Origin of the sequence: Nocardioides sp. InS609-2 (assembly GCF_023208195.1) — a bacterium.
In the GTDB taxonomy this organism is placed as follows: Bacteria; Actinomycetota; Actinomycetes; order Propionibacteriales; family Nocardioidaceae; genus Nocardioides.
The window spans coordinates 2406408-2854941 of record NZ_CP060034.1 but is presented as its reverse complement, the minus strand read 5'-3'; the positions used below and the strand labels follow the sequence as shown (position 1 = coordinate 2854941).

The following is a 448534-nucleotide window of genomic DNA, read 5'->3' as shown; positions in this document are numbered from 1 at the left end:
CGCGGCAACCTCGCGCCGCCGCCCGAGGTCCGGGCGACGCGGCTGCTCGCGGCCGACGACCGGTCGGTGCAGGTGCATGCGTGCCACGGGGCGGCCAGGCAGGTCGACGTACTCCGCGAGGTGCTCGTCGGACTCCTGCAGGACGACCCGACCCTCGAGCCGCGCGACATCTTGGTGATGTGCCCCGACATCGAGAGCTACGCGCCGCTGATCTCGGCCGGGTTCGGCCTGTCCGACGTCGCGGGTGAGGGCGCCGGGCACCCGGCCCACCAGCTGCGGGTGCGGCTGGCCGACCGCTCGCTCGGTGCCACCAACGGGCTGCTCGGCGTCGCGGCCGCGATGGTCGACCTGGCGGGCGGGCGACTCACCGCCACCCAGGTGCTCGACCTGGCCGGCGCCGACGAGGTGCGGCTGCGCTTCGGCTGGGGCGACGACGAGCTCGAACGCATCGGCAAATGGGTCGTCGAGGCCGGCATCCGATGGGGGTACGACGCGGCGCACCGTGGCGACTTCGGGCTCACGCTCGACGACAACACGTGGGTCGCCGGCATCCGCCGGGTGCTGCTGGGGGCGGCGATGTCCGGCTCCGGCCACCGATACGTCGCCGCGACCCTGCCGATCGACGACGTGGGTGACGGCCAGCTCGAGCTGGCCGGCCGGTTCGCCGAGTTCGTCGACCGCCTGCACCGGTTCCTCCTCCGTGCGGGCGAGGCAGGCACCGTCGAGGAGTGGACCGACGCGCTGGCCAGCGGCGTGCACGAGCTGACGTCGGTGGCTACCGACGAGGGCTGGCAGCTGGCCCAGTTCGACCGCGAGCTGGCGCGCATCTCCGCCAGCGCGCAGGGCGACACCACGACCTTGCGGCATGCCGATGTGCGGGCGCTGCTGCGACACCGCCTTCGCGGCCGGCCGACCCGGTCCAACTTCCGTACCGGCACGCTCACGGTCTGCACGATGGTGCCGATGCGGTCGGTGCCGCACCGGGTCGTCTGCCTGGTGGGCCTCGACGACGGGGTCTTCCCGCGCATCGCGTCCGTCGACGGTGACGACGTGCTGGCTCGCCGGCCGCGCACCGGCGAGCGCGACCTCCGCTCCGAGGACCGCCAGCTGCTCCTCGACGCCATCGGCGCCGCCACCGAGACGCTCGTGGTGACCTACGCCGGCCGGGGCGAGCACAACGGCGCCGAGCGACCGCCCGCCGTACCCCTCGGCGAGCTGCTCGACGCCCTCGACCGCACCGCCGCCGAGCCGGTTCGCGACCGGGCCCTGGTGCGGCACCCGCTCCAGCCGTTCGACGAGATCAACCTCGTGCCGGCCGGGCTGGTCGGCACCCTGCCCTTCACCTTCGACCGGGCCGCGCTCGCGGGCGCCGAGGCCGCGCGCGGCACCCGCACCGAGGTGCGTGAGCTGGTGCCCGAGCCGCTGCCACCGGCGCCACTGGCGAGCGACGTGTCGCTGGCCGACCTGCACGACTTCTACCGCCACCCGGTGAAGGCGTTCTTCCGCAGCCGGCTGCGGGTCTCCACGCCGTACGACGCCGACGAGGCCAAGGACGCCATCCCGATCGAGCTCGACAACCTCGAGCAGTGGGCCGTCGGCGACCGGCTGGTCACCGACGTGCTCGCCGGTGCCGACCCGCAGGCCGGCATGACCGCCGAGCAGCTGCGCGGGTTGCTGCCGCCGGGCGACCTGGGCGCCGGCGTTCTCACCAACGTCGTGCAGAAGGTCCGCCCCCTCGTGACGCAGGGGCAGGCGCTGCGCACCGGTCCGGCGCGGTCGCTCGACGTCGACATCGACCTGGGCGACCGGCGGCTCACCGGCACGGTCGGCAATGTCTTCGGCAACAACCTGGTGGCGGTGAGCTACTCCAACCTCGGCGCCAAGCAGCGCCTCGCGGCCTGGATCGACGCGCTGGCGCTGGCCGCCGGCCACCCCGACGAGAACTGGACCGCCCACACGATCGGCAAGCACCGCTCCGGCGGCCAGATCGCGATGATCAAGCCGCTCGCCGACCACGAGGCACGGGCGTGGCTGCGCGAGCTGGTCGACGTCTACGAACGCGGCCTGTGCGAGCCGCTGCCACTGCCGGTGAAGACGTCCCTGGCCTACGCCACCGACCACGTCTACGCAGCGGCCGGGCGTGACGCCGACCCCGACGGCAAGGCCGCGCGCGAGTGGACTACACCGCGCTTCGACGAGACCGGCTTCCCGAAGGAGGACTCCGACGCGTGGCACGTTCGCGCGTTCGGCGAGCACACGGCGTACTCCATGCTGACGACGCCGCTGCGGGCCGACGAGACGTCAGGCGGGCCGACGCATCGGCTGGGTCACTACGCCTGGCGCGTGTGGGGTCCGCTGCTCAGCGACCGCGAGAGCATCCGAGGCATATAGGGGTGGACACCTTCGACATCGCCGCCCCCCTGCCGACCGGCACCACCCTGCTCGAGGCCAGTGCCGGCACCGGAAAGACGTGGACGATCGCGGCACTCGTGACCAGGTACGTCGCGGAGGGCGAGGCCACGCTCGACGAGCTGCTGGTCGTGACGTTCACGCGCGCCGCGAGCCAGGAGCTGCGCGAGCGGGTGCGCGAGCAGCTGGACGAAGCGCAGCGGGCGCTGGCCGACCCCGACGCACCTCGACGAGAGAGCAAGTTGCTCGACCACCTGCTTGCCGACCCGTCGAAGCGCGCCGCGATGCACGAGCGCCTGACGATCGCGCTCACGTCGTTCGACGCGGCCACGATCGCGACGATCCACCAGTTCTGCCAGCTGGTGCTGCGCAGCCTGGGGGTCGCCGGCGACACCGACTCGGCCGCGACCCTGGTCGAAGACCTCGAACAGCTGACGAGCGAGGTCGTCGACGACCTCTACCTCGCCCGGTTCGCCGCTGAGCAGAAGCCGATGTGGTCGCGTCGCGAAGCGCTCGAGATCGCGCGCGCGGTGGTCGACGACCCGAGGGCCCGGGTCGAGCCGCTGGCCGTGCTGACCGAGGCGCCCGACTCGGTCGCGGCCGCGCGGGTGCTCTTCGCGCAGGACGTGCTCGAAGAGGTCGAGCGGCGCAAGCGCCGGCTCGGTGTGCTCAGCTACGACGACCTGCTGAGCCAGCTCGCCGACGCCCTCGCCGACGTCGACGCTCCCGCCCGCGCGCGGATGCGACACCGGTGGAAGGTGGCGCTGATCGACGAGTTCCAGGACACCGACCCGGTGCAGTGGCAGGTCTTCCATCGCGCCTTCACCGAGGTCGCGACGATGGTGCTGATCGGCGACCCCAAGCAGGCGATCTACGCGTTCCGGGGCGGCGACATCGTCACCTACCTCGCGGCCGCCGAGACCGCGACGACCCGGCAGACCCTCGGCGTCAACTGGCGCTCCGACAAGCCGCTCCTCGATGCCGTGCAGGTGGTGCTCCAGGGTGCGGCCCTCGGCGACGAGCGCATCGTCGTACACCCCGTCGAGGCGCACCACCAGGAGTCCCGACTGGCCGGGGCCGGTCCTGCGTTTCGGGTGCGGCTGGCGCGACGCGCCGAGATCGGTGCCGGTCCGCGCAGCAAGCCGGCGGTCGCACGGTGGCGCGACCACGTGATCAAGGACCTGGCCCACGACATCTCGAAGCTGTTGCGATCGGATGCGACGTTCGAGGGCGAGCCGGTGCGTCCGGGCCATGTCGCCGTGCTGGCGGCGAAGCGGTCCGACCTGCAGGCGGCCCAGCTGGCCCTGGCCGAGGTGGGCATCCCGTCGGTGGTCAACGCCGGTGGCTCGGTCTTCCATACGCCGGCCGCGACCGAGTGGCTGAGCCTGCTCGAGGCGCTCGAACAACCTCACCGCGCCGACCGGGTGCGGGGCGCGGCGCTGACCTCCTTCTTCGGGCTCAGCGCCGCCCAGCTCGACGCCGGTGGCGACGAGGGCACCGACCACCTGGCTGACACGGTCCGCACGCTGGCGGAGGTGCTGGGTGCGCGCGGTGTGGCCGCCGTACTCGAGTGCGCGGTCGTCGACGGGCTCACCGCGCGGGTGCTGGCGCGCGTCGGCGGCGAGCGCACCCTCACCGACCTGCGCCACATCGGCGAGGCGCTGCACAAGGTGTCGGTCGAGGAGCGGCTCGGCATCGTCGGCCTGCTCGGCTGGCTGCGTGCGCAGGTGGCCGACGACAAGTTCGAGGTCGCCTCCGAGCGCACCCGCCGCCTCGACTCCGATGCCGCGGCCGTGCAGCTGGTGACGGTGCATGGCAGCAAGGGGCTCGAATATCCCATCGTCTACGTCCCGACCCTGTGGGACCGCTACACCGGCCGCGAGCCGGGTGTGCCGCTCTTCCACGACGACGACGGACACCGCTGCCGCGACGTCGGCGGCCAGAGCCCGCACCGCTCGGCCCACCTCGCCCGGCACGCCTCCGAGGACGCGGGCGAGTCGCTGCGCCTCCTCTACGTCGCCCTCACGCGGGCGCAGTCGCAGGTCGTCGCGTGGTACGCCGCGGCCGAGCGCAACACCCCCGCGTCGCCGCTGCACCGGGTGCTGTTCGGGCGACGCCCGGGCATGTCGCTGGTGCCCGACGAGCAGCCGATCGTCGATGACGACCGGATGGTCGAGATCCTGGGTCACTGGCAGACGGCGGGCGGGCTGAGCCCCGAGCTCGCGTCGCCCGACCTCGCTCCCGAGGGGGAGCTCGCCGTCGATCGACCCCACCTCGACGCCCGCCGGTTCACCCGGGCGGTCGACACAAGCTGGCGCCGCACCTCCTACTCCTCGCTCTCGGCGGCCGCCCAGTCATCGGCCCATGGCGCCGACCGTCACCTCAGCGAGCCCGAGGAGGTGCCCGAGCTCGACGACGAGGTCGAGCTCCTCGTCGCCGCCGCTCCCGACCAGCTCGACCTGGCGGCAGTGCCGTCGCCGATGGCCGCCCTGCCGGTCGGGGCGACGTTCGGCTCGCTGGTGCACGCGGTGCTCGAGCACGCCGAGCCCGATGCCGAAGACTTCCGAGCCGAGCTGCTCGCCCACATCGCCGACCAGCGCATCTGGTGGCCGGTCGACCTCGACGCCGACGAGCTCGCCGACGCCCTGGTCGCGGTCTGCGCCAGCCCGCTCGGCCCGCTCGCTGGCGACGCCACGCTCATGCAGGTGGCCACGGCCGACCGGCTCAAGGAGCTCGACTTCGAGCTGCCGCTCGCGGGCGGTGACGACACGTCGTACTCCGTGGAGGGGGTGACGCTCGGCGACCTCGCGCCGCTGCTGCGCCGGCACCTCACCGACGGCGACCCGTTGCTGGCCTACGCCGCCACCCTCGACGCCGACGCGGCACTGGCCGGGCAGCCGTTGCGCGGCTACCTCACCGGCTCGATCGACGTGGTGATGCGGGTGCCGGTCGACGGCGCGGAGCGCTATCTCACCGTCGACTACAAGACCAACTGGCTCGGCGAGATGGGCGGCGACCTGACCGCGCGTGACTACCGGCCTTCGGTGCTCGACGAGGCGATGGGTCACTCCGACTACCCGTTGCAGGCGCTGCTCTACACGGTGGTGCTGCACCGCTTCCTGCGCTGGCGGCTGCCCGGCTACGACCCCGACCAGCACCTCGGCGGCGTGCTCTATCTCTACCTGCGCGGCATGTGCGGGCCCGAGACGCCGCTCGTCGACGGGGCACCGTGCGGGATCTTCTCCTGGCGGCCGCCGATCGGGCTCGTCGAGGACCTCTCGGCGCTGCTCGACGGCCTGCTGATGGAGGCGGGCCGATGAGCGACTTCGAGACCACCGATCAGTACGACGCCGCGCTGGCACTTAACGCGCACGGACTGCTCGCCGTCTTCAACGCCGCAGGCGTGATCAGGTCGGCCGACGTCCACATCGCCCAGACCCTCGGCCAGCTGGGTGGGGAGCACGATGAGCAGGTGCTGCTCGCGATCGCGCTGACCTGCCGGGCCGTCCGCGCCGGCTCGGTCTGCCTCGACCTGGCCACCGTTGCCGGCGAGGCTACGACAGGCGATGAGACGACCGAGCTGCCGTGGCCCGAGCCGGGAGTGTGGTCCGACGCGGTCGCCGCCAGCCCGCTCGTCGACCTCGGCGTGCTGCGGTGGGACGCCCGCCTCCTCTATCTCGACCGCTACCACGAGCAGGAGACGCAGGTCCTCGACGACCTGACCGCCCGCGCCATGACCACACCGCCCCACGACCCCGACCTGATGCACGCGTCCCTCGACCGGGTCTTCCCGCTCTCGGGGTACGACGAGCAACGGGCCGCGTGTGTGCGCGCCGCCAGCCAGTGGACCACCGTCATCACAGGTGGCCCGGGCACCGGTAAGACCACCGCCGTGGCCGGCCTGCTGGTCGCACTGGCCGAGCAGCACGAAGCCCGGGGCGAGGTCATGCGGGTTGCGATGGCGGCGCCCACCGGCAAGGCGGCCGCCCGGCTGCAGGAGGCCGTGCACGCGGCGGCCGCCCGGTTCTCGGCCGCCGACCAGGCGAGGCTCGCGGGCCTCCAGGCCGGCACCCTGCACCGGCTGCTGCGCACCCACCCGGGCAACTCGACGAGGTTCCGGCACGACCGCCACAACCGGCTGCCCCACGACGTGATCGTCGTCGACGAGACCTCGATGGTGTCGCTGACGATGATGTCGCGGCTGCTCGAAGCCGTCCGGCCCGATGCCCGGATGATCCTGGTGGGCGACCCCGACCAGCTGTCGTCGGTCGACGCCGGCGCGGTGCTGAGCGACCTGGTGCGCGGCTTCGACGGCCGGGCCGACTCGCCCGTGGCCGCTCTGCGCACCACTCACCGCTACGGCACCGAGATCGGCACCCTGGCCGAGGCGCTCCGCGATGGTGACGCCGACGCGGTGGTCGCGGCGCTCTCTGCCGGGCACTCGGCCGTCGAGTGGATCCTCGACGAAGACCCGGCCGGCCAGATCCGCTCCACCTCGGTCGAGGTTGCGCTGGCCGTGCGCGATGCCGCTGCGGCCGGGCGGGCAGACAAGGCGCTCGAGGCACTCGACCGGCACCGGCTGCTGTGTGCCCACCGGGACGGCCCCTACGGCGTGCGCCACTGGAACCGTCGCGTCGAGCAATGGATCACCGCCGAGACCGGCGACCCGCTCTACGAGTCCGCATACGTTGGGCGGCCGCTGCTGGTGACCGCCAACGACTACGCCCTCGGCATCTACAACGGTGACGTGGGCGTGGTGGTCGACCGCGGCGGCGTACGCCGGGTGGCGCTGATCGGCAGCGACGGGCCGCTCGAGGTGGCGCCCTCACGCCTGGGCGACGTCGACACGATGCACGCGATGACGATCCACAAGAGCCAGGGCAGCCAGGCCGAGGTCGTCACCGTGCTGCTCCCCGACGAGGACTCCCGCCTGCTCACCCGCGAGCTCTTCTACACCGCGGTCACCCGGGCGCGCACGCGCGTGCGGGTCATCGGACCCGAGTCGGCGGTCCGGGCCGCCGTCGGCCATCGGGCCCAGCGCGCGACCGGCCTGGCCCGGCGACTGGCCGAATCCTGACCGTCCGGTGGCACGGTGCGAAACGTGTATGTGACAACTCCCGGCTAGGGTCGGGGCAACCGACCTCTGGAGGCCGTGATGTCGTTCCTGCTGCGCGTGGAGTTGCTCGACGTACCCGGATCGCTGGGTCGACTGGCGACCGCGATCGGTGAGGCCGGCGGCGACATCGAGGCGATCCAGATCGTCGAGAAGACCTCCGACGGCACCGCGATCGACGACATCATGCTCGAGCTGGTGCCCGGCGTGATGCCCGACTCCATCGTCTCCGCCTGCAACACCATCGACAGCGTCCAGGTGCTCTGGATCAGCCGCTACAACGCAGGCGGCAACCTCTTCCTCGACCTCGAGGTCGTCGAGGCCCTGACGGCAAGCCCGTCTGAGGCCCTCGACCGGCTCATCGATCTGATGCCGGTGACGTTCCGCGTCGACTGGGGCGCCCGCGTACGTCGTAACGACGGGGGCACCGAGATCATCCGTGCCACCGAGGCCGCGCCGCCCACCATCGACTGGCCGGCGCTCAACGGCGCCCGGCGGATCGAGAGCGACGACGAGAACCTGCTGCTCTGCGGCTGCTCCCTCGGCGGCGAGGCGCTGGTGCTCGGGCGGCGCGGCGGCCCGGAGTTCCTCGACTCCGAGCTGGCCCGGCTCGACCACCTCGCCGGGCTCGCGCTCGACATCACCGACCGGGCCCAGGTGCAGGACCGCCCGGGCTGAGTCAGGGCCGCCCGCGCTGGTAGCGATCCAGCGCCACCAGTCGCTCCTCGGCATGGTCAACGATCCGGCGGGGATAGCCGTGCGCATAGCCGTCGTCGTGCTCCCACGGCTCATGCGACGCCTTGCCCGGCAGGTGCGCGAGCTCCGGCACCCATCGGCGTACGTAGTCGCCCCCGGCGTCGAACTTCACGCCCTGGGTGATCGGGTTGAAGACGCGGAAGTACGGCGCGGCGTCGGTGCCGGTGCCCGCGACCCACTGCCAGCCGTGGTTGTTGGACGCCAGGTCGCCGTCGACGAGGTGGTCGAGGAAGTGGCGCGCGCCCACGGGCCACCAGACGTGCAGGTCCTTGGTGAGGAAGCTGGCGGTGATCATCCGCACCCGGTTGTGCATCCAGCCCTCGGCGAGCAGCTGCCGCATGCCGGCGTCGACGATCGGGAAGCCAGTCGTGCCGGTCTTCCAGGCCTCGATGGCGTCGTCCGGCTCGTCGTACGTCAGGCCGGGCACCGGCCGCAGGTCGCTCCACGCCGAATCGGGGTTGTGGTGCAGCACGTCGGCGTAGAACTCGCGCCAGGCCAGCTCCTTCTCGTACGTCGCAGCACCCTGCGACCGCCTCCCGGCAGTCTCCGCGAGCAGCTGCCGCGGGTGCACCACGCCGAGCTTGAGGTACGGCGACATCCGCGAGGTGCGGTCGGCGCCCGGGTCGTCACGGATGCTGTCGTAGTCGTCGATGTCGCGCTCGACGAACGCCCGGAAACGCCTCATCGCGGCGTCCTCACCGGCCGTCGGCATCCTTGGCGGAGCCGCGGCGATGGCCGCGTCGAGCATGGCCTCGACTCGCTGGTCGCTCTCGTCCCCGACCCACGCCTCGCGGCGCGGGCGACGGGTCGTCCCAGCCGAAAGCGCGCCATGCCTTCGAGAACGGCGTGTAGACCTTGTACGGGTCGCCCGAGCCGTTCCTCACGCTCCCCGGCGGCACGGCGTACGGCGTCCCGCTGGCGAGGCCGGACACCGACTCCGGCAGGGCAGCGACGACGGCACGGTCGCGAGTCCGGGCGTACGGCGTGCAGTCGTTGGCGACGTGCAGCGCCGTCGCCCCGACTTCGGCCAGGACGCTCGGCACCACGGAGGCGGGCGCGCCCAGCCTGATGCAGAGCCGACCGTCCATCGACTGGTCGAGGGCGCGCAGCGAGGCCGCCAGCCAGCCCCGACGGGCCGCACCGGCCGAGCGCCACAGCACCGGGTCGAGCACGAAGAGTCCCAGCACGTCGCCGTTAGCGGCCGCCGCTCGCAGCGCCGGGTTGTCGCGCAGGCGCAGGTCGCGGCGGAACCACATGACCGCTGTCATGCGATGCCTGCGGTCACTTCGCTCGCTCGAGCAGGAAGAGCGGGATCGTGCGGTCGATGGGGTCGGTCTTCTTCTTGTACTCCGCGTAGGTCGGCCACGTCGCGACAGCCCGCTCCCACCACTCGGCGCGCTCGTCGTCGGAGAGCTCGCGGACGGTGTACGTCGCCTTGTCAGCGCCGTCCTGAAGGTCGACCTCGGGGTGGGTGCGGAAGTTGGCCACCCACGTGGGGTCCTCGGGCCCGCCGCCCTTGGAGGCCACCGCGAGGTACTTGCCGTCGTGCTCCACCCGCATCACGGGGTTCTTGCGCAGCTTGCCGGACTTCACGCCCAGCGACGTGATGACCACGATCGGGTCCTCGGAGTCGCGGAGCGTGTTGGATCGCTGGCCGTCGGAGGCCTCGAACTCGGCAACCTGGTCGCGCACCCACTGGGCCGGGCTCGGCTCGTAAACACCTTGAAGAGTCATGCCTTCACAACACCACGTCGCCGGCCGGGATTCCAGCGTCCCTACGATGGCGCCATGAGTGCGATTGTTGGCGTCAGCGAGATCTTCGACCCGACCGACTGGGACGAGGTCCCTGGCTTCGAGGGCCTGACCGACCTCACCTACCACCGCGCGAAGGCGCACGGCACGGTCCGCATCGCCTTCGACCGGCCCGACATCCTCAACGCATTCCGGCCGCACACGGTCGACGAGCTGCTCAGGGTGCTCGAGCATGCGCGTACGTCGAGCGACATCGGCTGCGTCCTGCTGACTGGAAATGGTCCCAGCGACAAGAACGGCAAGTGGGCGTTCTGCACAGGTGGCGACCAGCGCATCCGCGGTAAGGCCGGCTACCAGTATGCCGACGGAGAAACAGTCGACACCGTCGACAAGGCCCGGCTCGGGCGGCTCCACATCCTCGAGTGCCAGCGGCTTATCCGCTTCATGCCGAAGATCGTGATCTGTCTGGTCAATGGCTGGGCGGCCGGCGGCGGTCACTCGCTGCACGTGGTCTGCGACCTCACGCTGGCCAGCCGCGAGCACGGTCGCTTCAAGCAGACCGACGCCGACGTGGGCAGCTTCGACGGCGGCTTCGGGTCGGCCTACCTCGCTCGTCAGGTCGGGCAGAAGTTCGCGCGAGAGATCTTCTTCCTCGGCGACGAGTACTCCGCCGACGACATGCACGCGATGGGCGCGGTCAACAAGGTGGTGCCGCACGCCGATCTCGAGAAGGTCGCGCTCGAGTGGGGCGCCAAGATCAACGGGAAGTCGCCCACCGCGCAGCGGATGCTGAAGTACTCCTTCAACGCGATCGACGACGGCCTGGTCGGCCAGCAGCTCTTCGCCGGCGAGACCACGAGGCTGGCCTACATGACCGACGAGGCCCAGGAGGGCCGCGACCAGTTCCTCGAGAAGCGCGAGCCCGACTGGTCGCCGTACCCCTGGTACTACTAACTGAGGGGTCCGCATGGCTGCCACGGCTTGGCGACGACACGGCAGGGCGACGCCGGCGCTCGGGTCGAAGGCGATGACCCGGTCGGCGACAGCTGCTCGGAACACCGATCGCACGATCACGAACCTGGTCTTGATCGTGCTCGGCGCCCATCGGGTCGACATCACCTTCACATGCTTCGACGTGGGAGCGGCGGATCGCCTTCATGGGCAAGGCGGCGAAGGTTGTGGACCTGGTCGCGAGTTCCGCGTTCGCCTGAGTGGAGGGCACCCACGGTTGCCGCTGCGACCAGTCCTCGTAAAACTGCTTGAAGGTGACGCCGGCCTTTGGGTCGACGTACGTGCCGCTCACGACGGACGACGCGATCTCGTCGAGCCAGCGTTAAGCGTCGACCTCCGCTCGAAGTGTCGAGCCCGTTCGTTGCCGGCCTTGTCGCGGCAGCGGGCGAGCCATCTGCCGTCCTGACGTTTGGCAATGCTCCCGGCCATCGTTGTTCCTCTCCTCGATGACTCATCGTGACTCGCGGGACCGACAACAGGGCTGCTCGAAGGTCACGCCTGTGGAGAAGCCTCCTCGGGTCGGCGGCCCTGCTCGGCGCGCCAGAGCACGAGGTCAGCGCGCCAGTAGCGCATCGTCGCGACGGGCACTTTCAGGAAAGCTGCGGCTTCCTCGATGGCGCTCGGCCGCCTCGAGGAGTCGCTCGGCGACGACCTCCTGATGATCACCCAGAACGTTGACGACCTGCACGAACGCGGCGGCTCGAAGAACGTCCTGCACATGCACGGCGAGTTGAGGTCGGCACTGTGCCTGGCCTGCGGCTACCGCTTCACCTGGGCCGGCAACCTCTCACACTGCCCCGCGTGCCCGGGCTGCGCCGCGGCGATGCTGCGCCCCGACATCGTCTGGTTCGGGGAGATCCCCTACCGCATGGACGAGGGTGCTCCAAGCGCTGCAGGAGGCCGATCTCTTCGTCACCATCGGTACCTCTTCTGTGGTCTACCCGGCAGCGGCGTTCGCGCACTGGGCCGCCGAGCAGGGCGCCCATACGCTCGAGCTCGAGCTGCTCGGTGATCTGCGGCAACGTGGCAGCGAGTCGTTCCGTGACGTAGGTGCAACTGGGACCGCCGCCGACGACGGCGAGTCTGCGGGCGCTCATGCGACGGCCTCCCCACTGGCCAGACTGCCCAGGACGTCGCCCAGAGCCACCAGGAAGTCCTCGATCGACTGTGCGTTGACCTGACCCATGTTGCGATCCTGAAGACCTCCCCTAGCTGGGCCTGGACGCCGTAGATCGTGAAGCCGCGTTCGCGGAGCTCGTCATGCGGGTCGGCGTACGAGACCCCTTCCGGCACGTGGACGTTCTTGACGCTGTTGCTCCAGTGCTCCTCAGGGAGCAGGAACTCCAGGTCCAGCGCGCGAATCCCCTCGCGAAGCCCAGCGGCCAAGGACTGGCATCGGGCAATGCGTCCGTCGACGCCCTCCTCGAGGGCGAGGTCCAGGGCCTGGTCGAAGGCGTAGAGCACTTGGACTGCGGGTGTGAAGAGAGGCGAGTCGTTCTCGATCAACTTGATTTCGAGGCCCTGAGGTCGGGTTGAAACGTCTTCGGGACCTGCTAACGTCTCCCCCCTTGCTGTTCCGAACTCGGTCGGAACAGCCTCGTAGGAGGCGAAATGCGGCCTGCACAAAGCACAGGTCTGAAGCCAGAAACACCCTCACCAGCGAACACCCTGAGCGGTGACGAATCGCTCCAACTGCCTGAGTTCGACTCACCTCCGGACGACCCGGTGGCACTGCTCGGCACTTGGATCGCGGCGGCCGAAGGGGTGGTCCGCGAACCTCTTGCTGTGACGCTCGCCACGTCAGACTGCTCCGGAGTTCCCTCGACCCGTGTCGTGCTGCTCAAGGGCGTGGAGGAAACCGGCGGACTCGTCTTCACCACGCACCACGGGAGCCGCAAGGGCCACGACCTACGGAGCAATCCGTACGCGGCCATCAACTTCTACTGGCGCGAAACACTGCAACAGATCAATGTCGTCGGCTCCGTCACCCGACTCGACGACGCCGAGGCAGACCAGTTGTTCTCCGCCCGTCCGCTAGCGGCCCAAGCCACCACTGCAGCCTCCAACCAAGGCGCCCCGCTCGCAGACGAGCAGGAACTCCACCGACGAGCTGAGGCACTGGCTCAGACCGACGGACCCGTCCCCCGCCCCGACGGGTGGGGCGGCTATCGGTTGCGCATCGAGCGGATCGAGTTCTGGCAGGGCAGGAGCAGCCGTCTGCACCGTCGTCTCAGCTACACGCTCGACGACCAAGGATGGACCGCCTCGCGGCTCCAGCCCTGACCCGCCTCTCACGTCATCTCTTCCGCGTACGGGCGTCCGGCACCGGCCGCCCGTACGCCGGTCCTGGGTCAATGAAACAAGCAGCCGCAGTCAGAATGCTCGAGGCTGCCGGCTGTCGTCTGCCAGACGTAGACTCATGGCGTGACGTTCAGTGCATCGGAGTTCTACGAGGCGGGCATGTCCCTGCCTCCTTCGGTGCGCAAGGACGTAGCACTGCGGCTCCTCGAATCGGTCGAGTCGGACGAGGCCTTCGACGCCGCGGCAGAGGAGCGGCTGCACACCGAGGCCGCGACGGCGTATGACGCCCTGAAGGCCGACCCGTCACGCGCGATCCCCGCCGAAGAAGTCAGGTTTCGCTTCGAAGCCAAGTGGGCCGCCCGTTCATGACGGGCCGGATCAACTACTCCCCCGAAGCCGAGCAGCAACTCCAGGATCTCGACAACTGGATCACCCAGGCGGCGTCGGCCGAGATCGCCCAGCAGTTCGTGTCGGCGATCCTCGACCACATCGACGCCATCTTGGTGTTCCCGCTAGCCGGCCAAGCGCGCGACGACGTCCGACCGGGCATGCGGACGACCACCTTCAAGAAGAGGACCCTCGTCGCCTAGGCGCTCGACGAGTCGTCCGATGAGATCGTCGTCGACATCCTCGGCGTCTTTCACGGTGGCCAGGACTGGGAGGCCACGCTCAGCGAAGACCAGGGCGATCCGGAGGCGGCTGATGACGCGCTCGTGCGTGGCAAATGCGTGGCAGGAGGACCAACGGCGACCGTCCGCGGCCAACGGTCGTCAACGAGTTTCCGCAGGTCAGCCCCACAATGCCGACGATGGCCGTCAACAGTCGCTGAGCGTGCCGCGCTTCCCCTGGTACTACTGAGCTGATGCGCGTCGTCGTCCTGACCGGAGCCGGCATCTCCGCCGAGAGCGGGCTGGCCACGTTCCGCGACGCCGACGGGCTCTGGGAGGGCCACGACCCGATGCAGGTCGCGACGCCCGAGGCGTTCGCGGCCGATCCGGTCCTGGTGCAGCGGTTCTACGACGAACGCCGGGCAGTGCTGGGTCGGGTCCGGCCGAACGCAGCCCACGAGGCGCTGGCCAGACTCGAGCAGGAGCTGGGCGACGACCTCTTCCTCGTCACCCAGAACATCGACGACCTGCACGAGCGCGCCGGCTCGCAGCGCGTGCACCACATGCACGGCCGCCTCACAGCGGCCTGGTGCGTCGTTTGCGATGCCCGCCACGAGTGGACGATCGACCTGCGCGACGAGCCGGCCTGCCCGGGCTGCGGGCGGCAGACCCTGCGGCCCGACGTCGTGTGGTTCGGCGAGATCCCCTACGGCATGGACGAGATCCACGAAGCCCTGTGGGACGCCGACCTGTTCGTCTCGATCGGCACGTCGGGCGTGGTCTACCCCGCCGCCGCCTTCGTGAAGTACGCCGTGGCCGCGGGAGCTGACACCCTCGAGCTCAACCTCGAGCCCAGTGACGGAGCCGACGACTTCCGGCAGTCACGCACCGGCCCGGCCACCGAGCTGGTGCCGGCCTGGGTCGACGACCTGCTGTCGACCCGGAGGTAGTCCGGGGCAAAATGCACCTCGCCCGGCCGATCCAGGTGCGAAACGGCCCGGACTACCCCGTCAGCTAACCCATCAGCGGCCGCAGCAGCGCACCGGCATGCGCCGGCAGCACCACCGAGACGCCGTCGACGCTCGCCCCAGCAGGCGTCGCGAAGACCACCTCGCTCCGCGACGGAAGCCCGACGCTCACCTCGGTGTCGGAGAAGTTCACCGCGACGACGGCAGCACCGCGGCGCATCACCAGCACGCGTCGTACCTCGTCGACATCAACCTCGACGGAGCTCAGACGCGGGTAGGTGAGCTCGGGCAGCTCTCGCCGCAGCGCACCCAGCCGGCGGTAGGCGTCGAGGACCACCGCATGCCGGCCACCGTCGAGCTCCGACCAGTCGAGCTTGGATCGCTCGAAGGTCGCGGGGTCCTGCGGGTCGGGTACGACGGCCGGGTCCCAGCCCATCCGCTCGAACTCCGCCAGCCGGCCCTCGGCCGTTGCGCGACCGAGCTCGGGCTCGGGGTGCGAGGTGAAGAACTGGAACGGAGACGTGGCCGCCCACTCCTCGCCCTGGAAGAGCATCGGAGTGAAGGGCGAAGTCAGGGTCAGCAGCGCCGCGCAGACCAGCTGGTCGTCGTCAAGCGCCTCGGCCAGCCGGTCGCCGCGGGCGCGGTTGCCGATCTGGTCGTGGTTCTGGTTGGCGACCACCAGCCGCCAGCCGGGCATCCGCTCGACATCGACCGGCTTGCCGTGCTGACGATTGCGGAACGAGCTGAAGGTGCCGTCGTGAAAGAAGCCGGCCGTCAGCACCTTGCCCAGCGCGGTCAACGGCTCGAAGTCGGCGTAGTAGCCGTCGGTCTCGCCGGTCAGCGCGACGTGCACGGCATGGTGGAAGTCGTCGCTCCACTGGGCGTCGAGTCCGTAGCCGCCACCCTCGCGCGGCATCACCAGCCGGGTGTCGTTGAGGTCGGACTCCGCGATCAGCGTCAGCGGGCGGCCGACGTGGGCCGAGAGGGCCGCCACCTCGACTGCCATCTCCTCCAGCAGGTGGACCTCGGAGTCGTCGGAGAGCGCGTGCACGGCATCGAGCCGCAGCCCGTCGACGTGGTAGTCGCCCAGCCACACGTGCACGCTGTCGAGGATCAGCCGGCGCACCTCGGCGCTGCCGTCGCCGTCCAGGTTGACCAGGTCACCCCACGTGTTGGCGCCGTCCTTGAGATACGGCCCGAAGGCCGGCAGATAGTTGCCCGACGGACCCAGGTGGTTGTGCACGACGTCCTGGATCACGCCGATGCCCGCCGCGTGGCAGCCGTCGACGAAGCGCTGGTACGCCGCGGGGCCGCCGTACTGCTCGTGGACAGCCGACCAGAGGACGCCGTCGTAGCCCCAGTTGTGTGTGCCGTTGACCGCGTTGACCGGCAGCAGCTCGACGAAGTCCACGCCCAGCGAGCGCAGGTGGTCGAGCCGGCCGAGCGCCGCGTCGAGCGTGCCCTCGGGCGTGAACGTGCCGATGTGCAGCTCGTAGATCATCGCGCCGGCCAGCTGACGCCCGGTCCACGCGCCGTCCTGCCACTCATGGGCCGAGGCATCGAACGTCCGCGACAGCGCGTGTACGCCGCCGGGCTGGCGCCGCGACCGGGGGGCGGGCAGCGCGATGTCACGGTCATCGACGACGTAGCCGTAGTCGACCTCGTCGTCCGGCGTCGGCTCAGCGGGAGTCCACCAGCCGTCGTTGCCACGCGTCATCGGCACACGTCGGTCGTCGACCTGGAGCTCGACCCGCTCGGGTCGCGGCGCCCAGATGTCGAAGCGGCTGCGGGGTGCCTCGCCGGCCGTCGGCTGGGCGCGGAGCAGAAGCGCGACGGGGTGCTCGGCCAGCACGTCGGCGAGAGCGACCGTGCCCGTGAGCGTGCTGCCGGAGAGCTGTTCGACCCACTCGCCCGAGGGCAGGGAGATGGCGGTGTCGCCCCACCCGCCGCGGGCCGCGAGGCCCAGCGGGAGCCGGGTGACCACGGTGATCGAGCCGCCGCGGTCGAATGCCAGTGCGTGGTCGGCGGCCCCGCCGGTGACCTCGACGGGCGTGTAACCGGTGAAGAGCTCGGCCCGGTCACGACGGGCGATCAGCCCTGCGCGGGTGAGCAGCAGCTTGGCCGCGCCCGCGTCGTCCAGGCCACCGACCAGAGCCGGTCGCGCTCCAAAGGCCACGGATTCGAGCAGCGACGCCCGCGACTCGAAGTCGACCGGCCGACGGTTGTCGGGGTCGACCAGGCTCTGCTCCCACAGCTCGCTGCCCTGGTAGACGTCGGGCACGCCCGGCATCGTCAGCGCCAGCAGCTTGGCCGCCAGGGCGTTGCTCCAGCCGGCGTCGGCGACGGCAGCCAGCACCTCGGCGAGCACCGCGGTGACGCGCTCGTCGTCGAAGGCAGCATCCACAGCCGCGTGTACGGCGACCTCGTAGGCCTCGTCGGGCGCGGTCCACGTGGTGCGGTCACCAGCCTCGCGCATCGCCTTCTCGGCGTACCCGTGCAGGCGGTCGCGGAGACGGGCATCGGCGGACCAGGCACCCAGGATCGCCTGCCACAGCAGGTTGCCGAAGCCGGCGTCGGGCAGCGGCGCCAGCGCCAGCAGCCGGTCGAGAGCCGACTCCCACAGCGCAGGAGCCTCGGCGAGGGCAGTGATGCGGGCGCGGACGTCCTCGCCGCGCTTGGTGTCGTGGGTCGACAGCGCGGTCATCGCGGTCGGCCAGTGGTGCTGCCGGTCGGCCATCGCGGCGTGGAAGTCGGCCGGGGTGATCGAGAAGATCGACGGGTCGGCGCCGACCTCGTTGAGCGAGGTGAGCCGCGACCAACGGTAGAACGAGCAGTCCTCGACACCCTTGGCCATCACCATGCCGCTGGTCTGCTGGAAGCGCAGGGTCGGCGGCCGCTCGGGGTCGGACAGCACCGGCAGGAGCACGTCGAAGGTCGGCACCAGGCCGGGCCGGTGCTCACGAGCCAGTGCGAACGCCTGGTCGAGGTGGTCCCGCCCGCCCGGCAGGTAGGAGCGGTAGACCGGGAAGCACGCGATCAGCTCGGCGACGGCGTCCTCGGTGTCGGCCGGGGCGTCGGCGATCTCGACGCGCAGCTCGCGACCGATGCGCAGCACCTCCGAGCGCAAGATGGTGTCGGCGACGGTGCGCTTGTTGTCGTGCACCATCTTGTGCCAGTCGACCGGCCCGCCACGGAGCCGCTCGTCGAGCTCACCCAGCGGCGAGGCCCCGGCCGGGTCGGTGAGCACGCGGTCGAGCAGACCGAGTACGTCGTACCCGGTCGTGCCGGCGGTGGCCCAGTCGGTCGGCAGCTCCTCGCCGGGCTCGAGGATCTTCTCGACGAGCACGTAGGCGTGGCCGGTCAGCTCGGCGAGGTCGTCGAGGTAGCCGACCGGTTCGCGCAGGCCGTCGGGGTGGTCGACCCGCAGGCCGTCGACCTGACCCTCCGCGAACCACTCGCCGATCAGCTGGTGCGACCGGCGGAACCACTCGGGGTCCTCAACGCGGATCGCTGCCAGCGTGTTGACCGCGAAGAAGCGGCGGTAGTTGAGCCCCGCGTCGGCCAGTCGCCACGAGACCAGCTCGTAGTGCTGGCGCGCGTGCACGGCGTCGGCGTCGGCGCCGTCGGTGGCCCAGTCGTCGGCACTGCCGGGAGCCAGCGGGTAGGCGTGATCGTGGTAGTGCAGCTGGCCCGCCTCGACCCGCAGGTTGCCGATGCCGCCGCCGTCGAGCAGGTCGTCGTCGCCGACGACCGGGATGCGCAGCCGACCGCCACCGGCGGCCCAGTCGATGTCGAAAGCCCCGGCGTACGGCGACTCCTGGCCGTGCGTGAGCACGTGCCACCACCACATGTTGCCGGCGGGCTCGGCCACGCCGACGTGGTTGGGCACGATGTCGACGAGCACGCCCATGCCCAGCCGGTGCGCCTCGGCCGACACCGCGGCCAGCCCCGGAGCACCACCACGAGCCGGGTCGATGTGGTGGTGGTCGGCCACGTCGTAGCCGTGGTCGGAGCCGACCTCTGCCGCGAGCAGCGGCGAGAGGTAGACCCAGTCGGCGCCGAGGTCGTGGAGGTACGGCAACAGCCGCGCCACCGCGAAGAGGTCGAACTCCTCGGTGACCTGGAGCCGGTAGGTGCTCACGGGCGTGCGCATCAGCTCGTGGCGTCCTTACGGTGCCGCTGGTCGGCCGCGGGGGTGGTGTCCTCCGCGCCGATGTCGGCGAGCGAGGCCAGCGACGCGGCGACCGAGTGGTCTGGCTCCTGTTCCGGCTCGGCGTGCTCACGGAGTACGACGAGGCTGTGCGTCGACAGCGGCAGGGTCGACCCGGCGGCGTGCGTCCTGGCCGTGTCAGCGGACCCGCCGGTGTCGATGACGACGTCCCACGCTGCGGCGTACTCGTCGGGAGGCAGGGTCACGTCGGCCGGGCCGTCGGCGTTGAAGTACAGCAGGAAGTGGTCGTCGGTGATGGTGCCGCCGCGGGCGTCCTTGCCGGCGATGCCGTCGCCGTTGAGGTACATGCCGATCGCCTTCGAGCCCTCCCAGCTGTCGTCCTCCATCGGCCGGCCGTCGAGGGCCAGCCAGACGATGTCGTTGAGGCGCTCGCCGTTGCCGGTGCGCACCGTGCGGCCGGTGAAGAACCGCTTGCGATGGAAGGTCGGGTGGCTGGCGCGCAGCTTCGCCACGGCGGCCGTGAACTCGATCAGCGGCTTGTCGGCACGGTCCCAGTGCACCCAGCTGATCTCGGAGTCCTGCGCGTACGTGTTGTTGTTGCCGCTCTGCGTCCGGCTCATCTCGTCGCCGTGCAGGAGCATCGGCACGCCCTGGCTGAGCAGGAGCGTGGCGAGGAAGTTGCGCTGCTCGCGGGCTCGGGCCTCGAGGATCTCCGGGTCGTCGGTCGGCCCCTCTGCGCCGTGGTTCCAGGACCGGTTGTGGCTCTCGCCGTCCTTGTTGTCCTCGCCGTTGGCGTCGTTGCGCTTCTCGTTGTAGGAGACCAGGTCGCGCAGCGTGAAGCCGTCGTGGGCGGTCACGAAGTTGATGCTGGCGAAGGGCCGCCGGCCCGAGTGCTCGTAGAGGTCCGACGAGCCGGACAGCCGAGACGCGAACTCGCCGAGCGACGGCTCGCCGCGCCAGAAGTCGCGGACGGTGTCGCGGTAGGCGCCGTTCCACTCGGTCCACTGGGGCGGGAAGTTGCCGACCTGGTAGCCACCAGGCCCGACGTCCCACGGCTCGGCGATCAACTTCACCTGGCTGACGACCGGGTCCTGCTGCACGAGCTCGAAGAAGGTCGCGAGCCGGTCGACGTCGTAGAACTCACGGGCGAGCGCCGCGGCGAGGTCGAAGCGGAAGCCGTCGACGTGCATCTCGGTGACCCAGTAGCGCAACGAGTCCATGATCAGCTGGAGCGAGTGCGGGTGGCGGACGTTGAGGGAGTTCCCGGTGCCGGTGTAGTCCATGTAGTACTGCTCGTCGTCCTCGACGAGGCGGTAGTACGCCGGGTTGTCGATGCCCTTGAAGCTCAGCGTCGGCCCGAGGTGGTTGCCCTCGGCGGTGTGGTTGTAGACCACGTCGAGGATGACCTCGATGCCGGCGGCGTGCATCGCCTTGACCATCGACTTGAACTCCTGCACCTGCTGCCCGTGCTCGCCGTTGGCGGCATAGTCGGCATGCGGCGCGAAGAAGCCGAGCGTGTTGTAGCCCCAGTAGTTGCGCAGCCCCTGGTCGAGCAGGGTGCTGTCCTGGACGAACTGGTGCACCGGCATCAGCTCGATCGCGGTGACGCCGAGCTTGGAGAGGTGGTCGGTGACCGCGGGGTGCGCGAGGCCGGCGTACGTCCCGCGCTCTTCCTCCGGGATGTCGGGGTGCAGCTGGGTCAGGCCCTTGACGTGGGCCTCGTAGATGAACGACTCGTTGTAGGGGATGTTGAGGCGGCGGTCGCCCTCCCAGTCGAAGAAGGGCGTGATGACGACGCTCTTCTGCATGTGCTGGGCCGAGTCTTCGTCGTTGCGCGAGTCGGGGTCGCCGAAGTTGTAGCCGAAGAGCGACTGGTCCCAGTCGATCTCGCCGCTGGTCGCCTTGGCGTAGGGATCCATGAGCAGCTTGTTGGGGTTGCATCGCAGTCCCTCGGCAGGTTCCCACGGTCCGTGCACGCGGTAGCCGTAGCGCTGTCCGGGCTGCACGGTCGGCAGGTAGCAGTGCCAGACGTAGGCGTCGACCTCGCTGACCTCGACGCGGGTCTCGGTGCCGTCCTCGTCGAAGAGGCACAGCTCGACGCGGTCTGCGACCTCGCTGAAGAGCGCGAAGTTGGTGCCGCTCCCGTCGAAGGTGGCACCGAGCGGGTAGGGGTTTCCGGGCCAGATCTGCACGCGTCTCCTCAAGAATTGGATCGTTCAAAGCCTACCCGTGAACTGTTGGTACCCAGTTATCGGTCGGTCAGGCTGAAGTGCTGGAGGTCCTTGAGGGTGCGCCAGTTGCCGCCCCACTCCCAGCCGATCGCGGCGAAGGCCCGGATCACCGGCCCCGCCGTCACCAGCATCCCCGGCCGCACCCGGTCGCGGCGCAGGTACGACGACGCCAGCTCGGGCAGCGCCACATCGTCCTTCACATAAGGGTTCTGGAACGTGTTGACGTCGATCGCCAGCCCGTAGGCGTGCTGCGAGTACGCCGACCCGCCGGTGATCGCGCTGGTGCGCGGCAACGGACGGGTGCCCAGCCAGGCAGGCGGCACGCTCCACGGGCCGGTGGCGGCCCGGTCGATGACGCCGTCGGAGGGCTGCTCCGTCACCGGTTTCGTCGACTCGTCCGCCCGAGACCGGGTCAGGACCCGCTCCGAGGCGGACGACTCGGGCTCGCGAACCCGCCGGTAACATCGACGCCATGAAGCGCGACATCTACGACGACGACCACGAGACCTTCCGGTCCTCCGTCAAGGAGTTCCTCGACCGCCAGGTCGTCCCCCACCTCGAGTCCCACGCAGACAACCACGGGCTGCCGCGCGAGTTCTGGATCGAGGCCGGCAAGCAGGGCTTCCTCGGCCTCGAGGTCCCCGAGCAGTACGGCGGCCAGCTCGAAGAAGGGGCCCGCGACTACCGCTTCAACGCGGTGCTCACCGAGGAGCTCGCGAAGATCAACATGACCCTGCCGAGCTGTGTCGGCATCCACTCCGACATCGTGGCGCCGTACCTCGTGCACCTCACCACCGACGAGCAGAAGCAGCGCTGGCTGCCGAAGTTCTGCAGCGGCGAGCTGCTCACCGCGATCGGCATGACCGAGCCCGGTGGCGGCTCCGACCTCGCCAGCCTCAAGACCACTGCGGTCCGCGACGGCGACGACTGGGTCATCAACGGCTCCAAGACGTTCATCACCAACGGCGGCAGCGCCGACCTGGTCGTGGTCGCGGCCCGCACCGCGCCGGAGAAGAAGGCCAAGGGCATCTCGCTGTTCGGCGTCGACACCAGTCTCGACGGCTTCTCCGTCGGCCGGGTGCTCGACAAGGTCGGCCAGGACGAGTCCGACACCGCCGAGCTGGCCTTCGAGGACGTCCGGGTCAGCAACGACGACCTGATCGGCGAGCTCGACACCGGCTTCATCTCGATGATGCAGTTCCTGCCGCAGGAACGCCTCGGCTCGGCGATCACCAACATCGGCCACGCCGCGCAGATCCTGGAGGAGACGATCCAGTACGCCAAGGACCGCAAGGCCTTCGGCCAGGCGATCGGGTCGTTCCAGGCCAACCAGTTCCTGATGGCCGAGCTGGTCACGAAGGTCGAGGTCACCTGGTCTTTCGTCGACCAGTGCATCATGAAGCACACCCGGGGCGAGCTGACTCCAGTGGACGCCGCCAAGGCCAAGTGGTGGACCTCGCAGGTGCAGAACGACGTGCTCGACCACTGCGTCCAGCTGCACGGTGGTTACGGCTACATGAACGAGTACCGTGTCGCCCGCGCCTGGCGCGACGCCCGCGTCACCAAGATCTGGGCCGGCTCCAACGAGATCATGAAGATGCTCATCGGGCGCGACCTGGGCCTGTGAGGACAGCGATGACCCGCATGTTCGTCGCGGTCGTCCCGCCCGTCGAGGTCGTCGACGACCTCGACGAGTTCCTGTCCGTACGACGCGGCGAGGCGGCGTACCGCTGGACCATCCCGGAGCACTGGCACGTCACCCTCGCCTTCATGGCGCACGTGCCCGACCGCTCGCTCGACGATCTCAGCGACCGGCTCACCCGGGCGGCGGCGAAGAGAAGCCGGATGACCCTGCACGTCACCGGCGGCGGCGCCTTCCCGCACCCCGACCAAGGCCGCGTGCTGACCGCGGGCATCGAGGCCGACGACCACGAGGAGCTGCGACGACTCGCCACCGGCGCCCGGGCCGCGGCCGGCAAGGCCGGCGCCCCGGTCGATGGGCAGCGCTTCCGGCCGCACCTCACGGTCGCCCGACTCGGCCACCCCGACAATCTCACCCGGTGGGTCCGGGTGCTCGACGGCTACCGGGGCCCGGCCTGGCACCTCGACGAGATCGCCCTCGTCGCGTCGTACCTCGGTGAGGGTCCGCGCAAGCGCCCGAGGTACGACGTGGTCGAGACGTTCACCCTGGGAAACGGCCCCGTGCAAGGCTGAGGGAGTGGTCAGCCAAGCGCGCAGCTATCTGCGCCGTCACCTGTGGGACGTGACCCCACGCGACCACTGGCAGTCCGACACGGCGTTCCGGCGCCGGCGGATCGTCGCCGTGGCCACCATCATCGTGGGGGCGGCCTTGCTCGGCGTTTCGCTGCGCATCGAGCAGGGCAGCGGGTGGTTCTATGCCGCGACGCTCGGCCTCGCCCTGGTCTGGACTCTCGGCGCCTTCGCCTCCGGTCCCCTCCACCTCGGTCGTGTCGGCACCGAGGAGCACTCGGCGCGACCGGTCGTCCAGCCCGTGCTCGTCGGCCTCGGCCTGGCCGGTGTGTTCGTCGTCGGAGCCCTCGTGGTGCGTGAGATCCCGGTGCTCGCCGACCAGGTCCGCAACGTCACCGGGTACGCCGACGAGGGCTCGCTGCTGCTGCTCCTGCTGATCACGATGCTCAACGGCATCGCCGAGGAGCTCTTCTTCCGAGGCGCGCTCTATGCCGCGATCCGGCGGCACATGGTCGCCGTGACCGCGGTCGCCTACGCCATCACGACAGCCGCCACCGGCAACGTCATGCTCACGTTCGCCGCGCTGCTGCTCGGTGCTGTCGTCGGCCTGGAGCGCCGCGCGTCCGGCGGCATCCTCGCGCCGATCCTGACCCACCTCGCGTGGTCGGTCACGATGCTCTGCGTGCTACCCCTCGTCGTCTGACGCGCGGGAGTCCTCGAGCGCGCGGCGTACTGCCTCGGCATAGCTCAGCGGCTCCCCCGGCACGATCTCGCGGATCGAGTGCTCCGACACGACCACCTCGGTGCCCATCGAGTCGATCAGGTTGCGACCGGTGGTGGCGTCGACGTCGGTCACCAGCGCCAGCCAGTACGACGACAGCCGGGGCGTCAGCACCGGCACCGTGATGATCGGCACCTCCGAACCGGTGTCGACCTCGGAGGCGATGCGCAGCATCTCGATGTAGCTGAGCTGGTCGGGCCCGCCGATCTCGAAGACCCGGCCCATCGCGTCGTCGTGGTCGGCCACACCGACCAGGTAGCGGATCACGTCGTCGAGGGCTATCGGCTGGGTGCGCGTCTGCGCCCACTTCGGCACCACCATGGCGGGGAGCTTCTTGACGAGCTGCCGGGTGATCTCCCACGAGATGCCGCCGTCGCCGACGACGATCGCCGCGCGCAGCACGGTCACGGGCACGCCCGCCTCGCCCAGCAGTCCCTCGACCTCGCGCCGCGAGCGGAGGTGCGCCGACAGCTCCTGATCGTCATTGCCGAGGCCACCCATGTAGATGATCTGCCGCACGCCCGCGTCAGCTGCGGCTTCCCCGAAGGCACGCGCCGCGTCGGCGTCCTTTTGTTCGAAGTCCTTGTCGTCGAGCGAGTGCACCAGGTAGTAGGCGATCTCGACGTCGGCCATCGGCTCGGTGAGCGACGCCGGGTCGTGCACGTCGCCCTGCACGGCCTCGCCGTTCCCGTCGTACGACGCGGCGTTGCGCGTCATCGCACGCACCTCGTGGCCCTCCTCGACCAGCGCGGGGACGAGCCGCCGACCGATGAAGCCGGTTGCGCCGGTGACGAGGATGCGAGGCATGTGAGTGACTCTAGGCGGCACGTCGGCACCGACAGCCGAGCCTTGCCTTGCTTGCGGCGTCCGTAGGCACCTTGAACGATGGACTCATGACCACCGACTCCGCGGACGTGCAGGTCGGCCAGCACGACGATGAGCCGCACGCCGAGAGCAACGCATCGCGCCTCAACTGGCTGCGCGCGGCCGTGCTGGGCGCCAACGACGGCATCGTGTCGACCGCGGGCATCGTCGTCGGTGTGTCCGGCGCGACCGACGATCGGACCCAGATCCTGGTGGCCGGCGTCGCCGGACTGGTGGCAGGCGCGATGAGCATGGCTGCCGGTGAGTACGTCTCGGTCAGCACCCAACGCGACTCCGAACGGGCGCTGCTGCGTAAGGAGAGCCGCGAGCTGGTCGAGATGCCCGACGAGGAGCTCGCCGAGCTCGCCGGCATCTACGAGGGCAAGGGCCTCGAGCCCGACCTCGCGCTCGAGGTCGCGCGGCAGCTCACGGACCATGACGCCCTCGGTGCGCACGCCGAGGCCGAGCTCGGCATCGACCCCGACGAGCTCACCGACCCGTGGCACGCAGCGTGGGCGTCGATGCTGTCGTTCACCCTCGGCGCCCTGTTGCCGTTGCTCACGATCCTGCTCGCGCCGCCGGGCGCCCGGCTCGCCGTGACCGTCGGCGCCGTACTCGTCGCCCTCGCGCTCACCGGCCGGGCCAGCGCCTGGCTGGGCCGCAGTCCCTCGGGTCGGGCCATCGCCCGCAACATCGCCGGCGGCCTGCTCGCGATGGCGGTGACCTACGGCATCGGGGCGGTCGTCGGTGTCAACCTCTGACGCATCAGCAGGCCGAGCCCGACCGCGCTCAGCAGGCTGACCACTGCGGCGACCGGCAGCAACCGGTCGAGGCCCCACAGGTCGATGACCTGGCCGCCCACCACCGCGCCCGCGGCGATGCCGAGATTGAACACCGTCACCAGGATCGCGCCAGCCGCATCGCGGAACTCGGGCGAGGCGACCCCGATCACCTGACCTTGCAGCAGCGGCGGCAGCATCCCGAGGAGGAGCCCCCACGCGGCGACCAGGCCACGCACCGCGGCGGGACTGTCGCCGAGGCACGCAAGCACCGCGAACGTCACGGCCAGCAGGGCGACCACCGCGATCAGCGCGTGCTGGCCGAACCTGTCGGGCACGGCGCCGCTCAGCCCCAGCCCGGCCGCGCCCGCGATCCCGAAGACGAGCAGCAACGGGCCGACGGAATCCGCCGACAGGTTCCACCCTTGCGTGGAGAGCGGGGCGACGAACGTGAAGACGGCGAAGTGTGCCAGCAACGCCAACGCCCCTAGCAGGGCGCCACCGATCACGAGGTACGCCGTCGGGTCGCGGCCCTCCCGCTCTGCCGGTACGACGCGCGGCACGTCGTCGTCGGGCAGCAGCCGCACGAGCATCAACGCACCCAGCACCATCGCGGCGCCGACCGTGCCGACCACCCAGCGCCAGCCGAACGGACCGGCGAGCCAGGTGCCGAGTGGCAGGCCGATGACACTGGCGAGGATGGGACCGGCCAAGACGACCGAGATCGCGCGCCCGGCCAGCCCCTCGGGCGCCAGCGAGGCGGCGTACACCAGGAGGACCGACCAGAACAGGCCATGCCCCGCTGCGGCGATGAGGCGCGTGGCAGCCACGGTCAGGTACGTCGGCGCGATCGCCGTCAGCACCGTCGACAGGCCCAGCACAACCAGGGACATGGCCAGGACCGAAGGGCGGCGCCAGCGCCGGGTGGCCCTGCTGAGCGGGACCGTCGTAATCCCGACGGTGAGCGCCCAGACCGTGACGAGCAGCCCGACACGCGAGGGCCGGACGCCCAGGTCGGCGCCCATCGCGGGCAGCAGGCCAGCCGGCAGCATCTCGAGGGTGACGGTCCAGAAGGCCCCGAACGCGAGCAGCAGCAGTGGCCGCCACGAGAACGCGGGGGTGGCGAGAACGGGTTCGGGAAGGGTCTGGCAAGAGGTCATGCTTCGACGGTAGAGTCTGACATTGATGTCAATGTCAAGGAGACCAGCTATAAGGATCGGCGAGCTGTCCGAACGCACCGGGGTGCCGCCCCGGATGCTGCGCTACTACGAACAGCAGGGCCTCGTGCAGCCGTCGCGCGCCGACAACGGCTACCGCGAGTACGCCGTCGGCGACGTGGACCGGGTGCAGACCGTGCGGAGCCTGGTCCGCTCGGGCATGCCGACCAAGCTGATCGCCGCCGTCGTCGACATGCAGGCCGGAGCGGCCGGATGGTCAGACAACTGCTCCGCGACCCTGGCCGGCCAGCTCGCCGAGGAGCTGCGGTCGATCGAGGACAAGCTCAGCTGCCTCACCCTCAGCCGCAACACCCTGCGCGACTACCTCGCCCGCACCGGGCTCGCCGATGTCCTGGCGGGGTAGCCCGGTGCCCGACAGGTCCGACAGGCGGCGACACGGTCGCCGATCGCATCGAGTTCAGGCAGACTGAGACGAACCTCACTCGTTGGTCGGCCTCGACCAGCCGCCCCTCGTCGCCCGGCGTCACCCCGCCAGCGGCCCGAAGGAACAGGAACCCATGTCCACGAGCGTCACGTTCGACCAGGCCACCCGCATCTACCCCGGGTCCACCGACCCTGCCGTCGATGCCCTCGACCTCGAGATCGCCGAGGGCGAGTTCCTGGTGCTGGTCGGGCCGTCCGGCTGTGGCAAGTCCACCAGCCTGCGGATGCTCGCCGGGCTCGAGGACGTCACGTCCGGCACGATCCGGATCGGCGACAAGGACGTCACGAACCTGCGTCCCAAGGACCGCGACATCGCGATGGTGTTCCAGAACTACGCGCTCTACCCCCACATGAGCGTCGCCGAGAACATGGGCTTCGCGCTCAAGATCGCCGGCAACAGCAAGGCCGACATCGACCAGCGCGTGAAGGACGCCGCGCAGATCCTCGACCTCGAGGCCTACCTCGACCGCAAGCCGAAGGCGCTCTCGGGTGGCCAGCGCCAGCGCGTCGCCATGGGTCGCGCGATCGTGCGCCAGCCGCGCGTCTTCCTGATGGACGAGCCGCTCTCCAACCTCGACGCCAAGCTCCGCGTCTCCACCCGCACCCAGATCGCCTCCCTGCAGCGCCGGCTCGACATCACCACGGTCTACGTCACCCACGACCAGGTCGAGGCGATGACGATGGGCGACCGCGTCGCCGTACTCAAGGACGGTGTCCTCCAGCAGGTGGACACCCCGCTCGGCCTCTACGACAACCCCAAGAACGCCTTCGTTGCCGGCTTCATCGGCTCGCCCGCGATGAACCTCGGCACCTTCGCGGTCGCTGACGGCAATGTCGTGATCGGCGACGCCACCGTGCCGCTGCCGCGCTCCACCGTCGGGGCGCTCACCTCCGACAAGGTGCAAATCGGTTTCCGGCCCGAAGCCATGATCCTGGCCAGCGAGAGCGACCCCGGGTCGTTCCCGGTCGAGGCGCTGGTCATCGAGGAGCTCGGCTCCGACGCGTTCCTCTACGGCAACCTGCTCGGCGACAACCTCAAGGCCGACCACATCGTGGCCCGCATCGCGCCGCGTTCGGTGCCCCAGCGCGGCGAGACCGTGTGGTTCACCATCGAGCCGGGCCGCCTGCACGCGTTCGACGTCGAAACCGGGGCCGCACTGCCCACCCAGTGAGAGAACTTCGCGACACCACACTGAGACGGGTGTTCGCATGGCGGAATGTCGCCTAGGTTTCGACGCGTGAAGATCGCAGTAGCCAGGGAAACCCGTGACGGCGAGGCCCGCGTCGCGATGGTGCCCGAGCTGGTCGGCAAGCTGACCGGACTCGGATACACCGTCGCCGTGGAGCCCGGCGCGGGCCAGCACACCCTCATCGACGATGCCGAGTACGCCGAGTCCGGCGCCGTCATCGAGGAGGACGCGCTGGCTGACGCCGACGTGGTGGTGTCGGTGCAACCGCTCTCCACCGACGCCGTACGCCGCCTCAAGCGCGGCGCGGCCACCATCTCGTTCCTGCCGGTGAACACCGAGCAGCACGTGGTCGCCGACCTGCGCGACTGCGGCGTCACGGCGTTCGCGATGGAGCTGGTTCCGCGCATCTCGCGGGCACAGTCGATGGACGCGCTCTCGTCGCAGGCCCTGGTCGCGGGCTACCGAAGCGCCATCGTCGCCGCCGGAATGCTGCGGCGCTTCTTCCCTCTCAACATGACGGCGGCCGGCACCGTGCAGCCTGCCGAGGTCGTCGTACTCGGTGCGGGTGTCGCCGGCCTCCAGGCCATCGCGACGGCCAAGCGTCTCGGCGCGGTGGTCCGGGCGTACGACGTCCGCGCGGCCGCGGCAGAAGAGATCGCCTCGATGGGCGCCAAGCCCATCCACCTCGAGCTCGAGACGCTCGAGGGGGCCGGCGGCTACGCCCGTGAGATGACCGAGGACCGCGCCGCCCGCCAGCGCGAGCTGCTCACCCCCTACATCGCGGCCGCCGACGCGCTCATCACCACCGCAGCCGTGCCGGGGCGCACCGCGCCGATGCTGGTGACCGCGGCCATGGTCGAGGAGATGAAGCCCGGCTCGGTCGTCGTCGACCTGGCCGCCGAGACCGGCGGCAACGTCGAGGGCTCGATCGCCGGAGAGGTCGTCCGCATCGGCAACGCCCAGGTCTGGGGCGGGCGCAACGTGCCGTCACAGATGCCCGGCCCGGCGTCGCGGCTCTACGCGCAGAACGTCGTCAACCTGCTCACCCTGATGACCAGCAGTGGCGACGAGACCGGCGTCTTCGCCCCCGACTTCGACGACGAGATCGTGACCGGCGCCTGCGTCACGCACGACGGCGCGATCCGGCATGAGCCGACGCGCGAGGCGATCGAGGGGCCTCCGTTGGTTGAGGAGGTTGCGCAGCAACCGTCTCGAAACCCGGACGACGTTTTCGACCAGGAGGCACAGCAGTGAGCATCGCCATCGTCTGGCTGACGATCTTCGTCCTCAGCGTGTTCGTCGGCATCGAGGTGATCTCCAAGGTCTCCTCTACGCTGCACACCCCGCTGATGTCCGGCGCCAACGCCATCCACGGCGTGATCCTTCTCGGCGCGATCCTGGTGACGGTGCACATCGAGGGTCCCGGCGTGATCGTCGGCCTGATCGCGATCGTGCTCGCCACCATCAACATGGTCGGCGGCTTCGTGGTCACCGACCGGATGCTGCAGATGTTCACACGCAAGAAGACCCCCAGGGCCACGACGACCGGAGGAGCCAAGTGATCCCGGTCTGGGCACAGTTCGTCTACCTGCTCTGCGCGGTCGGCTTCATCCTCGCCCTCAAGGGACTGTCGGGTCCGAAGACCGCGCGCACCGGCAACCTGATCGGCGCCGGCGCAGCGGTCGTGGCGTGCGCGCTGCCGTTCACGTATCTCGACAACATGAAGAACGTCCCGCTCATCCTGGTCGCGATCGCGGTCGGCACCGTCGCCGGCGTGTACGGCGCCCGCACGGTGCAGATGACGCAGATGCCGCAGATGGTGGCGCTGTTCAACGGCGTCGGCGGTGGGGCGGCTGCCCTGGTCGCGGTGCTCGAGCTCGACGAGATCCTGCCGCAGGGCGACTCGATCGGCTGGTTCACCCTGGTCGCCACCGCGTTCACGATCGTGGTCGGCTCGGTGTCGTTCGCCGGCTCGGTCGTCACGTTCGCCAAGCTCCAGGAGCTGATGACCTCGCGGCCGGTGGTCTTCCCCGGCCTGCCGATCGCGTTCGGCGGCGTGCTCATCGCCTCGGTCGCCCTCTCGGTCGTGCTCGTGCGCGGCCCCGAGCTGTGGATCGGCGTCTTGCTCGCCCTGATCGGCCTGGTCTTCGGGCTGCTGCTCGTGCTGCCCGTGGGCGGCGCCGACGTGCCGATCGTGATCTCGCTGCTCAACGCGTTCACCGGCCTGACGGTCGCGGCCGGCGGCTACGTGTTGTCCAACACCGTGCTGCTCGTCGCCGGCACCCTCGTCGGCGCGTCCGGCACGTTCCTCACCCTGCTGATGGCCAACGCGATGGGCCGGTCGGTGGCCAACATCCTCTTCGGCGCCCTCAAGGGCGGCTCAACGCTCGGCGGCGGCGAGGCGTCCGACCGGCCCGTCCGCTCGGCCACCCCCGAGGACGCCGCGATCCTCCTCGCGTACGCCGATCGCGTGATCATCGTCCCCGGCTACGGGCTCGCCGTGGCCCAGGCACAGCACACGCTGCGCGAGCTGGTCGATGTACTCACCGAGCGCGGAGCGCAGGTCGACTACGCCATCCACCCCGTCGCCGGCCGGATGCCCGGCCACATGAACGTGCTGCTCGCCGAGGCCCAGGTGCCGTACGAGCAGCTCCAGGAGATGGACGAGATCAACGGCGACTTCAAGGAGGCCGATGTCGTGCTGGTCGTCGGCGCCAACGACGTCGTCAACCCGGCTGCCAAGACCTCGCCGGGTGCCCCGATCTACGGGATGCCGATCCTCAACGCTGACGAGGGCAAGCAGATCATCTTCATGAAGCGCTCGATGCGGCCCGGCTTCGCCGGCATTGAGAACGAGCTGCTCTTCGACGAGAAGACGTCGCTGCTGTTCGGCGACGCCAAGGACACCATGAGCAAGCTGCTCAGCGCCGTGAAGGCGCTGTAGCCCGCCCCCGCAGATACGTCCGCGCAAACCCCGTTCGTCGGGCTGACGTCAGCCGGCGACGCCGTACAACCGGTCTCCGGCATCGCCGAGGCCGGGCACGATGTAGCCCTTGTCGTTGAGCTTCTCGTCCATCGCGCCGGTGACGATCGTGATCGGCACGTCGATGTCGGCGACCTGCTGCTCGAGCCGGGCGCAGCCTTCGGGCGCGGCGAGCAGGCAGATGGCGGTGATGTCGTCGGCGCCGCGGTCGGTCAGGAAGCGGATCGCGGCCGCGAGCGTGCCGCCGGTCGCCAGCATCGGGTCGAGCACGTAGCACTGGCGTCCCGACAGGTCGTCGGGCAGCCGCTCGGCGTACGTCGCCGCCTCCAGGGTCTCCTCGTTACGCACCATCCCGAGGAAACCGACCTCGGCCGTCGGCAGCAGCCGCATCATGCCGTCGAGCATGCCGAGCCCCGCCCGCAGGATGGGTACGACGAGTGGCTTGGGTGCCGCGAGCTTGACCCCCGTGGCCGGGGCGACCGGGGTGACGATGTCGACGGTGGTGACCCGGACGTCGCGGGTGGCCTCGTAGGCGAGCAGGGTGACGAGCTCGTCGGCGAGCCGCCGGAAAGTGGGCGAGTCGGTCGACTCGTCGCGGAGAGCGGTCAGCTTGTGGGCCACGAGGGGGTGGTCGACGACGTGGGTGCGCATGGCCGAAACCCTAGTGCAGCAACGCGGCCAGTCATTCGGCCGCAATCGGGGTTGGCCGGGGGGCGCACATCTGCCACTCTTGAAGTGTCCGGATGGCGCCGAGCGGAAGGGATCACCATGGCTGACATGGCCGACGGGGTCGACTTCGCTGTGGCCGCTTACCGCGAGGAGGGCGTCTGGCAGGTGCAGTCGATCGCCCACCCGGTGCTCGAGTCGGTCGACACGCTCGCCCACGCCCTGCGCCGTTTCCCCGGCGACGGTGGCGCGGTCGGCATGGTCGCGGTCGACGAGGACTTCTTCGTGATCGTCCGCGTCGCCGGCGCCAGCACTCGCGTGCTGCTCTCCGACGTCACCGCGGCCGACGAGTGGGAGCTCGCCAGCTCGGCTGTGGAGTTCCTCGGCATCCCCGGACTCGACGACGAGGACGAGCAGGTGCCCGCCGGCGATCTCGACCTGCTCGGCGACCTCGGCATGCACGCCATGGACATGGGTGTGCTGCTCGACGACTTCGAGCTCTACCCCGACGAGATGCTGTCCGACATCGCCCGCAAGCTGGGGTTCGGGCCGCTGTTCGACGACGCGGTCGGGCTCACGTCTGCATGACTCCTGACGACTGGGCACCGGCCATGCGGCTGGCCCTGGCCGAGGCGCGCGCCGCGCTCGAGACCGAGGACGTGCCCATCGGAGCCGTCGTACTCTCCGGCAACGGTGAGGTGCTGGGCCGCGGACGCAACGTCCGCGAGGCCGCACACGACCCGACCGGTCATGCCGAGGTCGTGGCCCTGCGGGCGGCTGCCCTGGCCCGCGGCGAGTGGCGCCTGGAGGGCTGCACCCTCGTGGTCACCCTCGAGCCGTGCACGATGTGCGCCGGAGCCGCTGTGCTGTCGCGCGTGGCTCGCGTCGTCTACGGCGCGCACGACGAGAAGGCCGGCGCGGTCGGCAGCCTCTGGGACGTCGTACGGGACCGTCGCCTCAACCACCGCCCCGAGGTCGTCTCGGGAGTGCTGGCGGGCGAGAGCACCGAGCTGCTCGAGAAATTCTTCGCAGAACATCGCGGCTGACCCATCCGTTGCCGGACCGGCGGCGAATCACGAACGTGGTGGGTTCGGTCCATGGGGTTGTCCGGACCCACCACGCTCAGTAGAGCCTGGTCAGACGGCGCTCTTGTTCCTGCCCGCCACCGACTCGGCGACGCCGATGAGCAGCACGGAGGCGATGACGGCAAGCACGAAGCCGAGGAAGTCGAGCTCCCAGATGCTTCCGGTGCCGATGAGCCACGCGATGGTCCCACCGATGAGGGAGCCGACAAGGCCGAGCCCGAGCGTGGCGAGGATGCCCAGGTTCTGCTTGCCGGGCTTGATGAGGCGTGCGAGGGCGCCGATGATGAGGCCCGCTACGAGGAATCCGAACATGGCGCAAGCCTACCGGCGCTCCCCACGCAGACCGTGGGCAGCGCACCGAGGATCGGAAGCCGGTGTGAGTAGCAATGCGCATCAGCGAGGCTCCCCGGCAGTGGACGATGAGCTGGTGACCTCTCCCAACGCGTTCCCGTGCCCGAACTGCGCCACCATGCTCGAGCCCGGCGTGCAGGCGTGCACCGCGTGCGGCCTGCGGCTGGTCGGACCCGAGGCCGTCCGGCTCTGGCAGGTGGACCAGCAGATCGCGGCCTTGAAGGCCGAGTCGGGCCACCTGATCCAGGCACTGATGGCCCCGCTGGGTGCCGTCCCCGCGACGGAGCCGTACGCCGTCGGCCCCTACCCCGCCGCCCGCACCGCGGCTGCTCACGCTCCCCGCAGGCAGGTGTCGGGCCAGCAGATCCTTCTCGGACTCGGTGCCCTGCTGCTGCTCTCGGCCGCGTCGTTCTTCCTGCTCGTGGTGTGGTTCGTCGTCGGCCTGGTCGGCCAGGCGCTGATCATGGTCACGCTGACGGGTGCCGCCGTCGCCGGCTCGGCGCTGGCGACGAAGAAGTGGCTGCCCGCCGCCGCCGAGACCGCTGCGGTGATCGCGACCGGCCTGCTCACCCTCGACCTCGCGGCCGCCCACTGGCTGGATCTCGCCGGTCTCGGCGATCTGCCAGCCGACGCCTACTGGGCCGGCGCCGGCCTGCTGGGCGGGGTGCTGCTTCTCGGCTTCGACCGCCTCGTCCCCCGCGGATCTGCCGGGGAGACGCTGCGACGGGTCCTCGTCTACCGACCGGCCGGCACCGCGATGCTCGCCGTCGCGGGCTGGTCGGCCCTGAGTGCGCTCGATCCCGCCCCGTTGACGCTGTCCGGCCTGGCGCTGGTGCTCGCCGCCGTCAGCAGCGCGGGCGCGTACTCGGCGTGCCGCCTCGACACACCCGCTCCGGGCCTGACCGGTGTGCGGGTGCCGTTGTCGGCCATGCCGCTGCTCCTCTCGGCCGGGCTCGCACTGGCCACCTACGTCCTGACCTGTCTCGGACTCGGCTACGACCCCTCGTCCTCGATCTCCGAGCGGTACGGCGCCTTCGCGCTGCTGCTGGTCGTCCCCGTCGCAGCGATGATTGCTGCCAGGCGCGTCGACTTGGTGCCGGTAGCGGCTGTGCTCTGGCTGGTCCCGGTGCTGGGCATCCCGCTCCTCGACGCGCCGCGGCTCGTGGTCGTCGGGGTGTCGGTGGTCCTCGCGGCTGCCCTGACCGTCGTCACTGCCGGGCTGAGTGTCGTCCCGCAGCGCCCGTGGGCCAAGGCGGTCGAGATCGTGGCGTGGGCGGCCCAGCCCGTGCTCTTCCTGCTCGTGCTCGTGCTGTCCGAAGAGGGCGCGGCCACGGGTCGGCTGCTCATGGACAGAGTCTCCGATGCCGGGACGGCCGCCTGGTGGGTGCCGGTCGCTCCCGCCCTGGCCTGGGCCGTGCCGTCCGTCGTGGCCGCGCTGCGCACCCGCTCCGTCCTCTGGGTGGCGCTGGCCGAGACGGCAGTGCTGGCCACCCTGTTCACCGCGCTGCGGGACTCCGACGCGGTGGTGTGGTGGCCGGCCGCGCTGGTCCTCGTCGCGAGCAACCTCGGCCTGGCCAGCCTGAGCGCCCGCCGCGGTGTCGAGCGGCGCCCGGTCGAGGGTCTGGCGCTGGTGTTCGGCGTCGTCTGGTCGGCCACCGCCGTGCTCGCCAGCGCGTCGGAGTCGTCGTACCAGCTTGCCGGCGTGCTCATCACGCTCGGCGTGCTGACGCTGCTGTACGCCGCCACCCCCGGACGGCTCGCGTTCTCCTACCTGGGCTCGCTGAGCATCTCGGCCGGTCTCAGCGTCCTGATGTCGGAGGCCGAGGTGACCACCATCGAGGCCTACACGGCTCCGCTCGCACTGCTGCTCGCCGCGATCGGTTGGGTCCAGTGGACGCGCAACCACGAGCTGCCGACGTTCGTCACCATGGGTCCGGCGCTCACCGTCGCGCTGGTGCCGTCCCTGATGGTCGCCGTCGGGGAGGGCAGCGCCCTGCGCCTCCTCCTCGTCACGGCGGCCGGGCTGCTGGCACTCGTGGCTGGCCTGACGAAGCAGTGGCAGGCGCCGGTCACCGTCGGTGGTGTGGTCCTGATCGTCGTCGCGATCACCCAGGGCGGTCCGCTGATGGCGTACGTGCCCGGCTGGATCATCCTCGGCCTCGCCGGCGCCGCGCTGCTGACCATCGGTGTCGCCTGGGAGCGGGCCGTGGTCGCCGGTCGTCGGGCCAACGCGTGGTACGGCGCCCTGCTCTGAACGCAGCGAACCTGCACGACCTTCGACACACCGGCGCCAGCATGGCCGGCGAGGAAGGAGCGCCTGGTGGGAAGTCTCGTAGTAGCCGATGAGCGATCGTCCGGCGCGACATGGCCGCGTCGGGCTACAGGTGAGGGACGCGCGCTACCGTGAAGACCCAGGGGAAATGCGAGGAGCGAAGTCACATGGGTGAGTTGGTCAGAACGAACGATCCCGGCTTGTTATCCGTGATCGAGGGCCTGCTGGAGGAGGCCCAGATCCCTCACCACGTCGCCGACCGCGACATGAGCGTCCTGGAGGGATCCATCCTGGTCATCCAACAGAGAGTTCTGGTGCCGGATGAGCGGGACGCGGAAGCCCGCGCACTACTGGTTGACGCCGATCTGGGCGAATGGCTACGCCGCTGAAGGAACGGCGCGACGGCCTCGTCGTCTTCTGCTCGGGCAATGCCTGACGCATCCGCTCCTGCCGCATAGCCTCGCTGCGGCCATCCGGTCATGCCGCGGACAGTGCATTCAAATGCCGAGGAGCGCTCGTGGCCCTTTTGCTACTCGTGGCTCCACACCTTGACGGCTGATAGGACCAGGAGGGCTGCAAGCAGCGGGATGAGGACGAGGCTGGGAACGACGTCCAGGAGGAGCCCGCCGATGAGTGTTCCTGTGACGGATCCGGCTGCCATGGCGACCAGGAAGGTCTTGTTCTCGGCCAGGACGGCGAAGGACTGGTCGCGGCTGTAGCGGGCGAACGCCACCAGCATGGTGGGCAGCGACACCGCGAGCGACAGCGACCCGGAGACCTTGATGTCGATGCCGTAGAGCAACACGATGGCCGGGATGAGCAGTTCGCCTCCGGCCACACCCATCAGGGCCGCGACGACACCGATCCCCGCTCCGGCTATCACCGCGGCCGTGACCTGCATCGGTCCCGTAATGCCGCTCGGGCGTAGATCGCCCAGGTGGGTGGCGACGAGGGTGACGGCGATGCCCACGAGCAGTACGGCTAGCACCCGATAGAGCGTCTTGGACTGCATCCGCGTGGCCCAGGTCGCTCCGAGCCACGCTCCGATGAGGCTGCCAGCGAGGAGGTTGACGATCACCGTCCAGTGATCCGCCACGCTGCTGTAGGGAACCCCGAGCAGACGTGCTGGCAACGCGGTGATGACCACAACCAGGCTTAGTGCCTTGTTCAAGACGACGGCCTGAAGGGCGACGAACCCGAAGGCGCCGATCAAGAGCGGGAGCCGGAACTCTGCGCCACCGAGCCCGATCATGCCGCCGAGGACGCCGATAGCCGCCCCACTCGCAACGGCAAACGGGAGCGACTTGGCACGTGCCGAACTCACCGCTGCGATCCCACACTGGCCACCGAGACAGCGGAGGGGTGAGCCGGGAGCACATCCGGATTTGCCGCAGACTGCGCACATCGTCACGGACGCTGTTGGTTTCACCGCGCGCGAGTGGCGGCTGGGCTGCCGGGTGTGGGGAAGCATCGCGAGATGACCGCTGACTGTCCCATCGTCCACGCCGAGTTGCAGACCCAGTAGGAGAGAAGGGCAAGGGGTACGACGCCGCCCGCCACGATCAAACCGAGGGCCGAGAGTGCCGGCATGAGGTGTTGGATTCGTGTCACAACTTCCGGCTGCCCGTCGATCGAGGTGTTGGGGGCGACGAGGTACCTCTGTGTGAGGTAGGCGAGGGCGGCCGCTGTCAGGGCCATGCCCGCCACGACGACGAAGTGCGTGGCGCCGGCACCGAGGTATCCCCGTTCTGCCAGAGGAACCCCGAGAAGGGTGGCGGCGCCCAGCGACGCGACAAGTTCCGGAGTCATCGCCCCAACCGCTGCGCCACCGGCGACGTCTGCGAGCAGGTGGTAGAGGGACAGCCAGATCGGCAACTGGAGGAGCATGGGTAAGCAACCGAGTCGTGACACGCCGTGCTCGGCGCTGATGCGACGACGCTCCTCCAAGAGTTGGCGCATGCTCTCGGGATCCTTGCGGTTCTCGTACCGGTTGGTGAGATTTTGCAGGTGTGGCTGCGCCCTTGCCGAGGCGTGCGCAAGACGGACGCCGTGGACGACCAGTGGGAGCAGTGCAATGCGGACCGCGGCGACGACGGCGGCGATGGCGAGCAGCCACGAGATGCCGGCGATGGGGTCGGCGCCTAGGGAGGTCAGTCCGACCTGGGCTGCGGCAAGAACGGCAGCGAGTGCATAAGAAAAGGGATCGAGAAGAGACATGGGGTTACTCCTGGGTTAGTGAAAGTGGTCTGAGCGCGCGTCGCCAACAAAGCGACGGGTCAGACCAGTCCAGGAGCGCGGGGACGCAGAGGGTGTCGGGGCGAGTCGGTCACGCGCCCGGCACGGAGCGCTGGCACTTCACCAGCACTGCGCCGAGGCAGCCCAGGCGGGCCGCTCACCAGCGTCACCGGCAGTCGGTTCATCCCGACGACGGCCGCGACCGTTGCGGAGACGGCGGCAAGCATCACGGCTGAGGGTGCGCTCGTCGTCGTTGTCAGCAGCGAGAGAATCATGAACGCACCCGTGCCACCCAGGGTGAGGGCCAGCGCCTGCCGGAGACGCGCTTCGGCGGCACCCACCATCCGGCTCATGCCGAGAGCGTACTCCTGCCGAAGGTCACGAACCTCGTGAAGCGAGTGCACTCATCCGCCCCAGTCCGTGGTGCCTGGTGCCGTTGAATGAAGCAACGGTGTCGCATGGATCGGACCTGAACCGGTGGGCCACGCGTCAGACTGATTCAACAAGGAGGTGGGCATGGGTGCGCGTCGACGACGGCATAACAGCATCGCCGTGCTGGCCACGGTCGTCGTCACCCTCGTCGGTTGTGGACCCACTCCGACAGGTGGCTCGACCGCGTCGCGCGTTGGACCGTACCTGGATCACCAGCCGCCAAGGGGCCGCTACGGCGCACCGGCGCCCCTCGCCAGCCCTGGTGAAACGCTCACGATCTTCGGACATTGGTACACATCCACCTGCAACGACACTGGGGCGGCGATCCGCTGGAGCCGCTGGCTCCCGTACATCTAACCCTCACGTTGCCAGGTGGCCAGACCGTGCCGCTGGGAGAGTTGACGCCCCGAGAACCAGACATGGGGTTCGACGCTGCAGTTCGCATCCCTCATGGCACAAAGGCAGGCACCGCGATCATTCGGGACGACCAGGGGAGCCCGCCCACCTATCGGTTCGAGGTGCGTTCCTCCAAGTAGGCAAGCGCACTCATATGCCGCGATCCGGGCGACCCACGAAGTGGGTCTTACCACCGTGAGCCGGCCGACAGTCGCGACGCCGTTCATACGGTTCTTCCGGGACGCCGGGCTCGGGTTCTACCCTGAGTAGATGCTCGACCTGGGCGGAATCGACGTTGGGGAGATCGCCACCGCGCTCGCGGATCAGACTGACTACGAGCACCGATGGCTCATCGACCCGCGAACCGGGCAGGTGGTGTTCTGGACCAGCGACACGGGCATCGACGGGGAGAACCCCGTCGAGATCGACGAGCTCGATCTCATCCCCGTCGATCCTCTCCCGTCCTACGTGTGGTTTCAGGACATGGCCGAATTTGCTGACGGCATCAGCTACAGCGCGGTCGGCCGACGCCTGGCCCAGTCTCTGCAGGGGCGGGGAGCGCTCAGACGATTCAAGAACCAGGCCTATGAACACCACCCCGAATTGAATTCGCCATGGCACACCCTGCGTGATGTGGTTCGCGCCTAGCCCGGATCATTCACGGGTCGGCGGCTTGATCGGCGCGTAGAAACACAGAAGTGCCTGCCCAGCAGGGGAAACTTGGTCTTGCGACGGAACAAGTTCTCCAACTGGAAGGCACTCTGCAGGTGAAGCGTAGTTCGTGGTCGAGGGGTCTGTCAGTAACTGGGGGCGGTGTCGGCGTGGTGGCCCACGCGGGAAGCGTCGGGCTGCGTCTCGTAGGTGATCGGACCGGGCTGACTGGACAGCTCTCGAAGGCCCTGGCACGACGTTCGTTCACCCCTGCCCATGACCGCGGCCGGGTCCTGGTCGATGTCGCGGTGATGATCGCCGACGGCGGTGAAGCGATCGCTGACATCGAGGTCCTGCGCCACCAGGAACCCGTGCTCGGTGCGGTGGCCTCGCAGGCCACGGTCTGGCGGGCTTTGGATGAGATCAGCCCCGGGCAGGTCAAGAAAATCGCCGTGGCCAGAGCCAGGACACGGCGCCACGTCTGGGCCCTCATGAACGCCTCACCCGAAGGGTTCCCTGCCTCGAAGGTCGCCGGCACCGACCTCGGCGAGGTGGTCGTGCTCGATGTCGATGCCACGGTCGTGATCACCCACTCCGAGAAAGAGTTGGCATCGGCGACGTTCAAGCGGACGTTCGGGTACCACCCGATCGGGGTGTGGTGCGACAACACAGGCGAGTTCCTCGCCGCCACGTTGCGGACCGGGAAGGCGGGGTCGAACACCGCGACCGATCACATCGAAGTCCTCACCGCGGCAATCGCCCAGGTCCCCGCCGCACAACGCAAGAACCTGCTGATCCGCAGCGATGGCGCGGGTGCCTCCCACAAGCTCCTGGCCTGGCTCACCGAACAAGGCCGCGTGCGGGGACGTCGCTTGGAGTACAGCGTCGGCTACGCAGTCACCGAGAAGATCCGCGAAGCCATCAAGGTCGTCCCCAAGCACGTGTGGACACCCGCGTCCGATGCTGATGGTGGGGTCCGCGAAGGTGGTGACGTCGCCGAGCTCACCGACCTCCTTGACCTGACGGCATGGCCGCCCGGGATGCGGCTCATCGTGCGCCGCGAACGACCCCACCCCGGTGCGCAGCTGTCGCTGTTCGAAGAAGCCGACGGGTGGCGCTACCAAGTGATCGCGACCAACACCACCACCGGACAGCTGGCGTTCCTCGAAGCCCGTCACCGTGCTCACGCCCGCGTCGAGGACCGGATCCGGATCGCCAAGGACACCGGCCTGGGCAGATTCCCCTCACGTGAGTTCGCGATCAACCAGGCCTGGCTGACAGCGACCATGATCGCTGCCGACCTCACCGCCTGGACCAGACTTCTGGCCTTCACCGGCGAGGCTGCTGTGCTCGCCGGCTGTGAGCCGAAAGCGTTGCGCTACCGACTCCTGCACGCACCAGCACGCCTGGTCCACACCGGGCGCCGGCGACAACTCCGGATCCCCGACACCTGGCCCTGGGCGGCAGCGATCGTCGCGACATTCGCCAACATCGCAGCGATCCCACCACCAGCCTGAACATCCCCGCCCACCCACAACCCGAGGACCCGGAGAACCGCACCCGACAGCGACAGTCGGCCTACAGGTCAACCCCGGAACCAGCCCAGGCAACGCACACGTCGTCAACCTCGACGCGCAGCCGTCCGACTACCTCCATGAAAGACCGGGGCTAGCGCCGGGCCATCGAGTGGCTGCTTGACCAGGGGCTCATCCACCACGGCGCGCAACAGTTCGCGAGCGACCACCCAGATCCCGGCCCCCCTTGAAGCCAGCCCGCTTGACGACGGTCTAGGGACACCCGGCTGCTGACGCCGCGACCAAGGCGTCTCACTTCACCGCCTGTTGGCGTCTACCGCTTTGCCGGATCTGGCGAGATCTGTGCACTCGTGCGTTGTTCCAAGACGAGTCATCGGTTTCAGTGACCGGAGGGACCGAAGTTCCGCGGTCTGTAACGGTCTGACACGTCTCTCGTGAAGGCTGGCCCGGAACACGGAGGAGGACCCATGGACACCTGGACCGACGAGCACTCGCGGCTGGTCGCCCAAGCAAGCCCTCCCGCGACGGATATTGATCTCGACCGAACCTGGGAGGCGATTCAGACGGGCATCGAGACCACCGCGCCGGCCCGCCGCTCGCGCAAGGGCAGGCTGATGATCGGAGCCGGCGTGGCGGCTGCCGTCGTGAGTGTCTCCGGGGTCGCGGCTGCCGGCATCCTGAGCGCCCGCACGGGTGAGTACCCGTCGGACGCCGAGGACCTGCGCCTCGGCGGGCCGGGCGAGGCCCTCGACCCGGCGGGCGGTGACTTCCGCCGTGTGATCGAGGAGGAGATCCGCGACATCCCGTTCCCCAGCTTGGCGGCCCGTAAGGTCTCCGTCGACGAGCACGTCCGGGACCTCAAGCGCGACAACGACCCTGAGCCGCGCACCCAATCGGTCACATCCGGGGCAATCCGGGGCTGGACTGCGGTGCACGCCGTCTGCTCGTGGTCGAACGAGTGGGTAAGGGCAGGGCGTGCGGGCGACACGACCGCCGAGGCGGAGGCGGCGCGCATGCTCGTCGGCTCTCGTCACTGGCCGGCGATCACGGCGCTTGATTCCGTACAGAGGAACGGCACCCTGAGGACGGACGTCCGCGACCCTGAGACTGGCCAGACGACCACCGGGACGATCCCCGACCCGACCCAGTACTACTTCCTCCGGCTGGTGAGCAAGGCGGTGAAGGCCGGGGATGTCGACGCGCTCGGAGACACCCTCGCCGACAACGCCTACTGCATCGGCACCTCGCTCGTGCCGGATTTCCAGCAAGCACTGCCTGCGGGCTTTCAGGGCCGCTGAGATGGCACGCACCATCACTTCCGACGAGTTCGAGGCGCTCTACCGTGCCGTGGCACCGGAGCTATTCGGCTACATCCGGCGGCGCGGATCGGCCGACGCCGAGGATCTGGTCGCGGAGGTCTTCACGACCGCGTGGCGCCGCCGCTCGGAGCTGCCGGCTGGCCTGCTGCGCCGGGCCTGGCTCTTCGGCACAGCGCGCCGGCTCCTCCTCGCTGCCGGCAGACGTGCGCAGCACGACCAGGAGGCCGTCGTACACCTGGCGACGCACCCCACCGAACAGGCGACCGAGGACGAGGCAGCAGAGCAAGTCGTGGTGGCCGCGCTCGGCCGCCTCTCACCCGATGACCGCGAGCTCATCCAGCTCGTCGAGTGGGACCGGCTCACACCGGCGGAGATCGCGGTCGCGCTCGGTATCCGGCCTGGCACGGCGCGCGTCCGTCTGCACCGGGCCCGCCAGGCGCTCGCGTCCGACCCGCAGATGCAGGCGCTGGTGAGGCGCTCGTCAGCGTCGAGACCGGCCTTAGCTTGAACGCCCGCACATGCCGCTTTCGGCGCGCCTATGTGATCGGAGTGTTCGCCAGCGACACGAGAGTCCCGACCACCAAGGCTGCCGCAACGGCCGGCATGAACCACCCCGGGCGCACCCGGGCGCGCCACAGCGACCAGATGGCGACCAACGCGAGCAGAATGCCGAACACGATGCTGCCAACGTGACCGAGGTCGGTCAGCGGCCGCGCCTCTTCGCACACGGGCGGGCAGTAGACGATCGGGAAGCCGTTGGTCAGCGCCGCCCAGCCGGCGCCGAGGATCCCGGCGCTGGCGACGCCGCTGCCGTTGCCCAGAGCGCCCGCCATGAAGGAAATCGCCCACCAGAGCTGGATGAGCGCAACGCCGACAAGCGTTGCCGCCTCGGTCAGAGTCAGCGTCCCGTGCAGGTCGAACAGGCCGACGCCGAAGTCGATGATGATGTGCAGCGCGCTGACGAACATCGTCGCCAGGCCGACCCAGAGCCAGACCGGCATCCTCCAGTCGCGGCCGGACCACGCGAGTTGTTCGTTTCCCATGAACCCACTATCGACCACGCGAGGCGATCTGCCCTATGACTCGGCTCGCGTCACTCATCTAGCCGCGATCCGCGCTTGGCCTGTGCATCACTTCGCCGCCAGTGGGACTCAGAGAGGTACCGGCTGGTCAGGCTCGCGTACAGGCATTGGCACCAACTGCCTGAGCCGAGCCAGTCGAGCGGTGCGGTTGCGATAACCACGAAGTCACCCTCGGCGTTGACCACGAGGTGCTCCTTGCGGGTGGCGACGCGAAGCCCCGCGGAAGGATCGGCGCACGCCGTCTCTGGACCTATCGCCGCTGGCTCTGCTAGACATCGAGGATCGCACAGGTCGGAAGTGGGTGGAGGCATGGCAAAGTCCAGGACTCTCGCGGCAATGGCAGCGGTCGCTGCAACGACTGCGGCACTGGCGCTGAGCGGGGTCACTCCCGCAACGGCGCACGACGACCACCATCACCATCACCGGGACGGCTTCCGCACGTCGCGGCCCGCCATGCTGACGCCGGTTCGACCTGGCGTCGAGGTGTCGCCCCTACTTACGGTAGGTGATGCGCTCGCCAGCGGCTACCGCTTCGAGGCGATCCCAGACGGGATCTCGCTCCTGCCCGGCCGCCACGGTCTGGTCGACGTGTACGTCAACCACGAGACGAGCAAGATTCCCTTTCCCTACTCGACAGCCGCGCCCACTGCCGCCAACGGCGAGAATGACTTCGACAACGCGCAGCTGAGCCATCTGGTGCTGAACCAGTCCGGGGACGCCATCTTGAGCGGGGAGATGGCCATCGACAGCAGCGAGGGCTTTCAGCGGTTCTGCTCCAACTACCTCGCCACCGAGCATGAGGGCTTCCGCAGGCCTACCCTGTTCACCAACGAGGAAACGCCGGACTACGTCTACCGCGATGAAGCCTCGTGGCCGCCGGTCCCGGGGAACCCCGACGAGCAAGAGGCCGGCGTCGTCGTGGCGTTGGACGTGAAAAGTGGTAGGCACGTTCCGATCTACGGCATGGGCCGCCACAACCACGAGAACGCAGTCCCCATTCCGGGTTACGAGAAGCCGGTCGTGCTCTCGGGTGACGACACGTTCACCAGCGGGCCACTCACAGGCGTCTTCCCCGCAGGTTCCGTGCCGGCGCAATCGCAGGTCTACTCCTACATCGCGCGGAACTCCCAGTCCCTGATGAAGGACAAGGGCGACCTCTGGGCCTTCGTGTCCGACACCCCCGGCGTGAAGAACTACTACGACGTACTTCCCGGATCCGGAACCGACGTCGAGGGCCACTTCATCAAGGTGCCCAAGAACATCGCCACTGGGATGAATCCCGACGGCACCACCATCAAGGCCACCGACGTTGGCTTCCCCGCACCCCCCAACGACGGCAGCTGGCAGACGGACCTGCGGCTGACGACACCGACGGGCATCGATGGCCCGCAGTGGGTGATGGAGTACTGGAGCGACGTCAACAACGTCTTCCAGTTCGTGCGCATCGAGGATATCGCCTACGACAAGCGCCCCGGCATGCACAACATCGTCTACCTAGCCGATTCGGGCCGAGGACGGCGCGCCGACCAGGGCCTAGATACGCCCAACTTCCGCTCGACCAACGGCCGGATCTGGCGCATGGTGCTGGACGAGCGGGACCCGACCAAGGTGACGTCGCTGACCGTGCTGGTGGAGGGTGATGACAACGCGGTCAAGACGCTGGCGGAGGTGCACCAGCCCGACAATCTCGAGTCGACGCCGACCGGTCTGCTGATCGCCGAGGACCCGGGGTCGAGCCAGCAGTTCCCGTCCGGTTCGACCGATGCGAACGCCACGACGGCTCGGCTGTGGTTCGTGCCGTTCTCCGGCACTCCGGACGTCATCGCCAAGGTCGATCAGGCTGCCGACGGAGGCACGACCGACGTCGACGGCCGGACGCCCGGCAACTGGGGAGCCTGGGAGTCGACGGGCGTGGTCGACGCGTCGTCGGCCTTCGGACCCGGTGCGTTCCTTATCAATGTTCAGGCGCACACGCTGTGGGTCGAGCGGGCACCGGGCGACGACAACAATCGGGACGGCCATCCTGACTTCACCTACAAGCGTGAGGGCGGCCAGTTCGCGCTGATCAGGATCCCGGGCTTGTAGTACCACGGGGGTCTTGGTCCACCCGCCCTCTCGCGGCCGGAGAAGCGGTGCTGCTTGTGGCGGAGGACGTCCAGCCCCTTCGCTCGAGCTGCCCGGGATCTGCACGAGAAGTCGGGGCCGCCCCGCTGACCGCTACGTCCTCAAGATCCTGTCCGTCGACTTACCCTTAACAAGTTCGGCGACCACCTTGGCGAGTAGGTCGTGCGTTGCGTGCGGCCACCGAGGAGCGGACTGCCCGCGGCGCATGGACTCGATACGCCTGGCTGACCTGTGTTGGCATTGCTAGCTCTTCTCGAGACAGTAGATGCGCGTCCTAGGAGGGGAACGCGACGACCTGCATGCGGCGAAGCGGGACTCGCAGACGCAAACCTGACTCTCACCTTCCGCGAATCGCGGGGTTGCCGCGCCGCCGCATAGAGCGACTGCCTAGTCGGTTCCTGAAACGTTCCGGACACGATGGACATATCCACTCGGCGCGTCAGACGCGATTGGCCGGTCGCCGTGCGTCATTCCGCCGCCTACGACCGTCAAGTCCTGGGCCGGAACGAGTGGACTGCTGCAGAAGCCCTCCACACTTTCACCGCTGCCATCTGCGGCTTCGAGAGTTCCGAGCCAGACACACCCCGGTGCTCAGTACGAAGGTCAAGTCCTGCGACTGGATGCCCGAGTCCCGCTGCGCGACGCCCAGGGCCTCGCCCGTCGCGCCGACCTACGCACCACCTAGTCGGGTTTGCGACCGACGACGTACAAGCGATCGGTGGTCTCACCCCGGGCAGTGACTGGTCCGCGCAGATACCACTCGAGGCCGACGAGTCCCGCGGCCTCCACTGTCCGAACCACGTCCGCCGGATCGTGAAGCACCAAGTCGAGGTCGACCTCGTGGCCAAACCACTCGTCGAGGTGGCGAATCTCGGTCCCTGCGTGCATGGCGAGGACCAACCATCCGCCGGGTGCGAGCGGGCGGGCCATGGCTGCGACCGCGTCGGGCAACTCGGAGGCCGCAAAGTGGATGAGCGAGTACCACCCCAGCACTGCCGCCCACCCTGAGCTCGCCGCGGGACGGCTCAGCCGACGCAGATCGCCGACCTCGAAGGTCAGTGCCGGGAAGCGCCGCCGGGCCTCGGCCACCATCGCGGGCGATAGGTCGATCCCCGTTGCAACGGCTCCGCGACCAGCCAGGTACGCCGTGACATGCCCCGGACCCGACCCGACCTCCACCACAGGCTGCCCAGCCGCACGGGCGACCACCCGGTCAAGAAGCCAGGTCTCGAACGGCAGCCCCTCCAGCTCATCGACAAGGAGGTCGGCATAGGCGGTCGCGACGGCGTCGTACGACGACCTGACGTTTTCGTCGCGCACATCCGCTCCCCCGGCAATCACTGCGTCGCGATCAACAGACTCTGCAGCGGCAGCCTGCCGAGGGACCGGACCGAGGAGATGGATCCAGCGAGCATCCTGCTGACCGGGTCGCCGTTCCAGCTCGCGGACCAGCGGTTCAGGGCGTTCCGCCATCCGAGCCAGACACGCCTCGACCTCACCCCGGTCGGCGAAGCCGTGCAACCGTTCCGTCCGCGTGCGCAGCTCGCCCGGTGCCTGCTCGCCCCGGAGCAACAGCACCGTGAGGAGTGCCCGCTCGTCGAGTTCGAGCCCGAGGCGCTCATCGAGGACCTGGTGATACTTCAGCGTCCGTCGACCGGTGGACGCCCACACGATCCGGAGCAGACCTCGATCCTTGAGCGCGCGCGCGGTCTGCTCGACGGCCTGCAGGTCCAAGTCGACGACGGGATCGCGATTGTTCGACTGGTTGCAGGCAGAGCGCAGCGCGTTCGCGGTGAGGGGATACGCCGCCGGCACCGTCGTCTGCTTCTCCAACAGGGCACCCAGAATGCGTTGATCGTTGGCGTCCAGGACGGGGAGCTCGCTCACGCCTACGACCCTAGATCCCCCGTCCCGTTCTCGTTCGCCGTCCTGGCCAGTCGGCTTCGACGAAGCAGAGCACACCTTGAACTGCGATCTGGTCGCCGATCGCCCCGCTGACGATGCCGATCTGCAACCAGCCGCGGACTTGGGGCGACATGCACGGCACTGGCACGGTGTGGAGCGAAACAGCCTCTGACCTGGCATCTTCGCAGGTCAGAGGCTGTTTACGTTGGCGGTGGCGGAGGGATTTGAACCCTCGGTCGGCTTGCACCGACAAACGCTTTCGAGGCGTTCTCCTTAGGCCGCTCGGACACGCCACCGCCGCAGAGATTACCGGACGGCAGGCGGGCGGCTAAATCGGCCGGTCAGGCGAGGACGAGTAGGACGTCGCCTTCTTGTACGACGTCTCCGGTGGCGACCTTGATCGCCTTGACCGTGCCGGACCGCTCGGCGATCACCGGGATCTCCATCTTCATCGACTCCAGGAGGACGACGGTGTCACCCTCGGTGACGGTCTCCCCGACGTCGAACGCCACGCTCAAGACGTTGGCGACCATCTCGGCGAGGATCTCGGTGCTCGTGTCGCGGGCCATGAGGACGACGCTAGCGCCTACCGGCACGTAGCCGCCCCTCGCCGGGCGGGCCGTGTCAGAGGGAGCGGAAGCGGGACGGCTCGGGGCGGTGCGCGGCGGCTGCCTCGGCGGCCCTCGCCCGACTGCCGCGCGGGCCGGTCAGGGCCAGGTCGAGCCGGATGACGACGTAGCCGACGACCAGGCCGAGCAGGACGCCGTACACGGTCTGCAGCGCGGCCTCGAGGAACGAGCCCAGCGGGTTGACCAGGGACTGCGCCACCGGCAGCGTCGCCGCGACACCGAACGCACACACCCACCAACCCTGGCGGCGGCGGGCGCGCATGTGCACTCCCCACACGAGGGCCGGGATGCCCAGCAGCACCACGATCGGTCTCGGGAAGGCCCCCAGGTGCTCCCGGCTCCAGCGGACTACGTCGAGCGCCGGCTCGACGACCGAGGAGATGCCGTAGCGCCGCAAGAGCTCGGCGTACGCGATGGTCAGCACGAGCACGAGCGAGCCGACCAGGACGATGACGAGTCCGCGCCGGCCGAGGCCGTGCAGGCCGGCACCGAAGCGGAACACCAGGACCAGGACGAGCAGGAAGCCGATGGCGAGGGTGACGTACTCGAACCGCTCCCGGTCGGCGTTCGGCTCGAACCCGACGGTGGCGAAGGCGCCCACCGCCGCGATCCCGCTGGCGATGAGGGTCTCCCGCACGGCCAGCAGGTACGACGAGGCAGGCACGGTCATCATCACCGCGAGCACGCCGCTGACGACGCACGTCAGCACCGCCGCTCCGCCGGTGAGCACCTCCATCTGGGTGACGACCGTGACCACGCCCAGCAGCGCGGCGAGGCCGGCGAAGACCAGCGGTCGGCCGCCGGTGCGGGCCGCGAGTGCCCAGGTGTAGGCGGAGATGACCGCGATCGCACCGGCACCGTCGAGCCACCCGGGCCCGACCTCGGCCGCGGCGCAGCCTAGCGCAACAGCGCCCGCCAGCAGGACCACGCACCACACCAACCACGGGGTGCGGTGGGAGAGCCAGCTCTCCCGTGGCGTCCTCGGGGCCTTGGGCTCCGTCGGTGTCGACACTGCCTTCTGCTGCCGCGTGCGCTGGCGGCGCGACTGCGGGCGCGGGGCGGCGCGGCGGCCGCCTGGGGGTGAGGACACGAGCAGAGAGGCTACCGTCGGCGGTTGGCGAGCGAGGGGTTGGTACGCCGGGCCTCCGCGATCACGGAGACATCCAGCACACCCCGGACGATGTCGGCGTCGGGGCCGGCCTCGGCCACCACCTCGCCGAACGGACCCACGATCATCGAGTGCCCGCAGTAGCGCGGAGCCGGCTGCCCGACGGCCGCGACGTAGACGGTGTTCTCGATCGCGCGGGCATGCACGAGGGTGCGCCAGTGGTCGACCTTGTGGTCGCCGGCCACCCACGCCGCCGGCACGACGAGCACGTCGGCACCCGCGTCGACCAGGGACCGCGCGAGCTCGGGAAATCGCAGGTCGTAACAGGTCATCAGGCCGATGGTGAAGCCGGCGAGCTCGAAGGTCACCGGCTCCAGTGGCCCCGCCGAGAGCCGGTCGGACTCCCGGTAGCCGAACGAGTCGTAGAGATGGATCTTGCGGTACGACGCATCGACAGCGCCGCGCACCAGCAGCGTGTTGAACGGGCGGGCCAGGTCGGGGCTCGGCTCGAACATCCCGGCCACGATCGTGGTCTCCCTGGCCGTAGCCACGGCCGCCACCTCCGAGCCGAACGCGCCGTCGGACGTCTCGGCGTACGGCGCGAGGTCTCCGCCGGGGTCACCGAAGTCGCGTTGGAAGGCCTCCGGGAACACCACGAGGTCGGTGTCGGGCGGGGTGAGCTCACTGAGCCACTCGCGGTTGTGGTCGGCGTCCAGCGTGGATGCCTCCTGCACGAGCGCCACCCGCAGTTGTCCGGTCACGAGGCCACCCTGCCACCCTGAGCACGTGGACCACGAGCCCCAGCGCCACCCGGCTTTCTCGGCGGTCGTCCTCGCCGGCGGCACCGCCGCCCGGATGGACGGCGTGGACAAGGCCGGCCTCGAGGTCGCCGGCCGGACCCTCCTTGCCCTCGCCGTCGACGCGCTGCTCGACGCCGATGAGGTCGTGGTGGTCGGAGCCGCCGTCCCGACCGAGCGCCCCGTGACGTTCACCCGCGAGGATCCGCCCTCCGGCGGGCCGGCGGCCGGCCTGCTCACCGGGCGCGACGCCCTGCTGCACCCGCCCGAGTGGCTCGGCGTGCTGGCGGTCGACATGCCGCGCGTGACGACGTACACGTTCCGGAGGCTGCGGGACGCGGCGATCGGGTACGACGCGGCATTCCTCGTCGACGAGTCCGGACGCCGCCAGCTGGCGGGCGTGGTCCAGACCGTTCGGCTCGATGCGGTGCGCCCCGATCACGAGGGCCAGCACGGGATGCCGCTGCACCGGCTACTGGGCGATCTCACGGTCGCCGAGGTGCCTGCGGAAGGGGCCGAGGCACGCGACGTGGACACCTGGGCCGACCTCCGCGATCTGCGCGGATGAGGACTCCCGGAGCAAAGGTCCGGTCAGGGCTTGCGGGAGTCGCTCCGATTCGGAAATGTGGGGGCCGTGAATCTTCACGACTGGATCGATGAGCTGAGCGACGTCCTCGACGTCGAGGCCGAGGTCGACGAGGCCCTGATCCTCGACCTCGCCCGCACCTCCGCGCACCAGGTAGAGAAGAAGTCGGCGCCCATCACCACCTTCCTCCTCGGGTACGCCGCGGCGTCACACGGCGCCGACCCCGAACGCGTCGAGCAGCTGGCCGCTGCCGCCCAGCTGCTCGCCGAGGGCTGGGACCGGCCGGCCGACGCCCCCGACCCGGCCGACATCGACGACCCGGTGCCCGACGACAGCAGCGTGGACCACTCGACCGACGAGTTCGAGGACTGACCGCCGCTCTACGCTGGCGACATGCGTGCCGTGATCGCCTCCGCAGCCGGAGGCCCCGAAGTCCTGTCCGTGGGCGAGGTGCCCGACGCCGTCGCCGGGCCCGGTGAGGTGCTCGTCGCGGTCGTCGCGACCGCCGTCAACAAGGCCGACACCCTGCAGCGGCAGGGCTTCTACCCGCCCCCGCCCGGCGCCTCCGACGTGATCGGCCTGGAGTGCAGCGGCCGGATCGTCGCGCTCGGTGAGGGCGTCGACGGTTGGGCTGTCGGCGACGAGGTGTGCGCACTGCTCTCCGGGGGCGGGTACGCCGAGCTGGTGGCCGTGCCGGCAGGCCAGCTGCTGCCCGTGCCGGCGGGCATCGACCTGGTGACCGCCGCGGCCCTGCCTGAGGTGTCGTGCACGGTCTGGTCGAACGTCTTCATGGTCGCCGGGCTGCAGCCCGGTGAGAACTTCCTCGTGCACGGCGGTGCCGGTGGCATCGGCACCCTGGCGATCCAGCTGGCCACCGCCCTGTCGGCGAAGGTGATGACGACCGCCGGCTCGGCCGAGAAGCTCGCGGTCTGCTCCGACCTCGGTGCCGACGTGACGATCAACTACCGCGACGAGGACTTCGTGCAGGTCGTCAGGGACGTCACCGGCGGCCACGGCGCCGACGTGATCCTCGACAACATGGGCGCGTCGTACCTCGACCGCAACCTCGACGCCCTGGCCACCGAGGGCCGTCTCGTCATCATCGGCATGCAGGGCGGGGCGAAGGGCGAGCTCGACATCGGCAAGCTGCTGCGCAAGCGCGGCGCCGTCATCGCGACCTCCCTGCGTGCCCGACCAACCGACGAGAAGTCGGCGATCTGCGCCGCCGTGGCCGAGCACGTGTGGCCGCTCGTGGCCGAGGGCGCCGTGCGCCCCGTCGTACACGCGACGATGCCGTTGTCCGAGGTAGCCGAAGCGCACCGGCTGATGGACGACAGCGGGCACGTGGGCAAGATCGTGCTCACCGTCGGCTGACTAAGGTGGGTGCATGAGCGAGCAGATCCCCGAAGGGCACGTGCTGGTCATCGGACCCGACGGGCAGCCGATCGGCACCGTCCCGGCGACGTCGATCGAAGGAGCCGTCGAGGCCGCGGCCGAGCAGGCTGCGGACGAGTCGGGCGACGGCAACGGCGAGCGCCACGTCACCGAGCTGGTCGAGCAGCCGGCGAAGGTGATGCGGATCGGCAGCATGATCCGCCAGCTCCTCGAGGAGGTGAAGGCGGCCCCGCTCGACGAGGCCAGCCGCAACCGCCTCAAGGAGATCCACGCCGCCTCGATCAAGGAGCTCGAGTCCGGACTCGCGCCCGAGCTCGTCGACGAGCTGGAGCGCCTGTCGCTGCCGTTCACCGAGGAGGGCACGCCGAGCGAGAGCGAGCTGCGCATCGCGCAGGCCCAGCTGGTGGGCTGGCTCGAAGGACTCTTCCACGGCATCCAGACCGCGATCTACGCCCAGCAGGTGGCCTCGCGTGCGCAACTGGAGCAGATGCGCCGCGCGTTGCCCGAGGGGATGGGGCACCCGCAGGGACAGCCTGGACACCCGGGTGGGCCGATGCCGACGGGACAGCCCGGCGACGAGTCCGGGCCGGGCGCCGGAGGCATGTACCTCTAGGCGCGTCGACCGAGGCGGCGGACGACCATCAGGCCGAGCAGGCCGATGATCACCAGCGCCGCGCCGGGCGCGGCAAGCCGGGCCAGCGTGGCTGGCGCTGCCTGCTCGACCTTCGTGTACGTCGCGCTCTCGGGCGCCGTCGTCGAGGCGACCGGCTCGCCCTGACCGAGCAGCCGGCCGACGCGCTCGTTCATCTTGGCCGAGACCGGCGCCGTACCCCCACAGGACTCGGCGGTGTAGGCCGTGCCGGAGCGGGCGACCAGGAAGACGTAGGGCCGGTCGGCCGGCAGCTCGCCGAGTCCGCAGGCCCCGGTCTTGGCGGGGCTGTGGATGGTGACAACCGACCCGCCGAGGCCGCCCTTGAAGATCCGGTCGGCGGCGACGTCGTAGGTCACGGTGCCCTCGCTGGGCGGCGAGATCGTGCTGACGGAGCCGGTGAAGACGACGTCGGCGGCCTGGATCTGGTCCGCGAAGGTCTGCTGGGTGCAGGTGCAGGCGTGGGCCGGCAGCTGGGTGAGCAGCACCCCGCTCAGCGCCAGCAGCATCACAACCAGGGCTTGGCGGATCAGTGGCATGGCGGACACTCTACGGGCCCCGAATCGATGCCAGGGCGCCCAGCCTCAGAGGCCAAACAGGTCGCTGAGCACGCTCGCGACACCGTCGTCGTCGTTGGCCGGCGCGAGGTGGTCGGCGAGCTCACGCACCAGAGGATGCGCGTTGGTCATGGCGTAGGAGGTGCCCGCCCACTCGAGCAGGGCGAGGTCGTTGGGCATGTCCCCGAACGCGACCACGTCGGCTGCGTCGATGGCGAACTCGTCGCAAACGAGCGCCAGCGTGGACGCCTTGGTCACGTCGAAGGCGCTCAGCTCGACCATCGCCCACTCGCTCGACCAGGTGACGGTGACGCGATCGCCGACCAGCGCCTCCACCTGTCGCCAGTAGACCTCCGGGTCGACGTCCTCGATCTGCGCGAGCACCTTCACCACGGTGCCGTCGAGCAGGTCCTCGAGGGGCGCGACCGGCACCTCCATGTGCTTGCGGTCGTGACGGCGCGTGAACTCCGGCTCGACGCCGAAGCCGGTGGTCTTCTCCAGTGCGTACGCCGTGCCGGGGAGGTCACGGCGCAGCAGCTCGCCCACCTCGAGCACCGTCTCGGCCGGTATCGGGCGCACGCTCCGGATGCCGCGCGCCCCGACGTCGTACACGACGGCGCCGTTGGAGCAGATGGCCAGGCCATGCCCGCCGACGGTCTCCCACAGCGCGTCCATCCAGCGGACCGGCCGGCCGGTGACGTAGACGACCGGCACCCCACGGCGGTCGAGCTCGGCGAGCACCTCGCGCGTGCGGGGGGTGACGGTGCCGTCGGAGTGCAGCAGGGTGCCGTCGAGGTCGGTGGCGACCAGGCGTGGTTTCACGAGTCGGGGAACCAGCGGCTGATCTCGACGGCCGCGCCGTCGTCGGCGACGGAGTCGGTCACGTGGTCGGCGGCGTCGAGGACCTCCTGGACGGCCTGGCCCATGGCGACACCCCGGCCGGCCCAGCGCAGCATCTCGATGTCGTTGCGGCCGTCGCCGATGGCGAGCACGTCTGCTTGCGCGACGCCCAGCCGCTCGGCCACGAGCGCCAGGCCGGATGCCTTCGAGACCCCGACCGGCGACAGGTCGAGCCAGGCGGTCCAGCCGACGACGTAGTCGGTGCCGTGCAGGCCCAGCCGGGCGGCGAGCGCCACGAAGTCGTCGGCGGTGGCGGCCGGGTCGCGGATGATCACCCGGCTCACCGGCCCGGCGATGATGTCGGCGACCGCGGTCTCGATCATCTCGCCCGACAGCTCGCCCATCGGGAACGGCCGGTTGACGCGGTAGCCGACGCCGCGCTCCTCGACGGCGACCAGCGCCTCAGGGTGCTCGCGCAGCACGGCCTCGACCGCCGGTCTAGCGTCGAAGGTCTCCTCGTGCACGACCTCCAGCTCGGGGTAGCGGAAGACCACGGCACCGTTGGATGCCACGATCCAGAGCCGCTCGTCGCCGTCGCGGGGGATCTTGAGCAGGTCGGCGATCGGGCTCATCCCGTGCGGCGAGCGCCCCGAGCTGAGTACGACGTGGGCGCCGGCATCCAGGAGGCGGTGCACCGCGGAGTACACGGCAGGCGGGATCTGCTCGTAGGTCTGGCCGGCACCCTCGACCCACTTGAGCAGCGTGCCGTCGATGTCGAGGGCGACGAGCTTCGGCTGCCAGTCCTCCTGCACGGCCTCAGCCAACGGGGTTCACCGGCTCGAGGACCTCACGGCCCAGCCACTTCTGCAGCGCCTTCGGCACCTTGACCGACCCGTCGGCCTGCTGGTGGGTCTCGAGGATCGCCACGATCGCGCGCGGGATCGCGGTCAGCGTGCCGTTGAGCGTCGCGACCGGGCGGGTGCCGCCCTCGAAGCGGCCCCGGATGTCGAGACGACGGGCCTGGAAGTCGGTGCAGTTGGACGTCGAGGTGAGCTCGCGGTACTTGCCCTGGGTCGGGATCCACGCCTCGCAGTCGAACTTGCGGATCGCGCTCAGGCCGAGGTCGCCGGCGGCGGTGTCGATGACCTGGTACGCCAGCTCGAGCTTGTCGAGGAAGTCCTTCTCCCACTGCAGGAGGCGCTGGTGCTCGGCGTCGGCGTCCTCGAGCGTCGTGTAGACGAACATCTCCACCTTGTCGAACCAGTGCACCCGGATGATGCCCTTCGTGTCCTTGCCGTGCGAGCCTGCCTCCTTGCGGAAGCACGGGCTGAACGCGGCGTAGCGCCGCGGCAACGACTCGACGTCGAGGATCTCGTCGGAGTGGTAGGCCGCCATCGCGACCTCCGAGGTGCCGACGAGGTAGAGGTCCTCGCCCTCGATGCGGTAGACGTCGTCGGCCGCCTGACCGAGGAAGCCGGTGCCCTCCATGGCGCGCGGCTTGACCAGCGATGGCGCGATGACGGGCGTGAAGCCGGCCTCGCGGGCCTGCTCCATCGCCATGTTGACGAGGGCGAACTCCAGCTCGGCGCCTACACCGGTGAGGAAGTAGAAACGGCTGCCGCTGACCTTGGCACCCCGCTCGAGGTCGATCGCGCCGAGGATCTTGCCGAGCTCGACGTGGTCGCGGGGCTCGAACCCCTCGGCCGCGAAGTCACGCGGGGTGCCGATGGTCTCGAGCACGACGAAGTCGTCCTCACCGCCGGCCGGAGCCTCGTCGGCCGCGACATTGGGGATCTCCATGATCGCGTCGCGCCACTGCTCCTCGGCTGCGGTCTGCGCGGCCTCGGCCGCCTTCACCTCGCCGGCGAGCGTCTTGGTCTGCGCGAGCAGGGCCTGCTTCTCCTCTCCCTGCGCCTGCGGGATCAGCTTGCCGAGCTGCTTCTGCTCGCCCCGCTTGGCCTCGAACGCCACGATCGACTCGCGCCGGGCCACGTCGGCAGCCAGCGCCCGGTCGACCACCTCGTCGGACAGGCCGCGCTTGGCCAGCGAGGCGCGCACGCGTTCGGGATCGTCTCGGAGCAGTCGCGGATCAATCATGGCGACAGGCTATCCGTCGGCCCCGGCGCGGAAGGTGGCCGCGGCACCCTCGACCGTCTGGACGTACGACGCCCAGTCGACGTCGTCGGGCACGTTGCTGTTGTCGGCACGCAACCCGGCGGCGCCGTCGACCAGCTCGCGCACGATGTCGGCGTGCCCGGCGTGGCGCTGGGTCTCGGCCACCATGTGCACGAGGAGCTGTTGGAGGGTGACCTCGGGCTTGGTCCACCACGGGACGCTCCCGGTGTCGTCGAGCGCCATCGCCTCGATCGTGGCGTCGGAGTGTGCCCAGCTGCGGTGGTAGAGCGCCACGATGTCGTCGCGTGACTCGTCGGGGGTCGCCCACATGTCGGCGTTGGTCTCGGCGTCGTCGCCGAACCACGGCAGCGGCTCGCCCGAAGGCCGCCCGAAACAGTCGCCGAAGTACTCGATCTCGACGCTCGCGACGTGCTTGACCAGCCCGAGGAGGTTGGTGCCGGTGGGGGTCAGCGGCCGGCGGACGTCGTACTCGCTGAGACCCTCGAGCTTCCACAGCAACGCCTCGCGGGCGGTCTGGAGATAGCGGTGCAGGATCGCCTTCTGGTCGTCAGCACTCATGCTCGTCATCTTGTCAGCCGGCATCGACGCTCGCCTGCCGGTTTCGCGAGTGCGGGGGCTGAGCCCGGGTGGCGGCATACTTGCGCCTCGTGACCGAACGTTCGCGCGTCCGCCTGCTCGGCTGGGCCGGCCTCTCCCTGGTGCTGTTCGCCGTACTGGCGTTCCTCGTCACCCGCGACCGCTCGCCCCTCGACCAGCTCGACCAGCTCGGCCGCCGGGCCGAGGACTGGGCAGACCAGTACGGCACGCTCCAGACGTTCCTCCGGGTCGTGGAGCACGCCTTCGCCACGATCGGCATGACCGTGCTGACCATCCTGCTCGCGGGCGCGCTGCTGCTCCGCAAGCACCGCCGGGCCGCGGCGTACGTCGTCGTCGTCATGATCACGACCTCGCTCGTCACCACCGGACTCAAGCTCTTGCTCGGCCGCGGTCGACCCGACTGGCAGGATGCCACCGGGCTGCTGGCGAGCAAGTCGTTCCCGTCGGGGCATGCCTCGTCGGTCACGGCACTCGTCACGATCCTGGTGCTGCTGACCTGGATGTTCGTACGACGCAGCAACATGCGGCGCCTCGCGCTGGCCGGCTGCGTGCTGTTGTGGCTGGTGGTCTGCCTCGACCGTGTCCTGCTCGGCCGGCACTACCCGACCGACGTCATCGGCGGGTCGCTGCTCGGCATCGCCATCGCCCTGCTCGCGCAGGTGTTCCTCGACCCTCGGCCGCGATCGACCGCGGAGGTCGGCGAGCCGCTGCCGGAGGTCTACAGCTCCGAGCGCCAGCTGGCCGTCGTACTCAACCCGATCAAGGTGGAGGACGTCGGGCAGTTCCGCGCGATCGTCAACGCGATGGCGCTGGAGTCGGGCTGGAACGAACCCAGCTGGCACCACACGACCATCGAGGACCCGGGCACCGGCATGGCGCACGCCGCGTCGGTGGCCGGCGCCGACCTCGTGCTCGTCTGCGGCGGCGACGGCACGGTGCGCGAGGTGTGTGCCGAGCTGGCCGGCACCGGCATCCCGGTGGGCATCATCCCGGCCGGCACGGGCAACCTGCTGGCCCGCAACCTCGGCATCCCGCTCTACCTGCGCTCGGCGATCGACGTCGGCCTCAACGGCCAGGACCGGGCCATCGACCTGGTCAAGGTCGGCGGTGACGGCATCGAGGACACGCACTTCATGGTGATGGCCGGCATGGGGTTCGACGCCGCGCTCATGGAGGGCGTCAACGAGGAGTTCAAGAAGAAGGTCGGCTGGATGGCCTACGTCATCTCCGGCCTGAGGTCACTGATGTTCCCGGCCGTGCGCATCGAGATCTCGGTCGACGGCGGCGACTTCACCCGGCACCGGGCTCGCACCGTGGTGGTCGGCAACGTCGGCTATCTGCAGGCCGGCATGCCGTTGCTGCCCGACGCGGCCATCGACGACGGGGTGCTCGACGTGGTGATCCTGCACCCGAAGCGGTTCCTGTCGTGGATCCCGCTGGCGGCGCGGGTGCTCGCGCGCAGCTCGTTCACCGACGACACGATCATGCGGCTGACCGGTTCGACGGTTGTGGTGCGCGCCGCCGCCGACACGCCCCGCCAGCTCGACGGCGACTCCATCGGCCCGGGGCGTGAGCTGCGCACGGAGTGCATCCATGGGCGGCTGCTGGTGCGGGTTCCGCGCTGACGCCCGCACGAGAGCCGGGCGTCAGCGCGCACTCTTCATCGGAGGATGAAGAAGAGCACCAGGATGACGGCGATGACGAGGGCGGCGATGGCAATGGTGCGAGTGTTCATGATTTCTCCTTCGAGGGGGTGACTTCAACGCTCTCGCGCTGGCCTGAACGTACCCTCCCGGCAGCCGGACGTCTGCGTCCGACACCGGGGCCTCATCGCTACGGACGAGGTTCGAGAGCGTCAGCTCATCGGCACCAGCGGGTGGATCGCGATGTCACCCGAGAGCTGTCCGTCTGCGGCCGCGAGGGCTTCGGCGATGTGGGGCGACTGCATATGGACGTCGAGCGCCTGCTGACTGGTCCAGCGCTCCATCGTCACGAAGGTGCCGGGTGTCGCGGCCGACTCGTACAGGTCGTAGGCCAGGCAGCCCTCCTCCTCGCGGCTGGCAGCGACGAGAGCTCGCAGCGCGACGCGGAGCGCATCGACGGCCTCGGGCTTGGCGGGGATGGTGGCAACGACGTGCAGCTCGCTCATGGGTGGACCTCTCAGTCGGGTTTCCTGCACCCTAGGGCTCGGCGTACTCGCTGAACATCCGCTACGGACGGGCGTGGGTGATCGCCTCGTCCTCCTCCGGCGACAACTGCTGCTCGCAGGTCCAGCCGGAGATGCTCTTGGCGTAGGTGCGGGCTTCGCTTCGGCCGTGGATCGAGCTGAGTACGACGCCGTCGCCGGCGTCGTCGAGCAGTGCGACCGACCACGAGAGGTGACCGCCCATGTCGCCGAACGCGTCGTACCGGACGACGGCGAGGTGACGCAGCGCCGTGCGGGTCTCGGTCTGGAGCGCCGCGACCTCCTGGCGCAGGCCGACGACGTCCTCGGGCAAGGCGTCGGCGCCGCCACTGCGGCTGGCCGAGGATCCGCGCCGGAGCGCGACGACCGAGAAGACGAACGCGACCAGAGCCACGAGCAGGGCGAGAGAGGCAAGGACCGTGGGCACGCGCTGAGCCTATGGCCGTACGGCGGTCGGGCTCGGCCGCACGCACCGGCGCATGGGAAAATGAAGTGTGACCTCCCGACGCATCGCCTACCAGGGTGAACCTGGCGCGAACTCCCACATCGTGTGCCGCCAGCACTACCCCGACTGGGAGGCCGTCGCGTGCGCGTCGTTCGAGGACGTCTTCGCCGCCGTCGAGGGCGGGGACGCCGAGTTGGCGATGATCCCGATCGACAACTCGCTGGCCGGCCGGGTGGCCGACATCCACCACTTCCTGCCCGGCTCCGACCTGCACATCATCGGCGAGCACTTCCTGCGCATCCAGTTCCACCTGATGGCCATCGAGGGCGCGTCGGAGCAGACCATCAAGACCGTGCACAGCCACCTGCACGCGCTGGGTCAGTGCCGCAAGGTGATCCGTGAGCTGCACCTCACGCCGATGGTCTCGGGCGACACCGCCGGGGCTGCCCGTGAGATCGCCGAGGCGCACGACATCTCCCAGGCCGCACTCGCGCCGGCGCTCGCCGCCGAGATCTACGGCCTGCAGGTGCTGCGCGAGGACGTCGAGGACGAGGACCACAACACCACGCGGTTCGTCGTGCTCTCCCGCGAGTACGTCGAGGCGCCGCGCGAACAGGGCGCGGTCGTCACGAGCTTCATCTTCAACGTGCGCAACCTGCCGGCGGCGCTCTACAAGGCACTCGGCGGCTTCGCCACCAACGGCGTCAACATGACCAAGCTGGAGAGCTACATGGTCGATGGTCGCTTCACCGCCACCCAGTTCCTCGCGGAGGTCGACGGGCACCCCGAGGACACCCCGGTGCGCAACGCGCTCGAGGAGCTGGAGTTCTTCACCACCGACGTGAAGATCCTCGGTGTCTACCCGGCCTCGCCCGACCGGAAAGTCGGAGACACCGTCTAGCTCTCCTCCTTCGGGTTCTGCATCAGGCTGAACGTCGCTCCCTGGGGATCGGTCAGCACCGCGATCCGGCCGATGCCCGGCACGTCGAACGGCGCCATGACCTGCTGCCCGCCGAGCTCGGAGGTGCGGGCGGCGATCTGGTCGGCGTCGTCCACGTTGAAGCAGACGTTCCAGTGGGGTGGGATGCCGTCGTTCTGCGGCGGCGAGATGCCGGCGACCGATCGGCCGTCGACGTTGAGCGTCGTGTAGGGATCGCCCTCGTCACCCATGGGCATCGACTCGGCCGTGATGCCGAGGACCTGGTCGTAGAACGGCGTGGCCCGGTCGGCGTCGGCGGTGACCAGCTCGTTCCAGATGTTGGTGCCGTGCTCGTTGGCGCGCTGCGAGCCAGCGAACGTGCCCGCCTGCCAGAGGCCGACCGCCGCACCGACCGGGTCCTGCACCCAGGCCATCCGCCCCTGGTCGCTGACGTCCATCGGCTCGGCCAGCACCTGGCCGCCGGCGTCACGCGCCCGGGCCACCGCGGCGTCGACGTCGTCGACCGCGAGATAGACGCCCCAGCTGGCGGGCTGCCCGACGGCATCGCCGAACTGTGACCCCAGCCCGGCCACCGAGTCGCCCTGGATCTGGGCCATCGCATAGCTGCCGACCTGGGTGTCGCCATCCATCATCGGCTGGTCGTCGTACTGCCAGCCGAACAGGTCGCCGTAGAAATTCTTGGACGCGTCGGGATCGGCACTGCTGTGCTCGATCCAACTGGGCGTGCCCTGGAGATATGAGTCGAATGTGGCCATCGTGAGCTCCTCTGTCGTGAGTGACCGACCCCACCGCCAAGACAACACCCGACCACCGACATCGACAACGCCTTCTGCCGAGTAGGTTCTGTGCGTGACCGAGCCCGACCCCCGCACCGCCGACCTGGGGTTCGCCCGCGTCGATCTCGACCGAGCCGAGCGCACGGGCGACGCCGAGGTCGTGTACGGCGCCGGCAAGACCCCCCAGCAGATCACCGCGATCCTCGGCACCCTGACCGAGCGCCACCCCGACCGCGCGATCCTGGCCACCCGGCTCTCATCCGAGGCCCAGGCGGCCTGCGCCGACCTCGGCGCGACCGTTGACGCGGAGGCGCGCTGCGCCGTACTCGGTGTGCTGCCGGAGCCCCGCGGCCTGGTCATGATCGTCGCGGCCGGCACCTCTGACGGGCCGGTCGCCCGCGAGGCCGCGCTCACCGCCCAGGTGCACGGCGCAGGCGTCGAGATCATCACCGACGTGGGCGTCTCCGGGCTGCACCGCTTGCTGGCGGTGCGCGACGACCTCGAGCGCGCCGACTGCCTGGTCGTGGTGGCCGGCATGGAGGGTGCGCTGCCATCGGTCGTCGGCGGGCTCACCGGTGTGCCGCTCGTGGCGGTGCCGACGAGCGTCGGCTACGGCGCCAGCTTCGGTGGCGTGGCCGCCCTGCTCGCGATGCTCAACTCCTGCGCACCGGGTGTCACGGTCGTCAACATCGACAACGGGTACGGCGCGGGCGTCTTCGCCGCCCGGGTCGCCCGGAGGGCGCACGCATGACGATCTGGATCGACGCGTCCTCGGGCGCCAGCGGCGACATGCTACTGGGTGCGCTGGTGGGCGCTGGCGTGCCCGTCGAGACCATCCAGCAGGCCGTCGACGCGGTCGCCCCCGAGCCGGTCACCCTGCGCGTCGAGAAGGTGCAGCGCAACGGCTTCGCCGCCACCCGCTGCCATGTCGAGATCGCCGACTCCGAGCACCACCGCAGCTGGCGCGACATCCGCACCCTGCTCTCCGCCGCCTCGCTCGACGACGACGTACGCCGCCTCGCGCTGGCCGTCTTCGAACGCCTCGCCGTCGCCGAGGCCACCGCCCACGGCAGCGACCCAATGGACGTCTCCTTCCACGAGGTCGGCGCGTTGGACGCGATCGCCGACGTGGTGGGGGTGAGCGCGGGGTTCGTGTGGCTGGATGCTCACGAGGTCACCGTCTCCCCCGTCGCCGTGGGCTCGGGCAGCGTCCGCGGCGCGCACGGCACCTTGCCGGTGCCACCTCCGGCAGTCGCCGAGCTGCTGCGGGGCGTGCCGTCGTACGCCGGGCCCGAAGGCGCGCCCGCCACCGAGCTGTGCACCCCGACCGGCGCTGCCCTGCTCACCACCATCGCAACAGCCTGGGGCGCGCAGCCCGCGATGACGACCACGGAGATCGGCGTCGGCGCGGGCGGACGCGACCCGGCGGGCCACGCCAACGTGCTGCGGCTCTTCGTCGGCGAGACTGCGGAGCAGCCGGTGACCCCGCTGCTCATCGAGACCAACATCGATGACCTCGACCCGCGGCTATGGCCGCAGATCATCGCTGCACTGATGACCGCTGGCGCTTCCGACGCCTGGTTGACACCGATTCTCATGAAGAAGGGTCGTCCGGCGCACACCCTCAGCGTGCTGGTGCGGGGCGACCTGGCCGAGCCGGTGCGCGCCGCGATCTTCCGCAACACCAGCACCATCGGCGTACGCGAGATCCCGCTCGGCAAGCATGCCCTCGACCGCGAGATGATCGCCGTCGAGGTCGGCGGCCGCACGATCGCGGTCAAGCTGGCCCGGCACCACGGCGAGCTCGTCAACGCCCAGCCCGAGTACGACGACGTCGTGCGCGCCGCCGAGGCGCTGGGGCGGCCGGTCAGCGACGTGCTGGCCGATGCAATAGCGGCGACGCGAAGCGCGATCAAGGGGATCCGATGAGTGAGGCAGTGCGACGTCGTTACCTCGAGGTCAACGGCGACCACCCGATGTTCCCGAACGACGACCACTACGTCCGCGAGCACTTCGTGCCCGCCAACGACGAGGTGCTGGCGCTGATCGAGGCCGGCTCGCTGCCGCTGCCGTCCTACTACCTCTCCGACGGCACACCGATGGTGCCCGCCGACGTGCGCGACCCGATCTCGTGGGCCGGAGGTGTCGAGCGGCTGCACGACTGGTTCGTCGGCCACTGGACCGCCGAGGAGCAGGCGACCGCCGAGAGCGAGTGGGGCGACTACCTGAGCGGCCAATACGTCTGCCTGCGCGACGTACAACCCGTGCGCATGCAGCAGAAGACCCAGCACATCGAGCAGATCAGGGCCGCCATCGCAGTCCTCGAGCAGCACCCCGGCGACCACGTGGCCCGCGGGTCCCTCGGAGAGGCGGTCGAGCGACTGGAGCAGATCGAGCTGCCGATGACCGACTACGACCGGCTGCGGTTCGGTGGTCCGCTCTCACCCGAGGTCTGGATCCACGACGTACGCCGTGACCACCTGCTGCCGAAGCCGCCAGAGCTGCCGATCCGCACCGAGCGGCTGGTCCTGCGGGAGACCACGGCTGAGGACACTGAGGTGCTGCTGTCCTACTACGGCAACCCCGACGTGGCCTACTACACCCTGATGGACGCGTGGACCCCGGGCTACGCGGCCTTCCGGGCCCGCACGCCCGCCGTGTCGACCAAGTTGTCGCTCGCGATCGACCTCGACGGTCGGATGGTCGGTGACGTGGTCCTGATGTTCCAGGGGCCGTCGTACTCCCAGGCAGAGATCGGCTGGGCGCTGCACCCCGACGTGTTCGGCCGGGGCATCGCCACCGAGGCCGCGCGGGCGGCGATCGACCTGCTGTTCGGCCACTACGGCATGCACCGGGTCAACGCCCAGCTCGACGCCCGCAACGACGCGTCGGCGCGACTGTGCGAGCGGCTCGGGATGCGCCGGGAGTCGCACAAGCTCCGCGACTTCTGGTCCAAGGGCGAGTGGACAGACTCGTTCGAGTACGCCGTGCTCGCCGAGGAGTGGCGGGGCTGACCTCTGTGGATGGACGCCGCGCGCCAACGTCGACTCCCCGATGGAGACCAGGCTGCGCATGCTCCTCCTGCTCGCCGGACTGCCGGAGCCGGAGGTCAATCTCGTCATCAGGTCGGCCGACGGGGAACCGTTGAGGAGTACGACCTCTCCTACCGCGCCGCCCGGGTGATCGTGGAGTGCGACGGCCGCCACCACGTCGGGCGCGCAGCGGCGTGGGAGTCCGATCTGGACCGGCGCGAGGCGATCGACGACGACGGCTGGCGGATTCTCGTCGTCGTGAGCAGCGCGCGGCGTGATCGGATCCACGCAGGTGTCCCAGTTGTGGCCCTCGACCGCCCCGGCTCAGGGCCACTTCTCGGGCACGCGCGAGGCGGGGTGGCTCGGCCATCCCGCTACCGATTCGGGTGCCGAGGGAGTCCGGGCTCGCCGCCACCCGAGCGCGCCACTAGAGTCGCGCCATGGTTGATCAGCCCCGGCACCCGCACGGCGCCGACAGTGAGGTCGGTGTCCTCCAGACGGTCATGCTCCACCGCCCCGGACCGGAGCTGAAACGGCTGACGCCCCGCAACAACGACAAGCTCCTCTTCGACGGCATCCCGTGGGTGAGCCGCGCCCAGGACGAGCACGACGCGTTCGCCGACGCCCTGCGCAGCCGCAACGTCGAGGTGCTCTACCTGACGGACCTGCTGATCGAGACCCTCGGGGGCGAGCACGCGCGCGAGCTGGCGATCGAGGGCGTCACGAACACCCTTCACCTCGGCGACACGATGGCGCAGTACCTGCTCGGCTTCCTGCACGAGCTCTCGCCCGACGAGCTCGCGCTGTTCCTCACCGCCGGCGTCCGCAACGACGAGGTCCGCGGCGGCCACGGCCTGGTCACCAGCCTGCTGGCCGACGACGACTTCCTCATCGACCCGCTGCCCAACCTGCTGTTCACCCGCGACTCCAGCGTCTGGATCGGCGACCGCGTCGCGATCACCAGCCTGGCCATGCCGGCCCGCAAGCGCGAGACCCAGCTGACCGAGCTGATCTACACCGAGCACCCGCGCTTCGCCGGCACCCCTTCGATCCACGGCTGGCACCACGAGAACGTCGAGGGTGGCGACGTACTCCTCCTGGGACCGGGCGTCATCGCCGTCGGCGTCGGCGAACGTACGACGCCAGCCGGCGTCGAGCGCCTCGCCCGCCAGGTCTTCGAGGCGGAGCTCGCACACACCGTGCTGGCCGTGCCGATCGCGCAGGAGCGCGCGACCATGCACCTCGACACCGTCTGCACGATGGTCGACACCGACAAGATCGTGATGTATCCCAACGTCGCCGACGCGCTGCGCGCCTACACCGTGACCCAGTCCGAGCCCGGAGTGCTCGTCGTGGGCGACGCCGAGCCGTTCCTCGTGGCCGCCGCGAAGGCGATGGAGATCGACACCCTCCACCAGATCGACACCGGCCTCGACCCGGTCACCGCCGAGCGCGAGCAGTGGGACGACGGCAACAACACCCTCGCCCTCGCGCCGCGGGTGGCGGTGGCCTACGAGCGCAACGACGAGACCAACGACCGCCTCGAGGAGTCCGGCATCGAGGTCGTCCGGATCGCCGGCTCCGAACTCGGGTCGGGTCGTGGCGGGCCGCGCTGCATGAGCTGCCCCATCTCGCGCGCGCCGCTGCCCACGTCCTGAGCCGCATCCACGCATTACGATGCGGCTGGGAGGGAATCCTTCGAAAGGGAACCCACATGGCTGACTCCATCTTCGACGGCTTCACCGACAAGGAAGTCGCGCGCATCAAGGCGGCCGGCCGCGCCGTGAAGGTGCCCGCGGGCTGGTCCCCCATCTGGGAGAAGACCGGCGCCGACAAGGCCTACATCCTGGTGAGCGGTGAGGCGTCAGTACGCCGCGGCGGCCAGGAGATCGCCGTACTCGGCCCTGGCGAGATCATGGGCGAGGCCGGCATCATCAACCACTCTCTGCGCACCGCGTCGATCGTCGCGCTGACGCCGCTCGAGCTGATCCACTTCACCAGCGAGACCGTGCGCGAGCTGGTCGACGAGATCCCCGCGTTCGGCGCCAAGCTGCGTGAGGCGGCGGATGCCCGCCTCGGGGCCACGAGCACCGACGGCGGCTGACTTGGCCGACCACCCCACCAGCGATCTGGCGGCTGCGCTGGGCGAGGTTGAGGCGTTCCTGCTCGGGGAGGCACCGCACCTGACCCGCGTCGAGGTCGCCGAGAAGGCCGGCGTCGACCTCGATGTCGCCATGCAGCTGTGGCGGCTGCTGGGCTTCCCGCATGCCGCCGACGACGAGCCGGCGTTCACCGAGAGCGACGTGGCCGCGCTGCGGATGACCGACGAGCTGATGCAGATGGGCGTCATCGACGAGGAGTCGCAGGCGGCGCTGGTGCGCACCTGGGGACGCAGCTTCGCGCGGCTCGCGGAGTGGCAGACCGACCTGCTGACCGGGATCGCCGTCGAGGGCGAGGACCCAGAGGTGCGGATGGCCGAGCTGGCCACCGGGGTGCTCCCCCGCGTCGAGGCGCTGCAGTCCTACATCTGGCGCCGCCACCTCGCCAGCGCCGCCAACCGGCTGGTCGACACCGGCGGTGACACCGAGGTCACGATGGCGGTTGGCTTCGTCGACATCGTCGGCTACACCACGCACAGCAAGAGCCTCGACGAGCGCGAGCTGGTCTCCTGGATCGAGCACTTCGAGCAGGAGGCCACCGGCACCGTCGTCGACCTCGGCGGCCGGGTCATCAAGACGATCGGCGACGAGATCCTGTACGTCGCGGACGACCCGCTCGACGCCGTCGAGATCGCCCTCACCCTGACCGCGCGCGGTGCCGACGAGGACGACGCCTTCCCGGACGTGCGCGCCGGCATCGCCCATGGCGGGGTGGTCAGCCGGCTCGGTGACGTCTTCGGACCGACGGTCAACATCGCCTCCCGGCTCACCTCGGTGGCCCGCCCCGGCACGGTCGTGGTCGACCGCGGGGTCTACGCCGCGCTGGCCGGCCAGGAGGAGGACCCGGAGACCAACGACGCCGAGTCCGCGTCGTACCGCTTCAAGCGGATGCGCCGGGCCTCTGTGAAGGGCTACTCACGGCTCCAGCCCTGGCGGGTTCGCCGCGCCTGAGGACCTCCGGGCATGAAAGAACCCGGCCGTTGTTGACGGGGGAAACAACAACGACCGGGCCTTCACCAAAACCTACGCGGCACGTGCGGTGGGCACAACCACCGCCCCGCAGAATCAGAAGAGATTTTGCCAGCATCCGGACAGGGTCGTCCGCCCCACGCCGGGTTGGGGCCCGGCGTCCGGCGGACGACTCGACTCAGCGGAGGGTGACCTGCCGGTTGGCGAGTCCCGCACGTGCGGAACGCTGCGCCGGAGTCAGCTCGGAGGTGTCGGCGAGCGCGTCGGCCAGCGCCGTGGCGAACGCCGCGGTCGGCTTCTCCAGCGCCTCGGCCCCGGTGCCGAGCGGGAGGTCCCAGACCGGGGTCAGCAGGCCGTGTGCCCGGAACATGCCGACCAGCCGCGAGTCGGCGACCAGCGAGTCCTCGCCGGCGGCGTGCAGTCGCGAGAGCGCGTCGAGCAGGGCATCCTCGGGCTCCGGCATGATCCAGCGCAGGTGCTCCTTCGTGCCGACGTCGGTCCAGTACGCCGCGTCGACACTGGTCAGCCGAGCAGTCGGCGACGCGGCGCCATTGGCCTGGTCGAGGGCGGCCTGCATGGAGGTGTCGGGGTCCTCCACGTCGTCGATCCAGTAGCCGAAGCCGTCGTGCACGGTCACATCGAGCGTGTCGTTGCTGATCAGGTCCTGCAGCCGCGGGCCCTCGCCGGGCGCGCTCGTGAGGCCGACGATGCCGGGCTCCTCGGTGGCCAGCGCCCTTTCGAGTACGGCGGCCAGGTCGCGTGCCGGGTCGCCGTACTGGTGCTGCACCTGCAACCCCAGCCACACGTCTCCCGACGCGCGCACCATCGCGGGCGCGGCCATCGGCAGCAGGCTGGCGAGACGGACGACGCGGTCGCTGTCCTTGAGGGTCAGCGGCGCGGTTGCGGCGGGCACCAGCTCGCGCAGCGCGATCACGTCGCACTCGCTCGGCATGCCCTCGAACGGCCGGCTGATGTAAGCCGCCGACGCGCCGTCGGCCGAGCCGTGACATGCCTTGTAGCGCTTGCCGGAGCCGCACGGGCAGGGCTGGCGCGGGCCGACTTCGCCGGGGGCGGTGGGCTGGGACGTGGTGCGTGACTTCTTCGCCATGCGGCGAACCTATCGGTCCAACAGCTCCAGCATGTACGCCGGGCGGTCGCTGATCACGGCCTTCACACCGTGGTCGAGGCAGACCTGCAGGTCGTCCTCGGTGTTGACGGTCCAGACGTGGAGGTCGCGCCGGTTCCTGGCCATCTTGCGGGCGAACGACGGCGACTCCCGCAGCGCCTCGATGCCGGGCCCGAGGATCCAGTCGTCACCGACCATCGGCTTGAGGGCGGGCCAGTGATGGCTCTTGTCGATGAGCATCACGACGTCGATGCCCGGCGCGAGCTTCCGGGTGCGCTGGAGAGCACGGTAGGAGAAGCTCATCACCCGCGCCGGCGACCCGGCCCGGTCCCAGCCGAAGTCACGCAGCATCTCGACGAGTCGGCGTTCGACCAGGCCGCCGTACCGCACCGGGTGTTTCGTCTCGATCGCCAGCTCGATGCGGCGGTCGTAGTCGGTCACGGTCTCCAGCAGCTTGCGCAGGGTCAGCACCTTGCCGAGCGCGACGTCCTGGTCGGGAGCCTCGTCGTCGAACTCCGACCATGGGTTCTTCCACGACGCGAAGTCGAGCTCGTCGAGGTCGGCCAGGCGCATGGTGGACACGACCCCCCTGGTCGACGTCGTACGCCGCAGGTCGCGGTCATGCACGCAGATGAGGTGTCCGTCGGCGGTGAGCCGGACGTCGCATTCGAGAGCCTCTGCACCGACGTCGAGCGCACGGAGATAGGCGCCCAGCGTGTGCTCGGCGTTCTCGTGGCTGGCGCCTCGGTGCGCGACGACCTGTGGCCTCATGACGCGCGGGCTCGCTGCTCCACGAGCCCGACGAGGTTGCCTTCGGAGTCGTTGACGAACGCCTGCCACTCGTCGGTGCCGGTCGGACCGAGGGTGTCGTCCTCGTGACCGAAGATGACGTGCGGCTCGGATACCACCTGCACACCGGCGTCACGCAGCCGGCTGACCGCCGCCTCTATGTCGTCGACGGCGAGGTAGAGGGTCGCCGGCGGGGCCGCCTGCTCGAGCAGGAGCCGCACCCCGTCGAGGTCGAAGAACAGCAGCCCGGGCGGGTCGTACGTCGCCGTCGGGGGGCAGCCGAGGAGCATCGTGTAGAACTCCGCAGCACGAGTCAGGTCGTCGGCCCGTTGGGCGATCTGGACGATCCTCATGACGGCAGCATCCCACGCCCCGCGCGACTCGGTTCGGCACCTCGCCCGTGGCTAGGCTGCGTCGCATGGGGACTCTCGGGCAGCACGCGGCCGCACCGTGAAGGAAGCACCGGTCGGGGTCGCCGAGGCAGATGTCCTGGCTGCGGTGCGATCGCACTGGCTGACTTCCGTGGTGCGCGTGACGCACCTGCCGGTCGGGTTCGGGGCGCACCACTGGCGGGCCGACACGGCCGCCGGACCGGCGCTGTTCGTCACCCTCGACGGGCTCGGCTCGCGGCACTCGCTGTCGTCGCTGCGGTCGGCGTACGCCGGCGCCGCTGCACTCGCGGACGCCGGGCTGGAGTTCGTGGTCGCTCCGCTGCCGCCGTACGCCGTGGCGTTCGGTGACGGGGCGCTGAGCGTGACGCCGTGGCTGCCCGGACCAGCCGTCGGCAACGGGGATGTGGTGGATGCAGATGGAGATGCGGCGATGTTGTCGCGCTTGCACGCCTCGGCCCCGGGTGACATCCCCGTCTGGGCGCCCCTCGTCTCCGCGGACTTTGCCTCCGCCCTGCTTCCCCGGCTCTCCTCGTCGTGGGACACCGGGCAGTTCGGGCCGGCTGCTCGCGACGCATTGCGGGCACGGATCGACGCCATCGAGGGCTGGACCGCGTCGTACCACCAACTCGCATCCGCGGCCATCAGCCGGCCGTGGGTGCCGACGCACGGCGAGCCGCACACCCGCAACCAGGTGCGGCTCCCGGACGGGCGCGCAGCGCTAGTCGACTGGGAGTCGCTCAAGCTGGCGCCGCGCGAACGCGACCTGCGCGGCATCGTCGCGGCCGGCCGGTCCGACCTGGTCGATGCCGACGGCGGGATGCTCGAGATGTTCGACCTGGAGTGGCGGCTCGACGAGATCAGTCAGTACGCCGCGTGGTTCGCCGCGCCGCACATCGGCACCGCCAGTGACGAGGAGGCGTTCGGTGGGCTGATGGAGGAGCTCGACCGGCCACCCGCTGGTTGAGGAAGGCGCCCTGGCGCCTCTCTCGAAACCATTGGCGGGTGTGATTCGAACGCAACAGGCTGGGCCCATGACCCTCACCATCCAGTGCCTCGTCATCGACTCCCACGACCCCGACCTGCTTGCCGGCTTCTGGCAGGAGGCGCTGGGCTGGCGGCGTACGCACGACACACCCGACGAGGTCGCCCTCGAGCCACCCGCCGGGAGCCCGCAGGACGGCGTCACGCCAGACCTGCTGTTCGTGCGCGTGCCAGGCGACAAGGCCGGCAAGAACCGGCTGCACCTCGACCTGCGTCCCGAGGACCGCGATGCCGAGGTGGCGCGGGTGGAGTCGCTGGGCGCCACCCGGACCGACGTCGGGCAGGACTCGAGTGTGTCGTGGGTGGTGATGGCGGACCCTGAGGGCAATGAGTTCTGCGTGCTGCGCGCCTTCACCGCGGAGGAGCTGGCGACGCTCTGACTAGCTGGGCAGGAGCGTCTCCGGGTCCAGTCCGCCGAGCCGGCGCGGGCCGCCGCGGATCAGGTACGACTCGAGCACCAGCTCGGCGCGCGGCCAGCGCGGCACCGGTGTCCATCTCGCCGGTCCACGCCTGCGCGAGCTCAGGGCCGTCGTCGTCCCAGCGCAATCGCGCGAACTGATGCCGACCGGCGTACCCGGCGGGTGATCCCTCGTGCGCCTCCCCGAGTACGGCGCCGGGCAGCCGCTCCGCGAACGCAGTGAGGTGGGCCCAGCTGGTCATCGGCTCAGGGTGCGACGAGCGGGGCGTAGTCGGGGTGCCGCTCGATCCAGCCCTTGATGAACGGGCAGTCCGGCTTCACGGTGCGGGTCCCGTCGGCGCGCACGTCGTCGAGTGCCTGCCGGGCCAGCACCCCACCCACGCCCTGGCCCCCGAACGCGTCGGCCACCTCGGTGTGGGTGAAAGTGATCTGCTCGTCGTTCAGCGTGTACGCCGCGAACCCGGCCACCTCGCCGTCGACCAGCGCCTCATAGCGGAACTGCTCAGGGTTGTTGCGCACGGTGACGTCACCGGGCATGGCTTTCCTCCCAAGGTCGTGGCGACCGTGTCATCGTGCGTCGTGGACGTCAAGGTGGCCGCGGCTGTCCCGTCGCCGACATCGTGGCCTGACCGCTATCCCTGCTCGCGCAGGTACCTCCCGAAGTGCGGCACCGTGAACGCGATCCGGCCGCGCTCGCCGGAGTAGATCAGGCCCTTCTTCAGCAGGCTGTCGCGGGCGGGGCTGAGCGACTGCGGCTTCTTCTCGAGTACGCCGGCCACGTCGGCGGTCGGCACGGAGTCGGCGTCGTCGAGTGGCTCGTCCAGGCTCGACGCGACCGACGCCATGGCGCGGAGGTACTCCCGCTCCCCCGGCGTCGCCCGTTCGTAGCGACTGCCGAAGAAGCCGACCGCGAGCTCGGCCTCCGCTTCGGGCGCGGCCACCGAGACGTCGTCGACGGTGATGGGTGAACGGGGGGCCAGGTCCCAGACGGCCTTGCCGTAGGCCTGGATGAAGTACGGGTAGCCCCCGGTCGCGGCGTACATCGCGGCCAGCGCATCGGCCTCGAAGGCAGCCTCCTCACCGGCGGCCGGCGCCGTCAGCGCGAGATCGGCGGCGTCGCGAGCCAGCCGGTCGATGCGCTGGTAGCGGAAGAGCCGTTCGGAGTAGGACTTGCTGGCCGACAGCACCGCCGGCAGGTGCGGCAGCCCTGCCCCGACGACGATGACGGGCAGACCGCTCTGGCTGATCTCGTGGCAGGCCGCGCACAGGGCCGAGACGTCGTCGATGCCGAGGTCCTGCATCTCGTCGACGAAGACGGCGATGCCGAGGCCCTTGTCGGCGGCCAGCCCGCCGAGGTCGGTGAAGAGCTCGACCAGGTCGATCTCGATGTCGCCCGAGTCGGCCCGGCCACGCGCTGCCGGCACGTCGATGCCGGGACTCCACTGGTCCTTCAGCTTCGCGTTGGGTCCGGCGTCGCGCTGCGCGAAGGCCTTGATGACGCCGAGCACCTGGTCGACCTCATCTCGCTGCGGGTGACCGAGCTCGCGCACGGCTTGGTGGAGCGCGCTCGACAGGGGCCGGCGCAACCCCTGGTCGGGTCGCGCCTCGAGCTTGCCGGTGCCCCAGCCCTTGCGCACGGCCGCCGAGCGCAGCGCATTGAGCAGCACGGTCTTGCCGACACCCCGAAGCCCGGTGAGCACGAGGCTGCGCTCGGGCCGGTTCTTCGACACCCGCTCGAGTACGACGTCGAACGCGCGCAGCTGCTCGTCGCGACCGGCCAGCTCGGGCGGGCGCTGGCCGGCGCCGGGTGCGTACGGGTTACGGATCGGGTCCACGATGCGACCGTATCGGTCGATCTAGCGGAATCCCTAGATTTCCGGCGTACGCCGCGGCACGAGGATGCCGTCGCCGATGCCCTGCTCCAGCCAGGCCTGGTAGGCACGACGCGACCAGCCGCTGGTGTCGCGCAGCATCAGGTGCACTTCGGGTGAGGTCAGCGTCCACACCACCTGTCCGGCACGGGTCACGGTCAGCCCGTCACGGAGCGGGCCGTTCGCCGCGATCCAGCCGACGTGTGCCCGCATCGCCGTACCCCGCTGACGAACCTGGATGTCCTCGCGCAGCGCCGCGGCCTCCGGATCGACCGCGGCCGCGCTGCGCAGGATGTCGTCGAGGGGCCGGATCCGCTCGAGCTGACCGGTGACGCCGCGAGCCAGCATCCGGACCTGGACCCGCTGGTCGGTCTCGGTGCGCACCGCCTGCGGGCCGGGTCGCTCCAGCATCGACACCGGGTCGTCGTCACCGCCGATGACGACGTCCAGCACCTCCTTGAGCAGCGCGATCTTGGAACCCAAGGTCTTGTAGACGGTGTCGACCGAGACATCTGCGGCACCCGCGATCATGCCCAGCGTCGTTGCTGCGTAGCCCTTCTCGAGAAAGCTCGAGGTCGCGGCCTCGATGACCCGGCGCCGGGTCTCGGCGGCCCGGGCGGAGCGCACCGACGAACGATAGGGCCGCCGGCCCCTTGACGAACTGCTCTCTTCAGGCACATATTCACTCTAGTGGCACTAGAATAAATAGAACCGCCAACACGCGGAGACAGGAGCCTCACCATGCTGGAAGTCACGAGTCCCCTCGAGGTCGTGCGTCGCATGTTCGACGAGGGGTTCGCCACCGGGAACGACGACATCGTCGACGAGCTGTGCTCGCCGGACCTGGTGGAGCACCAGTTCGGGCTGGTCGGCAGCGGGCCGGACGCCATCGCCCATGTGAAGGCGGCGATCCGCGACGTACACGGAGCAGTGCCCGACATGAGCTTCACCCTCGAGGACTCCGTGGTCGAAGGTGACCGCGTGTGGGTGCGCGCCCGGGGACGCGGCACGAACACCGGCCCGTTCTTCGGACCGCCGTCGGGTCAGCCCGTCGACATCACCGTCTTCGACATGGCACGCGTCGTCGACGGTCGGATCGTGGAGCACTGGGGAGTGCCCGACCGGTTCGCGCTGCTCGCCCAGACCGGGGTTCTGGCGCGGGTGGGCTGACCGCCTCAGGCGCCGGTCGCGTGGTTCCGGTCGCCACGGCTCACCCGACGCCTGGCCCGCGCGTCGTCGTACGCGTAGTCAAGACCGGCGCGCAGCATCTCGATCAGATCGGGAACCTCGTCGACCGCCAGCCTGAACGAGCCGGTGCAGAGGTTGTCCCGCCACAGGCTGAGCACGACCAGGTCGGCCTCGTTGTGCCACGAGACGCGGAGCGCGCGGTCGTCACCACGGGCGTCGAGATGGATCGACCCCGTCGTCGGCAGCGGCCGGGCCACGGTCATGGATCCATTGTGGCTCGGCCACGGTGACGTGTCACGACCTAGGATGGCGCCGTGCCCGAGCTGCCCGAGGTAGAGGCGCTGGCCCAGGACCTGACCGGCCGGCTCCGCGACCGCGCCATCACCCGCATCGACCTGGCCGCGTTCAGCGCGCTCAAGACGTTCGACCCGCCGCTGCAGGCGCTGCACGGCACGATGGTCGATGGCGTCACCCGACGCGGCAAGTTCCTCGACATCGAGGCCAGCGGACTGCACCTGGTGCTCCACCTCGCGCGGATGGGCTGGGTGCGCTGGCGCGACGAGGTGCCCAAGCTGCCGGCCAAGCCCAACAGCAAGAGCCCGCTCGCGGCGCGCGTCGTGCTCGATGACGACACCGGGCTCGACATCACCGAGTACGGCACCAAGAAGAGCCTCGCGATCTACGTCTCCCGCGACCCGTCCGAGATCCCCGGCATCGCCCGGCTCGGGCCCGACCCGCTGGCCGACGAGTTCACCATCGACGTGCTCGGCGAGATCCTCCAGCGTGAGGGCCGCAAGCAGATCAAGGGCGTGCTGCGCCACCAGGGCACCATCGCGGGCATCGGCAACGCCTACTCCGACGAGATCCTGCACGCCGCGCGGATGTCGCCGTTCAAGCCGGCCAGCAGCCTGACTGACGCCGAGCTGCAGACGTTGTACGACGCGATCGAGGGCACGCTCGGTGACGCCGTCGACCGCTCCCGTGGACTGGCGGCCAGCGAGCTCAAGGGCGAGAAGAAGTCACACCTCGCAGTGCACGCACGCACCGGCGAGGCCTGCCCGGTGTGCGGCGACATCGTGCGCGAGGTGAGCTTCGCCGACTCGAGCCTCCAGTACTGCGCCACCTGCCAGACCGGTGGCAAGCCGCTGGCCGACCGGCGGATGTCGAAGCTGCTGAAGTAGCGCCCGTCTGAATGTAGTGCGGTTCCCTTGACTCCTTCTAACGCCTTCGGCAAGGTTTGTAACCGTGGTTACATCAGCGGAGCGGGTGAGGTGGATCTCGCTGATCTACAAGGTGCCCCGCACCCCGTCGGCACCACGCATCGCGATCTGGCGTCGACTCCGCGCCCTGGGTGTGGCGCAGCTCGGCGACGGCGCGGCCGCGCTGCCCGAGGATGCCAGGACCTGTGAGCACCTCGAGTGGGTTGCAGACCAGGTGATCGAGGCCGGAGGCACTGCCCTGCTGTTGCGGTCCGAGGCGTTGTCGGCAGCCGACGAGCGCACGATGGCCAGTGCCATGGCGGCTGCCCGGGCCGAGGAGTACCAGCGGCTCGTGCTGCGCGCGACTGAGGCGATCGCGGGCGATGCTCCGGAGCGGGCGCTCATACGACTCCGGCGGGAGCTGCGCAGGGTGCAACGCCGCGACTACTTCCCACCCGCAGAGCGCGAGGCAGCGGTCGCGGCCCTCGCCGCCCTCGCTGTCGTCGTACGCGAGAGCCCGGTAGGCGACGAAGCGCAGCGGAAGCTCTCGTCATGAGGTGGGCCACGCGCGCCGGCATCCACATCGACCGGGCCTCATCAGCCTGGCTGATCCGGCGGTGCATCGACCCTGCGGCGGAGTTCGTCTTCGTCTCGGCGCCCGACGACGTGCCAGCCGGCGCCACTCCCTTCGACATGCGCGGGGTCGAATACGGCCATCATGGTGACGACTGCACCTTCGAGACCCTGTTGCGCCGCCACGACCTGCATGATCCGGTGCTGTGGCGGATTGCGGCGATCATCCACGAGGCCGACCTCGAGGACGGCCGGTACGACGCGCCGGAGGCACCCGGCCTGGACGTGGTCCTCCGAGGTCTGTCGATGACGCAGGACGACCCCACGGTCCTCGCCCTCACCGGGCCGATCTTCGACGGGCTCTACGACTACTTCCGGCGCAGCATGATCCTCGGGAAGGACGCCCCCGCGTGAGCGCCCAGACCCGCGACGTGATCCCACTGCGCGAGGCCACCAGGGCCTGGTTCGCCATCTCGTTGCAGACCTTCGGCGGTCCCGCCGGCCAGATCGCCGTCATGCAGCGCACCCTGGTCGAGGAGAAGCGGTGGATCGGCCAGCAGCGGTTCCTCTTCGCGCTCTCCTACTGCACCCTGTTGCCCGGCCCCGAGGCGCAACAGCTGGCGACCTACGTCGGGTGGCTCCTCAACGGCGTCAGAGGCGCGCTCGTCGCGGGGATCCTGTTCATCCTGCCTGGCGTCGTCGCGCTTCTCGTCCTGTCAGGGGTGTACGTCGCCTACGGCGACACCACGGTGGTCGAAGCACTGTTCCTGGGGCTGGCACCGGCGGTCATCGCCATCGTCGTCCAGGCCGTCATCCGTGTCGGCAGGAAGGGCCTGAGCCATCCAGCGCTCGTCGGGCTGGCCCTCGCCGCCTTCCTGTCCCTGACACTGTTCGCAGTGCCCTTTCCTGTTGTCGTTGCGGCAGCAGCCTTCATCGGCTGGCTGCTCGGCCGGGCCATCCCCGACCTCACCGCCCCGAAGGGGACAGCAGTCGATGACGGTCCGCCGCCCCTCATCCCCGACGACGCGCTGCACGCCGAGCGCCCGTCCGGTCGACGATCGGCGATGATCCTCGTCACCGGCCTCGTGCTGTGGGCGACGCCGGTCGCGCTGGCCGCGCTGGCGTTCGGGCGATCCAGCATCTTCGTCGACCAGGGCGTCTTCTTCTCCGGTGCCGCGGTCGTCACCTTCGGAGGGGCGTACGCCGTCCTGGCGTACGTCGCCCAGCAAGCCGTCCAGGTCTACGGCTGGCTCGCCCCCGGCGAGATGGTCCGCGGACTCGCCCTTGCCGAGACCACGCCCGGCCCGCTCGTCATGGTCGTCCAGTTCGTCGCTTTCGTCGGCGCCTTCCGTGCTCCCGGAGACCTCAACCCGTGGGTCGCGGCCACCATCGCGGCCCTGCTGACGACATGGGTCACGTTCGTGCCGTGCTTCCTGTTCATCCTGCTCGGCGCGCCGTACGTCGAACGGTTGCGCGGCAACCGCGCCCTCGCGACGGCTCTGACCGGCATCACCGCAGCCGTCGTCGGTGTCATCGCCAACCTCGCGATCTACTTCGCGCTCCACACTCTCTTCGGCGATACCCGGCGCATCACCACCGGGCCGTTCTCCTTCGAGACGCCTGTGCTCGACTCGGTCCAGTGGGCCGCGCTGGCGATCACCGGGCTCGGCTGCGCGCTCATCTTCTGGCGCGGCTGGTCGGTGCTGCGCACACTCGGGGCCTGCGCTCTGGCGGGTGTCGTGATCGGGTTGTTCGATGCGGTGATGTGAGGCGACGATGTGTCCATGTGCCGAGCAGTGCGATGCAGGACGTGTGGCAAGACGACCTGGGCCGGGTGCGGCCAGCACGTCGGTCAGGTCAAGGCCGGCGTGCCAGCCGCGGACTGGTGTCCGGGCGGGCACAGCAGGACCGAGATCGACGCCGCCGGCGGTGGTTGGCTGCGCAGGCTGTTGGGTCGCTGAGTGATCGGCGGGTCTCGATACACCCGCTCGTCCCTCGCGGGCACTCGACCAACGAGAACGGTCAGCTGGGCGCGTCGGACGGCATCAGGTCCTCGAGCGGGTTGCCGCAGCTGTCGGTGACGTAGGTGGTGAACGCCTCGGCCTGCTTCTTCTCGTCGTCGGAGATGTCGGCGCCGAGGTCCTCGAGGCTGGTCTTCTTCAGCTCCTCGATGTCGAGGTCGCTGACCTCGTCCAGGGTGAGCTCGAAGCCCTCGCGGGCGTCGTCGGAGATGCCCTCGGGCGTGCCGATGTCTTCCAGATTCTTGGCCCAGCTCTTGACCGCCTCGAGCGTCTCCTCGTCGCCGGGCGCCTCGCCGTCCTTGCTCATCGCAGCCAGGTCGGTGAACAGCGACTGGTAGCCGTCGCAGAACTCCGCCTTCGACGCATCCGCGGGCGCGCCACCACCGCCACCACCACCGCACGCAACGACACCGCCGGCGACCAGGACGAGTGATGCGGCGAGCAGTGCGTGCTTCATGGCGATTCCCCTCGAAAGCTTCAGGCTGTCACCGACACCCTGCCCTATGGGCGCCGCTTCATGCCTGTTGGGTCGAGTCGAACGCGGGCGGCAGAGGCACCCCGAGTACGCCGGCCAGCCGGGCCGCATAGTCCGTCCGGCTCGTCTCGCTCACCCCCAGCGTCGCGAGGTGGTCGGTGCGCCACTGCACGTCTACGAGCCGGTCACCGGGCGCCTGGTGCAGGAGGTCGACCAGCCCGACCAGGGCCACCTTCGACGCGTCGCGCTCGCGGTGGAACATCGACTCCCCCGCGAACAGACCACCGATCGCCACGCCGTACAGGCCACCGGCGAGCCGGCCGTCACGCCACGCCTCGACCGAGTGCACCCAGCCGAGGTCGTGCAGCCGGAGGTACGCCGCCCGGATGTCGGCGTCGATCCAGCCGTCCGGCCGGGTCGGATCGGCGCAGGCGTCGATGACCTCCGCGCAGGCGGTGTCGACACGGATCTCGTACGTGGGGCAGGCCCGGCGCAGCGACCGCGTCACGCGCAGGTCGGCGAGCTCGAGCACGCCGCGTCGTACGGGGCAGAACCAGTACGGCGGATCGTGCGGCCGCCCGATCGGCATCGGGAACAGCCCCTGCCGGTAGGCGGCGAGGAGGGTGCCCGGCTCGAGGTCGGCGCCGATCGCGACCAGGTCGTCGTCGGGGTCCATCTCCCCCAGGCCCGGCAGCTGCCACGGGCTGACAGCGGGTTCGACGGGCACGGCCTCACCGTAGTGCCCCGTAGGCTGGCGGCATGGGTGTCTCCTCGAACATCGGCAAGAGCCTGGCCCCTCGGATCACCGAGCTGGCTCCGGGGCTGACCACCGGCTTCGTCCGCGAGGCGCTGTCGCGCGCAATCGCCGGCATCGGACCGCTCCCGCCCGCCGCCAAGGCGGCCGACAAGCAGCTGGCCGAGCAGAAGGGCAACGTCGACCGGGCCATCCACGAAGTGATCGAGAACCACGTCCGGTACGCCGGCGCCCAGGGCTTCGTGACCAACATCGGCGGGCTGGTCACCGCGACCCTGACGATCCCGGCGAACATCTCCGGCCTGGCGCTTGTGCAGTGCCGGATGATCGCCGGCATCGCACACCTGCGCGGCTACGACCTCGACGACCCCAAGGTCCGCAATGCGATCCTCGCCTGCCTCCTCGGCGACGAGCAGGTCGCCGAGATGGTGAAGAAGAAGAAGCTGCCGGCCCCGCCGATGGCGCTGGCCACCGCGCCGGCCCACGACCCGCACCTCGACACGGTCATCGCTGCCGTCGTCGCCTCCGACCTGATCGCCCGGGTGGCGGGCAAGAAGCTGGCGACCACGATCGGCCGCCGCGTGCCCGTCGTCGGCGGACTGGTCGGCGCAGGCGCCGACGGCTTCGCCACCTGGCGCATCGGCCGCTACGCCGAGCGCGAGCTCCTGCCGCGCAACCGGCGGTAGGCGCCGAGCCCGATCCGCCCGACGCGTCCGGTCTCGAGGCGTCGTACGAGCTTCTCGCGCATCCTGTACGTCGGCCGCAGATAGGCCCGCTCGAGCTGTGAGCGGGTGTCGGACAGCTCGCGATGGAGGTCCTCCTCGACGCGCCGCAGCCGGGTGGTCTCGACGAGCAGCGCCTTGATCGAGTCGAGCGCGGCCGACGCCACCTCACCCTCGTCGGGGTGGTCGGGGTCGGCGTACGACGTGGGCGGCGGCGGTCCGATCAGGTCGGCGACATCGCCGATGACGTCGTACCCCTGCTTCTCGATGTCGTCGACCCAGCGCTGCGAGACCTCCTGCGCCCAGGTGTGCAGGTGCGGCGGCAGCGCCAGCCGGGACGAGCGACCACGGCTCGACAGCGTCTGGTGGGCGAGCAGCTCGCGCACCAGCGGGCGGTAGTCACCGGGGTCGACGACCTTGATGATCTTGCGGTTGATGCGGCGTACGAGCGCGGTCTCGGGCACGCCGAGGGAGGGGTTGGCGCGCTCGGGTGTCAGGTCGAGGTCGAGCCCGTCGAGGCCGAAGGCGAGGCTGAACCGGCGCCACAGCTCGTCGCGCGGCGCACCCGGAGCGGGCACGGTGACGAGGTGGATGCGGTCGGGCGGGATCGCCGCGCCCCAGCGGTTGATGATGTCGGGGATCTCCTGGACACCCCAGAACCACGTGCCGATGCGGCTGTCGCGCTCGGGGTCGGTGATGACCTCGAGGAAGCGCTCGTAGGTGATGACGCTGCGGTGCTTGACGTTCTCCTGCCACTCGGCCGGGATCTGCCGGACGAGATCGCGCACGGACAGGATCAGGTGTATCTCGGCGCCGTCATCAGCTCCCAGCGAGGTGAGCGCCCGGTCGACCTGGGTGCGCGACGCGGTCGCGAGGATCTCGTGGCTGACGACCGAGGTGCCGGGCCAGGCGCGGACGTCGGCGGCCAAGCGGTCCCAGGCGCCGACGGCCTGGAGCTCGAGGCCGCCCCAGGTCAGCTTCATCAGGTCGAGCGCAGCCAGGAAGTGCTCGTCGAAGCGCTCAGCCGGGTAGAGGATGCCGTGCGTCGCGAGGCGTTCACGGTTGCGGTGCAGCACGTCCTGGAGGTGCGAGGTGCCGGTCTTGGGAGTGCCGACGTGCACCAGCACCCGCTTGCTCACCGCGCCACCCCTTCCGCGTCTCTTGTGGCCGTCTCGGCGCCAGCACCCAGCAGCGTCCGGACCGCCAGCTCGAGCGCGCCGCCGGTGGTCGGCAGCGAAGGCTCCTTGACCAGCGAGGGCACGAGTGCCTCCAGGTCGCCGTGCACAGGGTATCCAGCGCGACGCAGCTCCGTGGCCATCGCCGTCGCGCGGGTGGTCAGCCACCCGTGCAGCTCAGCGGGTACGCCGGCCGGTCGCCCGGGCGCGTCGGCGAGGCGCGGCCAGAACGTGCCCATCATCAGCTCACCCCGCACCGGCGGGGTCACCATCAGCCCGAGCATCGCGGCCACCCGCCTGGCCAGCTCGGCGGCGTCGGCCGACCGGGTCTCCGGCCTCGGGAGACGGCGTACGCCGACGCGCCCGCGCAGGGCGGCCGGCTCGAGCACGATGTGCACCCGGTCGGCGCCGCGGCGCTCGGCCCAGGTCGCGGCGAGGCGCGGCAGGTCGATGCGCGGAGGCAGCCGGCGCCGCTGGCGCCAGGTGTCGACGAAGTCGGGCCACGGCATCGCACCCTGCCCGAAGCAGCGGGCGGTCCAGGCGTCGGAGAGCATCTGGCCGAGATCGGCGCCGACCACGATGATGTCGCCCTTGGGACGCGGAGGGTGGCCGCGGGCGATGAGGTGGCGCCGTACCGGATCGCTCAGCAGCGGGTCGCCCACCAGCCGGTAGCGCTTGCGCCACGGCCTCGGCATGGCCGGCTCGCGGTCGGTCGGGACGCCCGCAGCGGCGACGTCCTCGGCGATGAGGTGGGCCGCGACGCGCAGCAGCTCGTGGTCGCCGAGGTCACCCGGGTCGACGGGTCGGGCTCCGAACGGCGACTCCTCTGCGGCTCCCACCAGCTCGAGGTCGGGTCGCCCGCGGCCGGGCGCGCTGGCGCCGAGGATGCGTTCGGCCAGCCCTGGGGCCGGGCGCGCGACGGCGTTGACCCGGCGGAGCAGCTCCAGCTGTTGGGCTCCGGGTACGACGCGGCCGTGCCCAGAGTTCGGCGCCGTCGTCGTACGCCAATCGCGCCAGCCGGTGGTGCCGCCAGCGCGCAGGTGCTCGACCCAGCCCCAGGCCCGGTCGAGGCCGGTGCTCCCGGTCTGGTCGGTCTGGCTCATCGGCGCCGCAAGCGCTTGCTGTTCTCGCGGATCCGGTAGCCCAGCGCACGCTCGGGGTCGGGTCGCGCGGCGGCCTCGCGGGTCATCACGCTCAGGGCGTCGAGTGCTGCGTCGAGCTGGAGCTTGGCGCCGACCCGGTCGGGGTCGCGCCACTGGGTGCCCTCGGGTGGGCGGCGCGGGCGGAGGTCGTCGACGTCCCCGACGACGTGCACGCCGCTGCCCTTGACCCAGTCGATCCAGAGGTCGGCCTGCTGGTCGGCCCACTCGAAGCGCGAGGGCGGCAGCCGCACCGGCACGGACTCGCGGCTCACCAGCTCACGCTGGGCCAGCAGCTCGCGGATCAGCGCGTCGTAGGTCTGCTCGCGGCGAACCGACAGCTCGAGGCGACGGTTGAGCCGGCGGATCAGCTGCGTCTCGGCGATGCCGAGCGAACGATTGGCACGCTCGCTGTCCTTGGGCGCCCACGCGGGGTCGATCGAGAATGCCTCGGCGAACCGCTGCCACAGCTCGTCCTGGCCGCGGTCGTGCGGCACGGTGACGACGTGCACGCGCTCGGGCGGCAGCTTCACGCTCCAGTTGTTGAGCACGGTCGGCAGGTCGAGGGCCTTCTGGAACCACGTCTCGCCGCGCTCGACCTTGTTGAGGAAACGCCGGAACGTCCACTTGCGACCCTGCTTGATCGACTCCTGCCAGGCAGCCGGCAGCTGGCGGCCAAGGTCACGCGCGGAGTAGACGACGTGCACCTCACAGCCGGCGAAGTCGTTCATCGCCTTCGCGATCTTGTCGGGCTTCGCAGCGCCGAGGATCTCGTGGCTGATGATCGCGGCGCCCGGCGCGCGTCGTACCCGACGCACCATCGAGTCCCAGCTGCCGTCGGCGTGCCCGGGGTCGCCGCCCCAGTCCTGGCCGAGCAGGTCAAGCGCGGCCCGGAAGTGGAACAGGTCGGCGTCGACGAAGCGGTTCTTGGTCGGGATCGTCACCCCGTGCGCGGCCAGCGATTCGGCGTTGAGCATCAGCCGGTCCTGGAGGTACGTCGTGCCCGTCTTCGGCGCTCCGACGTGCAGATAGACGGCCCGGCTCATGCGCGTGAGTCTAGGAGGTCGGATCCTCGCTGCGCTCGCACCTCAACCAGCGGGGGAGGTGAGCGCGCGTACGACGGCCGACGGGCTCGGCCGGCCGAGGTGGCCCGCCATCCACGCGCTGGTGGCGACGACGGCGTCGAGGTCGACCCCATGCTCGATGCCGAGGCCGGTGAGCATCCAGACGAGGTCCTCGGTGGCGAGGTTGCCGGTGGCGCTCTTGGCGTAGGGGCAGCCGCCGAGCCCGCCGGCGCTGGCGTCGAAGGTGGTGATGCCCTCCTGCAGCGCGGAGTAGGCGTTGGCGAGGGCCTGGCCGTAGGTGTCGTGGAAGTGCATCGCGAGCTGGTCGGTGCCCATGCCGGCCTCGCCGAACGCACCGATGAGCTGCTTGACGTGACCGGCCGTGCCGACGCCGATGGTGTCGCCGAGGCTGAGCTGGCCGGCGCCGAGGTCGAAGAGGCGCTTGCCGACGGAGACGACCTGCTCGACGGGTACGTCGCCCTCCCACGGGTCGCCGAAGCACATGGAGACGTAGGCGCGCACGTCGAGACCGGCCTCGCGGGCGCGCCGTACGGTCGGCTCGAACATCGCGAACTGCTCGTCGAGGCTGCGGTTGAGGTTCTTCTGCGCGAAGGTCTCGGTCGCGGAGCCGAAGATGGCGATGTGCTTCAGGCCGAGCTCGAGCGCACGGTCGAGGCCGCGCTCGTTGGGCACGAGCACCGGCAGGTCGCGGCCCTCGTCACCCAGGGTCGTCATCACCTCGGCGGCGTCGGCGAGCTGCGGGACCCACTTCGGGTGCACGAAGCTGGTGGCCTCGACGATCGGCAGCCCGGCCGCGACCAGCCTGCGGATGAACTCCACCTTCACGCCGGCCGGGACGACGGTCTTCTCGTTCTGGAGGCCGTCGCGCGGGCCGACCTCGTAGATCGTGACGCGCGTCGGGAGGCTCATTGGTCGACACCTTCCACTTCTTCGACGACGAAGAGCGTGGCGCCGAGCGAGACCTGCTGGCCCACGACGGCGTCGACCTCGCTGATCGTGCCGGCGAACGGCGCCTTGAGGGTCAGCTCCATCTTCATCGCCTCCATCGCACCGAGTACGTCGCCCTCGGCGACCTCCTGGCCGACCGTGACCCGGACGTCGAGCACGGTGCCGGGCATCGGGGCGGTGATCGACCCGTCGCCGACCTCGACCGTGTCGGCGAGGCGGTCGGGCCGGACGAAGACGTGGCGCTGGCCCTCCCAGGCCACCTCCATGACGTGCGGCTGCACGTTGACCACCGCGCGCACGCGGCGTCCGTCGACGATCGCGTCGAGCACGTGGTTGTCGGCGGAGAGCTGCCGAACGGGCACGCCGTCGACGGTGCCGGCCGCGCGGTCGACGACCACGGGACGGTCGAGCTCGACCAGGGTCGGCGCGGGCGGGCCGCCGAGCCGGAAGCCGTCGGCCTGGAACGCATGGCCCCTGTCCATCGAGGTGATCATCGCCGAGACCCAGGAGACCAGCAGTCGGGGCAGGTCGTCGCCTGGCGCGGGCACGTCGGTGCCGATGTCGACCCGGTCGAGCCAGGCCGTATCAATCGCGGCGTCGCGGAACTCGTCGCTCGCCACCAGCGCCCGCAGGAAGCCGGCGTTGGTCGTGAGCCCGAGGATGGAGGTGTCGTCGAGGGCTGCGACCAGTGCCTGCCGGGCACTCTCGCGGTCGGGCCCGTGGGCGATGACCTTGCCCAGCATCGGGTCGTACGCCGTACTCACGACCTGGTTGGACTCGAGCGCATGGTCGACGCGCACTCCCTTGCCGGAAGGCCATCTCACGATGCTCGTCGCCCCGGCCTGCGGCAGGAACCCGCCGAAGGAGTCCTCCGCATAGACCCGGGCCTCGATGGCGTGCCCATCGAGGCGTACGTCGTCCTGGCTGACCGGCAGCGGCTCGCCGTCGGCCACCCGCAGCTGGAGCTCGACGAGGTCGAGGCCAGTCACCATCTCGGTGACGGGGTGCTCGACCTGGAGGCGGGTGTTCATCTCCAGGAAGTACGTCTCGCCCGTATCGGCATCGAGCAGGAACTCCACGGTGCCGGCGTTCTCGTAGCCGACCTCGCGGGCCAGGGCGACGGCGGACGAGGTCACCTGCTGGCGCTGCGCGTCGGTGATCGTGGGCGCGGGGGCCTCCTCGAGCACCTTCTGGTGCCGGCGCTGGGTGGAGCAGTCGCGTTCGAAGAGGTGGACGACGTTGCCGTGCCCGTCGGCCATCACCTGGACCTCGATGTGGCGGCCGCTCTGCACGTATTTCTCGACCAGGATCGTGTCGTCGCCGAACGCCGAGCTGGCCTCACGCTTGGCCGACGCCATCGACTCGACGAAGTCGGCGGCCGCGCGCACGATGCGCATGCCCTTGCCACCACCGCCGGCCGCTGCCTTGACCAGGACCGGGTAGGCGAACGTCGACGGGTCGTCGTCGAGGGAGTACGCCGGCACGACCGGCACCCCGGCCGCCAGCGCGATCTCGCGGGCGGCGTCCTTGCGGCCCATCTTGTCCATCACCTCGGACGACGGGCCGACGAGCTTGATGCCAGCCGTCTCGAGCGCACGCGCGAAGGCCGCCCGCTCGGAGAGGAAACCGTAGCCCGGGTGCACCGCGTCGGCGCCGCTCTCTCGCGCGGCGGCAACGACGGCGTCGATGTCGAGGTAGCTGTCGACCCGCATCGCGAGGTCGGCGGCGACGACGTGCGGCGCCCCGGCGTCGAGGTCGGTGTGGATCGCGATGGTGTGGATGCTCATCCGCTGCGCGGTGCGGAAGACGCGCAGGGCGATCTCTCCACGGTTGGCGACCAGGAGCGATTTCATGACGAGCAGACCTTTCCCTGAAGGCTCGGGGTCCCCGTGGCGTTGTTCGTGGAGGAGCGAAGCGGGGGAGCGATGAACGTCATGGGGTGAGCTCACATCCGGAAGACGCCGTACGACGGCGCCGGGATCGGGGAGTTGGCGGCGACCGCCAGCCCCATGCCGACGACGCGGCGGGTGTCGGCCGGGTCGATGATGCCGTCGTCCCAGAGGCGGGCCGTCGAGTAGTACGGCGAGCCCTGGTGCTCGTAGGTGTCGCGGATCGGCGCCTTGAACGCCTCCTCGTCCTCGGCGCTCCACTGCTCGCCGGAGCGCTCGATGCCGTCGCGGCGCACGGTTGCGAGCACGGACGCGGCCTGCTCCCCACCCATCACGGAGATGCGCGCGTTAGGCCACATCCACAGGAACCGCGGGTCGTAGGCCCGACCGCACATGCCGTAGTTGCCGGCGCCGAACGAGCCGCCGATGACAACGGTGAACTTGGGTACGACGCTGCACGCCACCGCCGTGACGAGCTTGGCGCCGTCGCGCGCGATGCCGCGGTTCTCGTACTCGCGGCCGACCATGAAGCCGGTGATGTTCTGCAGGAACAGCAGCGGGATGCCGCGCTGGTTGCACAGCTCGATGAAGTGCGCGCCCTTGAGCGCCGACTCGCTGAACAGGATGCCATTGTTGGCGATGATGCCGACCTGGTGGCCGTGGATGCGCGCGAAGCCGCAGACCAGCGTCTCGCCGTACAGCTTCTTGAACTCGTGCAGGCTGCTGCCGTCGACGATGCGGCGGATAACCTCGCGCACGTCGTACGGCGTGCGGGTGTCGGCAGGGATGACGTCGTAGAGGGTGGCGGGGTCCTCGAGTGGCTCCTCGACGTCGGCCACGTCGGGAGCGACGTAGCCCTCGTAGCGAGAGCCGTGCCGCGGCAGCGTGTCGACGATGCCACGCACGATGTCGAGCGCGTGCGCGTCGTCGTCGGCCAGGTGGTCGACGACGCCGGAGGTGCGGGCGTGCACGTCACCGCCGCCGAGCTCCTCGGCGGTGACGACCTCACCGGTCGCGGCCTTCACCAACGGCGGGCCGCCAAGGAAGATCGTGCCCTGGTTCTTGACGATGACGGTCTCGTCGGACATCGCCGGCACGTAGGCGCCGCCGGCGGTGCAGGACCCCATCACGCTGGCGATCTGCGGGATGCCGCGCGCCGACAGGTTGGCCTGGTTGTAGAAGATCCGGCCGAAGTGCTCGCGGTCGGGGAAGACGTCGTCCTGCATCGGCAGGAACGCACCACCCGAGTCGACCAGCGCGATGCACGGCAGGAAGTTGTCGGACGCGATGGTCTGCGCGCGCAGGTGCTTCTTGACGGTGATCGGGTAGTAGGTGCCGCCCTTCACCGTCGCGTCGTTGGCGATCACCATGCACTCGCGGCCGTTCACCCGGCCGATGCCCGTGACGATGCTGGCGCTCGGCACGGCGTTGGCGTCGCCCTCGTCGCGGCCGTACATGCCGTACGCCGCGAGCGGGCTCAGCTCGAGGAACGGGCTGCCCGGGTCGAGCAGCCGGTCGACCCGGTCGCGCACCAGCAGCTTGCCGCGGTCGGTGTGCTTCTTGCGTGCACTCTCGGAGCCACCCTGACGGGCGACCGCCAGCTTCTCGCGCAGCTCGTCGACGAGCTCCCTCAGACCATCCGCCATGTCCGCAAGGTTAGCGTTCGTTAACCTGAACCGCCATCCGCCGGGGAGGTAGTCCGGGGCAATTCATACCTCCACCGGCCACCCGAGGTGCATTTTGCCCCGGACTACCCCGCGAAGCCCGGTTAGTGACCGCTAACCTGAGCGGGTGAGCAGCCGCCGCGAGCAGATCCTCGACACCGCCGCCGACCTGTTCGCGGCGCGGGGCTTCCACGGCGTCTCCATCGCCGACCTGGGTGCGGCCTGCGGGATCTCCGGGCCGGCGATCTACAAGCACTTCGCCTCCAAGGACGCCGTACTCGCGGAGATGCTGGTGTCGATCTCCAAGGAGCTGCTGCGGGTGGGCAGCGAGCGGGTCGGCAACCACGGCCCGGGTGACTCTCTGCGTGCGCTCGTCGACTGGCACACCGACTTCGCGCTGCGCCACAAGCCGCTGATCATCGTCCAGGACCGCGACTGGGAGTCACTGCCCGACGACGCACGGGAGGAGGTGCGGTCGCTCCAGCGGGAGTACGTCGACCTGTGGGCCGCGCAGCTGCGCAAACTGCACCCCGGCATGCCGCTCGACCGGGCCCGCGCGATGGCGCACGTGGTGTTCGGGCTGATCAACTCGACCCCGCACAGCGGGCTGCTGCCCGAGGAGGCCATGCGCGAACTGCTGCCGACGATGGCCCTCGCCGCCCTGGGCGTCGAGCCTCAGACCAGGTGATCGATCGCCCGATCGGGGTCGTCGGACACCTCGAGGATCCGGGCCGCCCGCAGCGCCGCGTCGAGGCCGGTGTCGAGGTCGTCGACCGCCCCGCCCGTCTCGGGATCCGCGGGTGAGCCCAGCGCCTGGAGCCGAGCCAGCAGGTCGTCGCGCGCCAGGCCCCGCAAGAGGATCAGCACGAAATGATCTGTTCGGCGGTCTTGGTCCAGACGAAGGGGTGGGCGCGGTCGTTCCAGCCGCTATGAAGGTATCGAGAACCGGAACGACTCCGCTTTCCAACGTGCTGAAATCAACTAGACCGCCTCAAAGAGGCGGCGTGCCCTTTCCGCGTCGATTTCCCCGCCATTCAGGTCGAGGAAGAACTCGCATTGCCACCACTGAGACCGCTTCGCTTGCGAGTTCGCCGTCGATGACCACGGCGGGTACACGCGAAACCCGCGCTTCCCACCCACCCCGTCAACCGAAACGATCCCGTGCTCCACGAGCGCACTCTTCGGAAAAACGAACAACCCGAAACCGTCGCCCTCTCGAACGGTGATCACCAACGATCGCGCACCGTCCCCGGCCGACAACGGCTCGGTCGAACCATCAGCAGCACGCCGCCACACCGTGACGAACAATCCCACCTTCCGCGGCGTGAGCTTGCCTACGCGAAACCGCGTCTCGCCGGTGACGGAAACCACGGCACCGTAGTCGACATTGTCGGGCTCCGACTCCATGGCCAACTGCTCCGCACCGAATAGATCAGACGCCCTCACCGCAACAGCCACATCCGGATGCAGAACAACAGACACCGCAAACCTCCGATCCGCACGACCCTGGAGGAAATCCCGGACCAACGCTCGCAGCCTAGGTTGCGACCACGCAACGCCCCGCACAGTGGGTCTCGCTTTAGATTGCCACCCTGGGTCCGAGGTCAGCTGACAATCGAGCGCCCGTACGACGACTCAAGAATCCTGTGTTTCCGGGTTTAGCGACAGTCCCACCGCACGGAGACGCTCGTGTCGAGGCCCGATATGGTCTCTGTGAGTCCTGTTCAAGGGTATGGCTCCGTCGGCATGCCGTTGTGGAGTGGTTCTGAGGCGGCCGGTATCCGCCAGCTTGGGGACGATTAGCCTCGCCTTCGCGGTCTCGGTGCTGTCCTCAGGCCCTGAGCAACGCCTGACTGCCCTTCAACACTCAGACGAGGTGGTCGATCCCGCGGTCGGGGTCCTCGGACACCTCGAGGATCCGCGCCGCCCGCAGCGCGGCGTCGAGGCCCGTGTCGAGGTCGTCGACGGCCACGCCGGGCTCGGCCGAGTCGGCCGCCGAGCCCAGGCTCTGCAACCGCGCCAGCAGCTCGTCGCGCGCCAGACCCCGCAGCAGGATCAGCACGAACGGGTCGGCCGCCACCAGCCAGCCGACCTGGGTGCCGACGGCCAGCGCGTGCCGGCACGGGTCCATCCAGGCCGAGCACGAGCAGGTCCACGACAGCTCGCCCGCGAACGGCAGCAGCTCGACGCCCGACTCCTCGACCGCCTCGACGAACGGGTGTGGCAGGTCGCCCGCCATCAGGCTCGCGATGCGGCCGGCGCCGGCTGCGACCACGTCGACCAGCATCGCGGTGGCCGCATCGTCGAGCCGTTCGACCCCGCCCTCGACCGTGAACGTGTCGTCACCCTCGTCGACCGGCGCCACGAACCGGCCTTCGGAGACCACGATGTGCCCGACCGCCGCGCGTCTGGCGAGTGCCTTGCCGGCGCGGAGGTCCTCGACGGAGTAGGCCGACTCCTCGATGGTGCGCCCCCAGGCCTTGCTCCACCAGGTCGACCCGCGCCCGCCCGACCGCGGCCGGAAGCGGGGGTGGGTGACCGCGCTCATGTGTCGACCAGGGACGACTCGGCCTGCGGCCGCAGCTCCACGAGGTCACGCAGCTCGGAGTTGGACAGCTCGGTCAGCCCCGCCTCACCGCGCGCGAGCACGGAGTCGGCCAGCGCGCGCTTGCGGGTCAGCAGCTCGGCGATCTTGTCCTCAATCGTGCCCTGCGTGACGAGCCGGTGCACCTGCACGGGCTTGGTCTGGCCGATCCGGTAGGCGCGGTCGGTCGCCTGGTCCTCCACGGCGGGGTTCCACCAGCGGTCGATGTGCACGACGTGGTCGGCGCGCGTGAGGTTGAGGCCGGTGCCACCGGCCTTCAGCGACAGCAGGAAGACCGGCATCTCACCCGCCTGGAACCGCGCAACCATCCTTTCCCGCTCTCGGACGGTCGTGCCGCCGTGCAGGAACTGGTGGGGTACGCCGGCCGTGACGAGGTGGCGCTCGAGCAGCCTCGCCATGGCGACGTACTGGGTGAAGACGAGCACGGCACCGTCCTCGGCGAGCACGGTGCCGAGCACCTCGTCGAGCAGATCGAGCTTCTCGGAGCGCCCGGCCAGCCGCGGGTTGGCCTGCTTGAGGAAGTGCGCCGGGTGGTTGCAGATCTGCTTGAGCCCCGTGAGCATCTTGAGCACCAGGCCGCGGCGAACGTCCTCGTCGGCGCGCTCGATGCGCTCCATGCAGTCGCGCACGAACGACTCGTACAGCACGACCTGCTCTCGGGTCAGGCCGAGCAGGTGGTCGGTCTCGGTCTTGGCTGGCAGCTCGGGCGCGATGCCCGGGTCGGACTTGCGTCTGCGCAGGAGGAACGGCCCGATCAGGTCGGCGAACTGGCGCGCCTTGTCGGGGTCGACACCACCCTCGATCGGCGCGGCCCACACCTTGCGGAACGCGTTGCGGCTGCCGAGCAGGCCGGGCGTCGCCCAGTCGAGGATCGCCCAGAGCTCGGTCAGGTTGTTCTCGACCGGGGTGCCGGTCAGCGCCACCCGCGCCCGGCTGCGGACCGCACGCAGGGCCTGGGCAGTGGACGATCGCGGGTTCTTGACGTGCTGCGCCTCGTCAGCCACGACCATGTCGAAGCCGACCTGGTCGAGCGCGGCCGCGTCGTTGCGCATCGTGCCGTAGGTGGTCAGCACGAACCCTTCGGTCACGCCGTCGAGGTCGCGGCCGGCGCCGTGGTGGCGGCGTACGACGACACCGGGGGCGAAGCGCCGGATCTCGGCCTCCCAGTTGCCGAGCAGGGAGGCCGGGCAGACGACCAGCGTGGGCCCGGACCCACGGTGCAGGTGCAGCGCGATCAGGGTGACGGTCTTGCCGAGCCCCATGTCGTCGGCCAGGCACGCGCCGAGGCCGAGCGACGTCAGCTCGGCGAGCCAGGTCAGCCCGTGCTTCTGATAGTCGCGCAGCTCGGCTCGCAACGCCGGCGGGATCTCGACCGGCTCGCGGGTCGCCGCGTTGACCAGCCGCTCGCGCACCTTGAGCAGCGAGGCGCCGACGATGACCTGCTCGGGCATGTCCTCGATCTCGGCGACCCCGGTCAGTGCGGCCGCCAGCGCCTGCACGGGCTTGACGGTGCGAACCAGTCGCTTCTTCGCCTTGCGTGCGATGCGCGGGTCGACGATCACCCAGTTGTCGCGCAGCTTGAGCATCGGGCTGGCTGCCTTCGCGAGCTGCGCCATCTCGTCCTCGCTGAGCGGCTCGCCGTGCAGCGCGATCTGCCAGTCGAACGAGAACAGCGCGTCGGCCCCGAACACCCCTGTCTGCAAGGGCTCCTCGCGCTTGCCGGGCGCGCGCTTGTGGTCGAGTACGGCGGTGGCGGTGAGGTCGCGGCCCAGGCTCCGGGGCCACAGCACACTGATGCCGCGCTGCTCGAGGGCTCCGACTCCGTCGTCGAGGAGGCTGACCAGCTCGTCGGTGTCGAGGGTGAGCTGGTCGGGCACGCGCAGCTCGAGGAACCGCTCCAGCACCGGCCACGCGTCGGCCGCGGCCCGCAGGGCAACGCTGGCGTGGGTGCGGGCCCGGTCACCGAACCCGTGGCTGGCATCGGGCCCGGACTCGGTGAACAACACCCCGGCGTCGGAGACGTGCAGCGGGTTGCGCTCGTCGTGCACCTGCAGCACCAGCCGGACCGTGCCGGCCGTCAGCTCCTCGTCGGCGGCCTCGACGCGCAGCGAGAGGCTGACCAGCTGGGGCCGGTTGTCGGGCACCGCGGTGCGGTGCTTGGCGAGCCGGGCCTGGAGACGGTTGGCGTAGTCGCCGAGGGGTTCGGCGCGCTGGACCAGCCGGGCCCGCTCGGTCGACCGGGCGTGCGGGGCGCTGCGCGGCATCGCGTCGACCACCGCGTCGATCATCCGGCGGGCGATGCCCTCGGCCCCGGCGGCGTCGAGCTCGCCGTACGCGAGGGAGACACCGAGCCGGGAGATGCGTTCCTCGTCGTCGGACCCCAGCCCGACCGGCCGCCAGCGCCCCTGCTCCGGATCGGGCTGGAACTTGCCGGCCGCCACCAGCCGCATGCCGAGCAGCGCGGCCCCGGCGAGCAGCCGCACGCTCGGGTGGGTCTGGTCGCCGGCCTGCGCCTTGGTCAGCACCGGCAGGGCCGCCCGCACGGGCAGGCTGACGGTGCGCCGGTCGTCGCGGAACTCCACGACCCCGTCGCGTGGCGGCTCGCCGGACAAGAAGGTGGCGGCGCCGGTGACGGGGACGAAGCTCACGCAGGAGACCTCTCGGCTGGAGTGGGGACCCTGACGCTAACGCTCCCCGCCGACAGTTCGTTCCTGCAAGGACTCCGTCACCGTCGCCGGCGCCGTCAGGGCCGCCGGTGACGACCAGGGTGCCGTGGCTGCGGTGCTCGAGAAGTTCGGCCTCGCTCCCGATCTGCTCAACGGTGTCCTGGCCCAGGTGCCCGGCGACATGGCCGACTCGTTCGCGACGGTCTTCATCGTCGCCACGATCCTGGTCGCCTGCTGCCTGATCCCGGCGGCGTTCCTGCCTCGTAAGAAGGTCGCCCCGGTCGACCCGGCCGCGATGATGGGGCACTGAGCCCAGTCCAGCGACAACCGTCACGGCCGCCCCCGGTTTCCGGTGGGCGGCCGTGCTGCATTTGGTGGCGCTGCACACACCTAGCGGCCGCTCAGGCGGGGCCGTGCCCGGAACACGCGCCCTCGACTTGAATCCGGCACCCCATTCTCGGCACGGTGGGTAGCTCGCCCCGCCGGAGGCTTCTGATCCGGCCCCGCGCCTCACGCAGTGCGCGCGCCCGCCCCTCACCCCGATCGCCAGATCGACCGATCCGTGTCCGAGAGGTCCGATGTGTCCCTGATTTCCCCTCCCCGAACGACGCTGTCCCGAAGAGCCCTTCCCCGCAGTCCCCTCGAACAGGCCCGAGCCGTCGCCAGCCGCGTCGGTTCGCACGACGACGTGCTGCGGCCCCGGCGCCGGCGCCCGCTGCGTCGCGAGATCGTCGCGGTCATCGTCCCCGCCTGGGCCGAGCCCGGGCACGAGCAGGGCCACGACGTGACCGCCTACGCCCGCGCCCCCGAGGCCGTGGCCGACGAAGCCGCCCACCTGCTGGCGGCGTACCTCCAGCGCGACGAAGTCGTCACCGCCACCGACGACGGCCGGCTCGTCTTCCGCCTCCGGCGCGCCGACCGGGCCGCCAAGCCCGTGCGGCTGCAGGAGATGGCCTACCACGCGATCGAGGTCTTCGACCGGCTCGGCTTCCACGCCGGCGTTGTGGACCTCGGCGTCGGCTGGGCGCCGATCACCGCCAAGCAGGGCCCCGACGAGGCCCGCGAGCAGGCCGCCAAGGCGGCCGCCGAGTCCGTGTCCCAGCGCGACCTCCAGCCCCGGCAGCAGGGCGTGCACGTGCGCGACCGCCAGCCGCACGTCAGCTGGTGGACCGGCAGCCGGCAGGTCATCGCCGCCACCGTCGGCAGCGTGCTGCTTCCGTTCTTCGCCCTCGTGGCGGCGTACCGGTTCGGCCTCGACCTGTCCGGCGGCCTGTACTGGGCGCTGGTCGGGGCCCTGCTCGTCACGGCCGCCACCATCTGGGCAGAGAGCGCGCACGCCCTCGATCCGCCGCGCGTTCCCGACGTCCCCGAGGGCCCCGCGCCGCGTGCCAGCGCCCTGATCGCGGCGTACCTGCCGAACGAGGCCGACTCGATCGTCGAGACGCTGCAACACTTCCTCCGCCAGCAGTACGACGGCGGGCTCCAGGTCGTGCTCGCCTACAACACGCCCGCCCCGATGACCGTCGAGGCGGAGCTCGAGGCGATGGCCGCGGAGCACGACGCGCTGACCATCGTCAAGGTGCACGACAGCACGTCCAAGGCGCAGAACGTCAACGCCGCCCTCCGGGTGGCCGACGGCGAGTTCGTCGGCATCTTCGACGCCGACCACCACCCGATGCCGGGCGCGTTCGACCGCGCATGGCGCTGGATCGCCGACGGCGCCGACGTCGTCCAGGGGCACTGCGTGATCCGCAACGCGGGCGACTCGTGGCTGACCCGGCTGATCGCGGTCGAGTTCGAGCAGATCTACGCCGTCTCGCACCCGGGTCGCGCAGCGCTGCACGGGTTCGGCGTCTTCGGCGGGTCCAACGGCTACTGGCGTGCCGCCGCGCTGGAGCGGATCCGGCTGCGCGCGTCGTACCTCACCGAGGACATCGAGGCCTCGATGCGCGTCCTGGAGGCCGGCGGCCGGCTGGTCAACGACCCCGGGCTGATCAGCCGCGAGCTGGCGCCCGACACCGTCTCCGCGCTGTGGAGCCAGCGGATGCGCTGGGCGCAGGGCTGGTTCCAGGTGTCGTGCCGGCATCTGTGGCCCGTCCTGAAGTCGCCGCGACTGAGTCTGCGCCAGAAGGTCGGCGTGAGCTACCTGCTCGGGTGGCGCGAGGTCTACCCGTGGATCGTGATGACCGCGTGGCCCCTGCTGGGCTTCCTAGCCTGGCGCGACGGCGGGCTCGACCTCAGCTCGCCGCTGTTCTTGCTGGCCACTCTGTTCGTCTCGGTGTCGGGGCCGCTCCAGACGCTGGCGGCCTGGCGACTGTCGGCGCCCGAGCTGAAGGCGCACCCGCGCTGGTTCGTGTACGCCGCGATAGCCAACCTGCTCGCCTACACCGAGTTCAAGAACCTGATCAGCCGTGTTGCGCACCTCAAGCAGCTGCGCGGGGAGCACAAGTGGGTGGTGACTCCGCGCACCGCGCAGAGCACAGCCAGCTCCGATGACAAGCCCACAGACGACAGGGACACCACCGTCACGATCGGTGCTCCCGAGGAGGGGGCCGCATGAGCGCCACCGATCTCACCGCCCGCCGTCCGGACGCCGTCCAGACCACAGCGGGCCCGCGTACGACCTACCCCCTCGGCTGGCTGCGCGGACTCGCCGCGCTGGCCGTCGTGTTCTTCCACGCCTACCAGCACAACCGCACCGGCACCGGCGCCGACGGAGTGTGGCCGTTTTCTGGCGGCGCCCACCGGGCAATGCTCGGCACCGAGCTGTTCGTCGAGATGTTCTTCGTCCTGTCGGGCTTCGTGCTCTGGCTGCCCGTCGCCCGGGCGGCTCTCGGCAACGGCCCCGAGCGGCCGGGCTGGGTGCTGCTGTTCCGACGGACGGCGCGGTTGCTGCCGCTCTACTACGTCGTCGTGCTCGTCGTCTGGACCACGACCAACCCGTCGTTGCCCGGGCACTGGCAGGACCTGCTGATGCACCTGACGTTCACCCACGTCTACAGCGACGACTACATCTTCTGGACCATCGGCCCCGCGTGGTCGCTCGGCGTGGAGTTCCACTTCTACGCGCTGATGGCGCTGTCCGTGCCGCTCGTGGCCGCAGGAGTACGCCGCGCGAGCAGCCGCCGCGGTCACCTGGCCGTGGCCTCGGCGCTGCCGGTCGTCCTGACCGTCGCTGGCCTGGGCTACCTCGCCTGGAACATCCTGGTCAGCCAGCCGCCGATCGAGAACTGGTCGACGTGGTTCTCCCCGATCTCCCGGGGCGCCTCCTTCGGACTCGGCACCGCACTCGCGGTCGCCGTGGCCGCCGGTGTCCGCCTCGGCGCCTGGGCGCGCGGCGTGCTCGCCGTCGTCGGTCTGGCCGCGCTCGTCGCTCTGGTGGCGACCCGGCCGCAGACCATCGCGGGCGAGTGGTGGCACCCGGCGTACGCGCTGGCGATCACCGTCGCGATGGCCGCGATCGTGCTGCACGACGGACCGTGGCCGCGCGCGCTCGAGTGGAGGCCGCTGGCCTGGGTCGGCGGACTCGGGTACGGCATCTACCTGATCCACGAGCCCGTGATGCGGTTCCTCGGCAGCATCGGCGCGCTGCCCGAGGCCCGACCGGGAGCCTTCTTCGTCTTCACCGCCGTGTTGGTCGCGATCCCGTCGATCGCGCTGGCCTGGGTGAGCTCACGCACCGTCGAGGTCGCGGGCCTGAAGCTGCTGTCGCTGATCGACCGCGACGGCACGCCGCGCGACTACTACGACCACGTGAGGACGCGGTAGCCGAAGCCTGTCCCCCGGACACCCGGGTGTGTTCTCATACCGACACATCTTCGGGGGGACACATGCGACGGTTCAGCACGGTCACACTGGTTGCCGGGCTGATGCTCGGCTTCACCGCCTGTGCGGGCGGAGGTGCGCCCGACCACGAAGCCGCGCAGTCGACCGAGCCCGTGCCACGTCCGAAGCTCTCGGAGTTCTACGCCACCGCTCTCGATGACATGGCGGAGCTCGAGACTCTCCGGCTCTCGGGATGGTTCACCGACGACGGGCAGCGCATCGACGTGCAGATGCAACTGAGCAAACGCGGCGACTGCCACGGGAACTTGCAACTGGGTGACACCGGCTCCTTCGACCTGATCGGAGTCGACGACGAGTACTTCCTGAAACCTGACGCGACGTTCTGGCGTAGCCAGGTGGGCGCTCGTGCCGACAAGGTCATGTCGCTCGTGGACGACCGATGGGTGAGCGTCCCCGCCGACATGGGTAAGGCCTTCCGCCGCTTCTGCGACCTGGGCAGGTTCCTGGACGGCCTGGCCAAGCGCTCGCCCGACAGCTCGAAGGCGACGGGACAACCCCAAGTGATCAATGACGTCGACGCGTGGCTGTTCCACGAGACGTCAGGCCACGACATACCGCCGCCCATGTACTGGATCTCGGCAAACGCTCCGCACCAGATCCTCAAGATAGACAACCCGTACGGTCCGGCCTCCGACGCCTACGAGCTGGCCGGCTTCGACGAGCAGCTCGACGCCGCTCGACCGGCCGACACCGACATCGTCGACCTGGCCGACCTTATGGGTTCTGAAACAGTCTGAGACCTGACCGCCCACGGCTCAGCTCTGCGTCCCGAGCGCCAGCGGGAGTACGACGGTCGCGCCGGCCGCCTTGAGGGCTCGCGCGGCCAGGGTCATCGTCCAGCCGGTGACCACGAGGTCGTCGACGAGCAGCACCGGGCCGGCGGGGACGTCGGCGTCGAGGCCGAACCGGCGGCTGACGGCGGCGACCCGCTGGGCGGAGTTCATCGCACCCTGCCCGGGGCGCACTTCGGGGTCGACGATGGCGTAGCGGCCGACCACCGGGATCTGCATGACCCTGGAGATGCCCTCGGCCAGGTCGCGGGTCAGGGTCGGCCGGGTCGCGGACTCGACGTGCGCGATCGCCTGCGGACGCTCCGGCCACTCGGCCGCCCAGTCCTTCATCACCTCGAGCAGGGCGCGAGCCAGGCGGGGCGGCACCGGACCGTCCGTCACGTCGCCGGGTCGGAACAGGTCACGCAACGCCTGGCCGTGGCCGAGGTCGGTGAGGCGGGCGATGGTGCGGCCCTCTGCCGCGCCGCCGGAGATCTTGCCCTTGAGGTCGAGGCCGAGGGTGGCGAGCCCGGACGGCCACATCTTACGCGGCTCCAGCACGACGCCCGGGCGGCTCAGCCGCTCGTGCGCCTCGGAGACAGACGCCTCGGAGACAGCGCTCGACAGGGTCATGCCGCCGCAGTTGTCGCACCGGCCGCACGGCTCGGAGGCGGGGTCGTCGAGCTGGTCGCGGAGGTACTGCATGCGGCACCGGTCGGTGTCGAGGTAGGCCAGCATCGCCTGCTGCTCGCGCTCGCGGGCCTCGGCGACCCGGGCGTAGCGGTCGGCGTCGTAGGTCCACGGCTGCCCGGTCGAGGTCCAGCCGCCCTGCACCCGTCGGGCTGCGCCGTCGACGTCGAGCACCTTCAACATCGTCTCGAGCCGGTTGCGGTTGAGCTCGACGTACGTCTCCAGGGCCGCGGTGCTCAGCGGCTTATGTGAGCCGGCCAGCACCTCGAGCGTCTGCCGCACGAGCTCCTCGCGAGGGAACGCGAGCGAGCCGAAGTAGGCCCAGATGTCGCGGTCCTCGATCGCCGGCAGCAGCACGACGGTGGCGTCATCGGTGCCTCGGCCGGCACGGCCGACCTGCTGGTAGTAGGCCACCGGAGAGGCCGGTGCGCCGAGGTTGACGACGAACCCGAGGCTCGCGTCGAAGCCCATTCCGAGCGCGCTCGTCGCGATCAGCGCCTTGACCCGGCCGTCGACCAGCGCCTGCTCGAGCGCCTGCCGCTCGGTCGTCTCGGTCTGGCCGGAGTAGGCCGCGACCTCGTGCCCGCGCGAGCGCAGGTAGTCGGCGACCTCCTGCGTCTGCGCGACGGTCAGGCAGTAGACGATGCCCGACCCCGGCTGCTCGGCCAGGTGGTCGGCCAGCCAGGCGAGCCGCTGCTCGGCGGTCTTGAGGCGGACGACGCCCAGCCGCAGCGACTCGCGGTCGAGTGAGCCGCGCAGCACGAGCACGTCCTTGCCCAGCTGCTCGGCCACGTCGTCGGTCACCCGGGCGTTGGCGGTGGCCGTCGTGGCCAGCACCGGGATGCCGGCGGGCAGGTCGTTGAGCAGGGTGCGGATGCGCCGGTAGTCGGGCCGGAAGTCGTGGCCCCAGTCGGAGATGCAGTGCGCCTCGTCGATCACCAGCAGGCCGGCGGTCGCCGCCAGCCGCGGCAGCACCTCGTCACGGAAGCCCGGATTGTTGAGCCGCTCCGGGCTCACCAGGAGCACGTCGATCTCGCCGGCGTTGATCGCGTCGTGAATCGGCTGCCACTGCTCGATGTTGGTGGAGTTGATCGTGACCGCCCGGATGCCGGCCCGCTCCGCGGCGGCGATCTGGTTGCGCATCAGGGCAAGCAGCGGCGACACGATGATCGTCGGCCCGGACCCCTGCGCTCGCAGCAACAACGTGGCGACGAAGTAGACCGCCGACTTGCCCCAGCCCGTGCGCTGCACCACGAGCGAACGGCGACGGTCGACCGCGAGCGCCTCGATCGCCGACCACTGGTCGTCGCGCAGCCGGGCGTCGTCACGTCCCACCAGCGCGCGCAGGTGCTCCTCGGCAGCGCGGCGTACGGCCGTCGTCTCGGCGGTAGTCACGGTCTCGGTGTCGGGCATGGGCCCTGTCTATCAAGCGCTACCGACAAGGCGGTGTCCCGCATCCACAGGGCCCTGATGGACACCTCTCGTGACAACCGAGAGCTCTTCGACAAGTCGGGTCCATCGACCCGCTGCTGACACATCCTCTACCGCGACGCGTTCGCGACGTTCGTCGGTGACGCGGACTCGGACGAGAGCACTCAGCGGGAGTAGTGGCGATCAGGGGTTGTTGATGCCGGTGGCGCCCTTGCCCATGGAGAAGCCGAAGTCCAGGGCCGTCTCGACCGGCAGGCTGGCGCCCTCGACGACGTACTTCGACAGCGTCTTGGTGGCCGACTCCATGGCCGGACTGATCTTGCCGAGCAGGGCCGCCATCTTGTCGAGCGAGGAGGCCAGCGCCTTCATGAAGGTGCGGCACTTCTCGATGATCGACTTCGCCTTGGCGATGAGGCCGGCCAGGCAGGCCGGAGCAGCGATGCCGAGGGTCATGACGGCCTTCGCTGCCTCGTCGACAAGAGCGCCGACGAGGTCGGAGAACAGGCCCTGGATGAAGTCGCGATCACATCTCCTCGTAGCCGAAGCGGTCGCGGTAGCTGTCGACGAACATCCGCGTGGCCGGCGACTCCTCGCCGTAGATCTCCGTGCCGAGCTCGTCGATCCGGAAGCTCAACCGGCGCCGGGCCTGCGCCAGCGCGGCCATCACGTCGGCGCCGAGCTCAGTGGCTGAAGCGGCGTGGAAGTCGTCGTCGAAGCGCACCTCGATCACCTGGGCCGATCCGTCGACCACGACGGTCACGAGACCATCACCCGACTCGCCGGGCACCTGGAGGTGCTCACTCTTCGAGGCGAACTCGGCTGCCTGGCTCAGCCTCGCTAGGAACTGTCGGCCTTCTCGTCGATGGACGCCAGCACGGCTTCCAGTCGCGACATACTCATCTGTGGAATCTCCTTCAAGCCCGCGTGGTCGCGGTGCTCCCCCCTCGCTAGTACCCCCGACACTATGCTTCCCACACATGTCGACTGGACTCGGGACCGAGCTCCCTCAACGCGGTTTGTTCGTGTGGGGCGGGCTGATCTGTGCGCTGTTCTTCGCGTGGCCCACGTTCCTCGCGATGCGCAAGGCGGCCTCGGTCCGGGAGACCGGGCCGGCCGTCGGCGCGTGGGTCATGGCCGCGGCTCTGCTGGTGCTCGTGGTCCTGCTGCCCCTGGGTCTCGCGTGGTTCTTCAACCGGCTGCACATCTACGTCTCCGACGACGCGGTCACCGGCACCTTCGGTGGCAACGTCCGCACCCAGGTGCGCTTCCAGGACGTCACGCAGGTCGAGATCGGCACCAGCGGCGGCTTCGGGGCGGCGACCAACACAGCGGTGACCGTCAGCGGGACCGACCCGTCCGGCAAGCCCGTCGAGATCAACGCCTCGCGTGCGTTCGTGACAACGCTCGAGCCCCTGCTCGAGCACCTGGACCGAGAGGCCCGCACCCGGCCCGAGATCCTGGGCGACCAGCGCGCCGAGTTCGAGAAGGCTCTCGCCGAGTCCCGCTAGGTCGCCCGGAAGGCGTCCCCGTCGAGCACCGGCACGACCTCGCTCGCGGCGTACTCACCCGCGATGCGTACGTCGTCGTCGAAGCCACCGCTGCTCAGCTCGACCCCGCCCGCGCATTTCGCCAGCTCCTCCGCAAGCACCGGCTCGACCGCGCGGAAGGCAGCGGCCGCGACCCGGGCCTCGGGGCTGAAGCCGGTCTCGTCGAGCCCGGCGAGCACCGCGCCGGCACCCCAGAGGTCCTCGACCGCCGGGCGGAGGGACCCGTCTAGCCACCGCTCCCCCGCGGGTACGACGGCGACCCGCGCGCCGTCGGCGACGTACGGCCGCAGCCAGGCCGCGACGGCGGGTGCGTTGCGCAGGCAGGCACCCACGACCCGGGCTCCCGACTCGGCGAGCAGGAAGGCGATGGTGGAGCCGTTGGGCGAGGGCAGCACGATGCGCCCGACCCCGGTCACCTGCTCCAGCGAGGCCGGCGAGAGCGATACCTGCCCGGTCCGGCCGGCCGCCTCGAACCTCCCGATCGCGAGGACCGCGTCGCGCGCCGCGGCGTACGCGACGGCGGCGTCGTCCTGCCAGCGGTAGGGAAAGACGGTCATCCCGTGCTCGACCGCCACCGACAGCGTGGTGGTGAAGGAGAGCACGTCGACGACGACAGCGATGTCGGCGCCGCCGCCGATTGCGGCGGCGCCAGTGGGGCCCCACTCCATCCGCAGTGGGTACGACGACTGGTCGTGGCCGGGCTTGTGCACAGCGCATTCGACCACAACGCCAGCCCGATCAGGTGTCGTCGGATCCTGACACGCCCTTGCCCAGGGAGATCGCGAAGCTGACGGGCATGTTGGCGCCGTTGCGGCAGATGTCGGCGAGCAGCTTCGTCGAGGACTCCAAGGCCGGGCTGATGTCGGCAAGCAGCTTGGCCATCTTGTCGAGCGACGTGGCCAGTGCCTTCATGAACGCCTGGCAGCGCTGGACGACGCTCTTGGCCTTGGCGATCAGACCGCCCAGGGCAGACGGCGCAGCGATGCCCAGGGTGAGTGCCGACTGCGCGATGGCTCCGGCCGCGTCCCCGACGATGTCGGAGAACAGTCCCTGGATGAAGTCGCGGACTCCCGCCAGGAGGCCACCTGCCACGGTGATGCCGGCACTCACGCCGTACGACACCTTGGACAGGCCCTCGATGACACCGGCGAGGGCGTCGGCGGCGAGGCGGTAGGCGTCGATCGCCAGGCCGGAGTAGCCGGCCGCGTCGGCACTCGCGAGCTGGCTGTACTCGGGACCCAGGGAACCGAGGTGGTCGCCGATGTTGCTCCAGGTCTGGGATGAGGCCTTGATGACGCCGGGGTCACCCAGCAGCTCGTCGAGCCAGTCCTGCAGGGGACCGCAGTGTTCGAGGATCCAGTTGATGACCATCGAGCAGACCGAGCCGAGCGGGTTGAGGATCATGCCGACCACGTCGATGGCCGCGCTGACACCGTTGATCGAGCCCTCGATCCAGTCACCCCTGCTGAATGCGGTGGCCGAGTCGGCGGCACCGTCGACCATCTTCAGACCGTTGGTGCCGTTGGCGAAGCTGTCGAAGTTGGTGACCCAGCCACGGTCGGTGTTGCCGGGCTCGACGACGAGTGAGCTCATCAGAGGCTCCCCTTCATTGCGGTCCAGAAGTCGGTCACGGCGCCCTCGACGAAGCTGAAGGTGTCGGCCATGCCCTTGATGGACTCGGAGGTGTCGCCCAGGGCCCCCTCGATCGACTCGGTCGACAGGACACCCGCGCCCTGGAGCGGCGCCATGAACGGGCCGACGAGCATCGAGCCGATGCTGCCGAACATTTCGGAGGAGAAGCTGACCTGATGGGCGGCGGCCGTGGCCTGACCGGCCTTGTCGGACAGACCCCGGACGCGGTGCGCGTGCTGGCGCATTGCCTCCGGGTCGACGTCGAAGCCACTCATTCGGGAACCTCCTCGTAGCCGTAGCGGTTGCGGTAGGACGTGGTGAACGCCTCGACCGCGGGCGAGCCCTCGCCGTAGATCTCGGCGCCGAGCTGGTCGATGCGGAAGCTCAGCCGGCCCTGCGCCTGGCGCATCGCCTCCATCACACTGCCCGCCAGCTGTGCGGCCGTCGCGTCCGTGAAACCGTCGTCGATGACGAGGGACTGGACCTGACCGGTGCCGTCGACCGAGACTCGGGCGAGCCGATCCTCGGACTCGCCCTCGACCTCGAGGTGCTCGCTGCGGGAGGCGAACTCGGCGGCCTGGTCGAGCTTGGTGAGGGCCGAGTCGGCCTTGGAGTCAATCGAGGCGAGCACGGCCTCGAGTCGCGAGATGGACATGGTCCTCATCCTTGCTTGGTGGGTGTCGCGCGTCGCCGTCGGGCAGGCGCGGCTCAGGAGACTGCCCACCAACGTATGCTCCGCAAACATGGATGCCGGACTCGGAGCCGAATTGCCGCAACGCACGAGCGTCGTATGGCTCCTGCTCGCCTGCGGGCTCGTCTTGGTGATCCCGACCTTGCGCATGGTCGGAAAGGCACTCGCCGAGGACGCGATGCCCGCGCTACTCGTGGGCTGGGGCATGACCCTGGTCGTCTTCCTGCTGTTCGTCGTACTGCCTCTGTACTGCGCGTGGAATCTCCACCAGCGCCACTACGTCGTCTCCGACACCACGGTGACGCGCCTGAAGGGCGACACCCCCACGCAGACGATGGCCTTCGCCGACGTCGAAGAGGTCCGGGCCCGTTTCGAGGGCGGGCTCGGCGCCGCAACCCCCGAGTGGTTCAACCAGGCGGTGGTCATGATCGGCACCGACAAGTCCGGTGAGCGCCGCCAGCTGCGGGTGTCGAAGGTGTTCGTGGAGTCCTTGCACCCGTTGTTGGAGCGCCTCGCCGAAGAGGTCGACCGACGACCCCAGCTGCTCACCAGCGACGCCGAGCGTGAGCTGTTCGCGAGCGCCCTGTCGGACGCCCGAAAGGGCTGAAGACCGGCGTCAGCGCTGCTTGGTGGGTACGACGATCACCGGGCACGGCGAGTTGCGCATGACCTGGTCGGCGGTCGATCCGAAGCCGAGGCCGCGGAAGCCGCCGGCACCGCGCGAGCCGACCACCAGCATCTCGGCGCCCTGCGCCGCCTCGAGCAGTCGGGCGGACGACTGCCCGTGGGCGACGTGCAGCTCGACCTGGCACCCGGCGGGTAGGTCGAGCTTGGCGAGGTCGGCCTCCAGCGCGTCGCGGACGGCCTTCTCGAAGTCGGCGCGCGGCGGGATGTAGCCGCGCTCCATCGTGGCGGGCCGGGGCGCGTTGGTGAGGCTCCACGCCCGCAGCACGTGCAGCGGCACGTGCAGCCGGGCGGCGAGGCCGGCGCTCCAGGCCAGCGCCTGACCGGATGCCTTCGATCCGTCGTGGCCCACCAGCAGTCCGCCGTCGACCCGGACTACCGGTTCCTCGTCGTGGTCCTTCATCGCCGTCTCCTCAGTTCACCAGATACGCACACGCTGGTCGGGGTCGAGCCACAGCTCGTCGCCGGGCGCGGTCTCGAAGACCTCGTGGAACTCGTCGAGGTTGCGCACGATGTTGGCGCGGAACTCCGGCGGCGAGTGCGGGTCGATGGTGAGGTACTGCTGCTCCTGCTCGAGGCGGCGCTTGGTGCGCCAGCAGTAGGCCCAGTTGAGGAAGACGGTGCGGCGGTCCTCGACCGTGGCCTCGCCACCAGAAGCGATGAGGTACGCCGTGTGGCCGATCGCCAGCCCGCCGAGGTCGCCGATGTTCTCGCCGACGGTCAGGGCGCCGTTCACCTTCTCGCCGGGCAGCGCGCGGGGAGAGAATCCGTCGTACTGCTCGATGAGCGCCTTCGACTTCACCTCGAACGCGGCCTTGTCGTCGGCGGTCCACCAGTCGTTGAGGTTGCCCTCGCCGTCGTACTGCGCGCCCTGGTCGTCGAAGCCGTGGCCGATCTCGTGGCCGATGACCGCCCCGATGCCGCCGTAGTTCTCGGCCTCGTGGGCATCGGGGTTGAAGAACGGCTTCTGCAGGATGCCGGCCGGGAAGCAGATCTCGTTGGTGCCCGGGTTGTAGTAGGCGTTGACGGTCTGCGGCAGCATGAACCACTCGTCACGGTCGACCGGCGAGCCGATCTTCGCGAGCTCGCGGGCGGTCTCGAACGACGCCGCCGCGGCCACGTTGCCCATCAGGTCACCGGGAGCGATCTGCAGGTCGGAGTAGTCGCGGAACCTGACCGGGTAGCCGATCTTGGGCCGGAAGGTCTTGAGCTTCTCGAAGGCGCGCTGCTTGGTCTCCTCGCTCATCCAGTCGAGCTTGGCGATCGACTGGCGGTAGGCCTCGAGCAGGTTCGCGACCAGCTGGTCCATCAGCTCCTTCGACCGCGGCGGGAAGTGCCGAGCGACGTACTCCTTGCCGAGGGCCTCGCCGAGGGCGCCCTCCACGAGCGACACCCCGCGCTTCCAGCGCTCGCGCAGCTCGGGGGTGCCCGACAGGGTGCGGCCGTAGAAGTCGAAGTTGGTCTCGACAAGGTCGTCGGTGAGGTACGGCGCGGCCGAGCGCAGCACCCGGACCATCAGCCACGACTGCCACGCCTCGATCGGGGTGGCGCCGAGCACGGCGTTGAGGTGCTCGAAGTACGACGGCTGCCGCACGCACGTCTCGGCGATCGTGTCGGTGGTGCCGCCGAGGTTGGTGATGTAGGCGTCCCAGTCGAACGCCGGCGCCAGCGCCTTGAGCTCGTCGATCGTGGTGAGGTTGTAGGTCTTGAGCACGTCGCGGGTGGCCGAGCGTTCCCAGTGACCCTTCGCCAGCTCGGTCTCGAGGTCGAGCACCTGCCGGGCGGTCTTCTCAGCTTCGGGCCGGTCGCCGAGGTCGAGCAGACGGGCCAGGTAGGCGACGTACTTGTCGCGGATCTCGGCGAACTTGTCGTCGCGGTAGTAGCTCTCGTCGGGCAGGCCGAGCCCGCCCTGGGTCAGGTTGAAGAGGTAGCGGTCGGACTTGCGGGCGTCCGTGTCGACGTACGAGCCGAAGAGGCCGTTGCCGCCGACCCGCTCGAACTCGCCGAGGAACGCCGCCAGGTCGCGGATGTCACGCAGCCCGACGACGGCCTTGACCAACGGCCGGATCGGCCGGGTGCCGAGCTTGTCGACGGTGGCGGTGTCCATGAAGGAGGCGTAGAGGTCGCCGATCTTGCGGGCCTCCTCGGTCGCGCCCTCGCCGGCCGCCAGCTCCTCGATGATGATCCGGACCTGCTCCTCGGCGGTGTCGGCCAGCGACACGAAGGGTCCCCAGCTCGACTTGTCGCTCGGGATCTCGGTGGTCTGGAGCCAGCTGCCGTTGACATGGCCGAAGAGGTCGTCCTGCGGCCGGATGTCGTGGTCCATGCCCGGGCGTGCGTCGTCAAGAGTGCTCACGCCCGCCACCCTAACTATTCGGTGGGTGACGACGCGTGCTAGATCAGCGGACGTGGACCACGGTCTTGCCGAGCGCCCGCCGCTCGTCGATGTCGATGAGGGCCTGGCCGTAGTCCACGAGAGGGTACGTCGCGCCGATCGGCGGCTTGATCGTGCCGTCGGCCAGCATGGGCTCGATCGCCGCCCACTGCTCGTGCATGTAGCCCGGCCGGACCATCGCGTAGGCGCCCCAGCCGACGCCGCGCACGTCGACGTTGTTGAGCAGCAGCCGGTTGACCTTGACCTCCGGGATGCCCTGGCCGGCGGCGAACCCGACGACCATCACCCGGCCCTGCGGGGCGAGGGAGCGCAGTGCGTCGGTGAACGCGTCACCACCGACCGGGTCGACGACGACGTCGACACCCTTGCCACCGGTCAGCTCATGGGCGGCGTCCTTGAAACCGTCGAGCAGGATCACCTCGTCGGCGCCCGCGTCCCGCGCCACCTGGGCCTTGGCGTCGGTGGAGACCACGGCAATCGTGCGGGCGCCCAGGCCCTTCGCGACCTGGAGGGACGCCGTACCCACTCCGCCGGAGGCGCCCAGCACCAGCACCGTCTCGCCCGGCTCGAGCTCGGCGCGCTCGGCCAGGGTGAAGTGGGCGGTGAGGTAGTTCATCGGCAGCGCCGCGCCCTCGTCGAAGCTGACGTGGTCGGGCAGGTGGAACGTGGAGATCGCGGGGTTCGCTACCAGCTCCGCCGCTCCGCCGTACGGCGCGACACCGGCCACCCGGTCGCCCGGCTTGAACCCGTCCGGACCCGACACCACCACGCCCGCGAAGTCGGCGCCGAGCGTGAACGGCGGCTCGGGCTTGAGCTGGTACTGCCCACGGCTGAGCAGGAGGTCGGGGAAGGCGGTGCCGACGCTGTGCACCTCGATGAGTACGTCGTCGAGTCCGGGCGTGGGCTCGGGGACGTCGCGGATCTCGAGGTCGGACGGGCCGGTGGTCGTGATCACCTGTACTGCGCGCATGGCAGCGAGCCTAGGTGGTCGAGATCCGCGGTTCTCGGCCTCGTGCGCCGTCTAGGAAGTTGGGATCGCTTCGAACACCATCGTGACTCGGGCCACGAACGCCGCTCCGCGGCGTGGGTCAGCGCGGGCACGACCGCCATCAAGGAGAGAGATCCATCGTGACGAAGCACATCACTCGCAGTGTCGTGGGGACTGTCGCAGGGATGCTGCTCGCAGCGCCACTCGCGCTCATGTCCCCGGTATCTGCGGCACCCGCCCATCGGCTCGTCGGAGAGGCTTCGCTGTCCATCCCGGACGTCGTCATCTACTCGGGCGCCTGCGCGGAGCACCCGCTCACCTACAGCGTCGCCCCCGACCCCGCCTTCCCGAACTCGTGGAACCTGAAGACCGACGTGTTCCGTCCGGACGGCTCCAACTCCTCCTACGGCTTCATCGGCTCGACGACGGGCACTCCGGCGCCCTCCACCGGGTCGGCCACGATGCAGTACTGCGGCAACCTGGACGCGCCCGGCACGTACACCGCCAGCACCCGGTTCCAGTACGAGACGCGGAACAGCTTCCAGACGGTGATCTTCAGCACGAGCCTGGTAGTCCGCTACCCCGCCACCCAGACCTCGCTGGCGATGAAGAACAAGGTGAAGAAGGGCAGGCGGGTGACGGCCAAGGTCACCACGCTGGCCGAGCGGCCCGGCTCGTACGTCCCGGCGAAGGGCTCGAAGGTCAGGGTGCAGTTCCTGAAGGGCCCTGCCTGGAAGAACATCAAGCGCGCGACGGGCAGGATCGGCAAGAAGGGCAAGGCGTCGATCACGTTCAGGTTCCCCGCGAAGGGCGACACTCAGCTGCGCGCCGTCACGACGAAGTCGCCGAACGCGACGCCGTCCACCTCCGCCGTGATCGTCCGCAAGGGCTGAGCCGCGTGCAGGGGTCTCGATACGCTCGAGCGGGTGTATCGAGACCTCACCTGGCGATCAGCCGCCAGACGATGACGATCCCGACCAGGGCGCCGACGGCCTGCTTCCAGTACGTCTTCGCCAGGATGGGTAGCACCGCCGCGCCCAGATCGAGAGCCTCCGGCTGGGCCGGAGGTGGCTTCTCGACCCGCGGGGGAGGCGCAGCGGTGGGCGCTTGGGCGGACGCGGCCAGGTCCGCGATGGGAGTCGCGGCGGCGGCAGGCGCCGGCCCGCGACCCATCAGCCGCTGCTCCAGGCAGGCCACGAACTGCCCGAGCAGCTTGTCGGAGACGTCCTGCATGACGCCCCGGCCGAACTGGGCCGGCTTGCCGGTGATGGCCAGGTCGGTGTCGACCGCCACGTCGGTCGCGCCGTCGGCATCGGTCATGGAGACCGTGACGTGGGCGCCCGCCGTACCGTTGCCGCGCTTGTCCTTGCCCTTGGCGTCGACGACGAAGCGGTGCGCCGCCTCGTCCTTCTCCACGAAGTTGCCGGAGCCGTTGTAGACCAGCGCGATCGGGCCGAGCTTGACCTTGACCGAGCCCGAGAAGCTCGTCTCGTCGGCCTCCGTCACCTGGGCGCCCGGGAAGCACTCGGCCACCGAGGCGATGTCCTGGAAGTGTGCCCAGGTCTCCTCGACGTCCGTCGGGACGGTGAACCTGTGGTTCAGCTCCATCCGGTCAGGCCCCCGCGGCGGCGAGCACCGCGCGCCGGGTGAGTACGCCGGCGAGGTGCTTGCGGTAGTCGGCCTGACCGTTGAGGTCGGACGGCGGGTTGGTCCCGTCGGCGGCCTTCGCCGCAGCAGCGCGTACGGCGTCCTCGGTGGCCGGCTGGCCCGCAAGTGCCTCCTCGACCGCCGTGGCCCGCAGGGGCGTGGAGCCCATGTTGGTCAGCCCGACACGTGCCTCGGTGATCGTGCCGCCCTCCGACTTGACCGCTGCCGCGACAGCGACGATCGGCCACTGGTGCGCGACCCGGACGAACTTCTCGTAGTGCGCGCCCCAGCCGGTGTGCTTGGGGATGCGGATCTCGACGAGCAGCTCACCTTCGGCGATCGCGGTCTCGAAGAGATCGACGAAGAAGTCGCCGGCCGCCACGGTGCGCCTGCCGCCGGAGCCGGCGATCACGAACTCGGCGCCGAGCGCCAGCGCCGGGGCGCCGAGGTCTCCGGCCGGGTCGGCGTGGGCAAGGGCGCCACCGAACGTGCCGCGGTGCCGGACCTGGGCGTCGGCCAGGTGCTCCTCCGCCTTCGCGAGGAGCGCGGCGTGCTCGGCGACCAGCGGGTCGTGGAGCACGTCGTGGTGGGTGGTCATCGCGCCGATGACGATGGCGTCGCCGTCGTCGCGGACGCCGTGCAGGGCGTCGATGCCGGCGAGGTCGATGACGACCTCGGGGGCGTTGAGGCGCATCCGCAGCACCGGCAGCAGGCTCTGCCCGCCGGCGATGACCTTGGCGTCGTCACCGTGCTCGGCAAGAGCCGCGAGGGCTTCGTCGACGCTGGTCGGGGCGAGGTACTCGAACTGGGTGGGGATCACTGGCCTGCTCCATCCGTGCGGTCGGTCTGGCCTTCCATGCCGGTCTCCTCGGTGAAGTGCGGGGCCGCGGCGCCGGCAGTGGGCGCATCGCCCTTGCTGCCCCCTGTTCCCGATGACGCAGCGTTGATGGCCCGCCAGACTCGCTCGGGCGTGCACGGCATCTGGATGTCGTTGATGCCGAGGTGCCGGATCGCGTCGACGACGGCGTTGACCACTGCCGGGGTCGAGGCGATGGTGCCGGCCTCACCCACGCCCTTGGTGCCGAGCGTGTTGGTGGTCGAGGCCGTCGAGTTGTGCGACACGTCGAAGCTGATCGTGTCGGCCGAGGTCGGCAGCAGGTAGTCGACGAACGAGCCCGAGACCAGCGTGCCGGAGTCGTCGTACACCGCTTCCTCCCAGAGCGCCTGCGCGATGCCCTGGACGAGCCCGCCGTGCACCTGGCCCTCGACGATCATCGGGTTGATGACCACCCCGACGTCGTCGACGCAGGTGTACTTGCGCATGAGTACGCCGCCGGTCTCGGTGTCGACCTCCATCGCGCACAGGTGGGTGCCGTGCGGGTAATTGAAGTTCACCGGGTCGTACGTCGCGTCGCTGTCGAGACTCGGCTCCACGCCGTCGGGCAGGTTGTGCGCCGCGAACGTCGCCATCGCGATCTCGGCCATCGCCAGGCCCTGGTCAGTGCCCCTGACGCCGAAGCGGCCGGCGTCGAACTCGATGTCGTCAACCGACGCCTCCAGCAGGTGCGCCGCGATGACCTTGGCCTTCTCGATCACCTTGTCGGCCGCCTGGACCAGGGCTTCGCCGCCGACGACCAGGGAGCGGGAGCCGTAGGTGTCGAGGCCCTTGTGGGAGATCTGGGTGTCGCCGTGCAGCACCTCGACGTCCTCGAAGGCAACGCCGAGACGGTCGGCGACGATCTGGCTGAACGCCGTCTCGTGGCCCTGACCGTGGGCCGAGGCACCGGTGACGACCTCGACCTTGCCGGTGGCCAGCATGCGCACACTCGCGTGCTCCCAGCCGCCCGCGCCGTAGTTGAGGCTGCCGAGCACCCGGCTGGGCGCGAGCCCGCACATCTCGGTGAACGTCGAGATGCCGATGCCGAGCTGGATGCGGTCGCCAGCGTCGCGGCGCTGCTTCTGCTCGGCCCGCAGCTCGTCGTACCCGAAGTTGGCCTTGGCCTTCTCGGTCGCTGCTTCGTAGTTGCCGGAGTCGTACTCGAGCCCGGCGATCGTGGTGAAGGGGAACTCCTCCTTCGTGATCCAGTTCTTCTCGCGGACCACGAACGGGTCGACCCCGACCTCCGCGGCCAGCTCGTCCATCAGCCGCTCGATGGCGTACGTCGCCTCCGGTCGCCCGGCGCCGCGGTAGGCGTCGGTCCAGGTCTTGTTGGTGAGGACCGTCTGGCAGTTGAACTGGTAGGCGGGGAACTTGTAGATCGCGTTGAACATGAAGGCTCCGAGCACGGGCACGCCGCCACCCACGAGGGAGACGTAGGATCCCAGGTCGGCGAGCAGCTCGACCTTGAGGCCGGTGACGGTGCCGTCCTTCTCGGCGCTCAGCGTCAGCTTCTGCCACTGGTCGCGACCGTGGTGGGCGGCCATCAGCGACTCGGAGCGCGTCTCGGTGTACTTCACGGGCTTGCCGAGCCGGCGGGCCACCGCGAACGTGATCATCTCCTCGGGAGTCTGCTGGAGCTTGCCGCCGAAAGCGCCGCCGACGTCGGGGGCGATGACGCGGATCTTGGACTCGGGCACCCCGGTGGTCGCGGCCAGCGCGAACCGCAGGATGTGGGGGATCTGGGTCGCGCTCCACATGGTGATCTGCTCACCGGTGGGGTCGACGACGGTCGAGCGAGGCTCCATGAAGGCGGGGATGAGCCGCTGCTGGCGGTACTCCCGCTCGATCACGATGCCGTCACCGCGGGCCTTCTCGATGGCCGCGTCGACGTTGCCGCCGGTGCCGGCCTCCTCGGAGTCGAACTTCCAGAAGGCGGACTTGTTGGTGCCGAGATCGGGGTGCGCCAGCACCTCGTCGTTGGCTGCCTTCTTGAGGTCCAGCGCGGCCGGCAGCTCGTCGTACTCGACGTCGACTAGCTCGGCGGCGTCACGGGCGGCGGCGGCGCTGCGGGCCACCACCACGGCCACGATCTCGCCGGCGAAGGTCACCCGCTCCGACGGCATCGGCACGTGCGCCGGCGTGACCTGGTCGGTCGTGATCGCCCAGGCATTGATGCAGACACCCTGACCCTCGCCGAGGTCGGCGCCGGTGAGTACGGCGACGACGTTCTCGGAGGCCTGTGCCGCCTCGACGCCGATCGAGGTGATCGTCGCGTGGGCGAAGGGGCTGCGGACCATCGCCATGTGCAGCATCCCCGGCAGGGTGATGTTGTCGGTCCAGCGCGTGCGGCCGGTGATCAGCCGCTGGTCCTCCTTGCGACGGCGGCCCTGGCCGATCTCCTTGGCGACGTCCGGCAGGTCTTCGGTGGCGGTCGCTGCGCTGTTCACCGGACACCTCCGGCGGCGTGCAACACGCTCTTCACGATGTTGTGGTAGCCCGTGCAGCGGCAGAGGTTGCCCTCCATACCGAGCCGGACGTCCTCCTCGGTGGGATTCGGGTTCTCCTCGAGCAGGTCGACGGCCTGCATGATCATCCCCGGAGTGCAGAACCCGCACTGGAGGCCGTGGCACTCACGGAACGACTCCTGCACCGGGTGCAGCTCGCCCTCGGCGCCGTCGTGGGTGGCCGCGAGCCCTTCGATGGTGGTGACCTCGTGCCCGTTCGCCTGTACGGCGAGCACGTTGCACGACTTCACGCTGCGCCCGTCGAGGTGCACCGTGCAGGCGCCACAGTTGCTGGTGTCGCAGCCGATGACGGTGCCGGTCTTGCCGAGCTTCTCGCGCAGATACTGCACGAGCAGCATGCGTGGCTCCACCTCGTCCGAGACCTTGGAGCCGTCGACGGTGAGTTCGATCCTGGTCATGTACGGCCTCCTGGGCAGCGCTGCGCGGTGTTCACGCGTGTGATGCCAGTCACGCTAGGCCGGTCGGGTTGGTGAATGGTTGGAGGCGGGGTAGTCCGGGGCAAATCACACCCGCCGGGCGCTTGGGAGGTGCATTTTGCCCCGGACTACCCCTCCGATCCAGGTCCCTCGGATGGGTTCGGAACTGAGCCCCGTCCGGGTGGTCAGCGCCTGCTGAGCAGGCGGCGCTACTTGGAGACGTTCGCCGTCAGGGTCTGCAACGTGGCCTGGAGCTTTGAGAACTCCAGGGCGTCGAGGGCCATGGCGTCCTTCATGTCGCACTGGATCTTCGTTGCGTGAGTGCGCATCGCATCGCCCTTGGTCGTCAGGGAGATCTCGACGAAGCGCTCGTCGGCGTGGTCGCGGCGGCGCGCGATGAAGCCGTTGACCTCCATGCGGCCTAGCAAGGGGGTCAGCGTGCCGTGATCGAGGCGCAGAGCGTCGGCGAGCTCGCGCACTGTGCACGTGTCGCGCTCCCAGAGCACGATCAGCACGAGGTACTGCGGATAGGTCAGCCCCAGGTCACGAAGCACCGGGCGGTAGGCGCTGGTGACGGCCCGCGACGCGGCGTACAGGTCGAAGCACAGCTGCTCGGAGAGCGGCGGGGCATCGATGTCAGCCATGTCCCCCACTCTGTCACGGTCTGCGTTACCTTGTACACAAGACGCTCGTGCCGAGGCACGGACCGTCCGGTGGCTTTCCCCCTGCTGATCGCGAAGGAACCACGTTGTCTGCCAGCGCAGCCGTCGACATCGAGGGCCTCCTCATGTCCTCGAGCGCCGGTGACACCGAGGCCTTCGCCGCCCTGTACGAAGCCGTTGCCCCGCGCGTCCACGGCTTGTCGCTCCGGGTCCTGGGGGACGAGCACCAGTCGCAGGAGGTCACCCAGGAGGTGCTGCTCGAGCTCTGGCAGACCTCCGGCCGCTTCGACCCGTCACGCGGAACCGCGCTGACCTGGGTGATGACCCTGACCCACCGGCGGGCCGTCGACCGGGTGCGCGCGAGTGATGCCCGGCGCCGCCGCGACGCCGCCCATGCCGAGAGCACGTCCGAGGCGCCGTACGACGAGACCTCGACGGCAGCGCATGCGCTCCTCGAGGCCCAGAGCGTGCGCACGGCACTCACCGCCCTGACGCCCACGCAGCGCGAGGCCATCGAGCTCGCGTACTACGGCGGCTACACCTACATCGAGGTGTCCCGCCTAATGCAGATCCCGCTCGGCACGGCCAAGAGCCGGATCCGCGACGGGTTGTCGAGACTGCGCGACACGCTCTCGCCGGAGGCGATGGAGGCGGTGTAGCGGCCGTCTCGCGAGTCCGTGGCGAGACATCGTGGGATCTGCGGCACCCGGTGCCGGAAAGTGCACGAGGTCGATAGACATCGAGGCGGAGGGATGAACGGCAGTCCGCAGAGACGACGTGCTGCTCAACAGCGCCGGCACGCTGGTCGGTGCGGTGCTCGCGACCGTGCTCGTTGGCACCTGGCCATCGAGGTGGACGACGACGATGGGGCGACCGTGGGGTGAGTCTCGCTTCACCCGGGTCTCGATACACCCGCTCGTTCCTCGCGGGCACTCGACCACCGACTAGGCGTCGACGAAGAGGTGGATCGACACCAGCTCGCCGAGCTCGATCTCCTCAGCCTTCCGGATCTTGTCCTTGATCGGCACGATGTAGCCGCCGTCCTTGGGCCACAGCGAGGTCGTCCACTCGGTCTCGCCGATGCGCACGGTGACCGGGATCATCCCCCAGCCGTACGTCACGAACGCCGCCGCTTCCTGCAGCTCCTCGCACTCCTCATCCGGGACGCTGACGAAGTGGTACGGCGCCGGCCCGTGCCACGACCACATCTCGCCCTCGAACTCGAGCGTCACGGCTTCGCGAACCTCGCGCCGAGCTCGACGCGCACCGTGGCCGTCTCGTTGAAGTCGTTCGAGGCGATGGCCGAGATGGTCCCCTTGTCACCTGCCGACATCGATGAGATGACCACGACGTACCAGGTCGTCGCGTCCTCGAGCTGCCTCCTGACCTTGGTCACTATCCGGCGCAGGAGGGTGCCGTCGACGTCGTCGAGCGAGAAGCGGTCGGAGGTGCTGGTGCCCTTGCCGCCGAAGTCGCTCCAGTCGCCGTCCCACAGGTACGACAGCTGGCGCCGGGACCTCTCGTCCACGGGTACGGCGATCGTGGCCGGTCCGGGTACATCACCAGCCGGAACGCCTCTCGGCGACCGGTCTTCTCCTCCACGGCGGCGACAAGCTCGGCGTACCCGCGCTTGGTCAGCAGGTCGCGTCCCGGGCCCGGCACGGGCTGCGGGGGCGTGGTGTTCGCCGTGGTGTCAGCCGTGGTGTCCTGGCCGGGGACCAGCCGGGTGAGCGCGGTGGTGATCGTGCTCAGGCCGCCGAGCACGATGAGGGCGCCGAGGCCCGCCGTGACGAGCGCCGGGCGCGTCACTCCTGACCGCCGGGGGGTGGGCGGCCTGGACGGCGTAGTCGTCGGACCGGGCGCCTGCATCGGCATCGGCATCGGCATCGGCATCGGCATCTGGTGGGCGGGAACCTGCGGCAGTCGCGGACCACGGCCTGAACCTCGCCCCGCAGCCCGGCGGCCCGGATCTGCTCGACCCGGAAGGCCCGGTCGTGCTCGACGATGCGGCCGGAGGCGTGCGCCGCCTCCACGATCGCGACCGCCTGGTCGCGATCAGCAGATCGCGCGCGCTCGAGGTCGTCGGTCACGGGACAACGCTAGCGGTCATCTGTCGCCACGGGGCGCCAGATGGAAGCATGGAGCGATCGCCGGCCCACTCCCGAGAGGAACTCCCCGTGATCTTCATCTGCGTCAAGTGGAGGCTGAAGCCCGAGTACGCCGACGACTGGCCCGAGCTGAGTCGAGAGTTCACCGAGGCCACGCGCGCCGAGGAGGGCAACCTGTTCTTCCAGTGGTCGCGCAGTGTCGACGACCCCGACGAGTACGTGCTGATCGAGGCCTTCAAGGACGACGCCGCCGAGGCGCACGTGGCGTCGGACCACTTCAAGAAGGCGCAGGCCGAGCTGCCGCAGTACGTCACCGAGACGCCGCTGATCCGCAACGTGGTGATGGAGGGCGACCAGTGGGACCGTCTCGGGGAGTTCGAGGTCTCGTAGGTCAGCGGTCGGCGACGGCCAGCCGGCCCCGGAGCAGCGCCCTGGCCGGGTGGTCGCGGGTGCCGAGTGCCGCGAGGCAGACCTCGACGACCTGGGTGTCGTACGGCGCCAGCTCGCTGTAGCGCAGCACGGCCTCGGGATCGGGGTCGGCCAGCAGCGCCTCGCGCATGCTCACCGCCAGGTAGTCGCCCATCTCGACGAGCGCTGGTGCGTTCGTGCCGGGCAGCAGGTCGCCGCCGTACGCCGCGACGGCCGAACGCACGTCGCCGCGGCGGAGCAGGTGCTGCACCTCGTCGATGTCGGTGGCGACGGGCAGGGTGAGGCGATAGGGGCGGGACGACAGCTGACCGCCCAGTGCCGAACGGAGGTGGGAGACCTCGGCCTTGAGCGTCGACGTGGTGACGGCCGCGTCGCCGTAGACGAGGGAGTGGAGGTGTTCGAGTGAGAGCCCGTTGGGGTGCATGGCGAGCAGCGCCAAGATCTCGGTCTGCCGGCGGTTGAGCAGGAGCCGCTGGCCGTCGAGCCAGGCCTCGGCCGTGCCGAGCAACGACAGGGTCAGGCCGGGATCGGGCGGAGCGATCGCGGCCAGCCCGGTGCTGCGCCGCGAGGTGGGCATCGCGGTCTCGATCAGCCGGGCCATCAAGCGGGCGGTGGCCAGGCCGATCGGGTGGGCGCGGTCCCACGTTGTCGACAGGTCGATCACGCCGAGCTGCTCACCGCTGAGGGGGTCGTGCACGGGTGCCGCCCAGCACACCCAGTTGTGCACGATCGACGCGTAGTGCTCGGCGCTGAACACCATCGACGGGTCGCCGGTGCGGCTCGCGATGGCGAGCGCGTTGGTGCCGACGCTCGCCTCGTCCCAGCGGCCACCGGGCACGAAGTTGACCGTCTCGGCCTTGCGGCGCATCACGCGGCCGCCGTACGTCCAGAGGATCCGTGTCTCGGCGTCGGTGATGGCGATGACGAGGTCGCCGTCCTCGGCCGTGCGCCGCAGCTCCGACTCGATCCGAGCGACCGCCGTCTGCAGCGGAGAGTGACGCCAGTAGGCCGCAGTGTCGGACTCGTCAGCCAGCGGCGCCTCGGTCAGGTCGGGCGCGACCGTGTTGGTGGAGAGCTGCCAGCTGTCGAAGATCTCTGGACGAACGCGCTCGGCCGCGCCGTCTCCGTGCTCGACGAAGGCGGTCCAAGCCTGGACGGCTTCGAGCCGTCTGTCGCGCAGGTCGCGGTGAGCGCTCATGGTCCCCCAGACGATCGGGTGTGACTGTCGTCACGGTAGCGCGAGGAGCGCGATCGTGGGGTTGTCGACGGCGACTCCTCGTGCCTCGGGCGTCAGCGGACGACGTTCGGGTGCTGGTGGATGCGGCCGCTGGCCCCGGCCAGCCGGTTGCCGGTGCCGCCCCACTGCCGGGCCACGATCTCGGCGGCGATCGAGACGGCCGTCTCCTCGGGCGTACGGGCGCCGAGGTCGAGCCCGATCGGGCTGCTCAGCCGGCCGATCTCCTCCTCGGTGAGGCCGGCCTCGCGGAGGCGTGCCAGCCGGTCGTCGTGGGTACGGCGCGAGCCCATCGCCCCGACGTACGCGACATCGGGCAGGCGGAGGGCGACCTCCAGCAGGGGTACGTCGAACTTGGGGTCGTGGGTCAGCACGCACATCACGGTGCGCTGGTCGATGCGCCCGGCCTCGGCCTCGGCCGTGAGGTAGCGGTGCGGCCACTGCACGACTACCTCGTCGGCGCCGGGGAAGCGCGTGTCGGTGGCGAAGACGGGGCGGGCGTCGCAGACCGTGACGTGGTAGCCGAGGAAGGCGCCCATCCGCGCGACGGCTGCCGCGAAGTCGATGGCGCCGAAGACGAGCATCCGGGGCGGCGGCGCGAAGGCCCAGACGAAGACCCGCATGCCCTCGCCGCGACGTTCCCCGTCGGGGCCGTAGGTCAACGTGCCGTTGTGGCCCGACGCCAGCAGGCCGAGGGCGTCGTCGGCGACGGCGTCGTCGGCGCGCGGGCTGCCGATGGACCCGGACCGCTGCCCGTCCGCGTCGGACCGCACGATCATCCGGCGGCCCAGCCAGGCCGGGTCGGGGTGCTCGATGACGGTGGCCAGTGCGACGGGCCGGCCGGCCTCGATGTCGGCAGCGATCTCGCCGAGGTCGGGGAAGGTCTCGCGGTTCACCTTCTCGACGAAGACGTCCAGGATGCCGCCACAGGTCAGGCCGACCGCGAAGGCGTCGTCGTCGGAGACGCCGTACCTCTCGAGCACGGGCGCACCCGACTCGACGACGTTCTGTCCGAGCTCGTAGACCGCGCCCTCGACGCAGCCGCCGGACACCGAGCCGACCGCCTCGCCGTCGGGGCCGACCAGCATCGACGCGCCGGGCGGGCGGGGAGCTGACTGGAACGTCGCCACCACCGTGCCGACGCCGATCGTCTCGCCGGCCTCCCACCAGGCCAGCAGCTCGGGCATCACCTCACGCACGCGCCACCACCTTGCAGAGCTCTGCGAACGTCGCCAGCGAGTGGCCGGCGACGAAGTCGTCGATGTGCGGGAGAGCGGCGGCGATGCCCTGCTGGACCGGCGCGTAGCCCTCCTTGCCGCGGTGCGGGTTGACCCACACCACGCGGTGCGCGATCCGGTGCAGCCGCTGCATCTGCTCAGCGAGCAGGGCCGCGTCGCCGCGCTCCCAACCGTCGCTGAAGATCACGACCACCGCGCCTCGGGCCATGCCGCGCGCCCCCCAGCGGTCGAGGAAGACCTTGACCGTCTCGCCCAGCCGGGTGCCGCCCGACCAGTCGGGCACAGTGTCGCCCGCGGCCACGATGGCGCGCTCGGGGTCGTGGTGGTGCATCGCGCGGGTGAGGTGGGTGAGCCGGGTGCCGACGGTGAACACCTCGACCCGGTCGCCTGTGACCACGAACCGGTGAGCCAACCGCAGCAACGCATCGGCGTACCCGCTCATGGAGCCGGAGACGTCGACGAGGAGTACGACGCGGCGCGGCCGCTGACGCCGCCTGCGCCAGACGATCTCGGCCGGCTCCCCGAAACGGCGCATGCTCAGCCGCATGGTGCGCGACGCGTCGAGGGTGCCGCGGTGCCAGCGCTGGTGTCGCGCCGTACGACGGAGGGGGGCACGCGGGTTCAGGACGCTGAAGAGCGCGGCCAGCCGCGCCTTCTCGGCCATGTCGAGGGAGGCGACGTCGCGGTGCCGGAGCACCTCGGTGGAGGTAGCGGCGGCGTGGATGGCCTCGTCCTCCATCTCGGCACCCTCACCGGTCGACTCGCTCTCGGGGAACGCGGTCACAGTCTGGCTGGGGGGTGAGGCCGGGCGGGTCCGGGGCAGCCCGTCGCGGGCGTTGAACCAGGCATGGAAGACCTGGTCGTAGCGGGCCAGGTCGTCGGGGCCGGCGCAGAGGGTGGCGCGGCCCGCCCAGTACGTCGCGCTCTGGTCGTCGAGCCCGAGCAGGGCCGTGGCCTCGAGGAATCCGTGCGAGCGGTCCGGCGTGACGGGGACTCCCGCGGCGCGCAGCGCGCGCGTGAACCCGAGCAGGATCTCGTCGGGCTGCCGGATCTGCGTGGTCATGTCGTCAGCATCCGGTCGAGTGCCTGGCGGACCCGGTCGGCGTCCTCGCGGTACTTCACCAGTGCGCCGAGCGACGACGCGGCCGAGGCCAGGTCGAGCTCGGCGGTGCCGAGGTAGGTGAGCGCGCGCGCCCAGTCGATGGTCTCCGCGACGCCGGGCGGCTTGAGCAGGTCGTCACGGTCGCGCAGCTGCTGCACCACGTTGACCACCTGGCGGGCCAGTGTCTCGGACACCTCCGGCGCCCGGGAACGGACGATCTGGACCTCACGCTCGAGCCCCGGGTGGTCGATCCAGTGGTAGAGGCAGCGCCGTTTGAGCGCGTCGTGCAGCTCGCGGGTGCGGTTGGAGGTGAGTACGACGATCGGCGGCTCGGCCGCGGCCACGGTGCCGAGCTCGGGGACGGTCACCTGCCAGGTCGACAGCACCTCGAGCAGGAACGCCTCGAACTCGTCGTCGGCCCGGTCGACCTCGTCGACGAGCAGCACCGCCGGGCTTTGTTGGAGCGCCTGCAGCACGGGACGCGCGAGCAGGAAGCGGGCGTCGTACAGGCTCTTCTCGGCCTCCTCGACCGAGCCCTCGGCGTTGCCTCCTGCGACCGCCTCGAGGGCGCGCAGGTGGAGGATCTGGCGAGGGAAGTCCCAGTCGTAGAGAGCCTGGGTGGCGTCGATGCCCTCGTAGCACTGGAGCCGGATCAGCGGCAGGTCCAGCGACTCGGCGAGGGCCTCGGCCAGGGCGGTCTTGCCGGTGCCGGGCTCACCCTCGAGCAGCAGCGGCCGCTGCATGCGGGTGGCGAGGAAGACGACGGTGGCCAGCTCCGGGTCGGCCAGGTATCCGGCCGTGACGAGGCGGGAGGCGACGTCGGACGCGGACTCCATACCCTGAATCTACGTGCGGGGACGTTGGCCGGACGTTGGCCGGTCCACGTCCTGGCCGGTGGCGAGGTCGCCGCACGCGACGAGCGTGACGTCGCGGGTGGCGAGGTAGTCGCGAGCTCCCGCGTCGCCCGACGCGATGCCGATGATCCGGGACCAGTGGTCACGGCCGATCAGGACCGGGTGCCCCGGCCTTCCGTCGTACGACGCCCGCGCCAAGACGGCCGGCCCCGACCCGGCATCGAGGACGCGCGCGACGACGGCCGCCGAGACATCGGGCAGGTCGACGAGGGTGACCAGCGCGGCCTCCTCGCCCGTGATCGCGGTGCCCTTGATCGCGGTGAGTCCGGCGCGCAGGGAGGCGCTCATCCCGTCGTCCCAGTCGTCGGCGACCACCACCTGGACATCCAGCCCGTCGAGGAGCAGCCTGGCCTGGTCGGCGGCCGCGCCGAGGACCACATACACGGAGGCGCAGCCGCCGTCGGTCAGGACCCGCACCGCGCGCTGCAGCCAGCTGGTGCCGTCGGTGTCGTGGACGAGGGCCTTCGGGGCGCCCATCCGGCGGCCGGAGCCGGCGGCGAGGAGGAGTCCGGCGGTCATGGGGTCATCGTTGCACTGCTGTTTTGTTCGGAATCCCCGGTCGACCGGGGATTCCTGAACTTGTCGGCCAGTGCACGGCCCGACAAGTTCAGGAAGTGCCCGTCAAGTGGGAGCGGTGAGACGGTCGCGCCGCGTCAGCGGACGTCGACGAGCCGGTTCATCTCGAAGTGCATCGGGTCGGTGTAGCCCCAGTCCCCACCCCAGGCGAAGCCCCACTTCTTGAAGATCGCCACCACGTCGCGGTCCATCTCGCCGACGGTGCCGCGCTGGTTGCCGGGCACGTTCATGTCCAGCGCGATGCCGAACGAGTGCAGCGAGAGCTGGGTGGTGTTGGCGATGAAGCGCGGGTAGAAGCAACCGGCGTACTCCCCGGGGTGGATCTTGTCGGCCAGCCCCCGGCTCTGCACCTCGAGCAGCGCGGCGCGCAGCTGCGGGATCATCACCTTGTGGCAGGTGACGGTGCCCAGGATCGGCACCGGCTCGCTGCGGATGTTCTCGCTGACCCACGAGGACTCCGGCGTGATCCGGCCGCCACCGATGACGCGGTAGGAGAACGTGCCGACGGCCTCGGCGACCGAGCCGCCGGTCAGGAACGCGGTCTGCGTGGCGGACAGGTCGAGGTCGGGACCCAGGATCTGCACCGACAGGTCCTTGCCGACGATCTTCTGGATCTTGTCCTGTACGACCTGCGGGGAGGTGAGGTCGGTCGAGACGAGCAGCGCGTTGCCCCTCCGCATGCCGAGTGTCTCGGCCCACTTCTCGTTGACGACCGCGTCGACTTGCGGCACTTGTAGGGCGTAGGCGCCGATGTGCACCCGCGCGGCATCCTGGTCGTTGCCGAGTTTGAGGAAGCCGGCGTCGTCCTGCAGCTTCTTGCCCAGCGGCGTGTCGATCGCCAGCTCGCCGCCCGCGACCCGGTCCCAGACCTCCTGGAGCTGGGCGATGTCGCTGCGGGCGAAGCGGCGGTACGACGCCGGGTCGACCGCACCGATGGTGATGACCCGGTTCTCGATGGCCACCTGCGCGAGTGACAGCGGCTCGGTCGCGTCGATGCCGTCGATCTTGCGGATCTGGGACGTCATGTCGTCGGACAGCGGCTCCTGGCTGTAGACGAGGATGTCGGCGCCCTGACAGCAACCCTCGATCTTGCCGGGCGGCGGCACGGAGTGAGCGGGGTCCGCCACCGTCGGCTGCCCGGACGACGGTGACGAGGGCGACGACGACGACGAGCCGGTCGCGTCCGCCGGGGGTTTGGCCCTCGGAGTCTCCTCGCCGCACGCGGCCAGGGCGAGCGACAGCAGCAGCACGCCTGTCGCGAGCGCGCGCCCGCGCGCCGACCCCCATGCCTGCATGCCCTCGACCTCCCGGAGACAGGGTATGTGCGCCGCCATGGGACCAGACCCCGATGGCTGACATTGCCGCGGTCGACGACAAGGGAGGCACCGGTGTCCACCACGATCCTGCTGCCCGAAGGCGATCGACACCTGTACGCCGCGGCCTGGGCCGGGCTCGGCGAGGTGCAGGCTCTGGAAGCGCTGGGCATCCTGCCGGCCGACTCGCTGGTGCTGCGAGTTGCGGCCGGAGCGCTGCCCGGTCCACACGTGCTGTCCCGGCTCTCGGATGCCCGCACGGACGACCGTCCCGCGTCCGCCCGCACGGTGCCCATCGAGCCCGACGAGCCCGCCTGCGTGCTCTGCGCCGCCGGTCAGCTGCGTGCCGGAGTCGAGCCCGAAGACGGGCAACGACCTTCTTCCTGAGCTCGAGGAGCACCCGGCGCGACTGCAGGAGATGGTGGCCGCGGCGACCGGTCGCGAGGAGACCCTGCGCAAGCGCGTCAAGAAGCTGCGCGCGCGGCTCGGCGAAGCGGACGACTGAACGACCCGATTCCCGGCAACCGCCGTGGCACCCTAGGACGCATGACGACGTCGCGGCTCGTGGCCGCCCTGGTGCTCAGCGTGGTGGCAAGTGTGGCGTGCCAGGCCACGGGTGACGACGAGCCGGCCGCGTCAGCCGCGACGTACGCCTCGAGCGCGCCGGCTGCAGCGCGCAGGGCCGTCCCGGCCACCAGGGCCGGCGGACCCGGCTGCAAGGCCAAGCGCAACATCGAGGTCTGCTTCTCCTCGCCGGGCACCCACGGCGGCACCCACCCGGTGGTCATCAACCGGATGCGCCGGCTCTTCAAGAAGTCACAGGCCGGCGACTCGCTGCGGATCGCGATGTTCCGCTGGGACATCCCCGGCGCCGCCGACAACCTCGTCGAGGCACAGGCCCGCGGCGTGCACGTCGAGCTGGTCGTCGACCACGACGTCATCGCCAACGCGGTCGGCGCGAGCCTGGTCCAGCGCATCGAGGCCGGCGACCCGGCCCCCGGCAACACGGTCGTGTGCGACGGCGCCTGCCTGCCCTGGACCGGCGCCGGCCCCGCGCCGTACGCCCAGGACATCAACCACCTCAAGCTGATCGTCGCCGACGTCGGCGGCGAACGGTCGGTGGTGACGAGCTCGAGCAACCTGGCCGGGCTGCAGTACCAGCAGTACAACTCGCTGCTGCGGATCGTCAGCCCGAAGTACTACAAGTTCGCCGACGCCTGGTACGACGCGCTCAAGACGCAGCGCGTCGGCACCATCAAGACGACGCTCGCCAACCCGCCGGCGATGCTCTACCCCCGACGCGGCGACATCCTGGCCGACACGTTGCGGCAGGTGCGCTGCACGCCGCAGCTCGACCAGGTCGACGTACACCTCGCGGTGATCCAGCGCGCCGACATCCGCAGCCGGCTGGTGCAGCTGAGCGAGAGCGGCTGCCGGGTGCGGGTGGTCGTCGACCGGCCGGCGGTCGAGAAGTGGCTCGAGCAGAAGGTGGACGGCCACCGCCTGCCCAAGGCACTCGTCCGGCAGGTCAGCACCCACGACAAGGGCGTGATCATCCACGCGCTGGTGGGCGGCAAGCCGCAGTACGTCGTGGTGACCGGCACCAGCAACGCCACGTGCGGCGGCCTCTACTACAACGACGAGATCATGCTGCGGCTCAAGGGGAAGTGGATCCACGACCGCTACGGCAAACACTTCAACGACGCGTTCGGGCACGGGCGCGACAGCGCCCGCGGCGTGCGGACGCCGGACTTCGACCCCTGCACCTAGCCGCTACATCACGGGTGCGTCGGCGAGATCGGGCCGAGGGTTGCGGATGGTCAGCCAGGACACGACCCCACCGAGGGCCAGCAGCACGGCGCAGATGACCGCGGCCCGGACGTACGCCGCGTCGAAGGCCGACGCGACGGCGTACTCCTCGCCGGAGAGCCCGACCGCCACCGGCAGCGCGGCGACGGCGAGCAGGGAGCCGGCACGGGCGACCGCGTTGTTGACGCCGCTGGCGATGCCGGCGTTCTCGTCAGGGGCAGCGGCCAGCACCGTGCCGGTGAGCGGCGCGACCATCAGCGAGAGGCCGAGGCCGAAGACGGTCAGACCGGGGAAGACGTCGCGCCAGTAGCTGGTGTCGGCGTCGACCGCGAGCAGCAGCAGGGTGCCGGCGGCCATCACGATCGGTCCGACGGTCATCGGGATGCGGGGGCCGATGCGGGTGCCGAGAGCGCCCGCGCGGGAGGCGAGGAAGAGCATGCACACGGTGATCGGCAAGGTGGCGATGCCGGCTTGCAGGGCGCCGTAGCCGGCCACGGTCTGGAGCTGGATGACTAGGAAGAACAGCACCGCGCCGAGGGCCGCGTAGACGAGGAACGTCATGGCGTTGGCCGCGCTGAACGTGCGGTTGGAGAACAGGCCGAGCGGCATCATCGGCTCACGACCGCGGGCCTCGACGACGATGAACGCCGCGCCGCAGAGCAGACCGCCTGCCGCTGCGTACGGCGCGGAGGGCTTGCCCCACTCGATCAGCGCCCAGGTCACGCCACCCAGTGCGATGCAGGCCAGCGCGGCACCGGGGATGTCGAAGCGGCCGGTCGCGCGGGCGTCGCGGGTCTCCGACACGGAGCGCTGCGCGATGAGCACGGTGATGACGGCGAGCGGCAGGTTGATGAGGAAGATCCAGCGCCAGGAGACGTACTGCACGAGCGCGCCGCCGATGAACGGCCCGATCGCAGCAGCGATGCCGCCGAGCCCGGACCAGGCGCCGATGGCCTTGCCGCGGTCGGCGGGCCGGAAGACCGACTGGATGATCGAGAGGCTGCCGGGGGTGAGCAGCGCCGCGCCGATGCCCTGCAGGACGCGCGCCAGGATCAGCACCAGTGGTGTCGGCGCGATGCCGCAGAGCAGTGACGCGAGCGCGAACCACACGGTGCCGATGACGAAGATCCGGCGCCGGCCGAACCGGTCACCGAGCGCGCCCCCCAGCAGGATCAGCGACGCCATCGAGAGCAGGTAGCCGTTGGTGATCCACTGCAGGTCGGCCAGCGACGCGTCGAGGTCCTCGCCGATGGTCTTCAGCGCGACGTTGACGACGGTGCCGTCAAGCAGGGTGAGACCGGAGCCGAGGGTGGCGGCGGCGACCACCATCCGGCCCGTCGACGAGTCGAGGGAGATCAGCTCGGGGTCGCTCACCCGCTCACCGTAGGCCCCGCCGACGACATGCTCAGCCGAGTCCACGCAACCATGGCACCGCCACGAACGCGGTCGGTACGACGACCACCGCCACGGCGCCCAGGCACACCACCGTGGCCTGCACCGGGTGGCGTCGTACGTCGAGGAGGCGGCGGGCGAACTGCTCCTTCAGGTCCTCACCCACACCACCCGAGATGGTGCAGGAGCGTTACGACTGGGTGGTGTGCGCGGTGCAGCAGATCCTTCCCGCGCTCAGAGAGGCGGGTCTGCGCGCGGTGACCCCCAGTGGCGTACTGGGAGATCCGACGCTCGCCCGTGCCGACGAGGGGCACCGGCTGCTCGACGCCTGGGCGGCCGGTCTGATGGCCGCCGGCAGGTCCTGGCGCCTGACACATCCCGGCGCAGGCCGCCCCGAGCCAACTACCAGGCAGGGGACACAATCTCACCGTGCAGTACACGATGCTGGGCCCGATGGAAGTACGGAACGCAGCCGGCGAGCCGCTCGATCTCGGCGGCCCGCGCCCGCGTTCGGTGCTCGCGCTCCTGCTGGCGGACCCCGGCCGGGTGGTGACCACCGACCGCCTGATCGACGAGGTGTACGGCGCGGAGCCGCCGGCCGGCACGGCCAACGCGCTCCAGTCCCAGATCTCCCGGCTGCGGCGGCGCCTGGGCGTGACGATCGAGTCGCTGCCCACCGGCTACCGCCTCGACGTGGACCCCGACGACGTGGACGCGCACCGCTTCGAGCGCCTGGCGCGACAGGGCCGCCAAGCGCTGTCCCTGGGGGACAACGGGCGGGCAGCGGCGCTGCTGCGGGAGGCTCTGGGGCTGTGGCGCGGCCCGGCCCAGACCCAGGCGGCGCGCCTGGATGAGCTGCGGCTCGCGGCGTCCGAAGACCGCTTCGACGCGGAGCTCGCGCTGGGCGAGTCGGGTGCGCTGGTCCCGGAGTTGCAGCAGCTGGTGACGGCCCACCCGCTGCGGGAGCGGCTGTGCGGGCAGCTGATGCGGGCGCTGCACGGCAGCGGGCGGCAGGCCGAGGCGCTGAGTGTGTACGAGCGGACACGGGCGACCCTCGCCGAGGAGCTGGGGGCCGATCCCTCCGCCGAACTGGCCGGGGTGCATCTGGCGTTGCTGCGGGCCGAGCGCCCGCCGGCCGAGGCCACCGCGCGCGCGGTGCCCGCCCAGTTCACCAGCTTCGTGGGGCGGGACACGGAGCTGAGCCGGATCGGGACGCTACTTTCGACGGCCCGTCTGGTCACGCTCATCGGCCCCGGCGGAGTGGGCAAGACCCGGCTGGCCGTCGAGGCGGCGGGCCGGGAGACCACCGATGTGTGCTTCGTGGAGCTGGCGCCGCTCGCGGAGGGGGCGCAGATCCCGGCCGCGGTGCTGGGGGCGCTGGGCCTGCGGCCCTCGTCGGGCGGTGGCCCCGACCCGGAGGAACGCCTCGTCACCGCGCTCGCCGAGCGACGCCTCCTGCTGGTCCTGGACAACTGTGAGCACGTCGTCGAGGACACCGCCCGGCTCGCGCGGCGCCTCCTCGGAGAGTGCCCGGGGGTGCGGGTCCTCGCGACGGGGCGCGAGGCGCTGGGGCTCACCGGTGAGGCGCTGTGCCCGCTGTGGCCGCTGTGGCCGCTGGAACGCGAGTCGGCGGTGCGGCTGTTCCGGGACCGGGCGGCGGCGGTGTCCCCGGGTTTCGCGGCGGCGGAGGCGGCGGACGACCGGTTCCCGGGAAGCGGAGAGCCGGGCACCGGGGAGTCGCACGCCGCCGTCGTGGAGCGGATCTGCGCCGCGCTGGACGGGTTGCCGCTGGCACTCGAGCTGGCTGCGGCGCGACTGCGGACGCTGTCGGTGGAGGACATCGCGGCACGCCTCGACGACCGCTTCCGGCTGCTGTCGCGCGGTGACCGCACGGCGGCGCCCCGCCATCAGACGCTGCGCGCGGTGGTGGAGTGGAGCTGGGAGCTGCTCGACGACGACGAGAAGGCCCTGGCGGGGCGGCTGACCGTCTTCGCGGGCGGTGCGACGCTGGCCTCGGCCGAGGCGGTGTGCGCGCTGCCCGACACCGAGGAGCTGCTGGACTCGCTGGTGGGGAAGTCGCTGGTGGAGGCCAGGGACGGGCGCTTGCGGATGTTCGAGACGGTACGGGCGTTCTGCGCCGAGCGGCTCGCGGAGTCCGGGGACGAGGAGCGTTTCCGGCGGGCCCACGCCGAGCATTTCCTGACGCTGGCCGGGACCGCGGAGCCGTATCTGCGCCGTACCGAACAGGTGCGGTGGCTGGCCGGGCTCGCCGCCGAGCAGGACAACTTCCAGGCGGCGCTGCGCTGGTCGGTGGCGACCGACACGACGGTCGCGCTGCGGCTGATGGCGGACCTGACCTGGTACTGGTGGCTGCGCGGGCTGCACGGTGAGACCGCGCCGCTGGCCGCGACGCTGTTGGCGGCGGTCGGGGACGAACCGCCGAAGGAGTTGGACGAGGAGTACGTCCTGTGCGTACTCAACGCCCATACGGAGGGTGGCAGTTCTCCTGAGACGGACGCCAGGCTCGACCGGGTCGAGGCGATCCTGCAGGGCATCGACCGTCCGCTGCGGCGGCCGATCCTGACCGTGCTGTGGGCGGTGACCGGTGGCCCGGGGCGGGCGGCGGACGACCGTACGCAGCGCAAACAGATCGGTACGGACACCTGGTCCCGGGCGGTGAGTCTGATGGGCAGCGGCTTCCAGCCGTGGTTCGCGGGCAGACCCGACGAGGCGGAGGCGCAGTTCGGCACCGCGCTGGCGGGCTTCCGGGAGACCGGGGACCGCTGGGGGATGGCGAATTCGCTCGATCCGCTCGCCATGTTCGCCGACTGGCGCGGAGACCGGGAGCTGGCCCTGGCCCGGCTGGACGAGGCGCTGACGCTGGTCGGGCAGCTGGACTCCCCCGAGGAGACCGCCGACCTGCTGCGCCGCCGCGCCGACACCCTGCTGCACGGCGGGGATCTGGACCAGGCGCGGGCGCACTACGAGCGGGCGGCCGAGCTGGCCCGGCGCATCGGTCTCCCGGACAAACTGGCCGCCGCGCAGCGCGGCCTGGGCGATCTGGCGCGGCTCTCGGGCCGGCCCGCCGACGCGCGGCACTGGTACGAACAGGCACTGGCATCCGTGGCGGACAACTGGTCGAGTGTCGCGGAGATGCAACTGGTCTTTACCGGTCTGGGCCGGACCGCTGAGGCCGAGGGGCAGCCGGACGAGGCCCGCTCCTGGCACGAGCGGGCGCTCGCCCTGGCTCTCGACCGGCGTACGCCCGCCGATCTCGCCGACGCGGCGGAGGGCCTGGCGGGCCTGGCCGCGCTGGAGGGGGCGGGCGAGCGATCCGCGCTGCTGCTGGGGGCGGGGGTGACGCTGCGCGGGATGGCGGTGGCCAGGGATCCCGACGCGGCCCGTATCGCGGCCGCGTCAAGGGAGCTGATCGGTGAGGCGGCGTACGCGGAGGCTTACAGCAGGGGTCTGGCGCTGACCCATGAGGAGGCACTGACGGCGCTCGGTCAGGGACGGTCAGGGGACGGTACCTGATCGGTAAGCGGGATTGGAGAAGCTCTTTCCAGAAGCAGGAACAACAACTGGACGAGGAGCACACCATGAACGAGAACCTCCGCAAGCCGCTGCAGAACCGGACCGTCCTGATCTCCGGTGCGAGCATCGCGGGCCCGGCGCTGGCCTACTGGCTGAGCGAGTACGGCTACAAGGTGACCGTCGTCGAGAAGGCCCCGGCGCTCCGCGAAGGCGGCTTCGCGGTGGACTTCCGCGGCGACGCGCACCGCACGGTGCTGCAGCGGATGGGCATCTGGGACGAGATCCACCAGCGCCAGACCCACATGGGCGGTCAGACGCTGCTCGACGCGAACGGCGCGGAGCAGATGACCCTGCCCCCGGCGTTCATGAGCGGCGATGTGGAGATCTTCCGCGGCGACCTCTCCAAGATCCTTCACGAGCGGACGAAGGACAGCGTCGAGTACGTCTTCGGCGACTCGATCACCGCGCTCGACGAGACCGAGGACGAGGTCCTGGTCAGCTTCGAGCGGTCGGCTCCGCGCACCTTCGACCTGGTGGTGGGTGCGGACGGGCTGCATTCGAACGTGCGCCGCCTCGCCTTCGGGGACGAGTCGCAGTTCCTGCGCCACCTCGGCTACTACGTCGCCGGCTTCTCCGCACCCAACCACCTGGGCCTGGACCGCTCCGCCTCCTGGTTCAACGCCCCTGGCCGGGCCATGAGCGTCTCCAACTACGACGGCGACCCGGACCGCGCCGGTGTCTCTATGGTCTTCGAGTCGGAGCAGCTGACCTACGACCGGCGTGACACGGAGCAGCAGAAGCGGATCCTGACCGAGAAGTACGCCGGGCTCGGCTGGGAGGTCCCCCGGGCGCTCGCCGACCTCGGGAACACCGACGACCTGTACTTCGACGCGATCGCCCAGATCCACCTGGAGCGGTACTCCAAGGGGCGGGTGGTGCTGCTCGGCGACGCCGGGTACGGCGCCACCATGGGCGGCATGGGCACCGGGCTCGCCATCGTCTGCGCCTATGTGCTGGCCGGGGAGCTGGTGACGCACGGCGACCACCGCACCGCCTTCGCCGGTTACGAGGCCGGGATCCGGAAGTACGCAAAGGGCTGCCAGAAGACCGCGAACGGCGCGGGCGGATTCCTCGCACCGGCCACCGAGAAGAAGATCCGCAGCCGCAACCGCACGTACCGGATGCTCTGCTCCCGCCTGATGTCCGGGATCTTCGCGAAGCTGACGGTCAAGGCGGCGAACAACATCGAGCTCAAGGACTACCCGGCTCCGGAGGGCCGGGCGGCCGGAGCAGCCGCCGCGTAAGGGCCGGCGCTTGAATCCCGTTCGAGCCACGGAGCTCGAACGGGATATCGGCGCTTCTTGTTCGGCAGCCCTCGAGGCACATTCAAGGGCCGTGCTCCAGGCATTCCCCTGGCCCGGACCATTCAGCGGCCGGGCCGGTTTGGAGCTGATCTCCCTCGACTCCTCGACAGACAGCCATGGCCGTTGACGCTGCTAGTGACGATTAGCTCCGGCTGCCGGGTGGTGCACGGGTCGCTCACCCGCTCACCGTAGGCCGCGCCGCCGACATGCTCAGCCGAGTCCACGCAACCATGGCACCGCCACGAACGCGGTCGGTACGACGACCACCGCCACGGCGCCCAGGCACACCACCATGGCCTGCACCGGGTGGCGTCGTACGTCGAGCAGCTCGATCCGCTCGACCAGGGCCCCGCCGGCGGCGCCGAGGGCGGCATCGGGAGCCGGGGCACCGGCGAGGGTGACGAGCGCGCGGGCCACCGGCCGGGCGCCGTACTGCCGGCTTGCGGCCCGGTCGGCGAGCACCTCCACGAGGGTGCGCACCTCGCGCAGCGCGGCCGCGCTGGAGACCCAGCGCGGGAACGCCCGGTGCAGCACGCTGAAGGCCTCGAGCACCAGGTCGTGCCGGGCCCGCAGGTGTGCGCGTTCGTGGGCGAGCACGGCGTCGAGCTCGTCGGGCGCCAGCCGCGCCAGCGTGCCGCTGGACACGACCACTCGCGACGCCTGCACGCCGGGCACGCAGTAGGCCAGCGGCCGCTCGGTCTCCAGCACCGAGATGCCCGGCCGGTCGGCTCCCGGCGGCGTGGCGAGCAGGTCGAGCTGCTCGCGGTGGTGCCGTCGTACGGCGCGGAGAGAGGTGCCGACCCGGTGCCCGCTCACCAGCAGCCGGACCGCCACGACCGCCGTGACACCGAGCGCCAGCCCGCCGACCAGTCCAGCGCCGTGGTCGGTGGCCAGCGAGAGCCCGGCGCCGAGTGCGGAGAGCACCGCTGCCAGGGCGACGCCCTGCCACAGCAGCATCGCGGCACGCGGCGTACGACGCAGTCCGCGCCACCGGGCGAGCAGCGCCGGCACCGGGCCGGCGAGCAGGACGCCCAGCGCGGCGAGGAGTGCCGGGGTCACGGCCGTTCGAGGCGGGCCAGCGCCTCCCGCAGCGCCTCGACGTCGTCGGCCGAGGCGTCCTCGACGAAGGCCACCAGCGCCGACTGCCGGTCGTGGGTGCCGAACTCGTCGAGGGTGCCGTGCAGCAGGTCGGCGATCATCTCGCTGCGGCTCGCCCGGGCGCGGTAGGTGTAGGCGCGACCGGCCCGCTGCTGCAGGATCTGCTCCTTGCGCGCCAGCCGGTCGAGCACCGTCATCACGGTTGTGTAGGCGACCTCGCGCCCGACAAGGGCTCGGTGCACCTCTCGCACGGTCAGCCAGCTGTCCTCGGACGCGGCTGCCCAGAGGACGTCGAGCACGGCGCGCTCGAGGCCGCCGAAGGAGTTGGGCATGCGGAAAGTGTACCTACGCGCCCGGTAGTACTACAGTCAGTAGTACGTACTACACAACGTCGTAGGGTCGCAGGAGGACACCATGGACGTCGTCGACATCGCCAGGCTCCAGTTCGGGGCCGTGACCGTGTTCCACTTCCTGTTCGTCCCGCTCACCATCGGGCTGACGGCCATCGTCGCCGGGCTCGAAACCGCGTGGGTGCGCACCCGGCGCCCCGACCTGCTGCGTCTCACGAAGTTCTTCGGGACCCTGATGCTGATCAACTTCGCCATCGGCGTGGTGACCGGCATCGTGCAGGAGTTCCAGTTCGGCATGAACTGGTCCGACTACTCCCGCTTCGTCGGTGACGTCTTCGGCGCCCCGCTCGCGATCGAGGGCCTGCTGGCGTTCTTCCTCGAGTCGACGTTCCTCGGGCTCTGGATCTTCGGCTGGGACAAGCTGCCGCGCGGCGTGCATGCCGGCTGCATGTGGGTCGTGCACCTCGGCACGCTCGCGTCGTCGTGGTTCATCCTGGCCGCCAACTCCTGGATGCAGAACCCGGTCGGCCACACCTACAACCCCGCCACCGGCCGGGCCGAGCTGACCGACTTCGCCGCCGTGATGTTCAACGAGGTGCAGCTGGTCGCCTTTCCGCACGTCATCGCTTCGGCGTACATGACGGCGGGTGCCTTCGTCGTCGGCATCTGCGGCTGGCTCTACCTGCGCCGCCCGGGCGACCGCGACCTGCACCGCCTCGGGCTGCGCATCGGCGCGATCGTCACGCTGGTCGCGGGCATCGGCATGGCCGTCAGCGGAGACATGCAGGGCAAGGTGATGACGCAGGTGCAGCCGATGAAGATGGCCGCGGCCGAGGGCCTCTACGAGACCTCCGACAGCTGCGCCCCGTTCTCGATCCTCACCGTCGGCACGCCCGACGGGAAGCACGAGAAGTTCGCGGTCACCGTGCCGTGCCTGCTGTCCTTCCTCGGCACCGGCTCGTTCGACGGCAAGGTCGAGGGCATCGACGACCTGCGCGCGGAGTACGTCGCGGAGTACGGCACCGACCCGGGCGCGACGTACTACAGCCCCGGCGACTACACGCCGTACATCCCGGTCACCTACTGGAGCTTCCGCTTCATGATCGGGCTCGGCATGGCCGGCGCGTTCGGCGCCGCGCTGCTGCTGTGGCTGACCCGCAAGGGCCGCGTGCCCGGAGCCAGGTGGCTCGCACCGATGGCGCTCTCGCTGCCCCTGCTGCTGCTCGGCGCCAACTCGTTCGGCTGGATCTTCACCGAGATGGGCCGCCAGCCGTGGGTGGTCTTCGGACTGATGACGACCCAGCAGGGCATCTCGCCGAGCGTGAGTGCGATCGAAGCCGGCGTCTCGCTCGCCGTACTCACTCTCGTGTACGTCGTCCTCGGCGTCATCGAGGTGCGACTGATCGCCCGCACCGTGCACAGGGGCGTCGCCGAGTACGTCCCACCGCCGGAGCCGGGCAGCACGCCCGCCGACGACGACCAGCCCCTCACCTTCGCCTACTGAGACGGGACATCCCATGGAGCTCACCACCGTCTGGTTCTGCCTGATCGCCGTCCTCTGGATCGGCTACTTCGCCCTCGAGGGCTTCGACTTCGGGGTCGGCATGCTGCTGCCGGTGCTGGCCCGCAACGACCGCGAGCGCCGGGTGCTGATCAACACGATCGGCCCGGTCTGGGACGGCAACGAGGTGTGGCTGCTGGTCGCGGGCGGGGCGACGTTCGCTGCCTTCCCGGAGTGGTACGCGACCCTGTTCAGCGGGTTCTACCTGCCGCTACTGGCGATTCTGGCCGCGCTGATCGTGCGCGGAGTCGCGTTCGAGTACCGCCACCAGCGCCCCGAGGCCTCGTGGCAGGCCGGCTGGGACCGCGCCATCTTCGTCGGCTCGCTGGTGCCCGCGATCTTGTGGGGTGTCGCCTTCGCCAACATCGTGAACGGCGTGCCCATCGACGCAGCCAAGGAGTACACCGGCGGCCTGCTCACCCTGCTCAACCCGGTCGGCCTGCTGGGTGGCCTCGTCACCGCCAGCCTCTTCCTCACCCACGGCGCGATGTTCGTCGCGCTCAAGACCGACGGCGAGATCCGGCACCGCGCCCGGGCACTCGCCTGGAAGGTCGGCATCGTCGCCGCAGTGCTCGCGGTCGTCTTCCTGGCTCTGACCCAGGTCGAGACCGGCAACAGCGGCTCGCTCGTGCTCTTCACGGTCGCGGCGCTCGCGCTGGTCGCCGGCCTCGTCGCTGCGTACGCCGGCCTCGAGGGCTGGGCCTTCCTCGGCACGTTCGTCACGATCGCGCTGGCGGTCGGCGGTCTCTTCGTGGCGCTGTTCCCCGACGTGATGCCCTCCTCGACCGACCCCGCCTTCTCGCTCACGACGACGAGCGCGGCCGCGACGGCGTACACGTTGAGGTTGATGACGTGGGTCGCGGCGATCTTCACGCCGCTGGTGGTCGGCTACCAGGCGTGGTCCTACTGGGTGTTCCGCAAGCGGATCTCGGTGCACCACATCCCCGAGGCCGAGCTGGCCGAAGCCCGATGAACGTCCGCGAGCTCGCCCCCCACCTGCGGCCCGCGCGCGGGCTCCTGGCGCTCGCCGTCGCGGCGTCGATCGTGGGCGGGCTGGCCGTGATCGGCCAGGCCTTCGCCGTCGGTGAGTTGGTCGTCGCGGTGGCAACCGGCGGCTCACTCGTCACGCCCGCTGTGTGGCTCGTGGCGCTGCTCGTCGTCCGCGCCGGGTGCGGCGCCGTGGTCGAGCTCGCCACGGCTGCCTCGGCCACCCGGGTCGGCAGCCACCTGCGCGGCCGGCTGCTGTCGGCTGCCCTCACGGCGACGGGCACGCGGCGTCGTACCGGCGAGCTGGCGGTGCTCCTCACCCGCGGCGTCGAGGCGACCGGACCGTGGTTCACCCGCTATCTGCCGGCCATGCTGCTTGCCGGCGTGCTGCCGGTGGCCACTCTCGCGACGATCACCTGGCTCGACCCGTGGAGCGGGCTGATCGTGCTCCTCACCCTCCCGCTCGTCCCGCTCTTCGCCGCGCTGGTCGGCATCGCCACCCGCGACAAGGCCCGTGCCCAGTGGCGGCTGATGGGCTCACTGTCGGGTCACTTCGTCGACGTGCTCCGCGGTCTGCCCACCCTGGTCGCCTACCGTCGGGCGCTGGCCCAGGGCACCACCATCCGGGCCGTGACCGACCGCTACCGCCGGGCCAGCGCGGACACGCTGCGGCTGGCGTTCGCGTCGTCGGTGGTGCTGGAGCTGGTGGCGACGCTGTCGGTGGCCGTGGTCGCGGTGTGCGTCGGCCTGCGACTCGCGGCCGACACCCTCGACTTCCGCACCGCGCTCATCGTGCTGCTGCTGGCGCCCGAGGCCTACTGGCCGCTGCGCCGGGTGGGTGCTGAGTTCCACGCCGCCGCCGAGGGTGGCGCCGCCCTCGACGACGCCCAGCGCGTGCTCGCCGACCCGGTCGCCAGGGGTGGCCTGGCTGCCCGACCGGACTGCATCGCGCTCAGAGACGTCTCCCTCGGGTACGACGGCCGGCCCGTGGTCGAGGGCCTGAATGTCGACTTCGGCATCGGCCTCACCGCTGTCACCGGGCCCTCGGGCTGTGGCAAGTCGACCCTGCTGGCCGCCCTGGTGGGCGAGCTGCGGCCGATGTCTGGTCGGATCGCGGTGGGTGCCGACGACCTGACCGACGTCGACCCCGACGACTGGCGGCGTCAGGTCGCATGGGCGCCGCAGCGGCCCTGGCTCTTCGCGGGCACCGTGGCCGACAACGTGCGCATCGGCCGGCCCGAGGCCACCGACGCCGAGGTCTGGAGCGCGCTGGAGACGGCCGGCCTGGCGCACGTCGTACTCACCCTCGCCGACGGCATCGACAGCCCCCTCGGCGAGGACGGCGCCGGGCTCTCGGCCGGCGAACGGGCGAGGCTCGTGCTGGCGCGGGTGCTGCTGGCCGACCGACCGGTCGTGGTGCTCGACGAGCCGACCGCCCACCTCGACGCCGAGACCGAGCAGGTCCTGCTGGAAGCCGTGCGACTGCTCGCCCGCGACCGCATCGTCGTGGTGGTCGCGCACCGCGAGGCCGTCGCGGCTGCTGCCGACCACGTGGTGGCGCTGGCACCGACGACAGCCGTCGTCACCGCGCATCCGCAGCGCACCGCGGCGCCGGTGGCGGCGCCGGCCCCCGACGACAGCCGACCCTCGCGGCCCTGGGCGGGCGTCGTACTCGGTGCGCTCTCCGCCATCTCGGGCGTGGCGCTGACCGCCACCGCCGGGTGGCTCATCACCCGCGCCGCGGCCCACCCGCCGGTGCTGCACCTGATGGTCGCGATCGTGGCCGTGCGCACGTTCGGCATCGCCCGGCCCGTGCTCGCGTACGTCGAGCGGCTGGCGTCGCACGACCTCGCCCTGCGACTGCTGGCCCGGCGTCGCGCGGAGGTGTACGACGCGCTGGTGCCGCTCGTGCCCGGGCGCCTGGACCTGCGGCGCGGTGACCTGCTGGCCACCGTCGTCGACGACGTCGACGTGGTGGTCGACGAGCGGCTGCGGGTGCGTGACCCGCTGGTCGCCGGAGCGCTCGTGGCCCTGGCCGTCGTGGGGGTGGCGACCTGGCTGCTGCCCGTCGCCGGACTGGTCATCGCGGCGGTCGTGGTGCTCACCGCCCTCGTCGTCACCCTGGTGTCCCGGCTGGCCGGTGCCGCCGAGCGTGCGCAGGTCGCCGCCCGCGGTGCTCTCGGCACCGGGGTCGAAGAGGCCCTGGCGGCCGGCCGCAACCTCGTGCTCTGGCAGCGCGACGACGAGGCGGTCGCCGGCATCGAACGGGCCAGCCGACGGCTCGGCGTGGCTGCCGGCCGATCCGCACGGGTGCGAGCCGGGGCACGTGCCCTGCTCGTGGTGGCCTTCGGAGCCGCCGTACCCGCCATCGCCTTGCTCGCAGAAGACTCGGTCGCGCCCGCCACCGCCGCCCTGCTGGTGCTGCTGCCGCTCGCTCTGGCCGACGTGCTGGTGCCGCTCGTCGACGCGGGAGCGCTCGCCGGACGCTGTCGGGGCGCCCGGGCCCGGCTGGCCGCGCTCGACGCCCTCGCCCCGGCCGTGGTCGAGGTGGCCACCCCTCTCCGGTTGATCGGTGGCCGCACCCGGGTCGACGTGCTCGACGGCGGGATCGACCGCTTCCCCGTCAGCTTCGAGCTCGCCCCCGGCGACCGGGTCGGCATCGTGGGCCCTTCGGGCAGCGGCAAGTCGACCCTGGCCGCGCAGCTGGTGCGCTTCCGCGACCCCGTCCCGGGACGCATCGACCTCGACGGCCGCGACGCCCGCGATGTGCGGCTCGACGACGTCCGGTCGCGGGTGGGCCTGGTCGACGACGACCCGTACCTGTTCGCGACGACGCTGGCCGAGAACGTCAGGCTGGCTCGGCCCGGCGCTTCCGACGACGACGTACGGCGTGCCCTCGAGCAGGCCCGCCTCGGCAGCTGGGTGGCCGGCCTGCCCGACGGGCTGGACACCCGGATCGGCGAGGGCCACGCGGCCGTGTCCGGTGGTGAACGTGCCCGCATCGGCATCGCCCGCGCACTGCTCGCCGACCAGCCCGTCGTCGTACTCGACGAACCGACAGCGCACCTCGACCTCGAGACAGCACAGCGAGTAGCGCACGACGTGGCCGCCGCGACGCAGGGCCGGTCGCTCGTGTGGATCTCGCACACCGACGCCGGCCTCGACCTGATGGACCGGATCGTCGAGGTCGGCGTCACGCCTGGGCTGGTCCGCGGATCCTAGAGTCCGCGCCCGGTTGACCGCCAACGGGCGCACGGGCACGAAAGCTCCTGGCCGAGTACGTCGCCTGATCGTCAGGCGAGCACTCGCCGGGCGATCCAGGCGATGTCGGCGGCCGTGTCCGCGGCCGCGCTGGACGGCTGCATGACGTGGCTGAGCACGACGCGCACGACCATGTCGATGGCGGCGTCGAGGTGCCGCTCGTCGAGATCCACGTCGTAGGCGCCGACCCGCTCGCGCACCACAACCTTCGCCGCCCCGAGGAGCACAGCGGAATGGGTGGTCAACAGCGGCAGCAGCTCGGTGTCGGCACCGTGGGTCGCGGACACGACCGCGTGCAGGAGCTGGTTGTCCTCTGCCATCTCGAGTACGGCGAGCGCGGCCGCTTCGATCGCCACGGCGAGGTCGCCCGGATGCGCGTCGAAGGCGGTGTTCACGACCGTGAGGAAGCGCTCGAGCTCGGCGAGGATCATCGCCTCGGCCAGCGCGTTCTTGGTGCCGATCTCGTTGTAGACGGTCTGCCGGCTTACCCCGACGCGGTCGGCCAGCTTGGCCATCGTGATCGCCGACCAGCCGGCCTCCGCCGTGAGCGCGCTCGCAGCCGACACGATGCGCGCCTGCATCGAGACTGGCTGTGCTGCGCCACTCATGCCAAGCAGTCTAGGAAGGAGGCCCGCCGCCACCATCACGCCGCATCGGCGCGAGCGACCGGCACGAAGTCGGCCTTGTCGCGCACCCCGCAGTCGGGGCAGCACCAGTCGGCCGGCACATCGGCCCACGCCGTGCCCGCCGCGAAGCCCTCGTGCTCGTCGCCGGCCTCGACCTCGTAGGTGTAGCCGCACCCAGGGCAGCGTGCCGCGAGCACCTCGTCAACCAGGCCTGGAGTCGCGTCCTCGGCCAGGAGCCGGGCACGTTCCGCGGGGGTCGAGCCGGCGCCGTACGCCTTGAGGATCTTCTCGCGCTTCCGAGGGCTGATGTTGGCCAAGGTCACGTCGCCCTTGAAGTGGCCGAGCACCCGCCGGTCCATCACCCGGCGCCACACCGGCGGCAGCAGCGCGAGCACGATCATGCCGGCGTACCCCGTGGGCAGCACCGGCGACTCCTCGAAGTCACGCAGCGCCTGGTAGCGCCTGGTCGGGTTGGCGTGGTGGTCGCTGTGGCGCTGCAGGTGGTAGAGCAGCACGTTGGTGGCGATGTTGTTGGAGTTCCAGCTGTGACTGGGGTCCACGCGCTCGTAGCGCTCCCGCTCGCCGACGCCGACCTTTTGGCGCAGCATGCCGTAGTGCTCCATGTAGTTGACGACCTCGAGCAGCGAGAAGCCGATGACGGCCTGCAGCACCAGGAACGGCAGAAGCCCGACACCGAGCCAGGCGACCAGGGCGCCCCAGAGGACGGCGGTCATCAGCCAGGCGTTGAGCACGTCGTTGCCGATCCGGAACGGGTGCTGCTTCCTGCGCGCGTAGCGACGCTTCTCGATCCGCCAGGCCGACGCGAGGGAGCCGAGGACCGTGCGCGGCCAGAACCGGTAGAAGCTCTCGCCCAGCCGGCTGCTCGCGGGGTCCTCGGGTGTCGCGACGCGCACGTGGTGGCCGCGGTTGTGCTCGATGTAGAAGTGGCCGTAGGCGACCTGGGCGAGCGCGATCTTCGAGAGCCAGCGCTCGTTCGCCTCGCGCTTGTGGCCCAGTTCGTGAGCGGTGTTGATGCCGATGCCGCCGATGCAGCCGATCGAGATCGCCAGGCCGATCTTGTCGACCACGCTCAGGTCGCCGTGCGCGAGCAGCCACATGGCGCCGACGAACCCGACGTACTGGATGGGCAGGAAGAGGTAGGTGATCCACCGGTAGTAGCGGTCGTTCTCGAGCGCCTCGATCACGTCGTCGGGCGGGTTGGAGCGGTCGAGGCCGGCGACCAGGTCGATCGAGGGTACGACGCCGAGGATCACGATCGGCCCCAGCCAGAACCACACTCCCCAGCCGGTCAGCTCGTGCAGGCCGTAGCCGATGAAAGCCAGCGACGGTACGACGAGGCCGATCAGCCACAGGTAGCGCTTGTGGTCACGCCAGGCCCGGGTCGACCCGGCGGGCACGGTGCTGTTGGCGATCGTGGACATCGTCTGCTCCTGTCGTCCGAGACTGCTGAGTTGACAGGACCATACGATTTGTAAAGCGACTTGACAAGGGTCACCATTTTGTATAATGGGCCGATGGCATCCAGTGGTCGCAGCCCTTGGGCGTAGGAGACGGACACCACAAGGTTGGTCGACATTGTGATGTTGTCGCCGTCTAGGGTGCTGGCGTGTCCCGCGACCGCACCTACCGCGCCGTGATCCGCGGTCTCCGGGTCGTCTTCGCGGCCCTCGGACTACGCATCGACCTGCGCGGCGCCGAGCACCTGCCGACGCAGGGCGGTGCGGTGGTCGCGGCCAACCACACGGGCTATCTCGACTTCGCACTCGTCGGGTACGTCGGTGCGGAGCGCGGCCGGCACGTCCGCTTCCTGGCCAAGTCGGGCATCTTCGAGAACCGCATCTCCGGGTGGGCGATGCGGGCGATGGGCCACGTCCCGGTCGACCGCGTGCAGGGTGCCGGCGCGTTGCGTCAGGCGACCCGGCTGGCCGCGGCCGGCGAGGTCGTCGGCGTCTTCTCCGAGGGCACCATCTCGCGCTCGTGGCTGGTCAAGCCGCTCGCCCCCGGGGTCGCCGCGATGGCTATCGCGGCCGGAGTGCCCCTCGTCCCGATGGTGACCTTCGGCGGCCACCGGTTGCTCACCGTCGACCGGATGGGCGACCTGCGACGACGTACGCCGGTCAGCATCCGGGTCGGCGCCCCCCTGCATCCCGCGCCCGGCGAGGACGCGCACGCCCTGACCCTGCGCCTGCACGACCGGCTCGACGAGCTGGTCGAGGAGACCATCGAGGAGTACCCGCGCACCGGCCACGACGGTGCCTGGTGGCTGCCCGCTCGATGGGGCGGGTCGGCGCCCCGCCTCGAGGACGCGGCGCGCCTCGACGCCGACGGGCTGGCCAGGATGGCCGCCCGCCGGCGTCGAAAGGCCCTGAGCTGAGCAAACGAGCTAGGCGTTCTCCTTGCGGAATGTCGAGGTGCCCCACCAGACCGCGAGCGCGAACAGGGCCAGCGCCCAGGCGGTGCCCCACATGACACCCGAGCTCGCCACATCGCCTGCGAACGAGTCGCGCACGCCGTCGACGATCCAGCGGAACGGCATGAAGTCGCTGATGCGCAGAAGCCACGTCGGGCCCAGGTTCATCGGCAGCAGGATGCCGCTCAGCAGCAGCACCGGCATCATCACCATGTTGATGACCGGGGCCATCACGTCCTCGGACTTGGTGGTCAGCGCCAGGGCGTTGGACGCCGCGGCGCAAGCACCACCGACGAGCAGCGTGAGCACCACGCCGAACACGATGCCGCCCGCTCCGCCACGCATGCCCATCGCCAGACCGAGGCCGACCAGGATCAGCGCCTGCGCGAACAGCTGCAGCAGGTCGCGCATCAGCCGGCCGACGAGCAGCGCGGTGCGCGAGGCCGGGGTCACCCGCTCGGCCTCCACCACACCCTCGCGCCACTCGGCGATCAGCCCGAAGCCGGCGAAGAACGCCCCGAACATGCCCAGCTGCACGAGCAGGCCGGGCACCAGGAACGTGAACTCGTTGTCGGCCGCACCCGGGAACGACGAGACGATCGGCTTGAGCAACGGGCCGAAGAGCAGCAGGTAGAGCACCGGCTGCAGGGCGCCGATGACGACCCAGGCGGGGTTGCGCAGGTTCATCCGGATCTGGCGCCGGAAGACGATGAAGCATTCGCGCATGAACGTGGTCATCGGTCGGCTCCCTCGAGAGTGGGGACTTCGGCCTGGTCGCCGACGGGCTCGCCGGACTCGGTGGCGGACTCGGTGGCGGACTCCGCGTCTGCCTCGGACTCGGCGTCTCGCAGCGAGCGGCCGGTGAGGGTGAGGAACACGTCGTCGAGCGTCGGCCGGTGGATCTCGATCGACTCGAGCTGGACGCCGCCTGACTCGAGGTCGCGCAGCAGGCCGGGCACGGCTCGCCCGGCCCGGGCCACTCGGCCGCGGACGTGCAGGCCGTCGACGGACACCGAGTCGCTGATCGAGCCGAGCTTCTCGGCGGCCATCGTCACCTGCGCCGTCGGCACCTCCAAGATCACCAGGTCACCGGAGACCTGCGACTTGAGGTTGTCGCTGGTGTCGGAGGCGACGATGCGCCCCTGGTCGATGATCACGATCCGGTCGGAGAGCGCGTCGGCCTCGTCGAGGTAGTGGGTCGTCAGGAACACGGTCGCGCCGCGCTCGGTGCGCAGCCGGGCGATGTGCTCCCAGAGGTTGGCCCGCGCCTGCGGGTCGAGACCCGTGGTCGGCTCGTCGAGGAACACCAGCGTCGGGTTGTGGATCAGGCCCATCACGATGTCGAGGCGGCGCTTCTGGCCACCCGACATGTTCTTGGGCATCCGCTCCCACAGCCCTTCGAGCTGGAGCTGCGCGAAGAGCTCGCGCCCGGTCTTCTCGACCTCCTTCTGGGAGAGGCCGTAGAGCATGCCGTGGTCCATGACCTCCTCGCCGGCCCGGGCGCTGGAGAACACCCCGCCCGCCTGCGAGACGTAGCCGATGCTGTTGCGGACCTGCTTGCTCTGCGTCACCACGTCGTAGCCGGCGACCGTGGCGGAGCCCGCCGTCGGCCGGAGCAGCGTGGTGAGCATGCGCAGTGTCGTGGTCTTGCCGGCGCCGTTGGGGCCGAGGAACCCGACCACCTCGCCCTCGGCGACATCGAGGTCGACGCCGTCGACGGCGTGGACCTCCTTCTTCTTCTTGCCCTGCCCTGTGTGGAACGTCTGCACGAGTCCCCGTGCGGTGATCATTCGCGTCTCCCTCGTCTGGTCCCGTGCCGTCAGCCCGGACCCATATGTTCAACATTGAACACTTGCCTTGTCAAGTCGCTCTGCTCACACCTTCATCCCGACCCGCCAAGCGTCCCACCCGCCACCGACACTCCCGCTCGGGTCACCGCGGTTCCACACCTGCAGGTACAGCGCCACGCTCTCCCCGGCCAGCAGCACGTCGTACGCCGGCAGCTCGGCCGCCGGGTCCAGCCGGGTGGTCACGGGCAGCTCGTCCGAGACCTCGACGAGCCAGGCACCACCCTCACCCTCTGTCCGTACGACGAGCCGCACCGCCTCCTCGGAACGCAATCGCGACCTGGGCCGAGGCACGAAGCCCGTCAGCAGCTCGTCGATGCCGTCTCGTGCGACCGCCGGGTCGATCCACGTCTCGGCCGCCGTCGGGTAGCGGCCCAGCGCCGCCGACAGCGCGTCGACCGCATGGATCGTCGTCTCGTGGCACTGCCGCCGCGCCCAGAACTCACGCGGCGTGCCCGGGTCGGCGTCGACAAGGAAGACCACCGGACGCACGCCCGGCGCCGTCTCCTCGCTCACCGCCCGGGCGAACTCGATGGTGCCGTCGCGCAGCCACTGGAGCGGATCGGGCGACGATCGGCCCTCGCGCTCGACCACGTCGCGGTCGTTCTCGTGGCCGCGCAGGTTCGCGACCGCCCACCGGTGCACGTTGCCCTGGTGCGCGACCAGGTCGCGGACCGTCCAGCCGGGACAGGTCGGCACCGGCGCGTCGAGCCCGGCCCGGTCGGCGTACCGGACGAAGGCCATCGCGGCGGTGCGCAGTCCTTCGAGGTGCTCGGCGATGTCCATGCGCCCAGCGTCCCGCGATCGGCCCGGCATTGCCCGGCATTTTCGCTCTGATGACCATCAGAGGCGGGCGGGACACTCGAGGCGCAGGCTCGACGAGAAACCGTTCAACCTGGTGTTCGAGGCCCGACCCTGACGGTGGGGAGTGCCGTCAGCGGCCGAGCATCGTCCGGTACTTCTCCCGGTCGAGGTTCATCTGCCAGCCGGGATCGTCGTCGGGCGGCACCCAGTCCCAGTCCTCGTCGGCGGTGAACTTCAGCTCGCCCGACGTGATCTGGCGCAGCGTCTCGTCGAGCCAGACACTCTCGGCCCGGGCCAGGTCGAGCCAGAGGCTCCAGCCGCGGCGGGCGTGCGGCGGCCCGTTGGCGGGGTCGTCCTTGCCCGTCACGAACAGCCCGATCTGCTCCGCCAGTGACGTACGACGCCGCTCGAGGGCCGCGACCACGCGGCTGCGGTCCAGGTGCGGCACCATCCCGAAGGCCGCCTGGAACCCCACCCGGTCGTGCAGGTCGACCTCCTCGAGCGCCTGCACCAGGAGCCGGTCAAGCTCTGCCCGGCCGTCGTCGGTGAGCTCGTAGACCGCGACATCGCGGCGGCCGTCGACGAGGTCGTGGCGCTGCAGCAGCCCGTGCCGGGTCAACGTCGCGAGGCCGGCGTAGATCGAGCCCGGGTTGACGTGCGCCCACTCGTCCACACGCCACGAGATCAGCTCGCGGCGGATCTGGTATCCGTTGACCGGCTCGAACAGCGACACCGCGCCGAGCAGCAGCATGCGTGTCGTCGGGACGGCCATGCGCCGCAGTCTAGGAGGGCCTGGCTTGCGAGCGGGGGCCGTTCCGGGAAGGCTGCGCGCATGGCAGCGCACGAGACTTCAGACGGCATGCCCCTCGGCATCGACTTCGGCGGCAGCGGCATCAAGGGCGCGGCCGTCGACCTCACCAAGGGTGACTTCGCCGGCGACCGGGTCAAGATCAAGACCCCCAGGAAGTCGACGCCCGACGCGGTCGCCGACGTGGTCGCCGAGCTGATCGAGAAGATCATGAAGCAGCACCCCGACGCCACGGGTCCGGTCGGCGTGACCGTGCCGGGCGTCGTACAGCACGGCATCGTGCGCAGCGCCGCCAACATCGACAAGTCATGGATCGACGTCGACGCCGACGAGGTGTTCACCCAGGCCTCCGGCCGCGACGTACACGTCATGAACGACGCCGACGCCGCCGGACTGGCCGAGGCACGGTACGGCGCGGCGCGCGACCACAAGCGCGGCCTGGTCATCCTCACCACCCTCGGCACCGGCATCGGGTCGGCGTTCATCCATGACGGCGTGCTGGTGCCGAACAGCGAGCTCGGCCACCTCGAGATCGACGGCCACGTCGCCGAGAAGCGCGCCGCCAGCAGCATCCGCGAGGAGGAGGACCTGTCGTGGGAGGAGTGGGGTGACCGCCTGACGGTCTACTACCGGACCGTCGAGAAGCTCTTCACGCCCGACCTCCTCGTCGTCGGCGGCGGCGTGAGCCGCGATGCCGAGCACTTCTTGCACCTGATCGACATCCGCACCCCCATCGTGGCCGCGCAGCTTCAGAACCGGGCCGGCATCATCGGCGCCGCGCTGGTGGCTCAGGAGTCAGCCGACTCGTAGGTCGCTCGGGCTCGCCGGGACGTCATACGAATCGTGGAAGCGGGTCCACGATTCGTATGACGTCCCGGCGCCGGCCTTCGGAGCGGTGACAGCGATCAGGCCTGCGTCGTCTTGTCTCCACGGATCGCGGCGGCGACGGCTTTGGGCACGTCGGCGTTGAACACCGACGGGATGATGAAGCTGGGGTTCAGCTCCTCGTCGGTGACCACGCTGGCGATCGCGGTGGCGGCGCGCAGCAGCATGTCGATGGTGATCTCGGAGGCACGCGCGTCGAGCAGGCCGCGGAAGACGCCGGGGAACGCGAGCACGTTGTTGATCTGGTTGGGGTAGTCGCTGCGGCCGCTGGCCACGACGGCCGCCCGCTTGCCGGCCTCGGCCGGGTCGACCTCCGGGTCGGGGTTGGCCAGGGCGAAGACGACGGGGTCGGTCGCCATGTCGTCGATCCACTCGGGCTTCAGGATGCCCGGGGCACTGACGCCGACGAAGACATCCGCGTCGACGAGCACTTCCTGCAGGGAACCCGTCGCCCGGCGCGGGTTCGTGACGCTCGCCAGCTCGGCGTGCGCCTCCGAAAGCGTCTCGTCGTCGGCCGACAGGGCGCCGAAGCGGTCGACGACGACCACGTCATCGGCACCGGCGGCCAGCAGCAGGGTCACGATGGCGGTGCCGGCCGCGCCCGCGCCGGAGACCACGAGTCGCACGCCGGCGAGGTCCTTCTTGACCACCCGGAGGGCGTTGGTGAGAGCGGCGAGTACGACGATCGCCGTACCGTGCTGGTCGTCGTGGAAGACCGGGATGTCGAGCGACTCGCGCAGCCGGGCCTCGATCTCGAAGCAGCGGGGTGCGGCGATGTCCTCGAGGTTGATGCCGCCGAATCCGGGCGCGATCATCTCGACCGCCTTGACGATCTCGTCGGTGTCCTGGCTGGCCAGGCAGATCGGCCACGCGTCGATGTTGGCGAACCGCTTGAACAACGCGGCCTTGCCCTCCATCACCGGCAGCGCGGCACCCGGGCCGATGTTGCCGAGGCCGAGGACGGCCGAGCCGTCGGTGACGACCGCGACGCTGTTGCCCTTGATGGTCAGTCGCGAGACGTCGGCCGGGTTGTTGTAGATCGCCATGCTGACGCGGCCGACGCCGGGCGTGTAGGCCATCGACAGGTCGTCGCGGGTGCGGAGCGGGACCTTCGAGTTGACCTCGATCTTGCCGCCGATGTGCAGCAGGAACGTGCGATCGCTGACCTTGTAGACCTCGACACCGTCGAGCTCGGCGACCGCTGCCACCAGCTCCTCGGAGTGGTTGGAGTCCGACGCGCTGCACGTGACGTCGAGCACCAGCCGGTCGTGGCGCGACTCCGCCACGTCGATCGCGGTGACGATGCCACCGCACTCGGTGATCGTGGTGGCGACCGTCCCGACCACCCCGTGGTCGGGGGCGGTGTGCAGCCGCATGGTGATCGAGTACGACGAGGTGGTGGCGGCCATGTCAGCCACCCTCCACTGCCTGCGTGGTTACGGGCAAGTCACCCCGGCGCGATCCCGCGGGCCGGATGCAGGTCTCGATACGCTCGCTGGCGCTCGCTACCCGACCAACGAGAAGATCAGGCGAGCGCCTTCTCGATGTCGCCACCGAGGGACTCCGGCTTGGTGGTCGGCGCGTAGCGGCTGATGACCGAGCCGTCGCGGCCGACGAGGAACTTGGTGAAGTTCCACTTGATCTTGCTGCCGAGCAGGCCGCCCTTCTCCTCGCGCAGCCACTGGTAGAGCGGGTGCGCGGCGTCGCCGTTGACCTCGACCTTGGCGAACATGGGGAAGGAGACGCCGAAGCTGCTCTCGCAGAACGTGGCGATCTCGCCCTCGCTGCCGGGCTCCTGGTTGCCGAACTGGTCGCACGGGAAGCCGAGCACGGTGAACCCCTGGTCGGCGTACTCCTCGTGCAGCTTCTGGAGGCCCTCGTACTGCGGCGTGAAGCCGCACTGCGAGGCGGTGTTCACGACGAGCACCACCTTGTCGGCGTAGTCGGACAGCTCGACCGGGCGACCGTCGATGGCATTGGCGGTGAAGCTCGCGAAAGACGTCATGGCGACGAGTCTGGCATCGGGTCCGAAACGTCCTCGGGTCGGGAACGCCGTCGCAGCCACACGACGAGCACCACCAGCAGCACGATCGCGTCGGCGCCGAGAGTGATCCACAGACCCAGCCGCCGCGGTGTGGCGCCCTCGACGGCGTGCGATGTCGGGTCACTCGGCACCACTCGCACCGCGAGCTCGCGGCTGACGTTGGCCGCCCTGTACGTCGCCCGGGTGACCTCCTCGGAGAACTGCTCGCGGTCCTTGTCGACGGACCCGTCGAACCGGTAGGTGAGCCAGTACTCCGGGTCGGCCTCGGTGCCGAACAACCGGCCGCCGAGGACCTCCGCGGTCACCACCGTCCCGCTGCTCGAGATCCTGGCCTTCGTGGCCAGCGACATCAGCAGTGGCGTGTTGAGCAGGACCACCACGACCAGCAGGGTCCACCAGTTCCGGCGCGTACGTCGTGAAGCCATGCGAGCAGTATCCGCGAGGTCACTCACCCCTGCCCAAAACCCACCGACAGGAATACGCTGGATCGAGGGAAACCGGCTCGGCGGCGCCCTTTGCTCACCGGTCCAACCCCCCGGAGCCGGTCGCGAGGGCGGCGGCTGCTGGTCGGGTCCTGGATGGCGGCACTGGATTGCTCCTGCGTGAGCGGCCGGGCCGCCATCCGCCATGTCCCGCCGAGAACGTCGCCGGCGTCGCGTAGCCTGCGACCTGCAGGTTCAGCCCGCCGCCCAGGTGGCGCATCTGCCCTGAATGCTCATTCATCGAGGGGGACCCATGTCCAGTCGTCATACGAGGCAAGCGCTCGTCGCGTTGCTGACCTCCCTGTTCCTTGCGGTGTCGGTGACCTCCGCGCCTGCCGAGGCCAGGCCCGGCCGGAAACACACGAAAGGCAGCGTCACCTGGGTGACCGACACGTGGGTCTCCGGCTCCGGCACCGGCTACGCGCTCACCGGCACGATCAACGGTTCGAAGAAGCGCAAGCTGCTGCTCCAGTACAAGGCACCCAACGGATGGAAGAAGCTCAACAAGACCAAGGCCGTCGACGGCAACTACAGCTTCACCGGCACCTGGGACTGGTACGGCACGCACAAGGTGCGCGTCGTGGCCCCCCAGACCAGGAAGCACCAGAAGCGCGCGTTCAAGGCGCACAGCGTCAACGTCGTCCCGAGCTACGCCGCCCGCGGCATGGCCAGCGACCACAACCTGATCAAGAACCATGGCCTCCGCGAACGCCTCAACCCGTGCCAGACGGTCCGCTACAAGCTCAACCTCGACGACATCGGCGACGGCGTGCTGCCGATCATCAACTCGGTGCTCGGCCAGTTCACCGCGGCCACCGGTGTGCAGTTCAAGTACACCGGCCGCACCCACACCATCCCGCAGGGCCTGCGCAAGCAGGACCGCAACACCGACCTGGTCATCGCGTGGGCCACCCAGGCAGAGCGTCCCGCTCTCGTGGGCGCCGTCGCGGTCAGCCAGGTGGTCAAGCTCGGTCTGGGCCGGGACAAACATGGCCGGGTCTTGAGCGTCAAGCAGACCGGCGTCACGGTCAACACCGACGCCACGGTGCCGGGCCCCAACCAGGCCGTCGACCTCGCGCTCGACTCCCCGAGCCGGGCGACCCTGGGCATGACCCTGCTGCACGAGATCGGGCACTCCTTCGGTCTCGACCACACCGACCAGAACGCCGCCGGTCAGACCCAGCTGATGTACTACTCGACCGACATGCTGCCCTGGAGCGACGGCTTCTTCCGGTCGCTCTTCGGTGCCGGCGACCTGGCCGGCCTGAAGAAGGTCGGTCTGGCGGGCGGCTGCGTCCGAGGCTGACTCGTCCGCATCCCGCACTGCTCGGCGGCCCCGGTCCCGGTCCCTGTGACCGGGGCCGCTGTGCGTTTACCTGATGCTTACGTCGGCTCAACCGGCGCGCAACTACCGGCGGGCATCGTTGTCCCATGAACGAGAAGGCATCGGGCCGAGACCCTGCCGACCCCCGCACCGACCTGCGTGTGCGCTCGAGCGCGAGGCACGCGATTGCCGTCACCTCGCTGCTCGAGCGGCATCCCACGATGAGGGGCGTGTCCCGCCTTGCCGACCAGGTGGACGAGTCGGTGCGCTGGGCCGTCTGAGGTCGCCGCCTAGGCTCACCTGCATGCGCATCTACGGCTTCGGTGAGTACGGCGACGCACAGGTGCAGGAGCACCTCGACCGCCCCGATCCGGTGCCCGGCCCGGGTCAGCTGCTCGTCGAGATGACGGCCGCCGGGGTGAACCCGGCAGACATCAAGGTGCGGTCCGGCCTCCGCAAGGACAACGTGGAGGTCGTCTTCCCGATGGCGATGGGCCGCGAGGCAGCCGGCGTCGTGCAATCGGTCGGCGCCGGGGTCGTCGGCTTCGTGCCTGGCCAACGCGTGTTCGGGCAGACCGTCTCCGGCACCGGCGGGCTGGCCGAGCTGGTGCTCCTCGACGCGGCCTCGAGCGCCGTCGTACCCGATGGCGTGGAGGATGCGCAGGCCACCTGCATCCCGGTGTCGGTCGGCACCGCCCACGACGCGCTCGACCAACTCGAACTGGTGCCCGGCGAGACACTGCTGGTGACGGGTGCCGGTGGCGGAGTCGGTACGGCGACCTGCCAGCTCGCCCGGTTGCGCGGACTGCGCGTCGTCGCGCTGGCCTCCGCCGCCAAGGCCGAGCTCGTCGCCAGCCTCGGCGCGACGCACGTCGAGTCCGGTGACGGCTGGCCCGAGCGGGTCCGGGCGATCGCACCCGAGGGCGTCGCGGCGGTGTTCGACCTGGTCGGCGCCCCGGTGCTGGCCGATGCCCTCACCCTCGTCACGGACCCCGCGCGCGTGATCAGCATCGCCACCCCGGCCGCGGCGAAGGAGGCCGGCGGGTCGGGCGTCGAGCGGCGTCGTACGACCGAGGTGTTCGCGCACCTGGCCGGCCTGATCGCCGCGGGCGACCTCAGCCCGGTGGTGTCGGCGACGTACCCGTTCGAGCAGGCCGCCGACGCGGTGGCCGCGGTCGAGACGGGCCACGCCGCCGGCAAGGTGGTCGTCGTCCGGGCTCCTCGTCTCGTCGTGCACCGGCGCTCGGACCACCAGCGGATGCCGTGGCGCAACGGCGGCGGCATCACCTCGGAGGTGACCCGCTCCCCTGCTGACGGGGAGGACTTCGACTGGCGGGTCAGCTTTGCCGAGGTGGACGCCGGCGGACCGTTCTCGTCCTTTGCCGGCGTCGACCGGATCATCGTCGTGGTGGACGGACCCGGCTTCGCGCTGTCCGTCGACGGCGTCGAGCACGCGCTGCGGCTGCACGAGCCCTTCACCTTCTCCGGCGACAGCGACACGACGGCGGAGATCGGCGGCCCGACGGTCGACCTGAACGTGATGACCCGACGCGGGCGGTGCGCCGCCACGATGGAGGTCGTGCACCTGGTCGACGGCGAGCCGGTCAGCCTGCCGGCTGAGGCTGACCTGCTGGTCGCCGTACTCGACGGCACGGTGTCGCTGTCGTCGGCGGGCGAGACCGTCAGCGCCGAGCGGCTCGACGTCGTCGCGGCGTCGGCGGCATCGCTCATCCTTGCGGGCGCCGGGACCGTCGCGGTGATCGGGCTGTCAGTCCGGTAGTGCCGCGACCTGCTCGACGCACCACGGGCTCACGTCGCGCCGGCCACTGGTGACGTCGTCGCGGAACGTAACCCAGTCGACCCACTCATGCTCGGCCACCTCGTCTGGGTCTGGCGCCAGCGCAGCCGGGTCGTCGCATCTGGCCGTGTACACGGGGCAGACCTCGTTCTCGACCGTGCCGTCGGCCATTTCGGCGCGGTAGCGGAAATCGGGCAGCACCAGGCGCAGGTCGGTGATGCGGACGCCGAGCTCCTGCTGCACGCGACGCTCGACGGCCAGCGCCACGGCCTCCTCCGGGCCCGGGTGGCCGCAGCAGCTGTTGGTCCAGACGCCGGGCCAGGTGCGCTTGCTCCAGGCCCGGCGCGTCAGCAGCAGCCGGCCGTCGGGGTCGAAGAGGTAGCACGAGAACGCCAGGTGCAGCGGGGTGTCGCGGTGGTGCACCTCGGTCTTGGGGGCGGTGCCGATCGGGGTGCCGTCGTCGGCAAGCAGTACGACGAGCTCCTGTGGTGGTGTGGTCATGCGGGCCTCGCGAGCTGGTCGACGGCCGCCCCGAACAGACCCGGCATGCGCTGGGCGGCCGAGACGATCCGGCGGCGCAGGACGGGCACGCTCGTGGCGACGAGCAGTGAGTGGGTGAGGAGGTCGTGACGCCGGCCCAACCGGCGGTAGTCCTCCTCGTAGCGGTCCGGCTCACCGTCGCTGACCGCCGCGACCGCCGCGCGCGCCTGGGCGAGCCCGAGGGCGATGCCCTCCCCGGTCAACGCGTCGACGTACCCGGCGGCATCGCCCACGAGCAGGACCCGACCGCTGACCCGAGCCCTGACCCGTTGTCGCAGCGGGCCGGCACCGCGGACCCGCGTCCGCGGCTGGCCGGCCAACCGCTCGGCCAGGGCCGGGAAGTCGCGCAGCAGGTCCTCGAACGGGCGGCGCTCGGCGCTGAGCACGGCTATCCCGACCAGGCCGTGGCCCACTGGCGTCACGTAGGCCTCGCCCCTGGCGCCCCAGTGCACCTCGACGTACGGCGTCCAGGGGGCGAGCCGGACATGGCACCGCAGTCCGTAGCGGCGCTGCCGGGGCGGCGGACCGTCCAGCCCGAGCCGGCGACGCACCGGCGAGTGCAGGCCGTCGGCTGCGATCAGGTGGCGCGTGGCCTCGCCGTCGACGAGCAGGTGGTCACCCCGGTCGACGATCTCGTGCACGGCGGAGGGGCTTGTGGTGACACCGGCCGCGGCCGCTCGCTCGCGCAAGGCTGCATGGAGTGCCGTACGCCGAACACCCATGCCCGGGCCGTGACGGAACGTGGCCTCGGCGCTGCTGGTGCCGTCGACGTAGCGGATCCCGGCGATCGGGTGCCCGTCGAGCCGGACACCCAGGTCGGCGAGGTCGGCGACGGCGCTGGGCATCAGTCCTTCGCCACAAGCCTTGTCGATGTCACCGGCGCGCGGTTCGCGGATCTCGACGTCGAGGCCGGCGCGGGCGGCGTACAGGGCTGCGGCAAGACCGGTCGGCCCGCCGCCGGCGATGAGTAGGTCACGCATGGGCGAGGGCCTCGTTCTCGACCCGGATGCGCACGGTGAGCAGCGCGGCGTTGGCGGCGGTGAAGACGAGGGCCGTGATCCAGGAGGCGTGCACGAGCGGCAGCGCGATGCCCTCGACGACGACTGCGACGTAGTTGGGATGGGGGAAGAAGCGATAAGGGCCGGACCGGACGAGCTGGAGGCCGGGCACCACGATGACGCGTGTGTTCCAACGCTCGCCGAGGGTGAGGATGCACCACCAGCGCAGGCACTGGGCGACGACGACGACCACGACCATCGCCCAGGCGAAGCCCTCGGACACGACCGGGCTGCGTACGAACGCCTCGACCAGCATCGCCACCAGGAAGCCGGTGTGCAGCAGCACCATGACCGGGTAGTGGCCCCGACCCGTCTCGCGGCCACCGTGGGCCAGGCTCCACGCGGCGTTGCGGTTGGAGACGACCAGCTCGGCCAGCCGCTCCAGGGCGACCAGCACGACCACGACCACGAAGGCCGTCAGTGTCGTCACGACTCTCCTCCCGAGGGTGCCCGCAGCAGCACGAGCTCGGAGCAGAAGCCCGGGCCCATGGCCATCAGCATGCCGTGCGAGCCGGGTGGCGGCGGTCGGTGGGCCAGGGTGTCGGACAGCACGTGCAGCACCGATGCAGAGGAGAGGTTGCCGATCTCGGACAACGAGGTCCGGGTAAGGGCCAGGTCGTGATCGGTCAGGTCGAGGGCGTCACGCAGGGCGTCGATCACCTTGGGTCCACCGGGGTGGCAGACCCACCAGCCGATGTCGGCCCGGGTGAGCCCGTGCGACTCGAGGAACAGGTCGACGTCCTCGCGGATGTAGCTACCCACGATCGCCGGCACCTGCGCGTCGAGCACGATGCGCAGCCCGCTGCCGCCGAAGTCGAATCCCATGGTGCGTTCGGAGTCGGGGTAGAGCCGGCTCCGGCTGTCGAGCACGGCTGTATGACCGCCGGTCGTCGCACCGCTCGCCACGACGGCGGCCGCGCCGTCGCCGAAGAGCCCGCTGGCCACCAGGTTCGGGACCGACACGTCATCGCGTTGCACGGTCAGCGAGCACAGCTCGACGGCCACCAGCACCGCGACCTGGTCGGGATGCCCGGTGAGGTAGTCGTGCAGCCGGGCCACGCCGGCCGCCCCCGCGACACACCCGAGGCCGAAGAGCGGCACCCGCTTCACGTCGGGCCGGAGGCCGACCACCGCGGCGATCCGGGCGTCCAGCGACGGCACAGCGAGCCCGGTGACGGTGGCGGAGATGATCAGGTCGACGGCGCTGGGTGTCAGGTCGGCCGCCTTGAGGGCGTCCACGAGCGCCTGGGCACCCAGGTCGACTGCGTGCTCGAGGAAGAGGTCGTTGGCCCGGTCGAAGCTCCCGAGCCCGGCGTACTCCTCCAGCGGCAGCACCAGGTGCCGGTGCTCGACCCCGGCGTTGCCGTGGAAGGTACGCAGGAGACGCTCGTTGAGGGCGCCACCCGACGTGCCGACGACTTCGGCGAAGGCGTCGGTGATCTCGGCCTGGGGATACCGGTGCTCCGGCACGGCGCCGCGAACGGACAGGATGCGCATGGTCAGATCTCCCTGTTCATGACTCGGTGCCCGGCGCGACTGGCCAGGAGCTCGTGGCCCAGCCCGCCGACCAGTCGTGGCGTGAGCCGCCCGTCACCGAGGCCGAGCTCGACGAGGTCGTCGAAGACCCGACGGTCTCGGGCCGAGGCTGCGATACCCGCCTCGACCACCCGGGCGCTCCGGGACAGTCGGGCGGCGGTCCAGGTGTGCTTCAGGTGCCGGCCCAGCAGAGAGCCCACGGCCTTTCGGTGCCCGGCGCCGGCCACGTCGGGCTGACCCCGCCGGACGGCATCCCCGGCGATCCGCCCCGCGATCGCGCCGGTGGCCACCGCGTAGTAGATGCCCTCGCCCGTCATCGGGTTGACCAGCCCGGCAGCGTCGCCCACCAGGAGCACGGGTCCGTCCGGCTGTCCCGCGCCGCGGCCCCATCCCGAGAGCGGTAGGTGATGGGCGCGCCACTCGGAGCCCGAGGTCGCGGCGCCCGGGATCAGCTGCTCCAGCTGGTCGAGCAGGAGTGCCTTCGAGAGTCCGGTGTCGGAGTCGAGGAGCTCGCCGTAGCCGACGTTCGACTGCCCGTCCCCCCGGTCGAAGGCCCAGGCGTACGACGGCTGCCGGCGCTCCCCGTAACGAATGAGCTGGAGTCCACGCCTGGTCCCGGCGGTGGGCGCATAGCCGCGGATGGCGATGGCGCGTTGACCGCGCAGCCGGGAGCCAACCGAATCACGGACCACGGACTGGTCTCCGTCGGCACCGATCACCACCCGGGCGACGAACTGGTCGTCGATGACCACGCCGCGATCGGTGGTGCGCAGGTGCCGCACCCGATGCCGCACCAAGGACGCACCGGCCTCCACGGCACGGCCCACCAGGCGAGCGTCGAACACCGACCGGGGCACCACCCACACCGGGCGAGCAAGGTGCCCCTCGACCCGCGTGCCGCCGCGAGACAGGTCGAGCCGGCGCACGGGCTCCCAGCCCTCGACGACGTCGTGGACTCCGAGACCCGCGAGAACGTCGAGGGCCTGCGGGGCGATGCCGTCGCCACAGCTCTTGTCTCGGGGAAAGTCGTCGCGGTCGAGGAGGAGCACCCGCACCCCGGGCATCCGCGCCAGTGCGGCGATCGCCGCAGTGGCACCGGCTGGTCCGGCTCCCACGACGACGACGTCCCAACGCTCCTGCCCGGTCACCGCGAGGCCACCAGCAGCGCCACGTCGACGAGGGCGATGGCCACGGCGGCCCGGAAGGGCGCGCGGCCTCGACCGACGAGTGCCGCGACGGCGAGCGCGGCCACCAGCGTGAGCGCCGTGAGCGACACCGCCCCGGACACCGAGCGGGTGCCAGCGGTGATCACGGCCGAGGCGGCGACGAGGATCGCCACGGCCACACGCGGTGTCCAGCGGGCACCCAGTCGGTGTGGCAGCCCGCGCACACCGGTGGCCTCGTCGTCGGCGAGGTCGGGCAACGCGTTCACGAGGTGTGCTCCGACGCCCAGCATGCCGGCGGCCAGCGGCACCCACGCAGCCGGCATGCCGAGGCCCGGCCCGGCGAGGATCACGAAGACCGGCAGGCCACCGAAGGCCACCGCGTACGGCGCCCAGGAGAAGGGTGTCGACTTGAGACCGAGGTTGTAGCTCCACCCCGCGATGACGAGCGCCAGGTGGAGGAGGCCGGCCCCCCAGCCGCAAGCCAGGGAGAGGACGACAGTCGTCGCGACCGCGGCGCCGCAGGCCAACCGCGTCACACCGAGCGACAGCTCACCGGTGGCGAGCGGCTTGTCGCTGCGTCGTACGCACCGGTCACGATCAAGGTCGACGAGGTCGTTGGACCAGCCGATGCTCAGCTGCCCGGCGAGTACGGCGGCAGTGACCAGGGACGCACGTCCGGGGGCAAGGTCACCGGCCAGGGCGAGCGCGGCAGTCATCGTCGTGACTGCCAAGGTGGGACCGGCATGCGCCGCACGCAGGAGAGCCACGGCCGGACGCGCGCCCGAGGGGCGGACGGCAACGATCATCCCTTCGCGTCCTGCGGGGCGTGGACCCATGCCCCCAGCCTTGCACCCGACGCAACAGACCGCGCCGTCCGAAGGGGTGCCTCAGCCTTCGGTCGCGCTGGTGGCCTGGACGTCATCCCCCTCGGCCTCTTCCTCGCGGATCTCGCGGAAGTTCAGGTAGCTGTAGATGATCATGCCGGCTGCGATCGCCGCCGAGACGATGAGCGAGATGCCGGTGCCCCAGCCGCCCGGGAGCCACAGCGAGTCGGACAGCGGCCACCAGCTCGGGGCGTCGGCGCGGAGTCCCCAGGTGATGCCGACGGCGACGAGTCCGGCCACGCCGAGCGCCGACATCAGGATGCGCGGCCACGAGGCGACGCTGTCGGCAGCGGTGCGCAGGGCCTGCCTCTTCACCGGCTCCAGCCGCTTCTCGGCCCACTCGTACTGGGTGGCCAGCAGGGCCAGTCCGGCGAACAGGGCGAGCAGGCCGGGGCCTGGCAGCACCAGCGCAGCGATGCCGAGCAGGACGAGGAGCCAGCCGGCCCCTTCGATGAGCACCCGCTTGAACCTTCGCCCCACATGCAACGCCATGGGCGCAAGACTGCCACGCGGCTACACACCTCGCCCCGGATTGAGCAGGCCGGCGGGATCCAGGGGTAACAGATACTGGCCCGATGGACTTCGAGCAGATGAGGACGAAGGCGCGTGCCGTCCGCGCCCAGTACGCCGAGTTCGAGGCGGCCCGCTACGGGCGTGCCTGGACCGAGGAAGAGCTGATGCTGGGGTTTCTCGGGGACGTCGGCGACCTGGCCAAGCTCGTGCAGGGGAAGGCCGGCGTCCGACCCCGTGACGACCTGGATGAGGCTCTCGCGCACGAGCTCGCCGACTGCCTCTGGTCGGTCATGGCGCTCGCCGACGTGTACGACGTCGACCTCGAGTCCGCGTTCGACGACACGATGGACTCGCTCAGCGAACACCTGACGGGCCTGACGGACGCGCCCTAGCTCGTAGCCCGCCGCGGAGCGGTGATTGTCTCGGGAGCATCGCTCCCGGGTGTCAGCGCTCCCCGGGCCGGACCAGGCCGTGGTCGAAGGCCCACACCACCGCCGCTGCCCGGTCCCGCAGGTCCAGCTTGGCGAACAGGTGCCCCACATGGGTCTTCACGGTGCCCTCACCGAGGGTGAGCCGGCCGGCGATCTCGGAGTTGCTGAGGCCGGCTCCGATCAGGGCGAGCACCTCGCGCTCGCGGGGGGTGAGCACGTCGAGAGCCGGCGTCGGTCCGTTCACCGCGCCGCCGTCGCGGTAGGCCTGAAGCACCCGCGCGGTGACCGCCGGGTCGAGCCAGGCACCACCCTCGGCGACCTCGCGTACGGCGCGTTGCAGGTCCTCGGCCGGCACTCCCTTGAGCAGGAAGCCGGCCGCGCCGGCACGCAGGGCACCGGCCAGCACCTCCTCGTCCTCGAACGTCGTCAGCACCAGCACCGGCGGGGCGCCCGGGACGGCACGGACCAGCCGGGTGGCCGTGACGCCATCGACGCCGGGCATCCGGATGTCCATGAGCACCACGTCGGGATGCGTCTCGGCCACGGTCTCGACGACCCGGGCGCCGTCGGCCAGCTCGCCCACGATCTCGAATCCGAACCGCGTGCGCAGGATGCCGCGCAGCCCGGTCCGGATCAGCTCCTGGTCGTCGACGAGCAGCACCCGCACCGTCCCGGTCATGCCGGCAGCACCGCCTCGACGCGCCAGCCCCGGCCGGCCGGTCCGGCGCTGAGGCGACCGCCCACGGTCTCAGCCCGCTCGCGCATGCCCAGCAACCCCACGCCGTCCGTCGTACGACGTGCAGGCGGGCCGTCGCTCTCGATGGTGACCCGGGTGTCGGCGGCCGCGATCTGCACAGCCACGGAGGTGACCGAGCCCGGGGCATGACGAGCGACGTTGGTCAGCGCCTCCTGCACGATTCGGTAGACCGCGAGCGCGGAGGTGGATGTCAGCGCGGCCGGATCGCCCACCACCTCGAGGGAGACAGGTGTGCCCGCGCGGCGGAACGACTCGACCAGCTCTCCGAGATCGGCCGCCCCGGGCAGGGGAACGGCGTCGGGCGAGGATGAGCGCATCAGCCCGACCGTCGCGCGGACCTCGTCCAGGCTCTTGCGGGCCAGCCGCTCGGCCTCCTCGAGTGACGCCCGGGCCTCGGCGGGATCCTCGTCCATCGCCAGCCGCGCGCTGCTGACGTGCAGCAAGGAGACCGTCAGCGCGTGCCCGATGACGTCGTGCATCTCGGCGGCGATGCGGTTGCGCTCCTCGGCACGAGTCCTGTCGGCGAGCCCGGCCTGGGCTTCTCGCAGCTGGTCCAGCAACACCCGTTGCCGCCGGGCGAAGACGCACGCGACGGTGGTGAACACGGTGCCGGCGATCCAGGCACCCCAGCCCGGCTCGTCGCTGAGCAGCAGCCACTGGACCACGAACCCGAGGACCGTCGCGCCGCCGTACGTCGCCGCGGCCGTGGTCGAGGCCGCGAGCGCGCACCAGCCGGCCAGCACGCAGACGGTGAACCAGCCCAGGTTCGAGGGCTGGGTGTGGCACACGACCGTGACGCCGGCCGCCGCGACCAGCGCGCCGACCACGAGCGACCAGCCGGTCGTCGCGCGGATGGACAGCACGACACAAACGGCGATCGCCACCAGTCCGGCCACGGCGGCGAGGAGCTTCGGCTGCACGCTCAAGAGCACACCGATCACGACGAACAGCGCGACGGCGGCCGGGGCCACCGTGCGCGCTGCCCGATCGATCATGGCCGCGATCCTAGGGCGTGTTGGTCAGCGCTCGGCCGTCGCGAGCGGCGTTCGGTGCGTGCCGTGGCAAGGCGTCGGCGCGAAGCCATGCCGGGGTTCGTCTCGCGGGTGCCGGCAACGCTGCCAACGTGCTTGCAGGGCGTCGCACAGCAGGCCATGGTGTTGACCAACGCGCCCGTCTTCACAGCGCCGTACGACGCGCGGCCAAGGCGGTCGCGACAACGGCCAGCGCGGCCACCAGCGCCAGCGTCCCGGTCGCGTTGCCGATCCCCAGCCACGGCTGCCGGATCGTGTCGTTGGCCATCGCGAGCGGCAGCCAGTCGGCGATGTTGCGCAGTGCCGGGCTCATCACTGCCGGTGGCGGGCCACCTACGCCGAGCAGGAAGGACGGGAAGAACAGCAGCAACCCGATGGCCTGGGCGGCGCGAGCCGACGGCAGCAGGGTGCCGAGCAACACACCGATGCTGACGAACAACACCGACCCGACCACGATCCCGAGGGCGGCCCGGATCGGGTCCTCGACCGTCGGCACGCCGTACACGGGAGCCGCGACAGCCAGCAGCAGCGTGCCTGCAATCGCGATCGCGACGAGACCGACGACCAGCTGGGCCAGGGCGAAGGACCAGCGCGGGAACCCAGAGGCTGCGAACCGACGTAGCACGCCGCGCTCGCGGTAGGACGCGATGTGCACCGGCAACATGATCAGGCCGGTCGCGCCGATGACGACGGTGAGGTACGACGCGACGTACCAGTGCGACGGGTTGACCGGGAACACCTCGTCGGGGGTGGTGCCGAACGAGCCGCCGATGATCAGCATCGTCACGATCGGGAAAACGAGCACGAAGGTCAGCGTCATCGGGTCGCGCCCGAGCAGGCGCAGCTCGGCGGCGACCAGGCGTCGCGTGGCCGAACGGTGCCGTCGCGTGGGCACGTCGACTGCGGGCACCGCCTCGGGCGTCGGTCGGGTCAGGGTCTCGGTGGACATCAGGCAGCTCCGGTCTCGTGGTGGGCGGGTGAGTCGAGCAGGGCGAGCAGGGCGGTCTCGAGGTCGGGGACCTCGACCCGCAGGTCGTCGGGGATGCGGCCGCGTGAGACGAGCCAGGCGCCGGCGTGGGCGATCACGGACCGCTCGCCGTGGACGGTGACCTGGTCGCCGTACCTCGCGACGTCGGCGACTCCGGGCAGCCGGCGCAGGGCGTCGAGCGACTCGGACGCGCGACCTGACGGCAGGGCGAACCGCACCGTCGCCCAGCTCGCGTGCCGGGCGACCAGCTCCGCCGGGGTGCCCGCATCGAGCACCTGGCCGGCGCGCATGGCCACGACCCGCTCGCACAGCTCCTCGGCCTCGTCGAGCTCGTGGGTCACCAACAAGACGGTGGTGCCGGCCTCTCGCAGCTGGGAGACGGCGCTCCACACCTCGCGACGGGCTGACGGGTCGAGACCCTGGGTGAGCTCGTCAAGGATCACCAGGCGGGGCTGGTTGAGCAGCGCCAGCACCAGGAAGAGCCGTTGCCGTTCGCCACCACTCATGGTGCCGAACGCGTACTTGCGACGATGGCCGAGTCCGAACCGCTCGAGCAGCAGGTCGGCGTCCCGGGCCCGGCGCCCGGAGAAGAGCTCGACCGCCTCGGCGACGCGCAGCCGGTCGGGCAGGCCCGAGCTCTGCAGCTGGCTGCCGATCAGCGGCCGGAGCTTCCCGGCATCGCGCACCGGGTCGAGCCCGAGGACGCTGATCGTGCCGCTGTCGGGGCGCCGGAGGCCCTGGATGCACTCGACGGCGGTGGTCTTGCCGGCGCCGTTGGCGCCGATCAGGCCGACCACCTCACCGGCGTCTACGTCGAGGTCGAGGTGGTCGACGACGACGCGGCCGCCGTACGACTTGGTCAGGCCGCGGACCGCGACCACAGCAGTTGATTTCATGGCTCCATGCTTGGCCAGCCGGGGCCCTCGGCACATCGGCCCACGGGCAGAACTCCGCCTCTGCCCTCAGGGGGAGGTGCGGCCTAGGCGAGCTTCTCGAAGCTGGTCGGTGAGCCACCGTCGGCGTCCCACGCCAGCACCGTGTCGCGCGGGCTGACCGCGTAGACGCGCGAACCGTCGGGCGACCACAGCACCGTACGCGGAGCGTCGGTCGCGCCGGAGAGCGTCTGTAGGTCGTCGTCGTGCCATGACCAGGTGAGCACGTCACGCTCGTTCTTCTCGCTCAACGCCAGAGCGTCCCGGCTCGGCGAGAAGGCCAGCACATCACCCGCGCGGTGCAGGGTCGTGACGAGCGTCAACGCGGTGGAGTCCCAGATCGTCGTGGCTGCGTCGCCATCCAGCGCATGGCTGGCCGCTGCAATCCAAGCGCCGTCGGGGCTCCACGCGACCGCCCCCTGCGGCGCAGCGTCCAGCACGCCGATCTCGTCGCCGGACTCGACGTCGCGGATGGTCACGGGGGCATCGGATGAGGCCACGGCGATGCTGGTGCCGTCCGGGGAGAACGCCACCGCTTGCGGTTGTTCACCCTCGAGATCGAGCTCCATCTCATCGGAGGGATCGCTCACCGACCACAGGCGCACGACGCCGTCGCCACCGACTCCGGCCAAGGTCTCGCCGTCGGGTGAGAATTTCAGATCCAGGAGGCCGCCACCCGGGTCGTCGTCGATGATCACGCTCTTCCCCGTCTCGAAGGACGCCGACTCTTGTCCGGTCGCCGCATCGAGCAGCACAACTCTGACCGTCTCTCCGTCGAGTCCGTCGGTGGCGACCACGTCACCCCTAGGGCTCCAGGCCACCACCGAGCCGCCGTCCCACGTGTCGGCGAGGGCACCGTCGGCGGTGTCCCAGACACAGAGCCGACCATCGCAGGGCACCGCGATCTGCGAGCCATCGGGGCTCAGCGCCGCCGAGTCGCCGTCGACATGGACACCGGGAACCTCCACCAGATCGCCAGATCCGGAGCCACTGCCCTCAGGGTCCGGCTCGGCCTCAGAAGAGCACCCCGCGAACGAGACCACCAGGAGACATGCAGCGGCGGCGCGGCTCAAGACAGACCTCATGCAGACACCAGGTGGCTGGCGTCGAACCAGGCCTCGCTGCCGTCGGTGCACACGTGGTGGTCGAAGGATCGACCCTCGATGGCGACCAGCGTCTGTTCGCGCGACACCCGGCCCCCAGCACGCAACAGGTCGTACTCATCACTGATCCGCAACACGCTCCAAGGCTGCTCTCGGGTGCCGTCGCCAGTGCTGCGGATGGAATCGAGCGCCAGCACCTGCGTACGCCGTTCGTGCCGGGCACGCGTGGCATCGCCGAGCGCGGCGTGGGCGGCGCCCAGGGCCGCATGGGCAGAGGGGCTGAAGAACGCGCCGGGCATCAGGGCTTCCACGGCCGCCACCACCTCGGCCTGCGCGCCGCGCGCGAACAGCGGCGACACCACCTCGACGACGTTGAGGCCGGGATCGAAGTCCGGAGATCGACGGATGAGGTCGCGCAGGCGAGCCAGATCTCCGGCACCGCGGCCCTCGGCATAGGAAGCTGCCAACTCGGCCAGGCCGTTCGGCTCGTTGGTCCCCGACGTCATCGTGCCTCCTCCCGGATGCGCTCGAGCTCATCCTTGTCGAGACCGTCAAGGTAGCCGCCCCCGGTCTCTCGGGCATCACGTTCGATCGGCTGGTCGTGGTAGGCGTCGAAACCGTCGTCCTGGGAGGTCTTGTAGTCGTCGAAGTTCTCCTTCCAGTCCTCCACCTCCTCCTGACTCACGCCGGGCGGACCGTGGTAGTCCTCCCACCACCACCAGGGCAGGTCGTCCACGGCCTTGTGCTGCTGGGCGTGACGCACTTCGTGGGCCACCGTGCCGATGATCGTCGGATCGTCGAGGTTCCCTTCATCGATGCGAAGCACGCGGTCGTCCTCGCTCCAACTGCCGCGCGAGTCGGTGGTCGGGTCATCGTCCACACCGTCGCCGTCCTGGTCCTCCAGGTCCTCCACCCGCACCTCGAAGTCGTCGACGCCGGCCTCGCGGGCGCGCTGTTCGGCGATGTGCTCGATGACGGCACGACGCTCGTCGTCGGACATCTCCGCCCACTCGCGAGCCACCTCTGGATCCACGACGTACTCCGGGCCGTCGCTGCTGAACGAGCCCTGCGGCCTGGCGTTGACGAGTGCCGTGTCGACTTCGTAGGCGTCGTCGAACACCGCCTCCATCCGCTCGACCAGGGCGTCGCGCAGGTGCTGGCGACCCAGCTGGTGTTCATGGCGCTCGAAGGAGTTCTCGAATGTCTGCGGTGGAGAGATGTCGGAGACGACGCCGGCGGAATCGATCGAGAACTGCTGGTTTGCGGCATCGGTGTCGATGTCCTGGACGGTGCGCTCGATGCTCGACACCGGACCGTGCTGGGCGTAGACCGCGCGTTCGAAGATCGTGAGGCCCTCGATGTGCGTCGTCATCTGTCCCACGAGCACAGCCCTGCGAACCAGAGCCATCGTGGAGCCCAGCCCGACATAGCTCCCGGGCACGGCATGGGTGTCAACCGCATCGCGCGACTTCTCGAGTGTCCTGAGATCGGCGCGCAGCATCTCGCTCGCCGAGCTCACGCCGGACGCCCGCCACGACCTGAGGTCGCCATAGGTGATGCTCATGATCCGCCTCCGAGGAACTTCTTCAGCCATTCCTGGAACTGCCGGCTGCGTTCGTCGGCAGCCTCGGCATCGCTCGCAGCCGCCTCGAGCCCCTCTGCGAAGTCGTCGACGGAGTTGGCCCAGTCGTCGATGCCCTCGTCCCAGGCTGTGGCGAACTGCGGCATCACCGTCGCGGTGCTGCTGTTCGGCAGGGCCCCGCCCAGTGTGGAGATCGCATCAGAGGCGTCCGCGCCGCGCGCAGAGGTGGCAGCCGTACGCAGCTCGTCGGCGCTGGCCCGCAGCTCGGCTGGCTCCATCCCGAATTCCGTCATGGCTCGAAGGTTCCCGCGCTGCTCCCGCGGCAAACCTGCCCACCACAGTTCTGGCCGACGAGGACGGCCATACACGCAAGATGTGCCCCGCAGCAGGCCCCAGCGCCGCCGTCGCCTGCCCGCTTCAGAAACCTCGTTGATACCGACCGGATGGACTTCGATCAGATGAAGACGAAGGCACGTGCCCAGTACGCCGAGTTCGAGACGACCCGCTACGGGCGTGCCTGGAACGAGGAAGAGCTGATGCTCGGGTTCCTCGGAGACGTCGGCGACCTGGCCAAGCTCGTGCAGGGAAAGGCCGGCGTCCGCCTACTTGTCGTCAAGCGGCGTTGAGCCAGGTGCGGTAGGAGTTCGCGAGGTCGTCGTTGCGGCGGATGCCGGACCAGTACTGGCGTGACCCGCCTCCGCGTGCTCGTGACTACGTTCCTTGTCACCTGCCGCCCTGGCAGCGAGTCGGTTGAGCGCTAGGCGACTGTCAGCGCTGTGTCAGCGGTAGGCATCAGCCTTGGCGCGGGAGCGGCTCGGTGCCGCCCCATCCCCGTGGCCACGTTGTGCGTTGTCGATTAGGAGAGGCGCCGATGCCTGACCGCAAGATGCACCGGGACGACCCGCTCGACGACTTCGACGCTCGCAGCATCGACCTGCAAGGGATCCGCAAGATCGTGCACGTCAGCGGGAGCGGCCCAGCGGTGATCATCATGCCCGAGATGCCTGGGATCAGCCCTCAGGTAGCTCGATTCGGCCGTTGGGTGCGCGACGCCGGGTTCACCACCTTCATGCCCTCGCTGTTCGGGCGCGACGGTGCCGTGCCGCAGGCGGAGGAAGGCACGGCAGTCTTCAAGAGGGCGTGCGTGAGCACCGAGTTTCACGCCTTCGGCGCCAACGCTGCCAGCCCCGTCACCTCATGGCTTCGAGCGCTCGCGAGGTTGGCGCACGACGAGTGCACTGGGCCTGGCGTCGGCGCGATCGGCATGTGCTTCACAGCCAACTTCGCGCTGACGATGATGCTGGAGCCTTCGATGCTGGCCGCTGTCGTCTCGCAGCCGTCGCTGCCGCTCGATGATCCCGGAGGACTCGAGATTGCACCGGAGGAACTGGCCAACGTCAGACAACGGCTCGAGCAGGAGAACCTCACGGTTCTCGCCTATCGCTTCGCCGGAGACCCGTTCTGCCGGGCGCAACGGTTCGCGGCCTACTCGCACGCGCTGGGCGAGAGGTTCATCGGGCGGGTGCTGCCTGACAGCGCGGCCAATCCCGATCCCCCGCCGTTCTTCAAGCACGTCATTGGCAGCCCGCACAGCGTTCTGACGGCTCATCTGATCGACGAGACGGGCCAGCCGACGAGGGCAGCCCGGGACGAGGTTCTGGCCTTCCTCACCGATCGCCTACTCGCATGACCGAGTGCGGCCGCAGGTGTCGGCGTACCCACCCACGGCTCGGGCTGTGACGACGTGGCTGGCCTCTGTCGCGACGCTCGCTCTCGTCATGGCCGCGACCCCCGGGCCGAACAATGTCCTCTTCGCGGCCAGTGGGGCGCGCGTGGGTTACCTACGGTCGCTTCCTGCCCTGTTCGGCATGCTCGTCGGCTTCTCGTGTGTCATCGGTGCTTCAGCATTGGGGATCGGCTCCCTGATGAAGACGTACCCGGACCTGAAGGTCTCGCTCCAGGTGGCGGCCTCGGGCTACATGCTGTGGATCGCTCTCCGGCTTTGGCGCTCTGCGGGCAACAGCAGAACGCCGCCCGTGGATCGCCCCGCAGTGAAGTGGTGGCACCTCACCGCGCTACAGCTCGCCAACCCGAAGACGTGGCTTGCCAGCCTCGCGTTCGTGTCCGGCTTTCTCGGTCCCAACGCTCCCGGAGGCGTCCTCACGGACGCACTCGGCATCGCTTGGTTCCTCACCGTGGTGGCGATCTCGGCAAGCGTGTGGGTTGTCTTCGGGGCCGGCCTCCGCACAGGTCTGGGTGCCGGACGCTGGTCCACCGTGAACAGGGCCCTGGGTGTGTTGGCAGCCGCCACCGTCGTCACATTCTGGATCTGAACCCTCGCGCGAAGAATCGACGGAGCGCTCGCGCACCGATGCCCACAGGAGGAATCTCATGACGCAGGAGAAGGTGCCGCCCGACGACACTCAGACCATCGGCTTCATCGGTCTCGGCAACATGGGACTGCCCATGGCCCTCAACCTTGCCAGAGCCGGAGTCAGCCTCGTCGTGTGGAATCGCTCCGACGGCAAGTACGAGGCGCTGCGGCGAGCCGGAGCCCACGTGGCCAGCGACTCGGCAGAGGTTCTCGAATCCTCTCGAGTCGTGTTCTTGATGCTGGCGAATGCGGCCGCGATCGACGAGGTGTTGGGGCGTGGGACACCGAGGTTCGCAACGAACGTCGCCGACCACACTATCGTCCACATGGGGACCACCGCGCCTGCCTACTCAGCCTCCCTCGAAGCAGATGTGCGCGCCGCCGACGGCTCGTACGCCGAGGCTCCCGTCTCCGGCTCACGGACTCCGGCGGAGGCTGGGGAACTCGTCGCCATGCTCGCAGGGTCCCCCTCCCTCATGCCGGAGCTCGTAGATCTGCTCCGGCCGATGTGCCACCACACGGTTGACTGCGGCGCGGTACCCAATGCCCTCCGCATGAAGCTTGCCGTGAACCTCTTCCTCATCACGCAGGTGACCGGTCTCGCCGAGGCGTTCCACTTCGCAGACCGGCTCGGTCTAGATCTCGAGCGCTTCCGATCGGTGCTCGATGCAGGCCCCCTGGCGAGCGCCGTGTCGCGGACCAAGATGGCCAAACTGGTCGCCGACGACCACTCCGTGCAGGCTTCGATCAGAGACGTCTACTACAACAACCGGCTCATCGCCGAAGCAGCGCGCGACTCTGGGGTTGCGTCCCCACTGTTGGACGTCTGCCACGCGCTGTTCGGCGAGGCCGAAGCGTCGGGACACGCGGAAGCAGACATGGTCGCCGTCCTGAGGGCTATTGAGGCGCGCACCCGTGACCAGGCGCAGTAGGACAGTGGATGGTCGCGGCGGCCAAGGTCGCACACGGCTCGGCATCGGGCAGGCTGGTGCCATGCAAGACCTGCTGCGCCGCCAATGGTCGAGCCTGGGTGACTGGCTCGCGACGACTGATGCACTCAGCCGGGGCGACCTGCCGATCGGGCTCGGCACTTGGTCGGTCCGCGACGTCATCGCGCACCTCGGCTACGGAATTGGGATGGTCGCTGAACTCAGGGACGCGCCCGACGGCACCGTCCCATTGACCTTGGAGCGGTACGTGGCGGCCTACCCGCCGGCAGCGCCTGTCATTGCGAAACAGACACACGAGCTGGCGACGAGACTGGGCCGCGACCTGTTGTCGGGGATCGACTCGATGGCCCAGGCAGCCTGGGCGCATCTGGACAGCATCCAGACCGACGTTGTCCTGGGGAGGCGTGGGCCTCTCACTCGTGACGACTACCTGGCCACGAGGCTCATCGAGGTGGTGGTGCATGGCGACGACCTTGCGCGGACACTCCTTCACCACAAAGCCCGGTCCCCCCTCCTTCCACAAGCACTCGAGCTCGTCTCTGAAGTCTTGGCGGCTGTCTACGAGGCACGCGCCGGAACCGCGCCTGATAAGCCGGACGCAGTCCTGTGGATCCGACGCTCGTGCGGTCGCATCCCGACGTACGACGAGCACCTACCCCTCCTCTAGCTCCGGCCCGGGTGCCGGCGGCAGGCTCACCATGCAGCAGCGGTCCGCGCCGGCTCCGCGGCGCCTTCCCGCCAGAGCGGCATGAAGGCAGCCCCCATCTCTCGGGCAAGGTCTCTGCGGCGCACCCCCACGGGGCGTTGCTGGCGAGCTGGGAGCGGCGCCGTCGAAGCTTCTCGCAGGGAGGCGGCGGCGCCCAACGCCCGGATCGCGTCGGTTGGATCCTCGACCACCAGTGCGAACGCCTCGAGACTGTGCGCGAGAGCTCGGGGATCTCGGGTCGGGACCGCTTGATGCAGGGACTCGACAGCCCACCCTGCCGCGGCGTCGCGGTCGGTGGCGTGAACCACGGCCAGCCGTGCACCGGTGTAGGCCAGACCGGCGAGAGACTGGGCCTCGGTGTAATAGGACCAGGCTGCGAGATGTTCGGCAGCGGCTCCGGCGGCGTCGCCGCGGAGGTGGAGCGCGACGCCAAGACCGTTGCGGGAGAGTGCCGTGATCGTCTCAGAGCGGATCTCGGTGCTCAACCTTCTCGCGGCCGTCAGGTCGTCGATGGCATTGGCGGTGCCGGCGAGAGCGCCCACGTTGCCCAGGCGTGTCAGCTGGGCAGCCTCCCAGTCTGGTGACTCACTGCGACGGGCAAGGTCGAGCGCTTGCCGATGCAGGGTGTGGGCTCGGGCGAGGTCGCCGAGTACTTCTGCGCAATAGCCGAGGATGTCCAGAGCCATGATCTGCCCCGGGTGATCCCCCAGTTCGGCGAACTCGGCGAGCCGGGCGTACGTCGCGGCCTGGGCGCCGGGGACGTCGCCGGCGAGCAGGCGGCCCCGGGCCGCCACCGTGCCGCACAGGACTTGCCCCCACTCGTCCCCGGCCACACCGTAGTGACGGGTCGCCAGGCGGAGGAGTCGTCCTCCGCGCGAGTGTTCGCCGCGCTCGTAGAGGCGCTCGGCAACGAGGACCGCGGCCAAGGCGTCGTGCCGGCTCCAGGCAGCGCGACCTGGCGCGCGCAAAGTCCGCTCGGATGAGTCGAGGTTCACTGCGGCTTGGGCAGTGACGGATCGGAAGACGCCGAGCCAGGCGCGTGCGCTCAGCTGGGCGGCGCCAGCAACGGCGCCGGTGTCCTCGGAACGCTCCAGTAGGTCCTCGAGGAGTTCGCGCGCCGGTCCGCGCGAGCCCCCCGTCCACCACCACCACGCTCCCCGGACCGCGAGCTGTATGCCGCCCTCGAGATCGCCGTCATCGGCCAGCCAACGGGAGGCGGCGAGCAACCCGTCGGGTGCCGCCCTCGGTGTTCGTTGCAGCAGATCGGCACGACGGGTCGCGTGGCGCTCGGCTTCCAGGAGCAGCTCGAAGGCAGCTCGCAGCTCCGAAGGAGGTTCGAGTCCGAAGCGCTGGAGAAACAGTCGGCGGCCGGCATCGTAGACGGCGAGAGCTTCCGGTCGGCGGCCGCTCAGCTCGAGACCCTGCATCAAGGCCTGCCGGGCGCGGGGGCGCAAGGGTTCACGTTCCAGGATGTCTCGCAGGTCGGCGATCGCGGTGGAACGGGTCACCCGATCGGGAAGTCGAGCCTCGGCGTGTCCCTCCTGGGCCGTCGCATGGAGTTCGCCAAGCCTCAGTTGGGCCGCTGCCACTCGAGGGTCGTGGCCGAACTCGGTCAGCGGCGCTCCGCGCCAGGCCCCCAGCGCGGCCGCGAACTCGACCAACGCGCGTGCGTGATCCTGGTCGCGCAAGGCGGCCTCTCCGCGCCCGATGCACGCCACGAAGCGACCTACGTCGCTGTCCTCTGGGTCGAGCACGAGCCGATAGGCACCCTGCGAGTACGTCAGCCTGTGCGCCTGATCGCCGAGCAGTGCGCGTAGCCGTGAGATCTTGACCTGGAGCGCGTTGTGGGCCCGGGCAGGTGGGTCGTCGGGCCACAGCGCATCGATCATCAGGTCGACTGACAGGGCTCGGCCTTCGGCGAGAGTCAAGTGCACGAGCACGGCTCGGCCGAGTTTGCCCCCCACGGGTTGTGGGCCGGCGGGGCCGAGGACTGTCACCTGGCCCAGCAGGCACACACGAGGCGGGTCATGACCGGGGTCGAGGGTCATCGGCTCGCCCCCAGTTCCGGGACGGGGGGAACTCCCATCCCATTGGGGTACGGCACGTCGCCTCCGGTGATGATTCGGGAGGCGATCGGGGTGAGAAGCTCGATCAGCCGGGTGGTCGCGGTCTCACGTGACGGGCGCCACGGTTCCTCGGCCATGGTGTCGGTGACTCGCTCGATGGCGGCACGGGCGCGCCTTCCTGGGGGAGTGAGCTTGCCTTCGGAGGTGATCCAGCCCCGGGCGGTCAGCCGTTGGACTCGCTCATCCCAGTCTTCATCGGTCCATCCCCGGAAGCGGCGTTGTTCGGCGGGTACCAGACCCAGGGCGGCCATCAGTACATGCGCCTCACAGCCGTCCACCTCGGCCGCGGCCAGGGCGGATACGTGTCCGTCGCCACGGAACTCCCGGAGTGCGGAGGAAGCCCAGAAGAGCGCCAGGTGAGGCTCAGTGGGCAAAGGGAGGGCGGCGTGCGCAGCGAACAGGGGTCGACCGGCGTATCCACACCTTTCCACTGCGGCGACTGCGATATCCGCCGCCTCGCGCAGTCCGCGCTCAGTCACCCCGTCGCCCTGCAGCCGGTGGATGGCCTCGTCGAACACGGCGAGCCTCGCCTGGATCGCCAGCTCGGGGCTCGTGTAGAGCCAGGCGTCTGGCAAGGCCCGAGCAACCATGGTGTGCTTGAAGTTGTAGAAGCAGGCGGTCACCACGGCCGGGGGGACCATGCCCAACGGGCCGGACCGGGTGGCGAAGTACGCCATCCAGCCACCCTTGAGGCCAAGTGCCTGATAGTGCTTGGGCCGCTCGGGCGCGAAGTAGACCACCGAGTGGTAGATCTCCAACAACCGCCACAGTGTGTTGGTGGCCTGTCGGCTCATCGCGTGGCCTTCCGTCCGGTGTCCTGGCCCGTCCGTCAGGGGGCGAGCACAAACCAGCTGGGATCGTCGAATGGATCCTTCCGCTCCCAGCCATCGCGGCGATGAAGGGACATTGTGGCACCCGGCGGTCGGTCCTGTGTCAAGGCCCGAAGGTCGCATCGAATCCTGACGAAGCGCTGACGGGACACCTCCGGCGCTTCGCAAGGCCGGATGGCGGATAGGCGCCTCGACGGCTCAGATCAGGCCTTCGCCGGCACGTGGTGGGCGGCTCTCGCCGTCCTGAGGTCGCCACGGATAGTCCATCTGTCGGGCGGTGGCCAGCGCCGTGGGCAGGCCAGCCAGGCGCACCACCAGGTGTAATGACAGATCGATGCCAGCGCTGATGCCTGCCGAGGTCGCGATCGCACCCTGGTCGATGAAGCGCGCGTCGTCCTCGACGTCCAGCTGGGGGAAGCGACGACGCAGGTCGTCGACGTCCTCCCAATGAGTGGTGACAGCCCCGGCCAGGAGATCGGCCTCGGCGAGGATGAACGCTCCCGTGCACACCGCCGCCAGTATCTCGGCCGTGTCGCGCTGGACCCGGATCCAATCCAGCAGGCTCTGCTGCTTCTCGATTGTGCTGGTGACGCCGCCGGGCACGATCACGACGTCCGCGGCGGGTGAGTCACCCAGGGTGTGGTCCGCGCTCAGCCGGAGACCGCCGCGCGCGGTCACATCTCGCCTCGATCCCGCGGCGACGGTCCGGACCAGGAAGGGGTCAGGGGCCGACGTACCGGGGCCGTCTCGTCGTGCGACTCGGTTGGCGACCGAGAACACCTCGAACGGGCCGCAGGCGTCAAGCACCTCGACCTCGTCGTAGACCAGCACGGAAACTGTGATCGTCTGCATCAAGATCCCCTTCTGGGTTGCTTGGCGCTTGCGGTGAACGCTGGTCGGCGGGCGCCCGTTGTATCTGCCACTGGTCGTGGTGACCTACGTCAAGACGTCCTCTGCGCGTCGTGCCTCGAGGACTGTGAACGGGCCAGCGATGCCGGCGCGTCGTCCAGTGAGGTACGCGAGAAGTGCGGGCCCGTGGCCGTGGTGCTGACCGAGATCCGTGGCCAACCGCAACGCGGAGCGGGTCCCCAGCTCCGGGCCGACGGCTGCTTCACCGACGGCGCGCAGCAGGTCACCGGTGTGCACCACAAGCTCGAAAGTCCGGGTGGGCAGATATTCGGCCAGCACCATGGTCCCGAAAGGTGTTCGCACCCGGGCCAGCCCGGTGGCGGCGACTACTCGTTCTCTGACGCGCGTCACCAACTCGGTCACCGTTGCTGCCGGCTCTGCGCCCAGAGCCGCGCCGGCCTCTCGCCCGCGAAGAGCGATCTGCAGGGGATCGGTGCGCAGGGCAGTGGCGAAGTACCCGACAGAGGAGACCACACCGACTGGCTCCGTGGTGTCGTCGGTGAGGTAGGACTCCACCGTCGACAGCGCTCTCGACGTGTGCCCCATGAGGTCTCGGACCGACCAGTCCCCCAGCCCGGGGGCGTCCAGCGAATCGGCCGCCCGCTGACAGGAATCGGCGAACCAGTCCGCGGCCTCCAGGAAGGCACCCCGCCACATCGGAGTGTGTTCACCCAGCGAGTTCGTGTCCATCGGTCACCCCACGGCCCTTCCTGTGTGCGTCACACACTTGGTAGGGAAACTCTGCGCCCGCGCGCTGACAGATCCCTGAACGCCGGGGCTGGCGCGCTTGTCTCAACCGGGCTCAGGGCCTAGTCCGAGCCACCCTGGTAGAGGCGAAACGATGTGGACGGTTCGACTCCGCGTTCCTAACGGTGATCACAAGCAAAAGGGCCCCCGACCAGTCGACCTGGTCGGAGGCCCTTCCCACTGCCTGAATCGCGCCAGCCAATTCGCTGGGCCGTTCCACGTGCGCGAGGGGGGAGTTGAACCCCCACGTCCTTTCGGACACACGGACCTGAACCGTGCGCGTCTGCCTATTCCGCCACTCGCGCGTGAAGCAGGGGTCAGGCTATCCCAGCGGCCGGAGTTGCCCCAAACCGGGAGAGGCCGGACGGGCTGGGTGCCGAGAAGAGAGCCACGGCCCGGATAGCATCGGTCGCAGCCCGGACCCTGCCGGGCCGGTCGTGGTGCATTCTTGCGCCCCGGTCACAAGCGAGGTGAGGAGTCGGAGTGGGCGGGTTGCAGCGCTTCGAACAGCGGCTGGAACGGCTGATCTCCGGTGCCTTCGCCCGGGCGTTCCGCAGCGCCGTGCAGCCGGTCGAGATCTCGGCTGCCCTGCAGCGCGAGGTCGACAACAACACCCAGATCCTCAGCCGCGACCGGCGGCTGGTGCCCAACGACTTCCACGTCGAGCTGTCGGCCACCGACCTGGAGCGACTCACGCCGTACGACAACGCGATGGCCCGCGACCTCACCGACCAGCTCGAGGACCACGCCGAACACCAGGGCTACGTCTTCCCGGGTCCGGTCAGCATCGCGTTCGAGACGGCAGACGACCTGACCACCGGGCGCTTCCGCATCCGCAGCCGCGCGCAGGCGTCGGTCACCGGGCCCAGCAGCGCAGGCACCGAGAGCACCCGTCCCTCGTCGCGCCGCGTGAAGGCGACCCTCGAGATCAACGGCACCAGGCACCCGCTCGTGCCGCCCGGCCTGGTGATCGGCCGGGGCAGTGAGGCCGACGTACGCATCAACGACCCCGGCGTGAGCAGGCAGCACGTGGAGTTCGAGGTGGCCGCGTCGGGCGGCACCGGGCTCGACCTCTCCGTCCGGGACCTGGGCTCCACCAACGGCATGCTCGTCGACGGCCACAAGATGGCCCGGGCCTCGCTGCGCGACGGCAGCACGGTGCGCATCGGCAACACCACGATGACGGTGCGGCTCAACTCCTCGAGCGATGGGGCGGCAGGGGACAACCTCGATGTCTGAGCTGACGCTGTTCCTGATCCGCCTTGCCTACCTGGCGATCCTCTGGATCTTCGTGCTGTCCGCGATCTCGGTGATCCGCTCCGACATGTTCGGTGCGCGGGTGCCCGAGGCCGCTCGCGGCGCCGGAGCTCCGGGCAAGCCGCCCAAGCCGGCGAAGAGCGTCCGCCGCCGTGGCGCACCCACCCACCTGGTCGTGGTCGAGGGCGAGAACTCCGGCGCCCGCGCCGAGCTCGCCGACGCTCCCCTTCTCATCGGCCGCGGCACCGACGCGGCGATCCGGCTCGACGACGACTACGTCTCCACCCGGCACGCCCGGGTGGCTGCCTCCGGCGACCAGTGGTTCGTCGAGGACCTCGGCTCCACCAACGGCACCTACCTCGGCTCGGTCCGGATCACCCAGCCCACGACCATGTCGCTGGGCACCCAGATCCGCATCGGCAAGACGATTCTCGAGCTTCGGAAGTAGGCGGCCCATGACCCAGCGCGGGACCGATCCGGAGAACGACACGGTCATCCGAGACAGCCGGATGGCCCTCGACCTGGGCCGCCTCAAGGGCGACGACGAGGCCGGCGGCACCAGCGACAGCCACCCCGACGACCAGCACCTCGACACCGTCGAGCGCGAGGGCCTCGCGCCGGCCGCGTCGGAGCCCGCGCTGCGACTCGACTACTCCGCCATCTCCGACGTCGGTCGGGTACGTCGCGACAACCAGGACTCCGGGTATGCCGGACCGTGGCTGCTGGCCGTTTGTGACGGAGTGGGCGGCGCCGTGCGAGGCGACCTCGCGTCGAGCACCGTGATCGGCGTGATCCGCCGGCTCGACGTCGAGCCGGCAGCCGACCTGCTCGGTCAGGTGGCCGGCTCGCTGCACCGCGCCCACGACCGGATCGGCGAGCTGGTCGACGAGGACCCAGCCCTCAACGGCACCAGCACCACCGCCACCGTCGCGCTCTTCGACGGCCAGCGCCTCGGCATGGGCCATGTCGGCGACTCGCGTGCCTACCTCCTGCGTCGCGGCGAGCTCTCGCAGCTGACCCACGACCACACGTTCGTGCAGAGCCTCATCGACGAGGGACGGATCACCGAGGAGGAGTCGCGCACGCACCCGCACCGCAACCTCATCCTCCAGGCGATCGACGGCATCCGTGAGGTCGATCCCGACCTCTTCGTCGTCACCCTCGAGGCCGGCGACCGGGTTTTCCTCTGCTCCGACGGCGCCTGCGGCGTGCTGCCCAACTCCCGCATCGCCGACATCCTCGGCTCCGGCAACCCCGACTTCGCCGCCGTCGAGCTGGTGCGTGCCAGCCTCGAGGCCGGCACCACCGACAACGTCACCTGCGTGGTGGCCGAGGTCGTGCCCGTCGACCAGGCCATCAGCGCCGAGCAGCCGCTGCTGGTCGGCGCCGCAGCCGAGCTGCCCCGCAAGGCCCAGCCGGGCGAGCCGGGCAGCGGCCTGTTCCAGGGTCACCGCTCCGGCGACACCGGCGAGATCGAGCCGGTGGGCGGCCCGGCCGAGCCGGGCCGGGCTGCGCCGTACACCGCGGCCGGCGACCCGGTCGACCCCGAGGACGCCCGCTACGCCCCGCGGGATCCGGGTCGCCACGCCTGGCTGCGCCGGGTGCTCGTGCTCGCCACCGTCGTCGGCATCGCCTGGCTCGCCGGCGCCTCCGCGTGGCACTGGACCCAGCAGCAGTTCTACGTCGGTGAGTACGACGGCGTGGTGACCATCTACCGCGGCCTCAACACCGACGTACCCGGTCTCGACCTTTCCAGCCCCTACGAGACGTCCGACATCTCGACCGACACGCTGTCCGACTACGACGCCACCCAGGTCCGCGAGGGCATGGAGGCCGACAACCTCGACGACGCACACCTCACCGTCGACAACCTGGCCCAACAGGCCACCGGCTGACTCCCGTGTCCCAGTCATCGACCCTGATGGGCTTCGTGCACCGGCGCCGCCGGGGTGCGGAGCTGCTTCTGCTCGTCCTCGCGCTCGCCGTCGGCATCGGCGCCTACGCCGCGGTCGGGCTCGGCGTCGAGGGTGCCGTGCCGACCGACATCATCGGCTACGGCGGCTGGCTGGCCGCCCTGATCCTGGCCGCGCACGTGGCGATGCGGCTCACCGCGCCGTACGCCGATCCGGTGCTGCTGCCGGTCGTCGCAGCGATCAACGGGCTCGGCCTGGCGGTCATCCACCGGCTCGACCTCGCCAAGGAGGCCGCCGGCAAGGACGCGGGCTTCGCCCAACAGCAGCTGACCTGGATGACGCTCGGCGTGGTGCTGTTCGTCCTCGCGCTGGTGGTCCTGCGTGACCACCGGGTCCTGCAGCGGTTCACCTACACCTTCGGGCTCATCGCGATCGTGCTGCTCCTGCTGCCGCTGATCCCGGGGCTCGGCACGACCATCAACGGCGCCACCATCTGGATCCGCGTCGGCCCGTTCAGCTTCCAGCCCGGCGAGGTCGCCAAGGTCCTGCTGGTGGTCGCGTTCGCCGGCTACCTCGTCCAGCACCGTGACGCACTCGCGCTCGCCGGCCGCCGGGTGCTCTTCGTCGACCTGCCGCGCGGCCGGGACCTGGGGCCGATCCTGGTGATGTGGCTGGTCAGCCTCGGCGTACTCGTCTTCCAGAAGGACCTCGGCTCCTCACTGTTGTTCTTCGGTCTCTTCCTCGTCATGCTCTACGTCGCCACCGAGCGCCCGGGCTGGCTGGTGCTCGGCGCCGGTCTCTTCGCTATGGGCGCCTATGCCGGCTACCGGGCGTTCGGGCACGTGCAGACCCGTGTCGACGTCTGGCTGCACCCGATGAGCTTCTACTCCGACGCCGACGGCGCCAAGAGCTTCCAGATCGTCGAGTCCATGTTCGGCATGGGCTGGGGCGGCCTGATCGGTCGCGGCTTCGGCGGCGGCAGCCCCGACCGCATCCCCTACGCCGAGTCCGACTTCATCATCGGCGCCATCGGCGAGGAGCTCGGGCTCACCGGCGTCATCGCGGTGATCCTGCTCTACGGCCTCATCGTCGAGCGCGCGCTGCGCACCGCCTTGATCTGCCGCGACGGGTTCGGCAAACTCGTCGCGCTGGGCCTCGGCGGGGTCTTTGCGCTCCAGGTCTTCGTCGTCATCGGCGGCGTCACCAAGCTCATCCCGCTGACCGGCCTGACCACGCCGTTCCTGTCGTACGGCGGGTCCTCGCTCGTGGCCAACTGGGTGATCATCGCGCTGCTGTCGCGGGTCTCCGACCAGGCCCGGCGGCCGGTGCCAGACCTCTCGGTGCCCGACGACTCCGACTCCGATGCCACCCAGGTTGTGAAGCTCCCGTGACCCCTCCCTCTGCCATGGCCTACTGCGCGACGCCCCACGGGCGCCTCGCTGCGTTGCCGTCGATCGAAGATGAGCCACAGCGCCTCACTCCGGCGCCTTGCGATGCATCCTGTCGGACGCCGCTCGCGACGGCCGAGCAGAGGGAGGCGTCACGATGAACAAGCCGATTCGCGCGATCTCGATCTTCTGCATGGGACTGTTCCTCGCGCTCATGGTCAACGCGACCTATCTGCAGTACGTCGACGCCGGCGACCTTGCCAAGGACCCCAACAACCGGCGGATCATCGCCGCGGCGTTCTCGCGCGAGCGCGGCCCGATCCTGGTCGGCAAGACCCCGGTGGCCGAGAGCGTGCCGTCGAACGACCAGTACAAGTTCCAGCGCCAGTACCCCAGCCCGCTGCTCTACGCCCCGGTCACTGGTGCGTTCACCTACTTCAGCCAGTCCGGCACCGAGCGCAGCCAGAACGACTGGCTCTCGGGCGACGACCCCGGCCTCTTCGTGACCCGCCTCGTCGACATGTTCACCAACGCCGAGCCCAAGGGCGGCCGCGTCAACCTCACCCTCGACCCGGATGCCCAGCAGGCTGCGTACGACGGCCTGACGGGGCTGCCGGGTCCCGTGGAAGGCGCGGTCGTGGCGATCGCCCCGTCGTCGGGCAAGATCCTGGCGATGGTCTCCGTGCCGTCGTACGACCCCAACCGGCTGGCCAGCCACCGGTTCGGCGAGGTCTCCAAGGCAGCCCAGGAGCTCGAGGCCGACGAATCGGACCCGCTGATCAACCGGGCCATCTCGACGCGGCTGCCTCCCGGCTCGACGTTCAAGCTCGTCACCGCCGCCGCCGCGATCGAGAGCGGCAACTACAACGCCGACTCCAAGGTGCCGGGCGGCCCGGCCTACCAGCTGCCGCTGACCACCGGCCCGACCGGCCTCATCGACAACGAGGGCCGGGCCTGCGGCACCAACCGCATCCCGTTCGTGCAGGCGATGGAGAACTCCTGCAACACCACCTTCGCCGCGCTCGCTGTCGAGCTCGGGCCCGAGGCGATGCTGGAGCAGGCGGAGAAGTTCGGCTTCAACGCGCAGTACCTCGACGACCTCGGGGGCCAGGCCACCTCGGTCTTCCCCTCCGGCCTGGACCAGGCTCAGGTCGGCCAGACCGGCATCGGCCAGTTCGAGGTGTCGTCGACGCCGCTCCAGATGGCGATGGTTGCCGCGGCGATCGGCAACGGCGGGTCGGTGATGAAGCCCTACATCGTCGACGAGACCGTCAAGCCCAACCTGCAGGTCCAGTACAAGCCCGGTGACCGGGAGCTCTCTCAGGCCGTCTCGTCGACGACTGCGCGCGAGCTGACCGACCTGCTCGTCGCCACCGTCGACACCGGCACGGCATCCCCGGCCGCCATCCCGGGCGTCAAGGTGGCCGGCAAGACGGGCACCGCACAGAGCGGCGTCGCCGACGTGCCGCCGTACGCCTGGTTCGTGTCCTTCGCCCCCGCCGACGACCCGGAGGTCGCCGTCGCCGTGATGATCCAGAAGGCCGGCATCGAGCGCGGCGAGATCGCCGGTGGCCGCCTCGCCGGCCCGATCGCGCGGTCCGTGATGGAGGCGGTGATGAACAAGTGAGCGAGCGTCCCGCTGCCGACGACGCCGGTCGCTACCTGCTCGACTCCCGGATCGCCACGGGCGGCATGGGCGAGGTCTGGAAGGGCACCGACTCGGTGCTCGGCCGCACCGTCGCGATCAAGCTGCTCAAGGCGGAGTACGCCGACGACGCGACGTTCCGCGCCCGATTCGAGGTCGAGGCGCAGCATGCCGCCGCCCTGCACCACCCGGGCATTGCGGCCGTCTACGACTTCGGCGAGGCCACCCCCAGGGACGGCTCGGGCGCCCACCGCCCCTACCTCGTGATGGAGCTGGTCGACGGGCAGCCGCTCTCGGCGCTGCTGCGTCCGGGCCAGCCGCTCGATGACGCTGCCACCCGCGACCTGCTCTCCCAGGTCGGCGACGCGCTGGGCGCTGCCCACGCGGCCGGCATCGTGCACCGTGACGTGAAGCCCGCCAACCTGCTCGTCACGCCCGACCGCCGCGTCAAGGTCACCGACTTCGGCATCGCCCGGGCGACCGACGGCATGGCGCTGACCCAGACCGGGCAGGTGATGGGCACGCCGCAGTACCTCGCTCCCGAGCAGGCCGAGGGCAAGACCGCCAGCCCGGCCTCCGACGTCTACTCCCTGGCCGTGGTGGCCTTCGAGTGCCTGGTCGGCCGCCGGCCCTTCGACGCCGAGACCGCCGTGGCCACCGCCCTGGCCCACGTCCGCGAACCGGTGCCAGACCTGCCGCGCACGGTCCCGGCCGACCTCGCTGCCGTCGTACGGCGCGCGCTGTCGAAGGATCCCGCCGACCGCTACGCCAACGGCACGGAGTTCGCGGACGCCTTGCGTGACCCGGCCACCGCCGCGACTGCGATGGTGGCCGCGCCGATGCCGACGCCTGCTGACGGCATGACCCAGGTGCTGCCGGGCGTGCCCGCCCAGCCTGTCACCACCCAGACCGCTGACCCGCCGGCCCGCAAGGCACCGGTGTGGCCCTGGGCCCTGCTCGTGGTCGCGCTGGCCGTGGCTGCGATCTTCATCTGGCAGGTCACGTCCGGCGACTCGGGCGACGAGCCCTCGGACCCGCAGAGCTCGGCCTCGCCGCTTGAGACCGACACCCCGTCACCGTCGGAGACGCCCGAGACGATCAGCATCGATGCCGACGACTACGTCGGCCGCGACATCCGCGACGTCGCGCGCGAGCTGACCCGGGCCGGCCTGCGGGTCTCACGCGACGAGGTCAAGAACCCCGGCGGTGAGCAGAAGGGCGAGGTCACTGCGGTCGAGCCGTCGGGCGACCTCACCGAGGGCGACACGGTGACCGTCAGCTTCTACGGCGCCGAGCCGGAGCCGACGGAGGAGCCGTCGCCCACCGAGACGCCGACCCCGACCCCGACTCCCACGCCGACCCCGACTCCCACGCCGACCCCGACCCCGACTCCCACGCCGACCCCGACGCCGACGCCGACCCCCGTCGTACCCGCGGCGTCGTCAGGGTCCCCGTCCACCAGCCCGCTGGGCCTGAAAGGTGATCGATGAGCAAGCCGGAGCCGATCCTGATCGGCGGTCGTTACGAGCTCGGCGAGCTGCTGGGTCGCGGCGGCATGGCCGAGGTGCGCAAGGGCACCGACTCGCGGCTGGGCCGCACGGTCGCGGTCAAGCGGCTGCGCACCGACCTGGCGAGTGACGCGACCTTCCAGGCCAGGTTCCGGCGCGAGGCGCAGTCGTCGGCATCGCTCAACCACCCCTCGATCGTCTCGGTCTACGACACCGGCGAGGAGATGCCTGTCGCCGGTGGCCCCGGCGACCGCGGCGTCGCCCAGCCCTACATCGTCATGGAGTACGTCGCGGGGCGCACGCTGCGCGAGATCCTGCGCGAAGGCCGCAAGATCCTGCCCGAGCGCGCGCTCGAGATCACCAGTGGCGTGCTGTCGGCGCTCGACTACAGCCACCGCGCGGGCATCATCCACCGCGACATCAAGCCCGGCAACGTGATGCTGACCCCCAGCGGCGACGTGAAGGTGATGGACTTCGGCATCGCCCGGGCCATCTCCGACGCCTCCAACACGATGACCCAGACCGCGGCCGTCGTCGGCACCGCGCAGTACCTATCCCCGGAGCAGGCGCGCGGCGAGACCGTCGACTCGCGCTCCGACGTCTACTCCACCGGCTGCCTGCTCTACGAGCTGCTGACCGGCCGTCCGCCGTTCGTGGGCGACTCCCCCGTCGCGGTCGCGATCCAGCACGTTCGGGAGCCCGCCGTACCTCCGAGCGATCTCGATGCCGAGCTCGCTCCCGGGATCGACGCCATCGTGATGAAGTCGCTCGCCAAGCGCGTCGAGGACCGCTACCAGAGCGCGGCGGCCATGCGCGCCGACATCGAGCGCTACCTGGCCGGGAGCCCGGTGCAGGCGCCCAAGGTGGTGCCGGCGCCCGTCGCCGCGCCGGCCACCGTGATGGTGCCGCAGGCCACCAGCCAGCAGCGGCCGCTCGGTCCGCCCACCGGCCAGCAGCCCGTCTCCGGCAACGACCGTGGCTCGCGCACCGGCCTCGTGGTGCTGCTCGGCCTGCTCGCGATCGGGCTCATCGCGGCCGCCGCGTTCCTGCTCCCGCGGATGTTCGAGGACCCCAGCACCGAGGTGCGCGTGCCCAACCTGATCGGCATGACCGAGGTGGAGGCCCGGGCCGCGATCGGCGAGGCCGGCTTCGTGGACGGCCGGGTCGACTTCGAGCCTTCCGCCGACGAGCCCGCCGACACGGTGATCCGTCAGGACCCCAACCGCGACGTGTACGTCGAGGCCGGCTCCACCATCGGCTTCGTCGTCTCCACCGGCAAGCCGGAGGTGGAGGTGCCCTACGTCATGGGGCTGCCCAAGGGTCAGGCGCGCGACGACCTGAACGCGCGCAACCTGAAGGTGAAGCTGGTCGAGACGGAGTCCGACGAGCCCAAGGACCAGGTCATCGAGGTCAGCCCTCCCGCCGGCCAGAGCGTGGCCGAGGGCACCACTGTCACGATCACGTGGTCCGACGGGCCGGAGACGATCCCCGACGTAGTCGGCATGCAGCAGGGCAAGGCCAAGAAGCTGCTGACCGCAGCGTCGTTCGAGGTGGAGGTCGTGCCGACGGCCGAGACCACCGAGCCCGCGGGCACGGTCGTGCGGCAGATCCCGGAGTCGCGTGAGTCCCCTGCGGGCACCACGGTCACGATCTTCGTCTCGACGTACGTCGCTCCGACCGCGCCCCCGACCGAGGCGCCGACGCTCCCGCCGACCGAGGTGCCGACGATCCCGCCGACGCTTCCGCCGACCGAGCCGCCCCCCACGGGATGAGCGCGGTCAGCCGGCAGCCGTGGGCAACGGCTGAGCGAAGCTCAGGCTGAGCAGGCCGTCGTACGCCGGAGCAACGGCCTCGGCCGGCAGCTCGAGGCCCCAGCCGACGGCGATGTCGGGGTCGGCGGCGTCGCGGCGGTAGCGCGCGATGTAGTCGTCGGTGTCGATCGAGGTGAGCATGTCGCCCTGGTCACCGATGCCGGTGATGACGTACGGCGGGGCGTAGGGCTGGCCCTGGAGCCTGACCGTGTTGCCGGAGCACTTGATGCCGGTGGTCGAGATGATGCGCTGGCCCTGCACCGTCACGGCGGTCGCGCCGCCGCGCCACAGCGCGTTGACCACGGCCTGGATGTCTTGCTGGTGCACGACCAGGAAGTTGGGATCCTCGGCGGAGGTCTCGATGAGCTCCTGCGGCGCGTCGGTCAGCACGACGGTCACGCCCGGGCCGCTGCGCGGGGTGAGGCCGGCCGGGTCCGAGAGCGCGTCGATCTGGCGCTGGTAGCGGTTGACGGCCCGGTCACCCAGGCCCGAGCTGAGCCCCTCGACGGCGTCGTTCAGGCTGGCCACCTGGTTGGTGAGCTGGTTGGCCTCGCCGGCCTCTGCCCGCACCACCGAGGCCAGGTCGGTGTAGCGACCGGGTCGCAGGTCGGTGCCGTCGCTGTTCTCGGCGCTGACGACGAACAGGGCCCCACTGAGCAGGAACACCACCGGTGTGCCGACCTGCCACAGCCGCTGCCTCCGGGTGCGCGGAGGGCGCGCGCCGGGGCTTGCATGGGAACCGTGTGGCATGGCGACTACGCTAACGCCTCGGTGGGCGTGCCGTACGCGCATGCCTGTCGCATCCGACCATGACCCAGTAAGGATCCACCGGTGGCCAAGCCGTCCACGTCCAGCAAGTACCTCGACCCGACTGCGGGTCCCCTGATCACGCCGCGCCTCATCGTCTCGCTGCTGATGGTCGTGCTGGGCATCGCCTGGGTCGTCTACTACTACGTCGCGGTGCGGGTCGACCCGACCACGCTCCCCGCGCCCAAGCCGGGCGGTCCCGGCTTCGTGGCCGACCTCGCGAAGTGGAACTACGCGATCGGCTTCGGCCTGATGATGCTCGGCCTCGCCATCTCCGCGCACCCCGCCACCCCCCTCGGGCGCGGCCGCGGCGTCGTGACCGGCATGTTGGGCTGCTTCGTCATCGGCCTGATCTGGATCTGCACGTTCTACGTCATCAGCGAGCCCGACTCGCTGGCCAAGGTGCCGGTCTTCAACGACCTCGGTCAGTACAACCTGCTCGTGGGCATCGCGTTCATGGCCGTCGGCTTCACCTTCGCGACGCGCTGGGAGTAACCCCCGTCGCACCCCCGCTCCGACCCGCCCTGGGATCCCCCGGGCGGGTCGGTGCCATTTGGGGTCGTCGTACACAGGTGGGGATGAGGTTGTGCAGAACTACAGGCGTGTAGTTATCCCCAGGTGTGTGCACAGCTGTGGACAACTCTTCCCGGTTGCCACGCGCCATGTAACGCGGAGTTAGGGCAACTGGGAGCCCGGTCTGCGGGGGTCCCAGTGCTCCTAACTCCGCGTTACATGGCGCGTGGCGTCGAGGGACCACCAGGTAGCTGGGGTCAGTTCAGGGTCAGTTCAGCGCGAGCGTGCGGGCCACGATGAGGGCCACGAGCACGGCGGAGAGGGCGGAGAGCCCGACCACTTGTACGACGGCGCGCCGGGCCCTGGGCGCGTACACGATGATCGCGGCGATGAGCACGCCGCCGACGAGTCCGCCGGCGTGGCCCTGCCAGGAGATGAACCCGCGGCCGACGACGGTGATGACGACGTTGATGCCGACCCACATCAGGATCTGCTGCACGTTGCCGCGCACCTTGAACGCGACCACCAGCAGCCCGCCCATCAGGCCGAAGACCGCGCCCGAGGCGCCGAGGGTGGAGCCCTGGGGCGCGGAGAGCAGGTAGACCAGGGTCGAGCCGGCCAGCGCGGAGAGCAGGTAGAGCGCCAGGAACCGGGTCCGGCCCAGCGCGGCCTCGAGCTGCGGGCCGAGCACCCACAGGGCCAGCATGTTGAAGCCGATGTGCCAGATCTGCACGTGCAGGAACGCGCTGGTGATCAGCTGCCAGACGGCGCCGTCGGCGACGCCGGAGACCCACCTCGTGCCGGAGACAGTCGCGCAGCTCGCGGCGTCCGACGCCCCCGGCGCACCCAGGCAGCGGCCCATCGGCAGAAGGATGAGCCGTTCCAGGATCGCCGAGGAGGATCCGCCGCTCGCAAGGACGAGCAGGAACACCGCCGCGTTGATGCCGATCAGCACCTTCGACGTCAGCGTCGGGTCGCCGGACCGCTTCCCGCCGTACGCCGCAAGGCCGGACCGCGTCGACTTCGCACCCTCCGCCACGCAGCCGGGGCACTGGAACCCGACGGCCGCGTCGCGCATGCAGTCAGGGCAGATGGGCTTGCCGCAGCGCTGGCAGGAGATGTAGGTCTCCCGACCGGGGTGCCGGTAACAGGTCGGCACCCCCGTCGGGGCGGTCGGCTCGGTCAAAGGTGGCTCAGACTTCGGCGATCTCGACGGTCTCGATGACCACGGGCACGGCCGGGCGGTCCATAGCGCCGGTCTTGACCTTGCCGACCGCGTCGACGACGTCGCGCGAGGACTGGTCGGCGACCTCACCGAAGATGGTGTGCTTGGCGTTGAGGTGCGGCGTCTTGCCGAGCGTGATGAAGAACTGCGATCCGTTGGTCGCGGGGCCGGCGTTGGCCATCGCGAGCAGGTACGGCTTGTCGAAGACCAGCTCGGGGTGCGGCTCGTCCTTGAACGTGTAGCCCGGGCCACCGGTGCCGGTGCCGAGCGGGCAGCCGCCCTGGATCATGAAGCCGTCGATGACCCGGTGGAAGCCGAGGCCGTCGTAGTAACGCTCGCCGCTGCGGCCGGCGTCGTCCTTGTAGTCCTTGGTGCCCTCGGCCAGGCCGACGAAGTTCGCGACGGTCTCGGGCGCGTGGTTGGGGAACAGGTTGATGACGATGTCACCCAGGTTGGTCTTCAGGGTGGCCTGCTGGTCAGCCATGGCTGCCTCTCGATCGACGATGTGTGTGGTGCTTCCGCACGTGTGAAGTGCAGGGGCGATCCTCCCACGAGGCCCAAGGCAGTACGCCGCCCGGCCGAGCCGTTCACCGGACTGGCTGTAGCACCGGTTGGCGGGACATGGTGAGATGGAGGTCCACCGTAGAAAGGTTGGCCACATGCGACTGCGCCGCAAGCAGACACTGATGGATCGGGCCTCGGAGTTCGCCGAGTCGGTCCTCCCCCAGATCGAGTCCGCCCTCGAGTCGGCCCTCGAGTCCAGCAAGGAGTCGGCGCGTGATGCGCAGGCGAAGGCCGCGCCACTGATTGCGCAGGGTCGGCAGATCGCTGCCGAGAAGGGCGCCGAGGCTGCTGCCGTCGCCGCCGACAAGGCGTCGAAGGGTGCCTCTCTCGCAGCCGAGAAGGCCCAGGTCGGCGCGGCCTACGCCGCCGACAGGGCGTCGGTCGGCCGTGAGGTCGCCGCCGCCCGGGTCGCCACCCTGCGTGGCCAGGAGCCCGAGCCCAAGGGCGGCAAGCTGAAGAAGATCCTGCTGTTCGGTGGCCTGCTGGCCCTCGGCGGCTTCCTCTTCAACAAGCTGCGCGGCCAGACCGAGGACAGCTGGCAGTCGTCGTACGAGCCGAAGCCCGCCCCGACGAGCGTCCCGAGCAGCACCGGCAGCCACGCTGCCACGCCCTCCGCCGCGACCGGCTTGAGCGACGACAGCGCCGGCGGCACGCCCGGCGAGGCCGTTGCCGACTCGATCGAGGAGCCGCACGCGGCAACCACGCCCGACGACCCGGCGACGATCATCGACGTCGACGACGTACCGGACGACGCCAAGAAGTAGCAGCAGCTCAGCGAGCTCAGGACCGGCTGGAGGAGAGATCCTCCGGTCGGTTCTCTGCTATCCAGGCGTCGATCGTCGCCCACCACTCGAAGAGCCACTCGATGCGCTCCTCGCGGTCGGCCGGGATCTCCTCGCGCGGCACCTCCCACCAGCGCATGATGATCCGCTTGTCGAGCGGCACCTCGCGCCAGACGTCGCCGACGCTCAGCAGGTGGTCGAGGCCGGTGTGCGCGACCATCACCACGTCGGCGTCCGGCGCCGCGTCGAGCGCCGCCAGGAACCCGCCCGGGCGCGGAGCCAGCACGTGGATCATCTGCTCGGCACGCTGCGCCATCCGCTCCAGGCCGAGCTTGCGCAGCCGGGCGATCGCCCGCTCCCGGCGCTGCGGGGTGAAGTTGCCGCCCTCCGGGAAGATCACGAACGCGTCGTTGCTGTCGAGGTGCGAGGCCAGCTCGGCGATCTGCGACTCGAGGTCCTCGCCCTGCCCAGGGTTGGCCGAGATGAACCGCGCCGGGATACGCCGCAGGAGCACGTCGATGACGGGGTCCCAGGCCAGGGTGTCCTTGAGTACGACGCGGGGCTCGCGCCCGTACCAGTGCATCAACGCGTACATCAGCGTGAACGAGTCGCCCGGCCCCGCGTGGCGGCAGCACACCAGGATCGGCTTGTCGGGGTGCTGGTCGGGCGCCGGGCCGTCGGTATGGACCTGGAGCCGCAGCACCCGCCGCGCCTCCCGGAAGAACACCACGAGCAAGCCCTCGACCAGGTCGTAGTGGATGCCGGCGAAGTACGGCGACCTGATCCTCCAGCCGAACCCGCTGGCCAGCCACAGCCCGAAGAGCACGACCAGCAGCAGCGACTCGCACGTCAGGTAGAGGATCGCCACCCACCCCACGCGCAGCGCCCGCCACTTGCCCGGGAGCACCTTCGCGACGAGCGGCGACAATGCCGCGGCGACGATCAGCCACAGCGGCAGGGTGATCCAGATCAGCGCGGTCAGGCCGATCAGGGCGGGCGCGACCAGCAGCCGCCGGACCGCCCAGTTCATTCGAGGCCGTCCAGGAAGTCGACGCTCGCCTCGTACGTCGCGTCGATGCGCCGCAGGATCCCGTCGAAGTCGCGGTGTGCCCGCAACGAGTCGTCACGCGCCGACGTACCGGCAGCGGGCAGGACGTGCGCGACCACGCCCTCGGGCAGCTCGGCCATCTCGCGGGCGAAGCGGTGCCGCCGGGCGATCTCGAAGCTCACCCGGGCCACCTCCCACGGCCGGCTCGGCGGAGTCAGCGGCCGGTCGATGCGGCCGACCTGGAGAACGAAGATCCGGGTCGCGCCGAGCTGTGCCGCCCGGCCGACCGGGATGGAGTTGACGATGCCGCCGTCGAGAAAATGTTCGACGCCGAGGTCTGTCACGACCTTGGCGGGCGGCAGCAGTCCGGGTACGGCGGCGCTCGCGACCACCGCGTCGACCACCGGGCCGGTGGAGAACCAGTGCTCGGCGGCCCGTTCGATGCTGGCCGCACACACCTGGAACCGCACCGGCAGCTCCTCGAACGTGAGGTCGCCGAACTCCTCGCGCAGCCGGCGGCTCAACGGCCTGGCGGAGTACGCGTGGGTGCCCGTGGAGATCACCCGGCGGACCGTGCGCAGCGGACGGTCGCCGTACACGTCTCGCGAGCGGGAGGTGTCGTGCCACAGCTCGGTGAGGCGTTCGATCACGGAGAGCGTGGGGTCGCGGGCGACCATCGCGCCGTTGAGGGCGCCGACGCTGGTGCCGAGGACGAGGTCGGGCAAGATCCCGCGTTCGAGCAGGGCGCGCAGCATGCCGACCTCGACCGCACCGAGGACGCCGCCGCCGCCCAGCACGAACGCGGTGGTCACCCGGCGACTCGTGCCGGGGGCTGGAGCTCGGGGTGCTCGGCGCGCAGGCGGGTCGTGACGCGGTGCTCCACCCAGAAGATGAGCAGCGGGATCAGGCCCGCCAGCAGCATCACCAGTAGGAACTGGAGAGACCAGCCGGCCCGGCGCGAGAGCAGGAACGCCACCACGACGTAGACGATGTAGACCCAGCCGTGGATCAGCGCCACGACGCCGGTGAGGCTGTCGCCGAAGCTCTGGAGGTCACCGCCCTTGGCCCACGCGGCTGCGTCAATCACGTTGTGGCCGTATTTGAGCACCATGCCGGCGGCCAGGGCGACGAGCAGGAGACCCACGACGAGGGCCAGGACGCGGTAGGTCGTGAAGAGCTTGCGCACCACGTCAAACTACCGAGTCGCCCGCACCGTCCCCGGTGTGGGCCAGCTCGTCGCGCATCCAGCGCCACCAGATGAACGCCGCGAACGCGCCGAAGAACCACCACTCGATCGCGTAGAGCAGGTTGCGCAGCGCGGTGAACCGGCTGGCGTCCGGCAGCTGCTCGAGATCGGCCGGCGCGAGCGCCTCGTTGCCGGCGTTCGACTGCGCGGCCTGCGGGTCGACGACCGCGTAGGCGCCGTACAGGTCCTGGTCGACGTGCTGGATGGCGTCGGCGATCCGCAGCTGCGGGAGTACGTCGTCGGTCGGGTCGCTGTCGAGCTGACCGGTGCCGTCGGGTGGCTGGAGCCAGGCGGTCACCATTGCCTCACCGGTCGGCGGCGACCCCGCGTCGGCCACCGTGGCCGCCCAGCCGCGCACCACCAGCAGCGCCGAGTCGGCCTGCCCGGTGACGGCGAGCGGCGTGACCGCCCAGACGCCGTCCTGGCCGCCATGCTTCCGGCCCTCGACGTAGACCGTGCCGCTCGGCACCCAGCTGCCCGCGACGGTGACCGGCTGCCCGACCCGGTTGCCGGGGAACGGGTCGTCGGGACCCATCGTCTCGGTGAGCGACATCGGCTCGGTGCGGGTCAGGTCGGTGGCCTCGGCGGTGCGCTGGGCCTGCCACGCGCCGAGCTGCCAGAACCCCAGCGCGACGGCGGCCGCGAGGAGCACCAGCGCGAGCGCGTGCACCCCCAGCGCCCTCGGCCTCAGCAGCAGAGGCAGGCGGGGCGGGGTCACGCCGGAAGCCTAACGAGGCGACCTCAGAGCCCGGTCGGCTCCTGCATGGGCATGCTCAATCAGGCTCGGCCTCGTTGCACACCGCCCACGGGAGCCCGTCGGTCAGCGTCAGCGCGGCGGCCACGCGCGGGTTGCGCACGTCCCAGCCGATCCGGCCGGTCGACGGGTCGGCCACGGCGTTCTCGAAGGCGTCGCCGAACCCGATCGGGCCGGAGGTCGGGGCGTCCGTCGCGAGAGCGGAGCGTTCGAACAGGTCGGCCCGGTCGGGTCCGAGCCGCGCGGTGCCCAGCCCGTCGCCGTACGACACGGAGAAGGCCTCGAGGTCATCGAAGGCGGTCACGTCGTGCGTGGCCAGTGCGGTGGCGGGCGGCACGCAGCCGACCCGGAGGTACGTCGACTCCGCCGGCACCGCCGTCGTGAGGTCCCGCGCATCGGCACGGTCGCCCCACACCTCGTCGTCCTCACCGGCCAGGCCAACCGACAGCAGGTGTCGCTCGGCGTCGGCCGTCGCGCCCTTCAACGGACCCACGCCCTCGGCCACCGCGCCGGCGACCCGGCCGAACGGCAGGTCGGACCGGAACGCGAGCACCCAGCCCGGCCCCTCCGGCGTGACCCAGTGCGCCTCCCAGTCGACGTCGTCCTGGGTGAAGCCGTGGTCGAGCATGAACCGTGAGTTCTGCTCGCGCAGCAAACCCTCGGTGAGCAGCACCGTCTCCTGCGGCGCCCGCTCCCAGAAGTCGTTGCGGTCGGTCATCGGATCGTCGCTCGTCAGGTCGGGCAGCCCGAGCTCGGCGCGCGCCCGGTCGAAGTCGGTGATCGTGATGGTGGTCGCGATCGCCGGGATCAGCGACAGCGCGGCCCGACCGGGTGCGACGTCGCGCGCCGCGTCGTACGACGCGATCAGGGGGTCCGCGCCTTCGAGCGACGGGGCCATCGTGGGAGCCGCGTCGTCACCACATCCGGCGAGCGCCAGGCCGCACGCGAGAAGCAGGGAGACGAGAGCCGGACGCACGGGCGGCAAGTCTGCCAGTGTCCTTTCCCGGGTCGTAGTCTTCGGTGCGCACCGACACCGCGCACCGCTTACCTGGGGGACCAATGACGATCACGACCGCTCAGGCCGAGCGCTTCCGCGACGCGTTCGACCAGATGACGGCCAACATCGGCAAGGCCGTGCTCGGCAAGGACCACGTCGTCCGGCTCTCGCTGACCTGCCTGCTCGCCGAGGGTCACCTGTTGCTCGAGGACCTGCCCGGCACCGGCAAGACCATGCTGGCCCGGGCGCTCTCCAACACCATCGAGGGCACGCACGCGCGCATCCAGTTCACCCCCGACCTGCTGCCGACCGACGTCACCGGCGTCACCGTCTACGACCAGCACAAGGGCACCTTCGAGTTCCACCAGGGACCGATCTTCCATGACATCGTGCTGGCCGACGAGATCAACCGTGCCTCCCCCAAGACCCAGGCCGCGCTGCTCGAGGTGATGGAGGAGGGTCACGTCACCGTGGACGGCATCGCGCACGACGTACCCCGCCCCTTCATGGTCATCGCCACCCAGAACCCCATCGAGCAGGCCGGCACCTACCGCCTCCCCGAGGCCCAGCTCGACCGCTTCCTGATGAAGACCAGCGTCGGCTACCCCGATGCCGAGTCCACCGAGGAGCTGCTGCTGGGCGCCAACATCCGCGACCGAGCCGCCCTGGTGTCGCCGGTGGCCAGCGGCGACCTGGTGCGCGAGATGAGCGCGCTCGCCGACGAGGTGTACGTCGACCGCGCCATCGTCCGCTACGTCCGGCAGCTCGCCGAGGCCTCGCGCGGGCGTCCGCACGTGCGGATGGGCCTGTCGGCGCGCGGCGCGCTGGCGATGATCCGGGTCGCCAAGACCTGGGCGATCTCCACCGGCCGCACCGCGGTCACCCCCGCCGATGTCACCACGCTCGCCCACCCGGTGCTCTGCCACCGGCTGCTGCTCGACCCGCAGGCCACGTTCAGCGGCATCGGTGTCCACGACGTGATCACCGACCTGCTCGCAGCGGTCGAGCCTCCGGTCGACCGGGCCTGACCGGGCTGCTCGTGCGGGCGTTCAGGATCGTCACACCTGCGGGATGGGCCGTAGCGATGCTCTCTGCCCTGGCGCTGGTCGCGGGGCAGGCGACCGGCCTGGGCGAGCTGCGGCTGATCGGGCTCGCGGGCATGGTCGCGCTCGTGATCGCCGTACCCTTCGCGGTGCTGCCGACCCGCGTCGACGCCAGGCTCAGCGTGCAGCCCCGGCACACCACCGCCGGTGGCCGCGGCCTGGCCCGGCTCGAGGTCACCAACCTGCTGCCCGCCCCCCTGCTGCACCCGACCGTGCGGATCCCGGTCGAGCACCGGCAGACCTACCTGCGCCTGCCCCTGCTGCGCCGGGGGCGACCGGCGGCCGAGGAGGTCGACGTGCCCACCGAGCGCCGCGGCGTCGTCGACATCGGACCGGTGTGGGGCACCCGCGCCGACCCGCTCGGCCTCTTGCGCCGCGAGCAGCGCTGGGCCGATCCGGTGGAGTTCTACGTGCGGCCGCGGATCGTCGGGCTGCAGCCGCTGCCGCCCGGCGGCCTGCACGACCTCGAGGGTGTGCCGAGCGACCAGACCTCGATGACCGACCTGGCCTTCCATGCGTTGCGTGAGTACGTCCCCGGGGACGACCTCCGCCACGTGCACTGGCGGTCCTCTGCGAGGGCCGGTGAGCTGCTGGTGCGGCAGTACCACGACACCCGGCGCAGCCACGCGTGCGTCGTGGTCGACGACGCGCGCGATGCGTACCTCGATGCGGAGGACTTCGAGCTCGCGCTGCAGGCGGCGGCGTCGCTCATCGTGCGTGCGGGCATCGACGACTACGAGACGGCGCTGGTGTGCGGCGTACAACAGGCGTTCGGTGACCCGGGGACGCTCCTCGACGCGTGCTGCCGGGCCCACCTCGGCGGCCTTGGCCTGCTCGGGGCCGCGCGACAGGCGATGACGCTGGCGCCCGACACGTCGCTGCTGGTCCTGATCACCGGCCGTAAAGGTGGCGTGCGCGCCGACGAGACGCTGATGCGGGCGGCGCGGGAGTTCCCGGCCGGGGTACGCACCATCGCGATCTCGGTCGACCGGCCCGACGGTGAGCTGCGGGTGGGCATCGGCGAGCTCGGCGGGTTCACGCTGACCGCGCTGGACGACCTGCCGGCCATGCTCAACGGACTCGCGCGGTTCGGCCGATGACCGAGTCCCGGCCCAACCTCGACATGGTGCTGACCGCAGCGCTGACTGCGTGCGCACTGGCCGCGTGGGACTCCACCTACGACTCCTACAGCTGGGTCGTCGTCGCCCTGATCGGTCTCGCGCTCGGTCTCGGCGTCTCGGTCTTCACTGGCACGCTCAACTTGTCGATGTGGATCCATGTGCCCGCGCTGCTTGGGCTCTACGTGCTCACCGCCGGTGTCGTCGCCACCCAGGCGCCGCCCGGCGTGACGTTCATCGGCGACTCGATCGCCGCCACGATCTCCTGCTGGGCCGACCTGGCCGGCACCCACCCGACCGTCGCCGGCGAAGGCACCCTGCTGCTCCCGCCGTACGCCGTCGCGCTGCTGAGCAGCGGGCTGGCCGGCGGTATCGCCCTGCACACCCGGCGGGTCGTGGTGCCGGTGCTGCCGCTCATGGCCGCCTTCGTGGTGGTGCTGGTCCTGGGGCGGCAGGGCTTCACCTCGCTGCCCTACGCCGCCGCGTTCGCCGTCGTCGCCACACTCTGGATCGGCCTCCGCAGCCGCCGGGTTGTCGCGCACCCCAGGCCCCCGGCCGACTCGTGGGGCGGCCGCCTCGAACGGCTTGTGCCTGCCACGGTCGTCCTCGCCCTTGCTGCCGGGACGGCGTACACACTGACCGGCGACGCGGGCGACACGGCCGACCGACTGCTGCTGCGCAACCACATCGGTGCGTACGACGCGGCTGCAGTTCGGACGCCACTCGACGACTTCCGGCGGTTCACCGACCAGCCCGGTGCGGCCAACAACCTGCACGACCGGCTGCTGATGACGCTGCGCGGGGCGCCGACGGGCGGCCGGGTGCGCTTCGCGACGCTCGACCAGTACGACGGCCGGCACTGGTACGCCGGCAACGGCACCGACCCGTCACGGTACGACGATCGCTACCTGCACATCTCTGACCACTTCGAGAACCAGGCGACGGGCAAGCGGGCGTACGTCTCGCTGCGCGTGAGCCGCGACTGGGACAGCCCGTGGGTGCCGCTGGTCGGGTCGCCGCAGTCGGTCGATGCCGGGTTGACGCGCGCGGGTGACAGCCGTCTGGACGAGATGCGGATCAACCTGGCGTCGTCGTCGGCGCTGATGACCAGCGACCTGACGGTGCGCGACCAGCTGGAGTACGACACCCGGATCCCGAAGGACCGGTTCAGCGAGAGGTCCTTCCCGTCCGGCTTCGTCGAGCCCACAGCATTCGAGCAGGCGGAGTACTTCGGCGGCCCGATCCTGGTCTGGACCCAGGGTGCTGCCTTCCCGATGCAGGCGCTGATGCAGGCCGCGAGGGTGTTGCGCACCCGGGGCTACTACTCCGACGGACTCGAGCCCGACGGGCAGGTCTACCTCGCCGGCCAGTCGACCCAACGGCTCGGCAAGGGCTTCGTCTACGCGCCGCGGATGGTGGGCAACGACGAGCAGTACGCCTCCCTCATGGCGCTGATCGCCTCCCGGCTGCGCATCCCTGCACGAGTCGTCATAGGAGCGGTGGTGCCGGGCGACGGGCAGGTCTTCGGAAGCGACGTGCAGGCGTGGATCGAGGTGCGCACCAACGACGGCCTCTGGCGCACGATCCCCACCGAGGCGTTCATGTCTCGCCGGCCGCCGCCACGCACCAACCCTCCCCCGCCCGCCTTCACGGTGCCCCGCAACGTCGATCGCGACGACGAGGACCAGACCCAGCAGGACCAGCCGCGCGATGAGCAGGCCGGTGAAAAGGACCGGGACCAGCCCGATACCCCGCTGCCCCGCTGGCCGTTGGCGTTGCTGCCGGTGGTGCTCCTCGGCGTCGTACTCGTCGCGAAGTGGTGGCGCCGCCTCCGCCGTCAGCGCGCCACCCGCCCCTCCCTGCGCTTCGCCGGCGCCTGGCAGGAGCTCGTCGACCGCGCCCGCGACCTCGGCCTCGACGTGCCCGCGCGTACGACGCGGCCGGCCCAGGCCACGGCGCTCGGTGTCGACCCGGCGCTGGCGGTCATCGCCGACGCACAGATTTTCGCCCGCGACGAGCCGACCGCCTCCGACGCCGATGTCTATTGGTCGCTGATGACCGACGTACGCCGCCGCGTCGGGGAGCCCGTGCCGCGGTGGCGGCGGTGGCTGGCGTGGGCCAACCCCCGCTCGATCCTCCCGTGAATTGGGCATGCCGGTGATGCAGTGCCTCGTCTATCGTTCAACCCACATCCGGGGGGTGACGTCGATGTGGGGTGTGTTCAGGCGCTGGGTCGCGGGGCCGGGAGGTCTCGCCGTCGTCGTTGCCCTGGGAGTCTCCGTCGCTGGCGCGATCGCGGTGCCGCACGACGCAACGCTCGACACCCCGGGCCAGGGAGCGCATCACGGGAAGCCTCCGGAGGGGCACGGCTCGATGCCGATGCTGGCGGTGCCGGCTGCGGCGTACGTGCCCGTCGCGCCGACCCTCGACCGTTCGGGTTGGACCGCCATGTCGCCTCCGGGTCGGTCGGGCCGACGCGCGCGGGCCGCGGCCAGGAACCAGGCCATGAAGGTTCTCGACGGCCGCGCCGGTACGGCGTGGCACCCGGCCGTGCCGCGCCCGGGCACCGGTCGCGCCGGGACTCTCCGTCTGCGCCAGCTCACGATCGACCTGCACGGCCCGGCCATGGTCTCGGGGTTGCGCTACACCCCAGGGCGCAAGCCTCTCGGGCGGATCGGGCGCTATGTCATCCACGTCAGCTTCGAAGGACAGACCTGGCAGCGGGTCGCCCACGGCCGCTGGGCCGACAGTGCACAGGTCAAGGCCACGACCTTCGCTCCCGTCCCGGCCGGCCGCGTCCGGCTCAGCGTCAGGTCCAGGGCCGGCAAGCAGGCGCAGGTGGAGAGCGCGGCCGAGATCGAGCTCCTTGGGACCCCGCCTCCCCCGCCTCCCCCACCTCCCCCACCTCCCCCACCTCCCCCACCTCCGGCCACCGATCAACCGCCGGGCTTCCACCCGGGCCTGTGGAGCGACCCGATTGGGCTGCCGATCGTTCCCGCGACGGCCATCTTGCTGCCGAACAACAAGGTGCTGACGTTCTCGGGCGTGGCCGCTAACGGGTTCACGACCGACTCCACCAACGGCGGCAAGACCCAGATCTCGATCCTCGACGTCAGCAACGGCGTCAACGCCGGCAGGCGTGAGGTCGCCGAGACGGGCCACGAGATGTTCTGCACGGGCCTCTCGATCCTGGCCGACGGCCGGGTCGTGATCACCGGCGGTTCCGGCGCGTCCAACACCACGATTTACGACCCCGGGACCGACACGTTCACCACCGGGCCACAGATGGCGATCCCGCGGGGCTACCAGACCTCCGTGACCCTTTCCGACGGGCGGGTCCTCGCGCTCGGAGGTTCGTGGAGTGGCGGCGCGACCGATAAGGACGGCGAGGTGATGGCCGCTGCCGGGACCTCGTGGCGCCGCCTCGCAGGGGTGAGGGCCAATTCCATCCTCACCCCCGACTGGCAGGGCTGGTCGCGCCAGGACAACCACGCCTGGCTCTTCGCGATGTCGGGCGGCCGGGTCTTCCACGCCGGTCCCAGCACCCAGATGAACTGGTTCGGCACCTCGGGTGACGGCACGACGACCTCTGCGGGCGACCGGGCCGACGCGCCGGTGATGATGAACGGCAACGCCGTGATGTACGACGCCGGCAAGATCCTCGCCGTCGGCGGTGCGCCCAACTACCAGGAGAACAACGACGACTCCGCGCGGTTGGCCACACCCCGGGCCTACACGCTCGACATCACCGCCGGGTTCGGCCAGCCGGTCGGTGTACGCCGGGTCGGTGACATGTCGGAGCCGCGGACCTTCGCCAACAGCGTCGTGCTGCCCGACGGCTCGGTCATGGTCACCGGTGGTCAGCAGCGCGCCAAGCCGTTCACGGACACCGCAGCGGTCCGAGCGGCCGAGATGTGGGACCCGGCGACCGGGCTGTTCACCAGGCTGGCCCCCGAGGCCATCCCGCGTACGTACCACTCGTTCTCGCTGCTGCTTGCCGACGGCCGCGTGATGGCAGGTGGCGGGGGGCTGTGCTGGACCTGCGAGACCAACCACCCCGATGTCGAGATCCTCACCCCGCCATACCTGCTCAAGGCCGACGGGACTCTCCGCACTCGGCCCGCCATCACGGGAGGCGTCCCCGCCGAGGTGTCGGCGGGTGCCACCCTCACCGTCACCACGGACAAGCCGGTTGCGTCGTTCGCACTGGTCCGAGTGGGAACGTCCACGCATTCGATCAACTCCGACCAGCGCCGCGTGGCCCTGACCCCGTCCCCGACCGGGCAGAACACCTACCAGGTGACGATCCCGGCCGACCGCGGCACGACCGTCCCCGGCCCGTGGCTACTGTTCGCGCTCGACGCCTATGGCACTCCCAGCAAGGGGCAATGGGTGCAGATTCCGTGATGGAGTGACCAGAGCCGCTACCTATTGCGCGGCGCTCCCAGAAGTTGTGGAGCCTAGGGGACTCGAACCCCTAACCCCCTGCTTGCAAAGCAGGTGCGCTACCAATTGCGCCAAGGCCCCGGGGTTGTCCCGAGTGGTGCGGAGACGAAGAAGCGTCAGGCCTTGTCGACGTTGTCGGTGGCCTCGGCCCAGAGGGCCTGCTCGTTGCGGCTCTCTTCCATCTTCTTCTTCGCGAACGCGGCGCCGACGGCGGCCAGCAGGACGAGCAGAACCTTCTTCATGGTGTTCCTCCGTGAGTCCCGGCGAGGATGGGAGTGGGCCTAACAGGACTTGAACCTGTGACCTCTTCCTTATCAGGGAAGCGCTCTAACCGTCTGAGCTATAGGCCCGCCGCACAACCGTCGAGTGACCTCGCGGCGAGTGCTCGGGAAGGCTACCCCACGCCTGCAGACGCCGACAAAACGGCCGGGCTGCGCGGCGTACGTCGTCACGGCTGGAGTGCTGAGAAGCACCGCCAAAGAGGGGTTTTCGGGTGCTTCTCGGCTACCGAGCAGTCGGGATACCCGCGTACCCGGGTATCACGACCGAACGAGCGCCTAGTCCTCCGACAACGTCACTTCCACGCCACCCAGCAGCGCGGCGGCCATGTTGTAGAGGAACGCACCCAGCGTCGCGATGGCGGTCAGCAAGATGACGTCGATGACCGAGATCAGCAGGGTGAAGCCCAGCACCCGCGACATCCCGACGTAGTTGGTGACGTCGAAGTCGCTGGGCTGGTCACCCTCGATGACGCTGGCGACGGTGGAGTTGATGGAGTCCCACACGCCGGCGGCGCCGAGCACCGACCAGATCATGAACACGGCCACGAACGTCACCACTCCGAAGGCGATCGAGAGCAGGAACGACGCCTTCATCACCGACCAGGGGTCGATGCGGCTCAGCCGCAGGCGGGCGCGGCGCGGCTGCTTCTTGCCCGTACGACGCGGCGCAGCCTCCGGGTTCGCGTTGTCGCGGTGCTCGGTGGCAGCCACGGACAACGCGCCAGCGATCCGGTCCTTCAGGGCAGGCCGCACCGCCGTGTCGCCGGTCGGGTCGCCGGCCGGGGCGCGGTCACGCCGGCGGGTCGCCTTGTCGGCGGTGCGTTCGCTCATCAGGACTCACTCTCCCCCGGCTCGTCGCCGGAAGCCTCGCCCGAGTCGTCGGTGTCCGTCTCGGGGTCGTCGTTCTCGATTGTCGCATCTTCGACGGTAGCCGATGCGTCCGCGACAACCGAGTCATCAGACTCGACAACCGCGCCCTCGACGATCTCGCCCTCTGCCTCTTCCTCGTCCTTCGCCTCGACCGAGCGGGCAACCACGGCCACGGCGTCGCCGGACTTGGGCGACACGAACTTCACGCCCATCGTGGAGCGGCGGGTGGGCCGGAAGTTCTCGTTGATCGGGCTGCGCACCACCTGGCCGGAGTTGGTGATCGACAAGATCTCGTCACCCTCCACGACGATGAAGGCACCGACGAGACCGCCCCGGTCCTCGTTGGCCAGCGACATCGCCTTGATGCCGATGCCACCGCGCGACTGGAGCCGGTAGTCGGAGATGCGCGAGCGCTTGGCGAAGCCGCCGTCGGTCATGGTGAAGACGTACTGCTCCTTCACCTCGCTCTCCTCGACGGAGTCGCCAGCGGACTCGGCAGCCTCCTCGGCCGCGACCTGCTCGGCACGGATGACCGACATCGACAGCAGCGAGTCATCTGGGCGGAACTTCATGCCCGCGACACCGGACGTGGCCCGGCCCATCGGCCGCAGCTGGCTGTCGTCGGCGCGGAAGCGGATCGCCTGACCCTTGCGGGACACCAGCAGGATGTCGTCGCCGGCGTTGACCAGCTCGGCGCCGATCAGCTCGTCGTCGTCCTCACGGAAGTTGATCGCGATGACGCCGGCCTGGCGCGGGCTGTTGTAGTCGCCCAGCCGGGTCTTCTTGGCCAATCCGTTGCGGGTGGCGAGGACGAGGTACGGCGCCTGGTCGTAGTCGCGGATCGCCAGCACCTGCGCGATGTTCTCGTCGGGCTGGAAGCTCAGCAGGCCGGCGACGTGGCCGCCCTTCGCGTCGCGCTGCGCCTCGGGCAGGTTGTAGGCCTTGGTGCGGTAGACGCGGCCCTGCGTGGTGAAGAACAGCAACCAGTGGTGGTTGGACGTCGCGATGAAGTGCTCGACCACGTCGTCGCCACGCAGCGTCGCGCCGCGCACGCCCTTGCCGCCGCGCTTCTGGGTGCGGTACTGGTCGGCACGCGTGCGCTTGGCGTAGCCGCCACGGGTGATGGAAACGACGAGCTCCTCGTCGGGGATGAGGTCCTCCATCGACAGGTCGCCGTCGGCCGCGATGATCTGGGTACGACGCTCGTTGCCGTACTTGTCGACGACCTCGGCCAGCTCGTCGGAGACGATCTGTCGCTGGCGCACGTCGTTGGCGAGGATGTCGAGCAGGTCGGCGATGCGGATCTCGATCTCGGCCAGGTCGTCGATGATCTTCTGACGCTGCAGGGCGGCCAGCTGGCGCAGCTGCATGTCGAGGATCGCGGTGGCCTGGAGCTCGTCGATGTCGAGCAGCGCGATCAAGCCGGTGCGGGCCTCGCTGACGTCGGGCGAGCGCCGGATCAGCGCGATGACCTCGTCGAGCATGTCGAGGGCCTTGGCCAGACCGCGCAGCACGTGGGCGCGTTCCTCGGCCTTGCGCAGCCGGAACGCCGTACGGCGGCGGATGACGTCGATCTGGTGGGTCACCCAGTTGCTGATGAACTGGTCGACCGTCAACGTGCGCGGCACCCCGTCGACGAGCGCCAGCATGTTGGCGCTGAAGTTGGTCTGAAGTTCGGTGTGCTTGAGCAGGTTGTTGAGTACGACGCGAGCGACGGCGTCTCGCTTGAGCACGACCACCAGCCGCTGACCGGTGCGGTCGGACGTGTCGTCGCGGACGTCGGCAATGCCCTGGACCTTGCCGGAGTCGGCGAGCTCGGCGATCTTCAGCGCGAGGTTGTCGGGGTTGACCATGTAGGGCAGCTCGGTGACGACCAGGCAGGTGCGGCCCTTGGCGTCCTCGTCGACCTCGATCACCGCTCGCTGGGTGACCGAGCCACGGCCGGTGCGGTAGGTCTGCTCGATGCCCTCGTGGCCGACGATCAGCGCGCCGTTGGGGAAGTCGGGGCCCTTGATGCGCTCGATCAGCGCGTCCTGCAGCTCTTCACGGGTGGCATCGGGGTGCTCGAGCGCCCAGGTGGCGCCGGCTGCGACCTCGAGCAGGTTGTGCGGCGGGATGCTGGTGGCCATGCCGACCGCGATGCCGGCCGATCCGTTGACGAGCAGGTTGGGGTAGCGCGCCGGCAGTACGACGGGCTCCGACGAGCGACCGTCGTAGTTGGGCTGGAAGTCGACGGTGTCCTCGTCGATGTCGCGCACCATCTCCATGGCCAGCGGAGCCATTCGGCACTCGGTGTACCGCATGGCCGCCGCGGAGTCATTGCCCGGCGAGCCGAAGTTGCCCTGGCCGTTGATCAGCGGGGCACGCATCACCCACGGCTGCGCGAGCCGGACCAGGGTGTCGTAGATCGCGGTGTCACCGTGCGGGTGGTACTGACCCATCACGTCGCCGACGACACGCGAGCACTTCGAGAAGCCGCGGTCGGGCCGGTAGCCGCCGTCCCACATGGCGTAGAGCACGCGCCGGTGCACCGGCTTGAGCCCGTCGCGTACGTCGGGCAGCGCGCGGCCGACGATGACGGCCATCGCGTAGTCGATGTAGGAGCGCTTCATCGACTCCTGGAGGTCGATCTCCTGGATCCGCCCCCCGCCGCCGTCGCCATCCCCGATGAGGTTGTCGGTCTGCTCAGTCATTCGCTGTCTCTCTGCTGGTATCTACTCGAATCTAAGGTCAGTGCTAGACACCTAGATATCTCTGCAGTTTGTCGCCGTCCTGCGGGGCTCGCCTCCGGCACACCTCGCTGCGCTCGGCGTACCTCCACCTCACTCCTCAGATGTCGAGGAATCGAACGTCCTTGGCATTGCGCTGGATGAAGGACCGCCGCTGCTCGACGTCCTCGCCCATCAGGATCGAGAAGATCTCGTCGGCCTGGGCGGCGTCCTCGAGGGTGACCTGCAGCAGCAGCCGCTGGTCAGGGTCCATCGTGGTCTCCCACAGCTCCTTGGCGTTCATCTCACCGAGGCCCTTGTAGCGCTGGACCGGGTTCTCCTTGGGCAGCTTCTTGCCGCTCGCCAGACCGTCGGCCTGGAGGGCGTTGCGCTCAGCGTCGGAGTAGACGAACTCGTGCTCGTGCGGCTTGTTCCAGCGCAGCCTGTAGAGCGGCGGCTGGGCCATGTAGACGTAGCCGTGCTCGATCAGCGGCTTCATGAAGCGGAACAGCAGCGTGAGCAGCAACGTGTTGATGTGGTGGCCGTCGACGTCGGCGTCAGCCATCAGCACGACCTTGTGATAGCGCAGCTTGTCGAGGTTGAACTCCTCGTGGATGCCAGTGCCGAGCGCCGAGATGATCGCCTGGACCTCGGTGTTGGCCAGCACCTTGTCGAGGCGCGCCTTCTCGACGTTGAGGATCTTGCCGCGGATCGGCAGGATCGCCTGGATGCGCGGGTCGCGGCCCTGACGGGCCGAGCCGCCGGCCGAGTCACCCTCGACGATGAAGACCTCGCACTCGGCGGGGTTGGTCGACTGGCAGTCGCTGAGCTTGCCCGGCAGGCCACCGCCACCCAGCAGGCCCTTGCGGGACCGGGCCAGGTCGCGCGCCTTGCGGGCGGCGATGCGGGCCTGCGCGGCAGCCTGCGACTTGCGCACGATGTCGCGACCCTCGGCGGGGTTCTGCTCGAGCCAGGCTCCGAGCTGGTCGTTGACGATCTTCTGGGTGAAGCCCTTGGCCTCGGTGTTGCCGAGCTTGGTCTTGGTCTGGCCCTCGAACTGCGGCTCGCCCAGCTTGATCGAGATGATCGCGGTCAGGCCCTCGCGGATGTCGTCACCCGAGACGCGGTCCTCGCGCTTCTTGATCAGGCCCCACTCCTCGCCCCAGTTGTTGACCAGCGAGGTCAGTGCCGCGCGGAAGCCTTCCTCGTGGGTGCCGCCCTCGTGGGTGTTGATCGTGTTGGCGAAGGTGTGCACCGACTCGCTGAACGTGGTGTTCCACTGCATCGCGAGCTCGAGGCTCATGTGCTGGTTGCCGGTCGCGGGGTCGGCGGCCGTCTCGGCCTCGAAGTTGATGACTGTCGGGTTGGCCACCGTCTTGCGCCGGTTGAGGTGCTCGACGTAGTCGACCAGGCCGCGGTCGTACTTGAAGACCTGCACGAGCCCACCGGCGTCGGCCTTCTGGATCGCGTCGTGGCCGGCGGTGTCGATGGTGTTGTCGATAGTGCCGTCGTGGACCGCGTCGACGACGTCGGCGGCCGCGGGCCGCTCATCGCGTACGACGATCTCGAGGCCCTTGTTCAAGAAGGCGTACTCACGGATCCGTGTCGTGATCGTCTCGAGGGAGTAGGTCGTGGTCTCGAAGATGTCCTCGGACGCCCAGTAGGTGACCGTGGTGCCGGCCTCCTCGCCGTCCTCGAGCGGGCGGACCTGCTCGAGGTCGCCCTCGGGCACACCGAGCTGGAAGCTCTGGCGCCACAGGTGGCCACGGTTCTTGACCTCCACGATCAGCCGCGAGCTCAGCGCGTTGACGACCGAGACGCCGACGCCGTGCAGGCCGCCGGAGACCTTGTAGCCACCGCCACCGAACTTGCCGCCGGCGTGCAGCATCGTCAGCGCCATCGTGACGGCCGGCATGTCTTGGCCGGGGGCGGTGTCGGTGGGGATGCCGCGGCCGTTGTCGACCACTCGCACCGCGCCGTCCGCGGTGAGGGTGAGCTCGATCCGGGTGCAGAAGCCGGCCAGCGACTCGTCGACCGCGTTGTCGACGATCTCCCAGACCAGGTGGTGCAGGCCGCGCTCGCCGGTGGAGCCGATGTACATGCCGGGACGCTTGCGGACCGCCTCGAGGCCCTCCAGCACCTGGATCGCCGATGCGTCGTAGGCAACCCCTTCGTCGGGTGCGTTGGACCTCAACGTCGGCTTCTCTGCGGGCAGTTCAGCGGTCACGGCTGGCCTTCTTCCGGGGCCCACTAGGGGCCTCTCGACATGACAAAGGCCGCTGCTCTTCCGTGGCATCCGGAACGCCTGCGACCCTCGCCTCATATTACCGGCCAGACACCCAGAATCCACGCACCCATCCCCAGTTTGGGGGGATCTGTGGACAAAGTGGCCCCTCAGCGGCCTGAGAAGGCCGATTCTCGGCCCGATCAGGGGTCGGGATGACTCCCCATACGGCGAAGGTGCGCCCAGATCGGCAGCCACGCCTCACGGGCCGGCCGCGCCTGCCACCCAGAACGCCTTGTAGGCCAGGTCTGGATGCCGGTGCTCGCGGGAGGTGCTGCCAGCCACCTCGAAACCCCACGCCGCGACCTGTGCGGCCAGCCGATCCTCGTCCCGTTCCTCGTTGAAGACGCCGACCACCAGCCGGCCACCGGGCTCCACCAGGCGCAGCAGCCTCGCGACGTACGACGGCGCACGCGACGCCGGCACGTAGTCGAGCCCGGTGCGCACGTAGGTGAACCGCCGACCCGGGTCGAAGCGGTCGGCGTTGGCGGTCCAGATGCGATCGGCCCACTGCGGGCAGCGGCGCCGGGCGAGCACGGCCAGGGCGACGGAGATGTCGACGCCGTACGGCTCGAGGTCCCCGTCGGACCACGTCGCGACCGACTCCATGAGCAGTCCGTTGGCGCAGCCGATGTCGAGGAAGGTCCCCGGCCCGGTGACGGCGTCGAGCATCAGCCGGCGCGCCCGCTCCCAGCGCTTGTCGTCACCGCTGTGCCCCGAGCCACCCTGCGGAGTGTCGGCATCGAGGTACGCCGCCTCGATCTGGGCGGTCGTCAGTCGGTGCCAGCCCTCGTGGTCGATCTCACCGCGGGCCAGGGCGTCGTCGATCGCGTCGAGACTTCGCCACCCACGGTCCTTGGCCGTGCGCAGGTCGTCCGGCTCAGCCATAGGTGTCGCGCGGCCCTCGGCCGTCGCGCACCGAGCGCGGTCCGCGCTTCCAGCTCGGCAGGTGCGGCCCGAGCACGTCGATGATCGTGACGGTGCCGTTGCCGAGGTCCTCGTTGAGGCGTCGTACGAGGGTCGGCGCCATCAGCTTCAGCTGGGTAGCCCACGCCGTGGCGTCAGTGCGCACGACGAGCTTTCCGTCGACGAGGGTCTCGGGCTTGCAGTGGTCGGCGACCTCGGCGCCGACGATCTCGGCCCACCGGCCGAAGACCTGCTGCACGCGCAGGTCGACCTCCCACCCGTGCGAGATCACCATCCGCTCGACCAGGCCCTCGATGAGTTGGGGGTCGCGCTCGTTGGGATGCGCGCCCGATCCGCCGCCACCAGTGCGTCGGGTACGACGCCGGTCGGCGTCGCTCGGCGGGCCACCGCGGCGCTTGGCCGGCGTACCGCCGGGTGCCTTCGACGCGGCTCGGGCGGCGGCACGCGCGTAGTCGAGCCCGTCGTCGGCGTGCGGCGGCTGGTCTTCTGGTGGGGTCGGTTCGTCACCCATCTCTGCATACCTCCCCTCCCGCGACCAGGAACCGGGTGCCGGCCAGTGCCTGCGGCACGTCCGCGGCCACCGCGGCGGTGACCAGCACCTGCTCGGCGCCGGCAACGAGTTCGGCAAGCTGCTGGCGGCGTTCGGTGTCGAGCTCGGCGAACACGTCGTCCAGGATCAGGATCGGGTCATCGCCGTCGGCGCGCAACAGGTCGTACGACGCGAGCTTGAGCGCCAGCGCGAACGACCATGACTCCCCGTGCGACGCGTAGCCCTTCAACGGCAGGTCGCCGAGCCTCAGCAACAGCTCGTCGCGGTGCGGGCCGACCAGTGAGATGCCGCGGACCAGCTCGTCGTCGCGGCGTCGTGCGATCTCGGCGAGCAGCACGGTGGTCAGCTCGTCGCGCTTGGTCGCCCCCTCGAGGTCGAACGACGACTTGTAGGCCAGATGGGCGTCGTCGCGCGAGGCCCCGCGCGCCACCGCTTCGTAGGCGGTGCCGACGTAGGGACGCAGGCCCTCGACGAGCGCGAGACGTTCCTCGAGCAGCTCGGCCCCGGCCTCGACCAGGTGCGAGTCCCATACCCCGAGCGTCGAGAGCGCAGACTCCTGCGACGACGACCCGCGGCGGGCGTGGCCGGCGGTCTTGAGCAGCGAGTTGCGCTGGCGAAGGATCCGGTCGTAGTCGGCACGGACGCCGGCAAGCCGCGGCGTACGCAGGATCAGCAGGTCGTCGAGGAACCGCCTCCGGTCGGACGGATCGCCCTTGACCAGCGTGAGGTCGTCCGGCGAGAAGATGACGGTGCGCACGAGGCCGAGGATCTCGCGCGGGCGCGGCACCTGTGAGCGGTTGATGCGCGCGCGGTTGGCGCGGCCGGGGTTGAGCTCGACCTCGATGATGGCCTCGCGGCCGTCGCGCACGACCGCGGCCCGCACGAGCGCCTGCTCGGCGCCGGCCCGCACCAGCGGAGCATCGGACGCGACGCGGTGCGACCCCAGGCGGGACAGGTAGTCGATGGCCTCGACCAGGTTGGTCTTGCCCTGCCCGTTGCGACCGATGAACGCCGTGGCCCCGGGGTCCAGCTCGATGTCCAGCTGCGGATAGGAGCGGAAGTCGTGCAGGGAGAGCCGGGCGACGTGCAAGCTAGCTCTTCGGGGTCGTGCCGGCGTCGACGTCACCGCCGGGGGGCGGCCCGGTCTTCACCGCGTGGCCGCCGAACTGGTTGCGCATCGCCGCGATCGCCTTCATCGACGGACTGTCGTCCTGCTGTGAGACGAAACGGGCGAAGAGCGCTGCGGTGATCGCCGGCACGGGTACGCCGTTGTCGATGGCCGCCTCGACCGTCCAGCGGCCCTCGCCGGAATCCTCGGCGTAGCCCGAGATCGAGGCCAGGTCGGGATCGTCGTCGAGCGCGGTGACCAGCAGATCCAGCAACCACGACCGGATCACGGTGCCCTCGCGCCACGACCGGAAGACCTCGGTGACATTGTCGACCAGGTCGACCTTCTCGAGCAGCTCCCAGCCCTCGGCGTAGCTCTGCATCATGGCGTACTCGATGCCGTTGTGGACCATCTTCGAGAAGTGCCCGGCGCCCGGCTTCTTGCCCGCGTGCACGGCGCCGAACTCGCCTTCCGGCTTGAGTGCGTCGAAGGCCGGCTGCACCTTCGCGACGTCCTCGTCGGCGCCGCCGTACATCAGGGCGTAGCCGTTCTTGAGGCCCCAGACGCCACCGGAGACGCCGCAGTCGACGAAGCCGATGCCCTTGCCGGACAGCATCTCGGCGTTGGCCTGGTCGTCGGTCCAGCGGGAGTTGCCGCCGTCGACGACGAGGTCGCCCTCGCTGAGCAGGTCGCCCAGGGCGGCCACGGTCTCGCTGGTGGGGTCACCGGCGGGCACCATCACCCAGACAACCTTCGGCGAGGGCAGCGCCTCGACCATCTCGGCCAGCGACGCCACGTCGGCCACGTCGGGGTTGCGGTCATAACCAACGACCGTGTGGCCGGCGTCCTGCAGGCGGGTGCGCATGTTGCCACCCATCTTGCCGAGCCCGACGAGACCGATATCCATGTGGCGAGCCTAGCCGGGCACGACGCAGGAGTGCACGGCGTGGCGAGTCAGGTCGAGCAAGCCTGCGTCCGAGCCTGCAAGGACGAAAGGGCGTGTCGAGACACGGCCCCGTCGGGAAAACGGCCTCAACTGAGGAGCCGGCGAGGCATCAGCAGGTAGCGGAAGCCGGCGCCGCGGCCCTTCGAGTCGGCCTCGGCAGCGTCGGTCGCCGAGATCACTACCGGCTTGTTGGCCTGGGTGAACGCCAGGTCGACCAGCTCGCCGTCGAGAGCGGTCAGGCCGTCGAGCAGGTATTGCGGGTTGAAGCCCGTCATGATGTCGTCGCCGTTGATCTCGGCGGTGATCGCCTCGGTCGCCTGCGCCTCGTCACCTGAGCTCGAGTCGAGCACGAGCTCGCCGTCGCCGAACTTCAGCTGCACCGCCGAGTTGCGCTCTGCCACCAGCGCCACGCGCTTGACGGTGTCGATGAGCTCCTGCTTGTTGACCTTGGCCACCGTCAGGTGCTCGCTCGGGAACAGCGACCTGACCTTCGGGAACTCACCGTCGAGGAGCCGGGTGGTCGTACGCCGCGTGCCGGTCTGCTCGTCGCCGTACTCGAAGCCGATGATGCCCTCGCCGGTGCCGCCGGCCGCCAGCGAGATCGTGACCTCCCCGCCGGTGAGCGACTTCGCGGTGTCGCCGAGCACCTTGGCCGGGACCAGCGCGGCCATCGACGCGTCGGTGTCCTGGGGGTTCCAGCCGAGCTCGCGGTGCGAGAGGCGGAAGCGGTCGGTCGCGAGCAGCGACATGGTGTCGCCCTCGATCTCGATGCGTACGCCGGTCAGCACAGGCAGCATGTCGTCGCGACCGGCGGCCGTGACCGCCTGGGCGACGGCGTGCGCGAAGTCGGTGCTGTTGACCGTGCCGCTCGCCGACGGCATCTCGGGCAGTGTGGGGTAGTCCTCGACGGGCATCGTCTGGAGGCTGAAGCGACCGGCGCCACAGGTCAGCTCGACCTTGGCGCCCGTCAGCGTGACCTCGATCGGCTTGGCGGGCAGGCTGCGACAGATGTCAGCCAGCAACCGGCCGCTGACCAGGCAGGTGCCCTCACCGCTGACGTCGGCCTTCACGGTCGCGCGGGCGGAGGTTTCGTAGTCGAACGACGACAGGACCAGGCCACCGTCGCTGGCCTCGATGAGGAGGCCGGCGAGGACGGGAGCGCTGGGTCGCACGGGCAGGCTGCGGGCAGCCCATGCGACGGCATCGGCGAAGACGTCGCGTTCGACGCGGAACTTCACGGTGTGGTCCTCCTGGGTATGGGGTGTGAATCCTGCCATGCGGTCACGCCCAGCGCACCGCGCCCCGTCGACTTCCGGGCCGCCGGCACCACGAGCATCTGGCAGTTGTGCACAGGTCGGGCCCGGATTGGATGTTCACTGGTGGTCCGGAGATGGATAGGTCCGCAGTAGTCATAGCGTCTGTGGAATCTGTGGAGAACCCGTGTCTTCGCAGGTCAGCGGCCATTTTTGGTTGAGCAATTGGCTGTGGACGGGCTGTGCAGTCCTGCACGGGCTTGTGCAGCGAGCCGGTGGTTCGGGCCCGAGGCTGCCGGTCGTGCACAGGGCATGTGTACGACGCACCGGGTTGAACCACACGTCGTACACAGGTTTCGCTCGTGTAGTTCAGGACTGCCTGGCCTGCATCTTGATGCGGTTGGTGAGCTCGCTGACCTGGTTGAAGACCGCCCGGCGCTCGGCGAGGAGCTCCTTGATCTTGCCGTTGGCGTACATCACCGTCGTGTGGTCGCGGCCGAACTCCTTGCCGATCTGCGGCAGCGACATGCTGGTCAGCTCGCGGCACAGGTACATCGAGATCTGTCGGGCGAGCACCAGGTGCCGGCCGCGGCTGGGCCCGGTGAGGTCCTCGAGCGAGACCCCGAAGTACGCCGCTGTCTGGGCCACGATCAGCGCGGCGGTGATCTCTGGCTCGCCGCCGTCGGGGATCAGGTCCTTCAGCACGATCTCGGCCAGGGTCATGTCGACCTCCTGGCGGTTCAGGTTGGCGAACGCCGTGACCCGGATCAGCGCGCCCTCGAGCTCGCGGATGTTGGTCTGGATCTTCGACGCGATGAACTCGAGCACGTCGGGCGGCGCGGTGAGCCGGTCCATGGCGGCCTTCTTACGGAGGATCGCGATGCGGGTCTCGAGGTCGGGCGCCTGGACGTCGGTGATCAGGCCCCACTCGAAGCGGTTGCGCAGCCGGTCCTCGAGCGCCTCGAGCGACTTGGGGGGCCGGTCGGAGGTGAGCACGATCTGCTTGTTGGCGTTGTGGAGGGTGTTGAACGTGTGGAAGAACTCTTCCTGCGTCTGGGTCTTGCCCTCGAGGAACTGGATGTCGTCGATCAGGAGCACGTCGACATCGCGGTAGCGTCGCTTGAACCGGTCCTGGCGGTCGTCGCGGATCGCGTTGATGAACTCGTTGGTGAACTCCTCGCTGGAGACGTACCGCACCTTGGCGCCGCTGTAGAGGCTGCGCACGTAGTGGCCGATGGCGTGCAGGAGGTGGGTCTTGCCTAGGCCCGAGTCGCCGTAGATGAGCAGCGGGTTGTAGGCCTTGCCCGGCGCCTCGGCCACCGCTACGGCGGCCGCGTGCGGAAAGCGGTTCGATGAGCCGATGACGAACGTCTCGAAGGTGTACTTCGGGTTCAGCCGGGACTCGGCGACACTGTGCCTGGAGCGGTCTTGCTCGTCGCCGTGCATGGGCAGATCGACGACCGGAGCATTCCAACTCTTTGTCGACATATCGTTTTCTCGACGTATTGATTCGTCGGCGGGCGGGTTGACCGGGGGGGTCATGGTGCCGTCGTCCAGTGCGGAGTTGACGGTGACGGCCAGCCGGATCTCGCGGCCGAAGCCCTCGCTCAACGCGTCCTCGACCTGGCCGCGCAGCCGGCCCTCGAGCTGGGTCCGGGTGAAGTCGTTGGGCACCGCGATGATCGCGGTGTTCTCGTGCAGGGTGACCGGCTCGCTGGCCCGCAGCCAGGCGCGCTGGTGAGGTTGGAGGTCGTCGACCACGGTGCGCCAGATGATGTCCAGGCTGTGCTCGTTCCTGGGTTCACTCCTGGGACCCGCGCTCCTGGGGTCATCGGGCCTCGCTGCTGCTCGGTCGCCGGACTGGTCCTCGGTGCCGGGGTCGTTTGCCACAGGTATTGCCCTCTTCATCACGTCGCGGCCTCGTCTGGGGCCCCGGGACCGATCTGGAGTCCACAACTTTATGCACAGGTTGTGCATGTGGCCCGTTCTACGTCGCTCTTCCTCGTCCGAGGTCGAGACGGACACCCTGACGAGCGATGTTCGTGCAGGTCAGGAGCGGTTTCGGGCCCAAAGTGACCCGGGTCACAGCAGCCGCGGAAACGACGTGTCCGGGATCGGGGGGAACCTCGGTGACAGGCAACGTAACAAGCGGCGTCGGCCCACGGCAACCCGTCATCCACAGGTTGTGGTGCCGACCAGTTTGACCCTGATCTGCGCGCTCGCGTACCGTTGGCCGGTCACCTCAGGTCTTTCGTTCCTCGAGGGTTCACCCGGTGTCGACCGGTGCCGCATGTCCACGACGCTCTTCACTGGCGCGTGGGTGGGCGGTGCCAGCCGAACTGGTTACCGCGTCCCACCCGGGTGGACGTCCAGAAGATCCGATCCAACGGAGAGTTACTCGTGAGCAAGCGTACCTACCAGCCGAACAACCGTCGCCGTCACAAGGTTCACGGTTTCCGCCTGCGCATGCGCACCCGCGCGGGCCGGGCGATCCTGTCGACTCGTCGCCGCAAGGGCCGCAAGAGCCTGGCGGTCTGACGGTCGCCCACAGCGACCCCCGGGTCCGCGTCGTGTTGCCACAAAGGCACCGGCTCACCAACGGTGAGTCGTTTCGGCGCACCGTCCGGGTCGGGCGACGTAGCGGTGCGCGCACTCTGGTCGTGCACCTCGACGTACTCCCGGAGTCGACGGCAGCTCCGCTGCAGGTCGGCTTCGTCGTGAGCAAGGCCGTCGGCAATGCCGTCATCCGTAACCGCGTGAAGCGCCGACTACGTCACCTGTGTGGGGAGCAGCTCGATGGGCTCCCCGGCTCCGGTGCGCTCGTCGTCCGGGCCCTCCCCGCCGCCGCGACGGCGACCTCGGAGGAACTGCGCGCCGACCTCGTTCGTTGCCTGCAACGGGTGACGAGAGCGACAGCGTCAGTGACTGCGTCAGCGACAGGGAGCCGATGAAGTACCTGCTGATCGGTCTGCTTCGTGCTTACCGCACTCTGATCAGCCCGCTCTACGGCCAGGTGTGCCGCTATCACCCGTCCTGCTCGGCGTACGCACTCGACGCCGTGACCGCACATGGCACCATCTTGGGTTCGTGGTTGGCGGTGCGCCGCCTGGCCCGCTGCCATCCCTGGGCCGCCGGCGGTAACGACCCCGTACCACCCGTCTCGGCCCGCCCGGGCAAGACCGGCTGACATCTAGGAGCCTGAGCAACTTGTTGGACTTCTTCCAAAGCATCGGCGGCTTCATCATGACGCCGCTGTACTACGTGATCTCGGCGATCCTCGTCGGCTTCCACAAGGTGTGGGGCGCGGCCTTCGGCCCCGAGACCGGTGTGGCCTGGGTGCTGTCGATCATCTGCCTGACCCTGGTGATCCGGATCCTGCTGATCCCGCTGTTCGTCAAGCAGATCAAGTCCAGCCGGAACATGCAGCTGATCCAGCCCAAGGTCAAGGAGCTGCAGAAGAAGTACGGCCACGATCGCGAGAAGCTCGCGCAGGAGACGATGGCGCTCTACAAGGAGACGGGCACCAACCCGTTCGCCTCCTGCCTGCCGATCATCTTGCAGATGCCGATCTTCCTGGCTCTCTTCCGATTGATCGACCAGGCAGCCAAGAAGCCGGGCAGCCCCAAGGGGCTGATGACCGAGCAGCTCAACAGGCAGTTCGGCGACGCGGTGTTCCTGGGCGCGAAGATCTCGGACACCTTCTTGTCCACCGACCTGATCGGCGTGCGCATTCTCGCCGCGGTACTGGTCTTGTCGATGACCGCGACGACCTTCCTCACCCAGCGACAGCTGATGAGCAAGAACATGCCGGCCGACGCGCTGAGCGGCCCGTACGCCCAACAGCAGAAGCTGCTCCTCTACGTCTTGCCGCTCGTCTTCGCTGTCGGCGGCATCGCCTTCCCGGTGGGCGTGCTCTTCTACTGGACCACCTCGAACTTGTGGACCATGGGCCAGCAGTTCTACGTGATCCGCAACAACCCCGCGCCCGGCACGCCGGCCTTCAAGGCCAAGCAGGACCGCGACAAGGCCAAAGCCGCCCGGAAGGGCGTCAAGCCCGATGCCGAAGTGAGCCAGGAGGACCTGGACGCCGCCGAGGCGGCCAGGGTCGAGCAGGAGCGGCGAACCGCCCAGCGCCAGCAGCCCAAGCGGCAGACCCGTTCCCAGCGCAAGAAGCCCTGATCCTCAGTACGTGCGTCCAGGCACCCGTACGCCACACCCCAGCAGGAGCCCAACTGTGAGTGACACCGTGAGCGAAACCCAGAACGACGACGTGACCGAGAACGACGACCTCGACACCACCGACGAAGCCTCTGACGCCGACGACTCGGCCTCGCGCCCGTCGAAGGTGGAGCGCCTCGAGCAGGAAGGCGACATCGCCGCCGATTACCTCGAGGAGTTCCTCGACATCGCCGACCTCGACGGCGACCTCGACATGGACGTCGAGGGGGACCGCGCGTCGGTCTCCATCGTCGGCGCCGACCTCAGCCAGCTCGTCGGCGGCAATGGCGAGGTCCTGGACGCGCTCCAGGAGCTCACCCGGCTGGCCGTCTACCGCGAGACCGGTGAGCGGTCGCGGCTGATGCTCGACGTGTCCGGCCACCGGGCCGCGCGCCGTGAGGCGCTCGTCGTACTCGCCGAGAAGCTCATCGCCGACGTGAAGTCGTCGGGTGAGCGTGCCGAACTGGAGCCGATGACGTCCTTCGAGCGCAAGGTCGTGCATGACGCCGTGGCCGCCGCCGGCCTGACCTCGGAGTCCGAGGGTGTGGAGCCGCGGCGTTACGTCGTGGTGCTGCCCGCGTGATGGTGTGACCAACGACGTTTCACGTGAAACAGAAGTGACGCCCTCCCTGCCACCGACACCCTCGGTGGTGCGGAGGGTGTTCGCTTCTGAGCGCCTCCCCCTGATCGAGGCGTACGGCGAACTCCTGGCCAGCGACGGGGTGGTCCGTGGTCTGATCGGGCCGCGGGAAGTGCCACGCCTGTGGGACCGGCACCTTCTCAACTGTGCCGTTCTGGGTCGCACCCTCCCTGCCGGCGCTTCGGTCTGCGACATCGGCTCCGGCGCGGGACTGCCCGGCCTGGTGCTGGCGATCGCCCGCCCGGACCTGGAGATCACCCTCGTGGAGCCTCTGCTGAGGCGCACGAATTTTCTGGTCGAGGTTGTCCAAGCGCTCGGGCTGGAGCATGTGCGCGTGCACCGCGGCCGGGCCGACTCCCTGCACGGCACCGAGCGCTTCGACGTTGTCACCTCCCGGGCGGTCGCTCCGCTCGAGCGGTTGCTGGACTGGTCAATGCCACTGGTCGCGCCGACGGGGTCGCTGATCGCGATGAAGGGCGCGTCGGTCCACGACGAGATTGCGTCGGCGTCACGGGTGCTCGCTCGCTTGGGTGCGGACGACCCTGAGGTGCTCTCGCTGGGAGGCGACGTACTTGAGGAGACCACCTGTGCAGTACGGGTTTCCTGGGCGGACCCGTCGCGGGTAGGTTTGCCGCTTGCCTCTCCGGGTGCGTCCTCATCCGCGCCGACGTCTCGTAGCACGTCGCACGGGAAGCGCCCGCTCCGTTCAAACCGAAAGGGTCCACGGTGACCGACGGACCAGTCTCGGGGCCGGAGAAGTCCGAGCCTTCAGAGTTATCCACCGATGAATCACCCACTCTTGAGCGTGGTTATCCACAGACGAGCCCTGTTTATACACAGGAAGCCGCTGGTCGGTCCCAGCCGGTTTCACGTGAAACGGGCACCGATGTTTCACGTGAAACGGACACCACCAAGCCCTACACGGTCCGAACCGCCGCCGATCTGGCCGACACCCGTGGTGGCACCATGTTCGACGACAACACTCCCCTGGCCCGTGCCGCCGAGCACACCGTGCTGGTCCGCAGAGGTGGTCGGCAGGCTGCTCCTCGGCCGGACGCCACCCGCGTCTTCGTGGTCGCCAACCAGAAGGGCGGCGTCGGCAAAACCACGTCCACGGTGAACGTTGCCGCCGGCCTGGCCCAGCTCGGCCAGCGGGTGCTGGTCATCGACCTCGACCCGCAGGGCAACGCGTCGACCGCGCTGAGCATCGAGCACCAACGCGGCGTGCCCTCGACGTACGACATGCTCGTCGACGACTCGCCCCTCGGAGACGTCATCTCCGAGTGCCCCGACGTGCCCGGGCTGTTCGTGGTGCCGGCCACCATCGACCTGGCCGGCGCCGAGATCGAGCTGGTCAGCGTGGTGGCCCGGGAGAACCGGCTGCACCGGGCCATCTCGGCACACCCCCTGATCGGCAGCGCCGAGGCGGCTGGTGACGGCCGATTCGACTACGTGCTCATCGACTGCCCGCCCTCGCTGGGCCTACTCACGCTCAACGCCCTGTGCGCGGGCGCGGAGATGCTGATCCCGATCCAGGCGGAGTACTACGCGCTGGAGGGCCTGGGCCAACTGCTCGAGACCGTCGAGATGGTCAAGAAGCACCTCAACCCGCGACTGGTTGTCTCCACCATCCTCGTCACGATGTACGACGCCCGCACCCGGCTCGCGGCCGGTGTGGCCCAGGAGGTGCGTGAACACTTCGGCGACACCGTGCTCAAGACCTCCGTACCTCGTTCGGTGCGGGTCTCGGAGGCGCCGTCGTACGGCCAGACCGTGATGACCTACGACCCGGGCTCCCCCGGGGCGCTGAGCTACCTCGAGGCGGCCCGCGAGATCGCGAGCCGTCCCGCCCCGACCCACACGTCCTGACCGCACCGAGATGGGCCCCGAGATATGTCACTGAGGAACCGCGCGTGAACACTCCTGCCAAGCCGGCACGCCGTGGCCTGGGCCGTGGCCTGGGCTCGCTCATCCCCACCGCCCCTCCTGTTGAGGAGCGTGAGCATCAATCCGTGGTCGACACTCCGTCAGCCGAGGGACCCGGCGGAGGCGCAGGGGCCGGGAGCACCATGGAGAACAACGACGGGGTCGCCCCGCCGTCCTTGGCCCAGGCGCGCGCGGACGGCAACGCAGGCACCGTGGCCGGCGCCTACTTCGCCGAGCTGCCGATCGACCAGGTCGCCCCGAACCACCGCCAGCCTCGTCATGTCTTCGAGGAGGAGGCGCTGGCCGAGCTCGTGCACTCCATCACCGAGGTCGGGCTGCTGCAGCCCGTCGTCGTGCGGCGTACCGGCGCGGAGTCCTACGAGCTCGTCATGGGCGAGCGCCGCTGGCGCGCGTCGCAGGAGGCCGGACTCACGACGATCCCCGCGATCGTGCGCGAGACCGAGGACTCCGACATGCTGCGCGACGCGCTGCTGGAGAACCTGCACCGGGCACAGCTCAACCCGCTCGAGGAAGCCGCGGCGTATGGACAGTTGCTCGACGACTTCGGCTGCACCCACGACGACCTGGCCCAGCGGATCGGTCGTTCCCGGCCACAGATCAGCAACACACTCCGTCTGCTGAAGCTCAGCCCGGCGGTGCAGCGGCGGGTGGCCGCAGGTGTCCTGTCGGCCGGTCACGCGCGAGCGTTGCTGTCGGTCGACGACGGAGACCTGCAGGACCGCCTCGCCCAGCGCGTCGTCGCCGAGGGCATCAGCGTGCGCGGCCTCGAGGAGATCGTCTCGGTCGGCGATCACGGAGGTCAGTCGGCAGCTCGTCGTCGCAAGCCGGTCGCCCCGGGACTGGCGGACCTGGCCGAGCGGCTCTCGGACCGCTTCGAGACCCGGGTGAAGGTCGACCTCGGCCGGAGCAAGGGCAAGATCACCGTGGAGTTCGCGTCACTCGACGATCTACGGCGAATTGTCGACATCATGGACCCGCGGAACCGCCAGGACCGGCCAATCTGAGCCTGAGACCCGGACATATGTCGACAAAGGGATAAAACGCTAAGTCCGTCTCACCACTTAGCGATGAACAGCTAAGCCTTCTTCTTCGCGCGGCGTTCGGCCCGCTTGCGGGCGCGCTCGCGCTTCTCCTCGCCGTCGAGGCGTGCGGCTTCCTGCAGGCTGGGTGCCGAGCCACCGTGGGTGGCCGGCAGCCACCAGGAGCCGGGCGGCTGCTCGTCGGCCGGGTAGGCGGCGATGACCTCGTCGAGCATCCGGCTCATCGTCTCGTGCAGGCGCCTGGTCTCGCCCGCGGCGTCCCTGGGGTTGATCTGCATCGGCTCGCCGACGTGGATCGAGATGCTCTTGCCGCGTGAGAAGTCGCGCGGGTGGTCCTTGGTCATCATCCGCTGGGTGCCCCACAGGATGACCGGGATCAGCGGCACGCCCGCGTCGGCTGCGATCCGCACGGCGCCGGTCTTGAACTCCTTGAGCTCCATCGCCCGGGAGATCGTGGCTTCGGGGAAGATCCCGACGATCTCGCCGTCCTTCAGACACTCCACCGCCCGCTCGTAGGACGCGATGCCGTCGCCCCGGTCGACCTCGATGTGGTGCAGCGACCGCATCAACGGCCCCGTAGCCTTGTGGTCGAACAGCTCGCGCTTGGCCATGAAGCGCACCAGGCGGCCGGACGGGTTGGCCGCGAGGCCGCCGTACACGAAGTCGACGTAGCTGACGTGGTTGTAGGCCATCAGCGCACCGCCGGTGCGGGGCACGTGCTCGGTGCCGGTCATGGTGAACCGGTTGCCCAGTGCGCGGAAGGCCGTCTTGGCGGCCACGATGATCGGGGGGTACGTGAGGTCGCGCATGACCTCACCCTAGGGTGCGACCTGGTCGTGGTCAGCGGCGTGTGGCGAGGAAGTCCGCGATCCGCCCGATGGCCTCTTCGAGCACCGATGCCTCGGGCAGGGTGACGAGCCGGAAGTGGTCGGGCGCGGGCCAGTTGAAGCCGCTGCCGTGGGTGACCAGGAGCTTCTTGGCACGCAGCAGGTCGATGACGAACTCCTCGTCGTCGTCGATGGCGTAGACCTCGGGGTCCAGGCGCGGGAAGCAGTAGAGCGCGCCCCGCGGGGTGACGTTGGAGACGCCCGGGATGTCGTTGAGCAACCGGTCGGCCAGCATCGACTGCTCGTAGTAGCGGCCGCCGGGCACGATCAGCTCCTCGACCGACTGGTAGCCGCCCAGCGCGGTCTGGATGGCGTGCTGGGCCGGGACGTTCGCGCACATCCGCATGTTCGCGATCAGCGTCAGTCCCTCGAGGAAGTCGGTGGCGAGCTCCTTCGGACCGGAGATCATCACCCAGCCAGCTCGGTAGCCGCAGACGCGGTACGCCTTGGATAGGCCGGAGAAGGTCAGGCAGAGCACATCGTTGGCTGCGTACGTCGCGGCGTGGTGGTGCTCGGCATCGTCGAAGATGATCTTCTCGTAGATCTCGTCGGCGAAGATCACCAGGTCGTGGCGGCGCGCGATGTCGATCAGGCCCTTGACCGTCGCCTCGCTGTAGACCGCGCCGGTCGGGTTGTTCGGGTTGATGATCACCAGACCGTGGGTGTTCTCGGTGATCTGGGCCTCGATGTCGGCCAGGTCGGGGCTCCAGCCGTTCTCCTCGTCGCAGCGGTAGTGCACCGCCGTACCGCCGGAAAGGGTCACCGCGGCGGTCCAGAGCGGGTAGTCGGGCGCGGGCACCAAGATCTCGTTGCCGTCGTCGACGAATGCCTGGAGCACCATCGAGATGAGCTCGGAGACGCCGTTGCCGATGAAGATGTCCTCGACGCCGACCTCGCGCAGCCCCCGCGACTGGTAGTAGTTCATGACGGCCGTGCGCGCGGAGTAGATGCCCTGGGAGTCGCTGTAGCCCTGCGACTTCGGCAGGTGGTGGATCATGTCGGCGAGGATCGCCTCGGGCGCCTCGAAGCCGAACGGCGCGGTGTTGCCGATGTTGAGCTTGAGGATGCGGTGGCCCTCGGCCTCCAGGCGGTGGGCCTCGACGAGGATCGGCCCCCGCACGTCGTAGCGGACACCTTGCAGCTTCTTGCTCTGACGGATCTGGCGCACAGACGCATCCTGTCAGGCCGTACGCCGCCTAGCATGGCCATATCGGGAGGTGAACCATGGCCCGCACGCTCGCGCGCCTCACGCTTGACCATCTGGGGGAGTTCGACGACCACGTCCGCAGCTGCCTGTTCTGGCAGCTCGACCCCGTGTCCCGCTCCCGCATCGACGACGACCAGCGTGCGGCAGAGCTGGAGGCGTGGGTCTCCGAGGTGCTGCGCGAGTGGGGGTCGTGCGGGCGCGTGCTGCTTGTCGACGACGTACCGGTCGGGATGGCGCTCTACGCGCCCGTGCGGTTCCTGGCCGGAGCCATGACGATGCCGACCGCGCCGGTCTCGCCGGACGCCGTACTGCTTGCCACGGTGTACGTCGCCCCGCAGCACCGGAGCGGCGGACTGGGCAGGATGCTGGTGCAGGGGACGGCCCGCGACCTGGTGGAGCGGAAGATCGTCGCGGTCGAGGCCTTCGGCGACACCCGCGGCACCGCCGGGCGCGACTGCGTGCTGCCGGTGGACTTCCTGGACGCGGTGGGCTTCAAGACCCAACGCTCGCACGCGACGACGCCGCGGATGCGGATGGATCTGCGCACCACCCGGACCTGGATGAGCGAGGTCGAGCTTGCCGTCGAAAGACTGCTGGGTGTGGTGCGACCGATGCCGAAGAAAGCGACCCGGCTCGGGCGAGAGCCCGGCCGGGTCGGCTAGTCAGTCCGGTTCTCGATACACCCGGTTCTCGATACACCCGCTCGTTCCTCGCGGGCACTCGACCACCGAGGACAGCCGCGGGCACTCGACCACCGAACCAGAGGCTCAGAGGAGGTCTTCGAGCTCCTTGAGGATCGCGGCCTTGGGGCGCGCGCCGACGATGGTCTTCACGACCTCACCGCCCTGGTAGACGTTGATCGTCGGGATGCCGGTGACCTTGTAGGACGCCGGGGTCACGGGGTTCTCGTCGACGTTCATCTTCACGAACGTGATCTTGTCGCCGTGGGCGCCGGCGATCTCGTCGAGGATGGGAGCCACCTGACGGCACGGGCCGCACCACTCGGCCCAGAAGTCCACCAGGACGGGCTTGTCGGACTTGAGGACCTCGGCCTCGAAGTCGGCGTCGGTCACTGCTGCCATGTTCGCCACGGGATGCCCTTTCGGAAGAGATATCTAGCTGGTCCTCAGTGAACACCACCCCACCGACAGTTGTTCCCTGCCGGCGGCCGTGTCCTGCCGGCGTCCGAAGTGCGATCTCACTACATAGTGAAGTGCCTTCACGATATGACGAACATCCGGACCAGCGACGCGCTCGACAAGGTGCTGGCACTCAGCATGCTCGTCACCAGCGACCTCGAGCGCTTCGAGGCGGCCGAGCAGATGAGCACCCTGCGCGCGCACTGCTCTGGCAGCTCGGCGCCACCGGCCCGAGCACCCAGCGCGACCTGGCCGCCGCCCTCGAGGTCAGCCCCCGCAACATCACCGGGCTGGTGGACGGGCTCGTCGCCTCCGGCCACGTCACCCGCGAGCCGCACCCGACCGACCGCCGAGCGACGCTCGTGACGCCCAGCGCGAAGGGATCGGCGTTCGTCGCCGAGCTGCAACGCAGCCACGCCGAGCAGCTGTTCGCAGACATGGGGGAGCGCCGGCTGTCCGGCTTCGTGGCCGCCCTCGACGACACGTTGACCCGGTTCGCGAACCTGGCGGACGAGACCCGATGACCGCGCTACGACGCGTGGCGAGGCTGGCAAGGCAGCTGGTCGTGACGGAGTTCAGGCTCTACCGCGCGCTGGCGTGGTGGATCCTGCGCCGCAGGCCGGGGCAGGGCGCCGGCACCGAGCGTCGCCGTACTGCAGGTGAGGGAGCAGGACTGGCCGAGCTCGATCCGCACGGTCCAGTGGGGCGACGACGACGCGCTCGCGATCGCCGTCGGAGCGCGCACCAACGTGGTGGCGACCCTCGTCGAGCCCGCCACGCTCACCGTGAAGGGGGAGCCCGCACGTTATGGAGCGTGGCGTTCTGGGTCGACGAGCCCCGCGAGTTCGCGCGGGAGCACAGGTGGGCCGTCAGGCGGTGACCGACTCCATCTCGGCCGGACCGGCCGTCGAGGCCTGGTGGTCCAGCATCGCGACGTACCGCTCGGCGTCGAGGGCGGCCGCACACCCCGTGCCGGCCGCGGTGATCGCCTGCCGGTAGTGGTGGTCGACCAGGTCGCCGGCCGCGAAGACGCCGGTGAGGTTGGTGGCCGTCGACGGGTGCTTGACCAGCACGTAACCGTCGTCGTCGAGGTCGACCTGCCCGGTCAACAGCTCCGAGCGCGGGTCGTGGCCGATCGCGATGAACAGGCCGGTGACGGCCAGCGGGCGCTCCTCGCCGGTCTTCGTGTCGCGCAGGGTGATGCCCTCGAGGCGCTCGTCGCCCTGGATCGAGGCGACCTCGGAGTCCCACACCATCTCGAGCTTGGGGTCGGCGAAGGCGCGCTCCTGCATGATCTTCGACGCGCGAAGCTCGCCGCGGCGGTGCACCAGGTAGACCTTCGTCGCGAAGCGCGTCAGGAACGTAGCCTCCTCGATCGCCGAGTCGCCGCCGCCGATGACGGCGATCTCCTGGTCGCGGAAGAAGAACCCGTCGCACGTCGCGCACCACGAGACGCCGCGTCCCGAGAGCTCCTCCTCGCGGGGGAGGCCGAGCTTGCGGTAGCCGGAACCGGTCGAGAGGATCACCGAGCGCGCGGTGTAGGTGTCGGTGGCCGTCTTCACGATCTTGATTTCGCCGGTGAGGTCGACCTCGACGATGTCGTCGGCGACCAGCTCGGCGCCGAACCGCTCGGCCTGAGCGCGCATCTCGTCCATCAGCGCCGGACCCATGATGCCGTCGCGGAAGCCGGGGAAGTTCTCCACCTCGGTGGTGTTCATCAATGCGCCACCGGCGGTGACGGAGCCCTCGAAGACGAGGGGCGCCAGGGTCGCGCGGGCGGCGTACAGGGCTGCGGTGTAACCGGACGGACCGGAGCCGATCACGATGACATTGCGGGGTGCGGTCTGCTCAGACATGGCTCTCACTCGTGGGGGTTTGGGTACGTCGATTGAACCGATCGTAGACGCGCGTTGTTCCCGCGGGTGAGCCTGGCTCAGGGTGCCGCGACGATGCCGCTGCGGAGTACGTCGTCCCCGTCACACGCGAACAGGTCGACCACTTGGCTGCCGTCCGGGGCGGGGCGGAACACCAGCGCCGCCCGGTCGCCCTGGTAGCGCACCAGCACCCGCTCGCCGTCGCCCCACGCGTCTCGGTCACAGGTGCCGTCGAACAGGGTGCCGGGGCTGTCATCGTCGGGAGCGGTCGTCGCGTCGGTGTTGCCCTGGCGCGCCCGGGCGTCCGCAGCGTCGGCGTCGAAGGTGGCGTCGTCGACTCGTGGCAGTGCGGACAGGGCCGACTTGGCGCCATTGCGGTCGGGCGCCGACTCGCCACCGGTGTCGCCACGGGACTCGGCGGAGGGCGATAGGGGCTGGGATTCCTGGTCGGGTGCTTCGGCCGCCTCCCCCGCCCCGCTGTCGGCGGAGTCGTCGGCCGTGCTCATGCCCAGGTCGGTGTCCATCCCGGACACGACCTGAGCCACGCCGATGCCCACCGCAACCACGGCCACCGCGGCGACAAGGAGCTGGGTCACGCGCCGGCGCCGGCGGGACGCCAGGGTCACCACGGTGGATGAATGGAGCTCACGCCGCTCCTCGGCCAGCGTCGCCAGCGTGCGGTCGAGTCGGGCCGCCACGTCTGCGGGGACCGGGTCGGTGTGCCGGGCCTCGGCGAGCAGGCGTCGTACGCGCTCGGTCTCGGCGGGACTGAGCTCGGGCAGTTCGTCGTTCACGGGCGGGTCACCTCCTCAGGGCGTGATGGTCAGTCGGTCAAGGGTCTAGGACCGGTGGGCCACGGGGCGCGTCGGGCCGGTGGTCAGCTGATCGGACGGGTGAGTCGGCATCGGGGTTCCGTGCTGGTGGGGTGCCGTGCAGCACACCGAGCAGCGGCGCCAGCCGGGCCCGGCCGCGGGAGCAGCGCGACTTCACGGTGCCTTCGGCGCAGCCCAGCATCTCGGCGGCCTCGGCCACGGAGTAGCCCTCCATGTCGACCAGCACCAGCGCCGCGCGCTGCTCCGGCGTCAGCGTGGCGAGGGCGTCGAGCACCAGCCGGCAGCGCTCGTCGGCGACCACGATCTCGGCCGGGTCGAGCTCGGTGGCGGCCGTGGTCAGCGACCCGCGGTCGGCGTACTCGTCGATGTCGTCAGGCAGCGGCTGCGCGGCGCGCACCTTGGCGGCCCGGTGCCGGTCGAGGCAGGCGTTCACGACGACGCGGTGCAGCCAGGTGGTGACGGCGGCGTCGCCACGGAAGGACGCGGCCCGGCGGTACGCCGCGATCAACCCGTCCTGCAGCCCGTCGGCCGCGTCGTCGGGGTTGCCCATCGTGCGCAGCGCGACCGCCCAGAGCCGGTCGCGGTGTCGGCCGAAGAGGGTGCCGAACGCGTCGGGGTCACCCTCGACGTGGGCCTGGAGCAGCTCGGCGTCGCTGGCTGGCGCGGAGTCGGTCACCCGGCCACCACCACCTCGGCGATCTGGCCGCGGAATCCGCCGTCGACCGGGGGCAGCGAGGTGAGCCACACGACGACGTACTGGTCGGCGACGTCGTCGGGCAGGCGCAGCGTCAGCGCCGGGTCGTCGCCCGTGGTGCTGCCGTCGGCGACGGCCTCGAGCCCGTCGACCGTGGTCGGCACCTCGCCGGTGCGGAAGACCTCTGCCGAGGTCGGTCCCCCGGGCAGGGTGAGCCGCACCGAGCGCAGGGTCTTGGCCGAGCCCAGGTCAAGCACCAGGCCGACACCGGTCTTGAGACCGCCCGGCCCGAGGTTCTGGTTGTAGGTGTTGGTCTGCCAGGCGGTCGCGGGGTCGCCGTCGAGGGCGAGCGGGACGAGGTCGGGGTACTCCTCGAAGGGTGCATCGCCCTGGGGGTCGAAGTCCTGCGCGGTGACACCGGTGAGGGGTACGGCGCGAGGCCGGTCGCGGGCCTGGCCGGTGGTGTCCTCGCTGGCCGGGTCACCGTCGTCGTTGCGGAGCTGGAGGACAGCGAGCACGGCGACGACGAGCAGCGCGACGAGCCCGACGACCATGGCCAGGCGTAGCCAGTTGCGGCCGGGCACCTCCTCTTCGGCCACGGAGCTCAGGATCCCGGAGCCGGTGCCGCTCTCCCACGGCCAGAAGCCGCTGCCGGTGTGGGCCCGTGAGTCGCGTACGGCGGCCGGGGCCGACGCCGGGGCAGTGGTCGTGACGCCGGGACGGGGTCGGCGTACGGGCTGGCCGCGGGGCGGGTCGGGCGCGAAGAGCGGCCGGTCCGGCGGCTGGGCGAAGGCCGGCGGCGGAGGTGGCCGGTCGTCACGCGGAGTCAGCCAGCTGACGTCGTCCTCCGGGTCGTCCTCGGTGAATGCGGGGATTCCGGCCTGGGTGGGCATGTCGACGGGCTCGGGCTTCGCGGCGGGAGGTGGCACCGACCCGATGGCGGGCTCGGTCTCGGGGTGCCGGTGCGGCTCGCGCGTCGGGGCGTCGCCGACGAACTCGGTGAGCGCATCGGCCAGGCCCCGCGCTGTCGAGAGGTCGTGGTCGGGCCGGCTGGCGTGCGAGGCGGCGTAGGGGTTGAGCACCTCGTCGCACAGGCCGTCGAGCAGGCGCGGGATGCCCGCCCGGACCCGCCTGGGCCGCAGCAGCGCGCCCTGCTCCTGAGGGGCACCGGGCACCCGGGAGGTGGAGGTGCCGGCCCAGCGGCCCGTCATCGCGGCGTACAGGAGGCCGGCGAGGTCGTGTACGTCGGTGCTGCGGCGCCCGGGGGGCAGTCCGTGCAGAGCGGCGTCGACGCCGAAGCCGATGATCCTGACCTCGCCGTTGTGGTCGACGAGGACGTTCTCGGGGTTCAGCCGGCCATGTGCGAGGCCGGCCTCGTGGGCCCGGGCGATCGTTTCGGCGACCTCGGCCACCAGCCACGCGGCCTCGCGGGGGGCCATCGGACCGGCGCCGGTGAGCGTGATGTCGAGCGAGTCGCCCGAGCCCCACTCGTTGACGACGTAGACGACGCCGCCCGAGTCGCGGGCGTCGAGCACCCGCAGGATGCGGCGGTCGACGAGGGTGGCCGAACGGCGGGCGGCGTCGAGCAGCCGAGGCGCGCGCTCGTCGGTGCTGGCAATGATGTGGATCGCGACCGAGCGCGTCAGGACCGTGTCGAAGGCATGCCAGAAGCGGGCGTCACCGCTCTCGCTCAACAGGTCGTCGAGCCGATAGCGCTGCGCGAGCACGTCTCCCGCACGGATCGAGCCGGGCATGATGCCTGCGCCCCTCCCTCGCGTCGGACCTTGACCAGACTCATCGTAGGCCCGGCTCAGCGTCGGGAGAGCCGCCCTTGAACCGTGTCCACCACCGAGGTGATCTCGCGCAGGCGCAGGAGGCGGGCCATCACCAGCAGCACCGCGAGATCGGCACCGCCGATGAGTGCGCCGCGCCACAGCGCCGTCACCTTGCCCGGCTGGTCGCCCCAGCCGGGCAGGAGTACGGCGACTGCCAGGGCCGCACCGGTCGAGACGGCGACAGCCAGCACCATCCGGACCGCGAACCGCACCAGCGTCGGTGTGTGCAGCCCGCCGAGGTGGCGCCGGAGCACGGAGTAGCTGATGCAGGCGCCGACGAGGTACGCCGCGGCGTACGCGAGGGTCAGGGCGGGTGAGGTGTCGGCGGCGTTGCTACGGCCGACGAACAGCACGGCGGCGGCGATGTTGACCAGCGACACCGCGCACTGGATGAAGAAGACGGTGCGGGTCTGCTCGAGGGCGTAGAAGCCCCGAAGCATCAGGTAGTGGACGGTGAAGACGACCAGGCCGGCCCCGAAGAGCGACAGCGTGGGCACGAAGTTCTTGCTGCTGGTCGCGCCCGCGCCGAAGCCGAACATCAGCGACGCCAGTTCGGGGGCAACGAGGGGCAGCAGAGCCGCGAACGGGATCACCACCGCCAGCGCGGTGCGCAGGGTGCTGGCGAGGCTGGTGGACAGGGCGGCGTACTCGTTCTCGCGCGCGTAGGCGGAGAGACGGGGCAGGATCGCGGTCGCGAGCGACACGGTCAGAATCGCGTGCGGCACCATCACGAGCAGGAACGAGTAGGAGTAGATCGTGAGGCCGGTGCCGCCGGGTCCGTCGGCGGTGCCGCCCGAGGCCAGCTTGACGACCACGGTGTACGCGACCTGGTTGACGATGACGAAGAGCACGGTCCAGGTGCCCAGCCGCAGGGTGTGGCCCAGGCCGGTGCCGCGGAAGTCGAAACGCGGCCGGTAGGTGAAGCCGGCCTTCTTGAGATAGGGCAGCAGGATCAGCAGCTGCGCGACGATCCCGGCGGTCGAGCCGAGGCCCAGCAGGAGCTCCTGGCCGCTGGTGAACGGGCCGGACTTCTCCGCTCCGGTGGCCTCCCCGAAGACGAACAGGTAGGTCACCAGCACCCCGACCGAGATGACGTTGTTGGCGATCGGCGCCCACATCATCGGTCCGAAGCGGCCGCGGGCGTTGAGGATCTGCCCGACCAGCACGAACATCCCGTAGAAGAACACCTGCGGCAGGCAGAAGCGCGCGAAGTCGATCACCGACTGGCGCTGCCCGGCCAGCTCGGGCTTCGAGTACCTCGAGTCGAGGAGCACCGACATGATCAGGGGTGCGGCGACGATCAGCAGCACGGTCACCGCGGCCAGGAACAGCGCGGCCAGGGTGATCACCCGGTTGGTGTAGGCCTCGCCGCCGTCGGCGTCATCCTTCAGCGAGCGCACCAGCTGTGGAACGAGCACCGCGTTGAAGACGCCACCGGCCAGCAGGATGTAGAGCATGTTCGGCACCGTGTTGGCGACATTGAAGACGTCGGCGTGCAGCGCGTTGCCCAGTGCCCAGACGAGCAGCGAGGACCGGACGTAGCCCGAGAGCCGCGACACCGTGGTGCCGGCCGCCATCACCGCGCTGGAGGACAGGATCTTGGCGTCGGTGTTGTCGCTCATGTGGCCGTCGACCCAGGCTCGGGCTCGGCGTTCTCGGCGTCCGGCTCGTCCTCACCGGGCTGGTCGGGCAGGCCGCGCAGGCGTCGTACGAGCCGGACCCCGATCGCCCCGAAGAGCATCACCGCGCCCGCGGCCATGATCAGCCAGATGACCTGGCTGACCTGGGCGGTGCGCACCGAGAACGTGGTGGCAGAGCCGAGTGGCTCGCCCTCGACGTCGGTGACGCGCAGGGTCACGGTGTGGATGCCCTGGCGGGTCGCGGTCGCGTCGAGCAGGATCCGCCGCCGCGAGAGCGGCGCGAGGGTGATCGTCTCGGGCCCTTCGAGCTGGATGCCGCCGTCGGTCAGGGCGACGACCCGCACCGTGACGGCCTCGGTGAGTTCGTTGGAGATGGTGGCGCCGAGGTTGCCCTGGTCACTGGAGAGGGTGACCTTGGAGGGTCCGTCGATGGTCACCTTGCCGAGGATGTCGGAGATGCCTCCGGCCGACCGTTGGGTGGCGAGCCGGGAGCTCTCGGGGTCACGACGGGAGAAGTACGACAGACCGGTGAGGGCGATGTTGCCGACCGAGTAGCCGATGCCGGCCGGTAGGTCGAGCACGCAGGAGAGGACCATGCCGTCGGCCATCAGCGCCCGGGCGCTCTCGAAGTTCGCCGTCGGCAGCTCGCCCTCGAGCTCCGCGTCGGGGTAGACGAGCTCGTCGTCGGCCAAGGTCTCCGAGCCGGCTGAGACCAGTTCGGAGAGCTCCCGCATCTGGAGCACTCCTTCGGCGAAGCTGTCGTAGAGCGTCTGGGAGTCGGCCGGGTTCCACGTCGGGGGCGGCACCATGATGATCGGCGTCCTGTCACCGGAGACCATCCGCAGCGCGGCCTCGCTCAACAGCCGCTGGCGTACGGCGATCGGCGAGCTCGACGACTCCGGACCCGGTCCGCCCGCGGCCACGCCCGACGACGTCGTGGCGATCTGGTGGCCGAGCAGCTGGCCGGACGACGGGGCCAGACCGCCGAGTCCGGCGACCGCGGTGTCCGACAGCAGGACGAGCGCCTCGCGCGGAGCCCGGGCCAAGGCCTCCGGGCTGAGGTACCCCGAGTGGGGCGCCAGGGCCGGGCTGGCGGCTACCTGCAGGCCGGTCATCGCGTCGGCGGAGCGTTCGAGGGCGAGGTCGTAGGTCTCCGGGGCGTGTCGGGCGGCCGCGGACATGTCGACGTCGCCGTACGGCAGGGTCAAGACGCTGCGCGGTCCGATCGCCTGCTGGAAGAGCAGGAGCCAGTCTCTCGCGGCGCTGGCGGCCGCGGCGTTCTCGGGCGACAGGTCCTCGTCGGCCGGAGCGGGGGTGGGCGTGACGGGCGGCGGCGAGTCCGTGGACGGGGTCTCGCCGTTCTCGGGCTCGTCGCCTCCCTCGCTGCCGGGCAGGGGAGCCAGGCTGAGCGGCTGGTTGCCCTCGGCCAGCCGGGTGACGGCCTGCACCACGGCGGGGTCGACCAGCCAGGTGACCGGACGTGACCCGGCCGTCTGACCGGCTCGGAGGACGTTGCTCAGCCGGCCGCCCGCGCCGAGCCGCTTGGCCCAGCCGACGGGATCGGAGACCCGGCCGTCGGGGTCGTAGTGCACTGTCGCGCGCAGCGGCAGGACGAGCGCGGCGTCGATCGGCTTGCTGTCCTCGGGGAGCAGCGGGATGAACGTGCGCGCCCTGCCGTCGGCGAGGGCGTCGCCCGGGGTGCTGGGCGAGGCGCCGAGCGCGTGTACGCCGACCCAGTAGACGCCCGCCTGGTTGCCGGTGGCGAGCGCTTCGCGAGGCACGATCGCGGTGAACGTGGCGGTCTCGTCCGCCGCGAGGCTCGGCACCGTGGCGTACGTGTCGGGCTCGAGGATCCGGTCGCCCAGGTACTCGTCGGCCTCCGACTCGGCGGCCAGCGCGAGGCTGGCAGCGTCGGGGATCGGGGTCATCGAGCGGAACGTGTAGAGATTGATGTCGGTCCACGTCTCGCTGGTGGTGTTGGTGACGGTGCCCGAGATCGTGACGTCGGCATCGGGCTCGATGACCGACGGCGTGAGGTCGGTGATCTTGATCTCCAGCGGCGTGGTGACCTCCGCCGTAGTCGTCGCCGCCACCTGCCTCGTGGTGGCTATCTCGTTGCTGGACGCCAGGGTGGCGTTGGCCGGCGGCACGCCACCGAGCAGACATCCCGCCGTCGCCAGGACACCCACGAGCGCAGCCGTCAGCGATGGGGGGCGAAACACGCACCGACTCTAGTGCGGCGACCCCCGCCGACTGGTCAGGCCCGCACGGATGCCGGACTCCCTGCTCTCCTTTCGTAGACTGGCCAGTCGTGTCCGACGCCACCGCCCCGCGCCCCGAGCCCGCCGTACTCCCGGCGGGGTCACAGGCACCGTTGTCGATGGCCCAGGTGCAGGAGACGGTGGCGCGCGAGCTCGACCGGATCGGCTCGGTGATCGACGAGCTGGGCGACCTGTTCGCGGCCGCCGGTGAGCAACTGGCGCTGGTCGGCGGGCCAGTGCGCGACGCGATGCTCGGACGGCTTCAGAACGACCTCGACTTCACCACGTCGGCCCGACCCGACGTCACCGAGCGGCTGGTGTCGAAGTGGGCCGAGGCCGTGTGGGACATGGGCCGGGCGTTCGGCACGATCGGCTGCCGCAAGGGGCCGTGGCAGGTCGAGATCACCACCTACCGCGCCGAGACGTACGACCCGGCGTCGCGCAAGCCCGAGGTCGACTTCGGTGACTCGCTGGCCGGTGACCTGGGTCGGCGCGACTTCACGGTCAACGCGATGGCCGTCACCGTCCCCGGTCGGGTCTTCGAGGATCCGTACGGCGGCATCGCCGACCTCGCTGAGCGCGTGCTCCGCACCCCGGGCCGGCCGGAGGACTCCTTCTCCGACGACCCGCTGCGGATGATGCGTGCCGCCCGGTTCTCCGCGCAGCTGGGCTTCGACGTGGCGCCCGAGGTGGTGGCTGCGATGACCGCCATGGCCGACCGCATCTCGATCATCTCGGCCGAACGTGTGCGGGACGAGATCGTCAAGCTGGTGTGCGCGCCGTACCCCCGTCGTGGGCTGACCCTGCTCGTCCAAACCGGGCTGGCCGCGCTCGTTCTGCCCGAGCTGCCCGCCCTGGCGCTCGAGCGCGACGAGCACCACCGGCACAAGGACGTCTACGAGCACACGCTGACCGTGCTCGAGCAGGCGATCGACCTGGAGACCTCCCGCGGCGGGCCCGACGCGCCGCCCGACTTCGTGGGGCGCTTCGCCGCGCTCATGCACGACGTCGGCAAGCCGCGCACCCGCAAGTTCGCCGGCGACGGCACCGTCACGTTCCACCACCACGACGTGGTGGGCGCCAAGATCACCCGCAAGCGGATGCGGGCGCTGCGCTTCTCCAACGACGACATCGACGCCGTCGCGACGCTGGTCGAGCTGCACCTGAGGTTCCACGGCTACGGGTCGGGGGAGTGGACCGACTCCGCCGTACGACGCTACGTGCGCGACGCCGGTGACCAGCTAGAGCGGCTGCACATCCTCACCCGGGCCGACTGCACCACACGCAACCAGCGCAAGGCCGACCGGCTGCGTCGTACCTATGACGAGCTGGAGGAGCGCATCGCGCGGTTGTCGGAGGAGGAGGAGCTGGCCTCGATCCGCCCCGACCTCGACGGCACCGAGATCATGGAGATCCTCGGCATCGGGCCCGGCCGCGACGTCGGCGAGGCCTACCGGTTCCTGCTGGAGCTGCGGATGGACCACGGGCCTCAGGATCCCGCCACGGTGCGGGCGGCTCTGCTCGACTGGTGGGGCTCGCGCTAGCGACTGGTCAGCGCACGAGCAAGGCGTCCCCGTCGCGGTCGCCGGGCACCAGGGCACCCCTCTCCGTGCCGGGGATCGGCCGGCAGGTGCCCGCCGGCACCGTGCAGGTGATGAGGACGTCGAGCGGCGAGGACGGCATCTGCTCGGTCCCGGCCGGTGTGCCGCCCACGGTGGTGGCGTCGTCGAGCCACGAGTCGAGCCACCAGCGTTCGAGGGCCGGTCCGCCCGGGACCGGGGGCCCGTCCGCTGGGAGCAGACGGGTCGAGACCGGGTCACCGTCGGCGGGCACGAGCTCCGGCGGCGCGGCCAGGTCGTCGGGGTTGCGGATCGCCCAGGTGCCGGCGACATTCGGGAGCGGATAGGTCGGGCTGAACTGCTGGTACCAGTCGGTCTCGGAGAGCCCACCCTGCGCGACCTCGGCGGGGCTCCCCTGGCCGGTGGCCAGGTCGTAGGCCAGGACGCCGTCGACGGCCTGGACGTAGGCGGTGTCGACGGACACGCCGATGACCGAGATCGGGACCTCCTCGTAAAGGTCGGCCCAGTCGTCGACGTCCTTGCCGAGCCCGGTCCGGCTGCGCACCAGCTCCGTGCCGTCCGCCAGGTCGACCACCACCGCCTCGGCGGGACCATCTGCGCCTTGGGGTCGGTCGAGGAAGGCCAGGAAGCGGCCGTCCGGGGAGGTCGAGAGGGTCGAGGGGTGCGGGTGGGCACGGGTGCCCTCCACTCCGCTCGACGTCGCGTGCCGCAGCTCGGCCAGGCCGTCGTCGTCGGGGGTGTCGGGCCGGAACCAGACGCCGTCGCCCGCCACAACGTACTCGGTGACCGTCGAGCCGGTGTCGATCGTGGAGCCGTCGCCCAGGTGAACCACCCCGTCGACAGCCCACACGAGGCCGGACGTGTCGACGAGGTCGTCGACGGCGGGCCAGGTCTCCGACGTCGTCGGGGTGTCGTCGGCGCAGCCGGCCAGCCCGGCCGCCAGCACGGAGGCGACCGCCAGCGCGGCGACCCGGTGGTTCGGTCGTGACATGGCCACGTCCTTCCGTCTGCGTGGGCTCAGGACAGCAGGTCCTGCAGCATGCCGAAGAGGCTCTCACCGTGGTGGTCGGAGTCGGTGTAGTCGCGAGCTGCCCCGACCAGCCCGGAGGCGGTGAGGTCGGCCGACACCCTCGCCTCCCCGAGCCAGACCGCCGTCGTGTCGAGGTGGGTGGTGACGGTGGTGGCGAACGCGGGCGCGGCGGGTGCCTCGCCCAGGCACCTCGCCGGAAGGCTGAGCCGGGCCAGGCGCCCCTGTGCCGTGTCCATCCCGCTCTCGGCCTGGCGGAACTGGCTGCTGGCCTGCTCCAGTGAGAGCGGGACGACCTCGATGGTCCCGGCCAGTCCCAGGTCGCCGTACGGCGTGACGGTCATGTTGAGTCCGGCCCACAGGTCGGCGAGCGACGCCGAGCCGAAAGGGGAGGAGTAGCCGGAGCTGCCGGACTCGTAGGTCGTCACGACACCGTCGGGAAGCATGATGACTCCCTCCGACATGGTGGGGAGCTCCACCGTCTGCAACGGGTCGCCGAGCTCGCCGCCGGAGAGGACGTCGTTCAGGTTGTAGCTCGTGAGCGCACCGGCGTTGCCGCGCCCCTCCGAGCTGCTGAACACGATCTCGTTGCCTCGGACCGCCATCCCCTGCGTTTGGTCCGGTGTCTTGAACGGCCCCTGCTCGTTGCCCCACGAACCGGACTTCAGGTCCCACGTGTAGGTGTGGAGCGTGTCGGTCTTGAAGTCGCCGACGTAGAGGGTGTTGCCGGAGACGGTGCACGACGACCCGGCCGCGACCGTCTGCGGCGGTCCCTGGGCAGGCACGGTCGTGGATGGTGTGGCCGCGTTGATCGTGTCGAGGTCGTACTGGTGGACCGTGGGGTTGCTTCCGGACGAGGTGACCCACACCGTTCCGTCGTGGACGGCCACGCCGCCGACATGCACGGGGACACCGTCGTCTCCAGCGGCGCCGAGCTGGACGGTGTTGAGGACCTTGCCCGTGGCGGGGTCGATGACGCTCAGCTCGGCACCGCCGTCGGCGTTGTAGCTGGTCTGGATGAGGTTGCCGCTCGCGGGGTCGTAGCCGAGTCCCTGCGGGGTCCAGCCGTCATCGTCGTTGTCCGTGGCGAGGGTGTTGGGGATCGCCGGTCCGGGCAGGGTGCCGTGTTCGAGGTCGCGGATCATCGACTTCACCAGGCCCCGCTCGAGCCACTCCTGCTGGTCCGCGCCGAACGGGTCGGTCGTGAGGAAGTCGGCGGCCTCGGACAGCTGGTCGGAGTAGCCACTGCGGACGGTCGCGAGGTTGTTGGTCGTGGTGACCAGCAGGAGGAGCATCCCAAGGGTGTCGACGACGTCATTCTTGTGGGCGCGCCAGTAGTCGATCTGCTCGGTGGCGTCGGCCACCATCGTCGAGTACGCCCCGGAGACGTAGTCGAGCGCGAGCTTCGTCCGGTTGAGACGGATAAAGCAGACCTCCGCGGACGCGCGGGTGGCCCAGGCGCGCATGTTGAAATGCGTCCGAGCGCTCGGGCTATCCCAGTCGGGCTTGTCCTGGGCGAGGGCGACGAGGTCGATGCTCTCGGCGACGCCCGTCATCGACTGGTCGACGTCCCCGGCCAACGTGTGCACCGTGCCCGGACTGCCCGAGGTCATGGCGTCGTACATGGCCTCCGGCCACATCCCGGTCGATCCCATGAGTTCCCCCCGCCGTCGTCGACCCCCTGCCGACGCCGATCCTCAGCTGACCGGAGACTACCCGTACTGTGCGCCGCATGAGCGACGTACTTCCCCTCCTCGAGGAGACGATCACGGTGGCTGCCCCGCCCGCACAGGTCTGGGCCCTGGTCTCCGACCTACCGCGCCTAGCCGAGTGGAGCCCGCAGGTGGTGAAGAGCTTCCAGCGTGGCTCCGGCCCGATCCAGCTGAGTACCCGCTTCTTCAACATCAACCGTCGCGGCCTGCTCGTGTGGCCCACGCAGTCGAAGGTGGTGCGCTTCGAGCCGCACCAGGAGATCGCGTTCCGGATCAAGGACAACTTCACGATCTGGTCGTTCACCCTCGAGTCCACCGAGGGCGGCACCCGGATCACCCAGCGCCGCGAGGCGCCCGACGGGATCTCCGACATCTCCGCGAAGTTCACTCGCGCGCTGATGGGTGGCCAGCAGGGCTTCGCCGCCCACCTGCGCGAGGGGATGCGCTCGACGCTGGGCCGGATCAAGGCGGAAGCGGAGCGCTGAGGTTGCGTTCATGGTCCCCGCCTAGGCGGGGGAACGTCACCCTCGTGGGGCAGGCAAACCCCACAAACCTCAGCCCAGCTGCCGGCGTACGGCGTCCCGGACCAGCCGGTCATCGGCCCCCAGCGCCCGCGCCCTCATCACGTACGACGCGGCGAGATCGTCGACCCGTCGACTAGTCGTGTCACCCAGCGAGCCACTGACGGGGCCCGAAGTTCGAGCGACCCGGGTGCCACCACCTCGGCGCGACTCCAGCAACCCGGCCGACTCCAGCTCGCGGTACGCGCGAGCGACCGTGCCGACGGCCAGCCCGAGATCCCCGGCCAGCTGGCGCAGCGGGGGTATCCGGTCGCCGGGGGCGAGCCGACCGACGCCGATCAGGTCGGCGAGCTGGCGGCGTACCTGCTCATAGGGCGGCGTCGGGTCGTCGGGGTCGACGGTGACCAGGGCACTCATCGCACGGCGACACGGTCAGGTGCACCAAGCCGGTCGGTCAGCAGTAGTCGCAGGCCACACCAGCACGTCACCACCACGGCGATCGGCAGGCTGACGAGCAGGGACAGTCCGACCGGGGCCATCCAGCCGGCGCCGCACTCACTGCCGCCGATCTGGTTGAGCGCGCCACCGGCGGTGAGGGCGACTCCGGCGTGCGTGGCGGCGATCGCCAACCCGGCGGCCGCCACGATGACCGTCAGCGACCGCATGCGCAGCGCGCCGTCGCCGTACTCGGACGGCGCGAAGCCGCGCGGGCGGCGCACGACGACGCGGGCCGCAAGCAGTCCGACGACGGCCACCAGCGCGAGGATCGCCAACAGTGGAAGGCTGTAGAAGCTGCCCGGATACGGGCCGTGTGACGTGCTGAAGCTACCTGTCTGGCACCCCAGGCTGCGACCGGCTCGGCCCATGTCATCGGCCGAGGCGGTGACGGTGGTCAGCGCCAGCGTCGCCACGAGCAGTCCGCCGAGAAGCGCCACCGTCCAGCTCAGTGGTCGAGGGAGGTAGGCCCACACCCGGCGCGGCTCGAGCGAGGCGGTGCGCAGTCCGGCCGCGCGCCGGGGCCGTACGACGGTCTCGCCGACCGCGACCCCGAGCATGACGCCAAGGCCCACGATCGCGGGTGCGAGCAGCAGCCCGCGTCCCAGTCCCAGGTCGACACCGGCCATCGGCCGGAACACCGTGGCGCCCGCTGCCGCGACGCCGGCAGCTCCACCGACGATCCGGATCGCCACGACGGCCAGCCACTCGCGGCCGGTCTTCACGTCCCGGCGGGCGAACGCCAGCAGCACCACCAGCATGACCATGACGAAGACCACCGGGAGCAGGCCCAGCACCAGCAGCTCTATGGTTCCGACGCCGAACATCCCGACCCCCTTGTATCAATACATTGGTACAAGTCAAGAATCCAGGGCAGCCCCTCTTGTGTCAAGCGTTCGACACAACCCGGCGCCGGGACCGAACGCTCAGAGCAGGCTGCTGTTCGGCAGCAGCACGCTGCCGGGAGGTCCCGCCGCCTCCGGGACCAGCGTGCAGGCGCCGTCGGGCACGGTGCAGGTCATCAGGGTTGTCTCCGCCTGCTGGTCGAGGAAGCCGTCGTCGGGCGGGGCGTGCACGGCGAACCCCACCGCCGTGTGGTCGTCGATCCAGTGGCTGAGTGACCACGTCGGGGTGCCGGGGATGACCTCCACCCGCCGACCGTCGCCCGACACGAACCGGTCGCGCGGCTCGGCCCGGTCGATCGCCCAGGTGCGAGAAGGGTTCCATGGACCGCCGTTCAGGTCGTCCTGGTAGCGCGGCGAGTACCAGGGCTGGGTCGTGCTGAAGACCTCGTCGACGTCCTCGGCGGTCACCTCCCCGCCGGAAAGACCGACCGTCAGGACGTCGGAGGGTGCGTGAACATAGGCGGTGTCGTGGGTGATCCCCAGGGTGCCCGGCGGTGCGTCCTCGTAGAGGTCACGCAGGTCGTCGGTGCCGGGCCAACCCCGGACGCCGAGGCCCGAATGGTATCCAGCGCCGAGCGGACGTCTGGAAACGGCCGACGCCCCGCACGACCACGAAGGTCGAGCGGGGCGTCGCTCCGATGAGGCGGAGGGTCACTCGCCGCGGATGAACTTCTCCAGCTCCTGGCGACCGATGTCGTCGGGCATCTGCACCGGAGGCGACTTCATCAGGTACGTCGACGCGGCGATGATCGGGCCACCGATGCCGCGGTCCATGGCGATCTTCGCGGCGCGCACGGCGTCGATGATGATGCCGGCCGAGTTGGGGGAGTCCCAGACCTCGAGCTTGTACTCGAGGTTCAGCGGCACGTCGCCGAACGCGCGACCCTCGAGGCGGACGTAGGCCCACTTGCGGTCGTCGAGCCACTGCACGTAGTCGGACGGGCCGATGTGCACGTTGCGGTCGCTGACCTTGTTGGCGAGCTCGCCCCGCAGGTTCGACGTCACGGCCTGGGTCTTCGAGACCTTCTTCGACTCCAGGCGCTCGCGCTCGAGCATGTTCTTGAAGTCCATGTTGCCGCCTACGTTGAGCTGGTAGGTGCGGTCCAGCGCGACACCGCGGTCCTCGAACAGCTTGGCCATCACGCGGTGGGTGATGGTCGCGCCGACCTGGCTCTTGATGTCGTCACCGACGATCGGGACGCCGGCGTCCTCGAACTTCTTGGCCCACACGGGGTCGGAGGCGATGAAGACGGGCAGGGCGTTGACGAAGCCGACCCCGGCGTCGATGGCGCACTGCGCGTAGAACTTGTCGGCCTGCTCGGAGCCCACCGGGAGGTAGGAGACGAGCACGTCGGCCTTGGCGTCCTTGAGAGCCTGTACGACGTCGACCGGCTCGGCCGCCGACTCCTCGATCGTCTCGCGGTAGTATTTGCCGAGACCGTCCATCGTCGGGCCACGCAGCACGTCGATGCCGAGGGTGGGCACGTCCGCGATCTTGATGGTGTTGTTCTCGGAGGCGTTGATGGCCTCGGAGAGGTCCTTGCCGACCTTCTTGTCGTCGACGTCGAACGCCGCGACGAACTGCACGTCAGAGACGTGGTACTCGCCGAACTTGACGTGCATGAGACCCGGGACGGAACCGTCGGGGTCGGCGTCCTTGTAGTACTCCACGCCCTGGATCAGGGAGGTGGCGCAGTTGCCGACTCCCACGATTGCCACTCGTACCGAACCCATGAGGGTCTCCTTCGTTGCTAGTTCTCTGCTATTCGGTGTGTTCGGGCGCCGGGGCGGGGTTGGCCCGCTCGGCGTTGATGAGGTCGGACAGCCAGCGGACCTCGCGCTCGACCGACTCGACCCCGTGACGCTGCAGCTCTCCGGCGTACCGGTCGACTTCCTTCTGCGTGCGGGCCAGGTCGGTCTGCACCCGGTCGAGCCGCTCCTGGAGGCGAGTACGACGGCCCTCGAGCACGCGCAGCCGGATCTCCATGTCGGTGCGACCGAAGAACGCGAACCGGATGTCGAAGTTGTCGTCCTCCCACGCGGTCGGCCCGACCTCGGCCATCAGCCGCTCGAACTCCGCGTGGCCGGCCTCGGTGACCTGATAGACGATGCGCGGGCGCCGGGTGATGAGCGTGGGATCGCCCACGGCCTCCTCGATCAGCGTGGCCCGCAGCATCTTCTTCAAGGTCGGGTACAGCGACCCGTAGGAGAGCACGCGCCCCCAGCCGAGCATGAGGTTCAGGCGCTTGCGCAGCTCGTATCCGTGCATGGGTCCCTCGTGCAGCAGTCCGAGGACTGCGAGCTCGATGGTCTCTGCACGACGTGCCATGCGACCTATCGTAGCGATATATCCGCTACACCTGAAATGTCGAGAAGTCTGCACTCGACCGTGGGTTGATTACCCTTACCGCCGTGAGTGCAAAGCGCCGAGCCGACGGCCGCCCCGTGACCAAGCGCCCCAAGAAGCCCCCCGTCACCCGCGGGACCCGGGTGCGGCGCGCCCTGAAGTGGCTGCTGGTGGTCGTCCTGGTCGGCGCCCTGATCGGCGCGGGGACGTTCGTCGCGCTGTACCAGGCGATCGACATCCCGGACCCAAACAAGGACTTCGAGACGCAGACCAGCTTCGTCTATTACGCCGACGGCAAGAGCGAGCTGGGTCGCTACGCCAACCAGAACCGCGACTCCATCCCGCTCGACGAGATGCCCGACACGCTCAAGGACGCGGTGGTCGCGGCCGAGAACCGCTCCTTCTACACCGACAAGGGCATCGACCCCAAGGGCATTGTCCGGGCGGCGTTCTCCAACGCCAGCGGCGGCTCCACCCAGGGCGCGTCGACGATCACCCAGCAGTACGTCAAGATCCTCTACCTCACCAGCGAGCGCAGCCTCCAGCGCAAGATCACCGAGGCCATCTTGTCGCTGAAGATCCAGCGCGAGGTGAGCAAGGAGCAGATCCTCGAGGGCTACCTCAACACCATCTACTTCGGCCGCGGTGCGTACGGCGTCCAGGCCGCCGCGCAGGCGTTCTTCGACAAGCCGGCCAGCAAGCTGAACCTCCGCGAGTCGGCTGTGCTGGCCAGCGTGCTGAACAACCCGAGCAACCTCGACCCGGCCAACGGCAAGGAAGCCAAGGAAGCGCTGCGGGTCCGCTACGAGTACGCCCTGAACGGCATGGCCGAGATGGGCAAGATCTCCGCGGCGGACGCGGACCAGGCGGCCAAGCGCCTTCCGAAGTTCCCCAAGATCAAGGCCGAGAGCCAGCTCGGTGGCCAGAAGGGTCACATGCTGACCCTGGTCCGCGACGAGCTCAAGCGCCTTCAGTTCACCGACGAGCAGATCGACGGTGACGGCCTGCGCATCACCACGACGTTCACTCCCTCGGCCATGGCGGCCGCGGAGGACGGCGTACAGGCGCAGCGTCCGGACGGGTTCGGCGACAAGGAGCTGCACATCGGCGCGGCCCTGGTCGAGCCCGGCACCGGCGCGGTGCGCGGGTTCTACGGCGGCCAGGACTTCCTCGACTCCCAGATCAACTGGGCCGCGACCGGCGGCATGGCGGGCTCCACGATCAAGCCGCTGACCATCGCCGCGGCGATCAAGCAGGGCTTCAGCCTCGAGGACTCCTTCGAGGGCAACTCGCCCTACGAGTTCCCCGACGGCCTCCAGGTCAACAACGAGGGCACCGGCTCCGACGGGCTCGGCAACGACTACGGCTCGTCGGTCGACCTGGTGAACGCCACCGAGGAGTCCATCAACACCGCGTTCATGGAAATGTCCGCCTCGATGGACGACGGCCCGCAGGCGATCTACGACATGGCCCGCGCCCTCGGCATCCCCGGTGACAAGCCGTCCAACAAGTACCCCGGCATACCGATGCGCACGGTCGACTTCCTGCCCGACGACACGCTCATCACCCTGGGAAAGGGCCGGGTCAGCCCGATCAACATGGCCAACGCCTACGCCTCCATCGCCAACGGCGGCGAGCGCGCCGACGCCCACGTGGTCGAGAAGGTCGTCGGCAAGGACGGCGAGGTGCTCTACAACCGTCCGGAGAAGACCCGCACCGCGGTCGACGAGGACATCGCCGCCGACACGTCGTACGCCATGCAGCAGGTCGTCCAGAACGGCACCGGCCGGGCCGCACTGGCCCTGGGCCGTCCCGCGGCCGGCAAGACCGGCACGGCGACCGCCCCCGGAAAGGGCGGCGAGGACGTCGTCTCGTCGGCGTGGTTCGCCGGCTACACCCCGCAGCTCGCGGCCGCCGTGATGTACGTCCGCGGCGACGGCGACAACCAGCTCGACGGCTGGCTGCCGTCGTACTTCGGTGCCGACTACCCCGCTGACACGTGGACCGCGATCATGCAGCAGGCCACCGACGGCATGGAGATCGAGGACTTCCCGGAGCCCGCGTACGTCGACGGCGAGGCGCCCTCGACGGGTCACGAGCCGTATGTGCCGCCGCCGCCCCCGCCGCCGCCGAGCAGACAGCCCACGAAGGCGCCGACCAAGAAGCCGACCGACAAGCCGACCCCGACACCGACGCCCACGCCGACCCCGGTGCCGCCGACGCTGGTCCCGACGCCTCCACCTCCGCCCCCACCTCCGCCGCCGGAGACGCCGACGCCGCCCCCACCGCCCGTGTCGTCGACACCCCCGCCGGCCTGAGCCACCCGTGACGGGGCGATCCACGGGGGACGAGTTCGAGTCGCGGGTCCACCCGACGCAGGACGACTCGGTCGTGGCCGCCGTCTCCGAGTCGGTCGGTGGGCCGATGGGCAGGCACGCCGCGCCACACCGCTTCTGGTCGCCGGTGCGCGTGCTGCTGCTGCTGACCGCGCTCTGTTTCGCGGTCGGCCTGGTGCAGAAGGCGCCGTGTGCCAACTCGCTGTGGCAGGACGGCGCCGAGAACTACAACAACATGTGCTACTCCGACCTGCCCCCGCTCTACTACGGGCGTGGCCTGGCCGACGGGCACTGGCCCTACACCGACGACCCGGTCGTGCGCGCCCAGTTCGACGTCATGGAGTACCCCGTCGGCATCTCCTACTGGGCCTGGGCGACCGCGAAGGTCACCCGCGCCATCGCTCCGGATGACGGCACCCGCGACGTCGCCAAGGAGGCCCGGCTCTACACCGCGGTCAACGCCGTGGGCTTCGCGCTGCTCGCCCTGCTGGCGACCTGGTTCTTGGCAGGCGTCACCCGGCGCCGCCCCTGGGACGCCGCTGGGTTCGCCATCGCGCCGACCCTGGCCCTGACTGCCCTGATCAACTGGGACCTCCTGGCCGTCACGCTCGTGGCGGCCGCGCTCTGGACGTGGTCGCGCGACCGACCGGTGCTCACGGGCGTGCTGATCGGTCTCGGCACGGCGACGAAGCTGTACCCGCTCTTCCTGCTGGGCGGCATCCTGGTCATCTGCCTGCGCCGGCTGCGCCGGGTCGACGGAAATGGCGACACCGAGGAGTCCGACCCGGTGTTCGACTTCGGGGCAGTGGCCGGCTCCGCGGCCGTGGCCTGGCTGCTGGCCAACGCGCCGGCGTACATCTCCGGGCCTGCGGAGTGGAAGGTCTTCTGGACCTTCAACTCCGGGCGCGGCGCCGATCTCGGCTCGATCTGGCTCGTGCTCCAACAGGTGTTCGACCACCCCATGCAGCCCGAGCTGATCAACAAGGTCTCGTGGCTGTTCTTCGGCGCCTGGTGCGTCGGAGTGCTGCTGATCGGGCTCAAGGCGCCGGCGACGCCGCGCCTTGCACAGCTGGGCTTCCTGGTCGTGGCCGGCTTCCTGCTCATCAACAAGGTCTACTCGCCGCAGTACGTCCTGTGGCTGCTGCCGCTCGCCGCGCTGGCCCGGCCGCGCTGGCGCGACCTGCTGATCTGGCAGACCGGCGAGATCGTCTACTTCGCGGCCGTGTGGCTCTACCTCGGCGACTACCTCGCGCCCGCCGGCGGCGGCGACGCCGGGTTCTACTCGATCGCGACCCTGCTGCGGATCGCGACCGAGCTCTACCTCGTCGCGATCGTCGCGCGTGACGTCCTGCGCCAACCGCTGGCTGAGAATGACGCGCCAGCGTCTGTCTCGAAACCGGTTCCGCCCGTCAGTCGATCGTGACGCTGTCGAACGACGTGGCGGTGTAGCGCACCCGCACGTCGATCTCGTCGCCGACCTTCGGCACGTGCGCGCCCGCGGGCACGAACAGCATCGAGGCCTGCATGTGCGGCGTCTCGGCGAAGAGCCGCTGCTTGCCGTCGATGGAGTACGGCGACCGCACGAAGCCGACGGCATCGAGACCGCCTCGGGCCAGCGTGGCCGCGCGGGCCTTCAGCGACGACTCGCCGGTGGGCGCCTCGAGGCCGATGCCGTGCGCCGTACCTCCGGAGACGATGAGCAGGTGGCCCGACTTGGGCGCGGTGCGGCTGCGGTATCCGAACGCGTCGCCGCGCTCTAGCGGGTGCACGTCGAGGACGGTGGCCGTGACGCGCAGTGCGCCGCGGTCGCCGAGCCACAGCGCGGTGCCGGTGCGCGGCCGGATCGTGAAGTCGGCATACGAGGTGCGCAGCGTCGCCAGTTCGTCGGGCGTGAGGTGGCTGACCCAGACGGTGCGGGTGTCGACGCCGGAGCCGACGATGTCGTTGAGCAGGCGGCGCACCTCGCCGATGTGGGAGCCCTGCTCGAGTGGCAGGTGCAGCGCGATGCCCTCGAGGCCGGGGCCCGCCCGCTGAGCGTCGAGGTCGAGGGTGCGCAGCTGGCGGCCGGACATGCCGTGCCGCAGCATCGACGTGGCGAGCTCGAGCACGTAGCGCGCGTGCGGGTCGTGGGCGCGCAGCGCGCCGAGGTCCTCGGGCCTGCTGACCGTGTGGATCACGCGCCGAACGATGGCCGGGTCCACCTCGAGTGCAGGACCGAACGGACGCCACGGGGTGAGCACCAGGAGGTCGCCGTCGAAGCGGGTCGCGACCTCGGGCAGCTCGACGTACGTGCCGACGGCGAGGGTGTCGAGGCCCAGCCACTGCGTCTTGCGAGCCAGCCGGCCGATGCCGAAGCCGTAGCCGTTGCCTTTCGCGACCGGCACCAGGCCGGGTGTGCTCTGGGCCACCCGGCGCAGGTGGCTGCGCCAGCGGTCGCCGTCGACGGTGAGGGAGAGACTCACGAGGAACGACGCTTCATGTAGAGGTCGAAGGCCTTGTACAGAGCCTTGTTGAGCGGCAGGTCCCACTCGCCGGCGTACTCGACGGCCTCGCCGCCCGTGCCGACCTTGAACTGGATCAGCCCGACGTGCGGGTCGTCGGAGTCGAGCGTGTCGGTGATGCCGCGCATGTCGTAGACCGCGCACCCGGCCGCGAGCGCGTCGCTGATCATCGCCCACTGGATCGCGTTGGAGCCCCGCACGTCGCGCTTCTCGGTGGAGGAGGCGCCGTAGGAGTACCACGAGTGGGTGCCGACCCGGATCGAAATCGTCGCGGCGACAAGATCAGCCTCGTGATGGGCCAGGTGTACGACGATGCGGTCGGGATCCTCGGCCGAGAGTGCGTCGTACATCGTGGTGAAGTAGCCGAGCTGGCGCGGGGTGAAGCCGTCGCGCTCGGCGGTGTGCACGTAGAGGTCGTGGAACGCCTTGAGGTCGCTACCGTCGGTGCCGCGGGTGACCACGACGCCCTCCTTGGCGGCCTTCTTGATGTTGCGGCGCCATTGCTGGTTCATGCCCTTGAGGACGTCGTCCTCGGTGCGGCCATCGAGGGGGAGCTGGAAGTTGTACTGCGGCTGGCCGGCCGCGAAGCCGCCCTCCACCGCCTGCGGGCGCCAGCCGAGCTCGTGCAGCTGCGAGACGACGCAGGCGCCGGCCTGGCCGCGCTCGAGCGGGGGCACGTCGTCGAGACGTCGTACGGCGTCGTCGGCGATGCCGTCCTTGACCTGCGCGGCACTCCAGCGGCGGGTGACGACGGGTGGTCCGATGCGTACGCCGAAGGCACCCTGCTTCTCGAGGTGCGCGGCGAGCGGGGCGAGCCAGCCGGCGAGGTCGTCGGTCTCCCAGTCGATGACCGGGCCCTCGGGCAGGTAGGCGAGGTAGCGCTTGAGCCGCGGCAGCTGGCGGTAGAGCACCAACGCGGAGCCGACGATCTGCCCGTCGCGCTCCCAGACCACGGACTCATTGCGCCACTCGGGCTTCACGAGCGCCCACGCAGGGGTCTGCAGGAAGCTCGCGGACGGCTGGCTGCGGATGTGGGCGAGGTGCTCGGCGGAGGAGGCCGAGCGGAGTGACAGCGGGGGGTTCAGGGGGGAAGATGACACGGCACCGAGGCTACCCGCCCGCGCTCCCGCGACTGACAGACACAACAGGGACTCGACAAGACCCCCGTCCCTGTCGAGCCCCTGTCCGCCCGTGGCAATGGGGTTACCCGGGAAGCCGCAGCTCAAACTTCACATTCGCTCGCGCAGCCAGGCGAAGTCGGCGCTGTGCTCGTCTGCGCCGCCCGGCGTCTCGCAGATGACCGGGGCGCCCGCGTCGCGGACCACCGCGGCCAGCAGGTCGGGGTCGATCTTGCCGGCGCCGAGGCTGGCGTGCCGGTCGGCGCCGGAGTCGAACTCGTCGCGGCTGTCGTTGCAGTGCACGAGGTCGATGCGGCCGGTGATCCTGCGGATGTCGTCGACGATCGTCTCGAGCGGGTTGCCGCCCGCGTGGGCGTGGCAGGTGTCGAGGCAGAACCCGACCAGGTCGTCGCCCTCGGTGCCCTCGATCGCCGACCACACCCCGGCAATGCGCTCGAGGTAGCGGGTCATCGCGTTCTCGCCCCCGGCAGTGTTCTCGATCAGCACCGGCAGCTTGAGGTCGGTGGCCGCGATCGCCTTGCGCCAGTTGTCGAAGCCGGTCTCGATGATGCGCGGGTCGTCGGACTTGTTCTCGACGTGGCCGCCGTGCACGATCAGCCCTTTGGCCCCGATCTCGGCCGCGGCGTCGACGTGCTGCTGCAGCAGCTTGCGGCTCGGGATCCGGATCCGGTTGTTGGTGGTGGCGACGTTGACGATGTACGGCGCGTGGACGTAGAGGTCGATCCCGGCTGCCTCGGCGTCGGCACGAAGCCCGCTCGCGCCTCCGGCGTACTGCACGACGGGGCCCTGGTAGCCCTGTGGGTCACCGAGGAAGAACTGGACGACCTTGGTGTCGCGAGCTCGCGCCTCGGCGATCGGGTCGGCCTGGTCGACGTGGGCTCCGATGCTGATGCTCATGGCGGCCAGCCTAGGACCGGCCGCCGACAGGTCAGGACTCGTACAGCTGCCCGCCCAGCTTGACCTCGGCTGCCTCAGCGCTGAGACCGTCGGGAAGGGGGGTGGTGTCGCATATGCCCGAGTCAGCAGCGCAGGTTTGCAGCCCCTTGCCGGTGATCCGGAACAGGTCGCCGTCGGCCGTCCAGCCCCAGTCGTACGACGGCCCGTCGAGGACGACCTCGTCGCCACTGCCGATCGTGCGGACCGTGGTGTCCGCCGACTCGCCACCGGGGTCGGCAACCTGGTCACCGACCATCGCGTAGCGACCGTCGGGAGAGAGCAGCACCGTGCCGTACTCGCTCGGGGGGAGCTCGATCAGGTCCAACATCTCGCCGGTAGCGACGTCGAGCACCGTGAGGTGGTCGTCGGCCCTCTGCACGACGCTGCGGCCCCCGGACACCTGCACTAATGGGCCGTCGACCCGGTCGGTCGACGACTCCTCGCCGGTGCGCCAGTTGACGACGGTGGGCGCGGTGTCGGTGCCGACGTACACGAGGTCGCCCTCGATCGCGACCGGCGGCGCGTTCCAGCCACCCTCGAAGTCGTCGGTCACGGGCACCCGAGCGACCTCGGTGTCGGTGGTGATGTCGTGCACCACCACCTCGACTCGGCCGTCGGTGATCACGGCGTAGGCGAGGTAGGGCTGGTCGGGATCGACGCCGGGGACCGTCTCCTCGGTCACGACGCTCACCGGCAGCACGTCGCCGTTGGGCGTGACCAGGCTGAAGCGCTGCGGTCCGCCACGGTCGCTGAAGTCGTTCTCGCCGTGCCGGACCAGCGTGCCAGCCGACGTGTAGTACAGCGACTTGACTGCCTTGTCGGCGATCGTGGCCTGCACCTTGCCGCCGTCGAGGTAGACGGTGTTGCCGACCGCGAAGCTCGGGCCGGTGTCGACCGTGTCTGCGGGGGCGATGTCGCGGGCGGTGTCGTCGCCGATGCTCCCAGCGAAGACTGCCCCGCCGGCGACGACAGCGACGACGGCCAGGGCCGCTGCGCCGGTGAGTGCCTGCTGCCGGCGGCGCGTGCGTCGTCCGCGCGTCAGGATCGCGTCCGTCGAGGGGGCCGGGATGTCGAGGCCTCGCGCTTCGTCGTGGATGAGCTGGGAGAGTCGCTCGGTCATGGCAGGTCCTGGGTGAGTACGTCGGCGACGACCGTGTCGCCGAGAAGGGTGCGCAGCCGGGTCAGCGCGTCGAAGGTCTGGCTCTTGACGGTGCCCTCGGAACAACCGAGCGCACGCGCCGTGTCGGCGACGCCGAGGTCCTCGTAATAGCGGAGCACCACGACCGCCCGCTGGCGCTGCGGGAGCTGGGCGAGCGCGGCGAGCACCGCCGGCCGGTTGCTGAGGTCGAAGTCGTGGGCGATCTCGGGAAGCGTCTCGGTCGGTCGCTCGTTGCGCCACGAGCGCTTGCGGAACCACGACGAGGCGGTGTTGTGCAGCACGGCCCGGGCGTACGCCGGCGCTGCCTCCACGCTGCGGACCGATCCCCACGCGGCGTACGTCTTGGCAAGCGCGGTCTGCACCAGATCTTCCGCCTCGGCCCGATCGCCGAGCAGCAGGTAGGCGGTGCGGTAGAGCGAGGGCCACGCAGCATGGACGAGCTCGGCGAACTCGTCGTCGTCCGGTGGTCGGGACATCGCAGCTCCTGTGTAGGTCAGTTCATCGTCACCCGGAGAGATGCGGTGTGTCGTCGGGCGGTTGGGTCAACGCAGCAACAGGGCAGCCACGACCGCGCAGCCGAGCGTGATCGCGCCGAACGCCGCGATCTGGAGCCGGGCAGCGAGGGGCACGCGTGCCTCGTCGGGAGCCGGGCCCAGCCGGTCGGGCGCGGAGGGCCCTCCGTCGTACGGCGGGTCGAGGCGGCGTAGGAGGCGCAGCGCCTCGTCGGCGCTGGCGGGGCGGTCCTCCACCTCGGGGGCGAGGAGGCGCTCGAGGAGGGGGCGAAGCCGGCTCGACGGGATCTCGGGTGTGCGGCTCGGGTGGATGCCGGTGAGCAGGTGTAGCCCGACGGCGCCGACGGAGTAGAGGTCCTGGCGCGGGTCGGGGGCGCCACCGAGGGCCTGCTCGGGGGCCATGAAGCCGTCGGTGCCGATCGCGCCGGGCGCGCTGGTGAAGCGGTCGCCGGCGAGCACGGCGGCGACGCCGAAGTCGGCGATGCGTACGTCGGGAGTGCCGTCGCGGGTCGGCTCGAGCAGCAGGTTGCCAGGCTTGATGTCGCGGTGCACCACACCTGCGGCGTGCACGGCGGCCAGCCCGCGCAGTGTCTGCTCGAGCACGCGGGCGACGTACCCCTCGGGCAGTGGGCCGTGTTCGGCGAGCATTGTCTGCACGGAGCCGCCGGTGACGAGGTCCATGACGATCACGACCAGGTCGTCCTCGGCGACCCAGCCGGTGGGCGCGAGCACGTGCGGGTGGCGGATGCGGACCGCCTGCTCACGGACGAACCGCACCAGCAGCGCGTCGCTGTGGTGACCCAGCACCTTGGCAGCGACGAGCCGTCCGGTGCGGCCGTCACGTGCGCGCCAGACCGACCCCATCCCCCCGGCGCCGATCTGGTCGAGCAGGACGTACCGGCCGGCGACGAGGGTCTCGGGAGGGCGGGTCCGGAGCATGCCCCGACGCTAGCCACGATCGGCGATCCGTGCGTCCGCTCATCCACAGGTCATCGATTCCATGGTCCGCTGGGTGCGCTGTTAGCCTTGAGCGTTCTTTGTCCCGCCCATCCATATGGTGCGTGACGCCGAACCACGGCCCGGCACTCGCCGTACGCCGTGAACGCAAGCCCTCCTGCCACGGAGAGACCGTGGCCGCCGAGCCCACAGGAGGTGGAGACCGCTTTGCGCGCATACGAAGTAATGGTCATCCTCGACCCCAGCCTTGAAGAGCGAACCATCGAGCCGTCGCTCGACAAGTACCTCAACGTCATCCGCAAGGATGGCGGCACCGTCGAGAGCGTTGACGTCTGGGGACGTCGCCGCCTCGCCTACGAGGTCAAGAAGAACGCCGAAGGCATCTACGCCATCATCTCGCTGCAGGCCGAGCCGGCCACGGTCAAGGAGTTCGACCGCCAGCTCACGCTCAACGAGTCCATCCTGCGTACGAAGGTCATCAAGCCCGGCCCTCGCTGAGCTGTGGATGACCTCTTTCGCTTGTCGGTGCCGTCGTACACGATGACCACCGGCAGACATTCAAGGATCAGATAGGACACCTGACATGGCAGGCGAGACCGTCATCACCGTGGTCGGCAACCTGGTCGACGACCCGGAGCTGCGCTTCACCCCCTCGGGTGCGGCCGTGGCGAACTTCCGGATCGCGTCGACCCCGCGGACCTTCGACCGGCAGACCAACGAGTGGAAGGACGGCGACGCGCTGTTCCTCTCCTGCTCGATCTGGAGGCAGGCGGCAGAGAACGTCGCCGAGTCCCTCCAGAAGGGGATGCGGGTCGTGGTGCAGGGGCGGCTCAAGTCGCGTCAGTACGAAACCCGTGAAGGTGAGAAGCGCACCGTCATGGAGATCGACGTCGACGAGGTCGGTCCGTCGCTGAAGTACGCGACCGCGAAGGTCACCCGCACCACCCGTCAGGGTGGCGACAGCGGTGGCTACTCCGGTGGCGGCCAGCAGCAGCAGGCCGGCAACGACCCGTGGGCCACTCCGGCACCGCAAGGTGGCGGGTCCCAGGGCGGCTTCGGCGGCAACCAGGGGGGCGGCCAGTCCGCTCCCGTCGGTGGCGGCCAGAGCAACCAGGGCAACCAGGGCGGCCAGCAGGCCGACCCGTGGGGGGCCCCGGGTGTCGGCTCGTCCGACGAGCCCCCGTTCTGACCCACCGGGTTGAGCAGGGCGCTCTGCGCCCGTCTCGAAACCAGCAGCACCCATCCGAATACACCTCAACCATTCCGTCTCCGTAACCAACCGGAGCCGGGCTTCTAGAAAGGGAGCACCACAATGGCCAAGGCAGTGATTCGCAAGCCCAAGAAGAAGGTTTGCCAGTTCTGCAAGGAGAAGGCGACCGGTGTCGACTACAAGGACACCACTCTCCTCCGCAAGTTCATCTCCGACCGCGGCAAGATCCGTGCGCGTCGGGTCACCGGCAACTGCGTCCAGCACCAGCGCGACGTGGCCATGGCAGTCAAGAACGCCCGCGAGGTCGCGCTTCTGCCCTACACGTCCACCGGTCGTTAAGGAGAGTTGACGAAATGAAGCTCATCCTGACCCAGGAAGTGACCGGGCTCGGTGCCGCCGGCGACGTGGTCGAGGTCAAGGACGGCTACGGCCGTAACTACCTCGTCCCGCGTGGTGTGGCGATCCGCTGGACCCGTGGCGCCGAGAAGACCGTCGAGTCGATCACGGCCGCCCGCACCTCGCGTGCGGTCCGTGACCGCGACCACGCCGTGCAGATCAAGGCGAAGCTCGAGGCCAACCCGGTTGCCCTCAAGGTGCGCGCGGGCGAGAGCGGCCGTCTGTTCGGCGCCGTCACCTCGGCCGACATCGCCACCGCCCTGACCGATGCGTCGGGCGAGCCCGTCGACAAGCGGACCATCGTGGTCGGCAACTCGATCAAGGCGCTCGGCAACCACGAGGTCTCGGTCAAGCTCGACGACGAGGTGTTCGCCACGGTGGCCCTCAACGTCATCCCGGCCTGACCCAGCTCCACCACACGCGAACGGCCCGCTGCCCCTTCGGGGGAGGCGGGCCGTTCTGCGTGTCCGGGTCTCAGCGAACGTCGGCGGATGTCGCCTCGCGAGACGCCCACACCCGACCGGAGTAGCCGAACAACAGCCAGATGAGCATCAGCAGGGCGAGGGCGGCCAGCACGTACGACGGCACCTCGAGCGCGCCGATCCCGCCACCGAACACCAGCACCGGCGCCATCGCGGTCACCGTGATCAGGGTGGCGGTGGTGCGCAGCCAGCGGGCTGCCCTGGCGTCGGTGAGCACGGCCTGGCCCGCCAGCGTGTGGGCGAACCACGCGAGCACGAGCGCCTGCGGCAGGTTGGCAGCCCAGCGCAACGAGGCGTCGTGGTCGTCGAGCCAGGTCCCGGTCTCTGGGAACCACAGCACCACGGATACGACGAGCACCAGCACGCACAGCCAGACCATCGTCGAGCGCTGGCGGTACGCCACGGGCAGACGGCGCAGCCCGTTGATCACGAGCAGCCAGCCGAGCGGGTCCGGCAGCGCGTCGTACCCCCCGAGGCGGGCGGTGATCGCGACGATCACGAGCCCCATCGCGACGGATTGCAGCGGCTTCACGGGAGTGAGACTAGCCAGCGCTGGCTGGTCAGGCGCCGGTCACCAGCCAGGCGTCGTCGCGCGCGCGCCGGGTCAGCAGCCAGCAGCGGCCGCCCATGAAGACGACCGTGAACGCGATCCACACCCACACCAGCGAGTGCGTCACGAATGCCGCGACGAGGATCGCCGGGGTGGTCATGGCGAGCACGACCACGCCGGCCCAGGCGAGGTAGCGACCGTCACCGGCACCGATGAGCACTCCGTCGAGCACGAACACGATGCCGGCGACCGGCTGCCCGATCGCCGCCACGACGAGCACCGGCACGAGCAGGTCGTGGACCCGTGGGTCGTCGCTGAAGAGCGGGCCGAGGAGCGGGCTGCTGGCGGCGAGGAGTACGCCGCAGACCACGCCCGCGCCGATGCCCCACCGGATCATCTGCGCGGTGACTTGGCGGGTGCCGATGACGTCGCCGGCGCCGAGGTAGCGGCCGGTGATCGCCTGCGCCGCGATGGCCAGCGCATCGAGCGCGAAGGCCAGGAAGGTCCAGATCGTGAAGGCCAGCTGATGGGTCGCGAGCTCGGTCGCCCGGCCGTGGCCGGCCACCACGACGGCGTACGTCGTGACGAGCAGGGCGGCGCGCAGGGTCAGGGTGCGTACGACGAGCGGCACGGCCGCGCGGGCTGCGGCGGTGATGCCGGGTCGGTCGGGCGACAGGGGCGCGTTCTCGCGACGGGCCGCGCGGACCACGACCCAGACGAGGGCGGCGGCCGACGCAACCTGGGCCAGCACCGTGCCGATGGCCGAGCCGGCGATGCCGAGACCGTTGATGCTGCCGACGCCGTACACGAGCAGCAGGTTGAGCGCGATGTTGAGCCCGTTGCCGGCGACCGCGACGACGAGCGGGGTTCGGGTGTCCTGCAGGCCGCGCAGCACACCGGTCGCGGCCAGCATCATCAGGAGCGGGGTGGTGCCGAGGAGGGCGAGCCGGAGGTACGTCGCGGCGTGTCCGGTCGTCTCGCTGCCGGCGCCGAAAGCCTCGACGAGCGGTGTCGTGAGCAGCATGCCGAGGATGGTCACCGGGACACCGATGAGGATCGCCAGCCAGAGACCGTCGACGCCCTGGCCGAGCGCGCCGCGCACGTCGCCGGCACCGAGCCGACGCGCGACGCTCGCCGTGGTGCCGTAGGCGAGGAAGACGCACAGGCCGACCAGCGTCTGCAGCACCGCCGCCGCAACGCCGAGACCGGCCAGCTCGCTGGTGCCCAGGTGGCCGATGATGGCCGCGTCGGCCAGCAGGAACATCGGCTCGGCGACCAGGGCGAGAAACGCCGGCACGGCCAGCCCGACGATCTCCCTGCGCCGACTGGTGGCGAGCTGTTCGGTCATGAGGCGACTGTACGGCGAGTAATGACCATAGGGGAGTGATGATCCCTACATGTGGACGCCCGCCTGCCTGTGCATGATCGGGCCCAACCTGTGGGTCGTCGAGTCGCCTCAACGCCGTGTCGACAAAGCAACCGGCAAAGCCCACATGTCGAGAAGATGAACAGACCTTTCTGGCAAGTTCTTCTCCTCCACACCCAGTGAACAGTGTTTACGCAGGTCAGAGACCGTCGCGACGCGGAGTGATCGACGTTGTCCACAACGCTGTCCCCAGCCCGTGCACACAGAACAGCGTGTCGTCCAGAAGGCCGGCCGAGTTATCCCCAGACCCTGTGGATAACTCATTAACGAGTTGGGCCCGCGGCGTCGTACCGTCCGCGAGGCCGCAAGGTCGGACACCCCATCACACGGCGGCGATCCGACGGGCTCGGGGACTGTCGGTGCCCGGGCCTAGCCTGCAACGAGACGGCAACCAGGGAGCAGCATGTGCGTCACCGAGGACAACCTGCAGGGCTCTCCAGACGTGACGTTCGACGATCACTGGGGCGACGGCCCGTCGCCGTTCGCTCCCGGCGAGGCGACCTCGCGCCCGGGTGACCGCACGCCCCCGCAGGACCCCGCCGCCGAGCAGAGCGTGCTCGGCGCGATGCTGCTCTCCAAGGACGCCATCGCCGACGTGTCGGAGGTGGTCCGCGGCGTCGACTTCTACCGCCCGGCCCACGAGATCATCCACGACGCGATCATCGACCTCTACGGACGCGGCGAGCCCGCGGACCCGGTCACCGTCGCCGCCGAGCTGCATCGGCGCGGCGAGCTGCAGCGGGTCGGCGGCGCGCCGTACCTCCACACGCTCTCGGCCAACGTCCCGATCGCGGCCAACGCTGCCTACTACGGCGAGATCGTGCGCGAGAAGTCGATCCTGCGTCGCCTCGTCGACGCCGGCACCAAGATCGTGCAGATCGGCTACGCCGGCGAGGGCCAGGTCGACGACGTGGTCGACCAGGCGCAGGCCGAGGTCTACAAGATCACCGACCGGCGTACGGCCGAGGACTACGCCCCGCTCAGCGACATCATGAACGGCGTCCTCGACGAGATCGAGGCCATCGGCAACCGCGAGGCCGGCCTGTACGGCGTCCCGACCGGCTTCGCCGACCTCGACGACCTCACCAACGGTCTGCACTCCGGCCAGATGATCATCGTCGCGGCCCGCCCGGCCATGGGGAAGTCGACTTTGGCACTAGACTTATGTAGGGCCGCGTCGATCCACAACAACATGACCAGCGTCTTCTTCAGCCTCGAGATGACGCGCTCCGAGATCACCATGCGCCTGCTCTCGGCCGAGGCGAAGGTGCCGCTGAACCACATCCGCAACGGCAACATGAGCGAGGACGACTGGGACAAGCTCGCCAAGAAGATGGGCGAGGTCTCCAGCGCGCCGATGTTCATCGACGACTCCCCGAACATGACGATGATGGAGATCCGGGCCAAGGCCCGCCGGCTCAAGCAGCGCCACGACCTGCGGCTCATCGTCATCGACTACATGCAGCTGATGAGCTCGGGCAAGAAGGTCGAGTCCCGCCAGCTCGAGGTCTCGGAGTTCTCGCGGCAGATCAAGCTGCTGGCCAAGGAGCTCAGCGTGCCGATCATCGCGCTCTCCCAGCTCAACCGTGGTCCCGAGCAGCGCGGCGACAAGCGCCCGATGATGAGTGACCTGCGTGAGTCCGGCTCGCTCGAGCAGGACGCCGACATGGTGATCCTGCTCCACCGCGACGACGTCTACGAGAAGGAGTCGACCCGTCCCGGCGAGGCCGACCTGATCGTGGCCAAGCACCGCAACGGCCCTACCCGCGACCTGACCGTGGCCTTCCAGGGTCACTACTCGCGCTTCGTCGACATGGCGCACTGACCATCAATGTGTCGAGATGCAGCCTATTTTTCAAAACCGGTCACCTTTGTTTCAAGGCGACGTTATGTCGGGTTGCGTCTCTGACGGTGCCTCGAGACAGCCCGGCATCTCGGACACCTTGACCCATCCGCGAGATGCGGGACGGCACGAAGATCTACTGACTGACCCGGAGCCCTCGGAAACCCTCGGCTGGTCGAGCATGATGCCGTCTGTGGGCGACGTCGCTGCCTTGCGCTACCGATACCTCGACGGCTTCCGTCCAAGCTCCACGTTGCGACGGCCCGCAAGCGGATCCCGCGCGGGACGAGCGCGCCTGTCGGCTCGGCCGGCGCGGGGGTCGCCGGACGCGGTTCCCTCTTCGGTCACGGCTCCGATGACAAGAGGGTCACTCCAGAAGTCGTTGCCTGGACGGTCAGGCTGTGTGCAGGCCGAACTTGTTGCCGTCCACGTCGGTGAGCTCGATACCGTCAGCGAGGGCGCCAAGGCGGGTGGCGCCGAGCGAGATGAGCCGGTCCGTCTCGCCGCTGAGGTCATCAGTGACCAGGTCGAAGCGCTGCCGGTTCGGTCCGTGCTGGGGTTCGACCGGCGGGCCGCCCCACGAGACCTTCGTGCCGCCGAGCGGCGACTGCACCGCGGTCTCCTCGTTCTCGTCCCACACCAGCGGCCAGCTCAGTGCATCGCGCCAGAACACGCCGACATTCCTGGTTCCGCTACAGGTGACCTCGCCCAGATGGCCAGTGCCGGCCAGAAAGTTGTTGCCCGACCCAATCACACATAGCTCGTTCCCACCCGGGTCGGCAAGCACGACGAAGTCGTCATCGGGCTCCTGACCCACGTCGATATGCCTACCTCCAAGGCGCAGCACCGTTTCGACGGTCCGCTGCTGGTCCGCCGGGCTGCTACTGGTCAGGTGGAGGTGCAGTAGTCGCGGTCCGATCTGTTCAGCGTCGGAGGACACGAACCTGAGCCCCACCTGCATCTCGTCACCCGGCACCAGTGCGCCGCGGGACTCTACGAGGACATCCCGATCGAGCAGCCCGGCCCAGAACGCCGCAACCGCCGACGCATCGGCCACGTCGAAGGTCACCGCTTGGAGTCGCAACGCCACCTCAAGATGCTAGGACGCTCTCGGTGCCCGGCGCGATCGATTTCCACGGCATCGCCCGACGACTCTGCCAAGACCGGAAAGCGACTCGGCGACTCATCCCGGTCAGGATCGCGCTGGTGACCGATCGGCGACCGGAGCGGGTTGCCCACTGGCTGTCCGTTGTGCACCCGGCGCTCTGGATGAAGTCCCGTGGCGTGGTGGGAGGAGTAGCGCTCTGCTGGGTAGAAATCCGGCGGGCTCACACGCGCTCAGACCCCCGGTTTGCCAACGCCGAACCGGGGTATCTTGCCCCTATTCGCCCCTCCCACCGTCAGGATCATCATGACGCTCGCCCGCACCGCCCTCGCCGTTTTCGCCGCCACCTCGCTCACAGCCGCCGTCTCGCCCGCTGCGTCGGCCGCCGCGGAGGACGCCGCCCCGCGCGCCAACAGCGCGAGGTACGCCTATGGCACTCAGCTCAAGGTGGGCGGCGTGAAGTACCAAGCCTGCTACGACGCGGTCGGGAAACTCATCAACGAGCGGGTCACCCCCAAGCGGGCCAAGACCAAGGGGCACTTCGAGGGCTCGATCGAGCAGGGCAGCCAGCAGGCCGGCACCGACTTCGGCTGGCACCCCGGCTTCCGGCTCAAGCCGTTCTCGTCTGGGACCTGGTATTACCCGGAGTCGACCACGATCACAGTCCTGCTCGCGGTCAAGGGCCACAAGACCAAGACGAAGACCTACCTGGCCTCGGCGCTGCCCGCTTGCTGAGTCGACCGGTCCGCTGTGACGCAGCCCTGCCGGGGAAGTAACTGCGCACTCGGCATGAGAGCCGTCCGGAGACGATCCCGAGACGGGGACCTCATACGGGGCAGGAGGCGGCATAGCTCCCCCCGACGCCGAGCCGCCTACTTTGACCGAGTCGGCCACGAGGAGGCAGTTCGGCAAGTAGCCCACGCGAAGTTCGTCAATCTCTCCTGCATCTCGACACTCTCTTGTCGAGATGCAGTCAAAATTTTGAAGCCAGGCCCAGTTCAAAAAGTTGGCTCAGGGCTGGCTTGCCCCTGCTGCTGGCCGACCGGACATCACAGCCCCGCTAGACGATCGGCTTCCGGGACGTCCGGACATGCCGATGAGCGTGCCTCTGGGAGACTGTGCCGGTGCCCTTCCCTGACGAGCCGTTTTCTCAGAACCTGGAGGTAGTTGAGTACCAACCTGGGTGGGCCACCGAAGGCGTGGAGATGGCGGCGTGGCTAGCACGGTCGCTTCCAGGGGCGAAGGCGACCGACCACATCGGCTCGACCTCGGTGCCCGGTCTACCCGCCAAGGACTGCATCGACCTGATGGTTCGCGTCGAGAGCCTCCCGGACACAGACCTTCGCCCCCTCGCCAACGCGGGATATCGGGAGCGACCGGAGCAGTGGAATCGCGTCGAAACGCTCGGGACGACCGAGCATCCCAAGCGAGTCTTCGCCCCACCGGTCGGCGGCAGGTCGGTCAATATCCACGTCCGGGAGGCACATCGCGAGACAACGCGATACGCCCTGCTCTTTCGTGACTTCCTGCGAGCCAACGACGACCACCGTGATTCATGGGGTCGCTTCAAACTGCGCCTCGCCCAGGAGTGCCCGGACCTGTACGTCTACGGCCAGATGAAGGCAACTGTGCAGCCGCTCCTGATGGCGCTCGCCGAACAATGGGCCGCCGCACACGACTGGCACCCGTAAGTACAACCGCACTCTTCTGCCGCGTTGCGCGTACTTTGACGAGCGCCGCCTGCGAGGGCGGGATTCGTCAAGTAGCCGGCGGAGATTCCGTCAATCTTGCTTGCATCTCGACACAATGCTGTCGAGATGCAGGAAAGACTGACGATTCCTACGAATTGTCAGACTAGGTATCCGCCACCTGAGACTTCCCTGGTCAGCGGCCCACGAGTTGGTCGCGGCCTCGCTGAGGCAGCCGCAGGCGGATGCCGCTGCGGGACTTGCCGCAGATCGTCGTGGGTCACGGTGGTGGCGGGGGCGATTTCGGGCGAGCTCATCGAGCAGCTCTTGCTCCCGGCGCACACCGACGCCGCGGCCGCCGCGCTCGAACTCCGCGGTGCTCGGCATCGTCGACGCGCGCATCGCCTTCTCAAGGACTCGTTCGTCGTGCGTCGAATGTTCTTCCCGGGGGCTCCATCGGTGGCCTCGCCATCAACGGCGCGGTGACGACGTCGCGCCGGGCGAGGTCCTCGCGCTGCGCTGGGAGTGGGTGTGCGACGGCTGGACGGAGGCCAGGTCGACCGGCTGGGGTGCGTCACCGAACGGCGCGGGGACGCCGTGAACGAGGTGGGCATGCATGGTCTCGTCGCCCGAGTCGCAGGACCCGCGCGGGCCGTCAAATGGGCCTACTGTGGACAACACGCGATGTGATCGCCGTCACGACGGCCGTGATTGGAGGAACTGACCATGTGTCTCGGAATCCCCGGCAAGGTCGTCGAAGTCTCGACGGGTACGCCGGCCAGCTGGCGCTCGTCGACGTCGAGGACACAGCGCAAGATCAACATCGGCATGCTCGACGACCCTCCCGCGACGGAGACCTGGGTGCTCATCAACATGGGTTTCGCGCTCGAGACCGTCGACGAGGTCGCCGCGGCCGAGGCGATGAGTGGCCTGGAGATGGTGGGTCGTGAGCGAGATGGCTGACCTGCTCACATCCCGTCCGCCCGGACGGACACCGGTCTCCGGGCCGGTCCTGTTTGCCCGCTACGCGTTCCCGCCGAACTCCCACGGTTACTGCGGTCCCAATGATCATCAGTCGTTCTTCGAGCACGGGGTGACCGGCAAGGACGAGCGCGGCCTGAGGGCGTTGTCTCAGCAGTTCGCCGGAGCGTGGCCGTACCTGCAGCTCATCGCCGCGGAGTTGGGTCTGGACGATCCCCTCGATCGTCGGGTCGTGGACGCCTACTGGGTGGGTAACTCCCGGCTCAACCAGGTCTCGACCCGAGCGATCGGCAACTCGATGGAGGAACGGTTTCGGTATCGGGCCGGCCCCGGCTTCTCCGCGCTCACCGAGAGCGTGGTCGCCGGGGGCGTCCCGCACCACAGCTTCGTGGTCTTCTGCATCTACCCGTGGACCGGCCTGCTCAGTGACGGGCGCAAGGCCGCCCATGCCTTGACGGTGCTCGACCAGTGCCGCATCCGCTGGGGCAAGGTCCTGGCGGTCCAGGGGGACCAGGTGGTGGTGGAGTCGACGCCGCTGGTCTGGGACGGCCGGACCCTCGCGTTCGGAGATCTGATGACCGAGACGGTCCAGCGCTCGGTCGACGGAACGAGCCTGATGGACGACGTGACCGAGGGGGATTGGGTCTCCATGCACTGGGAGTGGGTCTGTGACGTCTTGAGCTACCGGCAAGTCCGCTACCTGCGTGACTTCACCGCGCGACATCTGCGCATCGTCAATGAAGGAAACCTGCACAAAGGACCGGCCGCCCTTTTGGGCACCTGACTAAAGGACCAGCGATGAACTCCCAGCCGGAGGCACTGCCCCGCAGAACCCTGATGAAGGGAGCCGTCGCACTGGGCGGAATCACCCTGCTCGCGGCCTGTGGGAAGTCGGTGGACAAGCCGACGTCGAGCGGGGTGTCGGTGACGGACCAGCGCGGCTCGGTGCTGCGTCTGGACGGGCCCGCGAAGCGCATCGTGACCATCCCCTTTCCCGCCGCAGCCATCGTCATCGCGGTGGACCAGAGCGTCGAGCACCTGGTCGGGATGAACGACTTTTCCTGGACCGCCGCACGCGACAGCGTGCTGGCCTCTTTCTTCCCGGACGTGCTCGACGTCGAGCACGACGTCGCCAGCGAGACCTTCGCGCCGAACATCGAGAGCGTCCTCGAGCTGAATCCGGATGTCGTGGTGCAGTGGTCGAGCCAGGGTGACGAGATCATCAAGCCGCTGGAGAACGCCCACCTGCCGGTGCTGGGCGTCGAGTACGGCACGCTCGACGACGTCGAAACCTGGCTGGCCATGTTCTCGCAGATGCTGGGCAAGCCCGCCCGCGGAAAGGCGATGGCGTCCCGCCTCGAGGGTGATCGGGACGACATCGCCGAGGTGGCGCGTCGGCGCACCGGCACGAAGCCCACGGTGTTGTACTTCCTGCGCTTCGCCGAGGGTCTGATGGTGATGGGGACCGAGACGTTCAACGACGAGTACATCCGCCTCGTGGGATGCGAGAACGCGGCGTCCTCCGTCAAGGGCGCAACCGAGGTCGGCCTCGAACAGGTGCTGAGCTGGGACCCCGACATCGTGTTGGTGGGCAACTTCGACGACGGCATGCCCGACGACATCTACGGCGACCCCCGGTGGAAGGACGTCTCGGCGGTGGCGTCGCGTCGCGTCTACAAGGTTCCGTTGGGAGGCTACCGCTGGGACCCGCCGAGCCACGAGTCGCCACTGATGTGGAACTGGCTGTCCGCCGTGGCGTTCCCCGGTGGCGAGACCACCGACCTCCGGGCGAAGATCGACGACGACTACCAGTTCTTCTACGGAATGGCGCCCACCCCCTCGCAGGTCGACTCGATCCTGCGTCTGGACATCAACGCATCGTCCGCGAGCTACGGACAGTTTCGTGCTTCGTGAGGCTGAACGCCCAACCCGCCTGGCGGCTCCGGGACGGGTGGGGGGCGTCGTGCAGATCATGGTCGCGGCGGTGGCGCTGGTCGTCGTTGCCGTCGTCGCCATGTCCCTCGGGCGTTTCAGCGTGTCCGCGTGGCACGTGCTGCAGATCCTCGGCGCGGAGGTCCTGCCGACCGGCGGGGACTTCACCGACCCCGAGCGCACCGTCGTCGTCCTGATCCGGTTGCCGCGCATCCTTCTTGCGGTGCTCGTCGGCGGGGGGCTCGGCATCGCCGGCGCGGCACTGCAGGCGACGTTCCGCAACCCGTTGGTCAGCCCGGAGATCATCGGCGTCTCGGCGGGCGCGTCCCTCGGTGGTGCGCTGGCGCTGTTCCTCGGCCTCGGGTCGTTCTTCCTCGTGGGTGGTGCCTTCGCGTTCGGCCTGGCTGCCCTCGGACTGCTGTTCGTGCTCACAATGGGTCGGTCGGGCACTCCGATGCTCATGGTGGTGCTCGGCGGCGTGGTGGTGGGGTCGTTCTTCTCCGCCCTCGTCGGTCTGGTCACGTACTTCGCCGATCCCCTCACCACCCTGCCGGCCATCGTCTTCTGGCTGCTGGGCAGCCTCGCCACCGCCACCTTCGCGAAGGTCGCCGTCGCGGTCGCGCCGATCCTCGGCGGTGCGGCGGTGCTACTGCTGCTGCGCTGGCGGATCAACGTGCTCTCCCTGGGGGACGAGGAGGCAACGTCCGTGGGGCTGCGTCCGGGCCGGATGCGCTGGGTGATTCTCCTGGCGAGCGCCCTCGTCGTCGCCGGAGCCGTGGCCGTGAGCGGCGTGGTCGGCTGGGTCGGCCTGGTCATCCCGCACCTGGCCCGGATATGGGTGGGTCCGGACCACCGGGTGCTGCTCCCGGTCTCGTTCCTCGTGGGCGCGGTCTACCTGGTCGTCATCGACACCGTGGCACGCACGGCCAGTGGTGGAGAGATCCCGCTCGGCGTGCTGACCGCGCTGATCGGCGCACCGGTGTTCTTCTGGCTGCTGCGCCGCAACCGGGACCGGATCTGGGACCATGCTTGAACTCGACGACGTCGGGTACGCCTACGGCCCGACCGGGTGGGTCTTCCGACACGTGAGCTTGGGCGTCCCGCCCGGGTCGATCACCGCGGTGCTGGGACCGAACGGTCGTGGCAAGACCACGCTCGCTCGATGCGCCGCCGGACTGCTGACGCCGCGGGAGGGCAGCGTCCGGCACAACGGCGTCGTCGGCTTCGTGCCGCAGGCACGCGGCGGCGCGTTCGCATACCGCGCGCTCGACATGGTGGTCATGGGGCGGGTGCGTCAGGTGAGCCTGTTCGGAACACCGGGGCGCGACGACCGGACGGCCGGGTTCGACGCCATGGCGCGGATCGGCGTCGAGCACCTGGCGCAGCGACAGTTCCCCACCCTGAGCGGTGGCGAGCAGCAACTGGTGCTCATCGCACGGGCGATCGCCTCGGAGGCGCCGGTTCTCGTGCTCGACGAGCCGTCCACCGGGCTCGACCTGCACAACCAGGCGCAGATCCTGTCGCTCCTGCGCAAGATCGTTGCCGACGGCATGTCCATCATGCTCACCACCCACCACCCCGACCATGCGCTCTACGTCGCGGACTCGGTGGTGCTCATGGGAGGTGTCGACGACGTCCGGTCCGGACCCGCCAACGAGCTGCTCGCCGACGACGAGCTGACACGGTTGTTCGGCATCGACGTGCAGACCCTGACGTACCACGCGGACGGAACCGAGCGGCGGTCCATCATCACCCGCTACGGCGACGGGAGCGACCTGCCCTCCTGATGGGGTCCGGATCGGGCCGTCTCATGCCGTTCTTGGCCCGATGTGGTCGGACGGATGCCATGAGCGACCAGCCCGGACCGCCTGCCGTCACGACGGCCTACCTGTTCGTGAGCGCACTGCTCCTGCTCGTGAGCCTATCCGGAACCGTCCCCAGCTGGAACGCATCGATCACCGTCGAAAGAAGACGTGCACAGAAGACCTTCGCCCTCTCCTACTGATAAGAGTGAGAGTTACGTCCAGCAGAGTGGTGTACGGATCCCGGTGGATCGCTACCGACATAGGCGACGGCCACCGGGTGATCCCGTGGTCGACTTCGACCTCTCCGCGGAAGAGCTCGCCGCCCTCGACTCCCTTGACACCGGGGTTCGGGGCGGCCCCGAGCCCGAGGACGTCACCCGCGAGGCCTTCGGTCGGGAGATCCCGGAGGCCTGAGGGCCCGGCTGCCCGGGGACCGGGCGTCGGCGGGGGCGGACCGCAGTCAGCCGGCCGGGGCGACGGTGCGCCGCATGACGGTGTTCTTCATCCCCTTGGGCCGCACGAAGTCGAAGCCGCAGCGCTCGTACATCGCCCGGGTGCCGTTGTAGAGGAACGAGGAGGACATCTTCTTCTCGCCCGGCACGTGCGGGTAGCCCTCGACGACGCCGCCGCCTGCCTGGGAGATCAGGTCGACCGCGCCGAGGAGCGCGGTCTCGGCCAGCCCGCGCCGACGGTACCGCTTGTCGACGAAGATGCAGGTCACCCGGTAGTCGGGGGTGAGGTCGGCCTCGGCGTCGTACTGCTTGCGGTGGTGGATGTTGGGGAGCTCGGCCGGCGTGCCGTACTCCGCCCACGCCACCGCTTCGCCGCCGTCGACGACGAGCGCCGCGTGGGCCGCGCACTGCTCGACATAGCGCTTCTTCAGCGCCCGGTTGGCCTCCGCGCCCTGGCCGCGCTCGTCGCTGTCGGGGTGGAACCAGATGCACCAGCAGCCGCCGAAGATCCCGTTATGGCGGGCGACCATGGCGTCGAACATCGTCCAGGTGTCGGGTGTGAGCGGGACGATCTCGAGGCCCTCGGGTGTGTCGCTCATGGCGGCACGCTAGCAAGGGTTCCGGACGGCCTGCGTCCACTTTTCCCGGTTTCGGTCTCGGGATCCCGGCTCGTCAGGGCACGGCGTCCTCGCGAAGCGGCGAGAGCGTGCACCAGAGCACGGTCGTGTGCTTGAGAACAGCTCCATGCACCGTGCAGGGACACACGACCCTGCTCGGCGGGCCGCGTCGCCCGACTCGTCCCGCAAGCTCAACCCTCAGCGGCGAAGCCGCAGATCGCGGTCGCCGCCACACATATTCGTCCCAGTTGAGCCGTCCGGAGACGATCCCGGGACGGGGACCTCATACGGGGCAGGAGGCGGCATCGCTCTCCCTCGACGCCGAGCCGCCTACTTTGACCGAGTCGGCTATGAGGAGGCGGTTCGGCAAAGTAGCCCACGGGAAGTTCGTCAATCTCTCCTGCATCTCGACACTGTCTGCCTGACTGCGTCAAGCGAAAGTGTCAGTAGCGAAAGATAAGACGTCAGGTACACGACGACTTTGTCCGCTACCGCCACGCAAGCATCCGGAGCGCGCGGATCTGCCGATGAGCGGGCGATACTGTCGCTGCGTGCCGGAAGTGTCTGTAGTCGACAGTGACCCGTGGTCCTTCGTGACGGAGCACGGCTCCACGTTCATCGCAGCGGTGCGCGCCTCGGAGGGCGACCTTCTCCTGTTCGAGATGGAGGGACGCCTTTTCGTGGCGAACCCACGTGGCGACGGCAATGACGCGTGCTACTCCCTGACCCCAACGACCGAGGAGCAGTCGCGAGAGAATCCGCCTTGGGGGCGCGACGAGTGGCGTGGAGTACCAGCGGCCTTGCTGGCCGAGATTCGCGATCTGTAACGCACGCGCATGCCGCGATCCGCGCGAACTCCTGGACCTGCCGATGAGCGCACCCAGACCCACGGCGTGCGAGTGTGCGCGTCCCGTCCGAGCACGGTCACCGGTGTATCGAACCGGATCACATGAAGGAGTCTGCGTTGCGCCGATGGTACGCAGCATGCGTCTTCCTAGTTCTGTCCGCCTTAGCCTCGATCCACCGATGGGCAGGGGCTGAGCGTCCGCGGTCGCTGAGGCGGGGTCTTCGAGTGTGTGGGCGTGGCCGACCGTCTGGCCTCGCTGCCAGGTTGTTCCGGGTTGGTCGTTGTGCCGGTGTCGGCTGGGGGTGGTCAGGTCGTCGGTGCCGGTGGTGGTCCGCAGGCCCGGGTGAACAGGTCGCTCCAGGCGGTCTCCCAGGGCCATCCGGTCGGGAGGTGCAGAGTCACTCTTCGTGCCGAGGAGGCGACCCGGGCGGGCACGGCGATCAGCTTGCGGCGGATGGTCGCGGTGGTGGCTTTGGCGAGTCCCGGGCCGGTGATGGTCGCGGCTGCTCTGGTCAGGTTGAACGCTATGACGGCCAGCACGAGCCAGGCGGCGTTCGCTGCGAACTTTCCCGATGGCAGATGCGCGAGGGCGGAGCCCTTGAGGTCGGAGTGGACCTGTTCGATGATCGCGTGGCCGCGGTGGGTCTTGTCCGCGGCCACCGTGCCGGCCACGGCCGGGTCTGTGGTGGTGAAGAAGGCGTGGAAGCGCCAGGTGTCGAACAACGTCTCCTGACCATTCTTGGCGGACGTGTTGAGGTCGGGGATCCGGCGGACCACGAGCCGTCCGGTGACTTGGTCGGCTTTCTTCTTGGAAGTGAACGCGGTGAACGGAATCTCGGCGACCTCGGCGCGGGAGACCCACGTGTTGGTGGGTTCATCGAAGACGGCGTCGGTGTACTCGATGGTGGTCCAGGCATCGTCACCGATGGTGGCGATCGCCGCCTTGACCTTGGGATCCATTCGCACGGTGACCGAGATGTCGGCGCCACCGCGCAACGCCGCGTTGACCACCTCGGCGCCGTAGAACGCGGAGTCGGCTCGCAGCATCGGGCGCAGATCGGACTTGGCGGGCAGTTTGCTGGTGGTCTTCAACGCGTCGGCGACCAGGCGTTTCGCGCCCCGCGGTGAACCACATGATCCCTTCCGGAGCCGGTGGGCCACGATCACCGGCGCGGACTGGCTCGTGGACACGACAGCGAGCAGCGCGTTGAGCCCACGCACGCCGGAGTAGCCGTAGCCAGAGCCCTGCTTGGCGTGCCCGTGGACCTCGACGATGGTGTCGTCGATGTCGATCATCACCCGCTCGCTGGTGTCAGGTGAGGTCACGATCAGCGGTGCCTGCTCGGCCAGCCCGGCCAAGAACCTCGAGGCGACAGCGTCGAGCTGGCGGACGTGGCCGAAGCTGAACGTGCGCAGGAACGAACCCAGCGTCGAGGGCGCGTAGGCGTTCGTGAACACCCGGCCCATCCCGCCGTGACGGAGCAGCGCCATGTCATCGATGCTGTCCGCGCCGGCGACCATCCCGGCGACCAGCGAGGACACCTTCAACCCCGCGTTCGCGCCCTTGTCGGTCGGCACAGTGAGGTGGGCTTGGGCCAGTTCCTGGAGTCCCGCGGATCGGGCCAGCGCGAGGACCGGGACCAGCCCGGCCGACGACACGAGATTGGGATCATCGAACACTGCCGACGTGGCACGGGGCGTGTGGCAAAGTTGCATCTACGAGATGCCCTTCGTCTTGGTGAGAATTGGGACCCTGAAGAAGTCCGATTTTCCCAGCACGTAAGGGCATTCTCACTTCACGACGCGCTCACAACCTCAAGCTCATCGGTGGATCGAGGCTTAGTCGGCAGCGCCGTGGGCCAGTACGAAGGCCTTGCAGAACTTGGCGAGCAACGAGGCCTTGGAAAGATGGTCCTTCTGGAAGCCTCCTTGATGCGGTTCGATCTCGCGCATGCCGCCATTGGGCTAGCGATCGGAATCGCCTCCCTGTCGATGCTGGGATGGGTCCGTCGAGGTAACTGAGACCCCCGACTGTTCGATGAAGGCCGCCTCAAGACGTCAAGCGGGGTTGGAAGTATGCACTCGACGCGATGCGCGCGGCGCAGCAGTCGGGGTTGGTTGTCGGAATGGGCGAGCTGACGGTCCGCAATCGCCAGTGGGCTCAGGGCGAGATCGCCTACGCGGTCCATGTCGACCACTGGGGCCGCGGGATCGCGACCCGCCATCGCCACCGAGCGGCTGCACCTGGCGTTCAGCCCGCCGCTGATGCGTCACCGGCTGGCCGCCACCTGCGACCCACGCAACAGCCCGTCCGCCCGAGTCCTGTAAAGAATCGGGATGAGCTACGAGGGCCGTCTCCGAGACGCGATCCGCCTTCGCGACGGATGGCGTGACTCCGACCTCTACGGCATGCTGCACGGGGAGTGGGTTGCACTCCGCTGAGGCGTTGGCACTGGTTCGGTGGCGGCTAGTCTAGACGTCATGGAGCCGGGCCAACTCGAGGCGCTAGTCGCTACCTACGGACCGGACACGTGGCGGATCTACGACCACCTTGACGTGAGCCTGGACCCGACCGGACCCGACGAGCTCTTCGACATCGCGGCCGACCTGATCCGGCCCGGTGACGTCGTCCTGGACGCCGGCTGCCGCGACGCCTCCCATCTGATCGAACTCTGTCGTCGACACGAGATCAACGGCATCGGTGTCGACCCAGCGCCCGCACACGTCGAAGGGGCCACTGTCGCGGTCACGGCCGCCGGGTTGACCAGCCGGGTCACTCTTCACCAGGCGATGCTGGAGGAAGCTCCAGTAGCCTCGGGATCGGTCGACCTGGTCTGGTGCCGCGATGTCCTGGAACAGGTCGCCGATCTGCCGTCCGTCCTCCGTGGAGCCGCACGAGTGCTCCGGCCAGGCGGGGCCATGGTCGTCTTCACTGTTGTCGACAACGGTCTGACCGACGCGGACCGTGAGCTGCTCACTCACCACCGGGGAGTTGTGACGGCCAACCTGGATCCCGCGCGACTGATGGCGGCGTACGCCGCGGCCGGGCTCCTCCTCGAGGAGACGATCGAGATCGGCACCCGCTGGCGAGAGTACGCCGAGGAGCGGACCCGTCCCGTCTCCCGCAAGCTTCTCCAGCTCGCTCGGCTACGCCGCCAGCGCGCGCAGCTGACGACGACGTACGGCGCCGACGCTCTCGCCCATGTCGAGGCCAACCTGCACTGGGAGCTCTGGCAGTTCCTCGGACTGACCCTCCCGGTCGTGCACGTTCTCTGGCGGGAGCGCTACCCAGACTGAGCTTGTCGAAATGCGATGCCGGTGTCGAGGTGGCAACAACCTCGTCGGTCAGGTTCTGTCAGACGGCGCCGTCGGCCGCGGCGCGTAGTCGTGTGCGCCTGACTGCCAGCTAGCGCCCGCACGGCACGTCGATCAGACGGACCTCGCGCCGGCCGTGGCTGTACGCGACGACACCGTAGGTCCGACAGCCTTCGACCACGGCTGGCGACTCGACCACGCGGACGCGACCGCGGTGCTCGGCGACCTCGACGACGTGGAAGCCGTCCAGGCCGACGAGCACGTCGCAGCGCTCGCAGTAGGTCGGATCTGGAGACGAGCGCGCGCGGTCGCACGCCGTAGGCTCTGACATCGTCGAGGTCTTCCGGTCGGTCAGCTTGGTCGCAACCGATCTTGGAAGGCCTTGTCCTCGTTCACGCCGATCGCATCATGCCGTGTTGCTCACGCCCCCACCGCAGGTACGAAGAGCCCGATAGCCGCAGTTGTGGAGTGCAAGAGTGGCCACAAGCAACCGTGGATAGCATTTCAAGATCATCGGCATGGGACGGGTGACCGCATTGGGGAACTGAGTCCTTGGTGCCGACTTTCCTGACAGCAGGATCGAGCCGTCGCTAACGAAGGCATGGTTGGGTCTCGCGCCGTTCGATGACCCGACGGTGGCCAGTCACGTCGTGACGGCATTCAAAGACGACCTGAACCCGGCAGGCGATGCGGTGCGCCAGGCGCTGAGCGCTACTGAGGCGGCAGTCCCCCTGCTACGGTCCGGCCATGACCTGGATCGCGACCATCGGCCGCGAGGATGCAGCATCTCGCCTGCGCGAGACCTACGACCGCATCGCCGGCCCGCACGGCGCGATCGACAACATCCTGCTGGCGCACAGCCTGCGCCCGCACACCTTGACCGGGCACCTCGGGCTGTACAAGGCGGTGCTGCACCACTCGCAGAACCAGTTGCCCGTGCCGTTCCTGGAGACCATCGGCGTTCAGGTGAGCCACCTGAACGGGTGCGCCTACTGTGTCGACCATCACTCCGCCGGCTTGCGCAAGTTGCTCGGCGACGACGACCGTCACGCCACCATCGTGGCGGCCATCACCGCTGGCCGGCTGGACGAGGCCTTCGAGGGACGCGAGCTGGCCGCCCTCGACTACACCCGGCGTTTGACCGAGTCGCCTCGATCGATCAGCGAGGTCGACGTCGAGTCCCTTCGCACCGCTGGTTTCGATGACGGCGAGATCCTCGAGATCAACCAAGTGGCGGCCTACTTCGCCTATGCCAACCGCACCGTGCTCGGCCTTGGCATCACGACCGACGGCGACGACCTCGGCACGGCGCCACCGGAGTCTGACGACGTGACGGAATGGCGTCACGGCTGACGACTCATGTCATCGGCCGTAAGCTCAAAGCCATTGAGGTCATTGAGGTCATTGAGGTAGCAAGCCACCTCATCACCCGTGAAGCGAAAGTCGGTCGCGCGGATCTCTCGACGATCTCCCCGCAAGCCCTCGGTAGCGAGCGGGAGCGCAGGATCGGCCCGAGTTCCGATGACCAGCGCTCTGCGAAGACGCCACAGGTCACGGGTGGCGTTGCTGACGATCGTCCAAGGGGCGCCATGCGGGGCAGCCGCGGCACCTTCCGCCAACGTCGAAACTCCCTGCTTTGACCGAGCGGGCCACGAGCGGGCCGATTCGTCCAGTAGCCCGCGGAAGCTCCGTCGGTCTCTCCCGTATCTCGACATGTCTGCCGGTGATGGAGGTCGGCAGCGAGGGCGGTCGGCGTTAGGTCGGTGGGGCTGACCAGATCAAGCGGCGCTGGGTGGTCGGCCGGAAGAGAGCTTAGACGTTAGTCGCCGTTGTTCTCATCACGCGACACTGCCGTCGCGGGCGACGAACGCACTCACCTCTCTGTCCTGTCAGCCGAGGCGGAAGGTCGCGCGGTACGCCGTCGGGGTCACGCCCAGGGCCCGGCGGAAGTGGCGGCGGAGGGTGGCGGCCGTGCCCATGCCGCAGCTGGTCGCGATCTGCTCGACGGCGGCGTCGGTGCGCTCGAGGAGCTCCTGGGCCCGGGCGATGCGCTGTTGGTGCAGCCAGTCGAGCGGGCCGGTCTCGAGCTCGACGTGCATGCGGCGGGCGAGCTGGCGGGTGCTGAGCCCGGCCCGCCCGGCGAGTTCACGGACGGTGAGGGGTTGGTCGAGCCGGGCACGGGCCCACTGCAGGGTCGGCGCGAGCCCCTCGGAGGTGCGCGGCGCATCGGGAGGGGTGATGAACTGCGCCTGCCCGCCGCTGCGGTGGGCGGGCACCACCAGTCGGCGGGCGATCCCGTTGGCGGCCGACGCGCCGAGATCGCGGCGTACCAGGTGGATGCAAAGGTCGAGCGCGGCCGTCTTGCCGGCCGAGGTGAGCACGTCACCCTCGTCGACGTAGAGGACGTCGGGACGCACGTCGACCTGCGGGTAGCGCCGGGCGAGCTCCTCCGCATGCATCCAGTGCGTGGTCGCGACCCGACCGTCGAGGAGCCCGGCCTCTGCCAGTACGAAGGCGCCCGTGCAGAGCGCCGCGACCCGGACGCCCAGCGCGTGCGTCGCGCGCAGTGCCTCGACTAGCTGCGGGTCGGAGTGCGGTTCCAGGTCGTCGGTGGACGAGACGATGACGGAATCGACGCGGGCGATCTCGGCGTACGACGCGGTCGGCAGGTTGGGCAGCCAGGGGTGGGGAGTGCCGTCGGCGGTGCACACCACGAGGTCGTACCAGCGGCCACTGGGCGAGAGGTCCGAGCGGTCGACACCGAAGATCTCCGAGGCGATCGCGGACTCGTAGAGCATCGCGGAGGCATGCATGACGAGGGCTACCCGGGGCATGTCCGAAAGTGTACGCAGCGCGTCGTTTCAGACGCTCGTGCGGGCCAGCGGGGCGTCCGAGGATTGTCCGCATGAACACAACTGAGCGGGTCCTGGTCTACGGCGCCACCGGCCACACGGGGCGCTTCGTCGTCGAGGAGCTGCTGCGGCGCGGGCTGACACCTGTGCTGGCCGGACGCAGTGCCGCCCGCCTCGCTGCCGCCTCCGATCGGCGGCTCGACCACCGGGTCGTCGGACTCGAAGACGCCGACCTGCTGCGCGAGGCCGTCGCCGACGTGGGCGCGGTGATCAATTGCGCGGGTCCGTTCCTCGACACCGCACTTCCGCTCGCGCACGCGGCGGTCCAGGCGGGCGCTCACTACCTCGACGTCACCGCCGAGCAGCCCGTCGTGCAGCAGCTCTACCGCGACCTCGACGTCCCCGCTCGCGAGGCCGGCGTCACCGTCGTCCCGGCGATGGCGTTCTACGGCGGGCTCGCCGACCTGCTGGCCACCACCGCGCTCGCCGGCCACACGCAGGCAGACGAGATCCAGGTCGCCATCGGTCTGGACCGCTGGTGGCCGACAGCCGGCACCCGGGAGACCGGCGCCCGCAACACGGCCACCCGAATGGTGATCCGAGACGGGGCGCTCGCTGCGCTTCCGAGCCCCGCGCCCACCGGCACCTGGTCCTACCCCGAGCCGCTCGGCGAGCTGGAGGTTGTGGAGCTGCCGTTCTCCGAGGTGATCACAATCCACCGGCACCTCGACGTGGGCGAGCTCCGCTCCTACCTCAACACCGCCCCGCTCGAGGACCTCCACGACAGCGCCACCCCGCCCCCCACCGCGACCGACGAGGTCGGGCGATCGGCCCAGCAGTTCGTTGTCGAGGTCGTCGTACGACGCGGCTCCGACACCCGCCGCCTCAGCGCCGTAGGCCGTGACATCTACGCCGTCACCGCTCCGATCGTCGTCGAGGGCGCGGTCCGGCTCCTCGACGGACGTAGTCAGCGGACCGGCGCCGCGGCACCGGGACAGGCGTTCGACGCCGGCGACGTGCTCGCCGGGCTGGAGATGAACGTCGACGACCTGGTGATTCACCGACACTGACGGCCATGTCTCACGTCGCGCGTCCTGTCGCTCTCACATCGGTGCCCACCCTGGTCGTGTGGCTCAATTGGCCTGCGTAGCCCGGGCTTCGCCAGGGTCAGGGGACGCCCCGGCGGGCGGATCTGCGTGCCGCTCTGGTGATCTCGCATCTGCAAATTCGTGGATCTGGCGGCTGCATATTCACGCAAGCGAGGCGGGAGCGATCTGCAGACTGACGGATCGTCGGCAGATCTGTCGACATGCAGTCAAAGTTTTGAAGCCAGGCCCAGTTCAAAAAGTTGGTTCAGGGCTGGCCTGCCCGTGCTGCTGGCCGACCGGACATCACAGCCCGCTAGACGATCCGCCTGCGGGGCAGTCCTCGGTCGCATGCCAGGGTGGTGTCGTGGGTGTTGACCGTGCAGTGTTGTTCCGGCTGGCGACGAGTGAGCGTTTCGAGCGGATCTTCAAGGCGGTGCCGGGCGGGGACGCTCAGGCGTGGCGGGGGGCGTCGCGCTACGTAGCCGGGCGTTCCCGGGATGAAGCGTTGATCGCGACGTTCGACCTGCTTGCGCAGGGTCACGGGGTCAGCGTCGACCTGTTCGGCGAGCGAGTACGGGATCAGGCGACCGCCGATCGGATCACTGAGGACTACCTGGCCCTGGCCGCCGCGCTTCCCATGCCGCCCGCTGACGTGTGGCTGTCGCTGGATCTGTCCCACCTGGCGATCGACGCCGATCCGACCGGCGCCGCTGACCGGTTGGCGACGGTCGCCGAAGTGCTGCCGCCGGGTCGGCGTATCCAGGTCGGCGCGGAGGACGCCGCCCGCACCGACGCGGTCCTGGGTTGCATACTCGACGTCGCCGGGCGTGGTCTGGCCAACCGGGTCGGCGCAACGGTGCAGGCCAACCTGCTGCGTTCCGAGCGCGACGTCGACATCTTGTCGGCCGCCGGGGTTCACGTGCGGCTGGTCAAGGGCGCCTACCTGGAGCCGACGGGCTCCCATCCCTACGGCGAGGCCGCCGACGTCGCCTACCTGCACCTTGGCTTCCGCCTCCAGGCCGCCGGGGCGGCATGGTCGATGGCGACGCACGACGGTCGATTGCGGGAAGCATTGCTGCTCGCGCTCGGCCCGGTGCCGGTCGAGCAGTTGCTCGGAGTGCGCCCAGAGATACTCCACCAGCTCACGGCGCGAGAGGTACCGATCCGGGTCTACGTGCCGTACGGACCCGACTGGTTTCGCTACTGGCTCCGCAGAGTCGCCGAATCCCGCGGCGCGTGACCTCCGATCCCCCTACGAACGTCCCGAAGCGCGATCCTGCTTCGGTCACAGATCAACTCGCGGACGTCGGTTCACACCGAGGGGCGCGGTTAGGCAGGGAATCGAGGACGGCTGGTGTCGGCAGGTGTCAGTCGGGCTGGTTTCGCGAGCATCTCGCCGTGGATCATCACGAAGAAGGCGTCAGGATTGGTGCCCCATGCCCGCCAGCCCTGGGCCATGTCGTGCAGGTCGGCGTCCAAGAGCTCTTGTGAGCCCGCGCGTGCGGCGAAAGCCGGGGTAAGCACGCGGTCTGCCTGGGATTCGCCCCACCACCTCGTCGATTCGGAGTCGGCGTAGCACCAGCTAGAAGCGGTGATCGCCACGTCCTCCAATCCAGCGGCATTGGCCCACTGCCGCAGATGACGACCGGCGTCGGGTTGGTGGTCGTTGAGCTTCGCCGTCGTGCGATAGATGGAGAGCCACAACGTCAACGCGGGAGAGGCGGGATGCCAGGCCATGACCTCGTAGTCGACGTCACGCGCTGCCACGATGCCGCCGGGCTTGCAGACACGTGACATCTCCCCGAGCGCGGCCACTGGATCCGTGACGTGCTGGAGAACCTGGTGAGCGTGCACGACATCGAAGGAATCGTCATCGTATCCGAGCGCGAAGACGTCGCCCTGCTCGAAGACGGTCGTGGTGTCGCCTCTCTCCTGAGCCTCCCGCCGAGCAGTCACCAGCGGGTCCTCGACGTTCTCGATGCCCGTCACCAGTCCCGGCGCGACAACCGCGGCCAGGTCAAGCGTGATGGTTCCTGGCCCGCATCCGACATCGAGAACGCTCATTCCCTCCCGCAGATGCGGGAGGAGGTAGCCGCACGAGTTGCTCGCTGTCCGGGCGCCGTGCGACGCCAGGACAGCAGGGTGATGCCCGAGCGGATAGTCACGTCCCACGGGTTGAGATTCGATTCTCATAATGTGAGACCTTAGCGATCTCGTGTTGAGTGGGTCAACCGTTGCTTCCGGCCCGCGGACACTGAAGATTGGGCGGACCGATCTCGAGTCTCCTGGGGAATGGGCTGCGGCGCGCATGGTGATGTCGAGGCACTGAACCGTTGCTGTCCCGTATGGGTGTGCTTCTGCGGGACGGCTCTGGGCTCTCATGCCCGGTTGGCTGCTCGGTGGCGCTGTTGGGCGCGGTAGACGGTGGAGCGCCCGACACCGAATAGGTCGGCGAGCTCGGCGGTGCTGTGGTCCCCTGTCTCAAACAGGCTGACCAGGTGTGCCTCCTGCCGGGGGTTGAGCTTGGGTTGCTTGCCACGCAGTCGTCCCTTGGCCTTGGCTACCTTCATCCCTTCTCGGGTGCGGAGCCGGATCACGTCGGATTCGATTATGTGGACAGTCCTGGTCCGTCAAGCCGCATGAGAGGACGAATGAAGCCATTGCCGATGGTGGAGCTTTGGCCGTTCGCGGTCAGAGTGCACCAGACTCGGCTGAGCGCACGCTATGCGGCATGAGCGGACGTTCAACTGACGGCCGCATGTCCGTGCGCCTTTCGTGAACCGGGGCATCGAGGCCGACAAGCAGGCCGGGCCATGCTGTCTGCTGGCGATCGGGTCGGAGAAACCTACTAGCTGTCCCTCATAGCCAGTTCGTGGAAGTACGTGACGCGCTTGCCCAATGCGTCGGCGTACGCGATCTCGCGGCGGGTGGCCTCCCCGATGTAGCCACCGGGGTTCACGATTCGCACCTCATCTGCGAGGTCGATCCGGCGGAGGTGCAGCTCTCCCAAGGCGCGGACGAGCAAAGGGTCCAGCACAGACGCCTCGGTGGCCTCCGGAGCCAGGACGATCGCCAGATCGAGCGTCAAGCGCGTGCGCTCGGTCGCAAACTCCCTGCTGAAGCGCAGGGAACCGCACAGACAAACGATCTTCGGGCGAGCAACCGGCACGTTGGACATAGACACCCTTCAAGAGCCAAGGTCCCCCAGCATCCCATGCTGCCGATGATGCCTAGCCAGCCAACCTCTGTGAAGGCTCGCTTTCCGCTCATCGGCATGTGTGGTCGTCGGTGGCGCCGACACGCGGTGGTTTGACGCACCTTCGCCACGTCGCGGATCGCGGCATGGTCGGGCTCCGCCCCGACGGCGGCATGAGTGGACGGTTAAATGTCGGATGGCTGTGCTTCTGTAGGCGAATGCACGAGGTCGTTGTGGGCGCGTTGGTTCGTGAAGATGATCGAGTCCTCCTTGTGCATCGGAGGCCGGACAAGCGTGCCAACCCGGACGTGTGGGACTTGCCCGGTGGTCACATCGAGGCTGGCGAGTCAGAGTTGGGCGCGCTTACGCGGGAACTACAGGAGGAACTCGGCGTGCAGATATTGACGGCCTCGTCGTCTCATCTGTGTCGGCTGACCGCAGGATCTGCCCACGAACCGGCCGTCCTGAGCGCTTGGCTCGTGCGTGACTGGCAGGGAACGCCAACAAACGTCGCTCCGGAGGAACACGACGACATGGGATGGTTCAGCCTCGAGGAGTTGCCTCCGCCCCCTCACGTAATCGTGCGCACGGCTCTGGTGCACGCGATGCAGGGCTACCGCGGCTGACTCGCACGCGCGATCATCGGCATGTCCGTGCACGCGGACTGGCTCCGGGAATCGCGGGCGTCCCGACACACGGTAGGCGTCAGGCCAGGTCGTGGAGGAGCTGCTCCAGGCGTCGTTTGGTTGCTTCGTGCCGCTCGATCTCGCGTGGCCAGCTGCGGGCAGTGGCATCGTCGATGAGCTGCTGCTCCATGTCAAGGCGCGCACGGAGGCGGGGTGCGTAGTCGCTGGTAGTGAGGAACTTCGAGCAGGTCAGCACGAGGTCGCACTCACACGGGCCTTCGGCCGGGGTGCGCAGGCAGTGGCCGAGTTCAAGTTCGGTCTTGAGGAAGTTGGTCTGCAGCCACGACACGGCTTCGGGGTCGAGGCGGTGCTCGCGAAGGGCGTCCGCGGCCGGGCCGGCGAGCGTGACGTCGGCTCCGATGTGGCGGTCGAGGGCGTCTTGGTACTGCTGCTTGACTGTCGGATCGGACAGGGACGCGTAGATGATGGACATGTTCGGGGTGCGGTGGCCGAGCACGGCCATGATCGTCTGGATGCGAGCGCCGCCTTCGGCGAGCTGGGTGCCGATGGTGTGGCGGAATCTGTGTGCAGTGATCGTTGCTTTGCCGGCCGAGTCGACCAACCCGGCGGCGGTGCAGGCCTCGGCAAGGGCCATGTCGAACAGCAGAGACTTGGATAGCAGCTTGCCGCGCACCACGAAGATGTGCTGGACCTCCCGGCCGGCGCTGGGGTCGTAGCGTCGGCGACTGCCCTGCCGGCGGGCCAGATCAATGAGCGGCTGCAGCGCGTCGGCCGCCTGTGGGTGCAGGGGGATGCTGCGTTCGGCGTATCCCTTGCCGACGGGAATCCGCAGCCGCGGGTGCCCGTCGGGATAGGTGTCGAGGCAGTCGACGGCGAGGCGGCGGATCTCGTCGCGGCGGGCGCCGCTCCATCGTGCCACGATCAGCGCCGCCCGCTGGTAGGGGTTGGGCAACTGCTCGACGGCGGTCATCAGTTTGACGAGCTCGTGGTCGGGGATGAACCGAGGCAGCGGCTTCGGGATTTTCGGGATGTCGGCGTGGCTGAAGAGCACCCGTGTTGGGACGTCGTTCCAGCGCCAGGCGGCGGTCTCGGTCACGAACCGGGTGATCAGTGTGACCACGCTTCGCCGGTAACTGATGCTCAACGGAGCACCGGTCTGTTGGTTGGTCTGCGTGCCGAGCCAGCGCAGGAATTCCTCGGCGTGCTCGCGGTGCAGGTCGGCCAGACTGGCCATTTCCGGATGCGTCTCGGCCATCCAGGTCACCAGGCGGCGCAGCGCGTCACGGGCGTGACGCACGGTCTGTGGCCGGTCGAGGTTGGCGTCCAGGTGTAGGCGCAGGTAGCGCTCGATGACGGCGCGGATCTTCGGTGGCGCTCCGGGCGGGGCGAGCTGGTCCATCCAGCTGCCCGCGGTGACTCGTCCGGTGGGTGGCCGGTCGATTTGGCCGAGGTCAAAGAGCAGCACGTGCACCGCGTGCAAGCGAGCGATCGCCGAACGCAGATACCCCTCAGCGACCACGGCCGGCGGTCGCTCGTCCGGTGCCCGGGAGTAGAACTCCCGCACCGGGTCCAGCCGCAGCCGGGAGGTGAAGGCGTCGATCGCGTCGCGCAGTTCGTCGAGGTCGTCCACGCCCAGCGCGGTCAGGTCCGGGTCGCCGCGGTGCAGCAGCATCCGGCCCAGCGGCCAGACCAGCTGCGTGCGCGCCGTGGCGTAGCCGAGCTCGGCGAGCCGCGCCACGTGCCGGTCGAACAGGCCGGCATCCACGCCAAGGCCACCATGGCGGGCCTGGAGCTTGAACGGGCTGGTGAACGTCCGGGCGAGCAGCACCGGATAGTCCAGAGCGACGCCGTGCATCAGCGACAGGTAGGTCAGGTAAGGCATGATCACGCTCGCGCCCCCGTGCGGATGCTGCCCACGCACGCAGTTCTCCTTGTCCAGCAGCCGCTGCCGCAACGGCGCATCGAACCAGTCCTGCAACGACGGCCACTGTTCGACGAACCGGTCGTAGTTCTTCATCCGGTCCCAGCGCGACGCGTAGCTGGTGCAGTGCTGCTCCACCCACTCCTGGTAGGTGGCCCGGTCGGCGTGCACCCGCGGGGCCGCCACCGGGTCTGGTGCCGCCGCCAGGTGCCGCGCGGGGTGGGCCCGTGTCACGACCGGCCCCGCAGCGCGTGGTCGTAGTCGGCGAGCACCTGCTCGTCCGATACTCGGGTGTAGATGCGGACCGACTCCGGCGAGGCGTGCCCGAGCCGTTTCTGCAGGGCCAGCTCCCGCATCCCGCCCTCCCACATCGCGGTCGCGTGCGTGTGTCGCAGCGCGTGCGGCGTCTTGTCCGGAGATTGAATTCCCAGTCGGTCCAGTCGTCGGGCGAAGCCACGCACCACGGCCTGGTAGCTCAGCGGCTCGCACCGGCGTGCCCTTGCGCCGCCGACCAGGAAAACGAACGGGCTGACCGCATCGAGTGGGCGTTCGTGCAGCACGTAGCGGTTGACCGCGTCCAGCGTGCGCGGCTCATGCAGGTCCACCACCCGCTCGTGGCGCGCCTTGGCCCTGGCGCCCCTCGGGTGGTCATCGCGCTTGCGGACCGTGACTCGGCGGCGGCCGTAGGAGATGTCGTCCAGCTGCAGGCACAGCACCTCGCCCGGGCGCAGGCCGCCGTCGAGCATCAACAAGAAGATCGCCAGGTCGCGCATCGTCGTCAGGCTGGCCAGAAGCTTGTCGATGTCCTCGCTGCTCATCGGCCGCGGCAGCCTCAGCGGAAGCCGGACCCGCACCGTGCGACGGATCGGCTGCTGACGGCTCGCGGCGCCCACGAACGGCTGGTGACGCTCCGGCACCCGGCCCAGCGCGTGATCGATCCGCCGCTGAATCGGGTTCTCGCCGGTCGTGTACTGCTCGGCCGCGATCGCCCAGTCGAAGAAGCTCGACGTCGCGGACAGCACACGTTGCACCGTCGCCGGGGCCAGCAGCCGCCCCTGTTCGGTCGCCACCGTCAGGCCGAGGCGCTGCGCCGGGCGTCGTGACGGCACCCGTCGCAGGTAGCCGAGAAACTCCAGCGCCGTCACCGGACGGAAGTCGTTCCAGCCCATCGCTCGATCGGTCAGGAACTGAGCCAGGTGCCGCAGGTCGTAGCCGTAAGCGCACACCGTGTTCGGGCTGTACCCCGAGTCAACCAGATGCGACAGGAACCGATTGACCGGCACCACCTCGCCGCCGTGGTCATCGATCAGCACGACGCGCCGGACGATGCCGTTCTCGCGCTGTTTGACCACCCGCATACCGACCTCCCTCGCCGGTCTCCATGTCATTAGGCCGCAGCACTCAGCTCAGGCAGGTGACCCTCCCGGCGTGTCCAGATAACAGAGAACCCCGCGACCATGGCCAACCCCTTGAACAGCAGCCGTCCGACCGCATCGTTCGGGTCGTAAACCGAGCCGCCGAGACTGAGACGGACCTGCCGAGCGGTGAGCTCATCGGCGATCGCTCCTGCGTCGGGCAGCGACCGGGCAAGCCGGTCGAGCTTGGTGACCACAAGGGTGTCGCCTTCTGGGCAGGCCGCCAGGGATTCGCACAGGCCGGGCCGGTCTCGGTTGGTGCCGGTCAAGACGTGATCGACGTAAATCCGGGCCGGCGAGACACCCAGTGCCCTCAGACCGTCGCGTTGGGCAGTGAGGCCTTGCTGGTCGGTGGAGCAGTGTGCGTAACCGATGAGAAGCGCCACCATGGCGCACCTCGTGTGTGAGGCCCGGCCGCCGCGAGGCGGCGACCTTGGCGGCGGCCGAAGCCGATGCCGATGCCACACCCCGGACAGCCCGGTTCGCAAGACGATCCTCTCCTGAGTCACTTTGGAGCGACCGCGTCCACGGACCCCGCCGCCGGCAATGTCCTGACGCCGGTGTTGTGCCACCCCGGCTTGATTGGGGAGGCGGTAAGGTCTGATGAGCCATGGAGACGATTGCTTCCCCTGAGATGGTCGCCGTCCCCGCAGGTCAGGTCACCCTGTCAGATCGACGAACTAGCCGACGCTGGCATGTCGACGTGGCTTCGTTCGAGATCGCAATCAATCCCCTGACGCAGGGCGAGTACGCCGACATCACTGGCGAGTGGCCAGGCGCAACACGCGGAGAGCGGCTGCCTGTCGAAGGCGTGTCTTGGTGGGACGCGATTCGGTTCTGCAACGCCCTGTCCGAGCATGCTGGTCTTGCCTCTGCCTATCGCAGAGTCGCCGACGACGTCGCGTGGGACACCACAGCCAACGGGTACCGGCTGCCAACCGAGGCTGAGTGGGAGCGCGCCTGCCGAGCCGGCACGACAGGCCCGCGATACGGCCCCCTCGACGCGATCGCCTGGTATCGCGACAACTCGGACGGCCGGCCACACGAAGTGCGCGAGAAGCACCCGAACCCCTGGGGCTTGCATGACATGCTGGGCAACGTCTGGGAGTGGTGCTGGGACCTCTACGACCCTGAGGTGTACGGCACGTACCGGGTGCTGCGCGGCGGTGGGTGGTTCGACGAGCACTGGAGCTGTCGAGCCGCCGTGCGGCGGCGCAGCCACCCGACCTATCAGATCGACGACGTTGGATTCCGCATCGCTCGCGGATAGCCCGTCAGGGCGCTCACGGGACACCGAACAGACTCAACAGCTGGGACTCCGCGTGGCTTGGCGATGAAGGTGGGCCTGCGTCGCGTCCGGCTGGAAGTCGCTTCTGAGCCGCCGCCGTGATGAGCGGCCGCTGTATCGCTGTCGAACCCCCTGGAGCGTGTACTCCTTCACGGGTTATCCAGGCTCAATGGCTCAATGGCTCGACGCTGGCGCTGACTCGACGCGACAACTCCACCAGCAGGTTAGCGAAACCGAGGGCGTCATCAATGGCCTTGTGCGTGTGTGGGACATGGCCGAACCATTCGCTGGGCAGGGTGTCGGGCTGCACCTCCCCAACGGGCAGACCGGTCACAGCGGCCGCATAGCTCTTGATGCACAGGCCGCCACCGATGAACAAGGTGTCATCTTCGTGGTGGCCCTGTCTGACGCCGTAGCGGGTGAACCGGCGGAGGTAGTAGTCGATCCACGGACCATCCAGCGACATCGGATCAGCAGCGAACATCCGCGGCCACGGCAGCGCCTTGAGCCAGTCGACGTACCTCGCCATGACGTCCGGAACGGGCTCGGGGTCGCTCGTGGCGGCCGCCCACGCTTCCGGGTACCCCTGGAACCACGCCAGGGTCTTCTCATCCGGGGACGTTCCCGGCAGCGGCTCCAACACCGCCTCGAAACGCCCGTGCTCGGTGCCGTCGAGCGAAACAGCCACCGAGGCAAACGAGCGCATGGAATTGACGCCGGGCCACGGGCCATCGAGTTCGACGTCCGTCACGACGTAGGTCCACGGGTCCGGCTGTCTCGTGCTCACCTACGGCATCGTGCCCCACGACGCCCCAGAGAAGCGATCATGCCGCGGTGGATGCCTACCTCCGGGTCCGATCTACCGCTGATCAGCCAGCGGCGGGGACACCGTGTGGCTGATCTGCTGACCGAGACGTCCACCGCAGACTCCACGCCCACCACCACCGGGTAGCGCTGCATGGCCGCATCCGACCTGTTCAGAGCGCTCGGCTTGCTCCAGTGGCGCCAGCTGAGCAGTCCGAAGCAGAACGCCAGCACGATCCCGACGCCCGACTCGACACCCAGCCAGATCGCAGCCCCCTGAGGAAGGGCGCTCCCGCGCCCAGCCGAACCAGGTGAAACTTCGTTCAGGGTCTCAATGAAGTGGCGTCACGTCCGGCTGGTCAGGCCCTGGTCAGGCCCTTCTCTGGCACTCTCCTTCGAGTGCGACGCTCGAGACTCCATGTGACCGGTGCGAGCGGCAGCTGGACCACGACTGTCGCGCGAGCCGTAGCCGACGCCGGGGGCGTGCCCCACGCAAAGCCGACGCCCACTTTTGGACGCCCGACCGATCCACCACACGCTGCAAACGGCCGGTGGAACGACCACCACTGTCGAGATGCAGCGAACTCTCCCGGAACGGCCGGGCATCTTTTCACGACTACTTCAGTAGAGATTCACGCTCTCGTCCCGGGACCAGCCCTGCTCAAGGGCTTGCATCCCGTACCTACGTCCGGGTTTACCGTCAATGCATGACAGCCAATTTGGTCGGGGACGACTGGGTCCCGGATGCCTGCACGCTTCCGACTGTTGAGCAGCCGCTGCGCCGGGCGGAGTTCGACGATCTGTTCGCGCGCGATGTCCTCGCGGTTGTGGGGGAGTCGCCGCACCGGGTCCGCCTCGATCTGCGCGCCGACCCGGCGGCGGCAGCTCGAGCTGCGGGCCTGGCCGTGAAGGAAACGGGCTGCTGCTCGTTCTTCACCTTCGATCTCACGATCGCCGACGGTGCGGTGTCGCTGGGGATCGAGACGGCGCCGGCTCATGGGGCGGTGTTGGCCGCGCTCGGAGCTCGTGCCGAGTCACGAATGGGAGCCGCCTCGTGAGCAGCGGACTGCGGCCGAGCCAGGTTGCAGAGGCAGCTGGGATCAACGTCGAGACGCTGCGCTACTACGAACGACGCGGCATCATCCCCGAACCCGAGCGCAGCCTGGGAGGCCACCGCCTCTACTCGGAGGCGGTCGTGACGACGCTGCGGGTCATCAAGGCCGCGCAGCGGCTCGGGTTCACCCTCGACGAGGTCGCGGAGCTCCTCGAGGCGGGTCGGCACCACCACGTCGCCACGGGTGGCCTGCAGTCGCGCGCCGAGGCCAAGCTCGCCGGGGTCGATCAGAAGATCGCCGACCTCCAGGTGATGCGGGCCAGCCTGATCGCCGCGCGAGATGCCGGCTGCGACGATCTCCTCCAGTGCGCGGAGTCCGACTCCTGCCCCATCCCCTTCGTCCAGATCGCCACCCGGCCCGAAACGAGCACCCTGTGAACCTCTCCCTCGAGGACTGGTGAGGACGTTCGATCCCTGGTGCCAGGGGCCGTCAACGAGGGCGACCGCTACCGGGAGTCATCGAGTGGGAAGTGCCCGGGTGCCCCGTGCCTTCAACCTCGGTCGAGGGGCTCATCGCAGGCCGGCAGTTCGGGATGCGGGTCTGCCCAAAGGCGCACCGACAACGACGGCCGCGCCGGTGTCACCCCGGCGGACCACTGCCACTGAGTTCCTCCGATCCGCAGGCGCTAGGACAGAAGGTCAGCATCGGCCCGTCCGCGCAGGGAGGTGCCCGCGACTACTCGGCGAAGGAGCCCTCATTCGAAAAGGGCAACGAGATCGATGAGGTCGCTGATGGTGTGGCCCGACCAAGCTGTGTCCTCATCGATGGACTCGCCACGGGCCCCGATCGGGGGGATGAATCGGATGGCGGTCATCCCCAGTTCCGTGGCGCCCGCGAGCTCGTGACTGCCGCCGTCCCCCACGAAGAGACATTCGCTCGGATCGACGCCGAGTCTCGCTACTGCCACAAGGTAGGCCTCTGGTTCGGGCTTGCGGTGCCCGGTCTGGCAGGAGAAGGAGACGGCCTCGAGGTGTGACGACAAGGGACTCTCCGCCCAGATCGTTGGTGTCTCGGCCGAGCAGTCGCTGACGATCGCGCGAAGGACTCCGACGCGACCCAACTCGATGAGGGCCGGCAGGGCCCACGTCCGCGAGTGCAGCGAACGGGTCATCTCTAGACGCAGCTCCAGCGCTGCTTGGACTGCGTCGGGCGAGGGAGTCGCTCCGAGCTCGCCAGCCAGCCAGACCATGGTTTGCCGGAGGTCCCCGCACCGGCCGCGGGTCCGGTTATCGAAGGTGCTGCGAATCAGGCCGGCCATGGTCGCGGGCTCGACGCCGACCGCTTCGGCCATGCGCCTCGACACCTCATCGCGCTCCTCCCGGCTCCCTCCCGGGACCAGCGTGTTGAAGAGATCGAAGAGCACGGCCCGGTGACGTGGCGTGGGCTTCACGGTCCCCATCCAGCCAGACGCCACGTCAGGCCGGCCAGGGGCGCGATGCCTGCCGCAGGGCATGGGCGAGTGACGCTTCCGCAGCGCTCGCAAGCACCACCTCGGCGTGTGCCACGCGTGCAGGATCGACGAACGGGTTCGGGATTGCGATGCATGCGAGTCCAGCGGCGTGGGCGGCGTCGATGCCGTGAGCGGTGTCCTCCACGGCAACGGCCTGGGAACTGGTGAGGCCGAGTCTCGACAAGGCGAGCCGGTACACATCCGGAGCGGGTTTGTGCGAGGCCACCTCGTCGCCGCCAGCGATCACGTCAACCTTGCTGACAACGTCCACCTGTCGCAGATGACGCTCGACCCAGGCGACATCCGAGGAGGAAGCCACCGCGGTTCGCAGCCCCGCCGCAGCCGCCTCGTCCAACCAGCCTTCGATGCCCTCGCACAGCAGGAGCGAACCATGGATCGCGTCCCGGTCTGCAGTCCGACGCTGCTGGCTCCGAGTGCGATCAAAGGACACCCCGACAGCTGCTGCGAGGACGTCGTAGCGATGCTCAGTCACGTCACCGCCGTGAGGTACGAAGAAGCTCTCGCGATCAAGAACCAATCCCCACCGCGCCCACTCCCGCTCCCAGCTCGCGATGTTCGTCGACTCCGTGTCCATCATCAGGCCGTCGAAGTCGAAGATCACCGCCCGCACCGGAGCACTCACGCGACGAACCTTAACCGGGCGCACCGCGGGGCCTTTCGGCACGCCGGCAAGAATCTGCGCGTGGATCCCACACCACGTGCTCGCGGATGAAGCTCGGATCGGAGTGTGCGAGGGCGACGAGGGTCGACAACGTGGTGCTGTCGCCGTAGCGGTCCTGACCGTTCAGGTCAGCCTGCAACCTGATGCCCTCATCCGTGAGGTCGATCGGGCCGTCGTTGGTCGGGCGCAGGTCGATCCCGATCAGCGCGAGCAGTGCAAGGGTCGCCTCACGGGCGCGACTCGCCTGCGTCTCCAGCTCCTGCTGGCTCTCCTTCGCGGTCTTGCCCTGGGAGCGACGCGACGCAGCAGCGTGGCCGAGACGTCCAGGTTTTCGGCGGTCTTGCCCGTGTCCAGAGCGGCCTGGGTCGTGGTCTGCTGCAGCTGGGTCGCGAACCGGCCGATCGCGGCACTGAGCGTGAAGCCGTCGTTCCAGGCGTGACTTGGCGTGTCACCTGAGCAGAGTTGTCCTGCTGTCGTCTCGACGGCATCCGCGCAGCGCAGGACTGCGGCGGGAGAGACCTCGATGTCCATGCCGACTCCAGTCCCCGGGTCGCCAGCCGCGAAACGCGGCGCCGCACGGCAGGGGCGGCGAACCGGGACTTGACCTTGACGCAGCGTCAACCCTTCACGCTGCTCTCATGAGCAACCACACCACCGCGATCGAAGTCGCGGGAATGACAAAGTCGTACGGCGATGTCGCCGTTCTCCAAGGCATCGACCTCACCGTCCCCGTCGGCACCGTCTACGCCCTGCTGGGCCCCAACGGCGCCGGGAAGACCACGATGGTCCGCATCCTGTCGACCCTCACCACGGCCGATGCGGGGGAGGCCCGGGTCGCCGGGTTCGACGTCCGCCGGGAGCCGGACGGCGTACGCCGATCGATCGGCGTCACAGGGCAGTTCTCCGCGATCGACGAGCTGCTCACCGGTCGGGAGAACCTTCGCCTGATGGCCGACCTCGCCCACGTGCGCAAGGCCGAGGCGCAAGCCCGGGTCGACGAGCAGCTGACTCGCTTCGACCTGACCGACGCCGCCGACCGGCGCGCGGCGACGTACTCCGGCGGCATGAAGCGCCGGCTCGACCTCGGCATGACGCTGATCAGCCGGCCGCGGCTGATCTTCCTCGACGAGCCGACCATCGGTCTCGACCCGCGCAGCCGGCGCGACCTGTGGCAGATCGTCCGCGAGCTCCTGGCCGACGGCGTGACGGTCTTCCTCACGACGCAATACCTCGAAGAGGCCGACCAGCTCGCCCACATGGTCGGGCTGCTCGACGGCGGCCGGCTGGTCGCGGAGGGGACGCCGGCCGAGCTCAAGGCGCAGGCCGGCGGCGAGACTCTCGACGACGTCTTCCTCGCCCTCACCGGCCACACCGCAACGCCCGCCACGAACACTGACGAAGAGACGGAGGAGATCCGATGAGCACGATGACGTACGCCGTCCTGGACTCGACCACGATGCTGCGCCGCAACCTCAAACACATGCAGCGCTACCCGTCCCTGACCCTGATGCTGATCGGGCAGCCGGTGCTGTTCTTGTTGCTGTTCGTCTACGTCTTCGGCGGCACCATGGGCGCCGGGCTGCCAGGCGGGGATGGCAGGGCTGACTACCTGGACTACATCTCCCCGGCGATCCTGATCATCACCGTCGCCTCGGTGGCGCTGAGCACTGCGATCTACGTCGCGAGGGATGCGACCGAAGGGATCATCGACCGGTTCCGGACGATGCCGATCGCCAAGTCCTCGGTGCTGACCGGGCACGTGCTGGCCGCGCTGGTGCAGACCGCGATCGCCGTGGCGGTGGTGCTCGTGATCGCGGTGCTGCTCGGCTACCGGCCCGACGCGAGCGCCACCGAGTGGCTGGGTGCCCTCGGCGTACTCGCTCTCCTCGCGCTCGCGCTGACCTGGCTGTGCGTCGCGCTCGGCCTGGCTGCGGGCAGCGTCGAGACGGCGAGCAACTCACCGATGTTCCTGGTGCTGCTGCCCTTCGTCTCCAGCGCGTTCGTCCCGACCGACTCGATGCCTGCCGGCGTGGCGTGGTTCGCCGAGAACCAGCCGTTCACCCCGATCATCGACACCCTCCGCGACTTCCTCGCCGGCCGCGACCCCGGCGCAGACCTGTGGTGGGCGATCGGCTGGTGCGTGGTGATCATCGCCCTGTCGTACGCCTGCGCTGGTCGACTCTTCTCCAAGGTTCGGGCAGGCTGACACCGTGCTCACGATCGGCCAGTTGGCGGCATACTCCGGAGTCACCACGCGCGCGGTGCGGCACTACCACCAGATCGGGCTGCTCCCCGAGCCCGAGCGCGACGCCTCCGGCTACCGCACCTACGCCGCCCCGGCCGTCGTTCGGCTGATCCGGATCAGGACCCTCGCCGAGGCCGGCGTCCCGCTCGCCCGGGTCCAGGAGCTGTTGACCGCCGAGGATGAAGGGTTCATCAGCGCGGTGGCCGACATCGACCGCCGGCTGCGGGGCAAGATCAGGGAGCTGCAGGAGCATCGCCGCAGGATCGCGAAGCTGGCGGCTGGCGACAGCCTTGCGCTGCCGCCGGCGGTGACCGCCTATCTCGACCGGATGCGTTCGCTGGGAGCGCCCGAGGCGATGGTCGAGATGGAGCGGGACGCGTGGATCCTGATCGCCGCACAGTGGCCCGAGAAGATCGGGGAGTTCATGGCCGAGAAGGAGGCCTACCTCGACGACCCGCTGATGCTGCGTTTCCTCCGGACCATGGGCGCGGTATTCACCGGTGACGAGTCCGAGGCCCGGCTGGCGGAGATAGCCGACTTGGTGGTCGAGATGGCTGAGCAGGCTGCGTCCCGCGGCGAGCTGGACCACCAGGACGAGGCCCTGCCCGACGGCTCGTTCGTCGACCTCCTCGACACCGTGGTCCTGGCTGGCGGTCCCCGGATGGTCCGACTCCGGGACCGGCTCCAGGAGCTGATGGTCGAACGTGGCTGGAGCGGCTTGGTCAAGTTGGAACGAGTCAACCAGAGCGGCACCGACACACATCCGGCTTAGCATCGCCCGTCTGCCGCCAGCACTGTCGGAGCGCAACCTCTTGGCGATGGCTGCGGAGCGATCAGCCCGCCGCGGGACCTCGCCGGCCGCCGTACGACGCGACGAGCGCGTCCGCCACGAGCGCGGCGTCCGCCTCGGCCAGGGCGGCGGGGTACTCGGGCAGCAGGTCGTCCCAGACGACCAACCACGAGCCGTAGAGCTGGGCCTGACCCTCGGGACGGGCGAACAGCCAGACGTGCAGGTGGGCGCCACCGTCACCGATCCGGTAGACGTGGCACCGGCTGATGTGCGGCAGGGCCTGGACGTGCCGGGCGAGGTGCGCGCTGAGCACGCCCATCTCTGCCGCGAGGTCGTCGGTCAGGTCCGCGAGGTCGTGGTGGTCACGCGGGTGCAGCATCAACACGAGCGGCACCCCCACCCCTTGCACCTGGGTCAGCCGCCAGCGGTCGTCCAGCCAGATGCCCTCGTCACGACGCCGGCAGGACGTGCAGTCCGCCGGGTCCTCCCCGTGCCTCGGCGGCTCGGGAACCACCGGCGGTCGCAGCTGAGACACCCGCAGGCCATCGGCCTCGAACGGGCTGATGTCCCAGCCGGTCATCCGCGCCAGTGGCAGGCGCTGCTCGTCGTCGGCCGCGGCGACGGCGTGGTCGTAGAACTCGTCTGGGGTCAGTGGCATGCCCGGGACGTTAACGCAGGAGCCGTGCGCCCCGATCGGTCGTAGCATCGGCACGTGACGCTCATGGAGCGCGTTGCCGACGCGATCTATCAGGTGCAGGAGGGGTCTGAGTCACCACTCAGTGGGCCGGCGTCGGCCCCAGTCACTCCCGGGAAGGTCGTGACGCCTGAGCTTCGGTCGGCCGTTCCGCTGTGAGCAGAACCAGCAGGATTCCGGCCGGATCGGCGGCTAGCGTGGGCGCATGGGAGAAGTCATCGCGTTCCCCGACCCGTCCGCCGAGTCGGCCAGGACTCGGCCCGAGCCACTGTGGCGCGAGCAGGTCGGACGGGCGCTCCGGCAGGTCCGGCTGGCAGCCGACCTGCGGCTCGTCGATGTGGCCGAGCGGTCGGGCGTGTCCCCGCAGTACCTCTCCGAGGTCGAGCGCGGCCTCAAGGATCCCTCGTCGGAGATCCTTGCCGCCCTGTCCGGTGCTCTGGGGCTGCGCACCGTGGACGTCGCCTCGCGAGCCGTGGAAGCCAACGGAAGCGGGCACGGGTCGGGTTCGTACGACGGCCCCGTCTGCCTCGCGGCCTGACTGGTCGACCTCGCCCGACTGAGCCCCGCCGCTCACCCGCCCCGCCGGTCGAGCACTGCGTCCACTGCGCCGTACGCGAGGGCGGCCTCGGCAGTCATGACGAGGTCGCGGTCGGTGTCCTCGCGCACCTGCGCCGAGGTACGACCGGTGTGCTGGGCCAGCAGCTCCTCCAACAGCGACCGGACTCGCTCCACCTCCTCGGCCTCGAGGATCAGGTCGGGGATCGTGCCTCGCCCTTCCGCCGCCGGCTGGTGCAGCACGACCCGGCCGTGCCGCAGGATCAGACGTCTTCCGGGCTCACCTCCGGCGAGGAGCACCGCGGCCGTGGCGACGGCCTGGCCCACGCAGGTGGTCTCCACGGGAGACCGGACGAACTGCATCGCGTCGTACACCGCGAGCATCGCCGGGATCGAGCCGCCGGGTGAGTTGATGTAGAGGTTGATCGCGGAGTCCGGGCTCTCCGACTCCAGGTGGAGCAGCTGTGCGATCACCGCGTTGGCCACGCCGTCGTCGATGGGCGTTCCCAGGTAGATGACGCGGTCGGCGAGCAGCCGGCTGTAGACGTCGGTCGTGCGTTCGCCGCGGCTTGACTGAGTCGTGACGTAGGGGATCGTGTAGGAGCTCATGCTCGGACCCCCAGACCCAGGGAGCGGGGCGCGGGTGGGCGGATCTCGTCCAGCGACTCGACGACGTGGTCGACGAACCCGTACGCCGTCGCCTCGGCCGAGGTGAACATGCGGTCGCGGCGCGAGTCGCGCTCGACCGTCTCCACCGGCTGGCCGGTGTCCTCCGCGATGAGGCCGAGCACCGTGTCCCGGGTGTGGCGGAGGTCCTCGGCCTGCAGCGCGATGTCCTCCGCCGTGCCGCCGAACCCTGCAGAGCCCTGGTGGAGCAGCACCCGCGCGTGTGGCAGGGAGTAGCGCCGGCCCCGAGCTCCGGCGCTGAGCAGGAACTGGCCGGCGCTGTAGGCCATCCCCATGTTGACGGTGCACACGTCGACCGGGAGCAGCCGCATCGTGTCCCGGATGGCCAGCATCGCCGGCACCGATCCACCGGGGCTGTTGATCCACAGCCAGATGTCGGCCCGGGCGTCGTCGGTCGCGAGCATCACCAGTGCCGAGCACAGCCGATTGCCGATGGTCTCGTCGAGCACGGATCCGAGCACGACCGTGCGTTGGTCAAGGAGACGACGGGCGAGGTCGTCGTCGAGACGGGTGGTGGTGTTGTCAGTCATGCCTCCACCGTGGCATCGGGCACGGACGCGCAGAAGGGCGTGCTGCCCCGAGCGGATCCGCCCTGAGCAGCACCTGCCTACTCGACCGGCACCAGCGTCAGCTGGCTCATCGACGGCATCGGCAGCACGAAGTCGACCCGAATCAGCCCGGACTTGTCGGCCGCGACGACCCGGTCCGGCTCGAGCCGCTCGAGCTGGTCGGCCGCGCGCAGGGATTCCCACTGCGTGTCGGTCGGCCAGGCCTGCCCGGGCTCGCGCAGGCGACTCCATGCGGCGGCGACGTTCGAGTGGGCCTCGTCGACCCGGTCATGGCGCAGCGTGTACGACGACCCGGCAGCGAGGCCGCGCACCTCCACCGCCACGTTGCGACTGAGAGCGGGGGAACCGGCTGCCTTGGTCTGGTCGAGCGTGAGGTTCCACAGCAGCACCGACACCTCACCGTCGTCGGTCGACGCCGCCACGGTCTCGACCAGTGAGTCGCCTCCGTCTCCCGACGACGACACGGCGAGCCGGTGCGACCCGAGCCGCTCCATCATGGCCAGCGCCCACCAGCGGGGCTTGCGCAGCTCACCGACCGTGCGCAGGCCGAAGCCGCCGTGCAGCAGCTCCGGTGGGCGGCCGAGCTCCTCGAAGTGGTCGGAGACCACCCAGTAGGCGAGCGACTCGATGCGTCCCATCGCCGACTTCATGCCGCGGAGCAGGAAGGCCCCCGAAAAGACGGCGTCGCTGACCTCGTTGAAGTGGGTCGGCGTGACGCCCCACTCCGTCCACCAGATCGGCGTGCCGCCCCGACCGTGGCGCTCGAGCATGGGCCGGAAGTCCAGCGGCGGGGCGCCGTACGTGTGCGTCGAGACGAAGTCGACCGGGGCACCCGACTTCTCGGCGTGGGCCAGCAGCTCCTCCACCCAGCCGGCCGCGGCGGACGACGGGCCACCGACGACGAGTCGTGAATCGACCTCGCGTACGGCGGCAGCAGTGACGTCGTACAGCTTCAGGTAGTCCTCGGGCAGGCCCGACCAGAAAACCTCGAGGTTGGCTTCGTTCCACACCTCGAACGACCACTCCTCGACGACCTCGTCGCCATAGCGCTCGACGAGGTGGGCGGTGAGGTCGCGGACCAAGTCGAACCAGCGCTGCCAGTCCTTGGGCGGCGAGATGATCGCGTCGTAGCCGAAGACCGTCTTCGACGGGTCGCTGGCCAGGTCGTGCGGCATGAAGGAGACCTCGACGACGGGGTAGAGCCCGAGCGAGCGGATGTGGTCGTAGACCCGGTCGATGCCGGTGAAGTCGTGCACGGGCCTGCCGTCGACCTCGCGGTACACCGCCAGGTCGTCGCACAGGATCCCGTGCGCCCGCACGTGGGTCACCCCGAGTTCCTGGTGCGCCGCGGACAGCGCCGCGCTGAGCTCCTCGCCGACGACGCGGCCGCCGGTGGTGTCGGTGGAGAGGGCGTGCGACAGGTGCTCGCTGCCGATCATCGGGCGCCAGGGCCGGTCCAGTTCGCCGACCACCGTCGTGGCCTCGACCGCGACGGTGACCGGTCCGCTCGCCTCCGCGAGCGGGGTCGCCGACACCATCGACGACGGCGGTCCGTCGACGTGTACGTCGGACAGCGAGGACACGGCGTACCACCGCTCGACTCCGGGCGACCCGGTCGTGTCGACGTACGGCGGGTGCGGCACCGAGGTGACGTCGCGTCCCCGGTGGTCGAGGGGCTCCCACGGTCCGTCCGCGGTGTCGGCGACGTGCACCTGGTAGCCGATCGCGCCCTTCACGGGTGACCAGGTCAGCGTCACCTGTGCGCCACCGGCCACCGCCCGCAGGCCTCCGGGCGGGCTGAGCCGTGGAGCGGAGCCGCCGAAGGCGTGCCCGCTGCGCAGTCCGATCCGGTTCTCCCAATCGGTGCGAGCGTCGGTGCTCATTCAGTCCCCTTGCTCGCGAAGATCTCTTCGCTCATCAGCGGTCGCAGTGTCTTCTCCACGGCACCGCGGCCCACGTACTTGCGCATGTCGTCGCCGGCCAGCGCGTTGCCGAGTGCGGCCATGACCATGCCCTGGTCGAGCGAGAGGTAGCGCTTCGACACCGTGCCGGAGCCCACCGCGACGGCGTCGTAGAAGCCGCCGGGGCCGTAGGAGTCGAAGTCCTGCCGGATGTTCGACAGGTTCTCGAGAGCGGCGTCGCGGGCGTAGCGCAGCGCCAGGAAGGAGGCGTGCGGGGTGACGACGCCGTCGCCGTACGACGTCGGCGCGGGCGAGCCCTCACGTCCCGGGCAGCCCTCGTAAGGCTGGTCGACGGCGGTGCGCTCCTGGTCGGTGGTGTAGCCGGGACCGTCCATGCCGAGCTGGTCGACGCCGTACTCGCGGTAGCCGCCGGCGGGGTTGTTGGAGGGGGAGAATCCCCAGTAGCCGTAGCCGGCCTCCTGCATCCCGTGCTCGATCTGGCCGCGCACGTAGAGCGGGTGGTTGACGCCCCACGAGCGCGGGCCCCACGTCTCCTCGGGCACGAACAGCGGCACCATCAGCGCCTCGAACATGCTGCCGCCCCAGGTCGGCACGATCTGCATGCCGCGGTAGGGCAGCGCACCCTCGAAGACGCGGACGCCCTCGTGCTCGGCCCAGGAGCCGAGCGCCTTGGTCTCGGTCCAGGACCAGTCACAGTTCTCGTTCGGGAAGGTCCGGTAGGTGCCGAAGTAGTGGCGGGCCGGGATCTGCCCGGCGGCGATGCCGAGGTACGACGCGATGCGGGGCTCGGTGTTGAAGGCGCCGTAGTGGTGGCCGGTGAACCACACGTCGGCGCCGCCGCAGTAGTTGCCCTTGACCGCAGCCGCCTCCAGCGGGTCCTCGTCCCAGAAGCCGCCCCGGATCTGCCCGGCGGGCGCGTTCTCCAGCGGGTTGTAGAAGCAGCCGAAGTTCATGTCCTCGCGGATCCGGTCGGCCTTCCTGGCCAGGGAGGGCTCGGCGCGGGCGGCGAGCAACAGCCCGGTGGCCATCCACCCGTTGTCGACCGAGGACAGGAACGGCTTGATCGGGTCGCTGGACTCGGGGAAGGTCCGCAGCTTCGCCCCGGTGGCGGGGTCGTACCAGTTGTAGAACATCCCGCTGTCCTCGTGGCGCTCGAGGCCGGCGATCGAGTCGAGGGTCTGCGCCATCCGGGACTTGGCCTCGCGTCTGCCGATCAGGCCCGTGTCGCGGGCGGCAGCGGTGCTCCACAGGTAGGCGCCGATGTTGGTCGGGGAGGTGAAGCCGCTGCGGGTCGCGGGGTCGAGGTTGCCGCCGATGTTGTCGGCCGGCAGGCCGGTGGCCGGCACCGCCATCGCCTCGAAGGACTTCCAGGTGTCGGCGGCGTACCTCTCGAGGACGCGCTTGTCGGGGTTGTGCCTCTCGGTCGCCGCGGGTGCCGATGGAACGGCAACCGTGGTGGCTATCAGGGCGACCGCGGCAGCGATGGCCGCGAGGACGGGTGTTCGACGTACGCGCATGGGGGACTCCTCCGAGAGGCGCGATGGGTGGGTTTACTTGATGCCGGTCATGGCGATGCCCTGCATGATCCGGCGCTGGAGCAGCAGGAAGACGGCAAGGACGGGGATCACGACGACGACCGCGCCGGCGAGCAGCAGGCCGTACTTCGTGGCGTTCTGGCCGACGGCGTACAGCGCGAGCGCGACGGGCAGCGTGTACTTGTCCTCCGAGGTGGCCACGACGAGCGGCCAGAGGAAGTTGTTCCAGGACGCGAGGAACGTGAGCACGCCGAGCGTCGCGACGGCGGGACCGCAGAGCGGCAGGATGATCGAGAAGAAGATCCGCAGCTCACCTGCACCGTCGATCCGCGCGGCCTGGATCAGCTCGTCGGGCAGGCTCGCGATGAACTGCCGCATCAGGAAGACGCCGAACGGGCCGGCGAGGAACGGCAGGATCATCCCGGGCAGCGTGTTGGTCAGCCCGATGTTCGTGGTGAGCACGAAGAGCGGCACGAACGTGACGACGCCCGGCACCATCAGCGTGCCGAGCACGACGCCGAAGACGGCCTTCTTGCCCGGGAAGTCGAGCTTCGCGAGGGCGTAGCCGAGCATCGAGCAGAAGACCATGTTGCCGGCGGCGACGGCGACCGCGACGATCGCCGAGTTCATGAAGAAGCGCGGGAAGTCCAGCTGGGTGAAGAGCTGTGTGTAGTTGTCCATGGTGATCGTCTCCGGCCACCAGGTGGGAGGTACGGCGCGCACCTCGGCCTCGGGCTTGAACGACGACAGCAGCATCCACACGAACGGGATGACCACGAGGACGAGTCCGGCGGCCATCACGGCGTACAGCCAGCCGGGTGCACGCATTGCTCCCGCGAGGCGCGGTGACGCTTGGGTCTTGCTCATGTCAGTCCTTCTCTCGCAGCAGCCGGAACTGGAACAGCGTCAGCAGCACGATGGCGAGGAACAGCAGGTAGGCAGCGGCCGACGCGTAGGCGTAGTTGCCGAACCCGAACTGCTCATAGGTGAAGAACGTGACGGACTTGGTCGAGTCGAGCGGGCCGCCCTTGGTCATCACGAAGGCCTCCTCGAAGAACTGGAGGTAGCCGATGCTGGTGATCACCGCGCCGAAGAGCAGCGTCGGGCGGAGCATCGGCAAGGTGATGTAGCGGAAGGTCGCCCAGGCCGACGCCCCGTCGGTCTCCGCAGCCTCGGAGATCTCCTTCGGGATGGTCTGCAGGCCGGCCAGGAAGATCACCATCAGGCTGCCGAAGTTGCGCCAGACCGCCATCACCACCAGCGTCGGCAGCGCGGTGGTCGTGGAGTCGAGGTAGCCAGGACCGTTGATTCCCACCCAGGCGAGCATCACGTTGACCAGCCCGCCGTTGTCGCGGAGCAGGAACTTCCACACCACCGAGACCGCCACGATGCTGGTCACGACCGGGAGGTAGTAGCCGACCCGGAAGAACGCGCGCAGCCGGGTGATCCGGTTCAGCGCGACAGCGACACCCAGCGCGACGGCCATGGTCAGCGGCACCCCGAGCACCAGGTAGAGCAGGGTGTTGAGGGTGACCTTGCGGAAAAGCGGGTCCGAGACCAGGTCGGCGTAGTTGGTCAGGCCGACGAACTCGACACCGAGCGGGTTGCGTACGTCGGTGCTGCGCAGGTCGGTGAAGCTCAGGCCGAGGCTGGCCAGGACCGGTCCCGCGGTGAAGACGAGGAACAGTGCGCAGAACGGCAGGGCGAGGATCCACGCGGCCACGGCCTGGCCGCGCCGCGTGGGATCCACGTGCCGCGACTTGGTCGGCCGGCTGTCCTTCGCCGGCCGCCCCTGTCGCGGCTCCGTTGCCGTGGCGGTCATGTCAGAGACCGGTGCCGATCGACGACGCCTTGGACTGCATCTCCTTGACCGCGTCCTCAGGCTTCGTAGCGCCCTTCGAGGCCTGCTCGACGAGGGTGTCGATCGTCGCGGCGACCTGCTCCCAGGTCGGGACGGCCGGCGGGGCCTCGGTGGTCTCGAGCTGCGTGCCGAACACCTGGAGCTGCGGGTCCTCCGCGAGCTCGCCGGTGTCCCAGGCGGCCTGGACGGCGGGCAGGTCACCGACGGTGTCGTAGAAGCCCTGCTGGGTCTCCGGCTCGCTGAGCCACTGGACGTACTTCCAGGCGGCGTCGGTGTTGTCGGAGTCCGAGAAGACCGCGAGGTCTCCACCGCCGACGAACGACGTGCCGGGTCCGGAGTCCTTGCCGGGCAGCGGCGCCACGGCGTACTCGTCGGTGCTCAGGCCGGCCTCCTCGACGAGCCCGGTGTGCCAGGGGCCGGAGATGAAGGCGCCGTAGCTGCCGTCGGCGAAGCCGCTCTCGAGCTCGCCCGGGTCGAGCATCCGGGCCGGCGAGAGGCCCTCGTCGAAGTACGAGGTGTAGTAGTCGAGCGCCTCGACCATCTCCGGCGAGTCGATGGTGTATTCGGTGCCGGCCTCGTTGGTGACCGCGGCGCCGTTGGACCAGGCGAACGGGAGCACGGTCTGCCAGGAGCCGGTCTGGCCGGGCTGCAGGCTCAGGCCGTACTCGGCGCCGCCCTTCTCCTTCATGTCGGTGGCGAACTGGTGCAGCTCCTCCCAGGTCTGGGGGGCCTCGCTCCAGCCGGACTTCTCCGCCATGTCCTTGCGGTAGTAGAGGGCCCGTGTCTCGACGTACCAGGGGACGCCGTAGGAGGTGCCGCCGACCTCGGTCGAACCCCAGGCGCCGGGGAAGAAGTCGGCCTCGTCGACGAGGCCCTCGGGGGTCGGCATCAAGCCACCGGCCTCGGCGAACTCACCCATCCACGTGGTGCCGATCAGGCTCACGTCGGGGGTCTCGCCACTGGCGATCGCGTTGGCGATCTTGTTGTGCGCGGCGTCCCACGGGATTGCGGTCACCTTGACCTCGGCGTCCGGGTTGGCCTCCTCGAAGTCGGCGGAGAACGCCTGGAGCTCGTCGCCCTCGGTGCCCATCGCCCAGACCTCGATGGTCCCGGTGGCGGCGCCGTCGGAGATGGCCTTGCTCTGCTCCTCTCCACCCCCTCCGGCCTCGTCGCGTCCACAGGACGTGAGGACGAGGCTCGTGACGGCGACAACGGCGAGGGCGGTGGCAGTGCGCTTCATTTCGGTTCCTTAGGGGAGGTGGAGCTGCTGCTGCTTCTGATCACGAGCTCGGTCTGGAGCAGCTCATGGCGTGGTTCGGTGCGTTCTTCGACGATGAGCTCGTCGAGAAGTCGGGCGGCGGTGGCACCGAGCTGGCGCATCGGCTGGCGGACGGTGGTCAGGCCGGCGTAGCGCGCGGCCATCACGTCGTCCCAGCCGGTCACCATGACGGTGCGGGGCACGTCGACGCCGGCGGCCCTGAGCCGGCCGAGCAGGCCGAGCGCGAGCTCGTCGTTGGCGCAGACGAAGGCGTCGGGCAGGTCGTCGGCCGCGAGGGCGGCGGCGGCCACGGCCGCACCGGACTCCTCGTCGAGCTCGTCGACGGTCACCAGCTCGGGGGTGCGGCCGGAGTCAGACCGCAGGAAGGCAGCCCGGACGCCCGCCCAGCGCTCGGCCACGTCGGGCGAGGTGACCGGGTCACCGACGAAGCGAAGGTTGCGGACCCCCTCGGAGAGCAGGTGCTCGGTGAGGGTGCGGGCGCTGGCGTGGTTCTCGGCGTTCACCGAGTCGACGGACCCGATCGGGGGTCGGGCGACGAGGACCAGCTTGGTGCCGCGGTCGGCGAGGTGCAGGACGGCGGCGTCGCTGACGGTGCGGCCGAGGATGACCAGCCCGTCGCAGCGACCGGCCATGTCGCGGACCGCGGACTCGGCATCGCTGCGGCCGTGGGTGGACAAGATCAGCACGGAGCGGCGCAGCTCGGCGGCCACGGCCTCGTAGCCCAAGACGACCTCGGCGTAGTAGGGGCCGGACAGGTCGGGGAAGACGATGCCGTTGGCGGCGTGCCGCCGCTCGGCGAGCTGCCGGCCGAGCTGGCTGGGGGTGTACTCCAGCTCCTCAGCGGCGGCCAGGACACGGACCCGGGTGGCGTCACGGACGCCTTCGGACTCGCGCATCACCCGGGAGACGGTGGCGATGGAGACGCCGGCCTGGCGGGCCACATCGCGAATCGTGGGCAACATCGGAGCCTCCTCTACCAGTGATGTAACCGGTTACAGAAACCGGTTACATCCGTTAACGTGCCGGACATGTCCGGACCTGTCAACCCCCTCGACGCCCCTCCCGACCGCCGGCGACCGCTAGCCGGGCGCTCGGCGGAGCTGCTGCGCACGCACCAGGATCCGGGTAGTTCGTGACCCGCATCGCCCGGTTTCGCGCCGTACCAGTGCTCCTGGTTCCGCGACGGTTCCTTCGTCGCCGAGGGCGCCGGTCTGCACGACGAGGCGGACCGCTTCCACGGCTGGTGTGCGCGGGTCCTGGAGCTCGTCTCCGGCGGCCACCCCGCGACGTAAGCCGCAGGCATCGAGACCGCCGTGCGCTACCTGGTCGCCACCGGCACCGACACCTGCCGGGACTGGCGGGAGGAGAACCGCGACCAGACCCACGTGACCCCGCTCGCCGGTGTGGCAGGGGGTTGCGGGCGGCGGCCAGTGGCCGGTCCTCGCCGCCCTGCCCGCCCGGCACCACACGCGGGTCGCAAACCCGGACCGCGCGGCGCGGCTCCTCGATTGGGTCGTATCCACGGCCGACGCCCACCTGCTGCTGCCGGAGCAGGTCGCACCCCTCCTGGCCGGTGACGTGCTCGACGAGTGGCTCGAACGATTGGGGCCGCCGGTCCACCCGCTGCTGTGGTCGCACGGCATGTTCCTGGCAGGCGCGGTGACCGAATCGTCGAAGCCTTCACGCATGGACGGCATCGCTCGGGCAGCTTCTGGACCGGTGGTGGTCGTCACGGAGATTGCGCTGTCCGCGCGAGCCAGAGGTGACCTCGCGGATCATCGCCACCGGCCCGGACGGCTACTTCGTGGCGCGTGACCTGGAGTCTCGCGCCCGCAGTCCAGAGCCAGGTGGCCCTTCACTCACCGGCGACACCCGGCCGAACACTCTCCAGATCACGGCAGCGACGCCATCGGCGCCAGGTGTCGGGGCTGCTCCACGGTTCCGGGAGTACGCGGACCCGGACGAGCGCTCGTGGCTGCGCTGCCGGGTCCTGGGCTTTCTCGACACGACCTACTTCGACGACGTCTGGCCAACGCGTCCAGCGCCGGCACCCGGGCTGTCACTGGTGGCCGTCAGCGGCGACGACGTGGTCGCGATCTGCGACGCGTCCTTGGCCGAGCACGGGGCGACGATCGACACGGTCGTCGTACATCCCGATCACCGCCGGACCGGTCTGGCCGGCGCCCTGCTCGACGAGCTGGTACGACGCCTGAAGGCGCGCGGCATCACGCGGCTGGACGCGTGGACCCGCGACGACCCTGGCACCCGGGCCTGGTACGAGGCGTCCGGTTTCGAGGTCGGCTACCGGTACCTACACGTGTATGTGACGGGAGTCGACGAGATGGCAGATGCGGTCCAGGCGCAGGTGGGTCTGGAGCCCCGGTCGGGCTTCTTCCATGCGGACACCCAGGACCCCGGTGTCGAGGCCGACCTCCGGCGGCGATTCAGGCGGGTCCACGCGTGCCACCGGTTCGTCCGGGACCTGTGAGGGCTGCTGGCGCTGCGGCGCCAGCGCGAACCGTCGCAAAGTGCGACGTGAAGGGGCGAAGTCCGCGCGGATACTGACCGGGCCCTCATCTCGCAGTCACCTGGAGTCCCCATGACATCTCGCCTGAAGGCCGCCGCTCCGCTCGCCATCGTGATCGCCGTGCTCGCGCTCATCTGGGTCGAGTTCAGTCTCAACTTCACCTTCCACTGGGTCACCTCGGGCGACCTCGGCAACGGGCTGAGCCTGCCAGCCAGCTTCCATCTCATCGTCCCCACGGCGTTCGTGTCGTGGGGGCTGTTCTTCGCCGCCGGAGCCGACAGCTCAGCCCTCCAGAAGGTCGCCGTCGCCTCGGTGGTCGGGACGCTGGGCGGCCTCTTCGTGATGGCCCTGGCTCCGGAGGTCGCCGACCTGCCGGACTTCTGGGGCATCGCCGTGGTGGTCGCGGTCGCGGCCTTCCTGGTGGTGATGGTCTCCGTGGTCGGCGACTGGTACTACGTGCCCGGCATCTTCGGCGCGTTCGCAGCCACGATCTTCTGGTGGATTGCCACCGGCCTGGACAACTGGGCCCCGGACGGCGGCGGCGTCGGCAACAGCGTGAAGGCACTGGGCGACCCGGCGACTGCCGGCGCCGGCGCCTTCGGCGGCGTCCTGTCGACGCCGTACGTCTGGGTCTGGGTCAACACCCTGGTCACACTCCTTATCGGGTGCGCCCTGGGCCTGATCTCGGTCAAGCTCACGGGGATCCTCACCCCCGCAGCGAAGCCGGACCGGGAGGCCGCCAAGTAGGACTCAGGGCTGGTCCAGCTCGCTCAGGTCCGGGGGTACGTCCACGGCGTGCTCCTCGAGTGCCTCGAGGGGTACGACGCGCAGCACCGATTCGTGGGTGGAGGCCAGCACGACCGGCGCGGCCACGCCGTCGGCGAACGCCTGGAGCCAGCGGACGGCGACCACGCACCAGCGGTCGCCGGGCCGCAGACCCGGGAAGTTCCACTCGTGGTGGGGGGTCTGGAGGTCGTTGCCGACCGCCTGCTGGTGGGCCAGGAACTCGTCGGTCATCACCGCGCAGACCCCGTGCACACCGACGTCCTCCGGCCCGACCGTGCACGTCCCGTCACGGAAGAAGCCGGTCACGGGGTCGGTGCCACACGGTTCTAGATCGCCGCCGAGGACGTTGCGTTCGGTCACCGGACCAGCCTCTCATCGACTCCTGGGCGCGCCCTCACTCGCGGCCGGAGGCCACGAGCGCCATGCCCAGCCCGATCATCGAGACCCCACCCACGACGCCGACGGCCTCGCCCCGCTTCGGTGTCGCGGTGAACCAGTCCCGGACCCGGCTGGCCAGCACCGCCCAGAGTGAGTCGGAGATCAGGCCGATGAACACGGCCACCAGGCCCAGCAGGAGCAGTTGCAACGGGATGTGGCCGGTCTCCGGCACGACGAACTGCGGGAGCAGGGCACCGATGATCATGAACGCCTTGGGGTTGGAGACCCCGACGACGTACCCCTGCCGCAGCGCCGTCCACGGCGGCATCGGGCCGGCCTCCCGCACGCGCTGGAACCCTGCGCGGTGCCGGATCGCCTGCACGCCGAGGTAGACGAGGTACGCCGCACCCGCGACCTTCAGGACGGTGAACACGACGACCGACTCCTGTACGACGAAGCCCAGCCCGGCGGAGACGAGCACCACGATCGTCAGCAGGCCCAGGGTGTTGCCGGCCACGCTCGCCAGCGCGACCCGCTGCCCGTAGGAGAGGGCGCGGCCGACGACGAACACGACGCTCGGGCCGGGGATCGCGATCAGGATGGCGGCGGCGAGACCGAACGTGAAGATCTGGTCGAGTGTGAGCACTGGTCCAGTGCAGCAGATGAGTCCAGGCTGGCGCCAGACCCGACGACTCGCCATCCGGGGGCACCGATAGCGTGCCCCGGTGAAGTCCTCCATCTGGCGAACGCCCGGCATCCCACCGCTGGTCGCCATGACGGTCACCGGCTTCTGCGGCTACGCGGCGCTGCTCCCGGTCGCACCGCTGTGGGCCGTGCACGGCGGCGCCAACAGCGGCGGCGCCGGCCTGGTCAACGGGATCCTGCTGCTCTTCACGGTGCTGACCCAGGTCCTCGTGCCCACCGCCCTGCGCCGCTTCGGCTGGGTGCCCGTGCTGACGACGGGGATGGTGTTCCTCGGCGCAACCGCCGCCTTGTACGTCGTCAGTGACGCGCTCGCTCCGGTGCTGGCGCTCTCCGCGGCCCGCGGCATCGGGTTCGGCGTGCTCACCGTCACCGGCAGCGCTTCGGTGGCCGCGCTCGTCGACCCCGAGCGGCGCGGTGAGGCGATCGGCCTCTACGGGCTCGCGGCCGGCCTCCCGAACCTGCTCCTCCTGCCGGCCGCGCCGTGGGTCGCGCAGAACGTCGGCTACTGGGTGGTCTTCGCGGTCAGTGCCCTGCCGCTGGTCGGTGTGCCTGCGGCGCGCCGCCTGGGCGCCGTACTGCAGGAGAAGCAGGAGAAGGCGGCAGACCTGCCGGACGCTGCGAAGGCGGACGAGATGTCGGCAGGGGACGACCCGGCGTTCGCGGCGTACCTCCGGTTGCTGCGACCGACCGTCGTGCTGCTGTCGGTCACCATGGCCGGCGGCGCGGCGATCACGTTCGTGCCGCAGATGGTGTCGGACGACCTGCTGGGCGCGGCCGGACTCCTGCTCATGGGACTGGTCACCGCGCTCGCCCGGTGGCGCGTGGGCAGGCTGGCCGACCGGTACCGAACGCACCGATTCCTGTGGCCGCTGGTGCTCGTCACCGGCGTGAGTACGGCGCTCGTCGCCTGGTCGGTGCGAGATGCCGACACGAGCGCGGGCCTGTTCCTCGCGGCGGCGGCCCTGCTCGGGCTGTCCTACGGGGCATTGCAGAACCTCACCCTCGTCGTGGCCTTCGGCGTCGTCTCCCGGCGGCACCACAACCTGGCCAGCTCCGTGTGGAACATCGGCTTCGACGCGGGTACGGCGCTCGGCGCCGTGGCGGTCGGCGTGATCGCCGTGCAGACGTCGTTCGCGACTGCCTTCCTCGTCGTGGCATGTCTGGCCGTCGTGGTGCTACCTGCCGCCGTCCTGCGCGGCACCAGCCGCTGACACCATCCGCTGCCCGATCATGCGCACGGTCTCCTGGAGCTCGGTGCCTCCGACGATGGGTACGGTGCGCGCAGCACGGCGAGCTGCTCGGCGTACCACCACGGGTTGCTGGTGCTGCCGACCAGCCGGCACGAGGATCGCCCGCAGGTCCTCCCAGCTCGCCTCGTTGGCGGGTACGACGGGGATGCTTATTCGGGCGGGTCCTCACCCACGAGCCCGTCGATCGACTCGCGGATCAGGTCGGCGTGGCCGGCATGCCGGGCGTACTCCTCGATCATGTCGACGAACATCTTGCGCAGGCTGGGCAGCTCGGGGAACGGCGCACGGACGGCTATCCGGTCGAGCCCGCCGTCGGCCAGCGCGTCGGCGACCGCCGCACGGGACCGGGCGACCGAGCCCTGCCACAACGCGAAGAGCTCCTCGGGGCTGTCGTCTACGGCGGTGTGCCACTCCCACTCGGGGTCCTCGTAGTCGATCGCCGCCCACTCGGGCCCGAGCTCCCGGCCGAACAGGCACTTGGTGAAGAAGTAGTCCTCGACGAAGGCCATGTGCTTGAGCAGCCCGCCCAGCGTCATGATCGACGGGCCGAGCGTGGCCCGCATCGACTCCGCGTCGAGCGGGCCGCACTTCCACGCGAACCTCCCGCGGATGCGGTCGAGACTGCCGAGCAGGGTCTCGGCCTCGGTGCCGGCGGCGGGCAGGGTGATGGAGCCATCCGTGGTGGTCACGGCCTCATGCTACGAGGCGCAACCCCTCCACAAGGGGAGTCGTGGGACGCCCCGTGAGGCGAGCGAGGTCGCCGGTGACCTCGGCCAGCGCACCCTCGCGGATGTTGGCATCGAGTGCAGCGACGAAGCCGGCGGTGCCCTCGTCCAGGCCGGCCGAGAGCAGGGCAGACACGTGCTCGTCGGTCGTGACCTCGCGTCGTACGATGTCGCGACCGAGCACCTCCGAGAACGCAGCGGCCAGCTCGTCGAAGTCCCACGCGACGTCACCGCCGAGCTCGTACGTCGAGCCCTCGTGTCCGTCGGTGACCAGGACCGCGACGGCGTCATCTACATCTCCGGCAGCGGCCGGCTGGTCCGTGCGCTGCTGGCCGACGGGTTGGTCGACGAGCTGCACCTGTTCGTCTACCCGATCGCGCTCGGCGAGGGCGAGAAGTTCTGGGGAGAGGGGCAGACCGAGCTGGCACTGCTCGCGCAGGACGTCTACGACAACGGCGTCGTACACCTGTCCTACGGCCCGGCAGCGCGCGTCGACTCATGAGCAGGGTGGTCTGTGACATCAGCATCTCCACCGACGGGTACGCCGCCGGGCTGGGGCAGACACTCGAGAAGCCGTTCGGCGACGGACCGGTCGACCGCCTGCACTGCTGGATGTTCGACACTCCCGAGGAGAGTCCGCACGAGCTGGCCGCCATCACCGCCGCCGGTGCCTTCGTCATGGGGCGCAACATGTTCGGCCCGGGACGCGGCGAGTGGGACGTCGACTGGCGTGGCTGGTGGGGCCCCGAGCCGCCGTACCACGGTCCGGTCTTCGTGCTGACGCATCACCCGCGGGAGCCCGTGGAGATGGAAGGTGGGACGACGTTCAACTTCGTCACCGATGGCGTCGAGTCTGCGTTGGAGCAGGCCCGGGCAGCCGCCGGGGATGCTGACATCTCCATCACCGGTGGGGCCGCGACGGTCAACCAGTGCCTCGCGGCGGGACTGCTGGACGAGCTGCGCACCCATGTCGTGCCATTCACCCTGGGCGCCGGCGAGCGGCTCTTCGACGGCGTCCCGCCCCTGGACCTCGAGGTGGTGTCGGTCCGGCCGGTCTCGCAGGCGACGCACGTGACGTATCGCCCTCGGGGCCCGATCGGGACAGCTGGTTGAGTCCGCGCCGACCATTGAACGAACCTGGTGCTTCTTTTCGAACAGCTGTACGATGCATGGAGGTCGTGGGTGATACCCGATGCTGAGGCCCCGACCCGACGAACTCGTCTCCGTGAGGAGGGTTGTTCGTGGCCCCCTCACAGGGCGCGCTGCCATCGACATGTGAGACCCGCAGACCACCACCGGGTGGGCTGTCCAGGTCGTCGTGTCGGGGAGGTGTCGCAGGTGGATGCAATCCATCCGGTGCTGGCATGCGCCGCGGAGCTCGAGGCGTCGCTGAAGTCGGTGACCGACGTGGATCCGATGTTCATGACCACCACCGACCAGCGAGACGCGCTGCTGGCGTTGACGCGGGTCGACGCCCAGCTGGCCGCACTGCGACTCCGGCTGACCGCCGCCTCCGGCGATGTCGCGGAGGTCGAGGCGCATCGAGACGTCGCGGCCTGGCTGGCCCACCACACGCGGGTCGACGGCGGCGCGGCCCGCCGCCACCACCGACTGGCGCTCAGCCTCGAGCACTGGCACGTGCTGGCCGCCGGTCTCGCCGAGGGCGCCGTCAACCCGGCCCAGGCCGAGGTGATCGCGAAGGCACTCGACGACCTGCCCACCGACCTCGACCCGGAAGTGCTGGCGCGTGCCGAGTCCCACCTCGTCGAGCAGGCCGGCGACTACGGCCCGCGCGAGCTGCGGATCCTCGGCCGCCGCGTCCTCGAGGTCGTGGCCCCCGAGATCGGCGAGGACCACGAGCTCCGGCTCCTTCAAGCAGAAGAAGCACTCGCCCACAAGCTGACCCGCCTCATCACCCGCCGACGCGGCGACGGCACCACGGACATCCATGCCCGGGTCCCCGACGCCGTCGCCGACCGACTCACCACCTACCTGCACGCCTACACCAACCCACGCCACCACGACGGTGAGAAGACGCCGTACGACGTCCGCCTCGGCCACGCGTTCTGCGCGCTCCTCGAACACACCGACCCACACCGGCTGCCCGTCCACGGCGGTGACGCCACCACCGTCCTGGTCACCATCGACCTCCAGACGCTGCGCGACGGCGTCGGCGCCGCGCTCACCCACACCGGCACCCCCATCGCCCCCGACCACGCCCGCCGACTGGCCTGCACCGCCGGCATCATCCCCGCCATCCTCGGCACCGACGGCCACGTCCTCGACCTCGGCCGCACCGCCCGACTCTTCAGCCCCGCCCAACGCAAAGCCCTCCGGGTGCGCGACACCACCTGCCGTGCCCACGGCTGCGATATCCCAGCAGCCTGGTGCGAAGCCCACCACGCAGGCGACCCCTGGGCCCACGGCGGCACTACCGACCTCGCCGACGGGCAACTCCTGTGCAGCTTCCACCACCACAAGGCCCACGACCCAAGCTACGCACGCAGCCGACTTCCCAACGGCGACGTCAGATTCCACCGACGCAGATAGGAGATGTGTCAGGTCTCGAGCATCCCCGAGTCGACGAGGTTCGTGAACACAATGGCGAAGTCACGGCCGAGATCGCTGAGATGGAGCTGATCGGCCCGGGCCGCCTACCAAAGGTGATCGAGGGCGAGGCAGTCGCCGGGGGCGCTGTGCCAGGAGTTCAGCGCAGCGTCGGCCATGACTGCGTCCACCTCCGGTGACGAGGGACGCTGGGGCAGGCCGTACGAGGAGCGGGCGGCCTCCTCGAGCGCACGTTCCCACGGCCACAGGTCGAGATGCTGGTAGGCCGACCTGGCGACGGGCGGTCGCAACAGACCCCGGCTTGTGACCTCCCTGCGTGAGCCGACCCAGTCAGCGAGGGCAAGGCTTTGGCGGACGAACATAGCGTCGCGTGCTGCCTGCGCGGAGAGCCGGACATCGCCGGGTTCGAAATCGTCGTCGTCCTCCTCGCCCTGCTCCTGCTCCGGCCACTCGGGATACGGCCGGCCCGGTTGCCCGGGGAGCGACGCGGTCAGCTCCGCTCCTCGGAAGCTCTTCGGCGAGGGGTCGGGCATCTGCCGGATCCGCTCGTCCTGCGGCAAGGAGTTCCAGGCCGACATCAGCTGGTCGAGCCGTGCCTGGAGCTCACCGTGGTCGTACCACCGGGTCTACGATCCAGTGACCTGCGTCACAGCGCTCTCTGGAGGACCCCATGGCACGTGCCCGAGCTTCCGCTCTCGTCCTCGCGGTGGTGACCTGCCTGGTCGCCACGACGCTGCTCTGGTCGTCGGCCACCGCATCGCCTCGCGACCGGCATGACCGCGGTGACCAGCCAATGCCCGGCTACACGATCTCCAACCCGCCGCTGGCTCCGCTGACGATCGGCGGCCAGCCGACTCGGGTCTTCCAGGGCACCCATGAGCACGCGGCGTACGTCGTGGAGGCGCCGGCCGACTGGAACGGCGAGCTGGTGATGTGGGCGCACGGCTACCGCGGCACCGGCACCGTGCTGAGGGTCGACGCACCCGACTACGGGCTGCGGCAGAAGCTGCTGGCGCAGGGCTATGCGTGGGCGGCGTCGAGCTACGCCCGCAACGGGTACGACGTCCGCACCGGCGTGACGACCACCAAGGATCTGGCCGACCTGACGAAGAAGCTGCTCGACCGCCGGCCGTCGCGGGTCTACCTCACCGGTGTCTCCATGGGCGGGCACGTGATCGGCCGGTCGCTGGAGGAGTACCCCCGCTTCTATGACGGCGCGCTGCCGATGTGCGGCGTGCTCGGCGACCAGGAGCTGTTCGACTACTTCCTCGACTACAACCTGGTGGCGCAGGACCTCGCCGACGTGCCGGCGTACCCGCCCACGGCCGACTACCTCACGACCGCGGTGCCGGCCATCCAGCAGCGGCTCGGGCTGGTCGGTCTCTCGCCGGTGCAGGACACCACCAACGCCCTCGGCAAGCAGCTGCGCGCGATCACGGTCGAGCGCAGCGGCGGTGCCCGACCGGGCTCCACGCCGGCGTTCGCGGTGTGGAAGGACTTCCTCTTCACGCCGGCCACTCCGGACAACGGCGGGCTGCTCGCGCTGAACCCGGCCCGGCTCGCACAGAACGCCGACACCGTCTACTCGCCCGCCGCCCCGGTCGACGTGAACGCGTCGATCCTGCGGGTGACCCCGACCGACCCCGCCTCCCGTGGGACGCGGCGGCTGATCGAGATCCCGACGATCGACGGCCGGCCGAAGGCGCCGGTGCTGACCCTGCACGGCCTGGGTGACCTGTTCGTGCCGTTCTCGATGGAGCAGATCTATGCCCGCGACGTGGCGGGGCAGCGGCAGAGCCCGTTGCTGGTGCAGCGGGCGATCAGATCTGCCGGGCACTGCGAGTTCAGCCCGGCCGAGGTCGGCCGTGCGTGGGACGACCTGACGACGTGGGTGGAGTCGCAGCACGGTCACAGTCGTCAGGGGGTCCAGGTGCCGGCCGGCGACAACGTGCTCGACCCTGCGGTGGTGGCGTCGCCGACGTACGGCTGTCGGTTCAGCGACCAGCTGCGCACCGGCACCCGGGCCCTCTACGCGCCCTGCCCGGCCCGCTGAGCTACCAGGCCACGACCCCGTCGGCGTCGATGAACGTCCCCGACGCAGCGCTGTCGGGCAGGGTCGCCGCCCGGTGAACGACCTCGGCGGCGGCCTCGGCTGTCACCGGCGCCTGCTCGCGGTTGATCGGGGTGAGGTCGGTCTGGACGAAGCCCGGGCACACCGACGTGACCTTGACCGAGGTGTCGGTGAGCTGCTTGGCCAGCGCGATCGTCACGCTGTTGAGCGCCGACTTCGACGCCTGGTACGCCGGCATGACCGTCGAGAAGTACGGCGACTCCGGGTTCGTCTGGTCGGCCAGCGAGCCCATCGTCGAAGTGACGTTGACGATCCGCCCGGCCGGGCTGCGTCGTACCAACGGGAGGAACGCCTCTAGGACGGCCACCGGTCCGATCAGGTTGGTCGCGAACGTCTGCTCGAACATGGCCAGGTCGACGATCTCGGCGGGGTCGTTCGTCGCCTCAGGCAGGATGCCGGCGTTGTTGATCAGGATGTCGACCCGGCCGAAGTCGCGGTCGACCTGGGCTGCGGCCTTGCGGACCGAGTCGGCGTCGGTGACGTCCATGGTGATGCTGATCGCGCCGTAGCCCTCCCGTGTCAGTCGCTCGGCGGCCTCGACGCCGGCATCGGCGTCGCGCGAGGTGATGATCACCTGGCCGCAGTCCCTGGCCAGTCGGCGCGCGGTGGCCAGGCCGAGGCCACGGTTGCCGCCGGTGACGAGTGCGATGTTCATGCTCATTGGGTGTCCTTCGTTTGAATGTGCGGTGTCAGGCCGACTCAACCCGAACGAGCGCACCAGGACCGGCGGGAATCGGACACGCCGTTCCTGCCCAGCGTGGGTGACGGAAACGGTGTCGGATATCCGCTGGTGGACCGCGGCTCAGCGCGGGCCGAGCAGCCGTTCCATCAGTCGCGGGTCACCGGGCCAGGCCTCGAGGAGTACGTCGCGAGGCACCCGCCGACCGGCGTACCGCAGTGCCAGGGCGACGACCACGATGTCGTCGAGCGGGCCGATCACCGGGATGAACTCGGGGATCAGGTCGATCGGGCTGGCCACCCAGAGGCCCGCGAAGACGACCGCGATCTTCGCGCTGCGGGGCACGCGTGGGTCCTTCCGGAGCCGGCGCACCGTCGTGACGCTGTCGGGGATGAACGCCGCCAGGTCGCGCAGGATGCCCGGTGGCAGGCGTCGGGCGAGGAGCAGCAGCACGGCCCAGCTCAGGACGACGCATGCTGCGGCGACACCGAGCCCCGTCACCCAGTTCGACGGCTCGTCACGTCCAGCTCGAGCTCCAGCCACGTTGCGAGGTCCGCGATCTCGCGATCCACGGCGGTGGTCATCGCCAAGGTAAACGGCACGTCCTGGTGGATCGCGTTGATCCGGAAGACCCCGGACTTGCGGTCGGCGGTGCCGTCGAGCTTCCCGACCAGCCGGTCGCCGTACAGGATCGGGAGGGCGTAGTAGCCCCAGATGCGCGTGGCGGCGGGCTTGTACATCTCGAGCGTGTAGTCGAACTCGAACAGCTCGTCCATTCGCTTGCGGTCGTAGACGAGCCGGTCGAGCGGCGACAGCAGGGCCGCGCGGCCCTTGAACGGCTGGCCCAGCTGCGTGGGGTCCACCCGCCACTCGCCCTTGACGCCCTTGACGCCCTCGACGACGGCGGGCTCGCCGGTGTCACCGACGATGCCGTCCTCGTTCACCTCGGGTCCGCGGGCGCGGGCGATGCCGAGGGCGAGCAGGCGTCTTTCGTCGCGGAGGCGCTTCGCCTCGTCGGCATCGGGCACCGGGTCGTCGGGGTAGATCCGCTCGGCCAGGTCCCACAGCCGCTCGCGGTCGTCACGCCCGGCCGTTGCGACCTCGCCGCGCGCGACCATCGTCTTGAGCAGCTGCTGCACGTTCTTGTCGTTGTTCCAGCCGCTCGACGCCCACGGCAGGTGGCTGCTGTCGGGCAGCTCGCTGATGGGCAGCGGCCCGTCGCCGCGCAGCCGCTCGAGGATGTCGAGGCGGCACGCGTCGTTGGCCTCGACCCAGTCGCGCAGGTCGTGCTGCCACGGGCGAAGCGGCTCCGGCCCGGGCCAGTTGGCCATGTCGGCGCGGTAGAGCGCGATGTCCTCCGCCGGCCGGAGCAGCCCGCGGTGGTCGATCAGCTCCTGCCTGTCGAGCGCGTCGCGCAGCTCCTGGGTGGAGTACGACGACCCGAGCCGGCTCCACAGCACCAGGTCGGCACTCGGCGCGACCGCGCTGACCGGGTCGTGCTGCAGCAGGGTGAGGTGGCGGACGACGTCGAGCACGTCGGTCGGCCGCGGGCTCGCGAGCAGCTGCGCCCGGACGGCGATCCGGCGCGCGTCGGTGCGGGAGAGCTGGTGAACCTCGGTCACGACCGTGATCGTAGGTGCACCCCGCCGATAGTCCAGTCACTTTCGGTCGCCCAAGATGGCTGTGACTACAGAAAGCGACTGGACTACCGGGCCGTCCTGACCCCCGCACTAGCGTGGCGCCATGAGTGATCTGGCCCGGACCCTGGCGCGCGGCGTCGACACGTTGATGGACCGCACGGTCGCTCCCGGCTTCACCGTCCTCGGACCGGCAGTACGACGGCGCCTGCCGACATGGCCCGCCGACCCGCTGCCCGCCGCACTCGACGGCAAGGTTGCCGCGGTCACGGGCTCGACCTCTGGTCTCGGCCTGGCCACGGCCGAGGGGCTGGCCCGGCTGGGCGCAGAGGTGCACCTCGTGGTCCGTGACGTCGAGAAGGGCGAGCGGGTCCGCGCCGAGATCCTCGGCCGGGTGCCCGGTGCTGAGCTGGTCGTCGACCGCTGCGACGTGGCCGACCTCGACGACGTACGACGGTTCGGCAAGGAGGTCGACCTCGACCGCCTCGACGTGCTGGTGCACAACGCCGGCTCGATGCCGCCCGAGCGCACCGAGTCGGCGCAGGGCCACGAGATGACGATGGCGCTGCACGTGCTGGGACCGGTGCTGATGACCGAGCTGCTGCGTCCTGCCCTGACCGGTCACGACGCTCGCGTCATCTTCGTGACCTCCGGCGGGATGTACGGGCAGGCCCTGCGGGCCGACGACCCGGAGTACCTGAAGGGCGAGTACACGCCGACCACCGCCTATGCCCGCAGCAAGCGCGCCCAGGTCGAGCTGCTGACCGTGCTGTCAGAACGCTGGGGGAGTGACGGGATCTTCGTCGGCGCCATGCACCCGGGCTGGGCCGACACCCCGGGCGTGATGACGTCGCTGCCGACCTTCCACCAGCTGACCAAGCCCCTGCTGCGAGACGCCGAGGGCGGGGCGGACACGACGGTGTGGTTGTCGGCCGTCACCCCTGCGCCGCAGGCCGCGCTGCTCTGGCACGACCGGCGCGACCGGCCGACCCACCTGACCCGGCGTACACGCACGGGCGAGGCGGAGCGCCGACAGGCGTGGGCGTGGGTGCGCGACGCGCTGGGGATCGAGGCATGACCCACCTCTCGCTGCACGCCGACGGGCCCGCCGACCCGGGGACCGTCTGGGAGCGGTACGCCGACACGCGTCTCTGGTCGACGTGGTCGCCGCAGATCAGCCGTGTCGAGCTCGAGGGCGCTGGCGACCGGATCGCCACCGGTCTGCGTGGCCGGGTGATCGCGATCGGCGGCCTACGCGTGCCGTTCGAGGTGACCTCCGTCGACGCCGAGGCGATGAAGTGGAGCTGGCGGGTGCGGATCGGACCGGTCGCCGTACGGCTGGACCACGGAGTGGCCGCACATCCCGGCGGGGTCCGTACGACCCTCGACCTGCACGGCCTGCTGCCCGTCGTGGCGTTGTACGCGCCGGTGGCTCAGCTCGCCCTGCGTCGGCTGGTGAGCGCATGACGCGGGCACGCTGGGGAGCGCTGGCACTGCTGGTGCGGCCGGCCTACATCGCGACCGAGTACGTCGTCGCGGCGGCGACCACGGGCGGCTACAGCTTCGTCAGCGACTCGGTCAGCAAGCTCGGCGAGGTCGGGTGCTCGGAGGCCTACTGCTCGCCACGGCACGAGCTGATGAACGGCTCCTTCATGGGGTTCGGCGTGCTGCTGGCCGGGGGTGGGGTGCTGCTCGCGCGCGAGCTCGGACCGTGGGCCACCGGACTGCTCGTCGTCTCCGGGCTGAGCTCGGTCGCCACCGGTCTGGCGCCGCTCGACCAGGACGCCACGTTGCACGCGCTCGCCGCGACACCGCTGTTCGTCGCGCAGCCGCTCTCGCTGCTCGTGATCGGGCACCGCCTGCGCAAGGAGTCGCCGGTCCTGGCACGCGGCCTCCTGGTGACCGGCGTCGTCACCGGCAGCGCCGCGGTGGCGTTCGTGCTCGCCGGAGAGGAGTCGGCTGCTGCGGGTGCGCTGGAACGACTCTCCCTCTGGCCCGTGCTCATCGGGTTGGCGGCAGCGGGGTTGCGGTCTCGCCGCGCTCGCTCGCGTACAGCCTGAACAGCAGGTACGCCGCGAGAGCCCCCAGCAGGTGCCAGACAGCATGGCCCTGCACCAGCGAGTCCGGGTCGCACCAGCCGCGCTGCGAGAGGTTCCAGATCGCGAACGCGACGAGCATCGACGCGAGTGCGGCCACGCCGTACCGCAGGTCGGAGCGCGCGGGACCGCGCCGCCACAGCCGGGTCTCCACCACGACGGCGACCACGAGGAGGAGGCCGAAAGCGAGGTTCCCGGCAAAGTGCACCACCGGGATCGCGCCGTCCCAGAGACCGACCAGCTCGCACGCCGCGACCAGGAGCAGGAAGACCTGCCAGAAGAACACCGGGTCGCGGCGCCGCCAGCGGGTCACCGCGTACGCCGCCGCGAAACTGGCGACGAGGTACATCGAGGTCATGTCCAGCAGGCCGCCCAGCGACGACTGTGTCGCGTGCATCGCCGCACTCGCCGGCCCGAGGAGCACCACGACACAGGCGTATCCGGTGGCGAGCCCGGGGAACTGCGGCAGCGTGTCGCCTAGGTGCTCCGGGCGGCTGGCACGCCAGCCGATCGCCAACCCGCCGACGGCGAACCCCAGGTTGGAGAACGCGTTGGCAGGCTGCCTGACCCACCCGTCGCGGGCGGCCTCGCAGAAGTTGGCGCCTCGGCCGACGTCGGCGCCGAGCCACCCGAAGCGCACGGCGAGGGCCAGCAGCCCGATCGCCAGGATCGCCGTCGCGAGCGTCGCAACCAGAGGTCGACGATCGCGGGCGGTGGGCACGAGGGTGAACCTAGCGGCGTCTACCAGTCCAGCTCGTGGCACTCCTGCCGCTGCGTCGACTCGACCTGCAGGGTGGCGTGCTCGATCTGGTGCTGCGCACGCAGCACGTCGCGCGCGTCGTCGAGCACCGACTGTGGGTCGGCGTCCGCACAGGTGACCAGGTGCGCGGTCGCGACGTGCATGCCGGAGGTGAGGGTCCATACGTGCAGGTCGTGCACGTTGGCCACCCCGTTGACCGCCGACAGGTCGCCGGCCACGACGCCGAGCTGCATGCCGGCAGGCACCTGCTGCCCGAGTACGGCGAGCACCTGGCGCCCGAGGCTTACAGCACGGACCGCCACGAAGACGCCGATCGCGACCGCCACGACCGTGTCCCAGACCGGGTCACCGGTGGCGGCCACCAGCCAGCCCGCGGCGATGACGCCGACGGAGCCGGCCGTGTCGGCGACCACCTCGAGGTAGGCGCCCTTCACGTTGAGCGACTCGGCGGCACCACCCCGCAGGAGCAGCAGCGCGATCACGTTGACGACCAGACCGATGGCGCCGACGACCAGCATCGGTCCGGTCTGCACCTCGACGTCCGAGCCGATGCGCGCGATGGCCTCGGCGACGACGTACACGGAGACACCGAGCATGAGGAGTACGGCGAGTCCGGAGGCGAACACCTCGGCCCGGTAGGAGCCATAGCTGCGCCGCCCGCTCGAGTCGGGCCGGGCTGCGATCTTGGTGGCGACGAGTGCGGCGCCGAGCGCGACCACGTCGGCGGCCATGTGGCCCGCGTCGGAGAGCAGGGCGAGCGACCCGGAGAGGAGTCCGAACGTCAGCTCGACGACGAAGAAGGCGAGGATCAGTCCGAAGGACAGCGCCAGCCGCCAGCGATGGCGAGCGCCCGCATGGCCGTGCCCGTGGCCGCTCATGGGCAGCAGCCGTCGTCGCAGCCGGTGGTCGACGTACCGATCGAGCCGCAGCAGCCCTCGCCCCGCCACGCGTCGCGGCCCTCCTTGACCGCGATCGCGGCGATGACCAGGCCGGCGATCGGGTCGGCCCAGGACCAGCCGAGGGCGGCGTTGAGGAGCAGACCGACGAGCAGCACCGCTGAGAGGTAGGTGCACAGCAGGGTCTGGGTGGAGTCGGCGACGACGGCGTTGGAGCCGAGCGCCTTGCCGGTCCGACGCTGTGCCCACGACAGCAACGGCATCACCACGAGCGACGCGGCGGCCAGGGCGATGCCGACCGGTGAGGGGTCGGGGTCGGCGCCGAAGATCAGCGCCCGCGTCGACTCGACCGCGACATAGGCGGCGAGCGCGAAGAACGAGAACGCCATCAGCCGCAGCGCCAGCCGCTCGCGGGTCTCGGGCATCGAGTGCCGGAACTGCCACAGGATGATCAGCCCGCTCGACACCTCGACGACCGAGTCGAGCCCGAAGCCGACCAACGCGACCGAGCCGGCAACCAGCCCGGCCGTGATCGCGATGACGGCCTCGACGACGTTGTAGGCCACCGACGCCCCGGCCAGCAGTTGCGCGCGGCGACCGAGCTGGCGCCGTACGTCGGAGGTCGGGATCGTGGTCACGAGGCGCCCGTCATGGTGGCCAGTCCGGAAGTGGGGCAGAGCGCGACCGCGTCGCCGGTGAGCTCGAGCAGCCGCTCGGCCGACGCGAGCAGGTCCATCAGCGCCTCGGGGTGGGCCAGCGAGAAGACCGAGGCTCGGCCCTGCGGTCGGGACACCACGAGGCCGCAGTCCTTGAGGCAGGCCAGGTGCTTGGATACGGTGCTCTGCGCGAGCCCGAGGTGCTCGGTCAGATCGACCACCCGGTGCTCGCCGAGCGCGAGGTGGCGAAGGATGGTGAGCCTCGACGGGTCGCTGAAGCCCTGGAACAGGCAGGCGGCCGGCTTGAGGGTGTCCGTCCCGAGCAACATCGTCATCTGGCGATGTTAACGCTCCTCATGAGCGGCAAGTCAAGGTCGGGTCGATGTCGAAGTCGAGCCGCGCCGATCGACGTACCAGCAAACCCACCACACACCAGGAGTCGTCATGTCGTTCCAGGCCTACCTCGACACCGTCGAGAAGAACACCGGCAAGGTCCCGCAAGAAATCGTCGACGAGGCGCGCGACCGCGGCTTCGGCGCCGACACCAAGTCCGGCGAGATCGTCACCTGGCTCGCCGACGACTACGAGCTGGGTCGCGGCCACGCGATGGCGCTGGTGCACGTCATCAAGAACGGCGTGCAGATCAGCGACAAGCATGTGGGTGCGACGGGCGTGCACCGCGACGAGAGCGGCGTACTGCGGCTCGACGGGATCGCGAAGCGGGGTGAGTCGGTCCGCTGACTGCCATCGGTGTGCCCAAGCAGCCGTACATGGTAGAGACGATGGTAGATTTATGCCATGAGAACCACCATCGACTCGGCCGGGCGCATCGTGGTGCCCAAGCCGGTGAGAGACGCGATGGGGCTGCTTCCCGGAAGGGCGATAGACGTGGTCTTCACCGACGGGCGCATCGAGATCGAGATCGCCCCCGCTTCTGTGCGCATCTCCGACGCTGGTGGACTGCCCACCCTGGTGCCCGAGGCAGACCTTCCCCCGCTCACTGAGCAGGACGTCAGGGACACCATCGAGGCCACCCGAAGGTGACGACGGCGGCCACGTGCGACACCAGCGTGCTGGTGGCCGCACTCGTCTCGTGGCATCCGCGGCATGCCGACGCACGTCGAGCCGTGGGCGACCAGGTGGACGCGATCCCGGCGCACGTCCTGATCGAGTCCTACAGCGTGTTGACCAGGCTTCCGGCTCCACATCGGCTCGCCCCCGGAGTCGTGGCGGACATCCTCGGTCGGCTGACGTTCCGGGTGCTGACACTGCCGCCGGCCGCGCACGTGGCGCTGATCGCCAGGCTGGCGTCCGGGGGCGTGCGGGGCGGTTCGACGTACGACGGACTCGTGGCCGCGACCGCCCGACATCACCGTAGGACGCTGTTGACGCTCGACCGCCGTGCTCGCGGCAGCTACGACGCAGTCGGGGTCGTCACGCTCGCACTCTGACTGGGTGTGTCCCATTTCTCCTGGCGGCGATCTTGGGCGCGCAAACGCCCTCACGTGCCGATGTGGGTGCGCTCAGCGGGGCGTCGCCGACGCTCGGTCATAAGTACCATTCCCTGTGGGTCCGCATTCGACCCCCCGTCGTGACCCAAAAAGCTGTCGCGACATCGCTGGAGTCGTGCGCCAGGGTGGCGTCATAACTTGTGTGATCGCCGCCTGCTGGGGTCTACGGTGGGTTTCATGTATCTGGAGAACCTCGTCATGGACGCCGTCGAGCCGCAGCGGCTGGGCCGGTTCTGGGAGGCGGTGGTCGGCGGCGAGCGGCTGACCGACGAGCCTGATGGCTTCGAGACGCGGCTCGCCTTCGAGGGCGGACCGGTGCTCGACCTGTGCTTCCAGCGCGTCTCCGAGCCGCCAGTCGAGCCGCCGCGGCTCCATCTGGACCTCTCGGGCGGGGCCCGCCAGGCCGAGGAGGTCGATCGGCTGCTCGGGTTGGGCGCACGACAGCTCGACATCGGTCAGGGCGATGTGCCATGGGTGGTGCTCGCCGACCCGGAGGGCAATCCCTGTTGCGTGATGGAGGATCGAGCGGCGTACGCCGACAGCGGTCCCCTCGCGGCGCTACCGCTCGACTCTGCCGACCCGGACAGGGACGCGGAGTTCTGGTCCTGGCTGACCGGCTGGACCGACGCGGCCGGTGTCGCGCCCCGGTCCCTGCGCCACAGGTCGCTGCGGGGTCCCCTCCTTGAGCTGTGCCCTGAGCCAGCCCGCAAGGGCGCGACCAAGAACCGACTGCACCTCGACATCCGGCTCGAGGCTGGAGAGGATCCCGACGGAGTCGAGGCAAGCATCGCCGAGCGCGGCGGCGGCAAGCTCCACACGGAGTGGGGCGAGCTGCCGTGGCGTTCCTACACAGACCCGTCGGGCAACGAGTTTTGCGTGCTGCCAGCGCGGCCGTGAGGGAGGGTCATAGGCGCTCCGTACGTCGGCCGTGACGCTTGCACTCCCGATGGAACGGCTGGGCCACAACCCGCCCGGATCAGCCGCAGTTCTCGCGGGTGGAGGCAGGCACGACCAACATCTGGGAGCCCGGTCACGTCGACGGAAGGCGGACCCGCCGTTGGACGCCCTACGTGCCAGGTGGGTGTCGATGACCACCATCGACGGCGTCGCCTCGGCTCTGCCATCGGCTTCGCGTCCACCACGCTCCGCTGGTCCGGGGCGTGCTTGGGTCTCCGCCTACCCGGCGCATGGAACACCGGTTCCAGCAGCGCCAACTGCTCATCGGTCAGATCACTGGATTACGCCATGCCTCACACCGTGCCGGCGGGCCTGCTCCGGTGCAGTCACGAACAACTGGGACACACCCAGCAAGGACGGCTGACACCCTAGAGCCGCTTCACGTAGCGGTGCGCCGGCACGCTGATCCCGCCGGGAGCCTGGTGGTCGAACAGGCCCTCGTCGACCCAGCCCTGGCGTTCGTAGAACCGCCGCGCCCGCAGGTTGCCGGCGACCACGGCCAGCCACGCGCTCGCGTGGCCCGTGGCCCGGATCTGCCGCTCGGCCTCAGCCAGCAGGTCGGCCGCGACCGGGGTGCCGCGGCAGGACGGGTCGACGTACACCTGCTCCACCTCGTCCTCGACCACCATCACGAAGCCGCCGACCGCGCCGTCCACGACCGCCACGGTGGTGATGTCGACGTGCTCGCCCGCCCGCGCCAGGAATGAGGCTGGCGTGCGCGCTGCGACCAGCTCGTCCGGCACGTGGCCGAGATGGGCCTCGCGCCAGCCGGCCTCCCAGATCGCGGCGACCGCCGGCGCATCGTCGTGCGCCGCGGCGCGGAGAGTTGTCTTGCTCACGGAGTCCATCCTGCCGAAACTCGTCGGGGTGGCGATGTCGAAGCAGCGGTGCGCCGTTCGACAGATGATGAGAGCTCGCGTCGGCGGGCGCCAGAGACAAGGGGATCACCATGAGCGAGACCACCACCACCACCACCAGCTCGGCCGACGGCACCACGATCGCCTACGAGGCCTACGGATCGGGGCCCGTCGTGGCGATCGTCGGCGGCGCGTTCTGCGACCGCGGCGCGTTCCGCGACCTGGCCCGGTCGCTGGGCGAGACCGGGTTCACCGGCGTGACCTACGACCGCCGGGGCCGTGGCGACAGCGGCGACACCGCGCCGTACGCCGTCGCGCGCGAGGTCGAGGACCTGGCCGCCGTCATCTCGGCCACCTCCGAGACCGGCCGCGGCTTCGCGCACGGGATCTCGTCGGGCGGCGGCCTCATCGTCGAAGCACTGGCCGCCGGAATCGGTGTCGACAGGGCCTCGTTGCTCGAGACGCCGTACCGGGTGGAGGGCGCGCCGCCCGTGCCCGACGACTACGTCGCCAACCTGGAGCGGCTCGAGGCGGCGGGCGACCGCGCCGGCATCGTGCGCTACTTCCACACCGCCGCCGTCGGCCTGCCCGAGGAGATGCTCGAGCAGATGGTCGGCACCCCGATGTGGGAGGCGTTGATGGCGATGGCGCCGACCGTCCGGTACGACGCACTGTGCCTGGGCGACAGCTGCCTGCCCGTCGACCTGCTCGCCTCGATCGACGCGCCGGTGCTGACGATCGCGAGCACCGGCACGCAGATGTCGTTCCTGCGTCAGGCGCCGGCGGCGGTCGCTGCCGTGCTCCCGAACGGGCAGCACGTCGAGCTCGAGGGCGGGTTCCACGAGGTGCCGGCCGACGTGCTGACGCCGGTGCTCGCCGGGTTCTTCACGGGCTGACCTGTCGGGAGCACACTTGATGACATGAGGCTGGCGACATGAGGGTGGGCATCTGGAACCTGGAGAACCTCTTCCGCCCCGGTGAGAGCGACTCCAGCCCCACGCCTGAGGTGTACGACGCCAAGCTGACCTCGCTCGCCGCCACGATCACCGGTCTGGCGCCCGACGCGCTCGCCGTACAGGAGGTCGGCTCGGCGGGAGCCCTCGACGACCTGGTCGACCGCCTCCCCGGCACGTGGAAGGTGGCCCTCGCCGACCCGGACCAGCGCGGCATCCGGGTGGGCGTCATCGCCACTTCTGCAGTGGAGTCCGTGCAGCAGGTCTCGGCCTTCCCGCGACGTCTGGGTGCCGTGCGCGTCGCCGACGACGGACTGTCGATCTCGGCGATGGGCCGACCGGCCCTCCGCGTCCGCGTGGGCGAGGTCGACCTCGTCTCGGTGCACCTGAAGTCGAAGCTGCTGAGCTTCCCCGACGGCCGCTTCAGCCCGCGCGACGAGGGTGAGCGGGCGCGCTACGCCGTGTTCGCCGTACACCGGCGCGCTGCCGAGGCCGCCTGCGTGCGGGAGTACGCCGACGGGCTGCTCGACGGCGACGGAGCCGATCGCCTCGTCGTGGTGGCCGGCGACCTCAACGACGAGCCGCAGGCGGCGACCACCCAGATCCTGCTCGGCCCGCCGGGGTCCGAGATCGGCACCGGCGGCTTCGACACCCCCGACGCCGGCGACGGCGCCCGGCTCTGGAACCTTGCCCAACTGATCCCCGAGGAGCAGCGCTGGAGCCGCGTCTACCGCGGTCGGCGCGAGCTGATCGACCATCTGCTCGTCAGCCGGGCAGCGGTGTTGCGGGTGACCGACGTGGCCACCGGCGGGCCGGCTCCGCAGTCGATCACCGACAACCCGATGGCCCGCGTCGACGTCCCCGGCTCCGACCATCGGCCGGTGGTCGCGACGCTCGCCGCGCCTTAGCATCGAGGCCATGCCCCACGCCCTGTTCGCCGGCATCCCGATCAGCGACTAGGTCGCCGCACTGCCCTGGTACGAACGCCTGCTCGGCTCGCCGCCCACCTTCGTGGCCCATGACACCGAGTGCGTCTGGGACGTGGCCGAGGACCGGTCGGTCTACATCGTGGAGATGCCAGATCACGCCGGTCACGCCAGGCTGATGCTCCTCGTCGACGACCTGGACGCGGAGGTCGCCGCCATCGCCTCGCGCGGGATCGAGCCCGACCGGGTTGAGACGTACGGCGACGGCGTGCGCAAGGCGACGTACCGCGACGATGACGGCAACGAGTTCGGCTTCGGTGGGATGCCGCTCGAGTGAGTTGGGCTCACCACCAGGCGCGCCAGAGGGGTGGATCGACCGGCCGAGCGTCGTACCGCTTCGCTTCCTGAAGCTTGGCGCCCGTGCGTGTCCGGGTCAGGCCCCGAGCACCAGCAGGGACTCCGGTGCGACAGAGCCGGGCTCGCCGGCGCACACCGGCTCGTGGGTGGGCAGCGAGAACCAGAACGTCGACCCGGCGCCGGGGCTCTCGACCCAGATGCGGCCGCCGTGGGTCTCGACGATGCGGCGACAGAGGGTGAGCCCGAGCCCCGCGCCGCCCTTCTGGCGGCTGTCGTCTCCCTCCACCTGGTGGAAGCGGTCGAAGATCGCGTCCAGCTGCGAGACGGGGATGCCCCGGCCCTGGTCGCGGACCGAGACCAGGACCTCGCCGTCGTGCTGCCGGGCCTCGACCGTGACGATCGTGCCGCTAGGGGAGAACTTCAGCGCGTTGCCGAGCAGGTTGACCAGCACCTGCACGACCTGATCGGCGTCGCACCAAGCCTCGCCCTCGGCCGCCTCGACGACGATCTCGACGTCCCGGTCCTGCGCCAGCGGCAGCAGGGACTGGGTGGCCTCTGCCACCAGTGCGGACACGGGGTGCTGGGTCGGGACGAACGCGAAGACGCCGCTCTCCAGACGCTCGAGGTCGAGGATGTCGTTGACCAGCCGCGAGAGTCGCTCGCCGCCGCGAGCCGCGATGGCCACGACCTTCTGGGCCGCCGCCGGCAGCTGGCCGGCGTCCCCGTCGTGCAGCATCTCCAGCGAGCCGCGGATCGCCGTCAGCGGGGTCCGCAGCTCGTGGCTGACGGCGGTGACGAACTCGCACTTCATGGCCTCGAGCCGCTGGTAGTGGTCGGTGAGTTCCGCGAGCTCCTGCGTCCGCTCCGCCACACGATGCTCCAGCTGGGTGCGCAGGTGCTGCCCGATCGTCGTCAGCGCGAACTGCCGGGTGGCCACCGTGAGCAGGGTCGCGACGGCCAGCCCCGTGGAGGTCGCGCCGTGCGTGCCACCGGCCACCGCCAGGGTCACGGCGGCCATCGCGGTGAGGTCGGGCAGCATCGGCGCGAGCACACCGGTCAGGTGGCGCTTGAGCGTGCGCCGCGGCGCCGGCGTCATCGCGGCCAGCAAAGCGCCGGTGGCAAGCGTCACCGGCGCCAGCGTGTAGGCCACGTCCACCCAGGTGCCCAGGGTGCCCTGGCCGCGCAGGGTCATCACGGCATAGCCGTTGTCTGCGATGGTGTAGATGACGAACGTCGCCCCGACGAGCACGATGTCGACGCGCACCTGTCCGATGCTGCGGAGCAGCAGAGTCAACACCAGGCACACCAGCAGCACGTCGGTGACCGGGTAGACCCCCAGCATGAATGCCTCGAAGAAGCTGTCAGAGGTGCTGAACACCGTGTCCAGCACGATGGTGTGGCTGATGAACAGCATCGACGTCGAGAGGACCGCGATGTCGAGCACCAGTTGCAGCCACAGGCCCCTGAGGTTGCGCAGCACCGGGTAGGCCATCAGGCCCGCGACGGCCGGCACCATCCCGCCGACATACAGCGCGTCCGCCGACCCCAGCAGGGGGACGTCCTCGGCGTCGGGATACATCAGCCACAGGACGTCGCCGCCGGCATACATCGCAACGCAGAGGGCGAAGAGCGACCAGGCAATGCGCATCGAGCCTCGGCTGCCCCAGGCGGTCGACAGGCAGCAGGCGGAAGAGAGCAGGCCGGTGACGACGCTGAGGGTGTCGGTCGACATGCCCCCCGGTCGCCAGAACCCCAGCATGCTGATCGTGGTGAAGCCGGTGAGCAGCAGGAAGAGGGCGATCGCGAGGACCGGACGCGGCCTCGAGGGCGCGACGGTGGAGGTGTGCACGTTGACCCTCTCGGTCACGGTGTGGATGCCACTTGCTCACGGCCGACTGCTTGAACGGTGGGAATCGTGCCATTTCTTCGACGCGCGGGAGGCAGATCGGGGCAATTGACGAGTGACGCGGGTCCTACGCCTATGCTGGTCGTGCGTCGACACCCCTGCCCCGGCCGCGATCGCTGCCCGGGTGACCTGTTTCAGGTCGCAGGGCATATGCGCAGCGGACTCCGGTTCACTGCCGCGTCGTACGACGTGTCGGGGCGCCGGATCGGCCGGCGGCCCGGGTGCAGGTGCACCACCGGCTGATCGCCAGCCCTGAGGAGGAGTCCTTGGCCCCACGAAGCCAACGCCGGTCCGGCAGCACGCGGACCCAGTCGCGCAACCGCAAGGGCGGCCGCGCGCGCGACCAGGAGGGCATCATCCCGCAGCTGGCCCGCGCCGCGCGCGAGGTCGAGAACGCCGTCCAGCGCAACAACCTCACCCGGCTGTCGCACGTGAAGTTCCAGGTCGTCGCGCTGCTGGTGCGTGAGGAACGTGCCCGGGTGAAGGCCGACACCGAGTCGTCGGAGAACTACCGCAGCGAGCAGCTGCAGCGCCTCGACGGCATCGCCATCATCCTGGCCAAGACCGCTACCCTCGAGCCCGCGCTCTTCGAGCTGCTGGGCGAGGACGCCGTCGTCTCCGACGCCGCCAAGGCGATGCGCGTCGAGATGCTCGAGGCCGCCGGCATCGAGGTGCCGGAGGAGGAAGAGGCCGAGGAGCCTGACACCGCTCCGGTCGAGCAACGCCGCGTCGTACCCCGGTCCGTCATCTCGCGCCAGCTCGCCAACCCGTTCCTCACCCAGGACTTCTCCGCCGCCGAGCGCCAGGCCCAGCTCAAGGCGACCCCGCGCCGGCTGGCGACCTGGGAGCTGATCGGCCCGCTGCTCACGTCGTTCGAGCGCGCCGCCGGTGGCGCCACTGCCTGCATGGACCTGCCCGAGCCCCGGTCGCTGCGTGCGCCGGCCGACCTCGAGCTGATGCACCACCAGGGCCAGGTCGTCGCCGCGGCCGCCGCCGGGCACCGCACGTTCCTGCTCGCCGACGAGCCCGGTCTCGGCAAGACCGCCCAGGCGCTGTTGGCAGCCCAGGCTGCCGACGCGTACCCGATGCTGGCCGTCGTACCCAACGTCGTGAAGGCCAATTGGGCTCACGAGGCCGAGCTCTGGACGCCCGGCCGCACGGCCACGGTCGTGCACGGCGACGGCGACACCGTCGACGGCTTCGCCGACATCATGGTCGTCAACTACGACATCCTCGACCGACACGTCGGCTGGCTCGGTGATCTCGGCTTCCGCAGCATGGTCATCGACGAGGCGCACTTCATCAAGAACAAGACCTCGCTGCGCTCGCGCAACGTGCTGGCGCTGTCGGAGAAGATCCGCGCCCGGATCGCCCGTCCGCTGCTGATGGCGCTGACCGGCACCCCGCTGATCAACGACATCGAGGACTTCCGCGCCATCTGGGAGTTCCTCGGCTGGATCAAGCCCACCTCGCCGGGCCTCGACCTGATGTTCGCGCTCGAGGAGACCGGCCTGACGCCGGCCGACCCGGGCTTCTACCCCGCGGCGCGGCAGAGCGTGATCGACCTCGGCATCGTCCGGCGCCGCAAGGTCGACGTGGCTGCCGACATCCCGGCCCGCCGGATCGCCGACCTGCCCGTCGAGCTCGACGGCGCCCTCGGCCGCTCGATCCGCGACGCCGAGCGTGAGCTGACCAAGCGTCTGGTCTCGCGGTACGACGGCGCGCTCCAGGCCCGTACGTCGGGCGTCACCGTCGAGGGCATCGACCACGAGCTGGTACGACGCGTGGCCGGCTGGGAACGCGACGACACCGCGTCTACCGACGAGAACGTTTTCGCGATGATGCGTCGCATCGGCCAGGCCAAGGCCGGGCTGGCGGCCGACTACGCCGCCCAGCTGGCACGAAGCGTCGGCAAGGTCGTCTTCTTCGCTCGCCACGTCGACGTGATGGACATCGCCGAGGCGACGTTTGCAGAGCGTGGCATCGGCTACTCGTCGATCCGCGGAGACCAGACGCCGAAGGCCCGCCAGAAGAACATCGACGGGTTCCTCACCGATCCCGACGTCTCGATCGTGGTCTGCTCACTCCTCGCCGCGGGCGTCGGCCTGAACCTCCAGGTCGCCTCCAACGTCGTGCTCGCCGAGCTGTCGTGGACCGACGCCGAGCAGACGCAGGCCATCGACCGGGTGCACCGCATCGGCCAGGACGAGCCGGTCACCGCATGGCGGATCATCGCCGCGCAGACGATCGACACCAAGATCGCCGAGCTCATCGACAGCAAGGCCGGCCTCGCCGCCCGCGCGCTCGACGGGTCCGACGAGGAGGTCACGTCGTCCGCCGACCTGCAGCTCGAGGCGCTGGTGGCGTTGCTGCTCGATGCCCTGTCGGAGCGCTACCCCGACTGATATCGAGTCGTCCGCTTGAGGCCGGGTCCTGACCCGGTGTCAGGCGGACGACCCGGTCACCACGACCACCTTGCCGACCGCCTTGCCGTCGATGAGGTGGTCGATGGCAGCGGCAGTCTCGTCGAGGGTGAACGTGCGCTCGACCTGGGGTACGACGTCGCCGTTGGCGACCAACCCGGTGAGCTCGGCCAGGTCCACGGCGTTCTCGCTGTTGACCACCATGGCGAGCCGCTGCGACACGAACGGCGACAGCGCCACGGCACACGCCTGACGGCCCATGCCGAACCACGAGCCGCCACCTTCACCGCCCACGATCACCAGCGTGCCGCGGGGAGTCAGGGCCGACCGGAGCTCGCCCAGCCGGCGTGAGCCGCCGGTGTCGATGATGACGTCGAACCGCCCGAGGTCGCCGATCGACTCCTCGTCGTACGCCGCGACGCGCACGGCCCCGAGTCCGGAGACGAACTCCTTCTTGGCCGCGCTGCAGACCCCGGTGACGATGGCACCCCGGTGGCGGGCGACCTGGACGACGTACGACCCGACGCCACCGGCAGCACCAAGCACGAGCACGGTCTGCCCGGCCTCGACGCCTGCGGCGCGCACGGCCTGGAGAGCCGTCAGGCCCGAGATCGGTAGGGCGGCGGCGCGAGCGGTGGTCAGCGACGGGGGACGTACGACGAGCTTGGCGGCCGGGGCGACGGCGTACTCGGCGAACGCGCCGGAGCCGATGCCCAGCACCGGGTCGCCCACCGTGAAGCCGGCAACGCCTTCTCCGAGCTCGACGACGGTGCCGCAGAGGTCCATCCCTGGCGGCTTGCGCGGGCCGCGCAGGCCCATCACCAGCCGGACGGCGAGCGGCCGGCCGGTCATCAGGTGCCAGACACCCCGGTCGACGCCGGCCGCCTCGACGCGCACCAGCACCTCGCCCGGACCGGGAGTCGGCACCGCCACGTCGGCGAGTGCCAGCTCGTCGGTGCCGCCGTACCGCTGCTGGGTGACCGCTCGCATGGTGCGGGTGATGGTGGGCATGGGAGCCTCCTGAAGAGTGACTTACGCTGTAAGGTGTAGTAGAACTTACGCTGTAAGGGAAAGTCAAGAGGTGGAGGACGCATGCCAGCGAGACGCGAGACGCTGACCCGGGCCGCGATCGTCGACGCGGCGTTCGACCTGGCCGACGCTTCCGGTGTCGCGGCGCTCAGCATGCGCAGGGTGGGGCAGGCGGTCGGCGTCGAGGCGATGTCGCTCTACCACCACGTCGCCAACAAGGACGACCTGCTCGACGCCATCGTCGACCGCATCTTCGCCGACTTCGGTACGGCGTCCCCCGAGGTCGACTGGCGCACCTCGATGCACGACCGTGCCCACGCCGCGCGGCGCGTGCTGCGTGCGCACCCGTGGGCCGTGGGCCTCGTCGACTCGCGCCCCAACGCCGGACCGGCCACCCTCGCCCACCACGACTCTGTGATCGGCGCCCTGCGCGCGGGTGGCTTCTCGATCGCCGACACCGGGCACGCCTTCGCCCTGCTCGACAGCTTCATCTACGGATTCTCGTCGCAGTCGGCCAACCTGCCGTTCGACGACCACCGCTCGGCCGAGGCCGTGGCCGAGGGCCTGATCCACCCGCTGCCGACCGATGTCTTCCCGCACCTGGTGGAGTTCGCGACCCAGCACGTGCTCAAACCCGGCTGGGACTTCGAGGACGAGTTCGAGTTCGGTCTCGAGCTGATCCTGGGCGGGCTCGAGCGGCTGCTCAGCGCGAAGCGTCGGCCATGATCAGCTCCATGTTGATGCTGGCGCCGGCCATCAACCCTGCGGCCGCGCTGGCGATCACCTGGGCTCCGGGGTCGGTCACGTTGCCGGCGACGTAGACGCCCGGCACCGCAGTCAGACCGGTCGGCTCGGCCGGCACGTGTGTGGCGGCGACGTACTCGCCCATCTTGAAGTCGACGGCCTCGAGGCCGAGGGAGGTGAGTACGTCGGAGCGCGCGCGCATGAACCCCGCGACCACGACGGCGTCAGCCGCCACGACCTCGCCGTCGACGACGAGCCCGGTGAGCCGGCCGGCGGACTCGGCGACCTTCTCGGCCCGGCCGCTGATGACGCGTACGCCGCGGTTGGCCATCCGCCCCTGCTCGGCGTCGGGCTCGGGCTGGTCGTGAAGGACCAGCGTCAGGTCATCGGTCCACTGGCTCCACATCAGCGCCTGGTGCATGAAGAGGGGAGTGGTCGCCAGCACGACGATCGGCCGGTCGCGCACCTCCCACCCGTGGCAGTACGGGCAGTGCAGCACCGCCGACCCCCAGTGCTCGGCCAGCCCCGGCACGTCGGGCAGCTCGTCGACCAGTCCGGTCGTGACGAGCAGGCGCCGGGCGCGCAGCTCCGCGCCGTCCTCGAGCAGCACGGTGAAGCCGTCGTCCTGAGCCGCTGCCTTGACCACGCTGCCCAGGCGCGGCTGCCGCCGTACGACGCGAGCTCGTCGAGCCGACTCCCAGCAGCTCCCGAGGCGGCATGCCGTCCCGGCTCAGGTAGTTGTGCACTCCCGCCGCCGGTGCGTTGCGGGGTTCGCCGGCATCGATCACGAGGACCGAGCGGCGGGCCCGGGCGAGGGTGGTGGCGCCGGACAGGCCGGCCGCTCCACCACCGATGACAATCACGTCGTAGGCATCCATGTCGTCGAGGATGCGCTGGCGTCATCCAAAATCGACAAGATAGTTTGCTGTTATGGCAAACAACGCGTTTCCCGGGCTCGGCGACCGGCTCCGGTCTCTGCGCCAGCAGCGATCCACGTGCGGGGGTGAAGGGGGGCTGCGTCCTTCCACCCAGATAGACGCACCTGCCGGATGACCGAGACCGTCGCTAGGGCGGGGCCGAGACGTCTGGAAGCGAACCTCAGCGTCGAGCTCGCCCCCCATCTCAGCAAGTGCGCCGACATCCCGGGGGCATGTGATGCCCACCAGGTCGTTCAACCGGGTGATGGGGTGCGCTTGGCAAGAACGCGCCGGTACAACCGACGCATGGATGTTGTGGCTGGAAGGAAGCGCACATATCTTGCCGCTGAGCGGTCAGACGGCTGAACGGGCCACGGGCCGCTGGCGGTGGCTGGGAGGTCCGCCAACCGGCCCCGACCTCTATCTGCGGTGGTACTCCAGCGCCGCGAGCACGCGGCGGTTCACTGTCGGGTCGGCGTACAACCCGAGCTTGGCGAAGACGGTGCTGATCAGCGGTTCGACCGTCTTCACACTCAGGTGCAACTCCTGGCAGATTGCAGCGTTGGTCAGTCCGCGGGCCATCAGCTCGAGGACCTCACGCTCCCGTCGCGTGAGGTGCTTGAGGTGGCCGACAGTCCACTCCCGCTGGACCACTTCCGCCAGCGTGAGCCGTTCCAGGAGCAGGGCCGCCTGGGCGCCCAGATCCTGCATCATCCGCTCCTCGCTGCGCGTAAGAACCGTGACTCCCGGCACGACGAGCGCACCCACGACCTCGTCGCCCGAGCGGACCGGCCAGGCGCGGTCCGGAAGAGCATGCAGCGGGCTCGGCGCGGGGTCGACTTTGGTGTCGGGCCAGACGCCCACGGCGTGCAGCGCCGCCTCGTTACCCATCCACACGGTCGCTCCTGGTGCGTCCAGCGCCTGCGCTGCAGTCCGGGCCAGCGCCGTGGGCAGCCCGATCCGCCCCTGGTCCGCGTCCGTGAGCCAGGACAGGGCGCGGTACCGCGCGAGCACGTGACCGTGAAGGGCCGACCACCCGGCGGCCAGCGGGACCAGCGACACCGTGACCAGCCCCGGCCTCGCCGAGCCCACCGCCATCAGCCCGACTGCGAGCACGACGAACGCGGCAGCGACTCCAAGGAGCAGACCGAGGAGCGGTGCGCGGCTCCGGCCCGCGCGCCAGCGCACCGTAACCGCGACGATCCACGAGAACTGGAGGACGAGGTAGAGCGGATGTGCCAGGACCGGCCAGACCGCCGCAGCCGTCACGATTCCGTTCACCGACGCACTCGACGGGCTCTTCCTGGTCGGCGGGATGGGCCTCACGCTCTGGGCCCTTGGCGTGGTCACCGTGGGTGCCTGGCGGCGGCGGCAGTCCGGCCTGCCGCCGGCATAGGGCTCGGGCATCCACATGCGCAGCCAGCCTAAGACCCGTGCCTGCTGCCTGAGCCCGCAGCCGCTCGACACCGTCGAAGTCCACGGCCGGCAGGGCTGTCAAGACCGCGCGCCTACGGCGGTCAACGGACTCGGGTACATGAATTATCGTCTCTTGAACGGGGCGCGTGGACCGAGCCTCGCCAGACCCGGTCCTGAGGTCAATGAAACAAGTAGCCGCGTTGCGGGTGTCTTCCGTCGAGAACGCCCTCGGGCGAGTCCCGCCCATGGCGTCGCTCGCAACTCGGGTCACCGGCCAGACCACCCTCGACCTGCTCTCGCCGGAAGGGGCGAACAGCTCGGTTGTTCTCCCGCAACCGGATCGTGAACCACACCTGGTGACATCTCAGTGCGAAGACGATGGAGCGAAACAGGCGGAGTGGGACCATCCGGGTGCGTACCAGATGCACCCCATAAGGCCGAACACAGCGGCACCCAGGTCAGCAGCACCGGGACATCGCTACCACGACATCTGAACGCAGGGCCCGAAACCGGGTCTGACCCGCGAGAACGCGCGGCCCCCGCGGAGGATTCCCCGCCGGGGCCGCCGCGCTTCCGAGCCGATCCGGTGCCGCACCCGGCGGCACTCGGCGACCGGGATGGAGGTCGCGGTGACCCGCCGCACCCCCGTCAAGGTGGTCGGCAGGGTGCAGGTGTACGTGACGGCCGTCCCGGCGCGCTAACCGGCTGTCGCGTCGCGGACCACCATGCGGCGTTGGGCGACGTCGACCCGAGAGCGTTCGCAGATGTCGGCGAGGGCCGCGCCTTCCAGCTCGGAGGGCACCTCCAGCTCGCCGGCCTCGTGACCGGGCTCGGTCGCCACCGGCCGGACGACCAGCTCCCCGTCAGCCACGTCGGACGGCGCGGCCGCGACGATGCGGCCCTCGCCGTCGTACAGCACGTGCAGCCTCACGGTGACACCGCCCCGGCCGCCAACCGGACCAGCCCGCCGCCGCCGACGCCGGGGATCATCGTGATCACGATGTCCGTTGACTGATTGAGGTTGTTGTCCGAGTTGGCCGACACCTTCTCGAGCACGACCGTGTCGTTGGCCTGGAAGGGGCGGGCCGAGAAGCCCCAGAAGTTGTCCCGGTCGCCCACGACCATGTTCCACGCCGCGGTGCCGGCGCCCTGCCACACGGGGCTCGACTGCCGGAAGTGAACGGTTGCCACGATCCCTCCTCGCCGTGCCGGGCACGATCCGGCGCTCCGGCCATGCTGGTCTACGGGGCGCCCGGTGTCATGCCCCAAATTGGATCAGCGAGCCGGGCTCGGCCGAGCGGGGCTGCCGTGCCGCATTCGGGGGCGGGTCGGTGGGCGTCACCCGCGGCCCCGCCGACGCGGCAATGCACGGATCTGGCAGCCCTCTGGGTCAAGGCGCGGTTCGAGTGAGGGTCTTCCGGCTGGCTGGTGGGCGGCGTAGCGTCGTTTTCGCGGGTCCGGGAAGTGGCTGATCCGAAGTGTCGATGAGCGGGTGTGAGTCGGCCGCGCTGTAGGCAGGCGCAGCCTCGTGACGTCCCCGACAAGCGCGACCGACGCGATCTGCGTCCTCGCCGGATCGGCCCCTAGGACGGACTCCACGCCCGCCCTCCTCGACCGATGACTTCTGTGCGACTGTGAAGTCGTAGTGCTAGCGGCCGCGCCCAGCGGTGCAACAACATCAAGAGAAACGAGCGAGCATGGCTCCGTTCATGACCATCGGCTATTGCGACCGCCGCGGATACAAGACAAATGCACAAGCTGTCCGCGATGCGTGACCTACGACCCCGGAGAGGGGAGGGGGTGGGAAGCGAGGGCTCGCCGCCGACCGTCACCCCAATTCTCGTGGCCGAGTTGCTCGCCGAGGGCGAGCGAATGCCGGTCTACGTGCACGTCATCGACCATCCCGACGCGCGCGTGCTTGTCGACACCGGGCTGACGCAGCTACACCCGGCGGTGGCCGACATGGATCCACGCCTGATTCCACTGCGCGCGCAGGCCGACTTCGACCTGGCCGGCATCGACATCGTGGTCAATACGCACCTGCACTTCGACCACTGCGGCGGCAACCACCTCTTCACGGGCAAGCCGATCTACGTCCAGCGCATCGAGCTCGACGACGCACGCAGCGAGGACGATTACACGATCCGCGAGTGGGTCGACGCGCCAGGCGTGCAGTACGTACCCGTCGACGGCGAGCTCGAGCTGCTGCCGGGGATCCGGCTCGTCCCGACGCCAGGACACACGCGAGGCTCGCAGGTGGTCGTCGTCGAGGCGGGCGGGCAATCCGTCGTCGTCTGCGGCGACACGGCAGTCTTCCACGCCGAACTCGACGAGCCACGCACCGAAGGCCAGCGGCTGGTCCGCGCGCTCGACCCTGAGGAGGTCTGGCTGTCGCACGAGCACGAGCCGTGGCGGCCGCAGGTTGACCAGCACGGCTGACGTTTGATTCAAGGAACGAAACCACGGATCAGACCCAATGGCCGAACGGCTCCGCACGTCGCCTGTCAGAGGTCCCTCGTCTGACCGAGGTGCGTCTATCCGCCGCGAATGGGTGAGCGATTGGCATCCACTTCAGGCGACGCCGTTGCTTCGCCCACCCACGTCTACCGGGAGTCCAATCCGCGGCCGCTTACCCGCAGGCAAGCCAAGCTCCGCTGGCCCTCGCAACATCTTCAAGGACTCATCCCAGTGCGCCCTTTCTCGGGTGGAGCACCGCGCTGTTACAGGAGTGAGAGGCATCAGGTCACCAAGTCAGATCTCGCCATGTCGAGTGCTCGCTTTATGGTCTGATAAGCGACTTCTTGCCGGCTCCTGAGATCGTCGTGGTTCGGAGCCCGGTTCAACTGTCCGATCTGGCGTCGAGCTCGCGTCAACTCTTCCTCTAGTTCTTGGTTCTTGGTCAGTATCAAAACCTGGCCTATGGCTGACCGTGCCCTCGCATTGGCTCGATAGGCTTCTTGTCGGGGCCCTTCTTCGTCTCGATCAGGTTGTGCTGCGATCCGAGCTTTCGACCGGTTGTAGGTGGCGCGTGCATATTCATAGAGGCTCTCCGAGCATTCGCCGTAAGTGCGCACCTTTGCGTCAAGAATCCGACCCTCACGGTCTACGCGTCGTTGCGAGCGTGCGGTCAACCAAGTCGCTAGGAGGGTGGCCGCCAATCCCATAGCGGCGACGATGACGGTGGCGTCCATGGTTGGACCCTAGGTCACTGCCCGTTGAGCGTGCAGGTTCCGCGGGGACGGACCAGTGCACAGATGACATCGATCATGACCGGTGACCAACACCGCCTCTTAAGTCACAGTCATACCGCCGCGTTCGTGGTCGCCGGCGCCACCTGGTTGCGTTCGCGGCGCATGGTGAGTCGCATGTACCGCGATCCACAGCTGTCCGAGCACGAACAACACGCCACGAGCAGACCAGTCTGCACCTGCTTTGAAGCCGCGATCAGCGCGTGCCGGGGGTCCGACGTCCACTAGTCCAGTAAAGCTGCTTCGCAGCCGGCACTCTGCTCGCCATGCCGCGAGGTCAATGTCGTACTGAGCCTGAAGGCTATCGCGCTCGTCTGCACGCGCTTCCCACGCCCGATGTTCCTTCCTGTGCGCAGCGCGCAGGTCTTGCAGCGTCTGTGCTCGAGAAGCGCCACGTTCGCTCGATTGCCATGGCGCGGACCTGTCAGGTGCAAGAGCAATCTTGCTCTCTCCCAGTCATTCGAGGCGCGCGAGAGAGGTGGTCTGAACCAAGACAGTCCGCAGCCGCCGCAACCACGTGAAGGCGTTGACACCTACGGACTAAGCGAGGACCGTGAAAATGCGGGGGTGTCCGACCATCCTGCCGGAGCGCCACTCCTGGGAGACCGATTCTAGCCGGAGGAGCCCTCATTGGGTTCCCGGTGTCAATTGAAAGCGATGGAGACCAAAATGGAACAAAAGCTGGACAAACAATATGTTGAGAACCACTTGGGTGCTCACGACTACGAGTCCTTTGGGCGCAGCGTTGTTGCAGAGATTCTTGAGGAAGCTCTCGAGCGAACTAGCGATCAAGGTGAATTCGAGGAGATGGACATCGACATCAAAACGACCCTTCGAGCGACATCATCCGGCTGCATTTGGCTGATTATGATCGTGAATGGCAGGCGTGTTCGATTTCATCAGCCGCCCATTATGTCATTCTAGCGCCGCCCAATCGAAGTATTCATCCGGTTGACTTTCTTAAGCATCTCACCGGCTGTCTTGTTCCAGACGAAGCGAGGCGAGCGGTCGTTCCAGCCGTCGATTTGGGGGCGAATCTTGGCGTTGAGGTCCTTGACCGAGGTGAACACGCCGCGGTCGATGGCTTGGCGCTCGATCATCGCCCAACGCGCTTATCCCGGCGCAACTCAGAACATCCGCTCATGGCCCCCCTGTGTCAAGATGCGGCCGGCAGCCCGTGTCGTAGGCTGCTGTCCGGCGGGTCCGGGAAGTGACTTGTCCGAGGAGCCGGCGTGGGATGTGAACCGGTCGCGCTGGAGTCAGAGTCGTGTCCCGTTGTTTCTCCCGAGCCCGTCCCAGGCCTTTGTGGCGTGCGGATGGCGTCGTTGAGCATGGTCTGGAAGACGATGTCGGCCAGTCGACGCTTGACGCAGCGCATCGCCTCCATTGGCGCCTGCTTTCGGCCTTCTTCCGTTCGTACTAGTCCCGGCCAGCGGTGGGGTTGCGGAGTTGGACGCGGGCCATGGGGTGCAGGACGCGGTTGATCTGCCTGTTTCCCGGCGGGGCCGCCAGAGGGCACCGACACTGCCTTGCGTCGCCCACGTGCCGCGTCACTTCCCGGCGGACCCATGAGTGCGTCTTTCCGCCGCGAGAGCAATATGTCGTTCCCGGACGGCAGCTCGATTTCTGGGTTAACCGCAGCTTTCTGCAAGGCTATGTCGAGATTCCAGTCCTGGCTCCGTCCCAGCATCGAATCTGCAAGCCAACTGTTGGAGGCTGGATCCCATGGCACACGTACAACGTTTCGACCACATCGGCATTACCGTCGCGGACCTCGACTCGGTGACCGCGTTCTTCGTCGGGCTGGGTCTTGAGGTCGAGGGCACCGGATCTGTGGAGGGCGAGTTCGTGGAGACCGTGTGCGGCATCCCGGGCGCGCACTGTGAGATCGCGATGCTGCGGCCGCCCGACGGAGGGTCCCGGCTGGAGCTTGCGTGCTTCGTGAGGCCCGACCACGTGCCCGGATCGCCCACAGCAATGGCCAACGAGCTTGGCCTGCGCAACGTGTCCTTCGAGGTCGGCGACCTCAAGGCGGCCGTGGATGCGGTCGGACGGGTACGGACTCGTTGGCGGCATCGGCGAGTACGAGAACAGTGTGCGGATGGCCTACGTGCGTGGGCCCGAAGGGATCATCGTGTCCCTGTTCGAGCAAATCGGCTGACGCGCGTGCGCGTTGACCACGTGTGTCAATCCGGGAAGTGTCTAGTAGCCGCGTCGGCGCCTGCCAGCCTTGCCGTAGCCGTCGAGTTGCGTCGTGCTATGGGCAGTTGATGGCCGCGACTGTCATTCTCTTGACATGAGCCTTGACCCTGCCGTCACCAACCCGGACCACTACGAGGTCGTCTTCGAGAACGAGCGCGTCCGAGTGCTGGAGTACAAGGACGAGCCCGGAGAAAGCACGACGCCGCACCAGCATCCAGACAGTGTGATGTACACGCTGAGCTCCTTTCGGAGACGCCTTGTGTCGGGCGAAGTACTGCGCGAAGTCGAGATGAAGGCTGGCATGGTCGGCTGGCTGCCGGCTCAGCAACATCACGGCGAGAACGTCGGAGACACTCCAACCCACGTGATTTTCGTGGAACTCAAGGAGCCACGAGCGGACCTGACGGGATCGGCGCCAAGCACCGAGCTCGGTCCGCAGCCTTGACTTTCGCGTCCGGCCAAGCCCGGGTCATCGTCTGAATCTGGCCGCGAGGCGGGCCATCGAAGCCGACGTTCACTAGGTGCGTCTAGCCGCCAGTGACGGTTCTCGCCGTAATCGAACTCGATGCGTATCGAGCACCGTTTGAGCGTAGGAGCTGACCGGAAGCCCTCGACAAAGGCATTGGCGGGGCACGACCGCCACGGCTACTCTCGCCGGGGGCCGTGTGAGGACGAGGAGGTGGTACCCGTGAGCATATTTACGTGGGTGCTCCTCTGCGGGGTCACGGTCGGGCAGTAGGTCGTCCGGGAGCGCCGTTCAACAAGCTCTTCCGAAAGGCGCGACCATGCACTTCATTTCTGAACGTCAGCTCGACGACGGCGTCCTCGAACGGCATTTCACTATCGACGAGATCCCCGGCATCCTCTGGACGCCACCCTCCTCACCGGCACCCTTGATCCTGATGGGCCACCCCGGTGGGCTGGGCGCGATGTATCCCCGGCTGGCCGGACGAGCCCGGCGGGCTGCGGTCGACGGCTATGTCACAGCCACTATCGAGCTCCCCGGGAGCGGTGACCGACCCCGATCCGTCGACGCTGAGCAGGCCCGCGCCGACCTGCGCCATGCCCTAGCGGCAGGAGAGCCGGTCGGGGAGATCGTCGACAGGCTGATCCTCCCGCTGGTCGAGCAAGCGGTCCCGGAGTGGCAGACCACCCTGGATGCGCTTCTTGCACTGCCGAACGTCCGAGGGCCGGTCGGGTTCTCGGGCGGCGTTCTCGCCATCGCCATCCGGCTGGCGCTGGTCGAACCGCGCATCGTGGCCGCCGGTCTGTTCGCAGGGAGCTTCGTGTCCCGCTCCATGTTCGAGGAGGCCCGTCAGGTCACCATTCCGCTGCACGTCCTGCTGCAGTGGGACGACTGCGGGAACGACCGGCAAATGGCACTGAACCTGTTCGATTCCTTCGGCTCCCTCGAGAAGACGCTGCAAGCCAACATGGGCGGACACACCGGAGTCCCGCCTTTCGCAGGAGACGACGCCGCCAGGTTCTTCACCCGACACCTGACGTAACGCCAGACCCTGCGTCATTCCGCAGCATCTGACGCTCGAGCGAACGCCTGTTAATGTCGGATGCTTCGGCGCGCGAGAGTCCGTGCGGAGATCGCTCCGTTAGGCACGTCGCAGTTCCCCGATGAGCAAGGAGTCGGCGACACCGATTGGGCAAGCCCAGACTGCGCGACCGTGTTCGACGACGGGTCGCTGGGGATGGTTGGCGGGGTGCGCCTCGCAGACCGGCCAGTTGGTAGGTCTGCCGAGACGAGCGAGTTCTTCGACTGCCCATTCTTGGACTTGGTCGGCCAAGTGTGCGAGGGCTTGGTCGGCAGGCAGTCTCAGGTCCAACCACACCCCCATGCCGCTGTGGTCGGCTGCGAACAACTCGAGGGACTCCGACGGGGCCCAGATCTGCCACGTGCTCGGCTCAACGCGCGGCAGCGGGACACCTCCCGCGGCCAGGTCATCGAGAATGCGGCCGAGCGCCTTGTCGATCGCACGCGTCATAGGAACAGTGTGCTCGCCCTCCGCGACCCAGTCGCGATACGCGATCCGAGCGTCGAGAGAGTACGCCACATCCACCGCGATCGACTCTGGCTCCGTGCTCGCTGTCGTCCGAGCATTCACCGGATCCGCTGTGCGCGCTCATCGAAGTCATGCAGGTGATCGACGTTGCCGTCAGGCCTCGCATCCAGCGCCAGGTGTCGCGATGGCTCGCTCGGCAGCGACACCGGCTCGGCCCGAGTACCTTGCGATGGTGGAGTTTGTCGAGGCGGGCGGGCTCAGGATCGCCTACGAGCGGGTCGGTGAGGGGCCGCCCTTGGTCTTTGTCCACGGCGCGGCCGAGGACAGCCGCATCTGGGAACCGCAGCTTGCCGGTCTGGCCGACGAGTTCACGGTCGTCGCATGGGACGAGCCAGGGGCTGGCCGGTCCTCCGACCTCCCGGAGCGCTTTGGCCTGGTGGGCTATGCGGATGGGCTTGCAGTGCTGCTCAAAGCGCTTGGGCTCGGGCCCGCCCACATCGCTGGCCTGTCCTGGGGTGGCACGGTGCTGCTCGAGCTCTACCGCCGCCATCCTGGGCTCGTCGCGACCCTGATCATGATCGACACCTACGCCGGCTGGAAGGGATCGCTGCCCGCAGACGAGGTACGAGCGCGGGTTGCGGGCGCGCGCAAGATGCTCGCCGCGCCGGATGGGGAGTTCGACCCCACGCTTCCCGGACTCTTCGCCAACGATCCGCCGGCGAGATTTGTGCCTCTGCTCGCCGCCATCGCCGCCGACGTCCGCCCGGCCACCCTTGAGCACGAGTTGGCCATCATGGCCGAGACCGATCTAAGCGACCTGCTGCCTCACATCGCCGTCCCCACGCTGCTGATCTGGGGACAGTACGATGCGCGCTCGCCACTCGTCGTCGCGCGCCAGTTCGAGGAGGCGATCCCGGATCCGACACTCGTCGTGATCGAGGGCGCAGGCCACATGAGTAATCTCGAGCGTCCCGAGCGGGTGAACGACGCCGTGCGCGACTTCTGTCGCGCCCACCCGCCGGGCTCGGGCTAGGTGTGGCGGATCATGACGTTGTTGACCCGCCTCAACGAACGGATGTGAGCACGCTCAGTCGCCGCCTCGTCCTGCGGAGCTCGGCTTGTCGGGCGTCGAGCTGGCTGGCCAAGGCGTCCAACTCAGCCGATCTGACCGAGCTTGGATGGCGAAGATCTCCGGGCGGCCGATGCATCGGACCCGAATCAGCCCCGCACGACCGCGTGGCGGCCATCAGCCCGACGGCTGCCTGCGCAACCCCGCATCGATCTCCGCCAGCGCGTCAGCGAGCTCCACGCGCGGCACCCACCCCCACCCGCGGGCCCGATCAGCCAGGATCTGACCCGTCCACGCAGGCGCGTCATCCCACACCGGCTCGACACCGAGCGCGCCAGTGACGGTCGAGTGGTAGTCACGGACCGTGGCCGGCCCCGCGGCGACGTTGGCAGGGGTGCAGGCGCCAGCGACGGGTCCGGTCGACGGGTCGGTCGAGGCCGCCACCCGGCCGGACGCGATGTCGGCGGCGAAGGTGGCGAGGTCGGTGACGTGGACCCACGCGAAGGTCTGCTGCGGCAATGCGCGACGAGCGCGTTCCTTCTCGCGGATGGCCGCGGGGCGCAGCGTGTTCCAGACCGAGGTCTCGCCGGCGCCCAGGATCGCGGGCGGCCGCAGGAGCACGCGGGTGATCCCGTCGACTTCGGCCAGGGCAGCGTCGGTGTCGCGCTTGGTGACGGCGTAGTCGCCGGCGGCGTCGTCCACCAGCGCCGACGTCTCATCCACGTCGCCGACCCCGGGGCTGCGGTCGTAGACGCCCGCGGTCGAGATGTGGACCAGGCGCTCGACGCCGGCTGAGGCCGCTGCGCGGGCGATGACCGGCGTGCCCTCGACCGCGATCCGGTGCTGGGTCTCGAGGTCGCTGGCCATCGGGTGCACCGTCGTCACGACGGCGTACGCACCATCGACCACGGCCGCGGCGAAGGCAGGGTCGAAGAATTCGCCGACCCGTTCCTCGACACCGACGAGATCCGGGGCGGTGCCGGCGCGTCGTACGACGGCGCACACGCTCGCGCCGCGCTCGACCAGGGTCGCGCAGATGCGGGAGCCGACGAGGCCGTTGGCGCCGGTGACCACGACAACAGGAGAAGAGTTCATGCGGCCACGATGGCACGCGCCTCCGCAGCCCGTTGAAGACCCAGGCGGACACGCTCCACAGGACGATGCCGGCGTGCACCCGTTGCGCAGGGCGCAGGTGGGTCAGGGCGGGGGCAGAACGTGTACGGGTCCAGTCCGGGACGCGGGACGGAAGGTCACCTCGTCCGGAACGTCCAGCGCGCCTGCTGCAGGCCGGACTTGGTCGGGTTCTGGTCGAGCCGGTTGTCCGCGAGGTCGCGGACGTCGCTGGAGATCACGACGCGGTACGCCGTCGCGCGACGCAACGCGGAGCGTGGGTTCAGCACGACCCGGTGCGCCTTCGCGTCGTACCGAATCTTCGTCGCCACGAGCTTGGTGCTGCCCTTGCGCAGCAGCCGGACGGTCGAGGACGTGAGCCCCGTCGAGCGCACCGCCTCGGAGAACGTCGCCGTCACGTTCACTCCGACCTTGACACGCCTCGCACGGTTGCGAGGCGTCATGGTCGCCACCACGGGGGCCTTGTTGTCGGCCGTCGGCTTGGTGGCGTCGGTCGTGGGGCCGACAGTCGAGCCGTTGGTGCCGCCGCCGGGCTCCTGCCACAGCGGCGTCACCCAGTACGCCGAGTCCCGGTAGCCGCGCACGGGAAAGGAGCCACACTCTGCGTCGTCGTAGCAGTGGACGCCGTTGGGGTCGGCGTCGACCGAGCGAAGCGCCGTGATCGGCCCCACGGTCCGCCCCGACTTCGCGAAGTATCCGTAGCTGAACGCGTACTTCGTGCCGGGAGTGAAGTACGACGCGACGTAGGTCTTGCCGGGCGCGATCGTCACCGGATGGGCGAAGCTCATGTCCTGCCACCCGTTGCCGCTGCGGGCAGCGAAGGTGCCCCTGGCGAGCAGGGTCCCGGCGGAGTTCCACAGCGACCCCGGCACGGTGGCGGGCTCGGCGCGGTAGATCCGGATGCCGGTGATCGACAGCTCCCGCGAGGACTGGAACTTCACACCGACCTCGAGACCGTTCCTGGAGTCGTTGGCGACGCAGAAGCCGTTCTCGTCCAGCGACCATTTTCCGCAGTCGGCCGAGGTCTGTTGCGCGGCGAAGCCGGTCGGCCACAGCCCGGTCGGCTCGGCCTTGCCGACGGCGGCCGGCGAAGCGAACCCGACCGACGCCAGTGCCACAGCGCATAACGCTGCCACGATGCTCTTGAACCCCATGTCGTGCTCCCCATGTCGAACGTTGCCGTCCTCAGCACTGCCCCTTTCGTGAAACTGTACGTGCACAGCCCGGGAGCGGAAGACCCAATTTTGGGGACCTCTCACGGTACGAGGGTGTATCCGAGCCCGCTCGACGTCACCAGATGCCGCGGATGCGACGGGTCGTCCTCCAGCTTGCGGCGCAGCTGGGCGGCGTACACGCGGAGGTAGTGGGACTCGTGCTCGTACGTCGGGCCCCAGACCTCCACGAGGGCCACCTCAGGCCCGGCCTGCTGGCCGTGACGTAGTCGTCGGCGCCGAGGTCGAGTGCCTCGACCTTGTCCTCGCCGTTCAGCCGCGCCGACAGGACCACGATCGACACCGCGCTCCAGCCGCGCAGGCCGCTGATCACGTCCGTGCCGTCCGTGCCGTCCGTGTCGGGCAGGCCGAGGTCGAGGAGTACGACGTCGGGGCGCGTTGTCGCTGAGGCCGAAGAGGATCAGGGTCAGAAGCACAAAGAGAACGTCATCCACGAGGCCGTTCTGTGCCCGTGTGGGTGCGCCGTTGGTCGCCCTTGACGGTCTCTTGATGGTGTCGGCCGACATCCATACGGAGTCCGTACGGCTAGCGTCGGAACATGACCTCCGTGCGCCCGACCCCCGCCGAGGTCGCGGCCGCCCTGCCCGGTGACGACCGCCTCGACGCCGACGTGGTGATGGACCGTGCCTTCTCCCTTGCCGCTCCGCCCGATGTGGTCTGGCCGTGGGTCCTGCAGCTCGGTAGGCAGCGGGCGGGGTGGTACTTCCCCCGCTCGGTCGAGCGGTTCTTCCCGCACAGGCGTCGGGGTACCCGGTGGATCGACCCGGCCTTGCAGCAACTAGCGGTCGGCGACGTCGTGCCCGACTGGGGCGGCCGCGACGAGACCCTGACGGTGCTGGCCGTCGCCGCGCCGTACTCACTGCTCTATGGCACCCAGCGCGACAACATCGAGATGACCTGGTCGCTGGTGCTCACACCGGCCGACCGCGACACCAGAGTGCACTCGAGGGTCCGGCTGGCCGGGGTGCGGCGCCGGTGGCTCGCTGAGTACGGCGGCGGGTTCTTCGACTGGCTCACCATCGCCGGCCTGGCGGGCGGCCTGCGCGAGCGGGTTACCCGCGCCCCCTGAGCCCGGCCCCCGCAATCGCGCCTGCACCGAGCAGGGTCAGAGCCGTGGAGACGAGTACGGCGGCGTTCCAGCCGTCGATGATGCCGTTACCGGCGTGCGTGGCCACCGTGACGAACAGCGTGATGCCGACGGCCGCGCCGAGGTAGCGGGCGGTGTTGTTGGCGCCGCTCCCCATCGCGGCCCGGTCGGGCGGCACGCTCGCGACCGCCTCGCGGCCGAGCACGGCGTTGAGGATCCCGGTGGTGATGCCGCTGACGAACATCGGGATGGCGAGTCGCCACGGGTTCGAGTCGGCGGCGAGGCCGTAGCCGCACGCCTGGCCGATGGCGACGCCGACGAGCAGTACCGCGATCGGGAACGGACCTTCGAGCGGGTGCGGCAGGTGGCGGACGAGCATCGAGGTGACGACGCTCGTGCCCGCCCACGGGACGATGAGCAGGGAGGCCGTCCAGAGGCTGCTGCCGAGGCCGACCTGCGCGACCGTCGGCACGAACGACGACATCCCGATGATGCCGAAGCCCAGCACCATCGAGCCCATGGTGGCGCCGCGGAACCGCCGGTTGCCGAGCAGGCCGGGGTCGAGCAGCGGAGTGCGCACCCGCGCCTCGACGAGGATGAACCCGACGAAGGCGAGCACGGCCAGGACCGTGAGTACGACGGTGGGGGAGTCGATGCCGCTGCGCCCCTGGGTGAGGGCCGAGACGACGAGCGTGATGGCCGAGGCGAGAAGCGTCAGGCCCGGTACGTCGATGGCCCGGGCGTGCGCCGCCGACGACTCGAGCAGCCCGCGCAGCGTGGGGATGAGCAGGGCGAACGCCAACACGGCCACCGCGATGTACGTCTCGCGCCAGCCGCTGCCGATGTCGAGCGCTGCCGCGAGCACGCAGCCGGCCGCGACGCCGAGGCCTACGCTCGCGCCCCAGACCGAGGTGGCGTGCACACGGGCGGGTCCGGGCGCGAAGACGTGCGCCAGTAGGGCCAGCCCGCAGGCGAGGATCGCGCCGCCGCCCACCCCTTGCAGCACTCGGGCGGCCACGAAGAGCATCGGCTCCTGGGCGACGGCGCAGATGAGCGAGCCGAGTCCGAGCGCGGCCAGCCCGACGACGTACACGCGACGGCGGCCGAAGGTGTCGCCCAGCACGCCGGCCGCGAGCAGCGCCGCGGCCAGGCCGACGCTCATCGAGCTGAGGATCCACGCGCGGGCGCCCGAGCCGGCGCCCAGGTCGGCGGCGGTCGCAGGGATCGTCGCCATCGGGGTCACGTAGGTGACGAGCACCAGCGCGGTGCCGAGAGAGACCAGCGGCAACAGCGCCCGACCAGTTGCCGTGCTGATAGGTTTGACATTCAAACTCATACGTCGCACGCTAACACCCAGCGACGAGGAAAGGAACGGACCGTGTCCACCATCACCCTGGCCGAGCTGCCCGGCCGGCCGTGCCCGATCGCGGCGTCGCTCGAGGTCGTGGGCGAGCGCTGGTCGCTGCTCGTCGTACGCGAGATCAGCCTGGGCAAGACCCGTTTCACCGACATCGTCCGCGGCACGGGCGCCCCCCGTGACCGCGTCGCCGCCCGGCTGCGCGCGCTCCAGGAGGCCGGCGTCATCGAGCGCGTCGCCTACTCCGAGCGGCGCCACGACTACCTGCTCACGGAGTCGGGCCGAGCCCTCCTCCCGGTGCTGGACGCCCTGCTCGCGTGGGGCAAGGTGTACGCCGTCGCGGCAGACGACCCGGACCGCGACCGCTACCTCACCGTCCGATACCCGACCACACTTCCTCAGGAGACCCGATGACCGCCGCCGCCCGCGACACCTCCCCCGAGGGCTGGGGCGAGGAACGCTCCCGCACCGTCACCTGGCACGACCCGATGGTCGGCGCCAGCCAGGGTCTGGCCCGTTCCGGGATCGACTACATCCACGCGATGATCGACGGCGAGCTGCCACCGCCCCCGATCTCCGGGCTGATGCAGCTGGAGATCGTGTCGGCCACGCCGGGCCACGTGGTCTTCACCTGCCTCCCCGACGAGTCGTCGTACAACCCGATCGGTGCTGTGCACGGCGGCCTGGTGTGCACGCTGCTCGACTCCGTGGCCGGCTGCGCGCTGCACAGCACGCTCCCACAGGGGCGCGGCTACACGTCGGTCGAGATCAAGGTGAACTACCTCAAGGCCGTCCGCGCGACCAGTGGGCTCCTCACCGCCACCGGGACCGTCGTCAGGGCCGGCTCGCGGGTCGGCTTCACCGAGGGCGTGGTCACCGACGAGTCCGGCGCCATCGTGGCCACCGCGACGAGCACGTTGCTGGTCTTCGACCTCCCCTGAGGGCCTGCAGCACCCATGTGATCGGCAGATGATCGATCACTCGGCATCAACTGCGCTGACCTGGCTGCCTCGAAGGAGTTGAACGACGCGGCGCTGGCCACGCTTGGCCACTCCCGCCAGCTCGACGTCGAGGTAGCAGTCGGCTACGACCCCGACGGCAAGCCCGACTCCTGGATCGGCTCGTTGGCGACCCCGACGACAACAACGTGGAGGCGGTCTTCCACGGGGGTGAATGACCTCGTTGTCGGGGTAGTCCGGGGCAATCCGTACCTCGGCGACCGATCTGAAGTGCAATTTGCCCCGGACTACCCGGGCGGGAGCGTGGCACGATCGCCGAATGGCCCCCGCCTCGTCCTCCTTCCCGTCCGACGTCGACGGCATCGACATCGCGACGTACTCCTGGCCCGACACGAGTGACCAGCCGCGTGGCGTGGTCCAGATCGCGCACGGGCTGGCCGAGCACGGCGCCCGCTACGACCGGCTCGCGCAGGCGCTCAACGCCGCAGGGTTCGTGGTCGGCGCGACCGACCACCGCGGCCACGGAAGCACGGGCGGTGACCACCTCGGTGACTTCGGTGAGGCCGGGTTCGGCGGACTGATCGCCGACGTCGCCGAGTACGGCGTCCGGCTGGGCGCCGAGCACGCAGAGCTGCCGCTCTTCCTGGTCGCGCACTCGATGGGCTCGTTCGCCGCACAGTCGGTGCTGCTCGACCACTCCGCGCAGTACGCCGGCGTCGTACTCTCCGGATCGACCACCCTCGATGTGCTCGCCACGAACCTCTCCCAGTCGGAGGAGCCGGCCGGTCTCGAGGCGTTCAACGCGGGCTTCGAGCACCGCACGGGATACGAGTGGCTCTCCCGCGACACCGACGAGGTCGACGCCTACGTTGCCGACCCGTGGTGCGGCTTCGACCTGCCGGAGGCGACCGTGCCGTCCCTGTTCGACCAGGCCGCGCGGCTTGCCGACCCGCTGGAGCTGGCCCGCGTCCGCGACGACCTCCCCATGCTGATCACGTCCGGCTCCAACGACCCGCTCGCCGGCGGCGGCCAGCTCGTCGAGCTGCTCGGCCACCGCTACCGCGACGCCGGCCTGACCGACGTCACCGTCCGGCTGTACGACGACGCGCGGCACGAGATCTTCAACGAGACCAACCGTGACGAGGTCACCGCGGACGTCGTCGCCTGGTTGCACGGGCACTGCTGACGGCACCTCGACTTACCGCACTGTCGGCAGGTTCTCGGCCAGATAATCCTGCGGACTGTTCGGTAGCAGGCCACGGTCGGGCCGACCTCGCCGAGCTGGCCAGGGAGGTCTGGTCGTCCTCGGACACCGGAGCAGCTCGTCGAGGCGCTGCGCGAGGCCTGCACGTACGAGCCAAACCTCGCGCGCATCATGATGCGCGTGTCTGATGCTATGATTCGCGAGTGCGAACCACGGTGAACATCGACGAGCAGCTGCTGCGCCATGCGCGCGAGGTGGCCGTGCGCACCCGTCGTTCCCTGGGAGATGTGCTCGACGACGCCCTGCGTGTGCTGTTGGCGACGCCGGAGGGGGACGCGGTAGGCGATCTCGTGCTGCCGACCTATGGCGGCAGCGGGCTGCAGCCGGGGGTGGACCTCGAGGACAAGGACGCGCTGGCTCACCTTCTCGACCAGGACTCGTCCCCCCGTGCTGCTGGCTGACGTCAACGCGTTCATCTACGCCCACCGCCCGGAGAGTCCACGCGCCGACGAGCATCGTGAGTGGCTGGCTGAAGCCCTCCAGGGCCAAGAGCCGTTCGGTGTCAGTGAGCTGGTGCTGTCCGGGTTCATGAGAATCGTGACCAATTACCGCGTCTACAAGGAACCCACACCACCCGACGTAGCGCTCGCCTTCTGCAACGCGGTGCTCACGGCCCCCTCCGCGTTGGTGCTTCGCCCGGGCTCGCGGCACTGGGGCATCTTCAGCCAGCTGTGCACGACGGTCGGGGCACGAGGAAACCTGGTGCCCGATGCCTACCTGGCTGCCCTGGCGATCGAGCACGGCGCCTCGTGGGTCAGCACAGACCGCGGCTTCGCACGCTTCCCGGGGCTCCGCTGGCGGCTACCGCTGGACGACTGAGACTGACGCAGCACATCACGCTCAGTCGGCCAGATCCGCGACCCGGGACGCCACCCGCTCCAGGGTGCGCAGCTCCGCGGGGGTGAGGTGGTCGATGAAGCGGGTGCGCACGGAGTCAAGGTGCCGGGGCGCCGCCTCCTTCAGAGCCTCGAAACCGGCTTCCGTCAGGTGCAGGATGCAGCCGCGTGCGTCGTCGGCATCGGGCTCGCGTGCCACCAAGCCGCGCGTCTCCATCCGGGCCGTGTGGTGAGACAGCCGGCTCCGCGACCACTCCATCTTTGCGGCCAAGTCCTTGAGAGCCCACCTGCGCTTCGGCTTCTCCGACAACGTGCTGAGAACCTCGTAGTCCGGGGCCGACAGGCCGGAGTCGGCGGTCAGGTCGCGCGCGACCCGTGCCGGCAGCACCGTCATCAAGCGGCGGACGGCACGCCAGGTCCGCTCCTCGTCGTCGTTCAGCCACCGGGTCGTCATGAGAGAACTCTAGCAAGTTTGTTGACACGTCATCAATGATCTGCCAAAGTCAGTGACATGTCATTGAAATCGCGTACCCGAGTTCTTGTCATCGTTGCCAGCACCCGACCGGGCCGTCTCGCCCCGGCGATCGGTCAGTGGTTCGTGGAGGCGACCCGCGTCCACGGGGTCGAGGAAGGAGTCGAGTACGACGTGGCCGACCTGGCCGCGATCGGGTTGCCGTTCCTCGACGAGCCGGAGCACCCCTCCAGCGGTCGCTACGCCCACGCCCACACGCGCGCTTGGAGCCAACAGGTGGCCGCAGCGGACGCCGTCGTCATCGTCACCCCGGAATACAACTACGGCATGCCAGCGGTGCTGAAAAACGCCTTGGACTTCCTCTACCACGAGTGGGCCTGGAAGCCGGTCGCCTTTGTCAGCTACGGCAACACCTCCGCCGGCACCCGCAGCGTGCAGATGACCAAGCAGGTCGTGACGACGCTGAAGATGATGCCCATCGGCGCGACGGTCGCTCTCCGGATCGGGGAGCGAATCGAGGACGGGCAGGTCCGCAAGGATGCCGACCTCGATCGCTCGGCGCGATCGATGGTGTCCGAGCTGGTCGAGGTGGCGGGCGCGCTCCGCCCGATGCGCGCACCCGCGGTGGAACGGCCCGAGCCCGTGCAGCCCGAACCAGTTCTGGCCGGCGCCCGCGACGTCTGATGGGGGATCAGGCGCCTCCGGACGGCGCGACGACCAGAGTGGCTGCCAGGAAGGCCGTCTGCACGGGCTCAGCTGACTGCGGTCTCGCTGACGACGTAGTCGGGCCGCACATCGGTGTGCGGCAGGCTCACGCTGATCGTGGTGCCGCCGCCGGGCTGGGACTCGACGCCGACCACGCCACCGTGCCCGGCGACGATCGCGTGCACGATGCTCAGCCCGAGGCCGGAGCCGGGGATGGCCCGCTCGTTGGCCTCCTCTGCCCGGAAGAACCGGTTGAACAGCTGCGCCTGGTCGTCCTTTCCGACGCCGATGCCGGTGTCGGACACGGTGAGTACGGCGCGCCCGTTGTCAGCGGCCACGGTCACCGTGATCCGGCCCTCGCCGGGGGTGAACTTCACGGCGTTGCTGAGCAGGTTGACCAGCACGCGCTCCATGGCCGCGCGGTCGCCGTACACGGAGACGGGCGAGGCAGCGAGGTTCATGTCCACGGCGAGGGCGCGGCCTTGGAGCATCTCGTCGAGGATCCCGCTGGAGTCGTGCACGGTCTCGCGCAGGTCGAGCGGGGTGAACTCCAGCTCCAGATCCCCGGTCTCGGCGCGTTCGAGGACGAGCAGGTCGTTGACCATCGCCTCGAGACGGCCGGCGTTGTGCCGCACGCGCTCCAGGGCGCCGGCCTGCTCCTCGGTGAGTTGACCGAAGCTGCCGTCGCTGAGCAGCTCGGTGTAGCCGTGGATGCTGGTGATCGGCGTACGCAGCTCGTGGCTGACAGTTGAGACGAGGTCCTGCTTGACGCGGTTGACCTCCTGCAGGCGAACCACGGCCTCGTGCTCGCGGCGCAGCGCTGACTTCACGGCGTTCTCCTCGCGCAGGCGACTCGTGACGTCCTCACCGGCGGCGAGGTAGCCGAGGCCGCGCCCGCCGACGATGATCTCGGTGACGCTGAGCGAGACCATGTGCACGACGCCGTCGCGGCCCAGGAACTCCCAGTCGCGGCGCTTGCCGGTGCCGACCTGCGCGATGATCACCTGGGCGTAGTCGGGGTCGGTGCCGAGCTCCTCCGCCTGGCGGGCGACCTCGTCGGCGGCGTGGAACATCACCGGGCTGCGGCCGGTGACCTCGGCGCTCTCCCAGCCGAGGAGGCGCTGGGCGCCGGAGTTGAACTGGGTGACCCGGAACTCCGGGTCGAGCGCGACCAGGATCGTGTTGGTGGCCGAGTCAAGGATGCGGTCGACGGTGGCGGTCGCGCGGCCGGCACTCTCGGTCGTCTCGTGCAGCTGGTCGCGCTGCGTCTGCAACTCGGACTGCTGGCGTTCGAGGCGCTGCTCCAGCTCGTCTCGCGACACGGTGACGAGGCCGCGCAGGTTGAGCGGCTGGCCCTCGAAGCGCTCGATCACCGGGCGGAAGAAGATGACGAAGGCCAGCAACGGCACGGAGTACGCCGCGGCGAGCACGAGCTTGGCGAGCACGCCGTTGCGGATCAGGCCGAGGTAGTCGTCGGTCGGGGTCAGCGCCAGGGTCGGGAACAGCACGCCGTCCATCACGAGGATCGCGACGAACGCCGCGACGTACACGACCGGCATGGCCGTGGACGGCAGCCGGCGCTTGGCCAGCTCGAGGATCGCCAGCTGCACCAGGAGCAGCAGGACGATGAGAAGGCCGCCGAGCACCACGACCCGCAACGACACGTCGAAGACGCCCCTCGACGTGGCCGACGGGTTGAGCACGCCTTCGGTCTCGAGGGCGGTGCCGCTGATCTGGGAGGTGACGTAGATCAGGACGTTGACCGAGATGGTCAGCGCGATGATGTTGCGCACCACCTGCAGGTCGCGGCCCACGATGACCATGACGAGAGTGGAGAACACGAAGCCGCCCAACGCGACCTGTCCGGCGCTCAGGCGGAAGTCACCGAAGTCGAAGACGTAGACCGCGCCCAGCAGGGCGCCGAGCGCCGTGAGGCCGGCGATGTGGGCGTACATCAGCAGGTTCTGGTAGCTCGAGCGCCGCATCGCGAAGATCAGCGGGAGGGCGGAGTACAGCGCGACCGTGACGAGGAAGAGGGTCCACCCCTGCATGACCCCTCCGAGGATCCAACGAAAGCCGCGGTGGCGGCACCGACAACGGGACTGGGAGCAGGTGCGGTTCCGCCCGGGAGGCCATCTGCTCGTGACGCAGCCTGCCACGAAAATTGGGTACGTGAAGGTGCTTTCGGAGGACCCGTATCGTCTGGCCATGCGCGAGAACACCGGACTGCAGCTGGTCACCCTGCTGGTCCCCGAGTACGACGCGGCGATCGACCACTATGTCGGCGCCCTCGGCTTCGAGCTGGTCGAGGACACCGACCGTGGCGAGGGGCGCCGCTGGGTCGTCGTACGCCCCGCGGGTGGGGGTGCCGGACTGGTTCTCGCCCGCGCCAGCACACCCGAACAGGTCGCCGCGATCGGCAACCAGACCGGTGGCCGGGTCGGCTTCTTCTGGCACGTCGACGACTTCGCGGCCACCCACGCCCGGCTCGTCTCCGCCGGTGTGGAGCTCCTCGAGGAACCTCGCCACGAGTCGTACGGCTCGGTCGTGGTCTTCCGTGATGGCTTCGGGAATCGCTGGGACCTGATGGCCCCAGCCGCCGCGACTTCCTCGACCAGCAAGTGAGCGAGGGAGGGCCACATGCCGCACCTGAAGGCTTCGACTACGACGTACGCCGCGGCGGGGTGTTCATCACCCACCACGGCCGACAGGCCGGTGTGCTGCGCGGGCGCCGGGCCGCGGAGTTCCTCGACGAGGTCAACGACGACCCGCAGTGATGGCGCGCTGGACCGGCAACTACAAGCACGGCAACGAGCGGCAGGCCCGAGAGCACCCGCGCAACAGCGGCCGCTGACGCGTCAGGCGTAGGCGGGGGCCAGCGCGAACTCAGCCAGTGCCGTCGCGTGCGCCTCGGCGGAGTCGATGAGCGGCAGCGGGCTGTCCTCCGCAGAGACGAGGAGGCCGATCTCGGTGCAGGCCAGCACGACCGCCTGGGCGCCGCGCTCGGCGAGGCGCTCGATGACCTCGATGTACGCCGCGCGCGAGGAGTCCTCGATGCGGCCCTGGGTCAGCTCGTCGAAGACCACCCGGTCGACGAGATCGCGGTCGGCGGCATCGGGGGAGAGGGCGGTGATGCCGTGGCCGGCCAGCCGGTCGGCGTAGAACGTCTCCTCCATCACCCAGCGGGCGCCGAGGATGCCGAGGCGGTCCCAGCCGTGCGGGGCGGCGACCCCGGCCACCGCGTCGGCGATGTGGAGCAGTGGCACGCCGGCGCCGGCCTCGACCTGCGGGGCGACCTTGTGCATGAGGTTGGTACAGATCGCGACGACGTCGGCACCGCCCGCGACGCACGCCTTCGCCGCGTCGGTGAGCAGCGCGGCTGCGCGGTCCCAATCGCCGTCGAGCTGGCAGGCCCGGACCTCGGCGAAGTCGAGCGACTGCATCGCGATCCGCGCCGAGGCGTGGCCGCCGTGGTGGGCCGCCACCGCCTCGTTGATGATCCGGTAGTAGCTCGCGGTCGAGTGCCAGCTCATGCCGCCGATGAGTCCGATGGTCTGCATGGGTCCAGCATGGCTGCTGGAAACGATCCAAGGTAGACCTCTTCTCCTAGCCCGAGCTATAAGCGATACTTGGGGAATGGACCCGAGGCGCGTGCTCGTCTTCCGGGCCGTCGCACGCGCTGGCTCGCTGAGCGCCGCCGCCCGAGACCTGGGCTGGACCCAACCCGCCGTCAGTCAGCACCTCCAGCGACTGGAGCGCGAGGCCGGCCTCCCACTGCTGGTCCGCAGCACCCGCGGGGTGACCCTGACCGAGGCCGGACAGCTGCTGCTCGGCCGGGCTGACGCCGTCGCCGGCCAGCTGCACATGGCGACCGAGGAGATGGCCTCGCTCGCCCAGCTGCGCGGCGGGCGCGTCCGGCTGATCGCCTTCCCGTCTGCCGCCGCCACCCTCGTGCCGGCCGCCCTGAAGCTGCTCGCCCGCGACCACCCGGCCGTCGAGGTGGGCATGGTCGAGGCCGAGCCACCAGAGACCTGGCGCGCGGTCCGCGAGGGTGAGGCCGACCTCGGACTCGTCTTCGGGTACGACGGCCCGCCGCCGGACGACGGCGACCTGACGTGGATCCCGCTCCGTGTCGAGCCGGTCGACCTGGTGCTCCCGCCCGACCACCCGGCGGCCCGGCGCCGCGCCGTACGCCTCAGGGACCTGGCCAACGACACCTGGATCGGCGGCTGTCCGCGCTGCCGCCAGCACCTCGTGGCGCGCTGCCGGGAGGCCGGCTTCGAGCCGCGCCTGGCGCACGAGTCGGACGACTACGTCGCCGTCCAGGCGCTGGTCGCGGCTGGGCTCGGGGTCACGTTGCTGCCACGTTCGGCGCTCGAGGCGTTCCAGCACGCCGACGTCGTGGTCCGGAGCTCGGCGACGCTCGGCACCCGCCATGTCGGGCTCGCGCATCGCCCCGGCGCCGAGAACGTGCCCGCCACGAAGGCGCTCATCGACCGATTGAAGAGTGTCGGATGACACCCCCCGGAGGACTCTCAGGGCATACCCCGATGCGCGCGGGGCGTCGATGCGGTGGAATCTCCCCATGAGTCTCCGCTCCCGCATCACCGCACGCATCGGCCGACTGGTCCTCGGGCGCACCATGCGCAAAGGCCTCGACCTGCGTGCCCTGCGCCGGATGCCCGACCGGCTCACCTTCCCGTTCCGCCGCGACGGGTTCGACCCGGTCGCCCAGATCGGCGAGCTCCGCGAGCAGACTCCGGTCGCCCGGTTGGGCGACTTCTTCGGCCGTGGCGTCTGGCTCGTCACCGGGTACGACGACAGCCGGGGGCTGCTCGCCGACGGCACGTCGTTCTCCAACGACCTGGGGCAGTTCGTGTCGCAGGAGGGGCGCAGCGCCGAGGAGCAGATCGGCGGTCTCGGCATGACCGACCCGCCGTTGCACACCACGCTGCGGCGCTACCTCACGCCGGAGTTCACCAAGCGCAAGCTGGCCCGGCTGGAGCCCCTGATCGAGGGCATCGTGGCCGCGCAGCTCGACGTGATCGAGGCGCAGGGACCCGAGCTCGACCTGGTCAGCGACTTCGCCTTCCCGATCCCGTTCGAGGTGATCTGCGAGCTGCTCGGCCTGCCCGTCGAGGACCGCGAGCGCTTTGCCGGCCTCGGCGTCGCGCGCTTCGACCTCTCCCAGGGCGGTGTCGGGTCGTTCGGCGCCGCCGCCGCGTCACGCGAGTTCCTCATCGGCGCAGTCGCCCGCCAGCGCGACGAGCCCGGCCCCGGCCTGATCGGCGGACTGCTCACCGAGCACGGCGACGAGCTCGACGACGTCACGCTCGGCGGCATCGCCGACGGGGTGTTCCTCGGCGGCTACGAGACCTCCGCCAGCATGCTCGCCCTCGGCGCCTACCTCGTCTCGCGCACCCCGGCGGCCCGCGAGCTGCTGCTCGCCGACGACGAGTCGGCCGACCGCGTGGTCGAGGAGCTGCTGCGCCACCTCACCGTCGTACAGGTTGCGTTCCCGCGGTTCGCCCGCGTCGACGTACCCCTGCCCGACGGTCGCGTCATCGCCTCCGGCGACGTCGTCGGCTTCTCGCTGGTCGCCGCCAACCGCGACCCCAAGCTGGTCGACGACCCGGACACCTTCGACCCGACCCGCGCGCCCACGCGGCACATCGCCTTCGGCCACGGTCTGCACCGCTGCGTTGGCGCCGAGCTGGCCCGGATGGAGCTGCGCATCGCGTTGCGCGAGCTGGTCCGCAGGTTCCCCGACCTGCACCCGACCGCCGAGCTCGACGAGCTGGAGTTCCGCAAGCTCTCCGCCGTGTATGGCGTCGCCTCGCTGCCCGCGACGCTCGCGGGCGTGCACTCGTCGGTGTGACGCCGGGCTTCGCGCACGCGTCAGGTGACGGTGACCTCCGGGCCGCGGAGCAGTGTCTCGGCTCGCCGACTGCGTTGGTAGTCGACGACGTTGCCGCGGCGTACCCGCGTGACCAGTCCGCAGTCGTGAAGGATCTGGAGGTGGTAGGACACCGTCGCTGCGCTCAGCCGGTGCCGCTCGCTGAGGGACGCCGTGCACCGGGGAGTGACCAGGTCGTAGAGGAGACCGACTCGGGTCTCGCCGATCAGCTTGCCGAGCGACCGTCGTCGCACGGTCGGGGACGGATCGCCGATCGTCCGGACGGGGAAGCGCAGGACCGCCTGTCCCGGACGGCACAGCTGCGGTGACACCCGAGGGAGGTCCAACAACGCGGGCGAGACCACCAGCTCGGTGTTACGGAGCACGCCGGCCTCCTCCCACGGCGGCATCCAGACCTGCAGGCAGGCGCCGTCGTAGGTGACGTGCGGGTGCAGGGTGTCGAGCATCGCGGTCACGCCGGCTCGGCCCTGGAGCGTCGACAGTCGGGCGATGTCGGCTTCGACCAAGTGCCCGAACGCGCCCCACACGTCGCAGACCGCGTGCCGCCAGAGCGACTCGAGGCCGCGTGCGGCACGGCGTGCAAACGCCCCGTCCTCGACCGCGCGCACCACCGTTGCGGGCGCTGGCCCGTCGGCGAACGTCTCGGTCAGGACCTGGTGCCTGACCTCGTCGGCAGACGTGGCGGACACCTGCGCCAGCTGGGTCTCCAGGACGTCGGAGACGCCGGGCTTGGGTGTCAGGAAGTCGGGCAGGTAGCCACGTCTCCCGGCGTGCACGAGGGTGGCGAGCAGCCGTACGTCGTCGTCTCGCGTCAGCTGACCGGTGAGGCCGGCCCGGCCGACCAGGGAGTCGCGCCTGCCGGAGACGGCCAGGCGCAGCCAGGCCACGGTCTCCGCGGCGGGCGACGCGGACAACCGGACCCGCGAGGCCGTGCGCGCGTCGAGCTCGGCGACGATCACGGCTGCCCTTCGTCGAACCTCATCGAATCCCTCCGCCCGGCGGGCCGGCTGCACCTTCACTGATGATCCGGCAACACCCCGAGAAGGAGCACCGTATGTCCATCCCAACCCCGCTGTCGACGGTCCTGGCCACGGCTCTTGCCGCCACCCTGCTCACCGGAGTGTCCGCGCTCGGCGGCTCCGCCGTGGCCGTGGCCTCCCCTTCAGAACGTGGCGGTGACCGCGACCACCGGTGCGTCCGGCAGTTCGACAAGGCCGTCCAGACCTACGTCCGGGCCACCGACGACCGTGATGCCCGCGGCTTCAACGCGCTCCTCCACCGGGACGTGACCGCGGTGCTCCCTGGCGGCTACACGCTGATCGGGGCGAGTGAGGTGGCGGGCTTCATCGACGGCTTCTTCGCCCGTAACGACTGGACGCAGACCTTGAAGGTCCGGCACACCGCAGTCGCGGACTGTGAAACGGCCTCGGTCCTCTTCGACTCGGTCTACACCGACGGCGACGGAGCGGTGCCCCTCGCGATAGTTATCACCTGGACCTACGAGCACGAGCAATGGAAGGTCCTGGTCGACCAGAACACCGTCGCCGACGGCTGAAGGGCGACCTACCTTCGAGGAGCACCTGGTTTCGAGACCATCGCCGGCGTGACCTCCTCATCCAGCCGGTGATGCGGCACGCTGATCCCGTGACCCGTCCACAGCCGCCTGCCGACTTCGCGCCGCCGCGCTTCGCGGACCCACGCCGGATCGGGGCGCTGGTCGGATTGGCGGGCGCGGTCCTGTTCGTCTTCTCCTACTCGCCCGACCTCACCGGGAGGGTCCCGACGATCGCGCGCGTGCTTGTCGTGCTCCTGGTGATCGCCGCGCTGGTGCTGCTGTTCGCGTTCCCGCGGTGGCTGGGGCGGTTCCTCGTGCCGACCACCGTCGCGATGGTCGTGTACGTCGCGTGCGTGGTCGGCGAGCTATTGCTGATCCGCGTCGGCTCCATGACGCTGAGCGACAACGGCCACGACGAGGCACGCCCGGCCCTGGTCGCGGCCGTGGTCGGACTGCACTTCCTGCCGTTCGCCTGGGCGTTCCGCGAGCGGATGTTCTACTGGCTCGGCACCGCGCTGATGGCCCTTGGGCTGGCCGGACTGGGTGCCGAGCTGGCCGAGCTGGCCAGGTCGGCCTCGATGGCCGCCGTACTATCGGGGCTCGTGATGGCCGGCCTCGTCACGCTGTACGCCGCGGGGTTGTTCGCCCTCCCGAGCCGACGCGTCCGATGAGCGACCCGTTCGATCGTCTCCACCCGTTGTTGCGGCACCGGTGGAGCCCCAGGCTGTTCGACGCCGAGCAGGCCCTGGGGCCTGAAGACGTCGACGTCCTGCTGGAGGCGGCGCGCTGGGCGCCGTCAGCCGGCAACTCCCAGCCGTGGGCGTTCGTCGTCGCTCGTCGCGGTGACCCGGTCCATGCGCGGGTCCTGCCGCACCTGGCCGCGAGCTCTGGCCGCTGGGCGCCCTCGGCCGGCCTGCTCGTGCTCAACGTATGCCGACGGTTGGTCGATGACAGCGACCTGGAGTACTCCGAGTTCGCGGCCTACGACCTGGGGCAGGCCGTGGCCCACATGACCGTGCAGGCGCAGGCGGGCGGGCTGGCGGCACGGCAGTTCCGGGCTTTCGACAAGGCCGCGCTGACCGCCGAGTTCGCGATCGCCCCGGAGTGGGAGCTGATGTCGATGACCGCCTTCGGCCGGCCCGCAGCGCGGCCGGTGGCCGAGGAACGGGACCGGCGCAGTCTCTCCGACCTGCACTGGGGTAGGTGAGGGGCCTCAGGGCAGGGGGCCGCCGCTCGGCTGCCGGGCAGGCACTCCCGAAGCTGGGTACCCGCCGGTAGGTTGACCCGCATGACTGACGGTGTGACGGGCCGGGCCCTGGTCCTCGGCGGCGGTGGCGTGACCGGCATCGCCTGGATGCTCGGCCTGCTGACCGGCCTGCAACGCGAGGGGATCGATCTCACCGACGCCGACACGGTGATCGGCACGTCGGCGGGCTCGGTCGTGGGGGCGCAGATCACCAGCGGCCAGCTGCTCGAGGAGCTGTACGCCGGTCAGCTCGAGCCGGCCGACGAGTCGATCGGCGCCCAGCTCGGCACGGCCTTCATGCTCCAGATGGGCGCGCGTATCGTGCTGCCCGGCTCCGCACGGACCCGGCGTCGGCGCTTGGGGCGCGGGGCGCTGAAGGCGCATCCCGGCAGCGCCGAGCACCGCGTCGAGGTGATCCGTCAGGGCATCGGCATCGACGACTGGCCAGACCGCGACCTCCGGGTCACCGCGGTCGATGCGCACACGGGTAGGTTCCGCGTGCTCGACCGGCATGCCGGTGTCCCGGTCGACTATGCCGTGGCGTCCAGCTGCTCGGTGCCCTTCGTGTGGCCGCCGGTCGAGTTCGGTGGCACCCGGTTCATCGACGGCGGGATGCGCTCGGCGGCGAACGTCGACCTGGCCACCGGCGCCGACCGCATCGTCGCGCTCGCGCCCCTGATGCGGTCGTTCAGCAAGGACTCGCGCCCCGACCGCCAGCTGGCCCGCACCGGCGCGGCGCACACAGCGCTCGTCTCGCCCGACGCCGAGGCCCTGCTGGCGATCGGCAAGAACGTGCTCGACCCGTCGAAGCGCGCCGCTGCCGCCCGCACCGGGCTGCGGCAGGCGGCCGAGGTCGCCGACGAGGTGCGCTCGACGTGGGGCTGAGTACGACCGCGGCTGCCGAGAGCTGGACCAACTGGGCCGGCAACCAGCACGCCACCGGGATCGAGGTGCAGCACCCGCGCGGCACTGCCGAGGTCGTCGACGCGGTCACGAGCGCGGCCGCACAGGGCAAGGGCGTGCGCCCGATCGGCAGCGGCCACTCGTTCACGGCGATCGGCCGGCCCCGCGACGTACAGCTGCGGCTCGACCGGCACGACCGGCTCCTCTCCGTCGACCGCGACACCGGGCTCGTCACGGTCGAGGCCGGCATGCCGCTGCACCGGCTCAACGCGCTGCTCGACGCCGAGGGCCTGGCGCTGACCAATCTCGGCGACATCGACAAGCAGACCGTCTCGGGCGCTGTCTCCACCGGCACGCACGGCACCGGCGCGGCGTTCGGGGGGATCGCCACGCAACTGCGCGGGCTCGAGCTGGTCACGGCGGCCGGCGAGGTGCTGGCCTGCTCGGCCGCCGAGAACAGGGACGTGTTCGAGCACGCGCGGGTCGGCCTGGGTGCCCTCGGCGTGCTGTCGACGGTGACCCTGCAGACCGTGCCGGCGTTCGCGATCCACGCCCACGAGTACCCCGCCCCGCTCGAGGAGACACTCGACCGATTCGACGAGCTGAGCACATCGCACGACCACGTCGAGTTCTACTGGTTCCCGCACACCCGCAGGACCAACGTGAAGGTCAACACCCGGGTCCCGATCGACGGCGGTCTGAAGCCACTGTCGCGCCGACGGGCCTGGTGGGACGACGACTTCCTCTCCAACACCGTCTTCGGCGGGCTCGTCGCCGCCGGCAGCCGCGTCCCCGCACTGGTCCGACCCGCCGCCCGCGTCGCCGCCGCGGCACTGGGCAGCCGCGAGTTCACCGACGTCTCGCACCGCGTCTTCGTCACCCCGCGCCGGGTCCGCTTCGTCGAGATGGAGTACGCCGTCCCGCGTGAGGCCATGCTCCCGTTGCTCACCGAGCTGGTGGCCGTCGTCGAGGCCAGCGACTGGCGCATCGCCGTACCCGTCGAGGTCCGCACCGCCGCCGCCGACGACATCGGACTGTCCACCGCGTCGGGCCGCGACACCGGCTACGTCGCCATCCACGTGCCGCCCGGCAGCCCCGACCAGGCGGCGTACTTCGGCACCCTCGAGCGGCTCGCCGCGCAGGTCGGCGGCCGCCCGCACTGGGGCAAGATGCACTCGCTGACGTCCACCGAGCTGCGCGACCGCTACCCGAGGTTCGACGACTTCGTCGCGCTCCGCGACCGGCTCGACCCGTCGGGCGTCTTCGCCAACGACCACCTCGACAGGCTTCTCGGCGTGCCCCGTTGACGACCCTCGCCCCGGCGCAGCCCGTCACCCGCAGCTGGACCCTGGGCTTCACGCTGGTCTGGCTCGGCATCTGGATGGCCTGGCTGGTGCCGGTGCAGCTGCTCCTGCCCGACCAGCTGTACGACGTCGACCGGGTGCACCGGGTCCGCGACTTCGCCGTCATCAACGGCCTCGTCGGGGTCGTCTCGATCATCGTGCTGCCGCTCTTCGGGGCGCTCTGCGACCGCACGCGATCGCGCTTCGGGCGGCGCCGGATCTGGGTCGCGCTGGGCACCGTGGTGTTCGCGGCCGGGCTGGTGCTCACGGGTCTGCAGACCCAGTGGACCGGCGTCGCGGCGTGCTGGGTGCTGGCCAGCCTGGGCTACGCGATGGTGTCGGCCGGGCTGACCGCGACGATCGCCGACCGGGTGCCGGAGTCGCAGCGCGGGATGATCTCCGGCGCGATGTTCGGCCCGCAGGCGCTCGGCATCGTGCTCGGCATCCTGGCGGTGGGTGCGGTCGGGCCGACCGTCGGCCGCTACGGCCTGCTCACGGTCGTGCTGGTGGTGCTGACCCTGCCGTTCCTCGCGGTGCACCGCGACCGCGACCGGGCGACCGATGAGCCGCTCCGCCTGCGTGCCGTGGTCGGCAGCCTCTGGGTCGACCCGCGCGCGAACCCCGACTTCGGCTGGGCGTTCGCCGGTCGGCTGCTGGTCAACCTCGGCAACGCGTTCGGCACGACGTACCTGCTGTTCTTCCTGCGCGACGCGCTCGAGGTGGCCGACCCCGAGGGCGCGCTCCTGCAGCTGACGCTGCTCTACCTCGTCGGCACCGTCGCGGCGACGCTGGTCGCAGGCTGGCTCTCCGACCGCACCGGCAAGCGCCGGGTCTTCGTCGCGGTCGCCAGCGCGACCCAGGCGGTCGCCGCCATCCTGCTCGCGGCGTTCCCGTCGATGGACACCGCGCTGGTGGCCTCCGGCCTGCTCGGTCTCGGGTACGGCGCGTTCCTGTCGGTCGACCAGGCCCTCGTGACCGCCGTACTCCCCGACGCGGCAGATCGCGCCAAGGACCTCGGCGTTCTCAACGTCGGGTCGTCGACCCCGCAGGCACTCGGGCCCCTGCTCGCCGGGCTCGTGATCTCGTCACCGGGCGGCTACTCCGCGCTCTTCTACCTCGCCGGGGTCGTCACGCTGGTCGGGGCCGCACTCGTCTACCGGATCAGGTCCGTGCCGTGAGCACGCGAGAAGGAGCACCGATGCAGGCCGACATCATCGTCGTGGGGGCCGGTCTCGCCGGCCTCGTCGCAGCAGCCGAGGCTGCCGACGCGGGTCGCAGCGTGCTGCTGCTCGACCAGGAGGGCGAGCAGTCGCTCGGCGGGCAGGCGTTCTGGTCGCTCGGCGGGCTGTTCCTCGTCGACACCCCCGAGCAGCGCCGGATGGGCGTCAAGGACTCGCACGAGCTCGCCTGGTCCGACTGGCTCGGCAGCGCCCAGTTCGACCGCGAGGAGGACTACTGGCCGCGCAAGTGGGCCGAGGCGTACGTCGCCTTCGCGGCCGGCGAGAAGCGTGCGTGGCTGCGCGACATGGGGCTCCGGCTCTTCCCGGTCGTCGGCTGGGCCGAGCGCGGCGACGGTCGTGCCGATGGCCACGGCAACTCCGTGCCGCGCTTCCACCTCACCTGGGGCACCGGCCCCGGCGTGGTCGCGCCGTTCGAACGACGGGTGCGCGGCACCCTGCTCGAGCCGAGCGCGGCCGATCGTGGCCGGGCCAGCAACCGGGTCGCCCTGGGCGGCTTCGAGGCCCGGGGCCAGGCCGTGATCGTCACCTCCGGCGGGGTCGGCGGCAACCACGACCTGGTGCGGGAGATGTGGCCCGAGCGGCTGGGTGCGCCGCCCGAGACGATGGTGGCGGGCGTGCCCGCCCACGTCGACGGTCGGATGGTGGCGATCACCGAGGCGACCGGCGCACGCGTGATCAACCCGGACCGGATGTGGCACTACGTCGAAGGCATCCGCAACTGGGACCCGATCTGGGACAACCACGGCATCCGCATCCTGCCCGGCCCCTCGTCGCTCTGGCTCGACGCGACCGGGAAGCGGCTGCCCGCGCCGTACTTCCCGGGCTTCGACACGCTCGGCACGCTCAAGCACCTGCGCACCACGGGGTACGACTACTCGTGGTTCGTGCTGACGCAGAAGGTGATCGAGAAGGAGTTCGCGCTGTCCGGCTCCGAGCAGAACCCCGACCTGACCGGCAAGGACGTCCGGCTGCTGCTGCAGCGGGTGACCGGCGACGGTGCGCCCGGACCGGTCGAGGCGTTCAAGAAGCACGGTGAGGACTTCGTGGTGGCCGGCTCGGTCGAGGCGCTGGTCGAGGGCATGAACTCCATCGGCGAGAGCGACCTGATCGATGCCGGCTCGCTGCGTCAGCTGCTCGAGTCGCGCGACCGCCAGCTCGACAACGCGTTCTCCAAGGACGCGCAGCTGACGTTCGTGCGCGGCCACCGCGCCTACCGCGGTGACAAGCTCGTGCGCACCGCCGGCCCGCACAAGTTCCTGGACCCGAAGAACGGCCCGCTGATCGCCGTCCGCCTCAACATCCTCACCCGCAAGACGCTCGGCGGCCTCGAGACCGACCTGCAGGGTCGTTGTCTCACCGCCGCGGGCACGCCCCTGCCCGGCCTGTACGCCGCGGGCGAGGTCAACGGTTTCGGCGGCGGCGGGATGATGGGCTACAACGCGCTCGAGGGCACGTTCCTCGGCGGCTGTCTCTTCTCCGGCCGGGTGGCCGGGCGTGCTGCGGCCGCCGCTGGCGGCTGACCGACCCACCAACTACCGGGAGAGTGCACCCGCGAAAGGATCCGGACATGAGTGAGGTCTTCGACGCCGACATCGATGCGTGGCTGCAGCACTGGGCAGCCGAACCGAGTGCCGCGGACGCCACGATGACCGGGGTACGCCAGCATGCGCGGATCACAAACGCGGCGGCCCGATGGCGGCTTCGGCTCGCGGCCACCACGGAGCACGACGTCAGCGCCGGTGGTGTGCCGGCCCGCGTCTTCTGGCCAACCGAGGGCGAGGTGGCCGGCACACTCGTCTACTTCCACGGGGGTGGATGGATCTTCGGCGGCATCGACACCCACCTCCACCAGGCCCGGCGGCTCGCGGTCGAGGCTGGCGTCGTGGTCGTCTCGGTCGACTACCGGCTGGCTCCCGAGCACCCGTTCCCCGCTGCGTACGACGACTGCCTGGCCGCCACCCGGTGGGCCGCCGACTCGCTCGGCGAGCTGGGCGGAGCCACGGCCGGGTTGGTCGTGGGCGGTGACAGTGCAGGCGCGCAGCTGGCGGCCTCGGTGGCCATCGCCTGCCGTGACCTCGGCCTCGACCTCGCAGCCCAGCTGCTCGTCGTACCCGTGGTGGACGGGCGGGGTGCCTACGCCGACCGCGCGCGCAACGCGGAGTTCCCGTCCCGCGAGTCGAATGCCACGGGCTACGGCCTGCTGCTGACCACGATGGGCGCCTTCGTCGAGCACTACGCGCCGACCTCTGCCGACGACTGGCGGGTCTCGCCGATCCTGGCCCGGTCGTCGGCAGGTTCGCTGGCCGGGCTGGCGCCCGCGATCGTGCACACTGCGGGTTTCGACGTGCTCCGTGACGAGGGTCGTGCCTACGCCGACGCGCTCTCGGCCGCCGGCACGCCGGTGACCTTCCGGACCTGGCCGACCCTCAACCACAGCTTCCTCGGGCTCGGCGGGGTCTCGGCCGCCGCCGATGCCGCAGCCGCCCAGGTGTCGGCCGACGTCCGTGCTGCGCTGTCCTAGCCCCCGTTACAGACGCGCGAGCAGCTCGCGGAGGGCGGTGAAGTGCCGTTCGGTCGCCGTCTCGTCGTACGTCGGGGCGTCCGACATCGTGTAGCCGTGAGCCGCCCCGGCGAACACCTCGTTCCGATGCTCGACCCCGGCCGCGACCAGCGCCCTGCCGAGGGTGGCCACGGCTTCCGGCGGCATCGAGCGGTCGTTGTCGGCATGCCCGAAGGAGTACGCGCGCGCGTGCCGTCGATCAGCCGGTGCGGGCTGTCGTCGGCGTCGGTCGCCAGGCTGCCGCCGTGCCAGCCGCCGACAGCGGCCACGTCGTCGGGGAAGAGCGCGGCAGTGCGGATCGCCAGCCGGGCGCCCATGCAGTAGCCGGTGACCCCGATCGGGCCCGGGGCCGCGTGCTCACGCAGCATCGCGACCCAGGCCGGGGCATCGGCGTTGGAGAGGTCGGGGGTCAGCCCGCCGACTCGCTGCATCGCGCCCACGAAGAACTTCTCCCGCTCGCCCGGCGCGCGCAGGTCGGCCTTCGGCGCCAGGGCGTCGGCGAGGCCCCAGCGGTAGAAGACGTGCGGCGCCAACACGACGTACCCCCACGACGCGATGCGGTCGGCCATCTCCTCGATCCGTGGCCGCAGCCCGATCGCGTCGACGTAGAGGAGCACGCCGGGCAGGGGTGCGCTGCCCGAAGGTCTGCTCAGGTAGGCCTCGGCGGGGCCGTCGGATGCCGCGATCTGGATGGCGGCCATCAGGGCTGCACCGGCGGCACGAAGTCGAACGTCATGCCCAGCAACCACAGCAGGAGCAGCATGACCGGCAGGTGGAAGAGGAACTGCAGGAACGTGGTGAGGTCCCAGAAGCCGTCCCGGAACGTCGCGGCGACCACCTTCGGGCCCGAGCCGTTGCGCTGGGCGAACCTGGCGAGGTCGCTCTCGGGCGCCGCGCCCTGCGGAGAGGCGGTGGGTGCGGGGGTGGACATGGATGACTCCTGTCGAGGGGGACCGCAACACTCTAGGGAACCCGGCCCCTACCTCGGCGAAATGCGAACGACCCCCAGGAAGTCCCGGGGGCCGTCGTGGGTCGAGCTCGTGTCAGATGGCTACTTGGCCAGCTTCGAGGCACTCGGCTTGATGACCGTCTCGAAGCCCTTCTTCTTGAAGGTGACCCGGACCTGGATGTAGGTGCCGCGGTCCTTCTTCTTCACCTTGTAGGAGCGGCCCTTGGCGCCCTTGATCTTGATGCTGTTGCTGTACCAGCTGAATTTCATCTTCGAGCGCGGCCTGGACTGCTTCACCTTGACGTGGAGGCGCTTGCCCTTCTTGGCCTTGCCCTTGATCTTCGGCGTCCTTGTCTTGCGCAGCAGCTTCTTCGAGACCTCGACCGGCGCGCTGCCGATTCCGACCGGTGCGTACGACGCGGCAGTGCCGGTGACGCCGACGGTCAGCGACTTGTGGACGTACTTGCGCTTGATCTTGAACTTCTTGCCGGTCGCGCCGGGGATGGCCACGCCGTCGACATACCACTGGACGGCGAGGCTCGCCGCCGGGGTCCAGGCGCCGGTGTCGACCTTGGCCTTCCTGCCGAGGACGGCCCCGGAGATCAGCGGCGCGACGGGGTAGAGCTGCGACTGTCGGTAACTGGCCACCGCGGCGGCGTTGGCCTCGATCACCGACGCGTTGTTCGCCTCGGTCGTGCCTGTGGGTGCGCCGTTGTAGGCGACCGCGGGGTTGGTGAAGTAAGGGATGACCGAGCAGGTCACGCCGGCGTTCTGGCACGCGGTCGGGTAGGCCATGATCGTGAACCAGCGGCTCGCGACGTTGGCCAGACCGCGCGCGGGCAGCGGCTGCGAGGGTGTCTCCCTGGCGCCAGCGTCGTGACCGGCGCCGAGGTTGTGACCCGTCTCGTGGGCGTAGGTCAGCGGAGGTGAGTGGGTCAGCGTGGTCACGCCGAAGCCGGCGTTCGGGTTGATGTCGGAGAAGGCGATGCCGCCGTACGGGTCGGAGGCGCTGCCCCTGGTGATCAGGTGGACCAGGTCGGCGTGGACGCGATCGCGCTGGGCGTACACCTCGTCGAAGCGGCCGTCGGTGGGTTTCTGGATGGCGAAGAGGTCCGGCTCGACCCCAGTGCTCTCGGGCGTGGGCGTCGCCACGACGTCGACCAGCCGCTGGCGCGTGGTGACCAGCGAGTTCGCGTAGGCGGCGTTGGTCTTGGCGATCTCGGCCTGGGCGTAGGTGACGATCGCCGGCAGGCCGCCGGCCTGCGCCACGGCTTCGGGTGTGGCGACGACGAGGACGTCGACCTGTGTGCGGGGGTCTCCGGGAGCGACCCGGGCACCGCGTGGTGGCGAGTACGGCGTCCGCGCCCACTTCGGGGGTACGGCGACGTCGTCGACTCCCTTCTCCGGATACGCGGACTGGTCGAAGCCGACCCGCCCTGCGGTGTCGTCGTTGGCTGCTCCGGCGGGCGCGAATCCGGCGACCAGGGCGAGGGTGACGCCGAGGACACCGACTGCGGTGGGCATTTTGATGTTGATCACGGCCGATGCATGCCCGCCCCGGGCATTCCTGAAACACCGAGGTCTCGAAAAGGTGAGGCGGAGATGGCAGGGTCGGCGCATGGCCCGCTACACAGTCAACGACGCGGCACTGGCCGCGACCCGGAAGCTGGTCGACGCGAAGCAGTACGTCCTCGAGAGCGACTGGGGCGACGTACAACCCGACGCCGATGCGCAGAACGCCTTCCTCGAGCGGCACGGCTGGCCCGACTACGCCGCCTGGCACCTCGGCCTCACCGAGGGCGCCAACGACGAGACCAAGGCCCGGCATGCCTTCGTGGTGGGCGACTTCCGCCGCGTGCACCGCTCGGCCCTGATCGCGTGCGTCTACCGGGCCGCGGAGTGGCGACACAAGAGGGTCGAGCTGGCCGCGCACGAGCTGCTCCAGCACCTCGACAGGACCGCCGGCATCGATTGAGGTCTCGAGACACCCGCTCGTTCCTCGCGGGCACTCGACCACCGAGTTCGGTGGGTGTATGGAGACCTAGCCCTCGAGCAGGCGCAGCCAGATCTCGCTGGAGGTGGGATAGCTCGGCACCGCATGGCGCAGTACGGCGAGCGGCACCTGCCCGACGATGGCGACGGTGGCGCTGTGCACCAGGTCGGCGACCTCGGGTCCGACGAACGTCGCGCCGAGCAGGGTGTCGGTCTCGTCGTCGACCACGAGTCGGACCTCGCCGGCCAGGTCGTCGCGCAGCAGCGCGGCGCCGGTCGCGCCCTTCAGCGGCTGGTCGAGGGTGTGGAACGAGCGGCCGGCCTCCTTGGCCTGCCGGGCCGTCAGCCCGACCGACGCAACCTGAGGGTCGGTGAACACCACCTGCGGCACCGGCACGAAGTCCGGCACGGTCGGCTGGGTGCCGTGCGAAGAACGAGCGGCGATCCGAGCGCCGACGATGCGGGCCTGGTACTTGCCCCAGTGGGTGAGCGGCGCCTCGCCGTTCACGTCGCCGACGGTGTGCAGCCAGCCGGGCAGCGAGTCGCCAGCAGCCAGGTCGTCGGCGGTGAGGCCGACGGTCTCCAGGCCGAGGTCGTCGGTGGCGGGTCGTCGTCCGGTCGCCACCAGCACCTCCGAGGCCTCGATCTCGACGCCCGACGCGAGGGTCAGCCGCACCGGTCCGCCGTGGATGCGGCCCAGCCCGGTGTCCTCGGCCGCCGTTCGGTGTGCGTCGGTGACCTCGACGTCGAGGCGTACGTCGACTCCGTCGGCACGCAGGGCGTCGAGCACGAGCGACCCGGCGAACGGTTCGAAAGACGCCAGCAGCCCCTGACCCCTCACCAACATCGTCACCTGGGCGCCCAGGCCGCGCATCCAGCGGGCGGCCTCGCACGCGACGACGCCGCCGCCGACGATGACGAGGTGGTCGGGCACGTCGCGCACACCGGTGGCGTCGCGCGAGGTCCAGGCAGCGATGTCGGCAAGGGTCGGCGGGATCACCGCGACACTGCCGGTCGCGATCACGACGGCTTCCCGCGCAGTCAGCGTGCGGCCACCGACGGTGACGGTGCGCTCAGCGGCGAGCCGGCCACGCCCGCGCACGACCGCGAGCCCGGCGCCCTCCGCCCACGAGACCTGGCCGTGGTCGGAGTAGTGCGAGACCCAGGTGTCGCGACGCTTCAGCAAGCCCTCGACATCGACCTCGGGAACGCCCGTCAGCCCGCCGACGTGCGCCGCCGCCGAGCGTACGTCGAGCGGGCGCAGCATCGCCTTGCTCGGCATGCACGCGTAGTAGGAGCACTCCCCACCCAGCAGCTCGGCCTCGACCATCACGGCCGTGCGGTCGCTGCCCTGGACGGCGTACTGCGCGATGTTCTCGCCCGCAGGCCCGCCGCCGATCACGATGACGTCGTACTCGTCGTTGTCGCCCATGGCCCGACACTAGGGCCAAAGACAACACCGCCGCCCGAACGAGCCGGGCGGCGGTGCCGTGGTGGTGCTGGTGTCGGTGGAGGTCAGGGAACGACCGTCACCACGATCGGCGACGAGTAGATGTAGTCGTCGAAGCCGGCGTCGTCGGTGTAGAACGCCTGGTAGTTGTAGGTGCCCGGCTCGTTGGCGTCGGCGACCTCGTCGAGGAAGGTGTAGCCGCTGAACTCGAAGGTGCCGTCGTCCTGGACCGACGCCATGCAGCAGTAGTCGGGAGAGCCGCTGCCGCCCTTGACGTTGCCGTTCTTGTAGATGTCGACGTAGCCCTTGTTGGCGACGGCGCCCTTGAACTTCACGGTGCCGTTCATCCTCGTCGGCTCGGTCGTCGCCGACTTGGAGACGGTGAACGAGACGGCTGACAGCGAGAGCGACGAGTCGTAGACCGTGACCTTGGCCTTGGCGACGGCCTTCTTCCACTTGGCCTTGATCTTGTAGACGCCGGGGGCGTTGGTCTGGGGCAGCTGGACCGACGCCTTGCCCTTCTTGATCTTGACGGTGCCGAGGTCGGCGCCGTTCTGGGTGAACTTGACCTTGCCCTTGGCCCGGCCCTTGAACTTGGCGGTGACCTTGACGCCCGGTTGGCCGTAGTGCGAGTACTTCTTGTCCAGGCTCAGTGACATCTTCTTCGCGGCCAGCGCGTGCACGGGCGCGGCGACGGTGGTCGTGGAGTCGGCGTTGGCCGGAGCGATCGCGACGACCGGCGCTGCGAAAAGCGTGGCGGCGACCGCGGAAGCGGCGAACTTGGTGAAACTGCGCATGTGATATCTCCTCGTGGAATCTGGTGTGACGCTGATGGATCCCGCACACGGGTGCGGCCCCCGGAGACACACTGCCCCCCTGCGCGAACGGTAAACGTCAGTCCGGCAAGATCTCAGCGCCGGGTCAGAGCGCGGGGAACTCCTCGCGTGCCTGCTTCGCGATGCGCCGCATCATCCAGCCGTCGAGGCCGCCACCGACGACACCACCCACGACGGGTACGCCGCGGCCGAGCCTGGAGAACAGCTTGCCGCCCACGCCGCGGAGCAGCCGGAACGCCACTGCCTTGTTGACCACCATCAGGGCTGGCGGAGGGAGTCGCTTGAACGCCATCGACGCGACGCGGCCGCCACCGGTCGTGAGCCCGGCCTTGGCGAGTACGTCGTCGGCGTCGGAGCCGACCAGGGTGAGCAGCACCGCCGTACGGACGCGAGCGTCGGAGACGTCGTACCCACGCAGGGAGGCGATCGCGCCCACCATGCGGGTGGCCTGGACGTAGAACTCCAGCACGTTGACCGGCAGCGCGATCGGCATCGTCACGAACCCGCCCAGTCCGGTGACGAAGCCACCAGCGGCACCCCGCATCGTCGTGGTGCGGACCACCTTGTCGATGGCACTCTCCGCGTCGCCGGCGGACTTGCTGGCCCGGGCGGCGTACTCCGTGGCCGAGGCGATCGGGCCGACTCCGTCGAGCCCGGTGTTGAGCAACGTGGCGACCAGCTTGTTGATGGCGCCGTCGTCGCTCTGCGGGTCGGCGGCCGCGTCGAGGGCCGAGCGGGTCGTCGCCACGTCGTCCCTCTCGGAACGGAACAGGTCGAGCAGGCCCATGGGGTCCTCCGAGGGTGGTAGGCGTGGAGAGACGGTAACCCGTCAGGCCGCGGCCGGCTCCTCGACGTACGACGTCTCGACAGGCTCGACCGTCGCGCGGGGGCTGAGCCCCCGCCGGGCCACGAAGGCCGCGACCAGCAGGGTGACCCCGCCGACCACGCCGACCACGTTGAAGCCGTCGGTGAACGCGACCCGGGCGGCGTCCAGGACTCCCGGGGCCGCGACCGTGGACGCCGAGCTGATGCCCTCGGTGGCGGCCTGCGCTGCGGCGTCGGGGGTGTCGGCGGGCAGCATGCCGGGGAGTACGCCGCGGTAGATCGCGGTGACCAGTGAGCCCAGGGTCGCGACGCCGAGCGCGATGCCCAGCTCGCCACAGGTCTCGGCCAGGGAGGCAGCCGAGCCGGCCCGCTCGGGCGGCGTGGCACCCATGATCAGGTTCATCACCAGCGACATAGGGGCGCTCACCCCGCCCGCGGCCAGCGTCATCGCGACGATCTGCATGCCGAGCGCGTGGGTGTCGAGCGTGGCCAACAGCAGCAGCCCGGTGCCGGCGACGGCGAGCCCGCCCCAGACCAGGGTCACGGTGTCGAAGCGCTGGTCGAGCCTGGGCGCCAGCAGGGTGCCGGCGAGCATCACCAGGTTCTGGGGGACGAGCCACAGACCGACGTGCAGCGGGCTGAGGCCGAGCACGTTCTGCAGGTACAGCGCGGACGCGAACGACACCCCGGCCATCACCACACCGGTGACCAGGAAGGTGGCCAGCCCGACGGTGAAGCGGCGGTTTTCGAAGAGTGCGAGGTCGACCAGCGGGTCGTCGAGCCGGCGCTGGCGGCGGACGAACACGACCCCGGCGGTGAGCCCGGCGACGACCGCAAGGCCGGCGACGAGGCCGCCGTGGCCGCGGGCGATCTCCTTGAGGCCGTAAACGAGGGGGAGCAGGGTGGCGAGGGAGAGTACGACGCTCGCCGCATCGGGCAGGTGACGTGTTGGGGCGTCGCCGGCCGCTCGTGGCTGGTCGGGCAGCAGGCGCGGGGCGACCGCCACCAGGACCGCCATGACGGGGACGCCCATCAGGAATGCCGAGCCCCAGCCGAAGTGCTCCATCAGGAAGCCACCGACGATCGGGCCGGCGGTCATGCCGCCCATGAAACAGGCGAACCAGACACTGATCGCGACCGCCATCTTCTCCGGCTCGGGGAACATGTGCCGGATCAGCCCCATGGTCGAGGGCATCAGCGTCGCCCCCGCCACGCCGAGCAGCGCCCGGCAGCCGATGAGCATCTCGGGGCTGGTGGAGAAGGCCGCGACCACGGACACCAGGCCGAACGCGGTGCCGCCCGCAAGGAGCATGCGGCGGCTGCCGAGGCGGTCGGCCAGGCCACCCATGGTGACCAGCATGCCGGCCAGCAGGAACGAGTAGATGTCGAGGATCCAGAGCTGCTGCACTCCGCTGGCGCCAAGATCGGTGCTGAGCGACGGCAGCGCGACGTACAGGACGCTCACGTCGATCGAGATCAGCAGGGTGGGCAGCGCCAGGACGGCGAGGCCGATCCAGGCCCTGCGGCTGTCGGTGGTGGCATCGGTGGTGTGCATCTCGAGTCCTTCTCCGTCGGGGTGCCGTCACTGACTCCACGAACGGGGATCGGCGAATACGACGTCGGGTGCACGGTCAAGTTCGGCGGGTGTCAGGCTGGGTGGGTGAGTGATTCGGGGGAAGGTCCCGTCCTGCGGGTCCGCGGGCTGTCCCGCACGTTCGGCGAGGTCCAGGTGCTGTCGGGCTTCGACCTCGATGTCGCGGCCGGCTCGGCCGTCGCGCTGGTCGGTCGCAACGGCTCGGGCAAGTCCACCGCGCTGCGCTGCATCACCGGCACCGACGAGGCCACCGCCGGCACCGTGGAGCTCGACGGGGCGCCGTACGACGAGCGGACGGTGCGCGTACGCCGCGACGTCGCCGTCGTGCTCGACGACCTCGACTTCTTCCCCGACCTCAGCGTGGTCGAGCACCTCGACCTGCTGGCCCGCGCGCATCGCGTCACCGAGGCCGACGAGGTGGTCGACCAGATCCTCAACGATCTCGGGCTGATCCCGCAGTCGGGCCAGCTGCCCGGCACCCTCTCGTCCGGCCAGCGCCGCCGGCTCTCGCTGGCGAGCGCGTTCGTCCGACCGCGCCGCCTGCTGGTGCTCGACGAGCCCGAGGCCCGCCTAGACACCGACGGCATCTCCTGGCTGTCTCGGCGACTCGTCGAGGAGAAGCAGGCCGGGCTCGCCATCGTCTTCGCCAGCCACTCGGAAGCTCTCGTTGAGGCGGTGGCCGACCGGGTCGTCGAGCTCGGGACTCCCTGATGGCGACGCAGACCGGACCGGGGATCGGCGACCTGCGGGCCGACATCCGCGACTGGCGGAGGGGCCGTGCGACAGCCTCGATGAGCGACGTACTGCAGGACGTGTACGTCGCCGTCTTCGCTGCCCTCATGCTCGGCGCGATGCTCGTCAACGTCGTGGTCGGGTTCCGCCGCGAGGCCGACGACCTCTGCGTCGCGGCCGGCTGCGTCAGCGCTCGTGCCCTGCTGCCCTGGCTCACGATCACCGCGACGCTGGCCGCCGTGCTCGCGATGGCCCGGCTGCTCGGCCCGGTCTTCACGACCCCGGCGGCGGGTGCCTGGCTGTTGAGTACGCCGGTCGACCGGGCGTCCCTGCTGCGCCGGCGCTTCGTGGGGCTCTCCGTCGTCGCGGCAACGATCGTCCTCGCGGTGGCCGTGGCGGCGACGGCCCTGGCAGGTCTCCCGCTGCGGGTGGTGACGGCCTCGTGTGCCGCCGTGGCTGTCGCCGGTGTCGGGGTGGTCGCCGTGGCGGCCATGTCGCAGAAGCGCGGCCGGGCGGAGTCGCGGTGGCTGCTCTGGCTGCTCCTGGCCGTCACCTGGGCCGGCCTGCTCACCCTGGCCCTCGACGAGTCACCGTCCTGGCGAGGTGGCCCCACCGTGGGCGCCGCGTCGGCGGTGCTCGCGCTCGTCGCGGCCGCCGTGGTCCCGCTGGTCGTCACGGGCTGGCGTGGACTCGCCCGGCTCCGGCGCCGTCAGCTCGAGCCCGGCGGCAACCTGTCGTCCGGCCTCTCGGGCGCGTTGGCCACCCTCGACCTCGCGCTCGCCTACGACGTGGTGGTCGCGCACACGGCGCGGATCCGCGGCACGGTCCGGTCACACCGCGGTGGACCACGCGGACCGCTCGCCCTGGTGTGGCGCGACCTGATCCGGCTGCGCCGGAGACCTATGCCCCTGCTGGTGGTGGCAGCGGTCGTGGTCGCGCCGTACGCCGTGGCGCAGGCCGGCGGTGGCCGGCTGACCGTCCTGGTGGCAACGCTCGTGGGGTTCGTCGGCGCCGTACCGCTCTGCCTGGCCCTGCGCGTGGTGACCCGGACACCAGCCCTGGCCCGGATGATGCCGTTCACCAACGCTGTCTCGCGCGGCTGCACGCTGGTGGTGCCGGGCGTGGTGCTCGTCGCCTTCGGGCTGGCCTGCTCGCCGGGCCTCGGCTCGGCGATGGGCGTCGACGGAGGCGTCGCGACGCAGCTGGGCCTGGCTGTGGGCGCTGGTGCGCTGACCAGCACGACCTGGTGGATGGCCGCCCGGCCCGTCAACTACTCCGTCCCCGCGGTATCCACGCCGTTGGGGGCGCTGCCGCCGGGCATGATCTCCGGCGCCCTTCGCGGCCCCGACATGGTGCTGGTGACGAGCGCGCCGATGCTGATCTCGCCGACCGCCACCGGGGCCGCGGTCACGTGCTGGCTGTGCGCCGCGGTGCTGGCCTACCTCGTGCTCCGGCGCTGACGGACCAAGCTCAGCGCGCCGCCGTACGCCGCGGGACGTGTGGCCCCGTGAGTGGCCGCATCTGCGACGTCGGTGGCAGGTAGGAGAGTGCGTCGACGACGTTGCGCAGGTTGATGATCACCCCGCCGTACTCCTGCCAGGACTCGCCGATGTCGCCCGTCGAGAGCGTCGCAGCGGTCTCCCTCAGCCGGGCCAGGGCCGGGGCGAACCGCTCGGGGTCGTCGTCGTCGACGACCCGAGCCACCTCGCACATGATGTCGACGAGCTGGGCGCGGAAGGCGTCCTGCCAGGTGTTGCCCTGGGACGCGCTGATCACGACGGTGCGGACCAGGCTCTGGGCGTCGGCCACCACGTGCTCGAGGCGGTGCAGCACGTCGACCAGGTCGGCGAGCGGTGACCAGCCCTTGCGCCGGCGGGGGTTGAACCGGCTGCCTTCCTGGGCCTGGCGCAACAGCCCCCAGCACTGATCGATCCGGGTGTCGATCTTGCGCAGGAGAGTGAGCAACCGGTCGCTCTGGTCGGCGTCGAAGTCCGGCGACAGCTGGTCGGCGATCTCGGCCAGCGCCTCACCGATCTGGCCGGGCACCTTCGCCGCCTCGGCCCACGCGGCCCGGTCGCGCAGCGGCGGCCACACCACGACGTTGACGAGCAGCCCGACAACGATGCCGGTCGTGGTGTCGACCAGCCGGCTCCACAGCAGGGTGGACTCGGCGATCGAGTTGGTGGCGAGCACGACCACGCCGGTGGTCACGATGGTGGTCGCCTCGTCGCGAACCCAGCGGAGCCGACCGAGCACCACGGCGGCGACGAGCAGCACCGCCATCCCGATGACGCCGAGTCCGAACGCGTGACCCGCCAGCGAGGCCAGCACGACAGCGAGCATCGTGGCCGCCACCTGCTGCGCGCCTCGCGCGAAGGTCCGGTAGACGGTCGCGTGCACCACGAGGATCGCCGACCACGGTGCGAGGAACGGCTGCTGGAGGCCGAGTACGTCGCGGGCGACCCACCAGGCGAGCACCCCGGCCAGCACCGTCTTCGCCGACTGGACGAGGTCGACCCAGAACAGCGCGTCGCCCCATGCCCGTCGTGCCGCATTCCTCATGGTGACTGCTTACCCCAATGCGGTCAGCGGTCGCGCAGCCGCACCCGCACGTGGCCGCCCTCGGTGTCGGTCTCGGCGATGTGGGAGCGCGACTCGAGGAAGGCCCGGAACGAGCTGAAGCCGAGCGACTTCTCCTTGAACGAGGAGTCCATCCGTTGCATCTGGCTCTTCACCCCACCGCCGTAGAGCCACTCGTCGTCGGAGTCGTCGGAGTTGCGCAGCGCACGCACGAGCAGGTTGGTCGCCTCCTGCTGACGGGTCTCCTCGGCGGTGGGCACGGCCTTCTGGGCGGCCCGTTGCGCGGCGGTCTTCTTAATGGTCTTGGCGGCCGGCGCGCTCTCGATCTTCTGCTCCGCCTTCTTCTCGGCGGCCGGGGCAGTGGTCACCCGGCGGGTCGGGGCCGGGCCCACGCCGGGCAGGTCGTCGTAGTGGCTGAAGACGTCGCAGGCGGCAATCAGGGCCCTGCTCGTGGAGCCGGTGACGCCGACCCCGATGACGGAGCGGCCGAGCTGCTTGCAGCGCTGAGCCACGGCGATGTAGTCGGAGTCGCCGCCCACGATCACCACGTGCGTCAGGTCGGTGTAGTGGAGCAGGTCCTCGATCGCGTCCACGGCCAGCCGGATGTCGGCGCCGTTCTTGGTGCCGCTCACCGGGAAGAGCTGGGTCAGGTCGACGGCCCGGTCGACTAGCTGGCGACGGTAGGCGGCGTTGGCGGGCACCGACCAGTCGGCGTACGCGCGAGCGATCGCGACCGTGCCGAACGACGCTGCGTAGTCGAGCAGGGCGCCCATGTCGACCCGTGCCTCGGCCAGCTTGACGGCGATCGGGTCGTCGCTCTCGTCGGCGGCAGCGTGCTCCTTCGCGTTGTCGCTGCGCCAGGCGTCGCTCCGGGTGCGCTTGGGGTCACGATGCACTTGGTCGTAGCGGGAGATGACGACGTTGTCGAAGTCGATGTAGACCGCAACCCGCGCGGGAGAGGCCGGGTGGGCGAGGTCGGTCGCAGGCATGAGGCGAGCCTAGGGCGTCCGGGCCCGGAGGCGTGAGGGACGATGGGCGCATGCTCGACCCGCTGCCCGTCGTACTCATCGTCGCGTCGCTCGTGATTGCCCTTGCCGTCGCCGTGTACGTCGCCCTCGGACGGCCGGTCGACGACGCGCTGCTCCTAGGGCTGGCCGTGGTCGAGGTGGGCTTCCTGGCCCAGGCCGTCATCGGCATCGTCCGGCTCACCGGCACCGACCGCGACGTCAACGGCGCGGTGTTCGTGGGCTACCTGATCGGCGCGTTGGTCGTCTTGCCCATCGGGGCGCTGTGGTCCCTGGCCGAGCGCAGCCGCTCCGGCACCGCCGTGCTGATCGTGGCCGCGCTCACCGCGGCGTTCCTCGTCGTACGACTGCAGCAGATCTGGGGTTGAGATGTCCTCCACGAGCACCGGCCCTGGCCGGATCCTGATCGCCGTGTACGCCGTGTTCGCGCTCGCCGCGACCGGCCGCTCGAGCGTCCAGCTGATCCAGAAGGCCGACGAGGCGCCGCTGGCCTACGGGCTCTCCGCGCTGGCGGCCGTGGTCTACATCGCGGCGACGGTGGGGCTGGCCGAGGTCGGGCCGAGCCCCCGCCGGGTCGCGTGGACGGCGTGCCTGGTCGAGATGGCCGGCGTGCTGGTGGTGGGCACGCTCAGCCTCGTGGAGTCCGACTGGTTCCCGGATGACACGGTGTGGTCGCGCTTCGGCAGTGGCTACGGCTGGCTGCCGCTGGTGCTGCCGTTCCTCGGCGTCGCCTGGCTCTTGCGCACGAGGCCCGAGAAGCGAACGCTTGGCCCCTGAGCACCACCTCCTTCGACCCCGACGCCCGGCCGGTGCCCGGCCCACCGAGCGCCGTACCCGAAGACTGGCGGGACCAGATCCACACCTGAGGTGGAACAACCACACCGGCAGGTCCGTTGAGACGAGTGCGGACGCCGTCCGTCGACAGCACCATCCCCAGGGGGAATCCACATGACCATCACCGACACCCTCAAGCAGAAGCTCGACGAGCTCGAGATCGAGCGCCACGTCACGGAGGCTGCTGCCGAGATCGAGCGCGCCGTCATCGACGCGGTCGAGAAGGTCGGCGGCCTCGCCCACGAGCGGCGCCCCGACATCGAGGGCTGGCTCGACAAGGCCAGCGAGGCCATCAACGAGCGCACCGAGGGCCGGTACGCCGACCAGGTCGCAGGAGTCCGCAGCCAGATCGAGTACGGCGTCGACAAGGTCGCCGCGCAGCGCGCCGCCGACGAAGCTCCAGCCGGCCCGCCCGCCGGTGAGATCCCGCCGCCTCCCGCCTGACTTCGGCGGTTGAGGAGGTTGCGCTGGCAACCGTCTCGAAGCCAGGCGCCTCGTTGATTCCGTGAGCCTGTTGCCTCCGCCGCGCTGGAGGCGCATCGTGGGAGCAGGCGGCGTGAGGAGGAGCGATGAGGGCGAGCATCGGTGACCTGGTGCTGATCGAGAGCAACTCGGCGGAGAAGCATCGGCGAGAGGGAGAAATCCTCGAGGTGCGCGGCGCTGACGGAGCTCCGCCGTACGTGGTGCGCTGGTCAGACGGGCACGAGGGACTGTTCTACCCGGGGCCGGACGCGCGCGTACGTCCGCGCGATGCGGCGTCGGGCTCCGGAGGCTGACTCTTGGGTCCATGATGTGACCCGGATCGGACTAGTGCGGCATTCGGACCGTTGACCAGGAGTGGCATGGACAGACGCGACAGTCGGACGGCCGAGTTCCATCGGCTGCACTCCTCGGGGTGCTTCGTGATGCCAACCCGTGGGACGCGGGGAGCGCGCGGTCCCTGGAACAGCTCGGATTCAAGGCGTTGGCCACGACGAGCTCCGGGTTCGCCTGGACGCTCGGTCGCGCGGACACCCAGGTCACCCGTGATCAGGCGCTCGACCATCTCCGGGTCATCGCCGGCGCTGTGAAGGTACCGGTGAACGCCGACTTCGAGGGTGGGTATGCGGTGGATCCGGCTGGGGTCGCGGAGAACGTCAAGATGGCCGCGGACACGGGCATTGCCGGGCTCTCGATCGAAGACGCCTCGGGCGACGAGGCCCAACCACTGTTCGAGTTCGACCTTGCCGTGGAACGAATTGCCGCCGCGCGACGAGCGATCGACGAGAGCGGGACGGACATCGTCCTGACGGGTCGCTCCGAGGGCTTCGTGTGCGGGCGTCCCGACATCGACGAGACGATTCGCCGGCTTCGTGCGTACGCCGAAGCCGGGGCCGACTGTCTCTACGCTCCCCGGATCGACAGCCTCGAGGACATCTCCGCGATCGTGTCGGCGGTGTCACCGAAGCCGGTGAACCTCCTGATCAACGCTCCGTTCATCACCGTCGCGGAGGCGGCGCAGCTGGGCGTACGGCGGATCAGCGTTGGCGGCACGCTCGCGCGCACCGCATGGGACGGCTTCCTGAAGGCCGCGAAGGACATCGCGGACACGGGGACGTTCTCCCGGTTCGAGGGGCTGCCCAACGTCGATGGCCTACTCGGCGGCTGAGGCTTCGGGCGCGACCAGGTCAGACACTCTGGTGGGGCAGGGTGACCCGGAAGGTGCTGCCCCGGCCCACCTCGCTCTCCAGTGTCACCGCGCCGTCGTGGGCGGCCACGATGGAGCTGACGATGTTGAGACCGAGCCCGGTGCCGGGGATGAGCTGCTCGAGCGCCTCGCCACCGCGGAAGAAGCGGCCGAAGACGTGCTCGACCTCGTCCTGGGCTATGCCCATGCCGGTGTCGCTCACCTCGAGCTCGATCGCATCTGCGCCCTGCCGGAGGCCGACGGTCACGGAGCCACCTGCGCCGCCGTACTTGATGGCGTTGGAGAGGAGGTTGTCCAGCACCTGGCGGATGCGCTGCTCGTCGACGACGGCGGAGACGTGATCCGGTGCGGCGACCTCGACGGCCATCCCACACTTCTCCGCAGACGGGCGCGTCGCCTCGACAGCGTCGGCAACCAGGGCGGCCAGGTCCACTCGAGTGCGCTGCAGCTTCAGCCTGTCCTCGCCGACCTGCCCGACATGGAGCAGGTCGGACAGCAGCGACCGCAACCGAAGGGCGTTGCGCTGGACCACTCGCAGCTGGGCGATCACGTCGGGCGGAAGTTCCTCGTGCTCGCAGAGCATCTCGAGATAGCCGAGGACCGACGTGAGCGGCGTACGCAGCTCGTGGGACACCGACGACACGAACTCGTCCTGGACCTGCATGGCGCGCATCAGGTCGGTGATCTCCTGGTAGGCGAGCGCGGCGCCCAGCCTCTCACCGGCGGGACCACGCACCTGGCGAGCCGACGCGGAGAAGGCGGTGCGGGTGCGGGGCTCATTGCCCACCCAGTAGGTGTAGTCGTCGAACTCCTCACCCTGGACCGCGCGGTACGACGGCATGTCCTCCTTGGACATCAGTGTCTTCCCGTCCTGGAAGTACACGTGCCCGAGCTGACCCGCCTGGCCGTTGTGCCCGTCGGGGAACTCAAGGCTCAGGGTCTCCCGGTGTCGCCGGTTCATCCGCTCGTAGCGGCCGTCGCTGCTGACCAGCAGCAATCCCACGCTCACCGCCTCGAAGATCGCCTCGAGTGTCTGGTGCTCGTACTCGACCTCCGCGCGGGCCGCCTCGAGCCGCTGCTCGTGGTCGCGCTGCTCGGTCACGTCGAGAATCTGCGAGATGAAGTGGAGCGGGCTGCCGTCCTGTCCTCGCACCAGAGCCACCGAGAGGTCGCCCCAGACAACGTGGCCGTCCGCGTGCAGGTACCGCTTGCGGAGCCGATAGGAGTCGATCTCCCCGGCCACGGCCTGGTCGAACAGCTCGAGGTCGGCGTCGAGGTCCGCGGCATGGGTGAGCTCTTGGAATCCCCTCTGCGTCAGGCTCTCGGCGTCGTATCCGAGCATGTCGCACGTCGCGCGATTGACCATCAGCAGCGCGCCGTCGAGGCCGACCAGGGCCATGCCGATCGGTGAGTGCTGCAAGGTCAGGCGCCAGAGGTCGTCGCCGTCGAATACGCCGTCCATTCGGTACCCCCTGCGCCCGCGAATGGGCGCGTCCCTCCGCCGCGTCAACCGACAACCTAGCCGGGCAGCAACGCATGGCGTCGCGGATTGTCCGCATTTCGACTGAGCTCATGCGCCGGACTATGCCCCGATCGCGTCGAGGTGGCGTCACGCGTTGTTGAGCGCGACCGCCTCACGGACCAGCTCGACGAAGGCGACCGCGTCGAGCTCGTCGCCGCCGAAGATGTCGATGGCGCGCCGTGTGCCGGCGTCGAGGCTCGCGTTGAACAGCGCGTCCGGGTCAGCGAGCGAGGCGCCCCTGGCGAAGGTGATCTTCACCTTGTCCTTGTAGGTCTCGACCGTGCAGATCAGACCCGAGGAGGAGAAGGTCGGCACGCCATCCGGTACGTCGCAGGTCAGCGTCCCGCGACCAGGTTGGCGAGTGCGGCCCACCGGCTGTCGCGCGTGAGGCTGCGTCGCTGCTCCTGACGATCTGCCAGGCGGTAGAGATCGTAGACACCCCGGGCCCCAATCCACCGCAGCGGCTCCGGTTCCCAGTTCCGGCGTGACCGGTGCCCCACCCACGGGAGACGCGTCAGCTCCGTGTCGAGGTCGAGGACCAGGTCCCGCAGGGTTCGCGCGGCCAGGTTGGAGGTCGTCACGCCGTTGCCGACGTAGCCCCCGGCACTGCCCGTTCCCGCCTCCTTGTCGTAGCGCACGAACGACGCCCAGTCCCTCGGGACTCCGAGCACGCCGCACCACGCGTGCGCTATCGGGACCGAGGCCGCCGCAGGGAAGTAGGTGTGCAACAGGTCGACCAGCTGCCGGACCGTGACGTCCTGGCTGACGCCTCGCTCGTCGTGACGCGACCCGAACCGGTACGGGACGCCGCGCCCTCCGATGGCGATCCGCCCATCGGCAGTGCGCTGTGCGTAGCAGTACGCGTGGGCCAGGTCGCCGAAGAGCTCATTGCCCGCCCAGCCGATCTGCGCCCACACCCTCTCGGGCATCGGGTCGGTGACCACCATCGCCGAGTTCAGCGGCAAGAGGTCGCGCTTGTGACCAGGCAAGGACGTCGTGTATCCCTCCAGGCAGGAGAGTGCAACGGGAGCCCTGACCTGTCCGCGGTCAGTCGTGACGAGGCCGGGCTCGACGCTGCTCACCGTGGTGGACTCGTGGATGGTCACGCCCAGCCGCTCGACGACCTCGGCCAGTCCCCGGGCCAGCTTGGCCGGCTGGATCCGGGCGCAGTGTGCGTGCCAGGCGGCCGAGGTTCCCCCGGCCACCCGCAGCCGCTGGTCGAGGGCGGGCCGATCGAGCTCGACGAGCTCGGACTCGGTGGCTCCCCACCGGCGCTCGGCCTCGACGTGCTCCGCGAGCCGCCGATCCTGAGCTGGACCGCGCGCGACGGAGAGGATGCCGCTCTTGATGATGTCCGCGTCGATCCCCTCGTCGCGGCAGACGCCGATCACCTCGTCGATGCTGTCCTGCGTCGCGCGCCGGAGCGCGAGGACCAGGTCGCGACCGTGCGCCTGCTCCATGGTGGAGGCGGGTGTCGAGAAGTGATCGGAGAGCCAGCCCCCGTTGCGACCCGAGGCCCCGAAGCCAGCGAACTCCCGCTCCAGCACGACGATCTCGAGGTCGGGACGCGCTCGCTTGAGGTAGTACGCGGTCCAGAGCCCGGTGTACCCCGCACCGGCGATGGCGACGTCGACCGTGAGGTCGCCTGGCAGCGGCGGTCGGCTCGCGGTCGTCTGTTGGAGGCTGTCGAGCCAGAAGGAAACGTTGCCGTTGGCGCGGGCGATGGGTGGCACGTCACGGACCCTGCGCACGGTCTCGCAGCGTGGCTTCGGACACGCCCAGCACGTGGGGGATTGCGCGGAGGGCGGCCAGGAGAGCCCCGGACGTCTCGCCCGCCACGTCGATGGAGGCGACCGCCGCCAGGCCGCCGCGGAAGACACGGTTCTCCATGTGCTCGACGTTGAGACCCTCGCTGCTGAGCAGGTCGAGCACCTGGGCGAGTACGCCGACCCGGTCGAGGTGTCGGACCGTCAGGGTGATCGACCCCAGTCGACGGGGTTCGAGGTTCACACTGTGCTGCGCCTCGCCCGCCACGAAGGCGTCGATGATCTCGATGACTGCCGCGGCGATGGCGTGTTGGGCCTGCTCGGTCGAGGCGCCGATGTGGTGGGTCGCGACGACGTCGGGGTGCCTGGCGAGGGGCGAGTCCCAGGAGCCCTTGCCCGAGCTCGGCTCGTCGGCGAACACGTCGAGGCCGGCACGCACCGCTCCGGAGTCCAGCGCCTCGAGCAGGGCGCGTTCGTCGATCACGTCGCCCCGCGACGTGTTGAGCAGGATCGCGCCGTTCCTCATCTGGTCGAGGAACCCGTCGTCGACGAGGTGCCGGGTGTCCTCGCACGAAGGAACGTGGAGGGTGACGATGTCGGAGGACGACAGCAGCTCCCGCAAGGAGTCGCACATCGTGATCCCCAGCTCCTGGGCCCGCGAGACGACGTGCGCCGGACGAGCAGGCTTGGAGAGCGACTGGACATGGATGCCGAACGCCGCCGCGCGTTCGGCGACGGCGAATCCGATCGAGCCGAGTCCGATGATTCCCATGGTGGACCCGAGCAAGCCGCGCGCCTTGCTGTAGCGCAACTTGTCCCAGTGACCGCTGCGGAGATCTGCGACGTTGTCGGGGATCCGCCGGTCGATCGCCAGCAGCAGTCCCATGGTGAGCTCGGCCACCGCGGCGGAATTGCGGCCGGGAACGTTGCAGACGAGTACGCCGCGGGTGGCGGCGGCATCGGTGTCGATCGTGTTGGTGCCCGCCCCGGCTCGGATCACGAGAGCCAGGCGATCTGCGGACTCGAAGACTGCGCGCGTCACCTTGGTGCTGCGCACCACCAGTACGTCGAACCCGGCGATGCGTGCCGGGAGATCGTCGGCCGAGAGCCCGGGCTCCATCTCGCAGAGATGTCCACGGGCTTCGAGGTCGGCAACCGTCTGCTCGGGGAGCCGGTCGGCGAGGAGCAGGCGCATCGCGACCTCCGGATACGAATCCACCAGCCGGTGCCGGCGGATCTGCTGTCACGCTAGCGGGTGTGGGGGCTGTCGCGCCACGGCTCAGCTCTCCGCCCGACAGGTCGAGAGCGTGAGGAGAATGCCGCGCTGGCTGTGCCGGGCGGCCGTCGCGGGGCAGTGTGGAGCGGTCGGTCGAAGATCGCCCGCGGGTCACGGCCGGCGACTCCCAGAACGAACGAATCGATCGCAAAGATTCGATTTGGCCTTCGGAATCAGTCGTCCATGTCGCACATTGCTTGCGCAACCGCTATTGACTGAGTTTTCAGTTTGCGGCATTCTCGGGTCGTCCCACTCACCGACCATCCCGCCCTCCGGAGGTGCCCCGTGCACGAACCCGTCAAGCGATCCGACACCTTCGGGCGGATCGAGGAGGCCGGCGTCGAGCACATCCCCGACGCCGACCGGACCTCGCGGCCCGCCAACCTGTTCGCCGTCTTCTTCGGCGGCAACCTCGCCCTGTCAGTGATCGTGTTCGGCTGGATCCCCGTGACCCTGGGCCTGAGCTTCGGCGCCGCGGTCGCCTCCAGCGCCGTCGGCCTGACGCTCGGCCTGATCGTCACCGCTCCGCTCGCCCTGCTCGGGCCGCGCACCGGCACCAACAACACCGTCTCCAGCAGTGCCCACTTCGGCATCCGCGGCCGCCTCATCGGCTCCGTGCTGACGCTGCTCTTCGCGGTGGCGTACGCCGCGATCGCCGTCTGGACCTCGGGCGACGCCCTGGTCGCCGCCGCGCATCGCCTGGTGGGCACGCCTGACGGCGACCTCGCCTACGCCATCGGCTACGGCGTCATCGCCCTCGAGATCGTCGTGGTAGCGCTGTTCGGGCACGCCACCGTGGTCGCGCTGCAGAAAGTCGTGCTGCCCGTCGTCGGCGTCCTCCTGCTGCTCGGGGTGGTGGCCTACGCCGATGGCTTCGACCCCTCGACCGGTGGCGAGTACGCCCTCGGAGGCTTCTGGTCGACCTGGACCCTCGCCGTCGCGATCAGCATCGGTGGCCCGCTCTCCTACGCCCCCACGCTCGGCGACTACACCCGTCGCATCAGCCACGACCGCTACTCCGACCGGGCCGTCCTGGGCTGGACGACCGCCGGACTCTTCCTCGGACTCTTCGCCACCTCGGTGTTCGGTGCCTTCACCGCGACCGCCCTCCCGCTCGACGCCGTTTCCTACGTTGCCGGGCTCGTCGACGCCGCCCCGGGCTGGTACGTCCTGCCGCTGCTCGTTGTCGCGCTGGCCGGCGGCCTCGGCCAGGGCGTGCTCAACCTCTACGCCTCCGGTCTCGATCTCGAGGCGCTCTTCCCCCGGTTGCGTCGGGTGCACACCACGCTGATCACGTCGGCCGTCGCCGTGCTCGTGCTGTACCTCGGCGTCTTCGCGTGGAACGCAGTCGACGCGATCACCGCGATGACGCTCGTCCTCAACGGCTTGGCCGGGCCCTGGGTCGCCGTACTCCTGCTCGGCTTCCTCGGACGAGACGCCCCCTACGACCCGCAGGACCTCCAAGCTTTCGCGCAGGGCAGGCGGGGGCGCTACTGGTTTGTCGGCGGCTGGAACCTCCGCGCGGTCGCAGCGTTCGCCGCCGGCTCCGCCTTCGGTCTGCTGTCGGTCGCCACCAGCCTGTACGTCGGCCCGCTGGCCGACCTCGCCGGCGGGATCGACGTCAGCGTCGTGGGGTCGATGGTCGTCGCGGGTGCCGCCTATCTTCTGCTTGGGACGGTCATGTCGGCACCTGCCGAGCAGCCGCACCCCGCCCGCGAGGAGGTGGCGCCCTGATGGATCGCCGGACCCAGATCCTGCGAGCGGCAGCGCGTCGCATCGCTCGCGACGGCGTACGCGGACTGCGGGTCACCGACGTCGCGGACGAGGCGGGTGTCTCGCCCGGGCTGCTCTACTACCACTTCACCGACCGCGCGGGCCTGCTCGGCGCGACCCTCGACCACATCAACGCCCACGCCAACGATGCGCGGGCGCAGAGCGGGCCCGGGGAGGCGACGCCGTTCGAGGACCTCGAGCGTCGGCTGCTCTCCGAGCTCGGCGACGACGACGAGGTCCGGGAGAACTCCGCGGCCTGGAACGAGCTGCGTGCCCTCGCGGTCTTCGAGCCCGAACTCCAGGAGCCCATGCGCCGTACCACCGGCTCGTGGATCGACGAGGTCGCACGCTCGGTCGCCGCCGTGCAGCAGTCCGGGTCCACGCACCGCGGCGACGACACCGACCCGCAGCGGACCGCCGTCATCCTGACCGCCCTCGTCGAGGGTCTCTCCAACCGGTGGCTCGCCGGTGGCCTGTCGTTGGAGGAGGCGCACAGCCTGCTGTCCGAGGCAGCGGGCCGTCTGGTCCACACCAACACCACACCCGATCCCGACACCACACCCGATCCCGACACCGCACCGACTCCCGAGGAAACCCCGTGAAGCTGCACACCAACCTGACCACGCCCCCTTCACTCGCGCGCGTCCGCGAGCCGCGTCGTGCACCCTTGCGCGTCGGGCTCGTGCAGCACGCCTGGCGCGCCGACGCCGTCGAGCTGACCGTTGTGCTCACCGACGCCGTCGGCGTCGCGGCGGGTGAGGGCGCGCAGGTGGTCTTCCTGCCCGAGCTCACCTTGTCCAAGTACCCGGCCCACGAGCGGTCCATCGGCCGTGCTGGCGACACCGCCGAACCGCTCACCGGCGGGGCGACGTACGCCTTCGCCGCCCAGGCTGCCACGACCCATGGCGTCTACGTGCACGCGTCGCTCTACCAGCACGCTGACGGCCCGGACGGGCTCGGTCTCAACACCGCGATCCTGGTCTCCCCCACCGGCGAGCTCGTCGGTCGCACCCACAAGCTGCACATCCCGGTGAGCGCCGGCTACTACGAGGACACCTACTTCCGTCAAGGCCCTGCCACCGACCCGCACCCCGTCTACGAGGTCGCCGACCTCGGCGGCGTGCGCCTTGGCCTGCCGACCTGCTGGGACGAGTGGTTCCCCGAGCTCGCCCGCGCCTACTCCCTCGCAGGCGCCGAGCTGCTCGTCTACCCGACGGCAATCGGCTCGGAGCCGTCGTTCCCCGACTTCGACACCCAGCCGCTGTGGCAGCAGGTCATCGTCGCCAACGGCATCACCGCCGGCACGTTCATGGTCGTGCCCAATCGCACCGGCGACGAAGGCGAGCTGACCTTCTACGGCTCCTCGTTCATCTCCGACCCCTACGGCCGAGTGCTCGTGCAGGCGCCACGCGACGAGGAGGCCGTGCTGGTGGCCGACCTCGACCTCGAGCAGCGGCGCGACTGGCTGGACCTGTTCCCGTTCCTCACCACGCGGCGACCCGACACCTACTCCGCGCTGACCGCACCTGCTGACCCGAGCCGCCCGTACGGCGAGGTGTCGGCATGAGCCACCCGGAGTGGCGGATGCCATCAGAGGCCGACCCGCACGACTGCACCTGGATGGCCTTCCCCCCAGCGTCCCCCGCGCTCGGCTCCAGCGCCGAGGAGATTGCGGTCGCGCGCCGTGTCTGGACCGAGACCGCCAACGCCGTCCTCGACTTCGAACCAGTCGTGATGATGGTCGACCCGGCCGACATCGCGCTCGCCCGCCGGATGTTGTCCTCCGAGGTCACGCTGGTCGAGCAGTCGCTCGACGACGCGTGGATGCGCGACATCGGCCTGACCTTCGTGCTCGACGGCGAAGGCCGGCTCGGCGGCGTCGACTGGACCTTCAACGGCTGGGGTGGCCAGGACTGGGCGTCCTGGGACCTGGACAGCAAAGTGGCGGCCGCGATGGCTGACGTCGCCGGCTGTGCCTACGTGCCCTCGACGCTGGTCAACGAAGGTGGCGGTATCCATGTCGACGGTCTCGGCACCGTGCTCGTCACCGAGACCGTCCAGCTCGACCCTGGCCGCAACCGCGGCCTGACCAAGGCCGACGTGGAGCGGGAGCTCGCCGCCATGATCGGCACCGACAAGGTCATCTGGCTGCGTCGCGGCCTGGCCCGCGACTACGAGGAGTTCGGCACCCGCGGCCATGTCGACATCGTCGCCACGATCCCGTCGCCCGGCACCGTGCTCGTCCACGATCAGCGCAACGCCGACCACCCCGACCACGAGCTCACCGTCGAGGTGCTCAGCATCCTCGCGACGTCGACCGACAGCCGCGGCCATTCCTTCGAGATCCTGCGGATCCCTGCGCCGTCGACGCTGCGCGACGACCATGGCTTCGTCGACTACTCCTACGTCAACCATCTCGTGGTCAACGGCGGGGTGATCGCCTGCACGTTCGGCGACCCCGTCGACGACGAGGCTCTAGAGGTGCTCTCGGCCGCCTACCCCGGCCGCCGGGTCGTGGGCGTGGACGCGCGCGAGATCTTCGCCCGAGGTGGCGGCATCCACTGCATCACCCAGCAGCAACCCGCCCGGCCGGTCTGAAGGCCCGCGGGCTGCTGCGTCCCAGGTCGCGGCTACGGCGGCTCCCGGTCGTCGGATGCCGGCGACTATTCTTGCGATCCAATGAGCATGCCTACTCGATCGCAGATCAAACGCTGGCAGCACTACCTCGCCGAGGAGCGTGCCGAGGGCGCCGTCTACGCCGAGCTCGCCGTACACAAGACGGGTGAGGAACGCGAGATCCTGCTTGCCCTCGCCGAAGCCGAAAGTCGGCACGAGGACCACTGGCGCCAGCTGCTGGGTGAGCATGCTCGTCCACCTGGCCGGCCGAACCTGCGGACCCGCGTGCTCGCCCTGCTTGCCCGGCGGTTCGGCTCGGTGTTCATCCTCGCGCTCGCGCAGCGCACCGAGGCCCGGTCGCCGTACAACGCCGATGACGACGCGACACCGGCGATGGCCGCGGACGAACGTATCCACGGGGAGGTGGTCCGCGGGCTGGCCAGCCGCGGGCGCAGCCGGTTGTCGGGTTCGTTCCGGGCAGCTGTCTTCGGTGCCAACGACGGGCTGGTGAGCAACCTTGCCCTCGTGCTGGGCATCGGCGCGAGCGGGGCGTCCGCCCGGACGGTGCTGGTCACCGGGTTGGCCGGGCTGCTTGCCGGGGCGTTGTCGATGGGCGCCGGGGAGTACGTCTCGGTGCGGTCCCAGCGTGAGCTGCTCGAGTCCTCCACCCCTGACCCGACGGCCGTGACCGCGATCCCGCACCTGGATGTCGACGCCAACGAGCTGACCCTGGTGTACCGGGCGCGGGGCATGTCCGAAGCCAAGGCAAAGGCGCATGCCACCGAGGTCTTGGCACACGGCGTGCACGAAGGAGTGCTGCCGAGACTGGAGGCGCCAGACGACGAGCACGAGTCGGTCGGCACCGGTCTCGGTGCTGCCGGCTCGAGCTTCTGCTTCTTCGCCGGTGGTGCCCTGATCCCCGTGCTGCCCTACCTGTTCGGTCTCGAAGGGACTGCTGCCGTGGCCGTCGCGGTCCTGCTCGTCGGGATGGCGCTGCTCACGACTGGTGCCATCGTGGGACTGCTCTCGGGCGGACCCCCGCTCCGACGCGCGCTCCGCCAGCTCGCCATCGGCATCGGCGCGGCCGGGGCGACGTACCTCCTGGGTCTGTTCTTCGGCGGGGGCTGACCGATGGCACGCGATCGCGACATCCTCGGTGCGTTCGACGTCTACACGGACCGCCCAGTCGGCGACCGCCGCACGCTTCCCGACGACTGACGCGCTCGTGCACGACGGCAGCGAGAGGAGTTGCAAGGGTGTCCTCATGACCCGGGTCTCGCTTTCGCGCCTGCCGGGCGACCGCGTGCTGGTGGTTGACAGTGAGATGGAGCGTTCGTTGCCGGTGGCCGACCTGCCGGCGTACGTGCGAGCACGCGAGGTCGAAGCGCCGCGCTGGGTGTGGGATGACACAGCCCGGTGGCATCCGTCGCTGCTGGCAGCTGGGGTGCGGGTCGAGCGATGCCATGACCTACGGCTGGGCCGTCGTCTGCTGCGGCGGGCGCCCGCGGTGGATGTGCAGCTGCTGAAGGGGGAGCAGTCGGAGCACTGGGACCGGCTCGGCCCGAGCCTGCCGTCCGATCCGGCACTGTTCTCGATCGACGACACAGCCGAGCACCTGCGCGCCGACCTCGAAGACGCCCGACAGCTGGCCGCCGTGGCGGGATCGGCGGAGGCCGCCCGGCTCGGGCTGCTGCTCGCGGCGGAGTCGTCGGGCGCCCTTGTCGCGGCCGAGATGACGTACGCCGGCGTGCCATGGCGGGTCGAAGTCCACGAGCGCCTGCTCACCGGCCTGCTCGGGCCGCGGCCACCGCGCGGCGGCCGGCCGCGGGAGCTCGAGGCGCTGGTTGCCGAGGTGCGCAGCGCGTTCGGCGCACCGGGTCTCAACCCCGACTCGCGGCCCGAGCTGCTGGCGGCGCTGCGCCGGGCCGGGCTGGAGGCCACGGACACCCGCGCGTCGTCCCTGCGTGCGCTCGAGCACCCGGGCATCGTCCCGCTGCTGCGCTACAAGCAGCTCGCGCACCTGTTCCAGACCAACGGCTGGGCCTGGATCGACCAGTGGGTGAGCGGCGGCCGGTTCCGACCGTCGTACCAGCCGGCCGGCTCCACCACCGGCCGGTGGTCGTCCAACGGCGGCGGTGCGCTGTCGTTCCCCGCGCAGGTCCGGCCCGCGGCCGTGGCCGACGACGGCTGGATGTTCGTTGTCGCCGATGTCGCCCAGCTCGAGCCCCGCGTGCTTGCCGGCATGAGTGGCGACCGTGCGCTGGCCAGGTCGGCACGCGGCGCCGACCTCTACCAGGGGATGGTCGACGACGGTGCGGTGGCCAGCCGCAATGACGCCAAGCTCGGGCTGCTCGGCGCGATGTACGGCGCCACCAGCGGCGAGAGCGGTCGGATGGTCGCCGGGCTCACCCGGCGCTACCCCGACGCCTTCGGTCTCGTCGAGGCGGCGGCCCGTGCCGGTGAGCGGGGTCAGGTGGTGCGCACGCTGCTGGGACGCGGGTCGCCGAGCCTGGGCGACGCGTGGGACAGCGACCCCGACGACCCGCCGGCCGACCCCGACAGCCAGGCCCGCCATCGGCGTGCGTACGGCCGGTTCACCCGGAACTTCGTCGTGCAGGGCACGGGCGCCGAGTGGGCGCTGTGCTGGATCGCCGACCTGCGCAACCGGCTCTGGCGCCTGGGCGAGACCGGCCCCCTCGTCTCACGACCACACCTTGTCTTCTTCCTCCACGACGAGGTCGTCGTGCACACCCCTGCCGCTCTCGCCGACGCGGTCGCAGCGCAGGTCACCGACGCGGCTGCGACCGCGGCGGGCCTGCTGTTCCGCGACCTCACCATCGACTTCCCGCTCAACATCTCGATCGTGCGGTCGTACGCCGACGCCGGCAAACCCGGCGCAGCGGTCGAGCCGTGAGCAGAGGCGTCTCCGTTGCTGATCTACTGCGCTCATGGCCCGACCTTCGGTGGTACTCGTGACGGCGGCGCTCCTGCCGGATGGTGAGCTCGGCGGCGACCTGATCGGGCCGCTGGACGACGCCGGCATCGATGCGCGCTGGAAGGTCTGGGACGGCGAGGATGTCGACTGGGTCGCCGACCTCGTTGTGGTCCGTTCGACCTGGGACTACCACCGCCGGGTCCCCGAGTTCCTGGCCTGGGCGCAGCGGGTCGAGCGGATCTCGCCCTTGCTGAACGGTGCCGCCGTCTTCGCCTGGAACGCCGACAAGGCCTACCTCATCGAGCTGGGCGACCACATTCCCGTCGTGCCCACCCGCTTGATGGATGAGTCATCTCTCGTCAGCGGCCTGGCTGACTGCCTCGAGGAGTTCGGCGCGATCGTGGTCAAGCCCCGGATCGGCGCGAGCGGCGTCGGACTGGTGGTCGTGGAGGAGACCCTCGATCCCCGGTTGCAGGGCCTGGTCACCGGGCCCTGGGTCGTGCAGCCCCTGGTCCCCTCGGTGCGGACCACGGGCGAGATGTCGGTCTACGTCTTCGCCGGCCGGGCGGTCTCGCAGGTCCACAAGCGTCCCGGCGTCGAGGAGGTGCGCGTCCACGAGCTGTACGGCGGCAGCTCGCGCCCCGTCCCGCTGAGCGCCGACACCACCGAACTGGCGGAGCGGGCCGTGAGGTCCGCGGAGCGGCTCCTCGACTCCAGGCTCGCCTACGCCCGGGTCGACATGATGATCTGGAACGACGTCTGGACCGTCAGCGAACTCGAACTGATCGAGCCCGGGCTGTATCTGGGCGTGGACCCTGCCAACGCCGCTCGGTTCGCCGCGCTGGTCAGCTCGCAGCTCTGAAGGTCTGCGCGGACCGTGGGTCATTGGCGGTGGTAAGACGCAAAATCCAGGGTGTTCGGGCGCCTGGCACATCAATCCGATCTGACAAAGCCTCGACGAGCCGGTGCGGGAGACCGCTCGGACTGGTGCCCTCTACCATTCTCGACCATGAGCCACGCCACGCAGACGAACTGCGGCCTTCGGTGATCGACGGGTGGTGGGCCGTGGCGGTCGCCGTGGGATGCCTCTTCGCCTGGGCCATGTGCCTCGACCATTGGTACGACTCGCACAAGCGACTGGCAACGTGGTGGTTGTCTCGGACAAACGATTGGGGCTATGCGGCAGGTCCCTGCTCACTCATCATGTCTACGGCAGCCCTTGCCGGCTACAGCGTTATCGCGTGGCTGAGCAGCATCTTGTCGGCGTATTTCCCCGACCCGTCTTGGGGACTATCCGTCGCAGTTCCGGCAATGCTTGCCTACGCGCCCTTCGTGTTTGCCACGGCACCTCTCGACCCCGCTGGGTACACCTTTTGGAGATCCGATCTGGAGTCCGCGGGAGCCAACATGCGCGAGCAGCGACGCATCGCATGGTGGGCTGGCCCACCGTCACTCCTTGGCTTGGGAGCGATTGTCGTCACACTCTCGTCGGTCTTCGTGTCCTGACCCGTCGACCGAGAGAGGCCTAAACCGATCTTCACCATGTGCGACCGACCTCGACGTCTCTGTGCTGACGCCACAGCAGATCCCGGCAAATCGGGACTCACCACAAGCGGTGGAGTGACGCAGTGTCGCGTTGCGAGCGTCTCCGGCCGGGAGCGACTCCATCCCTCTCTCATTTCAGCGGAGTTCACTCACGTGGGTGGCGACGATCGTGCTCGGCGGCCCATGTAAAGGTGACGTACAAGAGGAGCAGCGCTGCCACAATGGCCGCCCCTTGAATGACCAGCTCCATCGCACGCGATTCGGTCAGCCGGAGCAGGACTAACCGCAACAGGAACAGCGTCACGAACGCTGAAAGTCCAGTCCACAGAAAGGGGCGGCGGTCCCAGTCGAGCCATGGTCGGTGCACGAACAGAGGATAGGGCTGCGACATGGGTGATCAGCCACCTTCTGCGACGTGCAGCAGCGCAGCGGCGACCGAGTGCGCTCGGACTTGTGATACCCGGACGTGCGCGGCACGAGTAATCGCGGCGGAATGACGCAGGCGCTCAGGCGGCCGATGACCGAGCAGGCGTTAATGCCTTGACTCCTCTGAGATTCGGGTCAAGTGAGGTTGAGCGGTGCCAAGCAACCACATGGGCCGAGAAATCGGCTCGGACTGGTTGCTCAGTCACCGTCAAATCGCGGGAGGAGGGTTACGCGAGGTAGTTGCCCAGAGCCTCGAGCAGGCCCCGGCTGCCTTCCTCGCGGTTCGGGCCGTCGGCCCAGAACTGGTCGAGGAAGACGCCGTGCTCGACGTGCGTGAACCGGGTGCCCTCGTCGATCGGCTCGAACTCGAGCGACGCCACCGACGTCGACATGTGGATCCCGTCGAGCCACATGTCGTAGGTCGTGACGATGCGGACGTGCTCGACTATGTCGGTGTAGGTGGCCTCGTACCGCGAGACCGGACCGTCGTGAAACGTGCCCTCGGCGACGTCGCGTCCGCCGACGCGGAAGTCGAACGCCCACTCGCCGGGCTCAAAGGTGTCGCCGGCGCCGAACCAGTCCAGCTTCTGGTCCTCCTCGGCGAACGCGGCCCAGACGCGGTCGGGGGGAACGGGGTAGTCGCGGGTCAGGGTGAACCCGGCGCGGGCGAGGCGGCGTTCGGTCGTCATGTGTAGGTCCTATCGCGTGAAGGTGACGTGGGTCGTGCCGCTCTCGGCCACTTCGGTCGTCACCTTGTGGGTGAGTTCGAGGCCACGCAGGTCGTCCCACAGTCGAGTGCCCCGGCCGAGCAGGATCGGGGCGATCATGACGTGCAGGTCGTCGACCAGGCCGGCGCGCAGGAAGTCGCGCGCGGTGCTGACGCCACCGCCGACGCGCACGTCCAGGCCGCCGGCGGCCTCGGTCGCCTCGGCGAGCACGTCCTCGATTGCGGTGCTGCGGAAGTGGAACGTCGTTCCGCCCTGCATCGGGATCGACGGACGCGGTGCGGTGTGGGTGAGGACGTAGACCGGGCTGCCGAACGGCGGCTGGTCACCCCACCATCCCTTCCAGTCCGGATCGTCGGGGAACGTGTGCAGGCCGAACATGGCCGCGCCCATGATCTCGGCGCCGATGCCCTCGAAGTGCGCGGCGGTGTGGGAGTCGTCGATGCCGGTCGTGCCGGTGCCGCTGGTGTCGCCGAGGACGCGCTCGTGGAACGTGCGGGTCGCGGCGTAGGCCGCCGTGAGGCGCCCCCAGTCCTCACCCATCGGATTCTCGGGGGCGTGGTCGGTCGTCGAGGTGTAGCCGTCCAGTGAGGCGAACAGGTCGATGCGAACGCGGGTCATGTCAGGTTTCCTTCGGGTGGGTGCGGGTCAGGTGGATGCCGAGCCGGTCGGCTTGGCGTTCTGCGTGGGTTCGTTGCTCGCCGAGCCACAGGTGTAGGACGTCGAGGGCGCCCGGTCGCAGGGTCACGGTGCGGACGCGTCCGTGCTTCTGCGACGTGACCAGTCCCGCGTTCTCGAGGACGCGCAGGTGCTGCATGAGCGAGGGCAACGCCATCGAGAACGGTGCCGCGAGTTCGGACACGACGGCTGGGGACTGCGCCAACCGTTCCACGACGGCCCGGCGCGTCGGATCCGCGAGAGCGCGGAGCACGGAATCGAGCTCGTCGTAATACTTAGGCACACGTCTAACTATTGTTGATGGGCAGGGATTCGTCAACCGACTCCCTAGTCGCCTTCATCGAGTCAACATCCCGACCTGCGTTCGCACGGGGCGAAATCACCGACCACGACTTCAGGTCCACGACCATGTGCCTTGCCGGCGCTTTCAACGCCTCCGCTTACGAATGGATCACACGCGAGGAGCGGCAGGCGAACGACGTCCTCGACGAGGCTCGCCACGCTCGCACTCGTCCTGCTTGCGGGGTAGCACTCGCCGCTGGCCAAGAGCCCGCGGTTCGCAGATATGGGTGCTTACGCGGCGAAGTGACGCGTGTACTGGAACTGCCCCCACGCGGATCACGCCTTCACCTGCCGCGAAGCCTCGGCTGATCTGAACGCCCCACTTCGCGATCAGCGAGGCATGATTTGGCCGTCTGTCTCAGTTCGGTCGCCCACCGAATCGCCACTGATGCACCTCGATTCCGGTGTATCGGTCAGCGGATAGGACACCCCGTGCGCGGTCTGCGTCGGGCGCCTCCAACAGAACTGCCGCCCCGAGCATCAAGGAACCGTCGTCGGACAAGAGCGGCCCACTGGCAATCAGCTCGTCGCGGAGCGGTAGTTCGGCGGCGTCCGCTGCTGGTACCAAGGTGAATCCGAGGACGAGATAGCGGTTGTTGTCAGGCCGGCCACCAGTGAAGTCCCACATCGTTTGAGCCAGGGAGTTGTGCCACCGACGAAGCAGCACGTCACGGTAGGCGCCAGCCTGGTAACCGGGCTCCTCGAAGGCAAAGGTGCGGGCAGCGGTGGGATCTGGCAGATCGAGAATGTGCACGCTGCCAGTCAGAGTTCCGTCGCTGGTGAAGGTTGGGCCGCGGGCGATCATCGTCGCGGCGAACTGATCCATGTACGACCAATGCTGCTCCACCATCTGGCTCCGCAGCGGCGTGGATCCGGGGCGATCGCGGTGGTAGCAGAAGAACTCCATGGGTCGAGCGTTGCTGACGCTCCTGACGCGCGCAATGGGATTGCTCGCAGCGTCAGGGCGCTCGCTCATCGACGGGTCGGGTCAATTCCGAGCGCCGACAGGCGGCGGATAGACGCGCCGCGCTGGCCTCGGTCTGCCAGCCCCGAGCGGACGCGGCTGGATTAGGTATAAAGACCGTGGTCTGCTTCGGCGCGGATGCCCCATACTTCACAACGAGCGAACGCCACATCGCGATCCATCCGCGCCCCGCTTCACGTCTGACTGCTCAGGACGCCATCAAGCGACCGGGAGGAACGATGATCTCTAGGTTCAGCGGCACGTTCGGGATGCGGGGTCGGTCCGAACGAAAGATCTGGCGCCAGCGTCGATGGCTCACAGTTGCCCTGACGATCACGGCAACCGGTCTCACCGGCTGCGGCGATGACGGTGGGGACGAGGGCGGGGGCGGGGCCGGAAGAACTGTCACCCCGAGCGCCGATACCCACCTCACTACGCCCCCCGAAGGGGACCGCGAGCCGATCCTGATCAAAACGCAGGTCAAAGTGGTTGCAGGCAAGGTTCTCCCCGGATCCGTCATCGGTGATTCGCCCTTCTGCCCCGACGGAACCGTCCGCCATGAACACGGGACCCCCGAGATCGGCTTTCCGGCCATCAATGTGTTCCACTGCCCCGACGGCCAACTGAGGATCGGCTTCGGGCCGGGTCCGGACCAAATGAATAACTCGGTTCAGACCAGCGACTGGAAGATCCTGGATGGCAGCGGCCGCTTCGCGGGGATCAGCGGGGATGGTCAGATGATTGTGCGGTTCGAGAGGGCAGGTTCATCGAAAGGTCAGGAGACCTTCACGGGCCTAGTCGTCGTTCCCTAGTCGGATGCCGGTGCCTGGCAAGCTTCCGGTCTCGGGGTCGCACAGCGGCGTACGCTCCTGCACGCGGACCCTCTTCGCAGGCTCAAGATTGTCAAAGTCCACTGCGTCTTTGTGGGCTACTAGACGATTCCCCTAGGACCGGTGTCTGGCCAGACTCGGTCCTGCTCGTCGGGATGGCGCTGCTCACGACCGGTGCCATCGTGGGACTCCTCTCGGGCGGACCCCCGCTCCGGCGCGCGCTCCGCCAGCTCGCCATCGGCATCGGCGCGGCCGGGGCGACGTACCTCCTGGGTCTGCTCTTCGGCGGGGGCTGACCGATGCCACGCGATCCGGACATCCACGACGCGGCTACCAGGGACTGGGGCGGTAGTCCTTCACGAAGCAGCCGAACAGATCCTGGCCGCGCTCGCCGAGGACGATCGGGTCGTAGACCCGGGCGGCGCCGTCGACCAGGTCGAGCGGGGCGTGCCAGCCCTCGGCGGCGATGCGGAGCTTGTCCTGGTGCGGGCGCTCGTCGGTGATCCAGCCGGTGTCGACGGCGGTCATCAGGATCTGGTCGGTCTCGAACATCTCCTGCGCCGACGTGCGGGTCAGCATGTTCAGCGCGGCCTTGGCCATGTTGGTGTGCGGGTGGCCGGCGCCCTTGTAGCGGCGGGAGAACTGGCCCTCCATCGCCGAGACGTTGACGACGTACTTGCGCGGGGCAGCGGCCGCGGCCATGGCCGGGCGCAGCCGCGAGATCAGCAGGAACGGCGCGATCGAGTTGCAGAGCTGCACCTCGAGGAGCTCCAGCGGGTCGACCTCGTCGACGGTCTGGGTCCACGAGTTGTTGGTCTGGAGGTCGGGCAGCAGGCCGCCCGCATCGACGGCGGTGCCCGCGATGTGCGCGTCGAGCGAGGCGTGCCCGGCCTTGAGAGCCAGCGCGGTCATCGCGGCTGCCGAGTGCGCGGCCCGCGCGTGCTCCAGGGACTCGCCCTCGTGGTGGGCCACCGGGTCCGATGCCAGGGCGCCCGCGATCGACGCCGGGTGGGCCTCGGAGATGCGGTCGAAGGTCAGCATCTCCGGCAGGTCGATCCCCGAAGGCAGCGGCGTGTGTTCGGCGTCGACGAGCGGCGCGTAGGCACCCGGCGTACGACGGACGGTCTGGCACGCGTTGTTGATCAGGATGTCCAGCGGGCCGGCCGCGGCGACCTCGTCGGCGAGCGAGACGACCTGGGTCGGGTCGCGCAGGTCGATGCCGACCACCTTGAGCCGGTGCAACCATTCGGCGCTGTCGGGCAGGGACGAGAAGCGGCGTACGGCGTCCTTCGGGAAGCGCGTCGTGATCGTCGTGTGCGCGCCGTCGCGGAGTAGCCGCAGGGCGATGTACATGCCGATCTTGGCGCGGCCACCGGTCAGCAGTGCACGGCGCCCGGAAAGGTCGGTGCGCTGGTCGCGTTTGGCGTGCGACATGGCGGCGCACTCGGGGCAGAGCCAGTGGTAGAACGCGTCGACGAGGGTGAAGTCGTTCTTGCAGATGTAGCAGCCTCGCGGGTTGATCAGCTCGCCCGCGAAGGCGCCGGACGCAGTCGACACCAGCGCGATGCCGGCGGTCTCGTCGTCGATGCGGATCGGCGAACCGGTCGCCGTCAGCTCGGTGATCGCGCGGTCGTGGGCCAGCTCGGACTCGCGCTTGCGGGTGCGCCGCTCGCGCTTGAGCGCCTTGTACATGTGTGACGCCGCGTGCTTGACCGCCTTGATGTCGGGGTGGTCGTCGGGGAGCTCGTGGAGCGTCTCCAGCACCCGGACCGTCGTGGCGAGGTCCGCCGGGTCGATGCGGTCAGCAGGATTCACCGCCCGATGGTACGGCGACGGGGCCGAGTCCTTGGTTTCGAGGCTCGCTGCTCTCGCAACTCAACCTGCCGGGGTCGGCGTGGGAGGCTGCGCGCATGTACTTCGTCGGACTCGACCTCGCGTGGGGAGACAAGAAGCCCACAGGCGTGGCCGTCCTCGACGGCCGCGGGCACCTGGTCCACATCGACGCGGTGCGCACCGACCAGGAGATCGGCGCCAGCATCGCGCCGTACATCGCGGCCGACTGCCTGGTCGCGATCGATGCGCCGCTCGTCGTCACCAACCCCACGGGCAACCGGCCGGCGGAGCGCGCGCTCAACAAGGACTTCGCGAGGTACGACGCGGGCGCGCACCCTTCCAACACGGGCAAGCCGGAGTTCGCCGACGTGCCGCGTGGCGCCCGGCTCAGCGCCCGGCTCGGCCTCGACATCGACCCCGACTCGCGGGGGCCGCGACGGGCGATCGAGGTCTACCCCCACCCGGCGATGGTCGCGCTGTTCGGGCTCGGCCGCACGCTCAAGTACAAGGCCAAGCCGGGTCGCTCGGTGGTCTCGATGCGCGCCGAGCTGCTCACCCTGACCGGGCTGCTCGAAGGCCTCGCCACGGCCGAGCCGGCCCTCCATCTCGCCGACCAGGACGCCTGGCGCCGGCTCGTCGGCGACATCGAAGCCGCCGAGCGCAAGGCCGACCTGCGGCGATCCGAGGACCAGGTCGACGCCGTCGTGTGCGCCTACGTCGCGCTGTTCCGGCAGCGGCGCCTCGCCGACACGACGACGTACGGCGACTTCAAGACGGGCTACATCGTCACCCCTAGCCTCCCCGACGGGCAGGTGCCGAGCCCGCGCCCTCCGCGGCAGGTGGAGGACCCGGTTGCCGCCGCAGTCCGCACGTACGCCGCCCGCCAACCCGCCCTGCGCAACGCGGCGACGCAGGCCACGGCGCTGGTCACCACCGTGCTCGATGAGGCCGGCATCAACTACCTGACCGTCACCGGCCGGGCCAAGAGCGTTGCGTCGTTCGCGGCCAAGGCTGCGCGTGTGGTCGACGGCGAGCGTGCGTTCGCCGACCCGGTCAGCGACATCACCGACGTCATCGGCGTGCGCGTCATCACCTACGTGCACAGCGATGTGGAGGCGGTGGCCGAGCTGCTCGGCAACGAGGCCGTCGTGCTCGACGACCGCGACATGGGTCGCGAGACCGCGAGCGAGGGCCGCTTCGGCTATGCCAGCCGGCACCTGCTGATCGAGCTCGGTCCCGAGGACGCCGAGGCCGCGGAGGCGCACCCCGACCTCGTGGGGCAGCGGGCGCAGGTGCAGATCCGCACGGTCCTGCAGCACGCGTGGGCGGAGTTCGAGCACGACATCCGTTACAAGGGCAGCATCCCGGCGGTGCAGCGGGCAGAGTTCGACCGGCGTTTCACGCTTGCCGCCGGCCTGCTGGAGCTGGCCGACCGCGAGTTCTCCACGATCCGCGACCGGCTCCGCGGTGACGCCGACGCCGTCCGCGAACAGGCCCGCGACGACGACCCGCGCATCGACGCCCAGGAGCTCGCGGCGTTCCTGGCCGGGCAGTACGCCGACGCCGGTTGGTCACGCGAGAGCCACTACGCCTGGATCTCGGGGCTGCTGCTCGAGCTCGGCATCACCTCGCTCGAAGAGCTCGCCGAGGTGGTGCGCGGCGTCGACTCCGCCGACCTCGACCGCCGGATGGGCTACAAGAGCCCGACCGGCGCCGTACGCCGTCTCGACGACGCCCTGCTGGCCAGCTACGCCGACGCGTACGTCGCGTTGCACGGCAACGCGCACCGCACCGACCGGCTCCGTGCTCGGTTGGACAAGCTGACCGACTGAGCCCCCGGCGACTACTTGCTCCAGAGCTCCCGGAAGGGCGCACCCATCTGGCCGGCACCCGAGCGGGCCGGGGGAGAAGGCAGGTTGCGGCCGCCGTACACGACGTTGCCGGGGTCGGTGCCGTAGGTCAGCCACGTCTCTGCGGGACCCTGGCCGCGACCGGGCTTCGACCAGTCGCAGACGCCGCGGTCGAAGATGTTCTGGAGCCGGGTCCACTGGGTGTCGCTGAACGGCAGCAACATGAACGAGTAGTCGGCCCGGGCGATCGGCCGCAGCTGGCAGGCGACCCGGTCGTTGGCGACGTCGTCGCCGGCCTGCTCGCGGGGCGTGCTCAGCCGGGTCTGCAGGGTCTGCGCGGCCGGCGTCTGGCAGGCCATGCCGCCACCGGGCGCGGGCAGCAGCTCGAGGCCGGGCGCGTTGGCGCAGCGGTCGGTCAGGTCGGCCGGCTTGTCGCGCACGATCTTGGTGGCGAGCGAGCCGGGCGTCCTGTCCTTCTCGACGGCGCTGAGCCAGCGGTCCATCTCGTTGAAGCCCTCGGTGGCCCAGCGCGGGTCACCGATCAGCGGCGCGGCGCCGAACCACATCACCCGGTTATTGGTGTGGCCCTGGTCGCGCAGCAGCCGCTCCTGGGTCCAGAACGCGTGGGCGTAGTCGTGCGCGATTCCGGGGTCGGGTCCGCCGTGGTTGATCATCGCCACCTCGTCGAGGTGGTTGGCCTCGTTGACCAGGCCGGTGCGGTAGACGTTGGTGATCGCCAGGTCATCGCCCGCGATGCGCGCCGGCACCGGGTCGGCGTTGAGGTCGAGACCACCGAGCTTCTCGTTGAGGTCGACGAACATCTCGGGCGTGATGGTGCCCTGCTTCAGCTGGTTCAGGCCGTACTGCACGCCGCTGTTGCTGAACGGCACACCCGCGAAGCCCTGGCCCGCGGCCTTCTCCCACGACGTCCAGTCGGAAGCGGGACGACGGCCGAGCAGGCTGACCATGATGTCGAGGATCGAGCAGCGCACGCCGCCGGGGTTGGTGTCGGAGTCGAAGCGCGTCGACGGGTTGCCGGCAACAGGCTCGGCCACCCCGTCGCAAGGGTTCTCCGGGTTGATCGCCGACTTGAAGAGGCCCTCGTCGGCGACGACTGCGTTGAGAGGGGCGATGTGCCCCTCGACGGCGGCCATCTGCGTCGGCGTCCACACGACCCCGGGCGCCCAGCGCGCCGGGTTCTCGAAGTAGAGCCGCATCAGGTGGTAGTCGGCGAACTGCGCGCCCGCCGTCAGGGTGTCGGGGTAGGAGCACGTGGTGACCAGGCCCTGGTAGATGCCGGGGTAGGCGTTGGCGATGGTGTGCTGGGCGATCGAGCCGCCCGAGCAGCCGGTGCCGATCAGGTAGCGGATCTCGCCGTACTGCTCGACGAGGCGCTCCTTGACCATCAGCATCGACTCCGCCTCGGCGGCGACGCTGCAGTTGTGTCCGGTGTTGTTTAGCGCCGTCGACACGACCGCGAATCCCTTGCCCAGCGCGCCGACGTAGCTGCTCTCGACACCCGGCAGCACCGGGATCGTGCCGGCGAAGTCCTCCGTGCGGGGCGTGCCGGGGGCGTAGCCCGCGCCACAGCCGCCGCCGTGGGTGGCCAGCACCTTGTGGTTCCACTGCTTCTGCGCGCGCCACGGCTTCCACGCCCGGCCGGGGCGGAAGAGGGTCAGGATCGAGTAGCGGTCGCGGTCCTGGAACCCGTCCTCACGGCGTACGACGAACGGCACGGTCACGCCCTGATCGGTCTTCGTCGTGGCCACGTCGTTCGGCGGGTTGGCCGGGTCGTAGGGCAGGAGCCCGGTCTTGGTGGGGTTGGTCGACTTGTAGAGGAACGTGTACGCCGCGGGCTCGTTGCACTGCGCGTCCAGCGCGCTCGCCTGACAGGAGTACGGCACCCACTGCGGTCCGGAGAAGAGCGGGCCGCCGGCCGGGTGATTGGTGATGCGCTGCCTGCCGACGTACAACTTGTCGTGTGACCGGGCCTTGGCGACCAGCTGGTTGGTGCCGACGTCGAGACCGGTGAGCTGGGCGGTGAAGCGGCCGTCGGCGCGCAACTTGAACTGCCGCGTCACGTTGCGACCGTCGAGGTGGACCTTCACCTGCTCGGCGCGCACCTTCTTGGGCAGCTTGATCGTGACGAGCGCGTCGCCGCCGGAGACCAGGTCGGCGCGGTTGGAGAGCACGCTGATCTTGAGCGCGTGCTTCCTGACCTTCGGTCGACCGGGGTCAGCGGATGCAGATGCCAGTGGGGCAGCGGCGAGCGTGGACAGGACGAGACCGGCCAGCGACAGGGTGACGGGCAGCAGACGGCGCATGGAACCTCCCAGTTCGTGGGGCACAACGACCGAGGCCGCTTGCAGTTACCTGCTGGTACGCCACGGTTGGGTAACACCCGGCGTCGCGGTCTGGTCAGGGCCCGAGACGTGGGTAGGTTGCCTGAGAGCTTGCGCGAGGTTCGAAAGGGGACAACGGGGTGTCAGCAGGAGCAGTCGAGTTTCGGGAGCGGGACGCCCGGGCACGGGGGATCGGCGTGCGGTGCCAGGGCGTCGTACATCTCTATCGGACCTTCGAGGGCCACGATGTCGTCGCCCTGCGTGGCGTCGACCTCGAGATCGCGGCGGGCGAGCGGGTGGCGTTCCTCGGCCCCAGCGGCTCGGGCAAGTCGACTCTTCTTCAGCTGCTCGGCGGCATCCAGCGTCCCAGCGCCGGCCGGATCTTCCTCGGTGACGAGGAGATCTCGCGGATGGGCGAGCGCTATCTCGCCCGCATCCGCTCGCGCAGCGTCTCGACGATGCTGCAGGGCGCGATCCGCAACCTGCTGCCGTATGCGACTGCCCGGCAGAACATCGGCTTCGCGCGGCTGGCGCTCTCGTCGGCCGACCGCCGCGACGCGATGCTCGAGCGCGAACTGCTCGGTCGCGTCGGCCTCGACGAGCAGGCCGACCAGACCGTCTCGACGATGTCCGGTGGCCAGCGGCAGCGGCTCGCCCTGGCCTGTGCGGTGTCGACCGGGCCCGAGCTGCTGCTCGCCGACGAGCCCACCAGCCAGCTCAGCCACAAGGACCGCGACCACGTGCTGCACTTGATCCACTCCGTCGGCGACGACTTCGGCACCACCATCGTCGTGGTGACCCACCAGCCCGAGGTGGCCGCGACGTTCCCGCGGACGGTCACCATGAAGGGCGGCCGGGTCGGGGCCGAGGGTCGCGACGGCTCCGAGTACGTCGTCATCGGCGCCGACGGCGACCTGCACCTGCCCGGCCACCTCTCCACCGAGTGGCCGCCCGGCACGCTCGTGCGCATCGAGGACGAAGGCACCGGCCGGCTGGTCATCTCGCGGGCCGACGAGGAGAGCCAGTGACCGACCTCGTCGCCGCGGGCATCACCTACGCCGTCGGCCGGACGTTGCTCGACGACGTGTCGTTGACCTTCCCGGCCGGCGCCCTGACCGCGCTGTCCGGCCCGTCCGGCTCCGGCAAGACCACCCTGCTCTCGATCGCGGGTGGTCTCCTCGAGCCGACCGTCGGCACCACGTCGTACGACGGCGCCTCGATGTGGCAGGGCACCGGTGACCCGCGCCGCGACGTGGCGTTCGTGCTGCAGGTCTACGGCCTAGTGCCCATCCTGTCCGCCCGCGAGAACGTCTCGATCGCGCTGCGTGCCCGCAACGTCGACCCGGCCGAGGCCGACGAGCACGCCGAGGCGGCGCTGGCCCGCTTCCACATCGCCGACCTCGGTGATCGCCAGGTCGAAGAGCTGTCGGGTGGCCAGATGCAGCGCGTTGCCTGCGCCCGCGGCTTCGTCGTCGGTGCCGGCATCCTGCTCGCCGACGAGCCGACCAGTGAGCTCGACGAGGGCAACCGCGGGCTCGTGCTCGCCGAGCTGCGGGCCGAGGCCGAGCGCGGCAGCGTCGTCGTGGTCGCCACGCACGACCCGGCCGTCGTGGCGACCTGCGACCTCCACTACGCCCTAGACGAGGGCCGGCTCACGTGACCCGCCTGCTCCGCGGCGCCTGGGCGCGCCGCGGGACCTTGCTGTCGCTGGTCGCGATGACGCTGGTCGTGGTGGCCGGTGCGGTGACGGTCACCCGCTTCGCCGACGCGGCCGGCACCTCGCCCTGGCTGGCGCTGCCCCTCTACCTCCTGGGTGCGGTGGCGATCTCCGAGAGCGGTCGGGCCCTCGCGTCGCGGCGGCGCGAGGAGATCGGGCTGCACCGGCTCCGCGGCGTACGCGGGATCCGGCTGGCCTTCGCCCTCCTGGCCGAACCCCTGCTGGCGATCGTCACGGGTCTGTTGCTCGGGCTCGTCGTGGGTGCCCTGACGACGGTCGTCGTGACCGGCTGGTGGCTCGATGAAGCCGCGAAGCCGCTCGACGGTCGCGCCGTCGGGGTCGCCGTGCTGGTCGCGCTGGGCGGGCTCGTCTCCGTCGGCGTCGGCTTCGTGGGTGGCCTGCGCGAGCCGCTGTTCGCCCAGGTGAGCATCGCCGAACGACCTCGCCATGCCGGCACGACCGCGGTGTTCCTCGGCGTCCTGGTGATCGTGGGCGCCGCCGTGGCCGCCTACCGCGCCGGCGCGGGCAGCGCCGAGGACCCCGACGCCGTGGTGCTCGCCGGCCCCGCGCTGGTTGCCCTTGCCGCCGGACTGCTGACCAGCTGGCTCGTCCGCTTCGCGGCCCAGCGGCTGGCCGGACGCACGGCCACGTCCGGCATCGCCCCCTTCCTCGCCGTACGACGTCTCGGCAGGTCCGCCGACGCCGCGGCGCCCGTGCGGCTGCTCGTCGCGGCGAGCGTGCTCGCGGCGCTGACGCTCACCGGATCGCTGGCCGTCGCGAGCTGGGCCGATGACAGTGCCCGGCTCCGTGTCGGCGGGGCGCAGTACGTGCCGCTCGACGGCGGCGCGCTCGAGGCGCTCTCCGTCAGCCGCACGCTCGACCCTGAGGGCATGCACCTGATGGCGACCACGTCCAACACGGTGGCGACGCAGGCCGATGACCGCCGCGCGTTCGTCGACGTCGCGAGGTACGACGCGGTCGTCGGTGACTACTTCGACGGCACCCCGGCGGGCAGTGCCACGGCCGAGATCGGCGGGCTGGCCACGGGTCTCGAGCCGCGCGTGATCACCGGCGACAGCCTCGACGTCGGGGTGACCAACCTGGTTGATACCGACTACCCCAACGGCGTCATCGTGAGTGTCGCCTACGTCGCCGACGGCTCGACCACCTCGACGGCCGAGGCCGAGATCCGTTTCCCGGCCGGGCAGGACGGCGGCCGGCTCGGCGTTCCCGTCAATGACTGCACGCAGTCCTGTGTGATCCGCAGCATCCGCGTCGAGTCGCTCTTCCGGGTCAACTACGACGCCTTCGACGGCCAGCCGGCCGTCGCCGACTGGGAGTCATTCAGCGACCCGGGCTCGTCGCTGCTCGTGACCGAGCTCAGCCTGGGCGAAAACGACCTGCTCGACCAGACCTACGTCCCCCTTCCCGGCCTGGCGGCACCGGGCTACGGGGCGCTCGTCGTCAACCGCCCCGACGGTCTCGAGTTCCACGGCATGCGCCGGGGGTTCCCCGAGGTGGTGCCCGAGACCGGGTCCGGTGCGCTGCCGGCGCTGGTCACTCCGGGCACCGAGGCCGGCGACGTGATCCGTACGCCGGGCGGCCGCGACCGCACCCTCGACGTGCGCGGCACCGTCGCGGCGCTCCCCTTCGTCGCGTCCGGCGGGCTGCTCGCCGACTTGCCCAGCGCCCTCGTCGGCGACGACCCGACCGCGACCGGCGCCGAGGTCGGCATCGTGGCCGGCCCCGGCACCCCGGACTCGATGCTCGCAGCCCTCCTCGACGAGACCGGCACCCGGCCCCGCACCGCCGAGTCGGCCCGACAGGCGGTGTACGACGGGTCGGGCGCGCAGCAGGCCGGTGTCTACGTGCTGATGGCGGGCGCCTGCCTGCTGGTTGCCCTGATCGCACTGGCCAGCGCGATCGGCCGTCAGCGCAGCGAGCACCGCGCGCAGGTCGCTGCCCTCCGCGTCATCGGCGTGCCCGTGGGCACCGCCCGCCGAGCCGGTCGGCTCGAGCTGATCCTGCTGGCGGTGCTGACCGGGGCCGGCGTCTTCCTGGGTGGGTGGGTGGCGGTCCGGTTCCTGCTCGCGCACCTGCGCCTGGTCGCCGTACCCGCCTTCGACATCCCCGTCGACACCGCTGTGCAGTGGTGGCTTCTCGTCGGAGCGGCCCTCGTCGCCGCTGTGGCCGTGCTCGTGCTCGGCGGCCGTTCGCGCGACGTACCCGATCGGCTCACCCGGCCGGCGATGCTGCGCACAGGCGCCGGGGCGGTGCGCGCTTGAGCACCCTGGCGGGCACCGTGCTGAGGGGCATGCGGGCGCGCACCCTGTTGTCGATGGGGTCGGTGCTGCTCACCGCACTCGCCATCGGCTCTGCCGTGCTGGGCCCGATCTTCGCCGAGGCCGTGACCAACTCCTACGTCGTCGCGCGGCTCAACGCGGCCCCGCCGCAGCTCACCGGGGTGTCGTGGCGGCTCGACTCCGAGCGGGTGAGCGTGGTGCCTTCGCAGGCCCTCGAGCTGGCGGAGACCGCGGCCGTCGACGTGACGCCCGGTCCGTTCGGCGAGCCGGTCGGGCAACTGGAGAGTCGCCGCTACACCGGTCTGGGTGGCTCGGAGTTCTACTTCGCGGCCCGCGCGGGCCAGTGCGAGCACCTCGACATCGAGGGCCGCTGCCCGGCGGCGCCCGGCGAGGTGCTGGTGCTCGTGAGCGACCTCGAAACGCTGGGCATCCAGGTCGGCCAGGAGGCGCCGCTGCCCCTGGGCGAGCCGTCCCCCGACGCGGAGGAGCCGGTCGCGAGCCCGGTCACGTCGATGACGGTGGTCGGCAGCTACACCGCACCCGACGAGGAGCAGACCGGCTGGTGGTTCGACCCGGCGCAGCTGACGAGCACTCCGCCGCAGTTCGACAACCGGACCGAGAAGGTGCGCCCCCGCCGGCCGGCCCCGTTCCTGACCGTGCCCGGCACGTTCGACACCGTCCCGGATCGGCAGTGGGCGGCCTTCGTCGACGTGCCCCTCGTCGTACCTCCCGACGCGACCGTCGCCGACCTGCGCCAGGCGCGGACCTCCGCGGCCGTCTCGTTGAAGACGAAGGTCGACGTCGCCGGCGGCGAGATGGCGGGCGTCAACGACCTCAACGACCTGCCCGCCATCGACCGCGAGGTGCGGCTCCAGCAGGCCACCGCCCGCTCGTCGATCGCACCCGCCGTGCTGTCGCTGCTGCTCGTCGCGCTCGCCCTGCTGATGCGGCTGCTGATGGCCGCCTGCGAGCTGCGCGTGCCCGAGCTCGCCCTGGCCTCGCTGCGCGGCCTGGGGTCGCGACAGCTCTGGGCGCTGGGCGTGGCCGAACCGCTCGGACTCGTCGCCATCTCCGTGCCCATCGGTGCCGCGCTCGGCTATGCCCTGTCGTGGGTGCTCGCGCGGGCCTGGCTGGTGCCCGGTCTGCCGGTCCCGCTGCCGTGGGTGAGCATCGTCGCGGGGGTCGTCGTGGTGCTCGGCGCCGTCGCGGTGAGCGTGCTGGCCGTGCGGCTGGTGCTCGTGGTCTCGCTGGCCTCCCAGCTCACCGGCGTACGACGCCCGAAGGCCACCGGCCGCGGCGGACTGATCGCCCAGCTGGTCCTCGTGGCGCTGGCCGGCGTCGTACTCATCAGCAAGCTGGTGGGTGGCGCCGGGCAGGCAGATCCCGACGTGACCGACCTGGTCCTGCCGGTGCTGCTCGCGGTGGTCGCCGGTCTCGGGGCGACCCACCTGATCGCGATGGTGGCCCGCTGGTGGACGCGGCGCCGGTCCGGCAGCAGGTCGTTGAGCGGCTTCGTGTCCGCCCGGGCGATCTCGCGCCGTCAGGAGGGCACCCTGGTGATCCTGCCGCTGACCGCCGCCATCGCGGTGGCCGTCTTCGGGGTCGGTGTCTTCGACTCCGCCGCGACCTGGCGGGGCTCGGTGGCCGCCACGGCGTCACCCGCCGACAACGTGTGGTCCTCGCCGCTGCCGATCCGCGACACCGTCGCGCTCACCCACGAGGTGGACCCCGGTGGCACCTGGGCCATGGCCGCGGCAAGCGTCGCCACCCCGGGCCTGAGCCTCTCCGTGGTCGACGCGCCGCGGCTGGCAGCGGTCGCCCAGTGGCCCGAGTCCTGGACCCCCGGTCGCGACGCGGCCGATGTTGCGAAGAGCATCGGACCGACCGGCGGCGTACCCGTCCTCACCGGTCGCGAGGTGTCCCTCACCGTCGACAACCAGCTGGGCACCGCGGTGACGGTGGAGCTGCGGCTCGGTGAGCGGTCCGGTGTCCCGGGGCGTGCCTACCTCGGGGCGTTCGACGCCGGCGAGAGCACGATGACGGAGCGGGTCCCGTGCAGGCAGGGCTGCCTGCTCGTGGGCGCGACCATCGGCGGCGGTGCCGCCACCGCGATCGAGATGTCCGGCAGCCTCACCGTCACCGACCTCTCCGTCGACAGTGCAGTCGTGCCCGGTGCCCTCGACGACGCAGGCTGGGTGCCGTCACCCGAGCTGGCCGACGGCGTCGACCTCACCGTCCGGGCCGGCTCAACGCTGGCCCTCGACATCGACACCGGTGGCGAGGCCCGGGCTGCCCGACTCGCGACGGCCGGGGTCGCCACCGCACGTCCGGTGCTGCGCGGTGTCGACGTAACCGAGGCTGCGCTGCGCTCCTACGACGAGGGGTTCGGTGGCGTACCCCTCGTCACCGTCGGCACCGCCGAGAGCATGCCCTTCCTCGGCCCGGGGGGCGCGCTCGTCGATGTCACCCAGCTGACCAGCGACGAGGCGATCTACGACGACTTCTACGACGTGCGCGTGCTCGTACGCGACGGCGCCCCGGCCGCCATCCGTGACGCGCTGTCGGACCAGGGGCTCACCGTGGCCTCGACGCTGACCGAGGAGGTGCACACCCTCGACCAGGGCGCCTACGCGCTGGCGCTGCGGTTGTACGCCGTCGTCGCCGCGCTGGTGCTGCTGATGGCACTGGCGGGCCTGGTCGTTTCGACCGCCGTTCAGCTGCCCGCTCGGCGTCGGGACGCCGCGGCGCTGCGCGTGGTCGGTGTGCCCCGGCGCGCGGTGATGTCGGCCGCTGCCCGCGAGTTCGTGGTGGTGCTCGGGGGCGCAGCCGTCGCGGGGATCCTGGCCGGCACGCTCGCGCAGTACGTCGTGCTGCGCACCATCACGCTGGGCTACGTCGACGCGCTGAGCACGCCCGCCCTGATCGCGAGCATCGACCCGCTCCGGCTGGTGGTCCTTGCCGCCCTGGCGGCCGTCGTACTCGGCGTGGTGGCGTTCGTCAGCGCCGCGCTCACCGTGCGGGGAGCCCGGGGCTCGACGCTGCGCGAGACCGCCCGCTGAGCTCAACCAGTGGCGCTGGGCGCGAAGAGGCAGAACGGGTGCCCGGCGGGGTCGAGCAGCACGCGTACGTCGGGCTGTGGCTGCTGGTCGGCCAGGGAGGCGCCGAGGCCCTGCGCAGCGGCCACCCCGGAGGCCAGGTTGCTGACGGCGATGTCGAGGTGCACCTGCATCTGCTGGTCACCCGGCCCGGCCGGCCAGGCAGGCGGCACGTGCGACTCCTCGAGCTGGAACGACAGTCCGCCGGTGCCGCTGCGTGGCCCGATCCGGACCCAGTCGGGCTCGGACTCCCACACCTCCCAACCGAGAAGCGTGCAGTAGAACTCGGCGAGACCGCGGGGGTCGGGCGCGCCGATGACGGTGGCGGCCAGGGAGAACGTCGCTGACATGCCTGGCACCCTAGCCCCGGTCTTTCATGGAGGTAGTCGGACGGCTGCGCGTCGAGGTTGACGACGTGTGCGTTGCCTGGGCTGGTTCCGGGGTTGACCTGTAGGCCGACTGTCGCTGTCGGGTGCGGTTCTCCGGGTCCTCGGGTTGTGGGTGGGCGGGGATGTTCAGGCTGGTGGTGGGATCGCTGCGATGTTGGCGAATGTCGCGACGATCGCTGCCGCCCAGGGCCAGGTGTCGGGGATCCGGAGTTGTCGCCGGCGCCCGGTGTGGACCAGGCGTGCTGGTGCGTGCAGGAGTCGGTAGCGCAACGCTTTCGGCTCACAGCCGGCGAGCACAGCAGCCTCGCCGGTGAAGGCCAGAAGTCTGGTCCAGGCGGTGAGGTCGGCAGCGATCATGGTCGCTGTCAGCCAGGCCTGGTTGATCGCGAACTCACGTGAGGGGAATCTGCCCAGGCCGGTGTCCTTGGCGATCCGGATCCGGTCCTCGACGCGGGCGTGAGCACGGTGACGGGCTTCGAGGAACGCCAGCTGTCCGGTGGTGGTGTTGGTCGCGATCACTTGGTAGCGCCACCCGTCGGCTTCTTCGAACAGCGACAGCTGCGCACCGGGGTGGGGTCGTTCGCGGCGCACGATGAGCCGCATCCCGGGCGGCCATGCCGTCAGGTCAAGGAGGTCGGTGAGCTCGGCGACGTCACCACCTTCGCGGACCCCACCATCAGCATCGGACGCGGGTGTCCACACGTGCTTGGGGACGACCTTGATGGCTTCGCGGATCTTCTCGGTGACTGCGTAGCCGACGCTGTACTCCAAGCGACGTCCCCGCACGCGGCCTTGTTCGGTGAGCCAGGCCAGGAGCTTGTGGGAGGCACCCGCGCCATCGCTGCGGATCAGCAGGTTCTTGCGTTGTGCGGCGGGGACCTGGGCGATTGCCGCGGTGAGGACTTCGATGTGATCGGTCGCGGTGTTCGACCCCGCCTTCCCGGTCCGCAACGTGGCGGCGAGGAACTCGCCTGTGTTGTCGCACCACACCCCGATCGGGTGGTACCCGAACGTCCGCTTGAACGTCGCCGATGCCAACTCTTTCTCGGAGTGGGTGATCACGACCGTGGCATCGACATCGAGCACGACCACCTCACCGAGGTCGGTGCCGGCGACCTTCGAGGCAGGGAACCCTTCGGGTGAGGCGTTCATGAGTGCCCAGACGTGGCGCCGTGTCCTGGCTCTGGCCACGGCGATTTTCTTGACCTGCCCGGGGCTGATCTCATCCAAAGCCCGCCAGACCGTGGCCTGCGAGGCCACCGCACCGAGCACGGGTTCCTGGTGGCGCAGGACCTCGATGTCAGCGATCGCTTCACCGCCGTCGGCGATCATCACCGCGACATCGACCAGGACCCGGCCGCGGTCATGGGCAGGGGTGAACGAACGTCGTGCCAGGGCCTTCGAGAGCTGTCCAGTCAGCCCGGTCCGATCACCTACGAGACGCAGCCCGACGCTTCCCGCGTGGGCCACCACGCCGACACCGCCCCCAGTTACTGACAGACCCCTCGACCACGAACTACGCTTCACCTGCAGAGTGCCTTCCAGTTGGAGAACTTGTTCCGTCGCAAGACCAAGTTTCCCCTGCTGGGCAGGCACTTCTGTGTTTCTACGCGCCGATCAAGCCGCCGACCCGTGAATGATCCGGGCTAGGCCCACGGCGCCACTGGCAACACTGTCGCTGTTATCGGGCACACGAGCGCGATCTGCCCGATGATGACGTGTCGTCGTCGAACGGAGACCCATGACTACCTGGCCGGGCAGGCGGGCGCTGAGCTTTGCCGTGTGCCTCGTCATGATCGCGCTCCCGCTGTCCCTCGACGGTCTCGACTTCCGCGCGTACGGCGGCTATCCGGCTGTCGGCTTCGCAGTCGCGCTGCTCGTGTACGCCGAGCGCCACGGCCTCTGGTGGGCCCTGACTGCCGAGACGGCCGTGATCACCGTGGCCCTGTCGCGCACCTACGACCTGTCCCCGCTGCTGGCACTCGTCGGCAGCGCATCGCTCACCCTGCCGGCGTACGTCGTGTGGCGGTTTCTCACCTGCAACGGCACGGTGATCTTCGAGATGGACTCAATACTCGGGGAGCGCCGCTTCTTCGTGGCCACCGCACTCGGCGCCGCGGTCTGTGCGGCCATCGGCGGCAGCCTGTCCCTGATGGAGGTGAGTGCCGGCGATGCCCTGCTCACGACCCTGATGGCGTTCGTGAGCGCGCTGGCCGCGCAGCTCAGCGTGCTGCCGATCCTCAGCGACGGCTCCCGGTCCGCGGCCGGCAACAAGGCTGAGCGCATCCTCCAATGGGTCATGCTGCTCGGGGTCTCCGTGGTGGTGTTCTGGCCGCAGGGTCCGCTGACGATGCTTTTCGTGATCCTTACGGTGCTCGGCTGGGGCGCCAACCGCGGCTCGCCCCGCTCGTCGCACCTGCAGGTCATGCTCGTCTCGGTGGTGGCCTACGCGCTCACCTTCACCGGGCACGGCCCGCTGGCCGGCACACCCGCAGGGATGCCCATCAGCGCGAACCCGATCCTGCTCTACCTCTTCATCATGTCGTGCGCCTATCTGGCGATCCCGATCTCGGCGAGCATCTCGCGCCAGCAGCTCGCTTCGGCCGAGTCCACCCGCTCGGCGTCGACGATGGAGCGGCTGCTGGAGTCGGCACGACAGACGCTGATCATCACCACCGACCCGTACGGCCGCATCACCCGGGTCAACCGGGGGGCCGAGCTGATCTTGGGCTACGGCTCCGAGGAGCTCCTGGGCCAGAGCCCCGCCGTACTCCACCCGGAGGAGGAGATCGCTCGGCATGCCCGCAGGATGGGGCTGCCCGAGGACGACTTCGCGCAGGTGGCCCTGGCCATGGCCGCATCTGGCGAGCGCTGGGACTGGGAGATCGTCACCCGCGCGGGACCGCGCTACCTCTCGCTGAGCGTCACGCCGATCGACGGCGACGAAGGCTCGGTGGTCGGCTACGTCGCCGTCGGTGACGACACGACCGAGCGGCACGCGGCCCACGAGTCGATGCGGGCGGCCCTCGAGCATGAGCACGCGTCGGTCAAGCGGCTGCGCGAGGTCGACCGGGTGAAGCAGGAGCTCGTCTCCAACGTCAGCCACGAGCTGCGCACGCCGATCACGAGCATCCACGGGTACGCCGAGCTGCTGGCCGACGGTGCTATCGGCCGGCTCACCGGTGACCAGCTCGAGGTCGTGGCGCGCATCGACCGCAACAGCCAGCGGCTGATCCGGCTGGTCGAGGACCTGCTCACCCTCTCGAAGCTGGAGTCGGGTGCGCTGGTCCTGCACCGCAGCCCCACCGACCTGGGCGAGCTGGTCCGGGAGGTGGGACTGCTGCTGGAGGAGCAGCTCCGCGCAGGGGAGCTGGACCTGCGCCTGCACGTGCCCGACGTACCCGTGACCCTGCGTGCCGACGCCCACGAGCTCGAGCGGGTGCTGGTCAACCTGGTGGGCAACTCCATCAAGTTCACCCCCGGCGGAGGCTCCATCGACGTGACGCTGAGTGCCGGCCCGGAGAGCGCGGTGATCACCGTGTCCGACACCGGCCTGGGCATCGCCGTCGACGAGCAGGAGCAGCTCTTCGGCCGGTTCTTCCGGGCCTCCTCGGCTATCGACAACGCCATTCAGGGCACCGGCCTCGGGCTCTCGATCGCACACGCGATCGTGACCGCCCACGGCGGCACGATCTCCGTCGAGTCCGAGCCCGGAGCGGGTACGACGATGCGTGTCTGCCTGCCTCTTGAGGACGACGAGGTCGCCGACGAGCCGCTGTTCCGGCACTGATGCGGCTCAGTGCCGAGGAATTCTTTGGCAGAATTGTCGTATCGGCCCGATCCCGTTCGTGGGATGGCTGAAGAGAGGTCACCGGGCCTCTCCCGCTGAAGGAGGAACACCAATGACGCAGTACCTGCTCTCCGTGCACGGCTCGGTCGACGACCCGGATCCGAAGATGGAGGAGATCCAGCCCGTCTTCGACGCCGTCGACCGCTTCAACGAGAAGGTCAGGGCGGCCGGCGCCTGGGTGTTCGCCGGTGGCCTGCACCCGATCGGGTCGGCCACCACGGTCGACGGTCAGGGCGACCAGCCTGTCGTGACCGACGGACCCTTCGCCGAGAGCAAGGAGTACCTCGGTGGGTTCTGGATCATCGAGGCGGCCGATCTCGACGAGGCCCTCGACTGGGCGGCCCAGGGCTCGAAGGCCTGCGCCGGCAAGGTCGAGGTCCGGCCCTTTGCGGAGGAGCCGGCCTGATGTCGCCGCCGGACGACGCGGACGTCTCCGACGAGATCTCCCGCATCTTCCGCGAGGAGTACGCCGTCGTCGTCGCAACGCTTGCCCGTCGCTTCGGTGATCTCGACATCGCCGAAGAGGCGGCCGGCGAGGCGATCGTGGCGGCCATGGAGCGCTGGCCCGGTGACGGCGTACCCCCGAACCCGGGCGGCTGGCTGACCACCACCGGCCACCGCAAGGCCATCGACCGCATCCGCCGTGAGTCCACGCGCGACACCAGGCATCGGCAGGCAACCATGACTTACGACGACTCCCCACCACCCGACACCGGCCCGGTCGAGGACGACCGGCTCCGGCTCGTCTTCACCTGTTGCCACCCGGCGCTCGCGCCCGCTGCGCGGGTGGCGCTGACGCTCCGGCTCATCACCGGGCTGACCGTGCCCGAGATCGCCGCCGCGTTCCTCGTGCCCGAGACGACCATGGCCCAGCGCATCACCCGGGCCAAGGCCAAGATCAAGGCCGCGAAGGTGCCCTACCGGGTGCCGCGCCACGAGGACCTGCCCGCCCGCACCGCCGGTGTGCTCGCCGTCGTCTACCTCGTCTTCAACGAGGGCTACCTCGCCACCGCCGGCGAGGAGTCCATGCGCGACGACCTCTGTGAGGAGGCGATCCGGCTGGCCCGGTTGCTGCGGGTGCTGCTGCCCCGGGACCCCGAGGTCGCCGGCCTGCTCGCGCTGATGCTGCTCACCCATGCTCGCCGGCCGGCGCGCCTGAGCGACGGCGTACTCGTGCCGCTCGACGAGCAGGACCGCACCCGCTGGCGCCGCGATCTCATCGACGAGGGCCACGAGCTGGTGCGCGCGTGCCTGGTGCTCAACCGGCCCGGGCCGTACCAGATCCAGGCCGCCGTCAACGCCGTGCACACCGACGCGGGGACCGCCGCCGAAACCGACTGGTCGCAGATCGCCGCGCTCTACGGACAGCTCGCCAGCATCGACCCGTCGCCCGTGGTCGCGCTCAACCGGGCGGTCGCGGTGGCCGAGCTCGACGGTGCCGAGGTGGCGCTGGAGCTGGTCGACGGCCTCGACCTCGCGGCGTACCACCCGTGGCAGGCGACCCGCGCCGACCTCCTGCGCCGGCTGGGCCGGCATGCCGAGGCCCGGGCGGCTTACGACGCGGCGATCGCGCTGATCGACAACGAGGCCGAGCGGGCGTTTCTCGGCGGCCGACGAGCCGAGTTGATGTGAGGGATGTGACAGCGGTCACGTTCGGCTAGGGTTCAGCGGTAACTCGGAGGTGACGATGAACCGCACATGGGCCTTGATCTGCCTGATCCTGGCGCCGGCAGTGATTCTGCCGCTGCTGGTGGGCATCTACGACAAGACCGACCCGACCCTGCTCGGGTTCCCGTTCTACTTCTGGTTCCAGTTCGCGCTGATCCCGATGGCGGCGGTGCTGACCATCGCGGCCTACTACCTCTCCAAGCGCGCCGACCGTGAGCGGAAGGTGCGCTGATGGACGGCATCGCAGTCAGCATCTTCGTCTTCTTCTTCCTGCTCGTGACCGTGCTCGGCTTCGCGGCCGCGCGCTGGCGCCGCGCGGAGAAGATGGACAACCTCGACGAATGGGGCCTGGGCGGACGCGGCTTCGGCACGTTCATCGCCTGGTTCCTGATCGGTGGTGACCTCTACACGGCGTACACGTTCATCGCAGTGCCCGCAACGCTGTACGCCGGCAGCGCGGTCGGCTTCTTCGCGGTGCCCTACACGATCGTGGTCTACCCGCTGATCTTCCTGTTCCTGCCGCGGCTGTGGTCGGTCTCGCACCGGCACGGCTACGTCACGCCGGCTGACTTCGTCCAAGGCCGCTATGACAGCCGGCCGCTGGCGACGGCCGTCGCGCTGACCGGCATCCTCGCGACAATGCCCTACATCGCCCTCCAGCTGATCGGCATCGAGGTCGTCCTGCAGGTGATGGGGCTCCAGAAGGGCGAGGACTCGGCGTGGGTCCTCCAGCACCTGCCGCTGTTCATCGCGTTCGCCGTGCTCGCGGCCTACACCTACTCCAGCGGCCTGAGGGCGCCCGCCCTGATCGCGTTCGTCAAGGACATCCTGATCTACGTCGTGATCATCGTCGCGGTGTTCTACCTGCCCTCGCAGCTTGGCGGCTGGGACTCCATCTTCAGCGCCGCGCAGGACAACTTCGACGCCTTCAACGCCGAGAACGCCGACGGCATCGCAGCCGGTGACATCCCCGGCAAGGCGATGATCCCGCCCGCGGCGGCGCACTGGGCCTACGCGTCCCTGGCGCTCGGCTCGGCACTGGCGCTGTTCATGTACCCGCACTCGGTCACCGCCGTCCTCTCCACCAAGAACCGCTCGGTGATCCGTCGCAACGCGGCCCTGCTGCCGGCGTACTCCTTCCTGCTCGGGCTGCTCGCCCTCCTCGGCTTCGTCGCCATCGCCGCCGGGGTCAAGGTTGAGAACGCCCAGCAGTCGGTGCCACAGCTGTTCGAGAACGAGTTCCCGAGCTGGTTCGCCGGCGTCGCGTTCGCGGCGATCGGCATCGGTGCGCTCGTGCCGGCGGCCATCATGTCGATCGCGGCGGCCAACCTGTGGACCCGCAACCTCTACAAGGCCTACATCAACCCGGCGGCGACGCCGCAGCAGGAGGCCCAGCAGGCCAAGCTGATGTCGCTGGCCGTGAAGCTCGGCGCGCTGGCCTTCGTGCTGGGCCTGCCCAAGCAGTTCGCGATCAACCTGCAGCTGCTCGGCGGGGTCTGGATCCTCCAGACGATGATCGCGATCGTCGCGGGGCTCTACACCCGCTGGTTCCACCGGTGGGCGCTGCTCGCCGGCTGGGCGGTCGGCATGCTCTGGGGCACCTGGACGGCGTACGGCGTCCCGCTCCCCGGCGTCCCCGACTCGCACTTCGGCGGACCGCTCACGATGTTCCCGTTCACCGAGACCAAGGTCTACATCGCCCTGGTCGCGTTCCTGCTGAATCTCATCGTGTCGGTCGTGCTGACCGTCGTGCTGCGGGCGATGAAGGTCGACGAGGGTGTCGACCAGACGAGCGCGGATGACTACGGCGCCGATGCCGGCGACGAGGGCGTAGAGCCGGAGCTCGACCCGTCAGCTCCTGCCCACCCCTAGCCATGACCGCGGGATAGTCCGGGGCAATCCGTACCTTCGGAGCCACGGAGAGGTGCATTTTGCCCCGGACTACCCCGGGATGATTCGGGCCAGGCATCGAGGGCATCTGGTGGTCTCTCGACTCCGGGTGAGCGGAGTCGCACCCGGCACGAATCCCCTACAGGGCCGCTCAGCGACTACCGTTGACGGGTGGACGACGACCTGAGCACCGACCAGCCGACCTTTGCCGACCTCGGACTGGACGCCCGCGTGCTCAAGGCGGTGACCGATGTGGGCTACGAGTCCCCGTCCGCGATCCAGGCCGCGACCATCCCGCCGCTGCTCGAGGGCCGCGACGTCATGGGCCTCGCGCAGACCGGCACGGGCAAGACCGCGGCGTTCGCGCTGCCCATCCTCTCCAACCTCGACATGCGCCAGAAGTCCCCACAGGCACTGGTGCTCGCGCCTACCCGTGAGCTCGCGCTCCAGGTCTCCGAGGCCTTCGAGAAGTACGCCGCCCGCCTGCCCGGCATCCACGTCCTGCCGGTCTACGGCGGCCAGGGCTACGGCGTACAGCTCTCGGCCCTGCGCCGCGGTGTGCACGTCGTCGTCGGCACCCCCGGCCGGATCATGGACCACCTCGAGAAGGGCACGCTCGACCTCTCGCAGCTGAAGTTCCTGGTCCTCGACGAGGCCGACGAGATGCTCAAGATGGGTTTCGCCGAGGACGTGGAGACGATCCTGTCCGGCACCCCCGACAGCAAGCAGGTCGCGTTGTTCTCGGCGACGATGCCGTCCGCGATCCGCCGGATCACGGCCAAGCATCTCAACGACCCGGTCGAGGTGACCGTCAAGAACAAGACGCAGACGGTGTCGACGATCACCCAGCGCTACCTGATCGTGGCCTACCCGCAGAAGATCGACGCCCTCACGCGCATCCTCGAGATGGAGAACTTCGAGGGCATGATCGTGTTCGTCCGGACCAAGAGCGAGACCGAGGTGGTGGCCGAGAAGCTGCGCGCTCGGGGCTTCTCGGCCCAGGCGATCAACGGTGACGTGGCGCAGGTGCAGCGTGAGCGCACCATCAACCAGCTGCGTGCCGGCAAGCTCGACATCCTCGTCGCGACCGACGTGGCGGCCCGCGGCCTCGATGTCGAGCGCATCAGCCATGTGGTCAACTTCGACATCCCGACCGATCCCGGCTCCTACGTGCACCGCATCGGTCGCACCGGCCGCGCCGGCCGCAAGGGCGACTCGATCGCGTTCGTCACGCCTCGTGAGAAGCACCTGCTGCGGGCGATCGAGAGGGCCACCCGCCAGCCGATCACGCAGATGCAGCTGCCGACCGTCGAGGACATCAACGAGTCGCGGCTCAACCGCTTCGACGACGCGATCACCACGATGCGCGCCGACGCGGTGCGCCTCGACTTCTTCCGTGAGGTCGTCGGCCACTACGTGCGCGAGAACGACGTGCCCGAGCTCGACGTCGCCGCCGCCCTGGCTGCCGTGATGTACGCCGACAGCCCGCTGCTGCTGGACGCCCTCCCCGAGCCCGCGCAGCGCACCTTCCAGGGCAACGAGAGGGAGCGCCCCGAGCGCAGTGGCAAGCCCCGCGAGCGTGGCGGCCCGCCCGCTCGTGCCCGCCGCGTGGGCAACGACGCCAACCTCGCGACGTACCGCATCTCGGTCGGTCGCCGGCACAAGGTCGAGCCGCGCCAGATCGTCGGCGCGCTGGCCAACGAGGGTGGCCTCGGCCGCGCCGACTTCGGCCGGATCGACATCCGGATGGACCACTCGCTGGTCGACCTGCCCGTCGAGCTGCCCTCCGGCGCCTGGGACCGTCTTCGCGACACCCGCATCTCCGGCAAGCTCATCGAGCTGAGCAAGGACACCGGCGCCGCGCCGCAGCGTCGCGGCGGCGACGACGACGACCGGCCGGCCCGCAAGGCGCGGCACAAGGGCTGACGTCAGGTCCGGGGAGCTGCGAATGCGCGCGCCGCTGGTTGAGGCGCGAACGAAGAGAGCCTCGCAACCAAGGCGACCAACCGCCCTCGGTTTCGAGGCTCTTCGCTAGCGCTCATCGCACCTCGACCAGCGGGTGCGCAGTGCCAGGGTCAGACGTTCTTGATCGCCGAGATGTCGAACTCGAGGACGATCTTGTCGGAGACGAGGACGCCACCCGTCTCGAGCGCGGCGTTCCAGGTCAGGTCCCAGTCCTTGCGGCTGATCGTGGTGCGGCCCTCGAAGCCGATGCGCACGTTGCCGAACGGGTCCTGGGCCGAGCCGGTCTCCTCGAAGGGGATCGTCACGGACTTGGTGGTGCCCAAGATGGCGAGGTCGCCGGTGATGTTCCAGTCAGAGCCGTCGCGCTCGACCGAGGTCGAGGTGAACGTGATCTCGGGGTTGCTCTCCACGTCGAAGAAGTCGCCCGACTTCAGGTGGCCGTCGCGGTCGGCGCTGCCCGTGTCGACGGAGGCGACCTGGATCGTGACGTGCACCGACGAGGAGGAGGGGTTGGCGGCGTCGACGTGCGCGGTGCCGGCGAAGTCCTGGAACTGGCCGCGGACCTTGGTGACCATCGCGTGGCGGGCGGTGAAACCGAGGCGCGAGTGCGAGACGTCGAGCGTGTAGTCGCCGGTGATGTCGTCGATGGCGCTGGTGGGGGTGTCGAAGTCCTGCTGAGTCATGGGGTCTCCTTGGAGTAGTTGATTGGATATTCAACTACCTCAACAAGGAGGCCCGTGATTCATTCCCGGGGGTTGCCGTGGTCAGGCGGCGTGTGACTGGTGCAGGCCCGGCACCGGGGCGTCACTGACCCAGTGCGCCTCCATCCGGACGCGGCCCTTCTCGTCGCGGACCTCGACCCACTGCATGTGCAGACCGGTGGCCTGGCCCCGCTGAGTCATCTGTGAGTTGCTCATGTGACACCTCCCGTTCACCTTCTGTTCACCAGAGTACGCCGATCCCCACTGACGCGCCAACGCATCGCTGAAATTCGCGAGGGGTTCCCCACTTGCGGGGTCCATCGGTCGGCGACACGCGGAGGCAGGCTCCACTGGGTCGGTTCCAAGCTCGTCGAATGCCCCAATCGCTCGCCCGATCACGCAGGTGTACCTGTGGTTGACCGACCCCAACGACGACGAGCCGCCGCGGCTCCTCGATGACGCCGGCTACCCGCTCCAGGCCGCGTCCGTGCGAGGGGTCGTCGGGTCACCCGACAAGCAGCGTGCCGGGGTGTACGGCACTGCACAACAGACAGCGTCGTTCCTCACCAACTCCCGCGCCACCCAATGGGTCACCCCACCAGCAGCCGGCACGCCAGCGGAGTTCCGGCCCGAGGAGTTCGCCCGCGGCACCGGCACGTTGTACTCGCTGTCCAAGGAGGGCCGTGGCAACACCGCACCCTTGGTCACCGCGCTCACGGTCGCTGTGTGCGAGGCAGCCGAGGAGTACGCCGCCACCCAACCCGGCGGCCGGCTGGCCGTGCCCATGGTCACGGTCCTCGACGAGGCCGCCAACGTGTGCCGCTGGACCGAGCTACCGAACCTCTACAGCCACTACGGGTCACGCGGCATCGCGATCCTGACCTTCCTACAATCCTGGTCCCAAGGCGTCGAAGTCTGGGGCCGCGACGGAATGCGCAAACTCTGGTCGGCCGCCACGGTCAAGGTCTACGGCGGCGGCGTCAGTGAAGTCGAGTTCCTCGACGAGCTCTCCCGCCTCATCGGCGACTACCAGCGGCCCGAGGCCTCCATCACCCACAGCCGCGGCAACGGCCGCTCCACCTCCCACAGCCAGCGATCCGAACGGATCCTCGACGTCGCCGACCTCGCCGGGCTCGACCGCGGCCGCGTCGTCGTGTTCGCGGCCGGCTCGCTCCCCACGCTGGCCACACCCCAGCCCTGGTGGGAAGGCCCACACAAAACGGCCGTCCAGGCGTCGATCGACGCCCACGACGCAGCTGCGTCCGGTGATAGGCCATGACCGGGCTGGGGGAGTGGGACGACCCCTCACCGGACCACGACGCCGCCGGCAGCGGCACTCTGTGGGACCCCACTCGTGACCAGCCGGTCCGCGTGACCGCTGACGGGTCATTCGCCGGCACCGGCGAGGACACCCCGCCGCGCAGGTTCCGCACCGTCGATGCGTTCGTCGACGAGTTCCTCGCCCCTACGTGCTGGGTCGACGTCACCGGCTCCGCCCGCATCTGGTGCCCCGACTGGTGGCGCCACCCCGGCGCCGTCATCCGCCTCGAAGCGCTGCACCGGGCCTTCGAGTCCCTACGTCTCGACCCGGCTCTCGGGGTCTCGACCTGGCTACGCGACCACCTCGACTACCACCTGGGCGTGCTTACCGATCCGCAAGGACCGTTCAAGGGATGCACCATCGCCAAGGGCCACGACACAAACCGCGACCGCACCATCCCGACCACACCCGCACCTGCCGGGCTCGGGTCTGCTGCACGAACTGGTGACAGTTGCGGTTACGCAGCCTGAGTGGCTGGCGTGGTCATGATGGTCTCGTACTCGATGGGCGTCAATCGGCCGAGCGTGTCCTGTCGGCGGCGGCGGTGGTACTTCCGCTCGATCCAGGTCACAATCGCGATCCGGAGCGCCTGACGGGTCTCCCAGCGGCGCCGGTCGAGGACGTTCTTCTGCAGCAGGCTGAAGAACGATTCCATGGCCGCGTTGTCGCCCGCGGACCCGACCTGGCCCATCGAGCCGACCAGATGATGAGGGCCCAGGGCCCGCAGGAACTTCCGCGACCGAAATTGCGATCCGCGGTCGGAGTGGACGATGCAGCCGGCCACGTCATCACCTGCCGCAGCGCGCATCGCGACGGCGTTGTTGAGCGCCGCGACCGCGAGCCGGGACTTCATCCGCGAATCGATGGAGTAGCCCACGATCCGGTTGGAGTAGACGTCCTTGATCGCGCAGAGGTAGAGCTTGCCCTCGGCGGTGCGATGTTCGGTGTAGGGGTCGGACCGGGGCGCCCTGCCAGCCTTTCGGCTGGTGGGTCTCCCTGGCCCGCCCTCCGAACCGGACGTGCGACTTTCACCGCATCCGGCTCTCCACGTGGTCATGCCGTTGGTGCGGGTGATCCCTTTGTCGGTGCGCTCGACCATGGTGTGGGGATCTTGGTGCCCCGGTAGCGGTAGCGCTCGATAACGATCGCTTCCGGTCGGAACATCTCGATTCCTCCGGCGCGGATCTGCCAACCGGGCAGGTAGCGCCGGACCAGGGTGTGCATATTCAGCCCGACGTGTCGTTTGCGGAGCCAGCCGACGATCCGCCAGAAGGCGAAGTGATCGACGTAGCCGAACGTCCGCGAGGACACGCCGTGACGGAAGTAGTTGCACCAACCCCGCAGCACCGGGTTCAACCGGCGCAGCAGGTCGGCGAGCGTTCGATGTTTCGCACGACGCGTCAGCGTCCGCACCTTGGCCATCACCGAAGCCAATGACTTCTTCGACGGGTAGGTGTAGATCGCCGTCTTGCCGGTCCGGCTCCGCCAGGTCCGGCGCTGGATGCGCCAGCCGAGGAAGTCGAACCCCTCATCGATGTGGCAGACCCTCGTCTTCTCTACCGACAGGCGCAGGCCCATCGGCGCGAGCACCGCCCCAACCTCGTCCCACAGCGCTTCAGCATCGGCGCGTTGTCCGTGGATGAGGACCACGAAGTCATCCGCGTAGCGGACGAGCTTCATGACCGCACCACCGGCACGTCGGTGCTTGGCGCGCGTCCATTCCGGTCCGAGCCCCTCCCATTTGGCGGCGAAGTGCTCATCCAGCACGGACAGGGCGATGTTGGCCAGCAGCGGTGAAAGGATCCCGCCTTGAGGTGTGCCGGTGATCGTCTCGCGGTTGATGCCGTCCTCGGTGAGGACCCCGGCCCGCAAGAACGCCTTCACCCAGCCCAGGACCCGTTTGTCCCCGACACGATGTCTCACCCTGCCCATGAGGGCGGTGTGGTCGATCTCGTCGAAGCACGCCTTGATGTCTGCCTCGAACACCCACTCATAGTTCCGAGGAGGTGAGGCGAGGAAGTGGATCTCGGCGATCGCGTCCTGGGCCCGGCGCCGCGGGCGGAAACCATAGGAGCATGGTTTGAAGTCCGCCTCGAAGATCGGCTCGAGCACCAGTTTCAACGCAGCCTGCACGACCCGGTCACGGGTAGTCGGGATCCCCAGGCTTCGGACTTTGCCCGACGCCTTCGGAATCGTCTTCTCCCGCACCGGCAGCGGCACGAACGCACCGGCCTTCAAGTCCTCACGGACCCCGGCCAGCAGGTCGACCGCGTCCCGGTCGACGCCGCGGGGAGTGACCCCGTCGACACCGGCGGTCCGTGCGCCCTTGTTGCCCCGCACCCTGTGCCACGCCACGACCAGGAACGCCGGGTCGTAGACAAGGTTGGCGAAGTCATCGAAGCGACGGCCAGGATCGGCCACCGCCCATCGGTGCAGCTTCTTCTGCATCCTCAGTACCCGCCACTCGGCCTCTTCCCGCTCGGGGAAGACATCGAGTGCCGGTTCGCCGGTATTCACCAGCGACCTCCTGAAGGTGCGTGGTTGCTGCGAACACGCTGGACCCCTTCGCCATGTGACCGGCTTTCCCGGCCTCGGACTACTACGGGTCCTCCGCCCCACCTCGGCAGCATCGGCCGGCGACGGGCCTTCCCGACGACCAGCAGGATGCTGGCCGGGGAGGGGACCGCCGAGATGGTTCCCACGTTCACTGTCGAACCGTTCGACGGGGTCGGCGCCCAACTATGCCCCTGCAGCATCGCCACGGCTACGCCGCAGACCTTCACCGTGGCCTCCCGACCGGCGACATCACCCAGTCCAGAAGTTCCCCCGACCATCACACCGACACCGCGCTCGGCGGTGTCGTGATCGGGGTGCGCGCTGCTATCCAGCCCAGATCCGCCAGGTTCGAGCTGGTGGCTCTCTTGAGGGGCGTTCAGCCGTTGGTTCCTCACGTACGCCTTCCCGTCTTGCTAGCCGGACCCAGGCCATCTGGCAGTACTGGCCCGTCCCGTCGTTGTCAGGGCTGCTTCCACCCTCACCCCCGTCCCGGGGGTCAGGCTGCCCTCAGCTTCACCCGGCCCGCTACGACGGACCGGAGGCGGTGTCCTTTCACCACCGCACGGTTCAACAGCGCCTCGTGGCGCTCGATGTCGGTCAGCCAGAGCTGATTGGGCTCCTCAGCGGTGAAGTTGCGCTTGACGAGGTCGTCGTGGGCGGGCGTGCCGGGCTTGGACTTCTTGCCCTTCTTCTTCCCGAACACGCTCCACCAGCCGTTGTCGGAACAGATCCGCCACGCGGTGCGGTAGGCCATCAGCTCACCGACATCACCGGCTTCGTCGGCCAGGAGTCGGTAGCCGTACTCCGGGTCGTCACGGTGGGCGTCGAACAAGGCGTTGGCCCGGTAGGCCTCCTCGAGCTCGGCGTCGGTGACCGGCTGAGCCAGCCACCGGTAGTAAGGCTGGCGGGCCAGCTTGAGCACCCGGCACGTCACCGTCACGGGCACCCGGATCGGGGCGTCCTTGGCGGCCAGTTCGCGGACGAGCGGGTACATCATTTTCCCGGCAGGTTCGCCTGCGAGAGATACGCCGCGGCTCGACGCAGGACCTCGTTCTCCTGCTCCAGGAGCCGGAGCCGCTTCTTCAACTCGCGGTTCTCAGCGTGCTCGCTGCCGGTCACGCCGGGCTTGACACCGTCCTGGACGTCGGCGGTCTTGATCCAGTTGGCCAGGCACGACTCACTGATGCCGAAGTCGGCGGCGATCTGCTTCAACAACGTCCCGGGCTCGCGGTTGCGGGCGACCCGGACCACGTCCTCACGGAACTCTCGGGGATAGGGCTTCGGCATGGTGAACATCCTTCCAGCGGCACTTCACAGCACCACAGATTGGTTGTCACCTATTCGTGCAGCAGACCCCTCTTCCTCGAAGAAGACTGAGCCACAGACCTCTCCAACCCGAGCTGCTGGGGCTGGGCGGAACACAATGAACCGCCTCGGCGAGTCCGGAGACTCCAGTCCTTGGGAAGGATGGAGTCATGTCAGGGAGTACGTCGAAGAGGTACCCGGTCGAGCTGCGTGAGCGCGCGTTCCGGATGGTCGCTATGAGTCGGAGTGGGCGGCGATGACTCAGGTCGCCACGCTGTTGGGGGTCGGGACCCCGGAGACGGTGAGGAAGTGGTGCCGGCAGGCCGAGGCCCGCGGCAAGCACTTTGAAAGCCACCATCATGGGTGGTTACACCATTGACACGCCCCGGTCCGCACCGCTACTAATTCTCCTGACATGTCATTGACGGTCCGGGGTCTTATTCACGAACTTGCGTTCAAAAGACCTTGCCATGTCCGCCTATTAAAGGGTGGTCAATCGCAAACAGGGGGAAGTATGCTAGGTAGATTTACAAGGTGCCTCGCTGCGGGCAGCGTGGTTCTTGCGCTAACTGCCAGTGGCAGCGCTGTTGCAGTGCAACCGAATAACTCCAAGGCGAACGGCGGCGCTCAGCCAGCTGTCCCCGCAAATATCAAGGCCGCCAACGAGTCTCTTGATTCAGTGGCGCAGCTTCTCGCCCATGCGATCACGGATCAGGCTCTGCGTCAGCAAATCCGAGCCCGGATCACCACGAGGGGCACGCCTGACAAGGCCGTCACCTTGGACTCGCTGTCTGCGTCCTCGAGCATCTCTGAGGATCTGGCCGAGGCCTACAGCGAGACGGAAGAGACATCGGATGCCGCGGCGCAGACTGCTGTCGACCAGCTCACCGAGAGCCTTCCGCCTGTGCAGGTCTCGGTGCCGGTGAAGTTCGCGTCATGGAAGTCGACCGATGTGGTGCCGCTGGTCGCTTACGTGCCTGAGGGCATCGACGACATGGACCTCAAGACGGTCACTGCGTATGACGACGAGGGTCGGGGGTACGAGCTGGACGCGTGGAACGCGCCTACCCAGCCCGTCCTCGTGATCGGTCCCGACGAGACGGCCGCACACGACCGGTCGGCAGCGCCGGCAACCCGGGCGTTCACACCGAAGCAGCTCCGAGTAGCAGCAGCCTCGTGCGTTGGCGTACGCCTGAACTACGTCCGCCTGTACAACGACAACGAGCCATGGGCGCTGGGCATGGCCGAGATCTTCATGACCGCCAAGAGTGACGGCGTGTGGTTCGTGGACCAGTTCCCGTATCTGGAGATGGATGGCGACCAGATCTGGCCGAACACATCCTTGGGATGCACCAGGGATGACGTTCGGTTCTACTGGTGGGAGGACGACTCCGGCAGCGCCGACTTCACCCTCGGGTACAACGGGGTCTCGTTCGGCATTTCGATGTCCAACGACGACGACCTCATCGGCGGCAGGCAGGTGACTTATTCAAAGTTCGTTGGCGAGACCGAGGACACCACGGACTTCGGTGACCTCACCATGAGGACCCAGTAGCGGAGAACTCATCCGCGTGAGTCAGCCACGCGACTTGCTGCTAGAGCGGAATGTGACAGTGGCCCTGTGCAAGATCTTGCACAGGGCCACTGTCACCCCGAAATGGAACCCAGGGACCTCCGGGCTACTCGTCGTCATCCACCCGCACGATGATGTCCCCGGGCTGGCAGTCCAACTCGCGACAGATCGCGTCGAGCGTCGAGAGCCGGATAGCCTTGGCCTTCCCCGTCTTCAAGATGGACAGGTTGGACACTGTGATCCCCACCCGCTGGGCCAGTTCCGTCAGGGTGGTTTTGCGCTCGAGCAACATGTGGTCGAGCCGGATTTGAATGGCCATCAGACTGTCAGTTGTTGTTCGTCGGCGAGCTCGGCGCCGTAGCGGAAGAGCTCGGCCAACAGGACCAGCAGGAGTCCGAATGCAATGACAACCAAGCCGGGGCCACCTGGTTCCATCGAACTGAACTGCAAGAGTGGCCAAGGTCCGGTCGCTCCAGCGACGTAGTCATTGGCCTTGGGGCTGAAGAAGAGCCACAGCAGGGGCTCCACGAACTCCCAGGCGACCATCGTCCAGCCAAGGATGCGAAGACGGAAGACCGCGTGCTCGGAGAAGCCCTGCCCCCGGGCGGCGGCTCGCAACAGCAGCCACAACTGGGCCAACAGGAAAGCCAGGATCAACAGGGACAACACCTGCATGCCGTACAGGGATGCCATCAGGGAATTCCAGCCAGGCGAGGCGTCCAAGAAGAGCCGGCCAGAGATCTCGGCGTCATCCGCCCTGACATCACCAGCCACCCACACGTCCCCGTCCAACTGTTGCTCGCCCTGGTGTAGCACGATGTTGTAGCAGTCATCAGCGGGCTGTCGAAGGTTGACCTCATCGCAGACGGTCCCCACCTGCACAACTCCCCAGGACGGCTGGAACCCCAGTTCGAGAGCCAGGCCCGGAACAGGCACCTCGAACTCGTAGCGGTAGTCGCCCCATCCCAGTAGCCCGATGGCCCCGCTCGTGCCGACGAGAGCAGCAACCAAGACTGTGCCCACCCACGCCGCGAGAGCTGCCACGCTTGCGATCCGAAAGGCTCGCTGCTTACGCATGATCCCCCAATTCCACGTTGCCGCAGGTCGGCAACTCCTTATCGAATAACATGATGTTGTTTCTTGGATTCAATGTCAAGACGGCAACTCAAGATCGACTCTGCGGGGTGCTTCTGCAAGACTCACCGCCGATGGGTCGATCGCCGGCACCGGGGACGACACCCCGCCCCGCAGGTTCCGCACCGTCGACTCCTTCGTCGACGAGTTCCTGGCCACCACCTGCTGGGTCGACGTCACCGGCTCCGCCCGCATCTGGTGCCCCGACTGGTGGCGCCACCCCGGCGCCGTGGTGCGCCTGGACGCCCTCCACCGGGCGTTCGAGTCACTCCGACTCGACCCCGCACTCGGGATCACGACCTGGCTACGCGACCACCTCGACTACCACCTCGGCGCACTGACCGACCCCCAAGGCCCCTTCAAAGGCTGCACCATCACCAAGGGCCACGACACCAACCGCGACCGCACCATCCCCACCACACCCGCACCCGTCGGGCTCTTCTTCGAAGAGGACTGACCCACCACAGACCTCTTTACCAGCCAGTGGTTGACGGACGACTGAAGAGCCGAGGAACACAGCGGGGGCCCAAACATGGCGGGAGGCGTCCCCTTCCACGCCTTCTGCGGCGCTTATCCGAGGTGGGGTGTTGGTGTCACACCAGCCGCGCCGGCATGGGATGGGCGGCCAACGCTGACCGGCTGCCCTACGTCAGTGCCCCGATGGGAAAGGATCTGGTTCAGGCGACCACATCGAGTGCGATGCACGAATCGAGTGCGATGCACGAGAAACAGCGAGGACGGCTTGACGAGACGTGGCCGAAAAGTTCGACAACGTCGAAAGCGCCCCAGGTCAACGAAATTCTACGCAGACCCCCATCACGCGGAGCACTAATAGGGGCTCCTCGCCATCCGTCCCACGATGTCCGGATCGGTGAGGGTGTACGGGCCTGGGTGGGCGAGAATTGCTCTCCAGTCCAGAATCATGCCACCGAAATCGGCTCGGGCTCGCCTGATCGTCGCCTCGTCCGGCGAAACGGGCTCGAACCATGGCTCGAGGTCGCGGGCCGAGACGAGGAAGCGTCTCGGGGCGACTTCTTCGATCGTCCAGCCGCTGAGGTCGTGTGCGTGGTCGAGGTGTTAGTCGGTGAGCAGGTTGATTCCCGCCGCATCGATGACGTACTGCTTCCACAAGTGTCGGTTGCGTTCGTAGTCCATGGGAGGAGGACCGCCCACCCATCACCGACGAGATCGTCCTCACCGACCCGGTTGCTCACCCGGGTGCTGGCGACCCGGCCCCGGCGGTGGGGCCCAGCCGGGGCAGCCTTCCGAGAACCTTTGTCGGTGGAGCTGACACGCCGGTCCAGGTGGGTCTCCAGCAGTGCTACGGCTGGCATTTCAGGCCGACCCAAGATCACCATCTCCTACACCTACCACTGACGGTTCCCAACCCACGCGGACAGATCCCCGGCGCCGACCTGGCGCCGGGGTTCGTTCGCGTGGACTCGTCCACAGTCGTTCCGGTGACCTTTGGCGGACCGGGCGACAGCCCTGCCTTGTCGAGGTGCTGGTGATCGAGGGCAGGGATATCATCCTCGACCTTCCTGACTCGCGTCGTGTCTGGAATCCCACCCGATGGGTGGAACGTCCGAGTACCAGTTGTCTTCTGCTATTGACTCCCGAGCGATAGAACGAGTAAATGTGGCGGAGTATCCACGGCTCACTTTGCGTTGAAGTGACACAGCGCCGGACGGATCTCATGTTCTCGGGGGCGTTGTGCGTATTCAAAATGCAGTCGTTTACTCGCTGGTGCCCGGCCTTCTTGCCGTGGTTCTCGCGGCGGGAACGGTTCCGATCTTGCCTTCGGAGGCTGCCGTCGCGGGCTCGGTCGGCGAGACGGTGAGGCAAACCGCTGCCGTGGGGGAGCGGGTGGAGCTGCCGGGAAGGCGGACTGCCACGACGCGGACGTTCGAGAACACGGATGGCTCACAGACGACCGTCTTGTACCCCTCGCCGGTGCACTATGAGGAAGCGGGGAAGTGGAAAGCGATTTCGCCTGAGCTTGTCCCTGCCGAGGCGGATGGCTACGCGTGGCGCAACGAGGCCAACTCGTTTGGCGCCGAGTTCAAGAAGACTCTGGATCCGGAGTATCTGCGATTCTCCGTCGAGGGCAAGGTGTTCTCGTTCACCGCCCTGGGCGCGGCGGCGGTTGCCGCCACTGGGCAGGCCAAGCGACCCGCGGCGGGTTCCCAGGCAGCGACCGAGACAGCGCCATCGAAGGCGAGTTCCTCGTCGCCATCGGCCCCCGCGGAGAGCGATGCTGCCCAGGACTCGGTGAGCGACGAGGCGCCGGTGACTTCCGAAGCGTCTGAGTCCCCGACGGCTGACAGCGAGGTGCCCGACGAAGAACCGAGCTCGGCGCCCGACCCTGCCGGTGCCGGTGCTGGGGAGGCACCCGATACGTCGGCGGAGGCGGCGGTGGCTGGTGGCACGGTGATCGAGTACCGCAGTGCTTTCCCTGGAGCCTCGATGCGCTATGACGTGACGCCGACGGGGGTGAAGGAGACCATCGTCCTTGAGGATGCTCGGGCACCGGTTCGTTATCGGTTCCTCATCGACCAGGCGCGCGGTCAGGGCGGCCAGGTTTCGGTGCAGGAGTTGAGCGATGGGAGCTGGGCGTTCACTGAGCAGGGTGCTGCCGAGCCGTTGTTCGTCATGGAGCCGCCCTACGTCGTGGAGGGATCGACGGATCGGCTGGCCGGCGAGCCGTCACGTGAGCCGGTCTCGATGAAGGTGAGTGAGGTGGGGCGGGGCTTCGCCGTTGACATGGATGTGGATGCGGCGTGGCTGCAGTCACCGGAACGCTCGTTCCCGATCCAGATCGACCCCACGCTTACTGTGCAACCGACGAGTGAGGACGCCACCTTCGGGGTCGGGGGTGGGTCCTTCCTCAGCGACGGGCTCTACATCGGAGCCGATAACGGGACCGTCTGGCGGTCTGCGTTGTTGTTCGACCTCGCCGGCGTCCCCTCGGACGCAACGGTGACGAACGCTGAGCTGGGATTGCACTACAACAGCACATGCATGGTCGCCGCCACCATCTGTCACAACGACTCCACGGCACGTCAGATCGACGTCCACACGATGACGAGTGCGTGGTCGACGAGTTCGACCACGAGCCAGCTCGGTTTTACTGCCGCTCCTGCCGCGTCTTTCAGTCTGCTGGGCACGACTTGGCCGCAGTGGATGAAGTGGGACGTCACACCGGAGGTGGATGCCTGGCTCCGCGGTGGCAGTCCGAACTATGGGTTCCTGGTCAAGAAGCTGAACGAGACCCTCGGTTCGGGTGGTCCGGTGCCGCCGGGTCGGCGGTCCAGCGAACCGTCGTTCATGCCGAAACTCGAGGTGACCTATCTCAGCGACGCGGTGGATCTCCGCGTTCCCGAGACCCTGCACAGTGATGGGGCGGACCTGGCGTGGAGCCGGTTCACCAGCGTCAGTGGTGCAGCTTTCGATCGTTACGAGGTGCACCGGGGCGCCACGGCGGGGTTCAGCCCGTCCTCATCGACGCTCTTGGCGACCATCCGTGACATCGACCGGACCGGTTTCCGCGACACGACAGCAGCACCGAACCGCACGTTCGTCTACAAGGTCGTGGCCAACAGCAGCGTTTCGAACCCGCAGACGGTGACGTTGCCGGCGGATGGGTTCGCCAGCAAGGTGTTGCAACCGGACGCGGCGCAGGGGCAAGGGACCCAGATCTCGTACTTTCCCGGCATCACCAACTGTGCAAACTATGGAGCCGCCGATGGCCTGTTGGCCGGAACCATGGTCTCCGGCTCGCAGAACTCAGTGTGGCGTTCGCTGCTGACGTTCGACCTGTCAGACATCCCCCAAGGCGCAGCCATCGGTGACGCCACGCTGTCACTCTTCCAGCAGTACAACACGGGAGCAGGCACCGTGGATGTCCACCGAGTGACTCGTGCATGGCACGAAGGAACCGGCGGGGCAGGCAACACCGCTCAATGCACCGACAACGGCGCCACCTGGTACGTCAGCGACGGCACGACACCCTGGTCCACCCAAGGCGGCGACATCGCCACCGAGCCCGCGGCCTCGAAGGTCCCCAGCGCAGGAGGTCGTGACGACTTCGGGATCCGCGACCTGGTTCAGGGCTGGGCGAACGGGTCCTCACCGAACTTCGGCATGGCCATCAAGACCCGCACCGAGACCCTGGGGGCCGAGAGTCGGGTCTCCTACCACTCCGACGACATGACCGTTTCGCCCTCGCTCCGACCTCGACTGGCTGTCTCTTATGCGGATGGGTCGCACGCCCAGGGGCCGTCCGCGTCGATCGTGGCTCCTGCCGCCGGCGACATCGTGTCCGGGACGGTGGCAGTGACTGCCTCGGCCGCCGATGACCGCCGCGTGGAGTCGGTGCAGCTCAAGGTCGACAACACTGTCGTCTCCACCGACACGACGGCGCCGTTCGCATGGAACTGGAACTCGGCGAGCGTTGCCAACGGGTCCCGCGAGCTGCGGCTGGTCGCGACCGACGACGCCGGGAACACCACGACCTCGGCACCCGCGTCGGTCACGGTCCGCAACAGCGCGGCACCCACCGTCAGCCTGACCGCACCGGCGGCGTCTGCCACAGTCACCGGCACGGTCACCATCTCGGCGAACGCCGGTGACGATGTCGCCGTCGATCGTGTCGAGTTCTTCGTCGACGGCACCCAGGTCGGCGCCGCCGACACCACCGCCCCCTACTCGGTCGCATGGAACACACTCGACCCGGCCGCACCCTTCTATGACGGGTCACACGAGGTCACGGCCCGCGCGTGGGACGGCGACCAGCAGGTCACGGTCTCGGCCGCGCGCCCGGTGACCGTCGCGAACACGGCGGGGACCCTCTACAAGGGGACCGTGACGTCTACAGCGGTGCCGTCCACCATGGTCTATGACCCCGCCGGCGGAACAGCCCAACCCACCTACGGGTTGCAGGTCACCGCAGCCAACAGCTCCACCGGGACCTGGTCCGCCTCCGACATCGTCGCGCGGTATCGGTGGGTGACCATGGACGGCGTCGTCGTTTCCACGGGGCCGGATGCAACGTTCGGCGCTGACATTCGCAAGGACAGGTCAGGTGTCGCGACCGTCGTTGTCAGGCCGCCGACCCTCGACGCCGGTGTCGACCGGGCCCAACACGTCCTGCGCGTCGACCTGTACCAGCGCTCGACCGGCAAGTACTTCTCCGCCGCGGGCTTGGCGCCGCTGGACAACCCCGTGATCGTCAACAAGGCGATCCAGGCTGCCGCGCTCGGGCTGGAGGAGTTCTACCAGTACGAAGCCGAACCAGTCGGCGCAGGCATGGAGGCACTGACCAATGTCTCGTCCGGCAACAGCCTCATCAACTGGACCCCGTGGGCATCGCCTGGTCGCGGACTCGCCACCGTGCTCGGCCTGACCTACAACAGCCTCGAAGACCACTCCGACTCACCGGTCGGGAACAATTTCTCGCTCGCGATCTCGAGCCTGACCCGGTTCGGCGTCCCGTTGGACATCCACCCCAACAAGGCAGACGAGATCGTCGGCAACACCAAGGCCTACATCGAGTTCACCGACGGTGACGGCACCACCCACCGGTTCACCCGCAACGCAGCAGGCGGATGGGACGAACCGGCCGGCGTGCACCTCTATCTCCGCAAGTTCTCCACGACAGACACCACGCGGACGTGGGCCCTCACCCGCCCCGACAACGTGACGTTCTTCTACGACGCGTCCGGCTTCCCCACGTTCATCAAGGACCAGAACGGCAACCAGCTGAAGTTCACCATGGAGGACATCCCAGCCGGGCAGGACCCAGGTAACGTCAAGCGCCGCGTCACCGCCGTCACCGACGCCGCCGGTCTGGACGCCACGCCCGCACCTGACCGGTCCTTCAAGATCGCCTACTACTCCAAGGACGACTCTCCCAAGGCACAGGTCCGCGGCAAGATCAAGACCATCACCGACCACAACAACAGTGTTTTGGCGTTCGACTACTACGACGACGGGAACCTGCGCCGGATCACTCAACGAGGGGGCACCAACACGGCCGCCGGCGGGTTCAGCGCCCAGGACCGCTCGTGGACCTTCACCTACACCACCTCAGACGGTTCCGGGCCGGCCATCGCTTCGGCCACCGACCGCGTCAACCCGAACGCCAAAACACCGAACCAGTCGACGCGACTCTTCAGCGTCGCCGACCCCCTGAACCGCGAGACCCGGTTCACCTACTACGGGCCGACTTCGGGGCAGCTCCGGTGGAAGCTCGCGTCGCGAACCAACCGAGCCGACGAGACCACCAGCTACAGCTACGACCTGACCGCACGCACCACCACCTCAACCGCCCCGCTGAGCCGGGCGATGCGCTACGGCTATGACACCTCCGGACAAGTCACGGCGATCACGAACCCGTTGAACCAGACCACAGCGCTGGCGTGGAACTCCGATCGGCTCCTCACCAAGATCACCGAACCCACCGGTGTGTTCACCGAGTACGCCTACAACGCCAACGGCTACCTCACCGAGACGTGGGACCAGCTCCGCAACCGCACCACCTTGACCTACCAGAACCTCCCCGTAGACGGCGTCGACACCAGCTCGACGTGGCGTGCCGGCCGCACCATCGCGCACCTGAGTCGGTTGGCGACCAAGACCAGCCCCCGCGGCACCAAGACCAGCACACCAACCGACGACTTCCGCTGGGACTTCGGCTACGACACCGCCGGGAACCTCAACAGCGTCACCGAGCCCCCTGGGTCTCAACCGGCAGGGGATCCTCGCTACACCACCACCCACACCTACCGATCAGATGGCACTGTGGCCACCAGCACTGATCAACGCAACAACACCACCCAGTACCAGGTCTATGACGCCAACGGGCTGCCCACCCAGGTCACCGACGCTGCCGGATTCGTGGCCAAGTTCGGCTACGACGCCGACGGCAACCCGACCTGGAGCCAGGACCCGCGTCACGCAGCCGCGTCGGGCGGGGACCCGCAGTCCTACCGTCAGTACGCGTACTACGACGAGTTCGGCCGGCTCCGACGCACCAGCGCCCCCAAGTCCACGAGCACCAATGCGTCGTTGGTGTGGACCGCAACGGACTACGACGCCAATGACAACCCGACCGTGAACCGCGACGCCGAGTACGGCTACCAGTTCGTCGCCGGGCCGCTCACCACCGCGACGTTCGACGCGATGGATCGGATGAAGAGCGTCACCAACCCCGACAACGAGACATCGCTCAACACCTACGACACCGCCGGGAGGCTGACGTCGACGACGTCGCCGGAGGGCGTCCGAACGACAGCCGACCCGCTCGACCGGACGGTGCTCTACGACTACGACCTACTCGACCGAGTCACCCGTGAAACCCAGCACAACACAAGCGTGACGCCGGCCGTCGTCCAGCGCACCCATTACTGCTACGACCTGGCCGGCGACCTCGTCTCGGTGACTGCTCCGAACGCCAACATCGCCGACGTCAACTGCGCCACCCCGCCATCACACACCACGACAGTGGACTACGACGACGCCCACCGGACCACCGCCACCACCGACCCGCTAGGGCACCGGACCAGCCGCACCTACGACGACGACGGCAACACCGAGACTCTGACCGACCCAGACAACCGGACCACCACCACCAACTACGACCCACGCGGCCTGGCCACCAAGACCGTCGAACCACTCACTGCCACCCGCAACGTCACGACGCTGATGAGCTACGACGCAGCAGGCAACCTTGCCCGCGTCGTCTCGCCGCGCGGCTGGGACGCCTCTACCGACAAGCAAACCTTCACCCAGTTTGTCACCGACTACACCTACGACCCCATCGGAAGACTCACCCGTACCAGCCTTCCGACCGCGACGGGCGAGACCCGAAGCTACGTCCACCGCGACTATGACGCGAACAGCAACCTCACCACCACCACCCTCCCGGACCCGGCGGAGGCCCTCAGTGGGGTGCCGATGTCGCGCCGAACCGACCTCTGCGTTTCGTCAAGATCTCTGGCCCCGGCTGGCGGCGTGAATGTTGGCCCCCCTTGTGTCAGTTGGCGCGGCGGCGGGTGTTCTTGCTGGTGCGTAGTCGGTAGGACTGGGTGCCTGTCTCGAGGATGTGGGCGTTGAAGGTGACCCGGTCGACGATGGCGGCGACGAGCCGTGGGTCGGGGAACACTGCTCCCCACTCGCTGAAGGGCAGGTTGGTCGCGATCGCGATGCTTGCGCGTTCCTCGCGTTCGGTGATGATCTGGAACAGCAGCTCGGCGCCACGGGGGTCGATCTGGACGTAGCCGAGTTCGTCCAGGCAGAGCAGGTCGAGCCTTCCGTAGCGGGCGACGACGCGGGACAGGACACGTTCGTCGGCGGCTTCGACGAGTTCGTTGACCAGGTGCGCGGTGGTCACGTAGCGGACCCGACGCCCTTGCTCGCAGGCGGCCAGTCCGAGTCCGATGAGCAGGTGTGTCTTCCCGGTCCCGGAGTCACCGAGCATCACGACAGGTTCGCCGGCGTCGAGGTAGTTCCCGGCGGCCAGGTGTCCCAGGGTGGCTGGTGTGATCGACGGGACGGCGTCGATGTTGAACTCGGCCAGGCGCTTGATCCGCGGGAACTTAGCCTCGTTGATCCGTCGGGTACGGCGGCGTTCGGTCCGGTCGTCGACCTCGGCGGCGAGCACCTCGGCGAGGTAGCCGCGGTGGGTCTGGCGCTCCCGGGCAGCGATCTCGGCCAGCCGTTCGGCTTCGGCGCGCACCGTGGGCAGGTGCAGTTCGCGGGCCGCGGCGTTGATCGAAGCCTGGGCTGCGGTGTCGGTGCTGGTCTTGGTTGTCATGGCGCGGTCCTTGCTGTCGCGGTGGTGAGGAGATCGTCGTAGCTGCTCAGGGTCGGGGCTGGCCGGTCGTAGCGGGCCAAGGCGCTGATCGGCACCACCAGTGCGACCTGCGCCGTGGCGGCCCGGCGGGCCTCGATGATCACCACCTGCGGGTCCAGTGCCCCGCTCGTGACGGCGGCGTCCATCGCGACCACTAACGCCGCTGCGGGCAGGGTCCGGTGGGCCAGCAAGACCTCGATCAACATCCGAGTCCCGTCGCCATCGCCACGCGCAGCGCGGGCTGCATCCCAGTAGCCCTGGTGGGCGGTGGTGAAACTGCCGGCCGCTTTGGCCTGGGCCAGCACCGTGGCGCCGGGGAAAGCGCCGGGCTTGCGCGCGAGGACTTCCAAATAGTGATCCAGGGTGAGGACCTGGACATACCGGCCGATGGCGCGGGTGTGGGTCGCGACGACCTTGCCTGCGTCGAGGACCTCGACCATGGCCGCGCCTAACCGGACGCTCAAGCGTCGGCCCGCGTAGCGGGCGGGCACCGAGTAGTGGCACTGGCGGATCGACACCCGGGCCCGCTGATCCACGCGACGCGACTCGATCACCCGCGGATCGAACGCCTCGTCCGGTGGCGGCATCAAGGTCGGCTGCTCGGTGGCGAACGCGGCACCGACTGTGCTCGTGCGGCCGGTGATGACCCGGTCGTCATCAGTGACATCGCCGGCTGCGACCAGAGCGGCGAGTTCGACCAGCGTCGCGATCTTCGGTGGCGGGACCAGATGGCGGCGGCGGAACCGGCCGATCTCGCCTTCCACACCACCCTTCTCGTGTGCGCCCTGTTTGCCGGGAATGCAGAAGAACGAGTCGAACCCGTAGTGGGACCGCAACGCGATGAACCGCTCGGACTCCTCGCGGTCCCTGCCCTTCAGCACTCGGGTCACCGCGGGCTTGAGGTTGTCGTAGCGGATCCGGCCCGGCACGCCACCGAAGTGCTCGAACGCCGCCGTGTGTCCTTCGAGGAATGCTTCTTGGGCCTGGTTGCCGTAGGCAACGTGGAACGCCTTCCCGCTACAGGACAGGCGCATCACGAACATCCACACCTTCACCACGACCCCGTCCAGCACGATCTGGAACTCACCGAAGTCGACCTCGGCCTCAGCGCCGGGCGGATGCTCCTGGGCGACGAACACCTCCTGATCCACGATCCCCAGCTCGACCCTGCGTAGGCCCACGTAGCGCGAGACGGTCACCTCCGACACGCTCGCGCCGTGCTCGGCCACGAGCCGCTGCCAGACACGTCGAGCGGTGTGCCGCTGCTTCCTATGGACCGCCTGGTCGCCGATCAGCCACCCGTCGATGACCTCCCGCCACGGATCGATCGCCGGCCGTGCCCGCGCCGGGTACGTCTGTCGCGGTGGCGGCACCGATGACGCGAGCGCTTGGCGCACCGTGCGGCGGTGCACCCCGTGTCGATCCGCGAGTTCGCGGATCGACATCTCCTCTAGCCGCCGATCACGACGGATCTGCTCGAACAACTCCACTCGTGATCCCACCTGAAGACCTCCACGACGACGACATCGACATGAAGATCCGAACCGGGGTGGGGCCAACATTCGCGACGACACGCCATCCCACCCAGCCAGCGGCACCACTACCCAGGGCCGGGGCCAACATTCGTGACGATCAGGCACTCAACCGGGGCCAGAGAAGGTGACCACACCTAGACCTCACCTACTTCGACACCGGACAGATCGTGACCACCAACGACCACGTCAACCCGCTGGTCGACTACGACTACAACGCTCGCGGCCAGCAGAGGTATCGCCGGGCAGGCACCGCCGACCCTGAGTATTGGACCTTCAATCCCGACGGCACCATGGCCGAGCACCGCGATCGCCGCAAGGACGGCGTCGGAGGGCAGCGCACCACGTTCTCCTACAACGCTGACAACCAGCTCACGACCGCCCTCGACGGGGCCGGGATCACCTCACCCAACGCCAAGCCGGTCGAGATCGCCTTGACCTACGACGCTCTGGGTCGGACGACCCTGAGCCGGTTCCGATCGCAGGGCGCCACCAACTACACCACCACCGCGACCAGCTACGACCTCAACTCCAACGTCACCCGACGCATCGACGACGCCACCCAGACACCCACCGGAACCGAGCTGACCGCCGGCACCAGACACGACTACACCTACGACGCCGCCGACAGGTTCACCACCCAACTCGACCACCTCCCCGAGGGCTGTCAGAAAATCGACACCACCTACACGCCTGCCGGGATGCGAGCCACACAGGTCACTGCCCGTGCCCGTGCCACCCAGTCATGCACCGGGACCCCGGCCTACACAGTCAAGCAATCCACGGCCTGGGAGTACTTCCACAACCGCCTGCCCCAAACCCTCACTACGAGGTCCGGCCCGCTGGAGACCGGAACCCTCAAGGAACGCCACGTCCTGGACTACACGAACGCCGCCGGGATCTACCTCAATGGCAACCGAGCGCGCGACACGTTCACCATCAAGGGCAACTCCAACCCGTGCAGCACCACCGACTGCGCCGCGGCCTACACCTACGACGGACAAGACAGGCTCACCCAAGAACAGCGCAGCTCCGGCCCCACCATCAGCTACCAACTCGACGCCCCCGGCAACCTCATCAAGAAGACAACGCTCACGGCGATCACTAACCAGGAGCACCAAGAGCACCACGAGTACGACGGCATGCAACTGGTGCTCACCGCAGTCGGGGCGGCCACCAACTACGTCTCCCGGCACCATTACGACGCTGAGGGCAACGTCGACTGCGTCACCATCCCCACCTATACCGGTGCCTGCCCTCCGGACGGGTCGGCGCTCCTGGCCGACTACAGCTACGACTACCTGAACCGGCTCAGCTCTTATGCCAGCTACAGCAACGAGACGGTCGTCGACGAATCGAGCTACGAATACGACCCCTTGGACCGCATCACCACCCAGATCGAAAAGCACCCGAGTACACCCCAACGCACCTCAACCTTCACCTACCTCGGGCTGAGCGACCAGGTCACCAAGGAAGCCCAATCCGGAGACGCAAGCCGAGACGCCACCAAGACCTACAGCTACGACGCCTCAGGTCAACGCGTGTCGATGACCAACGACCCGAACAACACTGACCCCACCGAGACCCTCACCTACGGGTACGACCCCCACGGGTCAGTCTCGATGCTGCTCGACGCCACCGGCACCACCAAGGCCACCTACGGCTACGACGCCTACGGCAACGCCGACCAAGACCTCACCGTCGGCGATGCCGCCGACGACAACATCCTGAACCCCTACCGGTACACCGCAAAGAGGCTCGATACCGGGACAAGCACGCTGAACATGGGAGCCCGCCACTTCTCACCGACCACCAGCCGGTTCCTCACACCCGACTCCTACTCCGGGGCCCTCGACAACCTGGGTCTCTCCACCGACCCCCTCACCAGCAACCGCTACGCCCTCGCCGCCGGAAACCCCCTCAACAACATCGAAGTCGACGGCCACCGGCCCATTCAGGACAACGGCGACGAAGTCGAAACTCACTTGCCGTACAACACCGGATCGAGCGGATCGGGAGGTGGCGCCAGCAGCACCTCGAGTTCGACCGTCGGTAGGGGGGGTGACGGATCCTCGGGCGTCGGCGGAGGACGCAGTGTCAAGGAACGTATCGGGCCCGACGAATGGTCCGCGCTCGAGGGCCTCGCCTTGAGCGCCTTCCAGCAACTGTCCGTCGCGTTCAGCGCCGCGCACCTGGCCTCGGCAGCATCGATCATGAACTCGCGCCACAACGCCGATCCCAAATACCTTCAGAACCGCAAGGTGGAGGTCAACACGCGATCGGGCAAGGGACTCGGCCGGGCCGCCAAGGGCCTTGGAGTCCTCGGTGGCCTCGTCACGCTCCAGGACGAGCTCACGCGCGAGACCGAGGTCGAAGTCTCGAAAAAGGAACGCGTCGCGGACGCAGGAATTCAGATCGGTGCAGGGGGGATAGCGAGTGCCGGGGCTGCGGCGGTTGGCGCAGGTTTCTGTGTCGCCAGCGTGGTGTGTGGGGTCGGTGTTGGGGTCGGCGCTATCCTCTTCGGAGGCGTGGTCGGGTATTCTTCCGGCAAGGGACTGCACGCAAACGACGGCTGGTTGACGGGCGATCATGAAGACGACGCCCCCCTCGACCCCTTCGGCGTGCTCGGTCCCGGGCACGGCTGACCCTGTCCCAGCGTCTACCCCGACCCTACGTCCTCTAGGTCAGATGGAGCAGCAGTGCATGTGAGCGACGGCCCAGACGCCGACGAAGGAGCACGTGCAGTCGGGAGCCGGGCACTGCGTGCGTTGATCCTGACTGGGATGTTTGGGGGTGCGTACGCCTTCGGTGCCTGGGTTGACGAGTACCGATTCAGACCGGTGCTGCTTGCGTTGATAATCGTCGGGGGTCTAGCGCTGGGCGTCGTATCGGCACGATTCGCAGCGAGCCGCCCCCCACCGCCTCCCCGCAAGCGGTCCGCCTACATCGGGAGACTGGCGACGACGATGGGGCTGACCGGCGGCAGCCTGCTCCTGGCCCGGAACCTGACGGACACGACTGCCGAGTGGCTGGTCCTCGGCGGGACGGGCGTGTGGGCCAGTGCTGCCGGCTACGTCTGGTTCAGGGATCGCCAGCGGACCAAGCGAGCCTGAGTCGTGCCCGGCTCGGCGCCTCCTCATTCGGTTGGAATCCGCGAACGGGCGAGCTGATTGGGGCACGCCCGATCAGTGCGTTGCCTTGATGAGTTTGGACTGCTCAGCGGCGCAGCTGGGTGCTCGCCTTACCTTGCCAGAAGGCCGCCCACGGCCCGAAGGTAACCGGGGGCCGGTGCTGGCGCTTGTAGCAACTGGCCATACGCGTGACGGACGGATCGAACTTCGACGCCGCCGCGACGGGGGCGGGTCGTACGGCCGCCGCGACTCGACGCCTGCTGGTGGCGCCGAGTGTGGGCTAGCCTCGGCCGCCAGCCCAGCCGGCGTACGGCGCCCGCTGACGGAGCGCGCTGGTGGCCGCGTCTCACAAGCCAGTGGAGTCGTGTGTCTTCCGACGGCCATCATGCGATGGCCGGGCCTGGTCGACTGTCGCAATCCCGGAAGCAGCGATGACGAGAGCCTCACCAGCAACCGCCGCATGCACCTTCGTCAAAGTGCTGCACGGGCTGGCGCACCTCGTCCGGGAGTCCGTCGAGCTTGGCGTCGATCCATTGCTCGAACCGGGGGAGGTACGGGTCACGATGGGGGAGCAGTCCGTGGTGCTGCAGCAGGGCACGCAAGTGTTCGGTGGCCTTGCCCGGCACGGCGTCGAGTCATGGGTGACCGGGATCGTGCCGTTGCCGAGTCCGCGGAGCAGGTCCTGGACTTTGGGGGAGCGCTTCCAGACGATGATCGACTCCGGTCGTTCGGAGGCGCACAACGCACCAACGAGGCCCAGGAGCCGCACCGCGCGCTCACGCAACTCCGGGGTGTACTTCGAGGGACGTGCCATGAGAAAGATCCTTCCAACGAATCAGCTCTCCAGACACTCCGGGGCGGTTCAAGCAGATCACCCCACCGGTCGACGGGTCGGACAACACCTTCGTCCTCGACCCCGGCCAGAACGCCCAGCTGAACGTGGCTGCGGTCGGGGGACACCGGTACCGGGTGAGCTTGCCCGATTCGACGATCGACCGATGGAACAACTGGGTGCGAATCTATGCCCCCGACGGCACGAAGGTCAGTGAGAACTACGCCGTGCCAGGGTCCTCCTGGTACATCGAGGCCGCCCAAGCCGGCACCTATCGGATCGTGGTCGACCCGGCCGGGGAGTTCGCCGGCACCGCGACGGTCCGGGTCAAGGACATCACCGATCAGTAGTTGGTCGCGCGCTCGACGCGTGTCGACAGCGCACCTGCCGTGGCCGTACCCGCGACCACCTACGACCTGCGCGACTCACGGGCGGCAGACGCCACGACCTCGCGCGTAACGAGGGTCACACGTGACCGAGATCGCGAGCACGCGGCATCGGTGACTCAGTAGCGAAGGGTGTAGTTCTCCACGGTCGCGGCGAAGTCGGCGTTGCCCGGGATGTAGAGCCGGTAGCGCAGCCGCTCACCGGGCTTGCCGGCGGGGAGATTCGCACGGAATCTGCTGTCCTGGCCCGTCTTCACCTTCGTGAGGGGAACGTACTTCTTGCCAACTTTGCGGAGCACCTTGACCTTGCGGTTCTTGTAATCGGGGCTGACCGTGCCGACCACCCGGTGGCCGAACGTCTTGGCCTTGATAGCGCGGGAGACGCGGATGGTGACCGGTGCCGACTGGCTGGGTGCGTAGTTGTTCTCGGTCGCTGAGGTGGCTGTGTAGCCGTAGTAGACGACCCGGTACTCGGTGTTGCCTAGCACAGGAACGCCGTAAGACGCGAAGAGACCCGGGACAGGCTCGTTGCTTATGGTTGTCCACACTGGGTTGGCCGGTGTGCGCTCCTGCAGCGCAGCCCCGCCGTACGTGCCTAGGACAACGTTGTTGGCCGTGACCCGGCCCACGATGTTCAGTTGCCCGTGGCCATAGGACACCGCCCGGGTGTTGACGATGATCTCGGAGACCGTCGTGAGGTTCTCGGTGGCCTGGGCTGGTGCGGTCACCGCGAGTGGGGTGAGGCAGACCAGGCCGGCGACGAGGCTGATGAGGCGGGGCATGCGCATCGAGAAGAACCTTCCGTAGGGGCGTGCGTGGGAACGCAGCCGATGTTGTCGTCGCGTTGACCAACCGCGGGCGCAGTGGTGACGGGTACTGGCGGACCGTCGAGACTGCTGGGGAAGTCATCGTGTTGGAGCGTTGGCCGGCGTGTTGGCCGTTGCGAAGGTTGAGACGCGACCCAAACGGGTTTGGTTGCCGGGAATCTCGAACAGCGTCAAGTCTGCACTCTTCTTCGCGGGGCTCGCTGCCGCGGACGACGAGTGAGGTTGCGACACCTAGGAAAGACTATTGTCTATTAACATGACTGTCTTATTTGACATAAGATAGGTTATCGTCCCTTTTTTCGGTCCGTCACAGACCTTTCTTCGGACTTGAATGATACCCTAGGCTTCATGACGACGATTCCGCTCACCGAGGCTAAGTCGAAGCTAAACGAGCTGGTCGACCAGGCTGTGACCACCCATGAACGCGTGACTCTTACCAAACATGGACGTCCCGCCGCGGTGCTGATCAGTGTCGATGACCTCGAGTCCATCGAGGAGGCGCTGTACTGGCTTTCGCAACCGGGGATCCGTGAGGACATCGAGCGGGCCCGCAAGGAGCATGCAGCGGGCGATCTGTGGGACGAGGCCGCCGTGCGACGCCGCTACGGCGTTGGCAACGCCGAGTGACTGCCCCGGTGACCTGGAAGGTCTCCTTGGCGAGCGCGGCGATCCGCGACCTGGACAAGCTGCCGCCGCGGGTGCTGCCGGCTGTTGTCGAGTTCCTCTACGGTCCCCTCGCCGAGGAGCCGCGGCGGGTCGGCAAACCGTTACGCGACGACCTTGACGGCGAATGGAGCGCGCGGCGCGGTAGCTACCGCGTCCTGTACCGCCTTCACGAAGACGGCGAGGTTCTCATCGTCACCCGTGTTGGACACCGCAGCGACATCTACCGGCCGCGTTGACCGGGGATCGGTAGGAACCATCGACCGGGCGGGCCGCTCGGTCTGGGATGCACCCGCACCGGGCGCGCGCTGAGCATTCCGCCCGCGACCCCGGGCCACCAACCACTGTGCCCGCGAATGGTCCATGAGCTCAGGGTGACGTCCCCGCCGCCAGCGTCTCCAGCGCCTTGGCGTCACCGTCGACGGTCCGCACCCGCCAGCCGCTGCTGGCCAGCTCGATCGCGTTCCAGCAGGCCGTCCGCTGAGCGATGTGGTGTGGCGGGCAGAGCCCGGGGTCCAGAGCACGCAGGAGCAACGCGTTCACGACGTCGTGAGCAACCAGAACCACCGGTCCGTGCCGCAGGTGTGCGGCCTGCTCGTCGAGCACAGCCCTGACCCGCTCGACGACATCCTCTAGGGGCTCGGCCCCCGGTAGGTCAGCGAGCCCGGGCCCGAACCTGGCGCGGAGCTCCTCGGCCGGGTGACCGGTCCAGAGACCGTAGTCGCGGTCCACGAGGCGCGGCTCGATGGCGATGTCGATCCCGCAGGGCGTGGCGATGGCCGCGGCCGTCTCCTGAGTGCGCGTCAGTGGTCCCGAGACGATCCGTGCCGGTCGCATCGGCAGACCGGCGAACGCATCGCCCAACGCGAGTACCTCCTGGTGACCCACCTCGTCTAAAGGTGGGTCGAGATGCCCACGCAGTCGACCCTGCGCGTTCAGTGCGGTGCGGCCGTGCCGGACCAGGTAGACGACCTGGTGATCATGCTGGGCCATCGCTACGGACGCCCGAACCCGAGATCCGGTCCCTCGAGGGAGATTTCGAGCAGGCGGTTGTACTTCGCTGTGCGCTCGCCGCGGGCCGGCGCGCCGGCTTTCAGCTGGCCGCAGCCCGTGCCGACAGCCAGGTCGGCGATGAAGGTGTCGGGGGTCTCACCCGAACGGTGCGAGACCATGGCGGCATAGCCGTGCCGGCGGCAGATCGTCATGGCTTCGAGGGTCTCGGAGACGGTGCCGATCTGGTTGACCTTGATCAAGGCGGCGTTGGCGATCCCGTCGGCGATTGCGCGTTCGATGATGCGGGGGTTGGTGACGAAGTTGTCGTCGCCGACGAGCTGGATGCGCTCACCCAGCCGTTCGGTTAGCAACCTCCAGCCCTCGTCGTCGTCCTCGCCGACGCCGTCCTCGATGCTCCGCACCGGGAACCGGTCGACCATCTCCTGGTAGTAGGAGACCAGTTCCTGGCTCGACCACCGCTGGTCGGCAACCGTGTACAGGCCGTTGCGACGGAACTCGCTGGCCGCCGGGTCCAGGGCGATCGCGACGCCGCGGTCTCCGGTCTCGTAGCCGGCGTCGCCGATGGCCGCGACGAGGAGCTCGAGCACTTGGTCGGGGTGGGCCAGGTCGGGTGCGAAGCCGCCCTCGTCGCCGAGCCCGGTGGCATGGCCGGCGTCCGCGAGTCGGCGGCGCAGCCGCGCGTACACCTCGGCCCCGGCGCGAAGCGCCTCGGCGTAGGACGGGGCGCCGAGCGGTGCCAGCATGAACTCCTGGAAGTCCAGCGGGTTCGCCGCATGAGCCCCGCCGTTGACGACGTTGAAGTGCGGGACCGGTAGCCGCGGGCTCTCACCAGTGACGGTGAGCTGGCGCCACAGCGCCGTCCCGCGCGTGGCGGCGAACGCACGCGCGGCGGCCATGGAGACCCCGACGATCGCGTTCGCTCCGAGGCGGGACTTGTCGGGCGTGCCGTCCAACTCGATGAGCGCGGCGTCAACCTCGGACTGGTCGAGGAACGTGCGGCCGACGAGTGCGTCGGCGATCTCGCCGTCCACGTGGGACACCGCGGTCAAGACACCGTTGCCGTCGTACCTGGTGGCGTCGCGGTCGCGCAGTTCGACGGCCTCGCCGCTGCCGGTCGAGGCGCCGCTCGGCACCCCGGCGCGGCCGAGGTCCCCGGCCGAGGTTTCCAGCTGCACCAGGAGGGTCGGGCGGCCGCGGGAGTCGAGGATCTCCAACGCCGTCAAGCTCGTGGGCGTGATGCTCACAGGTTCTCCTTGGTCGTGGGGGAGCGGGGTAGGACCAGGCGGCTGGCCGCCACGGAGGCGACCATCCAGATGGCCGCATAGGTGAACGCTGCGGTGGGTGACCAGAACGCCCAGATCAGACCTGCGGTGAGCGTGGCCCCGAGGTCGCCGAAGGACTGGACCAGACCGAGGAGGCCAAACCCGTTGCCGCGTAGCCGGTCGGGCAGGGCCAAGGCGACCGTGGTCGACTCCGCGGTCTCGGCCAGGCCGATGCCAGTGCCGGCGGCGGCGAACGCGATCAGCAGCAGCCAGACCTGGGCCGGCCCCCACGCGAGGATCGCGTAGGCGAGCACGTAGAGCGCGGCTCCGGTGGCGAAGACCAGCCGGGGGCTGGTCCGGTCCGTCCAGGAGCCGCTGACCAGGGCGGCCACGGTTGCCGCCGCGTTGTGTCCGGCGTAGAGCAGGATCGCCAGGCTCGTGGCCGCGGTCAGCGAACGGGTATCAGTGTCCAGGAGGCCGGTGGCCCGGAGGATGAGGAGCGTGGTCGCCAGGTTACCGAGCTCGAAGAGCGCGGCTGGGGCCAGTGCACGGATCAGCCCGGCACGCCGTAGCTCACCGATGTTGAAGCTGAGCCGACGCCGACCTTCGGGCGCCGCGACCACCCGTCGGGCCTCACTGGCGGCCACCGTGATGGCTGCGGCCGCCAGCAGGCCCGGGATGAAGGCCAGAAGCAGGGTGTGACGGATGCCGACAGCGGCCACGAGCCCGGATGCCAGGAGAGGGCCGATGAGTGCTCCGAGGTTGTCCCCTGCGCGTTCGACCCCGCTGGCGCGGCCGAACGCTGCCCGGGGGACCATCGACATGAGCAGCGAGTCGCGTGCCGGGGAACGCAGACCGCGCGACATCCACGCCAGCCCGCGCAACAGGGCCACCTGCCACACGGCGGTGGCGAGACCGATCGCGGCGGTAGCGATCGCGGTGACCAAGTACCCGCCGGAGGCGATCCGGCCTCGGCGAGCCGGGTCGCTGCTCAGTGGGCCGCCGGCGAGCTTGCTCAAGCCCACCAGGGCGTCCGAGACCCCCTCGATGGCCCCCAAGGCGGCCGGCCCGGAGTGCAGCGTGGAGGAGATGAACGTCGGCAGCAGGCTGGTGGTCATCTCGTGGCCGGCGTCGCTGCCCAGCGAGGCCAGGCCGACCGACGCGACGCCGCGGGTGAGCCACCGGCCCTCCACGCTGCCGGGGTCGGTCGTGGGGGGTCGTGGGTCGTCGGGTCTCTGGCTCCCGGCCTCGCTCACCCGCCCAGTTCCCGGCTGGCGTACTTCACGACCTCGACGGGGTCGAGGATCACCAGGCCCTCGGTGACCAGCTCGTCGAGCTGGGGCAGGAAGGCACGGATCCTGTCTTCGACGTCGACGATCACCACCGAGCACGGCAGGTCATCGCTGAGGTCCAGGATGCGGGAGGTGTGGATCATCTCCGACTTGCCGAATCCCTCGATGCCGTGGAACACGCTCGCGCCGGCGAGCCCCTGCTTGTGCGCGCGGTGGACGATCTCGGTGTAGAGCGGGCGGTGGTGCCACCGGTCGTTGGCCTTGACGAAGATGGTCAGGCGCAGGGCGGGTCCGGCTGCTAATCCCATCAGGTGCTCCAAGGGTTGCCGGGGCGTGGGCTTCGGAACGCGTCCACAACTCTGCCGTCGGCGCATCGAGGCAGTCGTCGGATCGGCATGGTTGCAGGGAAGACTCGGCGGTCGCGCCCGGTGGGGGGTAGCGCGCACGGGCCTGGCGCGGGGCCGACGGATGTTGTGGGCATGAGGGCTCCTACCTTGACCAGGCAGGGACTGTTGGCGACGTCGTCGCGGTTGTCGGCGAGCCCCACCGCCATCGGGCGCCAGCCTAGCGGTTCCACTCCCACGGGCGCAGAGTCTCGGGGCTTGGGGCTCACAGTGCGGCACCGACGGCCAGGCCGACCAGGGCGGCGCCGAGGCCGGCGGTCAGGGAGATGGCGACGTTGATGGTGGCGTAGAGACGCGCTCCGCTCTCGTAGAGGCGGAACGTCTCGTAGCTGAAAGTGCTGTACGTGGTCAGCGCCCCACAGAAGCCCGTGCCGAGGGCGAGCATCACAGCCTCCGGAACGTGGTGGGCGTCGGCAAGGCCGATGAGGAGGCCGAGGATCATCGAACCGACCACATTGGCCGTCATCGTCCCCCAGGGGACCACGGTGTCATGGCGAGCCTGAATGGCCCGATCCGTCAGATAGCGCGCCGGTGCGCCGATGGCGGCACCGAGACAGACGAACAGGAACCCCATCAGGAACCACCCCCCTTCCCGGCCCGCGCCTGACGGGCCCGCGCTCTACGGGCTCTGCGCCGCAGCAGAGCTAGCACCACACGGCCCAGGACGACACCGATGATCACCGCTGCCAGCGCGGCTGCGATCGTCCCGAACAGGTAGACCAAGGCCAGGGCCGGTTCCTGGCTGTCCAGCAGGCCCGTGGTCTGCACCGTGTAGGTCGAGAAGGTGGTGAACCCGCCGAGGATCCCCACACCGACGAAAGGCCGCAGCAGCGGGTGACCTGCGCCAACCTCGACCACGTAGACCATCAGGAGTCCGATCAGGGCACACCCCCCGACATTTGTCACGAACGTCGCCCACGGAAACCCGCCAGCACCTGCCGCCCAGGCGATCTCGAGGCCGTGCCGGGCCGAGGCGCCCAGCATCCCGCCGGCGGAGATCGTGGGCAGCACCCACCGGTGGGCCGTCCACTCACGACGCTGGCGCGGCAGGCCGAGATCGACGTCGGGATCGATGGACCCGTGCTCGGTGTCGGTCGGCCGCTGCTCTCCAGCACGGTTCTCGTCTGCGGAGGGCAGGCCCGCAACAGCAAATCGTTCCTCGGACATGGGCTCCCACCTGTGCGACGTCACGTCTCGTTGTCAGGTAGGGACTGTTGGCAGCTAGTGTGTGCTGCGGTTCTCGGCGAGCCCCACCGCCATCGGTCCGGAGCCTACCGAACCCGGCACGTTCCACCGCACGGATGTCATGTTGGCTCGTCGCTGACATCGTTTGCTTGGGAAGCGCTCATCTGCGGGCACCGCCACTGTCGGACGACGTTTGACCCTCGTGGACGTCATCCCGATACTCGAGGCAGGCCGATCACCAGAAGGAGACCCCACTGTGCAGTCCGGGCAACCCGGGTACCCGTTCTACCCGCAGATCATGGGTGTTTCCGGGGGAGGCGCCGTCGCCGGCATCCTCTACCTGGTGTCGGGGCCTATCTGGGTCGGGCTCATGTTGCTGATCCTCTGTCTCCCCATCCTCCTCTGGGCGTGGAGGAAGCACAGCGCCTGAGGGCCGCGTCCGGGGGCGACAATCCACGCCACCTTGTTGCCGTGTTTGCGTAGGTCGGGCGCAGGTTTGTCGACGCGCCTGGGGTAGTGGAGCAGGCCCTGTGCCGCCGTTGATTCATCTGATGCAATACGCAAACTTCTACCTGACATAAGGTTAATTATCGGCCGATCCCGTGTAGCGCCTCAGCACGCATCAACCGGTGCACGGGCGGGCAACTGGGACGAAGTCAAACAGGAGCGTCGACGTGAAACGCGGAGTGTGAGGCGACCAGTCCTCGGGGGGTGGCAAGCTCGGCACGCCTCACCGCGCGGATTGCCGAGGCGCGAGACTGAGGTACGGCGCCTGGGACCGTCCCGTATTTGGGTCAAGCAGCGCGATCAGTTGGCATGCTCGGCGACGCGAGCCAGGCTGCGCGACTGCCCGGCCAGAACCTGATCCAAGCGCTCCGGCACATAGGTCTGTCGGTCGGCACCCGACTCGACAGCACCGAGCCTGTGGACGGTTCCTACTATCCAGCTCGTGATGGCGCTCACGCTGTGCATCGCGGCGGTTCGCGGGCACACCCCAATTGCCACAGAGCACCGGTGGTTCCTCTGGCGATCATCGTCGTCGTCTTGTCGGTGAGCGTCCCAATCAGACTGACCCCTCGCTCGACAATGAAGCTCATTATGCGATGGCGTTGACCCGGATGACAGACGTTGCCCGAACGGTGTTGACAATGGCGCGCTGAGACTTCCCGTGTCCGGCTACTCGACAAGTGCCGAGCGGTCAACGTCGGCGACGTCTGTGATACCTACGAACCCCAGTGCCGTCTCCAACTCCTCTCGCAGCAGGCCAAAGACTTTGTCCACGCCCGACGGACCGACTGCGGCCAACCCGTATGCAGCGGGACGTCCGATCAAGCATGCCTTAGCCTCGATCCACCGATGGGCAGGGGCTGAGCGTCCGCGGTCGCTGAGGCGGGGTCTTCGAGTGTGTGGGCGTGGCCGACCGTCTGGCCTCGCTGCCAGGTTGTTCCGGGTTGGTCGTTGTGCCGGTGTCGGCTGGGGGTGGTCAGGTCGTCGGTGCCGGTGTTGGTCCGCAGGCCCGGTTGAACAGTTCGCTCCAGGCTGTCTCACAGGGCCATCCGGTCGGGAGGTGCAGCGTCACTCTTCGTGCCGAGGACGCGACCCGGGCGGGCACGGCGATCAGCTTGCGGCGGATGGTCGCGGTGGTGGCTTTGGCGAGTCCCGGGCCGGTGATGGTCGCGGCTGCTCTGGTCAGGTTGAACGCTATGACGGCCAGCACGAGCCAGGCGGCGTTCGCTGCGAACTTTCCCGATGGCAGATGCGCGAGGGCGGAGCCCTTGAGGTCGGAGTGGACCTGTTCGATGATCGCGTGGCCGCGGTGGGTCTTGTCCGCGGCCACCGTGCCGGCCACGGCCGGGTCTGTGGTGGTGAAGAAGGCGTGGAAGCGCCAGGTGTCGAACAACGTCTCCTGACCATTCTTGGCGGACGTGTTGAGGTCGGGGATCCGGCGGACCACGAGCCGTCCGGTGACTTGGTCGGCTTTCTTCTTGGAAGTGAACGCGGTGAACGGAATCTCGGCGACCTCGGCGCGGGAGACCCACGTGTTGGTGGGTTCATCGAAGACGGCGTCGGTGTACTCGATGGTGGTCCAGGCATCGTCACCGATGGTGGCGATCGCCGCCTTGACCTTGGGATCCATTCGCACGGTGACCGAGATGTCGGCGCCACCGCGCAACGCCGCGTTGACCACCTCGGCGCCGTAGAACGCGGAGTCGGCTCGCAGCATCGGGCGCAGATCGGACTTGGCGGGCAGTTTGCTGGTGGTCTTCAACGCGTCGGCGACCAGGCGTTTCGCGCCCCGCGGTGAACCACATGATCCCTTCCGGAGCCGGTGGGCCACGATCACCGGCGCGGACTGGCTCGTGGACACGACAGCGAGCAGCGCGTTGAGCCCACGCACGCCGGAGTAGCCGTAGCCAGAGCCCTGCTTGGCGTGCCCGTGGACCTCGACGATGGTGTCGTCGATGTCGATCATCACCCGCTCGCTGGTGTCAGGTGAGGTCACGATCAGCGGTGCCTGCTCGGCCAGCCCGGCCAAGAACCTCGAGGCGACAGCGTCGAGCTGGCGGACGTGGCCGAAGCTGAACGTGCGCAGGAACGAACCCAGCGTCGAGGGCGCGTAGGCGTTCGTGAACACCCGGCCCATCCCGCCGTGACGGAGCAGCGCCATGTCATCGATGCTGTCCGCGCCGGCGACCATCCCGGCGACCAGCGAGGACACCTTCAACCCCGCGTTCGCGCCCTTGTCGGTCGGCACAGTGAGGTGGGCTTGGGCCAGTTCCTGGAGTCCCGCGGATCGGGCCAGCGCGAGGACCGGGACCAGCCCGGCCGACGACACGAGATTGGGATCATCGAACACTGCCGACGTGGCACGGGGCGTGTGGCAAAGTTGCATCTACGAGATGCCCTTCGTCTTGGTGAGAATTGGGACCCTGAAGAAGTCCGATTTTCCCAGCACGTAAGGGCATTCTCACTTCACGACGCGCTCACAACCTCAAGCTCATCGGTGGATCGAGGCTTAGCACCCAGCGCGCAGTGCCGGGTCCTTGCCGAGCTAGTACGCCAGCTCTGGTGTGCCGCAAGCGGCACCCGTCCCGGACACTTTCACCGGACAGGTCTTGCGGCGCGGCCATGCCCTTCGCGCCGGTGGCAGGCGGCTGGCTTGAAGCCCCACCGCAGTAGGTTCGGCCAACGGCGCGATCCGGTAGCTGCTGTAGAGCCCGCATCGGTGAGGTCGCCACTTGAACCGGAATGGCACCCACGCTTGACATGAAACCAAATGGTTTCCTATTCTGGTCGCGTGGAACAGGTGTTCAAGGCGCTCGCGGACCCGACGCGGCGTGAACTGCTCGATGAGCTGTTCCGCCACGACGGGCAGGCCTTGGGCGCGCTTGCGGGCCGGTTCGACATGACGCGGGTGGCGGTGGCTAAGCACCTGCGCCTGTTGGAAGGCGCCGGGCTGGTTGCGGTCCACCGTCGAGGCCGGGAGAAGCTGCACTACCTCAATCCGATCCCGATCCGACTCGTCCACGACCGGTGGGTGAGCAAGTACACCGAGGCCTGGGCCGCCAGCCTCGTCGATCTCAAACGCGACCTGGAGGCGAGCGTGGAGAAGATATTCGAGATCTACATCCGGACCAGCCCGGAACGGCTGTGGCAGGCGATCACCGATCCCGAGGTCCGGGCGCGGTACCAGTTCGGTGCGGTTATCAAGTCCGACTGGACGTCCGGGTCGAGCTACCAGGTGACGCACGACGGGGCGCCTGGCTCGCTGATCGAGGGTGAGAACCTTAAGATCGACCCGCCGCGCCGGCTGGTGCAGTCCTATCGAGCGGTGTGGGGCGACGACGTCGCCGCAGAGGGCACCAGCCGTGTCACGTGGCAGATCGAGCCCGTCGGCGACTCGTGTCGGTTGACCGTCACCCACGACCAGCTGCGTGAGGATGCCGACGAGCACCTCTACGGCGGCTGGCCGATGATCCTGTCCGGGCTCAAGACCTGGCTCGAGACCGGCCAAGAACTCACCACTCCGGGCTCACTCAGTTATGGAGGATCGAAATGAGCACTCTGGACAAGAGTTTCACCGCCGTGCTGAACGAAGCCCGAATAGGGGCGGCTGGACCTACGTCGTCATGCCCGGCTCGGCCGAGTACTTCGGCACCCGCAGCCTCGTGCGCAACCGCAGCAGCATCAACGGTCACCATTTCCGCGGCTCGTTCATGGCCCTCGGCGACGGCACCCGCAAACTCGCCGTCCCCGCCAACATGCGCGCCCACGTCGGTAAGGACGCCGACGACACCGTCAACGTTCAACTCGACGAACGCATCCCACCTGCACCGCGAAGGAGCACTCGATGAACGCCACTAAGACCGACATCACCGGGGTCCGTACCGTCAGCATCCCGGTCGACGACCAAGACGCCGCGTTGCGCTTCTACGTCGACACGCTCGGCTTCAGGACGCTGCAAGACAACCCGACGCCCGATGGCGGCCGCTGGATCGAACTCGCCCCGGGCAACGACGACGTGATCGTCACCCTCGAACCCGCGGCGCCCAACGTGACGCGCGGCGCCATCGGCATCCGATTCACCACCGAGGACGCCGAAACCGCGCACTCCAAACTTCAAGCCGCCGGAGTCGACACCGACGAAGTCCTCCGCTGGCCCGGAGTCCCAGCCATGTTCGCCTTCCGCGACCCCGACGGCAACGCCTTCTCCATCACCGAAATCGCCTAATCTAGCGCCGTAGCGGAATCCCCCATTGGAGAGGTGCGGGGTCGGTCTCGCCTGTGGGGGCGATGGTGACTGCCAGAACCGGGGGGCCCACGCCGGGAGAATATCGCCGGGGCCGTCGAGGCGCCTCACCACTCGACGGGGAGGCGCGAGGGCCGGGTGCCGGTGGGCGGCACATGGTAGCGGCCGAGGGCGTAGCCCATGACCCGCGAGAAGGCCGGGCCGCCGATCGAGCCACCACCGCCCTCGACCTTGGGGGCGTGGACGACGACGTAGACGGTGAAGCGGGGGTCGTCGGCCGGAGCGAAGCCCGCGAAGGACACGGAGTTGGCAGTTGCCGCACCAGCAAGGCCTGCCCCACCCGTGAGCGAACCACCAAAGCAGACTGATCTGCCCGATTTCGGGCAGAAACTTGCGTGTGAGCGCTACCTGGTCGCACGATCACTCGGTGTCAGCCGACCAGTCCAGCCCCGACGAACTCGCGGCGCACGTGGTCGCGACCACCGGACTCTCGGCAACCGATGCGCAGCGGGTCATCGACGACGTGGTCGCGTTCCTTCGCGAGCCCGTGGAGGCCTACGTACGCCGCCGGCACACCGAGCTCAAGACCTATGGGGCCAAGAACCCCGAGATCTACGACCAGATCGCCATCGAGCTGGCCCAGCGCGTCGTCGCTGCGCCCCAGCTCACCGTCCGGCAGCTGCGCCGGATCATCTACGGGTAACAGGAGACAGACATGTGCGGAATCGTCGGCTACATCGGCGCCCAGCAGGCACCACCGATCCTGCTCGAGGGGCTCAGCCGCCTGGAGCACCGCGGCTATGACTCGGCGGGTCTCGTGGTCCGGGCCAACGGTCGCGGACCGCGCGCGCTCAAGGTCGCCAAGCGAGCCGGGCGGGTGCGGGACCTGGCCGACGGCCTGCCCAAGCGGTTCGCCGGCACGGCTGGCATCGGGCACACCCGGTGGGCCACCCACGGTCCGGCCAACGACGTCAACGCCCACCCGCACACCGACGCGGCGCAGCGGGTGGCCGTCGTGCACAACGGCATCATCGACAACGCCGCCGCCCTGCGCGACAAACTCACCGCCGACGGCGTCGAGCTGGTCTCCGACACCGACACCGAGGTCATCGCGCACCTGATCGGGCAGTCGGAGGCCGACACCCTGGAGGGAAAGGTCCGCGACGCGCTGTCGGTGATCGACGGCACGTGGGGGCTGGCCGTGCTGCACGCCGACTTCCCGGACCGGATCGTCGTGGCCCGCAACGGCAGCCCGCTGATCGTAGGGGTGGGTGACAAGGAGATGTACGTCGCCTCCGACCTGGCCGCGCTGGTGCGTCACACCACCACCGTGGCGATGCTCGACGACGGCGAGCTGGCTACGGTCACGGCCAACGGGTTCACCACGTTCCGCCACGACCTGACGGCCACCTCGAAGGCAGCCAGCCGGGTCGACGTCGACCCCGCGTCGTACGAGGACGCCACAGAGAATCAGTGGGGCCACGCGTCGTACATGCACAAGGAGATGCTCGAGCAGCCCGCCGCCGCCGAGCGGATGCTGCGCGGCCGGCTCGACGAGCGGTTCGGCGCC

455 protein-coding genes, 4 tRNA genes and 5 pseudogenes (2 of these 464 only partly in view) are annotated in these 448534 nt (G+C 69.7%); 221 read left to right on the top strand and 243 right to left on the bottom strand.

What is annotated here, in order from left to right:
- From recC to H4Q84_RS14760, 4 genes are all read left to right on the top strand, one after another.
- Nucleotides 1-2391 carry the 3' portion of an exodeoxyribonuclease V subunit gamma gene (gene recC, locus H4Q84_RS14775; RefSeq protein WP_248579853.1) on the top strand. It extends 969 nt beyond the left edge of the window, so only the last 2391 of its 3360 coding nucleotides appear in the window; its start codon lies off the left edge, out of view; its stop codon occupies nucleotides 2389-2391.
- A gap of 2 nt (nucleotides 2392-2393) precedes the next feature.
- Complete coding sequence (locus H4Q84_RS14770; RefSeq protein WP_248579852.1) at nucleotides 2394-5729, top strand: UvrD-helicase domain-containing protein; 3336 nt, start codon at nucleotides 2394-2396, stop codon at nucleotides 5727-5729.
- A complete protein-coding gene (gene recD, locus H4Q84_RS14765) occupies nucleotides 5726-7486 on the top strand; it encodes an exodeoxyribonuclease V subunit alpha (RefSeq protein WP_248579851.1) in 1761 nt (586 codons plus the stop codon). Before H4Q84_RS14770 ends, recD begins: the two co-directional genes overlap by 4 nt.
- Before the next feature lie 78 nt (nucleotides 7487-7564).
- Complete coding sequence (locus tag H4Q84_RS14760; RefSeq protein WP_248579850.1) at nucleotides 7565-8200, top strand: amino acid-binding protein; 636 nt, start codon at nucleotides 7565-7567, stop codon at nucleotides 8198-8200.
- 1 nt (nucleotide 8201) lies between these two features.
- On the opposite strand, the gene H4Q84_RS14755 is transcribed toward H4Q84_RS14760, so the two are convergent.
- The 3 genes from H4Q84_RS14755 to H4Q84_RS14745 are packed head-to-tail and all read right to left on the bottom strand — an operon-like array spanning nucleotide 8202 to nucleotide 10012.
- Nucleotides 8202-8963: a deoxyribodipyrimidine photo-lyase gene (locus H4Q84_RS14755; RefSeq protein ID WP_248579849.1), complete on the bottom strand. Its 762-nt coding sequence runs from the start codon at nucleotides 8961-8963 to the stop codon at nucleotides 8202-8204.
- A 10-nt stretch (nucleotides 8964-8973) separates the two neighbouring features.
- Nucleotides 8974-9546 carry a deoxyribodipyrimidine photo-lyase gene (locus H4Q84_RS14750; RefSeq protein WP_248579848.1) on the bottom strand — a complete coding sequence of 191 codons (573 nt, stop codon included), beginning with the start codon at nucleotides 9544-9546 and terminating at the stop codon, nucleotides 8974-8976.
- Between the two features lie 13 nt (nucleotides 9547-9559).
- Nucleotides 9560-10012 carry a nitroreductase family deazaflavin-dependent oxidoreductase gene (locus H4Q84_RS14745; RefSeq protein WP_248579847.1) on the bottom strand — a complete coding sequence of 151 codons (453 nt, stop codon included), beginning with the start codon at nucleotides 10010-10012 and terminating at the stop codon, nucleotides 9560-9562.
- Nucleotides 10013-10066: 54 nt separating this feature from the next.
- On the opposite strand from H4Q84_RS14745, the gene H4Q84_RS14740 reads away from it, so the two are divergent.
- Nucleotides 10067-10984, top strand: a complete 918-nt coding sequence (locus H4Q84_RS14740) for a 1,4-dihydroxy-2-naphthoyl-CoA synthase (RefSeq protein ID WP_248579846.1) — start codon at nucleotides 10067-10069, stop codon at nucleotides 10982-10984.
- Nucleotides 10985-11594: 610 nt separating this feature from the next.
- Here H4Q84_RS14740 and H4Q84_RS14735 read toward each other — a convergent pair.
- Nucleotides 11595-11765 carry a hypothetical protein gene (locus H4Q84_RS14735; protein WP_248583719.1) on the bottom strand — a complete coding sequence of 57 codons (171 nt, stop codon included), beginning with the start codon at nucleotides 11763-11765 and terminating at the stop codon, nucleotides 11595-11597.
- Here H4Q84_RS14735 and H4Q84_RS14730 point away from each other — a divergent pair.
- From H4Q84_RS14730 to H4Q84_RS14710, 5 genes are all read left to right on the top strand, one after another.
- Nucleotides 11700-12053: a Sir2 family NAD-dependent protein deacetylase gene (locus tag H4Q84_RS14730; RefSeq protein WP_248583658.1), complete on the top strand. Its 354-nt coding sequence runs from the start codon at nucleotides 11700-11702 to the stop codon at nucleotides 12051-12053. The two genes, H4Q84_RS14735 and H4Q84_RS14730, sit on opposite strands and share 66 nt — an antisense overlap.
- Nucleotides 12054-12652: 599 nt before the next feature.
- Complete coding sequence (gene phzG, locus H4Q84_RS14725) at nucleotides 12653-13324, top strand: phenazine biosynthesis FMN-dependent oxidase PhzG (protein WP_248579845.1); 672 nt, start codon at nucleotides 12653-12655, stop codon at nucleotides 13322-13324.
- A gap of 141 nt (nucleotides 13325-13465) precedes the next feature.
- The gene (locus tag H4Q84_RS14720) at nucleotides 13466-13711 is read left to right on the top strand and encodes an addiction module protein (RefSeq protein ID WP_248579844.1); all 246 of its coding nucleotides are present in this window, start codon (nucleotides 13466-13468) and stop codon (nucleotides 13709-13711) included.
- A complete protein-coding gene (locus H4Q84_RS14715; protein ID WP_248579843.1) occupies nucleotides 13708-13932 on the top strand; it encodes a type II toxin-antitoxin system RelE/ParE family toxin in 225 nt (74 codons plus the stop codon). The genes H4Q84_RS14720 and H4Q84_RS14715 overlap by 4 nt, the downstream gene beginning before the upstream one ends.
- 272 nt (nucleotides 13933-14204) lie before the next feature.
- Nucleotides 14205-14900, top strand: a complete 696-nt coding sequence (locus tag H4Q84_RS14710) for an NAD-dependent deacylase (protein ID WP_248579842.1) — start codon at nucleotides 14205-14207, stop codon at nucleotides 14898-14900.
- Nucleotides 14901-14964: 64 nt separating this feature from the next.
- On the opposite strand, the gene treY is transcribed toward H4Q84_RS14710, so the two are convergent.
- The 3 genes from treY to H4Q84_RS14695 are packed head-to-tail and all read right to left on the bottom strand — an operon-like array spanning nucleotide 14965 to nucleotide 21700.
- The gene (gene treY, locus H4Q84_RS14705; protein ID WP_248579841.1) at nucleotides 14965-19071 is read right to left on the bottom strand and encodes a malto-oligosyltrehalose synthase; all 4107 of its coding nucleotides are present in this window, start codon (nucleotides 19069-19071) and stop codon (nucleotides 14965-14967) included.
- Entirely contained in the window at nucleotides 19071-21281 is a 2211-nt protein-coding gene (gene glgX, locus H4Q84_RS14700; protein WP_248579840.1) for a glycogen debranching protein GlgX, read from the bottom strand. Before glgX ends, treY begins: the two co-directional genes overlap by 1 nt.
- Before the next feature lie 56 nt (nucleotides 21282-21337).
- On the bottom strand, nucleotides 21338-21700 hold the full coding sequence (locus tag H4Q84_RS14695) for a M15 family metallopeptidase (protein ID WP_248579839.1): 363 nt from the start codon (nucleotides 21698-21700) through the stop codon (nucleotides 21338-21340).
- Nucleotides 21701-21792: 92 nt separating this feature from the next.
- On the opposite strand from H4Q84_RS14695, the gene H4Q84_RS14690 reads away from it, so the two are divergent.
- The 3 genes from H4Q84_RS14690 to H4Q84_RS14680 are packed head-to-tail and all read left to right on the top strand — an operon-like array spanning nucleotide 21793 to nucleotide 24234.
- Nucleotides 21793-22947 (top strand): acyl-CoA dehydrogenase family protein, encoded by a 1155-nt coding sequence (locus H4Q84_RS14690; RefSeq protein ID WP_248579838.1) that lies wholly within the window; start codon nucleotides 21793-21795, stop codon nucleotides 22945-22947.
- 8 nt (nucleotides 22948-22955) lie between these two features.
- Nucleotides 22956-23534 carry an RNA 2',3'-cyclic phosphodiesterase gene (gene thpR, locus H4Q84_RS14685; protein WP_248579837.1) on the top strand — a complete coding sequence of 193 codons (579 nt, stop codon included), beginning with the start codon at nucleotides 22956-22958 and terminating at the stop codon, nucleotides 23532-23534.
- A 4-nt stretch (nucleotides 23535-23538) separates the two neighbouring features.
- On the top strand, nucleotides 23539-24234 hold the full coding sequence (locus tag H4Q84_RS14680; protein ID WP_248579836.1) for a type II CAAX endopeptidase family protein: 696 nt from the start codon (nucleotides 23539-23541) through the stop codon (nucleotides 24232-24234).
- Here the strand turns inward: H4Q84_RS14680 and H4Q84_RS14675 are convergent.
- Nucleotides 24217-25119, bottom strand: a complete 903-nt coding sequence (locus H4Q84_RS14675) for an NAD(P)H-binding protein (protein ID WP_248579835.1) — start codon at nucleotides 25117-25119, stop codon at nucleotides 24217-24219. The genes H4Q84_RS14680 and H4Q84_RS14675 overlap by 18 nt on opposite strands.
- Nucleotides 25120-25205: 86 nt before the next feature.
- On the opposite strand from H4Q84_RS14675, the gene H4Q84_RS14670 reads away from it, so the two are divergent.
- A complete protein-coding gene (locus H4Q84_RS14670; protein WP_248579834.1) occupies nucleotides 25206-25937 on the top strand; it encodes a VIT family protein in 732 nt (243 codons plus the stop codon).
- On the opposite strand, the gene H4Q84_RS14665 is transcribed toward H4Q84_RS14670, so the two are convergent.
- Nucleotides 25901-27115 carry an MFS transporter gene (locus H4Q84_RS14665; RefSeq protein ID WP_248579833.1) on the bottom strand — a complete coding sequence of 405 codons (1215 nt, stop codon included), beginning with the start codon at nucleotides 27113-27115 and terminating at the stop codon, nucleotides 25901-25903. The two genes, H4Q84_RS14670 and H4Q84_RS14665, sit on opposite strands and share 37 nt — an antisense overlap.
- Nucleotides 27116-27140: 25 nt before the next feature.
- Between H4Q84_RS14665 and H4Q84_RS14660 the strand changes: the two genes are divergently transcribed.
- The 5 genes from H4Q84_RS14660 to H4Q84_RS14640 all read left to right on the top strand — a co-directional run bounded on the left by H4Q84_RS14660 (nucleotide 27141) and on the right by H4Q84_RS14640 (nucleotide 31750).
- Nucleotides 27141-27536, top strand: coding sequence for a MerR family transcriptional regulator (locus tag H4Q84_RS14660; protein WP_349238365.1), 396 nt, complete (start codon nucleotides 27141-27143; stop codon nucleotides 27534-27536).
- 154 nt (nucleotides 27537-27690) lie between these two features.
- Complete coding sequence (ugpC, locus tag H4Q84_RS14655; RefSeq protein WP_248579831.1) at nucleotides 27691-28788, top strand: sn-glycerol-3-phosphate ABC transporter ATP-binding protein UgpC; 1098 nt, start codon at nucleotides 27691-27693, stop codon at nucleotides 28786-28788.
- Nucleotides 28789-28854: 66 nt separating this feature from the next.
- Nucleotides 28855-30060 (top strand): Re/Si-specific NAD(P)(+) transhydrogenase subunit alpha, encoded by a 1206-nt coding sequence (locus H4Q84_RS14650; RefSeq protein WP_248579830.1) that lies wholly within the window; start codon nucleotides 28855-28857, stop codon nucleotides 30058-30060.
- The gene (locus tag H4Q84_RS14645) at nucleotides 30057-30368 is read left to right on the top strand and encodes an NAD(P) transhydrogenase subunit alpha (protein WP_248579829.1); all 312 of its coding nucleotides are present in this window, start codon (nucleotides 30057-30059) and stop codon (nucleotides 30366-30368) included. Before H4Q84_RS14650 ends, H4Q84_RS14645 begins: the two co-directional genes overlap by 4 nt.
- Nucleotides 30365-31750 carry an NAD(P)(+) transhydrogenase (Re/Si-specific) subunit beta gene (locus H4Q84_RS14640; RefSeq protein ID WP_248579828.1) on the top strand — a complete coding sequence of 462 codons (1386 nt, stop codon included), beginning with the start codon at nucleotides 30365-30367 and terminating at the stop codon, nucleotides 31748-31750. Before H4Q84_RS14645 ends, H4Q84_RS14640 begins: the two co-directional genes overlap by 4 nt.
- Before the next feature lie 48 nt (nucleotides 31751-31798).
- On the opposite strand, the gene upp is transcribed toward H4Q84_RS14640, so the two are convergent.
- Nucleotides 31799-32440, bottom strand: coding sequence for a uracil phosphoribosyltransferase (gene upp, locus H4Q84_RS14635; protein WP_248579827.1), 642 nt, complete (start codon nucleotides 32438-32440; stop codon nucleotides 31799-31801).
- A 117-nt stretch (nucleotides 32441-32557) separates the two neighbouring features.
- Here upp and H4Q84_RS14630 point away from each other — a divergent pair, with 117 nt between their 5' ends.
- A complete protein-coding gene (locus H4Q84_RS14630) occupies nucleotides 32558-33043 on the top strand; it encodes a tRNA adenosine deaminase-associated protein (RefSeq protein WP_248579826.1) in 486 nt (161 codons plus the stop codon).
- Nucleotides 33040-33501: a tRNA adenosine(34) deaminase TadA gene (gene tadA, locus H4Q84_RS14625; RefSeq protein ID WP_282580246.1), complete on the top strand. Its 462-nt coding sequence runs from the start codon at nucleotides 33040-33042 to the stop codon at nucleotides 33499-33501. Before H4Q84_RS14630 ends, tadA begins: the two co-directional genes overlap by 4 nt.
- A 90-nt stretch (nucleotides 33502-33591) precedes the next feature.
- On the opposite strand, the gene H4Q84_RS14620 is transcribed toward tadA, so the two are convergent.
- Nucleotides 33592-33852: a hypothetical protein gene (locus tag H4Q84_RS14620; protein ID WP_248579825.1), complete on the bottom strand. Its 261-nt coding sequence runs from the start codon at nucleotides 33850-33852 to the stop codon at nucleotides 33592-33594.
- A gap of 115 nt (nucleotides 33853-33967) precedes the next feature.
- Here H4Q84_RS14620 and H4Q84_RS14615 point away from each other — a divergent pair, with 115 nt between their 5' ends.
- Nucleotides 33968-36145: a zinc ribbon domain-containing protein gene (locus H4Q84_RS14615; RefSeq protein WP_248579824.1), complete on the top strand. Its 2178-nt coding sequence runs from the start codon at nucleotides 33968-33970 to the stop codon at nucleotides 36143-36145.
- A gap of 185 nt (nucleotides 36146-36330) precedes the next feature.
- The gene (locus H4Q84_RS14610; RefSeq protein WP_248579823.1) at nucleotides 36331-36552 is read left to right on the top strand and encodes a DUF2007 domain-containing protein; all 222 of its coding nucleotides are present in this window, start codon (nucleotides 36331-36333) and stop codon (nucleotides 36550-36552) included.
- 140 nt (nucleotides 36553-36692) lie between these two features.
- Here the strand turns inward: H4Q84_RS14610 and H4Q84_RS14605 are convergent, their stop codons facing one another.
- The 3 genes from H4Q84_RS14605 to H4Q84_RS14595 form a co-directional block, all read right to left on the bottom strand.
- Nucleotides 36693-37487 (bottom strand): sulfite exporter TauE/SafE family protein, encoded by a 795-nt coding sequence (locus tag H4Q84_RS14605; protein WP_248579822.1) that lies wholly within the window; start codon nucleotides 37485-37487, stop codon nucleotides 36693-36695.
- Nucleotides 37488-37588: 101 nt separating this feature from the next.
- Entirely contained in the window at nucleotides 37589-38380 is a 792-nt protein-coding gene (yidC, locus tag H4Q84_RS14600) for a membrane protein insertase YidC (RefSeq protein WP_248579821.1), read from the bottom strand.
- A gap of 59 nt (nucleotides 38381-38439) precedes the next feature.
- Entirely contained in the window at nucleotides 38440-38751 is a 312-nt protein-coding gene (locus H4Q84_RS14595) for a hypothetical protein (RefSeq protein ID WP_248579820.1), read from the bottom strand.
- 745 nt (nucleotides 38752-39496) lie between these two features.
- Between H4Q84_RS14595 and H4Q84_RS14590 the strand changes: the two genes are divergently transcribed.
- From H4Q84_RS14590 to H4Q84_RS14575, 4 genes are all read left to right on the top strand, one after another.
- Nucleotides 39497-39874: a hypothetical protein gene (locus tag H4Q84_RS14590; protein WP_248579819.1), complete on the top strand. Its 378-nt coding sequence runs from the start codon at nucleotides 39497-39499 to the stop codon at nucleotides 39872-39874.
- Nucleotides 39875-39975: 101 nt separating this feature from the next.
- The gene (locus tag H4Q84_RS14585; protein ID WP_248583584.1) at nucleotides 39976-41394 is read left to right on the top strand and encodes an IS1380 family transposase; all 1419 of its coding nucleotides are present in this window, start codon (nucleotides 39976-39978) and stop codon (nucleotides 41392-41394) included.
- 485 nt (nucleotides 41395-41879) lie between these two features.
- Nucleotides 41880-42710: a hypothetical protein gene (locus H4Q84_RS14580; RefSeq protein ID WP_248579818.1), complete on the top strand. Its 831-nt coding sequence runs from the start codon at nucleotides 41880-41882 to the stop codon at nucleotides 42708-42710.
- A gap of 1 nt (nucleotide 42711) precedes the next feature.
- Nucleotides 42712-43239, top strand: a complete 528-nt coding sequence (locus H4Q84_RS14575) for a sigma-70 family RNA polymerase sigma factor (RefSeq protein WP_248579817.1) — start codon at nucleotides 42712-42714, stop codon at nucleotides 43237-43239.
- Between the two features lie 28 nt (nucleotides 43240-43267).
- Here H4Q84_RS14575 and H4Q84_RS14570 read toward each other — a convergent pair whose 3' ends face one another.
- Nucleotides 43268-43732 carry a hypothetical protein gene (locus H4Q84_RS14570; RefSeq protein WP_248579816.1) on the bottom strand — a complete coding sequence of 155 codons (465 nt, stop codon included), beginning with the start codon at nucleotides 43730-43732 and terminating at the stop codon, nucleotides 43268-43270.
- Nucleotides 43733-44149: 417 nt separating this feature from the next.
- Between H4Q84_RS14570 and H4Q84_RS14565 the strand changes: the two genes are divergently transcribed.
- Nucleotides 44150-45898: an alkaline phosphatase PhoX gene (locus tag H4Q84_RS14565; protein WP_248579815.1), complete on the top strand. Its 1749-nt coding sequence runs from the start codon at nucleotides 44150-44152 to the stop codon at nucleotides 45896-45898.
- 720 nt (nucleotides 45899-46618) lie between these two features.
- On the opposite strand, the gene H4Q84_RS14560 is transcribed toward H4Q84_RS14565, so the two are convergent.
- From H4Q84_RS14560 to H4Q84_RS14540, 5 genes are all read right to left on the bottom strand, one after another.
- A complete protein-coding gene (locus H4Q84_RS14560) occupies nucleotides 46619-47824 on the bottom strand; it encodes a DUF480 domain-containing protein (RefSeq protein ID WP_248579814.1) in 1206 nt (401 codons plus the stop codon).
- 224 nt (nucleotides 47825-48048) lie between these two features.
- Nucleotides 48049-48138: transfer RNA gene (locus tag H4Q84_RS14555), tRNA-Ser, on the bottom strand.
- Between the two features lie 45 nt (nucleotides 48139-48183).
- The gene (locus H4Q84_RS14550) at nucleotides 48184-48411 is read right to left on the bottom strand and encodes a biotin/lipoyl-binding carrier protein (protein WP_248579813.1); all 228 of its coding nucleotides are present in this window, start codon (nucleotides 48409-48411) and stop codon (nucleotides 48184-48186) included.
- Nucleotides 48412-48466: 55 nt separating this feature from the next.
- Nucleotides 48467-49561, bottom strand: coding sequence for a hypothetical protein (locus tag H4Q84_RS14545; protein WP_248579812.1), 1095 nt, complete (start codon nucleotides 49559-49561; stop codon nucleotides 48467-48469).
- Nucleotides 49562-49572: 11 nt separating this feature from the next.
- Nucleotides 49573-50340, bottom strand: a complete 768-nt coding sequence (locus H4Q84_RS14540; protein WP_248579811.1) for a carbon-nitrogen hydrolase family protein — start codon at nucleotides 50338-50340, stop codon at nucleotides 49573-49575.
- A 25-nt stretch (nucleotides 50341-50365) separates the two neighbouring features.
- Between H4Q84_RS14540 and H4Q84_RS14535 the strand changes: the two genes are divergently transcribed.
- The 4 genes from H4Q84_RS14535 (at nucleotide 50366) to H4Q84_RS14520 (ending at nucleotide 52970) form a co-directional block, all read left to right on the top strand.
- A complete protein-coding gene (locus H4Q84_RS14535; protein WP_248579810.1) occupies nucleotides 50366-50944 on the top strand; it encodes an NTP transferase domain-containing protein in 579 nt (192 codons plus the stop codon).
- Between the two features lie 66 nt (nucleotides 50945-51010).
- Nucleotides 51011-51334 (top strand): DUF6457 domain-containing protein, encoded by a 324-nt coding sequence (locus H4Q84_RS14530; protein ID WP_248579809.1) that lies wholly within the window; start codon nucleotides 51011-51013, stop codon nucleotides 51332-51334.
- A 21-nt stretch (nucleotides 51335-51355) separates the two neighbouring features.
- The gene (locus H4Q84_RS14525; RefSeq protein ID WP_248579808.1) at nucleotides 51356-52336 is read left to right on the top strand and encodes an NAD(P)H-quinone oxidoreductase; all 981 of its coding nucleotides are present in this window, start codon (nucleotides 51356-51358) and stop codon (nucleotides 52334-52336) included.
- A 13-nt stretch (nucleotides 52337-52349) separates the two neighbouring features.
- Nucleotides 52350-52970, top strand: a complete 621-nt coding sequence (locus H4Q84_RS14520; RefSeq protein WP_248579807.1) for a bacterial proteasome activator family protein — start codon at nucleotides 52350-52352, stop codon at nucleotides 52968-52970.
- Here the strand turns inward: H4Q84_RS14520 and H4Q84_RS14515 are convergent.
- From H4Q84_RS14515 to H4Q84_RS14495, 5 genes are read right to left on the bottom strand one after another with little or no spacing between them, the layout of a single operon-like run.
- Nucleotides 52967-53545: a hypothetical protein gene (locus tag H4Q84_RS14515; RefSeq protein ID WP_248579806.1), complete on the bottom strand. Its 579-nt coding sequence runs from the start codon at nucleotides 53543-53545 to the stop codon at nucleotides 52967-52969. The two genes, H4Q84_RS14520 and H4Q84_RS14515, sit on opposite strands and share 4 nt — an antisense overlap.
- 45 nt (nucleotides 53546-53590) lie before the next feature.
- On the bottom strand, nucleotides 53591-54385 hold the full coding sequence (locus H4Q84_RS14510; protein WP_248579805.1) for an HAD family hydrolase: 795 nt from the start codon (nucleotides 54383-54385) through the stop codon (nucleotides 53591-53593).
- A complete protein-coding gene (locus tag H4Q84_RS14505) occupies nucleotides 54382-55215 on the bottom strand; it encodes an HAD family hydrolase (RefSeq protein WP_248579804.1) in 834 nt (277 codons plus the stop codon). The genes H4Q84_RS14510 and H4Q84_RS14505 overlap by 4 nt, the downstream gene beginning before the upstream one ends.
- A gap of 4 nt (nucleotides 55216-55219) precedes the next feature.
- On the bottom strand, nucleotides 55220-56500 hold the full coding sequence (serS, locus tag H4Q84_RS14500) for a serine--tRNA ligase (RefSeq protein WP_248579803.1): 1281 nt from the start codon (nucleotides 56498-56500) through the stop codon (nucleotides 55220-55222).
- A gap of 9 nt (nucleotides 56501-56509) precedes the next feature.
- A complete protein-coding gene (locus H4Q84_RS14495; protein ID WP_248579802.1) occupies nucleotides 56510-57097 on the bottom strand; it encodes a DinB family protein in 588 nt (195 codons plus the stop codon).
- 89 nt (nucleotides 57098-57186) lie between these two features.
- Between H4Q84_RS14495 and H4Q84_RS14490 the strand changes: the two genes are divergently transcribed.
- Nucleotides 57187-58761, top strand: coding sequence for a diacylglycerol kinase family protein (locus H4Q84_RS14490; RefSeq protein WP_248579801.1), 1575 nt, complete (start codon nucleotides 57187-57189; stop codon nucleotides 58759-58761).
- Between the two features lie 230 nt (nucleotides 58762-58991).
- On the opposite strand, the gene H4Q84_RS14485 is transcribed toward H4Q84_RS14490, so the two are convergent.
- Entirely contained in the window at nucleotides 58992-59285 is a 294-nt protein-coding gene (locus tag H4Q84_RS14485) for a putative quinol monooxygenase (protein ID WP_248579800.1), read from the bottom strand.
- Between the two features lie 61 nt (nucleotides 59286-59346).
- Nucleotides 59347-59748, bottom strand: a complete 402-nt coding sequence (locus H4Q84_RS14480; protein WP_248579799.1) for a DUF4446 family protein — start codon at nucleotides 59746-59748, stop codon at nucleotides 59347-59349.
- Nucleotides 59749-59815: 67 nt separating this feature from the next.
- Here H4Q84_RS14480 and H4Q84_RS14475 point away from each other — a divergent pair, with 67 nt between their 5' ends.
- Complete coding sequence (locus H4Q84_RS14475; protein ID WP_248579798.1) at nucleotides 59816-60667, top strand: prephenate dehydratase; 852 nt, start codon at nucleotides 59816-59818, stop codon at nucleotides 60665-60667.
- Here the strand turns inward: H4Q84_RS14475 and H4Q84_RS14470 are convergent.
- Entirely contained in the window at nucleotides 60664-61461 is a 798-nt protein-coding gene (locus tag H4Q84_RS14470) for a VOC family protein (RefSeq protein WP_248579797.1), read from the bottom strand. The two genes, H4Q84_RS14475 and H4Q84_RS14470, sit on opposite strands and share 4 nt — an antisense overlap.
- A 94-nt stretch (nucleotides 61462-61555) precedes the next feature.
- Between H4Q84_RS14470 and larB the strand changes: the two genes are divergently transcribed.
- The 6 genes from larB (at nucleotide 61556) to H4Q84_RS14440 (ending at nucleotide 67624) form a co-directional block, all read left to right on the top strand.
- Entirely contained in the window at nucleotides 61556-62233 is a 678-nt protein-coding gene (larB, locus tag H4Q84_RS14465; protein WP_248579796.1) for a nickel pincer cofactor biosynthesis protein LarB, read from the top strand.
- Nucleotides 62230-63411: a nickel pincer cofactor biosynthesis protein LarC gene (larC, locus tag H4Q84_RS14460; protein ID WP_248579795.1), complete on the top strand. Its 1182-nt coding sequence runs from the start codon at nucleotides 62230-62232 to the stop codon at nucleotides 63409-63411. The genes larB and larC overlap by 4 nt, the downstream gene beginning before the upstream one ends.
- Nucleotides 63408-64496, top strand: a complete 1089-nt coding sequence (locus tag H4Q84_RS14455; RefSeq protein WP_248579794.1) for a GNAT family N-acetyltransferase — start codon at nucleotides 63408-63410, stop codon at nucleotides 64494-64496. Before larC ends, H4Q84_RS14455 begins: the two co-directional genes overlap by 4 nt.
- A 458-nt stretch (nucleotides 64497-64954) precedes the next feature.
- The gene (locus H4Q84_RS14450; RefSeq protein WP_248579793.1) at nucleotides 64955-66172 is read left to right on the top strand and encodes an arginine deiminase; all 1218 of its coding nucleotides are present in this window, start codon (nucleotides 64955-64957) and stop codon (nucleotides 66170-66172) included.
- A 56-nt stretch (nucleotides 66173-66228) separates the two neighbouring features.
- A complete protein-coding gene (locus tag H4Q84_RS14445; RefSeq protein ID WP_248579792.1) occupies nucleotides 66229-66618 on the top strand; it encodes a cyclic nucleotide-binding domain-containing protein in 390 nt (129 codons plus the stop codon).
- 1 nt (nucleotide 66619) lies between these two features.
- Nucleotides 66620-67624: an adenylate/guanylate cyclase domain-containing protein gene (locus H4Q84_RS14440; RefSeq protein WP_248579791.1), complete on the top strand. Its 1005-nt coding sequence runs from the start codon at nucleotides 66620-66622 to the stop codon at nucleotides 67622-67624.
- A gap of 196 nt (nucleotides 67625-67820) precedes the next feature.
- On the opposite strand, the gene H4Q84_RS14435 is transcribed toward H4Q84_RS14440, so the two are convergent.
- Genes H4Q84_RS14435 through H4Q84_RS14425 form a run of 3 tightly spaced genes read right to left on the bottom strand, consistent with a single transcriptional unit; the run spans nucleotide 67821 to nucleotide 69910 of the window.
- The gene (locus H4Q84_RS14435; protein WP_248579790.1) at nucleotides 67821-68750 is read right to left on the bottom strand and encodes a DUF5926 family protein; all 930 of its coding nucleotides are present in this window, start codon (nucleotides 68748-68750) and stop codon (nucleotides 67821-67823) included.
- Nucleotides 68751-68759: 9 nt separating this feature from the next.
- Nucleotides 68760-69539, bottom strand: a complete 780-nt coding sequence (locus tag H4Q84_RS14430; RefSeq protein ID WP_248579789.1) for a glycerophosphodiester phosphodiesterase family protein — start codon at nucleotides 69537-69539, stop codon at nucleotides 68760-68762.
- A complete protein-coding gene (locus tag H4Q84_RS14425) occupies nucleotides 69536-69910 on the bottom strand; it encodes a VOC family protein (protein WP_248579788.1) in 375 nt (124 codons plus the stop codon). Before H4Q84_RS14425 ends, H4Q84_RS14430 begins: the two co-directional genes overlap by 4 nt.
- 97 nt (nucleotides 69911-70007) lie before the next feature.
- Here H4Q84_RS14425 and H4Q84_RS14420 point away from each other — a divergent pair, with 97 nt between their 5' ends.
- Together H4Q84_RS14420 and H4Q84_RS14415 are read left to right on the top strand one after the other, a co-directional pair.
- Nucleotides 70008-70913: an aminoglycoside phosphotransferase family protein gene (locus H4Q84_RS14420; protein WP_248579787.1), complete on the top strand. Its 906-nt coding sequence runs from the start codon at nucleotides 70008-70010 to the stop codon at nucleotides 70911-70913.
- A gap of 67 nt (nucleotides 70914-70980) precedes the next feature.
- Nucleotides 70981-71370 (top strand): VOC family protein, encoded by a 390-nt coding sequence (locus tag H4Q84_RS14415; RefSeq protein WP_248579786.1) that lies wholly within the window; start codon nucleotides 70981-70983, stop codon nucleotides 71368-71370.
- 284 nt (nucleotides 71371-71654) lie between these two features.
- Here H4Q84_RS14415 and H4Q84_RS14410 read toward each other — a convergent pair whose 3' ends face one another.
- From H4Q84_RS14410 to H4Q84_RS14400, 3 genes are all read right to left on the bottom strand, one after another.
- Nucleotides 71655-71945, bottom strand: coding sequence for a GNAT family N-acetyltransferase (locus H4Q84_RS14410; RefSeq protein ID WP_248579785.1), 291 nt, complete (start codon nucleotides 71943-71945; stop codon nucleotides 71655-71657).
- Nucleotides 71946-72040: 95 nt separating this feature from the next.
- Nucleotides 72041-73243 carry an ATP-binding protein gene (locus H4Q84_RS14405; protein WP_248579784.1) on the bottom strand — a complete coding sequence of 401 codons (1203 nt, stop codon included), beginning with the start codon at nucleotides 73241-73243 and terminating at the stop codon, nucleotides 72041-72043.
- 33 nt (nucleotides 73244-73276) lie between these two features.
- A complete protein-coding gene (locus H4Q84_RS14400; protein ID WP_248579783.1) occupies nucleotides 73277-73906 on the bottom strand; it encodes a TetR/AcrR family transcriptional regulator in 630 nt (209 codons plus the stop codon).
- Nucleotides 73907-74020: 114 nt separating this feature from the next.
- On the opposite strand from H4Q84_RS14400, the gene H4Q84_RS14395 reads away from it, so the two are divergent.
- Nucleotides 74021-74449 carry an ester cyclase gene (locus H4Q84_RS14395; RefSeq protein ID WP_248579782.1) on the top strand — a complete coding sequence of 143 codons (429 nt, stop codon included), beginning with the start codon at nucleotides 74021-74023 and terminating at the stop codon, nucleotides 74447-74449.
- A 5-nt stretch (nucleotides 74450-74454) separates the two neighbouring features.
- Here the strand turns inward: H4Q84_RS14395 and H4Q84_RS14390 are convergent, their stop codons facing one another.
- Complete coding sequence (locus H4Q84_RS14390; RefSeq protein ID WP_248579781.1) at nucleotides 74455-74730, bottom strand: hypothetical protein; 276 nt, start codon at nucleotides 74728-74730, stop codon at nucleotides 74455-74457.
- Nucleotides 74731-74781: 51 nt separating this feature from the next.
- Between H4Q84_RS14390 and H4Q84_RS14385 the strand changes: the two genes are divergently transcribed.
- The 4 genes from H4Q84_RS14385 to chrA all read left to right on the top strand — a co-directional run bounded on the left by H4Q84_RS14385 (nucleotide 74782) and on the right by chrA (nucleotide 78008).
- Nucleotides 74782-75648 (top strand): DNA-formamidopyrimidine glycosylase family protein, encoded by an 867-nt coding sequence (locus H4Q84_RS14385; protein WP_248579780.1) that lies wholly within the window; start codon nucleotides 74782-74784, stop codon nucleotides 75646-75648.
- A 64-nt stretch (nucleotides 75649-75712) separates the two neighbouring features.
- Nucleotides 75713-76222 (top strand): Chromate resistance protein ChrB, encoded by a 510-nt coding sequence (locus H4Q84_RS14380; RefSeq protein ID WP_248579779.1) that lies wholly within the window; start codon nucleotides 75713-75715, stop codon nucleotides 76220-76222.
- Nucleotides 76219-76653: a chromate resistance protein ChrB domain-containing protein gene (locus H4Q84_RS14375; protein WP_248579778.1), complete on the top strand. Its 435-nt coding sequence runs from the start codon at nucleotides 76219-76221 to the stop codon at nucleotides 76651-76653. The genes H4Q84_RS14380 and H4Q84_RS14375 overlap by 4 nt, the downstream gene beginning before the upstream one ends.
- The gene (chrA, locus tag H4Q84_RS14370) at nucleotides 76650-78008 is read left to right on the top strand and encodes a chromate efflux transporter (RefSeq protein WP_248579777.1); all 1359 of its coding nucleotides are present in this window, start codon (nucleotides 76650-76652) and stop codon (nucleotides 78006-78008) included. The genes H4Q84_RS14375 and chrA overlap by 4 nt, the downstream gene beginning before the upstream one ends.
- 253 nt (nucleotides 78009-78261) lie before the next feature.
- Here the strand turns inward: chrA and H4Q84_RS14365 are convergent, their stop codons facing one another.
- Together H4Q84_RS14365 and aat are read right to left on the bottom strand one after the other, a co-directional pair.
- Complete coding sequence (locus H4Q84_RS14365; protein WP_248579776.1) at nucleotides 78262-78717, bottom strand: hypothetical protein; 456 nt, start codon at nucleotides 78715-78717, stop codon at nucleotides 78262-78264.
- 58 nt (nucleotides 78718-78775) lie between these two features.
- Entirely contained in the window at nucleotides 78776-79462 is a 687-nt protein-coding gene (aat, locus tag H4Q84_RS14360) for a leucyl/phenylalanyl-tRNA--protein transferase (protein ID WP_248579775.1), read from the bottom strand.
- A gap of 32 nt (nucleotides 79463-79494) precedes the next feature.
- Here aat and H4Q84_RS14355 point away from each other — a divergent pair, with 32 nt between their 5' ends.
- A complete protein-coding gene (locus H4Q84_RS14355) occupies nucleotides 79495-80175 on the top strand; it encodes an EcsC family protein (protein WP_248579774.1) in 681 nt (226 codons plus the stop codon).
- Here H4Q84_RS14355 and H4Q84_RS14350 read toward each other — a convergent pair.
- From H4Q84_RS14350 to H4Q84_RS14325, 6 genes are all read right to left on the bottom strand, one after another.
- The gene (locus H4Q84_RS14350; protein WP_248579773.1) at nucleotides 80136-81350 is read right to left on the bottom strand and encodes a hypothetical protein; all 1215 of its coding nucleotides are present in this window, start codon (nucleotides 81348-81350) and stop codon (nucleotides 80136-80138) included. The genes H4Q84_RS14355 and H4Q84_RS14350 overlap by 40 nt on opposite strands.
- The gene (locus H4Q84_RS14345; protein ID WP_248579772.1) at nucleotides 81347-82489 is read right to left on the bottom strand and encodes a hypothetical protein; all 1143 of its coding nucleotides are present in this window, start codon (nucleotides 82487-82489) and stop codon (nucleotides 81347-81349) included. The genes H4Q84_RS14350 and H4Q84_RS14345 overlap by 4 nt, the downstream gene beginning before the upstream one ends.
- Nucleotides 82486-83571, bottom strand: coding sequence for a hypothetical protein (locus H4Q84_RS14340; protein ID WP_248579771.1), 1086 nt, complete (start codon nucleotides 83569-83571; stop codon nucleotides 82486-82488). Before H4Q84_RS14340 ends, H4Q84_RS14345 begins: the two co-directional genes overlap by 4 nt.
- Before the next feature lie 42 nt (nucleotides 83572-83613).
- Entirely contained in the window at nucleotides 83614-84519 is a 906-nt protein-coding gene (locus H4Q84_RS14335) for a hydroxymethylglutaryl-CoA lyase (RefSeq protein ID WP_248579770.1), read from the bottom strand.
- Complete coding sequence (locus H4Q84_RS14330) at nucleotides 84516-86411, bottom strand: biotin carboxylase N-terminal domain-containing protein (protein ID WP_248579769.1); 1896 nt, start codon at nucleotides 86409-86411, stop codon at nucleotides 84516-84518. Before H4Q84_RS14330 ends, H4Q84_RS14335 begins: the two co-directional genes overlap by 4 nt.
- Nucleotides 86412-86503: 92 nt before the next feature.
- Entirely contained in the window at nucleotides 86504-88093 is a 1590-nt protein-coding gene (locus tag H4Q84_RS14325) for a carboxyl transferase domain-containing protein (protein WP_248579768.1), read from the bottom strand.
- Between the two features lie 145 nt (nucleotides 88094-88238).
- Between H4Q84_RS14325 and H4Q84_RS14320 the strand changes: the two genes are divergently transcribed.
- Nucleotides 88239-88799, top strand: coding sequence for a TetR/AcrR family transcriptional regulator (locus H4Q84_RS14320; protein ID WP_248579767.1), 561 nt, complete (start codon nucleotides 88239-88241; stop codon nucleotides 88797-88799).
- Here the strand turns inward: H4Q84_RS14320 and H4Q84_RS14315 are convergent.
- From H4Q84_RS14315 to H4Q84_RS14300, 4 genes are all read right to left on the bottom strand, one after another.
- Entirely contained in the window at nucleotides 88787-88978 is a 192-nt protein-coding gene (locus H4Q84_RS14315; protein ID WP_248579766.1) for a hypothetical protein, read from the bottom strand. The two genes, H4Q84_RS14320 and H4Q84_RS14315, sit on opposite strands and share 13 nt — an antisense overlap.
- Before the next feature lie 114 nt (nucleotides 88979-89092).
- A complete protein-coding gene (locus H4Q84_RS14310) occupies nucleotides 89093-89518 on the bottom strand; it encodes a MepB family protein (protein ID WP_248579765.1) in 426 nt (141 codons plus the stop codon).
- Between the two features lie 460 nt (nucleotides 89519-89978).
- The gene (locus tag H4Q84_RS14305) at nucleotides 89979-90659 is read right to left on the bottom strand and encodes an SWIM zinc finger family protein (protein ID WP_248579764.1); all 681 of its coding nucleotides are present in this window, start codon (nucleotides 90657-90659) and stop codon (nucleotides 89979-89981) included.
- Nucleotides 90656-93364, bottom strand: coding sequence for a DEAD/DEAH box helicase (locus H4Q84_RS14300; protein ID WP_248579763.1), 2709 nt, complete (start codon nucleotides 93362-93364; stop codon nucleotides 90656-90658). The genes H4Q84_RS14305 and H4Q84_RS14300 overlap by 4 nt, the downstream gene beginning before the upstream one ends.
- A gap of 124 nt (nucleotides 93365-93488) precedes the next feature.
- Between H4Q84_RS14300 and H4Q84_RS14295 the strand changes: the two genes are divergently transcribed.
- From H4Q84_RS14295 to H4Q84_RS14280, 4 genes are all read left to right on the top strand, one after another.
- Entirely contained in the window at nucleotides 93489-93692 is a 204-nt protein-coding gene (locus H4Q84_RS14295; protein ID WP_248579762.1) for a hypothetical protein, read from the top strand.
- 378 nt (nucleotides 93693-94070) lie between these two features.
- Entirely contained in the window at nucleotides 94071-95942 is a 1872-nt protein-coding gene (locus H4Q84_RS14290) for a glycosyltransferase (protein ID WP_248579761.1), read from the top strand.
- Entirely contained in the window at nucleotides 95939-97150 is a 1212-nt protein-coding gene (locus H4Q84_RS14285; protein ID WP_248579760.1) for an acyltransferase, read from the top strand. The genes H4Q84_RS14290 and H4Q84_RS14285 overlap by 4 nt, the downstream gene beginning before the upstream one ends.
- Before the next feature lie 62 nt (nucleotides 97151-97212).
- Entirely contained in the window at nucleotides 97213-97965 is a 753-nt protein-coding gene (locus H4Q84_RS14280; protein ID WP_248579759.1) for a hypothetical protein, read from the top strand.
- An 18-nt stretch (nucleotides 97966-97983) separates the two neighbouring features.
- Here the strand turns inward: H4Q84_RS14280 and H4Q84_RS14275 are convergent, their stop codons facing one another.
- The 3 genes from H4Q84_RS14275 to H4Q84_RS23210 form a co-directional block, all read right to left on the bottom strand.
- Nucleotides 97984-100101 carry a DEAD/DEAH box helicase gene (locus tag H4Q84_RS14275; RefSeq protein WP_248579758.1) on the bottom strand — a complete coding sequence of 706 codons (2118 nt, stop codon included), beginning with the start codon at nucleotides 100099-100101 and terminating at the stop codon, nucleotides 97984-97986.
- Between the two features lie 201 nt (nucleotides 100102-100302).
- The gene (locus tag H4Q84_RS14270) at nucleotides 100303-100572 is read right to left on the bottom strand and encodes a hypothetical protein (protein ID WP_248579757.1); all 270 of its coding nucleotides are present in this window, start codon (nucleotides 100570-100572) and stop codon (nucleotides 100303-100305) included.
- Between the two features lie 70 nt (nucleotides 100573-100642).
- A complete protein-coding gene (locus tag H4Q84_RS23210) occupies nucleotides 100643-101098 on the bottom strand; it encodes a YbaB/EbfC family nucleoid-associated protein (protein WP_282580245.1) in 456 nt (151 codons plus the stop codon).
- Between H4Q84_RS23210 and H4Q84_RS14260 the strand changes: the two genes are divergently transcribed.
- Nucleotides 101097-101627 carry a hypothetical protein gene (locus H4Q84_RS14260; protein ID WP_248579755.1) on the top strand — a complete coding sequence of 177 codons (531 nt, stop codon included), beginning with the start codon at nucleotides 101097-101099 and terminating at the stop codon, nucleotides 101625-101627. The two genes, H4Q84_RS23210 and H4Q84_RS14260, sit on opposite strands and share 2 nt — an antisense overlap.
- Here H4Q84_RS14260 and H4Q84_RS14255 read toward each other — a convergent pair.
- Genes H4Q84_RS14255 through H4Q84_RS14240 form a run of 4 tightly spaced genes read right to left on the bottom strand, consistent with a single transcriptional unit; the run spans nucleotide 101624 to nucleotide 103953 of the window.
- Nucleotides 101624-102376: a 2-phosphosulfolactate phosphatase gene (locus tag H4Q84_RS14255; RefSeq protein WP_248579754.1), complete on the bottom strand. Its 753-nt coding sequence runs from the start codon at nucleotides 102374-102376 to the stop codon at nucleotides 101624-101626. The two genes, H4Q84_RS14260 and H4Q84_RS14255, sit on opposite strands and share 4 nt — an antisense overlap.
- 28 nt (nucleotides 102377-102404) lie before the next feature.
- Complete coding sequence (locus H4Q84_RS14250) at nucleotides 102405-103259, bottom strand: hypothetical protein (protein ID WP_248579753.1); 855 nt, start codon at nucleotides 103257-103259, stop codon at nucleotides 102405-102407.
- Nucleotides 103259-103573, bottom strand: coding sequence for a hypothetical protein (locus H4Q84_RS14245; protein ID WP_248579752.1), 315 nt, complete (start codon nucleotides 103571-103573; stop codon nucleotides 103259-103261). The genes H4Q84_RS14250 and H4Q84_RS14245 overlap by 1 nt, the downstream gene beginning before the upstream one ends.
- A complete protein-coding gene (locus tag H4Q84_RS14240; protein ID WP_248579751.1) occupies nucleotides 103570-103953 on the bottom strand; it encodes a YbaB/EbfC family nucleoid-associated protein in 384 nt (127 codons plus the stop codon). The genes H4Q84_RS14245 and H4Q84_RS14240 overlap by 4 nt, the downstream gene beginning before the upstream one ends.
- An 88-nt stretch (nucleotides 103954-104041) precedes the next feature.
- Here H4Q84_RS14240 and H4Q84_RS14235 point away from each other — a divergent pair, with 88 nt between their 5' ends.
- Complete coding sequence (locus H4Q84_RS14235) at nucleotides 104042-104596, top strand: hypothetical protein (RefSeq protein ID WP_248579750.1); 555 nt, start codon at nucleotides 104042-104044, stop codon at nucleotides 104594-104596.
- A 9-nt stretch (nucleotides 104597-104605) separates the two neighbouring features.
- Here the strand turns inward: H4Q84_RS14235 and H4Q84_RS14230 are convergent, their stop codons facing one another.
- The 3 genes from H4Q84_RS14230 to H4Q84_RS14220 are packed head-to-tail and all read right to left on the bottom strand — an operon-like array spanning nucleotide 104606 to nucleotide 108038.
- A complete protein-coding gene (locus H4Q84_RS14230; protein ID WP_248579749.1) occupies nucleotides 104606-105076 on the bottom strand; it encodes a universal stress protein in 471 nt (156 codons plus the stop codon).
- Between the two features lie 15 nt (nucleotides 105077-105091).
- Nucleotides 105092-107029: a M13-type metalloendopeptidase gene (locus H4Q84_RS14225; protein ID WP_282580244.1), complete on the bottom strand. Its 1938-nt coding sequence runs from the start codon at nucleotides 107027-107029 to the stop codon at nucleotides 105092-105094.
- Between the two features lie 43 nt (nucleotides 107030-107072).
- Complete coding sequence (locus tag H4Q84_RS14220) at nucleotides 107073-108038, bottom strand: NADPH:quinone oxidoreductase family protein (protein WP_248579748.1); 966 nt, start codon at nucleotides 108036-108038, stop codon at nucleotides 107073-107075.
- A 158-nt stretch (nucleotides 108039-108196) separates the two neighbouring features.
- Between H4Q84_RS14220 and H4Q84_RS14215 the strand changes: the two genes are divergently transcribed.
- The gene (locus tag H4Q84_RS14215) at nucleotides 108197-108949 is read left to right on the top strand and encodes a hypothetical protein (RefSeq protein WP_248579747.1); all 753 of its coding nucleotides are present in this window, start codon (nucleotides 108197-108199) and stop codon (nucleotides 108947-108949) included.
- Nucleotides 108950-108995: 46 nt separating this feature from the next.
- On the opposite strand, the gene H4Q84_RS14210 is transcribed toward H4Q84_RS14215, so the two are convergent.
- The 5 genes from H4Q84_RS14210 to H4Q84_RS23205 form a co-directional block, all read right to left on the bottom strand.
- Complete coding sequence (locus tag H4Q84_RS14210; protein WP_248579746.1) at nucleotides 108996-109664, bottom strand: SRPBCC family protein; 669 nt, start codon at nucleotides 109662-109664, stop codon at nucleotides 108996-108998.
- 4 nt (nucleotides 109665-109668) lie between these two features.
- Nucleotides 109669-110523: a xanthine dehydrogenase family protein subunit M gene (locus H4Q84_RS14205; RefSeq protein WP_248579745.1), complete on the bottom strand. Its 855-nt coding sequence runs from the start codon at nucleotides 110521-110523 to the stop codon at nucleotides 109669-109671.
- Nucleotides 110520-113030: a xanthine dehydrogenase family protein molybdopterin-binding subunit gene (locus tag H4Q84_RS14200; protein ID WP_248579744.1), complete on the bottom strand. Its 2511-nt coding sequence runs from the start codon at nucleotides 113028-113030 to the stop codon at nucleotides 110520-110522. Before H4Q84_RS14200 ends, H4Q84_RS14205 begins: the two co-directional genes overlap by 4 nt.
- The gene (locus H4Q84_RS14195) at nucleotides 113027-113506 is read right to left on the bottom strand and encodes a (2Fe-2S)-binding protein (protein WP_248579743.1); all 480 of its coding nucleotides are present in this window, start codon (nucleotides 113504-113506) and stop codon (nucleotides 113027-113029) included. Before H4Q84_RS14195 ends, H4Q84_RS14200 begins: the two co-directional genes overlap by 4 nt.
- A 227-nt stretch (nucleotides 113507-113733) precedes the next feature.
- Nucleotides 113734-114168, bottom strand: a complete 435-nt coding sequence (locus tag H4Q84_RS23205) for a MarR family transcriptional regulator (protein WP_282580243.1) — start codon at nucleotides 114166-114168, stop codon at nucleotides 113734-113736.
- Nucleotides 114169-114272: 104 nt separating this feature from the next.
- Here H4Q84_RS23205 and sigK point away from each other — a divergent pair, with 104 nt between their 5' ends.
- On the top strand, nucleotides 114273-114845 hold the full coding sequence (sigK, locus tag H4Q84_RS14185; protein WP_248579742.1) for an ECF RNA polymerase sigma factor SigK: 573 nt from the start codon (nucleotides 114273-114275) through the stop codon (nucleotides 114843-114845).
- A gap of 285 nt (nucleotides 114846-115130) precedes the next feature.
- Here sigK and H4Q84_RS14180 read toward each other — a convergent pair whose 3' ends face one another.
- Both H4Q84_RS14180 and H4Q84_RS14175 read right to left on the bottom strand, forming a co-directional pair.
- Nucleotides 115131-115418, bottom strand: coding sequence for a DUF1905 domain-containing protein (locus H4Q84_RS14180; RefSeq protein ID WP_248579741.1), 288 nt, complete (start codon nucleotides 115416-115418; stop codon nucleotides 115131-115133).
- Entirely contained in the window at nucleotides 115415-115714 is a 300-nt protein-coding gene (locus H4Q84_RS14175) for a hypothetical protein (RefSeq protein ID WP_248579740.1), read from the bottom strand. The genes H4Q84_RS14180 and H4Q84_RS14175 overlap by 4 nt, the downstream gene beginning before the upstream one ends.
- A gap of 649 nt (nucleotides 115715-116363) precedes the next feature.
- Here H4Q84_RS14175 and H4Q84_RS14170 point away from each other — a divergent pair.
- Nucleotides 116364-116684, top strand: coding sequence for a putative quinol monooxygenase (locus H4Q84_RS14170; RefSeq protein WP_248579739.1), 321 nt, complete (start codon nucleotides 116364-116366; stop codon nucleotides 116682-116684).
- A 1-nt stretch (nucleotide 116685) separates the two neighbouring features.
- Here H4Q84_RS14170 and H4Q84_RS14165 read toward each other — a convergent pair whose 3' ends face one another.
- From H4Q84_RS14165 to H4Q84_RS14140, 6 genes are all read right to left on the bottom strand, one after another.
- On the bottom strand, nucleotides 116686-117921 hold the full coding sequence (locus H4Q84_RS14165) for a helix-turn-helix domain-containing protein (protein WP_248579738.1): 1236 nt from the start codon (nucleotides 117919-117921) through the stop codon (nucleotides 116686-116688).
- 92 nt (nucleotides 117922-118013) lie between these two features.
- Entirely contained in the window at nucleotides 118014-119156 is a 1143-nt protein-coding gene (locus tag H4Q84_RS14160) for an XdhC/CoxI family protein (RefSeq protein WP_248579737.1), read from the bottom strand.
- Nucleotides 119149-120258 carry a VWA domain-containing protein gene (locus H4Q84_RS14155; protein WP_248579736.1) on the bottom strand — a complete coding sequence of 370 codons (1110 nt, stop codon included), beginning with the start codon at nucleotides 120256-120258 and terminating at the stop codon, nucleotides 119149-119151. The genes H4Q84_RS14160 and H4Q84_RS14155 overlap by 8 nt, the downstream gene beginning before the upstream one ends.
- A complete protein-coding gene (locus H4Q84_RS14150) occupies nucleotides 120255-121133 on the bottom strand; it encodes a MoxR family ATPase (protein ID WP_248579735.1) in 879 nt (292 codons plus the stop codon). Before H4Q84_RS14150 ends, H4Q84_RS14155 begins: the two co-directional genes overlap by 4 nt.
- A 9-nt stretch (nucleotides 121134-121142) precedes the next feature.
- Complete coding sequence (locus H4Q84_RS14145) at nucleotides 121143-121730, bottom strand: nucleotidyltransferase family protein (protein ID WP_248579734.1); 588 nt, start codon at nucleotides 121728-121730, stop codon at nucleotides 121143-121145.
- A gap of 134 nt (nucleotides 121731-121864) precedes the next feature.
- On the bottom strand, nucleotides 121865-123082 hold the full coding sequence (locus tag H4Q84_RS14140; protein WP_248579733.1) for a M15 family metallopeptidase: 1218 nt from the start codon (nucleotides 123080-123082) through the stop codon (nucleotides 121865-121867).
- 93 nt (nucleotides 123083-123175) lie between these two features.
- On the opposite strand from H4Q84_RS14140, the gene H4Q84_RS14135 reads away from it, so the two are divergent.
- From H4Q84_RS14135 to H4Q84_RS14125, 3 genes are read left to right on the top strand one after another with little or no spacing between them, the layout of a single operon-like run.
- Nucleotides 123176-123487 carry a hypothetical protein gene (locus tag H4Q84_RS14135; protein ID WP_248579732.1) on the top strand — a complete coding sequence of 104 codons (312 nt, stop codon included), beginning with the start codon at nucleotides 123176-123178 and terminating at the stop codon, nucleotides 123485-123487.
- A complete protein-coding gene (locus H4Q84_RS14130) occupies nucleotides 123444-123605 on the top strand; it encodes a hypothetical protein (protein WP_248579731.1) in 162 nt (53 codons plus the stop codon). The genes H4Q84_RS14135 and H4Q84_RS14130 overlap by 44 nt, the downstream gene beginning before the upstream one ends.
- A 41-nt stretch (nucleotides 123606-123646) precedes the next feature.
- Nucleotides 123647-124870: a phospholipase D-like domain-containing protein gene (locus H4Q84_RS14125; protein ID WP_248579730.1), complete on the top strand. Its 1224-nt coding sequence runs from the start codon at nucleotides 123647-123649 to the stop codon at nucleotides 124868-124870.
- A 3-nt stretch (nucleotides 124871-124873) separates the two neighbouring features.
- Here the strand turns inward: H4Q84_RS14125 and H4Q84_RS14120 are convergent, their stop codons facing one another.
- The gene (locus H4Q84_RS14120; RefSeq protein ID WP_248579729.1) at nucleotides 124874-126283 is read right to left on the bottom strand and encodes an MFS transporter; all 1410 of its coding nucleotides are present in this window, start codon (nucleotides 126281-126283) and stop codon (nucleotides 124874-124876) included.
- Between the two features lie 31 nt (nucleotides 126284-126314).
- Nucleotides 126315-126467 (bottom strand): hypothetical protein, encoded by a 153-nt coding sequence (locus H4Q84_RS14115; RefSeq protein ID WP_248579728.1) that lies wholly within the window; start codon nucleotides 126465-126467, stop codon nucleotides 126315-126317.
- Between the two features lie 263 nt (nucleotides 126468-126730).
- Between H4Q84_RS14115 and H4Q84_RS14110 the strand changes: the two genes are divergently transcribed.
- A complete protein-coding gene (locus tag H4Q84_RS14110) occupies nucleotides 126731-129835 on the top strand; it encodes a BTAD domain-containing putative transcriptional regulator (RefSeq protein WP_248579727.1) in 3105 nt (1034 codons plus the stop codon).
- Between the two features lie 65 nt (nucleotides 129836-129900).
- Nucleotides 129901-131139, top strand: coding sequence for an FAD-dependent monooxygenase (locus H4Q84_RS14105; protein WP_248579726.1), 1239 nt, complete (start codon nucleotides 129901-129903; stop codon nucleotides 131137-131139).
- Between the two features lie 270 nt (nucleotides 131140-131409).
- Here the strand turns inward: H4Q84_RS14105 and H4Q84_RS14100 are convergent, their stop codons facing one another.
- Both H4Q84_RS14100 and H4Q84_RS14095 read right to left on the bottom strand, forming a co-directional pair.
- Nucleotides 131410-132258: a M56 family metallopeptidase gene (locus tag H4Q84_RS14100; protein WP_248579725.1), complete on the bottom strand. Its 849-nt coding sequence runs from the start codon at nucleotides 132256-132258 to the stop codon at nucleotides 131410-131412.
- Nucleotides 132255-132629: a BlaI/MecI/CopY family transcriptional regulator gene (locus tag H4Q84_RS14095; RefSeq protein WP_248579724.1), complete on the bottom strand. Its 375-nt coding sequence runs from the start codon at nucleotides 132627-132629 to the stop codon at nucleotides 132255-132257. The genes H4Q84_RS14100 and H4Q84_RS14095 overlap by 4 nt, the downstream gene beginning before the upstream one ends.
- 82 nt (nucleotides 132630-132711) lie before the next feature.
- Between H4Q84_RS14095 and H4Q84_RS14090 the strand changes: the two genes are divergently transcribed.
- The 3 genes from H4Q84_RS14090 to cydD are packed head-to-tail and all read left to right on the top strand — an operon-like array spanning nucleotide 132712 to nucleotide 138417.
- Entirely contained in the window at nucleotides 132712-134151 is a 1440-nt protein-coding gene (locus H4Q84_RS14090; RefSeq protein ID WP_248579723.1) for a cytochrome ubiquinol oxidase subunit I, read from the top strand.
- Between the two features lie 13 nt (nucleotides 134152-134164).
- Nucleotides 134165-135181: a cytochrome d ubiquinol oxidase subunit II gene (gene cydB, locus H4Q84_RS14085; protein ID WP_248579722.1), complete on the top strand. Its 1017-nt coding sequence runs from the start codon at nucleotides 134165-134167 to the stop codon at nucleotides 135179-135181.
- Nucleotides 135178-138417: a thiol reductant ABC exporter subunit CydD gene (cydD, locus tag H4Q84_RS14080; RefSeq protein WP_248579721.1), complete on the top strand. Its 3240-nt coding sequence runs from the start codon at nucleotides 135178-135180 to the stop codon at nucleotides 138415-138417. Before cydB ends, cydD begins: the two co-directional genes overlap by 4 nt.
- Nucleotides 138418-138488: 71 nt before the next feature.
- On the opposite strand, the gene H4Q84_RS14075 is transcribed toward cydD, so the two are convergent.
- Nucleotides 138489-139064, bottom strand: coding sequence for a TetR/AcrR family transcriptional regulator (locus H4Q84_RS14075; RefSeq protein WP_248579720.1), 576 nt, complete (start codon nucleotides 139062-139064; stop codon nucleotides 138489-138491).
- A 35-nt stretch (nucleotides 139065-139099) separates the two neighbouring features.
- Entirely contained in the window at nucleotides 139100-140524 is a 1425-nt protein-coding gene (locus tag H4Q84_RS23200; RefSeq protein WP_282580242.1) for a fatty acid desaturase, read from the bottom strand.
- Nucleotides 140525-140709: 185 nt separating this feature from the next.
- Between H4Q84_RS23200 and H4Q84_RS14060 the strand changes: the two genes are divergently transcribed.
- On the top strand, nucleotides 140710-141477 hold the full coding sequence (locus H4Q84_RS14060) for a lysophospholipid acyltransferase family protein (RefSeq protein ID WP_248579719.1): 768 nt from the start codon (nucleotides 140710-140712) through the stop codon (nucleotides 141475-141477).
- 9 nt (nucleotides 141478-141486) lie between these two features.
- On the opposite strand, the gene H4Q84_RS14055 is transcribed toward H4Q84_RS14060, so the two are convergent.
- The 4 genes from H4Q84_RS14055 to H4Q84_RS14040 all read right to left on the bottom strand — a co-directional run bounded on the left by H4Q84_RS14055 (nucleotide 141487) and on the right by H4Q84_RS14040 (nucleotide 144936).
- Entirely contained in the window at nucleotides 141487-142251 is a 765-nt protein-coding gene (locus H4Q84_RS14055; protein WP_248579718.1) for an ABC transporter permease, read from the bottom strand.
- Complete coding sequence (locus H4Q84_RS14050; protein ID WP_248579717.1) at nucleotides 142248-143303, bottom strand: ATP-binding cassette domain-containing protein; 1056 nt, start codon at nucleotides 143301-143303, stop codon at nucleotides 142248-142250. Before H4Q84_RS14050 ends, H4Q84_RS14055 begins: the two co-directional genes overlap by 4 nt.
- A gap of 84 nt (nucleotides 143304-143387) precedes the next feature.
- Nucleotides 143388-144146: a maleylpyruvate isomerase family mycothiol-dependent enzyme gene (locus tag H4Q84_RS14045; protein ID WP_248579716.1), complete on the bottom strand. Its 759-nt coding sequence runs from the start codon at nucleotides 144144-144146 to the stop codon at nucleotides 143388-143390.
- A 148-nt stretch (nucleotides 144147-144294) separates the two neighbouring features.
- Complete coding sequence (locus H4Q84_RS14040) at nucleotides 144295-144936, bottom strand: PadR family transcriptional regulator (protein WP_248579715.1); 642 nt, start codon at nucleotides 144934-144936, stop codon at nucleotides 144295-144297.
- Nucleotides 144937-144996: 60 nt separating this feature from the next.
- On the opposite strand from H4Q84_RS14040, the gene ppgK reads away from it, so the two are divergent.
- On the top strand, nucleotides 144997-145782 hold the full coding sequence (ppgK, locus tag H4Q84_RS14035) for a polyphosphate--glucose phosphotransferase (RefSeq protein WP_248579714.1): 786 nt from the start codon (nucleotides 144997-144999) through the stop codon (nucleotides 145780-145782).
- Nucleotides 145783-145877: 95 nt separating this feature from the next.
- Here ppgK and H4Q84_RS14030 read toward each other — a convergent pair whose 3' ends face one another.
- The 3 genes from H4Q84_RS14030 to H4Q84_RS14020 all read right to left on the bottom strand — a co-directional run bounded on the left by H4Q84_RS14030 (nucleotide 145878) and on the right by H4Q84_RS14020 (nucleotide 148326).
- Nucleotides 145878-147266, bottom strand: coding sequence for an NAD-dependent malic enzyme (locus H4Q84_RS14030; RefSeq protein WP_248579713.1), 1389 nt, complete (start codon nucleotides 147264-147266; stop codon nucleotides 145878-145880).
- Between the two features lie 116 nt (nucleotides 147267-147382).
- Nucleotides 147383-147862, bottom strand: a complete 480-nt coding sequence (locus H4Q84_RS14025; RefSeq protein WP_248579712.1) for a glutathione peroxidase — start codon at nucleotides 147860-147862, stop codon at nucleotides 147383-147385.
- Nucleotides 147859-148326 carry a hypothetical protein gene (locus H4Q84_RS14020; RefSeq protein ID WP_248579711.1) on the bottom strand — a complete coding sequence of 156 codons (468 nt, stop codon included), beginning with the start codon at nucleotides 148324-148326 and terminating at the stop codon, nucleotides 147859-147861. The genes H4Q84_RS14025 and H4Q84_RS14020 overlap by 4 nt, the downstream gene beginning before the upstream one ends.
- Before the next feature lie 310 nt (nucleotides 148327-148636).
- On the opposite strand from H4Q84_RS14020, the gene H4Q84_RS14015 reads away from it, so the two are divergent.
- From H4Q84_RS14015 to H4Q84_RS14005, 3 genes are all read left to right on the top strand, one after another.
- Nucleotides 148637-149689, top strand: a complete 1053-nt coding sequence (locus H4Q84_RS14015; protein ID WP_248579710.1) for a hypothetical protein — start codon at nucleotides 148637-148639, stop codon at nucleotides 149687-149689.
- Nucleotides 149690-149814: 125 nt separating this feature from the next.
- Nucleotides 149815-149988, top strand: coding sequence for a hypothetical protein (locus H4Q84_RS14010; RefSeq protein WP_248579709.1), 174 nt, complete (start codon nucleotides 149815-149817; stop codon nucleotides 149986-149988).
- Between the two features lie 23 nt (nucleotides 149989-150011).
- On the top strand, nucleotides 150012-151487 hold the full coding sequence (locus H4Q84_RS14005) for a HutD family protein (protein ID WP_248579708.1): 1476 nt from the start codon (nucleotides 150012-150014) through the stop codon (nucleotides 151485-151487).
- Here H4Q84_RS14005 and idi read toward each other — a convergent pair.
- From idi to H4Q84_RS13970, 7 genes are read right to left on the bottom strand one after another with little or no spacing between them, the layout of a single operon-like run.
- Complete coding sequence (idi, locus tag H4Q84_RS14000; protein ID WP_248579707.1) at nucleotides 151476-152006, bottom strand: isopentenyl-diphosphate Delta-isomerase; 531 nt, start codon at nucleotides 152004-152006, stop codon at nucleotides 151476-151478. The two genes, H4Q84_RS14005 and idi, sit on opposite strands and share 12 nt — an antisense overlap.
- Nucleotides 152003-153025, bottom strand: a complete 1023-nt coding sequence (locus H4Q84_RS13995) for an FAD-dependent monooxygenase (protein WP_248579706.1) — start codon at nucleotides 153023-153025, stop codon at nucleotides 152003-152005. Before H4Q84_RS13995 ends, idi begins: the two co-directional genes overlap by 4 nt.
- On the bottom strand, nucleotides 153018-153533 hold the full coding sequence (locus tag H4Q84_RS13990) for an isoprenylcysteine carboxylmethyltransferase family protein (protein WP_248579705.1): 516 nt from the start codon (nucleotides 153531-153533) through the stop codon (nucleotides 153018-153020). Before H4Q84_RS13990 ends, H4Q84_RS13995 begins: the two co-directional genes overlap by 8 nt.
- The gene (locus H4Q84_RS13985) at nucleotides 153530-154600 is read right to left on the bottom strand and encodes a 3-oxoacyl-[acyl-carrier-protein] synthase III C-terminal domain-containing protein (protein ID WP_248579704.1); all 1071 of its coding nucleotides are present in this window, start codon (nucleotides 154598-154600) and stop codon (nucleotides 153530-153532) included. Before H4Q84_RS13985 ends, H4Q84_RS13990 begins: the two co-directional genes overlap by 4 nt.
- Before the next feature lie 2 nt (nucleotides 154601-154602).
- The gene (locus tag H4Q84_RS13980) at nucleotides 154603-155787 is read right to left on the bottom strand and encodes an NAD(P)/FAD-dependent oxidoreductase (protein ID WP_248579703.1); all 1185 of its coding nucleotides are present in this window, start codon (nucleotides 155785-155787) and stop codon (nucleotides 154603-154605) included.
- Complete coding sequence (locus tag H4Q84_RS13975; RefSeq protein ID WP_248579702.1) at nucleotides 155784-156641, bottom strand: UbiA family prenyltransferase; 858 nt, start codon at nucleotides 156639-156641, stop codon at nucleotides 155784-155786. Before H4Q84_RS13975 ends, H4Q84_RS13980 begins: the two co-directional genes overlap by 4 nt.
- A 51-nt stretch (nucleotides 156642-156692) precedes the next feature.
- On the bottom strand, nucleotides 156693-157181 hold the full coding sequence (locus H4Q84_RS13970; RefSeq protein ID WP_248579701.1) for a PGPGW domain-containing protein: 489 nt from the start codon (nucleotides 157179-157181) through the stop codon (nucleotides 156693-156695).
- 83 nt (nucleotides 157182-157264) lie between these two features.
- On the opposite strand from H4Q84_RS13970, the gene H4Q84_RS13965 reads away from it, so the two are divergent.
- Nucleotides 157265-157594, top strand: a complete 330-nt coding sequence (locus H4Q84_RS13965) for a MazG nucleotide pyrophosphohydrolase domain-containing protein (protein ID WP_248579700.1) — start codon at nucleotides 157265-157267, stop codon at nucleotides 157592-157594.
- A 52-nt stretch (nucleotides 157595-157646) separates the two neighbouring features.
- On the opposite strand, the gene H4Q84_RS13960 is transcribed toward H4Q84_RS13965, so the two are convergent.
- The 8 genes from H4Q84_RS13960 to H4Q84_RS13925 form a co-directional block, all read right to left on the bottom strand.
- Nucleotides 157647-158312, bottom strand: a complete 666-nt coding sequence (locus H4Q84_RS13960; protein WP_248579699.1) for a response regulator transcription factor — start codon at nucleotides 158310-158312, stop codon at nucleotides 157647-157649.
- Complete coding sequence (locus tag H4Q84_RS13955) at nucleotides 158309-159385, bottom strand: histidine kinase (protein ID WP_248579698.1); 1077 nt, start codon at nucleotides 159383-159385, stop codon at nucleotides 158309-158311. The genes H4Q84_RS13960 and H4Q84_RS13955 overlap by 4 nt, the downstream gene beginning before the upstream one ends.
- Nucleotides 159386-159566: 181 nt before the next feature.
- Nucleotides 159567-160370 carry an ABC transporter permease gene (locus H4Q84_RS13950; protein ID WP_248579697.1) on the bottom strand — a complete coding sequence of 268 codons (804 nt, stop codon included), beginning with the start codon at nucleotides 160368-160370 and terminating at the stop codon, nucleotides 159567-159569.
- Entirely contained in the window at nucleotides 160370-161305 is a 936-nt protein-coding gene (locus H4Q84_RS13945) for an ABC transporter ATP-binding protein (RefSeq protein WP_248579696.1), read from the bottom strand. The genes H4Q84_RS13950 and H4Q84_RS13945 overlap by 1 nt, the downstream gene beginning before the upstream one ends.
- Nucleotides 161306-161388: 83 nt before the next feature.
- Nucleotides 161389-162309 carry a hypothetical protein gene (locus H4Q84_RS13940; RefSeq protein WP_248579695.1) on the bottom strand — a complete coding sequence of 307 codons (921 nt, stop codon included), beginning with the start codon at nucleotides 162307-162309 and terminating at the stop codon, nucleotides 161389-161391.
- Nucleotides 162310-162422: 113 nt separating this feature from the next.
- Nucleotides 162423-162950 carry a DUF4919 domain-containing protein gene (locus H4Q84_RS13935; RefSeq protein WP_248579694.1) on the bottom strand — a complete coding sequence of 176 codons (528 nt, stop codon included), beginning with the start codon at nucleotides 162948-162950 and terminating at the stop codon, nucleotides 162423-162425.
- The gene (locus H4Q84_RS13930; RefSeq protein WP_248579693.1) at nucleotides 162947-164008 is read right to left on the bottom strand and encodes a hypothetical protein; all 1062 of its coding nucleotides are present in this window, start codon (nucleotides 164006-164008) and stop codon (nucleotides 162947-162949) included. The genes H4Q84_RS13935 and H4Q84_RS13930 overlap by 4 nt, the downstream gene beginning before the upstream one ends.
- On the bottom strand, nucleotides 164005-164319 hold the full coding sequence (locus H4Q84_RS13925; RefSeq protein WP_248579692.1) for a hypothetical protein: 315 nt from the start codon (nucleotides 164317-164319) through the stop codon (nucleotides 164005-164007). The genes H4Q84_RS13930 and H4Q84_RS13925 overlap by 4 nt, the downstream gene beginning before the upstream one ends.
- Before the next feature lie 150 nt (nucleotides 164320-164469).
- Between H4Q84_RS13925 and H4Q84_RS13920 the strand changes: the two genes are divergently transcribed.
- The 5 genes from H4Q84_RS13920 to H4Q84_RS13900 all read left to right on the top strand — a co-directional run bounded on the left by H4Q84_RS13920 (nucleotide 164470) and on the right by H4Q84_RS13900 (nucleotide 168017).
- Entirely contained in the window at nucleotides 164470-164652 is a 183-nt protein-coding gene (locus H4Q84_RS13920) for a hypothetical protein (protein WP_248579691.1), read from the top strand.
- Nucleotides 164653-164912: 260 nt separating this feature from the next.
- On the top strand, nucleotides 164913-165716 hold the full coding sequence (locus H4Q84_RS13915) for a dienelactone hydrolase family protein (RefSeq protein ID WP_248579690.1): 804 nt from the start codon (nucleotides 164913-164915) through the stop codon (nucleotides 165714-165716).
- A gap of 88 nt (nucleotides 165717-165804) precedes the next feature.
- A complete protein-coding gene (locus H4Q84_RS13910; protein WP_248579689.1) occupies nucleotides 165805-166359 on the top strand; it encodes a LysE family translocator in 555 nt (184 codons plus the stop codon).
- A gap of 58 nt (nucleotides 166360-166417) precedes the next feature.
- Entirely contained in the window at nucleotides 166418-167332 is a 915-nt protein-coding gene (locus H4Q84_RS13905) for an NAD(P)-dependent oxidoreductase (RefSeq protein ID WP_248579688.1), read from the top strand.
- Between the two features lie 61 nt (nucleotides 167333-167393).
- Nucleotides 167394-168017, top strand: coding sequence for a maleylpyruvate isomerase N-terminal domain-containing protein (locus H4Q84_RS13900; protein ID WP_248579687.1), 624 nt, complete (start codon nucleotides 167394-167396; stop codon nucleotides 168015-168017).
- Nucleotides 168018-168043: 26 nt separating this feature from the next.
- Here H4Q84_RS13900 and H4Q84_RS13895 read toward each other — a convergent pair whose 3' ends face one another.
- The 5 genes from H4Q84_RS13895 to H4Q84_RS13875 form a co-directional block, all read right to left on the bottom strand.
- Nucleotides 168044-169996 (bottom strand): AfsR/SARP family transcriptional regulator, encoded by a 1953-nt coding sequence (locus H4Q84_RS13895; protein WP_248579686.1) that lies wholly within the window; start codon nucleotides 169994-169996, stop codon nucleotides 168044-168046.
- A 104-nt stretch (nucleotides 169997-170100) separates the two neighbouring features.
- Nucleotides 170101-170976 carry a hypothetical protein gene (locus H4Q84_RS13890; protein ID WP_248579685.1) on the bottom strand — a complete coding sequence of 292 codons (876 nt, stop codon included), beginning with the start codon at nucleotides 170974-170976 and terminating at the stop codon, nucleotides 170101-170103.
- Nucleotides 170977-171210: 234 nt separating this feature from the next.
- Nucleotides 171211-171864, bottom strand: a complete 654-nt coding sequence (locus H4Q84_RS13885) for a DJ-1/PfpI family protein (protein ID WP_248579684.1) — start codon at nucleotides 171862-171864, stop codon at nucleotides 171211-171213.
- A gap of 84 nt (nucleotides 171865-171948) precedes the next feature.
- Nucleotides 171949-172611 (bottom strand): maleylpyruvate isomerase N-terminal domain-containing protein, encoded by a 663-nt coding sequence (locus H4Q84_RS13880; RefSeq protein ID WP_248579683.1) that lies wholly within the window; start codon nucleotides 172609-172611, stop codon nucleotides 171949-171951.
- A 278-nt stretch (nucleotides 172612-172889) separates the two neighbouring features.
- Nucleotides 172890-172973 (bottom strand) — tRNA-Leu (locus tag H4Q84_RS13875).
- Between the two features lie 178 nt (nucleotides 172974-173151).
- On the opposite strand from H4Q84_RS13875, the gene H4Q84_RS13870 reads away from it, so the two are divergent.
- From H4Q84_RS13870 to pknB, 7 genes are all read left to right on the top strand, one after another.
- Nucleotides 173152-173907, top strand: coding sequence for a DUF3662 and FHA domain-containing protein (locus H4Q84_RS13870; protein ID WP_248579682.1), 756 nt, complete (start codon nucleotides 173152-173154; stop codon nucleotides 173905-173907).
- Complete coding sequence (locus H4Q84_RS13865; protein ID WP_248579681.1) at nucleotides 173900-174373, top strand: FHA domain-containing protein; 474 nt, start codon at nucleotides 173900-173902, stop codon at nucleotides 174371-174373. Before H4Q84_RS13870 ends, H4Q84_RS13865 begins: the two co-directional genes overlap by 8 nt.
- A 7-nt stretch (nucleotides 174374-174380) precedes the next feature.
- Nucleotides 174381-175820 carry a protein phosphatase 2C domain-containing protein gene (locus H4Q84_RS13860; RefSeq protein ID WP_248579680.1) on the top strand — a complete coding sequence of 480 codons (1440 nt, stop codon included), beginning with the start codon at nucleotides 174381-174383 and terminating at the stop codon, nucleotides 175818-175820.
- 5 nt (nucleotides 175821-175825) lie between these two features.
- A complete protein-coding gene (locus H4Q84_RS13855; protein ID WP_248579679.1) occupies nucleotides 175826-177229 on the top strand; it encodes an FtsW/RodA/SpoVE family cell cycle protein in 1404 nt (467 codons plus the stop codon).
- A 154-nt stretch (nucleotides 177230-177383) separates the two neighbouring features.
- Nucleotides 177384-178853, top strand: coding sequence for a penicillin-binding protein 2 (locus H4Q84_RS13850; RefSeq protein WP_248579678.1), 1470 nt, complete (start codon nucleotides 177384-177386; stop codon nucleotides 178851-178853).
- Nucleotides 178850-180361: a protein kinase gene (locus H4Q84_RS13845; RefSeq protein WP_248579677.1), complete on the top strand. Its 1512-nt coding sequence runs from the start codon at nucleotides 178850-178852 to the stop codon at nucleotides 180359-180361. The genes H4Q84_RS13850 and H4Q84_RS13845 overlap by 4 nt, the downstream gene beginning before the upstream one ends.
- Entirely contained in the window at nucleotides 180358-182151 is a 1794-nt protein-coding gene (gene pknB / locus H4Q84_RS13840) for a Stk1 family PASTA domain-containing Ser/Thr kinase (protein WP_248579676.1), read from the top strand. The genes H4Q84_RS13845 and pknB overlap by 4 nt, the downstream gene beginning before the upstream one ends.
- Nucleotides 182152-182157: 6 nt before the next feature.
- On the opposite strand, the gene H4Q84_RS13835 is transcribed toward pknB, so the two are convergent.
- On the bottom strand, nucleotides 182158-182940 hold the full coding sequence (locus tag H4Q84_RS13835; protein ID WP_248579675.1) for a DUF881 domain-containing protein: 783 nt from the start codon (nucleotides 182938-182940) through the stop codon (nucleotides 182158-182160).
- A gap of 81 nt (nucleotides 182941-183021) precedes the next feature.
- Here H4Q84_RS13835 and H4Q84_RS13830 point away from each other — a divergent pair, with 81 nt between their 5' ends.
- On the top strand, nucleotides 183022-183492 hold the full coding sequence (locus H4Q84_RS13830; protein ID WP_248579674.1) for a cell division protein CrgA: 471 nt from the start codon (nucleotides 183022-183024) through the stop codon (nucleotides 183490-183492).
- 286 nt (nucleotides 183493-183778) lie between these two features.
- On the opposite strand, the gene H4Q84_RS13825 is transcribed toward H4Q84_RS13830, so the two are convergent.
- Together H4Q84_RS13825 and H4Q84_RS13820 are read right to left on the bottom strand one after the other, a co-directional pair.
- Nucleotides 183779-184588, bottom strand: a complete 810-nt coding sequence (locus tag H4Q84_RS13825; protein WP_248579673.1) for a rhomboid family intramembrane serine protease — start codon at nucleotides 184586-184588, stop codon at nucleotides 183779-183781.
- 115 nt (nucleotides 184589-184703) lie between these two features.
- Nucleotides 184704-185219 carry a peptidylprolyl isomerase gene (locus H4Q84_RS13820; protein WP_248579672.1) on the bottom strand — a complete coding sequence of 172 codons (516 nt, stop codon included), beginning with the start codon at nucleotides 185217-185219 and terminating at the stop codon, nucleotides 184704-184706.
- Between the two features lie 175 nt (nucleotides 185220-185394).
- Here H4Q84_RS13820 and H4Q84_RS13815 point away from each other — a divergent pair, with 175 nt between their 5' ends.
- Nucleotides 185395-186063 carry a hypothetical protein gene (locus H4Q84_RS13815; RefSeq protein ID WP_248579671.1) on the top strand — a complete coding sequence of 223 codons (669 nt, stop codon included), beginning with the start codon at nucleotides 185395-185397 and terminating at the stop codon, nucleotides 186061-186063.
- A gap of 16 nt (nucleotides 186064-186079) precedes the next feature.
- On the opposite strand, the gene H4Q84_RS13810 is transcribed toward H4Q84_RS13815, so the two are convergent.
- From H4Q84_RS13810 to H4Q84_RS13790, 5 genes are read right to left on the bottom strand one after another with little or no spacing between them, the layout of a single operon-like run.
- Nucleotides 186080-187111: a 1-acyl-sn-glycerol-3-phosphate acyltransferase gene (locus H4Q84_RS13810; protein WP_248579670.1), complete on the bottom strand. Its 1032-nt coding sequence runs from the start codon at nucleotides 187109-187111 to the stop codon at nucleotides 186080-186082.
- Nucleotides 187108-187941 (bottom strand): patatin-like phospholipase family protein, encoded by an 834-nt coding sequence (locus tag H4Q84_RS13805; protein ID WP_248579669.1) that lies wholly within the window; start codon nucleotides 187939-187941, stop codon nucleotides 187108-187110. Before H4Q84_RS13805 ends, H4Q84_RS13810 begins: the two co-directional genes overlap by 4 nt.
- Nucleotides 187938-188315 (bottom strand): DUF3817 domain-containing protein, encoded by a 378-nt coding sequence (locus tag H4Q84_RS13800; protein WP_248579668.1) that lies wholly within the window; start codon nucleotides 188313-188315, stop codon nucleotides 187938-187940. The genes H4Q84_RS13805 and H4Q84_RS13800 overlap by 4 nt, the downstream gene beginning before the upstream one ends.
- A 4-nt stretch (nucleotides 188316-188319) precedes the next feature.
- Complete coding sequence (locus tag H4Q84_RS13795; protein WP_248579667.1) at nucleotides 188320-189093, bottom strand: SURF1 family protein; 774 nt, start codon at nucleotides 189091-189093, stop codon at nucleotides 188320-188322.
- Nucleotides 189094-189148: 55 nt separating this feature from the next.
- A complete protein-coding gene (locus tag H4Q84_RS13790) occupies nucleotides 189149-190105 on the bottom strand; it encodes a hypothetical protein (protein ID WP_248579666.1) in 957 nt (318 codons plus the stop codon).
- Nucleotides 190106-190188: 83 nt separating this feature from the next.
- Here H4Q84_RS13790 and H4Q84_RS13785 point away from each other — a divergent pair, with 83 nt between their 5' ends.
- The 4 genes from H4Q84_RS13785 (at nucleotide 190189) to H4Q84_RS13770 (ending at nucleotide 196754) form a co-directional block, all read left to right on the top strand.
- Nucleotides 190189-191154 carry a MoxR family ATPase gene (locus H4Q84_RS13785; RefSeq protein ID WP_248579665.1) on the top strand — a complete coding sequence of 322 codons (966 nt, stop codon included), beginning with the start codon at nucleotides 190189-190191 and terminating at the stop codon, nucleotides 191152-191154.
- Nucleotides 191155-191210: 56 nt separating this feature from the next.
- Nucleotides 191211-192329: a DUF58 domain-containing protein gene (locus H4Q84_RS13780; protein WP_248579664.1), complete on the top strand. Its 1119-nt coding sequence runs from the start codon at nucleotides 191211-191213 to the stop codon at nucleotides 192327-192329.
- Complete coding sequence (locus H4Q84_RS13775) at nucleotides 192326-194491, top strand: transglutaminase domain-containing protein (protein ID WP_248579663.1); 2166 nt, start codon at nucleotides 192326-192328, stop codon at nucleotides 194489-194491. The genes H4Q84_RS13780 and H4Q84_RS13775 overlap by 4 nt, the downstream gene beginning before the upstream one ends.
- Nucleotides 194492-194555: 64 nt before the next feature.
- Complete coding sequence (locus tag H4Q84_RS13770; RefSeq protein ID WP_248579662.1) at nucleotides 194556-196754, top strand: galactose oxidase-like domain-containing protein; 2199 nt, start codon at nucleotides 194556-194558, stop codon at nucleotides 196752-196754.
- A 47-nt stretch (nucleotides 196755-196801) separates the two neighbouring features.
- Here the strand turns inward: H4Q84_RS13770 and H4Q84_RS13765 are convergent.
- From H4Q84_RS13765 to dnaA, 12 genes are all read right to left on the bottom strand, one after another.
- Nucleotides 196802-196874, bottom strand: a tRNA-Ala gene (locus H4Q84_RS13765).
- 35 nt (nucleotides 196875-196909) lie between these two features.
- Nucleotides 196910-197035 carry a DLW-39 family protein gene (locus tag H4Q84_RS13760; protein WP_248579661.1) on the bottom strand — a complete coding sequence of 42 codons (126 nt, stop codon included), beginning with the start codon at nucleotides 197033-197035 and terminating at the stop codon, nucleotides 196910-196912.
- Between the two features lie 34 nt (nucleotides 197036-197069).
- Nucleotides 197070-197143 (bottom strand) — tRNA-Ile (locus tag H4Q84_RS13755).
- Between the two features lie 207 nt (nucleotides 197144-197350).
- On the bottom strand, nucleotides 197351-197905 hold the full coding sequence (locus H4Q84_RS13750; protein ID WP_248579660.1) for a DUF3566 domain-containing protein: 555 nt from the start codon (nucleotides 197903-197905) through the stop codon (nucleotides 197351-197353).
- Nucleotides 197905-200637, bottom strand: coding sequence for a DNA gyrase subunit A (gene gyrA / locus H4Q84_RS13745; RefSeq protein ID WP_248579659.1), 2733 nt, complete (start codon nucleotides 200635-200637; stop codon nucleotides 197905-197907). The genes H4Q84_RS13750 and gyrA overlap by 1 nt, the downstream gene beginning before the upstream one ends.
- Before the next feature lie 136 nt (nucleotides 200638-200773).
- Nucleotides 200774-202867 (bottom strand): DNA topoisomerase (ATP-hydrolyzing) subunit B, encoded by a 2094-nt coding sequence (gene gyrB, locus H4Q84_RS13740; RefSeq protein WP_248583654.1) that lies wholly within the window; start codon nucleotides 202865-202867, stop codon nucleotides 200774-200776.
- A 270-nt stretch (nucleotides 202868-203137) separates the two neighbouring features.
- On the bottom strand, nucleotides 203138-203824 hold the full coding sequence (locus H4Q84_RS13735; RefSeq protein ID WP_248579658.1) for a methyltransferase domain-containing protein: 687 nt from the start codon (nucleotides 203822-203824) through the stop codon (nucleotides 203138-203140).
- A complete protein-coding gene (locus H4Q84_RS13730; protein ID WP_248579657.1) occupies nucleotides 203817-204374 on the bottom strand; it encodes a DciA family protein in 558 nt (185 codons plus the stop codon). Before H4Q84_RS13730 ends, H4Q84_RS13735 begins: the two co-directional genes overlap by 8 nt.
- Complete coding sequence (recF, locus tag H4Q84_RS13725) at nucleotides 204367-205503, bottom strand: DNA replication/repair protein RecF (protein ID WP_248579656.1); 1137 nt, start codon at nucleotides 205501-205503, stop codon at nucleotides 204367-204369. The genes H4Q84_RS13730 and recF overlap by 8 nt, the downstream gene beginning before the upstream one ends.
- Nucleotide 205504: 1 nt before the next feature.
- On the bottom strand, nucleotides 205505-206428 hold the full coding sequence (gene gnd, locus H4Q84_RS13720; RefSeq protein ID WP_248579655.1) for a phosphogluconate dehydrogenase (NAD(+)-dependent, decarboxylating): 924 nt from the start codon (nucleotides 206426-206428) through the stop codon (nucleotides 205505-205507).
- 125 nt (nucleotides 206429-206553) lie between these two features.
- Nucleotides 206554-207705, bottom strand: coding sequence for a DNA polymerase III subunit beta (gene dnaN / locus H4Q84_RS13715; protein WP_248579654.1), 1152 nt, complete (start codon nucleotides 207703-207705; stop codon nucleotides 206554-206556).
- Between the two features lie 384 nt (nucleotides 207706-208089).
- On the bottom strand, nucleotides 208090-209502 hold the full coding sequence (gene dnaA / locus H4Q84_RS13710; RefSeq protein WP_248583653.1) for a chromosomal replication initiator protein DnaA: 1413 nt from the start codon (nucleotides 209500-209502) through the stop codon (nucleotides 208090-208092).
- 618 nt (nucleotides 209503-210120) lie between these two features.
- Here dnaA and rpmH point away from each other — a divergent pair.
- The 8 genes from rpmH to H4Q84_RS13670 all read left to right on the top strand — a co-directional run bounded on the left by rpmH (nucleotide 210121) and on the right by H4Q84_RS13670 (nucleotide 215529).
- Complete coding sequence (gene rpmH, locus H4Q84_RS13705) at nucleotides 210121-210258, top strand: 50S ribosomal protein L34 (protein WP_091025258.1); 138 nt, start codon at nucleotides 210121-210123, stop codon at nucleotides 210256-210258.
- Nucleotides 210259-210290: 32 nt separating this feature from the next.
- A complete protein-coding gene (rnpA, locus tag H4Q84_RS13700; RefSeq protein ID WP_248579653.1) occupies nucleotides 210291-210671 on the top strand; it encodes a ribonuclease P protein component in 381 nt (126 codons plus the stop codon).
- Nucleotides 210668-210907 (top strand): membrane protein insertion efficiency factor YidD, encoded by a 240-nt coding sequence (yidD, locus tag H4Q84_RS13695; protein ID WP_248579652.1) that lies wholly within the window; start codon nucleotides 210668-210670, stop codon nucleotides 210905-210907. Before rnpA ends, yidD begins: the two co-directional genes overlap by 4 nt.
- A gap of 20 nt (nucleotides 210908-210927) precedes the next feature.
- Nucleotides 210928-211899: a membrane protein insertase YidC gene (yidC, locus tag H4Q84_RS13690; protein ID WP_282580241.1), complete on the top strand. Its 972-nt coding sequence runs from the start codon at nucleotides 210928-210930 to the stop codon at nucleotides 211897-211899.
- A gap of 166 nt (nucleotides 211900-212065) precedes the next feature.
- Complete coding sequence (locus H4Q84_RS13685; protein ID WP_248583651.1) at nucleotides 212066-212521, top strand: R3H domain-containing nucleic acid-binding protein; 456 nt, start codon at nucleotides 212066-212068, stop codon at nucleotides 212519-212521.
- 4 nt (nucleotides 212522-212525) lie between these two features.
- Nucleotides 212526-213308 (top strand): 16S rRNA (guanine(527)-N(7))-methyltransferase RsmG, encoded by a 783-nt coding sequence (gene rsmG, locus H4Q84_RS13680; RefSeq protein WP_248579651.1) that lies wholly within the window; start codon nucleotides 212526-212528, stop codon nucleotides 213306-213308.
- 236 nt (nucleotides 213309-213544) lie between these two features.
- Nucleotides 213545-214447 (top strand): ParA family protein, encoded by a 903-nt coding sequence (locus H4Q84_RS13675; RefSeq protein ID WP_248579650.1) that lies wholly within the window; start codon nucleotides 213545-213547, stop codon nucleotides 214445-214447.
- 44 nt (nucleotides 214448-214491) lie between these two features.
- On the top strand, nucleotides 214492-215529 hold the full coding sequence (locus tag H4Q84_RS13670; RefSeq protein WP_248579649.1) for a ParB/RepB/Spo0J family partition protein: 1038 nt from the start codon (nucleotides 214492-214494) through the stop codon (nucleotides 215527-215529).
- Between the two features lie 71 nt (nucleotides 215530-215600).
- Here the strand turns inward: H4Q84_RS13670 and H4Q84_RS13665 are convergent, their stop codons facing one another.
- Nucleotides 215601-216374: a lysophospholipid acyltransferase family protein gene (locus tag H4Q84_RS13665; protein ID WP_248579648.1), complete on the bottom strand. Its 774-nt coding sequence runs from the start codon at nucleotides 216372-216374 to the stop codon at nucleotides 215601-215603.
- A gap of 31 nt (nucleotides 216375-216405) precedes the next feature.
- The gene (locus H4Q84_RS13660; RefSeq protein ID WP_248579647.1) at nucleotides 216406-217620 is read right to left on the bottom strand and encodes a pyridoxal phosphate-dependent aminotransferase; all 1215 of its coding nucleotides are present in this window, start codon (nucleotides 217618-217620) and stop codon (nucleotides 216406-216408) included.
- A 56-nt stretch (nucleotides 217621-217676) separates the two neighbouring features.
- Between H4Q84_RS13660 and H4Q84_RS13655 the strand changes: the two genes are divergently transcribed.
- Entirely contained in the window at nucleotides 217677-218321 is a 645-nt protein-coding gene (locus tag H4Q84_RS13655; protein ID WP_248579646.1) for a GNAT family N-acetyltransferase, read from the top strand.
- Between the two features lie 105 nt (nucleotides 218322-218426).
- On the opposite strand, the gene trxA is transcribed toward H4Q84_RS13655, so the two are convergent.
- Nucleotides 218427-218741, bottom strand: a complete 315-nt coding sequence (gene trxA / locus H4Q84_RS13650) for a thioredoxin (protein WP_248579645.1) — start codon at nucleotides 218739-218741, stop codon at nucleotides 218427-218429.
- 131 nt (nucleotides 218742-218872) lie between these two features.
- On the opposite strand from trxA, the gene H4Q84_RS13645 reads away from it, so the two are divergent.
- Entirely contained in the window at nucleotides 218873-219322 is a 450-nt protein-coding gene (locus H4Q84_RS13645; RefSeq protein ID WP_248579644.1) for a MarR family transcriptional regulator, read from the top strand.
- A 345-nt stretch (nucleotides 219323-219667) separates the two neighbouring features.
- Here the strand turns inward: H4Q84_RS13645 and trxB are convergent, their stop codons facing one another.
- The 6 genes from trxB to H4Q84_RS13615 form a co-directional block, all read right to left on the bottom strand.
- Nucleotides 219668-220654: a thioredoxin-disulfide reductase gene (gene trxB, locus H4Q84_RS13640; protein WP_248579643.1), complete on the bottom strand. Its 987-nt coding sequence runs from the start codon at nucleotides 220652-220654 to the stop codon at nucleotides 219668-219670.
- A gap of 77 nt (nucleotides 220655-220731) precedes the next feature.
- The gene (locus H4Q84_RS13635) at nucleotides 220732-221466 is read right to left on the bottom strand and encodes a hypothetical protein (protein ID WP_248579642.1); all 735 of its coding nucleotides are present in this window, start codon (nucleotides 221464-221466) and stop codon (nucleotides 220732-220734) included.
- Between the two features lie 37 nt (nucleotides 221467-221503).
- Complete coding sequence (gene sigM, locus H4Q84_RS13630; RefSeq protein ID WP_248579641.1) at nucleotides 221504-222181, bottom strand: RNA polymerase sigma factor SigM; 678 nt, start codon at nucleotides 222179-222181, stop codon at nucleotides 221504-221506.
- On the bottom strand, nucleotides 222178-223953 hold the full coding sequence (locus H4Q84_RS13625) for a protein kinase family protein (protein WP_248579640.1): 1776 nt from the start codon (nucleotides 223951-223953) through the stop codon (nucleotides 222178-222180). Before H4Q84_RS13625 ends, sigM begins: the two co-directional genes overlap by 4 nt.
- A gap of 56 nt (nucleotides 223954-224009) precedes the next feature.
- Nucleotides 224010-225656 (bottom strand): murein biosynthesis integral membrane protein MurJ, encoded by a 1647-nt coding sequence (murJ, locus tag H4Q84_RS13620; protein WP_248579639.1) that lies wholly within the window; start codon nucleotides 225654-225656, stop codon nucleotides 224010-224012.
- A complete protein-coding gene (locus H4Q84_RS13615) occupies nucleotides 225653-227896 on the bottom strand; it encodes a DUF6049 family protein (protein WP_248579638.1) in 2244 nt (747 codons plus the stop codon). Before H4Q84_RS13615 ends, murJ begins: the two co-directional genes overlap by 4 nt.
- A gap of 158 nt (nucleotides 227897-228054) precedes the next feature.
- Here H4Q84_RS13615 and H4Q84_RS13610 point away from each other — a divergent pair, with 158 nt between their 5' ends.
- On the top strand, nucleotides 228055-229479 hold the full coding sequence (locus tag H4Q84_RS13610) for a CCA tRNA nucleotidyltransferase (protein ID WP_248583650.1): 1425 nt from the start codon (nucleotides 228055-228057) through the stop codon (nucleotides 229477-229479).
- A gap of 7 nt (nucleotides 229480-229486) precedes the next feature.
- Here H4Q84_RS13610 and H4Q84_RS13605 read toward each other — a convergent pair whose 3' ends face one another.
- Nucleotides 229487-230506: a hypothetical protein gene (locus tag H4Q84_RS13605; RefSeq protein ID WP_248579637.1), complete on the bottom strand. Its 1020-nt coding sequence runs from the start codon at nucleotides 230504-230506 to the stop codon at nucleotides 229487-229489.
- A 26-nt stretch (nucleotides 230507-230532) separates the two neighbouring features.
- The gene (locus H4Q84_RS13600; protein WP_248579636.1) at nucleotides 230533-232197 is read right to left on the bottom strand and encodes a hypothetical protein; all 1665 of its coding nucleotides are present in this window, start codon (nucleotides 232195-232197) and stop codon (nucleotides 230533-230535) included.
- Between the two features lie 77 nt (nucleotides 232198-232274).
- Here H4Q84_RS13600 and H4Q84_RS13595 point away from each other — a divergent pair, with 77 nt between their 5' ends.
- Nucleotides 232275-232739: an SRPBCC family protein gene (locus H4Q84_RS13595; RefSeq protein ID WP_248579635.1), complete on the top strand. Its 465-nt coding sequence runs from the start codon at nucleotides 232275-232277 to the stop codon at nucleotides 232737-232739.
- A gap of 69 nt (nucleotides 232740-232808) precedes the next feature.
- Here H4Q84_RS13595 and H4Q84_RS13590 read toward each other — a convergent pair whose 3' ends face one another.
- The 5 genes from H4Q84_RS13590 to H4Q84_RS13570 all read right to left on the bottom strand — a co-directional run bounded on the left by H4Q84_RS13590 (nucleotide 232809) and on the right by H4Q84_RS13570 (nucleotide 236504).
- The gene (locus H4Q84_RS13590; RefSeq protein ID WP_248579634.1) at nucleotides 232809-233192 is read right to left on the bottom strand and encodes a GntR family transcriptional regulator; all 384 of its coding nucleotides are present in this window, start codon (nucleotides 233190-233192) and stop codon (nucleotides 232809-232811) included.
- Entirely contained in the window at nucleotides 233189-234097 is a 909-nt protein-coding gene (locus H4Q84_RS13585; RefSeq protein WP_248579633.1) for a hypothetical protein, read from the bottom strand. The genes H4Q84_RS13590 and H4Q84_RS13585 overlap by 4 nt, the downstream gene beginning before the upstream one ends.
- A gap of 99 nt (nucleotides 234098-234196) precedes the next feature.
- Nucleotides 234197-234583, bottom strand: a complete 387-nt coding sequence (locus H4Q84_RS13580) for a hypothetical protein (protein WP_248579632.1) — start codon at nucleotides 234581-234583, stop codon at nucleotides 234197-234199.
- Between the two features lie 243 nt (nucleotides 234584-234826).
- Complete coding sequence (locus H4Q84_RS13575) at nucleotides 234827-235909, bottom strand: inositol-3-phosphate synthase (RefSeq protein ID WP_248579631.1); 1083 nt, start codon at nucleotides 235907-235909, stop codon at nucleotides 234827-234829.
- Nucleotides 235910-235937: 28 nt separating this feature from the next.
- Nucleotides 235938-236504: a PadR family transcriptional regulator gene (locus H4Q84_RS13570; protein ID WP_248579630.1), complete on the bottom strand. Its 567-nt coding sequence runs from the start codon at nucleotides 236502-236504 to the stop codon at nucleotides 235938-235940.
- An 83-nt stretch (nucleotides 236505-236587) separates the two neighbouring features.
- On the opposite strand from H4Q84_RS13570, the gene H4Q84_RS13565 reads away from it, so the two are divergent.
- Nucleotides 236588-238840: a transglycosylase domain-containing protein gene (locus H4Q84_RS13565; protein ID WP_248579629.1), complete on the top strand. Its 2253-nt coding sequence runs from the start codon at nucleotides 236588-236590 to the stop codon at nucleotides 238838-238840.
- Between the two features lie 7 nt (nucleotides 238841-238847).
- Complete coding sequence (locus H4Q84_RS13560; protein WP_248579628.1) at nucleotides 238848-240281, top strand: glycosyltransferase 87 family protein; 1434 nt, start codon at nucleotides 238848-238850, stop codon at nucleotides 240279-240281.
- Here H4Q84_RS13560 and H4Q84_RS13555 read toward each other — a convergent pair.
- From H4Q84_RS13555 to H4Q84_RS13530, 6 genes are all read right to left on the bottom strand, one after another.
- Complete coding sequence (locus tag H4Q84_RS13555; RefSeq protein WP_248579627.1) at nucleotides 240268-241320, bottom strand: alanine racemase; 1053 nt, start codon at nucleotides 241318-241320, stop codon at nucleotides 240268-240270. The two genes, H4Q84_RS13560 and H4Q84_RS13555, sit on opposite strands and share 14 nt — an antisense overlap.
- A complete protein-coding gene (locus H4Q84_RS13550; RefSeq protein WP_282580240.1) occupies nucleotides 241317-242459 on the bottom strand; it encodes a peptidoglycan bridge formation glycyltransferase FemA/FemB family protein in 1143 nt (380 codons plus the stop codon). Before H4Q84_RS13550 ends, H4Q84_RS13555 begins: the two co-directional genes overlap by 4 nt.
- A 129-nt stretch (nucleotides 242460-242588) precedes the next feature.
- Complete coding sequence (locus tag H4Q84_RS13545) at nucleotides 242589-243395, bottom strand: deoxyribonuclease IV (protein ID WP_248579626.1); 807 nt, start codon at nucleotides 243393-243395, stop codon at nucleotides 242589-242591.
- Nucleotides 243396-243426: 31 nt separating this feature from the next.
- Entirely contained in the window at nucleotides 243427-244554 is a 1128-nt protein-coding gene (locus tag H4Q84_RS13540; protein ID WP_248579625.1) for a PQQ-like beta-propeller repeat protein, read from the bottom strand.
- Nucleotides 244551-245069 (bottom strand): SigE family RNA polymerase sigma factor, encoded by a 519-nt coding sequence (locus H4Q84_RS13535; protein ID WP_248579624.1) that lies wholly within the window; start codon nucleotides 245067-245069, stop codon nucleotides 244551-244553. Before H4Q84_RS13535 ends, H4Q84_RS13540 begins: the two co-directional genes overlap by 4 nt.
- A 66-nt stretch (nucleotides 245070-245135) precedes the next feature.
- A complete protein-coding gene (locus tag H4Q84_RS13530) occupies nucleotides 245136-246044 on the bottom strand; it encodes a serine/threonine-protein kinase (RefSeq protein ID WP_248579623.1) in 909 nt (302 codons plus the stop codon).
- Nucleotides 246045-246269: 225 nt separating this feature from the next.
- Here H4Q84_RS13530 and rpsF point away from each other — a divergent pair, with 225 nt between their 5' ends.
- From rpsF to rplI, 4 genes are all read left to right on the top strand, one after another.
- Nucleotides 246270-246560, top strand: coding sequence for a 30S ribosomal protein S6 (gene rpsF, locus H4Q84_RS13525; protein ID WP_248579622.1), 291 nt, complete (start codon nucleotides 246270-246272; stop codon nucleotides 246558-246560).
- Between the two features lie 85 nt (nucleotides 246561-246645).
- Nucleotides 246646-247251, top strand: a complete 606-nt coding sequence (locus H4Q84_RS13520) for a single-stranded DNA-binding protein (RefSeq protein WP_248579621.1) — start codon at nucleotides 246646-246648, stop codon at nucleotides 247249-247251.
- A 123-nt stretch (nucleotides 247252-247374) separates the two neighbouring features.
- Nucleotides 247375-247611: a 30S ribosomal protein S18 gene (rpsR, locus tag H4Q84_RS13515; RefSeq protein WP_101525917.1), complete on the top strand. Its 237-nt coding sequence runs from the start codon at nucleotides 247375-247377 to the stop codon at nucleotides 247609-247611.
- Nucleotides 247612-247625: 14 nt separating this feature from the next.
- Nucleotides 247626-248072, top strand: coding sequence for a 50S ribosomal protein L9 (rplI, locus tag H4Q84_RS13510; protein WP_248579620.1), 447 nt, complete (start codon nucleotides 247626-247628; stop codon nucleotides 248070-248072).
- 70 nt (nucleotides 248073-248142) lie between these two features.
- Here rplI and H4Q84_RS13505 read toward each other — a convergent pair whose 3' ends face one another.
- Both H4Q84_RS13505 and H4Q84_RS13500 read right to left on the bottom strand, forming a co-directional pair.
- Complete coding sequence (locus H4Q84_RS13505; protein ID WP_248579619.1) at nucleotides 248143-248682, bottom strand: hypothetical protein; 540 nt, start codon at nucleotides 248680-248682, stop codon at nucleotides 248143-248145.
- 28 nt (nucleotides 248683-248710) lie between these two features.
- The gene (locus tag H4Q84_RS13500; RefSeq protein ID WP_248579618.1) at nucleotides 248711-250048 is read right to left on the bottom strand and encodes an MATE family efflux transporter; all 1338 of its coding nucleotides are present in this window, start codon (nucleotides 250046-250048) and stop codon (nucleotides 248711-248713) included.
- 481 nt (nucleotides 250049-250529) lie between these two features.
- On the opposite strand from H4Q84_RS13500, the gene dnaB reads away from it, so the two are divergent.
- Nucleotides 250530-251951: a replicative DNA helicase gene (gene dnaB / locus H4Q84_RS13495; RefSeq protein WP_248579617.1), complete on the top strand. Its 1422-nt coding sequence runs from the start codon at nucleotides 250530-250532 to the stop codon at nucleotides 251949-251951.
- Between the two features lie 412 nt (nucleotides 251952-252363).
- Here the strand turns inward: dnaB and H4Q84_RS13490 are convergent, their stop codons facing one another.
- On the bottom strand, nucleotides 252364-253059 hold the full coding sequence (locus H4Q84_RS13490; protein WP_248579616.1) for a VOC family protein: 696 nt from the start codon (nucleotides 253057-253059) through the stop codon (nucleotides 252364-252366).
- 321 nt (nucleotides 253060-253380) lie between these two features.
- On the opposite strand from H4Q84_RS13490, the gene H4Q84_RS13485 reads away from it, so the two are divergent.
- The 9 genes from H4Q84_RS13485 (at nucleotide 253381) to H4Q84_RS23195 (ending at nucleotide 259894) form a co-directional block, all read left to right on the top strand.
- Nucleotides 253381-253809 carry a hypothetical protein gene (locus H4Q84_RS13485; protein WP_248579615.1) on the top strand — a complete coding sequence of 143 codons (429 nt, stop codon included), beginning with the start codon at nucleotides 253381-253383 and terminating at the stop codon, nucleotides 253807-253809.
- Nucleotides 253810-254198: 389 nt separating this feature from the next.
- On the top strand, nucleotides 254199-254765 hold the full coding sequence (locus tag H4Q84_RS13480; RefSeq protein WP_248579614.1) for a GrpB family protein: 567 nt from the start codon (nucleotides 254199-254201) through the stop codon (nucleotides 254763-254765).
- Nucleotides 254766-255488: 723 nt separating this feature from the next.
- Nucleotides 255489-255725 (top strand): HypC/HybG/HupF family hydrogenase formation chaperone, encoded by a 237-nt coding sequence (hypC, locus tag H4Q84_RS13475; RefSeq protein ID WP_248579613.1) that lies wholly within the window; start codon nucleotides 255489-255491, stop codon nucleotides 255723-255725.
- Nucleotides 255718-256527, top strand: a complete 810-nt coding sequence (locus H4Q84_RS13470) for a DUF6390 family protein (RefSeq protein WP_248583648.1) — start codon at nucleotides 255718-255720, stop codon at nucleotides 256525-256527. The genes hypC and H4Q84_RS13470 overlap by 8 nt, the downstream gene beginning before the upstream one ends.
- 14 nt (nucleotides 256528-256541) lie before the next feature.
- Nucleotides 256542-257657: an ABC transporter substrate-binding protein gene (locus H4Q84_RS13465; RefSeq protein WP_248579612.1), complete on the top strand. Its 1116-nt coding sequence runs from the start codon at nucleotides 256542-256544 to the stop codon at nucleotides 257655-257657.
- 58 nt (nucleotides 257658-257715) lie between these two features.
- Nucleotides 257716-258708, top strand: a complete 993-nt coding sequence (locus H4Q84_RS13460; RefSeq protein WP_248583647.1) for an iron ABC transporter permease — start codon at nucleotides 257716-257718, stop codon at nucleotides 258706-258708.
- Entirely contained in the window at nucleotides 258701-259462 is a 762-nt protein-coding gene (locus tag H4Q84_RS13455; protein WP_248579611.1) for an ABC transporter ATP-binding protein, read from the top strand. The genes H4Q84_RS13460 and H4Q84_RS13455 overlap by 8 nt, the downstream gene beginning before the upstream one ends.
- Before the next feature lie 59 nt (nucleotides 259463-259521).
- Nucleotides 259522-259680, top strand: a complete 159-nt coding sequence (locus tag H4Q84_RS13450) for a hypothetical protein (RefSeq protein WP_248579610.1) — start codon at nucleotides 259522-259524, stop codon at nucleotides 259678-259680.
- 85 nt (nucleotides 259681-259765) lie between these two features.
- Nucleotides 259766-259894, top strand: coding sequence for a hypothetical protein (locus tag H4Q84_RS23195; protein ID WP_282580239.1), 129 nt, complete (start codon nucleotides 259766-259768; stop codon nucleotides 259892-259894).
- 46 nt (nucleotides 259895-259940) lie between these two features.
- On the opposite strand, the gene H4Q84_RS13445 is transcribed toward H4Q84_RS23195, so the two are convergent.
- The gene (locus H4Q84_RS13445; protein WP_248579609.1) at nucleotides 259941-260531 is read right to left on the bottom strand and encodes a GNAT family N-acetyltransferase; all 591 of its coding nucleotides are present in this window, start codon (nucleotides 260529-260531) and stop codon (nucleotides 259941-259943) included.
- Between the two features lie 1171 nt (nucleotides 260532-261702).
- A complete protein-coding gene (locus H4Q84_RS13440) occupies nucleotides 261703-263112 on the bottom strand; it encodes an IS1380 family transposase (protein WP_248579608.1) in 1410 nt (469 codons plus the stop codon).
- A gap of 471 nt (nucleotides 263113-263583) precedes the next feature.
- Between H4Q84_RS13440 and H4Q84_RS13435 the strand changes: the two genes are divergently transcribed.
- Together H4Q84_RS13435 and H4Q84_RS13430 are read left to right on the top strand one after the other, a co-directional pair.
- Complete coding sequence (locus H4Q84_RS13435; protein ID WP_248579607.1) at nucleotides 263584-263724, top strand: hypothetical protein; 141 nt, start codon at nucleotides 263584-263586, stop codon at nucleotides 263722-263724.
- 153 nt (nucleotides 263725-263877) lie between these two features.
- Nucleotides 263878-264693: a class I SAM-dependent methyltransferase gene (locus H4Q84_RS13430; protein ID WP_248579606.1), complete on the top strand. Its 816-nt coding sequence runs from the start codon at nucleotides 263878-263880 to the stop codon at nucleotides 264691-264693.
- Between the two features lie 109 nt (nucleotides 264694-264802).
- On the opposite strand, the gene H4Q84_RS13425 is transcribed toward H4Q84_RS13430, so the two are convergent.
- The gene (locus H4Q84_RS13425) at nucleotides 264803-265042 is read right to left on the bottom strand and encodes a hypothetical protein (RefSeq protein ID WP_248579605.1); all 240 of its coding nucleotides are present in this window, start codon (nucleotides 265040-265042) and stop codon (nucleotides 264803-264805) included.
- A 416-nt stretch (nucleotides 265043-265458) separates the two neighbouring features.
- Here H4Q84_RS13425 and H4Q84_RS13420 point away from each other — a divergent pair, with 416 nt between their 5' ends.
- Nucleotides 265459-266064, top strand: a complete 606-nt coding sequence (locus tag H4Q84_RS13420; RefSeq protein WP_248579604.1) for a peroxidase-related enzyme — start codon at nucleotides 265459-265461, stop codon at nucleotides 266062-266064.
- Between the two features lie 536 nt (nucleotides 266065-266600).
- Here the strand turns inward: H4Q84_RS13420 and H4Q84_RS13415 are convergent.
- Entirely contained in the window at nucleotides 266601-267545 is a 945-nt protein-coding gene (locus H4Q84_RS13415; protein WP_248579603.1) for a helix-turn-helix domain-containing protein, read from the bottom strand.
- A 71-nt stretch (nucleotides 267546-267616) separates the two neighbouring features.
- Between H4Q84_RS13415 and H4Q84_RS13410 the strand changes: the two genes are divergently transcribed.
- Both H4Q84_RS13410 and H4Q84_RS13405 read left to right on the top strand, forming a co-directional pair.
- Complete coding sequence (locus tag H4Q84_RS13410; protein WP_248579602.1) at nucleotides 267617-268633, top strand: saccharopine dehydrogenase NADP-binding domain-containing protein; 1017 nt, start codon at nucleotides 267617-267619, stop codon at nucleotides 268631-268633.
- A 382-nt stretch (nucleotides 268634-269015) separates the two neighbouring features.
- The gene (locus H4Q84_RS13405; RefSeq protein ID WP_248579601.1) at nucleotides 269016-269891 is read left to right on the top strand and encodes a proline dehydrogenase family protein; all 876 of its coding nucleotides are present in this window, start codon (nucleotides 269016-269018) and stop codon (nucleotides 269889-269891) included.
- A gap of 89 nt (nucleotides 269892-269980) precedes the next feature.
- Here the strand turns inward: H4Q84_RS13405 and H4Q84_RS13400 are convergent, their stop codons facing one another.
- From H4Q84_RS13400 to H4Q84_RS13390, 3 genes are all read right to left on the bottom strand, one after another.
- Nucleotides 269981-271033: a methyltransferase domain-containing protein gene (locus H4Q84_RS13400; RefSeq protein WP_248579600.1), complete on the bottom strand. Its 1053-nt coding sequence runs from the start codon at nucleotides 271031-271033 to the stop codon at nucleotides 269981-269983.
- Nucleotides 271030-271248, bottom strand: coding sequence for a helix-turn-helix domain-containing protein (locus H4Q84_RS13395; protein ID WP_248579599.1), 219 nt, complete (start codon nucleotides 271246-271248; stop codon nucleotides 271030-271032). The genes H4Q84_RS13400 and H4Q84_RS13395 overlap by 4 nt, the downstream gene beginning before the upstream one ends.
- A gap of 251 nt (nucleotides 271249-271499) precedes the next feature.
- Nucleotides 271500-271829, bottom strand: a complete 330-nt coding sequence (locus H4Q84_RS13390; RefSeq protein WP_248579598.1) for a hypothetical protein — start codon at nucleotides 271827-271829, stop codon at nucleotides 271500-271502.
- 236 nt (nucleotides 271830-272065) lie between these two features.
- Here H4Q84_RS13390 and H4Q84_RS13385 point away from each other — a divergent pair, with 236 nt between their 5' ends.
- Complete coding sequence (locus tag H4Q84_RS13385) at nucleotides 272066-272473, top strand: NUDIX domain-containing protein (RefSeq protein ID WP_248579597.1); 408 nt, start codon at nucleotides 272066-272068, stop codon at nucleotides 272471-272473.
- Nucleotides 272474-272552: 79 nt separating this feature from the next.
- Here the strand turns inward: H4Q84_RS13385 and H4Q84_RS13380 are convergent, their stop codons facing one another.
- The 3 genes from H4Q84_RS13380 to H4Q84_RS13370 are packed head-to-tail and all read right to left on the bottom strand — an operon-like array spanning nucleotide 272553 to nucleotide 276219.
- Nucleotides 272553-274649, bottom strand: coding sequence for a tyrosine-type recombinase/integrase (locus H4Q84_RS13380; protein WP_248579596.1), 2097 nt, complete (start codon nucleotides 274647-274649; stop codon nucleotides 272553-272555).
- On the bottom strand, nucleotides 274646-275773 hold the full coding sequence (locus H4Q84_RS13375) for a tyrosine-type recombinase/integrase (protein WP_248579595.1): 1128 nt from the start codon (nucleotides 275771-275773) through the stop codon (nucleotides 274646-274648). The genes H4Q84_RS13380 and H4Q84_RS13375 overlap by 4 nt, the downstream gene beginning before the upstream one ends.
- Nucleotides 275774-275802: 29 nt before the next feature.
- Nucleotides 275803-276219 (bottom strand): recombinase family protein, encoded by a 417-nt coding sequence (locus H4Q84_RS13370; RefSeq protein WP_248579594.1) that lies wholly within the window; start codon nucleotides 276217-276219, stop codon nucleotides 275803-275805.
- A gap of 221 nt (nucleotides 276220-276440) precedes the next feature.
- Between H4Q84_RS13370 and H4Q84_RS13365 the strand changes: the two genes are divergently transcribed.
- Nucleotides 276441-277100, top strand: a complete 660-nt coding sequence (locus H4Q84_RS13365; protein WP_248579593.1) for an SUMF1/EgtB/PvdO family nonheme iron enzyme — start codon at nucleotides 276441-276443, stop codon at nucleotides 277098-277100.
- Between the two features lie 184 nt (nucleotides 277101-277284).
- Here the strand turns inward: H4Q84_RS13365 and H4Q84_RS13360 are convergent, their stop codons facing one another.
- On the bottom strand, nucleotides 277285-277905 hold the full coding sequence (locus tag H4Q84_RS13360) for a hypothetical protein (RefSeq protein ID WP_248579592.1): 621 nt from the start codon (nucleotides 277903-277905) through the stop codon (nucleotides 277285-277287).
- Between the two features lie 171 nt (nucleotides 277906-278076).
- On the opposite strand from H4Q84_RS13360, the gene H4Q84_RS23190 reads away from it, so the two are divergent.
- The 3 genes from H4Q84_RS23190 to H4Q84_RS13350 all read left to right on the top strand — a co-directional run bounded on the left by H4Q84_RS23190 (nucleotide 278077) and on the right by H4Q84_RS13350 (nucleotide 279414).
- A complete protein-coding gene (locus H4Q84_RS23190; RefSeq protein WP_282580238.1) occupies nucleotides 278077-278202 on the top strand; it encodes a hypothetical protein in 126 nt (41 codons plus the stop codon).
- 427 nt (nucleotides 278203-278629) lie between these two features.
- Nucleotides 278630-278980, top strand: a complete 351-nt coding sequence (locus H4Q84_RS13355) for a hypothetical protein (protein ID WP_248579591.1) — start codon at nucleotides 278630-278632, stop codon at nucleotides 278978-278980.
- On the top strand, nucleotides 278977-279414 hold the full coding sequence (locus H4Q84_RS13350; RefSeq protein WP_248579590.1) for a MerR family transcriptional regulator: 438 nt from the start codon (nucleotides 278977-278979) through the stop codon (nucleotides 279412-279414). Before H4Q84_RS13355 ends, H4Q84_RS13350 begins: the two co-directional genes overlap by 4 nt.
- Nucleotides 279415-279731: 317 nt before the next feature.
- On the opposite strand, the gene H4Q84_RS13345 is transcribed toward H4Q84_RS13350, so the two are convergent.
- Both H4Q84_RS13345 and H4Q84_RS13340 read right to left on the bottom strand, forming a co-directional pair.
- Nucleotides 279732-280400 carry an HAD-IA family hydrolase gene (locus H4Q84_RS13345; RefSeq protein WP_248579589.1) on the bottom strand — a complete coding sequence of 223 codons (669 nt, stop codon included), beginning with the start codon at nucleotides 280398-280400 and terminating at the stop codon, nucleotides 279732-279734.
- Nucleotides 280401-280452: 52 nt separating this feature from the next.
- Nucleotides 280453-281130 (bottom strand): HAD-IA family hydrolase, encoded by a 678-nt coding sequence (locus H4Q84_RS13340; protein WP_248579588.1) that lies wholly within the window; start codon nucleotides 281128-281130, stop codon nucleotides 280453-280455.
- A gap of 677 nt (nucleotides 281131-281807) precedes the next feature.
- Here H4Q84_RS13340 and H4Q84_RS13335 point away from each other — a divergent pair.
- The 3 genes from H4Q84_RS13335 to H4Q84_RS13325 are packed head-to-tail and all read left to right on the top strand — an operon-like array spanning nucleotide 281808 to nucleotide 284186.
- The gene (locus H4Q84_RS13335; protein ID WP_248579587.1) at nucleotides 281808-282590 is read left to right on the top strand and encodes an ATP-binding cassette domain-containing protein; all 783 of its coding nucleotides are present in this window, start codon (nucleotides 281808-281810) and stop codon (nucleotides 282588-282590) included.
- Nucleotides 282587-283375: an ABC transporter permease gene (locus H4Q84_RS13330; RefSeq protein WP_248579586.1), complete on the top strand. Its 789-nt coding sequence runs from the start codon at nucleotides 282587-282589 to the stop codon at nucleotides 283373-283375. Before H4Q84_RS13335 ends, H4Q84_RS13330 begins: the two co-directional genes overlap by 4 nt.
- A gap of 4 nt (nucleotides 283376-283379) precedes the next feature.
- Entirely contained in the window at nucleotides 283380-284186 is an 807-nt protein-coding gene (locus H4Q84_RS13325) for a MerR family transcriptional regulator (protein ID WP_248579585.1), read from the top strand.
- Between the two features lie 61 nt (nucleotides 284187-284247).
- Here H4Q84_RS13325 and H4Q84_RS13320 read toward each other — a convergent pair whose 3' ends face one another.
- Nucleotides 284248-284862: a hypothetical protein gene (locus H4Q84_RS13320; protein ID WP_248579584.1), complete on the bottom strand. Its 615-nt coding sequence runs from the start codon at nucleotides 284860-284862 to the stop codon at nucleotides 284248-284250.
- Nucleotides 284863-285103: 241 nt separating this feature from the next.
- On the opposite strand from H4Q84_RS13320, the gene H4Q84_RS23185 reads away from it, so the two are divergent.
- The gene (locus tag H4Q84_RS23185) at nucleotides 285104-285436 is read left to right on the top strand and encodes a helix-turn-helix transcriptional regulator (protein ID WP_282580237.1); all 333 of its coding nucleotides are present in this window, start codon (nucleotides 285104-285106) and stop codon (nucleotides 285434-285436) included.
- Between the two features lie 32 nt (nucleotides 285437-285468).
- On the opposite strand, the gene H4Q84_RS13310 is transcribed toward H4Q84_RS23185, so the two are convergent.
- The 8 genes from H4Q84_RS13310 to H4Q84_RS13275 form a co-directional block, all read right to left on the bottom strand.
- On the bottom strand, nucleotides 285469-286062 hold the full coding sequence (locus tag H4Q84_RS13310) for an ATP-dependent Clp protease proteolytic subunit (protein WP_248579583.1): 594 nt from the start codon (nucleotides 286060-286062) through the stop codon (nucleotides 285469-285471).
- Complete coding sequence (locus H4Q84_RS13305; RefSeq protein ID WP_248579582.1) at nucleotides 286059-286670, bottom strand: ATP-dependent Clp protease proteolytic subunit; 612 nt, start codon at nucleotides 286668-286670, stop codon at nucleotides 286059-286061. Before H4Q84_RS13305 ends, H4Q84_RS13310 begins: the two co-directional genes overlap by 4 nt.
- Before the next feature lie 77 nt (nucleotides 286671-286747).
- Nucleotides 286748-288592: a glycosyl hydrolase gene (locus H4Q84_RS13300; RefSeq protein WP_248579581.1), complete on the bottom strand. Its 1845-nt coding sequence runs from the start codon at nucleotides 288590-288592 to the stop codon at nucleotides 286748-286750.
- The gene (locus H4Q84_RS13295; protein ID WP_248579580.1) at nucleotides 288589-290148 is read right to left on the bottom strand and encodes a glucoamylase family protein; all 1560 of its coding nucleotides are present in this window, start codon (nucleotides 290146-290148) and stop codon (nucleotides 288589-288591) included. Before H4Q84_RS13295 ends, H4Q84_RS13300 begins: the two co-directional genes overlap by 4 nt.
- Nucleotides 290149-290181: 33 nt before the next feature.
- Complete coding sequence (locus tag H4Q84_RS13290) at nucleotides 290182-291033, bottom strand: carbohydrate ABC transporter permease (protein WP_248579579.1); 852 nt, start codon at nucleotides 291031-291033, stop codon at nucleotides 290182-290184.
- A 1-nt stretch (nucleotide 291034) separates the two neighbouring features.
- The gene (locus H4Q84_RS13285) at nucleotides 291035-291988 is read right to left on the bottom strand and encodes a sugar ABC transporter permease (protein WP_248579578.1); all 954 of its coding nucleotides are present in this window, start codon (nucleotides 291986-291988) and stop codon (nucleotides 291035-291037) included.
- A 1-nt stretch (nucleotide 291989) separates the two neighbouring features.
- A complete protein-coding gene (locus tag H4Q84_RS13280) occupies nucleotides 291990-293267 on the bottom strand; it encodes a sugar ABC transporter substrate-binding protein (RefSeq protein ID WP_248579577.1) in 1278 nt (425 codons plus the stop codon).
- Complete coding sequence (locus H4Q84_RS13275; RefSeq protein WP_248579576.1) at nucleotides 293264-294268, bottom strand: LacI family DNA-binding transcriptional regulator; 1005 nt, start codon at nucleotides 294266-294268, stop codon at nucleotides 293264-293266. The genes H4Q84_RS13280 and H4Q84_RS13275 overlap by 4 nt, the downstream gene beginning before the upstream one ends.
- A gap of 439 nt (nucleotides 294269-294707) precedes the next feature.
- On the opposite strand from H4Q84_RS13275, the gene H4Q84_RS13270 reads away from it, so the two are divergent.
- From H4Q84_RS13270 to H4Q84_RS13260, 3 genes are all read left to right on the top strand, one after another.
- Nucleotides 294708-295121 carry a hypothetical protein gene (locus tag H4Q84_RS13270; protein WP_248579575.1) on the top strand — a complete coding sequence of 138 codons (414 nt, stop codon included), beginning with the start codon at nucleotides 294708-294710 and terminating at the stop codon, nucleotides 295119-295121.
- Entirely contained in the window at nucleotides 295069-295794 is a 726-nt protein-coding gene (locus tag H4Q84_RS13265; RefSeq protein WP_248579574.1) for a GNAT family N-acetyltransferase, read from the top strand. Before H4Q84_RS13270 ends, H4Q84_RS13265 begins: the two co-directional genes overlap by 53 nt.
- Nucleotides 295795-295905: 111 nt before the next feature.
- Complete coding sequence (locus tag H4Q84_RS13260; RefSeq protein WP_248579573.1) at nucleotides 295906-296580, top strand: DUF1097 family protein; 675 nt, start codon at nucleotides 295906-295908, stop codon at nucleotides 296578-296580.
- A 3-nt stretch (nucleotides 296581-296583) separates the two neighbouring features.
- Here the strand turns inward: H4Q84_RS13260 and H4Q84_RS13255 are convergent, their stop codons facing one another.
- Nucleotides 296584-296979 (bottom strand): DUF2237 domain-containing protein, encoded by a 396-nt coding sequence (locus H4Q84_RS13255; protein WP_248579572.1) that lies wholly within the window; start codon nucleotides 296977-296979, stop codon nucleotides 296584-296586.
- Nucleotides 296980-297013: 34 nt separating this feature from the next.
- Nucleotides 297014-297643, bottom strand: a complete 630-nt coding sequence (locus H4Q84_RS13250; protein ID WP_248579571.1) for a LysE family translocator — start codon at nucleotides 297641-297643, stop codon at nucleotides 297014-297016.
- Nucleotides 297644-297722: 79 nt separating this feature from the next.
- Here H4Q84_RS13250 and H4Q84_RS13245 point away from each other — a divergent pair, with 79 nt between their 5' ends.
- Complete coding sequence (locus tag H4Q84_RS13245) at nucleotides 297723-298913, top strand: MFS transporter (protein WP_248579570.1); 1191 nt, start codon at nucleotides 297723-297725, stop codon at nucleotides 298911-298913.
- Nucleotides 298914-299101: 188 nt separating this feature from the next.
- On the opposite strand, the gene H4Q84_RS13240 is transcribed toward H4Q84_RS13245, so the two are convergent.
- Together H4Q84_RS13240 and H4Q84_RS13235 are read right to left on the bottom strand one after the other, a co-directional pair.
- The gene (locus H4Q84_RS13240) at nucleotides 299102-299641 is read right to left on the bottom strand and encodes a DinB family protein (protein ID WP_248579569.1); all 540 of its coding nucleotides are present in this window, start codon (nucleotides 299639-299641) and stop codon (nucleotides 299102-299104) included.
- Between the two features lie 4 nt (nucleotides 299642-299645).
- Nucleotides 299646-299813: a hypothetical protein gene (locus tag H4Q84_RS13235; RefSeq protein ID WP_248579568.1), complete on the bottom strand. Its 168-nt coding sequence runs from the start codon at nucleotides 299811-299813 to the stop codon at nucleotides 299646-299648.
- Between H4Q84_RS13235 and H4Q84_RS13230 the strand changes: the two genes are divergently transcribed.
- From H4Q84_RS13230 to H4Q84_RS13220, 3 genes are all read left to right on the top strand, one after another.
- Entirely contained in the window at nucleotides 299814-300179 is a 366-nt protein-coding gene (locus H4Q84_RS13230; protein WP_248579567.1) for a dihydrofolate reductase family protein, read from the top strand.
- Nucleotides 300176-300790, top strand: coding sequence for a dihydrofolate reductase family protein (locus tag H4Q84_RS13225; protein ID WP_248579566.1), 615 nt, complete (start codon nucleotides 300176-300178; stop codon nucleotides 300788-300790). The genes H4Q84_RS13230 and H4Q84_RS13225 overlap by 4 nt, the downstream gene beginning before the upstream one ends.
- A gap of 225 nt (nucleotides 300791-301015) precedes the next feature.
- Complete coding sequence (locus H4Q84_RS13220) at nucleotides 301016-302227, top strand: HNH endonuclease signature motif containing protein (RefSeq protein WP_248579565.1); 1212 nt, start codon at nucleotides 301016-301018, stop codon at nucleotides 302225-302227.
- A 104-nt stretch (nucleotides 302228-302331) separates the two neighbouring features.
- Here H4Q84_RS13220 and H4Q84_RS13215 read toward each other — a convergent pair whose 3' ends face one another.
- Complete coding sequence (locus H4Q84_RS13215) at nucleotides 302332-302823, bottom strand: hypothetical protein (RefSeq protein ID WP_248579564.1); 492 nt, start codon at nucleotides 302821-302823, stop codon at nucleotides 302332-302334.
- A gap of 92 nt (nucleotides 302824-302915) precedes the next feature.
- Between H4Q84_RS13215 and H4Q84_RS13210 the strand changes: the two genes are divergently transcribed.
- Nucleotides 302916-304298 carry a hypothetical protein gene (locus tag H4Q84_RS13210; protein WP_248579563.1) on the top strand — a complete coding sequence of 461 codons (1383 nt, stop codon included), beginning with the start codon at nucleotides 302916-302918 and terminating at the stop codon, nucleotides 304296-304298.
- Nucleotide 304299: 1 nt separating this feature from the next.
- On the opposite strand, the gene H4Q84_RS13205 is transcribed toward H4Q84_RS13210, so the two are convergent.
- The 3 genes from H4Q84_RS13205 to H4Q84_RS13195 all read right to left on the bottom strand — a co-directional run bounded on the left by H4Q84_RS13205 (nucleotide 304300) and on the right by H4Q84_RS13195 (nucleotide 306677).
- A complete protein-coding gene (locus tag H4Q84_RS13205; RefSeq protein ID WP_248579562.1) occupies nucleotides 304300-305037 on the bottom strand; it encodes an SDR family NAD(P)-dependent oxidoreductase in 738 nt (245 codons plus the stop codon).
- Between the two features lie 141 nt (nucleotides 305038-305178).
- On the bottom strand, nucleotides 305179-305556 hold the full coding sequence (locus H4Q84_RS13200) for a DUF1232 domain-containing protein (protein ID WP_248579561.1): 378 nt from the start codon (nucleotides 305554-305556) through the stop codon (nucleotides 305179-305181).
- The gene (locus H4Q84_RS13195) at nucleotides 305553-306677 is read right to left on the bottom strand and encodes a crosslink repair DNA glycosylase YcaQ family protein (RefSeq protein ID WP_248579560.1); all 1125 of its coding nucleotides are present in this window, start codon (nucleotides 306675-306677) and stop codon (nucleotides 305553-305555) included. Before H4Q84_RS13195 ends, H4Q84_RS13200 begins: the two co-directional genes overlap by 4 nt.
- Nucleotides 306678-306798: 121 nt before the next feature.
- On the opposite strand from H4Q84_RS13195, the gene H4Q84_RS13190 reads away from it, so the two are divergent.
- The 3 genes from H4Q84_RS13190 to H4Q84_RS13180 are packed head-to-tail and all read left to right on the top strand — an operon-like array spanning nucleotide 306799 to nucleotide 308752.
- Nucleotides 306799-307770, top strand: a complete 972-nt coding sequence (locus H4Q84_RS13190) for an SDR family NAD(P)-dependent oxidoreductase (protein ID WP_248579559.1) — start codon at nucleotides 306799-306801, stop codon at nucleotides 307768-307770.
- A complete protein-coding gene (locus H4Q84_RS13185) occupies nucleotides 307767-308159 on the top strand; it encodes an SRPBCC family protein (protein ID WP_248579558.1) in 393 nt (130 codons plus the stop codon). Before H4Q84_RS13190 ends, H4Q84_RS13185 begins: the two co-directional genes overlap by 4 nt.
- A complete protein-coding gene (locus H4Q84_RS13180; protein WP_248579557.1) occupies nucleotides 308156-308752 on the top strand; it encodes a DUF998 domain-containing protein in 597 nt (198 codons plus the stop codon). Before H4Q84_RS13185 ends, H4Q84_RS13180 begins: the two co-directional genes overlap by 4 nt.
- Here the strand turns inward: H4Q84_RS13180 and H4Q84_RS13175 are convergent.
- The 4 genes from H4Q84_RS13175 to H4Q84_RS13160 are packed head-to-tail and all read right to left on the bottom strand — an operon-like array spanning nucleotide 308694 to nucleotide 311435.
- Nucleotides 308694-309509, bottom strand: a complete 816-nt coding sequence (locus H4Q84_RS13175) for a ceramidase domain-containing protein (RefSeq protein ID WP_248579556.1) — start codon at nucleotides 309507-309509, stop codon at nucleotides 308694-308696. The two genes, H4Q84_RS13180 and H4Q84_RS13175, sit on opposite strands and share 59 nt — an antisense overlap.
- Nucleotides 309510-309529: 20 nt before the next feature.
- Complete coding sequence (locus H4Q84_RS13170; RefSeq protein WP_248583646.1) at nucleotides 309530-310426, bottom strand: cation diffusion facilitator family transporter; 897 nt, start codon at nucleotides 310424-310426, stop codon at nucleotides 309530-309532.
- The gene (locus H4Q84_RS13165; RefSeq protein WP_248579555.1) at nucleotides 310423-311082 is read right to left on the bottom strand and encodes a cation transporter; all 660 of its coding nucleotides are present in this window, start codon (nucleotides 311080-311082) and stop codon (nucleotides 310423-310425) included. Before H4Q84_RS13165 ends, H4Q84_RS13170 begins: the two co-directional genes overlap by 4 nt.
- Nucleotides 311079-311435: a metalloregulator ArsR/SmtB family transcription factor gene (locus H4Q84_RS13160; RefSeq protein ID WP_248579554.1), complete on the bottom strand. Its 357-nt coding sequence runs from the start codon at nucleotides 311433-311435 to the stop codon at nucleotides 311079-311081. Before H4Q84_RS13160 ends, H4Q84_RS13165 begins: the two co-directional genes overlap by 4 nt.
- Nucleotides 311436-311544: 109 nt before the next feature.
- On the opposite strand from H4Q84_RS13160, the gene H4Q84_RS13155 reads away from it, so the two are divergent.
- The 4 genes from H4Q84_RS13155 to H4Q84_RS13140 all read left to right on the top strand — a co-directional run bounded on the left by H4Q84_RS13155 (nucleotide 311545) and on the right by H4Q84_RS13140 (nucleotide 313508).
- Entirely contained in the window at nucleotides 311545-311841 is a 297-nt protein-coding gene (locus tag H4Q84_RS13155) for a DUF4287 domain-containing protein (protein ID WP_248579553.1), read from the top strand.
- A gap of 57 nt (nucleotides 311842-311898) precedes the next feature.
- Nucleotides 311899-312144, top strand: a complete 246-nt coding sequence (locus tag H4Q84_RS13150) for an AbrB/MazE/SpoVT family DNA-binding domain-containing protein (RefSeq protein ID WP_248579552.1) — start codon at nucleotides 311899-311901, stop codon at nucleotides 312142-312144.
- Complete coding sequence (locus H4Q84_RS13145) at nucleotides 312141-312551, top strand: type II toxin-antitoxin system VapC family toxin (RefSeq protein ID WP_248579551.1); 411 nt, start codon at nucleotides 312141-312143, stop codon at nucleotides 312549-312551. Before H4Q84_RS13150 ends, H4Q84_RS13145 begins: the two co-directional genes overlap by 4 nt.
- Before the next feature lie 237 nt (nucleotides 312552-312788).
- Nucleotides 312789-313508 carry a VOC family protein gene (locus H4Q84_RS13140; RefSeq protein ID WP_248579550.1) on the top strand — a complete coding sequence of 240 codons (720 nt, stop codon included), beginning with the start codon at nucleotides 312789-312791 and terminating at the stop codon, nucleotides 313506-313508.
- A 428-nt stretch (nucleotides 313509-313936) separates the two neighbouring features.
- Here the strand turns inward: H4Q84_RS13140 and H4Q84_RS13135 are convergent, their stop codons facing one another.
- Complete coding sequence (locus tag H4Q84_RS13135) at nucleotides 313937-314407, bottom strand: N-acetyltransferase (protein WP_248579549.1); 471 nt, start codon at nucleotides 314405-314407, stop codon at nucleotides 313937-313939.
- A gap of 110 nt (nucleotides 314408-314517) precedes the next feature.
- Between H4Q84_RS13135 and H4Q84_RS13130 the strand changes: the two genes are divergently transcribed.
- The 3 genes from H4Q84_RS13130 (at nucleotide 314518) to H4Q84_RS13120 (ending at nucleotide 316641) form a co-directional block, all read left to right on the top strand.
- A complete protein-coding gene (locus H4Q84_RS13130) occupies nucleotides 314518-315321 on the top strand; it encodes an alpha/beta hydrolase (protein ID WP_248579548.1) in 804 nt (267 codons plus the stop codon).
- A 38-nt stretch (nucleotides 315322-315359) separates the two neighbouring features.
- On the top strand, nucleotides 315360-316286 hold the full coding sequence (locus tag H4Q84_RS13125; RefSeq protein WP_248579547.1) for an endonuclease/exonuclease/phosphatase family protein: 927 nt from the start codon (nucleotides 315360-315362) through the stop codon (nucleotides 316284-316286).
- 103 nt (nucleotides 316287-316389) lie between these two features.
- The gene (locus H4Q84_RS13120; RefSeq protein ID WP_248579546.1) at nucleotides 316390-316641 is read left to right on the top strand and encodes a VOC family protein; all 252 of its coding nucleotides are present in this window, start codon (nucleotides 316390-316392) and stop codon (nucleotides 316639-316641) included.
- 96 nt (nucleotides 316642-316737) lie between these two features.
- Here H4Q84_RS13120 and H4Q84_RS13115 read toward each other — a convergent pair whose 3' ends face one another.
- Nucleotides 316738-318528 (bottom strand): HAMP domain-containing sensor histidine kinase, encoded by a 1791-nt coding sequence (locus tag H4Q84_RS13115; RefSeq protein ID WP_248579545.1) that lies wholly within the window; start codon nucleotides 318526-318528, stop codon nucleotides 316738-316740.
- Nucleotides 318529-318833: 305 nt separating this feature from the next.
- On the opposite strand from H4Q84_RS13115, the gene H4Q84_RS13110 reads away from it, so the two are divergent.
- The gene (locus tag H4Q84_RS13110) at nucleotides 318834-320972 is read left to right on the top strand and encodes a DEAD/DEAH box helicase (RefSeq protein WP_248579544.1); all 2139 of its coding nucleotides are present in this window, start codon (nucleotides 318834-318836) and stop codon (nucleotides 320970-320972) included.
- Between the two features lie 39 nt (nucleotides 320973-321011).
- On the opposite strand, the gene H4Q84_RS13105 is transcribed toward H4Q84_RS13110, so the two are convergent.
- A complete protein-coding gene (locus H4Q84_RS13105; RefSeq protein ID WP_248579543.1) occupies nucleotides 321012-322001 on the bottom strand; it encodes an NAD(P)-dependent alcohol dehydrogenase in 990 nt (329 codons plus the stop codon).
- Between the two features lie 81 nt (nucleotides 322002-322082).
- On the opposite strand from H4Q84_RS13105, the gene H4Q84_RS13100 reads away from it, so the two are divergent.
- Entirely contained in the window at nucleotides 322083-322745 is a 663-nt protein-coding gene (locus H4Q84_RS13100) for a TetR/AcrR family transcriptional regulator (RefSeq protein ID WP_248579542.1), read from the top strand.
- Here the strand turns inward: H4Q84_RS13100 and H4Q84_RS13095 are convergent.
- The 4 genes from H4Q84_RS13095 to H4Q84_RS13080 form a co-directional block, all read right to left on the bottom strand.
- Complete coding sequence (locus H4Q84_RS13095) at nucleotides 322723-323409, bottom strand: NAD(P)/FAD-dependent oxidoreductase (protein WP_248579541.1); 687 nt, start codon at nucleotides 323407-323409, stop codon at nucleotides 322723-322725. The two genes, H4Q84_RS13100 and H4Q84_RS13095, sit on opposite strands and share 23 nt — an antisense overlap.
- A gap of 691 nt (nucleotides 323410-324100) precedes the next feature.
- A complete protein-coding gene (locus H4Q84_RS23180) occupies nucleotides 324101-324961 on the bottom strand; it encodes a LuxR C-terminal-related transcriptional regulator (RefSeq protein WP_282580236.1) in 861 nt (286 codons plus the stop codon).
- An 832-nt stretch (nucleotides 324962-325793) separates the two neighbouring features.
- On the bottom strand, nucleotides 325794-326027 hold the full coding sequence (locus H4Q84_RS13085; RefSeq protein ID WP_248579540.1) for a hypothetical protein: 234 nt from the start codon (nucleotides 326025-326027) through the stop codon (nucleotides 325794-325796).
- A complete protein-coding gene (locus H4Q84_RS13080) occupies nucleotides 326024-326287 on the bottom strand; it encodes a hypothetical protein (RefSeq protein ID WP_248579539.1) in 264 nt (87 codons plus the stop codon). The genes H4Q84_RS13085 and H4Q84_RS13080 overlap by 4 nt, the downstream gene beginning before the upstream one ends.
- A gap of 651 nt (nucleotides 326288-326938) precedes the next feature.
- Here H4Q84_RS13080 and H4Q84_RS13075 point away from each other — a divergent pair.
- Nucleotides 326939-327535 (top strand): MBL fold metallo-hydrolase, encoded by a 597-nt coding sequence (locus tag H4Q84_RS13075; protein WP_248579538.1) that lies wholly within the window; start codon nucleotides 326939-326941, stop codon nucleotides 327533-327535.
- 299 nt (nucleotides 327536-327834) lie between these two features.
- Here the strand turns inward: H4Q84_RS13075 and H4Q84_RS13070 are convergent, their stop codons facing one another.
- Nucleotides 327835-328287 carry a hypothetical protein gene (locus H4Q84_RS13070; RefSeq protein ID WP_248579537.1) on the bottom strand — a complete coding sequence of 151 codons (453 nt, stop codon included), beginning with the start codon at nucleotides 328285-328287 and terminating at the stop codon, nucleotides 327835-327837.
- A 726-nt stretch (nucleotides 328288-329013) separates the two neighbouring features.
- Between H4Q84_RS13070 and H4Q84_RS13065 the strand changes: the two genes are divergently transcribed.
- On the top strand, nucleotides 329014-329268 hold the full coding sequence (locus tag H4Q84_RS13065; protein WP_248579536.1) for a hypothetical protein: 255 nt from the start codon (nucleotides 329014-329016) through the stop codon (nucleotides 329266-329268).
- Here the strand turns inward: H4Q84_RS13065 and H4Q84_RS13060 are convergent.
- Complete coding sequence (locus H4Q84_RS13060; RefSeq protein ID WP_248579535.1) at nucleotides 329265-329444, bottom strand: hypothetical protein; 180 nt, start codon at nucleotides 329442-329444, stop codon at nucleotides 329265-329267. The two genes, H4Q84_RS13065 and H4Q84_RS13060, sit on opposite strands and share 4 nt — an antisense overlap.
- A gap of 625 nt (nucleotides 329445-330069) precedes the next feature.
- Here H4Q84_RS13060 and H4Q84_RS13055 point away from each other — a divergent pair.
- From H4Q84_RS13055 to H4Q84_RS13040, 4 genes are all read left to right on the top strand, one after another.
- Nucleotides 330070-330615 (top strand): VOC family protein, encoded by a 546-nt coding sequence (locus tag H4Q84_RS13055; protein ID WP_248579534.1) that lies wholly within the window; start codon nucleotides 330070-330072, stop codon nucleotides 330613-330615.
- A gap of 25 nt (nucleotides 330616-330640) precedes the next feature.
- The gene (locus tag H4Q84_RS13050; protein WP_248579533.1) at nucleotides 330641-330991 is read left to right on the top strand and encodes a cupin domain-containing protein; all 351 of its coding nucleotides are present in this window, start codon (nucleotides 330641-330643) and stop codon (nucleotides 330989-330991) included.
- 340 nt (nucleotides 330992-331331) lie between these two features.
- Nucleotides 331332-332054 carry an alpha/beta hydrolase gene (locus H4Q84_RS13045; RefSeq protein ID WP_248579532.1) on the top strand — a complete coding sequence of 241 codons (723 nt, stop codon included), beginning with the start codon at nucleotides 331332-331334 and terminating at the stop codon, nucleotides 332052-332054.
- A gap of 736 nt (nucleotides 332055-332790) precedes the next feature.
- The gene (locus H4Q84_RS13040; RefSeq protein WP_248579531.1) at nucleotides 332791-333594 is read left to right on the top strand and encodes an alpha/beta hydrolase; all 804 of its coding nucleotides are present in this window, start codon (nucleotides 332791-332793) and stop codon (nucleotides 333592-333594) included.
- A 213-nt stretch (nucleotides 333595-333807) separates the two neighbouring features.
- Here the strand turns inward: H4Q84_RS13040 and H4Q84_RS13035 are convergent, their stop codons facing one another.
- From H4Q84_RS13035 to H4Q84_RS23330, 4 genes and pseudogenes are all read right to left on the bottom strand, one after another.
- Nucleotides 333808-334725 carry an NAD(P)-dependent oxidoreductase gene (locus H4Q84_RS13035; RefSeq protein WP_248579530.1) on the bottom strand — a complete coding sequence of 306 codons (918 nt, stop codon included), beginning with the start codon at nucleotides 334723-334725 and terminating at the stop codon, nucleotides 333808-333810.
- Between the two features lie 155 nt (nucleotides 334726-334880).
- Nucleotides 334881-335915, bottom strand: coding sequence for a DUF4082 domain-containing protein (locus H4Q84_RS13030; RefSeq protein ID WP_248579529.1), 1035 nt, complete (start codon nucleotides 335913-335915; stop codon nucleotides 334881-334883).
- A 101-nt stretch (nucleotides 335916-336016) separates the two neighbouring features.
- Complete coding sequence (locus tag H4Q84_RS23335; protein WP_349238359.1) at nucleotides 336017-336163, bottom strand: winged helix-turn-helix domain-containing protein; 147 nt, start codon at nucleotides 336161-336163, stop codon at nucleotides 336017-336019.
- An 89-nt stretch (nucleotides 336164-336252) separates the two neighbouring features.
- A pseudogene (locus H4Q84_RS23330) lies at nucleotides 336253-336339 on the bottom strand (hypothetical protein); the annotation flags it as partial.
- 192 nt (nucleotides 336340-336531) lie between these two features.
- Between H4Q84_RS23330 and H4Q84_RS13020 the strand changes: the two are divergent.
- A complete protein-coding gene (locus tag H4Q84_RS13020; RefSeq protein ID WP_248579528.1) occupies nucleotides 336532-337062 on the top strand; it encodes a hypothetical protein in 531 nt (176 codons plus the stop codon).
- Here H4Q84_RS13020 and H4Q84_RS13015 read toward each other — a convergent pair.
- Entirely contained in the window at nucleotides 337046-338416 is a 1371-nt protein-coding gene (locus H4Q84_RS13015) for an MFS transporter (RefSeq protein ID WP_248579527.1), read from the bottom strand. The two genes, H4Q84_RS13020 and H4Q84_RS13015, sit on opposite strands and share 17 nt — an antisense overlap.
- 42 nt (nucleotides 338417-338458) lie before the next feature.
- Here H4Q84_RS13015 and H4Q84_RS13010 point away from each other — a divergent pair, with 42 nt between their 5' ends.
- The 5 genes from H4Q84_RS13010 to H4Q84_RS12990 all read left to right on the top strand — a co-directional run bounded on the left by H4Q84_RS13010 (nucleotide 338459) and on the right by H4Q84_RS12990 (nucleotide 341479).
- The gene (locus H4Q84_RS13010; RefSeq protein ID WP_248579526.1) at nucleotides 338459-338851 is read left to right on the top strand and encodes a helix-turn-helix domain-containing protein; all 393 of its coding nucleotides are present in this window, start codon (nucleotides 338459-338461) and stop codon (nucleotides 338849-338851) included.
- Nucleotides 338848-339378: a PaaI family thioesterase gene (locus H4Q84_RS13005; protein ID WP_248579525.1), complete on the top strand. Its 531-nt coding sequence runs from the start codon at nucleotides 338848-338850 to the stop codon at nucleotides 339376-339378. The genes H4Q84_RS13010 and H4Q84_RS13005 overlap by 4 nt, the downstream gene beginning before the upstream one ends.
- A gap of 337 nt (nucleotides 339379-339715) precedes the next feature.
- Nucleotides 339716-340582 (top strand): alpha/beta hydrolase, encoded by an 867-nt coding sequence (locus H4Q84_RS13000; protein ID WP_248579524.1) that lies wholly within the window; start codon nucleotides 339716-339718, stop codon nucleotides 340580-340582.
- A 221-nt stretch (nucleotides 340583-340803) separates the two neighbouring features.
- The gene (locus H4Q84_RS12995; protein ID WP_248579523.1) at nucleotides 340804-341061 is read left to right on the top strand and encodes a type II toxin-antitoxin system VapB family antitoxin; all 258 of its coding nucleotides are present in this window, start codon (nucleotides 340804-340806) and stop codon (nucleotides 341059-341061) included.
- The gene (locus H4Q84_RS12990) at nucleotides 341048-341479 is read left to right on the top strand and encodes a type II toxin-antitoxin system VapC family toxin (RefSeq protein WP_248579522.1); all 432 of its coding nucleotides are present in this window, start codon (nucleotides 341048-341050) and stop codon (nucleotides 341477-341479) included. The genes H4Q84_RS12995 and H4Q84_RS12990 overlap by 14 nt, the downstream gene beginning before the upstream one ends.
- 21 nt (nucleotides 341480-341500) lie before the next feature.
- Here H4Q84_RS12990 and H4Q84_RS12985 read toward each other — a convergent pair whose 3' ends face one another.
- On the bottom strand, nucleotides 341501-341950 hold the full coding sequence (locus H4Q84_RS12985) for a MarR family transcriptional regulator (protein ID WP_248579521.1): 450 nt from the start codon (nucleotides 341948-341950) through the stop codon (nucleotides 341501-341503).
- A 57-nt stretch (nucleotides 341951-342007) separates the two neighbouring features.
- On the opposite strand from H4Q84_RS12985, the gene H4Q84_RS12980 reads away from it, so the two are divergent.
- On the top strand, nucleotides 342008-342652 hold the full coding sequence (locus tag H4Q84_RS12980; RefSeq protein ID WP_248579520.1) for an NAD(P)H-dependent oxidoreductase: 645 nt from the start codon (nucleotides 342008-342010) through the stop codon (nucleotides 342650-342652).
- 68 nt (nucleotides 342653-342720) lie between these two features.
- On the opposite strand, the gene H4Q84_RS12975 is transcribed toward H4Q84_RS12980, so the two are convergent.
- Nucleotides 342721-344724: a PAS domain-containing sensor histidine kinase gene (locus H4Q84_RS12975; RefSeq protein ID WP_248579519.1), complete on the bottom strand. Its 2004-nt coding sequence runs from the start codon at nucleotides 344722-344724 to the stop codon at nucleotides 342721-342723.
- A gap of 157 nt (nucleotides 344725-344881) precedes the next feature.
- Between H4Q84_RS12975 and H4Q84_RS12970 the strand changes: the two genes are divergently transcribed.
- Together H4Q84_RS12970 and H4Q84_RS12965 are read left to right on the top strand one after the other, a co-directional pair.
- Nucleotides 344882-345298, top strand: a complete 417-nt coding sequence (locus H4Q84_RS12970) for a VOC family protein (protein WP_248579518.1) — start codon at nucleotides 344882-344884, stop codon at nucleotides 345296-345298.
- Nucleotides 345295-345450: a hypothetical protein gene (locus H4Q84_RS12965; protein ID WP_248579517.1), complete on the top strand. Its 156-nt coding sequence runs from the start codon at nucleotides 345295-345297 to the stop codon at nucleotides 345448-345450. Before H4Q84_RS12970 ends, H4Q84_RS12965 begins: the two co-directional genes overlap by 4 nt.
- Nucleotides 345451-345531: 81 nt before the next feature.
- Here the strand turns inward: H4Q84_RS12965 and H4Q84_RS12960 are convergent, their stop codons facing one another.
- Nucleotides 345532-346233, bottom strand: coding sequence for an aspartate/glutamate racemase family protein (locus tag H4Q84_RS12960; RefSeq protein ID WP_248579516.1), 702 nt, complete (start codon nucleotides 346231-346233; stop codon nucleotides 345532-345534).
- 76 nt (nucleotides 346234-346309) lie between these two features.
- Here H4Q84_RS12960 and H4Q84_RS12955 point away from each other — a divergent pair, with 76 nt between their 5' ends.
- The gene (locus H4Q84_RS12955; protein ID WP_248579515.1) at nucleotides 346310-347191 is read left to right on the top strand and encodes a LysR family transcriptional regulator; all 882 of its coding nucleotides are present in this window, start codon (nucleotides 346310-346312) and stop codon (nucleotides 347189-347191) included.
- 67 nt (nucleotides 347192-347258) lie between these two features.
- Nucleotides 347259-348551, top strand: coding sequence for a cytochrome P450 (locus H4Q84_RS12950; protein ID WP_248579514.1), 1293 nt, complete (start codon nucleotides 347259-347261; stop codon nucleotides 348549-348551).
- Nucleotides 348552-348571: 20 nt separating this feature from the next.
- Here H4Q84_RS12950 and H4Q84_RS12945 read toward each other — a convergent pair whose 3' ends face one another.
- A complete protein-coding gene (locus H4Q84_RS12945; RefSeq protein ID WP_248579513.1) occupies nucleotides 348572-349549 on the bottom strand; it encodes a winged helix-turn-helix domain-containing protein in 978 nt (325 codons plus the stop codon).
- Between the two features lie 95 nt (nucleotides 349550-349644).
- On the opposite strand from H4Q84_RS12945, the gene H4Q84_RS12940 reads away from it, so the two are divergent.
- The 8 genes from H4Q84_RS12940 to H4Q84_RS12905 all read left to right on the top strand — a co-directional run bounded on the left by H4Q84_RS12940 (nucleotide 349645) and on the right by H4Q84_RS12905 (nucleotide 357399).
- Complete coding sequence (locus tag H4Q84_RS12940; protein WP_248579512.1) at nucleotides 349645-350145, top strand: DUF4440 domain-containing protein; 501 nt, start codon at nucleotides 349645-349647, stop codon at nucleotides 350143-350145.
- 89 nt (nucleotides 350146-350234) lie between these two features.
- Nucleotides 350235-350816 carry a hypothetical protein gene (locus tag H4Q84_RS12935; RefSeq protein WP_248579511.1) on the top strand — a complete coding sequence of 194 codons (582 nt, stop codon included), beginning with the start codon at nucleotides 350235-350237 and terminating at the stop codon, nucleotides 350814-350816.
- The gene (locus H4Q84_RS12930; RefSeq protein WP_248579510.1) at nucleotides 350813-351352 is read left to right on the top strand and encodes a nitroreductase family protein; all 540 of its coding nucleotides are present in this window, start codon (nucleotides 350813-350815) and stop codon (nucleotides 351350-351352) included. The genes H4Q84_RS12935 and H4Q84_RS12930 overlap by 4 nt, the downstream gene beginning before the upstream one ends.
- Before the next feature lie 81 nt (nucleotides 351353-351433).
- The gene (locus H4Q84_RS12925; protein ID WP_248579509.1) at nucleotides 351434-352276 is read left to right on the top strand and encodes a patatin-like phospholipase family protein; all 843 of its coding nucleotides are present in this window, start codon (nucleotides 351434-351436) and stop codon (nucleotides 352274-352276) included.
- On the top strand, nucleotides 352267-353601 hold the full coding sequence (locus H4Q84_RS12920; protein ID WP_248579508.1) for a D-arabinono-1,4-lactone oxidase: 1335 nt from the start codon (nucleotides 352267-352269) through the stop codon (nucleotides 353599-353601). Before H4Q84_RS12925 ends, H4Q84_RS12920 begins: the two co-directional genes overlap by 10 nt.
- Nucleotides 353598-354815, top strand: coding sequence for an MFS transporter (locus H4Q84_RS12915; protein WP_248579507.1), 1218 nt, complete (start codon nucleotides 353598-353600; stop codon nucleotides 354813-354815). The genes H4Q84_RS12920 and H4Q84_RS12915 overlap by 4 nt, the downstream gene beginning before the upstream one ends.
- A 20-nt stretch (nucleotides 354816-354835) precedes the next feature.
- A complete protein-coding gene (locus H4Q84_RS12910) occupies nucleotides 354836-356398 on the top strand; it encodes an FAD-binding dehydrogenase (protein WP_248579506.1) in 1563 nt (520 codons plus the stop codon).
- Nucleotides 356399-356445: 47 nt separating this feature from the next.
- Nucleotides 356446-357399 (top strand): alpha/beta hydrolase, encoded by a 954-nt coding sequence (locus tag H4Q84_RS12905; RefSeq protein WP_248579505.1) that lies wholly within the window; start codon nucleotides 356446-356448, stop codon nucleotides 357397-357399.
- Nucleotides 357400-357405: 6 nt separating this feature from the next.
- Here H4Q84_RS12905 and H4Q84_RS23175 read toward each other — a convergent pair whose 3' ends face one another.
- The 4 genes and pseudogenes from H4Q84_RS23175 to H4Q84_RS12890 form a co-directional block, all read right to left on the bottom strand.
- Nucleotides 357406-357585, bottom strand: coding sequence for a dienelactone hydrolase family protein (locus H4Q84_RS23175; RefSeq protein ID WP_282580351.1), 180 nt, complete (start codon nucleotides 357583-357585; stop codon nucleotides 357406-357408).
- 134 nt (nucleotides 357586-357719) lie between these two features.
- A pseudogene (locus tag H4Q84_RS23170) lies at nucleotides 357720-358139 on the bottom strand (dienelactone hydrolase family protein); the annotation flags it as partial.
- Nucleotides 358139-358369 (bottom strand): hypothetical protein, encoded by a 231-nt coding sequence (locus H4Q84_RS12895; protein WP_248579503.1) that lies wholly within the window; start codon nucleotides 358367-358369, stop codon nucleotides 358139-358141. The gene H4Q84_RS12895 and the pseudogene H4Q84_RS23170, both read right to left, overlap by 1 nt.
- A 120-nt stretch (nucleotides 358370-358489) precedes the next feature.
- Nucleotides 358490-359926: a M12 family metallo-peptidase gene (locus H4Q84_RS12890; RefSeq protein WP_248579502.1), complete on the bottom strand. Its 1437-nt coding sequence runs from the start codon at nucleotides 359924-359926 to the stop codon at nucleotides 358490-358492.
- A gap of 79 nt (nucleotides 359927-360005) precedes the next feature.
- Between H4Q84_RS12890 and H4Q84_RS12885 the strand changes: the two genes are divergently transcribed.
- The gene (locus H4Q84_RS12885) at nucleotides 360006-360362 is read left to right on the top strand and encodes a hypothetical protein (protein ID WP_248579501.1); all 357 of its coding nucleotides are present in this window, start codon (nucleotides 360006-360008) and stop codon (nucleotides 360360-360362) included.
- Between the two features lie 66 nt (nucleotides 360363-360428).
- On the opposite strand, the gene H4Q84_RS12880 is transcribed toward H4Q84_RS12885, so the two are convergent.
- From H4Q84_RS12880 to H4Q84_RS12865, 4 genes are all read right to left on the bottom strand, one after another.
- Complete coding sequence (locus tag H4Q84_RS12880; RefSeq protein ID WP_248579500.1) at nucleotides 360429-361811, bottom strand: NAD(P)/FAD-dependent oxidoreductase; 1383 nt, start codon at nucleotides 361809-361811, stop codon at nucleotides 360429-360431.
- Between the two features lie 83 nt (nucleotides 361812-361894).
- Nucleotides 361895-362626: a hypothetical protein gene (locus H4Q84_RS12875; RefSeq protein WP_248579499.1), complete on the bottom strand. Its 732-nt coding sequence runs from the start codon at nucleotides 362624-362626 to the stop codon at nucleotides 361895-361897.
- Nucleotides 362627-362750: 124 nt separating this feature from the next.
- Entirely contained in the window at nucleotides 362751-363452 is a 702-nt protein-coding gene (locus H4Q84_RS12870; RefSeq protein ID WP_248579498.1) for an EcsC family protein, read from the bottom strand.
- A gap of 42 nt (nucleotides 363453-363494) precedes the next feature.
- Nucleotides 363495-365045 (bottom strand): MFS transporter, encoded by a 1551-nt coding sequence (locus tag H4Q84_RS12865; RefSeq protein WP_248579497.1) that lies wholly within the window; start codon nucleotides 365043-365045, stop codon nucleotides 363495-363497.
- Between the two features lie 105 nt (nucleotides 365046-365150).
- Here H4Q84_RS12865 and H4Q84_RS12860 point away from each other — a divergent pair, with 105 nt between their 5' ends.
- Both H4Q84_RS12860 and H4Q84_RS12855 read left to right on the top strand, forming a co-directional pair.
- Nucleotides 365151-365795, top strand: a complete 645-nt coding sequence (locus H4Q84_RS12860) for an ABC transporter ATP-binding protein (protein WP_248579496.1) — start codon at nucleotides 365151-365153, stop codon at nucleotides 365793-365795.
- Nucleotides 365795-367276 carry a DUF6297 family protein gene (locus H4Q84_RS12855; RefSeq protein WP_248579495.1) on the top strand — a complete coding sequence of 494 codons (1482 nt, stop codon included), beginning with the start codon at nucleotides 365795-365797 and terminating at the stop codon, nucleotides 367274-367276. The genes H4Q84_RS12860 and H4Q84_RS12855 overlap by 1 nt, the downstream gene beginning before the upstream one ends.
- A gap of 10 nt (nucleotides 367277-367286) precedes the next feature.
- On the opposite strand, the gene H4Q84_RS12850 is transcribed toward H4Q84_RS12855, so the two are convergent.
- Both H4Q84_RS12850 and H4Q84_RS12845 read right to left on the bottom strand, forming a co-directional pair.
- Nucleotides 367287-368378, bottom strand: coding sequence for an aromatic acid exporter family protein (locus H4Q84_RS12850; RefSeq protein WP_248579494.1), 1092 nt, complete (start codon nucleotides 368376-368378; stop codon nucleotides 367287-367289).
- A gap of 23 nt (nucleotides 368379-368401) precedes the next feature.
- Nucleotides 368402-369385 (bottom strand): NYN domain-containing protein, encoded by a 984-nt coding sequence (locus tag H4Q84_RS12845; RefSeq protein WP_248579493.1) that lies wholly within the window; start codon nucleotides 369383-369385, stop codon nucleotides 368402-368404.
- Between the two features lie 50 nt (nucleotides 369386-369435).
- On the opposite strand from H4Q84_RS12845, the gene H4Q84_RS12840 reads away from it, so the two are divergent.
- The 5 genes from H4Q84_RS12840 to H4Q84_RS12820 all read left to right on the top strand — a co-directional run bounded on the left by H4Q84_RS12840 (nucleotide 369436) and on the right by H4Q84_RS12820 (nucleotide 371903).
- Nucleotides 369436-369789: a hypothetical protein gene (locus H4Q84_RS12840; protein WP_248579492.1), complete on the top strand. Its 354-nt coding sequence runs from the start codon at nucleotides 369436-369438 to the stop codon at nucleotides 369787-369789.
- A gap of 1 nt (nucleotide 369790) precedes the next feature.
- Complete coding sequence (locus H4Q84_RS12835; protein ID WP_248579491.1) at nucleotides 369791-370198, top strand: hypothetical protein; 408 nt, start codon at nucleotides 369791-369793, stop codon at nucleotides 370196-370198.
- Between the two features lie 171 nt (nucleotides 370199-370369).
- Nucleotides 370370-370699 carry an antitoxin gene (locus tag H4Q84_RS12830; protein WP_248579490.1) on the top strand — a complete coding sequence of 110 codons (330 nt, stop codon included), beginning with the start codon at nucleotides 370370-370372 and terminating at the stop codon, nucleotides 370697-370699.
- A gap of 125 nt (nucleotides 370700-370824) precedes the next feature.
- Nucleotides 370825-371031, top strand: coding sequence for a DUF1918 domain-containing protein (locus H4Q84_RS12825; protein ID WP_248579489.1), 207 nt, complete (start codon nucleotides 370825-370827; stop codon nucleotides 371029-371031).
- A 119-nt stretch (nucleotides 371032-371150) separates the two neighbouring features.
- Entirely contained in the window at nucleotides 371151-371903 is a 753-nt protein-coding gene (locus tag H4Q84_RS12820; protein ID WP_248579488.1) for an isocitrate lyase/phosphoenolpyruvate mutase family protein, read from the top strand.
- 19 nt (nucleotides 371904-371922) lie between these two features.
- Here H4Q84_RS12820 and H4Q84_RS12815 read toward each other — a convergent pair whose 3' ends face one another.
- The 4 genes from H4Q84_RS12815 to H4Q84_RS12800 all read right to left on the bottom strand — a co-directional run bounded on the left by H4Q84_RS12815 (nucleotide 371923) and on the right by H4Q84_RS12800 (nucleotide 376425).
- Entirely contained in the window at nucleotides 371923-373404 is a 1482-nt protein-coding gene (locus H4Q84_RS12815) for a HAMP domain-containing sensor histidine kinase (RefSeq protein WP_248579487.1), read from the bottom strand.
- 147 nt (nucleotides 373405-373551) lie between these two features.
- Nucleotides 373552-373779 (bottom strand): DUF1801 domain-containing protein, encoded by a 228-nt coding sequence (locus tag H4Q84_RS12810; protein ID WP_248579486.1) that lies wholly within the window; start codon nucleotides 373777-373779, stop codon nucleotides 373552-373554.
- 20 nt (nucleotides 373780-373799) lie between these two features.
- Nucleotides 373800-375197, bottom strand: a complete 1398-nt coding sequence (locus H4Q84_RS12805) for an FAD-binding oxidoreductase (RefSeq protein WP_248579485.1) — start codon at nucleotides 375195-375197, stop codon at nucleotides 373800-373802.
- Nucleotide 375198: 1 nt separating this feature from the next.
- Nucleotides 375199-376425: a phosphoglycerate dehydrogenase gene (locus H4Q84_RS12800; RefSeq protein WP_248579484.1), complete on the bottom strand. Its 1227-nt coding sequence runs from the start codon at nucleotides 376423-376425 to the stop codon at nucleotides 375199-375201.
- Nucleotides 376426-376791: 366 nt separating this feature from the next.
- Here H4Q84_RS12800 and H4Q84_RS12795 point away from each other — a divergent pair, with 366 nt between their 5' ends.
- From H4Q84_RS12795 to H4Q84_RS12765, 7 genes are all read left to right on the top strand, one after another.
- A complete protein-coding gene (locus H4Q84_RS12795; RefSeq protein ID WP_248579483.1) occupies nucleotides 376792-378240 on the top strand; it encodes a cytosine permease in 1449 nt (482 codons plus the stop codon).
- Complete coding sequence (locus H4Q84_RS12790; RefSeq protein WP_248579482.1) at nucleotides 378240-378881, top strand: TetR/AcrR family transcriptional regulator; 642 nt, start codon at nucleotides 378240-378242, stop codon at nucleotides 378879-378881. The genes H4Q84_RS12795 and H4Q84_RS12790 overlap by 1 nt, the downstream gene beginning before the upstream one ends.
- On the top strand, nucleotides 378878-379846 hold the full coding sequence (locus tag H4Q84_RS12785) for a nitrilase-related carbon-nitrogen hydrolase (RefSeq protein ID WP_248579481.1): 969 nt from the start codon (nucleotides 378878-378880) through the stop codon (nucleotides 379844-379846). Before H4Q84_RS12790 ends, H4Q84_RS12785 begins: the two co-directional genes overlap by 4 nt.
- Nucleotides 379843-380877 carry an agmatine deiminase family protein gene (locus tag H4Q84_RS12780; protein ID WP_248579480.1) on the top strand — a complete coding sequence of 345 codons (1035 nt, stop codon included), beginning with the start codon at nucleotides 379843-379845 and terminating at the stop codon, nucleotides 380875-380877. The genes H4Q84_RS12785 and H4Q84_RS12780 overlap by 4 nt, the downstream gene beginning before the upstream one ends.
- An 87-nt stretch (nucleotides 380878-380964) precedes the next feature.
- On the top strand, nucleotides 380965-382023 hold the full coding sequence (locus H4Q84_RS12775) for a VIT1/CCC1 family protein (RefSeq protein ID WP_248579479.1): 1059 nt from the start codon (nucleotides 380965-380967) through the stop codon (nucleotides 382021-382023).
- Between the two features lie 136 nt (nucleotides 382024-382159).
- On the top strand, nucleotides 382160-383809 hold the full coding sequence (locus H4Q84_RS12770) for a bifunctional 3'-5' exonuclease/DNA polymerase (protein ID WP_248579478.1): 1650 nt from the start codon (nucleotides 382160-382162) through the stop codon (nucleotides 383807-383809).
- Nucleotides 383810-383843: 34 nt separating this feature from the next.
- Nucleotides 383844-384692, top strand: a complete 849-nt coding sequence (locus H4Q84_RS12765) for a hypothetical protein (protein WP_248579477.1) — start codon at nucleotides 383844-383846, stop codon at nucleotides 384690-384692.
- A gap of 828 nt (nucleotides 384693-385520) precedes the next feature.
- On the opposite strand, the gene H4Q84_RS12760 is transcribed toward H4Q84_RS12765, so the two are convergent.
- The 5 genes from H4Q84_RS12760 to H4Q84_RS12740 form a co-directional block, all read right to left on the bottom strand.
- Complete coding sequence (locus H4Q84_RS12760) at nucleotides 385521-385766, bottom strand: hypothetical protein (protein WP_248579476.1); 246 nt, start codon at nucleotides 385764-385766, stop codon at nucleotides 385521-385523.
- Nucleotides 385767-386028: 262 nt separating this feature from the next.
- Nucleotides 386029-386490, bottom strand: coding sequence for an SRPBCC domain-containing protein (locus tag H4Q84_RS12755; protein WP_248579475.1), 462 nt, complete (start codon nucleotides 386488-386490; stop codon nucleotides 386029-386031).
- A gap of 9 nt (nucleotides 386491-386499) precedes the next feature.
- On the bottom strand, nucleotides 386500-387147 hold the full coding sequence (locus H4Q84_RS12750) for a dihydrofolate reductase family protein (RefSeq protein WP_248579474.1): 648 nt from the start codon (nucleotides 387145-387147) through the stop codon (nucleotides 386500-386502).
- Nucleotide 387148: 1 nt separating this feature from the next.
- Complete coding sequence (locus tag H4Q84_RS12745; protein WP_248579473.1) at nucleotides 387149-387487, bottom strand: metalloregulator ArsR/SmtB family transcription factor; 339 nt, start codon at nucleotides 387485-387487, stop codon at nucleotides 387149-387151.
- Between the two features lie 417 nt (nucleotides 387488-387904).
- On the bottom strand, nucleotides 387905-388453 hold the full coding sequence (locus tag H4Q84_RS12740) for a YciI family protein (RefSeq protein ID WP_248579472.1): 549 nt from the start codon (nucleotides 388451-388453) through the stop codon (nucleotides 387905-387907).
- A 176-nt stretch (nucleotides 388454-388629) separates the two neighbouring features.
- Between H4Q84_RS12740 and H4Q84_RS12735 the strand changes: the two genes are divergently transcribed.
- Together H4Q84_RS12735 and H4Q84_RS23325 are read left to right on the top strand one after the other, a co-directional pair.
- Nucleotides 388630-389322 (top strand): hypothetical protein, encoded by a 693-nt coding sequence (locus H4Q84_RS12735; RefSeq protein WP_248579471.1) that lies wholly within the window; start codon nucleotides 388630-388632, stop codon nucleotides 389320-389322.
- Nucleotides 389277-389636, top strand: coding sequence for a VIT1/CCC1 transporter family protein (locus H4Q84_RS23325; protein WP_349238427.1), 360 nt, complete (start codon nucleotides 389277-389279; stop codon nucleotides 389634-389636). The genes H4Q84_RS12735 and H4Q84_RS23325 overlap by 46 nt, the downstream gene beginning before the upstream one ends.
- Nucleotides 389637-389670: 34 nt before the next feature.
- On the opposite strand, the gene H4Q84_RS12725 is transcribed toward H4Q84_RS23325, so the two are convergent.
- A complete protein-coding gene (locus H4Q84_RS12725; protein WP_248579469.1) occupies nucleotides 389671-391155 on the bottom strand; it encodes an SDR family NAD(P)-dependent oxidoreductase in 1485 nt (494 codons plus the stop codon).
- A 95-nt stretch (nucleotides 391156-391250) separates the two neighbouring features.
- On the opposite strand from H4Q84_RS12725, the gene H4Q84_RS12720 reads away from it, so the two are divergent.
- On the top strand, nucleotides 391251-393005 hold the full coding sequence (locus H4Q84_RS12720) for a DUF429 domain-containing protein (protein WP_248579468.1): 1755 nt from the start codon (nucleotides 391251-391253) through the stop codon (nucleotides 393003-393005).
- 11 nt (nucleotides 393006-393016) lie between these two features.
- On the opposite strand, the gene H4Q84_RS12715 is transcribed toward H4Q84_RS12720, so the two are convergent.
- A complete protein-coding gene (locus H4Q84_RS12715) occupies nucleotides 393017-395347 on the bottom strand; it encodes a DUF6351 family protein (RefSeq protein WP_248579467.1) in 2331 nt (776 codons plus the stop codon).
- Between the two features lie 158 nt (nucleotides 395348-395505).
- Here H4Q84_RS12715 and H4Q84_RS12710 point away from each other — a divergent pair, with 158 nt between their 5' ends.
- From H4Q84_RS12710 to H4Q84_RS12695, 4 genes are read left to right on the top strand one after another with little or no spacing between them, the layout of a single operon-like run.
- Nucleotides 395506-396393, top strand: a complete 888-nt coding sequence (locus H4Q84_RS12710) for an ATP-binding cassette domain-containing protein (RefSeq protein ID WP_248579466.1) — start codon at nucleotides 395506-395508, stop codon at nucleotides 396391-396393.
- On the top strand, nucleotides 396390-397025 hold the full coding sequence (locus tag H4Q84_RS12705; RefSeq protein WP_248579465.1) for an ABC transporter ATP-binding protein: 636 nt from the start codon (nucleotides 396390-396392) through the stop codon (nucleotides 397023-397025). Before H4Q84_RS12710 ends, H4Q84_RS12705 begins: the two co-directional genes overlap by 4 nt.
- Complete coding sequence (locus H4Q84_RS12700; protein ID WP_248579464.1) at nucleotides 397022-399367, top strand: hypothetical protein; 2346 nt, start codon at nucleotides 397022-397024, stop codon at nucleotides 399365-399367. Before H4Q84_RS12705 ends, H4Q84_RS12700 begins: the two co-directional genes overlap by 4 nt.
- Entirely contained in the window at nucleotides 399364-402444 is a 3081-nt protein-coding gene (locus H4Q84_RS12695) for an FtsX-like permease family protein (protein ID WP_248579463.1), read from the top strand. Before H4Q84_RS12700 ends, H4Q84_RS12695 begins: the two co-directional genes overlap by 4 nt.
- Nucleotides 402445-402446: 2 nt before the next feature.
- Here the strand turns inward: H4Q84_RS12695 and H4Q84_RS12690 are convergent, their stop codons facing one another.
- A complete protein-coding gene (locus H4Q84_RS12690) occupies nucleotides 402447-402830 on the bottom strand; it encodes a VOC family protein (RefSeq protein WP_248579462.1) in 384 nt (127 codons plus the stop codon).
- A 165-nt stretch (nucleotides 402831-402995) separates the two neighbouring features.
- Nucleotides 402996-404414 (bottom strand): IS1380 family transposase, encoded by a 1419-nt coding sequence (locus tag H4Q84_RS12685; RefSeq protein ID WP_248583584.1) that lies wholly within the window; start codon nucleotides 404412-404414, stop codon nucleotides 402996-402998.
- A gap of 196 nt (nucleotides 404415-404610) precedes the next feature.
- Between H4Q84_RS12685 and H4Q84_RS12680 the strand changes: the two genes are divergently transcribed.
- From H4Q84_RS12680 to H4Q84_RS12655, 6 genes are all read left to right on the top strand, one after another.
- The gene (locus H4Q84_RS12680) at nucleotides 404611-406659 is read left to right on the top strand and encodes an ATP-binding protein (protein ID WP_248579461.1); all 2049 of its coding nucleotides are present in this window, start codon (nucleotides 404611-404613) and stop codon (nucleotides 406657-406659) included.
- Nucleotides 406660-406771: 112 nt separating this feature from the next.
- Nucleotides 406772-407125 (top strand): YciI family protein, encoded by a 354-nt coding sequence (locus H4Q84_RS12675; protein WP_248579460.1) that lies wholly within the window; start codon nucleotides 406772-406774, stop codon nucleotides 407123-407125.
- Nucleotides 407125-408351, top strand: coding sequence for a DUF6596 domain-containing protein (locus H4Q84_RS12670; protein ID WP_248579459.1), 1227 nt, complete (start codon nucleotides 407125-407127; stop codon nucleotides 408349-408351). The genes H4Q84_RS12675 and H4Q84_RS12670 overlap by 1 nt, the downstream gene beginning before the upstream one ends.
- Nucleotides 408352-408406: 55 nt before the next feature.
- A complete protein-coding gene (locus H4Q84_RS12665) occupies nucleotides 408407-408619 on the top strand; it encodes a DUF3311 domain-containing protein (protein ID WP_248579458.1) in 213 nt (70 codons plus the stop codon).
- Nucleotides 408619-410259, top strand: a complete 1641-nt coding sequence (locus H4Q84_RS12660) for a sodium:solute symporter (protein ID WP_248579457.1) — start codon at nucleotides 408619-408621, stop codon at nucleotides 410257-410259. Before H4Q84_RS12665 ends, H4Q84_RS12660 begins: the two co-directional genes overlap by 1 nt.
- A gap of 189 nt (nucleotides 410260-410448) precedes the next feature.
- Nucleotides 410449-412203: a DEAD/DEAH box helicase gene (locus H4Q84_RS12655; RefSeq protein WP_248579456.1), complete on the top strand. Its 1755-nt coding sequence runs from the start codon at nucleotides 410449-410451 to the stop codon at nucleotides 412201-412203.
- A gap of 149 nt (nucleotides 412204-412352) precedes the next feature.
- Here the strand turns inward: H4Q84_RS12655 and H4Q84_RS12650 are convergent, their stop codons facing one another.
- Complete coding sequence (locus H4Q84_RS12650; RefSeq protein WP_248579455.1) at nucleotides 412353-412925, bottom strand: YceI family protein; 573 nt, start codon at nucleotides 412923-412925, stop codon at nucleotides 412353-412355.
- 81 nt (nucleotides 412926-413006) lie between these two features.
- On the bottom strand, nucleotides 413007-413159 hold the full coding sequence (locus tag H4Q84_RS12645) for a hypothetical protein (protein WP_248579454.1): 153 nt from the start codon (nucleotides 413157-413159) through the stop codon (nucleotides 413007-413009).
- A gap of 187 nt (nucleotides 413160-413346) precedes the next feature.
- Here H4Q84_RS12645 and H4Q84_RS12640 point away from each other — a divergent pair, with 187 nt between their 5' ends.
- The gene (locus tag H4Q84_RS12640; RefSeq protein WP_248579453.1) at nucleotides 413347-414222 is read left to right on the top strand and encodes a TraM recognition domain-containing protein; all 876 of its coding nucleotides are present in this window, start codon (nucleotides 413347-413349) and stop codon (nucleotides 414220-414222) included.
- Nucleotides 414219-414734 carry a DUF4913 domain-containing protein gene (locus H4Q84_RS12635; protein WP_248579452.1) on the top strand — a complete coding sequence of 172 codons (516 nt, stop codon included), beginning with the start codon at nucleotides 414219-414221 and terminating at the stop codon, nucleotides 414732-414734. Before H4Q84_RS12640 ends, H4Q84_RS12635 begins: the two co-directional genes overlap by 4 nt.
- Here H4Q84_RS12635 and H4Q84_RS12630 read toward each other — a convergent pair.
- The 4 genes and pseudogenes from H4Q84_RS12630 to H4Q84_RS12615 all read right to left on the bottom strand — a co-directional run.
- A pseudogene (locus H4Q84_RS12630) lies at nucleotides 414722-415210 on the bottom strand (DDE-type integrase/transposase/recombinase); the annotation flags it as partial. The gene H4Q84_RS12635 and the pseudogene H4Q84_RS12630 sit on opposite strands and share 13 nt — an antisense overlap.
- A 107-nt stretch (nucleotides 415211-415317) precedes the next feature.
- Nucleotides 415318-416781 carry a group II intron reverse transcriptase/maturase gene (ltrA, locus tag H4Q84_RS12625; protein ID WP_248579451.1) on the bottom strand — a complete coding sequence of 488 codons (1464 nt, stop codon included), beginning with the start codon at nucleotides 416779-416781 and terminating at the stop codon, nucleotides 415318-415320.
- A gap of 535 nt (nucleotides 416782-417316) precedes the next feature.
- Complete coding sequence (locus tag H4Q84_RS12620) at nucleotides 417317-417817, bottom strand: hypothetical protein (protein WP_248579450.1); 501 nt, start codon at nucleotides 417815-417817, stop codon at nucleotides 417317-417319.
- Nucleotides 417814-418107, bottom strand: a complete 294-nt coding sequence (locus H4Q84_RS12615; RefSeq protein WP_248579449.1) for a transposase — start codon at nucleotides 418105-418107, stop codon at nucleotides 417814-417816. The genes H4Q84_RS12620 and H4Q84_RS12615 overlap by 4 nt, the downstream gene beginning before the upstream one ends.
- A gap of 188 nt (nucleotides 418108-418295) precedes the next feature.
- Between H4Q84_RS12615 and H4Q84_RS12610 the strand changes: the two are divergent.
- Nucleotides 418296-418453: pseudogene (locus H4Q84_RS12610) on the top strand (IS3 family transposase); the annotation flags it as partial.
- A 225-nt stretch (nucleotides 418454-418678) separates the two neighbouring features.
- A complete protein-coding gene (locus H4Q84_RS12605) occupies nucleotides 418679-419680 on the top strand; it encodes a DUF3103 family protein (protein WP_248579448.1) in 1002 nt (333 codons plus the stop codon).
- A gap of 124 nt (nucleotides 419681-419804) precedes the next feature.
- Here H4Q84_RS12605 and H4Q84_RS12600 read toward each other — a convergent pair whose 3' ends face one another.
- Together H4Q84_RS12600 and H4Q84_RS12595 are read right to left on the bottom strand one after the other, a co-directional pair.
- On the bottom strand, nucleotides 419805-419990 hold the full coding sequence (locus tag H4Q84_RS12600; protein WP_248579447.1) for a helix-turn-helix transcriptional regulator: 186 nt from the start codon (nucleotides 419988-419990) through the stop codon (nucleotides 419805-419807).
- 26 nt (nucleotides 419991-420016) lie between these two features.
- Entirely contained in the window at nucleotides 420017-420742 is a 726-nt protein-coding gene (locus H4Q84_RS12595; protein WP_248579446.1) for a DUF2975 domain-containing protein, read from the bottom strand.
- A gap of 100 nt (nucleotides 420743-420842) precedes the next feature.
- On the opposite strand from H4Q84_RS12595, the gene H4Q84_RS12590 reads away from it, so the two are divergent.
- The gene (locus tag H4Q84_RS12590; RefSeq protein WP_349238426.1) at nucleotides 420843-421289 is read left to right on the top strand and encodes a DUF4913 domain-containing protein; all 447 of its coding nucleotides are present in this window, start codon (nucleotides 420843-420845) and stop codon (nucleotides 421287-421289) included.
- A gap of 1496 nt (nucleotides 421290-422785) precedes the next feature.
- Complete coding sequence (locus tag H4Q84_RS12585; protein WP_248579445.1) at nucleotides 422786-428947, top strand: DNRLRE domain-containing protein; 6162 nt, start codon at nucleotides 422786-422788, stop codon at nucleotides 428945-428947.
- On the opposite strand, the gene istB is transcribed toward H4Q84_RS12585, so the two are convergent.
- The gene (gene istB / locus H4Q84_RS12580; protein ID WP_248579444.1) at nucleotides 428868-429647 is read right to left on the bottom strand and encodes an IS21-like element helper ATPase IstB; all 780 of its coding nucleotides are present in this window, start codon (nucleotides 429645-429647) and stop codon (nucleotides 428868-428870) included. The genes H4Q84_RS12585 and istB overlap by 80 nt on opposite strands.
- Entirely contained in the window at nucleotides 429644-431188 is a 1545-nt protein-coding gene (gene istA, locus H4Q84_RS12575) for an IS21 family transposase (RefSeq protein WP_248579443.1), read from the bottom strand. The genes istB and istA overlap by 4 nt, the downstream gene beginning before the upstream one ends.
- Nucleotides 431189-431388: 200 nt before the next feature.
- Here istA and H4Q84_RS12570 point away from each other — a divergent pair, with 200 nt between their 5' ends.
- On the top strand, nucleotides 431389-433863 hold the full coding sequence (locus tag H4Q84_RS12570) for an RHS repeat-associated core domain-containing protein (RefSeq protein WP_248579442.1): 2475 nt from the start codon (nucleotides 431389-431391) through the stop codon (nucleotides 433861-433863).
- A 321-nt stretch (nucleotides 433864-434184) separates the two neighbouring features.
- The gene (locus H4Q84_RS12565; RefSeq protein ID WP_248579441.1) at nucleotides 434185-434331 is read left to right on the top strand and encodes a hypothetical protein; all 147 of its coding nucleotides are present in this window, start codon (nucleotides 434185-434187) and stop codon (nucleotides 434329-434331) included.
- A gap of 461 nt (nucleotides 434332-434792) precedes the next feature.
- Here the strand turns inward: H4Q84_RS12565 and H4Q84_RS12560 are convergent, their stop codons facing one another.
- A complete protein-coding gene (locus H4Q84_RS12560) occupies nucleotides 434793-434975 on the bottom strand; it encodes a hypothetical protein (protein WP_248579440.1) in 183 nt (60 codons plus the stop codon).
- Between the two features lie 343 nt (nucleotides 434976-435318).
- Between H4Q84_RS12560 and H4Q84_RS12555 the strand changes: the two genes are divergently transcribed.
- Entirely contained in the window at nucleotides 435319-435531 is a 213-nt protein-coding gene (locus tag H4Q84_RS12555; RefSeq protein WP_248579439.1) for a hypothetical protein, read from the top strand.
- A gap of 155 nt (nucleotides 435532-435686) precedes the next feature.
- Here the strand turns inward: H4Q84_RS12555 and H4Q84_RS12550 are convergent, their stop codons facing one another.
- On the bottom strand, nucleotides 435687-436355 hold the full coding sequence (locus H4Q84_RS12550) for a hypothetical protein (protein WP_248579438.1): 669 nt from the start codon (nucleotides 436353-436355) through the stop codon (nucleotides 435687-435689).
- Between the two features lie 387 nt (nucleotides 436356-436742).
- On the opposite strand from H4Q84_RS12550, the gene H4Q84_RS12545 reads away from it, so the two are divergent.
- Together H4Q84_RS12545 and H4Q84_RS12540 are read left to right on the top strand one after the other, a co-directional pair.
- Nucleotides 436743-437021, top strand: coding sequence for a type II toxin-antitoxin system Phd/YefM family antitoxin (locus tag H4Q84_RS12545; protein WP_248579437.1), 279 nt, complete (start codon nucleotides 436743-436745; stop codon nucleotides 437019-437021).
- Between the two features lie 8 nt (nucleotides 437022-437029).
- The gene (locus tag H4Q84_RS12540; RefSeq protein WP_248579436.1) at nucleotides 437030-437296 is read left to right on the top strand and encodes a type II toxin-antitoxin system RelE/ParE family toxin; all 267 of its coding nucleotides are present in this window, start codon (nucleotides 437030-437032) and stop codon (nucleotides 437294-437296) included.
- A 130-nt stretch (nucleotides 437297-437426) separates the two neighbouring features.
- On the opposite strand, the gene H4Q84_RS12535 is transcribed toward H4Q84_RS12540, so the two are convergent.
- The 7 genes from H4Q84_RS12535 to H4Q84_RS12505 all read right to left on the bottom strand — a co-directional run bounded on the left by H4Q84_RS12535 (nucleotide 437427) and on the right by H4Q84_RS12505 (nucleotide 445107).
- The gene (locus H4Q84_RS12535; protein WP_248579435.1) at nucleotides 437427-438050 is read right to left on the bottom strand and encodes a histidine phosphatase family protein; all 624 of its coding nucleotides are present in this window, start codon (nucleotides 438048-438050) and stop codon (nucleotides 437427-437429) included.
- A 2-nt stretch (nucleotides 438051-438052) separates the two neighbouring features.
- Nucleotides 438053-439315 (bottom strand): phosphopyruvate hydratase, encoded by a 1263-nt coding sequence (gene eno / locus H4Q84_RS12530; protein ID WP_248579434.1) that lies wholly within the window; start codon nucleotides 439313-439315, stop codon nucleotides 438053-438055.
- Entirely contained in the window at nucleotides 439312-440589 is a 1278-nt protein-coding gene (locus tag H4Q84_RS12525; protein ID WP_248579433.1) for an MFS transporter, read from the bottom strand. The genes eno and H4Q84_RS12525 overlap by 4 nt, the downstream gene beginning before the upstream one ends.
- The gene (locus tag H4Q84_RS12520; protein WP_248579432.1) at nucleotides 440586-440933 is read right to left on the bottom strand and encodes a DUF190 domain-containing protein; all 348 of its coding nucleotides are present in this window, start codon (nucleotides 440931-440933) and stop codon (nucleotides 440586-440588) included. The genes H4Q84_RS12525 and H4Q84_RS12520 overlap by 4 nt, the downstream gene beginning before the upstream one ends.
- 301 nt (nucleotides 440934-441234) lie before the next feature.
- Nucleotides 441235-441603: a fluoride efflux transporter CrcB gene (gene crcB, locus H4Q84_RS12515; protein WP_248579431.1), complete on the bottom strand. Its 369-nt coding sequence runs from the start codon at nucleotides 441601-441603 to the stop codon at nucleotides 441235-441237.
- Nucleotides 441603-442196, bottom strand: a complete 594-nt coding sequence (locus H4Q84_RS12510; protein WP_248579430.1) for a CrcB family protein — start codon at nucleotides 442194-442196, stop codon at nucleotides 441603-441605. Before H4Q84_RS12510 ends, crcB begins: the two co-directional genes overlap by 1 nt.
- A 1501-nt stretch (nucleotides 442197-443697) precedes the next feature.
- Nucleotides 443698-445107, bottom strand: coding sequence for an IS1380 family transposase (locus H4Q84_RS12505; protein WP_248579429.1), 1410 nt, complete (start codon nucleotides 445105-445107; stop codon nucleotides 443698-443700).
- Between the two features lie 405 nt (nucleotides 445108-445512).
- On the opposite strand from H4Q84_RS12505, the gene H4Q84_RS12500 reads away from it, so the two are divergent.
- The 3 genes from H4Q84_RS12500 (at nucleotide 445513) to H4Q84_RS12490 (ending at nucleotide 446946) form a co-directional block, all read left to right on the top strand.
- Nucleotides 445513-446274: a metalloregulator ArsR/SmtB family transcription factor gene (locus H4Q84_RS12500; RefSeq protein WP_248579428.1), complete on the top strand. Its 762-nt coding sequence runs from the start codon at nucleotides 445513-445515 to the stop codon at nucleotides 446272-446274.
- 70 nt (nucleotides 446275-446344) lie between these two features.
- Nucleotides 446345-446569, top strand: a complete 225-nt coding sequence (locus tag H4Q84_RS12495; protein ID WP_248579427.1) for a DUF1905 domain-containing protein — start codon at nucleotides 446345-446347, stop codon at nucleotides 446567-446569.
- Nucleotides 446566-446946: a VOC family protein gene (locus H4Q84_RS12490; RefSeq protein WP_248579426.1), complete on the top strand. Its 381-nt coding sequence runs from the start codon at nucleotides 446566-446568 to the stop codon at nucleotides 446944-446946. The genes H4Q84_RS12495 and H4Q84_RS12490 overlap by 4 nt, the downstream gene beginning before the upstream one ends.
- Before the next feature lie 125 nt (nucleotides 446947-447071).
- On the opposite strand, the pseudogene H4Q84_RS12485 reads toward H4Q84_RS12490, so the two are convergent.
- Nucleotides 447072-447296: pseudogene (locus H4Q84_RS12485) on the bottom strand (penicillin-binding transpeptidase domain-containing protein); the annotation flags it as partial.
- A gap of 95 nt (nucleotides 447297-447391) precedes the next feature.
- Between H4Q84_RS12485 and H4Q84_RS12480 the strand changes: the two are divergent.
- Both H4Q84_RS12480 and glmS read left to right on the top strand, forming a co-directional pair.
- Nucleotides 447392-447667, top strand: a complete 276-nt coding sequence (locus H4Q84_RS12480) for a hypothetical protein (RefSeq protein WP_248579424.1) — start codon at nucleotides 447392-447394, stop codon at nucleotides 447665-447667.
- 12 nt (nucleotides 447668-447679) lie between these two features.
- Nucleotides 447680-448534: the 5' end (the start) of a glutamine--fructose-6-phosphate transaminase (isomerizing) gene (gene glmS, locus H4Q84_RS12475; protein ID WP_248579423.1), read on the top strand. The gene runs 993 nt beyond the window's last position; 855 of the gene's 1848 nt are visible here — the first part of the coding sequence; it begins with the start codon at nucleotides 447680-447682; its stop codon lies off the right edge, out of view.

Bases quoted from the DNA above. Each gene is read 5' to 3' on its own strand.
- recD (WP_248579851.1), top strand. From the start codon at position 5,726: ATGAGCGACTTCGAGACCACCGATCAGTACGACGCCGCGCTGGCACTT.
- H4Q84_RS14760 (WP_248579850.1), top strand. From the start codon at position 7,565: ATGTCGTTCCTGCTGCGCGTGGAGTTGCTCGACGTACCCGGATCGCTG.
- H4Q84_RS14755 (WP_248579849.1), bottom strand. From the start codon at position 8,963: ATGAGGCGTTTCCGGGCGTTCGTCGAGCGCGACATCGACGACTACGAC.
- H4Q84_RS14750 (WP_248579848.1), bottom strand. From the start codon at position 9,546: ATGACAGCGGTCATGTGGTTCCGCCGCGACCTGCGCCTGCGCGACAAC.
- H4Q84_RS14745 (WP_248579847.1), bottom strand. From the start codon at position 10,012: ATGACTCTTCAAGGTGTTTACGAGCCGAGCCCGGCCCAGTGGGTGCGC.
- H4Q84_RS14740 (WP_248579846.1), top strand. From the start codon at position 10,067: ATGAGTGCGATTGTTGGCGTCAGCGAGATCTTCGACCCGACCGACTGG.
- H4Q84_RS14730 (WP_248583658.1), top strand. From the start codon at position 11,700: ATGATCACCCAGAACGTTGACGACCTGCACGAACGCGGCGGCTCGAAG.
- phzG (WP_248579845.1), top strand. From the start codon at position 12,653: ATGCGGCCTGCACAAAGCACAGGTCTGAAGCCAGAAACACCCTCACCA.
- H4Q84_RS14715 (WP_248579843.1), top strand. From the start codon at position 13,708: ATGACGGGCCGGATCAACTACTCCCCCGAAGCCGAGCAGCAACTCCAG.
- H4Q84_RS14710 (WP_248579842.1), top strand. From the start codon at position 14,205: ATGCGCGTCGTCGTCCTGACCGGAGCCGGCATCTCCGCCGAGAGCGGG.
- treY (WP_248579841.1), bottom strand. From the start codon at position 19,071: ATGCGCACGCCCGTGAGCACCTACCGGCTCCAGGTCACCGAGGAGTTC.
- H4Q84_RS14690 (WP_248579838.1), top strand. From the start codon at position 21,793: ATGAAGCGCGACATCTACGACGACGACCACGAGACCTTCCGGTCCTCC.
- thpR (WP_248579837.1), top strand. From the start codon at position 22,956: ATGACCCGCATGTTCGTCGCGGTCGTCCCGCCCGTCGAGGTCGTCGAC.
- H4Q84_RS14675 (WP_248579835.1), bottom strand. From the start codon at position 25,119: ATGCCTCGCATCCTCGTCACCGGCGCAACCGGCTTCATCGGTCGGCGG.
- H4Q84_RS14670 (WP_248579834.1), top strand. From the start codon at position 25,206: ATGACCACCGACTCCGCGGACGTGCAGGTCGGCCAGCACGACGATGAG.
- H4Q84_RS14665 (WP_248579833.1), bottom strand. From the start codon at position 27,115: ATGACCTCTTGCCAGACCCTTCCCGAACCCGTTCTCGCCACCCCCGCG.
- H4Q84_RS14660 (WP_349238365.1), top strand. From the start codon at position 27,141: ATGTCAATGTCAAGGAGACCAGCTATAAGGATCGGCGAGCTGTCCGAA.
- ugpC (WP_248579831.1), top strand. From the start codon at position 27,691: ATGTCCACGAGCGTCACGTTCGACCAGGCCACCCGCATCTACCCCGGG.
- upp (WP_248579827.1), bottom strand. From the start codon at position 32,440: ATGCGCACCCACGTCGTCGACCACCCCCTCGTGGCCCACAAGCTGACC.
- H4Q84_RS14630 (WP_248579826.1), top strand. From the start codon at position 32,558: ATGGCTGACATGGCCGACGGGGTCGACTTCGCTGTGGCCGCTTACCGC.
- tadA (WP_282580246.1), top strand. From the start codon at position 33,040: ATGACTCCTGACGACTGGGCACCGGCCATGCGGCTGGCCCTGGCCGAG.
- H4Q84_RS14620 (WP_248579825.1), bottom strand. From the start codon at position 33,852: ATGTTCGGATTCCTCGTAGCGGGCCTCATCATCGGCGCCCTCGCACGC.
- H4Q84_RS14610 (WP_248579823.1), top strand. From the start codon at position 36,331: ATGGGTGAGTTGGTCAGAACGAACGATCCCGGCTTGTTATCCGTGATC.
- yidC (WP_248579821.1), bottom strand. From the start codon at position 38,380: ATGTCTCTTCTCGATCCCTTTTCTTATGCACTCGCTGCCGTTCTTGCC.
- H4Q84_RS14595 (WP_248579820.1), bottom strand. From the start codon at position 38,751: ATGAGCCGGATGGTGGGTGCCGCCGAAGCGCGTCTCCGGCAGGCGCTG.
- H4Q84_RS14590 (WP_248579819.1), top strand. From the start codon at position 39,497: ATGCTCGACCTGGGCGGAATCGACGTTGGGGAGATCGCCACCGCGCTC.
- H4Q84_RS14580 (WP_248579818.1), top strand. From the start codon at position 41,880: ATGGACACCTGGACCGACGAGCACTCGCGGCTGGTCGCCCAAGCAAGC.
- H4Q84_RS14575 (WP_248579817.1), top strand. From the start codon at position 42,712: ATGGCACGCACCATCACTTCCGACGAGTTCGAGGCGCTCTACCGTGCC.
- H4Q84_RS14570 (WP_248579816.1), bottom strand. From the start codon at position 43,732: ATGCCGGTCTGGCTCTGGGTCGGCCTGGCGACGATGTTCGTCAGCGCG.
- H4Q84_RS14565 (WP_248579815.1), top strand. From the start codon at position 44,150: ATGGCAGCGGTCGCTGCAACGACTGCGGCACTGGCGCTGAGCGGGGTC.
- H4Q84_RS14550 (WP_248579813.1), bottom strand. From the start codon at position 48,411: ATGGCCCGCGACACGAGCACCGAGATCCTCGCCGAGATGGTCGCCAAC.
- H4Q84_RS14525 (WP_248579808.1), top strand. From the start codon at position 51,356: ATGCGTGCCGTGATCGCCTCCGCAGCCGGAGGCCCCGAAGTCCTGTCC.
- H4Q84_RS14520 (WP_248579807.1), top strand. From the start codon at position 52,350: ATGAGCGAGCAGATCCCCGAAGGGCACGTGCTGGTCATCGGACCCGAC.
- H4Q84_RS14515 (WP_248579806.1), bottom strand. From the start codon at position 53,545: ATGCCACTGATCCGCCAAGCCCTGGTTGTGATGCTGCTGGCGCTGAGC.
- serS (WP_248579803.1), bottom strand. From the start codon at position 56,500: ATGATTGATCCGCGACTGCTCCGAGACGATCCCGAACGCGTGCGCGCC.
- H4Q84_RS14495 (WP_248579802.1), bottom strand. From the start codon at position 57,097: ATGAGTGCTGACGACCAGAAGGCGATCCTGCACCGCTATCTCCAGACC.
- H4Q84_RS14485 (WP_248579800.1), bottom strand. From the start codon at position 59,285: ATGAGCGAGCTGCACGTCGTTGCCACCATCCCCGCCAAGCCCGAGGCC.
- H4Q84_RS14470 (WP_248579797.1), bottom strand. From the start codon at position 61,461: ATGGCCACATTCGACTCATATCTCCAGGGCACGCCCAGTTGGATCGAG.
- larC (WP_248579795.1), top strand. From the start codon at position 62,230: ATGACGATCTGGATCGACGCGTCCTCGGGCGCCAGCGGCGACATGCTA.
- H4Q84_RS14455 (WP_248579794.1), top strand. From the start codon at position 63,408: ATGAGTGAGGCAGTGCGACGTCGTTACCTCGAGGTCAACGGCGACCAC.
- H4Q84_RS14450 (WP_248579793.1), top strand. From the start codon at position 64,955: ATGGTTGATCAGCCCCGGCACCCGCACGGCGCCGACAGTGAGGTCGGT.
- H4Q84_RS14445 (WP_248579792.1), top strand. From the start codon at position 66,229: ATGGCTGACTCCATCTTCGACGGCTTCACCGACAAGGAAGTCGCGCGC.
- H4Q84_RS14435 (WP_248579790.1), bottom strand. From the start codon at position 68,750: ATGGCGAAGAAGTCACGCACCACGTCCCAGCCCACCGCCCCCGGCGAA.
- H4Q84_RS14430 (WP_248579789.1), bottom strand. From the start codon at position 69,539: ATGAGGCCACAGGTCGTCGCGCACCGAGGCGCCAGCCACGAGAACGCC.
- H4Q84_RS14425 (WP_248579788.1), bottom strand. From the start codon at position 69,910: ATGAGGATCGTCCAGATCGCCCAACGGGCCGACGACCTGACTCGTGCT.
- H4Q84_RS14415 (WP_248579786.1), top strand. From the start codon at position 70,981: ATGACCCTCACCATCCAGTGCCTCGTCATCGACTCCCACGACCCCGAC.
- H4Q84_RS14410 (WP_248579785.1), bottom strand. From the start codon at position 71,945: ATGCCCGGTGACGTCACCGTGCGCAACAACCCTGAGCAGTTCCGCTAT.
- H4Q84_RS14395 (WP_248579782.1), top strand. From the start codon at position 74,021: ATGCTGGAAGTCACGAGTCCCCTCGAGGTCGTGCGTCGCATGTTCGAC.
- H4Q84_RS14390 (WP_248579781.1), bottom strand. From the start codon at position 74,730: ATGACCGTGGCCCGGCCGCTGCCGACGACGGGGTCGATCCATCTCGAC.
- H4Q84_RS14375 (WP_248579778.1), top strand. From the start codon at position 76,219: ATGAGGTGGGCCACGCGCGCCGGCATCCACATCGACCGGGCCTCATCA.
- H4Q84_RS14365 (WP_248579776.1), bottom strand. From the start codon at position 78,717: ATGAAGCACGCACTGCTCGCCGCATCACTCGTCCTGGTCGCCGGCGGT.
- H4Q84_RS14355 (WP_248579774.1), top strand. From the start codon at position 79,495: ATGGGTGTCTCCTCGAACATCGGCAAGAGCCTGGCCCCTCGGATCACC.
- H4Q84_RS14345 (WP_248579772.1), bottom strand. From the start codon at position 82,489: ATGAGCCAGACCGACCAGACCGGGAGCACCGGCCTCGACCGGGCCTGG.
- H4Q84_RS14340 (WP_248579771.1), bottom strand. From the start codon at position 83,571: ATGAGCCGGGCCGTCTATCTGCACGTCGGAGCGCCGAAGACGGGCACG.
- H4Q84_RS14335 (WP_248579770.1), bottom strand. From the start codon at position 84,519: ATGAGCCTCCCGACGCGCGTCACGATCTACGAGGTCGGCCCGCGCGAC.
- H4Q84_RS14330 (WP_248579769.1), bottom strand. From the start codon at position 86,411: ATGAAATCGCTCCTGGTCGCCAACCGTGGAGAGATCGCCCTGCGCGTC.
- H4Q84_RS14325 (WP_248579768.1), bottom strand. From the start codon at position 88,093: ATGGCGGATGGTCTGAGGGAGCTCGTCGACGAGCTGCGCGAGAAGCTG.
- H4Q84_RS14310 (WP_248579765.1), bottom strand. From the start codon at position 89,518: ATGGAGTCGGAGCCCGACAATGTCGACTACGGTGCCGTGGTTTCCGTC.
- H4Q84_RS14305 (WP_248579764.1), bottom strand. From the start codon at position 90,659: ATGAGCGCGGTCACCCACCCCCGCTTCCGGCCGCGGTCGGGCGGGCGC.
- H4Q84_RS14285 (WP_248579760.1), top strand. From the start codon at position 95,939: ATGAGCGCCACCGATCTCACCGCCCGCCGTCCGGACGCCGTCCAGACC.
- H4Q84_RS14280 (WP_248579759.1), top strand. From the start codon at position 97,213: ATGCGACGGTTCAGCACGGTCACACTGGTTGCCGGGCTGATGCTCGGC.
- H4Q84_RS14275 (WP_248579758.1), bottom strand. From the start codon at position 100,101: ATGCCCGACACCGAGACCGTGACTACCGCCGAGACGACGGCCGTACGC.
- H4Q84_RS14270 (WP_248579757.1), bottom strand. From the start codon at position 100,572: ATGACCCTCGGCATCGCTGCTCCGGCCTGCCTGGCCGGCCTCATCGCC.
- H4Q84_RS14260 (WP_248579755.1), top strand. From the start codon at position 101,097: ATGTCGACTGGACTCGGGACCGAGCTCCCTCAACGCGGTTTGTTCGTG.
- H4Q84_RS23210 (WP_282580245.1), bottom strand. From the start codon at position 101,098: ATGTGTGGGAAGCATAGTGTCGGGGGTACTAGCGAGGGGGGAGCACCG.
- H4Q84_RS14250 (WP_248579753.1), bottom strand. From the start codon at position 103,259: ATGAGCTCACTCGTCGTCGAGCCCGGCAACACCGACCGTGGCTGGGTC.
- H4Q84_RS14245 (WP_248579752.1), bottom strand. From the start codon at position 103,573: ATGAGTGGCTTCGACGTCGACCCGGAGGCAATGCGCCAGCACGCGCAC.
- H4Q84_RS14240 (WP_248579751.1), bottom strand. From the start codon at position 103,953: ATGTCCATCTCGCGACTCGAGGCCGTGCTCGCCTCGATTGACTCCAAG.
- H4Q84_RS14235 (WP_248579750.1), top strand. From the start codon at position 104,042: ATGGATGCCGGACTCGGAGCCGAATTGCCGCAACGCACGAGCGTCGTA.
- H4Q84_RS14230 (WP_248579749.1), bottom strand. From the start codon at position 105,076: ATGAAGGACCACGACGAGGAACCGGTAGTCCGGGTCGACGGCGGACTG.
- H4Q84_RS14220 (WP_248579748.1), bottom strand. From the start codon at position 108,038: ATGCGCGCAGTACAGGTGATCACGACCACCGGCCCGTCCGACCTCGAG.
- H4Q84_RS14210 (WP_248579746.1), bottom strand. From the start codon at position 109,664: ATGGAGCTGAACCACAGGTTCACCGTCCCGACGGACGTCGAGGAGACC.
- H4Q84_RS14195 (WP_248579743.1), bottom strand. From the start codon at position 113,506: ATGACCAGGATCGAACTCACCGTCGACGGCTCCAAGGTCTCGGACGAG.
- H4Q84_RS23205 (WP_282580243.1), bottom strand. From the start codon at position 114,168: ATGGCTGACATCGATGCCCCGCCGCTCTCCGAGCAGCTGTGCTTCGAC.
- H4Q84_RS14165 (WP_248579738.1), bottom strand. From the start codon at position 117,921: ATGAGCGCTCACCGCGACCTGCGCGACAGACGGCTCGAAGCCGTCCAG.
- H4Q84_RS14155 (WP_248579736.1), bottom strand. From the start codon at position 120,258: ATGACCACGCAGATCCGGCAGCCCGACGAGATCCTGCTCGGGTTCACG.
- H4Q84_RS14150 (WP_248579735.1), bottom strand. From the start codon at position 121,133: ATGGAGTCCGCGTCCGACGTCGCCTCCCGCCTCGTCACGGCCGGATAC.
- H4Q84_RS14145 (WP_248579734.1), bottom strand. From the start codon at position 121,730: ATGACCGCCGGACTCCTCCTCGCCGCCGGCTCCGGCCGCCGGATGGGC.
- H4Q84_RS14140 (WP_248579733.1), bottom strand. From the start codon at position 123,082: ATGCAGGCATGGGGGTCGGCGCGCGGGCGCGCGCTCGCGACAGGCGTG.
- H4Q84_RS14125 (WP_248579730.1), top strand. From the start codon at position 123,647: ATGACGACGTCGCGGCTCGTGGCCGCCCTGGTGCTCAGCGTGGTGGCA.
- H4Q84_RS14105 (WP_248579726.1), top strand. From the start codon at position 129,901: ATGAACGAGAACCTCCGCAAGCCGCTGCAGAACCGGACCGTCCTGATC.
- H4Q84_RS14095 (WP_248579724.1), bottom strand. From the start codon at position 132,629: ATGCCCAACTCCTTCGGCGGCCTCGAGCGCGCCGTGCTCGACGTCCTC.
- H4Q84_RS14090 (WP_248579723.1), top strand. From the start codon at position 132,712: ATGGACGTCGTCGACATCGCCAGGCTCCAGTTCGGGGCCGTGACCGTG.
- cydB (WP_248579722.1), top strand. From the start codon at position 134,165: ATGGAGCTCACCACCGTCTGGTTCTGCCTGATCGCCGTCCTCTGGATC.
- cydD (WP_248579721.1), top strand. From the start codon at position 135,178: ATGAACGTCCGCGAGCTCGCCCCCCACCTGCGGCCCGCGCGCGGGCTC.
- H4Q84_RS14075 (WP_248579720.1), bottom strand. From the start codon at position 139,064: ATGAGTGGCGCAGCACAGCCAGTCTCGATGCAGGCGCGCATCGTGTCG.
- H4Q84_RS23200 (WP_282580242.1), bottom strand. From the start codon at position 140,524: ATGTCCACGATCGCCAACAGCACCGTGCCCGCCGGGTCGACCCGGGCC.
- H4Q84_RS14055 (WP_248579718.1), bottom strand. From the start codon at position 142,251: ATGACCACGTTCATGCGCGAATGCTTCATCGTCTTCCGGCGCCAGATC.
- H4Q84_RS14050 (WP_248579717.1), bottom strand. From the start codon at position 143,303: ATGATCACCGCACGGGGACTCGTGCAGACGTTCCACACAGGGCAGGGC.
- H4Q84_RS14045 (WP_248579716.1), bottom strand. From the start codon at position 144,146: ATGGACATCGCCGAGCACCTCGAAGGACTGCGCACCGCCGCGATGGCC.
- H4Q84_RS14040 (WP_248579715.1), bottom strand. From the start codon at position 144,936: ATGGCCGTCCCGACGACACGCATGCTGCTGCTCGGCGCGGTGTCGCTG.
- ppgK (WP_248579714.1), top strand. From the start codon at position 144,997: ATGGCAGCGCACGAGACTTCAGACGGCATGCCCCTCGGCATCGACTTC.
- H4Q84_RS14030 (WP_248579713.1), bottom strand. From the start codon at position 147,266: ATGGCCGCCACCACCTCGTCGTACTCGATCACCATGCGGCTGCACACC.
- H4Q84_RS14025 (WP_248579712.1), bottom strand. From the start codon at position 147,862: ATGACGTCTTTCGCGAGCTTCACCGCCAATGCCATCGACGGTCGCCCG.
- H4Q84_RS14020 (WP_248579711.1), bottom strand. From the start codon at position 148,326: ATGGCTTCACGACGTACGCGCCGGAACTGGTGGACCCTGCTGGTCGTG.
- H4Q84_RS14015 (WP_248579710.1), top strand. From the start codon at position 148,637: ATGTCCAGTCGTCATACGAGGCAAGCGCTCGTCGCGTTGCTGACCTCC.
- H4Q84_RS14010 (WP_248579709.1), top strand. From the start codon at position 149,815: ATGAACGAGAAGGCATCGGGCCGAGACCCTGCCGACCCCCGCACCGAC.
- H4Q84_RS14005 (WP_248579708.1), top strand. From the start codon at position 150,012: ATGCGCATCTACGGCTTCGGTGAGTACGGCGACGCACAGGTGCAGGAG.
- idi (WP_248579707.1), bottom strand. From the start codon at position 152,006: ATGACCACACCACCACAGGAGCTCGTCGTACTGCTTGCCGACGACGGC.
- H4Q84_RS13995 (WP_248579706.1), bottom strand. From the start codon at position 153,025: ATGCGTGACCTACTCATCGCCGGCGGCGGGCCGACCGGTCTTGCCGCA.
- H4Q84_RS13985 (WP_248579704.1), bottom strand. From the start codon at position 154,600: ATGCGCATCCTGTCCGTTCGCGGCGCCGTGCCGGAGCACCGGTATCCC.
- H4Q84_RS13975 (WP_248579702.1), bottom strand. From the start codon at position 156,641: ATGGGTCCACGCCCCGCAGGACGCGAAGGGATGATCGTTGCCGTCCGC.
- H4Q84_RS13970 (WP_248579701.1), bottom strand. From the start codon at position 157,181: ATGGCGTTGCATGTGGGGCGAAGGTTCAAGCGGGTGCTCATCGAAGGG.
- H4Q84_RS13965 (WP_248579700.1), top strand. From the start codon at position 157,265: ATGGACTTCGAGCAGATGAGGACGAAGGCGCGTGCCGTCCGCGCCCAG.
- H4Q84_RS13960 (WP_248579699.1), bottom strand. From the start codon at position 158,312: ATGACCGGGACGGTGCGGGTGCTGCTCGTCGACGACCAGGAGCTGATC.
- H4Q84_RS13955 (WP_248579698.1), bottom strand. From the start codon at position 159,385: ATGATCGATCGGGCAGCGCGCACGGTGGCCCCGGCCGCCGTCGCGCTG.
- H4Q84_RS13950 (WP_248579697.1), bottom strand. From the start codon at position 160,370: ATGTCCACCGAGACCCTGACCCGACCGACGCCCGAGGCGGTGCCCGCA.
- H4Q84_RS13945 (WP_248579696.1), bottom strand. From the start codon at position 161,305: ATGAAATCAACTGCTGTGGTCGCGGTCCGCGGCCTGACCAAGTCGTAC.
- H4Q84_RS13935 (WP_248579694.1), bottom strand. From the start codon at position 162,950: ATGACGTCGGGGACCAACGAGCCGAACGGCCTGGCCGAGTTGGCAGCT.
- H4Q84_RS13930 (WP_248579693.1), bottom strand. From the start codon at position 164,008: ATGAGCATCACCTATGGCGACCTCAGGTCGTGGCGGGCGTCCGGCGTG.
- H4Q84_RS13925 (WP_248579692.1), bottom strand. From the start codon at position 164,319: ATGACGGAATTCGGGATGGAGCCAGCCGAGCTGCGGGCCAGCGCCGAC.
- H4Q84_RS13920 (WP_248579691.1), top strand. From the start codon at position 164,470: ATGGACTTCGATCAGATGAAGACGAAGGCACGTGCCCAGTACGCCGAG.
- H4Q84_RS13915 (WP_248579690.1), top strand. From the start codon at position 164,913: ATGCACCGGGACGACCCGCTCGACGACTTCGACGCTCGCAGCATCGAC.
- H4Q84_RS13910 (WP_248579689.1), top strand. From the start codon at position 165,805: ATGGCCGCGACCCCCGGGCCGAACAATGTCCTCTTCGCGGCCAGTGGG.
- H4Q84_RS13905 (WP_248579688.1), top strand. From the start codon at position 166,418: ATGACGCAGGAGAAGGTGCCGCCCGACGACACTCAGACCATCGGCTTC.
- H4Q84_RS13900 (WP_248579687.1), top strand. From the start codon at position 167,394: ATGCAAGACCTGCTGCGCCGCCAATGGTCGAGCCTGGGTGACTGGCTC.
- H4Q84_RS13890 (WP_248579685.1), bottom strand. From the start codon at position 170,976: ATGAGCCGACAGGCCACCAACACACTGTGGCGGTTGTTGGAGATCTAC.
- H4Q84_RS13885 (WP_248579684.1), bottom strand. From the start codon at position 171,864: ATGCAGACGATCACAGTTTCCGTGCTGGTCTACGACGAGGTCGAGGTG.
- H4Q84_RS13880 (WP_248579683.1), bottom strand. From the start codon at position 172,611: ATGGACACGAACTCGCTGGGTGAACACACTCCGATGTGGCGGGGTGCC.
- H4Q84_RS13865 (WP_248579681.1), top strand. From the start codon at position 173,900: ATGTCTGAGCTGACGCTGTTCCTGATCCGCCTTGCCTACCTGGCGATC.
- H4Q84_RS13860 (WP_248579680.1), top strand. From the start codon at position 174,381: ATGACCCAGCGCGGGACCGATCCGGAGAACGACACGGTCATCCGAGAC.
- H4Q84_RS13850 (WP_248579678.1), top strand. From the start codon at position 177,384: ATGAACAAGCCGATTCGCGCGATCTCGATCTTCTGCATGGGACTGTTC.
- pknB (WP_248579676.1), top strand. From the start codon at position 180,358: ATGAGCAAGCCGGAGCCGATCCTGATCGGCGGTCGTTACGAGCTCGGC.
- H4Q84_RS13835 (WP_248579675.1), bottom strand. From the start codon at position 182,940: ATGCCACACGGTTCCCATGCAAGCCCCGGCGCGCGCCCTCCGCGCACC.
- H4Q84_RS13825 (WP_248579673.1), bottom strand. From the start codon at position 184,588: ATGCGCGACGCGGCCGTCGGGTTCCAGTGCCCCGGCTGCGTGGCGGAG.
- H4Q84_RS13820 (WP_248579672.1), bottom strand. From the start codon at position 185,219: ATGGCTGACCAGCAGGCCACCCTGAAGACCAACCTGGGTGACATCGTC.
- H4Q84_RS13815 (WP_248579671.1), top strand. From the start codon at position 185,395: ATGCGACTGCGCCGCAAGCAGACACTGATGGATCGGGCCTCGGAGTTC.
- H4Q84_RS13810 (WP_248579670.1), bottom strand. From the start codon at position 187,111: ATGAACTGGGCGGTCCGGCGGCTGCTGGTCGCGCCCGCCCTGATCGGC.
- H4Q84_RS13785 (WP_248579665.1), top strand. From the start codon at position 190,189: ATGACGATCACGACCGCTCAGGCCGAGCGCTTCCGCGACGCGTTCGAC.
- H4Q84_RS13780 (WP_248579664.1), top strand. From the start codon at position 191,211: ATGCTCTCTGCCCTGGCGCTGGTCGCGGGGCAGGCGACCGGCCTGGGC.
- H4Q84_RS13775 (WP_248579663.1), top strand. From the start codon at position 192,326: ATGACCGAGTCCCGGCCCAACCTCGACATGGTGCTGACCGCAGCGCTG.
- H4Q84_RS13770 (WP_248579662.1), top strand. From the start codon at position 194,556: ATGTGGGGTGTGTTCAGGCGCTGGGTCGCGGGGCCGGGAGGTCTCGCC.
- H4Q84_RS13760 (WP_248579661.1), bottom strand. From the start codon at position 197,035: ATGAAGAAGGTTCTGCTCGTCCTGCTGGCCGCCGTCGGCGCCGCGTTC.
- H4Q84_RS13750 (WP_248579660.1), bottom strand. From the start codon at position 197,905: ATGAGCGAACGCACCGCCGACAAGGCGACCCGCCGGCGTGACCGCGCC.
- gyrA (WP_248579659.1), bottom strand. From the start codon at position 200,637: ATGACTGAGCAGACCGACAACCTCATCGGGGATGGCGACGGCGGCGGG.
- H4Q84_RS13735 (WP_248579658.1), bottom strand. From the start codon at position 203,824: ATGGCTGAGCCGGACGACCTGCGCACGGCCAAGGACCGTGGGTGGCGA.
- H4Q84_RS13730 (WP_248579657.1), bottom strand. From the start codon at position 204,374: ATGGGTGACGAACCGACCCCACCAGAAGACCAGCCGCCGCACGCCGAC.
- gnd (WP_248579655.1), bottom strand. From the start codon at position 206,428: ATGGATATCGGTCTCGTCGGGCTCGGCAAGATGGGTGGCAACATGCGC.
- yidD (WP_248579652.1), top strand. From the start codon at position 210,668: ATGAAGTACCTGCTGATCGGTCTGCTTCGTGCTTACCGCACTCTGATC.
- H4Q84_RS13675 (WP_248579650.1), top strand. From the start codon at position 213,545: ATGTTCGACGACAACACTCCCCTGGCCCGTGCCGCCGAGCACACCGTG.
- H4Q84_RS13665 (WP_248579648.1), bottom strand. From the start codon at position 216,374: ATGCGCGACCTCACGTACCCCCCGATCATCGTGGCCGCCAAGACGGCC.
- H4Q84_RS13655 (WP_248579646.1), top strand. From the start codon at position 217,677: ATGGCCCGCACGCTCGCGCGCCTCACGCTTGACCATCTGGGGGAGTTC.
- trxA (WP_248579645.1), bottom strand. From the start codon at position 218,741: ATGGCAGCAGTGACCGACGCCGACTTCGAGGCCGAGGTCCTCAAGTCC.
- trxB (WP_248579643.1), bottom strand. From the start codon at position 220,654: ATGTCTGAGCAGACCGCACCCCGCAATGTCATCGTGATCGGCTCCGGT.
- H4Q84_RS13625 (WP_248579640.1), bottom strand. From the start codon at position 223,953: ATGCCCGGCTCGATCCGTGCGGGAGACGTGCTCGCGCAGCGCTATCGG.
- murJ (WP_248579639.1), bottom strand. From the start codon at position 225,656: ATGAGCGACAACACCGACGCCAAGATCCTGTCCTCCAGCGCGGTGATG.
- H4Q84_RS13610 (WP_248583650.1), top strand. From the start codon at position 228,055: ATGGCCCAGGTGCAGGAGACGGTGGCGCGCGAGCTCGACCGGATCGGC.
- H4Q84_RS13605 (WP_248579637.1), bottom strand. From the start codon at position 230,506: ATGTCACGACCGAACCACCGGGTCGCCGCGCTGGCGGTCGCCTCCGTG.
- H4Q84_RS13600 (WP_248579636.1), bottom strand. From the start codon at position 232,197: ATGGGATCGACCGGGATGTGGCCGGAGGCCATGTACGACGCCATGACC.
- H4Q84_RS13595 (WP_248579635.1), top strand. From the start codon at position 232,275: ATGAGCGACGTACTTCCCCTCCTCGAGGAGACGATCACGGTGGCTGCC.
- H4Q84_RS13590 (WP_248579634.1), bottom strand. From the start codon at position 233,192: ATGAGTGCCCTGGTCACCGTCGACCCCGACGACCCGACGCCGCCCTAT.
- H4Q84_RS13585 (WP_248579633.1), bottom strand. From the start codon at position 234,097: ATGTTCGGCGTCGGAACCATAGAGCTGCTGGTGCTGGGCCTGCTCCCG.
- H4Q84_RS13575 (WP_248579631.1), bottom strand. From the start codon at position 235,909: ATGGGTTCGGTACGAGTGGCAATCGTGGGAGTCGGCAACTGCGCCACC.
- H4Q84_RS13570 (WP_248579630.1), bottom strand. From the start codon at position 236,504: ATGGCACGTCGTGCAGAGACCATCGAGCTCGCAGTCCTCGGACTGCTG.
- H4Q84_RS13545 (WP_248579626.1), bottom strand. From the start codon at position 243,395: ATGAGCATCAGCATCGGAGCCCACGTCGACCAGGCCGACCCGATCGCC.
- H4Q84_RS13540 (WP_248579625.1), bottom strand. From the start codon at position 244,554: ATGACCGAGCGACTCTCCCAGCTCATCCACGACGAAGCGCGAGGCCTC.
- H4Q84_RS13535 (WP_248579624.1), bottom strand. From the start codon at position 245,069: ATGTCCCGACCACCGGACGACGACGAGTTCGCCGAGCTCGTCCATGCT.
- H4Q84_RS13530 (WP_248579623.1), bottom strand. From the start codon at position 246,044: ATGCTCCGGACCCGCCCTCCCGAGACCCTCGTCGCCGGCCGGTACGTC.
- H4Q84_RS13520 (WP_248579621.1), top strand. From the start codon at position 246,646: ATGGCAGGCGAGACCGTCATCACCGTGGTCGGCAACCTGGTCGACGAC.
- rpsR (WP_101525917.1), top strand. From the start codon at position 247,375: ATGGCCAAGGCAGTGATTCGCAAGCCCAAGAAGAAGGTTTGCCAGTTC.
- rplI (WP_248579620.1), top strand. From the start codon at position 247,626: ATGAAGCTCATCCTGACCCAGGAAGTGACCGGGCTCGGTGCCGCCGGC.
- H4Q84_RS13500 (WP_248579618.1), bottom strand. From the start codon at position 250,048: ATGACCGAACAGCTCGCCACCAGTCGGCGCAGGGAGATCGTCGGGCTG.
- dnaB (WP_248579617.1), top strand. From the start codon at position 250,530: ATGTGCGTCACCGAGGACAACCTGCAGGGCTCTCCAGACGTGACGTTC.
- H4Q84_RS13485 (WP_248579615.1), top strand. From the start codon at position 253,381: ATGACGCTCGCCCGCACCGCCCTCGCCGTTTTCGCCGCCACCTCGCTC.
- hypC (WP_248579613.1), top strand. From the start codon at position 255,489: ATGTGTCTCGGAATCCCCGGCAAGGTCGTCGAAGTCTCGACGGGTACG.
- H4Q84_RS13470 (WP_248583648.1), top strand. From the start codon at position 255,718: ATGGCTGACCTGCTCACATCCCGTCCGCCCGGACGGACACCGGTCTCC.
- H4Q84_RS13465 (WP_248579612.1), top strand. From the start codon at position 256,542: ATGAACTCCCAGCCGGAGGCACTGCCCCGCAGAACCCTGATGAAGGGA.
- H4Q84_RS13460 (WP_248583647.1), top strand. From the start codon at position 257,716: ATGGTCGCGGCGGTGGCGCTGGTCGTCGTTGCCGTCGTCGCCATGTCC.
- H4Q84_RS13455 (WP_248579611.1), top strand. From the start codon at position 258,701: ATGCTTGAACTCGACGACGTCGGGTACGCCTACGGCCCGACCGGGTGG.
- H4Q84_RS13450 (WP_248579610.1), top strand. From the start codon at position 259,522: ATGAGCGACCAGCCCGGACCGCCTGCCGTCACGACGGCCTACCTGTTC.
- H4Q84_RS13445 (WP_248579609.1), bottom strand. From the start codon at position 260,531: ATGAGCGACACACCCGAGGGCCTCGAGATCGTCCCGCTCACACCCGAC.
- H4Q84_RS13440 (WP_248579608.1), bottom strand. From the start codon at position 263,112: ATGCAACTTTGCCACACGCCCCGTGCCACGTCGGCAGTGTTCGATGAT.
- H4Q84_RS13435 (WP_248579607.1), top strand. From the start codon at position 263,584: ATGTCGACCACTGGGGCCGCGGGATCGCGACCCGCCATCGCCACCGAG.
- H4Q84_RS13430 (WP_248579606.1), top strand. From the start codon at position 263,878: ATGGAGCCGGGCCAACTCGAGGCGCTAGTCGCTACCTACGGACCGGAC.
- H4Q84_RS13425 (WP_248579605.1), bottom strand. From the start codon at position 265,042: ATGTCAGAGCCTACGGCGTGCGACCGCGCGCGCTCGTCTCCAGATCCG.
- H4Q84_RS13420 (WP_248579604.1), top strand. From the start codon at position 265,459: ATGACCTGGATCGCGACCATCGGCCGCGAGGATGCAGCATCTCGCCTG.
- H4Q84_RS13415 (WP_248579603.1), bottom strand. From the start codon at position 267,545: ATGCCCCGGGTAGCCCTCGTCATGCATGCCTCCGCGATGCTCTACGAG.
- H4Q84_RS13410 (WP_248579602.1), top strand. From the start codon at position 267,617: ATGAACACAACTGAGCGGGTCCTGGTCTACGGCGCCACCGGCCACACG.
- H4Q84_RS13400 (WP_248579600.1), bottom strand. From the start codon at position 271,033: ATGAGAGCCCAGAGCCGTCCCGCAGAAGCACACCCATACGGGACAGCA.
- H4Q84_RS13390 (WP_248579598.1), bottom strand. From the start codon at position 271,829: ATGTCCAACGTGCCGGTTGCTCGCCCGAAGATCGTTTGTCTGTGCGGT.
- H4Q84_RS13385 (WP_248579597.1), top strand. From the start codon at position 272,066: ATGCACGAGGTCGTTGTGGGCGCGTTGGTTCGTGAAGATGATCGAGTC.
- H4Q84_RS13375 (WP_248579595.1), bottom strand. From the start codon at position 275,773: ATGCGGGTGGTCAAACAGCGCGAGAACGGCATCGTCCGGCGCGTCGTG.
- H4Q84_RS13370 (WP_248579594.1), bottom strand. From the start codon at position 276,219: ATGGTGGCGCTTCTCATCGGTTACGCACACTGCTCCACCGACCAGCAA.
- H4Q84_RS13365 (WP_248579593.1), top strand. From the start codon at position 276,441: ATGGAGACGATTGCTTCCCCTGAGATGGTCGCCGTCCCCGCAGGTCAG.
- H4Q84_RS23190 (WP_282580238.1), top strand. From the start codon at position 278,077: ATGGCCGCATCCGACCTGTTCAGAGCGCTCGGCTTGCTCCAGTGGCGC.
- H4Q84_RS13355 (WP_248579591.1), top strand. From the start codon at position 278,630: ATGACAGCCAATTTGGTCGGGGACGACTGGGTCCCGGATGCCTGCACG.
- H4Q84_RS13335 (WP_248579587.1), top strand. From the start codon at position 281,808: ATGAGCAACCACACCACCGCGATCGAAGTCGCGGGAATGACAAAGTCG.
- H4Q84_RS13330 (WP_248579586.1), top strand. From the start codon at position 282,587: ATGAGCACGATGACGTACGCCGTCCTGGACTCGACCACGATGCTGCGC.
- H4Q84_RS13320 (WP_248579584.1), bottom strand. From the start codon at position 284,862: ATGCCACTGACCCCAGACGAGTTCTACGACCACGCCGTCGCCGCGGCC.
- H4Q84_RS23185 (WP_282580237.1), top strand. From the start codon at position 285,104: ATGGGAGAAGTCATCGCGTTCCCCGACCCGTCCGCCGAGTCGGCCAGG.
- H4Q84_RS13310 (WP_248579583.1), bottom strand. From the start codon at position 286,062: ATGAGCTCCTACACGATCCCCTACGTCACGACTCAGTCAAGCCGCGGC.
- H4Q84_RS13305 (WP_248579582.1), bottom strand. From the start codon at position 286,670: ATGACTGACAACACCACCACCCGTCTCGACGACGACCTCGCCCGTCGT.
- H4Q84_RS13300 (WP_248579581.1), bottom strand. From the start codon at position 288,592: ATGAGCACCGACGCTCGCACCGATTGGGAGAACCGGATCGGACTGCGC.
- H4Q84_RS13295 (WP_248579580.1), bottom strand. From the start codon at position 290,148: ATGCGCGTACGTCGAACACCCGTCCTCGCGGCCATCGCTGCCGCGGTC.
- H4Q84_RS13290 (WP_248579579.1), bottom strand. From the start codon at position 291,033: ATGAGCAAGACCCAAGCGTCACCGCGCCTCGCGGGAGCAATGCGTGCA.
- H4Q84_RS13285 (WP_248579578.1), bottom strand. From the start codon at position 291,988: ATGACCGCCACGGCAACGGAGCCGCGACAGGGGCGGCCGGCGAAGGAC.
- H4Q84_RS13280 (WP_248579577.1), bottom strand. From the start codon at position 293,267: ATGAAGCGCACTGCCACCGCCCTCGCCGTTGTCGCCGTCACGAGCCTC.
- H4Q84_RS13275 (WP_248579576.1), bottom strand. From the start codon at position 294,268: ATGTTGCCCACGATTCGCGATGTGGCCCGCCAGGCCGGCGTCTCCATC.
- H4Q84_RS13260 (WP_248579573.1), top strand. From the start codon at position 295,906: ATGACATCTCGCCTGAAGGCCGCCGCTCCGCTCGCCATCGTGATCGCC.
- H4Q84_RS13225 (WP_248579566.1), top strand. From the start codon at position 300,176: ATGAGCAGGGTGGTCTGTGACATCAGCATCTCCACCGACGGGTACGCC.
- H4Q84_RS13215 (WP_248579564.1), bottom strand. From the start codon at position 302,823: ATGTCGGCCTGGAACTCCTTGCCGCAGGACGAGCGGATCCGGCAGATG.
- H4Q84_RS13210 (WP_248579563.1), top strand. From the start codon at position 302,916: ATGGCACGTGCCCGAGCTTCCGCTCTCGTCCTCGCGGTGGTGACCTGC.
- H4Q84_RS13205 (WP_248579562.1), bottom strand. From the start codon at position 305,037: ATGAGCATGAACATCGCACTCGTCACCGGCGGCAACCGTGGCCTCGGC.
- H4Q84_RS13190 (WP_248579559.1), top strand. From the start codon at position 306,799: ATGAGTGATCTGGCCCGGACCCTGGCGCGCGGCGTCGACACGTTGATG.
- H4Q84_RS13185 (WP_248579558.1), top strand. From the start codon at position 307,767: ATGACCCACCTCTCGCTGCACGCCGACGGGCCCGCCGACCCGGGGACC.
- H4Q84_RS13180 (WP_248579557.1), top strand. From the start codon at position 308,156: ATGACGCGGGCACGCTGGGGAGCGCTGGCACTGCTGGTGCGGCCGGCC.
- H4Q84_RS13170 (WP_248583646.1), bottom strand. From the start codon at position 310,426: ATGAGCGGCCACGGGCACGGCCATGCGGGCGCTCGCCATCGCTGGCGG.
- H4Q84_RS13160 (WP_248579554.1), bottom strand. From the start codon at position 311,435: ATGACGATGTTGCTCGGGACGGACACCCTCAAGCCGGCCGCCTGCCTG.
- H4Q84_RS13155 (WP_248579553.1), top strand. From the start codon at position 311,545: ATGTCGTTCCAGGCCTACCTCGACACCGTCGAGAAGAACACCGGCAAG.
- H4Q84_RS13150 (WP_248579552.1), top strand. From the start codon at position 311,899: ATGAGAACCACCATCGACTCGGCCGGGCGCATCGTGGTGCCCAAGCCG.
- H4Q84_RS13140 (WP_248579550.1), top strand. From the start codon at position 312,789: ATGTATCTGGAGAACCTCGTCATGGACGCCGTCGAGCCGCAGCGGCTG.
- H4Q84_RS13130 (WP_248579548.1), top strand. From the start codon at position 314,518: ATGAGCGAGACCACCACCACCACCACCAGCTCGGCCGACGGCACCACG.
- H4Q84_RS13125 (WP_248579547.1), top strand. From the start codon at position 315,360: ATGAGGGTGGGCATCTGGAACCTGGAGAACCTCTTCCGCCCCGGTGAG.
- H4Q84_RS13105 (WP_248579543.1), bottom strand. From the start codon at position 322,001: ATGCCCACCATCACCCGCACCATGCGAGCGGTCACCCAGCAGCGGTAC.
- H4Q84_RS13100 (WP_248579542.1), top strand. From the start codon at position 322,083: ATGCCAGCGAGACGCGAGACGCTGACCCGGGCCGCGATCGTCGACGCG.
- H4Q84_RS13070 (WP_248579537.1), bottom strand. From the start codon at position 328,287: ATGGACGCCACCGTCATCGTCGCCGCTATGGGATTGGCGGCCACCCTC.
- H4Q84_RS13065 (WP_248579536.1), top strand. From the start codon at position 329,014: ATGGAACAAAAGCTGGACAAACAATATGTTGAGAACCACTTGGGTGCT.
- H4Q84_RS13060 (WP_248579535.1), bottom strand. From the start codon at position 329,444: ATGATCGAGCGCCAAGCCATCGACCGCGGCGTGTTCACCTCGGTCAAG.
- H4Q84_RS13055 (WP_248579534.1), top strand. From the start codon at position 330,070: ATGGCACACGTACAACGTTTCGACCACATCGGCATTACCGTCGCGGAC.
- H4Q84_RS13050 (WP_248579533.1), top strand. From the start codon at position 330,641: ATGAGCCTTGACCCTGCCGTCACCAACCCGGACCACTACGAGGTCGTC.
- H4Q84_RS13045 (WP_248579532.1), top strand. From the start codon at position 331,332: ATGCACTTCATTTCTGAACGTCAGCTCGACGACGGCGTCCTCGAACGG.
- H4Q84_RS13040 (WP_248579531.1), top strand. From the start codon at position 332,791: ATGGTGGAGTTTGTCGAGGCGGGCGGGCTCAGGATCGCCTACGAGCGG.
- H4Q84_RS13035 (WP_248579530.1), bottom strand. From the start codon at position 334,725: ATGAACTCTTCTCCTGTTGTCGTGGTCACCGGCGCCAACGGCCTCGTC.
- H4Q84_RS13030 (WP_248579529.1), bottom strand. From the start codon at position 335,915: ATGGGGTTCAAGAGCATCGTGGCAGCGTTATGCGCTGTGGCACTGGCG.
- H4Q84_RS13020 (WP_248579528.1), top strand. From the start codon at position 336,532: ATGACCTCCGTGCGCCCGACCCCCGCCGAGGTCGCGGCCGCCCTGCCC.
- H4Q84_RS13015 (WP_248579527.1), bottom strand. From the start codon at position 338,416: ATGAGTTTGAATGTCAAACCTATCAGCACGGCAACTGGTCGGGCGCTG.
- H4Q84_RS13005 (WP_248579525.1), top strand. From the start codon at position 338,848: ATGACCGCCGCCGCCCGCGACACCTCCCCCGAGGGCTGGGGCGAGGAA.
- H4Q84_RS13000 (WP_248579524.1), top strand. From the start codon at position 339,716: ATGGCCCCCGCCTCGTCCTCCTTCCCGTCCGACGTCGACGGCATCGAC.
- H4Q84_RS12985 (WP_248579521.1), bottom strand. From the start codon at position 341,950: ATGACGACCCGGTGGCTGAACGACGACGAGGAGCGGACCTGGCGTGCC.
- H4Q84_RS12980 (WP_248579520.1), top strand. From the start codon at position 342,008: ATGTCATTGAAATCGCGTACCCGAGTTCTTGTCATCGTTGCCAGCACC.
- H4Q84_RS12975 (WP_248579519.1), bottom strand. From the start codon at position 344,724: ATGCAGGGGTGGACCCTCTTCCTCGTCACGGTCGCGCTGTACTCCGCC.
- H4Q84_RS12970 (WP_248579518.1), top strand. From the start codon at position 344,882: ATGCGCGAGAACACCGGACTGCAGCTGGTCACCCTGCTGGTCCCCGAG.
- H4Q84_RS12960 (WP_248579516.1), bottom strand. From the start codon at position 346,233: ATGCAGACCATCGGACTCATCGGCGGCATGAGCTGGCACTCGACCGCG.
- H4Q84_RS12955 (WP_248579515.1), top strand. From the start codon at position 346,310: ATGGACCCGAGGCGCGTGCTCGTCTTCCGGGCCGTCGCACGCGCTGGC.
- H4Q84_RS12950 (WP_248579514.1), top strand. From the start codon at position 347,259: ATGAGTCTCCGCTCCCGCATCACCGCACGCATCGGCCGACTGGTCCTC.
- H4Q84_RS12940 (WP_248579512.1), top strand. From the start codon at position 349,645: ATGTCCATCCCAACCCCGCTGTCGACGGTCCTGGCCACGGCTCTTGCC.
- H4Q84_RS12930 (WP_248579510.1), top strand. From the start codon at position 350,813: ATGAGCGACCCGTTCGATCGTCTCCACCCGTTGTTGCGGCACCGGTGG.
- H4Q84_RS12925 (WP_248579509.1), top strand. From the start codon at position 351,434: ATGACTGACGGTGTGACGGGCCGGGCCCTGGTCCTCGGCGGCGGTGGC.
- H4Q84_RS12910 (WP_248579506.1), top strand. From the start codon at position 354,836: ATGCAGGCCGACATCATCGTCGTGGGGGCCGGTCTCGCCGGCCTCGTC.
- H4Q84_RS12905 (WP_248579505.1), top strand. From the start codon at position 356,446: ATGAGTGAGGTCTTCGACGCCGACATCGATGCGTGGCTGCAGCACTGG.
- H4Q84_RS23175 (WP_282580351.1), bottom strand. From the start codon at position 357,585: ATGCCGCCGGAAGCCGTGGCCACCCTCGGCAGGGCGCTGGTCGCGGCC.
- H4Q84_RS12895 (WP_248579503.1), bottom strand. From the start codon at position 358,369: ATGTCCACCCCCGCACCCACCGCCTCTCCGCAGGGCGCGGCGCCCGAG.
- H4Q84_RS12885 (WP_248579501.1), top strand. From the start codon at position 360,006: ATGGCCCGCTACACAGTCAACGACGCGGCACTGGCCGCGACCCGGAAG.
- H4Q84_RS12880 (WP_248579500.1), bottom strand. From the start codon at position 361,811: ATGGGCGACAACGACGAGTACGACGTCATCGTGATCGGCGGCGGGCCT.
- H4Q84_RS12875 (WP_248579499.1), bottom strand. From the start codon at position 362,626: ATGCGCAGTTTCACCAAGTTCGCCGCTTCCGCGGTCGCCGCCACGCTT.
- H4Q84_RS12870 (WP_248579498.1), bottom strand. From the start codon at position 363,452: ATGGGCCTGCTCGACCTGTTCCGTTCCGAGAGGGACGACGTGGCGACG.
- H4Q84_RS12865 (WP_248579497.1), bottom strand. From the start codon at position 365,045: ATGCACACCACCGATGCCACCACCGACAGCCGCAGGGCCTGGATCGGC.
- H4Q84_RS12855 (WP_248579495.1), top strand. From the start codon at position 365,795: ATGGCGACGCAGACCGGACCGGGGATCGGCGACCTGCGGGCCGACATC.
- H4Q84_RS12850 (WP_248579494.1), bottom strand. From the start codon at position 368,378: ATGAGGAATGCGGCACGACGGGCATGGGGCGACGCGCTGTTCTGGGTC.
- H4Q84_RS12845 (WP_248579493.1), bottom strand. From the start codon at position 369,385: ATGCCTGCGACCGACCTCGCCCACCCGGCCTCTCCCGCGCGGGTTGCG.
- H4Q84_RS12840 (WP_248579492.1), top strand. From the start codon at position 369,436: ATGCTCGACCCGCTGCCCGTCGTACTCATCGTCGCGTCGCTCGTGATT.
- H4Q84_RS12835 (WP_248579491.1), top strand. From the start codon at position 369,791: ATGTCCTCCACGAGCACCGGCCCTGGCCGGATCCTGATCGCCGTGTAC.
- H4Q84_RS12830 (WP_248579490.1), top strand. From the start codon at position 370,370: ATGACCATCACCGACACCCTCAAGCAGAAGCTCGACGAGCTCGAGATC.
- H4Q84_RS12825 (WP_248579489.1), top strand. From the start codon at position 370,825: ATGAGGGCGAGCATCGGTGACCTGGTGCTGATCGAGAGCAACTCGGCG.
- H4Q84_RS12815 (WP_248579487.1), bottom strand. From the start codon at position 373,404: ATGGACGGCGTATTCGACGGCGACGACCTCTGGCGCCTGACCTTGCAG.
- H4Q84_RS12800 (WP_248579484.1), bottom strand. From the start codon at position 376,425: ATGCGCCTGCTCCTCGCCGACCGGCTCCCCGAGCAGACGGTTGCCGAC.
- H4Q84_RS12790 (WP_248579482.1), top strand. From the start codon at position 378,240: ATGGATCGCCGGACCCAGATCCTGCGAGCGGCAGCGCGTCGCATCGCT.
- H4Q84_RS12780 (WP_248579480.1), top strand. From the start codon at position 379,843: ATGAGCCACCCGGAGTGGCGGATGCCATCAGAGGCCGACCCGCACGAC.
- H4Q84_RS12775 (WP_248579479.1), top strand. From the start codon at position 380,965: ATGCCTACTCGATCGCAGATCAAACGCTGGCAGCACTACCTCGCCGAG.
- H4Q84_RS12770 (WP_248579478.1), top strand. From the start codon at position 382,160: ATGACCCGGGTCTCGCTTTCGCGCCTGCCGGGCGACCGCGTGCTGGTG.
- H4Q84_RS12765 (WP_248579477.1), top strand. From the start codon at position 383,844: ATGGCCCGACCTTCGGTGGTACTCGTGACGGCGGCGCTCCTGCCGGAT.
- H4Q84_RS12760 (WP_248579476.1), bottom strand. From the start codon at position 385,766: ATGTCGCAGCCCTATCCTCTGTTCGTGCACCGACCATGGCTCGACTGG.
- H4Q84_RS12755 (WP_248579475.1), bottom strand. From the start codon at position 386,490: ATGACGACCGAACGCCGCCTCGCCCGCGCCGGGTTCACCCTGACCCGC.
- H4Q84_RS12750 (WP_248579474.1), bottom strand. From the start codon at position 387,147: ATGACCCGCGTTCGCATCGACCTGTTCGCCTCACTGGACGGCTACACC.
- H4Q84_RS12740 (WP_248579472.1), bottom strand. From the start codon at position 388,453: ATGGAGTTCTTCTGCTACCACCGCGATCGCCCCGGATCCACGCCGCTG.
- H4Q84_RS12720 (WP_248579468.1), top strand. From the start codon at position 391,251: ATGTACTTCGTCGGACTCGACCTCGCGTGGGGAGACAAGAAGCCCACA.
- H4Q84_RS12715 (WP_248579467.1), bottom strand. From the start codon at position 395,347: ATGCGCCGTCTGCTGCCCGTCACCCTGTCGCTGGCCGGTCTCGTCCTG.
- H4Q84_RS12690 (WP_248579462.1), bottom strand. From the start codon at position 402,830: ATGTCAGCGACGTTCTCCCTGGCCGCCACCGTCATCGGCGCGCCCGAC.
- H4Q84_RS12680 (WP_248579461.1), top strand. From the start codon at position 404,611: ATGACTACCTGGCCGGGCAGGCGGGCGCTGAGCTTTGCCGTGTGCCTC.
- H4Q84_RS12675 (WP_248579460.1), top strand. From the start codon at position 406,772: ATGACGCAGTACCTGCTCTCCGTGCACGGCTCGGTCGACGACCCGGAT.
- H4Q84_RS12670 (WP_248579459.1), top strand. From the start codon at position 407,125: ATGTCGCCGCCGGACGACGCGGACGTCTCCGACGAGATCTCCCGCATC.
- H4Q84_RS12665 (WP_248579458.1), top strand. From the start codon at position 408,407: ATGAACCGCACATGGGCCTTGATCTGCCTGATCCTGGCGCCGGCAGTG.
- H4Q84_RS12660 (WP_248579457.1), top strand. From the start codon at position 408,619: ATGGACGGCATCGCAGTCAGCATCTTCGTCTTCTTCTTCCTGCTCGTG.
- H4Q84_RS12650 (WP_248579455.1), bottom strand. From the start codon at position 412,925: ATGACTCAGCAGGACTTCGACACCCCCACCAGCGCCATCGACGACATC.
- H4Q84_RS12645 (WP_248579454.1), bottom strand. From the start codon at position 413,159: ATGAGCAACTCACAGATGACTCAGCGGGGCCAGGCCACCGGTCTGCAC.
- H4Q84_RS12635 (WP_248579452.1), top strand. From the start codon at position 414,219: ATGACCGGGCTGGGGGAGTGGGACGACCCCTCACCGGACCACGACGCC.
- H4Q84_RS12620 (WP_248579450.1), bottom strand. From the start codon at position 417,817: ATGATGTACCCGCTCGTCCGCGAACTGGCCGCCAAGGACGCCCCGATC.
- H4Q84_RS12615 (WP_248579449.1), bottom strand. From the start codon at position 418,107: ATGCCGAAGCCCTATCCCCGAGAGTTCCGTGAGGACGTGGTCCGGGTC.
- H4Q84_RS12600 (WP_248579447.1), bottom strand. From the start codon at position 419,990: ATGTTGCTCGAGCGCAAAACCACCCTGACGGAACTGGCCCAGCGGGTG.
- istB (WP_248579444.1), bottom strand. From the start codon at position 429,647: ATGACAACCAAGACCAGCACCGACACCGCAGCCCAGGCTTCGATCAAC.
- H4Q84_RS12565 (WP_248579441.1), top strand. From the start codon at position 434,185: ATGGGGCTGACCGGCGGCAGCCTGCTCCTGGCCCGGAACCTGACGGAC.
- H4Q84_RS12550 (WP_248579438.1), bottom strand. From the start codon at position 436,355: ATGCGCATGCCCCGCCTCATCAGCCTCGTCGCCGGCCTGGTCTGCCTC.
- H4Q84_RS12545 (WP_248579437.1), top strand. From the start codon at position 436,743: ATGACGACGATTCCGCTCACCGAGGCTAAGTCGAAGCTAAACGAGCTG.
- H4Q84_RS12535 (WP_248579435.1), bottom strand. From the start codon at position 438,050: ATGGCCCAGCATGATCACCAGGTCGTCTACCTGGTCCGGCACGGCCGC.
- H4Q84_RS12520 (WP_248579432.1), bottom strand. From the start codon at position 440,933: ATGGGATTAGCAGCCGGACCCGCCCTGCGCCTGACCATCTTCGTCAAG.
- crcB (WP_248579431.1), bottom strand. From the start codon at position 441,603: ATGGGGTTCCTGTTCGTCTGTCTCGGTGCCGCCATCGGCGCACCGGCG.
- H4Q84_RS12510 (WP_248579430.1), bottom strand. From the start codon at position 442,196: ATGTCCGAGGAACGATTTGCTGTTGCGGGCCTGCCCTCCGCAGACGAG.
- H4Q84_RS12505 (WP_248579429.1), bottom strand. From the start codon at position 445,107: ATGCAACTTTGCCACACGCCCCGTGCCACGTCGGCAGTGTTCGATGAT.
- H4Q84_RS12495 (WP_248579427.1), top strand. From the start codon at position 446,345: ATGCCCGGCTCGGCCGAGTACTTCGGCACCCGCAGCCTCGTGCGCAAC.
- H4Q84_RS12490 (WP_248579426.1), top strand. From the start codon at position 446,566: ATGAACGCCACTAAGACCGACATCACCGGGGTCCGTACCGTCAGCATC.